Genomic DNA, 461,373 nt, shown 5'->3' on the forward strand with positions numbered 1-461,373 from the left:
TTCCACGCGGATGTTCCTGAGTTTTACCTTCCTGCTAAGGAAGAGGTTTACAACAATATGGAAGCCCTGATCTATCACTTTAAAATTGTAATGGGTGAAATTGATGCCCCTAAAGCTGAAGTTTACCATGCAGTAGAAGGCGGTAACGGGGAATTGGGCTTTTACCTGATCAATGACGGAGGAAGAACACCTTACCGTCTGCACTTCAGAAGACCAAGCTTTATTAATTATCAAATGTTTGCTCCCATGAGTAAAGGTATGCTGTTGTCAGATGCCATTATCAACATGAGTAGCATGAATATTATTGCAGGAGAATTAGATGCTTAAAGTAGAAGAAACACAACCTGTACAGTTCTCATCAGCTTTAATTGAAAAGTTTGAAGAGATCGTTAAGAGATATCCGGAAGGAAAGCAAAAATCTGCTTTATTGCCTATTTTGCATGAAGTACAGGCAGAGCTGGGCTGGTTAAGTCCGAATGCCATGGATAAAGTTGCTGAATATCTGCATATCGAACCTATTGAAGTATACGAAGTGGCTTCATTTTACAGCATGTACTTTTTGAAACCACAGGGTAAATATGTGCTGGAAGTTTGCAGGACAGGACCTTGTTGTCTGGTAGGAGCCGAGAAATTGATGGATCACCTGGAAAAAAGCCTTGGTGTGAAAGAGAATGAGGTGACGGCAGATGGCTTATTTAGCTGGAGAGGCGTGGAGTGTTTGGCAGCATGTGGTTATGGCCCGGTTTTACAGATAGGTCCTGAATATACCTTCTATGAAAACCTGAATGAACAAAAGGTAGACGATTTGATACAAGACTTACGCAAAAAATAATGGCTCGTAAACTATTATTAGAACATATAAACGTACCAGGCATCCATACATTTGATGTCTATCGCCAGAAAGGCGGGTATCGCGCTGTGGAAAAAGCTTTGAAAACTTTAACCCCTGATGAAGTGGTGGAAGAGGTGAAAAAGTCTGGATTACGCGGTCGCGGGGGTGCAGGATTTCCTACGGGAATGAAATGGAGCTTTTTGGCTAAACCTGAGGGAGTAGCACGTTACCTGGTATGTAATGCCGATGAATCGGAGCCGGGAACATTTAAAGACCGTTATCTGATGACCCATATCCCACATGCACTGATTGAAGGAATGATTGTATCCAGCTTTGCTTTGGGTGCAAAAACTTCTTACATCTATGTACGCGGTGAGATGATGCCTCAGATCCGTATTCTGGAGAAAGCAATCGCTGAGGCCAGAAATGCAGGATTTTTAGGTAAAAATATTTTAGGTACAGGTTATGACCTGGAATTATACGTTCAACCAGGTGGTGGTGCTTATATCTGCGGTGAGGAAACTGCATTGTTGGAATCATTGGAAGGTAAACGTGGAAACCCAAGGATCAAACCTCCATTTCCTGCTATTGCAGGATTGTATGGCTGCCCAACGGTGGTAAACAATGTGGAATCTATTGCTGCTACTGTTCCGATCATCAATGATGGTGGTGAGGAGTATGCAAAAATTGGTATTGGCCGCAGCACGGGAACTAAACTGATTTCCGCTTCAGGAAACCTGGTAAGACCAGGGGTTTATGAGATTGAACTGGGCTTGCCGGTAGAAGAATTTATTTATTCTGATGAATGGTGTGGCGGTATTGCGAATGGCAAAAGACTAAAGGCAACTGTTGCCGGTGGATCTTCTGTTCCTGTACTTCCTGCTAATTTAACGTTGAAACTTGCCAATGGGGATCCCCGTTTGATGAGCTATGAATCTTTATCTGAAGGTGGTTTTGCAACTGGAACGATGATGGGCTCGGGTGGTTTCATCGCTTTCGATGAAGATCAGTGTATCGTTAGAAATACCTGGAACTTCTCCCGCTTTTATCACCATGAAAGTTGCGGACAATGTTCGCCTTGCCGTGAGGGTACGGGATGGATGGAGAAAGTCCTTCACCGCCTGGAATACGGTCATGGTAAAATGAGCGATATCGACTTATTGGTGGACGTTTCCAAAAAGATTGAAGGAAATACCATTTGTCCTTTAGGTGATGCCGCAGCATGGCCGGTAGCAAGTGCCATCAGACATTTCAGAGATGAGTTTGAATGGCATGTAAAAGAGCCGGTAAAGAGCTTAGATACGAATTATGGATTGGCAAATTATGCTGAACCAATAGCTAAAGCAGTTAGTACAGAAAATTAACGATCAGACTGAAGTTTCAGAAGCTGTAAGGCCTGAAATGCTGAAGAATGATAAAAGAATATCTTTAACAATGAGTGATACAGTTAAGGTAACCATAGACGGAATAACAGTAGAAGTTGCACCAGGAACCACCATTCTGAATGCTGCAAGACAGATCGGCGGAGATATTGTTCCTCCTGCGATGTGTTATTATTCCAAATTAGAAGGCAGTGGTGGTAAATGCAGAACCTGCATCGTTAAGGTGAGCAAGGGTTCTGAGAAAGATCCTCGTCCGATGCCTAAATTAGTTGCTTCATGCCGTACCACTGTAATGGATGGAATGGAAGTGCAGAATATTACCTCTCCGGAAGTAATTGAAGCAAGAAGCGGGGTAGTGGAGATGTTGTTGATCAACCATCCGCTGGATTGTCCGGTTTGTGATCAGGCTGGGGAATGCGACCTTCAGAACTTAGGTTATGAGCATGGTTTGCAGAAAACAAGATATGAGTTTGAGCGCCGTACTTTTGAACGCATAGATATCGGTGATAAAATCCAGTTGCACATGAACAGGTGTATTCTGTGTTACCGCTGCGTATTTACAGCGGATCAGATTACCAATAAGCGCGTTCATGGTATCCTGAACCGTGGAGATCATTCGGAAATCTCTACTTATATCCAAACGGCTGTCGACAATGATTTCTCTGGAAACGTGATCGATGTTTGTCCGGTTGGTGCATTAACAGATAAAACTTTCAGGTTTAAAAACAGGGTTTGGTTTACTAAGCCTATAGATGCGCACAGAGATTGCCCTACCTGTAGCGGTAAAGTAACGTTATGGTACAAAGGAGAGGATGTATTGCGTGTAACTGCGCGTAAAGACATCTATGGTGAGGTGGAAGAGTTCATCTGTAATACTTGTCGTTTTGATAAGAAAAAGACAGCAGACTGGACTATCGAGCATCCTACGCAAATCAGCGATACTTCCGTAATTGCTTCTAACCACTATGATACTTTAAAACCTTTGCCGGTAATTCAGGATAATGCCAGATTACAGGAAGCAAACAGGATCGAACTAGAAAAAACCACTAAATTCTAATGGATATAGCTTTTGTAATAGAGAAATTTGTACTGGTAGCGATTATTTTCGGTATAAGTTTATTGATAGCCATGTATTCTACTTATGCAGAAAGAAAAGTGGCGGCATTTTTACAGGACAGATTAGGACCGGACAGAGCGGGTCCCTTCGGGATTCTTCAGCCATTGGCGGATGGGGTAAAAATGTTCATGAAGGAAGAGATTATTCCATCGAATGCAAGTAAATGGTTGTTTATGGTTGGACCTGGTCTGGCGATGTTAACTGCTTGTATTGGTACCGCAGTGATTCCATGGGGAAGTCCGATTACCGTTGGTGACCGCATCATTCCTTTGCAGGTAACAGACATTAACGTAGGTATTCTGTACATATTCGGGGTTGTTTCTCTGGGTGTTTATGGAGTAATGATCGGAGGATGGGCTTCCAACAATAAATACTCGTTATTAAGTGCGATCCGTGCGGCATCTCAGAATATCAGTTACGAGATTGCAATGGGTTTATCTATCATTGCCTTATTGCTGGTAACCAATTCTATGAGTATCGGCGAGATTGTAGCCAATCAGCATGGCTGGAGATGGAATGTATTGTATCAGCCTGTAGGGTTTTTACTGTTTATGGTTTGTGCTTTTGCAGAAACCAACAGGGCGCCATTCGATTTACCGGAGTGTGAAACCGAGCTGATCGGTGGTTACCATACGGAATATTCGTCTATGAAACTTGGTTTCTATCTGTTTGCAGAATACATCAATATGTTTGTTTCGGCTGCAGTAATGGCAAGTTTATATTTCGGAGGGTATAACTATCCGGGAATGGACTGGGTATTGACACAAACAGGCCCGGTAATTGGACCGTTAATCGGAACCGGAGTTTTCTTTTTAAAGATCTTTGCTTTTATCTTTTTCTTCATGTGGGTACGCTGGACGATTCCTCGTTTCCGCTATGATCAATTGATGCATTTGGGCTGGAAAATTTTAATTCCTTTGGCCATTGCGAATATTATTGTCACAAGTATTGTGATTGCTGTAATTGAAAAATTTTAACTGTCCGCATTTAGCGGTATAATAAGGAGGTTTAATGGAACCATTAACCAGTAAGAAGAAAGTATTAGAACAAAAGCCACTTACGTTTGCAGAGCGCATGTACCTGCCTGCGATTACTAAGGGCTTGTCTATTACCATCAGCCACTTTTTTAAGAAAGAGGCGACCATCAGATATCCGGAGGTACAAAGAGAATTCTCTACCAATTTCAGGGGAATGCACTCGCTGAAAAGAGATGAAGAAGGAAAAGAACGTTGCACAGCCTGTGGTCTTTGCGCATTGTCTTGTCCTGCTGAAGCGATTACAATGATTGCGGCGGAACGTAAACCGGAAGAAAAAGACCTTTACCGTGAAGAGAAGTACGCTTCGGTATATGAAATCAACATGTTGCGTTGTATTTTCTGCGGATTGTGTGAAGAAGCCTGTCCAAAAGAAGCGATCTACCTGGACGGACCGATTGTTCCTTCAGATTACCTCCGTAAAGATTTTATCTACGGTAAGGATAAATTGGTGGAGCAACCATTGAATAAGAAATAATTAGCATACATAACCTCCGGGTTATTAATATAAACAGTTTAAACATAAATAAATGGGTACATCGGTATTCTATTTTGTAGCAACATTAAGCGTCATCTTTTCACTGATGGTTATCTTTTCCAAGAACCCGGTGCATAGCGTGCTTTACCTGATTGTTACTTTCTTTACATTAACCGTTCATTACATTCTGCTGAACGCACAATTCCTGGCCGTAGTGAATTTCATTGTTTACATGGGGGCCATCATGGTGTTGTTCCTCTTTGTGCTGATGCTCCTCAACCTTAATAAAGATAATGAGCCGCTGAAATCCGGCCTGGTCAAGATTGTTGGGGTAATTGCCGGATGTTGTTTAGTGGTGACGATTATCGGTTCCTTAAAAGCAACAGCAATCTCTGATCCTGTTTTATTAAAGAACCCGAATCTGGGATTGGTAAAGAATTTAGGTAAGGAGCTATTTGGTCCTTACATGTTGCCTTTTGAACTGTCTTCTATCTTATTGTTAACCGCGATGGTAGGCGCAGTATTATTAACTAAAAAAGAAAAAGCGTAGTGGATAATTTAACTCAAGGATTACAGGGTGTGCCGCTTAACCATTATATCTGGTTAAGTGCTATTATTTTCACCATCGGTGTGATTGGTGTATTGACCCGCAGAAATGCCATCGTCATCTTTATGTCGGTAGAATTGATGCTGAATGCAGTGAATTTATTGCTAACCGCGTTTTCGGTACACAGCAATGATCCCTCGGGACAAGTATTTGTGTTTTTTATCATGGTACTTGCCGCCGCAGAAGTTGCAGTAGGACTAAGTATTATTGTGATGGTGTACAGAAATACACAATCTATAGATATAAATGTGTTGAATCGCCTTAAGTGGTAATTAATAAGAATAAAGTAATAACATGATAAATTTAGTTTGGCTGGTTCCCTTAATTCCTCTTTTAGGCTTTGTTATCAACGGCCTGGGAAGAAATACGCTTTCTAAAAACCTGATTGGTTTTATCGGAAGCAGCGTCATATTCATTTCCTTTGCCATCAGTGTAGGTATCTTCTTCGAATTGGGAGCAGATGCGAATAAGTCTCACGAGATCTTCCTGTTCGATTGGATCAGTGCTGGTAAGCTTAATATTCCACTTTCCTTCCTGGTAGATCCATTGAGCTCGATCATGCTGCTGATCATTACAGGAGTAGGTTTCCTGATTCATATTTACTCTATTGGTTACATGCACAACGATGAGGCTTTTGGTAAGTTTTTCAGCTACCTGAACCTGTTTATCTTTTTCATGTTATTGTTGGTATTGGGTTCCAACTATATCGTCATGTTTATCGGATGGGAGGGGGTAGGTCTTTGTTCTTACCTGCTGATCGGATTCTGGTATACCAATAGCAGTTATGCTTCTGCTGCGAAGAAAGCCTTTGTCATGAACCGTATTGGTGATTTAGGTTTCTTATTAGGCGTGTTCTTCATCTTCACTACTTTTGGTAGTGTGGAGTTCTCTAAAATATTCCCTCAGGCAGCAAATATGCTACCTGGAAATGGTACGATCGCTTTAATTGCTTTGTTATTATTCATCGGTGCCTGCGGTAAATCGGCGCAATTGCCTTTGTTTACCTGGTTGCCTGATGCGATGGCCGGACCGACTCCTGTTTCTGCATTGATCCACGCAGCAACGATGGTAACAGCTGGTATCTATATGATTGCAAGATCAAACATTTTGTTTGATTTGGCTCCGATGGTACAACACATTATTGCCATCGTAGGTCTGGCAACAGCTATTGTTGCCGCAATTATTGCCTTAACACAAACTGATATTAAAAAAGTTCTTGCTTACTCTACAGTTTCACAACTGGGGTATATGTTCCTTGGCTTAGGCGTTGGTGCTTATGACGGGGCTTTCTTCCACGTAATTACACATGCTTTCTTTAAAGCGTTATTATTCTTATGTGCAGGTTCTGTTATTCATGCTTTACACCATGAACAGGATATGAGACATATGGGTGGTTTGCGTAAGAAATTGCCGGTAACGTTCTTAACCATGCTGATTGGTACCATTGCCATCGCTGGTTTACCTCCATTCTCCGGATTTTTCTCAAAAGATGAGATTCTGGCTCATGTATATACACACGATAAGGTGATGTGGGCTATTGCAGTCTTCGGGGCCTTCTTAACCGCATTTTATATGTTCAGAATGTTGTTCCTTACTTTTTACGGAAAGTATCGTGGAACGCACCATGCTGAAGAGAAAATTCATGAATCACCAAAATCGATGACCATTCCTTTGATTGTCCTTGCGGTACTTTCTGCTATTGGCGGAATGATCGGTATCCCGGAAGCATTGGGTGGAAATCACTGGTTATCGCATTGGTTGGCTCCGGTCATCAAGCATACTGCGGAGGCCCCTGATCATGCTACGGAATATGCTTTAATGGCTGTTTCGGTAATCGGGGTGCTGGTTTCTATTGGTTTTGCTTATGTGAAGTATATTAAACAAAATCACATTCCGATTCCTGATGAAGGAAAACGGTCTGCACTGGCGAACTTATCTTATAACAAATTCTATTTTGATGAGATATATGATCTGTTAATCAGAAAACCTTTGGATGCACTTTCTACCTTCTTCTACAAAATTATTGACAATAAAATTGTGGATGGTATTGTTAACGGTTTAGGCTGGAGCACTTCGGAAGCCAGTAAAGGCTTGCGGTTGGTACAGTCCGGAAACGTTGGTTTTTATATCTTTATGATGGTGGTAGGAATCATCTCATTGTTATTGTATACTTATTTATCTCTATAAAAGATCGTTCAACAAAACATAATGGAACAACTTTTACTACTTCTTATATTTCTACCATTGGTTGGCGCCGTGGTTACTGCATTCACAGGAACTGCAGCAAAACATGTTGCTCTGGTTTCAGCAATCCTTTCTTTGGCATTGACTTTAATCACGGTATGTAATTTCACTCCGGATGCCAGTACGCAGTTTGCGGTGAATTATCCATGGATCCAGGATTTGGGAATCAATTTCCATGCAGGAATTGATGGCATCAGTATGATCACGGTTTTATTGACCAATGTACTGGTTCCGATCATCATCCTTTCTGCTTATCAGCATGAGTATAAAAAAGCCAGTGCATTCTTCGCATTGATTTTATTTATGCAGTTTGGCTTGTTACTGGTATTTACCGCAATGGATGCTTTCTTATTTTATATCGGATGGGAAGCTGCATTGATTCCGATTTATTTTATCTGTGCCATCTGGGGAGGTAAAGACAGGATTAAAGTAAACATGAAGTTCTTTGTTTATACGATAGCAGGATCTTTATTCATGCTGTTGGGTATCATCTATCTGTACTTGCAGAATCCTGCCAACAATTTTGACATTCAGGCTTTTTATAATTTGAACCTTGATGCTGTTCAGCAGAGCTGGATCTTCTGGGCGTTTTTCATTGCTTTTGCAATTAAGATGCCTGTTTTTCCGTTCCACACCTGGCAGCCGGATACTTATACACAGGCACCAACACCGGGAACGATGTTGCTATCTGGAATTATGCTGAAAATGGGTATTTATGGCGTCATCAGATGGCTGTTGCCTGTTGCTCCGGAAGGCGTTCAGCAGTGGGGAAATGTAGCGATGGTGTTATCGCTGATCGGAGTAGTTTATGCTTCTTTGATTGCTTTTACCCAAAAAGATGCTAAAAGATTGGTTGCTTACTCCTCAATTGCTCACGTTGGCTTGATCTCAGCGGGTATTTTTGCTTTAAATACGCAGGGTATGCAGGGTGCTATGGTGCAGATGCTGAGCCACGGTATCAATGTGGTTGGTTTATTCTTCGTGCTGGATATCATTGCCAGCCGGATGAAAACAAATAAAATTGCGGAGCTTGGCGGAATAGCTAAACAGGCACCACAACTGGCAATTGTATTTCTGATCATTGTATTGGGAACAGTAGCGCTTCCGGGAACCAATGGCTTTATCGGAGAGTTTCTATTGTTGATCGGAGTATATCAGTACAAAGTATGGGCAGGTGTTTTCGCCGGATTGTCGATCATCTTTGGAGCAGTTTATATGTTCAGAATGTATCAGAACATAATGCTTGGAAAAACCAACGACCTTACCATAGGCTTTACAGATATTAAAGGATCTGAGAAAGTGGTATTGTATGTCATCTGTGCCTTGATCATCGTTTTGGGAGTATATCCTAAACCAATTCTGCATTTGTCAGAAGCCTCGGTACAACAATTAATAGAACAGGTAACACAAAAATTAACATCGGTAAACTAAGCAAATGAATATCATCATAACAATTACTGTTACAGCTTTAGTGGTGCTTTATGCAGGTTTGTTTAAAGCTAAAAAAGCGTTATTACCCCTTACCTTAATTGGTTTGCTTACTTCACTGGCTTTTGTTGCGACCTCATGGAACACCAACCAGACCTATTATGGAATGATGCAAATGGACAATTTTGCATTGGCTTTTGCCGGAATCACCATTCTGGGAACACTTTTTATCTTCTTGCTGACACAAAACTATTTTGCTGAACATAGCGAGAACATAGCCGAATACTTTACCCTGATCCTCTTTGCGCTTGCAGGGATCGTGATCATGGTTTCTTATAAAAATATGTCGATGTTGTTCATCGGTGTGGAAATCATGTCTGTGGCACTTTATATTCTGGCGGGAATCCGGAAGAACAATTTTGCTTCCAATGAGGCTTCCCTGAAGTATTTCCTGATGGGTGCCTTCTCTACAGGTTTCTTATTGTTTGGTATTACCCTAATTTACGGCGCTACGGGATCTTTTGACCTGGAGGCGATCAATCAGTACCTGGTGGGTAATTATAAGAGCATCTCGCCCTTATTTTATCCTGGTGTGATTTTATTGATGGTGGGTCTGTGTTTTAAGATTGGGGCTGCACCTTTCCACTTCTGGACACCTGATGTATACGAAGGAGCACCAACATTGATCACCGCTTTTATGTCTACAGTAGTAAAGACTGCTGGTTTCGCTGCTTTCCTTCGTTTGTTTGCCGATACCTTTGCACCTTTACATGATTTCTGGTTACCTCCATTGATGGTGATCGTATGCCTGACTTTATTCATTGGTAACATCACGGCGCTATTTCAAAAGAATTTCAAAAGAATGCTGGCTTATTCCAGTATTTCCCATGCAGGTTACCTGTTGTTCTCTTTAATTGCATTGACTGCAAGTTCAGCGAATAATGTATTGGTTTATGCCGCTGCTTATACTTTTGCAAGTATCATTGCTTTCGGGGTATTGATTCTGGTAAAACAGAAGACAGGTAACGACAGTTTTGACAGTTTCAATGGCTTGGGAAAACGCAATCCTTTTGCCGCATTCGTGCTTACTGTAGCGATGTTGTCTTTAGCTGGTATTCCCCTTACAGCAGGATTCATTGGTAAATACCTGATGTTCCTGAATGTAATGCATGATTACCAGTTTTATCTGGTTGCTTTTGCCATCTTAAATGCATTGGTAGGATTTTACTATTATTTTAAGGTGATCGTGGCGATGTATTTCAAAGAAGGAACTGACATTGAACTGGAAACTCCTGTACAATATAAAGTGGTATTGGCCTTATCGCTGATCATCACCGTTTTCCTTGGTGTATATCCTTCAGTAATTTTAAATCTGATATAATCATTTCTGTAGATAATTATATGTAGTTTTACGAATAATTGAACTATGCACGATTTCTGGAACTCATTACAGCACTTCATTGATCCCGAAAAACTACTTAAAGAAGGTGGTTTCTATGTTGTAATGTTCGTCATCTTTGCGGAGACGGGTTTGTTCTTTGGGTTCTTTTTACCTGGAGACTATTTACTGTTCCTTGCAGGCATGTTCGTCGCTACGGGCAAATTAGACGTAAACCTATATGTACTGATTGTAGGGCTGATCATTGCCGCAGTATCCGGGAATTTTACGGGTTATTGGTTTGGCCGAAAGACGGGCCCTGTACTGTACCATCGAAAGGACTCTTTCTTCTTTAAAAAACGCTATTTAAAGGCTGCCGAGGATTATTATAATAAACAGGGAGCCTTTGCACTTATAATGGGGCGCTTTGTTCCGATTGTAAGAACTTTTGCCCCGATTTTTGCGGGTGTAGTAAAATTAGATTTTAAAAGATTTGCATTATATAACTTTGCAGGTGCAATTATTTGGATTGCTTCCTTAACTTTGCTAGGTTATTTTCTTGGCAAGAGATTTGAAAAAGAAATTAACGACTATTTATTATACATAATTATAGGCTTCATTGTAATTACTACCATACCACTTGTTTATACATTCGTAAAAAAGAAGGTTGTGAAGGACGACAATGACCATATATCAAACACTGAACAATAAAAATGATTAAAGACGAGCATCATCCGTGGCACTGTGTTTCTCCGGGTGCAAACCTACCAGAATCCGTAAATGCAATTATTGAAATTCCTAAAGGATCTAAAGCTAAATACGAAATTGATAAAGATTCCCACCTGATTAAATTAGATAGGGTACTTTTCTCTTCTGTGATGTATCCGGCAAATTATGGCTTTATTCCACAAACTTATTGTGACGATAATGACCCTTTAGATATCCTTGTACTATGCTCTGTAGACGTTTATCCAATGTCTATCGTTGAGGCTAAAGTTATCGGGGTAATGCATATGGTGGATAATGGAGAGCAGGATGACAAAATTATCGCTGTTGCAAAAAACGACATGTCTGTTAACTATATCAATGATTTAGCAGAATTGCCTCCTCATACGATGAAAGAAATTGTGAAATTCTTTCAGGACTATAAGGCATTAGAAGAAAAACAAGTAACTATTGAACATCTTTTGGGCGTTCGGTATGCACATAAAGTAATACAGGAAAGTATCATACTTTATGACCAAAAGTTTAGAAATAACAATTCTTAATGGAAGGTTTTAAGATATTTTTAACATTCTTCTTAGTAGCACTGAACGGCTTTTTCGTTGCAGCAGAGTTTGCAATTGTAAAAGTCAGGGCCTCTCAAATTGAAATTAAAGCAAAGTCAGGAAGCCGGGTAGCGAACATTGCAAAATACATTACCCAGCATCTGGATGGTTACCTGGCTGCAACGCAGCTGGGTATTACACTTGCTTCCCTTGGATTAGGTTGGGTGGGTGAATCTGTAATGCACAGTCTGATCCACGATTTCCTGGTAAAATTCAATTTTTCTGAAGTATACATCACTTCGATCTCCACTGCCATAGCCTTTTTATTGATTACTGTAATGCACATTGTATTTGGTGAGCTGGCTCCTAAATCGGTGGCGATACAAAGGCCGGTTGCTACAACATTGTTTATTGCGATACCATTGCAGGCATTCTACCTGATCTTCAGGCCATTTATATGGGTGCTGAATGGCTTTGCGAACGTGATTCTTAAATTATTTGGAATTTCTAATGTGGGTGGACATGAATCTGTTCACAGTACGGAAGAACTTCATTATTTATTGGATCAGGGTAAGGAAAGTGGTGCGTTAGATACCAATGAGCATGAATTGATTAAAAATGTCTTTGACTTTAATGAAAGGGTTGTAAAGAACATTATGGTTCCCAGAACCAAAATATCAGGAATAGAGCTACAGACAGCACCTGCTGATGTGATTGACAAGATTATTGGTGAAGGTTATTCCAGATTACCGGTCTATGATGAGATCATTGACAAGATCATCGGAATTATACATGCTAAAGACATTTTGCCTTTGCTGGCAGGTCAGAAAGACTGGGCGTTAAAAGACATCATCAGAAAGCCTTATTTCGTTCCGGAGACTAAAAAAATTAATGACCTGCTGAGTGAGCTTCAGCAGAAACGTATCCAGATTGCGATTGTGATCGATGAATTTGGTGGAACCGCAGGTATGGTTACACTGGAGGATATCGTAGAAGAGATTGTTGGAGAAATCCAGGATGAGTACGATGAGGAAAAACCGACAGTAGAAAAAATCTCTGAGACGGAATTCATCATCAATGCTTATGCGACTGTTTACGATGTGAATGAACACCTGCCTCATGATCTTCCTGAAGATGAGGATTTCGATACCGTTGGTGGCCTGGTTTCTCATGCTTTTGGTAAAATACCTGAAGTAGGGGATAGCGAAGAGTGCTATGGGTATCTATTTACCATCTTAAAGAAAACTGAGCAAAATATTGAGACCATAAAGCTTGAACTGGTAATTGCTAAAAGCGATATGGTGGACAACCACTAATCCCTTGAGCAATGCATGTTTTTTATACCCCCGATATTGATTCCACTGAGTATAGCTTAAATGAAGAAGAAAGTAAGCATTGCCTGAAAGTTCTGAGATTAGGACGCGGCGATGTGGTCAATCTGATTGATGGAAAAGGAGGCTTTTATGAGGCGGAGATTATCGCTGAGGCGAAGAAAAATGTTCAGCTTCGGGTAACCAGCTCAATTCTGGAATACCAAAAAAGAAACCACCATCTTCATATTGTTGTTGCGCCGACAAAGAACATCGACCGCCTGGAATGGTTTCTGGAAAAGGCTACGGAAATAGGAATTGATGAAATCACGCCGGTGATCTGTGAACGGTCTGAACGGAAAATCATTAAAGAAGACCGTTTAAATAAAGTGATTACCTCTGCGGTAAAACAATCTTTACAGGCTTACCACCCTTTATTAAACCCACAAATTTCCCTGACCGATTTTTTAAAGATGGAGCATGATTCCATTAAAATGATCGCTCATTGTATCGATGGAGAGCCACGTCGGTATATCAGTGAAGTAATTGAATCGCATCAACGCTACCTGATACTAATAGGACCTGAAGGTGATTTTAGTCCCAAAGAAATAGAACTTGCTTTGCAAAGCGGCTTTAAACCCCTAACTTTAGGTAATACACGTCTGAGAACAGAAACTGCTGCATTAGCTGCCTGTTTTGAGGTGAATTATTTAAACCGATGAGAATTAAACTTTGCTTAATTGCCGGATTAATGATCCTGTTGAGTGGTTTCAGGCCGCCCACCTATAAGATGGCAAAATTAAAATATAATGGGGGAGGCGACTGGTATGCCAATAGAACGGCACTTCCAAATCTGATTGATTTTTGTAATAAAAACCTGAATACGAATTTTGCCGCTCAGGATGCCATTGTGGAAGTTGGGAGTGCGGAGTTGTTTAACTACCCTTTCACCTATCTTACAGGACATGGTAATGTTGCTTTCAGTGCCAATGAGGCGCAGAATTTAAGAAAATATCTGATCGGGGGAGGTTTTCTTCATATCGATGATAACTATGGCCTGGATAAGTTTATCCGTAAGGAAATGAAAAAGGTTTTTCCTGAACTTTCTTTTGTTAGTCTTCCTGCAAATCACCCGGTTTATCACCAGAAATTTAAATTCCCGAGCGGACTTCCAAAAATTCATGAGCATGACGGTAAAGTCCCACAGGGACTGGCGCTGATCTGGGAAGGAAGGGTGGTCTGTTATTACACCTTTGAGTGCGATCTGGGGAACGGATGGGAAGACTTTGGGACTTATCCCGAGGATACACAAGATAAGCGTCTGAGCGCCTTAAAAATGGGCGCAAATTTAGTTCAATATGCATTAACACAATAAGGATGAAGGTCAACGTAAACGAGCAGTACAATTTTGAGGTTGAATTAGCAGAGAAAGCCATAAAAGTAAACGGAGAGGAGCTGCAGATAGATTCGAAAGATTTGTCGGCAAGCCAAAAACATATCCTCTACCAGAATAAATCCTATAATGTAGAGTTGGTGGAGCGGGATGATGAGGGAAAGACCATGGTCGTCAAGGTAAATGGTCGTCTTTATCAGGTCGGAATCGAAGATCAATATGATGATTTACTCAAAAAACTGGGTATGGACAGCTCTTCTGCCAACAAGGTGCTGGAAATTAAGGCACCTATGCCGGGACTGGTACTGAACATCATTGTGGAAGAAGGTCAGGAAGTAAATAAGGGCGATAGTTTATTGGTACTGGAAGCAATGAAGATGGAAAACATCATTAAATCCCCAACGGGAGGGCTGGTGAAAAAGATTCTGGTCCTTAGAGGAGATAAAGTAGAAAAGAATGAAATCTTACTGCAGTTTGCATAAAAAAAGGAGCAATTGCTCCTTTTTTTATGCTTAGTATTTTTTGATTTTACTTTCCGGCGCGGAATGCTTTTGCAGCCTTAGGTTTAAATTGTGGTTTTCCCGTAGACCTGATCTCGGAAGCGCCTAACATGGTCATTGCACAACGGAAGCCGATGTCTGCAGTAGACTCATCCTGTGCAAGGAACCTTCTGGTAGCCGGGTTCAGCCATAATGCCTGATCTTCCCATGATCCTCCCTTATAAACTCTCGATTTATCTGTTACCAGTGTAATTTCACCATACAATTCATTTGCTTTATCTCTATAACCTCTTTGATCGGCATAAGTATTTACCGTTGGAGGAGGGGTAGCAGCCTGTTTTTCGGCCCAGGTTTGTTTCTTATAAGAAATGGCATCTGTTAAGACCGGCTTGTTGTATTTATCTTTTTCAATTTTTCCGCTAACCGGATCTGCTATTTTTTTGTCTTTATAGTAGTTTCCTCTATAAGGGTTAAAGGCATCTGCCGCTTCAAATGTTTTAGAACGGTAAACATCTGCCACCCATTCATTCACATTTCCAGCCATATTGTACAAGCCGAAATCGTTTGGCATATAAGACCTTACCGCAACGGTGAGTCCGCCTTTATCATTCAGGGATCCACCTACACCCATATAATCTCCTTTGGTCCTTTTAAAGTTGGCAAGGATCAGTCCTCTGGTACTTCTTTTTGCAGAGCTCAGGCCTAAACCATTCCATGGATAGATTTTATTGGCATTAATATTCTCGTATTGTGTGTTTCCGATCAGACCCAGCGCTGCATATTCCCATTCCGCTTCTGTTGGCAGACGGTACGGTTGTTTGATGATCCCATCTTCCAGCCTCACATTTCTTGTTGCGGCATTTTTACCTGTTGCAGCACCGTTAGCGTTAGAAGGATTGAGGTCTTTCATCGCTTTCTTACCCTTATCATCGTATTGTCCATTCAGGTATATATCGGTGTTAAATGGTTCTGTTGGTCTGGCAGTTGTTGTACCTGCTGTTTTTGACCCGCCATTGATGTCTTTAAAGCTGGTCATATAACCTTTTTCGCGAAGTAACAGCTCATTTACGCGGTCTGTTCTCCATTCACAATATCGCTCTGCCTGTTCCCAGGTTACTCCGACAACCGGATAGTCCTGATAGGCAGGGTGCCTTAAATAATTATCTACATAAGGTTCATTGTAGGATAGAGGCCTGCGCCAAACCAAGGTATCGGGAAGTTCATTATAGTAATACTCATGATCCGTTGGATAGCTGGTGCGTATCCAGTTCAGGTATTCCAGCCAGTTGGTATTGGAAACTTCTGTTTCATCCATATAAAATGAAGAAACTGTGGTTTCTCTTTTATGATTATAATTGCTGAGTTCCTCTCCGGGTACATTGATTGCACTTCCGCTCATGACAAAAACACCGCCTTCAATTTCCACTAATCCGGGACCCGGACCGCGCTTGAATTTTTTATTTACTTCAAAGCCTCCAAACTCCTGTTTGTTATATGCCATTCCTGTCTTCTCTGAGGTTCCTGACTTTGATTTGCAGGACGTTAGTGAAGCTATAATTGCAATAGATGCAATTGAATATAAGTATGATTTTTTCATATAGATGGATATCATAATGCTTTAACTGTTAAAATTACGTAAAAAAAGACTTATAGAACAACAAAACAAATGCTTTAAATAAAAATAATCTTTAAATAATGTTGTTTTGAATAAGTGTGAGGCATATTTAATAAATGAATAGAAAGTTCATAATCTTTTGATTTTAATAAACACTATGTTAACTTGCATATAATAGCGGTATAATTATCTGGCAAATGAGTGGAAGATTGGTAAAAGCTGTTCTGAGTATATTTTCTTTATTAACAGTTGGTGCTGATTTGTATGCTCAGAGTGTTCAGCCGGGAACCCAGACTAATGGGAGCCGTTCCAGCAATATTGCCACTGCGGTGCCCTTTTTACTCATTACACCAGATGCAAGAGCAGGGGGAATGGGAGAAGCCGGAGTTGCTGTTCAGCCAGATGCAAATGCCATGAGTATGAATCCTTCCAAACTGGCGTTTTTAGACCGCAGTTATGGTTTTTCCGTTTCTTATAGCCCCTGGTTAAAAAGCCTGATTCCCGATGTAAATCTCACTTACCTTAGCGGTTATTATAAGCTGGATGACCGGAACACGATTGCCAGCTCTCTAAGGTATTTCAGTCTTGGCGAGATTCAGTTAACTGATATCAGTCAGCAGGATCTGGGAGTTTATACCCCAAATGAATTGTCTTTTGATGTCTCTTTTGCGAGAAAAATGGGAGAGTCCTTTTCCCTGGGCACATCGGTACGGTATATCCGCTCCAATCTTTTTTCCGGACAGTTTTCCGCCGGACAACAAACAAAGGCCGGGAATTCCGTTGCTGTTGATGTTTCTGCTTATTTTAAAAAGCCAACCCGGTTTCTGGGCAAAGATGCCATTCTTTCGGCAGGGATGAATATCTCCAATATTGGCACAAAAATGAGTTATGTAGATGGTTATAAAGGTTACTTTCTGCCAACAAACTTAAAAATAGGAGGAGCATCTACTTTCATTCTGGATGATTTTAACCAGTTTACCTTTGCCCTTGATTTTAATAAATTACTGGTGCCAACACAACCGGTGTACAATACAGATGGGGAAATAATTGCAGGCGAAGATCCGGACAGGTCCGTTCCGGCGGGTATTTTCGGTTCCTTTACAGATGCTCCGGGCGGATTTAAAGAAGAAATGCAGGAGATTAACATTGCTGCAGGTATGGAATATTGGTACAATCAGCAATTTGCACTTCGTGCAGGCTATTTTTATGAAAGCCCTAAAAAAGGCGACAGGCGTTACTTTACCCTGGGTGCAGGTTTAAAATACAATGTATTTAATATAGACTTTGCATATTTGCTGGCCAGTCCGCAAAAAAGTCCTTTGGCAAATACGCTGAGGTTCTCTCTTTTGTTCAATTTTGGCCAGGCCAAATAAGGAAACAGGAATACTAATAAAACAAAAAACATATAGAAATGAAGATTAAGGTAGGGTTTGGCTTTGATGTACATCAGCTGAAGGAAAATCATCCTTTTGTGGTGGGAGGAGTAGATTTGGAACACCATAAAGGTGCTTATGGTCACTCCGATGCAGACGTGTTGTTGCATGCCATTTGCGATGCGCTCCTTGGTGCAGCTAATTTACGGGATATAGGTTATCACTTTAAAAATACTGATCCACGCTGGAAAGGGATCAGCAGCATTATCCTCTTACAGGAAAGTGTGAAACTGGTTAAAGAAAAAGGTTTTGAGATTGGTAATATCGATGCCATGCTTTGTCTGGAAGCCCCTAAAATCAATCCGCATATCCCGGCAATGCAACAGCACATTGCAACAGCCATTGGGATAGACATAGAAGACATTTCCATAAAGGCAACCACAAATGAGCAAATGGGCTTTATTGGAAGAGAAGAAGGGGTTGTTGCTTATGCCGTTTGCCTGATTCAAAAGATTTAAGCTAATGCTCCGCAAAGGAGATGAACATAAAAAAATCCGGTGCGTTCAAGCACCGGATTTCTGAAGGTTATTCCTCTAAATATCCGAATTTCCCCTGGTTATAATCGGCAATTGCCTGTTGAATTTCTTCTGGTTTATTCATTAAGAAAGGACCATATTGAGCAATGGGCTCGTTGATTGGCTCCCCGCTTAAAACAAGGACTGTGCTGTCTGTCAGTGCTTCAACTTCAATCTGCTCTCCTTCATTTTTAAAATGAACCAGCTGATCCGTCTTTGCCACTTCTTTATCGTTGACCTTGATCTCTCCTTCAATAACCACAAATGCGGTATTGTAAGCGGAAGGAAAACTAAAGAGAGTTTTTCCATTTTTATTCAGTCGGAGGTTGTATACATGCATGGGCGTAAAAGTGCTTGCAGAGCCTTTTGTACCTTCATATTCCCCCGCTATTACTTCCACTAACCCTGCTTCGTTTGCCAACTGATGTTTGGCCAGCGTACGCTGACAGAGTGCCTGATATTTAGGCTTACTCATTTTATCCTTTGCCGGTAAATTCACCCAGAGCTGAACCATTTGAAATGGGCCACCTTTTTTGCTGAAGGCTTCTTCATGGTACTCTTTATGCAGAATCCCGCTTGCAGCTGTCATCCATTGTACATCGCCGGGCTGGATTACCCCACTATTTCCTGCGCTGTCATGATGGGCAACGGCCCCGTGATAGGCAATGGTAACGGTTTCGAAACCCCGGTGAGGATGTACCCCAACCCCTCTCGGTTCATTACGTGCAGAGAACGCTATTTTCGAATTGTAATCCAGCATAAAGAAAGGGCTCATTTTAAGCTTGTATCCTTTTGGGAAAAAGTTATGAACCCGGAATCCATCTCCTACCATATGAGGTGCCGGCGGGTTTAAAACAGCCGACACCTGTTTAATATTTGCTTCCATCTTGTCTTTTTTTATGTGCTGACCTGGATGCATGAGTTTTTATCAGGCTTGTTTTACGAATTGTAATTCGCCTAATATTTTTACTTCCTCACTCACCATTACGCCACCTGTTTCTAATGCTGCATTCCAGGTTAAACCGAAGTCTGTTCTGTTGATTTTACCATTCAGGGTAAATCCAGCTTTAGTGTTTCCCCATGGATCTGTAGCAATACCACCAAATTCTACATTTAATTTTACCGGTTTGCTGGTTCCTTTAACATTCAGGTTCCCATGTAAAGTATAGTCATCACCATCTTTGCTCAATGAAGTAGAATCAAATGTGATTTTCGGGAATTTCTCTGCGTCAAAGAAATCTCCGCTTTTTAAGTGGTTGTCCCTGTCTTTATTACCCGTATCAATAGAGTCGGTCGCTGCATCAAAAGAAACCTGTGCATTGTGGAAATCATCTGCTTCAGAAGTTAATGAAGCATTTAATGTTTTTAAGCTACCGGTTACGGTAGTGATCATTAAGTGTTTTACTTTAAATTGTAGTTCACTATGAGTTGGGTCTAATGCCCATTGTGTAGTTGCCATAATATTTTTTTAAGTTGTTTTCTTGATTAACAACACAAAATTACGGCAACAATATCAGGCAGACATTGATGTATGGTAAGAAAGACTTATATCTTAAAATGCTTATGTGCCAGGTCCTTACGAACCCTGCTCAACGACTCTGGTGTGATACCCAGATAAGAAGCGATCATCCATTGTGGAACCCTTAGCGTCAGGTTGGGGTAAAGCTGGATAAAGTTCAGGTATCTTTCTTCTGCCGGGGCACTCAACAACATATTGATCCTTTTTTGCATAAACCGAATGGAATTATGCAGCATGGTATTGTTGAAATCGTACATACAGGGAACATGCTTTGCCGCATCATCGATAAAAGCTTTAGGCATAACGATCGCCTGTGTTGCTTCTATTGCATCGATAAAAAACTCTGAGGCTTCATTGAACATCCCGTTACGGTCAGACATCCACCATTGTTCCGGTGCAAACTGGATGATGTGTGTTTTTCCTTTGGCATCTATAGAATAGCTGCGTAATAATCCATCCAGGACAAAATAACCATGAGGAGAAACTTCTCCTTTCATCAGGATCATTTCATTCTTATCAAAATTCTTAACCTTAAGCTTCCCCGAGATCAGGTCAAACTGCTCATCTGTTATGGCTACTTTCTTTTGTAAATAGAGTTTGAACTGTTCAATCATAAAGGATATAGATGAAATCTATTTCTTGTTAGGTTCTATATTGGGAAAATCTACACCGCATTTACAGTTACTGGCACAGCCCCCGGTTTTGGGAGATAAAGACCGATATATCATGCGGCCGATATAAAATATCGCCGCAATAAAAAGAATAACGACTAAAATGGTTTGAGTGTCCATATTACAAAACTAATTAAAGACCGCTTTAGGCAGGTCTGTTAAATGTAATTTTACTTTTCCATCAGGCCAACTGTTCCGCCAACCCAATCAAAATCCTTATTGTAGCGTACGCCAATCATTTTTCCTCTGCTCAGACGTGCCAGATTAATGCATAGCACCGGTTCTTTCCCTTCTGCCCATAAATACATCAGCCTGATTTCTACCTTAACCCCTCCATCAGGAGCCTGAACCACCGGCTCATAATTTACTTTTCTTTGCAAAATCCAGTTTTCGGGGTCTGAAATCTCTTCAATATCCTTCTTTTTTACATCAATAATCACACCCATTCCTGCAAATGAGAACAGCGGTTTCAGGACGTAATTCTCCAGATCCGAAGGAATGGTGTCCAGCTGATGAAGGAAGAACGTTTCAGGAACAAACTCACTCTTCAAAAAAGGCATGGTGTATTTGCTGATTCTATAGAACCAGTTTGGATGGGTCACCCATTCGATATCCAGCTCTTCCCTTGGGTCAAAGCTGTCTTTGAACAGGCCGGTGTTGCTACCAATTTCATCAAATATCAATCGGTTATAAATTCTTTTTAACCTTATTTTCTGACCGTTCTGCTCGTAATAAAGATGCTTTCCCTCTTTTTTGATATCGCTGAGGCTGAGTATCTTTATGCCCAGGTATTGCGCTGTAACCAGAAAATCAATTGCAGTTTTCTGGTTTGGTGCATCGATATCCATCAGGGCAACTTCATGGGGCTGATGAGTTCCCAGAATGACTTCTTTGAGTAAGGTAATGTATGCTGCTTCATCTATCCCGTCAAAATAGGGGGTCAGTTGTTCAGAAAGCGAGTAGGCTTTTTTATAAGTCTCCCCCAGATGAGCCTGAAACCCGTACAGTGAAGGAAAGCCCTGCATTTCAATCAACTTAGGGATAAGGTTCCCCTGTTCATCCTTACAGATGCCAAAGTCGAATGTTAAAAAGTGGGGTTGTCCATTTTCTGCAGGAACCCTCCAGTTCAGGGGGATAGATTTTTCTGTGAGTTGCTTAAAATCGGGCTGTTGAATGAGCTTTACAATTTCGGCACCGGCAGCAACCAGCTTTTCTTTTAATGTTTCCGGAATGAATACAGGCGTCTCTGCAACCCGGAACGGGATCCCGGCAAAACCTTCTTCCAGCTCTTCCAGAAATCCCTTGTATTTTTTCTCAGAAAAATGTTCATTAAATGATGCTCTGTAGCTGCTAATCATAATTATGCTTCCTGTAAGGCGTTTAAAGCCTCATTTAAAAAGTTGGGTAAAATCACGTTTCTGGTTAGGGTAATCCGGTTTGGATCATCTACACTCTCCAGCATATCGAGGTATTTCTCCTCTCCATGATTTTCAATAATTGCTTTTTTCTTGTCTTCCTGCAGCAGGTATAACTTCATGCCAACAGGATCTGCTTCCGGATGAAATTGTGTTCCTATAATTTCCTTTGTAAACCTGATGGCCATTACACAGCGTTCCAGATCCACATGCGGGCGTTCTTTTTCCAAAGCCAGGACCTGTGCTTCTGTATTAGAGAAAAAGACATCTTCAGGATTGATCACCTGCCAGTCTCTGCTATCTACGGTATAGAAAGGATTCGGAAGGCCATGGAATACCATTTCATCTTCGCCTTCTTCGGTCAGGTAAATAGGGAAAATACCAAAAGCTGTAGAGCGTCTTCTGATCACTTTCCCTACTCCAAATTTCCGACAGGCCATCTGGAAAGAATGACAGATTAAAAAGGCATGTTTCTTTTGATGTTCATTTGAAGCATTAAAACTTTCAATATCGCCGAGCAGTGCAAAAAAGTCATTTTCCCATTTCTGACCTTCTCCATCAAAAGGACTTCCAGGGCCTCCGCTTGAGATATAGATGTCATATCCGATATCCGGGATTTCTCCTTTTTGTCTCAGATCAAACACCTCATAAGATAACTCAACCGACATTTCTTTCTGATAACGTGACAAGACTTCCTGTATCCCACGCATCCCCTGGTTGGTTACCCCATTGTTCATATCAATTACGGCGACCCTAATCTTATTTCTATCCCTTATCATATTCTATTTTGCACCTATTAACGTTTGAGTGGTGATGTAGTCTACCACCGCCTCAAAGTTACCATTTTGTTCGTAAACAGCCAATTGCCTGTCTGCGCCGGTGCCGTGTTCTAAAATTTTATGGACATAATTGATGTCATCTCTGCAGCCTAATTCGTCTACTACATCGTCTACGAAGTCCAGTAATTCCAGTACCAGGTTTCTGCAGTTAACCTCCATTTCCTTTCCAAAGTCGATCAGATTTCCATCTATGCCATACCTCGCAGCACGCCATTTATTTTCATTGATTAAGGCCCTGGAGTAGCTGATAAATTTCATGTTTTGCAACCTGAGCTTATATAATTTTGCACATAAGGCCTGGAACAGGGCTACAAAAGCCATCGTCTCATCAATCAGCATCGGACAATCGCAGATGCGGAATTCAATGGTTTCAAAGAAAGGATGTACCCGGATGTCCCACCAGATCTTTTTGGCGTTGTCAATGCTATTGGTTTTAATCAATAGTTTCACATAGTTATCATAATCTTCGATGCTATTGAAAATATCAGGGATCCCAGTTCTTGGAAACTTATCAAATATCTTCGTCCGGAAGGATTTATATCCGGTATTTCTGCTTTCCCAGAAAGGAGAATTGGTAGACAAGGCGAAGACATGAGGCAGGAAATAACGCACCTGGTTTGCAATGTGTATGGCCAGTTCCCTGGATTGAAAACCCACATGTACATGCAGGCCAAAAATCAGGTTTGAACGGGCTGCTTCCTGCAGTTCGTTTACGATTTCACTGTATCGCGGATGTTCTGTAATCAGTTGTTTCTCCCAATGTGAAAAAGGGTGGGTGCCTGCCGCACCAATCCGTAAGCCTTGTTCTCCCGCCAGTTGAGAGACGGTATAGCGCAATTGAGAAATCTCTGCACGTGCCTGCTCTGTATTTTTGCAGATTCCTGTACCTACCTCTACTACGGCCTGGTGCATCTCTGCCTTTACCTGATCCTTATGTATTTTTTGTGCGGCCTCTACGATCTTTTGATCATGTGAGGTCAATTCGCGTGTTACAGGATCGACAACCATGTATTCTTCCTCTACACCAAGCGTAAAATCATTCATCATATTCTTATTCCCTCTGTTGATCCCTTGTTACTTCTTTGCTGTACTTGTTTTTTTAGCTTTTGCCGGAGCCTTTTTTGCTGGTGCTTTCTTTTCTGCCACCACTTTTGCAGATATTTTCTTTTCTGCTGTCACTTTCGCGGGCGTTTTCTTCTCCGCTGATGCTTTTGCTGCCGGTTTTGCTTTTCCAATCAATGGAACATGATTCGCCGACGTCCTGATGTATTCTCCCCAGGTCAGGTTATCCTGTCCGCTTACATGTGATTTTGCACGTTCTATCGCATACCTTGCTGAAGTTTCCACCACCCATTCAAAATTTTCCTCTCCTACACTGGTTACTTCTGCGTCTGGCGCCGGATTGCAAAAATCAATGGCATAAGGAATGCCGTCGCGTACTGCAAACTCTACGGTATTGAAATCGTACCCCAGGTATTGGTTCAGTTGTAAGACATAATCATGGATGGTTTGTAGTAATTTTTCGCTGGAAGGGCCTTTTTCCACTACATAACGCAGGTGTGCAGGGTTTCTGGGTTCATATTGCATGATTCTCACATATTTTCCACCGATACAATAACACCTGAAATATTCATCGAATTCAATTTCTTCCTGAAGCATCATCACCGTTTGTTTGGTCTGGCTGTGCTTTTCGAAGAAATCTTCTTTATCATGCAGCTTGTAGACTTCTTTCCATCCGCCGCCATCAAAAGGTTTCATGTAGGCCGGGAAACCGGTATATTCAAAGATTCCGTCCCAATCCATAGGGAAGGCGAGGTTGCTGAACGATTTGTCTGTGGTGTCATCAGGCTGATCATAAGAAGGGATCAGGGCTGTTTTAGGCACCGGTACTCCAAGTTTGACTGCTAAAGCATTGTTGAAAAACTTTTCATCAGCGCTCCACCAGAATGGGTTATTGATGACTGCCGTTCCCGTTATTGCCGCATTCTTTAACGCTGCACGATAAAAGGGAACATCCTGCGAAATCCGGTCAATAATGACATCGTAGCCCAGGGGTTCCGACTGAAATATTTTATCAATGCTCACGAACTCTGCTACGATATCTTTTCCAGCAATTTCATTTACACGTTTTACAAAGGCTTCTGGAAAAGATCTTTCCATACCGAATAAGATTCCGATTTTTTTCATTTGTTTATATTTTTCAAGGGTAATAGGTTGTTCACTATCTTATTTTAAATCTGGTTTATGTTACTGTTCTCTGGCCTCCTACGTAGGTTTTACCCTGCAAGGTTATCGGTGTTTTCCTGTTCTTTTTTGGTTTTGTTTTCGAATCCCCTATGATTCTGATTGTATTTTACTTCCAATATAATGCTGAAACAACAAAAGCGGCTTAATGTTCTGATAAATTGTACTTTATGTTTACAATTTTGACAGGTACTCCGGGAACATTTGCCGCCATATGGGCCAGTCATGATCTGCATTTTGCCGTACATCGAGCCAATGTCCGATCCCTTTTTCCGTTAAAATACGGGAGAGCCTTTCATTGTCTCCTCGGCACATATCCCGGTCTGATGTTCCTAAAATTATTTTCATGTTCCAGAGCTCGCTGTTCTGGTCGTGGGGCAGGTAATCTACCGGATTATTGAAATAAACATCATCATTGTAAAAACCGTCCAGTTGTCCGCGGATGTCAAAAGCCCCGCTCATGCTAAACATATGGCTCACGAGCCAGGGATGCCTGAAAGCGAAATTTGCAGCATGGTACCCTCCGAAACTACAGCCCGCTGTAATAATTTTATCATGTCCTGTTTCGTGTCTTGCCATAGAAGAAACTTCCTCCAGCAATAACTGATCATACCAGATGTGGTTTTTTACCCGGTCTGCAGGAGGAACATCTTTATTATACCAGCTTTGTTTATCGATGCTGTCTACACAGTAAATCTTAACTTTTCCCTCGTCTATAAAGTGTTGTACAGATTCGATTAATTTGAAATCTTTATTCTCGAAATACCTCCCCATACTGGTCGGAAAGAGTAGTATCGGATAACCACTTTGCCCGAAGGTCAATAGCTCAAAATCCGCGCTTAGATTAGGACTATACCATTTTTTATACGCTTCAACCATATTGCGAAAATTAGCTGCTTTAAGGTATAAAAAACTATTTTCAAACCCAAAGGAATATTTGCATTTCTTTCTATAAATCTGGTCGTTAGCTAAAAAATATCAATACTTATGAAGATATTTTCTCAAGAATAGTACCTTTGCAAACTATTTGTGAGAAAGGGGAAATTGCCGCATTATGTATACTACCATGTTACTTCCGGAAGTGATCAGAACTAAAAACATCATCAAATCATCCAGTTTAAAAAGAGAAGTAGAGCTTGAAATCTTTACGCCTGATAATCTATTGGGAAATGAGACCTTAAACCTGTTGATTTTAAATGATGGTCAGGATGTAGAGGGATTGGAACTGGAATCCACTTTGAACAATTTGTATGGTGCCCATAAAATTGAACCGCTGATTGTGGTTGCTGTAAAAGCTTCCAAAGATCGTGTTCAGGAATATGGAGTTGCCGGTGTTCCGGATTTTCTGGGTAGGGGCAGCATGGCGGTTTCTTATACTGATTTCATCATCAGTGAGCTGATTCCTTTCGTGCAAGGCGAGGTGGCTATGCCTATAAACGGGAAACGAGCTTTCGCCGGATGTTCTCTGGGTGGGCTTACTGCATTTGATATTGCCTGGAATAACGACAATTATTTTGATGCGGTAGGGGTGTTTTCCGGATCATTCTGGTGGCGGAAAAAAGACCTGAAGGACGGGTATACCGATGATGATCGCATTCTTCATGAGATGATCAGACAAACCAGCGGAAAACCGGCGCTTAAATTCTGGCTGATGACCGGGACCGAAGATGAGACTGCCGACAGGAACCGCAATTATATCATAGATTCTATTGATGATACCATTGATGTGATCAAGGTCCTGATGGAAAAGGGATATGAGCGTCCGGAGGATATTGCCTATTATGAAATGGTGGGAGGTAAGCATGAAGTGCCAACCTGGTCTAAAGCAATGCCTGCATTTCTGATCTGGGCTTTTGGCCGGAAGACCTACACGTTGTAATCAGGAACTGTTTATATTTTATTGCTGATCCGCTCTATTTCATCAGAAGGATAAATGAAGGTTCCTGAGTTTTCTTCCAGGGATTTCTTCAGCATTGCCAATGCTACTTTTTCTGTTTTAATACTTCTGTACTTTCTGAGTGAGCCGATAAGCAATGGGTTTAAAAGCCTCATCGTTATCGTTGCGAAATTTTCTGCAAAACGCATTTCCTTCCTGTTGCCATCAAGTAATGAAGGTCTGTAAATATGGATGCTTTTAAAAGGGATTTTCTGCAGGTCGCGTTCCACTTCTCCTTTTAATCTGGAATAAAATATACGGGACTTAACATCGGCACCTAATGCCGAAACCAGGTGGTATTGTGTAGCCCCGTTCTGCAACGCGATTTTTGCCACATCAAGCGGGTACCGGTAATCTATTTTTTTATACTGTTCCAGGTTGGGGGTTTTACTTTTTGTGGTTCCCAGACAACAAAAAACAACATCTCCCTGTATTTCATCGCTATAATCACTCAGCCTGTCAAAATCTACCATCAGCTGTTTCAGTTTTGGATGTGCCGTGTCCAGCTGTTTCCGCCCTATGGTTAATACTTCCCTGTAATTGTTGTCGGCCAGCAATTGTGTCAGTAAACTACTGCCGGTTAATCCGCTTGCACCCAGTAAAATTGCCTTTTTTCCCATTTTATATTTTTGTTGAATCAGTTGCCGGCTCCTGGTCTGAACCAGGCATCGGGATGTTTCAATACTTCCGAAAATAAGGATTAACCGGTGCAACATCAACAGAGAATAGCAATAAAATGGTCATAACGATCAGATTATAAAAAGCCCGGTTATTTTTCAGAATTTGCTCTTAACTAATTGATTGATATGTCGATAATAAACTGTATCTTTGCGCAAAAATTTACACGCATTTTATGCAAAAAATAAGAAATATAGCTATCATAGCCCACGTTGACCACGGCAAAACTACACTGGTTGATAAGATTTTACACTCTTGTTCCATCTTCCGTGATAACGAACAATCGGGAGATTTAATACTTGACAACAATGACCTGGAACGTGAACGTGGTATTACCATCGTTTCCAAAAACGTATCCGTTAGGTATAAAGATGTAAAAATCAACATTATTGATACCCCTGGTCACGCCGATTTTGGTGGTGAAGTAGAACGTGTATTGAAAATGGCTGATGGAGTATTGTTATTGTGTGATGCGTTTGAAGGTGCAATGCCTCAAACCCGTTTCGTAACACAAAAAGCTTTGGCTCTAGGTTTGAAACCAATCGTAGTTGTAAATAAGGTAGATAAAGAAAACTGTCGCCCTGAAGAGGTTTACGAGCAAATTTTCGAATTGTTCTTTAACCTTGAAGCTACAGAAGACCAGTTAGACTTCCCTGTAATTTATGGTTCATCTAAACAAGGATGGATGAGTACTGACTGGAAAGTGCCTACAACAGACATCTTTGCTTTATTAGATGCAGTGGTAGCAAACATTCCTCCGGCACCAACAAACGATGGTACTTTACAAATGCAGATCACTTCTTTAGATTATTCATCTTTCGTAGGTCGTATCGCAGTTGGACGTGTTCACCGTGGTTCTATCAAAGAAAACCAACCGGTTACTTTGATCAAACGTGATGGTAAAATTGTAAAATCAAGAGTAAAAGAATTATATACTTTCGAAGGTTTAGGAAAAATCCGTGCTACTGAAGTAAAATCAGGAGATATCTGCGCAGTGGTAGGTATTGAAGGTTTTGACATTGGTGATACGATCGCTGATTTTGATGCACCGGAACAATTGCCGGTAATCAAAATTGATGAGCCTACAATGAACATGTTGTTCACCATCAATAACTCGCCATTCTTCGGTAAAGAAGGTAAATTTGTAACGTCTCAACGTATCAAAGAACGTCTTTACAAAGAGATGGAGAAAAACTTAGCCCTTAAGGTAGTAGAAACTGAATCTCCGGATGCTTATTTAGTATATGGAAGGGGTATTCTGCATTTATCAGTATTGATCGAGACCATGCGTCGCGAAGGATACGAGCTTCAGGTTGGACAGCCACAGGTAATCATCAAAGAAATTGATGGTAAAAAATGTGAGCCGGTTGAAACTTTGATCGTAGATGTACCGGGTGAAGTTGCTGGTAAAGTAATTGAATTGGTAACACAACGTAAAGGTGAGTTGCTGATCATGGAGCCTAAAGGAGATTTACAACATTTAGAGTTTGAAATCCCTGCACGTGGTATCATCGGATTGAGAAATAACGTGTTAACTGCTACAGGTGGTGAAGCGATTATGGCACACCGTTTCAAAGCTTATGAGCCTTGGAAAGGTACCATTCCTGGAAGATTAAACGGAGTATTGGTTTCTATGGAAAAAGGTACAACAACTGCTTATTCTATCGATAAATTACAGGATCGTGGCCGTTTCTTCGTAGATCCGGGTGTTGATGTTTATGAAGGTCAGATTATGGGTGAGCACATCCGTGATAATGACTTAGTAGTTAACATTGTTAAAGGTAAAGCTTTAACCAACATGCGCGCTTCAGGTACTGACGATAACACCCGTATTGCTCCTGCTATTAAATTCTCTTTAGAGGAATGTATGGAGTATATCCAGGCTGATGAGTACATCGAGGTAACTCCGGTAAGTATGCGTCTGCGTAAAATCCACTTAACTGAAGGTGAACGTAAGATAAAAGGTAAAAATTTCTAGTAGTCAAACCGGAATATGGATATTAAAGCCCGCAGGTATATACCTGCGGGCTTTTTCTATTTATAAGTCATAAGTCCGAAAATCATCCCGGATGGCCCTCTTTTTTCTTAATTTTGCCGCTTAATACGAAATAACATGGAATCATTGAAGGGAAAAAGTGCCATCATTACTGGTGCAGGAAAAGGAATCGGAAGAGCAATCGCGATTGCTTTGGCACAGGAAGGTGTTCAGATCGGCTTAGTAGCGAGAACGGCCGCCGACTTAGAAAAGGTAGCTCAGGAAATTGCTCAGTATGGAGTTAAAACAAGCATCGCAACTGCAGATGTAACCGATGTTGACGCCGTTAATGCAGCAGTATCTGCCCTGAAATCTTCACTGGGTCCCATTGATATTCTGATTAACAATGCAGGTATTGCTGCTTTTGGTTCTTTTATGGAGCTGGAGCCGGCAAAATGGGAAGAAATTATAAAAGTAAACCTGTTAGGCCCGTATTACGTTACACGTGCGGTGTTCCCGGAGATGATAGAAAGAAAAACAGGAGATATTATTAACGTTTCTTCAACTGCCGGTAAAAACGGAGCTGCGGTAACCAGTGCTTACAGCGCCTCCAAATTCGGCCTGATAGGCATGTCTGAATCTCTGATGCAGGAAGCCCGTAAGCACAATATTCGTGTGAGCACATTGGTGCCGAGCACGGTCTCTACAGATATGGCAAAGGACCTTAAATTAACTGATGGAAATCCTGACCGCGTGATGCAACCGGAAGATTTTGCAGAACTGGTGGTTGCGCAATTGAAACTTAACCGCAGGGTATTTCTGAAAGAAGCAGGATTGTGGTCTACAAATCCCTAATCTGTTCCCGATATCAATAAATAATCTCCCGATGCTGCAGACATCAGGCTGATCTATTCAAACAGAAAGCGGAAATAGGCATCGGGATTATCCAGGAAATTCTTCGTCAGCTGATAATGTTCGGTGTCTTTATATCCGATTTCTTCCAGTCCGCTATCTCCAAAACTGAAAATGGTTGAGCCCGGATAACAAAGCAGCATAGGAGAATGGGTGGCAATAATAAACTGGGCCCTGCCGGATTGTTCCAGTTTATGGATGATCGACATGAAGGTCATCAGCCTGTTGGGAGAGAGTGCAGCCTCAGGCTCATCCAGAATATAAATGCCGTTTCGAAACTGGTTTTGAAACAGAGACAGGAAGGATTCCCCATGAGATTGTTCATGTAGTGATTTGCCACCGTAGGCATCCAGGATACTCCCGTCGCTTTTGGCAAGCTCATCGATATAATCCGCAAAATTGAAGAAGCTCTCTGCGCGCATGAAAAAGCCATTGCTGATGCGCTTAGGGGTCCATCCCAGGGTGATTGATTTACTGAGCGGCGTATGGTAGCCATCATATCCCTCTACTTCTTCCGCATGTGCCGTCTGATGGTTGCGATTTCCTCCACGAAGACTAAAACCACATTGATCTGCAATGCCTTCCAGTAATGTGGACTTCCCCGAGCCATTTTCCCCTACAAAGAAAGTTACATTATCGCGCAGCCTGAGTGTTAAACCATCCCTGAAAGCGGGAATAGAAAAAGGGAAGCTGTTGATGCCTGTTTTCGGAATGCTGATATGGGAAAGGAAAGGCATGAAAAATGATTAATCATTGGTTCTGCGGTGGCGGATATAATATTGCGCCAGGTTAATTGCAATGAAAATATGGTTGATCAGATTGGGAACAAGGCCGTAATATTTAGTGAAAATGCGGAAGCGCTCTTTCAGACTGGCCAGGTGTTTTTTCTTGGAAACCCCACCCACCAGATATTTTGCAACATAGCTATGGGTATTTACAATGCTGGATGCATTTTTTGCTGCCCTGATGATCCAGTCGATATCAGAACTGTATTTATATTCCAGATTAAAAGGCTCGGCCAGACTGCGTTTTACATAAATCGCCTGGTGACTGATGCTCATTCCATATTTAAAACTCTGCCAGTCGAAATTTTCAGGAGAATGATGTCTTCTTTGCCCCAGGCTTTCCCAGCGCTCATTAAACATTTCAGTTTCTCCATAATAAATGTCTGCTGCGGCGGCCGTCTCAAATACTTCAGCAACCGTTACCGGTGAATAGATCTCATCTCCCGAATTCATGAACAGCACATAATCTCCGGTCGCAATAGACAGACCTTTGTTCATGGCATCATAAATCCCTTTGTCGGGCTCAGAAATGAACTGGGCAAGTCTTGATTTATATTTATAGATGATGTCTTTTGTACCATCCGTAGAAGCCCCGTCAATCAGAATGTATTCTATATTCTGATAGGTTTGGTTTAACACAGAAAGCATGGTGCGCTCAATATCCTTTACATTGTTATAAACGATGGTAATGACACTTAGCTTTGGTTGCATGAGATAAATCTAAAAATTAGCGCGGCTGTAAATTAATAAGGGATTGATACAATAATAAGTGTTTTTCTGCAATAACAGATTCAGAGAATTGAGTTAATATGGTTCTTCTCGCTTCTTTTTGAATTTCCGGAGCATTTTCATCGTGATACAGCCATTCTATACCGGTTGCAAGATCCTCCGAAGATTTATACTCTGCCAGATATCCATTCTCCAGATGTCTCACCATATCCGGAATCCCACCCGTTTTAAAGGCCACAACGGGAGTGGCGCAGGCCAGGCTTTCCATTACGGTATTGGGCAGGTTATCTTCCAGTGAGGGCGTGATAAATACGTCTGCAGCAGAATAACACTTGGCCAGGTGACTGTCATTGCTGATGGTTCCCAGAAAAGTCGTTTTAAACGGGAATTTCGGCATGTCCGCATTGTCTTTATTTCCAAAGATCACGAGTTCTATGTTTTCTTTGATAATTCCCGGTCTGGTGGCCAGGTCATTCAGGGCATCAATAAGATAAGAAGTTCCCTTATGCTTATCGTTCTTTGAAGGCATAAAGCCGCTCATCAGGACAAACTTATCCGGATTAATCTTTAGCACTTTTTTTGCCTCTGATTTTACATAGGGCTTGAAAACATTGGTCTCAATTGTATTGGGAATAACCGTAACCTCACGGGTTCCCAGTAAGCTGCTGAATTTTACGGATTCGGCCATCCAGTTGCTTGGTGCCACAATATGACAGTTGAGCTCTGAATAGGCCTTTTTCTTGCGCAGCCAGGTTTTATGCGAAAAATCATCCTTTCCACTGAACCTTAATAAAGGACAGGAACCGCATTCCTTATGGTAATTCTCACAGGAATAGCGAACATGACAACCGCCGGTAAAGGCATTGCTATCATGGAAAGTCCAGACTACAGGCTTTTCCAGTTCGTCCAGCTGGGCGAGGAATTTGGGAGATAAAAAACCATGGTTAATCCAGTGTAAATGAATGATGTCTGCTTCTTTTACTTTGGGGTGTCTGATCACGGAACGTCCAAACCATTGTAAGGAGAAAGGTGTTTTCAGGGCTTTTGAAAATAATTTAGATAAATAGCGTTCCGATAGGATACTGAAAACAGCTAAAGCCTTCTGAAATGGATTTTTGCTAAAAGTATCCGTTAGCTTACTTTCCTTAAACTGAAAGTAGACCATCACATTAGAATCGATATCATGCGCTTTTAAGGCGTCGCTCAACCGCAGACAAGCCCTTCCGGCACCTCCGTTCCCTTCGTATGTATTTAAGTGTACTACTTTCAATTTATCAAATTTATCTATTATTTTGAACCATTGTTAAATTCTTATGTATTTTCGTTGGTTCCGACGAACCTATCTTTAAAACAGTATAATAGAAAAAACATTGTTTGTATGCCGATAAAAATAATTTAAAAAAGTTAGAACCAAATATATACAATGAAAAAAGTTTTTTACGCCCTTACTGCTGCCTTGTTGCTCTCCAATATGGTGACCAAGGCTCAGAACGAACCTTATTTTACGGCATATCCTGCATTAACGCCAGATGGTCAGACTGTTGTGTTTAGTTTTGAAGGAGACTTATGGAAAGTTCCTGCTGCCGGAGGCGCAGCGAGCCGTCTTACTGCAATGCCTGGCGATGAGATTAATCCTAAAGTTTCCCCGGATGGAAAATGGCTTGCTTTTTCTTCCAACCAGTTTGGAAACTACGATGTTTACCTGATGCCCCTGAATGGTGGTACGGTAAAACAACTGACTTTCCATGATGCTGCGGATGAAGTGGATAACTGGAGCTGGGATTCTAAAAGCATTTATTTTACTTCAGGACGGTATAATATGTATACTGCCTATAAGGTAGGAATCAACGGGGGGACGGCAACACGCCTGTTCGATCATTATTTCAATACCATTCACAATATTGCCGAGGCACCTAACGGGGAGTTGTTTTTTAATGATACCTGGGAAAGTAAAAACTTTGCCAACCGCAAGCGTTACAAAGGGGCCTTTAACCCCGATATCCAATCCTGGAATCCCAAGACAAAATCATATAAACAATATACAGACTATAAAGGCAAGGATTTCTGGGCTACAGTAGATAAAAACGGAAATGTTTTCTTCGCCTCGGATGAATGGAATGAAGAATATAACCTGTATACTTTTAAAGCAGGTAAAAAAACACGTCTGACTGATTTTAAGACGGCGATTAAGCGCCCAACGGTTGCTGCTGATGGAAATAAAATAGTATTCGAGAAAGATTATCAGCTTTATCTATATGATGTGGCTACTCAGAAATCTGAGAAGATCAGAATAGGCATTTCCAGAAATAACATCCTGGAAAAAGAGCAGGAATTTGATGTCCGCGCCTCAATTACCGCATTTGACCTTTCTCCTGACGGGAAGAAAATTGCATTTATTTCCAGAGGAGAACTGTTTGTCAGTGATGCGGAAGGGAAATTTGTTAAAAAGATGGAACGAGGAGCATCCTCAACGGAACGTGCAATGGAAGTAAAATGGCTTGCTGATAACCGTACCCTACTTTTTAACCAGACCTATAAAGGCTATCAAAACTGGTTTACCCTTGCTGCAGATGGAAAGGCCGCAATTAAACAGCTGACCAAAGACAATAGAAATAACCGGGATATCGCGTTTAATAAGGCAGGTACACAGGCCGTTTACCTGAGCGGCAGGGATGAGGTCCGTATGCTGGACCTGAAATCTCTGGAAAGCAGGACCGTGGTAAAGGATGAAATCTGGGCCTTTTCGAACTCTTCCCCATCCTTCTCTCCTAATGGGGAATACCTCTTGTTCACTGCCTATCGTAATTTTGAACAGGATATTTTTGTACACCACATCAAGGACAATAAAACACTGAACCTGACCAATACAGGTGTTTCTGAGGCTGCTCCGGCATGGTCGCCGGATGGAAAATACATTTATTTTGTCAGCTCCAGAACAAAGCCTTCTTATCCTACCGGAATGCAGGACGCACATGTCTACAGAATGGCTTTGGATGAATACGATGAGCCCTATCGTATGGATAAGTTTGACGAGCTGTTTACAGAGAAAAAGGAGGAGAAACCAGAGGTAAAAAGCACCGCTAAAAAAGATACCACAAAAACCAAAACTGCGGAAAAGAAAGAGACGAAGCCTGTAGTGATCACCATCAATACCCAGAATATCATGGACCGGATTGAACTTCAGGGGCCATCTTTCGGATCACAACAAGGGGTAGAAGTACTCGCTAAAGGAGATAAAACCTATATGTTCTTCTATTCTAATCACGAAGGCGGTATTCCCGGAATTTACCGGACCATAACAGAGCCTTTTGAAAGCAGTAAAACAGAAAAGGTGACTGAAGGATACGGGGGGCTTGTTGAAGCAGGAGGTAAATATTATATGCTTGTCCGTGGGGTAATCAATAAATACAATCTGGAGGGAAATAAACTGGAGCGTTTAGATATCGGATTTAAATTTAACCGGAACCTGAATGAGGAGTTTAATCAGATGTTCTATGAAACCTGGGCTGGACTGGAAGAGAATTTCTATAACGAAACTTTCCATGGAGTAGATTGGTTAAAAACACAACAGCATTATGCCGGTTATCTTCCTTATCTGAATAACCGCAGTGACCTCCGGATACTTTTAAACGACATGTTGGGAGAATTAAACTCCTCGCACCTTGGCTTTAACAGCTTCGGGGCTGAAGAGCGTAAAAACCTGAACTATGCGACCAATGAAACCGGAATCATTTTTTCTGATACTGAGCCGCTTAAAATAGCCCGTATCGTAGGAAAAAGCAATGCCAGGCATACTGGCGTTGACCTGAAAGCAGGGGATGTTATTACGATGGTGAATGGGATTAAAGTGGATAAATATACCGACCGGGATGCTTATTTTACCATGCCTTCCCTCGGACAAGAAATGACTTTAACTGTTGATCGAGGAGGAAAAACCATCACCGCCAAAGTACATCCACAGAGTTCAGGTACCTTGAGGGGCAATCTTTATGATGAATGGATTGCAAAAAACAGAGATCGGGTAAAACAACTGGGAAATAATAGGATTGCCTATACTTACATGAAAAACATGGGTGGTGGCGAGCTGGAAAACTTCCTGCTGGACATGGTTGCACAAGAGAATAATAAAGAAGGAATTATTCTGGATCTGCGTTACAATACCGGAGGCAATGTACATGATGAGGTACTGAAGTTCCTGGCACAGCGTCCATACCTGCAATGGAAATACCGTGGCGGAAAAATGGCTCCGCAAAGTAATTTCGGTCCTGCCGCAAAACCAATCGTATTGCTGATCAATGAACAGTCGCTAAGTGATGCCGAGATGACGGCCGCAGGATTCAAAGAATTAAAATTAGGTAAGATTATTGGCACAGAAACCTATCGTTGGATTATCTTTACCTCCGCTAAGGGTCTGGTAGATGGTTCATCTTACCGCCTTCCTTCCTGGGGATGTTATACCCTGGACGGAAAGAATATAGAAAGTGAAGGGGTATCTCCTGATATTTATGTGAAAAATACATTTACTGACCGGTTGGAGGATAAGGACCCGCAACTGGAACGCGCAGTAGCAGAGATACTAAAAGATTTAAAAAAATAATATGGAAAACCTGTTAACGGACAGACAGTTTTGGGTGAATTATTGGGAGAGCAAAACCGGGCTATCGGTTAACATTCCGTCAGATTATCTTTTTCATCGCGAGCTTGGTGAAATTATTAATAAACAAGGTGTAAAGACTGCCATAGAACTCGGAGGTTTTCCAGGGTACTATGCGGTATTTTTAAAAAAATATTTCAAACTCAACGTTACCCTGCTGGACTATTTTGTCCATCAGCCGGTAACGAATGCTTTGCTGGAAGCCAATCAGTTGAAAGAAGCGGACATTCATATCGTGGAAACCGATTTGTTTAACTATCAACCGGAAAATCAGTTTGACCTGGTGTTGTCCTGCGGCCTGATTGAACATTTTAACGATACCGCCGATATCATTAACAGGCATATTGCCTTTGTTAAACCAGGAGGAACTTTATTCATTACCCTGCCGAATTTTAAGGCACTGAATGGCTGGTTCCAAAAGACGTTTGACAAAGAGAATTATGATAAGCACAACATCAACTGCATGGACCCGGACTTGCTGGCCAATATTTGTAAACAGGCCGGACTAGAAGTGGTTCAGTCTAAATACTTCGGACATTTTAGTCTTTGGCTGGAAAATGAAAAGAATAAACCTGCAGGTGTACGATTATTGAAGAAAACCATGTGGCTGGCGGGTAAATTGTTTACTAAGGTTTTTCCATTCAACTCCAGACAATTATCGCCTTATATTATTTTAGAGGCGAGAAAAGCATAAGCATATACTGATGAATCCGGGTTATCCGCCGAAATGGAATTAGATATTCCATCGTAAGGATGGCCCGGATTTTTCCTATCCGGCCATTGCGAAATCCTCAAAAGGGTTTTTATCCTAAACGTTGTTTTACGTACCTTTTAAGCCTTTCCCACAGGCTACCCTTTCTGGTAGACAGGAAGTCCTTGATGATCTCGTAAGCGGCTTTATTTTCCTTTATTTCGGAAGGATATTCAGTGATCGGCTTCGGATTGATGATCACATTGTAAATGTCGTTTATTCCAGAGTGGATTCCCGTTCCGTCATGGCCGATATTGTTGACCAGGGATTGAGATGGGTTTAATGTTAATCCTCCTTTTAAGAAGATCGAAGCATACCAGCGGATTGCCCAGGAATTATTTTTCCCCTTTTTGAAGTCCTGCATCTGTTTCCAGAAATTCATTTTATGCTCAATGGAGAAGGCCGATCTCTTTCTGGCATCAAATTGCGCCATCAGGGTATCGATATTGGGCTCGAAGTGTTGCCAGGCACGATCCCAGGTTGCCCAGCCCCAACTGGTTGCTGCACGGTAAAAGAAGGATTCAGGAAGGTTGTTTTCCTTCAGAGGATACATATACGCTCCGATATGCATCACCTGGTCCTCATTGCGGTAACGGTTTAAGGCTTCATTAAAATAAGTCAGCATATAGGGCGATGTAATGAGGTCATCTTCCATAACAATGACTTGCTTATAATCCTTTACCAGTCGGCTTACCCCGGCAATCACCGAGTTGGCCAGTCCCATATTTTCCTTACGTTCCACCACTTCAACAGACTTAAAACCTTCAATGTTCTTCAGCAGTTCGCGGACTTCCAGTACTTTGGCTTCATCCTCCGCAGACTTAAACCCATCTGAAAAGATAAATAACCTGCTTTCCGTCGCCAGCTGATTCTGCTTAAGGAATTTTATGGTTCGTTCGGTGTGCTGTGGCCTGTTGTAAACGAATAAGGCAATGGGTGCAAAGCTTTGCATATTTAGAAGATCTCGAGGTTTTGGGTTGATTTTTTAGTAAGAACGGTATAAGCATTACCAAATTGTTCCCGTTTGTTTTTTCCTAAAATAGCACCCAGAAGATTCTTGATCCGGTATTCCAGCTCAATTCTTAATGTCCTGAATAATGTTTTGGGTGTTTTCTTTACCTTAAATTCACAGAATTTGATGGTTTCAACAGGGGTAAGGGAAGTTTTTTCGGCGGTTATAGAAAAGCCCTCGCTTTGCAACAGAAAACGGATCAGGGTAGGGGTATACATATTGATATGCCCATAATTCAAAAAGTGCTTCATTCGCTTGTCGACCCCAAAACGATAGTCTAAAGGAACTTCTATCACCAGATATTTTGCTACTCTTTTTAATTCGCGAAGCAGTATCCGCTCATGCTCTACATGTTCCAGTACATGGGCCAGGATGACAAGGTCAAAGCTGTCGTCTGCATAAGGAATGGTATAACCATCAAAGCTGTTCACTTCCTTTAACCGTTCCAGCTTCCGGTCTCTGATTAAGGAAACGCCACTGTCTGCAATTTCCAGTGCATAGAGTTCTTTACCAAACTTCCAGTCGTTCAGGTAATGGAGAATGCTGCCATCTCCGGCGCCTACTTCCAATATCTTTTCAGGCTGAATTCCCTGACAAACTTCTATCAGGTTTTTGGCTTTGGATTTTGCACCCAGCATGCGCCATTCCACATCACTACCTGTGTAGAAATCATTATAGGAAGCGACAATATCTTCTGTGATTATGGCCATTTTAAATTAATCTTTAATACCGTCAATGATCAGAGAAGAATAACCTAAAGGCTCATTAAACCTTTTGTCGAACCTTCTGGATCTCAGAATATGACCGTCTTCACTTTTCCAGTCTACAAAATGAAACTGCTGCTGTTCGTTATAATATTCCAGTAGCTGAACCCGGAACCCGGAATCTTCCAGTACTTTGGATAGCTGTTGGTAATCGTATAGCAATTTATGATCGTCGGCACCTTCACCATATCCTCCGGGTTTTACCATATCGATATAATCTTTATTGGGGTGAAAACCATCCGGAACTGCAATCCTGATACTGCCCCCTTTTTCCAGGTATTGGTAACAGTTTTTTAAAGCAATTAATGCATTGTCATAGCTGATGTGTTCAAAAACATGTTCTGCCAGGAATTTGGTTACTTTCTTCTCCCCAAACAGGTTTTGAAAGGACTGCTTTTCCAATAGATTTAAACTCTCGATATTGGTGGGCAGCCAGTTGGCATAAGCAGTTTTCTCAGAGCCTATGATGATGTTCAAAGGTGCAGATGAATTCTTTATTTTGGACTTTAATTGAATAAGGTCCAGCATGTTTATTGGTTTTAATACGATTGATCTTACTACCTTTCTTAAGGACATTTGTAATGGTTATGTTTTTAATTGTCAGCAAGGGCCAGAAGCCCTTTGATATCGGGTTTGCCATGAGCTTTAAGGAATTAAACCTTCTCAGGCCCCCTCAATATTTAATACTCAAAGTTAAAATGTTAAACGCAAAAAGCTAGTATATCCGTATAATTATTGAAAGCAATGGTTATTCGCCTAAGATTGAGCTGAACGGGGCCTGTTTCTGATTTTTTCAAATAGGGTGATCAGGAATAGGGATTTGAGCATCATAATGCCTTGTGGCCGGGTTTTTGGCACCAGCAGCACCATGAAGTTCGTGCAAAAATAGGCAATCAACGTAGCCACAGCCGCCCCGGTGATCCCATATTCAGGAATCCAGTAAACATTTAAAACAATATTGATCAGCGCCCCTGCCCCGGTGCGGAACATAGAGAATTTGGTATAGCCTTCGGCAATGAGAAACTGACCGCTGGCTGTTCCCAGGAAGGTGAAAATGCCGGCCCAGATATGGATAGATAAAACGTGTGAGGCTTTCCAGTATTCCGGAGTATAAAACAGGTGATAAATAATTGGGGAGGCAAAGGTCATGAAAATGGCGATACTCAGGCTAATCCACACCATAAGGTCATACATATTCTGCAGGCGCTTCTGGTATCGCTCAGGATCATCTCTTTTTGCGTTCATAATTGCCGGGAAAACGGCAGTAACAATGGCAACAGGGATAAAATACCAGGACTCCGATAATTGAACCACACTTGAATAAATTCCTTGTTCTTTAGAGCCCAGATAGCTTTGAATCATCAGCGCATCTATTTTCATGTAAATGGAAACCAGAATTGCTGAAAAGGCCATTGGCCAGGAATTTTTTAATAAGAATTTAGCAATGCTGCTTTCAAACTTCCATTCAAAAATAGAAGATCCGTTTTTTTGGTACACATAGATATAACCTATAGCCAGTAAGATCACATCCAGAAGCAGGGCAAATATAAACCAGTTCAGGCTCATCCCGCAGAGGATGAGTATTAATTTGAATGCAGCAGAGACCAGATTTCCCAATATCTGGACGCTCATGATAAATTTACCCTGTGTCCTGGACTGGAAATAACTGTCGATAATGTTAAATGCCTGAAATATCCCCGTAAAGCTGACTATCAGGACGTAGGAAAAAGAAGCCTCTATCGGTTTAATCCCATTAAGAATCTGATAGGCGAAATAGATGAGTGGAAGGATGGCTAGTCCTCCGATGAGTTTTAGGATGAATGCCGTTCCCAGAAGCTGATTTTTCTGCTCAGGAAAACGCAGCAGTTCTCTTGTTACAAAGCCATCCAGGCCTAATGCTGCTGCGGCAATGAAAAAAGTAGCAAATGCCAACGGATAATTATATATACCGAATTGGGTTGCACCCAGATAGTTGCTGACATATATACCAATCAGAATTTTTATTCCAAGGCTACCCACTCTGGCGATTAATAACCAGCCTGCATTTTTAGCATATTTCTCTATTGCTCCCTGATCAAAACCAGGAATACTTGGAATTTTCATTCTTCTTTAGCCTTGCTTAATTTATGTTAAAGGTGCGCCAACAGCAATAGCACAGCTATGTCCCGGTTGTCCATGTGCAGGATTCAGTTTAACCCCTTTTTGGTTTTTTGGAATGGCAGGAGCGCTTGTTGTTACCGGAGTACTTGCCGGACTGGCGGTAACCGGAACTGCAACCGGCGTAGTTGGAGCAGCTGTAGCAGACGTGTTATTTTTTGCGGTCAGAGGAGCCCCAACCGGAAGTGCACAATCATGAAAAGGCTGGCCATGAGCAGGATTATTTGCTGGCCTCTCTCCGGTACTGGCTACCGGCGTTGTGGCGGAAGGCAGGCCTGTCGGTGTTGGAGTGATCACCGTTTGTGTTTGCTTTGGACTGGAATTACAGGCAGACAATGCGACAACAAAACAACTGATATAAAGAATCCTTTTCATAAGCGTATATTTTTTTGTTCTTTTATAAAGATAACAGAAAGACAAATATGTGAAATTTGTTGGGTTATCTTAGATAGCTCCGCCCAATCCTTCGCAATTGTTGCAAATGATGGTTCAAATGAATTTCTATAAATCTCAACCATTGAAAAGCATTTAAATATCCAAGTTTTGGATGAGGCGTTTTTAGCGCCCTATCCGCATTTTTGATCTGCTCGCAGGCGACATCCAGTTGTGAAAGAAACTCATCCATCATCTCCAAAGCCTCGGCTTTGCTGACTTTCCTCAGTCTGGCTGCAAGTTTTTTAGGAGCCTTATATTTTTTTCCGGGAGGTAAGCGGCCAAAGAACAAAATCAGTTTCACAGCAAAAGCAGTTGCTTTGCTTTCTCCTTTGCCGGATATGGTATTGGTCATTTCCGTTAAGGAAAGGATACTCGCATCAAAAATATGAAAGTAAACCTCACTGTAAGACCAGCCTCCGACAGGGGGGCTCAGTAAAAAAGTGGATTCATCAATCTCTTTCAGCCGATTTCGATACCTGTCTGCAATATCCAGAATCCTTTTATGATCTTTAGTCCTGCTCATCTTGAAAATGTTATTCTTTGTTCATGAGCGCAAAGATTTGATCTTTGCTGGACTGAAAATCAAGTGTTTCTGTGACCGCAACGAAATTTTTAGGATCTGCAATATAGGGGTAAGCATATTTTGCCAGTTCCAACTTTTTAGAGTCAAAATAAAATTGATTCAGAAAAGTAATCAATTGTTTTGTGGTCATCAAATTGGTCTTTACTGCGGCTTTTATCAGCTTTAGCTGGTTTTGCTCAAAGGGTTCACGTTTAAACATCTCCATCAGTTTGGTATGCTCTTCTGTAGTCATCACTTCATGCCCAATTGGTTCATCCCCATTGTTGTTATTGTTGTTGAAGCTCCTGTCCCAGTTGTCCAATGCATATTGTCCACGGTCAAATACCGGAAGATTGACCACATTGCGTAGTCCGGATCTTTTCGAATAACTGAACAGCATGCGGGTATTTGCAGGAACATTGATCCGTTTGCGGAAAACTTCCTGGCTATCTTGCATCACGATCAGTGTTGGGATGCTCCTGTATACCTCATAAAACCGAAAACGGCCTTTAGCGGATCCGGCAAAGTCGTCATCCAGGTAAACGACATAATTCCCGCGTTCAGGAATCTCAACAAATACTTCGGAACTGCTGCGACTTTGCCCAAAAATGAGCAGGGTCTGTAGCATGGCTACAAGGACTAAAACTAATCTTTTCATGCGGTTTTTTTATTGGTGTGTACTTAGGAAACGCGAATCCTGTACCAAAAATTATCGCCTTTAGAAATGATTTAGTAATTCTTCCAGATGTGTGATCTGCCACAACACATCTTCCGGTTTTTCCTTGTTCAGGGGATTAAAATAAATGGCCTTCATTCCATAACCCTGAGCGCCGCGGATGTCGGCTTCCAGGCTATCTCCAATCATAATGCTCTCTTCTTTTTGAGCGGAAGCTTTTTGCAAAGCATACTCAAAAATGGCTTTGTCAGGCTTGTTAACACCTACATCCTCTGAAATGATCACATTTGTGAAATAGGGATTTAACCCTGATTTATCCATTTTGATTAAGGTGCTTTCCTTGAATCCATTGGAAATGATGTGTAACGTATATTTTTTTTGCAGGTAAGTCAATACTTTTTCTGAGCCCTCAAATAAATTGGTTCTTGTAGGGGTCATACGAACATAATCGTCTTCAAATTGAGACGGAATATGAGCAGGATGTATACCTAACTGAATAAAAGTTTTACTGAAACGCTCAGATCTTAACGTTTCTTTAGTGATTTTTCCTAAATGGTATTCTGCCCATAACAAGTGGTTATTCTCAGTATAAGTGTCAATAAATTGACGTGAAGAATGCAGGCCCAGGGATTCAAGCTGATACTGATGATATAATTCCATCAGTGTTTCTTCCGCGTTTCGGTCAAAATCCCAGATCGTATGGTCTAAGTCGAAAAAAATATGTTTAATCATTATTCAGGGGGTTATACCGGTGTCAATACCTTGCGGTAATCCAGACCAGCGCAACAAAGATAAAAACAATCATTACTTTCAGGTATCGAAGTATCCTTGTGGCAATGGTATATTGTCTCCTTGCATTTTCAGCAGTAATGGAACGTAGGTAGTTGAAATATTGAGGAAACAGGTTTGCGATGGTCAGCAGCAGGTACAATGCCGTTGCTACGGTCATCAAATTATAGAGGTCCGATTTGTGACCAAAAGCATTGGGTTTCCCCGAGATGCTGAAATGTGTTGGAATGGATTCCGGAAGCTTTGAATAAGCCAATACCAGATAGGTCCATCCCGTCAATAAAAGCAACAATCCCAAAGCTTCCAATCCTTTGTCGACAAAGGAAAGCTGAAGTTTCAGGACCGGTCTTTTTTCTGCACTCATTTTTGAACTTTATTGTTTGACACCATAGGCGAGGTCTCCTGCATCACCCAGACCAGGAACGATATACGATTTACTGGTCATTTCCTCGTCAATAGCGCCCAGCCAAAGCTTCGCCTTAGGCAGATTTGCCCGCACATGACTAACCCCTTCTGTACTGGCAATGGCCGATACAATGTGTAATTCCTTAATCTGGTAACGGTTTAACAATTCTTTGCAGCACAACACCATGCTCATCCCGGTTGCGAGCATCGGATCGGCCATGATCACCACCTTGTCGGTCAGATCGGGAGTCGAAATATATTCCACCTGGATCACGAAATTTCCGTTTTTATGGTTCTTCCGATATGCGGTAATAAATGTAGATTCTGCCTGATCAAAGACGTTTAATAAACCCTGATGTAGGGGGATTCCTGCCCTTAAGATGGTGGCTAATACCGGTTGCTCCGTCAAAAAAGCAGTGTTAGCCAGGCCTAAGGGTGTTTGAGTTTCTTTTCGTTGAAATTCAAGCGTCTTGCTGATCTCATAGGCAAAAAACTCTCCCAGACGCTCCATGTTTTTTCGGAAACGCATGGAATCTTTCTGGATGTTCTCGTCACGGAGCTCGGCCAGGAAAGCATTGGCAATGGAAGTCGTCTTATCAAGGTTAAATATCATCGTGTGAAGGTCTAGAAGGTGTAAAGATAAAAGATTAGGCAAGAGCAATGGCCTTATCATGCCAGAGACTGTAAAAACTACCGTTAACCAACTTTACATGATCCATCAGTTCATTTAGTTGTAGCAGCAGGTCTTTAGCGGTTTTTCCAGACCGTAACCCCATATCTGTCAATGCAATCGGGTATATTTTTAACTGGGATTGTTTTTCTATCTGAAGATCATACCAGTAAAACGGACTGCATGTGCCTGCTCTGAAGCCTGGGGTATCCGGATAATACATACTGTAATCATGGTTGATGTTTTTTGTCGTCAGTCTGAGATAACTCCTGGGGATTTTTAACCTTTCTTCCCAGTTGCTACTCCTTTTTTTATCCGGAAGGAGGAACTCCGGCGGACCGGAAATGCCATTTTTATTCATTTCTGCAAGCAGACCATGAATCCCTTTTATCTGCTGTTCATAATGTTTTCTTTGCAATTGCTCTTTTAGTAAAGAGTTCATAAAATGTAAAGCTCTTTTCAATCTGCTGGGATGAGGGGCTGGCCTGGGAGAGTAAGCCGGCCGGAAGCTGAAATCTTTCTTCCCAAACAAAAGGGAAGGGAAATTTTTAAGCAGAATGTTTTTTAAAATCAGTGACCATTCATCAATTACGGGTACCTGGAGTAAACCCAGTTTATGCTGAAGGCTTAATGCAGCGCGGTAGTTAGGCCCCTTACGGTCGTCAAAAGGAAGGTATTCCTCATATCTGCTCAGAAAGTAAAAAGAAGCTGCAAAAATGTCAAAAGGTAAACAGCTGCCCGCTACCGGAAAGGGGACTTTTTGATCTCCAAAAGTGGTGATCCCTATCCGTTGGGCTTTGATCTTCTGATCGGTCAGTAATCCGGTGCTTTTGAAAAATAGTGAGTTGCCAGCTGCTTGTTTCCCGTAACAAAATTTCGGCCCTTCGAAGTTGATAAATTCAGCTAAGTTCTGGCTGATGTCCAGATCGGTCCGGAGTATATCCCTAAAAATAAAATTAAAGATATATTTTATGCGTGGAGTGATCAATGGGGTATAAACCAGAAGCCTCATAGTATATAATTATAGTATATAAAACTTATCTTTGGATCTCATAGTAAATATACATATGAAATTTCAAATTGTTTTAGCAGGGAGGATAATTTCTGTCAATTAAACCTATATACGACGAACCCGAGCTGCTGAAAAGAATTATCGGAGGGGACCGACAAGCTTTCAGTCAATTATTTGAAGCCCGGTATCCCGGTCTTTATGCTTTTGCCTTGAAGCTGACACGATCTCCAGTACTGTCAGAAGAAATTATTCAGGACGTTTTTCTAAACATCTGGTTAAACAGGTCCGGCCTTGGAAATGTGGCTAATTTTAGAGCTTATCTCCATAGAATTGCGCGTAACCTTTCTTTAAATGCCCTGCGCAATATTGCTAAACACAAAGTGCTGGTCGGCGATTTCGAAGCAGATGAAAACTTTCCTGATCATTCTACAGAATATGCACTGGATTATAAAGATACAGTAGCGCTGATGCATAAAGCGATAGAAAAACTTCCCCCTCAGCAGCAACAGGTCTATAACCTTTGTCATAAAGAAGGGCTGACTTATGAACAGGCCGCGCTTCGGTTGAATATTGCTCCTGCAACGGTCCATTCTCACATGAAAGGCGCCCTGCGCGGGCTCCGTGTTTACTTTAAGAAGATGGGAATCCCGATGGTAATTGTTGCCTTGATCTTACGCTAAGATAGTTTTTTGTGTATTTCTGAAAATATTTCATACCAGACTACCCCTACCTTTCTTTTCCGGTGTCTATATAAGGGTAAACGGTAGCTGACGATAAAGACGAGATGAATAAACCGTTTCCACGAAATATGATGAATCAGAAACTTCCTTATTTGTTAAACCAGTACTTAAATGAAAAATGCTCATTAGAGGAGCTTGCAGAATTTTATGAACTGGTTGATGATCCTGCAAATGAAAAGGAACTAAGTGACCTGCTTGACGATGCTATAAATACATCTACCGATGAAAAACAGCTGACCGCAAATCAGGAATCCGATCTGCTTCAGTATATCTTCGATTACAAGGAAAGCCAGAAACAGCAATCTGTAGCTGTTCGGAGCTGGGATTATCGCAGTTGGTCTGCCGCTGCGGTAATCTTTCTTATCCTTTGTCTGGGGCTCTATTATTTTAAATCTGATCGTTTCGTAAAAGAGGACACTGCGGTCTTAATTGTCCCCGGAGGAGATAAAGCGCTGCTGACCTTAGCAGATGGAAAAGTGATTAACCTGCAAAATGCACGGAATGGTGAACTGGCTGAAGTATCGGGAGTTAAGATTGTCAAAACGGGAGAAGGCCAGCTGATTTACCGCATCAGCGGCGGTGCTGATCAGGTAAAAACCAGTCAGAATACCATTAGTACACCCAGAGGAGGACAATATACACTGACCCTGCCGGACGGAACAAAAGTATGGCTCAACGCGGCTTCGTCTTTAAAGTTTCCGACTGCTTTTTCTAAGGTTAATGAACGTAAAGTAGCACTCAGTGGGGAAGCTTACTTTGAGGTAGCGAAACTCAAAAATCCTTTTATAGTTACCACAGATCAGCAAAAGGTAGAGGTTCTAGGAACACATTTCGACATCAATGCCTATCCGGATGAACCCCATACCAGAACAACACTTCTGGAGGGATCAATAAGGGTATCTTCTCTGAAGACGGGTCATGAGGTAACTTTAAGTCCGGGAGAAGCGTCTATTCTTAAGCCAGCCGGGTTAAGCGTGCAAAAGGCGGATATGGAAAGAAACACGGACTGGAAAAATGGGGTATTCATTTTTAAGAATGAGAGCCTGGAAGAGATTATGCGAAAGCTGGCGCGATGGTATGATGTAGAAGTGGTTTATGAACCTGGTGCCCCGCGACAGGAAACGTTTAGCGGAAGTGTATCTAAATATGACCATATCAGTAAGGTGCTGCGCAAACTGGAGCTCACTGGAGAAGTCCGCTTTAAGATCCAGGGAAAAAAGATCACTGTATTGAAATAAAAATATAAACCATTAAGACATCTATGAACAGATATTGACCATAAACATCCAGAATCCTGAGGTGGCTGAATTAAAAAAGCCGGATGGTGCTACGAACACGATCCGGCTAAAAAATTGAGTTAACCCCTTCCGGCTTTAAAACCGGGAGAAATAAGATTGCACTCATCCGGGCATTAACCCAACTAATCAAAATTATGAAATTAAATGCTTTTAACCTAGGCATGCTATGCTCCTGGCTGCCGCCAAAATTTCTATTAGTTGTGAAATTAGTTGTAATAATAATGACTGTCAGCTTGTTACAGGTGAGCGCTGCGGGTTTCGCCCAGCGGGTAACCTTAAGCGGGAAACAGCTGAGTCTGGAGCAGGTCTTTAAAGAGATTACCAAACAAACCGGTTATCAGGTTTTTTATGCCGATAAAAATATCGATGCCAAAAAGATGCTGCAGGTTAACTTCAGGAATTCAGCGCTGACAGAGGTAATGGATAAATGTCTGGACAATCAGGTATTGTCTTATATCATCGAAGATAAAAGCATTGTAATTCGCGTTAAAGAGCACTCTGTATTGGAAAGGGTGATGAGTTATATCAACTCCATTGATGTGAAAGGAACCGTGCTGGATGAAAACGGAGAACCCTTGCCAAAAGCCACGATAAAAGTTAAAGGGACAGATCACATTGTCTTTACCAATGAAAATGGGGTTTTTCAATTCACTAACATCGCAGAGAATGCGGTATTGCAGGTTTTTTATTTAGGCTATAAAACCAAAGAAATCACGGGAGCTGAACTTAAATCCAACCCTTCTGTTCAGATGGAAGTAAAAGCCGGTGAGCTGAAAGAGGTCAGCGTAATGGTAAATACCGGATATCAGCATATACCAAAGGAGCGGGCAACAGGTTCTTTCACTCAAATCAATAATGAGACCCTCAATAAACAGGTTGGTGGCAATATTTTAGACCGTTTAAATGGAATTGCAAACGGGGTGGCTTTTGATGCGAATAAAAACCGACCTGCAGTAACGGTGCGTGGGCTAAGCTCGATTAACGGGCCTATGGCACCATTGGTTATCCTTGATAATTTCCCTTATGAAGGAGATGTAAATAACATCAATCCGAATGATATTGAAAATATCAGTATCCTTAAAGATGCCGCTGCCGCTTCCATTTGGGGCGCAAGAGCGGGAAATGGAGTGATTGTCATCACCACCAAAAAGGGTGCTTTTGATCAGCCTTTAAAGATTGGGTTTAACTCAAATGTAAGCATCACAGCCCGGCCGGACCTATTCGATCTCAAGCAGATGAGCACAAATGATTTTATTGATTTTGAACAGCGGATGTATGAGTTGGGTGCCTACAAAAGCAAGGAAACGGATAAGAAAAAAGAAGAACTATCGGAGGTGATAGAACTGTTGATTGCAGCCAGGGAGAAAAAGATTACAGATGCGCAGGCAAAAGCGGGTATTGATGCCCTGAGAGGTATTGATTCCAGAAATGATGCCATGAAATATCTTTACAATACTGCAGCCGAACAGCAATATGCATTGAGCTTTCAAGGTGGAAACAAGCAGATGACCTATAACATTTCCGGAGGTTATGACCGCTCAGTTTCCAGTCTTTCAGAAAAATATAACAAAGTGAACCTGCGTGCAGCAAACGTGTTTAAGCCTATAGATAAACTTCAGATCAGTACTTCTTTGTATTATACAAAAAGCAATAGTCAATCAGGAAAACCCGGATATAGTGCCAATGGCATTGGAAAAACTATCTATCCGTATACCCGCCTGATGGATGAGAACGGCGAAGCAATGCCTTTACATGTCTATCGGAAGGCTTATACGGATACCGCAGGAATGGGCAGGTTGCTCGACTGGAAGTATTATCCCCTGGAAGATTATAAACACAATACTACCGAAACGAATTTACAAAGCATCCTGGCCAGCCTGGGACTAAGATATGAACTGATTAAAGGGCTGAGCCTGGATCTGAAATATCAATATGAAAACCAGCAGATCAAAACTGAAAACCTGAAAGACCTGGAAAGTTTTGATACAAGAGACCTGATCAATCAGTTTTCTAAGCTCGACCGCAAAACTGGAATTGTAACCTATAATGCCCCTTATGGAAGTCAGCTGGATAAAAGTAATGCCGCTGTGGTTTCGCATAACGCACGTTTACAGGCAGATTTCAACAGGACTTTTGAAGATCATAACATCGCCGCACTGGCCGGAACAGAAGTAAGACAGATCTCGAGGACATCCGGAAGAAATATCATTTATGGGTATGATGAAGAGACGCTGAGAACCGGGAAAACAGATTACCTGAATCCTTATCCCAGCTTTATTGATGGGTCTAAGCTTTATCTGTTTGACGGATTAAAAGCGGAAGAATGGCGCAATAATTACGTTTCCTTTTTTGGAAACGCTTCCTATACCTATAAAAGAAAATATACCCTTTCCGGAAGCATGCGTAAAGATATGTCTAACCTTTTTGGGGTAAAAACCAATGAAAAAGGCGTTCCGCTATGGTCGGTAGGATCATCCTGGAACATTTCGGACGAATCTTTTTATAACCTTTCATTTTTGCCGTATTTAAAACTGAGAACAACTTATGGCCTGAGCGGGAATCTGGATAGCAGAAGGTCTGCAATAACGACCATCAGAAGCGGGGGGACTGCCTTTTATACCAACCTGCCGCAGTCTTTCATCGAGAATTACCCCAATCCGGAACTGAGATGGGAAAAGGTGAAGATGTTTAACATTGGAGCAGATTTTCAACTCATCAATAATGTGCTTTCGGGAAGTGTGGAGTATTACCATAAATCAGGGGTTGATTTGTTCGGCAGGTCTGAGATGGATTATACCACCACCGGTGCGGGAGAGATGATTAAGAATGCGGCCAATATGATGGGAAGAGGGGTTGATGTCGAACTGAACACTAAAATCATTGACCGGACTTTCAAATGGACACAACTTTTCAATTTTAATTACAACTCGAACAAGGTGACTAAATACCTGCTGAAAAATGCAGTGGCAAGTGACCTGGTTAACGATGGGATCAATGTCTTTACCCCGTTGGTTGGGCAGCCGGTTTTCTCGGTCATCTCACTCAAATGGGCAGGACTGGACCCGCTTACCGGAGATCCGCAGGGCTATTTAAACGGTCAGGTATCCAAAGATTACAGAGAATTTATCGGAGCGAAAAGCAAAATGTCCGACCTCGTGTTTAACGGATCTTCGACCCCTGTTGTTTTTGGTAACCTGATGAATACCTGGAGCTGGAAAGACCTGGCCTTAACGGTTAACATCACCTATAAAATGGGACATTATTTTAGAAGAACTTCGGTCAATTATATCGAACTGACGGGTAATAAAGGCAGGGGACATTCGGATTATGCGAACCGCTGGCAAAAACCAGGTGATGAAAAACATACGGATGTGCCTTCATTTGTTTATCCGGTGGATAAGGAAAGGGATCAGCTTTATGCGGCTTCAGAGGCGCTGGTAAGCAAGGCAGATCACATTCGACTACAATTTGTAAACCTCTCTTACAGTTTAAAGAAAGCGAACTGGTCAAAATTGCCGTTTCAACAGGTTCAGGTTTTTACCAATGCCAGTAACCTGGGAATTTTATGGAGGGCAAATCAATTCGGGATCGATCCGGAATATAGCAAGACCTATAGTCCGGCGGCAAGTTATTCACTGGGACTACGTGCAGATTTTTAATCCTTGGGCAGATGAAAAGAATTAATTTATATATCGTTTTGCTGATCATGCTGGGAAGTCTGGTTTCCTGCAAAAAATTTCTGGACGAAAAACCGGATAAAGCATTGGTGGTGCCCACCAGAATTGAAGACTATCAATCTATTTTAGATGGCAGCTTTGAGATGAATCTCTCGTCGGTTTTTTCTCCTTTGATCAGTGCGGATGATTATTACCTGAGTACAGCGGACTATAATAAGCTGGGTGTATATGACAGAAGGTTATACACCTGGGAAGACCGTAGCATGAACGAGGAGTCTACCAACGACTGGAAGTCTACCTATGCACAGGTGTACAATACCAATATTGTACTGGAAGGCCTGGAGAAGATCAAACGTACGGCTTCTAATGAGGCAAAATGGGATAACCTTAAAGGTTCTGCTTTGTTTTTTCGCGGTCGTCTCTTTTTTGAAGCGGCATTGATCTGGGCGAAAGCTTACGATGCCGGCTCCGCGCAAACTGATCCTGGAGTTCCGCTCACCATGACGAGCGATTTTAACATAAAGACAACGCGGCCGACTGTAAAAGAGAGCTATGAACGTATTCTGGCTGACCTGACGGAGGCGGCCGCACTTTTGCCAGTAAATGCAATCCATAACATCCGTCCCTCCAAAGCAGCAGCTTATGCTTATTTATCCCGGGTTTATCTTGCGATGCGGGATTACAACAATGCCGGTAAATACGCAGATTTGAGCCTGCAGCTAAACCATAAATTAATCGATTATGCAGGTTTAGACGATATGGCCCCTTATCCGATGCCAGGAGTAGAGAACCCGGAAGTGATCGTGTTTTTTGTAACGGACCTCTCTTTTACCCCGCGGATAGATCCACAGTTCTTTGAGCAATATACCGGGAATGACTACAGGAAAACCATTTTCTTTGAAGAATTAAGGGATGGCTCAATTGGTTTTAAAGGAAGCTATGACGGCGGATATTCCTATTTCACTGGAGTAGCTACGGACGAGATGTACCTGAACAGAGCGGAGTGTTATGCCCGGTCCGGAAAGCTGAGTGAAGCCCTTGCAGATCTGAATCTGCTGTTATCGAAGCGGATTAAAAATTTCGAAAATTTAACCATTGGAGATCCGAAAGCTGCCTTAAAACTTATTCTGGAGGAACGAAAAAAAGAACTGCTCCTAAGAGGAACGCGCTGGATGGATTTAAAGCGACTGAATAAAGAACCTGAATTTCAACAGACATTGAAAAGAGACATTGCTGGTCTCAGCTTTACCTTAAAACCAAACGATCCAAAATATGCTTTGCCAATCCCGGAAAGAATCATTGCGCTATCCGGCATTCCGCAAAATGTGAGGTAGTTAAGCTCAATGAAAATTGAAAAAAGAATTTGAAGCAGCTAGCTGCTTCAGAATACCCCCCCCTAATGCCCCTCCTTCGGACAACCCCTGTCCGGAGGGGGTTTTTTGTTTAAAACAGTCCCTGCTTTTCTTTACATTGGTTTAACCTGCTTTCCCCTAAAGGATGTCCGGATTATTGGGAATAACCTTATCTTTGATCTTTACGAACCCTAACCTAACTGATAAATAGAGAATCTGCAGATGAAATTTCAACTTGTATCAGACTATAAGCCAACAGGAGACCAGCCTACTGCCATTAAGCAATTGGTGGAAGGTGTAAACAACGAAGAAAATTATCAGACATTGTTAGGTGTAACAGGCTCTGGTAAGACTTTTACCATAGCCAACGTTATTCAGCAAACTCAGAAACCAACCTTAATTCTGAGTCATAACAAAACCTTAGCGGCGCAGCTTTATGGAGAGTTTAAGCAGTTTTTTCCTGAAAATGCGGTCAACTATTTTGTCTCTTATTACGATTATTATCAGCCTGAGGCATTTATGCCGAGCACGAATACTTATATAGAAAAAGACCTTAGCATCAATGAGGAGATTGAGAAGTTAAGGCTGCGGACCACCTCGGCATTAATGTCCGGACGCAGGGATGTCATTGTGGTTTCTTCCATTTCCTGTATTTATGGTATGGGAAACCCCGAAGATTTTTCCAGATCTGTTTTTCGCTTTGCTGTAGGAACCAGGATTTCCAGAAATAGCTTTTTGCACAGTCTGGTAGAGATTTTATATGCCCGGACCACGAATGAGTTTAAAAGGGGAACATTCCGGGTAAAAGGAGATACGGTAGATATCTTCCCTGCTTACCTGGATAATGCTTACCGCATTTCCTTCTTTGGTGATGACATTGAAGAATTAAGTGTGATCGACCCGGTAACCGGAAAAACTTTGGAGAAACTGGAAGATATGGCCATTTATCCTGCCAATCTGTTCGTGACTCCAAAAGACCGCTTTACTTCTTCGATCTGGGGGATTCAGGAAGAACTGGAGATCCGCAAAAATCAATTGATTGGCGATCGTCATGTACTGGAAGCCAAAAGGTTGGAGGAAAGGGTGAACTTTGATATTGAAATGATGAAGGAGCTTGGGTATTGCTCCGGAATTGAAAATTACTCCCGTTTCTTTGATGGTCGTTCACCGGGAATGCGTCCTTTCTGTTTGCTGGATTATTTTCCTGATGATTACCTGATGGTGATCGACGAAAGCCATGTTACCGTACCTCAGATCCGGGCGATGTATGGAGGAGACCGGTCGCGTAAAATGTCTTTGGTGGAATATGGTTTCCGTTTGCCTTCAGCGCTGGATAACAGGCCTTTAAATTTTGATGAATTTGAGAACCTCGCTCCCCAGACGATCTATGTAAGTGCCACACCGGCAGATTATGAATTGCAGAAAACGGAAGGAGTGGTTATTGAACAGGTGATCAGGCCAACCGGTCTACTGGATCCGCTGATTGAAATCAGGCCAGCGGTTAATCAGGTGGATGACCTGCTGGACCAGATTGATAAAACCATTAAAATGGGCGATCGGGTATTGGTAACTACGCTGACCAAAAGAATGGCAGAAGAGCTGGCCAAGTACATGGACCGTTTAAATATAAAATGCCGTTACATTCACTCTGAAGTGAAAACCCTGGAAAGGGTAGAAATCCTGAGAGGGCTTCGACTCGGAGAATTTGATGTGTTGATCGGGATTAACTTGTTGAGAGAGGGGCTGGATTTACCGGAAGTTTCTCTGGTGGCAATTCTGGATGCAGATAAGGAAGGTTTCCTTCGCTCAGACCGTGCGCTGATCCAGACAATTGGAAGGGCAGCCCGTAATGACAGAGGAAGAGTGATCATGTATGCAGACAACATCACCGATTCTATGGAAAGAACGATTTCTGAAACCAACAGGCGCCGGGAGAAACAGATTGCTTACAACCTGGAACATGGCATTACGCCAAAAACAGTTGGGAAAAGCAGGGAGGCGATATTGGAGCAGACCTCCGTATTGGATTTCTCTGGAAATGCAGCAAGGGCCAAGGCCTATGTGGAGGTGGATGAAGTGAGTATGGCTGCAGATCCTATCGTTCAGTTTATGACAAAAACTGAAATGCAGAAATCAATTGATAAAACCCGTAAGGACATGTCTAAGGCTGCAAAAGAAATGGACTTCCTGATGGCTGCAAGATTGCGTGACGAGATGTTTGCCATGGAAAAAGTATTTGAAGAAAGATTTAGTAAATAAGCATCAGCTTATGTTTTATATAATTAACAATGGACGGAAAGAATAGAAAAGACATTTATCCAGGATTGGAAGTAGACATTATCTTGAAGAAAGATCAGAGAACGGGGCAGTTAACAAGGGGCATTGTTGCAAATCTGTTGACTTCTTCTCCATATCATTCCAGAGGGATCAAAGTGCGTCTGGAAGATGGTCAGGTAGGGCGTGTGGCCGAAATTATAGGCGATTAAGGCTTGTAATGTAATTCAAATGCAATAATCTATGGACTTTTGTAATAATGAAATTCTAATTCCGTCTATATTTGTAAACATCAAATTAACATAATGGGATTTTTAAAATTTCTTTTTATCGCTTTTCTGGTACTGTATATCCTGCGGATCATTTTCCGTTTGGTATTTCCTATGGTACTGAAAAACATGTTTAGCAAGGTGCAGCAACAGGCTGAAAACCAGGCCAGACAACGCAACAATAAACCTGAAGGGGACATTTCTATCGATTATATGCCACCCCAGCCAAAAGGCGGAAGAACGGATAAACTGGGTGATTTCGTAGATTATGAAGAGATAAAATAGCGGTATTTTATTCTTATCGATAAATTTACTTCCTAATCTGTATCAATTTTATATTTTTGGGGTTAGTTTAATCTTAAACAAGCCTTAATGAATAATTGGTTAAAAGCGAATGGCATACACCTGGCCATCATTGGATTTTTTGTTATCATCTGTTTTGTCTATTTCAGTCCTGTGTTACAAGGAAAAGCTCCTGCACAAAGTGACGTTATCCAGGCAAAGGCCACAGCTAAAGAGATCATGGATTATAAGGCTAAAGATGGCAAAGGGCCACTTTGGACGAACCAGATGTTTGGAGGTATGCCTGCTTATCAGATCTGGGTTCAACACCCGCTTAATGGAGCAACTTATGTCATCTCTTTCGTAAAAGCGGTCTTTCCCGATCCGGTAGATTCCGTTTTATTGTACCTGGTAGGTGCTTATCTGCTCTTCTGTGTACTCAGAATTAACCCATGGCTTGCTGCCGCGGGAGCAATAGCTTTTGCTTTTACCTCCTATAACTTTATCATTATTGCCGCAGGACATAGCAATAAGGCCCTGGCCATTGCCTTCTGTGCACCGATTATAGCAGGAGTGATCCTGACCCTGAGGGGTAAATACTGGCTTGGAGGAAGTTTAACCGCTTTATTCCTTGCTTTAGAAATCAGGGCAAATCATATTCAGATGACCTATTATCTGATGATTGCCTTGTTGATTTTTGTTGGTATTGAAATATATCATGCCGTAAAAGAGAAAAAACTGGCTGCTTTCTGGAAATCGTTGAGCTTCCTTGCAGTGGCCATGGTATTGGCTTTCATGGTGAATGCCGGAAAATTATGGACAACTTATGAGTATGGTAAGGAGTCTAACCGTGGTAAATCTAATCTGACTACTGATAAAGCGGAAGAGAAAAATGGTCTGTCAAAAGAGTATGCTTATGGCTGGAGCCAGGGAATCGGCGAAAGCTTCACTTTCCTGATCCCAAATCTTTATGGTGGTGCAACGAGCATCGACCAGTTGGTGAAGCCGGAAAGCCATACGTATAAAGCCTTACAGGGTGTTACCGGTGGCGACCCTACACAGGCCATTCAGCAATTGGCTGGTCAGGTTGGTTTGCAGCAATACTGGGGTGAAAAACCAGGAACTTCGGGCCCTTATTATTTTGGGGCAATTGTTTGTTTCCTATTCGTATTTGGGTTAATCATCGTAAGGAGCAAGGTAAAATGGTGGATCTTAGGAACAACCATTTTGTTTATGCTGCTGTCTTTTGGAAAAAACTTCCCGCTGATATCTGATCTTTTCTTTGAATATTTCCCGATGTACAACAAGTTCAGGGCAGTAGAGTCGATCCTTGCTTTAGTAGGTTTAATGGTACCTGTTCTGGCGATGTTGGCTATTAAAGAAGCACAGGAAAGCACTTATGATCAAAAAACACTGGTAAAGAAACTGACTATTGCAGCAGGAGTTACAGGTGGTTTTGCATTACTTGTTGCCATCATGCCTACTGCATTCTTTAGCTTTACTTCTTCAACGCATGCGCAAATGGTGCAGGTGCTGACGCAAATGCTGGAAAACAATGCTGGCATGGCGCAGAGCATCGGAAATGCCTTAATTGCTGACCGTGTAGATATCGCAAGAGCTGATGCTTTACGTTCCCTGTTGTTTATTGCAATTGCTTATGGCCTGATCTGGGCTTTCTTAACAAAGAAATTAAATGTACAGACTGCAGTAATTTTATTGGGTCTGGCGATATTGGTAGATATGTGGCAGGTAGATCGCCGTTATTTAAATAACAGCAATTTTGCCAGCAAAAGCGATGTGAACAATCACTTCCAGCCTCGTGATGTGGATACTTTCATCATGGCCGATAAAGATCCGGATTTCAGGGTGCTTGATTTAAGTATCTCTACTTTCCAGGATGCAAGTGCTTCGCAGTTCCATAAAACTGTGGGTGGATACCATGCAGCCAAACTGAAACGATACCAGGAGCTGATCGATAACCAGTTCTCGAAAAGCATCAACCAGGATGTATTGGATATGTTGAATACCAAATACCTGATTACTCAGGATCCTAAAAACGGATCTTATAAAATGCAACGCAATCCAACTGCTGCTGGTCATGCCTGGATTGTTCAGAATGTACAGTTTGCAAAAGATGCTGATGAAGAAATGAAAGCAATCAGCAGCTTTGATCCTAAAAAAGAAGCAATTGTTGATGTGAGGTATAAATCTTTAATTGATACCAAAAAGGTAGGTGCTGATCCTACTGCATTTATTAAATTGGATAGTTATCATCCTGATCACCTTGTTTATTCTTATAGCGCACCAAGAGATGTGATTGCGGTGTTTTCAGAGATTTATTACGACAAAGGTTGGAACATGTATGTGGATGGGGTTAAAAAGCCTTATTTCCGTGCTGATTACGTGTTGCGTGCTGCTCAGCTGGAAGCAGGAAACCACAAAGTAGAATTCAAATTTGAGCCGGTATCTTATTATATGGGTGAGAAGATCTCCCTTGCAGGTTCATTGCTGTTACTGGCAGGGCTGGGATTTGCGTTTTACTCAGAAAATAAACAAAAGAAAAAAGCTGCTTAAGGTTTTTCTTTATGTCGGCCTGTTTTAGGTCGATACATTAATCATATGAAGGCCCGGTACTGTACAGTACCGGGCCTTTTTTGTGCCGGACATGCCGATCAGCCTCGGACTAAATGTGTGTGGATTGTGGTTACCTGTGCTGTAGTATTCTTGCGGTACCCCTTAGGGGTTTGTAGGGCCTTATCAGGCCTGAGGCCTGTTGGAGGCTGAATTTAAACGTTATTTATTCTTTAGCCGGGCTACCTGAAATAGGGCCGCAGCCAAAGAGATCTTTAACTGAAGTAAAAATACAATAGAATTGTGATGTTTGCTGAAAATTAGCCGTAACTTATGTTAAATTAATTAATCACATCGTTATGGCAATATCTAAGTACGGCCCATATGGCCATCCAAATGGAAAAATTGGAAAACTGGTACACTACATGTTAAAAGGGCAGCCTGTAACACGTTTAGTGGGAAGAAGGACTAAATCGAGTCCTGCGCAATTGGTGAATTGTCAGAGTATGGCAGTAACCATGCGCTTTTTAAATCATGAGAGTGTTTTGAGGTTTATCAATTTGGGCTTTGAACTGGAAGCCCGCGGAACGGTTAAAAACCAGCATAACCTGGCTACCTCTTACAATAAGAAATTTGCCTTAAAAGGCGAGTATCCTAACCTCAGGATGGATTACAGCAAAGTATTGCTGAGTAAAGGGGAATTATCTGCTCCTAAAGACACTAAACTGATTAAAACAGAAATAGGGCTGGAGTTGAGCTGGAATCCTGAAATGCCTGGTTCCTGGCATCATGGAGATGATATCGCTATGGTTTTAGTGTATTTTCCACGCAGTCAGGAAGGGATCAGCTTTTTAAATGCGTCCAAAAGAGAAACAGGAAAACACAGTATCCCCTTAACCAGAGAATTTCAGGATGATCCGATAGAGGTTTATATGTGCTTTAAATCTGCAGACGGAAAGGAAATCTCTGATAGTGTCTATTTTGGAAACCTGAACGGGGAAGCAGAAACGCCGGAAGAACAGCGGCAAAAGAAGAAATATGTGGAGTTGAAAGCCCGGTTTAATCAGGTTTCGGCAGCTTATTGGCAAAATATTGAGCTTAACGGAGGGCTAATTGTGGAGACTAAAGCCTTTAGGAATCTCCAAACGGAATACCTTGCGTTGAAAGCTAAGCTGGATAATTTGCCGGGAAAACCAAGTTGATGATTTCGATAGGTCAATTAATAAGATTTTAGATGAAAATTGAGTTAAATATGCTGGTGGATTGAGGTTATATTACAATCCCTGGGATTGGTATGGATTTAATATAATAAATAATATTTCCTTAACAGCCTGTTAATCCTTATGTTGCAATTTTGCATCATAAACTTAAACTGTTTTCCCTATGCAGGAGTTGTTTTTGATGGTATGCTTAATTGTTTTGGTTGCATTCTTTTTCAGTCCTTACGAACTGACAATGGAGGAAGATGATGTCTAAAAGAGAAGTGGATATCGCCGTAATCTCAGACGTTCACCTTGGAACTTACGGCTGCCACGCAAAAGAATTATTAAAATACCTGAAAAGCATCAAACCAAAGATGCTCGTGCTAAACGGAGATATTATCGACATCTGGCAGTTTAGTAAGCGCTACTGGCCGGAAACCCACATGAAAGTAGTTCGCAAGCTCATGAAATTTGTGGTAGAAGGAGTTCCTGTCTATTACCTAACCGGTAACCACGATGAATTGCTGCGGAAGTTTGCAGACATGCACATGGGGGCTTTTCACCTTCAAAATAAGCTGGTTATTGAACTGGATGGCAAGAAAGCCTGGTTTTTTCATGGCGATATCTTTGATGTTACGATGCAACATTCGAAATGGCTGGCTAAATTGGGTGCGGTAGGATATGATACCTTGATCCTGATCAATAGCTTTACCAACTGGTTTCTGGAACTGTTGGGAAGAGATAAAATGAGTTTCTCGAAAAAGATCAAGGCTGCATTTAAAGATGCTGTGAAGTTTATCAATAAATTTGAATCTACCGCCGCTGAACTGGCCGTTGAAAATGGTTATCAATATGTCATATGTGGACACATTCACCAACCGGAAATGAGAACGGTAACCACAGATGAGGGGTCGGTCATGTACCTGAACAGTGGGGATTGGGTGGAAAACCTGACGGCATTGGAATACAGCAATAAAGAATGGAAAATTTTCAAATACGATCATAAAGATTTTGAAAAGGATGAAGTGGAAGAAGGAGAGCTGTCCGATAGTGAAGACCTTCACAGCAAGCTCGATATCAATACCTTGCTCCAAAAGATTAAATTAGAAATTGTCTAAAGCGTAAAAATTGTAGATATTCGGTGCGAATGAAAATACTATACGCTATTCAGGGTACAGGGAACGGACATATTAGCAGAGCGAGGGAAATTGTCCCGCTGTTGCAAAAATATGGGGATGTTGATTTACTCGTCAGCGGAACACAGGCAGATGTTAAACTGGTTCAGGAAGTCAAATATCAACTCCATGGATTCAGTTTTATTTTCGGCAAAAAAGGCGGTGTAAACCATTATGAAACCTGGAAAACCATGAATCTTCCACGTTTTTTGAAGGACATGAAGACCATTCCTCTAAAAGAATACAATCTGATTCTTAATGATTTTGAGCCGGTAACCGCTTGGGCATGCAGGACCCAGGGGGTGGAAAGCGTTGGTTTAAGTCATCAGGCGTCTTTTCAGTCCAAAAAAGTGCCTAAGCCTAAAAGCATTGACTGGGCGCAATTGGTGATGAAATATTATGCACCGGCAAGCCATTATGTTGGTTTTCATTTCGAACGTTACGACGATTTTATCTATACACCAGTGATCCGTGCAGAGATCAGAAACATGGTGGTCAGCAATCTTGGTCATTATTCGGTATACCTTCCGGCAATAGACGATAAATTCCTGGTTCCTATCCTGAAACAGATTCCACAGGTAAAATGGGAAGTATTTTCCAAGCATACAAAAATCAGCTATACAGATGGAAATGTGGAGGTGAGTCCGGTAAATAATGAACTATTCAACAAGAGCCTGGCTTCCTGCGAGGGATTGTTTACCGGCGGGGGCTTTGAAGGGCCTGCTGAGGCATTATTCCTGGGCAAGAAACTTTTGGTGGCACCCATGAAATTTCAATACGAACAGCAGTGTAATGCTTTTGCACTCAAGAAATTCGGATTGCCGGTAATCTGGGGAAGCAACAGAAACTGGCTGCCCATCATTAAAAACTGGGTAAATAATCCTCAGGAGCATCAGTTCCATTTTCCGGATGAAACGGCCGCAGTAATTGATAAAGTAGTAAAGGATTTTGCCAGATAATTTGCTTTACTTTGCCTTAATATACAGGCATGATCAATCAATTTAGAAATTTAAACCCTATAAACCTGCTCCTGTTATTCGCATATACTTTTTTTATGCGCATGGCTATATTTGCAGATCCACCGGCGCAGCTGAATTTTGAGTTCCTGGAATCGTATACCAAGTTTTTTATTCAGATTCCTGTTCAAAATACCTTTTCTCCTATTGCAAATGCCTTTTTTGCGGCTATCATCATATACGTTCAGTCTATTTTGTTTAACAGGGTGGTGAACAATCATGGATTACTGAATAAGCCGGGTTTCCTTCCGGCACTGCTTTATGTAACCGCTGCAGGTTTATTTATGCCTTTCCTCGTGTTGAGCCCTACACTGATCTGTAATTTTCTGCTGATATGGATCATGGATAAATTTCTGAAGGTCGGAAAATCTCCGAATGCGTTGATGATCATGTTCGATATCGGGATGATTATTGCCATTGGAACCCTGATTTATTTCCCTTTTATCGTGATGTTGGTGATGATGTGGTTCACTTTGCTGCTTTACCGTTCCTTTAATGGAAGAGAGTGGATCTCGGGACTGATCGGATTTCTGACCATCTTCTTTTTTGTCTGGGTGTTTTATTACTGGAATGACAGCCTGTCCATGTTCTACAAGATCTGGCTGCCGCTAGGTAACAAATTCCCTTCAGTCTTTAAAATCAATTATAACGATTACCTGGTATTGGTTCCGGTACTGGTCATGATGGTGCTCGCAATGATACAACTGAGAGAGAATTTCTTCCGGAGTTTTATCAGTACAAGGAAGGCTTTTCAGATGTTGTTTATCATGTTTCTGGTGGCGATTATCAGTGTGTATACCAAGCCTGATTTCAGGCTTTATCACTTCTTATTGTGCGTGCCTCCGGGCTCAGTTTTACTGGCTTACTATTTCTCAAATGCCAGAAAAAGATGGTTTTACGAAAGCTTGTTCCTGATTTTAGTTTTCGCTATTCAGTACTTTTTGTTTGTTTAACTTTTTTTAACAATTTCGAACCTTATTCTTTGCTAAAGATTAATAGCTTTGTGACATGAAGTTTGTTTATGTATTAGAACACGCGCTGAGTGCATAATCTGGTTATAGATATTGGAAATACGAATCCTAAAGTTGCTGTCTTTACCGACAGAACAATGGTTCATGCTCAGGTTCTTAAGCAAATGACACCGGATGTCGTACTGGATCTGATTCAGCAATACCAGATCACCGGCTCTACCATATCCAGTGTAGGTCCTGAATTGGAGGATGTGATTGACGTTCTGAAAGCAAACACAACATATATTCCTTTTTCAACAGATCGCAATACCGGGATAAAAAACAATTATAAAACGCCATCTACACTAGGATTAGACCGCTGGGCAAAAATTATTGCAGCGCATCATTATTATCCGGAAAAAAACTGCTTTATAATCGATGCAGGAACCTGTATCGTCTACGATTCCTTAACCGCCCAAAGCGAATATTTTGGAGGAAGCATTAGTTTAGGAATAGATATGCGTTTTAAAGCACTAAATCATTATACCGGACGTTTGCCCCTGGTAGACTGGGATAGGGAAGAAGGACAGATACCGGAAGGAACAGACACAATTACCGCCATTCAGAATGGTGTTTTACAAGGAGTGATTAACGAAATTGAAGGGTTCATCACCCAACAAAATAATAAAAATAACGACCTGACGGTATTGATAACGGGGGGTAATGCTACATTTTTGCTGAAACAATTAAAAAACAGCATCTTTGCGCCTCAAATTACTCACGATCCGTATTTGGTATTAAAAGGATTAAATGAAGTCATTGCATTTGAATATGTACAAAAAAATTAATTATATAGCAGCCGTATTGGTTTTGTTTACCGGCATTACTGCCCAGGCACAGGTTACGTCGCAATCCCCATATTCTGAATATGGACTAGGAAATGTAAAGCCAATGGTACTTCCGCAATTGCGGGCTATGGGTGGGATATCCAGTGGGGTTTTTAAACCAAATGGATATAATAATATCAATATGCTGAACCCTTCTACTTATTCCGGAATTAATATGGCTACAGTAGATATTGGCATGTCTGGTACTTTCACCCAATTGAAACAGGGAAGTCTGGCCGAAAAAAGTTTTAATGCTTCGTTAAATCATATTGCCCTTGCTTTTCCGATCAAAAGCGGTAAATCAGGGATTAGCTTTGGTTTAATGCCTTATACTCAGGTTGGTTATGAATATACCAAAACAGGAAAGGTGGATACCAGTAATTCTACGAGCATTTATTCCGGAGAAGGAGGATTATCAAAAGCTTATCTGGGTTTTGGTCAGCAAATCGGTGATCATTTCAGAATCGGTGCAAACGTAGAATACATTTTTGGAAACCTGGTTAAGAGCAGTTCTATCGAATTGGAGAGGGCAGCAGCCAAGTATTCCAGAGAGCAGGATAAAAATAGTATTGGCGGAGTAAATTTCTCCTATGGTGCTCAATATGAAATCCCTTTGGGAACTAAAAAGAGAATTACTTTCGGGTATTCAGGATCTGCCTCTTCTTCAATCAACTCCAAAAGAACTTATCTGGCTAGTCAATACATTAGAAACGGAGAAGATGAAGGTAGCTTTATAGATACGCTTTCTTCGATTGAAGGAAAACAAACAAAATTGAAACTGCCATTGACACATAGTTTTGGATTTACCATTCAGAGAGATAATAAATGGTTATTCGGTGCCGATTACAGAATGGGTGGCTGGAAAAAATTAGCTATTGATGGTGTTAACCAGGGTCTACAGGATAGCTGGGGTGTTTCTGCCGGTGGGCAATATACTCCTGACATCAGCTCTATTGGTAGTTATTTTAAACGCGTAGACTACCGTCTGGGTTTTATGTACGACAAAACTTATATCCAGAGATCTGGTCAGGATATTAAACAACAGGCAATTACATTTGGATTTGGATTGCCATTGGCGCCATCAAGGTATTCAGTTTATAAATTGAACTTTACTACCGAAATCGGACAAAGGGGCACATTGACCAATGGCCTGGTAAAAGAAAATTATATTAACTTCCATATCGGCTTTACACTCAACGATACCTGGTTCGTTAAAAACAAACTTTATTAACTGGCTCCGGGTTTAGGCCCGGAACCAAATTAAAATACAATCTGCATGAAATCCCGGGGAATACTATCTGGTATAGTTGTACTTAGCTTATTTCAGCTTTGTTTAAGTTCCTGTGGAGAAGATGACCTGAAAAAGGCTGCTCCCATATCAGCTAAGGACAAAATGATCCTGAACAGGGACCGTACGCTTGGGGTGGAAATCATCTATAGCGATTCGGCCAAAGTACAGGCAAAAGGAACGGCACCCATTATGGATAAGATTACCCCGAAGAGCGGCGCTATTTATCAGGAGATGCCGGCCGGAGTAAAGATCAATTTTCTCAACGAGCAGATGGGCAACAAAGGCTCCGTGACTTCCGACTATGCCATCCAGAAAGAAAGCGAAAAACTGGTGATTTTCAGACGGAATGTGATCGTGGTAAACGAGCAGCTGACCTTCAATACCGAAGAACTGACCTGGGATCAGAATAAGAAGATGTTTTTCTCTCCAACAGGTGTGGTGACCAAGCCCGATGGGACCATGGTAAATGCCATAAACTTCAGTGCAACGGAAGATTTCAGCGTTTTTAAATTCGAAAAGGGATTTGGAGAGACCTATGTTGATAAAAAATTCGGGGAATAACCGGCGGATTTAAAAGGCCATATTTCCTTAATTTTTAAATACTTAATCAAAAACAATTTAATATTTTCTTTTTTTCGCAAAAGTTGTATCTTGCGCCCTCTTAAAAAAGATTTATAAATAAGAATATTATGGGATTAATGACATTTTTGCGGAATCGCGCAGGGTACATTTTGATCGGTGCCATCGGTTTTGCAATTGTTGCATTTTTGGTTGGTGATGCAATTCAAGTAGGTAAGCCTTTCTGGGCCGAATCTCAGAAGGTTGTCGGATCAATTGATGGTGAAGAAATTAGCATTGATACTTTTGGTCCTAAAGTAGACCAGAGTTTAGCTCAGTTTAAACAGCAATATGGTGGTTCTGGAAATGCCCAGATGCAAGCTATGGCTGTAGACAATGTTTGGAACGGAGAAGTAGCAAGCATTCTTTTAGGTAAAGAATATAGCCGCTTAGGTTTAAACGTTTCCAGTGATGAGTTATTTGACCTGATGCAAGGTGAGAATCCCAGCCCGCTGATTGTTCAGTATTTTGGTAATCCTCAAACTGGTCAGCTGAACCGTTCTGATGTGATCACTTCCCTTAAACAAAGGGCTAAAAATCCTCAGTTAAATCAACAATGGTCTTTGCTTGAAACTGAAATTACTAAACAGGCTTTACAGCAAAAATATGCCAACCTGGTTCGTAACTCTTTATACGTAACCACGCTGGAAGCAAATGATGAATACCTGAACCGTAACAAGCTGGCAAACTTCAAATATGTTGGCCTTGATTATGCTTCGATTCCTGATGCTAATGTAAAACCAACTGAAGCAGATTATTCTGATTATTATAACGCCAATAAAAAACGTTTTGAGAACCCTGCAGAGACACGTTCATTTGAATATGTATCTTTCAGCGTTAGCCCGACTAAAGAAGACTCTCTTGCAGTGAAAACTCAGGTAGATAAACTGGCAGCGGATTTCAAAACTGCTCCAAATGATTCTTTATTTGCAGCACTAAACTCTGATGTTAAAGTTCCTTATACTTATTTGAGTAAAGGTAAATTAGATCCGGCTGTTGACTCTGTAGTTTTCAATCTTCCTGCAGGTAGCTATTACGGACCTAAATTTTCTGGTAACTCTTATAAACTAATCAAGGTAATTGATACCCGTTTTTCTCCGGACTCAGTAAAAGCAAGTCATATTCTTATTGACCCTACTAAATTGGGTGGTGTGGATAAAGCAAGAAAACTGGCTGATTCCCTGAAAACTCTGGTACAAGGTGGTGCGAACTTCGCAACCCTGGCTAAACAATATAGCGTTGACGGATCAAAAGATAAAGGCGGTGACCTTGGTACTTTTACCCGTGGACAAATGGTTCCTGAATTTGAAAATGCTGCATTCGATGGTAAAGCCGGAGATCTTAAAGTAGTGACTTCACAATTCGGTGTGCACCTGATTAAAGTTGAAAAGCAAATCGGTTCTTCTAAAGTTGCTAAACTGGCATACGTAGAGAAAAGCCTTGCAGCAAGTAATAAAACTAAAGATGCAGCTTACAAAAAAGCCAGTGCTTTCTTAAGTGAGGTTAAAGACAATAACTTTAGCGAACTGGCACAGAAAAACAAATACACTGTAGGTGTAGCTGATAAAGTAACCGGATCGCAAGGTTTTGCTCCTGGTTTGGACAACCCGCGTCAGCTGATCCGTGATGCTTATGCAGCAGACAAAGGTGATGTGCTTAAAGAAATCTATCAGATGGATAATTCATTCGTGGTTGCCCGTGTAACAGGCATCAATCCTAAAGGTACATTACCATTGGAAGCAGTGAAGAAAGACATCGAGCCTTTGGTTCGTAATGCAGTAAAAGCAAAACAACTGACTGAAAAAATTAATGCGGCTTTACAAGGTGCAGGAAATATCGATCAGGTAGCTCAGAAATTAGGAAAACCGGTAGCACCAGTTCAGAACATGGTATTTGCTAACCCGATTATCCCTGGAGCAGCTCAGGAAAATAAACTGGTAGGTACCGTATTCGGTTCTCAGCCAGGAAAACTTTCTAAACCTGTAGATGGCGAACGTGGTGTGTATGTATTTACTGTGGATGGATTTAGTAATCCGGCTCCTCTGGCAAATACTTACAAGCAAAAAGAAGCAATGATGCAGGTAGCTGCTCAGCGTTCTTTAGGATCGGCATTCCAGGCATTGCAGGATAAGAGCAAGATAAAAGACAATAGAGTGAAATTCTATTAATCTTATTTTACGTAATTTTGTAACCGGAAGTATTATCGCTTCCGGTTTTTTTATTTTAATAACCATGGACATTCAGGAGAACTTCGTTAATAAAGTAGCTGCAAGTGGCTTGATCACGTTAAATCTGGAAGAATATTATCATACCGGAGAAAGGGTTGTTTACGACATTAAGGATAACCTTTTTCATGGCTTGATGCTGAGAGAAAAAGATTTCAGAGAGTTTATAAAAACACATGACTGGGCCGGATATACCGGAAAAAATATAGCTGTTATCTGTAGTGCAGATGCCATTGTGCCAACATGGGCTTATATGCTGCTGGCCAATAAATTAAAACCTTATGCAAATGAGGTAGTTTTTGGTAGCTTAGAGACGCTGGAATCGGTACTTTTCACTAAAGCACTTGCAAAGATAGATCTGAATGCATTTGCCGGAGAAAGAGTCGTGGTAAAAGGATGCGCTGACATTGAGGTGCCCGTTTCTGCCTATGTGGAAATTACTAGCCTGTTGACGCCCGTTGTAAAAAGTATAATGTATGGTGAGCCTTGCTCTACCGTCCCGATTTATAAGCGAAAGGATTAAGTTTGGATTGTTTTTTGTTTTAACCCTGATATGAAGAAATCATTATTGATCGTCATTATTGCATTACTAAGTTTCAGGGGGTTGGCCCAGGAGCTTCCTTTTGTTAAAGAGCCTGTGTTTCAAGTGGGAGAAGTGCTTAAGTATAAATTGAGATATGGCTTTATCACCGCGGCAGAAGGAACATTGAAAGTCCTGGATTCAGATCTTAAATTCGATGGTAAACCTACTTTCAGATTATCGGTGGATGGAGTGACCTCCGGAACATTTGATGTCTTTTATAAAATAAGAGACCATTATGATTCTTATATTGATAAAGTAAATCTTAAACCTTATTTCTATCAGGAAAATATCCGGGAAGGAAGTTACCGCAGGGAGGATAAAGCAAGGTTTCATCAGGGAGACCGCAAGGTGGTGGCCACAAAAGGAACTTTTAACACACCAACCGGTCAGACTTTTGATCTGGTATCTACCTATTACTTTGCCAGAAGCCTGGATATCTCGAAGATGAATACCGGAGATAAAGTGAAAGTGAATTACTTTTTGGGTGATGAGATCAATCAGCTGGAAATTGAATTTGTAGGACGCGAAACGGTCAAAACAAAAATGGGTAAAATCAGGTGTTTGAAATTTAGTCCTTCTATTAAGCCTGGACGGATTTTTAGAAAAGACAGTAAATTATACCTGTGGATTACTGATGATGGCAACAGGGTGCCTGTAAAGGCCCAGGTGGAAATCTTAGTGGGTGCAGTGACCATGGAAATTAAATCAGCCGATGGATTAAAGTATCCTTTGGCTATAGTAAAATAAAAAAGATGATAGAAGTACAGAATACACTCGTGCATGAGGACCTGATCAGCGAAAGCTTTGTCTGTAACCTCAACAAGTGTAAGGGCATTTGCTGTGTAGAGGGAGATGCAGGAGCACCATTGGATGTAGCGGAAACGGCAATCCTGAGGGATATTTATCCCAAAATCCAACACCTGCTGGAAGAGAAAGGAATCAAGGCAATCGAAGAACAGGGAACTTCTGTTGTCGATGCTGATGGCGACCTGACCACGCCTTGTGTGGATGGAAATAAGGAATGTGCCTACGTAACTTTTGAAAATGGAATTACTAAATGCGGAATAGAAAAAGGATATGAACTTGGATTGGTAGACTGGCAGAAGCCGATTTCCTGTCATTTATATCCGATCAGGGTAACGCAGTATCCGGAGTTTGAAGTATTGAATTACGACAGATGGCACATCTGTCATGATGCCTGTACCTTCGGAAGGGAATTAAAAGTTCCGGTATATCAGTTTTTAAAAGGGCCACTCATCAGAAAATATGGTGCAGAATGGTATGCTGAGCTGGAAAACAGCGTGTCCTTAAAAAAGGAAGAAGAGCAGGGATAAACGATAAATGATTACAAATCAAACCCAAATAAATTGAAAGGAATAATTTTAGCAGGGGGAAGCGGTACAAGGTTGCACCCATTAACCCTAGTAATGAGTAAGCAGATGATGCCTGTATACGATAAGCCGATGATTTATTATCCGCTGTCGACTTTAATGCTGGCAGGAATCAGAGAGATCCTGATCATTTCTACCCCACATGATCTTCCGAATTTCAAGAAACTTTTAGGAGATGGAAAAGCTTTAGGTTGTGAATTCTCGTATGCTGAACAGGCTGATCCGAATGGACTGGCGCAGGCTTTTGTAATCGGTGCCGATTTTATTGGTAAAGATAAAGTAGCCCTGGTATTGGGTGATAATATCTTTTACGGAGATGGGATGGCAAAGCTGTTACAAGCCAGCTCTGATCCGGATGGTGGTGTAGTTTTCGCTTACCGCGTATCAGATCCGGAACGTTATGGAGTGGTTGAATTTGATGAACATAACCAGGCGGTATCCATAGAAGAGAAGCCGCTGGAACCCAAATCAGATTATGCGGTTCCCGGACTGTATTTTTACGACAACAGTGTGGTAGAAATTGCTAAAAATATTAAACCTTCGGCACGTGGGGAGTATGAGATTACAGATGTAAATAAGGTCTATCTGGAGCAGGGCCGACTGAAAGTAGGGGTGTTGAGCAGAGGAACAGCCTGGTTGGATACCGGAACTTTTGCTTCTCTAATGCAGGCCGGTCAGTTTGTGCAGGTAATCGAAGAACGTCAGGGATTAAAAATCGGATGTATCGAAGAGGTGGCTTACCGGATGGGCTTTATTAATAAAGAACAGCTTCGTGAAGTAGCAACACCATTGGTGAAAAGTGGATATGGGGCTTATCTGTTGAAGATTTTAAAGTAAGCAGAAAAAATATAAAGAAACCCTGGTAATGATTGTTCATGCCAGGGTTTTTTGTTGCTTAATTTTTGTTAAGATTGCGCTCCGGCAATTGAGTTGGCGCGTAACCGAACTGCTTTTTGAAGATAAAAGAGAAATGGGATAAGTTTTCAAAGCCGACTTCAAATATGACCTCAGTTGGTTTTTTGCGCTTTTCACTAATCATGTAGTGGGCCAGTTCTAAGCGTCTTTGGGTAAGCCATTTTTGAGGCGTTGTGTTGTAGGTCTTTTTAAAATCTCGCTTAAAAGTGGTAATGCTTCTGCCTGTGAGGTATCCAAATTTCTCCATCGTCATATTGAACATGTAATTCTTTTCCATGAACCTGGCCAGATCAACTTTACCGGGTTCTTCAAAGTTTGCCAGTATGCCATCAATTCCAGGATCGATAGCTCTCAGGATGCTGATGGCCTCTGTAATTTTTAGGGCGGCAATATGTTCAGGAAGTTCTTCCATCTCAAAATATGGTATTAATGAGCTAAGGCAACTTTCCAGTAGCGGGTGACTATTGAAACTGCAGATTTTAGGAATTGGTGTAATGCTGGTCGTAATTTTGATATTCGCGTAAAAATCACGGAGTGTTTTTGCCGATAAAAGCATCACAACAGTTTTATGTGGCATCCCATCTTTTGGAAAGTTGATGATCGTGGCGGGCTGATTTCTTGGGATTAAAAATATATCGCCCGTTTTAAAGCGATGACTTTCTTCTGCCTGAACGATTTTTGTTTCGCCTGAAATGAACCAGATCAGCATATGATGGTCAAATATAATGTCCGACTTGAAAAGCTTGTCCTCATAACAGGAAAGCTTAATGTCGGGCGTAATGTATTTCGAGGTGTGCTCCATTAACCTGGTTTATGATTTGTAAGATTGAAAATACAACAGTTTATTCGATGTCCAAAATTGCTTTTCTTATAGTAAGTGGAATTTGAGAAATGTTACTGGGTAAGGAAGGTAGTCCCGGTCATTTTCTCACTTAATGTCCACAGCTTTTTGGCATTATTCTCGTCCAGGGAATAAGGTTGAACGCCACGTAAGGTCCAGGGCTCATCGTATCTGTGTTCAATATTTCCGAGGTCAAGTTCGGCGATATCCGAGTCTTCACAGTAGACCCCTCCGATGGTATTTAGCGCAGGACTTACAGCGCACCAGATGGTTGTGGCTGCACCCTGCGGAATTGTTTTTAATTTACGGGCAACTTCCTGTTTAATGACCCCATCGGCATCATAAGTGCCCATTTGCTGAAACAGGGCTATAGGTTCTTCCCTGCCGAGATCAGTGCCATAAATAGAGCCCGGATGCAAAGAATATGCCCTTATATTGAACTCCAGACCACGATTGTCGAGCTCAAGGGCGAATAGGTTACTTGCCGTTTTCGATTGTCCGTACCCTAGTAAGGTCTCATATTCGCGTTGTTCAAAATTTGGATCATCGAAGTCAAAGGCTGACATTTGATGACCAAAAGAGGAGACGTTGATCACCCTGGCACCATTTGCTTTTTTAAGAGCAGGCCATAACCTCGCGGCAAGTTGAAACTGTCCGAGGTGATTGGTGGCCAATTGTGATTCTATACCACGGCTATCTCTGCGTAATGGTACCCACATAATTCCCGCATTGTTGATCAGCAAGTCAAGTGGTCTGCCTGATGCAAGGAACTTTTCCGCAAAAGCATCAATGGATTCCGGATTGATCAGATCCATTGTCTCCAACTCTACATTGGCAATACCTCGCAGGTTTTTCTTTGCTTTTTCCATATCCCTTGCCGGAACAATCACCGTTGCTCCTGCTGCTGAAAGGATTTTAGTTGTTTCCAGGCCAATGCCTGCATTACCACCTGTTACGATAGCCGTTTTTCCGTTGAGGTGGATGCCTTTGATCACCTCAGCTGCTGTTGATGTGGCGTTAAACCCTGAACCAATCGGTTGTTGTAACGCACCTTGATAATTATTCTTTTTCATGTCAACTTTATTTTGTTGACACAAAAGTAGAGGAGATTAAACTGATCGGCTTTGTTTTAAAGACCTATTTTACTTTGTTTTAAGGACTATTTGAGTAATTTTTTATTGGTTATTCCAGCCTTTTTAATCTGTTTTCCCAAATCATTTTATAGGTTTCTTTATAAGATTCAGATAAAAATGAGTGGTCTATAAGATGGAAAACTTTATCAGTAGCTGAATTGAACTTCTTCAATATCCTGTCAAAGACTTTTTCTCTTATTCCCAGAACTCCCGAAAGCATTTGAAAATCTTTAAGTTTGATTTTTGATTTCCGGCCATTTAATAAAAGCGCCATGTCTTCTTTATCTTTCGGATAGATCAGATGACTGTTTATTAAATCATACGCCGGCGACAATACAATTCCCTGATCGAGATGCATTATCGAGAAATTCTTCATATGCATATCATTGTTCCCGGAAAGAAAGGAGAATAAGAGTAATTCAAAGTAGTTTATAACATCTAATCTGCTGTTTGTACAATGAGTTGTAATCAATTTCCCACATCTTTCGTAAGAGCTGTCATACTTTTGTTCTGTTTGAAACTCTCCGAGCTGGCAAAAATCTTCCAGGTGTATTTTAATATTGTCGACTCTATCAAATCTCTTTGCTAAATAGACCAAATCTCCGTTTGAGGTGGGGATTAGACAATGATCACAGGTTTTAATTCCAAATAGATTTGCCAAATGCATGGTTAAGTCTTCAGCTTCCGGCATTTGAGCAATCTCTCCATTTTGTGGCTTAAGGATATATTTTCCCCATAGTCCAACAATGGTTAGTCTTTTGGTTCCCGCAATATTTTCTACATCAATAGATAACTTGGGTTGAACGCCTGTAAGAGAAATTCTTTTGTTAACGGTTTCTTTTGCCAGCTTTGCTAAAAGGTCATTATTAAGTATTAATTCAGGTAATGTGTCATAACCGAAAAATTTCTTACAACATTTCTTATGATAAAGGCTTTCCTCCAAAGGTTGATAACAAAATAAACACTTAGCCATGGTCTGCCTCCTCTACTGGGAATACGGTAACCGCACCAATGGTATCCCTACATAAAGTAATCAGCAGTTCAAAACGATCTGTTCCTTTAAGATGCCACTCTTGTCGTGCGATGTTTAAGAGCCAACCTTCTGGTATTAAACCGTCAAAGAAAGAAAATAAAACGCGACTCGTGTATGCGTATTCGGAAAGTGGTAGCGTAAGGCTAACCGGTCTTGGATTATTGCCTGACAGGTATTCATTTTCATAAGTAAACCGATAACCCTCGTCATACTTTTCCAGATAACCTGCAAGCTGATCTCTATACATAACCTTTGCTCTTTGTCTCATTACTATTCCCTGCTTAAATCAATTACTCCAACCTGCTTTCCGAATAATTCCAGTACTTGATTTACTTTATCCAAACGTAAGGTTGTTTTGCCTCTTTCCAATTCCCGTAGAAAGCGTAGGCCTACACCTGCTTTAAATGCTAATTCTTCCTGAGACAATTTTAATGTCTTTCTTCTTTCTTTTACAAATAATACAATTGAGTTCATAGGATACCCTTTAGGGTACAATATAGTAAAAAATATTCAATGCTATACCCTATAGGGTACAAATTTAGTTCAAACATATTTATTGTACCCTATAGGGTATACTTAGTGTGTCTAAGTAGTCTGTTTGACGGAGGTAACAATCTTATTCATGCCAAAATCGCTTAATCATTTGACAAATTCAGAAAATTTTGTGCCTGCCAATTTCCTTTCTTTGAATTAGCCGCTTTTAACTAAATTGAGTACTGCGTAAAGGAATCACCTAAACCCAAATAGAATTAACGATGAAACATAAATCAGGCATTCTGCTATTTATGCTCCTGCTTTGGAGCAATTTTAGTTTTTCACAACATGACCCCAAGGCTTTAAAAGCATGGCAGGATCAGAAATATACAATGTTCATCCACTATGGGATTTATTCCGTATTGGGTGGAGTGTGGGAGGGAAAGCCGGTAAGCAAGGGTTTAAGTGAGCAGATTCAGGCTCATGCAGGAATCTATAGTGATACCTATGCTAAAGTCGCTAAAAGGTTTAATCCGGAAAAGTGGAATCCTGATTCTATTGTTTCACTGGCAAAGAAAGCTGGAATGCGGTCGATCGTGATCACTTCCAAACACCATGATGGCTTTTGCATGTTTAAAACCAATACGACCGATTTTAACGTTGTGGATGCGACTCCCTATAAAAGAGACGTATTAAAAGAACTTTCTGAAGCGTGTAAGCGTGGTGGATTGCGTTTCGGATTATACTTTTCATTGATCGACTGGCATTATCCGCAAGCTTCACCAATTTCCAGCAGCAACTCAGATTATATTACTCCGGAGCATGTGGAATACAATAAAAAACAGATTACAGAATTGCTGAGCAATTATGGCCCGGTATCGGAATTGTGGTTCGATATGGGTTCTCAGAGTGCATCAGAAAGTAAAGAACTGAGAGATCTGGTTCACCGTCTTCAGCCCGATTGTATGATCGGTAGTCGCATTGGAAATGATATGGGAGATTTCAATGTGATGGGAGATAACCAGGAACCAGATTATACGATTGGAGTGCCATGGCAGTCTCCTGCCTCTTTCTTTGATGAAACCTGGAGCTATCGTTCCTGGCAGGATCGCGGAAGCGAAGAAGAGAAAACAAAGGAAAAGCTAACCAGTCTGATCCGTGTAGTGAGCAGAGGAGGGAACTTTCTGTTGAATATTGGGCCGAAAGGGGATGGTAGTGTTGTAGATTTCGAAAGGGATGTGCTATTGAAAATAGGGAAATGGCTGAACAAAAACGGAGAAGCAATTTATGCGGCAGATCCTGACCCTTTCCACATTACTTTTAAATGGGGCAGTTTAACAAGTAAAACCAATAAAATCTATTTGCACCTGCTGGAGACGCCTGAAAACGGACAGATTACTTTGCCCGGGCTTCAAGGGAAAATTAAAAGCGTAGCCGTACTTGGAGAAGCCAAACAAAAAATAACGTTCTCGCAGGATCAATCAGGTGTGAAGATCAATGTTCCTGCAGGTCTTGATGTCCATAAAGAATTTAAAGTAATTGCCATCACCTTTGTGAATGGATATCAGGTTCCACCCGCAAATATTGTTGCACTGAACAAGGAAGAAATCGTTCTTAATTCTCCTAATGCTTTTAAGCATTACAGCAATTCCGGAATTGATTACAATACCAGATATCAAAGTACGGTTAAAGAATCCTGGACCTTAAAAGCCATAGAATCCGGAAAGTACATCCCGAGAATCTATTACTCAGATCAGGAAAAAAATAAAATTATAGACCTGGAGCTGAATGGGAAAGTTTCCGTAGTTTCTTTCTCTGATGGGACGGCAGCAGAACTTCCGCAGTCCGGAGAACTCAACTGGGGAACGATATATCTTTCAGGCCCTTCAGGTTCCGGAATAGATGGTTTCCCTGGAGACATCCGCTCTGTAAATCCGGAGCAGTCCTGGGGCAGAAATGGAAATCAGTCCTGGACGAAAAAAGCGGAATGGAAAAATAATGAACTGTATACACTGCCTGCGGAAACAGAGACTGCAGTTTATGTGATGCAGGAAATCAACTCCACAGCAGATCAGACCTATCTTGCGGGAATCACCAGTACGGATGGGGTAATCGTCACGCTGAACGGGGAAATTCTGGCTAAGCACAATAATCCTTTTAAAGGGGCTAAATTGACCGATGTCATCCTGTTACCCTTGAAAAAAGGTAAGAACCAATTGCTGGTTAAATACTTCAATGGATACAAAAAAGACATCACCCTGGGAATCAGCAACAACTTAAAACAGCAGGTATATTACAAGGACCTGCCGGAATTGACTATGGAAAAGGGAAAATACTATCCGTTTAGCTGGCAGCTGAACCGGCCTTTATCTCCTCATACTACGCTTGGATTGTCAAATGTGAGCCTTAAAATCCATAGAAAGTAGCCAAAATCATTTAATGATATGATAAAATCATAAAATAAAATATAACATAATTCGCGTCCTTTGGGTAACCAAAAAATTAAACCAATGACTAAAAATAAATACCTTTTCCCATTCATCATGATCACGTCCCTGTTTTTTATGTGGGGTTTCGTGCACAATCTTGATCCAATCCTTATTCCCCATCTGAAGAAGTCGTTCAGTCTTTCTACTTTACAGGCTTCATTAGTGGATTCAGCCGTATTTATTGCCTACTTTTTAATGGCATTACCTGCAGGATTTATCATGAAGAAATATGGGTACAAAACAGGTATCATCATTGGATTGTTGTTGTTCGCCATCGGGTCCTTTTTATTTATTCCTGCTGCGAATACACAGTTGTACTTTTTCTTCCTGATTGCCCTGTTTATCATTGCCTGTGGGTTAACTATTCTGGAAACTGCAGCAAATCCATATGCCTCTTTGCTGGGCCCAGCGGAAACCTCAACCTTCAGGTTGAATTTCGCGCAGTCATTTAACGGGCTTGCGGCGACTTTGGCGCCAATTATCGGTGCGAAGATCATCCTTACAAAAGGATATTCCGATACAGAGCTCAGTGCAATGACGGAATCCGCGAAACAGGTTGCCCTGGCTTCAGAAGCTTCCAGTGTAAAGATGCCTTACCTGATACTGGGTAGCATTATTTTGGTCATTGCGATCATCTTTGCTTTCTTGAAATTGCCTGAGATTAAAGAAACGGAGCAAAAGGAAGGCGAGAAAACCGGCATCTTTCATGCCCTGGCACACCGTCACCTAAGCTGGGCTGTTGCAGCACAGTTTTTCTATGTGGGTGCGCAGGTTTGTGTGTTCAGTTTCTTCATCCTATATGCTACAAAAGCGGCAGGAATAGATGAACAACAGGCGGCAAAATATGCGGGATATGGAATGGGAATGGCCTTTATGATCGGTAGATTTTTTGGAACTTTCCTGATGAAATTTATCAGTGCAGGTAAACTATTGTCTATCTATGCCCTTATCAATGTCATTTTGTGTATCGTAGCCATAACATCGAGCGGAACTATTGCGTTGTATGCAGTAATAGGAATTGCCTTTTTTATGTCGATCATGTTCCCGACCATTTTTTCTCTTGGAATCAAAGATCTGGGTAAGGATACAAAATTTGGAAGTAGTTTAATCATTATGTCTATCGTTGGCGGTGCCATATTACCTCCGGTAATGGGGTATATCAGCGATATGACCCATAATATTCAAATGGGATATGCGGTCCCTTTAATCTGTTTTGTAGTGGTATTCCTGTTTGGCATAAAAGGCCATAAGGTAATTGAAATTAAAAGTTATGAGTAAGCAGTATTATTTAACGCTCGATTTGAAAGCCGATGATCAGCTGATCGCGGAATATGAAGAAATGCATAGGGCCGTTTGGCCGGAGATTATAGACAGCATCAAGTCGTCCGGAATCCAGAATATGGAAATTTACAGAACGGGAAACCGTCTGTTTATGGTTATGGAGGTAAGTGACGATTTTAGCTTTGAACAAAAAGCAGCAATGGATGCCGGGAATGAAAAAGTACAGGAATGGGAAACCTTAATGTGGAAGTATCAGCAAGCGGTACCGGGAGCTAAACCCGGAGAGAAATGGATGATGATGGATAAAATATTTCAATTATAAGGTCAATGTCAGCAAGCACTAAAAATAGTTTTTTACAGATCCATCCGGACGACAATGTCCTGGTTGCTTTACAGGATTTACCGAAAGGGCAGGTCATAGAATGGAACGATTCACAGATTGTCCTGAAGGAGGATATCCGTGCAAAACATAAATTCTTTATCACAGACCTGAATGTAGACGATGAGGTATTGATGTATGGGGTGTTGGTTGGAAAAGCCACTACTCCGATTCTTAAAGGAGGTCTGATGACTACCGATAACATTCATCATGCTTCGCAGGATTATGGTTTCAGAGATATAAATTATCAATGGCAGAAGCCGGATGTTTCGGCATTTGCAAACCGTACTTTCAATGGTTACCACCGTAAAGACGGAAGGGTAGGGACGGCGAATTACTGGTTATTTGTACCCACCGTATTTTGTGAAAACAGAAACCTGGATGTGATCAAAGAATCTTTGTATCATACCCTGGGGTATACCGTAACGGATAAATACCGGTTGTTTACTGATCAGTTGTTAACCGCTTTTAATGAAGGAGAGAGCATCGCCTCTTTTCAACCGGATAGCCTTTCGGCCCTACAGCCTGCAAAAAACAGGGTGTTTAAGAATGTAGATGGGATTAAATTTCTGAATCATCAGGGAGGTTGCGGTGGCACGAGGCAAGATTCCGCTTTGCTGAGTAACCTGCTGGCCGCTTATGCAGATCATCCTAATGTGGCGGGAATTACGGTATTGAGCCTGGGCTGCCAGCACTTGCAGACACAGGACCTGCTAAATGATGTCAAGAAAAGAAACCCTGCATTCGATAAGAATATTTTAATCTTTGAACAGCAACAAAGTCAGAGTGAAGAACAGCTGATTAAAGCAGCAATTCTTAAAACCTTTGTCGGGCTGACAGAAATTAACAAGATAGAACGTGCTCCGGCACCATTGAGCGCATTATGCGTAGGTGTAAAATGCGGTGGTAGTGATGGTTTTAGTGGCATCTCTGCCAACCCATCGGTAGGTTATACTTCCGATCTGTTGGTGGCCTTAGGCGCTAAAGTATTGCTGGCCGAGTTTCCGGAGTTATGCGGAGCGGAGCAGAACATCATCGATAGGTGTGTGGATAAGCCCACTGCGGATAAATTTATCCGCCTGATGCAGGAATATGATGCTCAGGCACATGCAGTAGGTTCCGGATTTCATATGAACCCTTCGCCGGGAAATATTAAGGATGGTCTGATTACAGATGCGATTAAAAGTACCGGAGCGGCAAAAAAAGCAGGAACTTCGCCGGTAGTAGATGTATTGGATTATACCGAGCCAGTAACAAAACCAGGTTTAAGTCTGGTATGTACCCCCGGAAATGACGTGGAAGCAACAACAGGAAAAGCAGCAAGTGGTGCAACGCTAATCCTGTTCACTACCGGACTGGGAACGCCGACAGGAAATCCGGTATGTCCGGTGATTAAGGTGGCCACCAATACGGAACTGGCAACCAGGATGGGTGACATCATTGATATAGATACCGGTGCCATCATCCGTGGAGAAAAAACAATTGAAGAGATGGGAATAGAAATTCTGGAGTATTGTATCAGGGCTGCCAGTGGAGAAGTTACTCCGAAAGCAGTACTGCTGAACCAGGATGATTTTATCCCATGGAAAAGAGGCGTTTCATTATAGCAATAAAATATGTTCAGTTTAAAAGGAAAATCAGCGATTATAACAGGTGGGGGTAGTGGAATAGGTAAAGCCATTTCCATGCTTTTTGCTAAACAGGGCGCAAAAGTGCACATCATTGAATTGAATGCCGATGCGGCACAACAAACGGTAACAGAGATCGAAGCAGCAGGTGGTGCTGCGGCGGCTTATGGTTGCGATGTGAGCAACCAGGAGGCAGTACTGAACACTTTCAGTCAGATCGGAGAAATTGATATCTTAGTAAATAATGCGGGTATTGCCCATATCGGTAAAGCAGATACGACGAGTGAAGAAGATTTTACCAAAGTATTCAACGTGAATGTAAAGGGTGCTTATAACTGTTTATATGCAGGAATCCCGGCGCTGAAGAAAAGTGGATCAGGAGTGATCTTAAACATGGCTTCTATAGCGGCCGTAGTGGGGATTACCGACCGTTTTGCGTACTCGATGAGTAAAGGTGCCATATTTGCAATGACGCTTTCCGTAGCACGGGATTATATGGCGGATGGTATTCGCTGTAACAGCATCTCACCAGCAAGGGTACATACTCCTTTTGTAGATGGGTTTATTGCCAAAAATTATGCCGGACAGGAAGCCGAGATTTTTGAGAAGTTGTCGAAAAGTCAGCCTGTAGGCCGTATGGGAAAACCAGAAGAAGTAGCCTCACTGGCACTTTACCTGTGCTCAGAAGAGGCAGGATTTATTACCGGAAATGATTATCCCCTTGATGGAGGATTTATTAAATTAAATAATTAAAGATACAACGATGAAATTAATCAGATGGGGAGCCGCCGATCAGGAAAAGACCGGTGTAATTATAAACGATATTTGGTACGATACTTCTGCTTTTGGCGAGGATTATAATGAGCAGTTTTTTCAGAACAACGGACTGGAAAGGTTAGCTGCTTTTGTAAAAGAGAATGAAGCAGAATTGCCGGTAGTTCCGGCAGAGACCCGTCTGGGTTCTCCTGTGGCACGTCCTTCAAAAATTGTATGTATAGGGCTGAATTATGCAGATCATGCAAAAGAAACCAATGCGCCGCTTCCACCGGAGCCGGTGATCTTCATGAAATCGACTACCGCTTTGGTTGGTCCTTTTGATGACATCATCATTCCAAAAAATTCGGTAAAAACGGATTGGGAAGTAGAACTTGCCGTAGTGATCGGTAAAAAAGCTTCCTATGTGGAAGAAGCAGATGCATTGGATTATGTGGCGGGTTATGTGCTGCACAACGATGTTTCTGAAAGAGAATTCCAGATCGAAAGAAACGGGACCTGGGACAAAGGAAAAGGTTGCGATACTTTTGCACCTTTAGGCCCATTCCTGGCTACAGCAGATGAGTTAGGTGATGTGAATAACCTTCGCCTTTGGCTAACCGTAAATGGCCAGAAAATGCAGGATGGCAATACCTCCAATTTTATCTTTAATGTTCCTTTCGTAGTGGCTTATGTGAGTCAGTTTATGACTTTGCTGCCAGGCGATGTGATTTCTACAGGAACCCCGGCAGGTGTGGGCTTAGGCTTTAAACCCCCGGTATACCTTAAAGAAGGAGATGTAGTGGAGCTTGGTATTGACGGCCTTGGAACTTCCAGACAAGAGGTGAAGAATTATGTTAAAAATTGATTCCCACCAGCATTTCTGGAATTATGATGAGGTAAGGGACAGCTGGATCACAGACGATATGGATGTGCTGCGCGATGATTTCTTACCCCAGCACCTGAAACCCATCCTGGACCATTATCAGTTTGATGGTTGTGTGGTGGTGCAATCAGATCAGAGTCAGAAGGAAAATAAATTCCAGTTGAACCATGCCGCAACACACCCTTTTATTAAGGGAGTAGTAGGCTGGGTAGACCTGCAGGCAGCAGATATCGCTGATCAGCTGGCAGAACTCCGTAAACATGAAAAGCTAAAAGGCTTCAGGGAGATCCTTCAGGGAGCATCCGATCCGGCCTTAATGTTGAAGCCGGAGTTTGTAAATGGCATCGGTAAATTACGTGAATTTGGATTTACCTACGATATCCTGATCTACCCGCATCAATTGAAATATGCGGAAGAACTGGCTGCCAAATTTCCTGATCAGCCTTTCGTCCTGGACCATATCGCTAAACCCGGAATAAAAGAAGGCAGCATAAGCCCCTGGGATGAGGACATCAAACGATTGGCGAAACATGAAAATGTAAGCTGCAAAGTATCGGGAATGGTTACTGAAGCAGATTGGAAGCGCTGGAAGGGGAAAGATTTTGATCCTTATCTGGACCTGGTTTTCGAAGCTTTTGGCGCCAAAAGAGTAATGTACGGTTCAGATTGGCCGGTATGCCTGCTGGCAGGCGACTATGGAAGGGTCTTGAACGTCATGGAAAATTATACTGCAAAGCTTTCCGAACATGAACGAAACCTGTTCTGGGGAGGAAATGCAAGTCAGTTTTACAACTTAAAATAAGCAATCAATGGATCTGCAATTAAAAGATAAAGTAGTCATCGTAACCGGCGGAGCCAAAGGTATTGGAGAAGCTATTGTAAGGTTACTGGCAAAAGAAGGGGCTACACCTGTAATCGTAGGAAGAAATGAAGCCGATAACCAGAGGCTTGCTGATGATATTACTGCTGAGGGTGGAAAGGTATTTCAGTTGGTCGCCGAATTAACTAAGCCCTCAGCTAGTGAAGAAGCCATTAAAATTGTTCTGGAGAAATTTGGAAGAATTGATGGACTGGTAAATAATGCAGGGGTAAATGATGGCGTCGGACTGGAAAGTGGAAACTATGAAAGCTTCGTGGAAAGCCTGCACAAAAATGTGATCCATTATTACCTGATGGCACACCATGCTTTGCCGGCACTTAAAGCATCTAAAGGAGCGATTGTAAATATTGGCTCTAAAGTCGCGGATACCGGGCAGGGAGGTACTTCTGCATATGCAGCTTCCAATGGTGGCAGAAATGCGTTGACCAGGGAATGGGCGGTGGAATTGCTGCCTTATGGCATTCGTGTAAATTCAGTGATCGTTGCAGAATGTTATACACCATTGTATCAGACCTGGATCAATTCTATTCCTAACTCTGAAGAAAAATTAACTTCCATAAAAGCGAAAATCCCTTTTGGAAATAGAATGACAACGGCAGAAGAAATTGCAAATACAACGGTGTTTTTGCTTTCTGAAGCGTCGAGCCATACCACCGGGCAACTGGTTTACGTTGATGGGGGGTACGTGCATCTCGATCGCTCTATCAGCCCGCTTTAGATTAAAAAAATCAAATGTCCTTCTTCTCCTCAAATGTTTTGCTGAAGGGCAAACATTTGGATGTCGTCGAAGCACATTTGATTTTTTTTGCAAAACGCAGAACCTGTATTGCGGCCTTCGTAATGGAGTTTGAAAAGGGAAATAGCACTGGGGCAAAGTAAATAAGTCGGTTGCTATTCTAATTTTGCTGAATGTTTACACAGTAACTCCTTCAAAAAGTATTAAAAATAAAAAGGTGTATGTTGTGAGAAGGCCTTAGGAAGTTTTGTCCTTTTTCAGGACAAAAGATTCCAGCCTTCGAATAATATACACCTTTTTATAATTTAATCTCTCCGGGCAATATTCCGGAACTAAATTGCGGCAGTATATGCTTTTAACCAGGCCACTTCTTCCGTATTTAAAAGTGGGCTCAGGCGTTCAAATACCAGTGCATTATAACTATTCAGCCAATCTATCTGTACTTGCTCCAATAATTCCTTTTTTACAATGGTGGTACTGATCGGGGCAATGGTTAAAGATTCAAAAGCATAGAATTCGTTAAACTCGTTGCTGACGTCTTTAATCGTGTTTACCAGGTTTTCTATCCTTACGCCGTGTTTCCCAGGGCGGTATACTCCGGGTTCAATAGAGGTGATCATTCCAAGTTCAATGGCGACTGGAGTAGCGGTCGGGTTAAAGGTATGAGGCCCTTCGTGAACATTCAGGAAATAACCAACGCCATGCCCTGTTCCATGTCCATAATTGATGGCGTAGTCCCATAATGGTTTGCGGGTGATGGCATCGATCTGATAACCGCATGTTCCTTTAGGGAAACGCGATTTACAACCGTCGATCATGCCTTTCAGAACAAGTGTATAATCTGTTTTTTCTTCTTCGGTATTGTTTCCCATCGGAATGGTGCGGGTGATGTCTGTAGTGCCATAGAAATATTGACCTCCGGAATCTACAAGGAACAAACCTTCTGCTTTTACCTCTGCGTTGCTCTCTTCTGAAGGGCCATAATGAGGTAAAGCACCATGGGCTTTATAGGCACTGATGGTATTGAAACTATCGCCGACAAAGCCTTCTTGCTCCGCTCTGAATTTACGGAGTTCGGCAGCTGCAGAAAGCTCAGTGATCCTGATCTTGCCAATGTTTTCTGATAACCATTTCAGGAAACGTGTGATGGCAACCCCGTCTTTTGCCATCGCGATGCGGGTATTGACCAGTTCTGTCTCATTTTTAACCGCTTTCAGGTTGGTTGAAGGGTTGGTGTCTTTGATAATTTTTACTGATGCCGGTAATAGTTTTGCATAGGCAAAACAGTTGCGCTTAGGATCAATAAAGATGGTGTTGTTTTCAGGGACTGCAGATAATGCAGATTCAATGTCTTCATAAGGACTTACCTGAACACCACTTGCGGAAAGCATTTCTTTTTCTGCTGCGGTTAGTTTATCAGGGTTAATAAAAATGGTGGCTTTATCCTTCGCAATTAAAGCGAAGCTAAGCACCACCGGATTATAACTCACATCTTTTCCACGAATGTTGAATAGCCAGGCCATATCATCAAGAGAGGAGATCAGGTGGTAGGTCGCACCCTTTTTCTGAAGTTCAATCCTTACTTCAGCTAATTTAGAGGCCACAGACTGTCCGATGTACTGTTCTTCAATTAGAAATGCCTTTTCTGCAGGTAGTTCCGGCCGGTTTTCCCAGATTGAACTCAGGTAATCTTTGTCGCTCAGCTGTATGTCCTTGATAGAGAACTGTTGTGTAAGAAGATCTCCTAAAAGGATAGAGAGCAGCTTTTCATTTGTAGCTACAATGGCGCCTTTATCCAGCTTTTCGATGAGCCACTGAATGTATTCAGGAGCATGTTGAACTTTTTGTTTTACCAGCTCAAAACCACTGTTCTCCAATTGTTCTGCTGCCTGCTCGAAATAACGGAAATCTGTCCACAGACCCGCAAAATCATGGGTAATCACTAAGGTTCCTGCCGATCCGGTAAAGCCGGAAGCAAAAGGAATACATTTGTAATGATGGGGTAAGTATTCACTGATATGTGGATCCGCTGAAGGGATAATATAGGCTTGTACATGGTCAGCCTTCATTTGTTTACGTATCTCGCTTAATTTTTCCTGATATGTCATGGTTTAAGTTTTAATAGCTAATCTCGTGAATGCAAATCTGCAGTAAATTATTCTTTATGTCTTTTTATTTTTGTTTTTTTATACCATGAACGCTTCGTTATCTCCTCTCAAAAATCAAGAAATTATAGGTGTTATTGTTACCTTCCTACAGGAAATAGGATTGGAGGTCTGGCTGGAAAGCCATGAAGGAGATTCTTTTTTTTCTGGTATCCGCATTAAATCCGGAGGGCTTAGCATAGATCCATCTCAGGTGGTTAATCCTGGAGACATCCTGCATGAGGCAGGGCATCTGGCCACCTTGCCTTATTCCCAGAGGTGTAAACTGGATGGAGAACTTCCTGATATTGATCTGCACAGGGGGGCTGAGCTGATGAGCCTGGCCTGGAGCTATGCTGCCTGTCTGAAGCTGAAGCTGCCCCCACAGGTTGTGTTCCATGCTGATGGATATAAAGGGGGTTCTGAACACCTCATCCATACTTTTGAAGCGGGTAAATATATAGGACTGCCCATGCTCCAGTATCAACAGATGGCTTACGATAAGAAAAATGCAGCAGTCCTGAATATTGAGCCCTTCCCTCACATGCAAAACTGGCTATGCATTAAAGGGGAGCCTTCTTCTTTGTGACCTCATTTTTATAGATGAAATGATGAAGGGATCTGGTGGTAACTTTTAAATCCGTACTGAGGTACCAGATGTTGTTGATTCTTTTTCCAACGCTTTCCCGGTCTAAGGGAAAACGGGCCTGTTCAATAGTTTTATTTTTGGAGTTTAGAATACTTCCGGCAAAATTTAAAAGCGCAAAATTAGCCATGCTCGTTTCTATATTAGGGAGTACTTCTGTGGCAAAAACGGGAAAAATTTCCTGACCTGAGCCCTTTAGTTTATCGAAGATGGAGATCAAAACACTACGTTGACGCTCCGTTCTTTCGGCATCTCCATTACCAGCCGCCCGGATCCTGGTATAGGCAACAGTTTGTTTTCCATCCAGTTTCTGAAGACCAGGGTTTTTTAGAGGTATAGCCGGAATTTTCTCATAGACAGACACTTCATCCAGGTAATTGTTCAGGTAAGGAAGTTCTGCGGCCTTCACATTTACCATGATTCCACCCAGCGCATCCACGATCTTTGCCGCTCCATAAAAATCAACATTCATATAGTCTTTAATGTCCAGGTCAAAATTTTGGTTGATGGTTTTGATCGCCAGTTGCGGGCCCCCGACAGCAAATGCGGCATTGAGCTTATCCATGTCTTTACCTTCGATTTTAACGTAGGTATCCCTCATTATGGACGACATTTTTACTTTCCCATTGAGCGGATTTATGGAGATAATAATGATGATATCCGTGTTCCCGGCCTCTTGCTCTGTACGCCTGTCGACCGCAAATAAGGCAATGTTAACAGGGGGATTGGTCATGGTTTTTACTTTCCGCTGAACTTCAGGAGAGATGCCAAGCGCTTCAGCTGATCTGTTTAAAGGAACAGGTGATTTGTGCGCAGGTACTTCGGAAATCCCGGATTGCTTATCCTGAGCGTTTGAAGCAAATGAAGACAGGATAGAAAAGAAAATAATAAATGTAAAAGCTTTCATCTTTTTAAAACTTAGGATGATTCTATTTCAATAACCATACCTGTGAACAAATAAAATTCTTCCTACCTTTAAAACGTTCTTAAATCAGCAGATAAAAGAAGAGGAATATGTTTATGGATAAAGCGTATAAGATTGCCGTTATAGGTTTGGGATATGTGGGTTTGCCGCTCGCTATTGAATTCGCTAAAAAATATAAGGTGCTGGGATTTGATATTGACCAGTCGAGGATTGAAGAGCTGTGCCTGGGAGATGACCGGACAAAGGAAGCTGATTTGAAAGAACTGAAAAAGTTATTGATGGCGGAGACGGAACATTCGGGACTGGCATTTTCCTCTCTGACAGCCGACCTGGATTCCTGTAATGTGTTTATCGTTACCGTTCCAACACCCATTAACCGGTTTAAAGCGCCTGATCTGAGCCCGCTTTTGAAGGCTTCTGAAATGGTTGGTAAAGTCCTTAAACAGGGGGATATTGTGATTTATGAATCGACAGTATATCCTGGCTGTACCGAAGAAGATTGTGTTCCGGTTCTGGAAAAGCATTCCGGGCTGAGGTTCAATGCTGATTTTTTCTGCGGCTATTCTCCCGAGCGGATTAATCCCGGAGATCGGGTAAATACCCTGACAAAGATTAAAAAAGTTACCTCAGGTTCCACACCGGAGGTGGCGGAGGAGGTGGATCAGTTGTATGCGCAAATCATTACCGCAGGAACACATAAAGCACCGAGCATCAAAGTGGCCGAAGCTTCCAAGGCCATTGAAAACGCGCAAAGGGATGTAAATATTTCTTTTGTGAATGAACTTGCACTGATCTTTGACCGCATTGGAATCGATACGACAGATGTGATTGAAGCTGCGGGAACGAAATGGAATTTTCTAAAATATAAACCGGGATTGGTAGGCGGACATTGCATTGGTGTTGATCCTTATTATCTGGCGCATAAAGCAGAGTCTTTGGGGTATCATCCCCAGGTGATTTTGTCTGGCCGCAGGGTAAACGACAATATGGGAATGTTCGTGGCCAATAAGGTCGTTAAGCTGATGATTGCTAAAGGATATCCGGTTAAAGGAGAGAAAGTGCTGATCCTGGGCTTTGCATTTAAGGAGAATTGTCCGGATATCCGGAACACCCGCGTCATCGATATTTATGAGGAGTTGAATCAGTTCGGAATGGAGGTTACTGTTTTTGATCCATGGGCAGACCCGGAATTGGTAAGAAAAGAATATGGCTTTGAGCTGGATAATACTTTAAGGGATAAAAACTATAAGGCTATCATTGTTGCCGTTTCACATCAGGAATTCCTGGCACTGGACTATAAAAAATATAAGGAAGATGGAGCAATTATCTTTGATACAAAATCTTTTATAGAAAGAAAATATACTGATGCGAGATTGTAAAATTTAATCGTGCTTATTGTCTGTTTTCGTAAAAATTTATTAATTATGGCACGTTTTTAGATGCTAAGTGAAAAATAAAAAAAGCAGTGCTTCATCATTACTTTGGTGTATTCATTTCTGGAATTGGTCCCTTTAGGGGATATTTAATTCATTGTGAATCATTCTTCTCAGGGAAGAAGCCTTTGTTTGAAAGAAATTCCGATTTCAATAAATTTTTTATTGAAAATGGTGATTATTCTGCTAATTTTATGGCATTAAATAAACCCGGGGGGGTATCTAAATGAAAAAAAAACTACTAGTTATTTTACTACTATTATCTGGCGGATCGGCATTTTCACAAATGAATGGCGACTATAATTATTCTATTGCTGTAAGAGGCTTTGGCATGATGCAAATGCCTAAAATTTTAAATGAAACGGACGACAGCAAATATATAAACACCTATTTTACAGGGCTGGCAATGAAGTTTAATGACAATCAGATCAGTTATCGTTTAGGTGGTAGTTATTTGAAGAAATCTAAACAATTTTATAACAACTGTCTCACCTGTGAGGTGGTCAATGGTGATGTTACCGATTACTCCCTCAAAGTAGGATTTGAGAAGAATCTTAATTTTTCAAGGATTCAGCCTTATTTCGGAACTGATATTGGATTCAGGTCTAATAAATTTGTGGGATTGTCCGAAAATGCAAACACTTTAAAAGGAATAGAATCGGATGCTGTGATTCCAGCAAGTAAGGTCGAGGCAACTAAAGTTGGTTTTGTGGCAACACCGTTAATCGGGATAAAATTGAATATCATCAATGAATTGTCTCTGTTTGTAGAAGGTAGTTTCGATTTCTTCTATTCTTATGAACGACAGGAATCTATTACCCAGGATGCAAAGAATACACGGACTTTTACGAAAATGAATAAATCAGAATTCCTCCTGAATCCGGTATCTGTAGGGCTTACCCTTCACCTGGGAAGTAATAAATAATATTAATATCACTGATCTTCATTCAGCTTTGAGTTTGTTTTTGTGTCTTTCATAAATACATAAACAAGCAGGGAACAGAAGATACAACCGGTAATGTACCAGTAATAATAAGACTCATGGCCCCAGTCTTTGAGCCATAGTGCAATGTATTCTGCTGTGCCACCGAATATGGCTACGGTCAGGGCATAAGGAAGGCCAACACCTAATGCACGTACTTCTGCAGGGAAGAGTTCCGCTTTTACAACGGCATTGATGCTGGTGTATCCACTTACAATAATTAATGAAGCCATCAATAATAAAAACGCAGTCCATTGATTGCTTGTCTGGCTTAATGCCGTAAGTAAAGGTACAGTACACAGGGTTCCGAGTATGCCAAAGCCAATTAATAACGGCTTGCGGCCTATTTTATCAGATAAGGCACCGAACAAAGGCTGGAGGCAAGCGAAAAGGAATAAGGAAAGAAAGGATAAGAGGGTTGATTCTTCCCTGGTCATCTTTACGGTATTGACCAGGAACTTTTGCATATAGGTGGTATAAGTATAAAAGGCGAGGGTTCCGCCTAGGGTTAGTCCGACTACAGTAATGACTGCCTTCGGGTGTTTTAGCAACTCTTTTATCGTTCCCTTTTTTTCGGTATCCTTCTTTCTTTGATTTTCAAAAGCCCTGGTTTCTTCCAGGTTCTTTCTTAGATAGAGGGCTACAACAGATAGTATGGCGCCGAATACAAAAGGAATCCGCCATCCCCATTCCATAAGTTGTTGCTCAGAAAGTAAGACCTTTTGTAACAGGAGCTGCAGCGCCAGGGCGAGTAACTGCCCTCCTATGAGTGTCACATATTGAAAACTGGAATAGAACCCGCGACGGTTTTTTGTGGCCATCTCACTCAGGTAGGTGGCCGATACACCATATTCTCCACCCACGCTTAATCCCTGCAGTAACCTTGCAGTTAGTAGGAGAACGGGGGCAAGAATGCCTATGGTCGTGTAGGTTGGTGTTAAAGCGATTAACAGTGAGCCTAAGGACATCAACAGGACCGATAGTGTCATGGATTGCTTTCGGCCGATCCGGTCTGCGATCCTTCCAAACAGGTATCCACCCAGAGGACGCATGAGAAAGCCGAGTGCGAATATTCCGGCCGTATTCAGGAGCCTTACCGTATCGTTTCCCTCCGGAAAGAAAGCAGAAGAAAAATAAATTGCAAAAGCGGAGTAAGCATACCAGTCATACCATTCTACGAGATTTCCAACAGATCCTCCAAATATCGCTTTTAGTCGTCCTGGAGATATTTTATCATGATCACTGTCTGGATGAATCTGTTCAATGTTTGTTTGCATGCCTGAATCTCTTTTGGTTAAAAGCAAAAGATAAGGCTTTAAAATAAATTTTCGTACCCCTGCCAACCTGAACTTATCAAATTATACAAGAGTACGAGAATTAAAGTCTGTTATGACCACTAAGTTTTATTGAAACTGGTGACTTATATTATAGTTAATATAAGTATTTGAAACCGGGGATGCCGTTTGTACTACTTTTCCATCCACCAATATCTCCATCTTAATTGTACCTGGGCCATCAGTGTAGGCTGAGACCGTAAAAATTTCAGCAAAAGCTACTTTTTTGGTGAATTTTTTGGTGAAAGGCAGGGTCTGACTATCAAGATTAGTGGATGCACCTGCGTCATTCGTATACATGATGTCGGTAATGCCAACGTTTCCAGCAGTCTGGGTTACTTTGTATTCAATGGTTACATCTTTAGGATAACCAGCTCTTGGGTCGTCAAATTTGTCCTTATCTTTTGAGCAGGAGCTGATTAATGTTACTGCCAGAAGCGTTAAGGCGATTTTTGTTAAAACGGTTGTTTTCAATTGTAAAAGTCTCATGAGGTTTTTGTTTTTAATAGATTATTATGCTGTTACAAATCTATCATGGACGTTTTTTCTAATCAATACCTGGAAAACAGGTTTTGTTTCTACCAGTATTTGGGTATAAGTGCTTAAGATTCCTAGTATCGGAGTAAATATTGTCTGTATAATCTGCTTAATCTGAAAACATGTTCTAAAATCACCAGAATAACTACAGGCAGGATAACGAGTTCAAAAATGTGGAACTTCCAGAAAGCATAGGCAAATAAGAGAATTAACCGGCAGCATTCCAGGTAGTAGATCCATTTTCTTTGTTCCAGGAGCGCACCACAATTGATTAAGGTAATCAGGATGAAAGCAGTAACGAACGACTTGTCTTCCAGATGTAGAGCAGTATAAAAAGCCGTGACAAGGCTAAGCAGGCCAATGCAGAGTAGAAGTTGGACATTTAAGTAAGTCCTGAACTTAAAGCGGTGAGCTGAGGCTGCTTTGTGTTGAAGGTATCTTCTCTCTAATATGGGCCTGATGCTTTGATCAAGAGTGGCGGGATTTCCGAAAATGATCTTCAATCTTGTTTTAAAGTACTTTTGTCTTTTACAGGCTTCGAGAATTTCCAGATAATAATGAAAGTGCTGCCATAGAAAACTATAGCTTTTTACCGGATGGGTAAGACCATATGTCGGGGCTTCTTCTTCCTGTTGATAGGTTCCGAACAACTTATCCCAAAATACAAAAACATCCCCATAGTTCTTATCAAGGTACTTCCTATCGCTGGCATGATGAACGCCATGAAGGGAGGGGGTGATGAGGATATGTTCCAGCCAGCCAAGTTTTCCGATGAGCTGTGTATGGGTAAAAAAGGAATAAGCACCATGTACCATCAGAATGGTAATGACCATTGCCGGATGAAATCCGAGGAAAGGAATGATGCACCAGAAAATGTTCCTGATCAGTGCCTGGAAAACGGTTATTCTTGCCGATACGGTGAGGTTAAACTCTTCACTTTGATGGTGAACAATATGTGCTGCCCATAAAAAAATTACCTGGTGGCCGAGGCGATGATACCAATACCAGACTAAGTCTGTGGTCAGGATCAACAGCAACCATACCCACCAGGTATTGGGAATGTCAAAGAGGGCATAGTTTTTATATACCCAGTAAAACAAGCTGTAAAAGCTTGCAGAGATGAATAAGTTAAGTAACCTTTCAGCAATGCCAATACTGATGTTTGCAATAGAGCTCTCATATTTAAAAACTTCCGGCTTTTTCAGATAAACGGCCAGACGGTATTCCAGATAGAGGAAGAGGAAAAATGCGGGTATGGCAAAGGCCAGGTAATTTAAGGTTATCATTTATGGCTTGTTTCTGATTTTGATAAAACTGAGCAATCGCCATTGGTCGATCCCTTTTTGCAGGGAATGCAGCTTTCCTGAGCGGATCAGGTAGCTTATCGCTAACGCAATTAACATAACCTGATTATTTAACCAGACCTGCAAAGCGTTGATAAAAGGCAGTAGGACTTTTTTCATGCTTTGGTTCATACTTTCCGGCGATAATCGGTAAATAAATCACCCTTCTACGGCTCTCTTCTCCAATTACAGAGGATTGTGCAACCCGGTGCCATAAGCGGCCATCATGAATTGTCAGGTCACCGGCTTCAGGAGCAATTGCAACTTCTGCAGGATCGGGCTTGGTATCCAGAAAATACTTTTTCCGGAAAAGCATGCCATATAAACTCTGTTTATGTGTTCCGGGAAGTACGCGTAATCCCCCGTTTTCAGGCCTAAGGCTGCTCAGATGAATACCTACATTGAGCATAGGATTGAGCTTCTGACCCTGAAAAATATCTCGGAGACCGTCGGTATGCCAGCCCATCTGGGTAAATTTACTTTCCGGTCCGTTGACGTAATGGTTGAGTACCATACCGTCTTTTTCTGCCGTGCCTAGTCTTGCGCCCGGGCCAATTAACTCTAATAAGGTCTCGAAGCGAGGGTCGTTAGGCAATTCGGCGAATAAGGGATGTTGCTGGTTGATAAAGGCAAAACGCTGGACAATGGCAGAGCCATCGAGGTCTCTGCCATATTTGATAGGGATGCCGTTGATTTTAATTTTTTGATCGCTGATCCATTTTTGTTGCACTTCAATAGAGGCCTGAATGATGTCATTCACGGTTTCCGGCTTAATGAAATTCCTGAAATGAATGAAGCCGTTTTTATTGAAGAAATCGGTTTGTTCTGTAGTTATTTTATTCCCTAAGGTGAATTTTATAGATAGATTTTCCATGATGATGAATTTTTAATGCTAAATGTTGAAGTAAACAGTGCCATCTGCGGGGTTAGCCCTCAGGAGGTGATGAATGATGAAATCGATAAGGTGTAGAGATCAACAACAACAATAGCAACAACCCGCCCTTCCTGAGAAGAGCATTCGCATCGTATGTGCGGTATGAATATGGTTGTTATTCTTCATTGAGATAAAGTCTATTAATTTAGTAGACTTTACAAAAGTAGGAAAATAATTGTCTTATCAAATTTATTTTGAAAAAAAAACCTATTAATTTTTATTGTTGGTATAAGCGGGCGGTGATCCTCTCAATCAGGGACTTAGGTAGAATCCTGGTGCCGAAGACCGAAACCTTGTTTAGAAACCCGGGAATGATCTCAGCCTTTTTATTAAACATTCCTTTCAGCCCAATTTTCGCAACGTTTTCCGGAGACATGTTGAATTTCTCTGCAAGATCTGCCAGTGCATCCATGCCTGCGCGACTCGAAAATCCGGTTGCTGTTGGGCCCGGGCATAAGCAGCTCAGCGAAACAGCGCTGTCTTTAAGTTCGTACCGCAGCGCGCGACTGTAAGAAAGAATAAATGTTTTACTTGCCGCATATAAGGAAAGGGTAGGTACTGCCTGATAGGCTGCTGTACTGGAGATATTTAATACGTAGGCCTGAGTTTGTTGCTTTAAGAGTGGTAGTAAGTGATGGGTTAATTCGACAACGACATCAATGTTGAGCCTTAGCATATTCATCTGAGCATGGAGCGTCAGCTGATCGAAATCTCCCCATAATCCATATCCTGCATTGTTAATCAGGATCGATAAAGATGGAGCCTGGGCCTTACACCAGGCAGCAACCTGCTCAGCCGCATGTTCCACAGAAAGGTCTATCGATAAGTAAAAAACTTCGATTTTATATGCTTCCTTCAACAGCTCTGAAAGCTGTTGAAGTTCCTCTTCTGAGCGGGCAGCCAGCAATAGGTGGTGCCCTGAGCGGGCCAATGACTCAGCAATAGCTCTTCCAATGCCTTTACTCGCACCAGTTATTAAAGCATATTTTTTCATATAAAGCAAATAGGTTTGTTAAACGCTGTTTTCATCTTTTATACCTTTTAACAGGGCGTAAATAGCCATGGAATGTCCGTGTCCAAGTTCAAAGTCCTGCTTTAGCCAGTCGACAATCTCTGTGGCTTTTACATTTGCTTTAAGGTGTCCGGCCTCACTGAACCCCTTTTCATCTGCGATTTTTTTTAAATCTGCTGGGGTCAGGCCTGTTTTCTCTTTAATCGTTTTTAGGTAAGCTTGAAATGACATGAGCTGATCAATTTATGAATATAAATGAATAATTATCCAAATTTAGTCCGAATTATGTTGATTCACCGTGTCGATAAATGACAAAGATAGGGGGGGATTGTGACATGCGCAGGTAGTGGTTTTGGGGGTGTAAAGTTTCTTTACAACTTCTCCCCGGACTGTCATCGTTTTCTTACAATTCAAATAAATTGATATATTTGCTGTCTTAAATTAAACCTATACTATACCTAATGAAAGTTGCATTAATAACAGGCGTTACAGGCCAGGACGGGGCATATCTTGCTGAATTTTTACTCAAAAAAGGATATTTTGTTCATGGCTTAAAAAGACGCTCTTCTTCTTTTAATACGGAACGTATAGATCATCTCTATCAGGATCAGCATGAGAAGAATTTAAACTTCAAACTGCATTACGGAGACCTTACCGATTCTACCAATCTGATCCGGATTATACAGGAAACACAACCGGATGAAATTTATAATCTGGCGGCAATGAGCCATGTTAAAGTGAGCTTTGAAACGCCCGAATATACAGCCAATGCAGATGGTATAGGGCCTTTGAGGTTACTTGAAGCCATCCGGATTTTAGGTCTTGTAGACAAGACTAAAATTTATCAGGCATCCACTTCTGAATTATATGGACTGGTACAGGCAGTGCCACAGAGTGAAACCACTCCATTTTACCCGCGTTCTCCTTATGCTGTTGCAAAAATGTATGGTTATTGGATCACTGTAAATTACAGAGAAGCTTATAACATGTACGCCTGCAATGGAATTTTGTTTAATCATGAGAGTCCGGTGAGAGGTGAAACTTTTGTAACGAGAAAAATTACACGTGCGGCATGTAAAATCGCTCTAGGTTTGCAGAGCTGTCTATACCTGGGTAATTTGTCCGCACAGAGGGATTGGGGGCATGCAAAGGACTATGTGGAGGCCATGTGGCTGATTCTTCAGCAGGAAAAACCAGAAGATTATGTGATTGCTACAGGCGTAACCACCACTGTTCGCGATTTTGTAAAAATGAGTTTTGCAGAATTAGGCATAGAAATTGAGTTTAGTGGCAAAGATCAATATGAACGGGGAGTAATTATTGATGTTGACCAGGAATTGGTACAGAAGCTGGGATTAAATGACGAATATTTGAAACCGGGTACCGTTGTTGTTCAGGTGGATGAAAAATATTTCAGACCCACAGAAGTTGATTTATTATTGGGAGATCCGACAAAGGCAAATACTAAACTAGGTTGGAAACCAAAATATGATCTGCCTTTATTAGTTCAGGACATGGTTCATTCCGATCTTCATTTGATGAAGAAAGATGAATACCTGAAGCAAGGTGGGTTTAAGACGTTAAACTATTTTGAGTAAAATATAAATTGTTATAAAACATCACGCTGATTTATTTCAGTACTTTTTAATGCAAAAGTCCCGGTTAAATTGGGACGGGGGTCACAAAATCTGCTATATGAATTTTAAAAATACAATAACCGCTGTACTGTTCTTTTTTACCGTGCTTGCCGCACAAAGCGTTTATTCACAGACTAATTATGCCGACGTTAAAGTTGATGAATTGTCTGATGCTCAAATTCTGCAAATCATTAAAAAAGCAGAATCTATAGGATATGGAGAAGCCCAGCTTGCTCAAATGGCTGCTGCGAGAGGGATGAAGCCTGATGAAATACAAAAATTGAAACTTCGTGTAGAGAAAATAAAATCTCAGGGTTCGGATACTCAAACAGAAAATAAAACGGCTGCTACCGGACGGGAATATAGTGAAACTACAGATGGGGGAGCTATAGACAACGAAAAGAAGGTTAAAGACGAAGAAGTTGGCCCTAAGATATTCGGATCTGAATTGTTCAGAAACGGAAACCTAACTTTTGAACCCAATCTGAGAATGGCGACTCCTAAGGGCTATGTGATCGGTCCGGATGATAAGCTGTTGATTGACCTGACCGGTGATAACGAGGCCAGCTATAACCAGGAAGTAAGTCCTGACGGCGTGATCAATCTGCAATATGTGGGTAGAATATCTGTTGGCGGATTAACCATTGATCAGGCCACGTCTAAAATTAAAGCAGTGATGGCCAAAACTTATCCGGGATTACGCTCGGGGCGTACCAATCTGGCGATTAACCTTGGGAATATCAGAAGCATAAAAATTACGATTACCGGACAAGCCGTTAAAACGGGTACTTTTACCTTGCCTTCGCTTGCTACTGTTTATAATGCATTATATGCTGCAGGTGGTCCATCTCTAAACGGTTCATTTCGTAAAATTGAGGTGATCAGAAATAATAAAGTAATTTCTACAATCGATGTTTACAATTTCCTGCTGAAGGGGATTCAACAAAGTAATATCCGCCTGCAGGATCAGGATGTGATTAATATACCTGTTTTCGAAAAACGTGTGGAAATCCAGGGAGAGGTGAAGCAGGCTGCCTTATTTGAGGTGGTAAGAGGAGAAACATTGCAGGATATCATTAATTTTTCAGGTGGTTTCACCACACAGGCTTATACTGCCAAAATCAAATCATTTCAGAATACAGATAAGGAACGCCGCATTATGGACATTGCGGCTGCGGATTATGGCAGTTACAATCCCAGAAACGGAGATAAATTCGTAGTGGAGGCCATCCTGGATAGATTTGAAAACAGAGTAGAGATTATCGGAGCTGTTTTTCGTCCGGGAGTATACCAGTTAGAAAAAGGATTAACACTGAAAGCGCTGATCACTAAAGCAGATGGCTTAACGGAAGATGCTTTTCTAAACCGCGGTTACATTAATAGGTTAAATCCGGATAATACACAAAATCTGATCTCATTTGATGTTGCTAAGATTATGTCAGGAGAGCAGGCAGATATCTCTCTTTTGAGAGAAGATAAAATTACCATATCTTCTTTATTTAGTTTGCGTGATGAATATAAGATCAGCATTAGTGGTGAAGTAAGGGCACCAGGTACTTTCGATTATGCAGATAATATGAAATTAGGTGATGTCATCCAGATGGCAGGCGGCTTTAAAGAGGGCGCCACGCCAAACAGAATAGAGATCTCCAGGAGAATTAAAAACAGTGATGCTACTTCTAAATCTGCAGCTACTGCGGAATTATTTATCGTAAAAGTGGATTCCAGTCTGAGGTTGCAAGGAGACAGTGCTTTTGTTTTAAAGCCTTTTGATATCATTTTAGTACGTAATTCAACCGGATATGAAATTCAGAAGCAGGTTAAACTGGAGGGAGAGGTATTGTATCCTGGTCTATATACCATCACAAGAAAGGACGAGCGTATTTCAGATCTGATTAAGAGAGCCGGTGGACTAACACCAATGGCTTATGCGGAAGGGGCTTCATTAAAAAGACCTGGAGCTGAAGCGGTAAATCCATCTGATAAAAACGCCATCAATAACAAAGAAGAGGAAAATCTAAAAATGCTCAACCTTAAAAGGTTTGAAGAGTATGGTGCAAAAGATACCTTAGGTGCAGCTTTAACGGAAAAAATCATTTCTTCCGATCTTGTTGGAATTAGCCTGGATAGAATTATGGCTCATCCTGGCGGCCGTTATGATCTTTTTCTGGAAGAAGGTGACGTAGTCCGTGTTCCTAAGCAGCTACAAACTGTTAAAGTTACCGGTGAAGTTTTAAGTCCGAACAGCATTGTATATTCTCCGGGTAAGAGCTTTAAGCAATATATTAATGGTGCGGGTGGATTTACCTATAATGCCTTTAAGAAAGGTGCTCATATTAAGTATGCGAACGGCTCGGTTGAATCAGCAACGAAATTCCTGTTCTTTAATAACTATCCGAAAGTAAAACCAGGATCAGAAATTCTGGTTCCTAAAAAAGCGGAGAAAGCAGGAATGAGTGCTCAGAGCTGGGTAGGAATTGGTACTGCTCTGGCTTCTCTTACCGCAATCATAGTTTCTCTATTTAGATAGCATATACAGATTAATAAGCATTTCAAGTATAAAATGAATTCAGAAAATCCAGATAACGAAATAGCACCTGCTGATGAGATTTCTTTAAAAGAACTATTACTCAAAATAGGTGAGTGGTATCGGTACCTTTTGTCTAAATGGTTGGTCATACTGTCATTTGCTATTATAGGCGGCCTTTTGGGATTGTTATACGCCTATGTTAAAAAACCTGTTTATACCGCTTCTACGACATTTGTGTTAGAAGATTCGGGATCAGGAGGTGGTGGTCTTGGACAATACGCTGGTCTGGCCTCTATGGTGGGAATTGATCTGGGCGGCGGTGGTGGCGGCATTTTTCAGGGAGACAACATTCTTGAGCTGTACAAATCCCGTGTGATGATCGAGAAAACCCTGCTGTCTGATATTGAGTATAACGGAAAGAAACAATTGCTGGTTGACCGGTATATTGATTTTAATAAACTTCGTGATAAATGGAAAGATAAGCCTGAATTGAAAGACATTCAATTCAAAGCGGAGGAAATCAAGAATTTCGGGCTTTCTAAACCGAAGTTTACCCGCCTTCAGGATAGTATTTTGGGAAAGATCATTACCGATGTCAGCGATAACTATCTGGAGGTTACCAAACCGGATAAAAAATTAAGTATCATTAAGGCCGATGTTAAAGCAATAGATGAGGTTTTTGCCAAAGAATTTAATGACCAGATTGTAAAAAATGTAAATGATTTTTATTTACAGACGAAGAATAAAAAGTCGGCGGAGAATGTTGCAATTATGCAGCGAAAAACAGATTCGGTGAGGGCGGTAATGAATGGTGCTATTTATTCTGCAGCAGCGGTAGCTGATGCGACGCCAAACTTAAATCCCACCCGTCAGGTACAAAGAACTGCGCCGGTACAGAGATCCCAGTTCTCAGCGGAGACGAATAAAGAAATTTTAGGAGAACTGGTGAAAAACCTGGAGATGTCTAAGATTGCCTTACATAAAGAAACGCCTCTAATACAAATTGTAGACCAGCCGGTATTCCCATTGGAGGTTAAAAAACAGGAAAAAATTAAGAGTATTATCCTGGGAGGGGTCTTAGTAGGGCTACTTTCCTGCTTTGTCTTAATTATCCGAAGACTTTTAAAAATGATTTTAGTTTAAATAATATATGGACATCTTAAGCTTAATAGGTCGTAAGACAGAGTTATTCCAAAATGATATAAACAATTATGAGAATAGCTTAAGAAAAGAAGTTGAGCAATCTAAATTTTTAGTAATCGGTGGTGCAGGATCAATCGGCCAGGCCGTTACTAAGGAAATCTTTAAGCGTAATCCCCTAAAGCTTCATGTTGTGGACATTAGTGAGAACAATATGGTGGAGCTGGTGAGGGACATCAGAAGTTCTTTTGGTTATATTGACGGAGATTTTCAAACCTTTGCTCTGGATATCGGATCCATAGAATACGATGCATTTATAGAAAGTGACGGGAACTACGACTATGTGTTAAATCTTTCTGCCTTAAAACATGTAAGAAGTGAAAAAGATCCTTTTACATTGATGAGAATGATTGATGTAAATGTTTTTAATACCGAAAAGACCATTAATCAGTCTATTGCGAAAGGAGCAAAAAAATATTTTTGCGTGTCTACAGACAAGGCGGCAAACCCCGTAAACATGATGGGCGCTTCCAAACGTATTATGGAAATGTTTCTGATGCGGAAGAGCCAGGAGATCAATATTTCTACGGCGCGTTTTGCAAACGTTGCTTTTTCAGATGGATCGCTGTTGCATGGATTTAATCAAAGAATCCAGAAGCTTCAGCCAATCGTTGCACCGAATGATATCAAAAGATACTTTGTAATTCCTAAAGAATCGGGAGAGTTATGCCTGATGTCTTGTATTTTTGGGGAGAACAGAGATATTTTCTTTCCAAAATTAAGCGAGGATTTACATTTAATCACCTTTGCTGATATTGCGGTTAAATACTTAAATGGCCTTGGCTATGAGCCCTATCTTTGTAATAGTGAAGATGAGGCCAGAGAACTGATTAAAACCCTGCCTCAGGAGAAGAAATGGCCTTGTCTCTTTACCTCCAGTGATACTACCGGTGAAAAAGATTTTGAAGAGTTTTTTACCGATGAAGAAACGCTGGATATGGAACGGTTTGAGAACTTAGGAGTGATCAAAAACAGCCTGAATTTTCAAAATGAAAAACTGGTACACTTTAGTGATTCCATTTCAAAGTTTAAGTCTGCAAGAAAATGGAGTAAGGATGAGATTGTCAGCTTATTTCATGACATGATACCAGACTTTGGGCACAAGGAGACAGGTAAGTATTTAGATGCAAAAATGTAAAAATGGAAAATTCGAATAAGTTTCAGGGAATTGTTGATTTTGTAAAGAAAGCATATCCTAATAAAGATTTTGTGGCTTTACATGAGCCAGTATTTATCGGGAATGAGCGTAAATATGTATTGGATGCGATTGATTCGACCTTTGTTTCATCAGTTGGTGCTTATGTCAATAGCTTTGAAGAGAGGATGGCTGAAATTACAGGGGCTAAATATGCAATTGCAATTGTAAATGGAACTAATGCCTTGCACATGGCTTTATTATTGGCTGGTGTAGAAAGAGACCATGAGGTTCTTTCACAAGCGCTTACATTTATAGCTACTGCGAATGCCATTAGCTATATTGGCGCCAAACTTGTTTTTATTGATGTAGACAGGGATACTATGGGAATGTCCCCGGAGGCCTTAAATCGGTTCCTGAAAACAAATGCCGAAAAGAAATCTGACGGATATACTTATAACAAAGTAACCGGCAAAAGAATTTCGGCATGTATACCCATGCATACATTTGGACTTCCTTGTCGAATTGATGAAATTGCTGCCATATGTGAAGACTGGAATATTACTTTAGTTGAAGACGCAGCTGAATCTTTAGGAAGTTATTATAAAAATAAACATACCGGAACTTTCGGAAAGCTTGGTGTTTTTAGTTTTAATGGAAACAAAACCGTGACTTGTGGTGGTGGTGGTGCAATTATCACTGATGATGAAGCGCTGGCAAAAAGAGCGAAACATTTGACTACTCAAGCTAAAGTTCCTCACAAATGGGATTTCGTCCATGATGAAATAGGATACAATTACCGTATGCCAAATTTAAATGCTGCCCTGGCCTGTGCGCAGCTGGAGCAGTTAGCTTTATTTGTAGAGAATAAAAGAGAATTAGCCGGGCAATATCAGGTACTTGCTGAATCCCTGAGATTTTCTTTTGCCCAGGAGTTAAAGGAAGCAAAAGCCAATTACTGGCTTGTCGCATTAGTCTTGGATGACCTGGAAGAGCGAAATGCATTTTTGGAATATACCAATTCAAGAGGCGTAATGACAAGGCCGATCTGGGAACTAATGAACCGTTTACCTATGTTTAAAGATAGCCAGGCCGATGACTTGGAAAATAGTCTCTGGCTAGCAGACAGAGTGGTTAATATTCCTAGTGGATTTAGAACATAATTAATGCAGAAACAAAAGCTTATATTGATTGGAGGTGGTGGTCATGCCAAGGTTTGCATAGACGTGATTGAACAGACAAATCAATATGATATATTGGGAATTTTGGACCGTTCGGACCTCATTAATACAAGCGTTTTAGGATATCAAATTATTGGAACTGATAAAGATATTTTAAAATATGTTCAAGATGGATGTGAATTTCTGGTTACTGTAGGACAAATAAAAACAGCGAAAATCCGAAAACGGATTTTTGACCTTTTACTTCAGTACAATGCTCCTCTGGCAACCATTATTTCTCCTAGATCTTGTGTTTCAAAATATTCAAAAATAGAAAGAGGAACAATCGTAATGCACAATGTAGTCGTTAACGCAGGTGCCCGTATTGCTGAAAATTGTATATTGAATACCGGATGTGATATAGAACATGATGCTGTTATTGGTCCACATACACATATATCTACCTATGCAGTTGTAAATGGAGATTGTAATATAGGAGCTGAAGTTTTTGTTGGAAGCAATGCAACGATATCAAACCAGATTAATATAGGAGATGAAATTATTATTGGGTCTGGGGCGGTCGTAACTAAAAATATCAATCAGAAGGGGACCTATGTTGGAAGTCCTGTCAAGAAAATAAGTTAATGAAACAGACAATCATCATTGCCGAAGCAGGTGTTAACCATAACGGAATCCTGGAAAACGCATTTAAATTGGTAGATGCAGCGGTCGCTGCCGGAGTTGACTATGTGAAATTTCAAACTTTTAAGGCGGAAAAACTGGTTTCCAGTAAGGCTAAAAAGGCGGACTATCAGATTGATAACACGAAAAATTCGGATGAATCTCAATTGCAAATGCTTCAAAAACTGGAGCTATCTGTAAAAGATCATGAGGAACTGATCTCTTATTGCAAGACCAAAAATATTAAATTTTTTTCCACAGCATTTGATTTGGATTCCTTGTCTTATCTAGCGGAAATTGGTCTTGATATGGTTAAAATTCCTTCCGGAGAGATTACGAATTTACCTTATTTAAGAGTTGCCGCCAATCTGTTTTCTAAAGTAATCTTATCTACAGGAATGGCTACCATTGCTGAAATTAAGGAGGCATTGGACGTGTTTCTTAATGAAGGTATACCAAAAGAAGAAATTACCATCCTTCATTGTAATACTGAATATCCTACACCAATGAGTGATGTTAATCTTAAGGCTATGATTCATATTGGGAATACCTTCAATACTGCAATTGGTTATTCTGATCATACTTTAGGCATTGAGGTACCGATAGCAGCAGTTGCTTTGGGGGCGACGATGATTGAAAAACATTTTACCCTGGATAAGACCATGGAAGGTCCCGATCATCCTGCTTCTTTAGAACCGGATGAGCTAAAAGCGATGGTTTCTGCAATAAGAAATATAGACAGTGCAATTTCGGGGAACGGCTTAAAAGAACCATCTCCTTCTGAATTTAAGAATATTAGTGTTGCGAGAAAGAGTATTGTAGCCCAAAAGATGATTTCAAAAGGAGAGATCTTTACGGTCGATAACCTTACTGTCAAGCGTCCGGGAACAGGAATTTCTCCAATGAAATGGGATGAAGTAATCGGAAAAACAGCGGGCAGAGATTTCCAGGAAGATGAATTAATAGAATTATAACATGAAGATTTGTATTGCTACTGGAACAAGAGCTGAATACGGCCTATTAAAACCGCTGATTGATCAAATCATGCTGACGGCTAAATATGAACTTCAGTTATTGGTTACAGGGGCTCATTTATCGCCGGAATTTGGATTAACTTACAGACTGATTGAAGAAGATGGCCTAAAAATAAATGCCAAAGTTGAGATGTTACTTTCTTCTGATACTTCTGAGGGGATCGTTAAATCTATGGGACTTGGAATGATTGGTTTTGCTGATGCCTTAAAGAACTTACAGCCAGACCTGATATTTATTTTAGGTGATCGTTATGAAATGTTGGCATTGGCTTCGGCTGCTGTGATATTTAAAATTCCGATTGCACATTTACATGGAGGTGAAATTACCGAAGGTGCTTATGACGACGCTATTCGTCATTCAATTACAAAAATGAGCACATTGCATTTTACTTCTACAGAAGAATATAGACAAAGGGTTATTCAGATGGGAGAGCAACCTGAAATGGTCTTTAATGTCGGCGCAATAGGATTGGATAACATCATTAACTTGCCCTTACTTACAAAGGAAGCGTTAGCGGAAAGTTTAAATGTCAGTTTTAAAAAATACAATTACCTTGTCACCTTTCATCCTGAAACGCTTTCAGAGCAGTCTGTTGTACTTCAGTTTGAAATTCTGCTGGATGTCATTAACAAAGACAAAGATGGTTTTTTCATCTTTACACATGCTAATGCAGATACGGATGGTCGTGTAATTAATAAAATGATAGATGCATTTGTTGCGCAAAATCCGGGGAAAGCAGTAGCTTTTACTACCATGGGGCAGTTACGTTACTTATCAGCTATGAAATACGCTACAGGGGTTATTGGAAACAGTTCCAGTGGCATCATTGAATCTGCTTCATTTAAGGTTCCGACGGTCAATATCGGAGATAGGCAAAAAGGGCGTATTTACGGGGAGAATGTGATTAATGTCGGTGTTAATAAGGAAGAAATAGAACGGGCCTTTGTTAAAATAAAGGATGAACAATATTTACTTGGTTTGAGGGAAATCCGTAATCCATATGGAATTGGAAATACCTCAAAGGAAATCATGACCATACTTCAGAAAATAGACGGGTTCTTACCCAGGAATAAAACATTTTATAATATAGAAAATGAGCACGCTAGCTAATCATATCATCAACAAGGAAGAGCCTGTGCGTTCGGCACTGGCAAAATTAGATAAATTAGGCTCTGACGCTATTTTATTTGTTACAGATGAACATAGAAAACTGATCGGATCACTCACGGATGGAGATTTAAGAAGGGGTTTTATTAATAATTTGTCTTTCGATGATAGTATAACTAAATACATTCAGCAAAATCCGGTATCTATTACCCGGAATAATTATACTTTAATTCAGCTGGAAGAGTATAAGAGAAAAAATTTTAAGATTATTCCTATTCTTGATGAAGAGGGGATTATCATTGATATATTAAATTTTCGTATTCAGGAAACTATTATTCCTGCGGATGCAGTTTTAATGGCTGGAGGAGAAGGTAAAAGACTGAGACCATTAACAGAAACTACCCCGAAGCCCTTACTGAAGGTGGGAGAAAAGCCCATTATTGAACACAATATAGACCGCTTGCTTAAAGTTGGTGTTAAAAATATCAATATAAGTATCAACTACCTTGGGGATCAGATCGTAAACTATTTTGGAGACGGCGGGAATAGAAATGCCAATATTGAATATGTCAGAGAGGACATGCCATTGGGTACTATTGGCTCAATTTTACTGGTAGATAGTTTCATTCATGATGATATCATTGTGATGAACAGCGATCTGTTAACCAACATAGATTTCGGCGATTTTTTTAAAGCATTTAAGCAAAGTGGAGCTGATATGGCGGTTGCGGCGACTTCTTATCATGTAGATGTTCCTTACGCGGTATTGGAGGTAAATGACCTTAATCAGGTTTCGTCGTTAAAGGAAAAACCGAGATATACCTATTATTCAAATGCAGGAATTTATATTATTAAAAAGAGCCTTTTGAGTATGATCCCTGAAGGCAAATTTTATGATATTACCGATCTGATGGATGCGATAATCGGGTCTGATAAAAAATTGATAACGTATCCGATTACTGGCTACTGGCTGGATATTGGGAAACATGAGGATTTTAAAAAAGCTCAGGAAGATATTAAACATATTAAGCTATAAAATACAATGAGTATATTAATTACCATTTGTGCCCGGGGAGGATCCAAAGGCATTCCAGGAAAGAATATCAAAATGCTCAATGGTAAACCTTTGATTTTTTATTCTCTCCATACTGCCGATAAATTTGCTCAGGAAGTTACCGGGGTTGATATTGTTTTGTCAACCGATGATGAAGAAATAAAGAATACAGTAAGCACTTTAGGATTTAATGTTGATACTGAATACACGAGACCTGAGTTTTTGGCCTCTGATACTGCTGGTAAAATCGATGCTATTCAAGATGTTTTAAGCTATTTTGAACAAAAAAATAACAAAAAATACGAGTATGTTATCGATCTGGATGTAACTTCTCCTTTGAGAACCGTTAGCGATCTTCAGGAAGCATTTCTATTACTCAGGAATGATCCCAATGCTTATAATATTTTTTCTGTAAGTCCTGCAAACAGAAATCCATATTTTAATATGGTTGAGGAAAACGAAAATGGATACTATGCGACTTGTAAACAAGGTTCCTTCCTGACGAGGCAGTCTGCTCCGAAGGTATATGATATGAACGCTTCGTTTTACATTTATAGTGCATCTTTTTTTGAGAATCAACTAAAGAAGGCCATCACGGAAAAATCTTTGATTTACGAAGTGCCTCATTTATGTTTTGATCTGGATCATCCGATTGATTTTTTAATGATGTCGTTTCTTATGGAAAATAATAAATTAGATTTTCTATTATAATGAATGTATTAATTGTCGGCCTAGGATCAATTGCTCAGAAGCACATTAATGCTTTAAGGAAAATTTCCACGGCCATATCTTTCTTTGCATTAAGATCTTCCACTAAAGCCGTCAAGGTTGATGGAGTTTCAGATATTTACGATATTTCTGTCATTCCTTCATTATCCATTGATTTTGCTATTATATCTAATCCGACAGCCTTTCATAAACAAGCGGTTTCAGCGCTGATTCCTTTTAAAATTCCTCTTTTTATTGAAAAGCCGGTTTTTGATCGATTGGAAGTAGCTGAACTTTTACAGGAAATAAAGAAGAATAACATCATTACCTATGTTGCCTGCAACCTGCGTTTCCTTGGTTGCCTGGTATTTTTGAAGGAATTTTTGAAAGGTAAACGTATTAATGAGGTGAATAGTTATTGCGGCTCTTATTTGCCCGACTGGAGGCCTGAAAAGGACTTCCGGACGGTCTATAGTGCGAATAAGGAAATGGGGGGAGGAGTACATATAGATCTCATTCATGAGATCGATTACTTGTACTGGTTGTTTAATGCTCCTGTAGATGTGTTCGTGACAAAGAGCAACAGATCTTCATTGAATATCTCAGCAGTGGATTATGCCAATTACATACTTTCGTATCCACAATATCATGTAAGTGTTGTACTTAACTATTACCGTAGAGATCCAAAACGGAGTTTAGAAGTGCTATTGGAAAGCGGTACGGTTTATGTCGACCTGCTTCAGAATACGGTTACTTTCCAAAATGAAATCATTTATTCTTCTGATAAGAGTGTATTGGATACCTATGAGGATCAGCTCACTTTCTTTACTGAGGAGATTTTGAAGAATAACGCAAAATTTAACACAATTGACGAAGCTTTTGAAGTATTGAAATTATGTATAACGAACGACTAAAAGATAAAATAGTAATTGTTACTGGTGGAAGCGGCTTAATTGGTAAACCGATTGTGGCTCATATGAAGCAAAATGGGGCAGTAGTTATTAATGCTGAGATCAATGTCGAAACGGATTGGATAGAAGGGAATTATAACTGCGATGTGACTGACGAAACCAGCATTGCAAAGCTAATTGATGATGTGGTTGGGAAATTTGGAAGAATTGATGGCCTGGTTAATAATGCCTATCCCAGAACAAAAGATTGGGGTACTAAATTTGAAGATATTGAATTAAAATCCTGGCAGCAAAATGTAGACATGCAGATGAATGCTGTTTTCTTTATTTGTCAAAAAGTTCTCGCTCAGATGAAACTGCAACAATCAGGAGCCATTGTTAATATCTCTTCTATTTATGGAGTTGTTGGGAACGATTTTACAATTTATGAAGGATATGGAGGAACTTCTCCGGCTGCTTATTCTGCTATTAAAGGTGGAATAATAAATTTTTCCAGATACCTGTCCTCTTATTTTGGTAAAGATAATATTAGAATAAACTGCGTTTCTCCCGGTGGGATAAAAGATGCACAACATCCGTCTTTCATAGAAAGATATGAATATAAATCTCCATTAAAACGAATGGGAAGGCCTGAAGAGATTGCTCCTGCTGTTACCTTCCTGATATCTGATGAATCTTCATTTATCACGGGACATAATTTAATGGTCGATGGGGGCTGGACTGCAATTTAAGGTAAAATGGGACTATTTAAACAAATTAAATTTTGGAATAATGCGGACAGGATAGGTCCTGATATGTTATCTACATATTGGAAACTATTTTTTAAAAAGAGCATGCTGAAGTTGTGTAAACGCAAATTTCAATATTTTGCAGATACCGCAGAAGTTCGTCCGGGATCTTATATTGTAGGCTGTTCGAAGATTTCAATGGGGGATAGGGTTGTTATAAGACCAGGTTGTATGATTCATGGGGCATCCTCCAACCTGAACTTATCAATAGAAATTCAGAGTGGTGCAATGCTAGGCTCAGGCTGCCATATTTACGTTTCAAACCATACTTTTTCAAATCCGGATATTCCGATTATAGATCAGGGGCATGATGATTCTTTGCCTGTTATAATTAAAAAAGGTGCCTGGCTGGGGGCCAATGTAGTGGTATTACCCGGTGTTACAATCGGAGAAAATTCAGTAATAGCAGCGGGCGCTGTCGTTACCAAGTCTATCCCAGATAGAGTTGTAGCCGCAGGAGTACCGGCAAAAGTGATTAAAAAGATAGAGAACCTTCGTCAATTATAATGCTAAAAAAGGAAAGCTTAAAATTTAACCTCGCGATGAATATGATAAGAACAGGATCTAATCTCCTGTTTCCTATTGTCGTATTTCCTTATGTCGTTCGTGTTCTTGGCGTAGAAGGTATCAGTTTATATGATACTGCCAATTCGTTAATCGGCTATTTAACCATTATAGCATCTCTTGGAGTAGGAATTTATGGTGTCAGAGAAATCGGCAGGGTAAAAGAGGATAGTGTAAAGAGGTCAACAGCATTGAAAGAGTTGTTAACAATTAATACACTGGCTGCGATAGTTACTTATGTCTTTTTACTGTTTTTTCTCTATTTCTCGGATAACCAGCATCTGAATACAAAGGTTGTGCTGGTTTTGAGTTTGCTTATTTTTTTTACTTCGTTAAGCGCGGACTGGTATTTTGTCGGTGTTGAAAAGCAGGCATTTATTACGATTCGGGGAGTAATTATAAAAGTAGTTATCGTAATGATGGTATTTCTGTTTGTTAATGATAAATCAGATCTTCTCATCTATGCTACATTAATGATGCTTTTAATTGCGATAACCAGTTTGGTGAATATCTACTTTTTAGTTCCTGTATTTAAGGTAAAAGCTGTTGATTTCAATTTAAAGAAGCATATAGGACCAATGGTTAGTTCTTTATTGATCAATTCCTGCGTAAGCTATTTCGGGTTACTTGACGTGGTAATCCTAAGTGAAATGGGGGCCGGAGATGAAATTGCTTATTATACCTTACCTCTTCGGGTTTTTAAAATTGTAAGTGTGGTTATCACCTCAACTTCAATGGTATTTCTACCTAGAGTGGCCGGACTATTGTCTTCTGATAAGACTGCGTTTGATAAGATAAACAGGGAATCAATAAGTTTTATTCTATTTACGAGTCTTGGTTTTGCATTGTTCTTGTTTACATTCTCGGGTAAAATAATACAACTATTCGGAGGGACACAATTTGCTGACAGTGCGCTGTCTTTGAAGGTTTTAGCTTTTACATTGATTGGAGCTTGTTTTACGAATTTAATGACCTTTCAGGTATTTTATTCTCAACAGAAGTCTAAGGCGATTAACCTGTTCTATTTGAGTTGTATTGTCCTTAATATTTTGATAATTGTTTTGGGATATAAACATTTCGGTTATATCATTATAGCTTATTCTTATTTAGCCTCAATTTTCATTTTAGCTCTTTTGCAAGGGTTATATAATCGTTTTTATACTAAGAATATGCTTTTTGAAGTAGAGCAGCTCAAGTATATATTGGCATTTGCTCTCTCTATCTTATTGAGTTTGTTGATTAAGAATGTGTATCTCTCTACCGTTATATCGGCAATTACTTATTTGCTCATCTTAAAATTGACTAAAGAAAAGCTCGTGTTTGGTCTATTGGACAGTAAGCTGCTTAAAAGAAATAAAAAATGAAAAATCTAGATATATTATATGGTTCCAGTCTGAAGCTGGTTCATGGGGTAAATAAGGTAACTGAATCGTTGCTGGTGGGAAAGCGCATTTTTGAGACTTCAGGAATTAAACTGAGAAAGATTTACGCCAGTGATGCAATAATCAATTGTTCTCGGGAAGATAAATTACCAATTGGACAATTTGGCAATGCTAGTGTAAATAGTCTCAGCCGTAAAATAAGGGTGTTTTTGAAAACCAGGCTATTGGTTGGAATACCTTTTCTGGTTTACCTGAGGTATTTAATCACCGTAATGGCACCTGCAAAGAAAGTGGTCGCAGGGTATTTATCGAATCAGGAAGAACCTGCAGATCTGATCCTATTTCAGGATTTTAATACGGCCTATCATTATCTCCGGAAGAGGGAAAATCTACAAATTAAAACGGCAATAATTTCTCATAGTACTGAGGATTTATTTCATCAGCTGGCCTTATCATACCCTGAATTTTCCGGGACTGTATTTGAATCAAAAATCAGAGAAAAGCAGTCTTACGTACTGGAGAATATTGATAAAATAATTTTTGTATCCAAACAGCCGGTAGAAGAGTTCCGGCTAAAGTACGGAGATAAAGTTGATTTTGTATACAACGGACTGGAGGATATATCTTACCGGGGGCATCAGAGTAAGAACCACGGTACCGGTAATGTTAGTTTTATCTGTGTTGGATCAATTTCTGAGCGAAAAGGACAGGACATTCTTATTGAAGCGATGAAGCTGGTGACTCCAGAACTGAGAGCGAAGGCAAAAGTTTATTTTGTTGGAGAAGGTGATCTGAAAAATGAACTGAAAAGAAGGGTAAATGAATATGGCCTTGACCAGAATTTTGAATTTTTGGGACTTAGGAGTGACGTTAAAGATTTGCTAACAGAAGTAGATTGTTACGTCCTTCCAAGTAGAAACGAAGGATTGCCTATTGCAATTATTGAAGCTTTAAGGGAAGGCCTTTATATTATTGCGTCTGACGTTGGTGGAATTCCGGAAATGTTGAACGAAGCGTATTCCAAGCTGGTTAAACCGGAAGCAAATGAACTTAAAAATGCTTTGGAGGATGTTTTAAAAGGGGAAGTAAATTTCGAGGCAAATTCACTTAAGGCAAGACAAGCTTTCTTAGAGATTTTTTCATTGAATATTATGATTGATAAGTATGCATCGATCTTAAATAAATTATAATGAATATGATCGAAAAGAGCCTGGTAACTTCGTATAAAAAAGGAATTGACAATCAGGAGTATATTTATAGCATAGTAGACGTAAAGAGAAATCTCGTTTTTGAGATTAAAAGAAACTGTTTGGTGTTTTTTTTCTTTTTATTCAGTCGCAGAAATAAAAGCCTTGATCGGAATAAATTTAAAATTATAAATGGAGCTCATCAGAATCGAATTTTATCCGAAGCTGAAGGAACTCCTGTTCTGATTGGTTCTAGTCTTGTAAATATCTCTAAAACCACATTGTCAGGCAGTCTATTCTCTTTTTTTAGTTTACGTGAAATATCAGGATTATTCTTTTCATCATTGAGTTTGTATATAAAGGCAAACCGACGGGGCTTTCCTGCTGATGCGCTTGAGTTTACGGCTATTCAGAAAATGTTCAGGAAATTTTCGCCCGTATCTATTGAAATTTCGGGCCATTTCGATAGATATTCCACATGGATTGGATACCTCGCCGAAGCATACAACAGCAACCTGACTATTTCGCAACATGGATGTGTTGCCAGTGAGGCCCTTCCGTATAAAATACCCTGTACCTCTCTGAAAGCTTTTAACGAGGATGAAGCCAGGTGCTTCGAACAATATATCATAGAAAAAAGAAATGGATTTTTGCTGACAATCAAGGGGTTGTATTCGGCGGTTAAGTTTGTGAAATTTGATAACCAATCGAATCAGAAGCTAATTGCTATTCCAACTGGCGTAGACCACTTAAAGGAGGGAATGGTAGAGGTGATAAAAGGAATAAGAAAATCAGATGCTAATGCGATTATCTTTCTTTATATTCATCCGACTGGTGATCTTAATAATTTCGCTGCATTGAAGCAATATGACGTTGTTTTTTGTCGAAAAGAAAGGTATGAGAATATTGATATATTAATCACCTATTTTTCTTCCCTTGTTTACGATTATCAGTCTATTGGTTTTAAAGGCAGAATCATCTGTTTTCAAGATGATCAGACAATAAACAGGATTCCGGCGATGTTTAGTAATGAGAATGTACATCTTTGTACTTCTGTTAACAAAATTCTAGAATATGTTAGCTAAGGCGTATTTTAACATAAGGAATACCGGGTTTGTAGTAGCAAGCATGTTTGTCTTCATATTATTAATTGAATATGTTTCTCTTATTTTTTTTGATGACTTAGGTGATGGTTTTCTTAAATTGTTAGAAGGGCAATTATTAGTCATTTACCTTTTTGCTATTTTTTTTGCAATTCGCCTCGTTGGATTGTGGCATTTATTTACCATGTTTTTATTGACGTTTGGCCTCTTTCTGTTAAGCAGGCCAATATTGGATGTTTTGGGCTATCAGTATTCCTATATTGTTGAGTCACTCGTACAGGTAGACGTTCCAATGTTGATACGAATTGAAATTGTAATGGTGCTCAGCTGCTCAATTCTAATTTTTCAAATTTGCTTTTTGTATTTTGTCAGGTTTGAAGACGTTAATTTTAGCCTCCCAAGCTTGAAGACAGACCAGAACTTAATCAGTCTTGGTAAATTTCTGATGATTTCTTCTTCTCCCCTGGTTCTATTCCGGTCTTATCAGCAAATTATGCTCATAAAAACCTTAGGATACGGGGCTTTATTTTCCGGTGAAGTACAACAAGCCGATATGAATCCAATTGTCAGGTTATCGATCACTTTCTTTAGTATAGGCTATTATTTTATCATAGGAGGTAAGCCCTCTAAAAAGAAATTTATTGGCTATTCGTTCTTTTACCTGGGACTATCGATGCTTAATCTGATTATTGGTTCAAGGATGGGGATTGTATTGAATGTGCTGTTTATTCTGTGGTATCTGCATGCTGTATACGGCCAGAAATTTAAATTCAAGAAAATCTTTCTCTATTTTACTGTTGCCATCATTTGTCTTCAGGTCGTTGCACTTAAGAGAATTAGCAGTGAAGTTGATATGGGGATAGGTGAAATGATCTTTTCATTCTTTTCTTTCCAGGGGATCAGTATGATTACGCTCGCAATTTATATTCAATATGGGAGCACATTTGTGGCACATACGGTTCCATATGTTTTGGACCCGCTATATTATGGTATCAATGTCATATTTAATCCCTGGTTATTACGAGCTGGTCAGAGTGTTGAAACGATTGCTGTAAGAAGTGATTTTGGACACCATTTAACCTACTCCATGAATGAGAATTATTACTTAAGCGGATTTTCGTTAGGAACCTCATTTATTTCAGAACTCTATGAGTTCGGGATTTTTGGTGTGCTTTTTGGATGTGTTCTGTTAACTTGGTTAATCACCTACTTTTCCAGAAAAGTTAAGGTGAGTAAGTATTTGCTGATATTCTCTATGCTAATTGTATCACATGTACTTTCAACGCCGAGAGGTAACTTTTTTTATAATACTTACATCCTCTTTAGGCTTATCCTAATGATGATCATAATATATTATATATATATTTTATTTAAAAAGATAAAAAATCAGCTCTCAACCAATGGACAGAAGGTCCTGGATTAAAATCGGGAATGATTATTTATAAAAAATTAGAGTGTTTTTTTAACAAATATGATGAATAATGATTAAGCTTTGTTCTTTTTCAATCTTACTGCTCTCCTTAATAAGTGGCGGTAATCTCATTTCAGAAATGAAATCCCCTGCTTCTTTAAATTCAACGTTTTCTTCATCAGCAAGCGGGAAAAGATTAACTAATCAAAAGATAGTTAATGTAAAAGATGCCGGAGCGAAGGGAAATAGTGCAGATGATGACCTGTTGATTATACAAAAAGTTTTAGATCTCATAGAGCAATCGGGTGGGGGTGAAATCATCATTCCTAAATCCGTTGGGAATTATATGATATCTAATACCCTGTATGTAGGCTCTAACACTACAATTACCTTTACTGGAAACAGTTATTTTAAACTTTCCCGCTATACGACTGTTGGCACCATGTTTCGCAATAAACCGGGTGCAACAGGTATTGTTTTTAATAATCCGTTATTAGATGGAAATCACATTTTTGCGGGTGGTTCAGGACAAAATGGAATTAGTTTTGGAAATGGCGGAACATGTGTAGTAAAAGGAGGTCATATAAGGAATTTTGAAAGGGGTGATATCGGGCCGAAAGACGGAGGAAAAGGACTTCAGGTAGAATCTTCGAGTGTGGTTAGTTTTTCTGCCGATGGAACGGTTATCGAGAATTGTCACAAAGCCATTTCTGTTCACCGTGATTTATCTAAACGCGGTAAAATAACAGCAAGTTTCAATAATATTTATGCTAAAAGATGTGACCAGTTCGCCATCGTCACACAGACCAATGGATTAGATACATCCGGCCTGCAGTTAAAGGTTACGGTTTCGAATTTTACTGCTGAAAATTGTGGAAATGTGGACGGCGTCTTCATCATGTCAAGAGCTAATAACGTGAAGTTTCTCAATGGAAAGGTGACGGGACAAAATAAAGTGAATTCTGTAATCAGGGGGAGGTATACTTCCTGTTCCTTCAGCAATATAAAAATTCAGCAGGCCTGTGTTTCAGTGATTGATTTAAATCCAAGCTGGTATGGACCAGATACCTTTCTGGCCCAGAAAAACAATTACGACCTAGATATTACAGGTGCTTACGATTACTTATTGAAATCGGATAAAGTCACTTCAAATCCTAACAGATCGCTTGTTCGGTCAAATATAAAAGCCTTAGTGAAATCAAATGCATCTAAAGGCCTGGTATTTGGAGAAGCCCGGTCTAATAATACCACCCTGAGTATCAGTACCAGCAGAGGGAAAAAATTTGAGGGATCGACCTTTAAAATGACTACTATTGGAAACAAAGTGGACCTCTAACCTTAATCGGATTATTAACTTAACCAAGAATTTAACACCATAAGAAATGCTACAAAATAAAACACTTTTAATAACGGGAGGGACAGGCTCTTTTGGAAACGCTGTTCTAAACCGTTTTCTTCATACCGACCATTTTTCAGAAATCCGGATCTTTTCAAGAGATGAAAAGAAACAGGATGACATGCGTAATTCATTAAAAAACGATAAGGTAAAGTATTACATCGGTGATGTTAGAGATCTGAGTAGCATTAATAAAGCAATGCAGGGTGTGGATTATGTATTTCATGCAGCAGCATTAAAGCAAGTCCCTTCCTGCGAATTTTTTCCTTTGGAAGCTACCCGTACCAACGTATTTGGAACTCAGAACGTAATTGACGCTGCGGTAGCAAATAAGGTCACTAAAGTGATCTGTTTAAGCACAGACAAAGCGGCTTACCCTATTAATGCAATGGGGATCTCAAAAGCTTTAATGGAAAAGGTAGCAATTGCCGCTTCCAGAAATTTGAAGGATACTACTGTTTGTCTAACCAGATATGGTAATGTAATGGCATCAAGAGGATCGGTTATTCCCTTATTTTTAAAACAGATACAATCAGGCGGTGCTTTAACGATTACAGATCCTAATATGACCCGTTTTTTAATGTCATTGGAAGATGCTGTTGATTTGGTATTATTCGCTTTTGAACATGGAAATCCAGGTGATTTGTTCGTAAATAAGGCCCCTGCAGGCACAATTGGAGATCTAGCTCAGGCCTTAAAAGAGTTGTGTAAAGCTGATAATGAAATTAAAATTATTGGCACGCGCCATGGTGAAAAATTATATGAAACGCTGTGTACCCGTGAGGAGATGTTAAAGGCGGAAGATATGGGCGAATTTTATCGTGTTCCGGCGGATAACCGGGATTTAAATTATGCGCAGTATTTTTCTGAAGGAGAAACAGACATCTCTAAAATTGAAGATTATCACTCTCATAACACAGAACAACTTGGTGTAGAAGGGATGAAAAAATTAGTCTCAAACCTCCCGCTTATCAAAAAAGAAGTATTTGGAGACCTTACTGCAGTTCAATACCCAGGATAAGAATCAGTTTATGAATGAAAAACCAGGTCTTATTGTAGGGGGAAATCATGTTGATCACCGCGGTGCCCTTTCTTTTGCGAATGATTTCCATATGGATGAAGTCAAAAGATTCTATACAATAGGTCATCCGGATACAGCAACTGTGCGGGCATGGCAGGGACATAAAAAAGAAAAAAAATGGTTTTATGTCGTATCGGGAAGCTTCCATATTCTGGTCGTAAAACCTGATGATTGGAAAACGCCTTCCCTGGACCTTGATCCGGATAAATTTTTGCTGAATGAGCAGAGCAGCGAGGTCCTGTATGTACCGGCAGGATATGCTACCGGATTAAAAGCGGCTGAAATAAATTCTAAAATCATCGTATTTTCGGACTTTACTGTAGAACAATCTTCTAATGATAACTATCGCTTTGACCCGGAGCTGTGGTGCGATTGGAATAAAATATAAATTATGATAAGAATAGGTATAACTGGTCAGGATGGATTTGTTGGTCAACATTTGTATAATACTGTTGGCCTTTTTCCTGAGGAATTTGAGCGCATCGATTTTAAGCGTGGCTTTTTCGAAGATCAGGAGGCATTAAATGATTTTGTAGCCAAGTGTGATGTAATCGTCCATCTGGCAGCCATGAACAGGCACCCTGATCCGCAGGTGATCTACGATGTGAACGTTGGTCTGGTGAAAAAACTGGTGGAGGCCCTGGAGTCGACAAACAGTGAAGCTCATGTTTTATTTTCATCTTCCTCTCAGGAGGAGCGTGATAACCTATATGGCAAAAGTAAAAAGGAAGGCCGGGAACTTCTTGCCGGCTGGGCAGAAAAATCAAAAGGCAGGTTTACCGGATTGGTTATCCCGAATGTGTTTGGCCCCTTTGGCGTCCCTTTTTATAATTCTTTTATTTCCACTTTTTGTCATCAGCTCACTCATAATGAGCAGCCTTCAATAGAAGTAGACGGAGAAGTGAAGCTGATTTACGTTGGTGATCTTGTGCAGGTGATCCTGTCTGAGATCAAATCATTTTCAGGCCAGTCGCTACTTACGGTAGCACATACAGATGTCATGAAGGTATCGGAGATCTTAACCCTCCTGGAAAGTTATAAGGTTAACTATCTGGATGCTGGTATCATCCCGGAATTGAACAATAAATTTGAACTCAATTTATTCAATACTTTCAGGTGCTTTATGAACCATGAAAAGCATTATCCGGTTAAATTTATTAAACACACGGACCCAAGAGGGGCTTTTGTCGAAGTTATCCGGTTAAATATTGGCGGGCAGGTATCTTTCTCGACCACAGTTCCCGGAATTACGAGAGGAAACCATTACCATACCCGAAAGATTGAGCGTTTTGCGGTAATCAAAGGCAAAGCTTTAATACAATTGCGTAGAATTGGAAGCGATGAAGTGCTGAATTTTTACTTGGATGGAGAAGAGCCTTCCTATGTTGATATGCCGATTTGGTATACGCATAATATAAAGAATATTGGTGAAGAGGAATTATATACGAACTTTTGGATCAATGAATTTTTCGACCCAAAAGATCCTGACACCTATTTTGAAAATGTATAATTTAATTAAATATTGCTAATCAGTAATACAAACAGATGAAATCAAAACTAAAAGTAATGACCGTGGTGGGGACCAGGCCGGAAATTATAAGATTAGCCAGGGTAATGGCGGCTCTGGATGCTTCCGAAGCTATTGAACATATTATTGTCCATACCGGTCAGAACTATGATTACGAACTGAATCAGATTTTTTTCGATGATTTGGCAATCCGGAAACCGGACCATTTCCTAAATGCTGCCGGAGCAACGGCAATTGAAACTGTCGGACAGATTCTAATTAAGATAGAACCTTTACTCATTAGTGAAAATCCTGATGCCTTTTTGGTTCTGGGTGATACCAATAGCTGCCTGTGTGCAATCCCTGCTAAGAAACGTCATATTCCAATATTCCATATGGAAGCAGGAAACCGTTGTTTTGATCAGCGTGTTCCAGAAGAGACCAACAGAAAAATTGTTGATCATGTATCTGATGTAAACCTGACTTATAGTGACATCGCCCGTGAATACCTATTGAGAGAAGGATTACCAGCAGACAGGATTATCAAGACCGGATCACCGATGTTTGAAGTCTTGAATCATTACCTTCCTCAGATAGAGAGTTCGGATATATTAACCCGTCTGAACCTGGAGGAACATAAATATTTTGTGGTTTCCTCTCATAGAGAAGAAAATATCAGCAGCGAGAAAAATTTCCTAGGTTTGATGAATAGCTTAAATCTGATTGCCGAAAAATATGGATATCCGATTATTGTAAGCACGCATCCGAGAACCAGAAATATGATTGATGCTAAGAAAATCACCATGAGGCCGGAAATACAATTCCTTAAACCGATGGGATTTAATGACTATAATGCATTGCAGATGAAATCGTACGCGGTATTGTCTGATAGCGGAACCATCTCTGAGGAATCCTCAACATTGAATTTCCCGGCATTAAACCTTAGAGATGCACATGAACGTCCGGAAGCGATGGAAGAAGCCTCTGTGATGATGGTGGGAATGAATCCTGAGCGAATTATGCAAGGGTTGGTACAGCTACAGTATCAAAAGAGAGGAGCCGAGAGAAACTTCAGAAAGGTTGCGGATTATTCAATGCCTAATGTTTCAGATAAAGTAGTCAGGATAATTATAAGTTATGTAGATTATATCAAGAGGGTTGTCTGGAGCGAGAATGGTAAATAAGGGGAAACTTTGGGTCGTATCTGAGTTGTTTTTTCCGGAAGAGACGTCTACTGCTTATATCATGACTAAAATAGCGGAGACACTTACCCGTGAAAAAAAGGTACATGTGATATGCGGAGACTCTTCCTATCAGAATTCCAATCTGAAAACGGAGGCCAGAGCAGATCATGATCAATTTGAGGTCACCAGAGTGAAATCCCTGTCCTTAAACAAGGACCGGTTATTACAACGGATTCTGCGCTTAATTTTGTTGAGTATACAGTTGTCCTATAAACTGCTGACTAAGTCTGCAAAAGGGGATGAGGTCCTGATCGTTACCAATCCGGCCCCACTGGTCTTGCTGATCGTCCTGGTTTGTAAAATTAAGCGAATGAAATGTTATGCCGTTGTTCATGATGTTTTTCCGGAAAACCTGGTCGCAGCGAAATTAATTAAGCCTGACGGACTGGTGTATTCCTGTTTGAAATCTTTATTTGACGGAGCGTATAGTAAAATGTACAGCCTCTTTGTGATAGGTAGGGATATGAAAATTGTTTTTGAGCATAAACTGGAGCGATTTAAAACTAAACCTACCATCAATATTGTCGAGAACTGGGCAGAAACAGTGGCCATCCATCCCGATAAGGAGGAAGGGGACCTGTTTTTAAAAGAACATGGGATAAAAGATAAGATTGTCTTTCAATTTGCCGGTAATATGGGAAGGGTGCAGGGCTTACTGGAACTTTGTGAGGTAGCAGCCCAGGTTAAAAATCCCCTGGTCCATTTTATGTTTATTGGAGACGGGGCAGTAAAAGAGGATATGAAAGAATTTGTCAGTAAAAAGGGGATGGATAATGTGAGTTTTATCAATCCCATGCCCAGAAACATGCAAAACAAATTCTTAAATGCAGCTAATGTGGGAATTGTCTCACTTCAAAGTGGGATGACTGGTTTGGGGGTACCTTCCAAATCTTACAATATTCTTTCTGCCGGAAACCCGATATTGTTTATAGGAAGTAATGATAGTGAGATTGCGCAAATGATTAATGAAAACAACGTTGGCTGGTGCTTCAATATTCAGGATATGGATAAACTGGTTTCTTTTCTTAACGGATTGTCTGTAAAAGATATTGACGATATTAGCAACAAGGGCACGCGGGCGAGAGATTTAGCAGTCAATAGATATTCGGAAGAAATTATAATGGACAAATACTTAAAACTTGTTGTAAATGGGAACTAAAGTATTGGTAACCGGGGCAAGCGGGTTTCTTGGCCGAATTATTACAGATGTCTTAACTCAGGAAGGCCAAAGTATTGTAGGATTGGATATCCTGGGACAGGAGCTGAATATTGACATTACTAAAAGTTTCTCGTTAAATCCGGATCTGGACCTTGATATCGTTGTTCATGCGGCAGGGAAGGCACATTCAGTACCACGTAATGAGGCTCAAAAAAAGGAGTTTTATGACGTGAATTTTGAAGGGACAAAAAATTTATGTCTGGCACTGGAGCGTCTGGCAGTTATGCCAAAGTCATTCCTGTTTATCAGTACAGTTGCTGTTTACGGACTGGATTCCGGAGAGATGATTCCTGAAGATCATCCGCTGAATGGTAAAACCCCATATGCAAAATCAAAAATTCTTGCTGAACAATGGTTAAAAGACTGGGCAGAAAGAAATCATGTTGTTTTAGGAGTGCTTCGATTGCCATTAATTGCCGGACCTAATCCTCCGGGGAACTTAGGTGCAATGATCAGGGGCATTCGTACCGGGCGTTATTTAAGTATCGGAAAGGCCGATGCCCGCAAAAGCGTAGTATGGCAATACGATATTCCTCATGTTATGCCTGCTTTGGCAAATATAGGTGGAACTTATAACCTGACTGACGGTTACAACCCTAGTTTTGCAGAACTCGAAGCCGCAATGGCTACCACATTAAAAAGGAAACTACCGATGAAAATCCCTCTTTTTATAGCTAAAATACTGGGATTGGCTGGTGATCTTTTAGGTGACTTTTCTCCAATTAATACAGATAAAATAAATAAAATAACTTCAACATTAACATTTGACGATGTAAAAGCCAGGACTTCTTTAGGATGGAAGCCATCTTCTGTGCTGGAAAGATTGACTAAGACCTTATGATATATTTGATTCTAACCATTGTTTACTTTGCAGTCATGTTATTGTACTTCCGCATTGCGGACCGCTACAATATAATTGACCGTCCAAATGAAAGAAGCTCTCATACTGAAGTCACGATTCGGGGAGGAGGGATCATCTTTCTTTTTGCGGCATTAACGGTTCTGATGCTTCATCCTGAATTCTGGATGCCTGTGCTTGGATTGTTCATTATTGGAACGATTAGTTTTATTGATGACCGGATTACCCTTTCCGGTAAAGTCCGGATTATATTTCACCTTGCGGCAGTGACCTTAATGTTTCTTTTTCTAGGCACTTTTCCGGCTTTCCCCTGGTGGATCTCGATAGCCCTATACATTTTGGTTATCGGAATTATTAACGCCTATAATTTTATGGATGGCATCAATGGCATTACCGGACTTTATAGCCTGGTAGTGCTTGGCGGACTTCAGTATGTAAATTATCACATTACGGAATTCATTGAGCCAGATATGATCTGGTTTCCCATATTGGCCTGCATTGTTTTTCTGTTTTTTAACTTCAGGAAAAGAGCCAGGTGTTTTGCCGGGGATGTTGGAAGCGTTACCATTGCCTTTTGGATCATTTTTCTGCTGTTAAAGCTGATGACTGTTTCAGGAAATTATGCCTATATCCTGTTTTTAGGAGTATATGGGGTAGATGCAGTCCTGACTATTATTCACAGGTTAGGGTTAAAGCAGAATATTTTTGACGCGCATCGTCTTCATTTCTATCAAATTCTGGCCAATGAACAGAAATGGTCCCATTTACTGGTCTCTACGCTCTATGCATTGGTGCAATTAGGCATTATTGTTGCTGTTGTATTTTTGCCTCTCAGTTTTGTTTCGGTGTTTTTCATCACCATATGTCCCTTAGTAGCGATATATGTGCTGATTAAACCCCGTATAATGACTCAAAAATAATATAGATGATAAAAAACTACAAGATATATAGGGTGGAAATTCTTAATGATCATGACATGTTTTCTGAAAAATATGTAGCTCATTCCGGAATTAGAGTGAAAAAATTACATGGATTTATTATACCAACAAGCCGGTATTAATTTTTGGTTTAATTATTGTTAATTTTGACATTACTAAAAACAAGCTATGTTTGCTAGATTAGAAATAGTTTCCCGATGGATTATATTTACAATTGACATTTGTCTTTGCATAGTCGCATTAATCCTGGCCAAGGTATTAAAGAATAATTTTATTATAGTTAATATTGATACACTGGCACTTTATAAATCTATCGTCGTTTCTGTAATTGTAAACGCTTTGGTATTTTATAACGTCAAGACCTTCGCAGGGATTGTTCGTTACACCAGTGCCCAGGATTCTTTCAGAATCTTATTCTCCGTAGTGCTCAGCTCACTCATTTTATTTTTCATCAATGCGTTGTTTATCGTTACCGGTTCGGGTGCCTTTATCAGTAACGTCGCTATCATTATCTATTCCCTGTTTAGTTTTCTTTTCCTGATTACCTATAGAATTGTAGTGAAGTACTTTTTTATGTACTTAAAGAATTCAAAACTGGACAAACTGAGGGTAATTATCTATGGTGCGGGAGAAGCCGGGGTGGCTACAAAAAGAACTTTTGACCATGATGCGAAAGTAAATAAGACCATCATCGCTTTTGTTGATGATGACCTGCGTAAAGTAGGAAAAACCATTGATGGGGTTAAAATTCTGGACGCCGCTCAGCTGGAAAGCTTAATCATACAGCATGAAGTGGAGGAGATCATCTTTGCTTCCTATACCATTCCTTCAGATCGTAAAAATCAGGTTGTGGATGTATGTCTGGAAAATGATGTAAAGATTCTGAACATCCCTTCTCCTGAAGTTTGGGCACGCGGACAGGTCACTACTGCGCAGATTCAAAATCTTAATATTGAAGATCTCTTAAATCGAAAAGCGATTCAAATTGATATCAAAGGTATTCAGGAACAATTAAAAGACAAAAGAATCCTGATTACCGGAGCGGCCGGATCAATTGGTAGTGAAATCGTCAGACAGCTTTTAAAATTTGAAACCGGACTGATCATTTTATGTGACCATAGTGAAACTGCTTTACATCACATTTATCTGGAATTGGAAGAGACCCATGCCAATACTAACTTTCATGCCTTCGTAGGGGATGTAAAAGATGAAAAGAGGATGGAGTTTTTGTTTGAAACCTATAAGCCTCATTACGTGTACCATGCTGCGGCATATAAACATGTGCCATTAATGGAAGATAATCCGGCAGAAGCTATCAAAACCAACGTTCTGGGTACCAAGACAATTGCTGATAAATCAGTAAAACACGGGGTACAGAAATTTGTAATGATTTCAACGGATAAAGCAGTTAATCCGACAAATGTGATGGGTGCTTCTAAACGTATTGCTGAAATCTACGTACAGTCGCTAAATAACTCCCTGCATAATGATGTTCATATCTTTAGCAACGGCTTGAGTTATATCAATGACCTCCATGTAAAACCCATTACTAAATTCATTACCACGAGATTTGGAAATGTGTTAGGTTCTAACGGATCTGTAATCCCAAGGTTTAAACAGCAGATCGAAAAAGGGGGCCCGGTTACGGTTACGCATCCTGAGATTACCCGTTATTTTATGACCATTCCAGAGGCCTGCCGATTGGTGCTTGAAGCTGGTTGTATGGGTAAAGGTGGCGAGATTTTTATTTTCGATATGGGTAAATCAGTGAAGATTGTAGAACTGGCTAAAAAGATGATCCGACTGGCTGGGCTGATTCCAAATCAAGACATCAAAATCGCTTATTCAGGTTTACGCCCGGGCGAGAAGCTGTTTGAGGAATTATTAAATGATAATGAAAATACGATGCCTACCCATCATGAAAAAATTATGATCGGCAAGGTAAGAGAATATGATTTCGGTGATGTGCAAAATCAATTGGTAGAGCTGTTTAAATATGCTTTAACTGATAATGTGACTAAAGTAGTACAGAAGATGAAAGCCATCGTACCGGAGTTTAAAAGCAAAAATTCTATCTTCGAAGAGTTAGATGTGCCGTCTCAGGAAGTACCTGATGCACATAAATAGATGAAATCCCTCATGAATTTTAAAATGAAACACTACTTCTGGATAGGAGTCCTGGTTTTTGGATGCTTTAATGCAACTGCTCAAACACCGAATGTTAATATCCCATATTCATATCAATTTTATCAGAAATTGAATAAGTCGGTTTACGATATTAATAACCGGTCTCACTCGTCTATTAAAGGTTTTTATTCTGACGACTCCTTATTGGTACACAGGTTTGAAGGTCTCATGCAAATGGGAACTGATTCTTTAAATAAAAGGTCCTGGGTAAGAAGGAAAATTACAGAAGAACATTTATTTAATTTCAAAGGTGAAGATTACGAAGTATATGCTGACTTTCTTCCGGACTTTCAGATTGGTCGTGAATTTGAGGATAGCAAAACAACCTGGCTGAATACCAGAGGTTTCCAGGTTGGAGGAAAGGTTGGAAAGCAATTTTCATTCTATATGAATGGATTTGAAAATCAGGGTGTTTTTGCAAATTATGTAAATGACTATATCAACACCAATCAGGTAGTTCCAAGCCAGATGACCGGAAAACTGGGTAAAAATACGAAGGACTGGTCTTATGTTACCGCCCTACTTTCCTATACGCCTAACAAGCACTTAAATATAGCTTTAGGATACGATAAGAACTTTATTGGAGATGGATACCGTTCCATGTTACTTTCGGATGTTGCAGCCAATTATTCTTTCCTAAGGGTGAGGGCTAGTTTAGGTAATGTTCAGTATCAAACCATATTTGGTTATATGCTGGATCCGGGAGCACCTAAATTGACCAACGACAGGCGTCTTGGTGATCGTGGAAAATGGGCGGCAATGCACTACCTGGATTGGAATGTTACCAACAGATTGTCACTAGGTTTTTTCCAGGCAGTAACCTGGGCTGATGCAGAAGTGGAAGGAAAGAGGGGCTTCGATTTTAATTATGTTCATCCTTTTATATTCCTCCGTTCAGTAGAGGGTGCAAATACCAGTTCGCCAGACAAGATGCGTTTAGGATTGAATGCTAAATATGAGCTGCTTGATAAAATGACCCTATATGGTCAGTTTATGATCGATGAATTTACAGCAAAAGAGTTTTTTGGAAATAAGGGATACTGGGCAAATAAATGGGCCCTTCAAATTGGACTGAGAGGTTCAGATTTGTTTAAGGTTGAAGGTCTGAACTACCTGGCCGAATTCAATACGGCAAGGCCTTATACTTATGCTCATTTTGACCGGGTATCTAATTATGCCGCAATGAACCAACCGCTGGCTCACCCTCTGGGTGCAAACTTCAGAGAAGTATTGGGACTCATGAATTATACTTATAAAAGATTTGATTTTCAGGGTCAATTAATGTACGCCAGATACGGACTGGATCCGGAAGGCCAGAATTATGGAAAGAATATTTTCCTCCCTTATGAGACGAGGGTGTCCAATTATGGAAACAACATCGGGCAGGGAATCAAGACCAACCTTTACTTTGCTGAAGGACGTGTTTCTTACCTGCTGAATCCAAAATATAACCTTCGCCTGGAGTTAGGTGGGGTTTACCGGAGAGAAAGCAATATAACGACTAAAAATACGGGATTAATAACTTTTGGTTTGAGGAGTACGTTTAGGAACCTTTATCAGGATTTTTAATTCCAATTAGCACATGATACGGTGTATAAAAAAAGCCAACGTTTATAGCGCTGGCTTTTTTTATTCGTAAAATAAAGAGCCTTCTATCGGGATCGAACCAATGACCTACTGATTACAAGTCAGTTGCTCTACCAGCTGAGCTAAGAAGGCTTTTATGATTTCTGGTGAGGCCACAAAAGTAGAAAAATATTGTTTTTCGGCAAATAATTTTTTGAAATAATTCAGGCCTTCATAAAGGTCGTATACGCTCCGCTTGATTTCTCTCTTTTATACTGTTATGAGTAACACGGACTGTGATCTCGTCTTCAGTAAACATTGTTTATATCAGGAAAATGGTTGGTTAGGGAATAAGGTAGCTGACTACCACAGGGAGATGATCAGAAGCATAGATGTTTTCCAATACCTGATGTGATAAGACTTTCAGGGGGCTTTGTTTCTTTAGAAAGATAAAATCTATCTCTTTCGTTGGATTGACTTCCGGTATTGTCGGGGCACAATTTTCTGTACAGCTTCTGGTGAAATGCTGCTCTAATACCGCCATTGCCGGATTATCAGCGGTCAGGTTGAAATCACCTGCAAGTATTACCGTTCCTTTTCTCGCACCTAATACCTTATTGATTGCTGCAACCTGAAGCATACGGTGTTCGTTTTTTAAATCCAGGTGCGTACAGGCGAAGTCGACGCTTTGCCCATTTGCCAGTGTAACGTTGATTACTGCCAGGCTACGGGCTTCAGCAGCCAGTCCTTCCTGGGCAGGAAGAGGGAAGCGTTCGGCATGGTTGATTTTAAACCTGGACAATATGGCTACGCCGTACTCTCCGCCATCAAAGTCTATCCCTTTAGAAAAATAGGAATGCATTCCGGTGAGCGAGGCAAGTTTTTTAACCTGGTCTACCTGTTCTCCTCTTTTCGTCAGGACATCCAGTTCCTGTAAGGCGACAAGGTCTGGTGTCTGATTGTTAATTACCTCAGCGATTCCTTGCAGGTCGATCACACCAGGCTTTGCAGGAGGGTTCCCGTGGTGAATATTGTAAGTCATCACTTTTAGAGTTTTCGGAGCGGCTTGTCCAATTGCAGTCATGGCAGAGATACAGATCATAAATAAAGTGCCTGAAAATTGAAAATATTGTTTCATACGGTGTGGATTGAGTTCTCTAAAATTAACCCCTTTATTTTAAATTTCAATGGTATTCAAGGGCTGATTTCAAACGTTTGCGCAGTCAATTGACCGGTGGTTGTGGCAGTTCTCTGTTATATTAGACGCTTTATACCTCATTACAAACTATGGAGCGAAGAAAATTTTTAGGAGCCTTATCAATAGCCGGATTTGCAGGAACCATTTGTCCGAAAGGATTGCTGGCTGCTGAAAAGAATTCCCCGGGCCTGTCTGGGAATGTCAAAAATGAGCGGGAATTCTGGTGGAAATTACTCTATAAGATTGCAAACCCGGTTACTTCAAATCTGGCAAATGGAACCTTTAAAAAAAATATGTTGGTAGAGAAGTCTCCAACCTTTGATTCCCGTTCCGTTCATGTAACCTATCTGGAGGCAGTAGGCAGAACTTTTGCCGGAATTGCACCCTGGCTGGCTTTGCCCGATGACGAAACAAAAGAAGGAGCGTTCCGGAAAAAGATGAGAATGGAAGCATTGCAGGGATTAAGCAGGTGCTTTGATCCTGCAAGCCCGGACCTGCTGAATTTTAAAACCGATTACCAGCCTATTGTAGATGCGGCTTATCTTGCACATGCTTTTCTTAGGGCGCCAAAAGCCTTATGGGAACCATTGGATGACCTCAGCAAAGAAAGGATTTTAACCTCATTTAAATCTTTGAGAAACAGAAAACCTTTTAACAGCAACTGGTTGCTGTTTGGATCGCTTACTGAGGCTTTTATTTTATTTGCCGGACAGGAGCCCGATTCCGAACGGTTAAATAAGGGCGTTAAAAAATTAAATGAATGGTATAAAGGTGATGGTTATTATGGGGACGGACCGAACCTTGCTTTCGATTATTATAATTCCTTTGTGATCCACCCGATGATGGTAGACACCTTAAAGGTGATGCTGGATCATGGCCTTGCCACTTCGAAAGAATATGAACTGGCCTTGTCCAGAATGGAAAGATATGCCATTGGGCAGGAAAGAATGATTTCCCCCGAAGGGACATTTCCTCCCATTGGGCGCTCCATCACTTACCGGACGGGTTCACTTCAGGCCTTGAGCCAGGTGGCCTTAATGGAAAGGCTTCCTTCTACGTTAAAGCCTGCCCAGGTGCGTGCAGCACTTAGCCTGGTCAAAAAGAACATGTATGATGTTCCAGGAACCTTTGATAAAGATGGCTGGTTGCAACTCGGATTTGTAGGGCATGACCCGGACATTGCAGATTATTATACTTCTACCGGAAGTCTTTATATGGCTACACTCTCTTTTTTACCACTTGGTTTGCCGGAAAGTAATGAGTTCTGGTCTGCTCCGGCTGAAGACTGGACGGCAAGAAAAGCCTGGGGAGGGAAAAAATTTGCTAAAGATTATCATGTAGATTATTAATCGGCATCTCTTTTCATTATTAAAATTCTGATATTTAGGAATCCTTAAATAAATTTAGGATGAAGGAATACTGATTCATGATAATGGACACCTCCATGTTGAAAAAAATGACTCGTAGTTTATCTCTGGTATGCTGCCTATTTTTATGGATAAGCAGCCCTTCTTATTCTCAAACGGATAGTAAACAGGGAAAGAGGCCAAAGATTGGTCTGGCATTGAGCGGTGGCGGGGCAAAGGGGATGGCGCATATTGGTTTGTTGAGGTTGATTGATTCCCTTGGAATAAAAATCGATTACATTTCGGGTACCAGTGCAGGAGGAATTTTTGGGGGATTGTATGCCATGGGCTATACGCCCGATACCTTGAAAAAAATAGCCTTGAGAATTAACTGGCGCAGGGTACTCAGTAACAAAGTTCCTTTGAACCAGATTAATATCGAAGAGAAAGACGAGTACGATAATTACATGATCGAATTTCCGGTAATGGGTGGAAGGCCGAGGTTGCCAGGAGCCTTAATTGAGGGACAATATATTTCTGAGATCCTCAATACGCTTACTTATCCGGCAAAACACATCAACGATTTTAATAAACTGCCCATTCCCATAACGATTACTTCTTCGGATATTGTGAATGGCGGGTTAGTGCTGCAGCATAGTGGCTCTTTGCCGATGGCCATTCGCGCCACATTGGCCATCCCGGCGGCTTTTGCACCCGTATATATTGACGGGCGCCTGCTGGTAGATGGTGGATTGGACCGCAATTTTCCGGTACAGGAAGTAAAAGAAATGGGGGCGGATATTGTTATTGGCGGTTACACCGGTTTTCGTCTGTTCACAGAAAAAGAAATTGAGAATCCGATGAAGCTCATTTATCAGACCCACGCTTTCCGCTCGGTTGAGGATTCAAAAAAACAGGAAGCCATGGCAGATGTAGTGGTTGATTTTACCCATGCGCTCACAGGTTATTCCACTGCTGATTTTTACCAGAACAGGAAAATCATTGAAATCGGAGAAAACGAAGCCCGGAAATACCTGCCTCAACTGATTAAGATAGCCGAAGAACAAAAAAAATATCCGGCAGAAAATACTCCCAGGGCAATAAAAGATCCCAGATTGCCGGTAACCAGGATCAAATACCAGAATGATAAAGGGCAACCTTTAGACATTCCGGTTATGGAGCAGTTTGCGGTTTCGCGCCTTGGCCTCCGGACGGGGAGGGAGTTGAAAGTAAAAGCGGTGAATGATGGAATAGCAGATTTGTACGGAACACAGTTTTTTGATAAGGTATATTATACTTTTGAAAATAATGCGGATACCGGCCTGACGATGAATGTTCGTTTGAAACAAGGGAAGCCTGGAGTATTCAAAGCTGCAGTTCATTACGATACAGAACAATCTGCCGGTTTGATTGTCAATTATACCTATCGCAACATCTTGCTGAGTAAATCCAGGCTGCTGGCTACAGTTGACCTGTCGGAGCGGTTCAAGGCGAGATTCGATTACTATAAGTTCATCAGCGAAAATAACCGGCTTTGGTTCAAAGCTTCCTTTAGTTATCAGGCATTACAGAATAACTCCATTCTGTACAGACTGATTGCAGATGAAAACTATTTTAACAACATGATGAATACGGAACTGTCTTTAGGATATAGCCTGGGGCGTTCCAGTTACCTTTCATTAAGTGTCGGCAATGAGAACGAAGCTATTAAAAGAGGACCGAATGTTTTTAAAAGGTTTTTCGGAGAGGGGAATGATGTCCGGACGCTTTATAAGCATAGCAACGAAGCTTTTACGATCCTTTTTAAGCAGAATACCCTGGATAATCTGTATTTCCCGAAGCGCGGTAACGCATTGACCATTCAGGGGAAATATTTGTTCAGCAACCGGCTGAGTACGAAAGTCCCTGACCCTGACGATGAAAAGGGACAATTGATTTATCAGTTTCTGAATCCAATGGATGGCCTTCCGGGAAACATCGGCCGGTTTTTCCTGAATGAGCAATTTGTAAAAAGGATTAACAGGAAATTTTCTTTGAGTGCATCCGCTTCCTGGGGATTCAATTATTCAGATAAATACGGGATTGATTCCTCTTATATGTACGAAAATGCAAAGTTTAGCATGGGTGGAATAGATGCCAGACAGGATGTTTCCCAGATTGGGTTTATCGGATTAAAGAGGGCGGAGTTTGGGGTGGCTAACCTGACCTCCTTCGGACTAGCCCTGCAATACAACATTAAAGGAAACCTGTATCTGACTCCTCAGGTAAATGTTGCCTGGGAGAACAGAGGTTTTAATCCTTTCAATGTTGCCTTTAATGATGACTATCTTTTCGGATATGGCGCCAAACTTGGCTATATGTCTTTCATGGGGCCCATTAATTTTGCCGTCGCAAAAACCAACGGATTTGACCGCAATCCCTGGAGAATGTATTTGTCTATAGGCTTTAAATTTTAACTTCTCTATTACCGTATAAATTATCCATTTTATAGTTGCTAAAACTATTTAAATGTTTCCTATCTTCGTTTTGCACAGTTGCTGTGCTCTTGATTTAAAGTAAGTACAACCAAATATTTAAAAATGAGAAGAAGATCATTTATTCAAAAAGCAGGATTACTAGGGGCAGGATTATTGGCCAGTGACCTGGTATCATTTGCCGCCGAACCGGGTTTTCCTACAGTAAGGGTTCCGCTGGCGAAACGTCACTTTTCCAGTAAAGCCGTAGAAAGTGCCATTTCTGAATTTACTTCAAAAGTGAAAAATAAAGAACTGGCCTGGTTGTTCAACAACTGCTTTCCAAATACTTTAGATACCACTGTAACTTATACTGAAAAAGATGGTAAACCAGATACTTATGTGATTACCGGTGACATTGATGCCATGTGGCTTCGTGATAGTACCGCACAGGTGTGGCCTTACCTTCCTTTTTTACAAAAAGATAAACCGCTGAAAAACCTTGTTCAGGGAGTGATTAACCATCAGGTAAAATGTGTGCTTAAAGATCCTTATGCAAATGCTTTTTACAATGACCCGAATAAAGTCGGGGAATGGAAAGATGATGTAACGGATATGAAGCCCGGATTGCATGAGAGAAAATGGGAAATCGATTCCCTTTGTTATCCAATCCGCCTGGCTTACCGTTACTGGAAGGAGACAAAAGACAGTACCCCTTTTGGTGATGACTGGCAGGCTGCTGTAAAATTGACGCTAAAGACATTTAAAGAGCAGCAGCGTAAAGAAAACGACGGGCCTTATACTTTCCAGCGCAGAACCTCATGGGCTACAGACGGCGTGGCCATGTCGGGATATGGCTATCCGGTAAAACCGGTAGGCCTGATCTGTTCTTCTTTCAGACCTAGTGATGATGCGACTGTATTCTCTTTCCTTGTTCCTTCTAACTTCTTTGCAGTGGTGAGCTTAAAGCAGGCTGCTGAAATTTTCAGGGCAATAAAAGCAGATGAACAAACCGCTAAAGATCTTGATGCGCTGGCCGCAGAGGTGCAGGATGCTTTACAGAAACATGCCATTATCAACCACGAGAAATTTGGAAAAGTATATGCTTTTGAAGTGAATGGAATGGGCAGCTTTAACCTGATGGACGACGCCAATATCCCTAGTTTACTGGCATTACCATACCTGGGCGCTGTGCCCGCTGATGATCCGGTATACCTGAATACCCGTAAGATGATCCATTCTGTGGACGACAATCCTTTCTTCTTTAAAGGGACTGCTGCAGAAGGAATCGGAGGACCACATATTGGTAAAGACATGATCTGGCCAATGAGTATCATTGCAAGAGGATTAACCAGTTCAGACGACAACGAAATTAAGTTGTGTCTTCAGATGTTGCAGTCTACCCACGGAGATACTGGTTTTATGCATGAATCCTTCCATAAAAATGACCCTAAGAAATTTACCCGTGCATGGTTCGCATGGACCAATACCATTTTTGGTGAATTCCTTTGGAAAACATATAAAGAAAGACCCCACTTGTTGAGTTAAGATTTGCTCAACGATCTTTACAGCCCTCTGAATTTACTTTCTGAGGGCTGTTTATTATTAAAAATTCTTCGCTTAAAACCATGAAACCTTTATTTAGAACCTCCCTGGTACTGATCCTGTTGTGTATCGGTAGCCATGGATTTACGCAGCAAAAAGTAAGTATTATCCCGCAACCTGTGAGTCTTCTTCTGCTGGAGGGTGATTTTGTAATCAATAATGAAACAGTCATTCATCTGGAGGGCGATAAAAAGGAACTGAAACCTGCAGCTGCTTTTTTTCAAAGTTATATCAACGGCATTTCAGGGTATCATCTATTATTAAAAAAGAGAACTTCAAACGCGATCACCCTTAAGCTGATCAATAACCCGCTGATCGGAACGGAAGGTTATACCCTGACGGTGGGCAAGGACGGAATTCTGATTGCTGCAAATGCCCGTGCGGGGATTATTTATGGAATGCAGAGTTTGTTTCAAACTCTTCCACAGGTTCAAACCAACAGGGAGTTAAAGGTTCCGGCAATGGAAATTACCGATTATCCCCGTTTTAAATGGCGTGGAATGCACCTGGATGTTGGGCGGCACTTCTTCTCAGCTGATATGGTTAAAGCGTATATCGACCTTATTGCAGCTTATAAAATCAACACTTTTCACTGGCACCTTGTAGACGATCAGGGTTGGCGTATAGAGATTAAAAAATACCCTGCATTAACCGCAGTCGGGGCATGGAGGGTAGACCAGACAGATCGTCCATGGGATATCAGGCCACAGGCAATACCGGGTCAGGAAGCGACCTATGGTGGGTATTATACACAAGAACAGATCAAAGAGATCATTGCCTATGCGAAAATCAGGAATGTCAGTATCGTACCGGAGATAGAAATGCCAGGCCATGTGGCTTCGGCAATTGCTGCTTATCCAAATCTCAGCTGTAGCCAGAAAACGCAACTGCCCTTAACGGGAGGGAATTATTCCGGGGCATCTTCTAATTACTGTGCCGGAAATGAAGAGGTATTTACTTTTCTGGAAGAAGTATTAAACGAAGTTGTTGCCTTGTTTCCTTCAAAATATATCCATATCGGAGGAGATGAGGTAGACAAAACTTCCTGGAAAGGCTGTCCGCGTTGTCAGGCGAGAATGAAAACACTGGGACTAAAAAATGAAAATGAATTACAAAGTTATTTCATCACCAGGATGGAAAAGTTCCTGATCAGTAAACAGAAACGTATGATCGGTTGGGATGAAATTCTGGAAGGTGGATTAGCTCCTGAAGCAACGGTGATGAGCTGGAGAGGCGAAGCCGGAGGAATTGAGGCTGCAAAAATGAACCATGAGGTCGTGATGACTCCTGATTATCCTTTGTATTTTGACCATTATCAGGCTGGACCAGAAGGAGAGCCCCTGGCATTCGGAGGATTTAATACCCTGAAAAAAGTATACCACTATGAACCTATACCTAAGGAATTGAACGCGGAACAGGCTAAATACGTGTTAGGTGCCCAGGCTAATATATGGACAGAACATATTACCACAAAGGAGCATCTGGAGTATATGTTGCTTCCACGCATGCTGGCTTTGGCAGAGGTGGTATGGTCGCCGGTACAAGCTAAAAGCTGGGATGCATTTTCTGAACGCCTGAAGTACCATTTCAAGGGCTTTGAGCAAAAGGGATATCGCTTTTCTCCGGGAAATTATACAGTCGCGATAAAACCAGCAGTCATCAATGGAAAGTTAACAGCCGCACTGCTTTCAGATGCTGTTAACGGGGAGATCTTTTATACCCTCAACGGAGATGTGCCGACGATTGGAAGCCTTAAATATACCGGTCCTGTAGTTATTGATTCTACCGCAATACTGAAAGCCATTTTTGCGGTAAATGGGGCTGTAATGGGCTTGGTCCCTTCCAAACAGTCTTTTGTCTTTCATCAGGCAACGACAAAAAATGTCAGTTATGTTAATCCGGTCAGTCCGAATTACCTCGCGGATGGCCCGAATTCATTAACTGATGGGATCCGTGGAACAGCTGCGGTGAATAAATACTGGCATGGCTTCAATGGCCAGGACCTGATTGCCACGATTGATCTTGGAAAACAGATGGATATTGGCAGCATCAGCCTCGGGTGTTTACAGAATTATAAAGATTGGATCATGATGCCACGATGGGTGAAATTTGAAAGCGCTGAGGATGGAATCAATTTTAAAGAACTGAAGACGATCAATAGCCCTGTTTCACCGGAAGATAAGATGACATTGATCCATGATTTTAAAGCCAGCTTTAATCAGAGGAAGGCCCGGTTTATCCGCGTCACCGCAAAAGTACTGGAGGCATTACCTAAAGGTCATAGTGGCGAAGGAAAGCCTGCCTGGCTATTTGCAGATGAAATTGTGGTTACCAAATAGGAAGTATTTGAACATTTTGAACGGAGTAAATGTTAGTGGGTAAATGTTATATTTGTTTTGGAGCAAATCATATTGCTTCTGCAAGAAGTATCATCCCCTATGAAAATACCGAGTCTGCCAGCTAATGAAAAGGAACGATTACTTGCTTTAAAAAGTTATGAACTTCTGGATTCCGAATCAGAAAAAGAGTTTGATAGAATAACGGAACTGGCATCTTTAATTTGTGAATGCCCGGTTTCGTTAATTACCCTGATCGACGAAAACAGACAGTGGTTTAAGTCTAAGGTCGGGACTCTTGAAGTGGAAACCTCAAGGTCACTTGCGTTTTGTCAATATACGATTCTGAATAAAGGGATCTTTGAGGTAGAAGATGCCAGTAAGGATGAAAGGTTCAGGGATGGCGTAGTGGTAACCGGAGCACCCCATATCAGGTTTTATGCAGGTTATCCTCTTGTAGATCCTGCAGGGCATGCTTTAGGTTCCTTATGTGTGTTGAGTCCAAAGCCTAAAGTATTGAATGAGGCGCAAAAGAAAGCTTTGATCTTGCTGGCGGAACAAGCTATGGAACTGATCCTGGAAAGAAGAAAAGCGGAAGAAATCCGTTTTTTTGAGAAATTCTACCGGCTGTCTAATGACCTGATTTGTATATCTAATCTGGATGGTCAGCTCAGACGTGTCAATCCGGCATTCGAAAAGGTGCTGGGCTGGAGTCAGGAGCATATCCTGAGTCACAATTTTTTAAGTTTAATTCATCCTGAGGATCTGGAAGCTTGTGTCAAGGAGTTGGAGAAACTATCTGCAGGACAAGATACCACCAATTTTATCAGTCGTTGCAAGACAATTAATGGAGATTATAAAGTCCTTCAATGGACGGCAACCCCTGAACCCGGTACCGGAAATGTCTTTGGCATTGCAAGGGATATTACACTGGAAAGTCTAAGGGCAGAACAGGTCCGGGAAAGCGAAAATAAAATGCGGTCTTTTTTTGAGAACTCTCAGGGTTTAATGTGTACCCATGATTTTGAGGGTAATTTTAAAGCGGTAAATTTTGCCGGGGCAGAATTACTGGGTTATACAACAGAAGAATTTTGTAAGCTGAGCTTATCAGAACTTATTCCTCCAAAGCATCATTCGCAGCTAAAAGAATACCTGAGGGAAATCAAAACAGCCCGGACTTCTTCTGGTTTGCTGACTACGCTTCATAAAAATGGTTCACATAAGGTGTGGCTTTATAATAACCTGGTAGAGTCTGATCAGTCTGGAAACTTTTATGTCATTGTGAACTCCATTGATGTAACGGGAAAGCACCGTCTGGAACAGGCTTTGGAGCGGACGAAAAAAATGTTGGAACAAACAAATCAAATGGCTCAGATCGGGGGCTGGGACCTGGATGTAGTTCATCATAAAATAACCTGGTCTGAAGTCACCAAGCAGATTCATGAGGTGGAATTTGACTTTGAGCCTGACCTGAGCACTGCGATTCAGTTTTATAAGGAAGGTGAGCACAGGGATAAAATCAATAAAGCAGTGGAACTGGCCATTAGCAAGGGGAAAACCTGGGATCTTGAGTTGATCATTGTTACTGCGAAGGGAAATGAACGCTGGGTGAGGGCATTGGGGCATGCAGAATTTGAAAAGGGAACCTGTAAAAGGATATTTGGAACATTTCAGGATATTACGGATAAAAAGAATGCGGAGATCGCCTTGTTTGAAGAGAAAGCGCGGCTTTCTGCTTTCGTGACTCATGCCCCTGCGGCAGTGGCGATGTTTGATAAAGACATAAAATACATTGCTGCAAGTAACCGCTGGACAGAAGAGTATCATTTGCAGGATGTGGAGATTTTAGGGAGGTCTCATTACGATGTCTTCCCTAACATTACCAGGGAATGGAAGGAGATTCATAACAGATGTCTGAAAGGAGAGGTGATCAAAAAAGGCACAGACATCTGGAGGCCGGAGGGCTGGGATCACGATCAATACCTTCGTTGGGAAGTGAGGCCCTGGTACCAGTTTGATAAAACCGTAGGCGGGATTATGATGTTTACACAGGACATCACGGAAAGTAGTAAGCAAGGGGTAGAACTTCAAAAAGCAAAAGATCAGGCAGAGCTGGCCAGTCTGGCAAAGTCTGAATTTCTCGCCAATATGAGCCATGAAATCAGAACTCCCTTAAATGGAGTCATCGGTTTTACGGATCTGGTCTTAAAGACTTCTCTCAGTCCCACACAACAACAATACCTGAATATTGTCAATGAATCTGCAAATGCCTTGCTGGGTATTATTAATGACATTCTTGACTTTTCGAAAATAGAATCGGGGAAACTGGAGCTTGATGTAGATAAATGTGACCTCTATGAGATGAGCAACCAGACTGTGGATATCAATACCTATCAGGCACAGAGAAAAGGACTGGAAATGTTGCTGAACGTATCCGAAGACTTACCCCGTTTTATATGGGCTGACGAAGTAAGGTTAAGACAGGTGCTGATCAATTTACTGAGTAATGCGGTAAAGTTTACAGAAGAAGGAGAGATCGAGCTAAAAATAACAGCTTTAGCAACACCTGAAGAAGGAAAGACCCTATTCCGTTTTCTGGTAAGGGATACCGGGATCGGAATTCATGAAAGTAAACAAGATAAGATATTTGAGGCCTTTTCTCAGGAAGACGGTTCTACCACTAAAAAATATGGAGGAACCGGCCTCGGGCTCACCATTTCCAACCAACTATTAGGTTTGATGGGGAGCCAATTGAAACTAAGTAGTAAACCGGGCAAAGGCAGCACCTTTTTCTTTGATCTTCTGTTGAATTCGGAAGAAGGAGAGCCTTTGGAATGGAGTGACCTTTCGCTGATTAAAAGGGTTCTGGTAGTAGATGACAACAAAAATAACAGGACCATCCTGGAACAGATGCTCCTGTTAAAGGGAATCATTCCCGTTTCAGTAGATGATGGTTTTAAGGCAATAAAATTACTCAGTAAAGGAGAACAGTTTGATGTGATCCTGATGGATTATCACATGCCCGAAATGGATGGTCTGGAAACCATCAGACAAATCCGGAAAAAATTTAATAGCCGGTCAGATACTCAGCCTGTGGTATTGTTGTTCAGCTCATCTGATGACGATACGGTTGTGCGGGCATGTGATGAGCTGGATATCAACTGTCGTTTGGCAAAACCTGTTAAAATGAGGGATATGTATTATGCACTTTCTCATTTGTATCAGGTAAGTAAAGGAGGGTTGGAGGAGAGTCCTGCTATATTGGCCGGGGGCAGTAAAAGTTTGATCCATGTTTTAATTGCAGAAGATAACCTGATTAACATGTTACTTGCTAAAACCATTGTGAAGAGGATTGCGCCTAATGCTAAAATTCATGAAGCCTCAAACGGATTACAATGCCTGGAGCATTGCAAAGATCAGATACCAGACATCATTCTAATGGATGTGCAAATGCCTGAAATGAATGGTTATGAAGCTACAGCGTATATCCGGGAGAAAATGCGGATAGAGGATTTGCCTATCATTGCCTTAACGGCAGGAAATGTGAAGGGGGAAAAAGAAAAGTGTATCCTGGCAGGAATGAATGATTTCCTTTCGAAACCTGTGCTGGAAGAAGAAATTGCCGAAGTATTCAAAAAGTGGCTAAAATAAGAAGGCTGTCCGGGCGATATATAAATGTATATCTTCCGGACAGCCTTCTCTATTGGAAAACTGATCAGATCAGTTTTTTATTTAGAATGCAAAACCAACACGAACACCAGTGATTACACTTGGTTTGATGTTGAAAGAGCTTCCAGCAGATTTAAATTCAGTTGAAGTTGTAGTTCCTGCAGTAGTAGATTTGATTTTTGTTTTACCTTCTTTTTCGTAAACAAGACCAAGACCTGCTTCTACACCTAAGTATAAACGTTTAGCGATATAGTAATCAGCACCTACAACTCCACGAAGACCGATAGATACATAACCTGGACCTTTAACTTCGTTGAAAACGCCATCAGCATAAGCAGCACCTTTAGCAGTAGTGTTATCTGCAGTAGTTTTTGTTGTTCCTGTTCCGAAAAGGATATCACCACCTACGTAAGGAGATAAACGGTCAGTACCAGCGAAATGTTTCTCGATACCTAAGTTGATCAATACTTTAGTTGCTTTTTCAGTGAAAGTACCTTTTTTTCCTTCGTTAGCACCAGTTCCGAAAGCATTCGTTTTATCATTAGTTGAGCTTACATTGAAACCTAAACGGTAAGCAACTTTCTCTTTGTTGAAATAACGGAAACGCAATAAAGCAGCGCCATCGTTTAATTTGAAATCTGTGTCGTTGATGCCACCAGTTAATCCGAATTCAGTAGTAACGTCACCTGCAACTGGTTTGAAATCTTGTGCATTTGCTGCTACTCCGCAAATAGCCATACCTAAAAATAATAATACTTTTTTCATAAATGTGTGTTAAATGTTAAATAGATGTTAATTAACTGTAAAAATTACGGGTGCAAAAGTAGGCTTAATAGAATTATTTATGTCAGAAAATTGTCATTAGAGCTGTTTTTGGCGCTAACTATCTGATATTCTGAATGATCTTTTTGACTTGATTCAATCGTTTGTTTTGGATTGATGACCTGACCAATTTATTTAATTTGTCAGCTTTATTCTGTCTTAACTTGCACTCCTTTAGGGCTTTAGTGTCGGTATTTTGGGCTTTTTTTTAGTTTTAGATCTGAGTGTCGGAAAAACAGATATTAGTTTTATATGATCAATAAAATCTATTTTTATGGAGAATTGCGAGTCAGCCCAGGACTGAAAAACTGTACCTGAACAGGATGCAAATCCTCATTCAATCGTTTGCGCAGAAATGGGATTTAGCTCACGGTAAATTATCGTTACAATAAAATATCGATGGGCCTGAGTACATAAAAAAAGGGGATATACCTATATCCCCTTTCTTATCATATGAAAATCGTTACTTCGTTAAGAAGCGATCGTTGCTGTTGTTCTTCTTACAGCCGTTTTTTTTACAGCGGTAATGATGGCATTAGTGTCAAATCCACAAAGTGCCCATAATTCATGTTGTTCTCCATGATCTATAAATTCATCAGGAATACCCAGGCGAAGAACCTGTGACTGGTATTGATGATCCGCCATAAATTCAAGTACCGCGCTTCCCATGCCGCCTTGTAAACAGCCGTCTTCAACGGTAATCACGTTTTTATAACGTTTAAATACATCATGTAATAAAGCCTCGTCCAATGGTTTTACAAAGCGCATATCATAATGTGCAGGATGGATTCCCTCACTGTTCAGTTCTTTGCAGGCAGCAACAGCGAAGTTTCCAACATGTCCGATGGTCAGGATTGCAACATCTTCGCCATCACATATTTTTCTGCCTTTTCCAATTTCCAAAGTTTTAAAAGGACGTTTCCAATCGGTAAGCACTCCGTTTCCTCTTGGGTAGCGGATAGAGAAGGGGCCTGCATTTTCCTGCTGGGCAGTATACATCAGGTTTCTCAGTTCCTCTTCGTTCATCGGGGCGGCAACCGTCATATTTGGAATGCAGCGCATATAGGCCAGGTCATAAGCACCATGGTGCGTTGCGCCATCGGAACCTGCAAAACCTGCACGATCCAGGCAGAATACCACATTAAGGTTCTGAATGGCCACATCATGAATTACCTGGTCATACGCCCTTTGCATAAAGCTGGAGTAGATGTTACAGAAAGGAACAAGTCCTTGTGTAGCCAGACCAGCAGAAAAGGTAACTGCATGTTGTTCTGCAATCCCCACATCAAATGCGCGGGTAGGCATCGCCTTCATCATGATATTCATGGAAGAGCCCGAAGGCATAGCAGGAGTAATGCCGACAATCTTTTTATTGGCCTCTGCAAGTTCTACCAGGGTATGTCCGAAAACATCCTGATACTTTGGCGGCTGAGGTTTATCCGTTGCCGGTTTCTTGATCTCTCCGGTAATTTTATCAAATAAGCCTGGCGCATGCCATTTGGTCTGATCTTTCTCTGCAAGTGCAAATCCTTTTCCTTTTACCGTTACACAGTGTAACAGTTTCGGGCCGGGAATGTCTTTCAGGTCAGAGATCACCTGTGCCAGACGTTGTACATCATGGCCATCAACAGGACCAAAATACCTGAAGTTTAAAGCTTCAAATAAATTGCTTTGTTTCAGCAATGTGCCTTTAATGCTTTTCTCAATTTTCTTGACAAACTTGTGGGCATTGGGCCCCAGTTCAGAAAGTTTGATCAATACATTAGAAATGTCATCGCGAAAACGATTGTATGATTTAGAAGTGGTAATGCTCGTTAAATATTCTTTTAAGGCTCCAACATTCGGATCAATGGACATGCAGTTGTCGTTCAGAATAACCAGAAGATTTGAGTTTTCGATACCCGCATGGTTCAGGCCTTCAAAAGCCAAACCGGCAGTCATAGCTCCGTCGCCGATCACTGCAACGTGCTGACGGTCTGTTTCCCCTTTATAATGTGAAGCAACAGCCATTCCCAATGCTGCCGAAATAGAGGTAGAAGAGTGCCCAACTCCAAATGTATCATACTCACTCTCACTGATCTTAGGGAATCCACTGATTCCGTTAAGAATGCGGTTGGTATGAAAAACTGATTTTCTGCCGGTCAGAATCTTATGGCCATAGGCCTGGTGACCAACATCCCATACCAATTTGTCGTAAGGGGTGTTTAAAGCGTAGTGTAAGGCTACTGTGAGTTCTACTACACCCAGACTTGCACCAAAATGCCCCCCATTTACACTCACTACATCTATGATGTACTGGCGTAGCTCCTGACAGATTTGTTCCAGATCTTGTTCTTTATACTGCTTTAAATCAGCAGGATAATTAATGTTTGGTAATAATGGACGGGTAATATCTTCCATGCAGTGTTTTATAGAATAGAAGTACAAAGTAAGGTATTTTGTTGCCAAACTAAGAAGGAAAATCATTAATTTTACAAATTAATACTTCAATAAATGACTAGAGATACTTTAATTTTTGATTTGATTGACAGGGAATTGGACCGTCAGGAAAATGGCCTAGAACTGATAGCTTCTGAAAACTTTGTAAGCAAACAGGTAATGGAAGCCGCAGGATCATGTTTAACAAATAAATATGCCGAAGGCCTTCCTGGAAAAAGATATTATGGCGGTTGCCAGATCGTAGATGAGGTAGAAACCTTGGCTATTGACCGTGCCAAGCAACTTTTTGGTGCAGAATGGGTAAACGTCCAACCGCATTCAGGTGCTCAGGCAAATGCTGCGGTAATGCTGGCTGTCATCCAGCCAGGTGATAAAATCTTAGGATTTGACCTTTCTCATGGTGGACACTTAACCCATGGTTCTCCGGTTAACTTTTCAGGAAAACTGTATCAGCCATTATTTTATGGAGTTAAAAAAGAAGACGGACTGATTGACTATGCTAAACTGGAAGAAATTGCTTTAGCAGAACGTCCAAAACTGATTATCTGTGGTGCTTCTGCTTATTCAAGAGAGTGGGATTATGCATTTATCCGTAGTGTAGCTGATAAAATCGGAGCCCTTGTTTTGGCAGATATTTCACATCCTGCCGGAATGATTGCCCGCGGATTATTGGCCAATCCACTTCCACATTGCCATATTGTAACGACTACTACACACAAAACCCTTCGCGGGCCACGTGGTGGAATGATCATGATGGGTAAAGATTTTGAAAACCCTTTCGGATTGAAAACGCCTAAAGGTGAAACCAGAATGATGTCTTCAGTATTGGATATGGCAGTATTCCCGGGAACACAAGGCGGACCTTTAGAACACATCATTGCTGCTAAAGCGATCGCTTTTGGGGAAGCATTAAGTGACGAATATCTAGCTTATATCAAACAGGTGAAATCTAATGCTCAGGCAATGGCTAAAGCCTTTGTTGCAAAGGGTTATGGCATCATCTCTGGTGGTACTGATAACCATTTGATGTTAATTGACCTGCGCAATAAAAATATTACTGGAAAAGCAGCGGAGAATGCGCTTGAAAAAGCAGATATTACCGTGAATAAGAATATGGTTCCTTTTGACGATAAATCACCGTTTGTAACTTCAGGTATCCGTGTAGGAACTGCTGCTATTACAACCAGAGGATTTAAAGAAGAAGAAATGGAGACCATTGTTGATCTGATTGATCAGGTAATTACCAATGCGGAGGATGAGAATAATTTAAAAGCGGTAAAGGAAAAAGTAATTAATCTGGTAAGTCGGTTCCCCTTATATAAATAAACCGGGACTGAATTACTTAAATGTTAACTAATAGCCAGAATTCATCAGCTAATGAGAAAGAACGCTTAAGGGCGTTGCGTGATTACGATATATTGGATACTCCACCGGAGAAAGAATTCGATAATATCACCAAGCTGGCCAGCTTGATCTGCAACACTCCCATAGCGTTGATCGTATTAGTTGATGAAAACCGGTTATGGTTTAAGTCCGTTTTAGGCCTTCAATGCCGGGAAGTTCCCCGGGGTGTTTCCTTTGCGGAATACGTGATGCAGAGAGAGGAGGTCTTTGAGGTCTGTGATGCCCTTAATGATGAACGCTTTGTAAACCACCCAGCGGTTATTGACAGCACCCATATCAGGTATTATGCCGGAGCCCCTTTAATTGACGAAGAAGGGTTTAAATTGGGAACCATCTGTGTTTTTGATCAGGTTCCTAAAAAATTAAGTAAGGAACAAAAAGAAGGAATCCAGATCCTTGCGAAAGAAATCATCACTCATATTTCCCTCCGAAAAAAAGCAGTAGAGCTGAATCTTAAAAACCAGCGTTTTGAAGAGTTGCTGAACATCTCTACCGTATCCCCCGAAATTCATTGCATATTGGATGATAAAGGTGAACTGCTGTTTGTCAACAATGCCATTACCAATGTGCTGGAATATGAGGTGGAGGAAGCGGTAGGCCTTAGTGCCTGGGGATTTTGTTACGAGGAAGATGTTACCAGGGTAGTTCAAACCATTGAAGCCGGGCTTTCTGCCGGAATTAAGCAGTTTAATGTAGATTTCAGGATTGTCAGCAAAAGCGGAATTGTCCGTTGGTTGAGCTGGAATATGGTTTGTAAAAACAGACGTTGGTATGCTTATGGCAGAGACATTACAGAAAATAAGCGGGTAGAAAATGAGCTGATGAAGCTCTCTTTTGTCGCCAGTAAGGTGAATAATGCCATTGTGGTTAATGATGCGAATAACCACGTAACCTGGGTGAATGCAGCCTTTGAGAAAATTACCGGGTTTACGCTGGAAGATTTGAAAGGTAAACGGCTCGGCGACCTGATTCAGGGGCCGGGAACAGACCTGGAACTCATTGAGCATGCCCGGGAGCTGACCAATAAAAACCAATCTTTTACCGTTGATCTGCTGGCCTACCGTAAAGATAAACAGCCCATCTGGTTGTCTATTTATAATACGGTTGTCTTTAACGACGAAGGAAAAGTAGAGATTGAAGTAGAGATTATTCTTGATATTACGGAAAAGAAAAAAGCCGAACAGGAATTGCAGTTGCTTTCTTTAGTGGCCAGTAAAACAGATACCGGAGTAAATATTTCCGATGAAAACGGGAATACCACCTGGATCAATCATTCTCTGGAAAAATTAACCGGGTATTCTTTAACGGAACTGCAGGGACGCAAGCTGGGCGATGTTCTTGCTCCAAATGGCGGAGCGCAACGGGAACTGATTATCAGCTCAAGAGAGAAAGCAAGCAACAGGGAATCTTATGCCATAGAAGTTCAGGGGCAGAAGAAATCGGGAGAGTCTGTATGGCTTTCTGTTTCCAATACCCCCATCGTGAATGACAAAGGAAAGGTAGAGCGTCAGATTGATCTGATCACAGATATTTCCCAAAGGAAACAGGTGGAAAAAGAGATGGTAGAAGCCAAAGAACAGGCACTGCAGCTAAGCGCGGCAAAAGAAATGTTTCTTTCGGTGATGAGTCATGAGATCAGGACCCCTTTAAATGCGGTGATTGGAATGGCGCATCTGCTGCTGGATAATGATCCAAAGGAATCCCAGCTCCATGACCTCAATTTGTTGCGATTCTCTGCAGAAAACCTGCTGAATATCATCAACGACATTCTGGACCTGACTAAAATGGAAACCGGAAACGTGCAATTGGAAACCATTCCTTTTAGCTTAAAAACCCTGGCTTCAGATGTGATCGATTCCTTACAGATGACCGTTTCTGCCCGGAATAATAAGTTAGAGCTGGATTGTGATGAACAGATTCCAGGGCATATCAAAGGGGATAAAACCCGCTTGTACCAGGTCTTGATGAACCTGCTTGGAAATGCCATAAAATTCACTCAGGACGGAAGCGTTATTCTGCGGATTCGCAAGCTCAGTGAGGACGATAATAATGTATTGCTTTATTTTGAAGTGCGGGATACCGGAATTGGGATCGCTCAGGAAAAGCTATCCTATATCTTTCAGCCGTTTATTCAGGCCAGGACTGATATCTCCAGAAAGTATGGAGGAACAGGATTGGGCCTAACGATCACCAAGAAGATGCTGGAGCTGTATGGGGCAGATATTCATGTGGAGAGTGAAGAGGGTAAAGGAACGGTGTTTTATTTTTCCATTTCCTTTGAAAAGGCCACGGATTATATTCCGCAGGTGAAAACGATCATCCCTCCTGATACGTTTAAAGATAAGCGTATTCTTGTGGTGGACGATAATGAGATCAATGCACTCATTGCGAAGAGAATCTTTGGAAAATGGGGACTTAACCTGGATTTCGCTACGAATGGGGAAGAGGCTATAGAAATGGTAGCCCTTAATTCCTATGACCTGATCTTTATGGACATTAAGATGCCTGGAATTGACGGTTTTGAAACGACCAGTATCATCAGAAAGATGGAGGGTGACTATTTTAAAAATGTACCCATTGTTGCCTTAACTGCTTCTACCCTTCATGATGAGCATGCTAAATTCAACGAGTGCGGGATGAACGGGCATATTCTAAAACCTTTCAAACCGGAAGAAATGAGAAGTATTCTCTCTGAATACCTCAGGTAATATTAAAAGCCGATTGCTTTAATCATAAAGTCAGCCCTGTCTTTTACGGAGATTCTGGGGATTTCCAAAAGCTGGTAATCCAGTCTGGTGTAAATGTCAGCCATCATTTTATAGGTGTCCACTGCTTCGGTAAAGGATTGTTTTCTTTCGGTATCGTTGATGTAAATCTCTTCCCATGGTGGAGTGATCAATACCAGCGGGTTATAGCGTAGCTGATCTGCATTTTGGATCATATGGGGAAGGAGCCGGATGTTATTGAGCTTCAGGTAACCCATCACATCGGGAATTCCCCGGTCAAAAAGAACAGGCTGTTGTTGTTCCTTGCAATTCATGAAATTATCCAGATCTTGCTTAAACAGGAGTTCTGCGAATAGCAGCGGCGATTTCCATGGTAATGCTTCACCTTTTACCCTGATTTGATCCTGGATGACTTGTCTGCCTGTTTCCTCTATGCAGTAGTACCCGCGTCTTTTCATTTCTTCCAGAAGGGAAGTTTTGCCCATGCCAGGGCCACCGGTAACGACAAAAAAATTGTTTCTGTTTACTGTTTTCATTAAAATGTAAGCCGAATAAAGAATATCCCTGTTGAAATGCCAGGATAATTAGGGTGAAAATAAGGTTGAGGTGGATAGAAAGCAGATTCGTATGAAAAAGATAAAGGGCCGATATTTCACGAGTGTGAAGCTATCGACCCTTAAATTAACGCTCTCAGGGACAAAGTAAAGAAAAAAAAATCACTTGTCAAAATTTATATAAAATAAATTGAAATACAGGCCGGGGATTGGGGGTAGATAAAAAGTAAAGGGCCGATATTCCTGTGTAGAAAATATCAGCCCTTACCATCTAAATTAACGCTCTCAATTATATAAACGAGCTTATCAGCAGAATGTTATATCCGGACTGATTTTTTTATCCGACAAAAGCCAGTGTGGCGATACTGAGTTTTTGGATGCCACATTTCAATAACTCCAATCCGCAGGCCTCAAGTGTTGCTCCTGTAGTGAGTACGTCATCTACCAACAAAATGTGTTTACCTTTCAATTGGCTTTCATCTTTGACTTCAAAAGCTTTTAACATATTCTCAAAGCGGAGGTATCTTCCTTTTTTAGTCTGACTGTCCGTTGGAATATTCCGTATAAGTTGGAATTTGCTCATGGGAACTTTTAGGATCCGGGAAATTCCTTCTGCGATACAGGCACTTTGGTTATAGCCACGCTGCCTTTCTCTTTTTTTATGGAGCGGTACAGGGACCAGAAGGTCGAGCTGTTGATAGGAGGGGGCAGTAGCCAGCCTTTCGCCAAGTAATTCTCCCAACTTCAGTCCAAGCTCTGGTTTATGGGAGTATTTTAAATGGTGAATGATCTGCTGGACATTGCCTCCTTTTTTGAAGAACAGCATAGCCATGGCAGCATGACAAGGGATCCGGCCCCAGAACTGGCGGGCTACTTTATTTGCATCATGCAGGTGATGATCAGTATAGGGAAGGTGGTATACACAGCGGCTACAAAGATGAGCCTCGCCTGTAAAAAGTGAGGTCCCGCATCCACAACAAAGGTTTGGAAACAATAAACTGAATAGATCGTCGAGACTGTTTCTGGATAGGAACATGGGCTAATCTATAAGAATCAGCCATTCCCTGGTTGAAAAAACTTAGTTTTGTTCTTTAACGGCAAGCTGTCCACAGGCCGCATCGATATCTTTACCTCTGCTTCTTCTGATGTTTGTAGTCACTCCCTGACCTTTCAGGTAATTTGAAAAGGCATCGATCTTATCTCCTTCAGCATTGACGAAATCTGCAAACTGGATCGGGTTATATTCGATCAGGTTCACTTTACAAGGCACATGTTTGCAAAATTTGGCCAATTCCATGGCATCTTCAATCTCATCATTAAAATGATTAAAGACAATATATTCGTAGGTTACGGGATTCTTTGTTTTGGAGAAATAATACTTTAATGCTTCTTCCAATGCCTTTAATGAGTTTTGCTCATTGATGGGCATGATTTCATTCCTCTTTTTATCGTTTGCGGCGTGAAGAGAGATGGCCAGATTAAATTTAACCCCGTCATCACCCAGTTTTTTAATCATTTTAGCAATTCCGGCTGTCGATACGGTAATTCGCTTGTACGACATGTTCAAGCCATCCGGAGCCGTGATGCGGTCAATAGATTTTAAGACGTTGGCGTAATTGAGCAAGGGTTCGCCCATTCCCATGTACACGATATTTGTTAAAGGGGCATTGTAGTTTTTCTTAGCCTGCTGATCAATCAGTACCACCTGATCATAAATTTCATCCGCATTCAGGTTTCGCTTACGGTCCATATAACCTGTAGCACAGAATTTGCAGGTTAAGCTACATCCCACCTGAGAGCTTACACAAGCAGTCATACGTTCGTCCATAGGGATTAAAACCCCCTCAACGATATTGCCATCGTATAATTTGAAGGTATTCTTAATGGTGTGGTCGTTGCTGAATTGGGAGTTGTTGACTTCGACTACATTGATTGCATAATTCTCGCTGAGTTTTTTTCTAAGGTCTTTAGAAAGGTTACTCATCTCCTCAAAAGTACGTGCTGATTTCTCCCATAGCCATTGATAAACCTGTTTGGCACGGTAAGAAGGTTCCTGCATGGCTGTAAAATGTTGTTGCAGCTGAGGAAGATCCAATGAACGGATGTCTGTTTTTTTTGTAGTCGTAAGCATTTGCTGCAAAGTTACCTAAAAAAAGAATAAGCCAGACAAAATTGATTTTGCTGGCTTAATATTATGGGGTTTCCGTCGGATTATGACGGTGAAATTATGTTAACGCTTTGGCCCTCTGCTTTTTCCGGGAACTCCGGGTTTACCTTTAGAAGGTCTTACCGGTCTTTTACTTGGTCCGTTGGTTTTATTCCAGTCGTTACTGGCAGCAGCAGAACCACGGTATGGAGCTCCTGATTTTTGTTCTGATCTTGGTTTTCCTGAAGATGCATTTCTGGGTCCTGACGAAGCTTCTCCTGATCCTCCTGCTCTTGGTCCGCGGGAAGGCCTGCCTGAAGCAGCTTTTCTGGATACAGGTTTTTCCTGGAATTCTTCTAATGGTTTTTTAGTGGTTTTCTTCGGGGAAGATGCAGCAGCTAAAGAGCTGGATTTTGCCACCAGGTTATAAATTCCGGTTTGTTCTTCAGGGGTCAGTTCTCTCCATTCTCCTACAGGAATTCCCTTCAGACCAATATTCATGATCCTGGTACGTTCCAGTTTGGTCACTTCAAATCCAAAATATTCACACATTCTTCGGATTTGTCGGTTCAAGCCCTGAATAAGGATGATCTTGAAAACAAAAGTACTTTCTTTAGTTACTTTACATTTCTTGGTCATTACACCCAGTACCGGTACACCCTTTGCCATGCCTGTAATGAACTGCTCGGTTAAAGGTTTATTTACCGTAACGACGTATTCCTTTTCATGGTTGTTTCCTGCACGAAGGATTTTATTTACCAGATCCCCGTTATTGGTCAGGAAAATCAGTCCCTGAGAATCTTTGTCCAGACGACCGATAGGAAAAACACGCTCACTATGGTTTACGTGATCTACCATATTGCTTTTTACCCCGGCTTCAGTAGTACTGGTGATGCCGACAGGTTTATTATAAGCAATCAGGATAGACTGATCTACTTCTTTTGGTTCTATAGTCTGACCATTAACGGTCACGATGTCTCCAAAAAATACTTTGTCGCCTACCTTGGCTTTCTTGCCATTGATAAATACATTTCCTTGTTCTATATATCTGTCTGCAGCTCTTCTGGAGCACAGACCGCTCTCACTAATGTATTTATTTAATCGGGTAGTAGAATCAGACATAGATATGGGTATAAATTATTTCAGTTTACAAAGAACCGAATTTATACCCATATATGCTATCAAAATATTTTAAAGCTGGTGATTCTAAAAATTAATGTCATCAGCACTGGAGCCATAAGAGGCTGGGATAGGAATATCCAGTAGGCGAAGAAACACACCTAGTTGTGCCCTATGGTGGATAATTTGCGAAAAAGTATGGCGAACAAGCTCTGCCTTTGAGAACCTGGCATAAATTTGTTCTCCATTTCTCAAAGTCCATTCTCCTGACAATAATTCTTCATTTGCTTTTAAGAGGTGGGACCTGCCATCTTCGAGAGATGCTTCAAAAAAAGCCATTAATTCTTCGTTATTCTTCATGTCTTTTGGCTCGTATGGCGTTGCAGCGAAATCAAGCTCTTCAGTAGTTACGGCAAGGGTAACCCAGGTTGGCAGCTCTGCAATATGTGTTGCCAGCACCTTTACGGTCATGCTTTTTGGATGCGGCTGCCAATCGAATTTGTCTGTCGGGACAATTGCCAGCATTTTACGGGTAGTTTTTGCTTCTTCTTCCAGTTCTTTTAAAAATGTTTTAATCATATCCATAATCTTGTGTTTTGTTTAAATGTGTAACACAAAGAAAAGAGGGGCAACTGTCAACCCTATGGCAGTCTGTTTTTTTACCCTGATTTAAATTTATTGGAGGTCTTGATATGGCTGCTAATGGGGCTGTTCTTCTATAACTGGAAGAGAAGTCCTTATGCAGCAGTACCCTTGTTTAGAATAAGACGGTAACAAGCCTCCACCTGCTACTATTTTACGACTTTTTTAAAGGGAGGTTGCCAGGGCCCAATAGGGCCTGGCAACCCTATCAGCCTATATTGTTGTCAGGTGAAAATTAATTGTAAATTACCGGTAATTAGCCACTTGCTATAGTGTGTTTATTAGTTTTAACAAAATTTATTAGCTATATTGGTATTGTTGTTAATAATGTTATTAACTTTTATTACTAAACATTTAATCTATTCAATATGGCAAAAGCCTCAAATGGCCCTTTGGGGGCCTTAAACGGAAAATTACGAAACCTGGTTTTTTACATGCTCAACGGACAGCCTGTTGTCCGTACCATTGGCGATCCGGGTAAACCCAGCAGAAATCAACTGGCCAACCGTCAGGCAATGTCGGTGACGATGGGTCTGGTAAGCGGCATCACTGATTTTACTAGTGTCAGTTTTGAACTGGAAGCAAAAGGAACAGTCAGAAATGCCCACAATCTGGCCACTTCTTATATCAAAAAACTGGCTTTAAAAGGGGAATATCCTAACATTTCGGTAGATTACAGTAAGGTGATCCTGAGTAATGGCAGCCTACCTTGTGCTGTTGACCTGAAAATAGAAAAGAAAGAAAAAGGCGTGTTGCTGAGCTGGGATGCTGCAGGTAGCGATGATGATATCGTAATGATCCTGCTATGTCATCCTTTGAAAAAAAGGGCCACTTCCTGTATCAATGCAGGTCGCAGAGATGCCGGATCCTATTTTATCGGTTTGGGTGAAGATTACCTTGACGAACCAATAGAAGCTTACATCTGCTTTAGGGCAGCGGATGGCAAGGCCATTTCCAACAGTGCTTACGTTGGGAACCTGAATGGGGAGATGAAGAGCCCGGAAAAGCTGGAGCAAAATAAAAAGTATCAGCTTCTCAAACAGCGTTTTGATGTGGTGTCGGCTGATTATTTACAGCAATTGAAGGATAATTTTGGACAACGAGTCGATAGCAAAGCGTTCCGGAGTCTGGAAAAGGAATACGAGGTGTTGAAGGATAAACTGGAAAATCTTCCCGGGAAGCCCGGCTAAATAGATTTCAATAGTTTACCGGAAGGACTTTCATGTATTCGCTTAAAGGCATGTGTTCTGTTTTTCGGAAAGGAAGATCAGTTTGGCGTACCTTCACAATTCTGGACACCCTGAAATCCCGATATTCCTTTCGCAAATGACACCAACCTATTAAATGCCAGTTGAAAGCGTAGAATATCAGTCCTATGGCTTCGACCTCTCGTTTACTGGGTTCTTTGCTCTGATTATTGTACTCTATTTCAATGATACACTGTGCGGATATGGCATTTTGTAATAGGGAAAGGTATTCAAACTCGTTGTTGATTGATTGCGGCAGCTGTAGTTTAATATTGTTGTTGAGGAATTCCAGCTTTTCCTTTTGAGAATTTCTCAGGACGGCCTTGACTTTATTTAAGGCATTGGTATAGTGGTTGAGGATAGATTTATCCGCAAAACCTGCGACCAGCCTTTCCATGATCAGCAAGGCATTTGCTTCTTCTGAGTTAAAAGAAACCGGAGGAAGAAAATAACCTTGTACAATATAATAACCTTTGGGTTGTTCAAAACTGATTGGAATCCCTTGCTCAGCCAGTGCTTTTATGTCGCGATAAACAGTGCGGACACTGATCTCAAAGCGATCTGAGATCTGGTCTGCTGTTACGTGTTTCTTGGTTTGTAGTAAAAGCAGGATACCAAAAAGTCTGTCTATACGGTTCATGAGGTTTTTTGTTAAAGGCTGATAAAGTTACAGAACTTTTTAGATTCATGAGGCCCAGAATTAATCTGCTTTGCATAAGTTACCTGCGAAATCAATATCTGAATTTAGGTAGAAATGTCTTTTCTTTGTGCATATGGTTTCCTACATTTCTGCATCTTATATTTATCCGGTATCTGCTCCACCTTTAAAAGACGGGGTGATTGGCATTGATGCTAACGGCTTAATTAAAGAAATTCTGACTGCTGAGGAAGCGGAATCAAAAGGAATTACCGGAATTAAATATTATCAGGGTGTATTAGTCCCCGGATTCATTAACACCCATTGCCATCTGGAACTTTCTCATCTGAAAGGTAAGATCGACAGACATACCGGGCTTCCCGGATTTGTAGAACAGGTGATCCGTCAAAGACAGGCGGAAGAAGCCGAGGTGATTGATGCAATGGAAGAGGCCGACCGGAAGATGTATGAAAACGGGATTGTCGCGGTAGGAGATATTTCAAATAAGCTCATCTCCAGATCAGTAAAGGAAATCAGCGGAATTTATTACCATACTTTTATCGAAGCAATGGGCTTCAACCCATCAAAGGCAATAGATATTATCGCAGCAGCGATTGAATTGAAGAATGCATTTAAACCTTTATCCAGTTCTATTGTTCCGCATGCTCCTTATTCTGTGTCGGATGAATTGTTTCATCAAATCCGGTTGGAAGGAGAAAAGAACAGTGACCTAATGAGTATTCATAACCAGGAAACCCCGGATGAAAATGTTTTTTTTGAACACAAAACAGGCAGTTTTTTAAAGCTTTATGAGTTCCTGGGACTGAACATCGATTTTTTTGAAGCTACCGGTAAACCTTCCTTGCCCTCTTATTTGCCCAGGCTTTCCACGAAACAAAAAACCTTACTGGTTCATAACACTTTTACCAGTCAGTCGGATATTGATTTTGCGGTAGATCAGCACCCATCATTATATTGGTGTTTATGTCCGAACGCAAACCTGTATATAGAAAATAAATTACCGCAACTGGATTCCTTTTTGAGGGCAAAGCTGAAAATTACCCTTGGTACAGACAGTCTGGCCAGTAATGATCAGCTGAGTATCATTGAAGAAATGAAAACCCTGCAGGATCATTTTAAAATCCCTTTTGAGGAGCTTCTGAAATGGGCTACCTGGAATGGTGCAGCGTTTTTAGGAATTGAAGATCGTTTTGGTAGTTTAGCTGTGGGAAAAACACCTGGTATTGTTCTTCTGGAAATTGTGGAGAACAGTGTTAGTAATGATGTGGATAACTATGTGGATATCCTGATAAGTGGCAAAATTAAAAGAATAGCTTAGTTGATATGTCGAACCGAATTACAACTTTATTTAATATACAATACCCTGTTATTCAGGCAGGAATGATTTGGTGCAGCGGCTGGAAATTAGCTGCTGCGGTATCAAATGCCGGTGGATTAGGAATTATTGGTGCAGGATCTATGTATCCGGAAGTGTTGAAAACTCATATTCGTAAATGCAAAAACGCTACTTCAAAACCCTTTGCGGTGAATGTTCCTTTGCTTTATCCTAATGTGGAAGAAATCATGAACATCATTGTGGAGGAAGGAGTGAAAATTGTATTTAGTTCTGCCGGAAATCCAGCCAGCTGGACTGGATTTTTGAAAGAAAAAGGGATTACGGTCGTTCATGTTATTGCCAATACAAAATTTGCCCTGAAAGCGGAAGCGAGCGGCGTTGATGCGATTGTTGCAGAAGGTTTCGAAGCGGGAGGGCATAATGGAAGAGAAGAAACTACGACCATGTGTTTGATTCCTATGGTAAGGGAGCAGGTGAAAATTCCTGTGATTGCTGCCGGCGGAATCGGAAGTGGCAAAGCAGTACTTGCTGCTTTTGCTTTGGGTGCTGAGGGGGTGCAGATCGGATCAGCGTTTGCTGTTGCAGAAGAATCCTCTGCTCATCCGGATTTCAAAAACAGGATCATAGCTTCCGGAGAGGGAGACACAAAGTTGAGAATGAAAAAATTAGTTCCGGTCAGATTGCTGAAGAATACCTTTGACGAAACCATTGCGGCAGCAGAGGCTGAAGGGGCTGATGCGGAAACATTGAAACAGCTTTTGGGACGTGCCCGCGCGAAATTAGGTATGTTTGAAGGAAATTTAGAAGAAGGGGAGCTGGAGATCGGGCAGGTGTCTGCTATGTTAAATGGGATTAAGCCGGCTGCAATAATCCTCCGGGAGATCTGGGAGGAGTTTTTAACGGAGAAAGAGCGGATCAATACGCTGGAATTTTAGACAAAAAATAATATTCGAATTATAAATGAAACATATTAAGATAAGAGTTACCGGAAAAGTGCAGGGGGTGTCCTTCAGGGCAACAACAAAAGCTATTGCAGACCAGATGGGGGTGCGCGGGATGATAAAAAATGAAAAAGATGGCAGTGTGTACATGGAAGCGGAAGGTGATGATACTTCACTGGAAGTTTTTCAGGAATGGTGCCATGAAGGTCCGGACAGGGCAAAGATTGAAAATGTTGAAGTGACTTCAGGGGAACTGAAAAACTATCGTAATTTTGAAATCATCAAAAAGTAGCGCGTGTCTGTAATTAAAAAGTTCCTCGGCCAGACGGCAATTTATGGTTTAAGTACCGTATTTTCCAGGCTGTTTAGTTTTATCCTGACCCCAATCTACACGGGCAAATTTGCGGCGGGTACTTATGGGATCATGACGACCCTCTTTGCTTATGCCTCGATGATTAATGCGGTATTGGCCTTTGGAATGGAGAGTACCTATTTCAGGTATCTGAACAAACATGAAGACAGAAAACAGGAAGTTTACAACAACTCCTTTTTGTGTGTTGCTTTTATTTCCGTTTTGTTCCTGATCACTGGTCTGGTTTTTTCCAATGTAATTACCCATTACCTGACAGATGATCCTAAAAAACTGGACGACTATAGAAAATATGTTCAGTACTTCCTGTGGATCTTGTTTACGGATGCGATATGTGTGATCCCGTTTGCCAGACTAAGGGCAGATAATAAAGCCTTTAAATATAGTCTGATTAAGTTTTTGAACATTGGATGTTTTGTGGGGCTGAACCTCATGTTCATTTATGCTATTCCTTTTATCATCAAGCATCAATGGCCTTTGTCAGAATGGTTGAATTCCTGGTTTCGCGGAAGCTGGCTTGGGTATATATTTATAGCAAACCTTGCGGCAAGTGTTCTGACTTTTCTGATGTTATTGCCTCAGTTCTTAAAGATTCAGCTGAAATTTGACAAAGAATTGTTCGGAAAAATGTTTTCTTATTCCTGGCCGATTCTGGTAGCAAACCTTTCTTTTATCGTCAATGAAAATCTGGATAAGGTGGTCCTGAGCTGGCTATTGCCAGAGAAAATTGCGGATCATGAAGTCGGGGTGTATGGAGCCGTTTGTAAGATTGCTGTATTTATCAGCATTTTTATTACGGCTTTCCGGCTGGGTGCGGAGCCTTTCTTCTTTAGTCATGCAAAGAATGCGAATGCGAAAAAGACTTATGCTGCCATTCTACATTATTTTGTAATTGCATTGGCCATTATGTTTGTTGGCCTGGTCGCCAATATCGAAATCCTGAAATATTTTATCCGTAAAGAGGAATACTGGGTCGGTCTTCCGGCAGTTCCTTTTTTGTTGTTTGGTTATGTTTGTCTGGGAATTTATATGAACCTTTCCATCTGGTACCGGCTGTCGGATCAGACCCGTTTTGGGCTGTATATCTCCGTCATCGGCGCGCTGATTACCATTGCGCTGAACTTTGTACTCATTCCCAGATTCAGCTATATGGGTTCTGCATGGGTGTCTATGCTGGCTTATGCGGTAATGATGGTGATTTCCTATGTTTTGGGGCAGAAATATTACCCGATACCCTATAACCTGAAAAGAATAATCAGCTACCTGCTGATCTCAGTTGTCCTGGTGATTTTATCTTTCTGGGTGTTTAACAGAAATATTTATATCGGAAATGCCATGCTTCTCGTTTTCATAGGAGGTATTGCTTACCTTGAAAAGAACGAGCTGAAAGCGATTTTACTTAAGAAATAAAAAGATTAACAACAATATATACAACAATGAAGATTAATATCATTAACAATTCCGGACATGCTTTACCCCAATATGAAACTGCTCATGCAGCTGGTATGGATATGCGTGCCTTCACAGAAACTGAAATCACTATTAAACCTTTACAGCGTGTTTTGATTCCAACAGGTTTACATATTGAATTGCCGGTAGGTTATGAAGCTCAGATCCGACCACGTAGCGGATTGGCCTATAAACATGGCATCAGTATTGTGAATTCTCCCGGAACGATTGATGCGGATTACCGTGGAGAGATTAAGGTATTGTTGGTGAACCTTTCTGATACCGACTTTGTAGTCAATAATGGAGACAGGATTGCACAAATGGTCATCGCTAAACATGAAACAATTTCATGGGAAACGGTAGAAGAATTAAGTGACACGGTACGTGGTGCAGGCGGATACGGACACACCGGAAAATAAAATTTAAAAAAAAATGAAGCAAGGGTCTCTTTTACTGTCATTACTTTTTGCAGGTTTATCAGCTGTAGCACAACAGCCCGTAAATCCGGTATTGGATAGTAATGCAGTAAAAAACCTGTTCTTCGCCGGCCTTCGGGAAAAGCTGAATGAAAATTATAGTAAGGCCGGGGAGAGCTTCAGCAAGATATTAACCATAGACCCGAATAATGCCGCTGTGCATTATGAAATTGCAAACCTCAACTACCGGCAGAATAAGCTGGAGGAAGCAGAAATTTCGATTAAGAAATCCGTTGCACTGGATGCAAATAACCTTTGGTACTGGAAATTACTGGCCGAGTTGTATAAACGTAAAGGGAATATGGAAGGTCTGGTGACCGTCTTTACGCAGATGATCCGCCTGTCGCCGGAAAATGATGCTTATTATTTCGATAAGTCCAATGCCTATCTCCTGATGGGAAAGACGGAGGAGGCCTTAAAAGGTTATGACCTTCTGGAGCAAAAATTCGGTCCTTCAAAGGCGCTGACTCAGGCCAGGCAAAGAATTACACTTGGAACGGGCAAAACGGCAACCAAAGAGGAAGTCGATAAAATCATTGCTGAGGGACAGAATGATGTGAAAGGACTGCTCGAAATGAGTGAGTCATTGATGGAAAAAGGGCAGCATGAAACTGCTTTGCCCTTGTTGCAGCGGGCGAAGACGGTAGAGCCGGGAAATTACGAAGTAGATCTGGCCCTCGCCGATTATTACCGGAACTCAAAAAACAGCACAGCTGCAGGCTTGTCATTAAGAACTGCTTTTGCCAACCCGGAGATGCCGGCAGAACGGAAGATGAAAATTATAATGATGCTTGCAGGAGGAGCGGGCAGAAATAAGCTGAGGGCCCAGGAAGCGGTAGAGCTGGCGAAAATCATGGTGCAATCTCATCCATCTGATCCAAAGTCTCTGGCCTTATACGGAGATGTTTTATATCAACAGGGAAACCTCTCTGAGGCTTTAACCCAGTATCAGCTGGTCCTGAAAAGTACAGAGGATTTGTATACGGTCTGGGAGCAGGTGCTTCATATTCAAACCAGTCTGGGTTTATATAAAGAAGCTGTAAAAACCGGAGACGCTGCACTGAACATTTATCCCAATCAAGCCATTCTTTACTATTATACTGCTTTTGCTTTGCATCGCGACAATCAAAACGGAGCTGCTATGGGCAATATCAAAACTGCCTTACAGCTGGATGGAGAAAATAAAGACCTTCAGGCACTGATCCTGGGGTTGCAGGGTGAAATCTTAATTGATGAGCAAAAATTTTCTGAAGCCAATGCTGCTTTTGATAAAGCTGTAGCGCTGGCTCCAACAAACTACCTGTTGTTAAATAACTATGCTTTTTATCTGGCATTAAGGAATCAGCATCTTGCCAAAGCAGAATCATTAGTTGCGAAAGCTGCTGCTGCAATGCCGGAAAACCAATCTGTTGCGGATACTTATGCACTGGTTCTGCTGAAACTGGAAAAATACGACCAGGCCAGGGTATGGGCAGAGCGGGCTTTACAAAATGAGGGCTCAAAGAATGGCTTGTATCTGGAGCATTATGGTGACATTTTATTCTTAAAAGGAGAAAAAGAACTGGCATTGATCCAATGGCAAAAAGCGAAGGAAGCGGGAAATGACTCCGAAAATTTAAACCGAAAGATCAATGAAAAGAAATATATTAAATAAAGTCTTGCTGCTGACTTTGCTGGCATTCACAATGGCCTGTAAGACAAAGAAGAAAGTGGTGGTGGTCCCTCCGGTTTCGGATTCTGTTGTGGTGGACCGTAAAAAGGCAGAAACACTACAGTTGTTGCAGCAAAAAGATGTGGCTTTTACAACTTTATCCTTAAAGGGGAAAGCCCGGCTGGAGATCAATGGTGTTTCCAACAACGTAAGTATGAATATCCGCATCAGGAAAGATGAGGGGATCTGGGTGAGTGTTACGGGCTTAATGGGAATTGAAGGGGCCAGGGCACTCATTACGCCGGACAGTATTAAAGTGATGAACAAGCTGCAGAGTGTATACCTGAAAAAACCATTTAGCTATGTGCACCGCTTTTCGAATAAACAGGTATCCTTTAAAATGCTTCAGGCGATTTTATCCGGAAATACCATTCCGGAACTTATGACTGAAAGTTCAGCCCTGCAGCTTGAGAACGGGGTCTGGGTATTACAGGGGGAGCAGGCAGAGCTTGGTTACCGGGTTCTATTCAATACCTTACTGAAGGTTTCAGAGAGCAATCTGAACGATCTGAAATCCTGGAAGGCGCTAAAGGTGGTTTACGGTGATTATCAAAATATGAACGGCACCTTATTTCCTACCAGTTTAAGTATCAATTCGATGGCGGGTACGCAGAAGATTAATCTGGATCTGGATTTTTCAAAAGTAGAAAGCAATGTTCCGGTAGAATTTCCGTTTAATGTTCCAGGTAAGTATGAAGTATTAAACTGATTTTTTTCATACTTTTGACGCAATGAAGCTAAATAAATTACTTTTACTCCTAATATTTGTATTATCCGCAACAATAGCCGTTGCGCAAAACAGTTCAGAGCTTAAAAGAAAAAAGGAAGCTATTCAACGTGAAATAGAACTCTTGCAGAGGAACCTTACCAAAACTGCAAAGAATAAGAAACTTACTCAAAGTCAGATTAATGCCTTAAACACGCAGATCAGTTTGATGCAGAATAAAATTGCGGTCATCAATTCCGAGATCAAAAATCTTGATAATCAGATTCATGAAAATACCAATACGGTAATTAATTTAAAGGGGCAGCTTTCGCAGCTCAAGAAAGAATATGCCGGTATGATCCGCTTCGCCCAGCGCAACCGGAATGCCTATGAAAAGATGATGTTTGTATTTGCCGCCAGTGATTTCAATCAGGCTTATAAGCGGATTAAGTACCTGCAGCAATTTGGGCAATACCGGAAGAAGCAGGCGGGATATATTCAGGGAACACAAAAAGACTTAAACTATAAGATTGTTGTTCTTGATAAAAATTTAAAGGAAAAAAGCAGCCTGCTCCATGAACAGGAGAATGAAAAAGATAAGCTGGGCAAGAATAAAAACGAACAGGCCCAGGTATTAAACAAAATCAGTAAACAGGAAAAGCAATACAAACAGGATATCGTTGCCCGTAAAAAGCAACAGGCACAGATTGACAGGAGTATCCGTGCAGCTATTGCCCGTGAGATTGCCATTGCAAAAAAGAAAGCCGAAGAAGCGGCCCGCGCGGCAGAAAGAGCTGCAGCTGCAAGAGCGGCTGCGGAACGTGCTGCTGCACTGGCTAAAGCTAAAGCTGAAAATAAACCTGCTCCGGCAGCAGTAGCAGCAAAACCTAAAACGGTGACTGCCAATAGCAGCAACAATTACCTGACTGCCACTCCGGAAGCGGCAAGGTTATCTGCCGCCTTTGAAAGTAACAGAGGCTCTCTGCCATGGCCGGTAGCAACTGGTACAACTACAGAGAGTTTCGGTAAACATAAAGAGGGGCAGGCTAGCTACGATAATGCAGGAATTACCATTCAGACCAATGAAGGTGCGGCGGTAAGGGCGGTATTTAACGGAAAAGTTACTAAAGTTGGAAATGCCCTAGGAAGGTATTATGTCCTGATCAAACACGGACAATTTTTTACCGTCTATCAGAACCTGAAATCGGTGAGCGTAGGGCAGGGAGACGATGTGAGTACTAAACAAACCATAGGTACCGTAGCTTCTTCAGGAGACATCCCTGAACTCCAGTTTCAGATCTACAGAGGAACAGTTGCGCAAAATCCTGCAGGATGGCTTTCCGGAAAATAGAGGATTGCGCGAGAAATGTTTATATTTGTATAACAGATTAAAAAATAGGGAGTAAAATGTATACAGGTACAGTATTGGAATTCTTAAATATGGGCGGTGGAGAGATCATGCTCATTCTGGCTGTAGTGCTTTTGTTATTTGGTGGTAAAAAATTACCTGAACTGGCACGTGGCTTAGGAAAAGGAATCCGTGATTTTAAAGATGCCTCGGAAGGCGTAAAGAGAGAAATCCATCGCAACATTAATTCCGTAGGTATAGTGGACGACATTGAGTCGGTTGTTAAGGACAATAACAATGACCGTCATCATCCAACTGAATCCAGCCTTGAAGAACAAATGTACCCGGGCAGTAACGCTGCCAAAGAAGGAATAGATTTAGATAAGAAGGAAGCTCTTGCTGATCATAGCAATGAAAATCCTAAAATAGAAACAGATAAAACACAACTTTAACTAAAATATCATGTCAAACCCCATAATGATTGCCGGTTTAGGAGGCACAGAAATCGCCGTTATTCTTGTCATTGTTTTGCTACTTTTCGGTGGTAAAAAAATTCCTGAATTAATGCGTGGTTTAGGTAAAGGTATTAAGGAATTTAAAGATGGAAAAGAAGGTGTGGATGGTACTGATACTACAGTAGAACACAACCGTACTAACAAACCTTTATAGGTTTTAGTCCATTTTTTAAATTTAACCTATTCTTGAAATTTGAAGAAGTATAGCTCCTTATCAGAGATACAATCCCTTATTGCTCAAAAAAAACTAAGTTTATCTGAGCTTCTGGATCACTATTTTAAGCAAATAGAAAGTCACCAACACCTCAATGCTTTTAATGAGGTGTTTTTTTATTCTGCGGCTGCCCAGGCTAAAGCGGTGCAGGAAAAGATAGATCTTGGAACTGCCGGCAAGCTGGCGGGGATGGTGATTGGTATAAAAGACAATATTTCCTATAAAGACCATGAGGTTACTGCTTCTTCCAAAATGCTGGAAGGCTTTATTTCTCCTTATTCTTCTACGGTTGCCGAACGTTTAATTGCCGAAGATGCCATCATCATCGGAAGGTTAAACTGTGATGAATTTGCAATGGGAGGTTCTAATGAGACTTCTTATTATGGCGTAGTAAAAAATGCAGCTGATACTTCACGTGTTGCCGGAGGTTCCTCCGGTGGATCTGCAGTAGCGGTACAGGCCGACCTTTGCTTATCCGCATTGGGAACCGATACCGGTGGTTCGGTCAGACAACCTGCTGCATTTTGCGGATGTATCGGATTGAAGCCTACTTATGGCCGGATCTCCAGATATGGTGTCATTGCTTATGCTTCTTCATTTGATCAGGTAGGTACCATTACTTCTTCCGTAAGTGATGCGGCTATTCTGTTGCAAGTGCTGGCCGGAGCAGATGACTATGACAGCACCGTATCGCAAAAAGCGGTGCCAGATTATGCTGCTGGTTTATTAACTGGTGGGGTAAAAAAGATTGCTGTATTGAAGGAAACGCTGGAAAGTGAGGCGCTTGATCCTGCAATTAAAGCATCTATATTACAAGCTATTGAGCGTTTTAAAAGTCAGGGGCATACGGTAGAGTACGTGTCTTTTGATCTGCTGGACTACCTCGTTCCTGCTTATTATGTATTAACTACTGCAGAAGCATCTTCAAACTTATCCCGTTATGATGGGGTTCATTATGGACACCGGAATACGGAAGCTGCCAATCTGAATGACCTGTATAAGACCTCCAGAGCAGAAGGCTTTGGCGAAGAAGTAAAACGAAGGATTCTTTTAGGAACTTTTGTGTTAAGCGCAGGATATTATGATGCGTACTATCAGAAAGCACAGCAGGTGAGGAGACTGATCCGTGAGAAAATGGAGCAGTTGCTGGTAGATTTCGATGTGATTTTAAGTCCGGTTACGCCAACGCCGGCTTTTAAAATCGGCGAAAATATTGAAGATCCGCTGGTCATGTACATGGCAGATATTTTTACTGTACTGGCTTCTCTGACCGGAATTCCGGCAATCGCAATTCCTTTGGGCAATAATCAGGAAGGATTACCGTTAAGTTTACAGCTTATGGCAAAGCACTTTAAGGAGCAGGAACTACTTTCCCTGTCCCATACATTTTTAACCTAGACCCATGTCACCACACATTGCCTATGAAAATAAATGTACTTTTTGCATCCTGTATTTTAGCACTAACCAGCTTTTCAGCAATTGCTCAGCAACCTAAGGATTTAATCATTAACGATACAGTTCCTGTCCCGGTTTTACCGGAAACCCCAAGTTTTTATAATCACAATTACGGTTATAAGTCCAGATTGGACTCCATTCAGAAAATGGTTCCGCTCAGTTATAATGAGCATGTACAGAAGTACATCGACATCTATAGCGGAAGAAAAGACATGATGGGAAAGATGATCGGTCTTTCCGAATACTATTTCCCCGTTTTTGAAAAGGCATTAAAATATTATAATATTCCTGAGGAAATTAAATACCTCCCTGTCATAGAGTCTTCTATGAATGCACATGCGGTATCCAGGGTTGGTGCAACCGGTCTCTGGCAGTTCATGTTTGCTACGGCAAAAGATTATGGACTGAATATGGATAATTTTGTAGATGAAAGAAAAGACCCCATTCAGGCTAGCTATGCGGCGGCAGCTTACTTCAGAGATGCTTACGAAGAACTGGGCGACTGGCTTCTGGCGATTGCGGCCTATAACTGCGGGATGGGAAATGTGAAAAGAGCGATGGTGAAAGCCGATTCTCAGGACTTTTGGGAGATCAGAAGGTATCTTCCAACGGAAACCAGAAATTATGTGCCTGCTTTTATCGCAGCAATTTATGTGATGAACTATCCTGGTCAGCACCAGATTAAAGCACAAAAATCTCCATTCGTTAAGAGTACGGACACCATTCATGTAAACAGATTTGTTTCTCTTCCTAAGTTGGCAGAAGCATTGAGTATGGATGAAGGTGCTTTATGTAGTCTGAACCCATCTTATAAGAAGAAGATTGTTAACGGAACGGAAATTGAGCCCAAGCGGATCATTATTCCTAAAGTGAACATGGCGCAGTTTGCACAGATTTATGATGTTCTAAACAATACAGAGCTGGATGTGAACCCAAATGTCGTACTGGCTTCTAATGACGACCGTAGAAGGAAAAAGATAGTGGAACGCCCATTGGTTGCTGTTTCTTATCATAAAGTCAGCCCCGGACAAACACTCAGCGCAATTGCGGATAAATACCATGTAGAAGTTCAGGATCTAAAAGTCTGGAACGGACTTAAGAGCTCCTCGATTGTACCGGGACAAAAGCTCAAAATTCATAATCCTCAGTCCTCGAAAAAACGAAAAATGGCTATAAAAGGCTAGTAATCCTCTGTCAGTCGGCTTTCCTTTTTTATTTCTGGGCTAATTAAAAGATTGTAACTTTGGCCCTTTATAAATGAACTGATTTATGAGTAAAATTAACAGGAAGCAAGATGCTTTGGACTACCACTCGCAAGGGCGACCGGGGAAAATACAGGTAATACCTACAAAACCAACTAATTCTCAGAGAGATCTGGCACTGGCGTATTCACCGGGTGTAGCTGAACCTTGTCTAAAAATAGCAGAAAACACAGAAGATGTTTATAAATATACAGCAAAGGGAAACCTGGTAGCTGTAATCAGTAATGGAACGGCTGTTTTAGGCCTTGGCGATATTGGTCCTGAAGCGGGTAAACCTGTAATGGAAGGTAAAGGTCTTCTCTTCAAGATTTTTGCCGATATCGATGTTTTTGACTTAGAACTGGATACCAAAAACGTTGATGATTTTGTTAAGATCGTTAAAGCCCTGGAGCCTACTTTTGGCGGGGTAAACTTAGAAGATATTAAAGCACCTGAGTGTTTTGAAATTGAACGTCGTCTAAAAGAGGAGATGAATATCCCTGTAATGCACGATGATCAACATGGAACAGCCATTATTTCTGCAGCGGCATTGATCAATGCCTGCGAATTGCAGAAAAAGAAAATGGATAAGATTAAGATTGTGGTGAATGGTGCCGGTGCCGCCGCGATTTCCTGTACCCGTCTTTATGTTTCTTTAGGTGCTAAAAAAGAAAACATCGTGATGTGCGACCGTAATGGCGTAATCCGTGATAACCGGGAGAACCTGGATGCTATTAAAGCAGAATTTGCGACTTCAAGAGAACTGACTACACTTGCGGATGCCATGAAAGATTCTGATGTATTCATCGGTCTTTCTTCAGCGGATTGTGTAACGGTAGAGATGTTGAAATCGATGGCGAAAAACCCAATCGTTTTTGCAATGGCAAATCCTAATCCGGAGATTGCTTATGAGCTGGCCATCAGTTCCCGTAAGGATTTGATTATGGCAACAGGTCGTTCTGACTATCCTAACCAGGTGAACAATGTGCTGGGCTTCCCATACATCTTCAGAGGGGCTTTGGACGTAAGGGCAACAAGCATCAATGAGGCGATGAAAATTGCTGCAGTGAAGGCAATTGCGGAGCTGGCAAAGAAATCCGTTCCTGAGGCTGTAAATATGGCCTACAATGAAAAGAATATTAAATTCGGCAAAGACTATATCATTCCGAAACCAGTGGATTTGCGTCTGATGACCAATGTTTCTTCTGCAGTGGCTAAAGCGGCAATAGAATCAGGTGTGGCACGCAAAGTGATTACCGATTGGGATGCTTATACAGAAGAGTTGAAACAACGTCTGGGAATGGATGATGCCATTATGCGTGCCATTACCAACAAAGCGAAGTCTGACCCTAAACGGGTGGTGTTTACAGAGGCCGATAATTATAAAATCCTGAAGGCAGCTCAGATTGTAAAAGATGAAAATATTGCCATTCCAATTCTATTGGGAAATAAAGAAATCATCAAACAAATCATTGAAGAGAATGCTTTGGAACTGGATGGCGTGGAAATCATGGATCCTTTCTTAGAGCCGGAGCGCATGAAAAAATATGCGGACGCTTTGTATCAAAAGAGACAAAGAAGAGGCGTAACTCTATTTGAAGCCAATAAATTTTTGCGTGACAGGAATTACTTCGGTGCTTCTATGGTAGAATTTGGTGAAGCAGATGCCATGATTTCTGGTCTGACCAAAAATTATGTGTCTACAATTAAGCCGGCTTTACAGGTGATCGGTACTGAGCCAGGTGTAAACCGGGTTGCAGGAATGTACATGATGATGACCAAAAAAGGACCTGTATTTTTTGGTGATACTACCGTAAATGTAGACCCTACTGTAGAGGAATTGGTAGACATTACTTTGTTGCTGGAACGCGCAGTACGTAAGTTCAATATTCAACCTAGAATTGCCTTACTTTCGTACTCAAACTTCGGTTCGAACGAAGGAATAGTACCTGAAAAAGTAAGAAAAGCAGTAAAAATTCTTCATGAAAAGCATCCTGATATTATCGTGGACGGCGAAATGCAAGGAAATTTTGCAATTAACAATTCTTTGCTGAAAGATAACTTTCCTTTTAGTAGCTTAGTAGATGCTCCCGCAAATACTTTGGTATTCCCGAACCTGGAGTCCGGAAATATTGCTTACAAACTGTTGCAGGAATTAGGCGGCGCTGAAGCTGTCGGCCCAATTTTGTTAGGATTGAACAAACCTGTTCATATTGTTCAGTTGGGTAGCTCGGTTCGTGAGATTGTAAATATGGTTACTTTAGCAGTTCTTGATGTTCAGTCGAAAGAACAGGAGGCAAATGCTAAAAAAGGCGGTTTATTAAAAAGAATAACTAAGAAATAAGGAATTATGTTTGAATATATTGATGGTAAGCTGACCTTTAAATGCCCCGCTTATATTGTAGTGGAGGCCGGAGGAATTGGTTACCATATCAATATTTCACTGAATACTTATAGCAGTCTGGCTGATGTGGAACGTTGCAAGGTTTATACCTGGCTCCATGTGAAAGAAGATGCGCATACTTTATACGGATTTGCAGATGAGGGAGAGCGAAGGCTCTTCCTTCATCTGATCTCTGTTTCCGGAATCGGACCGAATACGGGTAGGATGATGCTTTCTTCAATTACCCCTACGGAAATTCAAACGGCTATTGTGAATGGTGATTTGCCTTTAATCCAGCGGATTAAGGGAATTGGAGTGAAATCTGCACAGCGCCTGGTGCTGGAATTGCAGGATAAATTGAAAAAAGAAGGTACGGGATCATTGATCGCGGCACCTCTGAATAATACTGTTAGAGAAGAGGCTTTATCAGCTTTGATGATGCTCGGGTTTGCAAAGCAGCCTGCAGAGAAATCAATTGATAATGCAGTGAAAAACGGTGGAGTGGACTTATCAGTAGAACAAATGATTAAAATAGCTTTGAAGAACTTATAACCTTACCCTTGAAAACCATATTAACGCTCATCCTTATTCTTTTTTTCTGCCTTGGCGGACAGGAAGGATTTTCGCAGACAGTTCCGCCTGGAAAAAGAACAGATACCACCAAGAATTCCTTCAGTCTGAAGGAAAAACAAAGACTAGGCCTCCGCAATCTGAGCAACTCTTTTAAACCCCTTCCCGAAAATGTGAAGCGGGAAGTAGAATATGATGCAAAAAACAGAAGGTACATCATCAGGCAGATGATTGGTAACCGCCTTTTTGCTCCTCCTCAGTATCTGACCATCGAAGAATACCAGCGTCTGGTGAACAGTGAGATGAAGCGCGATAACTGGCGGATGTACTCCAATGAAGAATTAAATGAAGTCAGAAAAAATGGGTTCATTCCAAGCCTTAAAATAAACAGTAAGGCTTTTGAACGTATTTTTGGTGGCACAACTATAGATATTCAACCTCGTGGAGAGGCGGAACTCACTTTTCTGGGCAGGATCAATAAAAATGAAAACCCTTTGTTTAACGAACGCCAGCGCGTTCAGTCGAACTTTGATTTTAACCAGCGTATCCAGATGGATGTGATCGGTAATATCGGTACCCGTATGAAAATCAATATGAACTACAATACAGAGGCTCAGTTTGATTTTGAAAACCAGATAAAACTGGATTATACCGGAGGAAAAGACGACATCATCCAGAAGATCGAAGCGGGAAATGTAAGCTTGCCGCTGAACACCACATTGATCAATGGAACACAGGCTTTATTTGGGGTTAAAACGCAATTACAATTTGGTAAACTGAGTGTCAGTTCGGTTTTCTCCCAGCAAAAATCTCAATCCAGGGAAATCCGCATCAATAACGGTGCTCAGCAAAATGAATTCAGGTTGAGTGCGGATAATTATGAGGCGAACAAACATTATTTCTTAGCCCATTATTTCCGCAACAATTACAATAAAACGCTGGCTACACCACCTACCATTACTTCCGGTGTGCTGATTACGAAAGTGGAGGTCTGGATTACCAATAAAACAGGAAACACACAGGATTCAAGGGATGTGCTTGGATTTATTGACCTGGGTGAAAATGCGCCTTATAATCCGACCATTCCAGGCGGAGGATCTGCATTGCCTTCCGGGTTTGACAATCCTCAGTTTCCAAGGCAATCGAATCAGCTTTTGTCGCAATTGCCTCCCGATGCGCGCCAGACAAATTCAAATGCGGTCATCTCTTTCTTTGCTGCAAACGGGGGAACAGATAATTACGCCAAACTGACTTATGCCAGAAAGCTGGCAGACAGAGAATATACTTTCCATCCGCAATTGGGTTATATTTCCCTGAACAACGCATTAAATACGGATGAAGTCCTGTCTGTTGCCTATCGTTATACCTACCGTGGGGTGGAGTATCAGGTCGGAGAGTTCTCTACAGATGTATCTTTTGATCAGGCTTCGCCAAAGGTTTTGTATACCAAGTTGTTGAAAAACGAAACGACAAAAACAAAGCTGCCTACCTGGGACCTGATGATGAAAAACATTTATTCTATCGGTGGTTATCAAATCAGTCCGATGAATTTTAAGCTGGACATCTTCAGGATTGATGACAAGACAGGGGTGGAAAAGCCCTATATTGATGAGGGGGAAAAACTGGATGCTGACCGCAGGCCTTTAAAGAATAAGCAATGGATTCAGGTGGTTGGTTTAGACCGTTTGAATCAGCAGAAAGAAAGAAGTCCGGATGGAGTTTTTGACTTTGAAGCAGAGAACAGGCCTTTTGGCTCTAACCAGAATATTTCCTTTAATACGCCAATCAACAATAACAACAATGGTGGAAATACAAATGGATCCAATACCAATCTGAGTAATTTCTCCACCAATACCAGCAATGGTTATGTCACGATAGATCCATTGAACGGAAGGATCATTCTTCCTTTAATTGAGCCTTTTGGTAGAGATCTGGCAGACCAGTTTAGTCCGACAGAACAGGCACTTGTAGACAAGTACACCTATACCGCTTTGTACGACTCGACTAAGGTTATTGCCCAGCAATTGTTTACCAAGCAAAACCGATATGTGATTAAAGGAGCTTATCAAAGTCAGGTAGCTTCAGAATTCAGTTTAAATGCAATCAATGTTCCTGAGGGTTCAGTAAAGGTATTTGCGGGAACAATTCCTCTTCAGGAAGGGGTGGATTATACGGTGGATTACCAGGGAGGAAGGGTCAGAATTTTAAATACTGCAATCCTGATTTCTGGTCAGCCTATAAAGATTTCTACAGAAAATAATGAGCTTTTTGGTTTACAGCAACGTTCCCTGTTTGGAACGCGTCTGGACTATAAGGTAAACAATAAGCTGAACCTGGGAGGTACCATTATGAACCTCACAGAAAAGCCGCTTACGCCAAAAGTAAACCTTGGGGAGGAACCGATCTCTAATACGATGTGGGGATTGGACCTGAACTATAGTTCTCCTTCCAGGTTCCTGACAAAACTGGTGGATAAGTTACCTTTCCTTTCTACAAAAGTTCCTTCCAGTTTTACATTCTCCGGAGAGTTTGCGCAATTAATTCCGGGACACCCGTCGGCTCTGAATTTTGGTGGCAAGAAAGGTGGGGTAAGTTACCTGGATGATTTTGAAGCATCCCGCTCTATCATTGACCTGAAAAGTGCAATGGCATGGCAGTTGTCTGGTACGCCTCAAATGTTTTCTGAATCCTCAAGGATTGATGACCTGAGCTATGGCTTTAACAGGGCACAGATTGCTTTTTATAATATAGATCCTGTGTTTTACAACAGGAGCGATGCGACGCTTCCTGCGGCATTGAGGAATAACAAAAACGAGCTTTCCAATCACTATGTCCGCCAGGTGGTGGAACAGGAGGTTTTTCCGTTTAAAGAAATCGGAACGGGACAGCCCTTTGCGTTACCAACTTTAGACGTTGCATTTTATCCAACGGTTCGTGGTCCTTACAATTATACGCCTAACGGATTTAATGCCAGCGGTGCGTTGAATAATCCCCGTAGTCGCTGGGGTGGTTTATTCAGAAGAATTGAGACCAATGATTTCGAAGCGCTGAACATTGAGTTTATTGAGCTTTGGGTAATGGATCCTAACATTTATAAACCTAATTCAGCAGGTGGAGACCTGTATTTTAACATCGGTAACATTTCTGAAGATATTTTAAAAGACGGGCGTAAATCACTGGAGAATGGCTTACCGGCAGATGGTGATCCTTCTAAATTTGATGAAACCAACTGGGGAAGGGTACCAAAGCTGCAGCCGGTAGTTCAGGCTTTCGACAATGACCCGAATGCGAGAAGAACACAGGATGTTGGTCTGGATGGAATGGGCAATGCTGATGAACAGCAGAAATTTGCCACATTGATCAATCAGATCAAAGGACAGCTCAATCCTGATGCTGCTGCACAGATTGAAAAGGATCCTTCATCTGATGATTACACTTATTTCAGGGGACCGGAACTTGACCGTGAAAATGCAGGGATCTTAAAGCGGTATCAAAAATATAACGGAACAGAAGGAAACTCTAAAACTGCACAGCAATCGCAGGCAGAGTTAGGTGTGGAAAATTCTGCTTCAACTTCTTTACCTGATGGAGAAGACATTAACAGAGATAACAATATGACGCAGTCTGATGAGTACTTCCAGTACAAAGTATCGATGCGTCCGGGAGACCTGATGGTTGGGCAGAACTTTGTGACCGATAAGGTGACTTCACAAGTGAAATTGGCGAACGGGCAGACACAACCGGTTACCTGGTATCAGATCCGCATCCCTCTGGCACAACCGACAGATAAAGTTGGAGGTATTCAGGATTTTAAATCTATCCGTTTCATCCGGATGTTCCTGACTGACTTCGCAGATACTACCGTATTGAGGTTTGGAAAGATTCAATTGGTTAGGGGAGAATGGAGACAATATAATGCCAGTAACGAAGCCTCACAAACTATTGTTGATCCTGCTTTGGGAACAATTATGCCTGATAAATCTAAAATTGAGGTGGCTACAGTAAACATAGAGGAAAACGGTAAACGTACACCGATCCCTTATGTGATCCCTCCCGGAATTGAGCGGGAACGTGACTTCAGCAATTACCGTGGAGATACCCGTCAGAATGAGCAGTCTTTATCGGTAACGATCAAGGAGCTTCGTGATGGTTATGGCCGCGCTGCATTTAAAACTGCCTTTAACGATTTCAGGTCATATAAACATCTGGAAATGTATATCCATGCAGAATCGCTTGGCCCAAATGTCTTAAATGACAATGACCTGAGTGCATTTTTACGTATTGGTACAGATAATCAGGATAACTACTACGAGTATTCACAGCCTTTAAGTGTGACACAACCGGGAACAAGTGATCCTAACCGCATCTGGCCGGAACAGAATAAGATGGACATTTCTCTGGAGCTGTTCCAGAAAGCGAAGCTGGCGAGAAATAATGCAAAGACCAATACAGGAGCTCCATGGCCAATCAATATTCCTTTTAACTACATCATCGACGGTAAGGTGATTACCGTAAAGGGACAGCCGGATATGAGTAAGGTAAGGGTATATATGCTGGGGGTAAAGAACCCTTATAAAAACATCAACGGAAATGATGATGGCCTGGATAAAAATGCGATTATCTGGTTTAATGAACTTCGCTTAACGGAATTTGATGAGCGCGGCGGTTGGGCAGCTACAGCCAGACTGAGCGCGAAACTGGCTGACTTTGCGGATGTGAATGTTTCGGGAAGTAAATCGACAATTGGATTCGGTTCTCTGGAGACCCGGGTAAGTGAAAGAAACAGGGCCGATAATGTCTTTTTTGATATTTCTTCCAGTATGGAGTTGGGTAAATTTTTCCCTAAGAAAACAGGGATCAAGGTACCGATGTTTGTCAGTTATTCCAGTCAGGTGAGTACCCCTCAGTACAATCCGAGTATGCCGGATATTGAATTGAAAAATGCACTGGATGTAGCTACAAAATCAGAAAGAGACTCGATTCTGAACTTTGCACAGGACTTTACCACCAGAAGTAGTATCAACTTTACCAATGTCAGAAAAGAAAGAACAAACCCTGAGCAAAAACCAAAGGTCTGGGATATTGAGAACTTTAATGTCAGTTATGCTTATACCAAGTATGCCCACAGGGATTTTATTGTAGAGAACAACTTCCAGAAAACATACCGTGGTTCCCTGGCTTATAATTATGCCGGACCTGCAAAAAGCTATGAGCCTTTTAAAAAGCTGATCAAATCGAATAGCCTGGCGTTATTAAAGGACTTCAATTTTAGCCTGATGCCTACGGCAATTAATTTCAGGATTGATGTGGACCGTTTCTACTCAGAGAACAGTCTGAGAAATAACGACCCTTTGAATTCTATTCCGGTGAATACGACCTTTAATAAGAATTTCCTGGTATCAAGGGTGTATGGAATTGCCTGGAACTTAAGCAAGTCGCTGACCCTGGATATTGACGCGACAAACTATTCGATCATCGATGAGCCTTATGGCAGAATTGAAGGATTGAAAAGAGATACCTTATGGCAGAATATGATGAGGTTAGGCAGAACAACAGATTACAGCCATAACCTGAACATTACTTATGCGCTGCCAATAAACAAGATCCCGGGGATGGACTGGGTGAATGTGGCTACCCGCTACGGAACAAATTTCAACTGGCAGACAGAGCCGCTTTCTACCTTGAGAGATCCGAACATCAATCTTGGAAATACGGTGCAAAACTCCAGAACGATTCAGATTAACCCGACATTTAACCTGGCTTCACTTTACAATAAGTTTGGTTTCATCAGAAAATCCGGTTCCGGTGCTACTCAGACCGGCTCGAGCGTATGGGTAGACCTGCTAACCAGTGTTAAGAATGTGGTAGGTGCTTTTACGCAAACCAAGGGAACTTACCTGCCGGGTTATCTGCCTAAAACAAATGTTTTCGGAATAGACAATGCAACAGGTGCACCGGGATTGGGATTTGTACTGGGAAGTCAGCGGGACATCAGGGAAGAAGCGCTGAGAAGAGGTTGGATCACCACCGATACGTTGCAATCTCAGCTTTACATCAATACCCTGAGAGAAGACCTGAGTTTAACGAGTTTGATTGAACCGATCAAAGACCTGACCATTACCCTGACGGCGAACAGGAATAAGACGATGAACTATTCTACGAATTTCAGGTTTGATGACCTGACCAAAGAATTCCAGAATTTCAGCCCGTTTACCACTGGCGATTACAGCATTTCCTTTATTAGTCTTGGAACGGCATTTTCTGAAAAATCAGGGAATACGGTTTCGAAGCTGTTCAATGAATTCATGTCCAACAGGCAGGTAATTTCACAACGTTTAGGTGCTTTGAATCCAAATTCTTCAGGAACGAGGGAGGGATATGCAGATGGTTACGACAGAAATGCCCAGGATGTAGTTATTTCTGCGTTCCTGGCTGCTTACTCCGGAAAGAGTGCTGCTTCGTCCAGCCTGAACTCTATGCCGAAGATTCCATTGCCGAACTGGCGTTTGAATTATAGGGGGCTAACCAGGATCGCTTATCTTGCGGAGCACTTCAGTTCTATTGATTTAAGACATGCTTATCGCTCGGTATACAGCATCAACAGTTTTAACTCCTTGCTGAAATATGAGGAGCGAAACGGCGGGGTGAGCAGCAGAGATAAGAACGATAACTTCCTGCCCCGGTTCCAATATGCACAGGTAACCATTGCAGAGCAGTTCTCTCCGCTGATTGGAGTAGATACCCGGTTAAAGAATAACCTGACTGCAAATTTTGAGATCGGCAGAACACGTTTATTAGGCTTAAGCCTGTCCAACAGCCAGCTGGCACAACTTACGGAGAATAACATGGTATTTGGTCTGGGCTATCGTACCACGAAGTTCAGGTTCCCTTTTGGATTGTTTAAACAATTGAAGATGGACAACAATATGGATTTTAAACTGGATGTTGCCATCAGGGACAATAAGACAGTGATCTATCGTGCGGACATTCTGGAAGCAGAAGTTTCCTCAGGTGCAAAGAACATCACCTTAAGGCCAAGTGTGGATTATATCCTGAACCAACGTTTTAATGTAAGGGTGTTCTATGATTCTAACATTACCAAACCATATACTTCTCAGACCTTCAATACTTCATTCAGTAATTTTGGATTTAGTTTGAGAGTGACCTTGAATTAGATAAAAGTTTTTGTTTTGTCGTTTATTGCGCGCATATTTTCTTAAAAAAATATGCGCTTTTTGTTGGCTTCTGTTTTAATATGATTTTATAAGTGGTTTGTGCTTTATGTTGAGCATTTATTGATTTTGTGAGGAAATGTGTTTACAAAATTTTTAATCAAAACATGTATGTATGAAAATAATTACAATTAATGTGTAATTAATGTTGTTTAGTTGTTGTTTCTCTTGTTTGAGAACCATATTTTTATTAAAAACCATAAATTATGAAAACAACTTTATTGAAAGGGTTTGTCGCGGCCGGAATGTTTCTTGCTGTAATTTCAAGTACAACAAGTGCTGAGGCCCAACTGATCGACCCTCCTAGACCTCCTATTACGAACACCATTCATTCGGGCTATGCGCCGATTTCTTTTTATGCTCAAAGAGGTGGGCAAAACACTTTAATTGTGCGGTCTAATAGCGGACAGTATTCCCTGTACATTCAGCAGGATGGAAATCTTGTGTTATATAATAATTCCAAAGGAATTTGGAGTACCGGTGTTAGCCAGGTGCTCAACCAGGGGTATTTGGTTAGTTTCAGCCAGGATGGAAGAATTACTTTAACAGCAAGTCCTAGTGGATTTAAGATGTGGGAGTCACCAATACCCGAGTATGGGGGTTTCTACTGGATTCTTCAGGATGATGGTAACTTTGTAAGGTATAGCCATAATGGCGGATCTATCTCAACCAGAACTCATGGTGGTAAAAACAGGCAAAGTGGATTGATTAATTAAGAGCAGGAAAAACAACATGTTGAAATAACTTCAACATGTTGTTTTTCTATTAAGTGACCTAAGTATATCATTTTTGCCTCTGACCGGGCATTTTTCTCAGGATTTGTCCTGGCAGATGTTCAGGGCATAAGGAAGCTTCAAATTTTGTTAACACAAATAAATATGAATACTTATAAATAATAGTAAATTCGCAGAGGATTAGGCGTGTTTTTTTGCTGATTCCTAACAAAGTGACACATGATTTTTGTGCGTAACTAATTTATTATTAATATTATATAAAATGAATTTTCCATCAGAACTAAAGTACACTAAAGACCACGAATGGGTTAAGGTTGAAGGTAACGAGGCCTATATCGGTATTACTGATTTCGCACAGCGTGAGTTAGGTGATATTGTATACATCGATATTAATACAGTGGGTGATGAAGTAGGTAAAGATGATGTTTTCGGAACAGTTGAAGCTGTTAAAACCGTATCTGACCTTTTCATGCCGGTAACTGGAACCGTATTGGAAACTAACCCGGAATTGAATGACAATCCTGAGCTGGTAAATTCTGATCCTTATGGAAAAGGATGGATGGTTAAAGTGACCATCTCTGATGCTGCACAGGTAGACGGATTGTTAGATGCTGACGCTTACAAAGCCCTTGTTGGAGCTTAGTCAATGAACAGGGCTAAAGAGTTAAAATACCAGATCTGGACGATCATCTGGACCGTTGTTATTTTGATCCTTTGCAACATACAAATGCCTGCCTCTAATGGGACAGGCTTTTTTTTTGAAGGATTTGATAAAATGGTCCATTTGGGCTTCTTCTTTGTGCTGACCGTATTGTTATTATATGGAAAGATCAGGTATCAGCACAGTTATCGTTTCCGGTCGCTGACAATATTTAAGATCATCCTGATGACGGCTGCCCTGGGTGGGGCGATTGAGCTTTTACAATGGAAAATATTTACCTACAGATCTGCTGAATGGTGGGATTTTACCTGCGATATGTTTGGCGTATTTATGGCTGTTTTCAGCTTTTTACTTTTGCATAAACCTCATCAACATGAAAAAGAACATCAGTAAAATGATTTTACTTTTGCTGGTGCTGGCCGCCAGTGGCTGCAGTATTTTTAAGCCTGGCTGTAAGTGCCCTCCGGTAAGTTACCGGAGCTATCCGCAGCGTTAAAAGCAGAAGTATCCATTATGTTACTTTGCCATGACTTTCTGATTGCAGAAATCAGGTGATATCTACTTTAAAGCCCTTTTAGAGAAGGGTAGTCTTGAGGTCTTTATTTGGAACTATTATAAATTAAGACTAAATTGCGCTTTGTTCAGGGAAGGAATAAGGTATCTCCCTAAAGCGTTAAAATAAATTTATAAAGATGAAACTTTCACAATTGAATCCGGGAGAACGAGGCACTATTGTGGCATTTACAGATTTGGAGATGTCAGTCAAACTAATGGAGATGGGTTGCTTGCCCGGAGAAGTTGTAGAAGTCGAACGTTTTGCGCCGCTTGGCTGTCCGATCGCGATTCGTGTAGCGGGTTATCAACTTTGTTTACGTAAAAACGAAGCATCTATTATTATAATTCAGTAGTGATTTGGCAAAGGATTTGAAAATAGCGCTGGTTGGGAATCCCAATACAGGCAAGTCTACTCTTTTTAATCTGCTTACCGGATTAAATCAAAAAATTGGAAACTTTCCGGGGATTACCATAGATAAGAAAGTAGGTTACTGCAAGCTTCCGGATGGTAAACAGGCGGAGATCATTGACCTTCCGGGAACCTATAGCCTTTATCCAAAAAGCAAAGATGAAAGTATTGTCTTCCAGGTTCTGGCCGACAAAAATAATGCGAGTCATCCGGATATCGTAGTGTTGATTGCGGATGCAACCAACCTGAGAAGAAACCTGTTGCTTTATACACAGGTTGCGGATCTGGAGATCCCAATGGTACTGGCCTTGAACATGACGGACATGGCCAGGAAGGAGGGAATCAATATTGATGTCAATAAACTTTCCGAAAGATTGGGAATTCAGGTTGTGGCCATCTCCGCAAGGAGCAACGCAGGTCTGGATGAACTAAAAAAAGCCATTAACAATACCACTTCCATAGCAACCCAGTTGAAAGGGGCCGATATTCTTGCATTGGCACCCGAGGCGATTGAGGCGACTAAAAAGAGAATCGGGACCGAAAATGATTATTTTGCTTTGCAGATATTGCATCAGCACCAGCATTTAGCCGACTTTACCGAGGTAGATCATGCTGCCTTTGATCAGATCCGGAAAGCAAATAATTTTGAAACGTCCACATTACAGACAGCAGAAACGATCGCCCGTTACCGTCATTTAGGAACAGTCCTTAGCGGGGTAATTGAGGATACAGGCGCAGCCAGGAAATTTGCTTTCAGTGATAAAATTGATGCGGTACTTACCAATAAGTTCTGGGGCTTTCTGATCTTTATCGGTATTCTCTTTTTTATTTTTAATGCTATTTTCTCCTGGTCTCAGTACCCGATGGAGATGATTGAAACCATTTTCGCCAGGCTGGGGGAATTGGGACATGAGTATTTGCCGGAAGGTGTGCTCAGTAGTTTATTATTGGATGGGGTATTGGCCGGACTAGGCGGGATTGTTGTTTTCATCCCTCAGATTGCCATTCTCTTTGCTTTTATCTCCATTCTTGAAGATACGGGGTATATGGCCAGGGTGACCTTTTTGATGGATAAGATCATGAGAAAATTTGGTCTGAGTGGAAAGTCAGTAGTCCCGATGATCGGAAGCATTGCCTGTGCGGTTCCTTCTATCATGAGCGCCAGGACGATTGAAAGCTGGAAAGACCGCATCATTACCATTATGGTTGTTCCATTGGTGAGCTGTTCGGCCAGATTGCCGGTATATACGCTATTGATTGGTCTGGTGGTCCCGGAAAAAACAGTTTGGGGATTCATCAACCTACAGGGATTAACCTTAATGGGAATGTACCTGATCAGTATTCTTGCTGCAGTATTGGTTGCCTTTGTGATGAAAATTATATTGAAGGCAAAAGAGAAATCTTATTTTATTATGGAGTTACCGGTATACCGGGCGCCACGCTGGACGAATGTACTCTATACCATGTATGAGAAATCCAAGACTTTCGTTCTTGAGGCGGGTAAGGTGATCATTGCGATCTCTATTGTGCTGTGGGTCATGTCTTCTTACGGACCTTCAGACCGGTTTGAAGCCATCGATAAAAAATATGCCGCTATAGAGGCTCAAAAAGATAGCGTACAGATTTCCACGCTGGAAAGAGATAAGTCTGCTGAGCGCCTTGAAAATTCTTATGCAGGAATTTTAGGACATGCCATAGAACCCGTCATCAGGCCTTTAGGTTTTGACTGGAAGATTGGCATCGCCCTGATCACTTCATTTGCAGCCAGAGAAGCCTTTGTGGGAACCATGGCGACCATTTACAGTGTGGAAGGGGGAGATGAAAATGTGGTAAAAATCCATGACCGCATGAAGGCTGCAAAAAATCCGGTTACCGGTTTGCCTGTGTTCACCTTTGCGACAGGATTTTCGTTGATGCTGTTTTATGCTTTTGCCATGCAGTGTATGAGTACGGTAGCCGTAGTATACCGGGAAACGAAATCATGGAAATGGCCGCTGATACAACTGGTGTATATGACTGCAATGGCTTATGTGGCCAGTTTGATTGCTTATCAGCTTTTAAAATAATATATTGAACTATTAAATGCAATGGTATCATGAATGAAAGAATGGAAAAATTGCTCAATGAGCAGGTTAATTTAGAAATGTATTCCGCTAATGCCTATTGGGCAATGTGTTCCTGGTTTTCAGACAAGGACCTGGATGGATTTGCTAACTATTTTAAAGTTCAGGCAAAAGAGGAACTTTTTCATGCGGAGAAACAATTCAACTATATTCATGATGTTGGAGGAAAGGTAACAATTGGAGCGATTCAACAGCCTGAATCTAACTTTACTTCCGTGCTGGAGGTTTTTGAGATCACCCTGGCGCATGAAAAGGCAGTTACAAAAAGCATTGGAAATCTGATCAAAGCAGCCTTTGAGGAAAATGATTTTGCTACACATACCTTTTTACAGTGGTTTGTTACCGAGCAGGTAGAGGAAGAAGCTACGGTATCTCAGATCATCAGTAAGCTGAAGATGATCGGGGACAACTCCTCCGCGCTATATCTTTTGAATACAGAGCTGGCCCAAAGAACATTTAATGCCGCTACCGGCGGTGCTTCCTAAGCCTTCGGCTATTATCGGCTTTTAATTAATTTCCTTATCTTGGAGGATTGAAAAAGGAAGAGATTTTAGCACAGTATATGCCTCCAGGGGCGGCGCCAATTATTGCGAAGTGGATAGATTATTTTCAATGTGAATTTAAAATATCTAAAAACAGAGCGACGAAGCTTGGTGATTACCGGCACCCTTATAAGAATTTAGGGCATAAAATATCAGTCAATAATGACCTGAATGCCTATGCTTTTCTTGTTACTACGGTACATGAGTTTGCCCATCTGCTGACCTGGAATGACCATAAGAATAAAGTGAAACCCCACGGTGCGGAATGGAAGCATAATTTCAAACGCATGATGGCTCCCTTTATTGAACAGCAAATCTTTCCTAATGATGTTCAGCAGGCGATAGTGAGTTACCTGAATAATCCTTCTGCAGCAAGCTGCACCGATCTTAAACTATCCCGTGCTTTGAAAAAGCACGACTTGCCTAAGGATGCTTCCAGACTGGAAGAACTGCCTCTGGATGCCGTATTTACGATAAAGGACGGACGTCAGTTCAGAAAGGGTGAAAAGCTGAGAAAAAGATACCGTTGTCTTTGCCTGACCAATGGTAATGTCTATTTGTTTAATCCTTTGGCAGAAGTAACCTTAGCCGCTACAGGGACATAAACAGCCTCTTTATCTTCTACTTTCCATTTAAAATTAAGTTTTTCATTTCTAAAGTTTCCAGGCATGGCTTTGATACTGTCAATGAATGCATCAGTTTCTCTTACCAGGATACTGGCCGTATAGCCATTCTGGGCCTTGCTTTTCAATTGAATGATGTTCTCATCCGGAATGTCAATAAACTGATCAAATACCATCTCATATTGATCGTTCCCGGCAATTGCTTCATCAAGCGTTCTGACATTTTGTTTGTAGCCCTCTTCCCGGATGGAGTTGTCTCTGATAGATTTAACCGATAAATATGGCCTGGTTAAAAGCTCAGACATGGAACTCCCTTTGCGCTGTTCTTTACTGAAGGCGATGTTATTCCTGAGAAATACCCGGGTATCTGTATATTCATTGCCGGATTTATTCCTTTCCTGTACGAGGATTAAACTGTCATTTTTAAAGTAATACTTTTTAGTTCTGCTGTTAATAAGACCGTTATCTTTCTGTTCCACATATAACACCGCCTTACCATTCGAGCTGTATCTTTCTGCATACATCGATTGTTCTCCCTGAAGGTAAACCAGACTACTTTGTTTTTCCAGGTGATCCAGGTTCGCATCTATGGAATCTGCCAGGACCCGAATGGTTTTATCCGTCATGGCTGTTGCGGCGGACTGCGTGATCAAATCCGCCTGAGGATGCTTAGGTTGTTGGTTACAACCAAACAGGACTGGAAAAGCCGTAAGAGAACATGCAATATAAAAGATCTTCATAACGTTTTTTTAAGTAATATTGAAGGCGATTATCATGCCAAATGGGATTGCCTGTTATTAAAAGAAAAAACAATGAAAAACAAACTGTCTCCTCTCACATTATTTCAACCCGGTAAATTAAAGGTCCTTTTGTCTCTGGGCTTCAAAGGTTACCTGGCTGATAAAGGATGGTTCGAGGCCTATAGAACGAAATCTTCAATCAGTGAGACTGGTGATCCTATCGCATGGGTAACTTATTCCTTCATTGATTTTATAAAAGAAAGAATCAATAAACAACATAGCGTATTTGAATTTGGGTCTGGTAATTCTACTCTTTTTTATTCAAAACTTTCCCGGGAAGTCTATTCTGTAGAGCATGATAAAGGATGGTTTGAAAAAAACTCCGGACTGAGTGGCCCAAACATCAAAATGATCTATTGTGAATTAACTGAAAATGGACCTTATTGCCGAAGTGCCCTGGATACGGGGAAAAAATTCGATGTCATTATTGTAGATGGGAGGGACCGGTTGAACTGCTGTGAGCAGGCCATCAAGTCTCTGACTGAAGATGGGGTAGTGGTGCTGGACGATTCTGAAAGAAAGGAATATGGTGCAGCATTTGATTTTTTCAAAAGAAATGGCTTCAAGCACCTTCCTTTTACAGGGATGGCACCTGGGGTAATCGTTTCTAAATGCACTTCTATCTTTTATAAATCTAACAACTGCCTGGATATCTGATCAATCAGGATCAGTAGGCCATTAATTTATCAATACTTTCCTTAAGTCTGCTTTTGGCAAGGAAGCTTTCTTCCAGGACTTTGCTCATTGGAATGGCGGTATCGGAGCTGGCACAACGCATTACAGGCGCATCCAGTTGCTCAAAACAATGTTCAGCGATCCAGGCTGATAGTTCAGCTCCGAAGCCGCTGCTTAGCGTATCTTCATGTAAGATCAGTACCCTTCCTGTTTTCTTTACCGCGGCGGCTACAGCTTCTTTATCCCAGGGTTGTAAACTGCGTAAATCCAATAGAGTAGCATTGATTTCCGGATGTTCGTCCAGATAGGAAAGTGCCCAGTGAACGCCAAGTCCATAAGTAATGATACTCAGTTGCTCCCCTTCTTTAATCAGGTTGGCTTTGCCTATTTCCAGGGTGTATTCCCCTATTGGAACTTGTCCGCTTAAGCTGCGGTATAAATATTTATGCTCAAAAAATAATACCGGGTTGGGATCTTCAATAGCCGAAAGGAGTAAACCTTTCGCATCAAAAGGAAAAGCCGGATAGACAATTTTTAAACCTGGTGTTTTGGTGAACCAGGCTTCGTTGCTTTGGGAATGAAAAGGGCCGGCACCGGTTCCTGCCCCTGTAGGCATTCTGACCACCACATCCGCCTTTTCTCCCCAGCGGTAATGGGTTTTTGCAAGGTTGTTCACAATCTGATTGAATCCGCAGGTCACGAAATCGGCAAACTGCATTTCCACCACAGCCTTGTAACCATTGATAGAAAGGCCTAATCCAGCCCCTACAATCGCCGATTCACAGATTGGGGTATTGCGGACCCTTGCTTTTCCAAAAAGGTCTACAAAGCCGTCTGTGATCTTAAATGCTCCACCATATTCAGCAATGTCCTGCCCCATTAAAACCAGGTTGTTGTGTTTTTGCATGCCGATCTTTAGGGCATCTGTGATGGCATCTATATATCTTATTTCTGCAGATTGCTGATTGGGCTCAACAGGCTGATAGGGATGTGGAGCATACATATCCTGCATTTCCGTAGCGGTATCAGCGACCGGCTCTTCTTCCAGAAACGCAGCTTCCACTTCCTGTTCAATTCCAGCTTTAAAATCAGCTTTAATCTCTGCAATACTCTCCGGAGTCAGTATCCTTTGCTCCAGGAGGTATTCTTCAAAGCACTTTACCGGATCTTTTTGCGCCCAGAGGTCGAACAGTTCCTGAGGCACATATTTTGTTCCTGAGGCCTCTTCGTGCCCTCTCATTCTGAAAGTAAGGCATTCTACCAATACCGGTTTGGGGTCTTTCCGCATCTTTTCTGCAAGATCAGAAAGGGTATCATAAACTTCCAGAATGTTATTTCCATCAATCTGAACACCTTCTATTCCGTATCCTGCAGCTCTATCTACGAGATCTTTACATTTAAATTGCTCGTTAATTGGAGTAGAGAGTCCATATCCATTGTTTTCAATTAAAAAGATAACCGGAAGGTTCCATACTGAAGCCACATTGATGGCCTCATGAAAATCACCTTCACTGGTGGCGCCTTCGCCGGTAAATACAAGAGTTGCCTGTTTTTTATCTGCGATAAGGTCTGCGAGCGCAATACCATCTGCGATGGCCATCTGAGGTCCCAGATGGGAGATCATTCCAATAATTTTATATTCCTGTGTGCCGAAATGAAAGGAGCGGTCCCGGCCTTTGGTAAAGCCGGATATTTTGCCTTGCCATTGGGCCATTAGCTTTTTTAAAGGGATATCCCGGGCTGTAAATACGCCCAGATTTCTATGCATAGGAAGGATGTATTCGGTTTCCTTCATAGCTAAAGCACTTCCTACGGCAATGGCTTCCTGTCCGATTCCTGAAAACCATTTGCCAATCCTGCCCTGACGTAATAAGATAAGCATTTTTTCCTCTACCATCCGGGGGTAAAGCAATTGCGTGTATAAATCTAATAAGGTAGCATCATTCTTATCTTTTCTGTCAAACTGCATAGTTTATGTATTTTTGTCTGCTTTATTTTTCTCTTCATAAAGTTTGGCAAAAGACTTCGGTGCAACTTCCGGCATATTCCGGTATTTGCCCCAGGTCTTCTTGAAAAGAAACTTCAAAAAGAAGTTTTTAATCTTTCCGCTTACCGTATCCATTCTCGATCTTTTTTGCATCCCGGTATTGAAAAGTTTCCAGCCAATCTCTTCAGATTTGCTGTTTTCATGATCAGCAGCGGCGTCCCTTCTGTTTAGGAGGAGCATTTTATGGATGTCAATTTTTACCGGGCATACCTCGGAACATTTACCACACAAACTGGAAGCATAACTCAGGTGTTTGAAGTCCTTCATCCCTTTTAAATGTGGCGTAATGATAGAACCTATTGGTCCACTGTAAGTCGTATTATAGGTATGTCCGCCAATATTTTTATAGACAGGACAAGCATTCAGGCAAGCCCCGCATCTGATACAATACAGACCCTGACGCTGCTCTTTCTCTGCCAGCAGATTTGTACGTCCGTTATCCAGTAAGACCACATACATTTCTTCTGGTCCATCAGTCTCTTCGGGGCGCCTTGGTCCGCTTAAAATCGTATTGTAAACGGTGAGGTTTTGCCCGGTACCATGACTGGAAAGTAATGGCCAGAATAGGTCCAGGTCTGCCATAGAAGGAATGATCTTTTCAATTCCTACAATGGCAATATGGATTTTAGGAAATGTAGTACATAACCTCGCATTTCCTTCATTCTCAGTTAATGCAATGCTACCGGTATCTGCAATTAAGAAATTTCCTCCGGAAATGCCAATGTCGGCTTTCAGGTATTTTTCTCTGAGGAGTTCTCTTGCTTTCTGGGTCAGTTGCTCTGGTGTTGCATCGATTGGCGTACCAAATTTATCATGAAACAGCTTTGCGATTTCCTCTTTACTAAGGTGCATTGCAGGGGTAACAATATGGTATGGAGCCTGGCCAAGGAGCTGTACAATGTATTCACCCAGGTCACTTTCCAATGATTCAATATTGTTCTTTTCCAGGAAATCATTCAGGTGGATTTCTTCGGTAGTCATCGATTTTGATTTGATCACCGTTTTTCCACCGTTTCTCTGAATAATATTCAGAATTTCTTTCCGGGCTTCCTCTGCATCATTTGCCCAGATCACTTTACCTCCTCTACGCTGAAAGTTGGATTCGAATTCAGGGAGAAACTTATCCAGGTTCTCCATCACACGCCATTTAATCACATGAGCCTTCTTCTTTGAGTTTTCCAAGTTCTCAAATCTCGATGTGCCCCTTTCTACCGCAACATTATATTTGCCAATATTATGATTAATCGTCTTGCGATGACCTAAATCAAAGGCCTTTTCATCGGCCTTAACCAAAAATTCATCAGATATCTTCATCATCTTCAAATATAAAAATAATTAGGCTTCAGTAATGATCTGCCTGATTTATTTCCCAATCTAATGTTTTTATCCTTCTGAAATGAATCCCGGATGACGAAGCCTGGATTTTTCAGGTTTCGACGAAAATATTTACAGCTGTTGGTCGAAAGGTAAGGGCAGTTGGTCGACTGTTCCTGCGGCATGGTCTAATGTGCCAAAAAACGCTGAAACGTTTCCTGTGTGATGGTGTCTTATCTACAAAACAACAATTAAATAATTACAAAACTTAAAACTAAAAGATATGAAAACTTCGATCAAAACCTTATTCGCTTCAGCTTTAACTGCTATCGTTTTAACTTCTTCAGCCTTCACTACTTTCGCTAAAGATACTACACCTGTAAGCGCACCAGCCGCTGTAAAATTCAATAAAGTAGTTGTTACCGGAAATGCTAAAGTGGTATTGGTACAAAGCAATTCAGAAGGCGTTACCACTAACGATGAGCTTGGCGCCAACACTACCGTTCAGCAAAAAGGATATACTTTGTACATCAACTCTACCGAGAGCAGCCCGGCAACCATCTATGTAAATGTAAAAGACCTGCAAAGAATTGATGCCTCCAATACTGCTCAGGTAAAAACCCGTGGTAACTTCGACTTAGCCGTTCTTCAGATCTTTTTAAAAGATGGGGCCAAAGCAAATGTAAATGCAAAAGTAGGCAGCCTTTATACTGAGATGAAAGATCAGTCTGACCTGAAATTGAGCGGTTCATCAGCAGAACACAGCCTGGTAAGAAACGATGTTTCAAAATTAAACCTGAATGATTTTGTAATTGCTAAACTATAAAAGACCGGAACTCCCGATAAGAAAGAACTGAAAATCATTTCTGCAAGAAACCGCTCATCCGTATGTGCGGTTTTTTTGTGCATAAAAAAACCTGCTCAGGGCAGGTTTTTTCTTGGTTATGAGGTTTAGTTTTTAGGTGTCCCGTCTTCGTTTTTATCTACTTTTGGGCGGTTGGCGCGATTGGCCAGCTCCCATGCGGTATAATAAACGAGCCTTGTTCTTTTGGCAAGCATAGGGAAATCTATTTTGCTGATTTCATCCCCAGGCTGGTGGTAATCATCATGTACACCGTTGAAATAGAAGATTACCGGAATTCCATGTTTGGCAAAGTTATAATGGTCAGAACGGTAGTAGAAACGGTTAGGATCTGTTCTGTTATTATATCTTTCATCCAGATTGATGTTCACATAATCTTTGTTCGCTTTTTTGCCAATCTGATCCAGCTCTGAGCTCAGCATGTCTGAACCAATGATGTAAACAAAGTTATTATCAGCAGCATGGTCTTTATCACCTCTGCCAATCATATCAATATTTAGGTTGGTGATGGTGTTTTCCAATGGGAAAATCGGATTTTCTGAATACCATTCCGAGCCCAATAAGCCTTTTTCTTCACCGGTAACGGTCATAAAAAGAATACTTCTTTTCGGTCCTTTACCTGCTTTTTTTGCTTTAGAAAATGCCTCAGCCATCAGGAGAACTCCAGTTGTTCCTGATCCGTCATCATCTGCTCCATTATTGATTTTATCTGCACCTTTTACTTCAGGAGTAATCCCGATATGGTCATAATGTCCGGTAACGACCAAAACTTCATTTTTAAGTTTAGGGTCAGAACCTTCCAGGAATCCAAGGACATTTTCTGCCCTTACTTTTGTTTCCTGTTTCTTTGCATTTGCAGAGATAGAAACGGTAATTTCCTGAGAGGCCGGTTTGCCTGTTTCCGCAATTTTCTTTTTCAATCCAGCGATATCAGTCTTTGCGGCAGCAAGGATCTGATTGGTTAAGGCTGTTCCAATGGTGATGACCGGAACGCCTGCCGGGGCTTTCATTTTTTCAAGTTCCTCTTTTGTTTTCATCACCATTTGTGAGGAAAGGAGGTAACTTTTCAGATTTTCCGGCATCACATCAACGGTAGGATCAATAACCAGGATTGCCGCTGCTTTCTTTTCTGTTAAATATTTGATTTTTGCATTGACTGCACCTCTTCCATTGGAGGAAGTAGTTCCGTTTGGATCTCCTGATTTGAGGATCATCACTATTTTCCCGGTTACATCGACCCCATCAAAGTCATTATATCCATCTTTGGTTAATCCATAACCAGCAAATAAAATGCTGTTGGCATTAAATGCGTACCCTTCTCCTGAAACGGATTGAGGAATGATGTAAAAATCTTTTATGGCTTCTGCCGGCTGTCCGTTTATGGTTAAGATCTGCGAAAGCGTGAAGGTAGCCATGTCTATCGGCTGAAAGTAATCCCCGTTTACCGGACCTTTCAATCCGAGGCTTTTGAAGTAATTCTTAATATAATCTGCGGCCATCCATCCTCCTTTTGTCCCTGTTTCCCGACCTTCATAAGCATCGGAAGCAAGTACAGACAGGTGTTTGTAGGCATTGTCTTTAGTGATGGTCTTACTGAACCTTACTGCGTCCTTGTTTTGTGCGGAAGCAGAACAGGCCATTGTAAGCACAAAACTGGCGTACAAGAAGTGTTTTTTCATGAGTTAATATTTGTGGTTAGCGGTTAGTTCTTAGTTGATATCTCTGAAAATCAGCAGGAGATTTTGTCCACCCTGCCTCCATGTCTGCCTCCTTCGAAAGGGGTATTCAGGAAAGTTGTGGTCATTTCTTTTGCCAGGTCTTCAGAAACAAATCTTGCCGGGATGCACAATATGTTTGCATTGTTATGCATTCTGGACAAGGATGCAATTTCATTAAGCCAGCAAATGGCGGCACGGATATGCTGGTGTTTATTGGCGGTAATGGCGACTCCGTTTGCACTCCCGCAAACAAGGATACCAAAAGTATATTCCTTGCTTTCTACAGCTGATGCTACAGGGTGGGCAAAATCAGGATAGTCTACGGATTGTGTGGAATGTGTGCCAAAATCTTTAACCTCATAATCAGTTAAAAAGGATTTTAACAACTCCTTGTACTCAAAACCTGCATGGTCAGCGCCGATTGCAATTTTAACCTTTGTTTCTGTTGACATTTTCAAAAATATATAGAATAATAATAAACCTGCGTAACCTTCTTGTTAGTCTTTTCTCACTTTAGCCACACCATACAGTTCTTTGTTTTTTTTGCGTTCAATGTTTGCTGAAATATAAATACTCAACTCATAAAGCAAGAACAAAGGAAGGGCAACAATCATCATGGTATAAGGATCGGCTGTAGGGGTAACGACAGCAGCCACGATCAGAATCAGGACGGTTGAATATCTTCTGCTGGCACGCATAAATGCCGGGGTCATTACGCCTAATTTTGATAGGATATAGATGATGACCGGAAGCTGGAAGATGACACCTGAACCCAGTGTCAGGGTCATAACCGAGGATAAGTAAGAATCGATGGTAAAGGTATTCTGAATTTCCGGACTCACGGTAAAGTTGGTAAGGAAATTGATCGATAAAGGGCAGATCATGTAATATCCGAAAAGGATCCCCAGGAAGAAGAGGATAGAAGCAAAGGCAACAAAGCCACTTGCAGATTTTCTTTCATTTTCATGAAGGGCTGGTTTAATGAATAACCAGAGTTCAAACAAAAGGTAAGGAATTCCGAGGATGATCCCTACCATCACACAGGAGTTTAGCTGGAGGGTAAATTGTCCGGCCATTTCTGTGTTGATGATCTTTGCATCAATCTTGGTAATGCAAAAATCCGATCCTATAGCGGGGAACTTCTCAACGAGTTTACACATCATTCTGTAGGTCCAGAAATTGGGGTTCTTAGGCCCCATGATGATGGTATTAAAGATAAAGTCCGTAAAATAAAAAGCTCCGGCAGTTAATACAAAGACAACAGCCAGTGCCCTCAGCAAATGTTTTCTAAGGACATCGATGTGGTCAAAGAAAGACATTTCTGCCTCTAAAGTTTTTCCTTTTTCTTTTATAGCACCAATAAGGTCCCTTTTTTTAGTATCACTCATGTACGTTATTTGTAAAACAAAAATACCATTCTATTGTATTCAGAATGGTATTTACGTTTTAAATCTACTAAATAGTTTTTCTATTCTGAAAATTCGAAGGTTTCCATAAACTTCGTGGTAAAATTACCAGCCCTAAAGTTAGGATCTTTCATCAGTTTTAAGTGGAAAGGTATCGTAGTTTTTACACCTTCAATTACAAATTCACTTAGCGCACGCTCCATTGTACTGATGGCTTCTTCACGTGTCTGAGCCACACAGATCAGTTTAGCAATCATGGAATCGTAGTTGGAAGGAATCTGGTAACCAGCATATACATGGGTATCTACCCTTACGCCATGCCCACCCGGAGAGTGGAAATTGGTGATTTTTCCAGGGCAAGGTCTGAAGTTGTTAAAAGGGTCTTCAGCATTGATCCTGCATTCAATCGCATGCATATCAGGTAAGTAATTTTTTCCGGAGATCGGAACTCCTGAAGCCACTTTAATCTGTTCTTTGATCAGGTCATAGTTGATCACTTCTTCTGTTACCGGGTGTTCCACCTGGATACGGGTATTCATTTCCATGAAATAGAAGTTGCGGTGTTTATCAACCAGGAATTCAATTGTTCCTGCACCTTCATATTGTACAGCGATAGCGCCTTTAATGGCAGCTTCACCCATTCTCTCCCGAAGCTCCGGTGTCATGAAAGGAGATGGTGCTTCTTCTACGAGTTTTTGATGGCGGCGTTGGATAGAGCAATCGCGTTCTGACAAGTGACAGGCTTTACCGTACTGATCTCCGATGATCTGGATTTCAATGTGGCGTGGATCTTCAATATATTTTTCCAGATAAAGGCCATCATTTCCAAAGGCTGCACCCGATTCTTGTCTGGCGCTGTCCCATGCATTTTCAAAGTCTTCATCTTTCCATACTACACGCATTCCTCGTCCACCACCACCGGCAGTAGCTTTCAGAATGACAGGGTAGCCCATATCATTAGCGATTTTAATACCTTCTTTGACACTTTCAAGTAAGCCTTCCGAACCTGGGATGGTTGGCACACCTGCTTTTTTCATGGTTTCTTTTGCGGAAGCTTTATCCCCCATAGAATTGATCTGTTCCGGGGTAGCACCGATAAATTTAATTCCATAATCACGGCAAACCGAAGAAAACTTTGCGTTTTCAGATAAGAAACCGTAACCTGGGTGTATGGCATCTGCATTGGTTAATTCTGCGGCCGAAATGATATTTGGAATGCTCAGGTAAGAATCCTTACTTGGTGGCGGTCCTATACAAACGGCTTCATCGGCAAAGCGTACGTGTAAACTCTCTCTGTCTGCAGTGGAGTAAACCGCAACGGTTTTGATGCCCATTTCTTTACAGGTGCGGATGATGCGTAAAGCAATCTCGCCCCTGTTGGCAATTAGTATCTTTTTAAACATATATGTCTATTAAGTAATGTGTCAAAAAGACAGATTACATAGGTTCAACTAAAAATAACGGTTGGTCATATTCTACTGGAGAAGCATTTTCTACAAGAACCTTAACGATTCTTCCTGAAACTTCACTTTCGATTTCATTGAACAATTTCATGGCTTCAATGATACAGATCACTTTACCTACCGCAACCTCATCACCTACATTTACGAAAGAAGGTTTATCAGGGCTTGATGAACGGTAAAAAGTTCCGATCATAGGCGATTTTATAGTAATGTATTTAGAATCGTCTTCGACAGCAGCAACAGGTGCTTTTGTTTCTGTTGGTACAGCTGGTTGCGGTGCTGCCGCTGCTGGTACAACAGCCGGAGCAATCTGAGCTGGAACAGTTGCATGAACAACAGTAGGAGCCTGATTGGTTTTGATAGTAATTTTGAAGTCTTCCTGCTCAATAGCGACTTCATTTACGCCCGAACGAGAAACAAATTTAATAAGTTCCTGAATTTGTTTGATATCCATTTTTTGGTGTTATTTAGAGAAAACAGTATGTCTTAACAATTACCTAAGTTAAGATTAATTATTTTAATAAAATTTAATAGGCCCATTTTAAGTATACGGAGCCCCAGGTAAAACCGCCTCCGAATGCTGCCAGGATAATGTTATCGCCTTTTTTAAGCTGGCTTTCCCATTCCCATAAGCAAAGGGGGATTGTCCCGTTAGTGGTATTTCCGTAACGTTGAATGTTGATCATTACCTTTTCTGTGCCAAGTCCCATTCTGGATGCGGTGGCATCGATGATCCTTTTGTTGGCCTGATGAGGAACCAACCAAGTCACATCATCAGAAGTAAGCTGATTACGGTCCATGATTTCAGCTGCTACATCAGCCATATTGGTGACTGCAAATTTGAATACTGCCTGACCTTCCTGATGCACGACATGCTCATTATTGTCGACGGTTTCATGGCTTGCAGGTCTTGCTGAGCCTCCCGCTTTCTGATGCAGAAATTGCCTGCCTGAACCATCACTTTTCAGGATGGAATCCTGGATCCCCAGTCCTTCTTCATTTGGCTCTAAAAGAACAGCACCGCAGCCATCACCAAAAATGATGCAGGTGGTGCGGTCCTGATAGTTGATGATAGACGACATCTTATCGCCACCAACAACCAATACTTTTTTATGTTTGCCCGATTCGATAAACTGTGATGCAGTAGAAAGTCCGTAGATGAAGCCGGAGCACGCTGCCTGAAGGTCGTATCCCCAGGCATTTTTAGCACCAATTTTATCGGCCAGGATATTTGCTGATGCAGGAAAAGGCATATCAGGGGTAGTGGTACAGAAGATGATCAGCTCAATTTCTTCCGCAGAAATTCCACGTTTTTTAAGTAGCCCGTTCACGGCCTGAACAGCCATGTCAGAGGTACCTAGTCCTTCACCTTTCAATATTCTCCGCTCTTTGATACCGGTTCTGGAAGTAATCCATTCATCCGTAGTGTCTACAATGGATTCTAGCTCTTTATTAGTCAGTACGTAATCTGGTACGTAACCATTGACAGCCGTAATCGCAGCGTGAATTTTATTCATTTTCAATGTTCTTATTTAAATGCGGCTTGAATTTTACCTACCAAGCCAGTAGTAATCATATCCCTGGATTGTAGGATCATGTTTTTTACGGCTGTCGGACTTGAAATGCCATGACCTATGATCACCGGAGCATTGACACCTAAAACCGGGCTTCCGCCATAGTTTTCATAGTTAAAGCGGTCAAAGAAATCATCTTTTAACCCTCTTTTCAGTGTCAGTACATAAAATGATTCTGCCAGTTTCAGCATTACATTTCCTGTAAATCCATCACATACAATTACGTCAGCTTTATCGTTGAATAAGTCCCTTCCTTCCACATTTCCCACAAAGTTGAAGAGATTGGTATCCTTCATTAAAGGGAAGGTTGCGAGGCTCAGCATGTCGCCTTTCTCGTCTTCTTCACCAATATTCATCAGGGCCACTTTAGGATTGACGATCTGCATGACATATTCCGCATACAAACTTCCCAATATACCAAATTGCAGCAAGGTATCCGGCTTACAGTCGGCATTTGCGCCAACATCAAGCATCAGACCTACGCCACCGCTGAGTTTAGGAAGAAAAGTTGTGAGACATGGCCTGATGATTCCCGGAATAGTTTTGACACTAAATACGGCACCAACAAGCATAGCACCAGAATTACCGGCACTGGCAAAAGAGTCCAGTTTTCCTTCTTTAAGTAAAGAAAAACCAACAGCAATACTGGAATTTGGCTTTTGAACAATGGCCTTAGTGGGATGTTCGCCCATACCGATCACTTCTTCGGTATGAACATATTCAAAGTGATCCGGATTGAATCCGTTTTCAGTGAGAAGGGGCTTAATCTGCTGCGTATCTCCAATCAGCACTATGTGCTCTCCGGGAGATAACAATTGATGGGCAGCTATTGCTCCTAAAACGTTTGCTTTAGGAGCATAGTCTCCGCCCATTATATCGAGACCTATTTTCATAGTAAAAAATCAGTTTGTGTTAGAAGGCAATATTGCCTTTGTTTCCAGTCGCTAAAGGTAAACTTAAACCGACTTAAAACACAAACTATTTTTCAAGAAAATTAACCTATTGAAGTGTTTTCAATAACCAATTTACCGTTGTAGTATAGGTTACCATCAACGTTATATGCATGGTGAGGTACGTGAATTGCACCAGTGGTTTGACAAGTAGCCAAAGAAGGAGCTACAGCTTTATAGTGAGTTCTTCTTTTATCTCTTCTACTTTTAGAAATCTTGCGTTTTGGATGTGCCATTGCTGATTTGTTTAATTATTATTTTAATTTTTTTAATGCTGCCCAACGCGGGTCATCATCGTTGTTTTCTTCTTCTTCGGGTGTTCCGGCCGATAGACTTTTCAATCTGTCGATCATTTCCTGATCACATTTCTGGCCATCGCCATTCTGCTCACAGACTTTAATATAAGGTACCGAAACGGTGATGAGCTCATAAATTGGAAGTGCAACATCAAGTTCACTTTCTTTTTTGCTCAGGACAATGATTTCTAAATCATCACTTTCCAGTTCATCTTCAGCAAATTTTACGATCTGCCTTTCCTGTACTTCTATTGGTGCATTAAATTCTGACAAGCATTTGTCACAATCCAATACGATTGTTCCTTTGATATGGAACTGCAAAATTAACATTGTTTCCTGTTTATCCAGTTCAATGTCAACTTTTAAGGTTCCTTTTTTTACTAAAGAGTACTCAAAGGCGTCAAAAAAGCTGTTATCAATATCAAAGTCAAACTGATGTTTGCCAATTTTTAAGCCGGTAAAGGGGATTGAAAATTGTTTTAGTGGTTTCAATTGTAACAAAATTTTAGCCCGCAAATGTAGGAATTATTTTATAGATATAAAATGTTTTTTCATTCTAATTTGCATCATCTTTTGTATCTGCTGCAGTTTCTATAATTTTTCCGCCACTTCTGAGCTGGTTTTTCAATAATTCTTCCTGTTCTCTTCTGTTCCTTACGATGTGAGTTGCTGCAAATAAGGCTTCTATAAATGAAGTCGGATCTGCAAGGTTCTTGCCGGCAATGTCATATCCTGTGCCATGATCCGGCGAAGTACGTACGATTTTAAGGCCTGCAGAATAGTTTACGCCGGTACTGAAAGCGATGGTTTTGAAGGGGATTAAACCCTGATCATGATACATCGCTAAAACGGCATCAAATTGTTTGTAGCTACCTTTACCAAAAAAGCCGTCGGCAGGGTAAGGACCAAAACAAATTACCCCTTTATCGAAGGCTTGCTGAATGGCCGGCATAATGGTTTCCGCTTCTTCTGTACCCAATAGTCCGTTGTCGCCGGCATGTGGGTTTAGCCCAAGCACCGCAATTTTTGGTTTCTCAATCCAGAAATCCTTCTTTAAACTTTCGTTCATCATCAACAGTTTTTTTACGATTTTATCTGCGGTGATGCTTTTAGGAACGTCTGCAATAGGAATGTGCCCGGTAACGACACCTACTCTGATATCCTCACTTAAAAGGAACATCAGGACGTCATTGCTTCCACTGCGTTCCATCAGGTATTCGGTATGTCCCGGAAATTTGAAGGTTTCAGACTGGATGTTATGTTTATTGATCGGCGCGGTTACTAACGCATCAATATCTCCTTTTATTAAATCTTCTGTCGCTTTTTCTAAAGAAAGCAAGGCGTATTTTCCGCCTGTTTCATTGGCAACGCCAAGTTCTATCTTTACATCTTCTTCCCAGCAGTTGATGATATTTGCCTTTTTAGGATTGGCAAGAGATGGTTCTGTGATGACATTGAAGTTGAAGTCGCTCAGACCTAAAGCCTTGCGATGGTATGAAGCAACTTTAGTGTGTCCGTAAACGATGGGCGTACAGTAATCAAGGATCCTGTTTTCCGATAAAGTTTTAAGGATTACTTCTAAACCGATACCATTGACATCACCTATGCTTATTCCAATTTTAATTTTATTGCTCATACTTCAAGAAAAATTTAGCGCAAAATACAGATTTCATTTTGAAATGACCGGATTTTTCCTGTCGGTGGGTATCCTAAGGCGCAGGATTTACTGCTGACCAGGTTATTTTTCTGTCTGTAAAGTGTTCAAAAGCATTAAATCCTGATTTCAGGCAGATGTCCGATATATTCAAAAAGAAAATGCTCTCCTTTGAGCAGATCTCCGTCCACTTTATCAGGTTGTTTAAGAATCAGATCCTTGTGTATATCCTCTAATTCAAAGGACAATTCTTCTTGCCCGATGTGATTTATTTCTTGCCGGATGGTCTCAAGGATTTCATATAACCTCATTGTTGCTGATTTTTATCATTCAAATTTCCAATAATTTCAGCTGTAATTCAAATCCCGATCATCAGGTAAAGATTTTATCGTCTTTCTCTGTGAAAATGAAAAGTCCGGTTTTAATACCATTGAGGGGCTTTCAGCCGAATGTTAGTCTAATACTCGTAAAACTTTGCTTATTTTGCAGCTTTTAGGAGAAGTATATATGAGTTTGGTTAGGGCAAAGAAACATTTAGGACAACATTTTTTAACCGACAAAAAGATTGCGGCAAAAATTGTAAACGGCCTGGTGCATACCGATCAGTACAAGCAGGTGCTTGAAGTTGGTCCTGGAATGGGAATTCTTTCAGATATTTTATTGGAAAGAGAAGATCTGGAAACTTTTCTGATTGATATTGATGTGGAATCTTACCATTTTCTTCAGGAGAAGTACCCTCAGTTGGGAGGCCGTTTGATCAATGGCGATTTCCTGGCTTTAGACCTTTCGTCGATATTTAAAGAAAAATATGCGATCATTGGGAACTTCCCTTATAATATATCCTCACAGATTCTTTTCAAGATTCTGGAAAACCGCGGACAGGTAGTTGAGATGGTAGGGATGTTTCAGAAGGAAGTTGCCGAACGTTGTGCTTCCAAGTCAGGAACTAAAGATTATGGAATTTTAAGTGTGCTGATCCAGGCATATTATGATATAGAGTATTTATTTACCGTGAAGCCGGGAACCTTCAATCCACCTCCGAAAGTTAACTCTGGGGTGATCCGATTGAGCCGTAACCAGGTGGAAAGTCTTCCATGTGATGAAAAGCTTTTCTGGCGTACGGTAAAAGCGGGTTTCAATCAAAGAAGAAAAACTTTGAGAAATGCTCTTTCAGGTATGGTTCCAAAAGATAAGATGGATGATCATATTTTCTTTGATAAACGCGCAGAACAATTAAGTGTAGAGCAGTTCATTGAGCTGACCCAACATTTAGCCCATCTTTCACAATAACAACCATTCATTTTAGACGTAATGAGCAAAAGGAAAATTTTAATTGTTGACGAATTGCATCCTATTTTTAAGGAGCGTGCGATAGCTTTAGGATATGAAGTGGACGATGAGCCTCTTTTTACCCGGGAGCAAACTTTAGCTGCGATTTCTGCTTGCCAGGGAATTGCCGTGAGAACAAAATTCAGGATTGATCAGGAGCTGATGGAGGCTGCTCCATCTCTTAAATTCATAGCGAGAGCAGGCGCCGGACTGGATAATATCGATGAAGCCTACGCTTTAAGCCGCAATATTGCTTTGCTCAATGCTCCGGAAGGTAATATGGATGCTGTGGGAGAACATGCTACCGGTTTGCTGTTGTCTTTAATGAACAATTTTCGGAATGCAGATCGGGAAGTGCGTAATGGCACCTGGGACAGAGAAGGAAACAGAGGTTATGAGCTTAAGGGAAAAACTGTTGGCATTATTGGCTACGGTTTTATGGGAAAAAGTTTTGCTAAAAAGCTTTCCGGCTTTGAGGTTAATGTGATTGCTTATGATAAGTATAAAACAGGTTTTGGCGATGCGTATGCAAAAGAAGTGAGCATGGAAGAGATCGTCAGGCAAAGTGATGTATTGAGTTTGCATATTCCTCTGACCGAAGAAACACGTCAGATGGTAAATGAGGAGTACCTTTTTCATTTTCGCAAACCTTTCTTTTTTATCAACACTGCAAGGGGAGAGATTGTGAATACAGCAGCAGTGCTGGACGCAATTCGTTCAGGAAAAATTCTGGGAGCAGGATTAGATGTTTTAGAGGTTGAGAAATTTCCGGCATTGTCAGATCAGGATTGGTTTACTACACTTAAATCTGAAGGAAAAGTGATCCTGACCCCACATGTTGGGGGCTGGACTTTTGAATCTTATCGTAAAATATCAGAAGTTTTAGCAGAGAAGCTTTCTTCTGTCATTTAATCATAGATTTTACTAAAACTGCCGAAATTCAAATTAAATAATTTGTTTTTGTGGTTGTACCCGATTATCTTCGTTTTTATTGAAGCAAGACTATGTAGGTTTAAAAACCGATGTAGTCTTGTTTGTTTTTTATAGTAATACATAAAATAAATTGAGCTATGACAGAGGTTACCTATTATACCCAAGATGGTTTAGACAGACTAAAGGAAGAATTACATCATATGAAAACTACCGGAAGACAACTGATCTCTAAGGCGATTGCCGAAGCTAGAGATAAAGGGGATCTTTCTGAGAATGCGGAATATGATGCAGCAAAGGAGGCGCAGGGTTTGCACGAAGCTAAAATAGCAAAATTGGCAGCAACACTCTCTACAGCCAGATTAATTGATGAATCCAAGCTTGATACCTCCAAGGTATTGGCATTATCTATAGTAAAGATCAAAAATGTTAAAAACGGAGCTACCATGTCTTATCAGTTGGTAGCGGAAAGTGAGGCCGACCTTAAAACCGGTAAAATCTCCGTAAAATCGCCGATTGCCCAAGGACTATTGGGAAAATCAGTAGGTGATAAAACAGAGATTCAGGTTCCTGCAGGAAAGATTGAATTCGAGATATTAGAAATTACCAGATAATCCTTTAAATTTTATCCCAATGGCAAGTATATTTTCAAAAATAGTAGATGGCGAGATCCCTGCGCATGTGGTAGCGGAAACGACAGAATTTCTGGCTTTCCTGGATGTAAATCCCCTCACAATGGGACATGTTCTGGTGATTCCTAAAAAGGAAATTGATTACATTTTTGACATGGACGAAGAAAGCTATTTTGGGCTGACTTTATTTGCTAAAATTGTAGCTACAGGCTTAAAAGAGGCTTTCCCTTGTAAAAAAGTGGGTGTAGCTGTGATTGGGCTGGAAGTACCCCATGTTCATATTCACCTCATTCCGATGAATGCAGTAAACGATATGAACTTTAGTAAAGAAAAATTAAAACCTTCGCAGGAAGAATTGGCAGAAGCGGCAATAAAGATTAAGGCTGCACTAAATGAGACTACTGCTTAAGGCCGGGACATTTTGATTTGTACCGCATAAAAAAGTGGGTATTCAATTCTGAATATCCACTTTTTTATTTGAAAGGGTGCCTTATCTCCGGCAATGTTTTGTTGCTATTTTAGAAAGTGCTGGAGAAGGAGGTATCTTTTGTTGATTCATTTGTTCCTCTATGGAAGCTGTGGTTGATTTTTTCAGGATCAGAGATGATATCACAGATCAGTTCATCAATTTGAGACCGATCTACGTTTGGCATACAAATGATGTGGGATAAACCGCTTTCCGAAGCAAGCTGCCATTTCTGACAAATCCATTTTGAAGGTGCGGGAAAAACAACAGTAATGGCATTATGATTTCTCCAGGCCTCGATTCCGAGACTCTTTAGCTGTTCTTCTGCATAAGCGGCGATTGCCAGACTGTGCATTGCTCTTTCTTTTAATCCTTTCATTCCCAGTTTTTTCAAGGTATACCAAAGAAACAGCGGGCTATGTCCATTTCTGGAGCCGGTGATGGTCGTGTCTACACTACCAATGTAGTCGATGGAGCGCGCAATTCTATCCCGGTTAGTCTTCTTCACAATTACAAGTCCGCAAGGCATGGGAGAGCCGATGAATTTATGTCCGCTGATGGCGATGCTGTCTACGCCATCGGCAAAGTCGAAAGCCGGACGCGGTTCGATAAAAGCGCTGTAACTTCCGGATAAGGCGCCATCTGCATGGATATAATGGTTTTTGATGGCCAGATTTTTCAGGATGCCTTTAATTCTTCTGACATCATCTCTTGCTTCTGTCATCGTTGTTCCTATGTTGGCAAAGATCACGACTGGCAGGTGACGGTTCATAAGCAGACTGTTATGAAGGTCTTCATAATCCATCTCTCCGTTGGCCTGTGAGCGGATCGCAATATTAGGCATGTTCAACAGCAAAAGGTTTTTCTGGACACTGTAATGCGTGGAATCAGAATAATAAACCATTGCCTTTGGATAAAGCTCTCTGGCCAGGTAAAGACCATACATGTTTCCTTCAGAGCCGCCATTGGTAACATATCCCCACCAGTTGTCCTGCTGGGCACGGAAGAGTTCCGCGAAGAAGTGTACAACGTCTCTTTCCATCTCCCTGGTGTCCACCGCATACGTCGATTCTGTAAAAGGATCCCCAAGGTTGTTGATCGGATATTGCAAAAAAGGAAGGAGTGGTGTATAATCGAAATCTTTTGATACCGGATAACCAAGGAACAAACTGGTTTTCGATTGCACCTTCTCATATAACTCTGAGAGTCTTTTATTATCTTCAGTTGAAAGATTAAATTCCATGGTTGTTCAGATTGTTTAGTCTTCAAATTTATATATAACCATTTTATTGATCTTTATATTTGATTATAATAGAAAATAAACACTTAATTTGTGATTTAATCAGATTTATTGATCTGAAATGAGCTTAATTATTTTTGAAATCAGAAAAACTAAACTAGATGGAACACTTCGATAAGATGGATCAGCGCATTTTAAATGCTTTACAACATAATGCAAGAATGAACACCAAGGAGATTGCACATAAAGTAGGTTTAACCGTTACGCCGACTTATGAACGTTTAAAAAAGATCGAGAAATCCGGAGTAATCAAGAACTATGTGACTTTGCTGGATCGGGAAAAGATCGGCAAAACATTAGCGGCATTTTGTAATGTGACTTTACAGGTGCACTCTCTTCCCCTGTTAAAGAAGTTTGAGGCGGCAATGAGTAAGCTGGATGAGGTTATGGAATGCTACCACGTTGCGGGAACCTATGATTACCTGTTAAAGGTAGTGGTCAATGACATGAACAGGTATCAGGACTTTTTAACCAATAAATTGGCCGCGATAGAGAATATCGCAAATGTAAACAGTTTATTTGTGATGACAGAGATTAAGCATACTACAGCCTATGTGATCGATAAATAGCTGTTATTTTAATTTTTCATTGTTCTTGTGCCGATCCGCGTCCCGGATTGACTTTTTGATCAGATTTTTTTCCATAGCCTCGGTCAGGTCTATTCCTGTCTGGTTGGCCAGGCAGATGAGGACGAACAGCACATCAGCCATTTCATCTGCAAGGTCTACTGCTTCATCACTTTTCTTGAAAGACTGCTCGCCATATTTTCTGGACATAATCCTGGCAACTTCGCCAACTTCTTCCATCAGGATTGCAGTATTGGTGAGTTCGTTAAAATAACGGATACCTGTATTTTTTATCCATTGATCTACGGTTTCCTGTGCTTCTGATATGGTCATGTTATTCTTTGTTTTTGGTATCTATCATGATGGTAACTGGACCATCATTTAATAAGCTGATTTTCATGTCGGCTCCAAATATTCCGGTCTGTACCTCTTTTTGCAGAAGAACAGTCAGTCGTCGGATCATTTCTTCGTAAAGAGGAATGGCTTTATCTGGTCGGGCGGCTCTGGTGAAACCCGGTCTGTTGCCTTTTTTGGTGGCTGCAAATAAAGTAAACTGACTGATCAGGAGGATATTTCCGTTCACATCCGCCAGGGATTTATTCATCAGGCCATTTTCATCACTAAAGATTCTCATGTTGACGATCTTCTGACTAAGCCATTCCAGATCTTCGGAAGTGTCGGCATCTTCAATACCTAATAAAACGAGGAATCCGGTTTCAATGCTGCCGGTAGTTTTACCTTCCACTAAGCATGCAGCTTCAGTAACTCTTTGTATGATTGCTCTCATATTGGTTTAAGCACGGGTTTCATTACCATTATAGATGCTGAGGTAACTTTCGTACCTGCTGATCTCAATTTCTCCGTTTTCGACTGCTTTGATTACTGCACAACCGGGCTCATTGACGTGTCTGCAGTTGTTAAACCTGCATTGATTGAGTAAAGCACGCATTTCTCTGAAGTAATGCCCCAGTTCTTCGGGTCTGATGTCGAAAATTCCCAGTTCTCTGATACCGGGAGTATCGATCAGGTATCCTCCAAAGGGAAGGGTATGCATTTCTGCAAAAGTAGTGGTATGCTGACCTTTATCACTTGCTTCAGAAATTTCGCCTGTTTTGATGCTTCTACCGGGGAGCAGCACATTGATCAGGCTGGATTTTCCTACTCCGGAGTGTCCGGAGAAAAGGGTGGTTTTGTCTTTTAACAGATTTTCTATCTGAGGAATATTGGTTCCTTCCAGAGCTGATACCGTATAGCAGGGATAACCAATGTTCTCGTAAATGCTTTTGTAATCTTCCAGAATGGCCAATCCATCTTCGTTGAATAAATCAAGCTTATTGAAGATCAGTACTGCCGGAATATCGTAGGCCTCCGCAGTGGCCAGAAAGCGATCAATAAAACCTAAAGAGGTACGTGGCGAAGCAAGGGTAACCACCAAAAAAGCCTGATCCAGATTGGCGGCAATAATCTGCGCCTGCTTAGACAGGTTAATAGATTTACGGATGATGTAATTCTTCCGGTCATGTAGTTTATTAATGATGCCATTGTCTGAATTGGGTTCCAGTTCAAATTCAACCTGATCGCCAACAGCAATGGGATTGGTAGTTTGAATGCCTTGAATCCGGAACTTACCTTTAATACGGCAGTCGTAGTCAACGCCATCTTCTGCGTGTACCTGATACCAGCTTCCTGTTGATTTTATTACTAATCCTTGCATATGATGGGGTAAAGGTAAGAAATTGTTTTAGTGTTGGCTACTTAGCGCCTGATATGCTTCAAACGCAAAATTTTGAAAAACCAGATAAATATTTTACTAATCATTTGCTAATTAGAAAAATATAACTTTACTTTACGTCAGAGCACAGTAAGTGTAAAAAATACAATGTTTAATAATTCAACCATTATTTCCATTATTACCACCACCGGGATATCTCGGAGGGAGGCTAGCTAATGGGTAAAAATAAAAAAATAAAAACCACAAAAAGCGCCTTCCTCTAACCGGGGAAGGCGCTTTTTTTTTAACCTTAAACTATGAACATTTTAAAATTTGGAGGTACATCTGTCGGTTCTTTGCAAAGCATCACTGCATTGTTAAGTATCCTTAAGGATCAGCAAGGAGCTGAAAATCCTATTGTCGTCTTATCTGCCATGAGCGGGGTAACCAATGCCCTGGTCGAGATGGCAGAAAACGCAGGACATGCTAGAGACTATAGCGAGGAGTTAAAAATAATTGAGAAGAAACACTTTGATGTGATTCGTGCTTTATTGCCCGCGAACGCACAGAACCCGGTACTGACCAAACTCAAAATTTACTTTAATGAACTGGAAGAGATTTTGCAATCGGTATATAACCTTCGGGAGCTGAGCCTGCAGACAAAAGACCTGATCTTAAGTTATGGAGAACGTTGTTCTACGGTAATGATCAGTCATATCGCTAAACAAACCTTCCCCAATGCTTTGTATGTTGACGGATCAGAACTCATTAAGACAGATCAGAATTTTGGCCAGGCAAAAGTAAATACTTATCTCACAGAAACGCTGATCAGAGATTTTCAGGAGAGTAACGCTGATAAATTGTTATTTGTAACTGGTTTTATTGCGAGTAATGATGAGGGTAGAATCACCACACTCGGACGCGGAGGAAGTGATTATACGGCTGCCATCTGGGGATCTGCACTAAATGCAGGAGAGATCCAGATCTGGACAGATGTAGACGGTATGCTGACTGCTGATCCGAGAATGGTTAAAAAAGCTTTCTCTCTACCAGAGCTTAGTTATACAGAAGCAATGGAGCTTTCTTATTTTGGGGCAAAGGTGATTTATCCTCCAACGATGATCCCTGCATTTTTAAAAAGAATCCCCATTGTGATCAAAAATACTTTCAATGTGGATTTTCCCGGAACTTATATCAAGCATGGCACCAGTGCTTCGAAATTGCCGATCAAAGGAATTTCTTCTATTGATGAGATCAGTGTTTTAAACCTTACCGGAAGTGGAATGGTTGGGAAGGCCGGCTTTAGCGGAAGGTTGTTCTCTCTTTTATCGCGCGAGCAGATCAACATTATTCTGATTACACAATCTTCATCGGAGCACAGCATCACTTTTGCCGTGAAACCTGCTGATGCGTTGAAAGCGTTGGCGTTGATCAATAAAGAGTTTGAGCTGGAACTGCAGGCCCGTAAGCTGGAATATCCTGAAGTTGAAAATGGATTGGCCGCCCTGGCTATTGTGGGGGAGAACATGAAAAAAACACCTGGAATGTCAGGCAAATTATTTTCTGCTCTGGGTAGAAACGGGGTCAATGTAAGGGCTATTGCACAGGGTTCTTCTGAGTATAATATTTCCGTGATCATTTCTAAACCAGACCTTTCAAAGGCCGTAAACGCAGTGCACGATGCTTTTTATGCCAATCTGAAAAGAACATTACATGTGTTTTGCCTGGGGACAGGTAATATTGGAAAGACTTTATTTACACAACTGAAATCTCAAATGGATTTCCTATCCAGCAATAACGACCTTCAGGTAAAGGTGATGGGGATAAGTAATACCAGGAAGATGTACCAGAATCCGGAAGGAATTGCTTTAAGCAGTTGGGAGAAAGATCTGGATGCCCATGGCGAGCCGGCTGATTTAGCGGTATTCATCAAACAGATGAAAGCAATGAACCTGCCTAATTGTGTGTTTGTGGATAATACCGCAAGCCATAATCCCATTCAGTTTTACCAGGATATATTACAATCAAGTATCTCTGTAGTGACTTGCAATAAGATTGGTAATTCTGCAGATTACGAACAATATGTTGCCTTTAAGCAGGCTGCGAGAAAATACGGGGTAGACTTTTATTACGAAACAAATGTGGGAGCCGGATTACCGATCATCCGTACTTTAAAGGACCTGATGATGAGCGGAGATCGTATTGACCGTATTGAAGCCATTTTATCCGGAACCATCTCTTATATCTTCAATAATTATAAAGGAGATCAGTTATTCCATGAAGTGGTGAAAGAAGCGCAGGATAAGGGTTATACAGAGCCAGATCCAAGGGATGACCTGAATGGAAAAGATTTTATGAGAAAGATGCTGATTCTTGCCCGGGATGCCGGATATCCACTGGAAGAAAGTGATATTGAAATCGAAAGTATGCTTCCTCCGGCTTGTCTGGCAGCAGCTACTGTAGCAGATTTCTATCAGGAACTGGAAAATAATAGTGCGTATTTTGAAAAACTGAAAGAGGAGGCCGCGGCAAGTCAGAAAGTGTTGCGCTATATCGGTAAACTGGAAGCCGGAAAGGTGGTGATTACTTTGCAAATGGTAGATGACAGTCATCCTTTCTACATGCTTTCAGGAAGTGACAATATTATTTCCTTTACTACTGACCGGTATAAGGACCGTCCATTGGTTGTTAAGGGGCCAGGTGCCGGTGCTGAAGTCACCGCTGCCGGTGTTTTTGCTGATATTATTAATGTAGGTAAACGATGAGCGCGTCTATAAAAGTTTTTGCCCCTGCCACTGTTGCGAATGTGGTTTGCGGATATGATGTTCTGGGCTTTGCGGTTAACGAGCCTGGTGATGAAGTGATTATGAAATTAACGGAAGGTTCAGGAATCAGAATTACAAAGATTACTGGTGACGAGGGGCGTTTGCCGTTGGATCCCCAAAAAAATACGGTAAGTGCCAGCGTACAACATTACCTGAACCACATTGGGAAACCGGATGTTGGAGTAGAAATAGAATTGCATAAGAAAATGCCGATTGGCAGTGGACTGGGATCCAGTTCCGCCAGTACGGTAGCAGGTTTATTTGCCGTAAATACTTTGTTTGATAATTTATTGACCAATAAAGAACTGGTTCCTTTTGCAATGAAAGGAGAGGAGCTGGCTTGTGGTTACGGGCATGCCGACAACGTGGCTCCGGCACTTTTAGGGGGCTTTGTATTGATCAGAAGCTATCAGCCTTTAGACATCATTAGTTTGCCTCACCCTGATGATCTTTACGCAGCCATTGTATACCCGGAAGTGGATGTGCCAACGAAAGACGCAAGACAGATGATCCGGTCTAAAGTATTGCTGAAAGATGCGGTTACCCAATGGGGAAATGTTGCCGGTCTGGTTAGTGGACTGTTTATGAAAGATTATGATCTCATCGGCAGGAGTATGACTGATATTCTGGTAGAACCTACCCGTTCTATTTTAATCCCTGATTTCTATAAATTGAGGAGCCTGGCTATGAAAACAGGGGCTACAGGCTTTGGTATTTCAGGTTCTGGCCCATCTGTATTTGCTTTGACAAAAGACGAGGCAACCGCCAGGGCAATTACTCAGAAATTGCAGCAACACTTAAAAGGTATTGGCATCAATAGCCTTTCTTTTGTGTCGGAAGTAAATAAAAAAGGCCCTGTTATTTTAGATTAACTCATTATGAAATTATATAGTACCAACAATCACGATTTAAATGTAGACTTTCCTACCGCTGTTTTTAACAGCATGCCTTTGGATAAAGGTTTATACATGCCGGTCAATATCCCGGTTTTGGATCAGGAGTTTATCCAACAGATTGACCAGTATACACTGCCACAAATCGCTTTTAAGGTAGTGTCGTCCTTATTGGAGGATGCTGTTCCTGCAAAAGACCTGCAAAAGATCATTGAGGACGCGTTTAATTTCGACGCACCTGTAGTTGCTCTTGATGCGGAAACCTATGTCCTGGAATTGTTCCATGGACCATCTCTGGCCTTTAAGGACTTTGGAGCAAGATTCATGAGCCGGATCATGGCCTATTTCTTAAAAGATGGAGAGCAGTTACTGGATGTTCTGGTTGCCACCTCCGGCGATACCGGCGGAGCGGTAGCACTGGGCTTCTTAGGGGTTCCAAATACAAGGGTGACCATCCTTTATCCGAAAGGAAAAGTGAGTGAGATTCAGGAATTACAACTCTGTACGAATGGCAATAACATCCATGCAGTAGAGGTAGACGGCACTTTTGATGATTGTCAGCATCTGGTAAAGCAGGCCTTTGCAGATGAAGAACTGAACCGTAAACTTCGTCTGACTTCCGCCAATTCTATTAATATCTCCAGACTGATTCCTCAGACGCTATATTATTTTAATGCCTATGCCCAGCTCCGCAAGGCAGGGAAGAAAGAAGTGATCTTTTCTGTACCTAGCGGTAATTTTGGGAATATTGCTGCGGGGCTGCTGGCCTATAAAATGGGACTTCCGGTAAAACAATTTATTGCAGCAACAAATGTAAACGATACTGTTCCACGTTATTTAAAGACCGGTGTATACGAAACCAGGCCATCTGTACAGACCTATGCCAATGCCATGGATGTAGGAGCTCCAAGTAACTGGGTAAGGATTATGGATCTGTTTAATCAGGATAAAGCCGCTTTGCAACAAGTACTGAAAAGCTATAGCTATACCGATGAGGAAACGATGAAAGGAATTCATTCCATCTACCATCAATTTGGATACATTGCTTGTCCGCATACGGCCATTGCATGGCTGGCCCTACAGGATTACAAAAATGAAAACCCACAGGAAGATGCCACGGGTGTATTTTTGTCTACTGCACATGCCTGTAAATTTCCGGATGTATTTTCAGAAGAAATGGCTGGTAAAATTCAGATTCCTGCTCAGGTTCAGGCGCTTACTGTCAAATCAAAACATGCAGAAAAGATGGATACGGCGTATGAATCTTTTAAAAGTTATCTGACTACTTTTTACTAAAACGCATGATGGCAATGTCGCCCATCATAAAGTTAAGGGTACTATCGCTTACCGAATAGGTACTTGCTTTCTTTAACATTTCCAGAAAAGTGGCCTCTCCTTCACCAGGGCAGGCCATTTTTGTCATGGCTAAGGGCTGGGTGAAATTGATGGTGGTATCATCTGCCACTAGGGTGCCGGAAAAAGAATTACAGCTTGTATTTCCACTTAATTTCCGCTCCGTGATATCAAAGGTGATGGTCGGTTTTGTTGCAGGATATAAACCATTAAAAGCTATTCTAGGACCAGATATGTAGTTTAATTCCCAGGTTCCTCCCAGTTGTGATAGTCCACCGTTTCCTATCGTTCCGGGTTTCAGAGTTGTGCACGCTGTAAAAGTGCTGGTCATTACAATTGCCAGTAACAGGATTCTTTTCATAGCCTTATTGTTTTAATGATACCCGAAAGGTACAAAGAGTATTCGAAAATATACCTATCGGGAATCAGTAAAAGTCTAAAATACTGCCTGTACGATCTTCTTTGTAGGTTCCGGATTACCCATTGTGTAGAAATGAAGAACTGGTGCTCCCATCTCTTTTAACTCCTGACACTGATGGATCATCCATTCTATTCCAACTTCTTTAACGTCCTTTTCTGACTTACAGGCCTGTATCGCTTCGCTCAGTTCCATTGGAATATCCAGGTGGAAAATTTTCGGCAGGCTCACGAGTTGTTTGCTACTGGTAATTGGTTTAAGTCCGGGGATAATAGGCACATTAATGCCATTAGCGCGACATTTGTCGACTAAAGCTTTATATTTTTTATTATCAAAAAACATTTGGGTAACGATGAAATCTGCTCCGGTATCAACTTTATGTTTGAGGTATTTGAAGTCTGTATCCAGGTTCGGTGATTCATAATGTTTTTCAGGATAGCCGGCTACACCAATGCAAAAATCTGTTTTTGCAGCGTCTTCCATATAATCATGCAGATAACGGCCATTATTCATGTCTACTACATGTTGTAACAATTCTGAAGCATAGGCATGTCCATCCGGAGTTGGAACAAAAGAGCTGTCACTTTTGCGGGCATCGCCACGAAGTACCAATACATTGTCGATTCCCAGGAACTGAAGATCGATTAATGCATTTTCAGTTTCATCCTTAGTAAATCCCCCACATATTAAATGAGGCACTGCATCCACATTATACTTGTTCATAATGGCCGCACAGGTTGCTACAGTACTTGGACGTTTACGGTAAGCGATCTTTTCTAACAAGCCATTTGGATGCTGCTTGTAGATATAATCTTCCCTGAGGTAAGTCACATCGATAAAGGGCGGATTGAATTCCATTAAAGGGTCTATGGCATCAAAAATGCCTTTAATACTTTGTCCTTTTATCGGTGGTAAGAGTTCAAACGAGAAAAGTGGAGTTCCCTTTGCGTTACTGATATGGTCTACGATCTTCATTAATATTCTTGTAAGGTTGGTTGGTTATCTGTTGTTAATAAGCTAGGTTAGGACTTAACCATCGCTCTACTTCTTCTATTGGCATATCTTTTCTAAGTGCATATTCTTCAATCTGGTCCTTGGTAATCTTTCCTAAACCGAAATACCTGGATTGAGGGTGAGCGAAATAAAAACCACTCACCGCAGCTGTAGGATACATCGCATAACTTTCTGTTAAGCGAAGGCCGATCTTATTCTCGGCATCCAGCAATTCGAAAAGTGTACCTTTTTCGGTATGTTCCGGACAGGCAGGATATCCTGGTGCCGGACGTATTCCTGCATATTCTTCCTTAATCAGTTCTTCATTGCTCAGGTGTTCATCTTTGGCATAACCCCAATAATCTTTACGAACCAGTTCATGCATTCTTTCTGCAAAAGCTTCCGCCAGCCTGTCGGCCAAAGCTTTAGCCATAATGCTGTTATAATCGTCATAATTTGCTTCGAACTCAGCTACCAATTCATCACATCCGATTCCGGTAGTCACGGCGAAACCGCCAAAATAATCTGCAACACCGGATTCTTTTGGTGCCACAAAATCAGACAATGCGTAATAGGGTTCTCCAGCTACTTTTTCTGCTTGTTGACGTAATGTATGGATGGTCACTTTCTCACCTTCCACATCAAGAATAATATCATCTCCGACTGTGTTAGCCGGCCAGAAACCAATTACTCCTTTAGCGGTCAGCAGTTTTTCATCAATAATTCTTTTTAACAGTGCCTGAGCATCATCAAATAGCTTTTTAGCCTCATCCCCAACTAATTTATCGTTGAATATTTTAGGATAACTACCTCTTAATTCCCAGGTATGGAAGAAAGGTGTCCAGTCGATATAAGGAACCAGTTCTGCCAAAGGATAATCTTCAAACACCCTTGTTCCTGTGAATGCAGGAGCGGGAGCAACCAGGTCAAGATCTATTTTAAACTGATCTTTTCTCGCTTCTTCCAGTGTTTTAAAGCGTTTATCAGAACGTTTGTTTAAATGTGCTTCTCTGGCCTTATCGTATTCCTGTCTGATGCTGTCAATATATGGGCCTCTGGTTTCTTCATTCATCAGTGTACTGCATACCGTTACACTTCTGGAAGCATCCAAAACATGAATGGCAGGTCCGGAATAGTTCGGTGCTACTTTTACTGCTGCGTGAATACGGGAGGTGGTTGCTCCGCCAATAATCAATGGAATGGTAAACCCTTCCCGTTCCATTTCCTTGGCGAAATGCACCATTTCGTCTAGCGAAGGTGTAATCAGACCACTTAGCCCGATAATATCCGCATTAATTTCTTTCGCTTTCTGAATAATGGTTTGTGCGGGAACCATTACTCCAAGGTCTACAATTTCGAAGTTATTACAAGCCAGTACTACGCCTACAATGTTTTTTCCGATATCATGAACATCTCCTTTCACTGTGGCCATTAATACCTTCCCGGCAGATGAGCTCGCCTTTCCATCCGGATTATCCAGTTTTTCCTGCTCGATAAAGGGAAGCAGGTAGGCTACTGCTTTTTTCATTACCCTTGCAGATTTTACTACCTGTGGAAGAAACATTTTTCCGGCACCAAAAAGGTCTCCGACGATATTCATTCCATCCATTAAAGGACCTTCAATCACATGTATTGGCTTAGGATATTTCTGTCTGGCTTCTTCTACGTCGGCATCCAGGTATTCTATAATTCCTTTAACCAGGGAATGGGAAAGCCTGCTTTCTACGCTTTCTTTCCTCCATTCTTCATCTCTGACAATCTCTTTGCCCTTGGATTTAATGGTGTCTGCAAATTCGACCAGTCTTTCGGTTGCATCTTCCCTGCGATTGAGCAATACATCTTCCACACGCTCCAGAAGTTCGGGTGGGATCTCCTGATAAACTTCCAGCATTCCTGCGTTTACAATTCCCATGTCCAGGCCTGCTTTGATGGCATGGTATAGAAATGCAGAGTGCATGGCTTCTCTAACCGTATTGTTTCCCCTGAAGGAGAAGGAAATGTTGGAAACACCTCCGCTTACTTTCGCATAAGGAAGGTTTTCTTTAATCCATCGGGTTGCGTTGATAAAATCTACCGCGTAATTATTGTGTTCTTCCAGGCCGGTTGCTACCGTAAGGATGTTTGGATCAAATATGATGTCTTCGGCAGGGAAACCTACTTCGTTGACTAAAATGTCATAAGAACGCTTACAGATTTCTTTTCTTCTTTCGAAGTTATCTGCCTGTCCTTGTTCATCAAATGCCATCACAACTACAGCAGCACCATAGTTCATGATTTTACGGGCACTTTCTTTAAACTTCTCTTCTCCTTCTTTCAGGGAGATGGAGTTGACAATACCTTTACCCTGCAGACATTTTAATCCGGCTTCGATTACTGTCCATTTGGACGAATCGACCATGATCGGAAGTTTGGAAATGTCGGGCTCTGAAGCGATCAGATTTAGGAATTTTACCATTGCGGCTTCTCCATCCAACATCCCTTCATCCATATTCACGTCGATCACCTGGGCACCACCTTCTACCTGCTGACGGGCAACAGTAAGGGCTGCTTCATAATCACCACCCAAAATCAGTTTAGAGAATTTAGGTGATCCGGTGATGTTTGTTCTTTCACCAATATTGACGAAAATACTTTCTGGGGTAACGGTTACTGGTTCTAATCCACTCAGACGCAGGTAAGGAGCTGTTTCAGGTATTTTTCTTGGGCTGATGCTTTTTGCCTTGGCTGCAATGCATCCAATATGCTCAGGTGTTGTACCACAGCAACCTCCTACGATGTTTACAAATCCATGCTGAATAAAATCTTCTACTAAATGGGCAGTTTCATGAGGCATTTCATCATAGGCACCAAACTCATTAGGTAATCCTGCGTTTGGATAGGCAGATACATAACAGGTAGCCTTTGCGGAGAGCTCTTCAATGTGAGGCCTCATATCTTTGGCACCCAGAGCACAGTTAAAGCCGATACTGATTGGATTGGCATGAATTACCGAGTTTAAGAAAGCTTCTACCGTTTGTCCGGATAAAGTTCTTCCTGAGGCATCAGTAATTGTCCCTGAGATCATGATGTCTATTGTTCTGCCAATTTCCTTTTCATACTTCTTAATGGAGAATATGGCTGCTTTAGCATTCAGGGTATCAAAAATAGTTTCAATTAATAGGAGGTCAGCGCCCCCGTCAACCAGTCCGCGGACCTGTTGATCGTAGGCGTCTACCAGCTCATCGAAGGTAAGTGCCCTGAATCCGGGATCATTTACATCCGGCGAGATGGAAAGTGTTCTGTTGGTTGGGCCAACAGCTCCTGCCACAAAGGATCTTCTGTCGGGGTTTGCGGCCATGAATTCATCTACTGCTTCACGGGCAATCTTTGCACCTGCAAAGCTCATTTCATAATCCAGCTCTTCCATCTGGTAATCTGCCAGTGAAATACGCTGGGTACTGAACGTATTGGTCTCTATAATATCTGCACCGGCTTTAAGGTATTCGGTGTGTATGGCTTTGATGATATCAGGGCGTGTGAGGTTAAGCAAATCGTTGTTGCCTTTTACATCACATGGGTGATCTTTAAACCTTTCACCTCTGAAATCTTCTTCTGTTAGGATATAGCGCTGAATCATGGTACCCATGGCACCGTCAATAATCAATATGCGTTTTTCTAACTCTTCTCTAATGTTCATTTTTTTTCTCCCCGTAATGCGTATGAAAAATATGACCAGATACGAACTTCATATCGGTTACTATTTTATCCGCAGTCAAAAAGCTTATTGAAAAGTCCGGTATAGGGTCGACTTTAACTTATCTTTCGGGAACCAATGGTCCGGTTCCAGTAGAATGTAGCACCTTGTAAGCACAGGTTGCTAAGACTTCGCAGGGTCTAATCCCTCCGTCTTTCTCTATAAGCTCTGCAAAAGTGCAACAAAGAAAAATCATTTCCAAAAAAACAGCGCTTAAAGCATATAAAATTGCAAAGGCCATGCAAATATGCATGGCCTTCGGAATAATATTTTGAAAATCTGTGATTATCTTCTGCTTCCGAAGATTCTTAAAAGATATAAGAAGATGTTTAAAAAGTCAAGATAAAGTGATAAAGCACCCATGATGGCTAGCTTTTTAGTATCTGCATTGTCAATTGATGCTCCGCTTTCCTCTATTCCTGCTCCAATTCTTTTCAACTTCTGAACGTCATATGCGGTTAAAGCAGTAAAGATGGCGATTCCGATGAAAGCCATAAACAAGCTAAAGCTTTCACTTTGAATAAACATGTTGACAACACTTGCAATCACTAATCCGATTACACCAACCATTAATATCGGTCCGAATTTACTCAAGTCGACATCTGTAGTATATCCAAGAACAGCCATGATTCCAAAAATACCTGCTGCACCGGCAAAACAAGAGATTACAGAAGCTGATGTATAGGCTAAGAGGATAAAGCTTAAACTAAGTCCAGTTAGTACAGAATAGAGAATAAATACCCCTACCAATGCACCGTAAGAAAGCTTATTTAATCCTGCACTCATTAAAAGCACAAGGCCAAGAGGGGCGAACATGGCAACATACCCAAGAATAGTCGGTTTTTGTGTCGTGGCATCTCTTAGAAATGAATATAATTCAAGATTATTGGCCATTACAAGCGCAGAGACTGTTGAAAGACCTAATGCGATAAACATCCACAAGAATACATTTGCGAAGAACTTCTTAGCAACTACTCCAGTTTGCTGTTCAGCAAAAACAGATTTATGTGCCCATTCGTAATTATTATTGTTGTTATCCATTTTATTTAAATTTTATTTTAAAGTTACTAATTGTTTATCTTCTTACAAAAGCTATGCCCCGAGTCTTTTTGTCAGGATTTCTTCCACTTTCTTGAAAAACTGAAGAGGTTTCAGGGTTCTCCATGCCAAATCGTCAAGCTGACCGCCAAAGTTAATGTAGTAATCGATATTGGCGTTTCTGAATTCATCGATCACATGTTGCTGGAAATTGATTCCGGTAATCCAGCCATCTTCCACATCCTGGAACCACTCTTCATAATAGCTGTCTTCAGAGGAATGAAAGTTCAGTACGTTTTCGCCGATGAGGATAAACTTATTGATTCCTTCATCTACCATTAGTTCCAGTATTTCCCTTTTGAGCAGCATGATGTCATTTCCAATGGCATCGTTCCACTCTCCGATAAACTCGATGATTGCATAATTTCTGTCGTAATCTGTGTACAATACTTTAATGTACAAGGTATTAGATCCAAAATCATCCCATTGGGGGTGAATCAGGAAATTGTACAACTGTTTATCGAAATAGAATTCTGAATATTCCGTGTTATAAAAAGGCGAACGTTCATCTTCGGCGGCGATATAATCATCGCGCCATAGATAGAAGGGCTCAATTTCGTGCATAATTAAGGGATTATTTGGTGCCTGCTTCAACAGCTTTACGGACACTTCCGTAACGGATTAGCAAATCTGCAGCCTGATCATGGTCAATGTGTAGTTCTTCCATGACCATTTGTGTACCGCGATCAACCAGTTTATGGTTGGTCAGCTGCATGTCTACCATTTTGTTGCCTTTTACTCTGCCCAGTTTGATCATGACTGTTGTGCTGAGCATGTTTAAGACTAGTTTCTGCGCAGTTCCTGATTTCATGCGGGTAGAGCCGGTCAGAAATTCCGGTCCAACCACCACCTCTACCGGAAAATCACTTTCCGCTGCAATGGGGCCTCCTTCGTTGCAAACGATACATCCGGTTAGGATTCCATGTTTCCGGGCAGTATTTAATCCTCCGATGACGTAAGGAGTTGTTCCTGATGCAGCAAGGCCGATCAGGCAGTCTTTTTCGTTGATTTTATATTCCTGAAGATCTATCCAGGCTTGTTCGGTATCATCTTCAGCGTTTTCTACCGCTTTCCTGATGGCGGTATCGCCACCGGCAATGATGCCGACTACCCAATCAAATGGAACACCAAAAGTTGGCGGGCATTCTGATGCATCGACTACACCCAGGCGGCCACTGGTTCCAGCCCCGATATAGAATAACCGGCCTCCATCTATCATACGTTCTGCAACTGAGGTAGCTAATTTCTCTATTTGTGGGATTACATTTTCCACAGCCTGAGGAACTGACTGGTCTTCTTTATTGATGTTTTGAAGAATTTGAAGTACAGACATCTGATCAATGTTGTTGTACTTTGACTCCTGCTCAGTTACTCTTATCATATGTTTTTTTTGATAAAATTCGGGATTTTCTTTTTAAACCGGAAATATTCCCAAAAATGAGTTTAAATAATACGACACTATACCGCATTCCTGTTAATTGTAAAAAATATCAAACAATTAAAAATGATTAGGACTTAATTTATTAATTGACAGGGTTATTTTATAACTTTACGCAGCATTTAACCATGAAAAAGACTACCCGATATAACCTTTTGATCGCCCTTACTTATTCCGTTGTTCTGATAGGTGGTATGTTTGTGGGGTATAAATTCCTGAAGGATCAGGGATATCAGGTAAAAAAGCAGGCTGGTTATCTTGCCGATAATAGCGAAAAGGTAGATGAAATTATCCATATTATCAATAAAAATTACGTTGATGAGGTAAATGCAGATAGCTTATACCACCTGCCTATTGACAGCCTGTTGCATCAGTTGGATCCACATAGTGCGTACCTTCCACCCGCAAAAGCAAATGAATTTGCCGAGGCTCTCGGGGGTAATTTTGAAGGTATTGGAATCGAATATTATATCCTGAATGATACTTTATTAGTGACGAATGTGATTAAAGATGGTCCTGCTTTTTTATCAGGGATCCGTCAGGGAGATAAGATCCTTAAAATTGATACCACTTTTGTTAGTGGAAGGGCATTACCAAGAGAGAAAATGATCGGTAAGATCAAAGGAAAAAAAGGTACTGCTGTAAAATTAAGCATATTACATCCTGGAAACCCTCAGCCCATCTTGTTTACAGTTAACCGCGCGCGGGTGAAAGTAAGTAGTATTGATGCGGCTTATATGTTGAATGCAGAAACAGGATATGTGCGCATCAGTAATTTTGGTGCCGATACGGATCATGATTTTGTGGAATCTGTTCGTGCCCTGAAAGGAAAAGGTATGAAAAAGCTGGTACTTGACCTCCGTGATAATGGGGGAGGGTATCTGACTGCGGCTACTGGTCTGGCTAATCAGATTTTAGCAGAAAACAGGTTAATTGTGTATACCCAGGGAAAACACGAACCCAGAACTGACTATTTTACTACTGGTGGCGGAGAATTTGAACAGGGAAAATTAGCGATATTGATTAATGAAAATTCTGCTTCTGCGAGCGAAATTCTGGCTGGTGCAGTGCAGGATCTGGATAGAGGTATTATTATTGGCCGTCGTTCCTTTGGTAAAGGGCTTGTTCAGGAGCAATTCCCATTTGTGGATGGCTCGGCATTAAACCTGACTATAGCAAGATATTACACCCCTTCAGGAAGAAGCATTCAGAAATCGTATAAAAAGGGTTATAACGCATATCAGAATGAGATTGAAGACCGTTTTAATGATGGAGAACTAACTTCAAAAAATGTAAGCGTAAAAGATAGCCTTAAGAAAGGAAAGTTGTTTTCAGGAGGTGGGATTCAACCGGATATTTATGTGAAAATGGACACCAGTGGATTTAACCGGTTTTATGCCAAGCTTATTGCTAAAAAAGTGTTGTTCGACTTTGTTTATGACGTTCTTGCCAACCGTTATACTTCAGCTTTTATTGAACAGAACCTTGCAACCTTTAACATCAATGATGCAGATTACAAGGATCTGTTGAAATATATTCAGAGTAAAAATATTGTGATTGAACCTAAGTTATTGCAGGCTGCAAGACCATTGATCTATAATGATGTGAAAGTCCTGCTTTGCAAATACCACCTGGGTGATGCCGGTTATTACAAAGCGCTTAACTTAAATGACGCAATGGTCAAACAGGCATTAACCAGTTTGCAGTAATTGTATTCTATTTCTGTCTGAAATAAATCTGAATCGGTACTCCGCTAAAATCAAAGTTTTCACGTAATTTGTTCTCAATGAAACGTTTGTACGGTTCCTTAATGTATTGAGGTAAATTACAGAAGAATGCGAACATTGGTGATGTTCCATTGATTTGAGTAATGTATTTAATTTTGATGTATTTTCCTTTCAATGCTGGTGGAGGATAGTTCTCAATAATTGGCAGCATGACATCGTTCAATTTAGAAGTAGGAACTTTTTTGCCTCGGTTTTTGAATACTTCCAATGCTGTTTCGATAGCCTGGAAAATACGTTGTTTATTAACTACTGAAGTGAAAACGATCGGCACATCAGTAAAAGGCTGTAGTTTCTGACGGATCTGATCTTCAAATATCTTCACTGTTTTGCTGTCTTTCTCTACTAAATCCCATTTGTTAACCAGGATCACAATTCCTTTTTTATTTTTCTCAGCCAGGTGGAAAATATTAACGTCCTGCGATTCCAGTCCTTCCATGGCATCAATCATTAATACCACTACATCAGCTTCTTCCAGCGCTTTAATGGTACGCATAACAGAATAGAACTCTATGTTTTCTTTTACTTTGGTTTTCTTACGAAGCCCTGCCGTGTCAATAAACATAAATTCATGTCCGAACTGATTGTAATGAATGTGGATGGAATCTCTGGTTGTACCTGCGATTGGCGTAACAATATTCCTTTCTTTACCTATTAATGCATTGATTAAAGATGATTTACCTACGTTAGGTCTTCCAACGATAGTGATTTTAGGCAAAGCATTGTCTTCTTCCACTACATCTTCGAAGTGTTTGATCACATCGTCCAATAAATCACCTGTTCCTGAACCAGTCATAGAAGAGATCGGATAGATTTCACCTAAACCGAATCCGTAAAATACAGAAGCATCATTTTGTAATTGTGTATTGTCTACTTTATTTACAACGATGAATACCGGTTTACTGCTACGTCTTAGTAATTGCGCGATTTCATCGTCAAGGTCAGTAATGCCGGTTACGACATCCACCATAAACAACAATACAGTTGCTTCTTCAATGGCAATAACTACCTGTTCACGGATGGCCGCTTCAAATACATCTTCAGAATTGGCTACATAGCCTCCGGTATCAATTACAGTAAATTGCTTGTCTGTCCATTCTGCCGATCCGTAATGACGATCACGGGTTACACCGCTAAAATCATCAACAATGGCTTTACGACTCTCTGTTAAGCGGTTAAATAGGGTAGATTTGCCTACGTTTGGTCTTCCGACGATTGCGATAATGTTGCTCATGTGTATTGGTATGAATTGTATTAGTTATTAAGGGGTTGCAAAGGTAAGCTTAATTTTCGTACCCGAAACTTTTTAAATAGTTCTTTTTACTTCTCCAGTCCGGAACTACCTTAACAAAGGTTTCCAGGAAGACTTTCTGATCCAGAAATTTCTCAATATCCTTGCGGGCTTCGGTACCAACTTTCTTTAGCATTGCACCGCCTTTTCCAATCAGAATGTTCTTCTGAGAATCACGTTCTACGATAATCTCAGCGCTGATTCTGGTGATCTTTTCTTCTTCTTTAAAAGAGGTGATCACTACTTCAGTACTATAAGGGATTTCCTTTTGATAGTTGTTGAAAATCTTCTCCCTGATGATTTCTGAAACAAAGAACCTTTGGGTACGATCTGTAAGGTCTTCTTTATCGTAGAAGGGGGCATGTTCCGGCAAATGGTCCAATACCATCTCCATAATTCCGTCTAAATTGTATAGGTGTAATGCAGAAATGGCGTAAATATGTTTAGGATTTAACTTCTCCTGCCAGTAAGCTGTTTTCTCTTCTACTTCTTCCTGTGTTGCATTGTCGATCTTATTGATAAGTACAATCATTGGAATGGTTGTATTAATAATTTTTTCCAATACATCGTTCTCATCATACTGTTCATTAATGTCAGTAACAAAAAGAATTAAGTCGGCGTCAGTAAGGGCTCCTTTTACGGAACTCATCATAGAATCCTGCAAACCATAACGTGGTTTTATGATGCCCGGCGTATCAGAAAATACAATCTGATAATTTTCTTCATTGACAATTCCCAGAATCCGGTGGCGGGTAGTCTGAGCTTTCGGAGTGATGATAGAAAGCTTTTCACCCACCAGGGCATTCATTAACGTTGATTTACCCGCATTGGGTTTACCAATTATACTTACAAAACCTGCTTTATGTGACATGAAAATATTTTTTAAAATAAATTTGCACCACAAAGAAACGAATTATATCTTTGCATTCCAATTCGGAACAAGAGTTAAACAATTTAACAAAAGCGACGAAATTGTATATAGTGCGGGGTGGAGCAGTTGGTAGCTCGTCGGGCTCATAACCCGAAGGTCATCAGTTCGAGTCTGGTCCCCGCTACCAAAAGATTCGTAACCTGTGAGGGTTAAGGCAATCGAAAATGGCCCGTTCGTCTAGGGGTGAGGACGCCAGATTTTCATTCTGGAAACAGGGGTTCGATTCCCCTACGGGCTACAGTAATCATTAAGCAGAGGCTTGGTGAGATTTTAAAAAAGGAATAGTGCGGGGTGGAGCAGTTGGTAGCTCGTCGGGCTCATAACCCGAAGGTCATCAGTTCGAGTCTGGTCCCCGCTACCAATTAGGTTCGTAACCTGTAAAGGTTAAGGCAATCTAAAATGGCCCGTTCGTCTAGGGGTGAGGACGCCAGATTTTCATTCTGGAAACAGGGGTTCGATTCCCCTACGGGCTACAGTAATCATTAAGCAGAGGCTTGGTGAGATTTTAAAAAAGGAATAGTGCGGGGTGGAGCAGTTGGTAGCTCGTCGGGCTCATAACCCGAAGGTCATCAGTTCGAGTCTGGTCCCCGCTACCAATTAGGTTCGTAACCTGTAAAGGTTAAGGCAATCTAAAATGGCCCGTTCGTCTAGGGGTGAGGACGCCAGATTTTCATTCTGGAAACAGGGGTTCGATTCCCCTACGGGCTACGATCCCGCTTTACGATAAGTAGAGCGGGATTTTTGCATTTATATGCAACTTTATAGCCGTGACTTTGACACCTATATTATAATATAGTCATACAGTTACCGCGTTTGTCCCGGTTTTGAAAACTACAATTTACGATCCTTTGAAGTTGATTCCTTCGCAAATGGCTTTTATGCGTCTGATCGAATTTCCCGAATTGATACTTTTGTCCAATTTTAGATAAAGGCGGCCTTCTGATGCTTTAATGTAAAACCTGGTCTGGTCACTTAGCGTAATTTCCTGATCCAGCTCCCTGGAATTCCTGAAAATGGAGGCTGGTTTCAGGCAGTTGTCAAGATAGCGTTTAACATTTTCCGTCTGACCTTTTGGGTAAAATGCAGAAAGGGTGTATGTATTTGGGGCCTCTGTTACTGAGATGGAAATTTCCTGCTGGTTATTATTTAGCCATGAAAAAAGAAAAGCAATACTTAAACCTATAAGGCAAAAACCGAGTGTTAAATAAATCTTATTCATCATTTTTCTTTTTTAGTTGTTAAGCCACCTCATGATCAGATAATGTGCTAAAAATCCCAGGGCGACACTTACTGTCATAATGATCACGGAATGAATACCCAGTGGTTGATAAAAGCTGCTTACAGTGAAGCCCAGGGCAATTGCGCTCAGTAGGGTAAACCATTTGAGGGCTTCACTTTTTTCATTTTTGTTTTTTGGAAGAAGCGCTGTAATGATTGGCTCGTCTGCTCCTTTCTCAACCAGGGTTCGTTTTAAGCGATCTGTTAAAAATAAGCGAATTAAGGTCAGTATGAATGTAGAAATAAGGTATAATCCTATCAGGATAACTACACTGCGCATAATTTCCTGAGTAATTTCTTTATCTGCTAAAGGATTAAATGGTTCCTGTGCATGGGTTCCTATCACTATACTTGAAAACAGGAGGATGAGGATTAGCTTTTTCATGGTTATCTTTATTTGAGTATTCATTGTTAGTGGATAAGACCGGTCAGGTAATTAAAAGTTGCAGCGCTGTTAAGTGTATTCATTTGTTTTTTATGTTCTTTAAACAGGCTAAATCCCTGAATGATCAGCGCAGCGACTGTAGGTAGGAGAATGAGGTAAAACAGGTTAAGGGAAAGGTCTGTAAATAGCTTAGGTAAATAGCTTTTAAAAGAGATTAGTGCAACAGAAATGAGTACTGTAGTCATTATAACTGCAATCGTGGTCATCCAGGGGAATGATGGTTTTGGGGGAGTGATGTGTTCAGCAACGAGTTCTGATACATCGAAATCAAAGACGGGCCTGGGGATTTCCGCTAGGCTTTTAAACAGTGTCTCATAACTGGTAGCTTTCGATCGGCACAGTTTGCAGATCTGCATGTGTTGTGAAACGGCTGGTTTAACATTATTGTTGTCAACGGCATATTGTTGCACTTCTGATTCTGATAAATGGATCATGACTATAACTCCTCTCTTTTATATCTGGATAAAATATTCTCTTTTAATTGCTTTCTCGCCCTGAAAAGGTAGCTCTTTACTGTTCCTTCAGGTAAAGAGGTGATTTCTGCAATTTCATGGTAGCTAAGGTCTTCCTGATGATATAAACTAATCATGGTTTTATAAATTGGGGTTAACTTATCCAGTTCTGCAGCCAAAATGCCGGAAAGATCTTTTCCCTGCATGATTTTTTCTGTTTCATTCCTTTCAGCTATGATTTCTTTTTGTTGAAATTTGTCGGACAGATCCCGATCTTCATCGTTGAAATTATCCATTAAAACCACCTTCTTTTTCTCGAGATATTGTAAGCATCTGTTGTAAGTAATCTGTCCGATCCAGGTAGAAAGTTTGGATTGAAATCTGAAGCCCGAAAGGTTTTTAAACACTTTCAGATAAACATCCTGCGCGATATCCTTACGATCGGCAGGGCTAATGATCATTTTGAAAACCATTTGGGAGACAAGACCTTCTGTATTCTTTATCAATATGCCAAAAGCATGCGTATCGCCATTTAGTATGTTTTCGACTAATTGGCGGTCTGTCTTGCTGCTTTCATTTGGATAGCTCATCTGCTGGATTAGATCGGCAAGTGCCCATTATGTTGCAGGAAATAAAAAATACTGATTTTTCCTGAAGGATTTTATAATTATTTATGGAAGGAACAAACTTTATGCATCTTTATCATATTATTACATCTAATCGTTAACCAATTATATATTGTGAACCCATAAATAGTTTTTATGAAAAAATCAGCATTTTATCTCGCACTTTTAACATTTCCGGTTCTTTTTAGCTGCAGTCAGGGAGGCTCTGAAAATACCTCATCTGCTGATACGGATTCGTTGCTTAGTCAGCAATGCTTTGTTGCTGTGGACAATGAAGACACCGCTAATTTAAATATAAAGACCTTGAGTAGCGGAAAAGTTTCCGGAGATCTCAGCATTAATTATAAAGATAAAGGTAAGAATGATGGTCAGGTTGTAGGAAAATTCAAGGGTGATACCCTGTTTGTAGATTATACTTTCAAGATTGGAACGGAAAACAAGACTATTTATAAAAATCCATTGGCTTTTCTGAAAAAAGACGGTAAGCTGATCCTGGGTGTTGGTCAGATTCAAACCACTTTAGGCAGGTCTTTCTTTGTAAAAGGAAAACCCATTTCTTTTGAGAAGGGCAGATTTACATTTGCTCCCGTAGCCTGTAAAAAATAAATTATAATTAACTTATTTATAGTGTTTTATGGTTTTGTTTGTCGCAAGGAAAATGAACGATTTGAATGTTTAATTAAGTCCTCGTTCATTTTGCAGATAAACCCTCATTCTGATTAAGTGAGCTGCTTTTTAGCATTCATATTAGAAAATTCATCTATTTTAGTAATATCCGGATATGACGTTAAGGTTCAGCTAATCAGTATCTTATTTTTATCGTTTAGCACATGGGGCGTATCCTGTAAAGCCTTAAATAGAGTAGGACCTTATATAAAATTATTCCTATCATGAAAAATTTAGAACTAAGAACCCTGGATGTACAAGAAATGAGCAAAGCCGAAATGACAACAGTTAAAGGTGGAGGGTTATTGGGGGATTTCCTTGCCGGTACATTAACTGTAGTTACGACAGCTGTAAGTAACGTTGTGAAAGACAATGCTGCTTAGGCTGTAAAGCAGGTCGGCACTGTTTTAAGTGCAATTTTTAGCCTTTAAAAATGCCTGGCAACCGTTATTTTAAATAACGGTTGTTTTTTATTTAAATCCCATCTTTATTATAGAAACTGTATGGTAATTTTATTGTATTTATAGAAATATAGTTTAATAACGATTATAAAATAGGCGCTATAGTAGAAGTGATTCAGTTCGTTGTCGTGTTTTGTATGTCCTGATATTGTATTCAATAATTGATGTCTTTTTAGGAAAACGTGAAAATAGAAGGTCTATTTGCATGAAAAAAAATGAATAAATTGAACAAATGGCTGTAAAATAGACCATAAATACAGAAAAAACGCGTATTTTGCTTTAAAGAACAGGTATTTTGACTTTTTATTCAGAAAATGCCTGCGCTCTTCCGAAACTACCCTCTTAATCTTTATTGATACTATCATTATATTCGTTTCAGCGTTTGGCCAACCTAGGCGTACCCTGAAAAGCCTTGAATAGAGTAAGGACCTAAAAAATTAAAATCCCTTATTATGAAAAATTTAGAATTAAAAAACCTTGGTGTTCAAGAAATGAATGTTACTGAAATGACAAAAGTTGAAGGTGGTGGTTTATTAGGAGATATCCTAACCGGCGTTGTTGGTTCTGTTGTTGGAACTGTAAATGCTATTGCTACTGACACTACAGCATTTTTAAACAAAACATTAACCAATGTTTTGAAATTTGTTTGGAGCCTATAAAAAGTTATAAATAACCATTGTTCTGAATTTCAGAACAATGGTTATTTTAATGCCTAAAACATGCCTCTATCTCCCTATTCTGCCGAAACGATCTCTACCACCTCAATTGTCTACCGCTCACAAATCAGCAAATCATCCCAACTTATTTATCAGGTTACCCTGTTGGTTGTATTGCTGACTTTTGCGGCACTTCCATTTATTAAGACACCCATCACGATTAAAGGAAATGGTGTTTTACAATCCTCTCTGGAAAAAACTGAATTAAGCATACCTGTGAATGGCCGGCTGGTTCAATACAGATTAACAGATAATAAAAAAATAAAACAAGGCGATACTATTTTGGTCATTGATGCCGGATTGCCAAAACAGCAAAGTGTACTGGTGCAGGGACGAGAAGGACAGCTTAGCCAGTTTCTTCAGGACATTAATATGCTTTTGTCTTTTGAAACTCTTGATAAAACCAATTCTCCGAGTTTACAAACGGGGCAATATAATGCTTCCTGGCAGCAATTTGTACAGGAACTTGAAAACGCGGGAATTGCAAAAATACAGGCCGCGAGTACATTTGCGCGATACAAAAAACTGTATGACAATAAAGTACTCACAGAGTCTGAGTATGAAAAATATAAATTTGAACTGGAACAAGCTAACTCGACCTATCAAATGGTCCGGGCAAAATATAAGACACAATGGCAAACCGAGGCCAATGGCTTTCGTAATGAATTAAGACAGCTTTCTGGTCAGCAGGCCGAATTGACAGAACAGAAAAAGCAATATGTATTGAGGGCGCCAATCGATGGTTCTGTTCAAAACCTGACCGGCGTACAAAAAGGCGCCTATGTATTTGCAAACCAGAAAATCGGAGAAATATCACCCGATGCAAGTTTAACCGCTTTCTGTTATATAAAACCATCAGATATCGGACTCATTAAGAAGGGACAGGAAGTCCGCTTTCAGGTAGATGCCTATAATTACAATCAATGGGGATCTGCATTGGGGACGGTGATTGATATCTCTGACGATATAATTATTGTAAATGGAAATCAGCCGGTATTTAAGGTGAGATGCAGTCTGAATCAGGATCATTTAATGCTGAAAAACGGGTATAAAGGTTATTTGAAAAAAGGGATGAATTTTACCGGCCGTTTCACGGTAACCAGCCGTAGTTTATATCAATTGTTGTATGATAAAGTCGATGATTGGGTGAATCCAAATGTAAGCGAAAAGACCTAAAGCTATGAGCACTAAAGTAAAACAAAGGGATATTACAGATTGCGGTGCAGCCTGTCTGGCTTCTATTGCATCACATTATAAACTTGATTTGCCCGTAGCAAAGATCAGGCAGTTTGCCGGCACTGATAAGAAAGGGACTAATGTTTTGGGGATGGTAGAGGCTGCTCAGAAATTAGGTTTTGAGGCTAAGGGTGTAAAGGGGCCTTTTGAAAGCCTATTTAAAATACCGAAACCAGCTGTAGCCCATCTGATCGTCAAAGATATTTTGCAGCACTATGTGGTAATTTACAAGGTGAGCAAAAAGTTCATCGATGTAATGGATCCTATAGATGGCCAGATGCACCGCCGTACACATGAGGAATTTAAAAAGGAATGGACGGGTGCATTGGTATTGCTATTGCCTTCGGAGGACTTCGAAACAGGAAATGAAAAAACATCAGTTTCCGGACGCTTCTGGAATCTGATCAGACCACATAAAAGCATTTTAGTTCAGGCCTTATTTGGGGCGGTTGTGTATACCATCCTGGGTTTGTCTACTTCTATTTTTGTACAGAAACTGGTAGATTTTGTGTTGGTGGATGGTAACCGGAATCTGCTTAACCTGATGAGCATTGCGATGGTCGTAATTCTGATCATCCAGCTGTTTGTAGGAATGACCAAAACGATTTTTACGCTGAAAACAGGTCAAATGATCGATTCTCAGTTGATATTGGGATACTATAAGCATTTGTTAAGGTTGCCTCAGCAATTTTTTGATACGATGCGTGTTGGGGAAATTATTTCCAGAATTAACGACGCTGTAAAAATAAGAGCCTTTTTAAATGATGTCAGCATCAACTTCCTGGTTAATATCTTCATTGTGGTTTTTTCATTTGCCATGATGTTCACTTATTACTGGAAGCTGGCTTTGTTGATGCTGGCGGTAATTCCTTTATATCTGTTGATTTACTTTGTCACAGATAAGCTGAATAAAAAAGCTCAGCGTTTATTGATGGAAGATTCTGCGGAACTGGAATCCCAGCTTGTAGAAAGTCTGAACTCAGTAGGTACAATTAAACGCTTCGGTCTGGAATCTTTTGCCAATGAAAAAACAGAAGTCCGTTTTGTGAAACTATTGAAAGATAGTTTTAAATCGAATATGAATTCTGTTTTCGCAGGGACATCTTCTGAGCTCACCTCTCGTTTATTAACGATTATCTTACTTTGGGTAGGGGCAGGTTATGTGATCGATAGTAAAATTACTCCCGGAGAGTTATTGTCATTTTACACGTTGATTGGCTATTTTACCGGACCTGTTTCTTCTTTGATTGGAATGAATAAAACTGTTCAGGATGCAGTAATCGCTGCGGACAGGTTATTTGAAATTATGGACCTGGAGCGTGAAAATGATGAAAATCAGATTGAACTAAGCCCGGATAAGATCGGAGATATTCATTTCGAAAATGTTTCTTTTCGTTACGGAACGCGGGTTTCGGTATTCGATGATCTTAATCTGATGATCCCAAAAGGCAAATTTACAGCTATAGTTGGGGAAAGCGGCTCGGGTAAATCCACGTTAATGTCAATCCTGCAGAATATTTATCCCATACAGGGAGGAAATGTACGGATTGGGAAATATGATCTGAAATATATAAAAACAGCATCCCTACGTCGTGTTGTATCTGTAGTGCCTCAGCAAATTGACTTGTTTGCAGGGAATGTAATTGAAAATATTGCGATAGGTGATTATGAGCCGGACATGCAAAAAATCATTGAAATTTCCACTCAGCTTGGATTGATTGGCTTCATTGAGTCATTACCAAGGGGGTTCCAGACTTACCTTGGAGAGAATGGCACTACTTTATCTGGCGGACAAAGGCAGAGAATTGCTATCGCAAGAGCGCTGTACAGAGATCCCGAAATTCTTATTTTAGATGAGGCAACTTCTTCGCTTGATTCGGCTTCCGAAAAGTATGTTCAAAGGATGATCGATATACTGAAATCAAAACATAAAACTGTAATTGTTATCGCGCACCGCCTGAGTACGCTGAGTAATGCAGATAAAATTATTGTGCTGGATAAAGGAGTTGTGGTAGAGCAGGGAAGTCATAAAGAGTTACGCTTTAGCCCAAATTCAGCTTATGCGAACCTGTGGAAACTCCAGCTACCGGAGGAGATCTGATTTGCTTTTATTAGAAGCGTTCTGCTTAATGAAAAATTACGTATAGGTCCATAGGAAGGGGCGCATCCTTTTGAGTTCATATACGTCTTTTTAAGGCGAATTAAGGGAGGTTTATATTTTGTTGACATTCCGTTATGTTTTTGGTGGATATGTGATGCCTGCTTCCTGAATTAACTCATAACCATATTTCATGATGGTTTCAATCACCGAAATGGCTCTTGATCCCTTATTGGTAATGGAATATTCTACTTTTGGTGGAACTATGGCATACACCCTGCGTTCAATCATACCGTTGCTTTCCAGTTCTCTAAGCTGGGTAGTCAGCATTTTATCCGTGATATGTGGAATGTCTTTTTTTAATTCCCCGTATCTAAGGATTTGATTCTGTAAGCGCCATAAGATGGGCATTTTCCAGGTTCCACCAATATGATTTAAAGCAAATTCAATCGGGGTATAGTAAAGTTTTTTGTCGTGAAAAAATTCAGGCATGATTTAATTGGTTGATAATAAGCATTCTTTCTAAAAAGTAAGTATCATACTTTAAGGTATGTATGGAATTATAAAGCTGTTGGTTCTACAAATTTGTATCAAAAATTTAGAACAACAGAAATATTTATGAAAAGAACACTTTATATCCTTGCTTTGGGAATCTTCGGTATTGCAACAACCGAATTCGGGGTCATTGGAATATTACCGCAGATTGCTGCCGCCTTTAAAGTAAGCATTGATCAGGCTGGCTGGTTACTAAGTGCTTTCGCCTTGATTATTGCAGTTTTTGGTCCGTTTATGATGATGCTTGTTTGCCGGTTCAATCGTAAGACAATAATGGTTCTGGTATTGGGAATATTTGCCGTCTCTAATGTGATTTCTGCGCTTGCAATCAATTTTAATATGCTGTTGTTTGCACGGATATTGCCGGCCTTTATGCATCCCGTATTTTGGTCTGTGAGCCTGACTATAGCGGCAGGATCGGTTTCCATAAAGGAATCCCCAAAGGCTGTTGGAATTGTTTTTGCAGGTTTCACAATTGCAAGTGTGCTGGGGATTCCTCTGGCTACGTTTGTAGCTGATTTATCCGGCTGGCAGGCTTCCTTTATCCTCTCTGCTTTTATCAATCTACTTTCTTTTTTAGGGCTGCTGATTTATTTACCGGATCTTCCTGCAACTGAAATAAGGCACTCGGATCGTCAGTATGAGGTTCTTCGTAAACCCATTTTGTGGATAAATCTTGTTCTGGCTTGTTTAATGATTGCGGCCATGTACGCTACTTATGGATACATGGCAGAGTATTTAAAGAGAGTGACAGCAATGACTGGTGCTCAAATTAGTTTAATGTTGTTTTTCTTCGGAATTAGTGGTGTTGGAGGAAATTGGCTGGCGGGTAAATACTTAAGCAGGAATAAGAACACGACTACATTTATATTTATTCTGTTGCTTGCTTTGGTACATGTTGTCATCTATTTTCTGGGAAATCATTTTATACTGATGGTCGGATTGATTTGTGTATGGGGTCTGGTCCATACTGGTGGTTTTCTGATCAGTAATGTTAACGTGACCAGCGTTGCTAATGAAACTCCGGAGTTTGTTAATAGCCTCTTTACTTCCTGCGGTAATTTAGCAGTGACAATTGGCTCGGTTTTGGGCGGCTGGATGATTACAAACAAGGGTGTCGGAGAGGTACCTTTAGCAAGCGTCATCCTGTTAATACTCTCTCTTGTTGTGTTTATTGTCAAAAGAATAAACATGCAATCATTTCCCTCTTCTGAAGTCTGAAGGAGTTTTATTGATGATTTTCTTGAAAATCTTATTGAAATAGGTTACGTTATTAAATCCGCATTCAAAACAAACCTGAGCAATAGTCTTGTCTTGCTGAAGGAAAAGACAGGCTTTTTGAATGCGGTACCTGTTCACAAATTCTGTAAAAGTGATGTGAGTTGTTTTCTTAAAATAATTGCAGAAGGAAGGGACCGAAATGCTGACCAGCTCTGCTACTGTTTCTATTTCAATCTCTTCATGGTAATAATGCTCCACATACGTGAAGATTTTTTGCAATCTTGACCTGTGCTTATCCACCAGGTCGGCGATAATTGCTTTCTCATTTAAGATCTGATAATCCTTACTATCTCCCATAATATGGAGCACCTGGAGGAAATTGATTGTTCTTTCAAAAGGGGACATCTCTTTCATTTTTATCAGGATATCTTTGACCTCCTCTTTAACAGCACCGTTGAATTTTATTCCGTGTTTTGATCGCTCTACAAGTGTAGCTATGGTTTGCATTTCCGGAAAATCAGAAATCCATTGCTGCATTACTTCCGGCCTGATCTGTATCACAATCTCCTCGTGTGGATCTCTGGCATTCAAACCAAATCCGGAGTGTGGTACATTGGATCCGATTAGCACCAGGTCCCCATCTTCATACATGCTGATATGAGAACCTACATGCCGCGTTCCTCCGCCTGAAATTACACAGACCAGTTCATATTCCGGATGATAATGATATTCCCATACAAACTCATGAATGGGTTGGTTCTGATAGAGGAAGCGTAGGGACGAAGCTTCGTCAGGTTTTACAATCTCAAAGTGAATTTTCATCCTTATTAAGGTAAGTTGTCCAAATATGATTAATTAAATATTAATATAGTTCAATAAATAATGAATAAAGGATAATTATTGCATTTATAAAAACTGGAATTTTATCATACCCAATGAGTTGCCTGCAGCTGGTCGGAATTACTAACCAAATATATTTATCCTTTTTAAACGCGGTTTAATGGAATTCTTGAAAATTAAGATCTCAGTGTTCATCAACTATTTGCTGTTCGGTATCATGTTAAATAGCGTCGGTACAGTGATTCTGCAGGCACAACGATATTATGGGGTTTCTGCTTCTTCTGCATCTGTTCTGGAAGCCTTTAAAGACATTACCATTGCAGTAGTCTCCTTTATTGTCGCTTCTTTTATTACGAGAATAGGCTACAAGAAATCCATGCAGATTGGTCTTGCTGCTGTTGCAATCGGCTGTTTTATCATTCCCTCTCTAAAAACATTTATTGCAGTTAAATTATTATTTGCCATTACCGGAGCTAGTTTTGCACTGATTAAAATTTCCGTATTCGGGACGATTGGCCTAATTACTAAAACTGAAAAAGCACACATCAGCCTGATGAGTTTTATTGAAAGCTTTTTCATGATTGGGATTTTATCCGGTTACTTCTTTTTCAGTTATTTTATTGATGATGCTGATGCAGCTTCCGGAAGATGGTTTACTGTCTATTACCTGATTGGAACATGCTACCTTTTTGCTTTGATATTACTGAGTATTTCTCCTTTGGATGAATCCGCAGCAAAACCAGAGCCGGGTTTAAAATTTAAGCAATCCTATACTGATATGCTCAGGTTACTCGTGTTGCCACTGGTTGTTTCCTTTGTGCTGTGTGCGTTTTTATACGTATTGATTGAACAAAGTATCATGAGCTGGTTACCGACATTCAATAATAAGGTCCTGCATCTTCCATCTTCAATAAGCGTGATGATGGCCGGAATTATGGCTAGTTCAACTGCTATAGGACGGTTTCTTGCAGGACTTGTCCTGAAAAGAATCTCCTGGTATAGCTGTCTTACCGTATGTCTTCTGGCTTCCGCAGGTCTGGTGCTGATTGCAATTCCCCTTGCTTCTAACACTAGTCAACAGGCTATCCGGATATGGGCGGATGTTCCATTTGCCGCATATATTTTTCCTTTGATCGGATTTTTTCTGGCCCCTATTTACCCCGCTATCAATTCTGTTATTCTGGGGGCTCTTCCAAAAAATCAACATGGGACAATGTCTGGATTGATAGTCGTATTTTCTGCATTGGGTGGATCCCTTGGATCTCTGATCACCGGATACATCTTTCAGCATTATGGTGGTGAAACGGCCTTTTACTTCTCCCTGGTTCCAATTGGGATGCTCGCAGTTGCGCTGTATCTCTTTCAGAAAATGAAACAAAAACACCTTCAAAGTGCAACCAGTTAACCGATTGTCAATATCCTATCCATAATTATATGTCGAGCCATTTATTTTATATTGAAGATTTACAGGAGCTATTTTCTGATGTTCAGCTAAAAAGGATCTTTGCTGATCAGAAGTTTTTTCCCGACTGTTTACCAAAGTTTGCTGCCACTGAAATTGTAGCAAAATACCGTATCCAGAAAAGCAAACCAGATTTTGACCTCCTGGCTTTTGTAAAAGCCAATTTCATATTGCCCCCCAATGAAGAAGATGGTATGGTTGCACAGGAGGATAATCCGGTGAGCCATATCCATCTTTTATGGGATAAACTGACCAGAAAAACGGAAGCTGAATTTAGCTCTCTGATTCAGCTCCCTCATCAATTTGTGGTTCCGGGAGGCAGGTTCCGGGAATTTTTTTACTGGGACAGTTATTTTACCATGTTAGGACTACAGGTATCCGGAAGAATCGACCTGATTGAAAATATGGTGGATAATTTTGCCTACCTGATCAGTGAGTTTGGTTTCATTCCAAATGGAAACAGGAGCTATTTCCTCAGTCGCTCGCAGCCTCCTTTCTTTTCTTTAATGGTGGAACTGCTGGCGGAGGAAAAAGGAGAGTCCTGTTACCTGAAATATCTATCTCAGTTAAAAATTGAGTATGCTTTCTGGATGGGTGGTGCCGAGGGGTTAAGTCTTTCTGAGCCAGCTTCGGCGCATGTGGTGATGATGCCTGATGGGGAATTGTTAAACCGCTTCTGGGATAAGGAAAATACACCGCGTCCGGAGGGATTCTATGAAGATCTGGAGATTTTTAATCATGCTGTTGAAGGAAGAGAAGACTTATATAGGAATATCAGGGCGGCCTGTGCATCCGGTTGGGATTTCTCCGGACGATGGTTTACAGATGGGCAGGACATCAGGACTATCAGGACAACAGATCTGATTCCTGCAGACCTCAATAGCTTGTTATGGCATCTGGAATTCACACTGGCTAAAAGTGCCAGACTGGCTAATGATGGCCTTGAAGCCGAAAATTATACAAAAAAGGCTACCCGGCGTCTTTTGGCCATTAGAAAATATTTATGGAATGAAGAGAAGGGGGGCTATTTTGATTATGACTTTAAAGGGAATGTCTCCTCTGAAGCATGGTCAGTTGCGATGGCTTTTCCCTTATTCTTCGGTCTTGCCAATGAAACTGAAGCAACGCGGGTTCTCCAACACCTTCAGGGTATTTTTCTAAAAGATGGGGGCTTGCTTACTACCCCAAATGTTACCGGACAACAGTGGGATGCTCCAAATGGATGGGCTCCTTTGCAATGGATCGGCTATAGGGCTGCACTGAATTATGGCGCCCTTTCACTTGCTTCAGGTATTGCAAAAAACTGGATAGGTACAGTTGAAAGGGTTTTTAGAACCACGGGAAAAATGATGGAAAAATACAATGTAACCGATACATCTCTTGCTGCGGGTGGGGGTGAATACCCCAATCAGAATGGATTTGGCTGGACCAATGGAGTGTATTTAAAAATGAAGATGAGTGAATAAAAATTAATAACACCGTACAAAACGAGCTTAACCTAACCATTTAAAAACCAAATTATGAAAAGATATCTATTATTTATTGTGGCCTGCTGTTTACTGAGCAGTGCAGAAACGTCCTATAGTAAAGAGCGGATGAAAGTTCTTAAATCTATAGAAACCTTAACTGGGATCGTCGTTGACAAAAGTGATCAGCCTATAGTAGGAGCTACGGTGGTGATCAAAGGAACCAGGACCGGAACGTCTACAGACCGTGATGGTAAATTTGCTTTAAATCTGACCCCTGATGCAAAAGTGTTGATCATTAGTGCGATTGGCTATAAAAGTGTAGAACAGCCGGTCTCGGCTTCTGGTACATTAAAAATTACACTTTTAGAGGATTTGATGGAACTGAATGCAGTAGTGGTAACGGGTTCTGTGAATCCTTTAAAGAAGATAGAATCCAGTGTTGCCATTACCAGCTTTAACAGCAAAACCATTCAGCAACTGGCTCCATCGAGTGCAGCCGATTTATTGAAACATGTACCCGGTTTTGTGGTAGAAACTTCCGGTGGTGAGGTGGGGAATAACTTGTTTTCAAGAGGGATTCCATCCGCAGGAGCCTATGAGTATGTACAGATTCAGGAAGATGGAATGCCTGTTTTTGAAGATGGGGCATTACAATTTGCAAATGCCGATAACTGGTTACGTGTAGATGAGACGATTTCACGTATGGAGGCACTTAGAGGGGGATCTGGTTCCATTTTTGCGACCAATGCTCCGGGAGGTATCATCAATTTTATTACCAAAACAGGAGGTAATGATTTTTCCGGAACAGCTAAAATGACAACAGGGACTTCTGGATTGTTCCGTACTGACCTGAATGTTGGAGGCGCTTTGATTCCCGACAGACTATTCTTTAACGTTGGCGGTTTCTACAGGACTGAAAACGGAGTTCGTAATCCCGGATTTAAAGGGAATGATGGTGGACAAGTTAAAATGAACTTAAAATACAACCTGGATAAGGGTTTTATCAAATTGTCTTACAAGAAGCTGAATGACAGGAACCTGTTTTTATTACCTATTCCATTGACCGATAAAAATAATCCTAAGGGAATAGATGGTTTCAATCCGAATACCGGTACCCTGACTTCAAGGAATTTCAGTCAGCTGGATGTTCCTCAATACGGCGGTGGCTATTTTAAAAGAAATCTGGAAGATGGGGTGCATCCGATTGTAGATGCTGTTGGTGCAGAATTTAAAACAGATTTAGGCGGCGGTTTTACGTTAAGCAACAATACCAGATATACTAAAATCAATTTGGAATATACAGCTATATTTCCTGGAGCTGAACCGCAAACTGCCGCTGACTTTGCCGCAGGATACAAAACAAGCAGTGGTGCCGATTTTCCGGTATTAAGTCCGGAATATACTAATGCCGGCACAGGAGCAGTTATGAATCCCGGACTAGTGGCTAAAGTTGGCTACTGGGCAATTGATAAACAAATGAAAAACTTTGCCAATAACCTGAGGTTTGATTATAAGAATGATAAAGTGGCTTTATCTTTAGGCTATTATTATTCCAATTGGACATCTAACCAGCAGTGGAACTGGAGCAACTTATTGGTGGAAGTTTCGGATAATCCTCAGTTGTTAAACCTTGTAGATAAATCCGTTCCTGAAGGTGGTAACAACCGTTCCAGAACCTATAATGGTGTAACTGACATTTCCTGGTTAACCAGGCAGGCACAAACAAAAGGAAACCTGAATGCCGTTTTTGGGAATGCGGAAATTAAAGCAACTGATCAATTGACATTTGATATAGGATTACGTTATGATATGGATCGTTATACGGGATATAAAGGTAATTCCAAATTTAACTCCCAGAATCTGGACAACAGTACTGCTTTCAATAATGATTTTGCAGGCACGACAGCCGATAATTCAATGACGACAACAGAGGGGCCGTATCAATACTGGGAATATGACGTAAACCGCCTGTCAGGAAGTGCGGCGGCTAGTTATAAATTCGCGGAGGATATGGCGGCTTATTTCCGGTACAGTAATGGATTCCGCTCCCCGATTGAGGAGGCTTATTTTGACAATGCAGATCGTCTTGATAAATTAAAGCCGACCATCATCAATCAATTTGAATTGGGTTATAAGTATCAAGCCAGGCAGTTTGCCCTTTTTGCAAATGCATTCTATATGGATCTGGATAACCTGGCTTTTACAGACATTCTGCTCAACGGAAAGTCGGAAAATAAGTTTGCGAAAGCCCGTAACTATGGAATAGAACTGGAAGGTCAGTTTACTGCGGGAGACTTTAGTTTAACTATAAATGCAACATTACAGGATCCAAAATTCAATGATTTCTCTGGTGAAGGAGTGAACAATAATGGAAATAGGGTGCGCAGAATTCCAGCTTTTTACGGTACCATCCGGCCAGCTTACAACCTGACAAAGAACCTGGCAATCTATGCAGAACTGAATCATTTTGGTAAGAAATATTCAGATAATGAAAATGTATTTGCCCTGCCGGCATTTGATGTACTAAATGCTGGGGTATCCCTAAAAGTTAAACGAATGCGCTTTGCTTTGGATGCTTCGAATTTAACCAATACAATCGGACTGACAGAAGGTAATCCAAGAGTAACGACTGCCCCTGGGTCTATTTATTATGCCAGGCCAATCCTGGGCAGATTTGCCAAGCTTTCTGCAGCATTCGATTTCTAAGATAAAATACCTGATTTGAAAAGGCTTAGCCTGGATTTTTTCCGGGCGGCCTTTTTTTATGTCCTATGCCTGTTCTGTTTGTTTTACTTCTTAAGCTGATCGATTCTCATGATAAAATCAGTATTACCTGATAATTGCAGCCCCTTTCTTAAGCTGTCTGTTTTTATATCGTAAAGCCAGATATAGTTGCCTTCTTTCGTAGAGTTGATGGAAATGTAGGCGATACCTCCGGAGACAATTATGGATGCCCTTCTGGTTCCTTTATCTAAAGGCAGTGCTAGTTTTTTTAATACTTTACCGGCGTAAAGATCCAGGAGATAAAATTCAAAATGAGCCGCGCTGTAATGATCGTTTAGCCCTTTGAACAAATCCTTTCTTTCAGTCCGGATAATAGCCTGGCCTCCTCCAAGGTACCATATTCCGTAAGCATGGTTGTTAATGACAGAGCCTGAAATGTTAAAGAAATATTTTTTGTCCAGCACATCTTCTCCGGTATTAATGCGAAATATTCCCGTCGGACGATCCGCCCGGTTTCCAAGTGCTATCCCGGGACAGGTCATAAAATAATAATTTCCCTTTTCATCATTGAAAGAATAGGGTTGTACCATATTCGTCCCTCCCGGATAGGTGGAACGTATATCTTTGTCAATCCTCCTGATCGTCATCTGTGGATAATTGAAGAGGGCAAGATAGGTGGTATCGCTGGTCGTGTAATCATAAGAACCTAGTTGTTGGTGATAAGTGTAACCCACAAAAAGTTGTTTTTTTCTCCGTTCAACAAATCCAGTTGATACAGAGGTGTACTTGCCTGAAGGACGAGGGATGGCAAGATCACCTATAGTAAGGACTTTCATGTCATCTGTCTTTATCAAAGCATACTTCACCTGAGTAAAGTCAGTGAGGTTAAGGCCGGTTAACAAAAGAGTGTCTTTGCTTATCCAATAATAATTGTCGACAGAGAAATTTTCTAATGGAGCAGAGGCAAGCTTTTTTAACTCAGTAGCTGCTACTTTATATTTTCTGAAAACAGCTTTTTTTCTGTTTAGAAGGTAGTAATAACCATCTCGTACAATGAGTTCACGATCGATCTCTTTTTCATTGATCTCATGGCCAGTTTTTTCAGGATATAATATTCCGCTATCTAGTGTGTTGGTCTCTAAAATATACTCTTTTGCATCTTTACCTAAGATATAGATACTATACTTTTTTTGTATTCCGGAGCCGGTGCCGGTCTGCTCTTCCTGACAGGCAATCAGGCAAGCCAGTAGTATAACTGAGGCGAATTGAAAAGCAATTTTTTTTGTTGATAAGTTCATCACTGCTGTAATAATAAGATCCGCGCGATGTGCTAAACTCATTGATCAATCGACTTTTCTGTATTGGTAGAAGATTCAGGAGCTTTATTTAAGCTTTCTTTACTGATTTTCATCTTTCGTTTTTGTTATGCAAACTTAGATAAAAAAAAATAACGTTTTCAATCCTGATGCATTCAAGGTATTGAATTTCCCTAAACGGATTAGATGAATGCTATTTTTGCTCCTTTTCCTGAATTACCAATGGTAGAGCAGGGCTATTCTCCCATTGGTCCAGATAATAAACTACCTTATCCAGATAAATGTTTTTGGACTCCTTTAGCATTATGGCCTGACTCTGGTCTTTTGATGTTACCATTTTTATATCCCTTAAGCTGGCATCTTGTACATGCTCCAGAAATATTGCATGTCTGCCATCTGGCTTCTCAAAATTAAAGCTGCTTTTTTCCAGTCTGAGCCTCTTCACATGACGTGCCCAAAGACCGTAGGAAGGAAGTGTTTTGAGGTTGGTCACATTATACTGTCCCAAGCCCAGTTCGGGGGGAGTGTTCCCGGAATCTGCGATTGGATTTCCTCCTTTATCAAGCACATGAATATCCTTAAATGAGATATTCTGGACGTATCCAGTGTGCAGGCCATTGGGTAAACGGAAGTTTAATCCCCCTTCAACAGCGGCGGAGTCCGGAAGTTGGTACCCTGCGATAATAGACGTTGATCTTTTTTGTGTGCCATCATAATTTTTCCAACGGCTCCCACCATAGGAACTGCCACTATATACCTCGCAAATGTCAACTCCCTGAATCAGGATGTTCTCTACCCGACCGATATTTACATTTTTTACCAGGAGTTCCTCTCTTTTTTTTCCGTTTTCCAGAAAAGTATATTTTCCTACATCTGCGCCAATAATTCTCCCTCGGTTGGATATAGAAATAAAGAATGGAGCAGTGGTCCGGAACATTTTAGACCTGGAATGGATCCTTCCGGTATGTCCACAGTTGAGGTGTATATCCCGTATAAGTGCCCCATCATTGGTAGATATAGAGAAACCTGCTTTGTTTGCCCCAAGAATATAGATATTATCTATACATATGTTAGTGATGTCATCGGCCGTTTCCGATCCGATCTGGAAGAGGTTGCAATTGGTGTCGCCAATAATGTTTCGTATTCTGTAATTCTTTGCTGGTCTGGTAAAACCCAGCGAGCAATCAGAGCCTGGCTTTACGATGTCATCAGAGCTTACTTTTGAATAAATATTGGTGACTTCCACTTCATTACAACCCATAAAATCGTAGATGTCTCTGGCATTGGATACCTCTTTTTTTGCAAAATAGGTGTCATGGACATTAATAGAGTCTGTTCCTGTGGCCAGTAATACAAAATGTCCTGCGCGCTCGATTTTCAACATAGAACTGCTATCAAAATCTTTGCCTCCATCTTTATCAATATAATAAGGTTCATCTTTTTCAGGATCGTACCATAAGTCGCGGTCGGTATAAATGCCGCCAATTTCCAGATTGCTGCAGCGTTTAAACGTAAACATTTTATCGCCCCTATAGTCGGGAGGATTGTTCATCACCTTGTCTCCTGTTACCAGGTTTCCATCTCCTGTAATGAGTCCTCTCCCTATAATTTTTACATTATCCAGCCGTTCTCCGAAAAACATGGAGTTCCTAAAATAATGATGACCAACATCCTGTTTGACAAGATAATTTTCGGGATCATGATAGGGCCCTTCATCTGTAGGAGAAAGTCCGGAACGGTATTTTTTATCACTGAACCAGGTTGCTTCCGGGGCGTCGGTACCTCTGATCGCCTTGATAACCGCGTCTTTATCCAGATATAAATAGACATTGCTTTTTAAGTGAACAGTTCTGACAGCGTAAGTTCCTTTGCTGAAAAGCAATGTTCCTCCTCCTTGCCCGGCAATGGAGTCGATAGCCTGGTTAATTAAGTCGGTATGGTCTTTTTGTTCATTGGCGATAATGCCGAATGCTTTAGCATCGATTTTACCGCTGTAAAATTTAACTTCATTTGAAAAAACAGGCACCTTCCCGCTACTGAATTGAAGTTTAAAATAATATTGGCGACCTGGTATTAATCCGGAAATGAAAGCAGTGTGATTTGGTTTGACGCGGGCTAAGCTACTCAACCATGTTTTGCCCTCGTCCAGCGATTGTAAAACCTGTATGTTGCCAGTTTTATTGTAGCTACTCCATCTGAAGCTGAGTTGAGTATAGGTTTCGGGCTGCTCTTTGTAATGTAAATCTTTAAGAGGAATTCTTTGAAAATCAGTAATATCGTTCCCTACCTGAAGTGCTGCGATTTCAGTTCCGGTTCCTGCGCTTTGGTATACTTTTGGTTTTGAAGTGCTATATCTGGCTTTGAATAAATAAGTGCCTGTTTTGTTCAGACTGACATTGTTAATGGTGACTTTCAGATCCGCTCCATTTGCCGGGCGAAGGTCAAGATGATCGAATATTAAGGTTTGCCCGGTAGACGGGTTGCCTTTAATGGAGACATTTCCTACGCTTGAATAGGAGTAATTTCTGCCAGTTTTGCCGATGGACTGACGATCTAGATCTTTTAATTTCACTTCCCCGCGGCCAATGACATTGACCGTTGTGTTTTCCATATTCACCTCAATTCCCGGAGCCAGATCAATGCTTATCCTTGCATTTGGACTTCTCTGGCCTGCTGTAAAATAAAGTATCAGTGACTGAGGAGCATTTATCGTCATCTTTTTCTTTTCCAGCCATAATTTACCGCTGATAGCCTGCTCTTTTAACGAAATGTAGTAAACTTTCCGGGATTCTCCATCAGCTGAGGTTACTGTAAGCCGGTCTCCTTCGAGTAACGCTCCTTCCTGTTTGTTAGTCCCTGAAGCGTCGCTGAACTGATATTTTTGGACGGAACCGTCTGTGGACCTGATCTGTATTAACAGTCCTTTTCTTCCGATATTTGTAGAAATCAATCCCAGGTCCTCAGGAGTATCGACCGTATAGGAGTAAGTACTGCCATTTATAACAGTGAGGGTATCTTTATGGATTCCCACAATATGACTTGCATTTTCAGTAGCAAGTATTTCGGTTCTGCCAGTGATTGAGGGATTAATCTGGGCATTTGCAACCTGTAAAAACCATAGGAAAATGCAGATTAACAGAAAGGAGAACTTCTTCATTTTTTTGTCGAGTAAGATTAAGTTAAAAATCGGGAATAAGTACTCAACTTTCTTAACTAAATAGTCAGCTATTCTGGCAATTAAAGGCATTATTATCACCTTGAAAAAATAAATGAAAATAAATTCTATTAAATTAGTAGACTTTATTATATTTGCTCTCAGTAAGCTTAAAGAATATAATTCTCAGCCCGCCCGGGCTGATGCTTAGAAAATATTAGATGTTTGGTTAGATCTAAGTTTTGTTTGGTTAAAAGCCAGGTTGGATGACCTGGCTTTTTCATGTTTTATAAGGATGAAGGAATTAGGTGTTGAAGAATAAAATCTTAAATTACACCACACAAATAAATAAACCTGTAATGACTAAAAAATTCTTAAAAACCACAAATTTTTCCATCCACGAAGATTGGACTGTAGTTATTCTTGGATCACTCGTCATCCTTATTTCAATTTTCTTTTTTCAGGTGCCTGTTCCTGCTTTTAAATGGGACAATTCTACCATATTGTTTGATAAAGTCCTCAGTTTTGATAACCTCAGGGCTATGCTCATCCAGTTCTTTTTTATAGTGTGTATTGGGGGGCTGGGAACATGGATAATGGGTAAATCAGTAAAAAATTTTTTCATAGGCTTTCCGGTAGTTTATTTCCTGACAATGATCGCACTGGTGATTGCCGGCAATGCAACGATGAGGTCTTTCAATCTGGAAGCAGTAATTTTCAGTCTGATGATTGGTCTTGCCATCAGTAATTTTTTCAAATTGCCAGACTGGTTCCGTGCTACACTTTCTACGGAGCTTTTTGTAAAGATTGGATTAGTTTTACTGGGCACAACGGTAATTTTTGCAGATATTCTTAAGGCTGGCTCTCTTGGCCTGATCCAGGCACTAGTGGTCGTGATTTCTGTCTGGTACTTTGCATTCTGGCTATGTAAAAAGCTTAAGATAGACAATGAACTTACGATGATGATCTCCAGTGCGGTGTCAATTTGTGGCGTTTCAGCAGCGATTGCTACTTCAGGTGCAATTAAGGGTGATTCAAAAAAGCTCTCTTATGTGATCTCTATGGTATTAATTACAGCGATTCCTATGATGATTTTTATGCCATACATTGCCAATTACTTTTCCTTTTCACAATCAGTTACAGGAGCATGGATTGGTGGAAGTATCGACACGAGCGGAGCGGTAGTGGCATCGGGGACTTTAGTAGGAGAGGAAGCTTTAAAAATCAGTACGATAGTCAAGTTTTCTCAGAATGTTTTATTGGGAATTGCAGCTTTTGTGATTAGCATATACTGGTCATATACGAATCATACTGATGAAAGTGGTGCCAGAGTTAAGCCTACACTAGGTGTGATCTGGGAGCGCTTTCCTAAATTTGTTTTAGGCTTCATAGGCGCTTCACTGTTGTTTTCCTTCCTATTGTCACAGGAAACAGTAACTGTTGTAAAAGACGGTCTTAAAAATTTGCAGGGTGCCTGGTTTGCACTGGCATTCACGAGTATAGGTTTGGAAACTAATTTTAAGGACCTTTTTAAGCATAACAGTAAAAGCCCATTTTATGCTTTTCTGATTGCGCAACTGTTCAATGTGATCATTACTTTAATTGTAGCCTTCTTTTTGTTTGGTTAATCTATTCTTTTCCTGAAAATCAGATAATGGCAGGTTACTTGCTGTTCTAATTACATTATCAATTGATGTCATCCAAAAAAATGAGGAATACGCCAAAGCAGAGTTTGTTTAAAGCAATTAAAGGAAAGATTATTATTGCATTGTTATTGGCCTGTTTTGCATTGGTAATGGCCTGGGGAGTGAGTAAGGTTGCCTTTAATGAGATGTTAAATACTGTAGAAAACATCTCTGCTCCGAGTGAACGTTTAAGGATGGTGAACCTGATTTCTCTTAAAATAAGCCGATTAGATCAACTGCAAAAACGACAGGCCTCCAATGACCCGAAAAACTATGGTAAGCTATTTAAAGAATCAAGACAATTGCGATTGGTTTTGGATTCTTTGTCGATGTTATATCCAAAAGATTCTGTACAGCTTCACCGTATCGCAAGTATTCAAAAGCTTTTAAGTGAAAGAGATAACCAGTTTGTCAATTATCTAAAGGTCAGAGAGGGCCTGGTAAATAATAAGTCATTCTCCACACAGGTGAAAAATCTAAGTGATCTGGTCAATAAAAGTGGGAACGACAGTACAATTTTAGCTTCTCAACAGCAGACTTCTACCACCACGATTTATTCAACTGAAGATAAGAACAGGGGTTTTTTTGGCCGACTTTTCGGAAAGAAAAAAGAGAATAAAGAAGATAACAAATCTTATAAAATTATCAATGAGCAGAATGTAAAAGTAGATACGATTGCACTATCAAATGAAGAGAAAATTTCTAAAAGCCTTGAAGAATCCCTTAGGACAATTGAAAAAGAGCAGAGAATGAAAAGTGCGAGGTTCCTGAATAAGGAGGCCGAACTGGCGAATGCCAATAACAGGCTGATCAATCAGATGCTCGATATCCTTAGAAAAGTAGAAAGCGAAGTGGTTACCCAAATAGAATTAAATGGTGTTCAGGCTAAGCATGTCGTTAATACCGGAATTAATACCATCAGTATCATTATGCTGGTTTTTTTTCTACTGATGTTGTTATTACTGTATTTCATCCTGACAGACATTACGCGAAGTAACCGCTATAAAAATGAACTGGAGCTGGCAAGAGATGAAGCTGAATATCATGGTCAGGCAAAGCAACGCTTCCTTTCTAATATGAGCCATGAAATCAGGACTCCTTTACAATCAATTATCGGATATGCTGAAGTCATCCGGCAGCAGGAGCATCCGAAACCTAAAGATATAGATGCTATCTATCATTCATCTGAACATCTGTTACAGATTGTAAATGAGGTATTGGATTATAACCGGATCATTTCAGGCAAGTTTACTTTCGCCGATAAACCTTTTGATATCACAAAGCTTTTGGAGGAGGTCGTTTCTGTAATGCGCCCACAGGCAGAAAGGAAATCATTGGATCTGTTAACAGAAGTGACACTTCATGAAACCCGATACATCACTGGAGATGCCTTCCGCTTAAAACAAATTCTTTATAACCTGTTGGGTAATGCAATCAAATTTACTAATGAAGGGGAGGTTATACTTTCTGTGTTTTATAAAAGACAGGCTGAGAACCTTCATTTCACCTTCATGGTGAAAGATACCGGGATAGGCCTTTCGGAAGCAGCAACAAAAGTGATCTTTAATGAGTTTGAGCAGGTCAATACACCAGACAATGAAGTGCTGAATCAGGCTGGAACGGGCCTTGGTTTAACAATCATTAAATCATTGGTAGAAAATCAGGCTGGTAGGATTTATGTGAAAAGCAAGCAGGGTGAAGGAAGTGTTTTTACCGTGTATCTGACTTTCAAAGTCGCAGAAGAGCCGATTGAAGAACTTTTATTGAGTTCAAAGGAAAGGGTATCCTGGAAGCAATTCAAAGTCTGGGTCGTAGATGATGATCCCCTTATCCTTGATCTATGTGGCATTATTTTTCAAAGAAATGAAATCGAATATAAAAGTTTTCATTCTCCATCCCAATTATTGAAAGAGGAGCCAGATGATCATTTGAAATACATTCTGGTTGACATGAGAATGCCGGAAATGAACGGGATTGACCTTTGCAGGCTTCTCAGGGAACGGATGGGTACGAAAGTGAAGATTTTTGCCATTACTGCGCAGGTCCTTCCTGATGAGCGGGAATTTCTTTTGAACAATGGCTTTGATGGCCTGGTAATGAAACCTTTCAGGGAAAACGAATTGCTGGCGGTATTTTCTGAAGAAATAAGCTTATCTGAGGATCTTGAGGAAGATAATAAGGGAACAGAACAATTCAAAGCAGAAGTAGGTATAGTGGATGAGGTTGAATTGGATCTTGGGCCGTTACGTAAGATGACTTTTGATGATAAAGATCAATTAAAAATGATATTGGATCGTTTTACTTTTGATTCAGAAAATGATACCCAGGAGATTCAAAAAGCATTAAAGGAGGAGGATGGAGAAATACTCCGTTTAGTTACCCACCGGCTTGCAGGCCGGATTGCCCAGATTGGGTCCCGAAAACTGGCGGCTGATTTCCGGGAGATGGAAATCGCCTTGTCTGAGCATCCGGTTCCTGAAGAAGGTATCAGGAACCGCATCCTGGTTTTGTCTGAACAATTGAAAATGCTAATCAATCAGCTGAAAAAGATTTGATTTTATTCTATTTCATAACGCTCCATTTTACTGTATAGGGTCTTACGATCTATATTCAGTAATTTGGCAGCCTTGGATTTATTGTACTTCACCTTTACTAGAGTTTCTATAATCAGCATCTTTTCATTTACCTCATTTATGGCTTTAAGATCAGAGCCATTTGGTTTCGGAATCTGGTTAATAGAGATGATCATTTCTTCCGGTAAAGAATCCACTTCCGCAGTTTCCGAGGGAGTCAGCAGTACCATTCTTTTGATCACATTCTTTAACTCCCTTAAATTTCCAGGCCAGTCATATTGAAGTAAAAGATCTTTCGCCTGTTGGGATAAATTTTGCACATTTCGTTGTAACTCCGTATTGGAAAGCCTGATGAAATGATTAATGAAAAGCTCGATGTCTTTACCCCTGTCCCTTAATGCGGGAAGCTGAATTTTGAATTCATTTAAACGATGGTAAAGGTCTTCCCGGAAAGAACCATTGGCCACACTTGTTTTAAGGTCGTCATTGGTTGCGGTAATGATCCTTACATCTACTTTTATCGTTTTTGTACTACCTAGAGGCTGGATGATGCGCTCTTGTAAGGCACGTAACATCTTTACCTGAACTTCATAGCTGAGATTTCCTACTTCATCCAAAAACAAGGTGCCTCCGTTGGCCGCTTCAAACTGGCCTTTTTTATCTGTCAGGGCGCCTGTAAATGCACCTTTGGCATGTCCGAATAGCTCACTTGCTGCCAGATCTTTAGATAAGGCACCACAATCAATTGCGACGAAGGGTTTATCTTTACGCTTGCTTTGCATGTGGAGTGCTCTTGCGGCATATTCTTTACCTGTTCCGCTTTCTCCCTGAATGATCACCGACATGTCGGTTGGGGCAACCAGGTTAATGTGTTCGTATAATTTATCAGCAATACTGCTTTTTCCTTTGATAGCGTCTCCATGTTCAATAGAAGGGCCTGAACCTGGGCTTTCTTTTTTGCCCAGGGAGTTGTTGATGATCATCAGCAATTCGTCCGGATTCACGGGCTTGGTAATGTAATCGAATGCTCCTAACTGGATTGATTTTACCGCAGTTCTTACATCATTGAAACTGGTCATGATAATGACCGGCAGGTTTAGTCCTTTTCCACGTACATGAGATAATACATCCAGCCCTGTTCCGTCAGGTAAACGATAATCTACCAATAAAAGGTCAAAACTTTGCTGTTCTATCAGTTTTAGACTTTTTTTTACATCATTCACCGGGATGGGTTCATGACCATGTTTGGTCAGAAAACCTTCCAGTAACTGCGAAAAAGTGAGGTCGTCTTCAATAATCAGTATTTTTGCCATAAGGATTTCGCTTGTAATTATAGCAAAAATACAAAAGCCGGAGGACATCCGGCTTTTGTGAAGTATATTAATTTGATATTTATTGTGGGCTTACTCAATAACTGCACCTTCTTTAGATAATTTTAAAGAAGCAGTTTCTTCTCCTTTTTTGGCATCGATCTGATAGTATTCAGATTTATCTGCTTTAGTTACTAAAAATGCGGCAGTTGGAGTCCACTCTTTATATTTGTCAGATGCTAATGTTGTTTTAACTGCATCAGGAAGATCTTTCAATTCAACCGGAGCCTTTGTTACACTGTCCTGTTTTACAGTAACCATTACTGGATTTTTAACGTCACTTGCTTTTACCTGAGTTAATCCTACGAATGCTAAAATTGCTGCTGATAAGATGATCTTTTTCATAATTCTATATTTTAAAAATTTATTATTCTGTTGTGATTGTGCTGAGATAGATTTCATAATGATGCCAGAATAGCGAAAAGTGGGCAAATGGCTTATAATCAAAGGAAAATGCGCCTTCACTGAAAAAATACTGTTGCGTTATTCCACACTTTGTTGTGGAAAGAAACAGATGGCTCAGGCGTAGAAGAGACTTTGTTTTGGTAAGGTATAGTTGTATTATCTTACGAGTTTCGTACAAGTATCATGCGATATCGCGCTGGGTCTTCCCTGACTCAGAGTTGAAGAAAATTTGAAGAAGGGTCGAAGAACACTCGGAGAAGAGTTGAATAGTTTCACAAACCAAACATAGCCATGCCCGACGGATATGGCATTCAATTCTCTAATTTATACCCATATATTAGGCTATGAGAAAGTAATGTATTTTTTCTTAACTTTGTCTTTATGCTATCTAAGAAGACTAAATACGCAATAAAGGCGCTTGTTGCGCTCGGAAAAAACACTGGAAATCCTCCTATGCAAATCGTGAGATTGGCAGAACAGGAAATGATCCCCAGAAAGTTCTTAGAGCAAATCCTTTTGGACATGCGTAATGCAGGTTACCTGTACAGTAAGAAAGGTGCAGGAGGTGGTTACAGCCTGAATAAAGAGCCTGGTGACATTTATCTGGCGGATATTCTTCGTATTACTGACGGACCAATTGCGATGGTGCCCTGCGCAAGTCTCAAATTCTACCGTAAATGCGATGAATGCCATGACGAGATAACCTGTGGCATTCGAAAAACTTTTATTGATGTTCGGGATGCGACATTAAAAGTCCTTGCTCAAACTTCTATTGCAGACGTTATTGCGCGTGAAACGGATGAAAGTATTGTTCAGTAATATTTAATTTCAAATAAAATCTACTACTTCTATAGTCTTTTTGTATATTTGTATTTCCAAGACAAATATGTGATACCTTTAAACGTAAGGCTATGATTTTAAATAAGATAGAAAGTGGTGTAAAAGAACCTAAAATTACATTGGTAGGAGCTGGTCCAGGTGATCCTGAACTGATCAGTCTGAAAGGTGTTAAAGCGATAGCCAGCGCAGATGTGGTATTGTATGACGCACAGGTGAATGAAGCACTACTTAATCACGCCCCGGAAAAAGCAATAAAAATATTTGTTGGTAGTAAATCTGATGACGAGTCATTTTCGCAGGATGCGGTAAATAAGCTGATGATCGATTACGCGCTAAACTTCGGTCACGTGGTCAGATTGAAAAGTGGTGATCCTTTTGTTTTTGCACGTGGCTTTGAAGAAGTTGACTATGCAGAATCCTATAGCATTCAGACAGAAATTATCCCAGGAATTTCCAGCGCTTTAGGTGTTCCGGGCTTACATAAAATACCAATGACTTATCATACGCTGAGCGAAAGCTTTTGGGTGCTTAGTGGGACAAATGCTGCGGGTGAGCTTTCTCCTGATCTGGGGGTAGCTGCCAAGTCAAAAGCTACTGTTGTTGTTCTGATGGGGATTGAGAAGATCCGCGAGATTGCGGAGATTTTTCAAAAAGAAGGTAAAAACAGACTTCCGGTGGCGGTGATTGAAAACGGATCATCGGTAAATGAACATATAAAGATAGGAGTGGTAGATACCATTGCGGAATTAATCGAAGACAATAAGATTTCTTCCCCTGCATTACTTGTTTTTGGAGATGTGGTCTCGCTTCATCCTTCCTTTGCAAGGATTAAGGACTTTTACGAAATGTTGTCATTACAATAATAATTATTATATTTTGTTAGAGAAGCCAGATATTAGTATCTGGCTTTTTACGTTTATGGGATAGAAGATTGGTGATTGTCGCATATCGGGCATAAATACCTTGCCATAATTATTAATTAACTTTGTTTAAAATATCAACTTATGAATAAAATAAAAGCAAATTTTTGCTGCCGGAGAATCCTGGGTTTGTCTTTATTAACTGCCATTCCATTTTTGTCAATGGCACAAAAACCAAACTGGCAGAATCTGGATCTTAAAGCAGATTCTACTTTCGGTATCAGTACAGAGAAAGCTTATAATGAATTGTTAAAAGGGAAAAAGTCCAAACCTGTAATAGTGGCTGTTTTGGATGGGGGAGTAGACAATAACCACGAAGACCTGAAAACCATTATTTGGATAAACAAAAAAGAAAAAGCAGGAAACGGAAAAGACGATGATAAAAACGGGTATATAGATGATATCTATGGATGGAACTTTTTAGGTTCTGCAAAGGGTTCAGTGAATCATGAGACGCTGGAATTGACACGTCTGGTTCGTAGGGACAATGCTAAATTTGGTAATTCTGATGCTACATCTGTAAAAGCAAATGAACTCACGGCATTTGAGGCTTATCAGAAAAATAAAACAGAGCTGGAAAAAGAACTGGCTGAAGCGAAAGATGGATTTCAACGGGTATCTGCTTTTAAAACTGTGATCGATGAGGTGGTGAAAAAGATAGGAAAAGAAAGCCCTACCGTTGCTGATTTCCAAAGTTTCAGTCCTGCTAATGATATGGAAAAAAATATCCAGAGAATTATGATCGAGCAGCTGAAAAATGCCACTTTCAAGGAATTTTATGATGGTCAGGTTGTAGCTGGATATGATCACTTCAAAACGCAGATCGATTATAACCTGAACCTGGATTATGATCCAAGAGCTATTGTTGGTGACGATCCTGAAAACACTAAGGAACGTTTTTATGGTAATAATGATGTTGCAGGTCCGGATGCAAGTCATGGATCTCACGTTTCGGGAATTATTGCCGCTGTAAGAACCAATGACCTTGGAATAAAAGGGGTTGCAGATAATGTCGTAATCATGGCTGTCCGCAATACTCCTAATGGGGATGAACGTGACAAAGATGTCGCAAATGCAATCCGATATGCAGCTGATAACGGAGCAAAAGTAATCAATATGAGTTTTGGCAAATCATATTCATGGAATAAAGCCATAGTTGATGATGCGGTAAAATATGCGGTTTCAAAAGATGTCTTACTGGTTCACGCGGCAGGTAATGATAATAATGATCTGGAGGTTGAACAAAACTTCCCTAATCCGGAATATGCAGATGGTGGAGTAGCCAGTTCATGGATTACGGTAGGAGCTTCAGGTTGGTTAAATGACGGGTCAATCAAGGCAAACTTTTCAAATTACGGCAAAACTAAGGTAGATGTGTTTGCACCAGGTGTAAATATCAATTCAACTGTTCCGGGTTCTAAATATGAAAAATTTAATGGAACAAGTATGGCGGCACCTGTTGTTGCTGGTTTGGCCGGACTAATCCGTTCTTATTATCCTAAGTTGACTGCAGTGGAGGTTAAAGATATTATCCTTAAATCTGTGGTTAAAGTAGATCAGGTTGTAAAAGTGGAGCAAGGCTCTGCAATTAAGGATATTCCTTTTTCTGATCTATGCGTAACCGGAGGTATTGTAAATGCCTATAACGCACTAAAACTTGCAGCAGAATATAAAAAATAAGCATTATTTTGTATTTAAAAAGAAAAGCCATTAATCAAATTAATGGCTTTTCTTTTTAGCATACTGTGACCAATAATTTATGAGGTATTTTTCTTTCTTCCATAAAGCATAAACGTTCGTATTTGTATTCGTTTACCTTTACCGGGTCTTTCAGGTCTTTAAAAATGGCAATAATGACATCATACATCATAATGCAATTCAGATTGAGTTCATTTCTTTTAAAAATCTGAATGCACTCGTTTGAATACTCATAGGCAAGTACATACTCTCCTCTGTTTCTGAGTTGGTTTGCCTGCATCATCCTTAAAATAGATTCGGAATATTCAGTTAGCTTAAAGCGTGTTTTGTTATTGTGGATCTCGACCAATATATGTTCTATCTGATCGGTTTTCTTGCCCGGATTTACCTTTGAACTTGATAAGGCAAAAACGTTCATCATAAAAATAGTAAACGCTGTTCGTTTTGAGAATACACGCGGATGTAATTTGGAAATGGTCCTGATAATGTGGATTGTTCCTTCATCACTACCATAGAACGTATTGAGGATTAGTAGTAACACATAAGCTATTCCTTGCTTGGTGTCAAGTACTGCTTTCGTTTCTAAGAAAGTATAATTGAAACTTTCCAGGTCCTGAATAATAGGATGTGATTCAACGGTTTTGTTGCTTAGTTTAAGATAGATTAACCAGGTTAGCTCATATGGATTTATTGGCCATCCTTTAACATCTAAGGCGCTTAGTTTGTTTAATCTCATGGCTACCCGCTCCTGGTCCATACTCATGATGTCAAAAATGGCGAGGATAGATTGATAAATTAAACGATTTTCATCGGTATCAGCCACATCTGCAAGAACAGTTACTGCCTCTTTATAACAGGAATCCACAAAATCAAAGTTAATCAGTTGTTTGATGAGGATGTCATGAAGCTTATGGTCAGTCAGCAGTTTGATGGTATCCGGACTGTAACGTGCACGGAACCTCAGATTCTCTGCAATGAAGAGAATGAGGTAATTTCGCTCAAAATAGTTCAGTTGCAGATCGAAAATATGAGAGAGGGATCTGAAATCACCAATTCGTATGATAAAGCGAATGGTCCACTGTAAAAGATGGAACCGGACATTATTGCTTTCGTAGGAACTTTGGATGAACTGAAAGAAAGTCCAGTCTACCTGCAAATGGAATTTTTCCAGCAATTCGATAAACAGGAAGTACTCAAATATATGAGGATAGATGAAACGGACATATTCTCTTGGTTGATAATCATCATGGCTTTTTTCTTCCATCAGGATACCCTCTGATAAAAGCTCCATGTATGCATTTTTAAATGCCGATAGTTCGCCGATTAAAAGATCTTTTGGTACGGAATCTATTTTTTTACCATAATCGGTTAGCTGAATCACTTTTTTGAGAAAGAGAATTTTCTCGGTATAATAATTTGACCTGTAAATCTTTTCCTGGATAAACCTGGAAATCAGCTCATGAAAAGTGATGCTTGTAGAATAGTTAAAATACGGATCTTCTTCTTTTAGCTGATAGTACAGTTGTATATATAAAGGAAATTTTAATTGAGATTTAAGCTTTGGATTTAATTCATAGACATCTGAATGGTTAATTTTGCAGATAATCTGATCTACCTCTTTACCAGTCAGAGGAGGAACATTAGACACTTCATTTTGGTTGAAGTAGTTTCCTGTAAACCATTTGGATTTTAAGAATGCAGAGTGTCTGATACAGTCGTAAAATCTCATCCAGGTTGTAGACCGCATACTCATCACCAATTTAATGCAGTCTATATTTTCAATAGAACAAATAAAACTGATGATGCTTTCAAAAAGTTGTTTCTTTAAATCTTTTTTGATGATAAGTTCTGAAAATCCGTCCAGCATAATGATGAACTTCTTTCCGGTCATACTGTAATTCTCCTGGATATGTTCGAGTAAGCTCTCTTTGTGGTAAATGCCCAATTGCATTTTGAGCTGGTCCTCGAAATTCAGGGTAATTTGATCCGCATTAAAAAAGCTGTTTGCTGTAATAAACATTACAGTAGATTCTTTTTGAGCAGAAGATTCGTTATTAAAGAATTTTTCTACTAAATGGCTGAGAAGAATTGTCCTTCCGTAACCGGGTTGTGAAATAAAACAGGTATAAGTATAATTGCTTTTAAAGAAGTCATCAAAATCATGTTCCGCAAATTTTCTGCTGATGGTCATTTCGTAAGGGATACCAGAACGATTTTTTATTCCTTTCAGCGTGAAGTCTGTGATTTTTCTGGCATTACGCCGGATATCAGTCCAGTTAGTAGCACTTTCCTGTACATTTAAATGTACAGGGGCAGCCCAACTTCCAACCTGTTCCTTATTGACATATTCTGATAATGTGGTCAGGGTAAATTTTGAAAAGTTATGTTTTACCACTGCAAATCCAAACAACCTTTTGATGGTTGTCTCACTTACATTCTTATTTAGTGTTTTACTGATTTCAATGGAGATCCTTTTACAATCAGCAGGAGTGATGGTTCGAATTCCTGTTTTTAATAGGATTAGACTCTTTACTTCATTTAAGGTAGATATATCGTCCATATACAGTACGAGTGAGCATTAATTTCTTCAACTAAACGAATATAATGCTTTCGGGACAATAATGAACGCCCGGATATGAAGTAAAAAAATGAATGAAAACAGTTTTGTGTTGGTAATTTACTGATATGCAAATGGTTATGTGTTATTTGCTGATCCGAATTGAAAAGGGTATGATCAAAAATGAACAAAATGAATAACCGATTCATTTTGCATTCAGCAAATGAACAATTCGAACGGACGTTGCGAAGCAATCTATGATTAAAATTGCATCAAAGTAAAATTTTGACATCTCAATTCCGCTCATATGAAATGCACTTCTACCTCTCAAAGACTTAAAAAATCAATTCTCGTCTTTTTAAGTATTATAGCTATAACGCTTTTAAATTTAAATTCGTATGCACAATCTAAACAACGTGTGTATGCGAGTACCCAAGGGGATGGTACTTTTGGCATTTGCCTTCTTTGTACTATTGTAAACGGGCCTGCTGCAACAGATGGTGATATCAATACTTCATCAAAAGTAACTGCAGGTGTCAGTTTATTAGGTGGTGGAATTTATCAGGAATTGATATATCCTGCCGGAGACCTGCCCGGAGGTTCTACCGGATCTGTAGTTAAAATATCTACGGGAACGGTTCTAGAGCTTAATGTTCTTGGGGCAATAAAAGTTCAGGCATATAATAACAATACGCCCGTGGGTGCTGCTGTAAATGCAGGAGCGGCCTTATTAAACCTATTGGCTAACGGAAACCAGGCAGAAATCTTTCTTCCTGCGCCGGGAGCAGCTTATAATAGGGTACGTGTAATTGTTGATGGTGGAGCATTAGCGGCTTTGACTTCTATAAATGTTTATCATGCTTATTTTTTAAAGAATACAACTAATATAAATTGCGATGCGCCAATAGATGAATTGCATGGCATATCCGGAACTGTGGGTGCGCTGGGAGGAGTTTCAAATCCATTGAATGCAATAGATGGCGTGGAAAGTACTTATTCCACTTTAGGTTCTGCAGTAGGTTTGGTAGGCTATGCTCAGCAAACCATTGTATTTCCTGGTTTGTCTGCTGCGACAGACTCCGTTAGACTATTGGTTTCATCAGGTCCAACACTGCTTTCACTTGAGTTGCTGGGATCGGTTGCTATTGAAACTTTTAATGGTAACGTCAGTAATGGACTCGTCCCCGGGACAGGTGGCTTGCTTAACCTCAAACTCCTGAATCCGGGAAGCAGCATTGGTGTATTAACTTTTGCTCCGGGAGTTCCTTTTGATCGCGTTCAGTTAAGAATAGGAGGGATAGCCAGTCTTTTAAATTCTATCAATCTTCATGAAGTTTCGCGTTCAATGGCTTTGCCAACAACCATCAATATCAATAGTGCTGCTTCAGCTAGCGGAATAGCATGTGCAGGTGATGGTGTGGTGTTAAATATTAACAGTCCTGAAGCTGGTGCAACTTATACCTGGTATACTCAGGCCATTGGTGGCACAGGAACAGCAGGTGTAAGTTTTACCCCTTCAGGTTTAGTGACTGGTGTCAATAATTTTTATGTATCGGGAAAAAGAGCCGGATGTACAAATGAATCTCCACGTAAGCTGGTGAGTATAACTGTAAATAATCCAATCTTGCCCGTAGTCTCCGCAGTTACTCCGATATGTAGCGGGTCAACAGCAACTTTGCAAATTGGTACTCCGGTAGTCGGAGAAACTTACCGTTGGTATGATGCAGCTGTTGGCGGAACATTAGCATTTACAGGTGAGACTTTTGTAACTCCGGTTTTAACAGCGAACAAATCATATTATGTAGAGTCTGTGATCGGTGCTTGTGTTAGTGCACGTCAACAAGTAGATGTAATTGTCAACCCACTGCCGGCTGATGCACAGGTTTCCTCAACAAACGTAAATATCTCTACCGGACAAACCGCAACGCTTTCAGCAACTGCGCCAACAGCCGGGAGTACCATCAACTGGTATACTGTTGCAACAGGTGGAAGCCCGATTGCAACCGGAACCAGCTTCACTACTCCGCCACTAACTGAAAATACAACCTATTATGTAGGTACACAAAGTGCAGGTGGTTGTGTGAGTCAAAATAGAGTTGCGGTTAATGTTATCGTAACGAATGTTACACCTGGTGTAACCTGTAAATCCGCAAATGCCCAAAGTAATGGTATCCAGGGAATCTGTATTGGCTGTGAAGTGTCGGATCCTAATTTCTCTGTAGATGCGGACCCACTGAACTTTAGTAGCATTCGTCTTGCAGTAGGGGTACTGGGGGTTGGTTATCAAAGATTGATTTTCCCTACGGAAGGTGTAGCAACAGATAGCATCCGTCTTGATTTAAGGTTACCTGGAAATATCGTTGATCTTTCTCTTATCGGAGGAATATCAGTGTTGGTGAAAAAAGGTGATGCTACAGTTGCATCTTATGAACTGAATTCTGAGCTGATCCATCTCACTCTTTCAGGTGGAGACCGCTTTAAAGTAACTATTCCCGCTGGTGCAAATTATGATGCGGTTGAAGTCCGCTTCGGTGCTGTACTATCAGCAGTGACTGCCCTTGATATCTTCGGTGCAGAAGTGATTTATCCAAGCCCTACAATTGCAAGTACAGGACTTGCTATCTGTTCAGGAGCATCGACCACGCTAACTGCAACACCTAATGGTGGTACAGATTTGAAATGGTATGCTGCGGCAACAGGTGGTCCGGCTCTTGCTACTGGAAATACCTTTTCCCCAACAGGACTTACTGCAACAACTACCTATTATATAGAGGTAGGTAAAGGCACTTGTGTAAATACCCAACGCATACCTGTTACGGTGACGGTAAACCCGGCGATTGTTTTTGTAGCCGCAGCTTTAAGCAATGCCACACTTGCTTCAACTTATTCAAAACAAATTCCTGTTGCTACCGGAGGAACGCCGGCATTTAATTATACCCTGGCCCCAGGTAGCACATTACCAGCAGGATTAACACTTTCTGCAACCGGACTGATTTCAGGGACTCCTACTGCTGCCGGACCTTATACTTTTTCAGTGCTGGCAACAGACAGTAAAGGTTGTACGGCTACTGCAGAATTTAACTTAACAGTTACCGATGCCTTATCACTTCCTTCAGCAAGCCTTCCTAACGGAACGGTAGGTGTTGTTTATCCGGTACAAACCCTTCCTGAAGCTATAGGCGGAACGGGACCTTATACTTATGTTGCAACCAACCTGCCTCCAGGCTTAGCTTTTAATCCGGCAACCCGGGAAATTACCGGAACACCGACCCAGGCAGGAACTTATATTATTCCTGTAACCGTAACCGATGCAAACGGAAACACTAAAACAGAAAACTATACTATTGTTGTCAGAGATCCACTGGCTTTACCTGCAGCTACACTTGCGAATGGTACGGTAGGGATTCCTTATCCAACACAAGCTATACCTGCTGCTACAGGTGGAATAGGACCTTATACTTATACAGCTCCTGCAGCAAGTCTTCCTCCTGGATTGAGCTTCAATCCAAATACACGTGAAATCACAGGAACACCAACGCTGGCTGGAACCTATACCATTCCTGTTACTGTAACGGATGGTGACGGAAAAACAATTACAACAAACTATACTATTGTTGTTGGAAGTCCATTGGTTCTACCTCCGGCAACACTTGCGGATGGAAATGTGAATGTGGGGTATACCTCGCAACCTATTCCTGCTGCAACCGGGGGAACGGCACCTTATACCTATGCCGCAACAAACCTTCCTCCGGGATTGAGCTTTGATGCGGTTACCCGTGTAATTTCCGGGACGCCTACTCAATCAGGTTTATATAGTATAACAGTAACGGTAACTGATGATGCCGGCACTACCGCGAGTAACACTTATTCTCTAAGAGTAATCGGAGCGTTATCTCTGCCTACTATGGCCTTAGCTGATGGTACGGTTGGAACTGTTTATACAGAACAAACGCTACCTGAAGTGACAGGAGGGACAGGACCTTATACTTATACTGCTGCAAATCTTCCTCCGGGAATGAGTTTTGATCCAATCACGCGCAAACTTACCGGTACGCCAACAACAGGAGGAACATTTACTTTCTCAGTAACGGCAAAAGATGCAGCTAATAATTCAACCACGACAACTTTTACAGTTAAGGTAAAAGTTGATGCACCAGTTGTGGCATCAGCCAGCATTTGTTCTGGAAGTACTGCAACACTTAATGTAACGAATACTCTTCCTGGAGTAACCTATAACTGGTATGCTTCAACAGGAAGTACACCTATATTTACAGGACCTACCTATACTACTCCGACGCTAACTGCCAACACTACTTATTATGTAGAGGCAGTTTCCGGAACAGCTGTGAGTAGCCGTACGGCTGTTACCGTAACAGCACGTCCAACTCCGGCATTAGCAGTAGTTTCTGCTAATCAGTCAATCAGTGCGGGACAAACAGCAACTCTTCAAGCTTCCGCTGAGGCAGGAAATACCATTAGCTGGTTTGCTGCTGCAACTGGTGGTGCCGCATTAGGAACAGGAACGAGCTTTACCACACCGGTATTAAATACCACTACAACCTATTATGTAGAAACTGCAAACAGCACAGGTTGTGTGAGTGCAACCAGGGTCCCGGTTACTGTGACGGTAACAAGTGGTCCGGTTAATCCTAACTGTAATGCTGCAACCAGTCAGACTACAGCTATTGAGTCTCTGCTTTGTGTAGGTTGTGGAATCACTAACCCATCAGGATCTATAGATGCCGATCCAGCAACATTTACTACCATTAACCTTGCGGTTAACGTAGCTGGAGTAGGTTATCAGAAACTGATGTTTCCAAATCAGGGTACAGGTACTGACAGTATCCGTGTAGATATTGAAACTCCGGTTGGTCTGGCTGATATCAATTTATTGAACGGAGCTACAATTACCGTCTATAACGGTACAACTATCGTTAAAACTTATCCACTGAATTCTTCTTTATTAAACCTTGAGCTTTTAAGTGGAAACAGATTCCAGGCTACATTCCCTGCAACCGGCGCTTATAATGCTGTTGAAATCCGTTTCGGATCTGTAGTTGGTTTATTGAGCAGTTATAGAATTTATGGAGCTTCCATAATTTATCCTAACCCAACAGTTGCAACAACCGGCCAAACGATTTGTGCAGGAAATACAACTACTTTAAGTGCCACTGCAAACGGAGGTACTACTTTAAAATGGTACGCTACTGCAAGCAGTGGAACTGCACTGGCTACAGGTGAGACCTTCACTACTCCTGTGCTTAATGCAACTACGACTTATTATATTGAGGTAAGTAAAGCTGGTTGTGCTAATGTGGAACGCGTGCCGGTTACTGTAACCGTAACGCCTGCTCCGACAGCACCGGTACTTGCAACGGTATTGCCGATATGTCATGGCTCTACAGCCAGCCTTGCAGTAAATGCCCCGGTAACGGGAGTAAACTACAATTGGTATACTGTAGCGACAGGAGGCACTTCAATCTTTACCGGAAGTACTTTTGTTACACCTGCGCTAACAGCTAATACAACCTATTATGTAGAAGCTGCGAATCCAGGATGCGGAGTCTCTACACGTACAGCAGTTCCGGTAACTGTGAATCCAATTGTAACATTACCACAGATTCAGGCCTCAGCAACAACAGTTGCGCCTGGTCAGACTGTGATTTTAAATGCAACTTCGCCAGATGCAGATGTGACCTTTAACTGGTTTACTTCAGCAACGGCAACAACGCCAACATATACTGGTCCGACTTATGTTACCGAACCAATTACGGCAACCACTACTTATTATCTAGAAGCCAAATCAAATGCAACGGGTTGCGTTTCTGCAAGCCGTGTACAGGTAACTATTTCCGTAGACAATAGTCTGCCAAGTCCGGTTCCTTGTGTTGCTGCAATTACAGAAACACATAATGTGGTTGGAGTAGCATTACTTTCAGCAATCTTCAATCCGCAACTGGCCATCGATAATGACACCAGAACAGGTTCGTCACTGGTTATGCCGGTTGGACTTCTGGGTGCTTCGGTTTATCAACGCCTAGGATTCGGTTCGGTTTCCAGTCCTGGTGATACCGTTAAAGTATTGTTAAATGCGCCGGGTAAACTCCTGACTCTTGGATTATTATCCAGCATTCAGGTTGGAACTTATAACGGGGCAACCAGTAACAATGATGCCGTTTCTTTGAATAATAATCTGATCTCTCTGGAACTGTTGAGCAACAATAGCCAGGCATTGGTTAGTTTTGTGCCAACTGCTCCCTTCGATCAGGTAGAAGTACGTCTAAATTCTGGTCTTGCAGGTGTCCTTTCTACTGTTGATGTGAATTATGCACGACGCGTTTTAGTAGCACCGGAACTGGTCGTTCCTGCCCCTGCAATTTGCGCAACTCAAACTGCTACATTAACTGTTAAAAATCCAAATGCCGGTATTACTTATAAATGGTACAATTCTACCGGAGCAACGTTGTTATTTACCGGAACAACATTTACTACTCCGGCTTTAGCAGCAAATACAACATACTATGTTGAGGCAAATACTGCCTCAGGTTGTACAAGCTATAAAACCAAGGTGGTGGTAACGGTAACACCAGCACCTGCTGTCCCTGAGCTGGTAACGGCTTCTGTGAATACCTGTGTGGGAAGTACGGTTACCCTGGAGGTAAAAAATCCACTTGCCGGAATTACTTATAAATGGTATGATGCAACAGGAACTACAGAGCTGGCAACAGGAATAACATTCATCAGTCCTGCGTTAACTGCAAATATCAGCTACCAGGTAGCTGCAGTATCTACTGCCTGTAACGTAGCTTCTGCTGCTAAAGCAACTGCACAGATTACCGTGAATGGCTTGGATCAGCCGGTGATTACTCCGGCTGATGCAATCGTGAGTTCTGGTTCTCCGGCAGTATTAACTGCTACGTCCAGCACCGCGGGTGTTATCTTTAAATGGTACGATGCACCAGGATCAGTTATCCCGGTTTATACCGGAGCTAATTATGTTACTGCTCCATTAATCAATACAGGAACTACACCGATTGTATTTACTTATTATGTTTCAGCAGAAATCGCAGGCGGATGTACTTCCACCACACGTGCCACTGTTACGGTAACCGTGTTGCCTGCTGTTGATCCTAACAATGACCTGGCTTGCGAAGTGGCAACGATCAGAAAAAGAGACGGAGTAGATGGCGTTGCCCTACTGGCAGGAGTATTTAATCCTACACTGGCTACTGACCTGAGCTCTGCCACTGCTTCTTCATTGGTAATGTCTGTTGGTGCTCTTGGTGCTTCGACTTATCAACATGTAGGTTTTACCGGACTTTCAGTTATCGGTGACACTGTTCGTATTCGTATTACCTCTCCTGGTAAACTACTTTCATTAGCAGTTTTACCTTCTATAGAAATTACAACGTATAAAGACCTGACCAGCAACAATGATATGATGATGGTTAGTGATAGCAATCCATTGATCAAACTGGATTTACTTAGCGATAATAGCGGAGCAACTATTTCTTTTGTTCCTCAGAAACAGTTTGACGGGGTTGAGCTCAGATTGAGATCAGGTCTGGCTTCAGTTTTATCAACACTTGATTTCAATTATGCCAGACGTATACTGGTTGCCCCAACAGTGTTAAGTGCAAATGTTTCTGCCTGTCTGGGAACTGCCGCTACTTTAAGCGTTCAGAATCCGATTGCAACAGGAACAACTTATACCTGGTATAAAGGCACTGCACCTGCTTCAGTAGGAACAGGAGCAACCTTCCTTACAGAGACGACATTGGCTGTAGGAACCCATGATTATTTTGTAACTGCTAGCCGCAATGGTTGTGTGAGTACAAAAACTAAAGTTACGGTAACGATATTGGCTGCACCGGGTGCACCAGTAGAAGTGGCCGGTAATCCAAAATCAACTTGCTTTAATACACCAGCTACTTTGGCTGTAACTCCGGTTGCGGGAATAACTTATAACTGGTTTGATGCGCTTACTGCAGGAAATAAACTGGCATCTAACACAAATACTTATACTACGCTTGCAACGCTTGCACCTGGAACCTATAATTTCTATGTAGAAGCCTCAAATGCGAATTCATGTATCAGTACAGCTGCCCGTACAAAAATTACACTTGTTGTTAAACCAATAGCGACTCCGGCTGATGTGATCGTAGCAGGAGCAGCAACTCCACTATGTAAAGACAGTAAAGCAAAACTGACCGCAAGTAGTACTACGGTAACCAATCCTACTTTTGTATGGTATAGTGACGCAGCCTTAACTACAGAAGTGTTCAGAGGAGCTATCTTCGAGCCTACTGTTACGGCTAATGTGACTTATTATGTCAGTGTCTTCGGCGATAATAAATGTACAAATGCTTCAGGTAACGGAAAAGCAGTTGCCTTGACGGTTAATCCTCCTGCAACAGCTGCAGACCTTGCTGTTACAGGAAATGGAGCTCCATTCTGTGCAGGCGCTAAAGCGACTTTAACAGCAAGCACTACAACAGTAACTAATCCTACTTTTATCTGGTACAGTGATGCCGCTTTAACTACAGAAGTATTTAGAGGATCAATCTATGAGCCGACAGTTACTGCAACAACTACTTATTATGTAACGGTTAGCGGATCAAACAAATGCCCTAATTTACCAGCCAACGCTAAAGTAGTTGCCATAACGGTGAACAACCCGGGATCAGCTGCAGATATTACAGTTATAGGAAACGGAACCCCATTCTGTGCAGGAACAAAAGCAAAACTAACTGCCAGTGCAACAACGGTAACTAATCCTAAATTTATCTGGTACAGTGATGCCGCTTTAACTACGGAAGTATTTAGAGGAGCAATCTATGAACCAACAGTTACCGCAAGTACTACTTATTATGTAAGTGTTAGCGGAGACAACAGATGTCCTAACGACCCTGCCAATGCTAAGGTGGTAACGATTACTGTGAATCCACCTGCCACAGCTGCAGACATTGCAGTTACCGGAAATAATGCTCCGTTCTGTGCAGGAACAAAAGCGAAATTTACCGCAAGCAGTACTACAGTAACGAGCCCGGTGTTTACCTGGTATAACGATGCAGATCTTACAGATGTTGCCTTTACCGGACCAGTATTTGAACCGGTATTGAGTGTAAGCGCTACTTATTATGTAACGGTAAGAGGAGCAAATAAATGTGAAAACCTAAAAGCAGGTGCTAAATTGGTAACGGTAGTCATTAACCCGCCTGCTACAGCTGCTGATATTGCGGTTGCTGGAAATAATGCACCATTCTGTGCAGGTTCGAAAGCGATATTAACTGCCAGCAGTATTACAGCAATCAGCCCGGTATTTACCTGGTTTAAAGATGCAGCTCTCACAGATGTAGCCTTTACCGGTCCAGTGTTTGAACCGGTATTGACTGCGACGACTACTTACTATGTAACGGTTAGCGGATCAAATAAATGTGCAAATGCAGCTGGTGATGCTAAAATTGTAACCCTGATTGTAAATCCTCCGGCTACTGCTTCAGATATAATTGTGACCGGAGTAAGCGGACCGGTTTGTGCGGGTGCAATCATTAAACTGACTGCCTCAAGCACTACAGTAACCAACCCGGTATTTACCTGGTATACGGATGCTGCTTTAACAAATGCAGTGTTTACAGGACCGGTGTTTGATAAAACCATTACTGCTTCTATCACTTATTATGTAACCGTAAAAGGAGCAAATAAATGTGAAAACCTGAATGGTACGGCGAAAGCAGTTGCCATTACGGTAAACCCTCCTGCAACAGCTGCAGACGTTACAGTTACCGGAAACGGAACACCATTCTGTGCAGGAGCGAAAGCAAAACTAATTGCAAGTTCAACTACTGTGACTAACCCGGTATTTATCTGGTACAGTAATGCGGCCTTAACAACTGAAGTGTTCAGAGGTGCAACCTATGAACCAACAGTGACTGCAAGTACTACTTACTATGTGACGGTTAGCGGAGACAATAAATGTCCTAATGATCCGGCTAATGCCAAAGTGGTAACAATTACTGTAAACCCACCTGCTACAGCGGCTGATGTTGCTATTACTGGTAACGATGCTCCGTTCTGTGCAGGAACAAAAGCGAAGTTCACCGCGAGCAGCACCACGGTAACCAGTCCGGTATTCACCTGGTATACAGATGCTGCTTTAACAAATGCAGTATTTACAGGACCAGTGTTTGAACCGGTACTAACTGCAAACATTACTTATTATGTAACCGTTAGAGGAACCAATAAATGCGAAAGTCTGGCTGCAGGAGCTAAAGTAGTGACGGTAGTCATTAACCCACCTGCTACATCTGCCGATATTGCGGTAACAGGAAACAGCGCTCCATTCTGTGCAGGTGCTAAAGCCACATTAACTGCTTCAAGCACTACAGTAACCAGCCCTGTATTTACCTGGTATAAAGATGCAGCTTTAACAGATGTAGCTTTCACCGGAGCAATATTTGAACCGGTACTAACCGCAACGACTACTTATTATGTAACCGTACGTGGTGCCAACAGGTGTGAGAATGCTGCTGCTAATGCTAAAATTATAACCCTGACTGTAAACCCTCCGGCTACTGCTTCAGATGTAATTGTGACAGGAGTAAGCGGACCTGTGTGTGCAGGTGTAACAATTAAATTAACCGCGAGCAGCACTACAGTAACCAATCCGGTATTTACCTGGTATACGGATGCTGCTTTAACAAATGCAGTGTTTACAGGACCGGTGTTTGATAAAACCATTACCACTGCCATTACTTACTATGTAACCGTAAAAGGAGCAAATAAATGTGAAAATCTGAATGGTACAGCGAAAGCAGTTGCCATTACGGTAAACCCTCCTGCAACAGCTGCAGACGTTACAGTTACCGGAAACGGAACACCATTCTGTGCAGGAGCGAAAGCAAAACTAATTGCAAGTTCAACTACTGTGACTAACCCGGTATTTATCTGGTACAGTAATGCGGCCTTAACAACTGAAGTGTTCAGAGGTGCAACCTATGAACCAACAGTGACTGCAAGTACTACTTACTATGTGACGGTTAGCGGAGACAATAAATGTCCTAATGATCCGGCTAATGCCAAAGTGGTAACAATTACTGTAAACCCACCTGCTACAGCGGCTGATGTTGCTATTACTGGTAACGATGCTCCGTTCTGTGCAGGAACAAAAGCGAAGTTCACCGCGAGCAGCACCACGGTAACCAGTCCGGTATTCACCTGGTATACAGATGCTGCTTTAACAAATGCAGTATTTACAGGACCAGTGTTTGAACCGGTACTAACTGCAAACATTACTTATTATGTAACCGTTAGAGGAACCAATAAATGCGAAAGTCTGGCTGCAGGAGCTAAAGTAGTGACGGTAGTCATTAACCCACCTGCTACATCTGCCGATATTGCGGTAACAGGAAACAGCGCTCCATTCTGTGCAGGTGCTAAAGCCACATTAACTGCTTCAAGCACTACAGTAACCAGCCCTGTATTTACCTGGTATAAAGATGCAGCTTTAACAGATGTAGCTTTCACCGGAGCAATATTTGAACCGGTACTAACCGCAACGACTACTTATTATGTAACCGTACGTGGTGCCAACAGGTGTGAGAATGCTGCTGCTAATGCTAAAATTATAACCCTGACTGTAAACCCTCCGGCTACTGCTTCAGATGTAATTGTGACAGGAGTAAGCGGACCTGTGTGTGCAGGTGTAACAATTAAATTAACCGCGAGCAGCACTACAGTAACCAATCCGGTATTTACCTGGTATACGGATGCTGCTTTAACAAATGCAGTGTTTACAGGACCGGTGTTTGATAAAACCATTACCACTGCCATTACTTACTATGTAACCGTAAAAGGAGCAAATAAATGTGAAAATCTGAATGGTACAGCGAAAGCAGTTGCCATTACGGTAAACCCTCCTGCAACAGCTGCAGACGTTACAGTTACCGGAAACGGAACACCATTCTGTGCAGGAGCGAAAGCAAAACTAATTGCAAGTTCAACTACTGTGACTAACCCGGTATTTATCTGGTACAGTAATGCGGCCTTAACAACTGAAGTGTTCAGAGGTGCAACCTATGAACCAACAGTGACTGCAAGTACTACTTACTATGTGACGGTTAGCGGAGACAATAAATGTCCTAATGATCCGGCTAATGCCAAAGTGGTAACAATTACTGTAAACCCACCTGCTACAGCGGCTGATGTTGCTATTACTGGTAACGATGCTCCGTTCTGTGCAGGAACAAAAGCGAAGTTCACCGCGAGCAGCACCACGGTAACCAGTCCGGTATTCACCTGGTATACAGATGCTGCTTTAACAAATGCAGTATTTACAGGACCAGTGTTTGAACCGGTACTAACTGCAAACATTACTTATTATGTAACCGTTAGAGGAACCAATAAATGCGAAAGTCTGGCTGCAGGAGCTAAAGTAGTGACGGTAGTCATTAATCCATCTGCTACATCTGCCGATATTGCGGTAACAGGAAACAGCGCTCCATTCTGTGCAGGTGCTAAAGCCACATTAACTGCTTCAAGCACTACAGTAACCAGCCCTGTATTTACCTGGTATAAAGATGCAGCTTTAACAAATGTAGCTTTCACCGGAGCAATATTTGAACCGGTACTAACCGCAACGACTACTTATTATGTAACCGTACGTGGTGCCAACAGATGTGAGAATGCTACTGCTAATGCTAAGATTGTAACCCTGACTGTAAACCCTCCGGCCACCGCAAGCGATGTAGTGGTGTCAGGTGCAGATTTACCTGTGTGTGCGGGTGCAACTGTTAAATTAACCGCGAGCAGCACTACAGTAACCAATCCGGTATTTACCTGGTATAGTGATGCGGCTTTAACTGATGCCGTATTTACGGGAACAATACTTGAAAAAGTCCTTACAGAAACGACTACTTATTACGTAACTGTCAAAGGAAACAATAGATGTGAAAGCCTTCCGGGAACGGCTAAAGTAATTACAGTAACTGTAAATCCTTTACCGAATGTACCAGTCATTGCAAATGGTGGCGGAGCAACGATATGTTCCGGAGATGGAACAACACTTAATATCCAGAATCCACAACCGGGAATTACTTTCCAATGGTACAGTGCAGCGGTGGGGGGTACGTTATTAGGTACAGGTTCAAGCCTGGCAACAGGACCATTAACTGTGACTACCGACTACTATGTGCTTGCAACGAGTGCTTCAGGTTGTGGAAGTGCAACAGGTCGTGTTAAAGCAACAGTTACGGTTAATACTAAACCTACTGTTCCAACGGTGGTTTCGGCAATAGCTGATGCCTGTCCCGGAAGCACAGCTGTGCTTAGCGTTTCTAATCCGTTAGCAGGTGTTACTTATAGCTGGTATGCTGATCCGACAGAAGGAACTGCTTTAGGAACAGGTGCTAACTTTACTACACCGGTAATTACTGCAAACAGAACTTTCTATGTAGGCGCATCTACTGCTACTTGTAGCAGTGTAAGTCGTACTGCGGTAAATGTAAGGGTACAGGTTTCGCCTGATGCACCGGCTTCAGTGAATGGGGCAACTGATCCTTCATGTTCCGGAAATACAATTGTACTGTCAGTAAATAATCCAAATGCGGCCTTTACCTACCATTGGTATAGCTCTGCAGCCGGAGGCACTTCATTAGCTGAAGGAAGCAGTTTTACTACACCAGCATTGACCGCTACTACTACTTACTATGTAGAGAGTGTGAACACGGCTACCGGATGTGTGAGTACTTCACGTACTGCAGCTGTCATCACGATTCTGCCTAAACTTACTGCTCCTGTTGTTTCAGTGCAGTCGGCGACCGCAACAAGTGTGACCTTTGCATGGGCTACAGTAGCTGGTGCTACAGGATATGAAGTCTCTGTTGACGGAGGAACAACCTGGAGCGCGCCAAGTTCGGGTGCAGCAGGATTAACACATGTAATCAGCGGTCTGAAACCAGATCAGTCTGTGACCATCAGGGTGAGAGCAACAGGACAATTACCTTGTCAGCTAAGCGATGCTTCAAGCTTGAACTCGAAAAGTGAGAACCCACTCGGCAACCAGATATTTATCCCGAATACATTCACTCCAAATAATGACGGTAAGAATGATGTGTTATACGTGTATGGAAATACGATCGCCAAAATGAAGCTTCGTGTCTATAACCAGTGGGGACAATTCATCTATGAATCTCTTAGTGTTCAGAATGGATGGGATGGTACTTATAAAGGTGACATTCAACCAAACGGAGTATATGTATACTTACTGGAAGCCGAATTTAATGATGGAACCAAAACAACGAAAAAAGGAACAATAACCCTATTGAGATAATAAAACACATTTGTTATGAAGAACCTAGTAAAAATTATAATAGCAGGCGCGTTTTTAAGCTTAGGAACGCAAAGGGTTATCGCACAGATTGATCCTCATTTCTCACAGTATTACGCCCATCCACTATGGTTAAACCCGGCGCTGACCGGGGTTACTGATGGTGAATACAGGGTCTCTATAAATGCTAAACAGCAGTGGGGCTCAATTTCCAATTCATATTTAACCGGGGGTGCGTCATTTGATATGGCCCCCGTTAAAAATCTCGCTTTTGGTGCAATGGTATTGAATCAGAATGCCGGTGATATTAGTTATAACCACCTGAGTGCACTGGCCTCTGCAGCCTATAGAATTCATTTTGGCCGTAACGGACAAAATATGGTAAACTTCGGCGTTCAGGCAGGAATTCTGAATAAGAGTTTTGACGCTTCCAAGATTACATTGGGTAGTCAGTTTAACCCGGTAACCGGCTATGATCCGAACTTTGGAATCAGCGAATCTTTTGCCTCCTCTAATACACTTGTTCCTGATGTCAATGCAGGAGTAATGTATTTTGATGGAAATCCAGATCAGCGTGTGAACGTCTTTGCAGGCGCAATGGCTGCTCATCTGACCAGACCGATCGACAAATTTCTGGGTACCGATGTACGCATGCCGATCCGTTATGCTGTACATGGCGGAGCGAGGGTTAAAGTGACCGATATGCTGGACATTACCCCGAATGCATTGTATATGAAACAAGGAAATGCTAAAGAAACCTCTATAGGTGCTTATGCCAAAGTAATGTTAAACCCGGAAGCTGACCTCATGTTTGGAACAAACTATCGGGTCGATGATGCTGCAATTGCCTTCTTTGGTCTTAATATTAAAAACATGGTGTTTGGTGTGAGTTATGACTTTAATACTTCCTTCAATAAATCTACCCGTAGTCAGGGCGGATTGGAGTTGTCGATTTCATTTACCAGAAGAAGAGGAATTGTTGGCCCGAATTTCTTTTGTCCAAGATTATAATATAACGCGATATGAAACTTAAAATATTACTCGTCCTCTGCCTGCTTAGCAATATTGTCAGTGCTCAGTTTGTAACCAATAGTAAAAGAGTTGCTGATGTCTATTACCTGAATAAGGAATATTATGCGGCAGCAGAATATTATAAAAAAGCGCTGCAGATCTCAGCAGATAGCTCGGGTTTCGTAGTGCCTTATGGCTTTGAAACTAAAATGAAACAGGAGAGTCCAAAGAAAGAAGACTATGAATATAGTGTCTTTCAGTTGGCAGAATCTCTCAGGCAGTATAAAAACTTTACCGATGCAGAGAAATGGTATGCCATCGCTAAAGATTTTAACAACCCGAAATATATCCTGAGTACTTTTTGGTACGGGGTCACTTTAAGGGCTAATCAGAATTATACGGAAGCGATTCATGCTTTTGAGACTTTTCAAAAGAAGTACACTGCTCAGGATGAGTATAGTGCAAGGGCTAAAACTGAAATCGCTTCCTGCAGGTTTGCTTTATATGAGGTCAGCCATCCACGCTTGTTTAAGCTGGGGAGATTGAAGAACGATATCAATCAGGCGGGTTCTAATTATACACCGCTATTAAGAGGAAATAATTTTTATTTTACCTCTTCCAGACCAATTGGAAGTGCGGGTAAAAACATCGTTTTATCGGACACTAAAAATAGTTCAAAAGTAACCAGAAGGCAGACGCCCTATGTAAACGCGATTTATGAAACTTCGGGTAACCCATTAACAGAAAGCATTTCTGTTAAGAAGATTCCGGCAAGTAGTAAAGATAAAGAATTGGCTACTCCGGCTTTTCTTCCAAATGGAAAAGTAATGTTTATCACGGGATGGAGCGCGAAAGAAACCAGAAAAATTTATCAGTTGAATTCGGCTTCCGAAACAGGAAAAGACTGGTCTGAACCAGTAGAACTTGGAGGCAATATTAATGTGAAAGGGTTCAATGCCATGCAGCCTTCAGTAACAAAAAACGGTAAATACCTTATATTTTCTTCAGATCGTCCAGGTGGGCAGGGGAAATACGATTTGTGGTATTGTGCCATTCGCCCGGACGGCTCGTTGGGGCAGGCTGTAAATATGGGGAATACTGTTAATACTTCAGGAGATGAAGAAGCTCCATATTATAATGTGAAGAATAAAAAGTTGTTGTATAGCAGTAACGGCAGAGTAGGGCTCGGGGGCTTCGATTTCTATGAAAGCGATGGAGATTTTGATAGCTGGTCTGAACCGAGAAATCTGGGATATCCACTTAACTCTTCTAAGGATGACTTGTATTTTACACCTCGCGACGATTCGGATGAGGAAGGTTATATCAGTTCGGACCGGGAGTCTTTATGTTGTCTGGAAATCTTTCATGTTAAACGTGAATACCTGAGCATCAGAGGTGCAATTTTAGATTGTCTCACTGGAAAACCATTGGAAAATGTAGTGGTAACTCTTGCCGACTCTCTGCAACAGTTTAAATTTACAACGGGAACAGATGGGAAATATAATTTTAAGGTCAACTCTAATCGTCAGCTAAAAATTACTGCAGAGAAAGAGAAGTACTTTATCAAAACCTTAAGCTATTCTTATGATCAGCTGGCGCAAAAGGATACGCTGTTCAGCGAAGAGATTTGTCTTACTCCGTATGAAAAAGATAAACCAATCGTACTTAAGGATGTATTGTATGAATTTGACAAAGCGGACCTGACCGCAGATTCTAAAGTAAAAATGGATTATCTGTACACCATTATGGTGGACAACCCTAAAATTGAAATTGAGTTAAGTGCTCATACCGATAGCAAAGGAACACCGGCTTATAACCTCGATCTTTCAGACAGACGGGCCAAGTCCTGTGTAGATTACCTCGTTGCAAAAGGAATTTCAGAAAGCAGGATGACGAGCAAGGGGTATGGAATGACTATGCCAGTGGCTCCAAATAAGCTTTCAAATGGAAAAGACAATCCCGCAGGGAGAGCATTAAACAGACGTACAGAATTCAAGGTTACCAAAAATTAAAAATAAGTTCTCAATCAAAGGCCTCGGTCTGAATATTCAAGATTAATTCTTAATATTCAGACCGGGGCTTTTACCTTTGCATCAAAAACAGCTTATGCATACTGAAGCACAGATTAAAATGATTGCAGATACCTTACTTCCTGGATTCCTGCCTAAAGATCCCAATGAAAAAATACTTGTTTTTCATTTTACCTTACCTCCGGATGCAAATTATAAAGTCAGTTATCTTAAAAGTGTTAAGAACGAATGGGAATTTAGTGGTTTCGAAAAAGTCGAGAGATAGCTTGCAAACTTGTTTTTTTTAAGAAAATCGATGATTTTGTTTACTTTTAATTGATATTCAGTTCTATAGCTGATTTGGGTGTGAGGGCGCCAGGTAAAGAAATGGGATAATATATAGGGAAATATGAATATAGCGTAGTGAAATAGGCTGTTTAATCACCAAAGTGAGTAAAAATTACCCGGGTTAAATCAGCGGGAATTATTGCATATCTACTGGTTCTGATATCGGATTATTGCGTTTTTTTGTTTTTGATTGGTAAAAAATGCGAAATCACTCGGATATGCCTTATTAACTTCTGTTTGTATTTAAGATCCAATTCATCCTGTGTGCCAAATAGATAAGGCCTCCCAATAGGTATGGTAATTGTTAAAGTATATATGACTAGATTTTAATGAATTGGAAAACAACATAGGAAGTACCTTGGTTCCGTCGGATGAAGATGCCCGATTGGAAAATTTAAAAAAGTATAAAATTCTATATACTAAAACTGAGCCTATATTTGATCAGCTTGCTGCCCTTACAGCAACAATGATGAATACACCTATTGCAATGATCAACTTTGTGGATCGGGATAAAGTATGGACGAAAGCGGATCAGAGCGGCCATGCCGGACTGGAAGTGGACCGTGAAGTCAGCCTGTGTTCATTGGCGATCTTAAATGACAGCGTGACGGTGTTTGAGGACCTGATTCAGGATCCCTGTCTGATCTCCAACCCACTGATTGTCGGAGAATCAGGTCTGCGCTTTTACGCTGCGGCATCCATTACGACCAATGAAGGTTTTAGAGTAGGAGCAGTTTGCATCGTAGATAAGAAGCCGAGGGTGTTCAAAGAGGAAGACCGGAAGAAGCTGGAATTGATTGCGCTGATGGTGAGAAAAGAAATGAATAAAAGGATAGGAATAACAGAGCTTGAACCTCAAGCCGTGTAATCGTACTTTTGCAGGCAAATGAGGATTACAAAAATAGATGACCATATTCCAATGGATTTGTTTCTGCTAGCAGATCCGGCAGAGCAAAGTATCCTGGGGTACCTTCCGGATTCATTGGTTTATATTGCCAAAATTGAGGGAGAAACCGTCGGTGGTTATATCCTGTATCCCCTGGGAGATGGTAAGTACGAGCTTAAAAATATTGCCGTCCTTTCCGGATATCAAAATAAGGGAATCGGTACTGAATTACTTCGGCACCTTTTTGAGGTGGTAAAAGAACTGAAAGGAAAAAGCGTGGAAGTTGGAACTGGTACCTTTGGCTATCAGCTGGCTTTTTATCAACGCGCCGGATTCAGAGCCGACAGAATTGATAAAGATTTCTTTTTACTGAATTATAAAGAAGCTATTTTTGAAAACGGGATTCAACATAAAGACATGCTTCGCCTGTTGATTAAACTGTAATTCCTTCTTTTCTAAGGATATAGTTGTAGATTCCTTCAATAGGCTTCTGATAGATTTTGCCTACCTTCACCTGATTGTTTAAACAAACTTCTCTTAGGATATCCTGATAATAAAAAGCAATGGAGCCCACAAAATGACAGTTCAGACTTTTATAGTTTGGATAATCTTTGATGTTGCTGTCTACAAACTCCTGAAAGCCTTCGCGTAAAATATTAATAATGAAAGGGTGGTCTGTATGTTCTGCCATGAAACGGCTGATAGAAGCAAGATAGGTATTGGGAGATGGTTTTTGATAGAGATTGGTTACTACAGTCTCCTTGTCGATTTGATGGTTCTGTGCAAATTTTACGCTTAGTTCTGTCGGCATAGTCCCATAAAGATAATTGGTAATGAGCTTTCGCCCGAAGAAAGTCCCGGAACCTTCGTCTCCTAAAACATAGCCTAAACCATGAGCGCCACTATGTACATTTTTTCCATCATAATAAGAAATATTAGAGCCTGTTCCAAGAATGCAGGTTAATCCTTTCTGATCACCACAGGTAGCGTAGGCAGAGCCAATTAAATCATGTTCCACCGAAACATAAGCCTGAGTGAAAAAAGAAGAAATACCATTGGAGATCACCTCGACTTTATCCGGGGAAGAACAACCCGCTCCAAAGAAGTATATTTCCTTTACTTTTTCTGCATAAGATGCGATTTCCTTCTTCTTTGAAAACAGCTTGAAAATATCATGCGCGTTCAAAAAATAAGGATTAATACCCTGTGTACTAAAACTGATCGTCTCTTCCGGGCTATAACCCATCCAATCAGTTTTAGAGGAGCCGCTGTCTGCTACTAGAATCATTTGCTAAAAATAACAATCTTATTGAATATTTAGAGTGCCACTGATTTCTTTTAAGCTGATTTCAGTAAGTTTCGCCTGATATTGTGCATCCAGATATCGGGTAATGGCTGTAATGGAGTTTCTTTGGGCCTCTCTTAGCTCCAATGGAGAGATACTTCCCAACCTGTATTTTTCAAGCGTGATGTCCAGGTTTTGTTTCGCGATATCCACATTGTTCTTCTCTATTTTCAGCAGGTCAAGATTGGTCAGGTAATTCTGATAAGCAGAAAGGAGTTGCGCGTTGATATCTTGTCTTGCTTTTTCCAGATTCAGTTCTGTGGTGTTGATTTCTACTTTTGCATTACGCTCGTTTTGGCGCTGCAGGAAGCCGTTAAACAAGTTTAGGCTGGCTGTAACGCCATAAGTGAAACCCCTTGCCCTGAATTGTGTATTAAAGCCTGTAGGGCTGGTGCTGTTAGAGAATTCGTAGCCGCTGTTCAGACCCACTGTAGGATAGCGCTGCCCTTTTACTTGTTTCAGGTTAAGTTCTGCAATTTTTTTATTGATAAATGCGGATTGTAGAGCAGGATTGAGTTGCTGAGCCAGACCAGACAACTCTGTATAATTTAAATCCCTTTCTATTTTCATATTTTGATCTACCTCGAAAACCAGATTCAGGTCTCTGGCCATAACCTGGTTTAAGGTCACCATATTTGTTCTGAGCACATTTTTCTGTTGCAAATAAAGTGAGGTATCTGCATTATAATCTACAGTAGCGGAAAGTACATCCAGTTTAGAGCCTCTTCCAATCTCCAGCTTGTTTTTAGCTATGGTTAAACGCATCCTTGAAATGTCGAGTGCCGTGTCTGTAGCCATGACCAGTTGCTGTTGTCTGACTAAAGCATAATAGCCGTTGATTACATCGGCAACTGTGGCAATGACTGTTCCTTTTGCATTCACTTCTCCCAATTTTTGCAATTCTTTAAGCCGGTCGTAATTGGCAAACATCTGGAAACCATCAAATATAGTCCATCCTAAAGCTGCCCCATAGCTTTGATTGGTGCTTCTCGCCCCGTCTGTTCTCCGTTCTGTTCCTGTAGCTTGGGTCTGTACCGTATTCTGATTGCTGCCTCCTCTGCTGTAATCGGCCGTAAGTTTAGGAAGCATTCCTGCATTGCCGGGGTTGATATTATTTTTTGCAATCTGGATTTCATTATTAACCAGCCGGATGTCATAATTGTTTTTTAAGGCAGTACTGATGGCTTCTTCCAAACTCAGTTTTTGTTGTGCAAAGCCCGCATGGCCACTTCCGAGCAGCACCACCAGGGCAAATAGAAGTTTCCGGGTTTTCATTGTGATATGGAGTTGAAACTGGATCATGAATTAATGTGCTGTTTTTTCTGAACTCTCTTCAGCTAAAGCCGCCTTTAATGAAAGTTCTAATTCTGTATTTGCTTTGTGCTCTTTAGACCAGTAGGAGTAAATAGCCGGAATTACAAACAGGGTTAATATCAGGGCGAACAAAGTTCCGCCAACGATCACAATTCCCATTCCCATCCTGCTTTTTGCTGCGGCTCCTAAAGCCATGGCAATTGGAAGTGCTCCAATAGCAATGGCCAGACTGGTCATTAGGATTGGCCTGAGTCTGGAAACTGAAGCCTCTCTGATCGCGTCATGAACACTTTTTCCTGTTTCTTTTAGCTGATTGGCGAATTCTACAATTAAGATTCCATTTTTAGTTACCAGTCCGATCAGCATGATCGTCCCGATCTGGCTGAAGATATTCCAGCTTTGACCAAATAGCCAGAGTGATAAAAAGGCCCCGGCAACGGCCATTGGCACAGTGAGAATGATAATCACAGGATCTACAAAACTCTCAAATTGTGCAGAAAGGATCAGGTATACCAGCAATAAGGCAAGTCCAAAGGCGAATAGTGTATTGGAAGAACTTTCCTGGAAATCCCTGGATTCACCGCCAAGATCTGTAGAAAATGATTCATCCAGTATCTTAGCTGAAATCCTGTCCATGGCTTCAATTCCTTCACCGATGCTTTTGCCTGGTGCCAATCCGGCGGAAACTGTAGCCGAGATAAAACGGTTATTTCTGTATAACTGTGGCGGACTACTTTTTTCTCTTGCCGTCACCATATTGTCTACCTGAATCAATTCATTTTTGTTATTTCTTACATAAACAGAGCTCAGGTCTAAAGGATCTTTACGGTCGTTCATCTCAAATTGCCCGATTACTTGATATTGTTTGCCATTCATAAAGAAATAAGAGAAACGCTGACCACTTAAGCCCAGCTGAAGTGCCATTCCTATATCTGATACTGATACTCCGAGATTTTTCGCTTTATCTCTGTCGATGGTTAAATCGATTTCCGGTTTATTGAATTTAAGGTCCACATCAGAAGTGGTGAAAGTAGGATCTTTGGCTACTTCATCCATAAACAAAGGAACTTTATCCCTGAGTTTCTCAAAGTTTTGAGCCTGGATGATGTAATTAACCGGTAACCCGCCCCTTCGGCCTACAGAAATCGTAGGTTGCTGGGTAACGACAACTTTTCCTTCGGTATATCTTCTGGTAATCCTCGTTAGCTTGGCAGCAATTTGATCCTGAGTAAGACCACGGTCGCCGGGATCGGATAACCCCATCCGGATAAACCCACTATTTGTAGATCCTGATCCACCAAATCCCGGGGAAGTAATGGTGATATTGACTTTTGTATCCGGAATAGAATCGCTGATCATCTGCTGAATTTTCATCATGAAGCGATCTGTATAGGCAAAAGAAGAGCCTTCCGGTGTGGTTACACGCATATTGATCGCACTACGGTCATCATAAGGAGCTGTTTCTTTCGGTAAAATTTTCCAGAATAATGCGATCATGGCCACACAGACCAGAATAATGGGGATAGATAGCCATTTTTTATTGAGGAACTTATTCAGGTTATCCGCATAACTGTCGTTCAATTTAACAAAATAGGGTTCTGTAAGGTTATAAAACTTAGACTTTTCATGCCCTGTTTTTTTCATCAGGTAAGCATTTAGCATTGGGGTCAGGGTGAGGGATACAAAGGCCGAAATGAGCACGGCGGCGCCAATTACAATCCCGAACTCCCGAAAGAGCCGCCCGACGAATCCCTCCAGAAAGATCACTGGTAAAAATACTGCTGCCAGCGTTACGGAGATGGAGATCACTGCGAAAAATATCTCATTAGATCCTTTGATCGCTGCTTCAAATGGGGAGTAGCCTTCTTCCACCTTTTTAAAAATGTTTTCGGTCACTACAATCCCATCATCCACCACCAATCCGGTGGCCAGAACGATGGCCAGTAAAGACAAAACATTGATGGAGAATCCAAAAATGTACATGATAAAGAAGGTGAAAATCAATGATACAGGGATATCCAATAAAGGTCTGATGGCAATTGCCCAATCCCTGAAAAACAAATAAATAATCAGGATCACCAGGATCAGGGAAAGAATAATGGTTTCCGCAACTTCCGTTACAGACATTTTAATGAACTTAGTGGTATCTAAAGAGATGTTTAGCTTAATGTCTTTAGGGACATCTTTCTGTAATTGTTCAAATCTCTTGTCAAACTCTTTTGAGATGTCCAGGTAATTTGCCCCCGGTTGAGGAACAAGTCCTACCGCCACCATGGGTTTACCTGATTCTCTTAATATGGTTTCCTCGTTTTCTGAACCGAGCACTGCATAACCGACATCCTTTAAACGAACCACATTATCGGTGTCATTTTTCAGAATAAGGTTGTTAAACTCTTCTTCATTGGTCAGTTTTCCAAGGGTCTTTACGATCAGCTCTGTATTTGCCCCTGTAATTTTTCCGGATGGAAGTTCCACATTTTCATTGTTAAGTGCGGTAACGATATCCTGTGAGGTTAGCCCATAAGCAGCCAGCTTATCCGGTGAAATCCGGATTCTCATTGCATATTTCCGCTGACCCTGGATCTGTACAGTACTAACACCTGTGATGGTCTGCAGGCGGTCTGCAATAACATTTTCTGCATAATCACTGAGCTCCATCACATTGCGTTTATCACTTTGAATGGTCATGGTGATTACCGCATCCGAGTTGGCATCTGCTTTACTCACCACCGGATTTCCGTCAATATCTTTGGGAAGGCTTCTTGCGGCTTGTGATACTTTATCACGTACATCATTTGCTGCGTCATCGATGTCCTTATTCAGGTTAAATTCTATGGTGATGTTACTGCTTCCCTGATTGCTGGAAGAGGAAATATTCCTGATCCCATCAATACCATTAATGGATTTCTCCAGGGGTTCTGTAATCTGGGATTCAATGATGTCTGAGTTTGCGCCCGGATAAGATGTCCTTACGGAAACGACCGTAGGGTCAATATTCGGATACTCCCTAACGCCCAGGAAATTATAACCAATGACGCCAAAAAGGAGGATCATCAGGTTCATTACGATGGCCAGAACTGGCCTTTTTATACTGGTGGTTGAAATACTCATAAAGGAAACTTAATTTTTAACCACAGTTACTTTTACAGGGGCATCCTGTTTTAAGGCCATTGCACCAGTCGTCAGCACAGTATCACCTACTTTCAATCCCGAAGTAATGACAATATTTTCAGCAGTCCGCGTTCCCGCTTCTACTTCAACTTGCTGGGCCTTGCCATTTTTACTGATGAAGACTATTTTTCCCTTTAATACCGGAATAACGGCCTCATTGGGAATCATGATCGCATCTTTCGTTGTGGTAAGGGCAAGTTTGATCTTTGCGAAAGATCCTGGAAAGAGTTCATTGTTGGGGTTAGGCACAAGGGCTTTGATCTGCAAAGTCCGGGTTTGGGTATTGATTCCAGGTTCTATCGCAAAAACTTTTCCGGTAAATGTCTTTGTATACCCATCTGTTGTGAAAGATACCTCCGATCCGTTTTTAATTTGTCCGATGTACTTTTCCGGAACAGAGAAGCTGATTTTTAAAGGGTTTATACTGGATAGATTGGCAATCACTGCTGCTGGGGTTAGGTATACCCCCTCTGATATAGACCGTAGTCCTATTTTTCCACTAAAAGGAGCGAAAATTGAGGTCTTTGCCAGTTGGGCACGGATCAGTTGTGCCTGTGCTTTCAGGGATTGAAGATTGGCGAGAGAAGTATCATATTCTTCCTGACTGATTGCTCCTTTTTCTAATAATTGTCTGGAACGATTTTCATTAGTTGCCGAGAGTTTTTGTTTCGTTAAAGCATCTTGTAATTGTGCCTGAATATCGCGGTCGTTAATTTTAACGAGCAAACTGCCTTTAGTCACATTGGACCCTTCTTTAAAATTGATGCTGGTCACCAGACCGGAAACTTCACTGTGCAACTCTACTGATTCATTGGCTTCCAATGTTCCGGTTACTTCCAGGTCATTGCTGAAATCACCTGTTTTAACAACAATCCCATTCACCTGTAAACCCTTTCCAGGACCACCTTTTCCTTTCCCCATTCCAGCACCCTCATCTGCAATCTTTTTATTGGCAGAGATCCGGTAATAGACTAAATAGGCAATGCCCAGACCGATCAGGGTATAGATGATGTATCTTAGTTTCATATGTGGTGAATAGGATAAGTTAACGTGCAAAAATATTTAAATATACGGCCTGTAGTAGCTTGTATTAAGTATGTTACAGCTTAATATTCTTTTTAAGGATGATGAAAAGAGATAAATTATACATTTGTTTATCGCCCGTAAAAAGTAAATTAGCGCCTTCTTTAAGCTATGACTTAAAAGAAAGAGAAAAGTTTAGCCTGGTTTAATTAGTTAATATAACAATTATGATACTAAAAAAACAGAACTCGATCCGGAAAAGGCTTGATTGGAAGAGAACATCGGGTAAAATAAAACAATAATATTAAGGAATGAAAAAATCAATTGCAGGATTAGTAATATTACTATCAGTAGGTATGACAGCCAGATCGCAGGTAAAAGTAGGATTCGAGGTAAGCTTTAAAGAACCTCAAGCACATTATGTGGAAATGGAAATGAATATTTCCGGATTGGTTAAGGATTATGTGGATGTGAAAATGCCGGTATGGGCACCGGGGTCCTACCTGGTTCGTGAGTTTGCAAAGAGCGTGGAAGATTTTAGCGCCACTGCGGGTGGGAAACCCGTGAAATTTGAAAAAGTGAAGAAAAATGCATGGAGAGTCTACTCCGCTAAATCCAATGCCATAAAGATTAAATACAGGGTATATGGTTTTGAAGTTTCCGTACGCACCCCCTTCATTGATGAATCGCATGCTTTCCTATCGAGTACAGGAATATTCATGTATCCCGATGGATTATTGAAATTGCCAAGCACAGTAAAAGTGATCCCTTTTAAAGGATGGAGCAAAGTGTCTACCGGACTGGAACCTGTAGCTGGACAACCTTTTACTTATACAGCTTCAGATTTTGACGTCTTGTTTGACAGCCCTATCGAAGTAGGAAATCAGGATGTGTTTGACTTTATGGCCTCAGGTGTGAAACATGAGGTGGCGATGTACGGCGGTAACTATGATAAAGAGCGGTTAAAAGTTGATATGGCTAAAATTGTAGAACAGGCGACGGCTATTTATGGGGAAAATCCTAATAAACACTATACTTTTATTGTTCATCATTTTGAAAGAGGTGGAGGTGGTTTAGAGCATTTGAACTCTACCGTTTTAGGGGCCTCCCGAAACGCCTATCAGACAGAGGAAGGTTATCTTGGGTTTTTAAATCTGGTTGCGCATGAGTATTTTCATTTGTGGAATGTGAAAAGAATGCGTCCGATTGCTTTAGGTCCATTTGATTATGACAATGAGAACTATACTACTAATTTATGGGTTGCAGAAGGGTTTACTTCTTATTACGAGAATAAATTGGTGTTACGTGCAGGTTTTGTAGACCAAAAGGCTTTTGTTGATGGCCTCGTTACTGCTGTTGCCAATGTCTCTAATACTCCGGGGGCTAAAGTGCAGTCGGCGGCAGAATCAAGTTATGATGCCTGGATTAAAGGTTACAGACCAAATGAAAATTCTAATAATACCGGAGTTTCTTATTACAGCAAAGGAGAGGTGGTAGGACTATTGATGGACCTGGAGATTGCAAATGCAACTAAAGGAGTAAAAAGTCTGGATGATGTGATGAAAGCGATGTACCTGCAGGGTAAAACTTTAAAGAGAGGGTATACTGATGCAGAATTTAAAGCCATGGTAGAGAAGATTAGCGGTAAGAGTTTTACTGATTTCTGGGCAAAATATGTTAACGGGACCCATCCTGTAGAATATGATAAGTATTTTGGATATGCCGGAATCAACATTAAAAATCAAAACGAAGGAAACAATATTCCGTATATCGGTGTGGCTTCTAAAAAAACCGAAGGCAGGATTATCATTTCTGCCGTATCAAGAAATTCTGCGGCTTGGGTTGATGGTTTGAATGTCAATGATGAAGTGATCAGTGTAGATGGAGTTGGTGTTGAGGCTGCGCTGGAGCGCATGCCGGTAATTACAAGTAAAAAACCTGGTGATATGGTAACAGTGAAAGTGAAAAGAGATGGAATTGAGAAAGATATTAAACTGACCTTGAAAGCGAGCCCCAATATCAAGCTGGTGGCCGAAATTGAAGGCAATGCCACTGAATCGCAGGTGTTGGTACGAAAACGTTGGATGGGACTATAGGTCTGGCGAAACATAAAAAAGCGGGGTCAGGAAATTGTTTTCCTGACCCCGCTTTTTTATAAGTTTTTCTGATTTAGAAAGTATAACGTAAAGACAGACCAACACCTGAAGCGTCAAAATCTGTATCCGGAACAAGTCCGATGGTTGGTTTCCAGTCTAATGAAATATTGATCGGTGCATCTGCAAATTTATAATCCAGACCTAAAACACCGTCAACACCTAGATAAAGGTCACTTTGATCTTTTGGTTTGTATTTAACCGTTCCTACCGTACCACCAACACCATAATACCAGTTTAATCCGGCTGCATTGCTGATTGGGTTATAGATTTCATATAAACCGGTTACGCGGAAATAGTTATAGTTACTGTTCGATCTAAAATTGGCAATGATATCTACCATCTTGTTTCCACCAAGTGTTGTTTTGAAAGTAACCCCATTTGCAGCGCCAAAACGACCACCAATAGCGTTATCGTAACCCTGCGCATTTGACTTTAAATTGAAAGCAAAAGTTGCAATCACGGCTAAACAAATAATAGTAAGTAATTTTTTCATAATCTGTGTTTTATTAAATTTTTAATGATGATTCCTAGCTTAACAACTATTGTGCCGATAAATTGAAGAGGAAATTTACACTCTTTTATCTGAGTCATTTATGTCGGGTTTTTACCCACTGAGTTGTAGTTGGCGTCTCCCAATTAATTATTACAGAAAGAAAACATACCAATATTTAAATTGGTTTTGATAGAGAATTTAATTTATTAGATTTGGGAAACACCAGGTACAAATTATAAAATCACGGTTATGGCTGTAACGATTACACGAGTATTTGATTTACTTCAATACAATTTAGAGAATTTTCCGAAAGAGGAGTTTATAAGTGGTAAGATTAAAGGAGAATGGAAAAAGTATAGCACCAAAGATCTTATCGAGGCTGTTGATGCCTTGAGCAGGGGGTTGGTTGGTATTGGTGTAGGGAAAGGTTCGAGGGTTGCTGTGATGTCCCATAACCGGCCGGAATGGAATATTTCTGATTTTGCTATTGTGCAGTTAGGAGCCTATCAGGTTCCTTTATATCCGACACTTGCAGAACATGATATAAAATTTATCATGGAGAATGCCGAAATTACGGTGGTTTTTGTTGCAGATGAAGAGATTTATAAAAAGGTAAAGCCGGTTTGTGACGAATTAAATACAGCTGTGAAGATTTACTCATTTAATCCGATAGCCGGAGTTTCTTCCTGGGAAGAATTGGTTGAAGCAGGGAAAGAAAATACTTATATTGACCTGGAGGCCTATCGAAAAGAAGTGACACCGGATGATATTTTAACATTGATCTATACCTCTGGAACAACTGGTACACCTAAAGGTGTAATGTTGACGCACAATAACCTGGTGAAAAATTTTGAGTACTCTTCTGTACTGGTTCCTCCTGGATTACACAAAGCATTGAGTTTTCTTCCGCTATCCCATATTTTTGAAAGGATGATCGTATACCTCCATATGTATAAGGGAGCATCTGTTTATTATGCAGAAAGTACGGAGACAATCGTTGCCGATATTCAGTTTGTGAAGCCTAATGGCTTTTCTACTGTTCCCCGTCTGCTCGAAAAAGTATACGATAAAATCATAGAAAAAGGAAAGGCATTGACCGGGGTAAAAAAGGGAATCTTTTTCTGGGCTCTTTCTTTAGCCGAGAAATTCGATTTTAATAATGGTGCCTTTTATAACTTTAAACTAGGGATTGCCCGAAAATTGGTGTTTTCAAAATGGCAGGCAGCAATGGGTGGAGAGATCGTAGTTATTGTCTCAGGTGGGGCGGCTTTAAATCCCCGTCTGGCTAAGATTTTCTATGCTGCAGGAATGCCGGTCATGGAAGGCTATGGTTTAACAGAAACTTCGCCGGTAATTACTGTAAACTATTTTGGACAGACCAGATTTGGAACGGTAGGTCCGGCTATTGAAGGTGTAGAAATTAAAATCGGACCAGACGGCGAAGTGCTAACCCGTGGACACAATGTGATGAAGGGTTATTATAATCGGCCAGACCTGACAGCAGAAGCAATTGATGCTGATGGTTGGTTTCATACCGGTGATATCGGTGAACTTGTGGAAGGACGGTTTTTAAAAATTACGGATAGAAAAAAAGAAATATTTAAAACTGCTGGTGGAAAATATGTTGCTCCACAAATGTTGGAAAATAAACTAAAAGAATCTCCATTGGTAGAGCAGGTGATGGTGCTTGGTGAAAACAGGAAATTTCCTGCTGCATTAATCGTTCCTACCTTTGAAGCGTTGAAGGGTTGGTGCGGAAAGAAAGGTATTCCATATACTACCAATGAACTGATTATCAAAAATCCTTTGGTCATAAAAAAATATGAAGAAATTGTCGCCTACAGCGTTAAAGATTTCGGGAAATGGGAGCAGGTTAAACGTATGGCACTATTGTCAAAAGAATGGAGTATCAATGATGGGGAGCTGACTCCAAAACTGAGTTTAAAAAGAAAAGTGATCCTGGAGAAGAATGCAGGCGTTATTGAGAAAATTTATGCAGATGCAGAAGGATATAAAGGATAAATTCATTCCCTTGATAATGGGTTTTGTTCTGGTTTCGGCTATCTGGATTTCAGGGTGTGCAGGTGGGCAATTGGGGAAACAGAATAGTGAGGAATACCGTAACGGAATGGTTGTATCTGCAAGTCCTGATGCGTCAAAAGTAGGGCTGGATATTTTAAAAAAAGGAGGAAACGCTGTTGATGCAGCCGTTGCCGTTCAGTTTGCTTTGGCGGTAGTTTATCCCAATGCAGGAAATATTGGTGGTGGAGGTTTTCTGGTTTACCGCTCAGCAGAAGGAGAGACCAATACGCTTGACTTTCGGGAAAAGGCTGGAGCGGCTGCTTCACGAAATATGTATCTTGATTCGACAGGACAGCCGATAGTAGACAAGAGTTTATATGGACAATTGGCTGCAGGTGTTCCAGGCTCTGTTGCCGGAATGATCACTGCACATGAAAAGTATGGAAAACTGAAATGGGCCGATTTACTGGAGCCGGCAGTTCAGCTGGCCAGAAAGGGATTTGCTATTACAGCACGGCAGGCAGCAGAATTGAATGATTTACGTGATAAGTTTGTTCAGTTTAACCCATTTGGAACTGCCCTGATTAAAGAGGGGCAATGGGCTAAGGGTGATTTGCTGACACAAAGTGAACTGGCAAATACCCTGGAGCAAATCCGCGATAAAGGTCGCGCTGGTTTTTATGAAGGAGCAGTGGCGGATAGCCTGTTACTGGAAATGAAACGTGGTGGTGGTATCCTCACAAAGGAAGATTTAAAGAATTATCAGGCCGTTTGGCGAAATGCAGTTACGGGAACGTATAAAGGTTATAGGATCATTACTATGCCGCCACCTTCCAGCGGAGGTATAGCCTTAATTCAATTGCTCAAATCAGTAGCTCCATATCCTTTAAGAAAATGGGGGAATCATGCCGATTCTACAGTGCAGGTGATGGTGGAAGCAGAACGGAGGGTATATGCTGACCGTGCAACTCATCTAGGTGACCCTGATTTTTATGCGGTTCCCGGAAAGGAGTTGATGGAGGACGATTACATTAGGAGCCGAATGAAGACTTTTAGCTGGTCAAAGGCAACTGCCAGTGCAGTTGTCAAAGCAGGGGGCATCAAAGGAAAAGAACATGAGGAAACCACACATTTTTCTATTGTAGATAAAGCGGGAAATGCCGTTTCTGTTACGACAACGCTAAATGGTTCGTATGGAGCTGCGGTTGTGGTAAAAGGAGCTGGATTTTTGTTGAATAACGAAATGGATGATTTTTCTGTAAAACCCGGTTCGCCTAACATGTATGGACTTGTGGGCGGGGAAGCAAATGCGATTGCACCTGGAAAAAGAATGTTGAGCTCTATGACACCTACTATTATTGAAAAAGATCGTAAATTGTTTATGGTGGTAGGTACCCCTGGAGGCTCTACCATAATAACGTCTGTTTTTCAGACCATTTTAAATGTGATTGAATTTGATCAGAACATGCAGCAGGCGGTAACGTCAAAACGCTTCCATCATCAATGGTTGCCAGATGAGGTTTATATCGAAGAAGGGGCTTTGGATAGTCTGAATCAGTCCAGATTGAAGTCCAGGGGCTATATTCTTACACCAAGAGGTCCCATTGGACGAGTGGATGCGATCCTTAAAACGAAATGGGGTTATTACCAGGGAGGTGCTGATCCTCGTGGAGACGATCTGTCACTCGGTTGGTAGCCTGTATAGAATTCTGCACACTTAATCTCAAATAACAGTCGTTTAAAGCAGTTTTAAATATTGGCCTAAGTATTGAAATGAATTATATGATTAAACATTGTAACAATTATTTAATACTTATTTTATGAAACAAAATTTATTTAAAACCCTGCCTGTAGCTTTCGCTGCGCTCCTTATAGGAGGTTCCGTTCAGGCTCAGGATCAAGCAGGTACAAATTCAAATCAGCTGACTTCATGGTCAATTGGTGTTAATGCTGGGGTTTTAACTCCTACGTCTCCTCTTGGTGGTAAAAACGATTTCTCTAACAATAAATCAAGCTTAGGGTATGGTCTTTACATCAAAAAACAATTTACACCATATTTCTCTCTACGTTTAGACGGAGTACGAGGTAAATTAAAAGGTGATAACACTGAAAAATGGAAAAGCGGTTTACCGAATGTAAGCCCTGTAAGTGCTTTCGAAACTGATCTTAGTTATTCAGGAAGTTTAAATGCAGTTGTGAATTTATTTAACATTGATATGTTCAATAAAAATAGTGCTTTGCAATTATATGCTTCTGGTGGTGCTGGTTTAGCTGGTTATAAAGTTAAAACTGCAGTTGGCGGTGCGGGATTAAAAGATTATGCTGGCGATAAGACAATCAGTGAATTAATTATTCCTGTAGGTTTAGGTGCTAAAGTTAAATTGTCAGAAAAGATCAATTTAGATTTAGGATGGACTGTAAACTTTGTTGATGGTGATAATCTTGATGGTTTCTACCGTGGACAAAACGATAAATATTCATACGCTTATGGAGGTTTAGAGTTTGCTTTAGGAAAAGGAAAACAATTAGCATGGCATAATCCTGTTGCTTTAACTTATGATGAGGCATTACAGGCTAAACAAACAGCTAATGCTTTAAAAGGTGATTTGGATGCCCAGAAAGCTGAAAATGCAAGACTGAGATCTGAAATGAATGACTTGCTAAAAGATACAGATGGTGATGGTGTTGCAGACAAATTGGATAAATGTCCAGGTACTCCTTCAGGAACAGTAGTTGACGGTTCAGGTTGTCCTCTAAAAACTCCTGCACCAGTTGTTCAGGAAAAGGTGATCATTACCGAAGCTGACCGTAAGGTAGTGGATGAAGCGATCAGAAACTTAGAATTTGATTTAGGTAAAGCAACCATCCGCTCTAAATCTTATGCTACTTTAAATAGAGTTGCTGCTTTATTAGTAGAGAAAAACTTTAGCTTGAAATTAGCTGGTCATACAGATAATACAGGTTCAATGGCTTTAAACTTACGTTTATCGAAAGCAAGAGCAGAATCGGTTAAGGCTTATTTAGTTTCACAAGGTGCAAATGCTTCACGTATTGAAGCTACAGGTTATGGTCCAAACCAGCCTATTGCTACTAATAAAACGGCTGCTGGTCGTCAGAAAAACAGAAGAGTAGAATTCACTCTTTACTAGTCTGAAATAGTATTTAGTTTAACAGCCGCCTTACCTGTGTAAGGCGGCTTTTTTTGTGATATAATTTTTTTTATTGCGCTTGCATATAAGGTTTTAATTCTATAGCTTTGTTATGCAAGCATAGTAATTCATGAAACAACAAGAGACAGTAGATTATTTTTTGAAAGTGGTTTGGCAGAATGTTTCCAACACTTATAATCAGATCGCATCCGGCTTCGGGATCACACAGGCTATTGGTTACGTGTTGATTAATATTGAAAAGGAAGGGACAGCTGTTTCTAAGCTGGCCGGCTTACTTGGAGTCAAAGCAACGAGCCTTTCAAGAATGCTAAACAATATGGAAGAAATGGGGTTAATATACCGGGAGACTTCCATGGGAGATAAGCGTTCAGTTAAGGTTTATCTTACCGATCTGGGGCGCGAAAAAAGGCAGCTTGCAAAAGGCGTAGTGATCTCTTTTAATGAGTATCTGAATGTACATCTCAGCGCACAGGAGAAAAACAACCTGATTTCAACGCTGCAAAAATTGAACAAACTTACATTGGCATATAAAATTCCTACAGAACATTATGAACAAGAAGATAAATAGAGTAGCAGTATTGGGCTCAGGTATTATGGGTTCACGTATTGCTTGCCACTTTGCGAACATTGGAGTTGAAGTGCTTTTGCTTGATATCGCTCCGAAAGAATTGAGCGAGGAAGAACAAGCAAAAGGACTGGCACTGGACCATCCGGCAGTTAAAAATAGAATTGTAAATGCCGCTTTACAAAATACAGTAAAGACTAATCCTTCCCCTGTTTATACCAAAACTGTCCTGAATAAAATTACTACGGGCAATTTTGGCGATGATATGGCTAAGATTGCAAATTACGACTGGATCATTGAGGTTGTGGTAGAAAATCTGGACATCAAGAAGAAAGTGTTTGACCAGGTGGAGCAATTCCGTAAACCGGGTACATTGGTTACTTCTAATACTTCCGGAATTCCTATCCATATGATGGCAGAAGGAAGAACCGCGGATTTTAAAGCAAATTTCTGTGGAACACACTTTTTCAATCCCCCACGTTATTTACGCCTGCTGGAAATTATCCCTACCCTGGAGACCGATCCGAAGCTGGTGGATTTTTTAATGCATTACGGAGATAAATTTTTAGGTAAAACTACGGTGCTTTGCAAGGATACGCCTGCATTTATTGCAAACCGTGTAGGTGTTTATTCCATCATGTCTTTATTGCACCTGGTGGAAAAAATGGACCTGACGGTGGAAGAAGTAGACAAGTTTACCGGACCTGCTCTGGGGAGACCTAAATCTGCTACTTTCCGTACCACAGACGTGGTTGGTCTGGATACGATGATTAAAGTTTCCAAGGGCTTATATGATAACTGTCCTCAGGACAAAGCCCATGACCTTTTCAAGCTTCCGGCTTACGTAGAGAAAATGGAAGCTAACAACTGGCTTGGTGATAAAACTCAACAGGGTTTCTATAAAAAAACAAAAACTGCTGATGGTAAGACTGAAATCCTGGCATTAGATTTAAAAACACTGGAGTATCGCCCTCAGCAAAAAGTGAAATCGGCAACACTGGATCTCACTAAGCCAATTGAGAATGTAAAAGACAGAATGAAAGTCTTTGCTTCCGGAAAAGATAAGGCTGCGGAATTGTTCCGGGCTTCTTTTTTCGGATTGTTTGAATATGTATCTGACCGCATTCCTGAAATCTCTGATGAACTTTACCGAATCGACGATGCGATGAGGGCAGGCTTCGCCTGGGATTTAGGCCCCTTCGAAGTTTGGGACGCTGTTGGAATCGCAGATGCAGTAGAGGGAATGAAAAAATATGGCCACGAGGCTGCTGCATGGGTGCATGAATTCCTTGGAGCCGGGCATACTACTTTTTATAAGGTAGAAGAGGGTATAAAAAAATACTACGATATCCCTTCTAAAAGCTATAAGGCTGTTCCTGGTACGGAGGCTTTTGTTGTACTGGATAACTTAAGAGGAAATAGAACGATCTGGAAGAATTCAGGCGCCTCTATTATAGATCTGGGAGATGGAATCCTGAACGTTGAATTCCATTCAAAGATGAATACGATCGGAGGAGATACCTTACAGGCAATTAATAAGGCCATTGACCTGGCAGAAAAAGAATACAGAGGGGTAGTTATCGGTAACGACGGTGCCAATTTTTCTGCAGGGGCTAATGTAGGAATGATCTTCATGATGGCTGTAGAACAGGAATGGGATGAGTTGAATCTGGCTATAAGAATGTTCCAGAATACCTCTATGCGTATCCGGTATTCTTCTATTCCGGTGGTGGTCGCTCCTCATAATCTGACTCTGGGCGGAGGTTGTGAATTTAGTTTACATGCTGATCATGTTCAGTTGAATGCAGAGACGTATATGGGATTGGTTGAGTTTGGTGTAGGTGTGATTCCTGGTGGTGGTGGTACAAAAGAATTCGCCCTGCGTGCTTCTGATGAGTATAAGGACGATCAGATTGTTCAGAATGCCTTGAAAGACCGGTTCCTGACCATAGGTATGGCGAAGGTTTCAACTTCAGCAGTAGAAGCATTTGAACTGGGCTATCTGCAAAAAGATAAGTATTCGATTTCTATGAACAGGAGCAGGTTAATTGCAGATGCTAAAGCTAAAGCAATAGAACTGGCTGATGCGGGATATACCAAACCGGTTCAGCGTAAGGATATTAAAGTATTGGGTAAACAAGGTTTAGGAATTGTGTATGCCGGTGCCAATACGATGTATTCCGGTCATTATATCTCTGAACATGATAAGAAGATTTCAGAAAAACTGGGTTGGGTAATGTGTGGTGGAGATTTATCCTCGCCAACGGAAGTGACCGAACAATACCTGCTTGACCTGGAAAGAGAAGCGTTTTTGTCACTTTGCGGTGAGCGTAAAACGCTGGAGCGGATTCAAAGTATTGTAACCAAAGGAAAACCTTTAAGAAACTAATTTAGGCTAATAAAAGATACTGACATGCAAGAAGCATATATTATAGCAGGATATCGTACAGCAGTGGGCAAGGCCCCTCGTGGTGTATTTCGTTTTACAAGAGCCGATGATCTGGCTGCAGAAGTCATCAAACAGTTGGTGGCCTCGGTGCCAAATCTGGATAAAACACAGATTGATGATGTGATCGTAGGAAATGCAACTCCGGAAGCGGAACAAGGTCTGAATATAGGGCGTATGGTTTCATTGATGGGATTGGATACGGATAAAGTTCCGGGCGTAACAATCAACAGATATTGTGCTTCCGGATTGGAAACCATTGCTACAGCGGTGGCGAAGATCAGAAGTGGAATGGCAGATTGCATTATTGCCGGTGGAGTGGAAGTGATGTCTGGAATGCCTTTTGGCGGATGGAAAGTTGTTCCGAACGCAGATGTGGCAATGAAAAACCCAGATTGGTATTGGGGAATGGGCCTGACTGCTGAAGCAGTAGCGAATGAGTATAAAGTAAGTAGGGAGGATCAGGATGCTTTCGCTTACCAGTCGAACATGAAGGCCGTGGAGGCGATTAAGAACGGACACCTGAACGATGGCATTGCACCTATCACGGTAGTGGAAAACTATCTGGATGGCAATATGAAAAAGAAAACGCGGAGTTATGTAGTGGATACGGATGAAGGTCCGAGAGCGGATACTTCATTAGATAAATTAGCCAAACTAAAACCTGTTTTCGCTGCCGATGGGAGTGTAACAGCTGGTAACTCCTCACAGACTTCTGATGGTGCTGCATTTGTATTGGTGGTGTCTGAAACTAAAATGAAAGAACTGGGGGTAGATCCGATTGCTCGCCTAGTGAGTTATGGTATAGCGGGAGTTCCACCAAGAATTATGGGGATAGGCCCGATTGAGGCTATTCCTAAAGCATTGAAAATGGCAGGAATGAAATTGGAAGAACTGGATCTTATCGAACTGAATGAGGCCTTCGCTTCCCAATCGCTTGCCGTAATCAAAACTTTGGGAATCGATGCTGCAAAAGTGAATGTTAATGGTGGTGCGATTGCACTTGGACATCCACTGGGTTGTACCGGAGCTAAGCTTTCCGTACAACTATTTAATGAATTGAAACGAAGAGATCAGAAATATGGTATGGTGACCATGTGCGTAGGTAGCGGGCAGGGTGCAGCCGGAATTTTTGAAATGCTTTAATAAGATATTATGGAAACTACAGACAAAAAAACAATTAAAGGTGGAGAGTTTTTGATAACAGAAACCAATTACCAGGATGTATTTATTCCTGAAGAATTTGATGAAGAGCAACAAATGATTGCGCAGACCTGCCGTGATTTTCTAGTGGCAGAGGTTTATCCTAACCTGGATCGCATTGATACACAGGAAGAAGGTTTAATGCCGTCATTGATGGATAAAGCTGGGGCACTGGGAATTCTGGGGGTATCTATCCCTGAAGAATTTGGAGGATTTGGTAAGAATTTCAATACTTCAATGCTGGTAGCGGATGTAGTTGGTGCCGGACATTCTTTTGCCGTGGCACTTTCTGCACATACCGGAATAGGAACATTACCGATCTTATACTATGGTAATGATGCACAAAAAGCGAAATACATTCCTAAACTGGGGACTGGTGAATGGAAAGCTGCCTATTGTTTGACAGAACCAAACTCAGGTTCTGACGCGAACTCGGGAAAAACAAAAGCGAAATTATCAGAAGATGGGAAGCATTATGTGATTAATGGTCAGAAGATGTGGATCACGAACGGTGGATTTGCAGATATCTTTATTGTATTTGCTAAAATTGATGATGATGCCAACTTGACCGCTTTCATCGTAGAGCGTGAGTTTGGAGGAATCACAATGAATCCTGAAGAACATAAAATGGGAATCAAAGGGTCTTCAACCAGGCAGGTGTTTTTTAACGATTGTAAGGTGCCGGTAGAGAATATGCTTTCTGATCGTCAGAACGGATTTAAAATAGCAGTTAACATCCTGAATATTGGTCGGATCAAACTGGCTGCTGCGGCAATAGGTGCATCTAAAGCAGTGATTGATACGGCAGTGAATTATTCTAACGAAAGGATTCAGTTTGATCGTCCAATCTCAAAATATGGGGCAATCAGGTTTAAGCTGGCAGAAATGGCTGCTAAAGTTTATGCTGTAGAATCGGCGAATTATCGTGCAGGTCAGAATATTGATGATGCATACGACACCTTGGTTGCTGGTGGAATGGATGCAAGTAAGGCAAAGCTAAAGTCTACAGAACAATTTGCCGTAGAGTGTGCAATACTGAAAGTCTGGGGTTCCGAAGTACTGGATTATGTGGTGGATGAAGGCGTACAGATTTATGGCGGAATGGGCTTCTCTGCGGAGGCACCTATGGACAGAGCTTATCGTGATGCAAGGATTAACCGGATTTTTGAAGGGACGAATGAGATCAACAGATTGCTGACTGTGGATATGATGTTGAAACGTGCGATGAAGGGAGAACTTGACCTGATGACTCCGGCTACTGCGGTAGCTGCGGAACTGATGTCTATCCCTGAATTCGGAGACGAAGATGATACCCTATTTGCTGCAGAAAAGAAAATCATTAAAAACCTTAAGAAGGCAACATTAATGGTGGCGGGTGCGGCAGTACAAAAGCTGATGATGAGTTTGTCTAAAGAACAGGAGATTTTAATGAACATCGCAGATATGGCGAGCTACGTATATGTGGCAGAGTCAACATTGCTGAGAACAGAGAAGTTAGTGAACCTTCGTGGGGAAGAGGCTTGTGCTGGTCAGCTGGATATGATGCGCATTTATTTTGTAGAGGCTGTTGATGGACTTCAGAAAGCAGGTAAAGAAGCATTATGGGCTTTCGCAGAAGGTGACGAACAAAGAATGATGATGGTTGGTTTACGCCGGTTTACCAAAATGGAGGCTTTTAATGTAAAAGAGACCCGTCAGAAAGTAGCACAACAACTGATCGCTGCTAATAAATATTGTTATTAAGATAACGATTCATAATTAAACTGGACGCCCTTAATTTATTAAGGGCGTTTTTTATGCAGCCTCTTTGTAATTGTTAAAATTGGTTAAAAATTGTTCCATCAGTTAGAAAAGACTATTTTTGTCTATTATGTTAAAAAACAAGATTTTCCTGGGTTTTCTTCTCTTATGCGGGCTGTTTGCTGCATGTGAGAAAAAGAAAGATTTCGATCCGGATGCTCAATTGGAAATCGATAAAGCAGTTATTAAAAAATATCTGGATGCTTTACCTGCTGGTACAGTTGACATGACAGCCGATCCTTCAGGCCTGAGTTATCAGATTCTATCTTCTGGTACAACGCCATTTCCTAAGCTAACAGATAGTATTCAGGTCTCTTATAAAGGAAGAGTTTTAGGTGCTAATAATACATTTGAAGACATTCCTTTAGATAAACCGATTTCTTTAAAGCTGGATGCATTAATGCCGGGTTGGCAGATTGCACTTCCGAAAATTGCCAAAGGAGGGCAGATCAGGATGATTATTCCCTCAACTTTAGCTTATAAAAATTTTAGCCAGGGGACCTCAATTCCTCCTTATTCAATATTAGACTACACCGTTACCCTAGTAGATATAAATAAAAAAACCAAATGATTAAAAAGTTATCACTTTATACCTTTGCCTTATTAGGGGCAGTCGTTCTTTTTAGTTCCTGCAAAAAGGAATATGAATCCATTCAGACCCTGGATGATACTAAAATAGCCGATTACCTGGCTGCAAATAATATTAATGCTATTGCGGATCCTGGGAAAACAGGATATTTTTATGTACTTACTCAGCCGGCGGATAATGGAACACCCGTGGCAGAGTATAAGGATCCGGATTCTGTACGCTTTAATCTTGAGGGAAAATCAATGCTGAACGGAACTGTATATGGAAGTTCTCCGTTAATACGGAATCTAGGTATGCCGGTAGGTTATACAGGGGGCTTCATTAACATATTTATTCCCGCTGTTTCTGAGGTGATCAAGAAGTTGAAGCCGGGAGGTAGTGCGAGGATTTTCCTGCCTTCTTATCTTGCTTTTGGAAAAAATGGAAATCCTTCTGCAAAGATTCCTTCAAATGAAATTATTGAGCTGAATATCAGTACCTATGCGGAAAGTCAGACCGTATTGGATCAACAACATATTCAGTCATTTTTAACTGCTAATTCTTTAACACCGATAAAAGATGTTTCTGGTGTTCATTATATTGTGACAGACCAGGGAACAGGAACAGATGTCATTAATTACAACACCAATGTGGAGATGAAATACACGCTGAGAATGTTGGACGGAACAGTGGCAGATTCTGGTCAGAGCACCTTTGTGCCGAAAAGCGTAGTGCAGGGGATGGGCAAGATGTTGGTTAAATTTAAGAAAGGAGCAAAATTCAGAGCATTTATTCCTTCGGTACTGGGTTATGGAAGTGTATCCAGCTCCACAGGATCAATACCTGCGAATTCCTGTTTAGATTTTGATGTCGAAATCGTTAATGTAACCAATTAAATCATTGCCATTAAGCATTATTCATTTAATGCCTCTTTAAATACTTTTAAGACTCTATCTCTGGCGAAAGCATGTTCAACTATAGGCTGAACATGCTTTCCTTGTTTATAAGCAGGAAGCCAGCGATCTATATATTTGAGTTCCGGATCAAATTTTTTGGTTTGAAGTTCCGGGTTAAAAATTCTGAAGTAAGGGGCTGCATCGTTACCCGAACCACATGCCCATTGCCACCCACCCACATTACTGGCCATTTCATAATCTAATAATTTTTCAGCAAAATAGGCTTCACCCCATTTCCAGTCTATTAAAAGGTGCTTGGTCAAAAAACTGGCCACGATCATCCTGACGCGGTTGTGCAGGTATCCTGTCTGATTAAGTTGCCTCATTCCGGCATCTACTATCGGATAGCCTGTTCTTCCCTGACACCAGGCTTCAAATTCGGATTCTTCATTTCTCCATTTTATGAGGTCATAAGCTGGCTTGAATGATTTATTGACTGTGTGTGGAAAATGCCATAAGATCATCATGTAGAAATCTCTCCAGGCAAGTTCCGAGAGCCACTTTTCTGCCCCTTGAGCAATGGCTTCCCGGGCAGCTGACCTGATGCTCACTGTACCAAAACGAAGATGAATGCCAAGATGTGAAGTCGCGTCTTCAGCAGGGAAATCTCTTTTTTGCTCATAAGCTTCAAGTTTACTGCTGAAATCCTTTGATGGAAAATGTAGGGTGGAGGTTTCAAAGCCCATTGCAGAGAGCGAAGGAAGTTCCTGAGCGGTCAGCGGTAAGAAATTATGACTGTATTTATTTAATGGATATGCACGGAGATAGAATTTATTAAGTTTTTGCTGCCACTGACGAAAGTAAGGGGTAAATACAGTGTATGGTTTTCCATCAGCTTTTATGATTTCATTCTTTTCAAAAACCACCTGATCTTTGAAAGTATGAAAGTCTATTTGTTCAGACCTGAGATATTCAGCAAGAGCATCGTCCCTTTCTCTGCCATAAGGCTCATAGTCATGGTTGACGTATACTGCTTTAACATCATGCTCATCTAAGATTTCTGACCATATCTCTTCAGGTTTTCCGAAACGGGTTAAAATGGTACTTCCCAGCATTTGCAGGTCAATGTTGAGTTTAGTTATCGTCCGATGAATAAAAGTCACTCTCGCATCCTTTTTATCAGCGAGTTTGCTAAGGATATTTTTATCGAATATGAAGAGTAATAATACAGGGAAAGGACCTTTTAGGGCTTCGTACAGAGCCGCATTATCTTCCAGTCTCAGGTCTCTTCGTAACCAGCAGATGCTAACTTCTGATCTCATTTTTCGGGATTGTGGGTTTATGTAATTTAAGGATGGTAAATATCGGTTAAAGCATCTTCAAGTTGGAGATATTTAAATGAAAATCCAGTGTCCAGAATTTTCTGGGCAGAAGTATTATTACTGATCAGTGCAACGCTGCTCATTTCTCCTAATAGGAGCTTTAAAAAACTTTTTGGTGCATTTATTGGCCATACAGGCCTGTTTAGTTGCTTAGCGATGGCTTTTGCGAGGCTAAGATTGCTGACCGGAAAAGGAGCGCAGAGATTATAAGGGCCTTTTAACAAGTCGTTTTCTACGGCACTGACAAATGCGGCTACAAGGTCATCAATATGTATCCAGGGTACCCATTGTTTCCCGCTTCCCAGCCCTGACCCCGCAAAAAAACGGATCGGCTTATCAAGTTCTGAAAGCGCACCTTCATTCCTGGCAAGCACAAAGCCTATCCTGCATTTCACAACCCTCAGGTTTAACGTGATTCCTTCATCTACTGCCTGTTCCCATTTGATACAACATTCGGCAAGAAAACCGGTGCCGCCGGGGCTTTCTTCCGTCAGGATTTCATCTCCTCCATCTCCGTAATAACCCACTGCTGAAGCTGAGATAAAAGTCTGAACACTTGTAGGTTGCGATTTTATTAACTTATAAAGTAATTGAGTAGATAAAACTCTGCTGTCGATCAACTCTTTCTTCCGCTCATTTGTCCACTGCTTTCCGGCAACGTTTTCTCCTGCAAGGTGAATAATGGTGTCAATACCCGTAAGGCAATCAACATCTATTTCCTGTTTGTAAACGTCCCATAAATAAACCTTAACGTTTTCTATAGCCCTGGCTTTTCTGGAAAGTACAGAAACCCGATGGCCTTTTTCTTGTAAAGAACGGACCAGTCTTTTACCTATTACTCCGGTGGCCCCGGTTATCAGAATATGCTTATTCATACTTGGTATAACGACTTAGCAGTGTTTTAGTTTGGATTTAAGTCTTTTTCTTGTAAATGTTTGTTGCGCTTATGTAAATATTGCTTTATGCATTCGTACTAACATAAAAATTCGTATATTTTTGTGAATTATTACTTTATGTCCTCCTCATTAATGAAATCTAAAAGAATATTAGTTTGGTTTAGAAATGATCTTCGATTACATGACAATGAAATGTTGGTTGAAGCGATTGCTAAATCTGACAGTATTTTGCCGGTTTATTTTTTTGATCCACATTATTTTCAGCCTACCAAATTTGAAACTGCAAGAACCGGAGTGAACAGGGCAAAATTCTTATTGGAAAGTGTTGCTGCTTTAAGACTGGCTTTTCAAAAACTTGGTGGAGATATTTTGTTGGTAATGGGGAGTCCGGAAGAGTCAATGGCCAAATTAGTAGAAGATTTTGAGATCTCCGAAGTGTACCACCATCGTGAAGTAGCCCCGGAAGAAACATTGATCTCTACAAAAGTAGAGGATCTGCTGTGGAAGCTTAAAATTAACTTGAAACACTTTATAGGTCATACCCTATATAATAAAGAAGATCTTCCATTTCCGATTAAGGATATTCCTGATGTATTTGCTCAGTTTAAGAAAAAAACCGAACGTGATGCCATTGTTAAGTCCTGTTTTCTATCTCCTGAAGAAATTGTTTTCGTAGAGAATGAAGAGTGGGGAGCATTCCCATCTATGGAAGATTTGGGCTTTGATCCCATTGATCATCCTATTTCTGACCAGTCTTTTTCCGGTGGAGAGGATGCCGGGCTGCAACACCTGAAAGAACTGCTGAAAGAAGGCTCCGATATTTATTTGAAGCCGATAAAACAAAGCCCCGAAAAACAGGGGTTTTCGTCGCGGTTGTCAGGATGGCTGTCTCTGGGGTGTTTATCTCCAAGAAAAGTTTACTGGCTGGTAAAGGAAGCAGAAAATGTATTTGGAGGAAATGCCAATTTCAATCAGATTCTTTTGGGCTTATTATGGAGAGATTATTTCAGATTCATGTTTAAAAAACATGGTATTGAGTTTTTTCAGGAACCAGACTTTGAAAAGGAATTATTTTTTGTGCCCGACAATGAGAATCCCGCACTGCAAAAATGGAAAGCCGGAAATACCGGACATGCTGTTATCGATAAGTACATGCAGGAATTGAATGAACATGGTTTTATCCCACATATAGGGCGTCTGCTGGTGGCTACTTTTCTGGTCCATATTTTAAAAGTTCATTGGACTAACGGAGCGGTGTATTTTGAAGATAAGCTTATTGATTATGCGCCGGCGAGCAATTGGGGGAACTGGGCGAATGTAGCAGGGGTAGGAAAGGACGCTAAATCTAAAAATGCCTTTGACCTGGACAAGCAAATCAAAATATTGGAAACCGCAGTTTCCGACGCGACTTCAATGGCTTAAATCATTTCCAAACGACTTGAAAAGCCTTTTTAATGTTTATTTTATATAAAAATTAAACAAAAATTGTTTTTTAAACAAAGTTGTTTAACATTTGTTGTAAACAATAACGTGAGGAAATTTTCAATAAGTGATATAGAGGGGCTGATTGGGATTAAAGCACATACGATCAGAGCCTGGGAAGTTAGGTACAATCTGGTGCCACCCAAGAGAACGCCCACGAACATTCGTTTCTACGATGAGGACGATTTAAAAATGCTACTTAATATTGTGGCCCTGAACGAGAATGGCTATAAAATCAGCCGGATCGCAAAGATGAGTCAGAAACAGATTTCAGATCTGGTTACCCAGTTAAAGTCCGATTGGAGTAATGATTCCGTACAAATGCTGAGCCTTTCTAATGCGACAATTGCCTATGACGAAATTGAATTTTCGGAGGTGTTGGGGAAATGTATAGATGAAATGGGTCTGGTCAAAACGATGGATGTGGTTCTTTTTCCTTTTATGAAGCGGGTAGGGATGCTTTGGCAAACCGGCACGATTGATCCTTCTCACGAGCATTTTGCTTCCAACCTGATCCGCGATCGCATCATTGTGGAAATCGATAAAGTGGACAAACCTGAAAAGACGGAAGTAAAAAGGTTTTTGCTGTTTCTTCCCGAAGCCGAAATGCATGAAACTGGCCTGCTTTTTGCCAGATACTTGTTGAAAAGGTGTGGACATGATACCCTGTATCTTGGATCGGAAATACCTTATGCAGATCTTAAAAAAGTAGTGGATTCCTATCAACCGGATTTCGCATTTATTGTTTTAACTTCTTTAAATCTGGGGAAAGACATTAATAAAATTATAGGTAAGGTCATGGACAATCTGAATGTTCCGTTGTTAGTTGCAGGTAGTTTAATCTCTGAATTCGATATCCTTGTGAAGGATCAGCTGACCCCGTTAAAGAATGTCTGTGATATGACCGATTTTTTGGAAGATTTATAAAGAAAATTGCCTGACTTAATAGGTAAAATCCTAATTTTGCATCACTTATAGCATATTCACACATAATGGATAATTTATCTTATCTCAACGGCGCAAATGCCGAATACATAGAGTCCCTTTATCAAGCTTTTAAAGAAGATCCCAATTCGGTTGAATTTGGTTGGCAGAAATTTTTTGAAGGCTTCGACTTCGGTAGAGGCTCATCTCCGGAATCAGTAGGAGAAGAAACCCCTGAACATTTTCTAAAAGAGGTTAGTGTTTTAAACATGATCAATGGTTACCGTCAGCGTGGCCACTTGTTTACCCACACCAACCCGGTAAGAGAAAGACGTCAGCACCTGCCAACACTGGACCTGGAAAATTTTAACCTGTCTTCCGCTGATCTTGACACTGTTTTTAATTCAGGAGTTGAGTTGGGTATCGGAGCGGCGAAGCTAAGTGATATTGTAGCCTTCCTGAAGCAGACCTACTGTCGCTCAATTGGCGCTGAATATAAATATGTCCGTACTCCGGAAGTATTGTCGTGGATAGAGCACAAAATGGAAAGCGTGCGTAACACCCCGAACTTTTCTATTGAGGAGAAACGCCGAATCTTAAAAAAACTGAACGAAGCTGTAAGTTTCGAGAATTTCCTTGGAACAAAGTTTCTTGGTCAGAAGAGATTTTCTCTGGAAGGTGCAGAAGCTTTAATTCCTGCGCTGGACTCTGTTATTGAAAAAGGTGCAGAACTTGGAATTGAGGAATTTGTAATCGGAATGGCGCATCGTGGAAGGCTAAATGTTTTGGCTAACATTATGCAAAAAACCTATAAGGATATCTTTGCTGAGTTTGAAGGTAAAGGATATAGTGCTGCATCGCCTTTTGGTGGTGACGTAAAATACCATTTGGGTTACTCAACTGATGTGACCACTAACAACGGAAATAGTGTTCACCTGAGTCTATGTCCGAACCCTTCACATCTGGAAACAGTAAATGGAGTGGTTGAAGGAATGACCAGGTCTAAAATAGATTTTAAATATGGAGGTGATGATGCACGCATCGCACCAATTCTGATTCATGGTGATGCATCTGTAGCAGGTCAGGGAATTGTATATGAAGTAATTCAGATGGCAGGCCTTGATGGTTATAAAACCGGAGGCACCATTCACCTGATTATCAATAACCAGATTGGTTTTACCACAAACTTCAAAGACGCGCGTTCCAGCACTTATTGTACAGATATTGCAAAAGTAACTTTGTCTCCTGTTTTCCATGTAAATGGAGATGATGTGGAGGCTTTGGTTTATGCAATTAACCTGGCAATGGAATATCGTCAGAAATATAAAAATGATGTGTTCATTGACATTTTATGCTATCGCAGGTTCGGGCATAATGAGGCTGATGAACCAAAATTCACACAGCCACTATTGTATAAAGCGATAGAGCAACATGCCAATCCGCGTGATATCTATGTGCAGCAACTCATTAGTGAAGGTAAGCTTGAGGCAAGCATGGCAAAAGAAATGGAAAAAGAATTCCGTGGTATTTTGCAGGAACGTTTGAATGAAGCAAAAGAAATTACTTCTACTTATCAGGATGTTAAATTTGGTGGTGCCTGGGCAGATATGCGTCTGGCAACGGTACAGGATTTCGAAACTTCTCCAAATACAGCTGTTAAGAAAACAACTTTACTCGAAGTAGCAAAAAGAATCAGTACTTTACCTTCAGATAAAAAGTTCTTTAAGAAAATTGAAAAGCTTTTTGATGAACGTAGTAAAATGGCGAATACAACTCATGTATTTGACTGGGCTATGGGTGAACAACTGGCTTACGGTACTTTGCTGACAGAAGGTAAACGTGTTCGTTTAAGTGGTCAGGATGTGGAAAGGGGTACTTTTTCTCACCGTCATGCGGTATTAACCCTGGAGGATTCTGAAGAAGAATACATCCCATTAGCAAACATTTCTGAGCAACAGGCTCCTTTCGATATTTATAATTCACATTTATCGGAGTATGGAGTGTTAGGGTTTGAATATGGTTACGCGATGGCTAATCCGAATGCATTAACCATCTGGGAAGCGCAATTTGGAGATTTCTTTAATGGGGCACAGATTGTTGTGGATCAGTATATTGCAAGTGCTGAGACAAAATGGCAACGTGAAAATGGTTTGGTGATGTTATTGCCTCATGGTTATGAAGGACAAGGACCAGAGCATTCATCTGCACGTATTGAGCGTTTTATGGAACTTTGTGCTGATTACAATATGCAGGTAACCAATTGTACAACTCCTGCGAATTTCTTCCATGCAATCCGCAGGCAATTTAAACGCGATTTCAGAAAGCCGTTAGTGGTATTTACCCCGAAAAGTCTTTTACGTCATCCGCTTTGCGTTTCTAAACTTGAAGAATTTACCGATGGTAAATTCCAGGAGGTAATTGAAGATACCAATGTAAAAGCAGCAGCAGTAAACAGAGTATTATTCTGTAGTGGTAAAATTTACTACGAATTGCTGGAGAAACAACAAAAAGATCAGATTAAAGATGTAGCGATTGTCAGGGTGGAGCAGTTGTATCCAACTCCGTTAGCACAAATGGAAGCTGTATATAAAAAATATAAAAATGCTAAAGAAGCCGTTTGGGTTCAGGAAGAGCCTGAAAACATGGGCGCATGGCCATATTTGCTACGCAGATTAAGAAAAACTATCTTTAATGATATTGAAGTTATATCAAGAAAAGAAAGCAGCAGTACTGCATCGGGTTTTGCAAAACAACATGCAGATCAGCAAGCGTATATTTTGGCTAAATCTTTTGAAATGCCGGTGACGGAAACAGAGAAAGAGATTGCTAAGAAGTCTGTGAGTAAAGTTTATAATGTAGATTAGAAAATATAATACATCAGTTATGAGTATAGAAATAAAAGTTCCGCCAGTAGGCGAGTCGATCACCGAAGTTGTTTTATCACGATGGGTAAAAAATGACGGGGATGCAGTAGAAATGGATGAGGTAATTGCTGAACTGGAATCAGATAAAGCAACTTTTGAATTAACTGCAGAACAGGCCGGAACTTTAAAGACAGTGGCTAGTGAAGGAGATACATTAGCTATAGGTGCAGTAGTTTGTAAAATTGAAGACGGCGGCGCTGCTCCTAAATCTAAAGAAGAACCTGCGGCACCTGCAGCTGAAAAGGCTGTTGTTGCAGAAGATAAAAAAACAGCTCCTGTGGCTGAAAAATCTGGAGATAGCTATGCAACAGGCACTCCATCTCCATCAGCAGGAAAAATTCTTGCGGAGAAAGGTGTAGATACCGGATCTGTAAAAGGAACAGGTGTTAATGGAAGGATAACTAAAGAAGATGCATTAAATGCCGAAAAAGCACAGCCTAAGGCTGCTGCTCCTGTAGCTTCGGCTTCGGTTGCTGCTCCCGTTTCTGGTTCAAGAAATGAGCGTAGACAAAAAATGTCTCCATTGCGTAAAACAGTTGCAAAACGTTTGGTTGCGGTGAAAAACGAAACGGCAATGTTGACTACCTTTAATGAGGTTAACATGAAGCCAATCATGGATCTTCGCGGGAAATATAAAGATCAGTTTAAAGAAAAATACGGTGTTGGTTTAGGATTCATGAGTTTCTTTACTAAAGCTGTTTGTGAAGCAATGAAAGACTTTCCTGCAGTTAATGCAAGGATTGATGGGGAAGAATTGGTTTATAATGATTTCGTAGACATTTCAATCGCTGTTTCTGCACCTAAAGGATTGGTTGTTCCGATCATCCGAAATGCAGAAAGCCTAAGCCTTGCACAGATTGAGAAATCGGTAATAGAGCTGGCAACTAAAGCACGCGATAGCAAATTGACAATTGATGAAATGACAGGTGGAACATTTACAATCACCAATGGCGGTGTATTTGGTTCAATGATGTCTACACCAATCATCAATGCACCACAATCTGCCATTTTAGGAATGCACAATATCATTGAGCGTCCGATTGCGGAAAAAGGTGAAGTTGTGATTCGTCCGATGATGTATTTGGCCTTATCTTACGATCACCGTATCATTGATGGAAGAGAATCTGTTGGTTTCTTAGTAAGGGTAAAACAGTTATTGGAAGATCCTGCAAGATTACTGCTGGGTGTATAGCCAAAAATCTTAATGATAAAAAAAATCCCCGCTCATTTTTGAGCGGGGATTTTTTTTATGGTTTTATTTAGTTATCCCGCTTTTCTTACTTTTCCCGAGCCACCTATCGCTTTTGTCACTGTTGGATTTCCGGTATAATTTACATTCCCTGATCCTCCGATAGCAGCATTAATGGTTTTCTCCGCATTGATGTAGATATTTCCCGAACCGCTGATATGTGCATTCACGTCATCTGAGGAGAGGCTTTTTCCGGAAAAACTTCCTGAACCGCTAATGGCTACATCTGCTTTTTTTGCTTTACCTGAGAAGGTCAGGTTTCCTGATCCACTGATGGCAGCTTCCAGGCTCTGTGCGTTCACAGTTGCTTTGATGTTTCCTGAACCGCTTATTGCAGCGTTGAATTCATTTGCGTTCACCGTATTCTCTACTTCGATACTGCCGGAACCAGACATTGCTAAAGAGGTTAATTTCTTAACGGTAATGTAAGCCGTAATTTTGGAATTGCTGGATTTACCGAACCAGTTGCTCCGCGATTTTTTCGGTTTAATGGAAAGTACACCATTCTTTACTTCAGTAATTAGTTCAGATATAGCTTCCTGATCTCCCTCCAGTCGTAGGCTCTCGGTATTCCCGATCTTGACATAAGCTTTAATGGAACCGGAGATTCCGATCCCTGTGAAATTACTTACTTTTCTTTCTTCGTCAAGCAGACTGGAAGAGCTGATTCTGATTGGTTTTTCAGCTTTGCTGATGACAACAAGGCTGAAAAATGCAAATGTTAATATTAAGCTTAATTTTTTCATGTGGTTTAAGGTTTTCTATAAGACGCAAACCATATCCTGATTGTTGCAGGATTTATAAATAATTATTAAACTTTTTTTGTTTTAACATAAAAATTAGGATCTGCCTTGAAATTATCTTTATTGATTTGGCCATCTAATCCTATAGTTTTCCACTGTGTGGTAGGGTATATGGTGGAATAACCTTTGTCATTAAGCGTTACTTTTAAAGGCATATCGAAACCCTTTACGCAGGAAGTCCATCTATAGGAAAGTTTACCAGCCTCAGTTTTGTACTCCAGAACCGGAACCATAGTTGTTCTTAAGTATTGATCAAAAATCTTGTTTAACTTTAAGCCGCTTTGTTTCGTTATATAGTTCTCAATTTGCTGAGTAGTGACTGTCTGGTGATAGAAGGTTTTGTTCATACCTCTCAGAATTCCCCTAAATTTTTCGTCGTTATTGATGAGCTGTCTGATCAGGTGAACCAGATTTGCTCCTTTGGGATACATGTCTCCGGAACCTTCACGATTAACTCCATATTGGCCAATTACCGGAATGTCATTTGCAATACTTCTCCTGACGCCGATTACATACGCTGAACCGGCTTCTTTGCCCTGGTTAGATTCCGTAAATAAGGCCTCAGAGTAATTGGTGAACCCTTCATGAACCCACATGTCAGCAATATCTTTTGTGGTGATATTATTGCCGAACCATTCGTGCCCGCTTTCGTGAATGGTAATGAAATCAAATTTCATTCCCAACCCGGTTCCGGAAAGATCCCTGCCGAGATAGCCCTTTTTAAAGAGGTTTCCGTACGCTACGGCACTTTGGTGTTCCATGCCGAGGTGAGGGGCCTGAACGAGCTTATAGCCATCTTTATAAAAAGGATAGGGGCCGAACCAGTACTCAAATGATTTGAGCATAGGCTTAACATCGGCATCCCAGTGTGGGCGTGCTTTGGTGCTGTCCTCTTTTAATGACCAGTAATCTATAGAAAGTTTTCCGTTTTCTCCCTCATACTGGTCTGTCCAGTGTGCATACTTACCAATATAGAAACTTACGTTATAATTGTTGATCGGGTTTCCTACAAACCAATTGTACTTTGTATACCCGTCCTGTTGTTCTTCTGCACCTCTAAAGCGGCCATTGGAAATCTCCTGAAGCCCCTTAGGGACACTAACGCTAATCAGGATGCTATCTACCTCATCGCTTTGATGGTCTTTGTTTGGCCACCAGCTACTGGCCCCCAGACCCTGACAGGCTACAGATACCCAGGGGTTGCCGGATTTATCTTTGCTGAAAATAAACCCTCCGTCCCATGGCGGGGTTTTAGCAATGATCGGATTTCCGGAGTAAAACACGGTAAAGCTTTCTTTACTGCCTTTGTTAATATTTTGTTGGAAGTCAACAAAAACCGCATTGTGCTCCCTTTTAAAGGGTACATTTTTATTTTTATAAACAACTTTTTCTACTCTTAGATTCTCAAACAGGTCAAATTGTAATTTACTGAGATCACGGGTAGCTGTAAACCTGAATTCATTGCTCCCGGTAATGGATTTCTGGTCTATATCTATTTTTACGTCTAAGTGATAGTAATTGATATCGTAGCAGCTACGCAAAGGGCTGAGCGTTCCTCTCAGGCTATCAGCGCGGCTGGTTATGTTCTTTTCAGACATCAGCTGAGCGCTGCTAAACTGATTGAAGCTCAATAAGGCGAGGGTCAGATATAAAATCTTTTTCATGGTTCAGATTAGGGTTTTAATACGGTCAGGGATACGGAGGAAGGATTTAGTTCATCATGATAAATGCGGTGAACTGCCTTTTGAAAATCATCGTCTGATGCATGATAGATGTCTGTAAACTTTTGTGGGTTACGGTCTACCAGAGGGAACCAGGAATTTTGAACCTGAATCATAATCCTATGTCCTTTCTTGAAGGTGTGTGCGACATCAGGGATGCTATAATTGACCTTTGTGACTTTTCCCGGCACAAATGGCTCAGGCTTTTCAAAACTATTTCTGAACTTTCCACGCATGACCTCTCCACGTACCAGCATCTGATATCCACCCATAATGATGTTTTTGGGATTAGGTTCCATTGGAAGTGCATCTTCCGGATAAACATCGATTAGTTTAACTACATAATCTGCGTCTGTTCCTGAGGTAGAAACGACAAGATTAGCTGTAATTGGCCCTGTTAATGTAAAATCCTCGTCAAGCACTTCTGTTTGGAAAACTTGTACATCAGGTCTCCGTGCTGCAAAACGCTGATCGTCGATCATGTATTCTCTTGTTCTTCTGGCCTGTACACCATCCTGATAAGGGACCGGGTTGGCCGGATTACTTTCGTATTGGTTATAGCTGTTGGATACGTTAGGCTTCAGGAAGCTAAGCTTGCCTTCGGGCTGAAAGTAAAGTGTTTTGTTTTCCGTGTTCTTTGGTGGCCAGGTTTCAAAACCTTTCCATTCGTTACTTCCGGTAATGAAAATATTGGCTTCAGCAATTTTAGCGTCAGGGGCATCTTTCAGGTAGTGCATAAAAAATGGAAATTCCAGGTTCTTCTGATACCAGGTACTGGTTGGCTGTCCAAAGCTGATGTCTCCAAAACTCTCACCGGTTCCTCTGGCCCAGCCTCCATGGAACCATGGCCCCATTACAAGATTGTTTTTTGTAGTTGGGTTTTGTTTCTCTATTGCCTGGTAGGTATGTAATGCACCATAAGCATCTTCTGCATCAAAGAATCCCCCTACTACAAGTACAGCTGGTTTTATTCCAGTTAAATGTGGTCGGATGTTCATCGCCTTCCAGAAGGCATCATAATTGCCATGTGTCATGAGGTCATCCCAGAATTTGATGCTGTCGCCAAAATATTTTTGCTTTACATTTTTTAATGCACCAACATTCAGGTAAAAACGATAGTTATCGGTGATGGGATATTTAAAAGGTTTAGGACCTTTATCCGGAGTAATTGGTTTTGGCCTCGGAACACCGAACGAAGAGTAGAAGCTGAAAGCATCTGCCAGCATAAACGCGCCGTTATGATGAAAATCATCACCCATAAACCAATCGGTAACGGGGGCTTGTGGAGATACGGCTTTTAAGCCCTTATGTGCGCCGGGAAGAGCTGCAGTGGAGTAAAATCCAGGATAAGAAATGCCATAGATTCCTGCTTTACCATTGTTGTCAGGGATATTTTTGATAAGCCAGTCTATTGTATCGTAGGTGTCTGAGCTTTCATCAATATCTTTTTTTCCTTTTTTCTGATCCAGGTGTGGTCTCACATCAACAAATTCACCCTCGCTCATCCATTTTCCGCGAACATCCTGGTATACAAAAATGAATCCTTCTCTGAGAAATAAAGGAGAAGGGCCCAACGTCGTCTTGAACTTGTCTTCTCCGTAAGGAGAGACCGTATAAGGAGTACGGTTAATCATAAAGGGGTATTTTTTTCCTTTATGCTTGGGGATATAAATCGCGGTAAATAGTTTAATGCCATCGCGCATAGGAATATTGCGTTCGATCTTTGTGTAATTCTCACGTACATAGGCGGAATCTGATTGCTGGGCGAAGGCCGAAGTTCCTGCGAAAAGCAGGATCGGTACCAGCCAGGAAAATTTAAAGCGGGTCATGTTGGGTATCGGTTTTTATTGAAGCTTAAATATACAGAAAACGTCTGCTCATTTTAGTCATTGTAACATTAAAGATGAGGAAAGAATTGGAATTTGGGCTATTATTAGAGTAAGGTTTATTAACTTTGTGCAACAAAAAAAATCCTTTATATGCAATACGATGTAGTTGTTATTGGCTCGGGCCCGGGCGGTTATGTTGGAGCAATCAGATGTGCCCAACTAGGCTTAAAAACGGCAGTGATAGAAAAATATAAAACTTTCGGCGGTACCTGCTTAAATGTAGGTTGTATCCCGTCAAAAGCATTGTTAGACTCTTCAGAGCATTTTCACAATGCGGCACATACTTTCCAGACCCACGGTATTAACCTTAAAGATCTGAAAGTAGATATGCCACAGATGATTGCACGTAAGGATGATGTGGTAGCACAGAATACTGCCGGAATTCAGTATCTCTTCAAAAAGAATAAAATTGATTCTTTTCAGGGTTTGGGCTCTTTTGTCGATAAAAACACAATTAAAATCACAAAAGAAGATGGTACTACCGAAACGATAACCGCAAAGAATGTGATCATTGCATCGGGTTCTAAGCCTACTGCTTTACCTTTTTTACCAATTGATAAAAAAAGAATCATTACTTCAACTGAAGCATTGAACATTAAAGAGGTTCCTAAAGAAATGGTAGTGATCGGTGGCGGTGTAATCGGTTTAGAACTGGGATCAGTTTATGCACGCTTAGGCACTAAAGTGTCTGTAGTTGAATTTATGCCGGCTATTATTGGAACAATGGATGCTGGTTTAGGTAAAGAGCTTCAGCGCGTATTGAAGAAATCTTTGGGCATGGAATTCTACATGGGTCATAAAGTAACCGGTGCAACTGCTAAAGGCAAAAGAGTAACTGTGACTGCGGATAATGCAAAAGGAGAGCAGGTAAAACTGGAAGCTGATTATTGCATCGTAGCAGTAGGTCGTACCGCTTATACTGAAGGATTAGGATTAGAAAATATCGGCATCAAAACGGAAGAGCGTGGTAACAAGATCCCGGTAAATGCGCATCTTGAGACTGCTGTTCCCGGAGTATATGCAATTGGTGATGTGATTAAAGGGGCAATGCTTGCTCATAAAGCCGAAGATGAAGGAGTTTATGTTGCGGAGACTTTAGCCGGACAAAAACCACATATCAATTACAATCTGATTCCCGGTGTGGTTTATACCTGGCCGGAAGTTGCTTCAGTAGGATTTACAGAAGAACAACTGAAAGAACAAGGTACTGCCTATAAAGCAGGCTCGTTTCCTTTCAAAGCAAGTGGACGTGCAAAAGCAAGTATGGATACAGATGGTTTTGTAAAGGTTCTGGCTGATGCCAAAACTGATGAGATTCTAGGTGTGCATATGATTGGTCCACGTGCAGCTGATATGATTGCTGAGGCTGTTGTAGCGATGGAATTCCGTGCTTCAGCGGAGGATATTGCAAGAATTTGCCACGCACATCCAACATATACAGAAGCAATTAAAGAAGCGGCCATGGCTGCAACTGATAATAGAGCAATACACATGTAATCATTATGATTACTCATAAAAAAGGTCGCAGATTAATCTGCGGCCTTTTTTATGAGTTCTGGATAACTCTCTCTTAATGCCCTGACTCCGGCTTCTATCAACATTAAATTGTCTTCCAGGTGTCCGTGCTGAACTTCAACATTCAGATATGGAATATTATTCTTCATGGCATAAATCGAAAGGGATCCATCATCTTCTGCTTCCTGATGTTGAAGAACCACATTTACATTCTCTTTTTTTAGCTTGCTGAATAAAACCCTTTCTGTAACCAGGATTAGATCATCCGGATCCATCATCGGATTGACATGTACAGAGTCTGCGACATTTTCTAATTCAGCTCCGGGAAGATAAGAGGAGATTCCAAAACCTTCATCACCATTATTATGGAGCGTAAAAATGTAACCTAGCCTTGCGGGTTGATAAAAGTTCAGAATTTCTTTGGCAACTTCAGCGAGTTGATCAACAATGATCTGTTCATCAGCCTGTCCATATTTTTTAAGTCCGGTTGAAATACCTTCCCTGGAGTAGATGCTATTGGGATCAGTCTGATAATTCAGTCCTTCATAGCTGAATTCAAAATTTCTTTGCCCTCCATATTGGCAGTCAATGATGCTTCCTCCATTTAAACGGATGTAATCGAAAGCGGCTTTTACGCCTGTATCCTCATCATCATGAATAGCAAGAAAGCTGATTTTTTGAGCTCCGTATTTATATTTTACCAATTCAATAGAGCGATCGCTTAGTTCCAGAAAAGTGGAGTCCATAGTCATCCCTTCAAATACGGGAGGGTGCTGTGCACTTGAATTCAACCAGACACAAGTGAGTAAAGTTAATATCATATGCTTCATCATACCTGCAGTATAGCAAAACTCTGACCACTATTGCCTTGTAAAACAAAAAAGAGGAATCCAGACATGGATTCCTCTTTTTTATGATGAGGGAAGACGGTTAATGATGTCCGCCTTCCAGATCGTATTCTTTTACTTCTTTATGGTCGTAAGGCTCAGCAATCAGCTCTTCCATACTTTTGCCCTTTTTATTAAAGCCAAAGCGGTCCAGGATGCTGTCGAATACCTGGTACATCACCGGTACTACAATCAGCGTAAGGAATAATGAACTCGTTAGTCCACCTACGATTACCCATGCCAGACCATTTTTCCATTCCGCACCAGCACCACTTGCCAATGCGATAGGAAGCATACCGATTACCATGGCAATAGTTGTCATCAGGATCGGGCGCAAACGGGCATGATTGGCCAGAACAAGTGCCTCATGGGTTGTTTTTCCTTCTGCTTTCATCTGGTTCGTAAAATCGACCAGGATAATCGCATTCTTTGCTACCAAACCAATTAGCATAATTAAACCTAAAATGGTAAAGATACCCAATGAGTTATTGGTCAGTGCCAGGGCAAGTAGTGCTCCGATTACCGATAAAGGAATCGAGAACATCACCACGAACGGATAAACAAAACTGTCGTAAAGAGCTACCATGATCAGGTATACGAGGATAATGGAAGCCATTAAGGCGATTCCTAAGGTACCAAATCCTTCACTTTGGTTCTCCTGGTCACCAGCCCATACATAACTTACACCTACGGGTTTTTTCAGTTCGCCACTTTTCTCCATTTGATCTAACTTGTCCTGTAGTTCGGCTACGATTGTTCCTGTTGGCCTACCAATAGACTGTGCTTTTACGGAAACTGAAGTACTCTTATCTCGACGTTCCAGCTGACTTGGTCCGGCGCCTTCTTTAATATCTGCGAATTGCGATAGTTTTACCTGTTGCCCGGTCGAATTGATGAAAACAAGGTTTCTTACATCATCAATATCTTTACGGTTGAAAGTCTGGTAACGAATATTAATGTCGTATTCATATTCTCCTTTACGGTATTTACCATCTGTGTTTCCACTAAATGCAGTTTGCATCGTGGTACCAACAGTTTGTAAGGTTAATCCTAAAGCAGCCATTTTATCACGATCTACCTGAACATTAATCTCCGGACTACCTTTCTCTACCGAAAGTTTGATCTCTGCAGAACCCTGGATCTTGCTTAGTACCTTCATTGCACCTTCTGCATATTTCATGGCGCTATCCAGGTCTGAACCCATAACTACCATGTCAATAGGGGCATTTTCAGCAATACCTAAAATACTGATTGGCACTGTTTTTACTTTTGCTCCAACAAGGAATTTTGCCAGCTCACGACTTACTTTAGTCGCATAGATACTGGATTCGTCTTCACGTTCTTTACGCTCTACCAATTTAACATTGATCTCAGACTTATAGGCAGTTGCCTGAGTTCCTCCAAAGTCTCCACTGGATTGTCCTACTGTGGTGATCAATTGTATAATCTCTGGTTTTTTAGATAGGAAGGCCTCTGCCTGCTGAGTAACCTGGTTTGTTTTCTCAATAGAAGCATCTTTAGGCAATTCTATCTGTACCAGGAACTCCCCTTTATCACTCTTAGGGAAGAACTCTGTTCCGATGAAACCACCAATGGTTAGCCCACATGAACTAAGTAATAAAAGGAATACGCCAATTAAGGTAATCGCTTTATGGCGTAAAGTCCATTCTAAGATACCAGTTACCCAAACCGTGAATTTGTGTAGCTGACTTTCGAACCATAGGATAAAACGTCCGAACACATTTTTACCTTCAATCTTTTCCAGTTTACCAAAACGTGAAGACAATAGCGGAACGATGGTAAATGAGGTAACCAATGATAGGAGGGTAGCAATAATTACCACCACACAGAACTGGCGTAAAATGTTGGATACCAGTCCTGAACTTACCGCAATCGGGAAGAATACCACCACAATTACCAGGGTAATGGAAACAACAGTAAATCCGATTTCGCTGGTGGCATCGTATGCCGCACGAACTCTGTTTTTACCCATTTCCATGTGCCTGTATATATTTTCCAATACCACGATCGCATCATCCACAAGGATACCTACCACAAGGGAAAGTCCAAGTAATGACATCAGGTTCAAGGTATAGCCAAACAATCCGATTCCAATGAATGTAGCAATCAGGGATGCAGGAATGGAAACCATTACAATGGCCGCGTTACGTAAACTGTGCAGAAAGAACAACATCACAAAAGCTACGAGAATAATCGCAAGGATTAAATCGTGGATTACCGCATCGGCAGACTCCAATGTAAAGATGGAACTGTCGTTTACGATCAACATCTTTAGATCATTTGCCTTGTAGTCATTTTGAAGGGTCTCTACAATCTTATGCATTCCCTTACTTACTTCTACCGCATTCGCATCAGACTGCTTGATAATCTGAATGGCAATTGCACCTTTTCTATCGATACGCGCAATTTTTTCTACTTCCTTTTGTGCATCCTGAACATCGGCAACATCACTTAGTCTGATTTGTGCTCCTGCTTTACTGGTTGCGACAACCAAATTTCTCAACTCATCTATCGATTTATATTTACCAGATAAACGGATGAGTACGTCCTGATTTTCAGTCTTCACACTTCCTGTAGGGAAATCGAGATTGGAAGTTAAAATGGATTGTTGAATCTGTGGTACAGATAGGCCGTAACCTTGTATTTTGTCTGCATCCAGTCCGACTACGATCTCACGTTCCTGCCCACCTACCAGGTTGACCTGTGCTACCCCTGTAACCCTGGAAAGGATTGGAGCAATACGTTTATCAATTAAGTCGTAAAAAGCAGCATCGTCCATTTTTGCGGATGCTGACATGGTGATTACCGGTAAATCATCCAATGAGAACTTATTCAGGGATGGTGGTTTTACGTCCGTAGGTAAATCTGCAAGGATCGCATTTACTTTACGTTGAGCCTCATTTAATGATAAATCTACATTGGCTTTATCATTTAGGGTAATCGTCACTACGGATAAACTCTCATAAGATACTGCATTCAGCTTCTTAATGTTTTCCATAGAGGAGACCGCATCCTCAATCTTCTTGGTCACGGTATTTTCCACCTCATTTGGTGAAGCTCCCGGATATATTGTGGAAATGGATACTACGTTGTTCGAGAACTTTGGTAACAACTCGTAACTAAGCCCAAAGTAGCTCAATAATCCCATTAGCGTTAGTACGGTAAAAACCACAATAACGAGGGTTGGGCGCTTTATTGAAATTTCTGTTATTTTCATCAGAATGTATTTATATTTTTCATTGTAAAGGCCTATTCTATTTCACAGGAGCAACCGGGGTACCGTCAATAAGATTGATCTGACCGCTGGTAATTACTGTTTCACCTTCTTTCAGGCCGTCAAGGATTTCCACATTCTCTCCCAGAATTCTTCCAGCAACTACTTTACGTAATACTGCTTTATTTCCCTCTCCTAAAACGAAGATCTGGTTGCTGCTTACGCTACCTACAAATGAACCACGTGGAATGGTTAATGAAGGCGCCTGACTAGGGAACTTGAAGATGGCAGTACCATACATTCCTGCTTTAATCGTATTTTTCTTATTATTTTCCACCATGATCTCAATAGGGAAATTTAAAGAAGCATCTGCTTTGGCTGCAATGAAAGTAATTTTGCCAAGGTAATCGTCAGCAGGAAATACATTTGATTTAATTTGTACCTGATCGCCAACTTTAAGATTCGCTACCTGAGATTCATTTACACTTACTTTTAGTTTCAATCTCGAAACATCTACCAATTCAAACATTTGTGTACCCTGTGAATTTACAAAAGCACCTACCTCAATATATTTTTTGTTCACAATACCATTGATCGGAGATTTGATGTTGGCGTCGCTTACTCTTCTCTGACTGCTTTGCAACCTTAGTTTTGCATTTTGAACAGCCAATTTTGCCTGATCTAATTGTTGTTGGGTTACTCCACCTGTTTTGAATGAGCTGCTATATCTGGCTTCGTCTCTGATGGCATTCTGAAGGTTTGCTTCTGCAGTTTCTTTGTCTGTGTTTAAAATCTCTGCATCAATACGGGCTAAAGGTTGACCTTTAGTTACTCTATCACCTTCTTCTACATAGATTTTGGTTACACGTCCAGCATTTTCTGATAAGAAATTCAGCTCCTGATTAGGCGCAAATGTTCCGTTTGCACTAAAATCAAGGTTAATTGCTTGTCGTGCAATCACTGCAGTACGAACGCTGATTGCACCGCTACCTTGAGCTACTATTGCCGTTTTTGCCGCATTTTTCTTTTTATTGTTGCTTAATACCAGGAAGATTCCTGCTATGGCAAGTATGATTACTAAGGCTGTAATAATTCCTCTTTTCATTGTAGTAGTGATTTTATATTTCCGTTTGATTTGATTAATTGGATTTCGGCAATTTTATAGTTTAATAGTGCCTGGTTATAACTGTTCTGAGCTTGAGTAAGTGCATTCTCTGTATCTAAAAGGTCGGTCAATGCAGCAAGTCCATTATTATAGTTGTTTTGAGTGCTTTGGTAAATCTCCTGAGCAAGAATAACGTTCTGACGTTGAGCGTTAATAGTGCTCAGGTTGTCCCTTAATTTGATTTTTGCGTTTTCATACTCCACATTTAATGAGTTTTTCATCTGTCTGATATCTTCGTCGGCCTTTTTTAGATTTACATCAGCCTGACGTACTCTTGAGCGTGTGGCGAAACCATCAAATATAGGTACCTTTAAAGTAATGCCTATTGCAGCCATATCATACCAGTTTGCTGTACTTTTACCTTTGAATAAATCAAATTTATTGCTCACTCCATTATAGTTGTAATTGCTGTTCAAGGCAAGTGTAGGATAGTATTCGGATACTTTAGCTTTTCTGTCCAGTGTGTATAGCTCCTTTTGAACATTTGCAATTTTCAGTTCCGTTCTATTACTCATGTCCACAGATTCAGCAATTTCAGGCAAAGACTTTATCTCCGATAATTCTGTTTGAGGCAAAATGATCACTGTTTCTACTGGCATACCCATAGAGAATTTTAATTGATTTTCTAATTGAGTAATTCCATTTAACGTTTGTTCGCGCTGGGTTTGCAGATTGGTTAGATTTACCTTAATACGGTCGACATCAATCTTTTTAGCTAACCCATTTTTGTATTGATTTGAAATGATTTTTTCAACTACTTTAACATTTTTAATGTTGGTATCGATTACATTCAATTGTTGTCTGTTTACCAATACTGAATAATAATTGTTGGCCACCTGTTCAATGATTTGCTCTTCACTGAGCTGCGCATTTAACTTATAATAGCTTTCACTGGTTTTTGCAGCTTTCAGGCCGGTAAAAACAGTTTGATTAAATAGTTGTTGGTTAAGTTGCAAACCTGCTCCTGCGTTGTACTTTGTTCCGGCTTTAGCCAGAATTACCTCTCCTGGTCTGTTCAGAAATTCTCCAGGCAATACAATACTTTGAACAATCACGTTGTCTGTCAGACTTGCACTTCCGGTAAGCTGTGGTAGGGCCTGAGCTCTGATCTCCTGAGTTTTATATTTTCCTCCATCTACATCAAGGTTTGCTTTTCGTACCGAAACTGCGTTCTGAACGGCGTAATTTAATGCATCCTTAAGACTCAGCGTTTGTTGCGCCCTTGCTGCATTCGATAATAACAATCCCAACAGCAGTAGCGGAATCAATCTTACCTGTTTAATTATAGTATTCATGTTTATGATAATTTGTGGTCTGTTTTATTTTAATCCTTTGATAAATATTTTTGATAAGCTGAGTTGTTTCTCTAATATGCCTTTCATATCTTTTTTACTTGGGAACAATTCTTTATTTCCATGAAGAAGACATAGTGAAGTAATTCCTGCAAGACTGTCCAGGTATAATTCTGCCATTTTATTCACCTCACAGGGGGCAATTTCTCCATCTTCAACTGCTCGCTGTAATATTGCCGCATGAAGGCTTTCATTTTTTGCTTTCATCTTCATAAAGGATTCTCTTAGTTCATCTGAATTGAGAGAAGCATCCGGACTGCCACCAGAGAGGTGAAGCATATAATATTTCTGAAAAAAACGATGTCTGACCTCAACAAAAGCAGCCAGACGTTCTTCTACGGTACTCTTTGCAAACTGATCTTTTTCTAAGATTTCGAAGTAATCAGAGAAAATTTTATCAATTACCCCCAACACCAGACTGCTTTTATCCGGAAAATAATAATACAAGGAAGGCTTGGATACCGATAGATCATCGGCAATTTCATTCATTGTGGTCTTATTAATACCATAATGGATAAACCGTTTTATCGCCCCATCAATAATCAGCTCCCTTTTTTTATCTGTCTCTACCATTCTACTTTTTTACTTTCTGACTTTTTTCTTTGAACGGTCAAAAATACTGCCATATTTTGGCAACGAAAACTTTAATATGAAAATCATATAAAAGTTACAAAAAAATGACGAAAATTTATTGCTTTATTTTTAGTCCGTTAAGAAAAATGTCGGCAAACATTTTTTCTTTGGCAAAGATCTGTTTGAACTGTTCTTTTCCCGGGAACATGCTCTTGTCTTTAGAAAGGATATTGAAATGAATGCCTGATAAGGCGTCAATGAATATTTCAGTGGCTAATTTTGTGTCTGAAATCACAAATTCTTTATTGGTTACCCCCCGGCTAAACAATGATCCGATAATAATGAATTCAAAGGTTCTGGCTTTATGAAACTTTTCTGCCAGGTTGTCTGGTAACTCATTCCCAATGATTTGGCTGGACTCCAGGATATTGTAATATTTTTGAATAAAGGCTTGTCGCTTCTGTAGTAGTTTAAGTACACCCTCGGTTGCTGTCTTTGTTTTGTCAACGGATTTGACCAGATCTCTGCTGATGATTTGCATCAGGTGTTCTATGGCACTTACGTATAAACTCAGTTTATCAGGGAAATAATAGTAAAGTAATGCTTTTGAAAATGAGATGTCTTTTGCGATTTCTGTCATGGTTGTTTTTGATAAACCATAATGAGCAAAACGCTTTAATGCAGCCTCAATAATTAAAATTCTCTTCTTATCCTGATTTTCCATACAAATTCTAGTATTCCCCCTTCTGTAGTACCTTGTTTATGATTTAAACAATCGAGACGAAAAATAGACAAAATTTTTAAATATTTATTTAAACATGTTTATTACACTCCTTAACAATTACATTTGTAGCCTATAGCAAATCAGTTCGTTTTATCTATGACCATCTTCCAGGAAAATATCTCATTAAAACCTTATAATACATTTAGTATACCTGCCAACACTCATTATTTTGTGGAAGTGCTTACAGAATCAGCACTGGAGGAGTTGTTGAATTCTAAGCTCATTAAGGAGCAACCGCTGCTGATTCTGGGTGGTGGAAGTAATCTTTTATTTACTAAAGACTTTGATGGTCTGGTCATCAAGATGAGTATTCCGGGAATTTCAGCTGAGGTTCATGGGGAGACAGTTATTGTTACTGCCGGCGCAGGTGTGGTCTGGAATGATTTTGTAACCTATTGTGTGCAAAATGATTTTGCCGGGGTAGAAAACCTGAGTCTGATCCCCGGAACAGTAGGAGCTTCGCCGATACAAAATATCGGTGCCTATGGTGTAGAACTTAAAGATGTATTTGAGTCCTGCTCAGCCTATGAGATTGCTACGGGAAAACGCAGGGAATTTAGTCATCAGGACTGCCATTTTGGATATAGGGACAGTATATTTAAAAATGAACTGAAGGGTAAGTATATCATTACAGAAGTAAGTTTCAGGTTAAGCAGGATAGCCAGTATCAATACACAATATGGAGCCATTCAGGAAGAGTTGGCTAAAAGAGGAGTTTCTGCTCCAACAATTGCTGATGTATCTTCAGTAGTCTCCCATATCCGGGTAAGTAAGCTCCCTGATCCTTCTACAATTGGTAATGCCGGAAGCTTTTTTAAGAACCCTGTAATTGAACAGCAAGACTTCCTGAAAATCTTTGAAAAATTCCCGGAACTGGTTCATTATCCGGCTGGAAACGGTAAAGTTAAACTTGCAGCTGGCTGGTTAATAGAGCAATGTGGATTTAAGGGTAAGGTTGTCGGACAAACAGGTACCTGGAAAAATCAAGCCCTTGTACTGGTCAATCATGGACAGGCGAGCGGACAAGAAGTGTATAGTTTTTCAGAAAATATAATAGATACAGTAGAGGCCAGATTTGGTGTCAGACTGGAAAGAGAAGTAAATATTCTGTGACATAGCCCTCCCGGTCATTGTCAACCCTAAAAAACAATTTGTTAACATTAGGATTGATTTTTTGGTACATATGTTGTATAGCATTTGGTGTGTAAGATTAAACAAAGTTTGAGCGCCACTCCTAAAAAGCTTTGTTGGTTTGCTTTTTTAACCTTAAAACTTAAAACATTATGACAAAAAATGAATTCAACCTCCAGTTAAACGACCATTCGGTTTCTTTGCAGTCATTCGCTTTAAATTTTACGAAAGACATTGAGGATGCAAACGACCTAGTACAAGATACGATGCTTAAAGCGGTAACGTATTACAGTAAGTTTAAAGAAGGTACAAACCTTAAAGGATGGTTGTTTACCATCATGAAAAACACCTTCATTAACAATTATAGGCGTTTGGTGAAAACAAATGCATTAATCACCAAATCAGACGACATTTCTTCAGCCAATCTGCACTATAGTGCTGCAAAAAATACAAGCGATAGTAAGTTTGTTATTGGTGATATCAATAAAGCGCTTGCAACGCTTCAGCCAGAATATTACGTTCCTTTCATTAAATATTTTGAAGGGTATAAATACCATGAAATCGCAGAAATGCTGGAAATTCCAATAGGTACAGTAAAAACCAGGATACATGTGGCCCGCCAGATCCTTAAGAAATATCTGAAAACCTATTCTAAAGAAATTTTGGGTGCAGAACTGGTATAGCACCTGCCGGAGGTATTTAAAAAGCGATTTAACTCTATTGTTAAATCGCTTTTTTTATGCTGTAAAAAGATAATTGGTAAACGCCGTCAAAATCATATTTTTGGGCCTAACTAATTACATAAATGAATTTTACTTATCTGTTCCTGGTACTTGGTATACTAGTCATTCCGATAGTGCTGCTTTTTATTAAAAAGGCAAATTTTAGCCAGGTTATAAAGTTTGCTATTCCTGCAGCTGTAATTGCCGGACTCGTATTTTCCATGTTTGCCACGCTATTGGTACTTATGGGTAGCTGGACTTTCATTCCAGATTGCCTTACCGGTATATTCCTCTGGAAAATTCCTATTGAAGAATTTCTTTTTTCAATTGCTATGTGTCTGGCTGGACTTGGTGTTTATGTGACCCTAAATGCCTTCTTCCCTAGTAATTTTTTAGACAAATTCAGTCTTTCTTTTAGTAACCTGATCATGGGGGTCTGTATTGCCATGCTCATTTTTACATATACAAAATGGTATAGTGCAATTTCATTCGGAGCACTGTTTACTTTGATTTTTTATGTGGAATACCTTAATAAACTTCGGTTTACCTATAAATTTTATAGAGGATACCTCGCCTCATTGGTCCTTTTCTATATGGCCTATGGCGTGATTTCAACACTACCTGTGATTTCTTATTCGGAAGTAATCAATTTAAAACTTGGCGCAATTCCTTTTGAAAGTCATTTTTATTTTATGGGAATGTCGCTGATGAGTGTTTATTTATTCGAACTCTTAAAGAGTAAGGCTAAAGCATAATGGGATTGCCTGTTTATACCCGGCAACAGCTGGCACTGAGGAATGGTCAGGATAAACCTCAGATCTGGGTGGCTTACCAGGGGTTGATTTATGATGTGACGGAAAGTCGTTTATGGCGTAATGGTAAACATTATGAACATTGGGCCGGACAGGACCTTACTGACGAACTGCCGGATGCACCACATACAGCTAGTGTTTTTGAAAAATTTACAGCAATAGGAAGACTATATAGTTAAACAAAGAAGAGCTTTAAGCTCTTCCTTGTTTAGTTTGATATTTATGCTTCGATGCTGAAAGCACTTAGCTTTACGAATTCCTGAATACGATCCGCTACTTCTTCTTCTGTCAGATTCAGAATTTTCTCTGTTCCAAATTTTTCTACACAGAAAGAGGCAAGAGCTGAACCAAAGATGATGGCATTTTTCATGTTATTGAAATTAATCGTTCCTACTTTTGCCATGTAGCCAATAAAGCCTCCTGCAAAGGTGTCACCAGCTCCTGTTGGATCAAATACCTCTGCCAATGGCAATGCTGGTGCAGAGAATATCTTGTCTTCATGGAATAATAATGCACCATGTTCTCCTTTTTTAATGATCAGATATTTAGGTCCCATTGTTAAAATCTTCTTAGCTGCTTTAACCAAAGAGTATTCACCTGAAAGCTGACGGGCTTCTTCATCGTTAATCGTTAATACATCTACTAATTTAAGCGTTTCCAGAAGGTCATCCATCATGATGTCCATCCAGAAATTCATCGTATCCAGCACGATTAATTTAGGTCTGTTTTTCAAACGTTCAATTACGGTGCGTTGTACGATAGGAGTAAGGTTTCCTAACATCAGGTATTCACAATCCTGATAATTTTCCGGAATGATCGGGTCAAAATCAGCTAATACATTTAATTCAGTTGCCAGAGTGTCCCTGCTGTTCATGTCGTTGTGGTACTTTCCTGACCAGAAGAAAGATTTCTCTCCTTCTTTTATCTGTAATCCTTCGGTGTCAATTCCATGTTCAGTAAATGCATCAATGTCTTCTTTATGAAAATCATCACCAACAACAGCAACAATTTTCACCTTATTGTAGAAGTAAGACGCGGCTAAACTTGCGTATGTGGCGGCTCCTCCAACTATTTTATCCGTTTTTCCGAAGGGAGTTTCAATAGCATCAAATGCTACAGTCCCTATGATTATCAGGCTCATAGATATTTTTTTAAAATTATTTTCAAATATTTCGCTACAAATATTGCATAAATAAATTAAAACCCCTAATATTGCATTCCCAAAACGAACGAAACTTAATGTTGTTTAAGACTTCAAAAAGCCGTTTTTTTGGATAGCCAGTACTCCCGAGTAGCTCAGCTGGTTAGAGCATCTGACTGTTAATCAGAGGGTCACTGGTTCGAGCCCAGTCTCGGGAGCCCAATTAAAAGCCTTTCAGTTTTCACTGAAAGGCTTTTTTTGTTTCCATGATCTGAGATCTCGGATCCAGTAAAAGTTTGAGAATGCCATTTGTCACGGACTTAAAAAGCCCTTTAATAAAGTATAGCCAGGTAACACGATAGAAAAACCTCAGGAGCAGCCGATCTGTTGCAAAATAAATTTGTAATTTCACGGCACTACACTTCTATTTATCGTTAATATATTAATCATTACCTATGAAAAAAACAGTTTTACTATTAATCATCTCCTGCTTTGGCTTAGTGAGTTATGCTCAGGAGCCTGCCGCAGTGGATACCACAAAAAGATGGACCATTCATGGAGAAAATACTTTTTTAATTAATCAGAGTTCCTTTTCCAACTGGGCTGCAGGCGGAGTAAATGCTTTTGCGGGAAATTTGCTTTTTAATTACGATTTCAATTATAAGAAAGATAAATGGAGCTGGGATAACAAAGCAATTCTTGGATTTGGATTGAGCAAACAGGAAGATGTTGGCGTTCGTAAGAACGATGATAAGATCATCCTGAACAGTTTAGTGGGGTATAAGGCTGCTCAGTATTGGCTATATACTTTTTACGCTAACTTTCAAACTCAGTTTGCAACCGGTTATGATTATTCTACGACTCCTAAAAGAAAAATATCAAGGGCTTTCGCTCCTGCTTATCTTATTTTTGGTCCTGGTTTTGCCTACAAGCGTTCCGATAATTTCAGAATTAACATTTCTCCGGCGGCATCAAGGATTGTCATTGTTACAGATAAGGCGCTAAATTCTCAGGAGGGCGGCGCATTTGGCGTTAAACAAGGGAAGACAACGGATTTCCAGTTTGGAGCCTCTTTAGATGCTTATTATAAAGTAAACCTGATGGAAAATATCAGCTTTGAAAATATCCTGAAATTATATGCTAATTATCTAGACAAACCGCAAAATGTGGTTACTGATTATACGGGTAATCTTTTTATGAAAGTGAATAAGTTTGTTACTGTAAATGCCGGGGTACAATTAATCTATGATGATAAAACTGAGATCATTAGAAAAAATGGTGTTGATAAAGGTCCAGCCCTCCAGGTGAAACAGATTTTTGGAGCCGGACTGACTTATAAATTCTAAGCATGAAATTTATCTATTTATTTGTAGCGATTATTGCGGAAGTAATCGCTACAAGTGCTTTAAAGGCTTCCGAACAATTCTCTAAAACCATCCCCTCTATCATTGTGGTTGCAGGCTATGTCGTTGCATTCTACTTTCTTAGCCTTACCCTCAAAACGATTCCTGTAGGTATAGCTTATGCTTTATGGTCTGGAGTTGGTATCGTGTTGGTTTCAGCTGCCAGCTATTTTTTTTATCACCAAAAACTGGATTTACCGGCTATGATTGGAATCGGATTAATCATTATCGGAGTGATTGTGATCAATGTATTTTCTAAATCGGCAGTACATTAAATGCCAAAAGAAAACTTATACGACCATCTCTTTGATAAAAATATCCTGAACGGTTTTGATCTCTTCCGCGTATATGGTCTTTTTACGGGTAGAAAAATAAAGTGTATTTTCAATTACGTCCTTCCCCTCCCAGATCACCTTGATATTTCCGCTTTCTATCTCTTTTCTGCATAAAAAGTCGGGAATGATTGCCACTCCATTCTGTCCACTAATGCAACGCACAATAGAACTCAGGTTAGGAACAATATAGTTTGGCTTAAAATCTGGTCTTTTGTTGAAGTTGAGGTGCCAGAATCGTCTTAAGTGCTCCATGTCTGCAGTGGTACCATACCAGGTTTGCTTTTTAAGCCAGTACTGAATATCTGCCATGTTCTCCTTTTTGATCAGCTCATCAAACGCTTCTGTAGGTGTTTCCTTACCGCCTACAAGTACGATTTTTTCTTTCGAGAAAGGAAGGTGGTTGATATTATTTGAATCTCCTTTTTGTGGGGTAATGATTAAATCAAGAATACCGTTGTCCAGATCGCTCAGCATTTCAGGATATTCTCCAAACTTGATGATGACATTAAACGGAAGTGTTGGGAGGTAAGACTCTAAAGTAAACTGAAAAGTCTCAAAACACATTCCGATACTGATTGTAGGTGTGTCTTTTTCTGTGCTCTTATGAAAATGATGCTCTGCCGCTTCCAGCTTGGTCACTGCATCCAGCACATAATTGTAAAGTACCTTACCCCGTTCTGTAGATACCATTCTTCTCGAAGTTCTGTCGAACAGTTTATAGCCTACGTAGGCCTCAAGAGAATTCAGATGGAGACTAACGCCCGGCTGAGAAATGTACAATATTTCAGCTGCCCCGGTTAAGGTACCCGTTTCATAAATTGCTTTAAATGTTCTGAACCACTCTAAATTAACCATGATATCTTGTATTATAATTATGATACAAAGCTATGATTTAAGTTATTTTAATTATACATAGTCTTGCCATAATTTTGTGGTCACAATAAAACAATAAAAAGAGGAGATACATAAAATGAAAATATTTATCATAAACGGCGGACAGGTTTTTGGTCATTCAGGTGGTCGTTTTAATGCAACTATAACCGCAGAAACCATTGCTTTCTTTGAAAGTCAGCCTGGATTTGAACTGAAAACAACAAGTATAAATGACGACTATAATCCCCTGGAAGAAGTCGAAAAGTACAGCTGGGCAGATGTAGTTATTTATCATACGCCTATCTGGTGGTTTCAGGTGCCCCATGGGTTGAAAAAATACATTGATGTTGTTTTTACAGCTGGTCATAATAAAGGTATTTATAAAAGTGATGGCCGTTCTGCTGATAATCCAAAGATCAATTATGGTACAGGAGGGATGTTACATGGAAAAAAATACATGTTAACCACTTCCTGGAATGCACCTAAGGAAGCTTTCACATTACCCGGAGAGTTTTTTAATGAAAAGAGTGTGGACGAAGGACCTCTGTTTGGCTTTCATAGAATGAATGCATTTACCGGGATGAAACCTTTATCCGGGATCCATTTTCATGATGTGGAAAAAAATGCAGCTATCCAAACCGATTTAAAACGCTATAGAGCGCATTTAGAGCAGACTTTTGTGGCTGAATTACAAGAAGATTATAATTTATAATAATAGAAATACAGAAATGGAATATAGAAAATTAGGTAAATCAGACCTGGAGCTCTCGACAATAACTTATGGTGCTTTCGCGATTGGCGGGACCATGTGGGGAGGAAATGAAAAACAAAATTCAATAGATGCCATTCATGCATCTTTAGATCATGGCATCAGTACCCTGGATACTGCTCCTTTTTATGGATTTGGTTTGAGTGAAGAACTGATTGGTGAAGCAATAAAAGGGAAAGACAGGAGTAAAATACAGATCCTTAATAAATTTGGCCTGGTATGGGATCAAAGTAATCACGGTAAAGGAGAACATTTCTTTGATGCAGAGGACAATGGGAGGCGCGTACCAATTTACAAATACGCTGCTAAAGCAAATGTAATCAAGGAATTGGAAGAAAGTCTAAAACGTCTGGGTACGGATTATATAGATCTACTCCAATTGCATTGGCCAGATGCAACCACTCCTATTGAAGAAACGATGGAAGCCATGGAATTATTGATTCAGCAAGGTAAAATCAGAGCGGCTGGGGTGAGTAATTATAATCTTAATCAGATGAAAACGGCTAATGAGGCTATCGGGCTATCTTCCAATCAGCTGGCCTATAGTATGCTCAACAGAAGCATCGCTGATGATATCATTCCTTATGCAATGGATAATGATATTTCGATTATTGCTTACAGCCCGCTGGAAAGAGGATTGCTAACCGGAAAGTACTTCAAAGATGCAACTCTAAAAGCAAATGATCACCGAAGCGGCTATTTTGGTCAGTTCGATGCGGAAAAGGTGAAAAGTTTCCTGGCAGCTATCCAGCCCGTCGCTGATGAAAAAAATGCGTCCTTATCTCAGTTGGTTTTGCGTTGGACAACTCTTCAGCCCGGAATTACGATCGTACTGGCTGGTGCCAGAGATGCCAGTCAGGCGATAGATAATGCCAAAGCAATGGAAATTGCTTTTAAAAGAGATGAAATTGATTACATCAATGAACAATTGAATAAAATTAGTTTTTAGTGAAACAACGATGTCGAAACAGTGCGGTTCCTTTAGAGACCGTACTGTTTCTATTTGGCGCTAATGTGCTTTATGCTTCATAAACCTAAGATTTAATGTTACCTTAGGTTTAAAATGTTAAACCATATCTATGAAGATCGAACAGGCTAATGACGATAAAAAGGGCAGTTTTAAAGCGATAGAAAATTATAAAGAGGCAGGAGTAATGACTTATGTCTGGGCAGGTCCCGGAAAGATAATTATTGACCACACGGAAGTAAATCCTGAATTTTCAGGTAAAGGTGTAGGGAAAACGCTAGTATTGGATGCCGTGCGTTACGCCAGAGAAAATAAAGTAAAAATCCTTCCCTTATGTCCTTTCGCTAAAAGTGTATTTGACAAGAATGAGGATTTAAAAGACGTTCTTTTCTAAATACAAAACCAGGATATACATGAAAATTTTAGCTTTTGCAGGAAGTAACAGCAGTAAATCGATCAATAGAAAACTGGTGATCCATACGCTCTCCTATTTTGAAGAGGAGACAGTGACACTTTTAGATCTGAATGATTTTGAAATGCCGCTTTTTTCTGTAGATAGGGAAAGCAAAGACGGACATCCTCGTCAGGCACATCAGCTACTGGAGCATATTGAAGCCTGCGATCTGATCATTGTATCAATGGCAGAACATAATAACAGTTACACTACTGCTTTTAAGAACGTAATGGACTGGTGCTCACGTGTCAATGGAAAGTTTTTTCAGAACAAACCCATGTTCCTATTGAGTACATCCCCAGGCGGATTTGGAGGCGGAAACGTAATGAATTCCGCAAAAGCATACTTTCCAAAATGCAGTGCCAATATATTGAGTACTTTCTCTCTGCCTTCTTTTTACCAGAATTTTGAGGAAAATGAAGGGATTACCAACCCCCAGATCCGGGCAGATTTTATTGCTAAAATTCAGGAACTCCGGGAAGGATTAAAAAAATAAGCCGGAAGATCTCCTCCGACTTATCCTTAATAATCTCCTCTGGATCACTATATCTATGATATTGCTTGATCAAATGTATCTATTTATGTAAGGCAAAAAAATCCCTGATTTTAGGTATTTTTTCCGTAACCCTGCGCTATATATAAAGGACTTAGTGGCTAAAACGGTCATGAAATGCACGTTCAAGTGTTTCACGATGCATAGGATGAGCAAGGCTGATTAGTGCTGCCGCCCGTTGCTTTAAACTTTTACCAAACAGGTTTACTTTACCATACTCGGTTACCACCCAGTGTACATGACCCCGGGTTGTAACTACTCCTGCGCCCTCCTTTAAAAAAGGAACGATCCTCGAAATTCCTTTGGAAGTCACAGAAGGAAGAGCAATGATGGGTTTACCGCCCTCAGAAAGGGAAGCTCCATGAATAAAATCCATTTGCCCACCAATTCCTGAATATTGATAAGTACCCATAGAATCGGCGCAAATCTGCCCGGTTAAATCCAATTCTATAGCTGAATTTATAGCGGTAACTTTGGGATTCTGACGGATAATGCTCGTGTCATTTGCATAAGCAATATCCATTACCCGGATGATCGGGTTGTCATCAACAAAATCATAGAGCTTTCTTGTTCCGATCATAAAAGAGGTAATAGATTTACCCCGGTTTATTTTTTTTAAACTGTTGTTGATCACTCCGTTTTGAATCAGCGGGATCACTCCATCAGAAAGCATTTCTGTATGTAAACCCAGATTTTTGTGGCCGGTCAGGTTTTTTAATACCTGGTCTGGAATCCCTCCAATTCCCAGCTGCAATGTTGCCCCATCCTCTACAAGGGACGCAATATTCGCTCCGATGGTTACCATGGCTTCATTTGTTTTTGCTGCATAATCTACTTCGGGTAGCTCTTCTTCATGCCATACCAATGTGTGGAGTTTACTGATATGGACAAAACCATGCCCATGGGTTCTGGGGACTTTGGGGTTTACCTGGGCAATGATATGTTTTGCCGTATCTATTGCCGCCCTGGCAATGTCAACGGAGGTGCCAAGAGAGCAATATCCATGGACATCAGGTTCTGATACCTGAATCATAGCAACATCAATAGGGAGGAAACCTTCTTTAAACAATTTGGGAATCTGACTCAGGAACACAGGCACATAGTCGCCATATGGACTATTGGCTACGGCTCTGGTATTTGCAGAAACAAACAAGGAGTTGAAAAAAAAACTTCCCCGATAGTCCGCAGCATTGAAATCAATATCTCCCAGAGTGGTAATACTGGTAATCTCTACTTTTTTTAAATCGCGGTGTCTTTCCTGTAAGGCCTTTACCAAATGGATTGGAGTTGCGGCACTGCCATGGATAAATACACGATCGCCTGATTTTATTGTTTGTACTGCTTCTGCGGCAGTTAGGTAAGTTGGAGAATTCATTTGTCTAATGGGCTTTTGTTAAAATTAATGGGTCCTGAGCACCAAAAATCTCTTGTTTTACGTACTGGAAATCTTCAAATAATATGTTGATCTCGTTTTCCAGATCCAAATGCTTATTGAGCAATAAGATACTTATGTTTTGGGTTGAATCCAGTATAATGGGTTCCAGAAACTTCAGGTAAGCCGTAACATGTAGTGAGGCCTCTTTAATTTTCCGTTCAAGCATTTCCGTTCTTTGTAAGAGCAATTGCAGGTTGCTGATTTTTCCTTTGATGTTACAGATATAGCCGGAAGAAAGTTTTCTGAAAAAATTAAGTTCTCCTTTGCAGAATTCCAATCCGGAGAGCCAATATTTGGTCACGAGATAAAGTTCCTGTAATTCATTTTCCAATTGAAGATCATCTATTGTTTTCATGCTTTCCTGGGTTAAATTCCAACGTAAATTTCCAGATAATTATCAGATGGATAGGTGATATTGGTCACTTTTACAACTGATTGTTGTCAGGAAAAAACCGTTTTGTTGACATTAAAAAACTCAGAAATAAACAGCCGCGTGCTCAGGACTCAGGAATATTTTTTAAGAAACTTTGACGAGGGATCGGAGCAGATGGTGGTTAGCCTTAAAGCCCCTGCTGGATAAACAAATCTACCTCCGTCAGTACCCTGGAATCTGTCAATATTTTCGAATGAGTGGTTTCCTGATAGGAAGATGCTTTTATTTGTGGGTTTTCTCTTAAAAAATCTTCAATATAGCTGGCGGGAGAAATGAGGTCATTGGAATCGTAAATCAACAGATGCTTCAATTGATCTGAAAAATCATAAATCCGGTTTAATACAAAATGCTCGGTCTTTTGATCAAATAACTTTTCAAAATCATCAAAGAATTTTCGTTGTGCTTCTTCGGATGTATTTACCGCATTCATGGATGCAATAAAATTGTCTTTTAAGTTCACCAAAGGAGCAATGCTGATCAGTAACTTAGGATACTCTTTGACTTGTTGTAAAGCAAGTGAATTGGCCATTCCGCCAAGCGAATGTCCGATCATGATATGAGGTATACCGAGATGCTTAAAAAGCTGTTTAATTGATTCAGCATAAAGGAAGAGGTTACTGATCTCTCCTTCAGAACTTCCGTTTCCGGGAGCATCAAAAGACCAGATCTCGAAATCCTTATTTGTTCTGAGCAGGGAAATAATGTCACTGAAGTCGACGCCTTTAGAACCCCATCCATGGGTCAGCAGTATTTTAACAGGGCCATTTCCCCATTTAAAGCAATTGATGTTTAAATCTGACTTGCTGAAATATTGGTCCTTTACCTTCAAAGGAATGAATTCTGCTTCATCCAACAGTTTTTGTTGGTGGAAACGCACCGGTATTTTTGGTGAGTAGCAGATGAGTTGCCAGAGCAGGGATTGGAGTTGATCCGAATCCCGGTCTGGTAAATTTTTGATGCTTTCAACGATCTGTCTCAGTTTTTTCATGGTCTTTCCGATCTAATTTCGACTGTTAAAATTGCTCAATAAAACCGGAAGATTAATCAGCATCAGGTCAGGATTGATCTGCGAGCTCTTTCTGCAGGCTTTTGGAGGTTTTGCTTACGCCATTATGGCTCCATCCCGGAGGGTACAAGATATATTTTATCTTATTCTTCCAGCCCGGTGCCTTTTTAACATCATTAGAAAGGGCAATCAACTCATGGAAAATGATATTTACTGCACCTGGTTCCGGCTGACTGGTCAATCCATATTTTATTTCTTCTTCCGGAATTTCTTCCTGAAAAGTACCAAACATCCGATCCCAGAGAATCAGAACCATGCCCATATTTTTGTCCAGATAACGAACATTACTGGCATGATGAACCCGGTGATGCGACGGCGTCACAAAAATATATTCAATAACGGGGTGAAGCTTTCCAATCGCTTGCGTATGTACCAGATTGCCGTAAATCTGGGTGATCAGGTAAGCAAAGAGGATATCAACAGCGCTGAAACCTATCATCGCTAATGGAAGATAAAAGAACACCCGGTACAAAGGCTCAAATACAGTGGAACGGAAACCTGTAGTCAGGTTAAAATATTCCGAAGAGTGGTGTGTTACATGCATGGCCCAGAATAGACGCACATAGTGTCCGGTGGCGTGCAGTACCCAATATAAAAAGTCCTGGGCAAGGATCAGCACAGTCCAGTAAATGAAAATATTGGAGATCTGAAAAAAGCGGAAATTATGATAAAAGTAATCCAGCAAAAAAAAGGTCCCTGTTTTCATGGTCAGGTTGATCACAAAAGCGGCAGCCATCAGGTAGACGTTGGTCCAGGTATCACGCCCATGATAAACTTTTTTATCATGAGCGTAACTAAAATACATTTCTACTAAGGTAAGTAGAATAACAAATCCAAAGAGGGGAATTATACTCAGGTTTTTGTCTAAAATTTCATTCATTTTACGGAATCACTAAAGTTCTTTTTTGAACGGTGTGAGCACTGAAATAACCAAGAGCGCCACCGGTTATATTGCTTAGCGGGTTGGCCGGGGAGGCGCCGTTATCGGAACCTTCTGCGTTACCTAAACTAAAGAGGTAAAGATAAGCAGAAGCATCAACACTGTGCATTTCTACCCCTAATTTGTCTCCTTTTTTAAAATCCCTTGACAAATCATCGGTAGTATTCTGAAAGATTACACTGGTGTTTACCTCCTGTCCGGGAGTAAAATCATCGTTCATTAAAGCAAAATTTCTTTGCTTTTTGTCATTGACAAACAGCTGAAACCAATAATAGTTTCTATTTTCCAGAGGGTCTTTATACTTTACATAGGTTACCGTACGTTCTTTGTCGAAATCCGCTGGTTTAAGGTAAAAGTCCTCAAAAGGTACAACGGCAGGCATCGTACTGGATGAGCTGAAGGTCTTTTCGTCCACAATTACCTTCAGCAGATAAGTTTCACCTGGGCTGCCATTGATGGCTGTAGTTTTATAAATACCAGGGCTGATTTCAGGAAGGGTTACGGTAGTCCCTTTGTTTTCTATGGTCACGATCGCACCGCCAAGACCTACAAACTGATTGTCGTCGCTAAAATTTTTTGTCTTGCTGATCAGCACAGAACAAACTCCCGGTTCATTGGTGATGGTTCCTTCAATTACATATTTCTCCTCATTATCGGCGCGTTTTAACTCTACGACTTTTTCACAGGACCAAAGAAATGTGGAGAAGAGCATTAAAAGCAATAGTTGCAGTATATTTTTCATTGTAATATATTTTTATGGTATTTATGAGCCCGAAAGCCTGATATTTTTAGTGTCCACTTTAAAATTTGAAATCATAAGAAACTGAAGGGACAAATCTGAATAAAGTAGTTTTCACTGCCTCAGTTTTTGTGGCATCATTTTCCTTTTCCCTGAATTTGATCCGGTAAGCATTTGCTCTTCCGTAAGCGTTAAATAAGCTGAAGTTGAGCTCAGAGGAGAAATTTTTTCTCTTTTTCAGGATACGTGTAGCCCCAATGTCCAATCGGTGATATGCTGGCATTCTATCCGCATTTCGGTTGGAGTAATAATAATAACTTTCTCCCAATAGGGTATATTTCGCATTTGGGAAAGTTACCGCATTTCCGGTGGCAAAAACCCAGTTAGCCGATACTGACCATTTCTTGCTGAGCTGGTACATGGTTACTATCGATATATCATGGGTCTTATCCTGTCTGGTGTTGTACCATTCGTTGTTATTTATTCCATTAACCAATCGTTCTGATTTAGAAAGGGTGTAGGCTACCCATCCGGTAAATTTTCCGGTTTTCTTTTTAAACAACCACTCTATTCCATAAGCGCGGCCCTTACCAAAAAGTAATTGGGTTTCAATCGGTTTATTGGTGTAGATATCGGCACCATTGCGATAATCAACCTGATTCTTAAGGTCCTTATAATAGGCTTCTACAGTTAGTTCATAAGCATTTTCGGACAGGTTTTTATAATAACCCAATGATACCTGATCACTGGTTTCTGGTTTGATGATATTGGTACTCGCTACCCACCTGTCGGTTGGAGAGGAGGCATTGGAATTAGAAATCAGATGCAGGTTTTGTGCATTGCGGACGTAAGAGGCCTTAATTGCTGTCGATTCTGTTAGCTGAAACGCAGCGGCAATCCGGGGTTCCAGATTGAAATAGGTCTTTACAACCTCTCCCTTTTTGTAACTGGTCTGACCAGTTACCGCTCCGGCATCATTGATGGTATAGTAATCACCTTTACCAAGAATACTGAAGGCCGATAAGCGTAGCCCATACGTCAGACTAATGGCGTCGTTAACTTTCCAGGTATTGCTGGCATATATCGCATTTTCCAATGAATACCTGTTTTGCAGGTCTTGCGAGACCATACCTGAATTGCCTTCTGCTCTTACTTCTCCGGGTTTGATGGTATGATATATGGCATTCAACCCGAAACTCAAAGTGTTTTTATCGTTCACATACCATTGCAGGTCCTGCTTAAAATTCCAGTCTTTGATCTGGGAGAATAAGGAAAGCGAGCTTTCATCCTGGTCAACCTTAATCTTATAATCGTAATTGCTAAAGATCAGGGAGGTGTTAGAGAAGAGCTTACTATTGAAAATATGGTTCCATCGTACTGTAGAGGTAATGTTGCCCCAGTCTATTCCGGCTAGTTTATCTGCTCCCAATACATCCCTTCCCAGGTAAGCGGAAACAAATAAACGGTCTTTATCGCCTAAAATATAATTTGCCTTGGCATTAATATCATAGAAATACAACTGTGAATTTTTCACTGTAGAATCGGAAGATAGTTTTAGAAAGGCATCCAGATAAGTCCTTCTCGCTGAAATCAGGAAGGAAGATTTATCTTTTTGTATCGGGCCTTCAACATTTAAACGTGCGGCAATCAATCCCACACCACCACTAACGCCAAACTTTTGGTTATTTCCATCGTTCATTCTTACATCCATCACTGAAGATAAACCACCTCCGTACTGAGCGGGCATCCCGCTTTTATAGAGGGTTACATTTTTAATGGCGTCCGAGTTAAAGGTAGAAAAGAAGCCAAGCAGGTGAGAGGCATTATAAACCGGTGCTTCATCGAGAAGGATCATGTTCTGATCTGCACTTCCTCCGCGCACAAAGAGACCTCCTGTGCCGTCTCCGGAGGATTTAACCCCCGGCAGTAGTTGTAATGTTTTGATCACATCCCTTTCACCAAGCACAACCGGAATATTTTTTGTTTCGCTGATATTCAGGCGTTCCATTCCCATTTGTGGATTGTCTATATTTCTTTTTGCAGTTGCTGCACTAATGGTTACCGTTTCCAGCTCATTTGCATCATCGTCTAAGGCAATGTTTAAAGTCGTCGGTTTATTCAGTTCCACGGTTTTTTTCAGGGTGCCTGAACCAATAGCACTAAATTCTAAACTGTAATTGCCCTTAGGTATAGAAAGGGAATAAAAACCATATTCATTACTCATGGTCGCTAATTTGCTGCCACTCACCCTAATAGTTGCCGCAATTAGCGTTTCTCCGGTTTTAGAAGAAGATATTGTACCACTTATTGTATGTTTTTCTTGGCTTGCTGCCGGATTGGCCGCCGGATCGGCCGTAAACTTTTTTGCCTTCTCAGCATCATATCGGATGTAAATCTCTTTATCGAGTTCCGAAAATTTAAAGGGCTGATTGGAGAACGCAGTGGTTAAAATTTCATTCAGGCTCTTATTCTCGGCATGAGCACTGATCTTGATTTTACTGTTGGCAACCTGTTCATTGTAAGTGAATTTAATGCCGCTGGCACGACTGATTTTATCCAGTGAAGTTTTAATCACTTCATTCTGAATGTTGATACTTATTTTTTTATCCAGCGGGCCCTGGGCGGAGGCGCTGGTCTGGACAAGCACTAAAATGAGTAGTAAAAAGGCAATAAATGCCAGGAACCGTGTTGGTCCGTAATTTTTCATAACTTTATATTTAAATATTGATTTTTATCTGCCCTATAGTTCTCAAGGCTCGGGGCATTTATTAAATTGATTTGGATACTTGTCCGGATTCTTATTCTAGAAGCCGGACATTTATTTTAGAATTACATACTGCCCTCCATTTTTCTCCCAACGGGCTTCCATTACTATACATAATTTATTTAAAGTCTGTACTAAGGATTTATTCATATCCAGGTTGCCAAAAAAGAGCCTGTTTCTAAGCTCTGGACTTAACTGGATCCTGGTTTGATATTGAAGCGCTATATCCCTGATCACTTCTCCCATTGCGGTTCCTTTATAATCAAAATGCCCCAGGCGTCTGTTTAAATAATCACCGGCACTCGGGAAATCTGATTTACTGATTTTTTCTTCCGCTTTATTAATCACTACCTGCTGATTGCCAATGATGGTCATTTCAGAAATGCTGTTGTCCTTTTGCAGGGCTACGGAAACCTTTCCGGTAACAAGGGTTACACTGATGTCGGCCTGTTGCGGATAAGCAGATATATTGAAACTGGTTCCCAATACACTTGTATTTACTTTTCCACTTTGAATGATGAAAGGGTGATCTGCATCATGAGCTACCTCAAAGAAAGCTTCCCCATCCAGATTAACTACCCTTTGCTCAGCTTTGAACTCCTCCGGATATTTTAATTTACTGTTTGGGCTAAGCCAGACCCTGGTTCCATCCGCTAGTTGTAATTGCTTCCGTTCCGTATTGGCGGTATAAGTTTCCAATTGATGAACTGGACTGATGATTTCCCATACGGTTGATCTGAAAAAGAAAAGACAGCTTAATATAAGCAGGATTGCTGCGGCTGAGGCAACTGGCCAATAGCCGAAGCGAATCCTGCGGGTCGGGGGAAATTGATGCTGTTTTGTTTCTTTAGGAAGAAAATCGGGAAGGAGGCCTGATTCAGGGATGCCCTGAGTCTGATCCCAGCTTGCAGACATTAAGTCCAGGAGCGCTTCATCATCCTTGCTGTTTTTGATCAGTACAAAGAAGCGTTCCAGTTCTTCTGCTGAACACTGATTGGTCAAATACAATTGATAAAGCTGTTTTAGTTCTTCTTTTTCTTCCATGATGATGCCTTTTCCTAATTACAATACAATTGTAATCGGGAGAGGGACTAGTTGGAATGAAAATAATTTGAGGAGACGATGATGAAACCGATTATCCCGCCATTCTTGCGTACCTGCTCACGGATAAACTTGCTGGCTTCTACCATATGGTTCTTTACTGTGTTTTTTGAGATATTCAGCTTTAGTGCGATCTCCTCATGACTGAGTTCTTCGGTTCTGCTCAGCTGATAAATGATTTTTTTCTGAGCTGGCAGCTGATCGATTGCATCTACATAGATTTGACGGAGCTCCTTTTCCAGCAACTGATCTTCTGTCCGGTTGGAACTGACCTCAATCAAATGAAATGTCTCTTCCTGTAAAGATTTGTTGCGCGCAACTTTTTTAAGGTGATTTAATACGTGATTGAGCGTGATCTTTTTGATATAGGCGTTAAAGGAAAGCTCAACATTAATCTGTTCTCTTTTCTGCCAGATCCGGATAAATACCTCCTGAACAATTTCCTCAGCGATATCGGCAGATTTACTGAGCTGATGCGCATAAGTAAATACTTTATTGCGGTACTCGTTGTATATTTTTACAAACGCGGGTTCATCGCCTTCCCTGAGTTTCATCAGGAGGTCCTTCTCTTCGGACTGCGCTGTTTGATATACCTGCATTGACATACTTTGCCAATGTTAAAGAAATTTTTTAAGAAAAAGGCCCTTGGCTAATGATTTGGACATTCTGCTTATAAAACCCTGTCAATTGATAAAGTCCCTGTCCAGGCTTTAGCTGGCCACATTGGAAAAATAAGGTGCGGTTCTTACCTCCCTGTCAGATCAACAGTGAAATGATCAAATAAGGTAGCTTCCTGATCGTTGTCCAGGGCGTCTTTTCCGGGAAGGGTGTAGTAGGCTCCTTTAATCGCAAAACTGAAAGGTGTTTTTTCGATGGATATTTTTAAAAAGCCATGTCGGTTGTCACAATAGTTATCCAGTTCCACCTGATGAAATAATTCGCTTTCAGCCCGGTAGCTAGGCTCATAAGGATCAGCCAGGCCGTGAAGCTCATCAAAGCCGCCGGCACCCGCTACAATAAAAGGTAGGGTTTTGCCATCACTATAGTGTTTACTGAACCTTTGATAGTTGTGTACGTGCCCGCTAAATACGATATCTGGCTTAACTCCCGCCTCTTCAAAAGCTGATTCCAGAAATTCTATCATCGGCTGGCTGGAGCCATGGTTTACATCTGCTGAGTAAGGAGCATGGTGCATACAAACGATTATTGCTTTATCAGCACTGTGTTTTGCCGCTTCCTTGAGTTCTTTAATAAACCAGTCTTTTTGTTCTTGCTTAATGCAGCCATATTTGGGCACATTGGTATGAAGGCCGATGATGGTTGCCAAAGGAGCCTGCATGGTCCAGTATACATGTGGCTGTACCTGGCTTTTTCTTTTAAGCCCGGTACCGAAATGTATGGTGGCAGGGCAGGTGTTACAGAAGGCTGCATAAAATGCTTCCAGACTCTCATATGGTTCCGGACAATTGGGGTTTACATCAGTATCATGGTTTCCCGCAATTGCATATATAGGACCAGGGTAACTTTCGTAAGGTTGAAGAAACTGGGATTCATATTGATCTGCTTCACCATAGTGATAAACAATGTCTCCCAGGTGGTATAAGAAGGAAGGACGTTCCTCAGGACATATTGCATTTAGATATTGTTGCGCCATTTGACCGGCGATTTGTTTCTGCAGGTCAGGCTGCTTAAATCCACCGGTATCGCCAACCATATGAAAAACCATTGCCTGAGGTTTTTCGGGCAATTGCTGCACTTCCAGATTCAAACGATATGGGTAACTTCCCGAAGGTAGTGGTAACGCCTGAAAAGTATGACTGTCATCAATCTGATCTGTTTTAAAAACTGCTTTGTAAAGAATTTTTGTGCTGATCATAGGTCGTAGATTTTTGTTTGTTATGAAGTTAGGAGATCCATATTAACGCAGCATTAAGTGTAAAATATTTAACAGAAGTTTAAAGTAATCCTAACACAGGCTGGGGTCATTGAAAACATAATATAGCTCGTATCTTTGAAGAAAAAAGATGATGGACGGTACTGAAACCCCAAGATTATCGAGGCTTACGGCTATACTGACACAACTTCAAAGCAAACGACTGTCTACCGCAACAGATCTGGCAAAAAAGTTTCAGGTAAGCATCCGCACCATTTACCGGGACATCAGGGCATTGGAAGAAGCCGGCATCCCGGTGTTTACCGAAGAAGGAAAAGGATATTCTTTAGTGGAGGGATATCGTCTTCCTCCGGTGAGTTTTACGGAAAGTCAGGCAAATGCACTGATTACTGCGGAACAATTGGTGCTGAGAAATAAAGATGCTTCCTTTGTAAGGGAATATACAGACGCCATCACTAAAATAAAAGCGGTATTGTTACACAACACAAAGGATAAAGCAGACCTGCTGTCTAAAAGGATTGCCATCAGAAATAACCTGGAAAACAGCAGTACCAGTAATAATATGTCCTCGATTCAGCTGGCATTGACGAATTTCAATTTGTTGCAAATCAGCTATCAGGCGGCCGACCAGGAAAATAAAGTACAAAGAACAGTAGAGCCCTTTGCGATATACAGTACACAGGAAAACTGGATCCTGATCGCTTTTTGCAGATTGCGGCAAGACTACCGGGCTTTTCGTCTGGATAGAATCAGCCAGCTGGAGATTCTTCAAGAACATTTTGAACCTCATAAAATGACCCTTCCGGAATATTTTGCTTATTGTTTAGAAAAATCCAGACCCCTGACATAAGGCTGTCACCATCCCGGTTTAATTTTGCTTCCTGAATCATTTAAAAAACAAAAAATGCAAAAAGAAACACTTAAACCATTCTTTGTGGTTGGAATCTCAGTAAGAACAAGTAATGGAGATGGAAAAGCTGCAGTAGATATCCCTGCATTATGGAACAGATTCCGGTCGGAAGATATTGCGGCCAGGATTTCCAATAAAACAGGTAATGAGGTATATAGCGTCTATACTGATTACGAAGGAGACCATACGAAACCCTATACCACCATTATTGGATATGCAGTAGAAAATCTGGACCAGGTCCCGGAAGGCATGCGTGGATTGGCAATTGAAGGAGGGGCTTACGAAAAACAGCAGCTGAAAGGAAATTTATTACAGGGCCTGGTATTTAATGCCTGGATAGCAATCTGGAATTCAGGTATTTCAAGGGCATATACTGCCGATTTTGAAGTCTATAGTGCTAAAAACCGAAATCCAGAGGATGCAGAGGTCGATATCTTTATCGCAACAAGGTAAGTTGCCCTGTTGTTGGTTCCAATCGATATCTTTTGTTAATTTTGAATCATACCTAAATATTTTTTATGATAAAAATGAAAAAATCGATTGGAATTCCTATGGTAGCAGGTTCCATGTTATTTCTCGCTGCTTGCAGTAATTCCGATACAAAGGAGCTGCACTCGGGAATCATCCTTAAAAATATGGACACCACGGTGGCTCCCGGAAATAACTTTACGGAGTACGTGAATGGTACCTGGATGAAAAACACAAAAATTCCTTCAGATAAGTCTTCTTATGGTGTAGGTGCCATTGTTAATGACAAGGCCCAGGAAGATGTAAAAGCCATTATAGAAAATGCAGCTAAGGGTGCATCGGCTGAAGGTTCAGATGAGCAAAAGATAGGTGATTTCTATGAATCTTATATGAACATGAAAGTTCGTGATTCTATCGGACTGGCCCCAATTACTGCGGAGTTTAAGAAAATTGATGCCATTGCTTCTCCTAAAGACCTTTCTGCTTATTTTGCTTATGCGAACAAGATTGGAAATATGATCCCTATGAGTGTAGGAATTATTGAGGATTTTAAAGACCCAAAGAAATATATGCTGTATACCTGGCAAGGTGGATTGGGGCTTCCTGAGCGTGAATACTACTCATTGACGGATGCAAAATCTAAAGACATCCGAAGCAAATACCTGTTGCACATTGAACGTATGCTCACCCTGGGCGGAATAGCTGATGCAAAAGTTAAAGCCGGGCAGATCATGTCATTGGAAACATTAATTGCTTCTAAACACATGAAAAAGGAAGAAACCAGGAACATGGCAGGCTTATATAATAAGTATGCCATCAAAGACCTTGGTAAACTGATGCCTGATTTTGACTGGACTACACTATTGGCTGAAGCAGGAATCAAAAATCAGGATAGCCTGGTAATCACCCAGGTTGCCTATGCGAAAGCATTGAATGGTATTCTTAAAAGTACGCCTTTAGATACCTGGAAGACCTACCTGAAATGGAGCGCGCTTACAGGGGCCGGATCAGCATTGAACACCGCAATTGATAAAGAAAACTTTGATTTCTATTCTAAAACGCTTTACGGTGTTCAGGAACAAAAACCTCAATGGCGCAGGGCAGTAGACGTGGTGAATGGAAGTTTAGGTGAAATGGTTGGAAAACTATATGTAGAAAAACATTTCCCACCTGCTGCTAAAGCGCGCATGCTTAAGCTGGTGGATAACTTGTTGAAAGCCTATGAATCAAGCATTAAAGAGCTGGACTGGATGAGCCCGGAAACTAAAAAACAGGCTTTGGAGAAAATCAGTAAGTTCACCCCTAAAATCGGATATCCCGATAAATGGAGAGATTATTCTTCTCTGAAAGTTGTAAAACATGACCTTTATGGAAATGAGAAACGTGCTGCGGAATTTGAATATAACCGTAACCTGAACAAATTGGGTAAACCTGTAGACCGTACAGAATGGGGAATGACGCCTCAGGAAGTAAATGCATATTACAATCCGACTATGAATGAGATTGTATTCCCTGCAGCGATCTTACAACCCCCTTTCTTTGATATGAATGCCGAAGATGCGGTAAATTACGGTGGAATCGGAGCGGTAATTGGTCATGAGGTTGGACACGGTTTTGATGATCAGGGCAGTACTTTCGATGGAGATGGAGTGATGCGTAACTGGTGGACTGCAAAAGACAATTCGGAATTCAAAAAGAGAACCGGTGCTTTGGTTGCGCAATACAGCGCCTTCAAGGTGTTTCCTGATCTGAATGTAAATGGAGAATTTACACTTGGAGAAAATATTGGAGACCTTGGTGGATTAAGCATTGCCTTAAAAGCCTATAAAGCAAGTCTCAATGGCAAACCTGCACCAGTGATGGATGGTTTTACCGGAGAGCAGCGTGTGTTTCTGGGCTGGGGACAGGTATGGTTAAATAAATCTAATGCAGAATCATTGAGAAACCAGGTTGGGACCGACCCTCATTCTCCCGCACAGTTCAGGGTGAATGGAGTGGTGAGGAACATTCCGGAGTTCTATACCGCTTTCAAAGTGAAAGCAACAGATTCTTTATATCTGGCTCCTGAAAAGAGAGTTAAAATCTGGTAATACAGATCAGATTTAAAACAAAAGAGCCGGCCTTATTTAAGGCCGGCTCTTTTGTTTTAGCTGCTGATATAACTCTCTAACTGAGAGATGGTTTGTTTTTGATCTTCAATAATGAATTTAACGACGTCGCCTATGGATACCATTCCGATTAGCTGATCTCCCTGAACTACAGGTAAGTGCCTGATGTGCTTGTCTGTCATGGTTTGCATGCAATGATCCAGGCTGTCTTCCGGAGATACCGTAATGGGCTGGGAGGTCATCACTTCATTCAGCAGGGTGTCTGCTGAAGCTTTTCCCTGAAGAATGATCTTTCGCGCATAATCCCTTTCCGTAAATATTCCTAATAACTGACGCTCCTCCAGAATAAGCAGGGCACTGATGTTTTTTTCCATCATTACCCGAAGCGCATTTAGAACCGATGTATCTGCCGGAACTGAAAAAATATCCCCTGATTTAGTGCTGAGTAGTTGTTTTACAGTTTTCATAACACATTAAGAATTAGCTAATTAAATTTACTGAAATAAAAGCTCATTTACAATGGGGTTATGCTGAAAAAATCTTTACTTCATCATGGGCAATATTTCTTCTACATAAGTGCGTTCATTTGCCAGTCTGGGTACTTTATGTTGTCCACCCAGCTTACCTTTAGACTTTAACCAGTTGTAAAACGTATTGTAAGGAGCATTGTGAACTTTCGGTCTGCGTAAAGCCATATCCTTAAAACGCTTGGCATCATAATCGGAATTTACTTCGCGAAGGGTCTGGTCCAGGATATCCACAAATCTTTCAAAATCATCAGGCTGCTGATCGAATTCAATGATCCATTCATGACCTCCGACTTCCTCTCCTTTAAAATAAATAGGACAGGCCGTATAATCTTTAAACACAGCCCCCGTTTCCGTACATGCTTTACAGATTGCCTGTTCTGCATTATCAATAATCACTTCTTCTCCAAAAGCATTGATGAAATGTTTCGTACGTCCGGTAATTTTAATCCGGTAAGGGGAGAGGCTGGTAAACTGTACGGTATCACCAATCATATAACGCCATAATCCACCGTTGGTAGAAATAATGATGGCGTAGTTTTTATTTAGCTGAACCTGTTCCAGAGATAAAGTATCCGGATTCTCATCCTCCAGTTTTTCAATCGGAAGAAACTCATAATAAATACCATAATCCAGCATGAGCAGTAATTCATCTGAATTTACTTCATCCTGAATGCCAAAGAAACCCTCAGATGCATTATAAGTTTCCAGATAATACATTTCATTACAAGGGATAAGTTCTTTAAACTGCTCGCGGTAAGGTTTGAAATTTACTGCACCATGAATGTATAGTTCCAGGTTGGGCCATACTTCCAGCAGGTTTCTCTTTCCGGTCATTTCCAGCACCTTTTTTGCCAGTACAATTGTCCAGGTAGGAACTCCGGCAATATTGGTTACATTCTCTTTAATGGTTGCCTCTGCCATTTTCTCCATTTTTTCCTCATAGTTGTCCATGAGTGCGATAGAGATGTTGGGGGTACGGTAATATTCCGCCCACATGGGCAGGTTTTTAATCAGCACAGCCGAGAGATCACCATAAAAGGAATCTTCATTCAGCTGGTTAATCTGATGGCTGCCACCAAGAACCAGGCCTTTACCGGTAAGGATCTGATTTTCCGGACGGTTGTTGCAGAAGATAGACAAAAGGTCTTTTCCTCCTTTAAAATGGCATTCCTGGAGAGACTCCTCCGATACCGGAATAAATTTACTCCTGTCGCTGGTCGTACCTGAAGATTTCGCAAACCACTTTATTTCGGAAGACCAGAGGATGTTCTGTTCTCCCTTGAGCATCCGCTCTATAAAAGGTTTTAAAGTATCATAGTTCTGTATAGGGACCCGCTCCTTAAATTGCTTGGGTGACAGGATGGAGCGGTAGTCGTATTTTGTTCCCCATTCTGTGTCAGCTGCACTGGAAATCAGTTTCTGAAACCATTCTTCCTGTACATCATGCGGGTATTTCATGAAAAGCTCGATCTGATGAACACGCTTTTTCATATACCAGGTAAAAATCGAATTTACAATTGCCATCTGTTAGGGTGAATAAGGATTATAATTTTTTAGTACGGAGCACGAAGTTTGATCCCAGATAGACTCTTCTCACCATTTCATTGGCAGCGAGTACTTCTGGTGTTCCGGATTCTAATATTTTACCTTCAAATAGTAAATAAGCCCTGTCCGTGATGGAAAGCGTTTCCTGCACGTTATGGTCGGTAATTAAGATACCTATATTTTTTTGTTTTAATTTAGCTACAATGGATTGGATTTCCTCTACAGCAATGGGATCGACCCCTGCAAAAGGTTCATCCAGCAGGATAAAGTTCGGACTGGCTGCCAGTGCCCTCGCAATTTCCGTTCTCCGGCGTTCTCCTCCTGAAAGCAGGTCGCCACGGTTTTTACGTACTTTATGCAAACTGAATTCATTGATCAGTTCTTCCAGTTTTTCGTGACGCTCTTCACGGCTCATTTTCGTCATCTCCAGGATAGCCATAATGTTATCTTCAACAGATAACTTACGGAATACAGAAGCTTCCTGTGCCAGATAACCGATACCTTTCTGCGCCCTTTTGTACATGGCATCAGAGGTGATGTCTTCATCATCTAAAAAAATAGTGCCTTCATTGGGTTTAATTAATCCGACAATCATATAGAATGAGGTCGTTTTTCCCGCTCCGTTAGGTCCAAGTAAACCTACAATTTCCCCTTGGCTCACAGAAAATGAAACGTCATTTACAACGGTTCTCTGCTTGTATTTTTTGATTAGATTATCAGCTCTTAATATCATTTATATCTTAATCCCTTTAATATTCAACTGCAAACGTCTCTGTTCTTTCCAGATATTTTCCTCTATCGTATAACAAATAGAAAAAGGTTGGTCGAATTGTAACAGTGTTTCAAATTCTGCTAATCCAAATCCAATGCTTTCAAAAATAACTGAATTTTGTTGTTTTATGTTCAATTTTAAATGTTTTGTCGCCACAACATAAGGCTTTGTTGCCAGAGTTACCCCATGAGTCACAAAAATAGGTGCTGGATTATGCGGCCCGAAGGGGGCCATCTGTGAAATGATGCGTTGAAATTTACCGTCAATCTGCGCGAATTGAATCTCTGTATCTATCTTGATTTCAGGGCATAGCAGGTCCTCAGTAATGGTCGCAGCAACAATTTGTTCAAACCGGTCTGAAAAAGCGTCAATATTTTCCGGCTTCATGGTCAGCCCGGCCGCAAATTTATGCCCGCCAAATTGTACCAGCAGATCTTCGCAGCCAACTAAAGCCTCATACAGGTCAAACCCCGCCACAGAACGGGCAGATCCGGTCAGCAGACCGTTCGATTCGGTCAGAACAATGGTTGGCCGGTAATATTTTTCGGTCAGGCGGGAAGCCACAATTCCGATTACGCCTTTATTCCAGCTTTCATGATAAACAACTGTTGTCTTTTTATGGATCAGTATATCGCAATCTGCAATCAAAGCAAGAGCTTCTGCCGTAATGTTCTGGTCTGAAGTTTTACGTTCTGTATTTTGTTGATTGATGAATTCACTTTGGGACAGTGCCAGACTGTCTTCCTCACAAAGCAGCATTTTAACCGCTTCATTGGCATGGTCCATCCGGCCTGCGGCATTAATTCTTGGTGCCAATACGAAGACGACATCCGTAAGTGTATAATCTTTGTTCCGCCCGGAAATGTCCATCAGGGCCTTTAAGCCCATACAGGGATTACGGTTTAATTTAACCAGGCCATGATAAGCTAATATTCTGTTTTCATCTTCTACAGGAACAATATCCGCTGCAATGCTAACCATAACCAGGTCCAGGTACTGTTCGTATTTTTCTGCGGGAAGCTGATGTTGCAGGCAATAGGCCTGGGCAAGCTTAAATCCTATTCCGCATCCCGCCAGTTCTTTAAAAGGGTAGGGGCAGTCGGCCCGTTTAGGATCCAGTAATGCTGCCGCTGCAGGCAGTTCATCTCCTGGAAGATGGTGGTCGCATATGATGAAATCTATACCAAGCGTGTTGGCATAGGCGACTTTATCTACAGATTTTATCCCACAATCCAGGGCTATAATCAGGCTCTGTCCATTTTTATGGGCGTAATCAATCCCCTGGGTAGAGATGCCATATCCCTCCTTGTGTCTGTCTGGAATGTAATATTCAATGTTTTCTGTAAACTGGCTGAAAAAGCTATATGTCAGGGCAACAGATGTTGTCCCATCCACATCGTAATCACCGTAGACCAGTATTTTTTCATGATTACTGAGGGCCAGTTCAATCCTGCTGATGGCCTTATCCATGTCTTTCATCAGGAAAGGATCATGCAATTGTGCCATCTGAGGCCTGAAAAAATCTTTGGCTTCTTCAAAAGAAGAAATGCCCCGCTGTACTAATATCTGTGCTAAACTCTGGTCTATATTTAATTGCTGTGCAAGCAAATCTGTTGTTTCCTTATTCCCCTTTACAGCTTGCACCCATCTTTTTTCCATTAGTGTCTGTCCTCTTTTGTTTGGATTATTGGTTGTCATCAGCGCTTCTCGCGGGAAGGCCTAAGCCTGGTTGCGCGGTTATGACGCTTGTATGAAGCTCTTGCTTACGTTTTTAAGCAGGAAGTTCCTACAGGTTCCATATCTTTGCAACGATTCGTAAATATATATTAAATTATTTCTTCTTACTAATAACTACGCCATTGCAAGTTTTCACTTTATATGAAGGATCTTATTCCGTAGACGCAACAAAAAAATTCCTTCCCTTCAATCCGGAAACAGACAATCCTAAAGATCGTCCGGCCTCTTTATTTATTCATGTTCAACCTTTTCTGGTGAAATTAGCAGATCAACTGGTATTGTTTGATACCGGCCTGGGGTATAGCAATGAGGATGGACAATTGATCTTGCATGAAAATATCCGAAAAGCTGGTTTTAAACCGGAAGAAGTAACCATGGTCCTGATGTCACATTTGCATTTTGACCATTCCGGTGGAATGATCCATCAGGTGGGGGATAAGATTGAACTGAGCTTCCCTGATGCCGTCTATGTGATTCAACGCGGAGAGTGGGAAAACGCATTTACCAACTCTTCTTCTTCCTATAAAACAGAGATCTTTGACTTTCTGCAACGAAATGCCCAATTGAGTTTCATTGAGGGTTCAGGACAACTGACTTCGGAAATCAGTTATGAACTGACGGGTGCACATACTCCTTTCCATCAGACTTTTCTGTTGGATGACGGGACGGACAAAGTATTCTTTGGAGGGGACGTGTTACCGGAACCAGAGGAGTTATTGAGGAAATTTATTGCCAAGTATGATTTTGATGGCAGAAAGGCAATGGAACTGAGGGACGAATTCGGACAGAAAGCAGCAGCAGAAAATTGGAACTGCCTGTTTTATCATGGGAAGTCAAGAGCTACCGGATTTGTAACTTATAATGATGGACAGTTTAAAATCCACTAGATTGACGTTCTACCAGTTTTAATAATTCTGTAAGCCTTTCTATAGACAGGGGTTTAGAAATAAACCCTTTTACGGTACTGTATGTTTTTGCCTTTTCGATATCATTCTCATATACCGAGGATGAAAGCATGTACATGTCTACACTTTGGGCGATCCCTAATTTCTCGTAGGCTTCCAGAAATTCCCATCCGTTCAGAACAGGCATGTTAATGTCAATCAGGATCAGCTGAGGAAGTTGTTCTGCAGAACTTACGACTCCCGCCAGATAATCAATGGCAATCTGGCCGTTTGTTTTGGAGATCATTTCTACATTGTACCCCGTTTTCTCTACTATTTTTTTTATGATGAAAATATTGATGTCATCATCATCAATTACAAGTAGCTTAATTTTTGAGGTCATCATAGAGGTCAAAGAGTAACAGTAAAATTCTTAGTGTAACTATAAAGTTATAAAATATGTATAAATGGTGGAAGTGATATCTATTATGTTACAAAAAAAAGGCCATTATACAATAATGGCCTTTTTTTGAATGAAATTAAACGAATTATTTTTTAGCCACAAGTTTAATAGCCAGTTCAAATTCATCGTTAATCATCTTGTCACCCACATCAGGGAAGATACTTTTAGATTTGTATTTAATCCCGTATTTCGTTCTGTCAACGCTTACTTTGTCTGCTGAAGCAGTCACAGAGCCATCAGCATTCCATGCTAAAGTAGCAGGGAAAGTAATAGAATTTGTAATTCCTTTGATGGTTAAATCACCTGTTACATTTACCGTATTTCCGTTACCGGCTACTTTTTTAATCGTGAATGTAGAGGAAGCAAATTTATCCGTTCCAAAAAAATCGTCTGCTTTTAAGTGCTTTTCTAAGTTTGCACTTTTATCTGCATCCTTAATTGTGGTCATATCAATTACGAAATTACCACCGGCTAATTTTTTTCCATTAAAAGACAATGTACCAGATTGAAGGTCAATGGTACCATTATGGCTGCCAGTTAATTTTTTACCTACCCAGGTGATGGTTGATTTTGCAGCATCAACTTTATAAGTATCAGCTTTAAATACTGGGGCTATGAAAGCCGACGAGGCAATTACTATAACTAGTAAGGCCAGGGAAGTTAATTTTAATTTCATGTTTAATGGTTTGTGGGTTTTTTATGGTCTGTCAGTTTGAACCTTTTAATATATTCAGATGGTAAATATATTAAAAGGTTTAACTGATTCATTTATTTTAAACGGTTTCTTCTTCCATATAACTTTCAATCGGAGGACAAGCACAAACCAGTGACCTGTCGCCAAAAGAATCATTTACCCTGCCTACTGAAGGCCAGAATTTGTAAGCTGCAACGTAAGGAAGCGGGAAAGCTGCAGTTTGTCTGCTATAGCTATGGTTCCACTCATCTCCGGTTACTATTGTAGCGGTATGCGGAGCATTTTTCAATGGATTATCTGTTTTGTCCAGTTGTCCATTCTCTACTGCTGTTACTTCTTTTCTGATGGCGATTAAAGCATCACAGAATCTATCCAATTCATGTTTAGGCTCACTTTCTGTCGGCTCAACCATAAGCGTTCCCGCTACCGGGAAAGATACTGTTGGTGCGTGGAAACCATAATCCATTAAACGTTTTGCGATATCTACTACTTCAATTCCAAAATTTTTGAAAGCTCTGCAATCCAGGATCATTTCATGCGCACAACGTCCGTTAGCACCTGAGTACAATACCGGATAATGTTGCTCTAAACGCGCTTTCATGTAGTTTGCATTAAGAATAGCATGTTTAGTCGCACTCGTTAAGCCTTCAGCACCCATCATTGCGATATAAGCATGAGAGATAACCAGGATAGAGGCCGAACCCCATGGAGCAGAAGAAACCGCATGAATAGATTTCTCTTTGCTGATGTCTACAACTGCGTGTGCTGGTAAGTAAGGAACCAGGTGTTTTGCCACACCAATCGGACCCATACCCGGACCACCACCACCGTGAGGGATACAGAATGTTTTGTGTAAGTTAAGGTGACAAACGTCAGCACCGATATTACCCGGGCTGGTCAATCCTACCTGAGCATTCATGTTGGCACCGTCCATATATACCTGTCCGCCATTTTCATGGATGATGTTACAAATGTCAATAATGCTTTCTTCAAATACCCCGTGGGTAGATGGGTAAGTCACCATTAAGCAGGAAAGATTTTCTTTGTTCTCTTCTGCTTTTGCTTTTAAATCATCAACATCAATATTTCCATTTTCAAGGGATTTTACGATGATGATTTTCATTCCAGCCATTGCCGCAGATGCAGGATTGGTTCCATGTGCAGAAGAAGGAATCAAAGCGATATTACGGTGATGATCACCGCGATCCTGATGGTAAGCCCTGATTACCATTAAACCTGCATACTCTCCCTGAGCACCAGCATTAGGCTGTAAGCTCATGGCTGCAAATCCGGTAATTTCACTCAACCATCTGTCAAGTTCATTAAATACAGTATAGTAACCAGCAACCTGATCAGCAGGTGCAAAAGGATGAATCTTTCCGAATTCCGGCCAGGTCACAGGAATCATTTCTGTAGTTGCATTCAGCTTCATGGTACATGAACCTAAGGCAATCATAGAATGACAAAGAGAAAGATCTTTTGCTTCCAGAGATTTAATGTAACGCAACATTTCATGTTCTGAATGATGAGCATTAAATACCGGGTGAGTTAAATAAGCTGAAGTACGTTGTAGTGCAGCAGGAATAACTGTTTCCACATTTTCGTCAGCAAGTTCTACTGCATCAGCAGCGATTCCTTTTACTTTGGCAAAGATCTTCACTAATAACTGAACATCTTCAATAGCAGTAGTTTCATCTAAAGCGATGGTCACTACACTTCCATTATAGTTCAGGTTGATCTCATTGTCGATACATTCCCTGTGGATAGAATCTACTAAATTCCCAAGATCCAGCTGAATGGTATCGAAATAAGCTTTGTTTAATTGAGTATAACCGGCTTTTTCTAAAGATTTAGCTAAAGTAACGGTCAGTCCATGTGTGCGTTCAGCGATTAATTTTAATCCTTGTGGACCATGATAAACTGCATAGAAACCAGCCATAATAGCCAATAAGGCCTGAGCTGTACAGATATTAGACGTCGCTTTGTCTCTACGGATATGTTGTTCCCTGGTTTGAAGGGCCATACGTAAAGCATAATTGTTATTGCTGTCGATCGTTACTCCGATGATACGTCCTGGAATAGAACGTTTGTACTCATCTTTAGTCGCGAAATAAGCCGCATGAGGACCACCAAAGCCCATAGGTACACCAAAACGTTGAGTAGTACCTACCACAATGTCAGCTCCCCATTCTCCCGGAGGAGTCAATAAGGTTAAGCTCAAAAGATCTGCAACAACCGTTACTTTTACATTCAGGACGTGAGCTTTTTGTGCAAAATCAGTATAGTCAAACACTTCTCCGTTACCAGCAGGATATTGGATGATTGCTCCAAAGAACTCTTCATTCAGAACAGTAGTCTGATGGTCACCTATAACCAGCTCAATACCAAATGGATTAGCGCGTGTTTTTAAAATGTCAATAGTTTGTGGGAAAAGTAACTCCGACACAAAGAATTTCTTTGCGCCCTGGTTTTTGCGTAAGCTGAATTGCATGAACATGGCTTCAGCAGCAGCAGTACCTTCATCTAGCAAAGAAGCATTTGCAATTTCCATACCCGTAAGGTCAATTACTAAAGTCTGGAAGTTTAACAACGCCTGTAAACGGCCTTGTGCAATCTCTGCCTGATAAGGGGTATATTGAGTATACCATCCCGGGTTTTCCATTACGTTACGTAAAATCACACCTGGAGTCAAAGTATCATAATATCCCTGACCGATATAAGATTTGAAAACTTTGTTTAGAGAAGCAGTTTGTTTTAAGCTGCTCAGGTAATCTTTTTCAGATTTCGCCTTTGGCAGGTTTAATGGCTGTTTCAACCGGATCTTTTGAGGAACGGTCTGTTCTATCAATTCGTCCACAGAACCCAGGCCAAGGGTGTTCAACATGGCGTTTACATCCTCTGTATTAGGGGCAATGTGACGATCTTTAAAGTCTTCTTTGTAATGAATATTTAAGCTCATGAAATCTATTTATAAAAAGTTCCGCAAAGGTAATAAAAAATCCCCTTAGCTCTAAGCCCAAAAGACTTTATAAAACTAATCCCCGATCAGCACCCAGCCTTCTTCTTTTTTGAATTTTAATTTATAGGTTTTAGTAATGAAATTGCTCGATGTTCCCTTGTCTTTCAGGAATATAGCGAAATCATTACGTTCCTTTTTTAAGGAGACGGTTACCCTCGCCACGCGGGAATCTCCTTTAATTAAGGTGACTGGTTTTTCCGGATCTAAAACATAGTCCAATGCGCGGAGTGTTGCCTTTGAAGCATCCTGTTTTAAAACATAGGGTTTTGCCTGATCCGTCAATGAAATCTGGAATACATATACGCTGTCTTTAGACAGAAATTTCTTTTTCTGGTTTTCTAAAGTCATTCCCACCAATCCTTTAGCCTGTAGACTTTTATATTTTTCCAATTCAAGCTGGTCATTTTTGCTCCTGAATTTCATTTCTCCGACAGGAATCCGGACACTCTCGAATTCAGGGTTTGTTTTAAGGTGTGCTGCAATCACGTCTGTTGCCGTACCCTCGTCCAGGTTGCCTGCGCCGCCTTTACAGCCCGCCATAAAAAGCAGAAAGAATACAGCAATTGTGAATAAGCTTAAGTTTTTCATCAATGATGGTTTCATAAGGAAGGTTTTTAGTCTTTTAATTGTCTTAAATACATTTGGATAGTATTCTCCAATCCCAGGTAAAGTGCATCACTGATCAGGGCATGGCCGATACTTACTTCGAGTAATCCGGGAATGTTCGCTGCAAAATATTTGAGGTTATGTAAATCAAGATCATGACCGGCATTGATTCCTAAACCTAGTTCATTAGCTCTTTCTGCCGCCGCCACATAAGGACGGATGGCCAGTTCTGGCTGAGTAGGGAAATTGCGGGCATAGTCTTCCGTATACAGCTCAATCCGGTCTGTTCCGCTTTCTGCTGCAGCATCAATCATGTCAATTACAGGATCTACGAAAATAGAAACCCGGATTCCGGCAGACTGAAACAGGCTGACCATTTCTTTAAGGTATACTTTATTTTTGATGGTGTCCCATCCATGATTAGAGGTGATTTGCCCCTCGGTATCAGGAACTAATGTAACCTGTGCTGGTTTATTGGCCAGAACTAGGTCTATAAATTTCTGTTCGCGGCAGTTGCCTTCAATATTGAATTCTGTAGCAATTATGGCTTTCAGGTCAAATACATCCTGATAACGGATATGTCGTTCGTCTGGTCGGGGATGTACCGTAATTCCCTCTGCTCCAAATCGCTCGCAATCTAAGGCCACCTTTACCAAATCAGGATTGTTACCCCCGCGACTGTTTCTTAAAGTCGCGATTTTATTAATGTTTACAGATAATTTTGCCATGATGTAAAAATAGTGGATTATTTCCTTATTTTGCTGTTAGCAATTACGATAATTTCTTACACCAATGTCTATAAAGTCCCTTTTTACATTTCTATGCCTGTTGAGTTTACAATGCGTATTGTATGCACAGGAGACCAAGATTGATTTAAAGGGATATCCTGTTATCGCACATCAGGATACCTTGTTTCATGTTAAAAACAGACTGGGTTCGTTATCGGCTTCGGAACGTGCGGAAAGAACTTCAGAAAAGGTAACGCGATTGGCTGAGGATCTTCTCTTTGTAGCGGATTCTGTTAAAATTGTAGACGATTCCCTGGTAACTGATCTGGTCTATAAAGGAAATATCCTGATTAGTTTGTCTAAAGCCGATGCAGACTCCGTAAGGATGGATAAGAGCGTGCTGGCAAAGACTTACCAACAGATTATCGTGAAGAATGTAAAAGAATATAAAAGCGAAACTGATGTGGTGGTGCTGTTAAAGCGCGCCGGTTTAGGACTGCTCATTTTACTGGTTCTGGGTGCTGCAATCTTCTACTTAAATAAATATTCCAACCGGTTCCGTGCCTGGATTAGTGTGAAACTTCAAAAAAGAATCGGAAATATTAAGATTAAAGATTATGAGCTGATTAACAAAAGAAGTGAACTGCTTCTGATTGGAAGGTTGCTAAATCTGCTCAAGTTTTTATTAATCTTCCTGCTGATCTATATTACACTTCCCCTGGTATTCCGGCTTTTTCCATGGACGAAACCCTGGGGAGACAGTCTGATTAATTTTGTGCTGAATCCTTTGAAGAATATATTCAGCGCGATGATCAATTTCATTCCCAATCTGATTACCATTGTGATTATTTTCTTTGTCTTTCACTACATAAAAAAGGCAATTAAATTTTTAGCAGAGGAAATCGAAACAGAGAAACTTAAGATAAACGGTTTCTATTCTGATTGGGCAAAACCTACGTACAACATTGTACGTATTGTACTGAATGCATTTATGCTGGTGGTCATCTGGCCATTTATTCCAGGTTCTAACTCTGAAATATTCAAAGGAGTATCGGTATTTCTGGGTCTCCTGATTTCCTTTGGTTCTTCTTCTGCAATCAGCAATGGAGTAGCAGGGATGGTAATCACCTATATGCGTCCTTTTAAAATCGGAGATGTGGTTAAGATAGGGGATACGACCGGTGCAGTGCTTGAAAAGTCTCTGTTGGTTACCAGACTGAAAACCATAAAAAATGAAATCATTACCATTCCGAATAGTGCAATTTTGAATGGCAATACGGTTAATTATACCAGCTTAAGTGTAAATGAAGGATTGATTATTCATACTACGCTTACACTTGGTTACGATATTCCCTGGCAGACCATTCATAGCCTGTTGATCAATGCCGCTCTGGCAACAGATGGAGTGATTAAAGAAAAGCAGCCATTTGTATTGCAAACCAGCCTCGACGACTGGTATGTGTCTTATCAGCTTAACGCTTATGTTGACAAGCCGGAAATTATGGCTTTGATTTACTCAGAGCTGCATAAAAATATTCATGAAGCCTTTAATGAAGCAGGGGTAGAGATCATGTCTCCGCATTATCAGGCAATCCGGGATGGAAATGCGAGTACACTGCCTAATCAGACTTCCTGACCGGAAGAATTCTACTTCATAAAAAAAGGGATGCAGTTTCAAACCGCATCCCTTTTCTTTTAAACGATATTTCTAGTATCTGTAAGCTTCCGGTTTAAATGGACCTTCAACAGGAACACCGATATAGTCTGCCTGATGCTGATCTAAAACATCCAGTTCAACACCGATTTTTGCCAGGTGTAAACGGGCTACTTTTTCATCAAGATATTTAGGAAGAACATAAACTTTGTTCTCATATTTATCTGTATTTGTCCAAAGTTCCAACTGAGCTAAAGTCTGATTGGTGAAAGAGTTAGACATTACAAAGCTTGGGTGACCTGTAGCGCAACCTAAGTTTACTAAACGACCTTCAGCTAATAAAATGATGTCTTTACCGTCAATAGTGTATTTATCAACCTGAGGTTTGATTTCTATTTTAGTATCACCATAGTTTTTGTTTAACCAGGCAACGTCGATTTCATTATCGAAGTGACCAATGTTACAAACGATGGTTTTGTCTTTCATCGCTTTGAAATGCTCTGCACGAACGATATCACAGTTTCCGGTAGTAGTAACTACGATGTCAGCTTCTTTAACGGCAGTAGCGAATTTTTTCACTTCATATCCTTCCATTGCTGCTTGTAATGCACAGATCGGGTCAATTTCAGATACAATTACACGTACACCTTGTGAGCTTAATGATTCTGCAGAACCTTTACCCACATCACCATAACCCGCAACAACAGCAACTTTACCAGCCATCATTACATCAGTTGCACGACGGATCGCATCAACCAATGACTCACGGCATCCGTATTTATTATCGAATTTAGATTTGGTAACTGAATCGTTAACATTGATCGCAGGTAAATGTAAAGTGCCATTTTTCATGCGCTCATACAGACGGTGAACACCCGTAGTTGTTTCTTCAGATAACCCTTTGATAGCAGCAATCAGCTCTGGATATTTATCGAATACCATGTTGGTTAAATCACCACCATCGTCTAAGATCATATTTAATGGCTGACGCTCCGGACCAAAATGTAAAGTCTGCTCAATACACCAGTCGAAATCTACCTCATTCAGACCTTTCCATGCATATACCTGAATACCTGCAGCAGCAATTGCAGCCGCAGCGTGATCCTGAGTAGAAAAGATATTACATGATGACCAGGTTACTTCTGCACCCAGTTCAACTAAAGTCTCAATTAAAACTGCAGTCTGGATAGTCATGTGCAGACATCCTGCGATGCGCGCACCTTTTAATGGTTTTGAAGGACCGAATTCTTCGCGTAATGACATTAGTCCCGGCATCTCTGCCTCTGCTAATCCAATCTCTTTACGACCCCATTCTGCCAGTGAAATGTCCTTAACTTTATAAGGAACGTAAGTTGTCTCTACTGATGACATATTTTTTTATTTAAGTTTCTGTTTTACAATTTGTTATGTTTGAGTGCGTTCTGGTTTGAGTGGGATGTACCTGCCTTTTCTAAAACAACCTCATTTTTACTTCGGCAAAATTACACAATAGTTTAGCCAAATTCAAAAGTGCGATAGAGTTGTAAGCGATACAGAAAAATGCAAAGCCACATATTCCGGTTGTCAGGGCTGAGGCATGCAATACATAATACCATAGCTCCAGTCCAGAAAAGGTACTCCAGGCCGCGATCCGGTCGTTAAACTCCATGTAATTAATCAATAGCCAGGACATAATAAGTCCCAAGGTGCTGATCATCGCGGTTATTTTCGCTGAACTGTGCCTTTTTTTTAAAATCAGGAGTAAAATATTTAAAACGATCAGCGTAAATATGACATACCAGTGAAGATAAAAAAATGGAGAATTGCTCATGTCCACTGATGATGGTCCTTCCGGGCTGGCCCAAAGAGCCTGGATGTAGCCGAAACCTATTGCCGAAAGATTAAGGAATAATGTTTTATGGATATGGCGCATATTGATCAGTATCGGAATGATTTTTCTCCCGCAAAAATACTGATAATCTTAAGCTACATTTCACGTATATTTATTACAAATTAATTTCTACATGAAGATATCGATCCCGATTGCCTTGTTTTTGCTTGTTTTTACTGCTGAGCAGTCCATCGCTCAAAATTTTTATAAAAATGAGCCACTTATTCTCGCGGAAAAAGAACAGGCAGCCATTCTTACAGGAAAAAACTGGCAGGAAAACCGTTGGAGGATATCGCCTCAGATCGCACATGATACTTTGAAACTGAAACTGTATTCTTCAATGGAGGATGTTGGCTTCAGGACTGACAAGGATAGCATCAAGTTTAAAATCAAGGTGGGGGAAACGAAATCTTTTTATGTGAAGATGGGAGCTGTTGAGCCGGCCCATACCATATTTGCCGCTGAGCCCTTTATCTGGGATATCATCTCTTATGGTAAGGAAAGAAGAAGAAAAGATATCCGCATATTTTACGAACAGGCTAACCATTCTTATTTTGATTCTTTACGCCGCTTGTATCCTTTGGATCAGGTGCTGATAAAGGAACGTACAGATATGGATAAAGTTCTTTCTATAATGAACTGGACACATCACCAATGGAAACATGATGGGAATAAAAGCCCTAAGAAAAATGATGCGATATCTATTCTGGAGGAAGTAAAGGAGGGAGGGCGTTTTCCTTGTTTTGCTTATTCGATCGTTTTACGCGATCAATTGACAGCTCATGGTTATCAGGCGAGAGTGGTTTATATCAAAACAAAAGATTTAGAAACCAGGAAAGGTTCTCCAGGTCATGTGGTCACTGAGGTCTTTTTAAAAGATCTGAAAAAATGGGTGTTTTTAGATGGGCAATTTAACGTAATGCCTACTTTAGGTGGTAAACCATTAAATGGGGCTGAGTTCCAGCATGCCTTAAGCAAAAATTATGATCAGGTGGTACTTTCAAGTAAAGATATGGTCGATAAAAAGGAGTACACGGATTTTGTATATGATTATTTATATTATTTTGATACCGCGTTGGATAACCGGATTTTGCCGGTAAAGGAGCGGTATACAGTTGATGGTAAAAAATCTTTAATGCTGGTTCCAACAGGAGCTGCCCATCCTACTAAAATAGGTTTCTGGAATTCTGTAATCGACTATTGCTTGTATACTTCTTCATTGAACGATTTTTACGCTGCTCCAAAATAATCCGGGAAATTATGCTTGTTTCTTTAATGGCTTTGCCAGGATAGTGGCTTAGCGATTATGCAAATTGCCGATAGAGGATGCAATTTTCCAAATATAACATTGACAATCTCAAAGGAATGCTGATTCAGCATTACCTTTAGTGGGTCGGCTGCGGCTATGCTGATGTCATAAGGTGCCTGGTGAAACAGGTAAAACAGGCCGCTGTCCGGAACCAGGTAATCCCGGATCAGCTGAAGTTCTTTCCGGGGATCTTTCCAAAATACATTCAGGTTAAACGAGAGTACTTTATCGTAGTGTTGAAGAGACAATTTTGTCTTTGCAAAATTCTCCTGAATGAAGTCAGAATGACCGGAATTTATGAACCTTTCATTGCGTTTTACCGCCATTCTGATGGCTGCAGCTGATTGATCAATGGCTGTAATTTTTCCCGTTGTTAGCCGGGCAGCAATCAGCTCTGCTAAAATCCCGGATCCGCAACCAATTTCCAGCAGATGGTCTGTTGGCTTATGGTTAAGTGTTGTCAATGCCCAGATAAATCTTTCGTTGATCTTCATTTTCCATTTTTTCGCCTCTTTATCGAAGAAAAACGGATCCTCTTTTGGGATAATGATTAAAATTTAATCAACAGCTTTTCAGAAACCAGATTGCCATTTTTATAATACTCAAAAAACCAATCTCCGTTCTTTTTTAAAACAATCCCGTTGGAAGTTCCATTCTCAGCGATGAAATAATCATTGACTGAGCTTAAATATAAGGTTAAAACTATTTTTGGTGTGGTATCTATAAGTTGGTATCCCGTAACTGTTGGCTGAGCATATAGCGTGCCTGCAGCCTGGTTTGTTGCGGCTACCGGAGTCTCAATGGCTTTTTTTACCGGGGGAGTTACCACAGGAGCTACGACAGGAACTACCTGTTGTGCAGGTGCCTGGGCCATCCCGGTATAAGTATAAGGAGTTTCTTTTAGCGAAGTAAAGGCGTCTCTCAGCGCCAGATTGTAAGAGGTTTTATACTCTTTCTCCCTGCTCTTGCCTTCCTTACTTTTAAAAACCACATTTCCCTGGCAATCCTTTAAGGCAATGGTCAGGTTGGTGGTAAACATGCCATTTTTCTCTAATACATCTGCATTTAGTGCACTACACCTATTGTTGGCTACTTCCGCAGGCAATTCCGTATTGTCAAAATATACCGTAAAACCCTTCTCTTCTAAAAGTAACTTGGTCAGGGTATTCAACGTATACTGATCATTCTGTTTAAGAAAATTGAATTTTTCCGGTACCAGTACATATTTGTAATTATTTATGGTATGCTGGGCAAAGCCTGAAAAAGGAAGCGCTAAAACGAGTAAAAAAAGATATTTTTTCATATCAACTGAGGTTATTATCAATCAGGATATAAATATAGTTTTTATTTTATTTTTTATCATCAGGCAGAAAAAAGAGAACGACTCCAACTATAAAAAGAAAGCCGATATTAACTGTCGTGGCGACCTGATAAGCGGCTATGTACGACTTTGTGTTTGATTCGGTTCCCAGGTGGCTGAAGAAAACACCACCCACAATTGCGACCCCCAAGGCAACGGAAATCTGCTGTAAGGTTAAGTAAATCCCGGAAGATGCACCGACCATCCCCGCAGGGATGTTTTTGAGTGCCATAGTCATTAATGCAGGCAGCACTGTTCCGCAACCCATGCCATATGTAAACAGGACTACCAGCGTACTGATAGGATTAATCCCCTGGGTGTTGAATATCAGGAGGTGTAACAACAGGCCAATGATCATGATAGTTACGCCTGCTATGGAAATGTATTTTCCATGCCTGGCCACAAGACGGGTGAAAATTAAGGAAGCGACTACATATCCTACACCCTGACAGACAAAATACATTCCGGTAGTTGTTGAGTTAACACCCAGCCCCATTTGTAATTGAATGGTGTTGATTAGAAAATAAGAGTCCTGTACCATATAGTAAAACAAGGCTGCGCAGAGTCCGATGTTAAAGTCCCTGTATTTAAAGACATTCATGCTCATCAGCAGCGGTCTGCCAGACTTCAGACAAAAGCGCTGGTAATAGCTGAAAGCAAATATCAGCAGGAGGGATAACCCCAGCATGATGATGCTCCATGTTGGCCAGCCGGCTTCTCTTCCCTGAATGAGCGGATAGATGAAGACAATCAGGGTAACCATTAACAATAGGGCGCCTATTACATCAAATTTTTCCGGATTCCGGTGTTTTGATTCCTGTAAATAACGGGCACCCAGGATCACCGCTATAATACCTACAGGGAGGTTGATCAGGAAAATCAAACGCCAGCCATCCAGAATAAAATGGGCATCAGGAAGAAAACCTCCCAAAAATTGCCCGATTACCGAGGCCACACCGGCAATGCTGCCATAAATGCCAAAAGCCTTTACCCGTTCTTCCGGAACCGGAAACAGCTCAGGGATAAACGCCAATCCCTGCGGAACCATAAAGGCCCCGCTAATTCCCTGAATAAACCTGGCTACGTTGAGCTGTGTTGCTGTTTGCGAAAAACCACAGATACAAGATGCAATCGTGAAAACAGAGATCCCGATCAAGAAAATCTTTTTCTTTCCGTAGTACTCGCCAGCCTTTCCTCCGGTGATCAAAAAAGCAGCATATCCGATGATGTACATCACAATGATAAACTGCATATCAGCATCTGATCCCTTAACGCCATTTTTTATTGCAGGAAGCGCCACATTTACGATAAACAGGTCAATGACGGTTAAGAATATAGCGGTCGATACTATGCCTAATGAAAACCACTTCGATAGATTTTTATTCATGGATACAACGTTTTCTTTATCTTTATTTTTTCAAAGTAAGTCTGTTCTACTGAGCTAAACCAGTAGTCTTATAAACCGTACCTAGTATGCAGGATAGTACCAATAGTGATAATGAAGCGGTTACAAACGCGAAAAATCCGGGGAATTTTGAAAATGACTTCCCGTTGACAGGCGTGTTTAAGGTAATTGGTGGTAAATGGAAAATGACCCTGGTAAAAGCTATTGCAGCACAATGTCCTAAACGATTTGGAGAATTGAGACGCGAAATGGAAAATGTAACTCAAGGTACATTGACACTTCAATTGAAGGAATTAGAGCGCGACAAGATCATCAGCCGGGAGGCTTTTGCAGAGTCCCCTCCAAGGGTAGAGTACAAACTGACCGAGATTGGGAAGACCTTGATCCCAGTCCTTGATGTGCTGGAAGAATGGTGGGAGAATTATGGATCCAAGGGTTCATCAAAATCGACCTGAAGGGACATCGCATTCGGATAAAATTCCAATGCGGTATCAGACAGACGTTTTCCCATCCGGTATGGCTCATAACCAAGTTCTTTTATACAGCGGTTAAGCAAAACATCTCTGATATACTTGCTTTGCGATTTTATGGTTACCGTAAGTGCAGCTTTTTCCATTGGCATACCATATCTGAACATGATCCTGGCCGCATTCCGCATATTGGTAGTGGTGTGTCTTGCATGAGGCTCCATAATGATTGAGCTTTCCGGAATTTGTAACGCATTCATCAGAAATTTTTTCATTTCGTATGCCTCGCTGTATTTGGTTTTATAGGGATGTACCCGGCCACCCGAAACCATAATAAATGGTGCAACTCCCTTGTGATATTGTTCAGCGGCAAGTCTGCAACGCAACATTCCACCGGCACTTAATTCGGTGTCCTGTTCTTCCGGCCCTTCTCCTGGTGCCAATATCAGGCTGTATTTGTAGGCGCCAAAGTCGGTTTTTTTGATGGCAGAAAGACTTGCTTTGTTTACGGTATTTATCATCGGTTCGTAATCTGCTGCTTCGTTCCGCTCATTAATTTCCAATGCAATTAATGCGAATTGCATGGAGGGTTCAAAGAACAGGTTATTTTTTGTGTTCAGACTTAAGGAAGCGTTCGTACTCACCAACTCCGGATAACTTTTATCTTTCACATTAAATCCTATCGAGTCAATTTTGGGGTAATTAGGTTTTGCCCCCTCCACATATACCCCAATGGTATAATTAATAGCTTTTGCGTCTTGCTCCCATGCTTTACGCAATATTTCTACCGGTTCCAAATGGCCATACAAGCTATAACTACCCGAAGGAATGAGTTGCTTCTTCAGCATCGTATTTAATGGAGTATTCTCCTTAAAAAGAGAGCTTAATTGCTTACTTACCGTTATAATTTCATCTTCACTGAATTTAAAAGCAGCACTGAAGCAAGCGATGTCGCTATTACAATTTTTAAGGGCATCTGTTATTTTTGCAGATTTGGATTTAAGGAAAGCGCTCAACACCGGATCATTCTGGATCAGCTTTTTCACCGCCTGATCCTGCTGTATCAGGGTTAGCAGATGGTAGTTCTTATCCTGAACAGGACTAGTCGTGTTTTGTGCCCATACATTTATCGCACAGAGGCAACCACAGATTAAAAAGAAAAAAGATCTCATTTTGTGTTTAATAAGGTCAGCAGTATTTAAAATAAAAGGCCGGTACTGAAGGGTACCGGCCAGATGAGATAGAAGATTTAGTTATAGCCGGAATTCTGCCAGCCATTTTTATTATTAATGTTGTCAATTTCAACCTGAGGAACAGGGTAGACGCTTCTGAAAGCTGGAATCCCAGGGAAAATAACACCCATTTGGTTTGTTCTTACAATATCAAACCAACGGTCGGCTTCCAGGGCCAGTTCCAACCGTCTTTCCAGATATACAGCGGTCCTGAATTCGCTTTGCGAGGTCAATATTGCCGGAGTTTGTTCTGAAGCACTGGCATTTGAACGTACGGCATTCAGCGCTTTAAATGCTTCTGTATTTCCATAGGCAGCCTCATTTAGTGCTTCCGCATACATCAACAAAACATCTGCACAGCGGAGAACCGGAAAGTCGGCACTGGTTTCGTTGTTTACCTGAGGTGCATTAAATTTGCCCGGTCTGCCGCCGGTTCCGGTTATGGCAACCAAAGCTTTGCGGTTATCGCTGCTTTCAAACAGGGTTTGAGGGATATTGATGATGTTTGTATTGTTGTTATTTCTATAGCGGTTGTCCTGATGAACAAACTCTCTGATCCCGCCTGATAAGTATTGAACAGCAAAAATAACATCTTTACTTGTTTTCAGGTTAGTAGGGAAGGTGAGGTTTTGTGGTACGGTAGCCAATACAGTCCCGTTGTATATTGCCGATACAAGGGGCTGCAAAGTAGAAGCTGCCAGGCTAAATTTCTTTTGGTAAAGATAAACTTTGCCCAATAGTCCGGTAGCCGCATAACTGGTTGCCCTGCCCCGCTGAGCATCTGCCCAGCTTAGTGGAAGTTTTGATGCCGCATCGGTTAAGTCGTCAATCACCTGCTGATAAATCTGTGCAGATGTGGCACGACTGTTTTGCCTGGCTTCCTCTGTTTTTTGAACTTTAAGTACTAATGGAACATCGCCCCAAATGCGGGTCAGGTTAAAATAGCTCAAAGCCCTTATAAATTTTGCCTGCCCGATAATCTGATTTTTAGTGTTCTCGTTCATGCTGATTGCCGGGGCGCGGTCTAAAATAATATTGCTGCGGTAGATGGCCCTGTAATGTCCCATCCAGGTGCCGGCAAGGATGCTGTTGGCGGAAGTTTCGGAAAATACTTCAATCTGATTGCGGACACCAGCCCCGGAGCCGGGATCATTGTCGATCAGGTTATCGCCACGAAGCTCAGCCAATGTCAATAAATTATTTCCATAAAGACTATCAGATTGCAAAGCATCATAGCAGCTGATCAGGCCTCCCTGGAGTCCTTTTTCATCCACGTAAAATGTGTTTTCTGTATAGGAATCCAGCGGCTTTAAGTCCAGGAATTTCTTGCAGGATGTGGCTGTTATCATTAAACCACAAGTAAGGATTGGTATGATATATTTTTTCATCTTTCTAATTTTATAAAGTGATGTTAATGCCTATTGATGTTGTTTTCGCTGTTGGATATACGCCATAATCTTCGCCGTTTGTAGTGGCATCAGCCCGGTTCGTCACCTCTGGATTATACCCTGTGTATTTGGTAAAAGTGAAAGGGTTCTGCATGGATACATATAGTCTGACTTTCGTTAAGGCTATCTTTTTAACCAGGTCTGCAGGCAGTGTATAGCCTAAAGCGATGTTACGGATGCGCAAATACGATCCGTTTTCAATATGCCAGGTAGAGGTGGTGCCGTTGCTTCCTTTAGCTGCGCGGTTTGCCCTTACATCCTGTCCGCTACCGGGATTGCTTTCTGAAACCCAGCGGTCCAGGGAGCTCACCATGTTGTTCATATTTCCTTCCTTATTGGCAAAATATCTGCGGGAAAGGTTAAGGATCTTATTGCCATGTATGCCCTGCATGGACACATTTAAATCTACCCCTTTGTATTCTGCAGAAGTAGCGAAGCCGTAAGTGAATTTAGGCAGGTAGTTGCCTACAATTTCACGGTCTTTTGTCAGGTCAATGACCCCATCGCCGTCCACATCTTTAAACTTAAAATCACCTGGTTTAGAAGTATTGAGGTCATAGTTACCCTGTGTGTCGGTATAATGAGGATATGCATCTACTTCGGCCTGATTTTTAAACACACCTAACACGACCGGCAAATAATAGGAGCCTATAGGTTCGCCTACTCTAGTGATAAAATAAGCATTTGCCACGGAGCCTGTTTTGATGATATCGGCATTACCAGGACCCAACTCTACCACTTTATTTTTGTTTTTAGAGAAGTTTGCACTTGCGGTCCATTTCACGCCGCCAAATTGTTGTTGTGTCCCTAAGTTAATATCGATCCCCTTGTTGTTAACTTTACCAATGTTTTTCAATTCAGTAGCAAAGCCTGTAGAAATGGGTACCGGTACGTCTAATAAAAGGTTATTGGTGTTACTGTTATAAACATCAACAGATAGGGTGAGCTTATTTTTGAAAAAAGCCGCATCAAAGCCGAGATTTAGCTGTGCTGTTTTTTCCCATTGCAGGTCATCATTTGGCTGAGTAATTGGAGCAGCGCCGTTAATCACGCCGGGAGTTGCCCCACCAAATACATAACCATAATTATTCATAGCACCCTGAGCTGCATAATTAGGAATGTTAAAGTTACCCGTTAAACCATAACTGGCTCTTAACTTCAAATCAGATATCGTTTCTGATTTTTTTAGAAACTCTTCTTCAGATAATCTCCAGCCAACGGATGCAGAAGGGAAATATCCCCATTTGTTGTTTTTTCCAAATTTAGAAGAACCATCCGCCCTTACTGAACCGGTAAATAAGTATTTTCCTTTATAGCTGTATTGTAATCTCGCAATACCTGAAGCCAGGGCCCATTGTGTTCTGGTGGCTGTTCCGTTGGTCACTATACCAGCTTTTATAAACTCTACCTGATCACTGATAAACCCTTTAGAAGCAAAGGCATAATTACCGCTTAAATCGTCTTTTTGAGTCGACCAGCCTACCAATGCATTGATGTTGTGATCGCCAATTGTTTTCGCATAGTTTAAGGTTTGTTCCAACAACCAGTTGGTTTCTTTTATGGTTCGGGAAGATCCGGTGGCGTCAGACATTGGATTCCCTGCAGTATTGGCTTGAGGGATGATAGATGGCCTGAAAATATCTTCTGAGCTGCTAAACAGATCAATACCCAGTTGAATCTTATATTTTAAATCCTTTAGCACTTCTGCTTCCAGAAAGGCACTACCGGTCATTCTGGTGGCAGCCACATCATCTTTTTGAAGCATGGCCAGGGCCACCGGGTTCCAGGCCTGTGTTTCTCCATTTCCCGTTGCTGTTGTATTATTAGGTAGGGTGGTGATGGTGCCAGGGCTCCAGGAGTTCTGGTCAAAATTATAGCTTCCATCAGCATTGTATACCGGAAAAATAGGCGAATAATGCAGGGCCGACGCAACAATACCGCCTCCGTTAGAACTATAAGCGCCATTGGCATTTACTCTTTTTTCATTGATCACAGAGGGGCTGAAATTAACGCCATACCTGACTACTCCCTTTTTTCCTTCCAGGTTTAACCTGCCGCTATAGCGTTTGAATCCACTATTTAAAATGATCCCATCCTGGTTAAAATATTCGAGTGAACCGTAATATTTTAACAGCTCGCTTCCACCGGCAGCGGAAATGGAATGGTTTTGTATTGGTGCTGTTCTAAAGATTTCGTTCTGCCAGTCGGTATTGGTTAAACCCTGCTGACCTTGTAAATATGGTAAAACCTCCAGTGGCATTACGGTATTGGTGTTGTTGGCGGTATTAAACAAACGGAGGCCGTTGTTGTCATTTGTACTAAAGCTAACCACAGGCTTGCCTAAAGCTATATTCTTTCTGTTGATAGATTCCATTGCGTCGGTATAGGAGTTATTCCGGGAATCTAAAACCATTTGTGCATACTGGTAGGCATCCATCATCTCAATTTTATGTGCCAGAGACTGCCAGCCGGTATAGCTGTTCACATTGATGGTTGATACGCCATTTTTTCCCTGCTTTGTGGTGATCAACACTACCCCATTGGAACCCCTTGAGCCATAAATTGCCGCGGATGATGCATCCTTTAATACTTCAATGGAGGCAATGTCATTTGTATTTAAGGTATTGATGTTGTCATTTGAGATGGGTACACCATCAATTACATACAGCGGATTTGAACCGGCAGTAATGGTACCTACCCCACGAACTTTGATTGCCAGTGGAGCTCCAGGGCTCCCTGATCCCTGGGAAACCTGTACGCCGGCCATTTTCCCGACCATCGCTTCAGCCGCATTGTTAATGGGTTGGTTTTCCAGATCTGAGGCTTTGATACTGGCGATGGAAGTAGTTACATCTTTCTTCTTCTGACTTCCATATCCCACGATAACCACATCTGTTAATGAGGTGGAAGCAGGATTGAGCTGGATCAGTAAGGTGGCCTGTTCACCAGCTTTGAGTACATAATTGTCAATCGTTTTTGTAACATAACCAATAAATGAGGCGCTGATGCTGTAAGGTACATTTGCAGAAAGGCCTTTTATTGAAAATTTCCCTTCTGAGTTTACCATGATCCCCTTCTTTTCATTGGTTTTAGCATTCAGTAAAAGTATGGAGGCTCCCAGTAAAGGCTGCCCGGTCTCATCTTTTACAATCCCTGTGATCTCCGATGTCTGAGCCCAGGACTTTGCCGAGACTGATAACATCAGCAGGCAAAAGAACAAATGTGTAGTAAATTTTCTAAGCATAGTTTGTTTTGTTTGATCGTGTTTTTTTGGCAAAAGATTCCCCTTCCCACTTTTTAGCGGGTTAAGTTTATTTTAATATGGTTCTGGTTTTACTTTTTAATCAGGTAACCTTCGGTTGTTTTGATTTGATTTAGTTTATTTAATTCGGCTATTTCTTCAAGTATGGTATCTATAGTCTGCGATAGTTTTAAACTTCCTGTAAATGACATTTCGGCTAAATCAGCAGGATTGTAAGTAATTTTAACTTTATACTGCTTTTCCAGTTTAGCCAGAACATCAACTAAAGCTGCCTGAGTAAAGTTGAGCTCTCTGACGATATTTTCCTGTCTTATGGCAGAAGACCTGGAATCAGAGACTTTTACTTTATTATTCAGACTGTTGTATACGAGCTCTTTTCCAGGAAGTAGGATCTCGGTAAAAGGCGAAATGCGGTGTGCCGAATCTATGTTTTTCACCTGAACTTTACCCGTATGCAACTGCACTTTAATAAACTTGCTTTTGCCTAAGGCCGTAATGGTAAATGATGTTCCTAAGGCTGTTGTAGAAATCCCTTTAGCATAGACAACAAAAGGATGCCTGCTGTCTTTTGTAACTTCAAAAAAGCTTTTTCCGTTTAAATATACTTCCCGCTTGTTTTTCACGAATGGAATGGCGTACCTCAATTCAGCCCCCGGAAACAGCTTAACTGTAGAGTGGTCTGGCAGGGTAAATAATTGGGTGTTTTCTGTATAGTTTACGATTGATTTCCAGTTTATAGGATTAACCGCTGTCGTATTTGAAATTTTATTATTGGCAAGGCGCATATCTGGTGTGCTCTTGTTCAGGTTTAACAGGCCAACAGTAAGTATCGCGAGAACAATTGCAGCGGCTGAGGTGATTTTAATCCATTTCAAACGATAGGTTTTTGCTATGGTTTGCCTTTTTACTGCATTGAACATCTCCTCAGTTTTTACCTCTTCTATTCCGGCATCATTGGTTTGGTCCCATTCGTCTTTGCTTAATAAATGTTCGGGCAAGTCGTCAATTTCATTTAAATAGGCCAGCACCTGAAGTTTTTCTTCGGGGCTGCATTGTCCTTTAAAATATTTATCTAACAACTCATCAGATACATTCATACTACTAATACGATTGAATTAGGGATAAACCCGTAAGGGGTAAAAAATATTTTTTAATTAACGAAGAAATTTGAAGAGGAGGAGGAATATTGGAAGATAAGCATAACCGTTAAGTTGCTTTATAGCCAATGAAATATGCTTTTCTACCGTTCGTGGAGAAATAGAAAGCTGTTCAGAAATCTCTTTATAGGAATAGCCTTGTAAGCGGTTTAAAATGAAAACTTTCTTACGTGTTGGCGGGAGCCGATTTAAAACAACTTCCAACTGCTGATTGGTTTCAAACTTCTGACTTTGTTCATCAGCTTCTTCAGAAATCCTGTGGTAATAAAGTTTAAGGTTCCGGTCATCATTGCCCAGCTTTTTAAAATAATCGAGTAAAGTGGTTTTTGCGATGCGGAATAATTGTAAGTCGAGCTCGTGTTCTTCGGATAGGGTGTGCTTGAAATTCCAGAGTTTGATAAAAGCCAGCTGAGTCAACTCCTGGGCTATATCTTCGGAAGCTGTCTTCTTGAAAAAATAGGCATACACCTTTTTATGACATAGTTTAAAAACTATTTCAAAAGATACATGGTTCCCCGCTTTTATATTCTGGATATAGTTCAACATTACTGCACAAAACTATTTGTTGCATATTAGCCAAAACTAAATATAGTGTTAATTTTGATTTATTAAGTATGCTCGTCTTTCACTACTTAATCCTTCCATTTTCGTTTTCAAGCGCAGAATTTCTGTTTCTTGGTCCTTTTGAGTTTCCTGTGGTAAATCTGTAACTGAAATTAAGTTTTACCTGTCTGGTTTCAAAGTAACTATAGTTACGGATATAAAGGTCGCCAACAGTTTGTACTGAATTGGCCTTGCTTCCTTTGTATAGATCACTGAAGACGAGCCTTAACGTAGCCTTGTTATCCAGAAAATTTCGCTGTAGGCCAAGATCTATCTGGCTGGTGGCATTGGGGAATTGGTTGGCTCCAACCAAGCGCCTTGAATTGTAAAATCCCATTACTTCTCCGCTTAAACCATAGGGCAATTTAAATGTCTGTTGCAAGCTCAGCCTGCCAGCGGCCTGTTTAAGGTTAAGTTTCCTATTGGCTCCAAAGTCAATTTTGTTATAAAGACCAAAAAGAGTTCCGTTGAACGTGATGTTCCACCAGGCGTATGGAGCGAGTGTTTGGGTAAGTGTTAATGCCAGGTGTTGCTGTACACCGACATTTCGGGGAACCATTACAATTCTAGTCTGATTAATGGTGTCTGTTACCTCAACACTGAAATTATCAGTATGGGTATAGCTCAGTCCGATTATGGTAGCGTTTTTATAAACATACTGGAACTGGGCACGATGGCTGAGCTGTGGGCTCAGAAAAGGATTGCCTTGCCAATAAGACAGCTCATCCAGAAGATAAATAAAAGGGTTTAGATTTTGGTATGCTGGTCGGTCAATCCTCCTGGAATAACTGACTGAAAAATCATGTGACGTTGCTGGTTTTACATTAACAGAAAAGTAGGGGAAAAGATTAGTATAATTTCTGTCTATAGATTGCTCGTTTCCCGAAATTGGAGAGATCTGATCAAGTTTACCTGTTGACGCGGAATTTTCCACTCTCAATCCACCCTGGATCTGCCATTTACCCAGATCTTTTTTGTAATTGAAATAAGCACTTGTGATTTTCTCCCGATAGGAGAACTTATTTGACCTGGAGGGATCTAACAATTCAGCATCTGGCTGTACTTCCAGAAATCTGGAATCATTGGCAGATGATACTGATGAATATTTGGCACCGGTTTCCAGTTTTCCTTTCCATAAATTAGTGGTATAATCCAGCTTTACTGCTCTTAAGCTGATATTGATGCCATTCAGGGAACGGTAAAGATTGTCGCTAAGGATCGTATTATCGATTAACGTGTATCTATTGGATTGGAGGTTACCGGCACGTTTGTTAAAATCACCATAGTCTGCATCAAAATTAATTATCCTTCCCAGTGTATCTTCATATTTGTAGTTAAAGTTAACATTATAGCGCTGGGTCTGTTGAGCGTAGTAGTCGTTAACTGCGGTGAGCACCTGATCTACATTTGCCGAGGGAGCAATACCGATTTCTGTCCTGGTATCGGTTATCCCTCCACCAAACAGAAAATTGCCATTCAATAGTACGCCAACTGTATGCTTTTTGTCTATCGCAAAATCGGCTCCGATCCTTGAGCCTATTTTTTTTCGCTTGTCTACATCGTCGGTAAAACTATTATAAAACATGCCTTCCTGTAATCGATCTGCACCATACAGATAGGAATAATACCCTAAAAAATGGCTATAACTCCCATAAAGGTTAAACCTGTTTTTCCTGAAGCTTAAAGAAAGGTCCTGGTTATTTCTGAGGTATACTCCATAACTTAAGCCTGTAGTTAAGCTGGTACTAAAACCCTGAACCATCGATTTTAATGTCTTCACATTAATGATGCCCGCCGTTCCCGAAGCATCATATTTTGCACCTGGACTATTGATGATTTCTATCGACCTTATGTCTGAAGAAGATATTGATTTCAGCAGCTCGGCAATCTCCTTACCAGAAAGATAGGTCTGTTTACCGTCTATCAGGATTGCCGTACCAGCCTTGCCATTAAGGGAGATATTGTTATCACTTCCCACCGTTACTCCGGGTGCCCGACCCAATAGCTCAAGTGCATTCATGCCCTGTGCACTGACACTTTTTGATACATTGAATACAATGTTACCACCTTCCATTTCGATTATTTTCGGACTTCCGGTTATGTTTACTTCTTTTAAAATTTTTGCTTTGGGGACTAATTTCAATTTTCCGAATATCTTTTGCTGACTACCTTGTTTCGGAATAGCGAATTTAAAAATCAGTACCTCATAGCCAATTGATGATATCTTTAAGGTGTAGTCTTTGTTGCTCCTGAACGTATGGGAAAACTGAAAATGTCCCTGGTCGCTCGCAATCGCGCCACTCACTTGTAATTCGTTTTCTAATAATGAAACGGTAGCAAATGGTATTGGTGTACCTTCAAGATTTACTGTAGTTCCGGAAACTGTTGTTTTCGCAGTTCCGCTTTCTTGCTCTTTTATTAGTCGGCTCCCAATAACGATCATGGTTTCCGACAATACCTGATAAAAAAGCTGTTTATCAGGTAACACGCTGTCCAGCACTTTCGAAACCGGTAACCTGTTAAAACTGACTGAAACCAGCATCGTATCTGAAATCATTTCATCGCTATAGACAATATTGTATCCACTTTGTAGCTGGATTTGTCTGAAGAGTTCTACTATAGGTTTGCGGTTAAGCTTAAGTGTAATCTCACGTTGTTGGGCCTTTGCTGAAAGAACGACCAGGAAAAGCAGGGCCAGGGAAAATAGAAGTGCAATTTTTTTCATTCTTAGTCCTTGATCACTACCAATCTGTTATTGATCGTATAGGTTAACGGATAGGATAGTTTAAGCGCTTCTAAGGCCTGTTGTATGGTCTCGTTTGCAAATCTTCCGCTAAAGCGTTTATCTTTTAACTTTTCGCTATGGATTTCTATCCTGAGGTCGTATTTTTTCTCCATCCGCATGACCAGGTCGCTAAGCCTTTCTTTACTGAAAATAAGCGTATCCGCTATCCACTTCGTCTCATTTAAAAGTGTTTCGGATTTTATGGAGCTAACCAGGAACTTGTGCTGTGTGCTATCCCTGGCAGTGTTAAAGATGAGCCTCTCATTTGGATGTAGCAAGATTTTTTGCTTACTATCCAGCTTATCTGTAATTTGGATCAGGCCCCTTACCAATGCGACCTGGATCTTTTTGCTGTTCTTGTAGGCATTGACATTAAAAGCGGTGCCCTTGACTTCGATATCGATATTTCCTACATGTATCAACAATGGAATATCTTCGTTCTTAACTACATCGAAGTATGCTTCACCCTCCAGGATTATTTCACGTTTGTGCTGGCCAAAAGATTTATTATAATTAATGCTGGAATTTTTATTCAGCCAGATCCTGGTACCGTCATCAAGCACTTTGAACGTTTTCTCTCCTGTCGTTGTGAGAATGTCAACATTTTTATCTGCCGGATGGTTTAACAGATGATAACCCAGCATTCCAGTACCAGCCAAAAGCACCAGCACTGCGGCAACTTTAAGCAGGTTATTAATGAACAATGATTTCTTCCCCGCTATAGAATAATCAAACTTTCCTACAAACCCCTGATTTTCGGCAACGTTGATCATATTCCAGATGTGGTTAAGCTGTTCTGTTTTACGGTCTTCTTTTTTCATTGTTTCAGTGCTTATATGCTAAGGACAGATTTAAATTGGAAATTACTTACTGCATCATAAAAAAAAGAACAGAAGGTCAGAATGTGCTTGCTTCCTGGCTGTTTTTCCCTGTGGATGGTAGCCCAGATATCCACTTATAGAATCCGCAAGTGATTTTACTGCCTTGTACAGCTGATTTTCAACTGTCCTTACTGAAATACCCAATATCTCAGCTACTGCATTGCTTTTAAGCCCTTGCTCTTTAACGAGCCTGAATATGATTTTACGCTGTTCCGGAAGAGCAGCGATCGCCTGGTTCATCAATCGCACCAGTTCCTTATCATCGGTCCCTACGTAATTATCATCCAATGGTTCTTCAAATGATTGATCACCGGGAAATTTGGTAAATAAAAGGTGTCGTTTTCTTTCAGATCTGATTAAATTAAGACAGGCATTCTTGATGGAGACATACAGATAGACTTCTGGTTTGACCACTTTTGATAACCTGTCCCGTTTTAGCCATAACCTGACGAAAAGCTCAGAGGTTATCTCTTCAGCACTTTCCTGCTGTTTGGTATATTGCCTTGCAAAAGAGAGGAGCTTATCGTAGTACAGAAAAAAAAGCTGATTGAATGCAGCCCTGTCCCCATTCTGGATTTCTTCAAACAATTGTACAATCTTCAATTTTTCTTCTGGCATTAACCGTCTGTTTTTGTAAAATAAGTATGGGCGTTATTATCAATGACACTGAAGTTTGAAGATATACTTATTCTGGAACAAAATTTATAAACCACTCTTTATCGAAAAAGTTCATTATATAAATATGGTTCTCTCGTTACGAGGGTGCTATTGGAGTTCGCTCCATTCAAGACCTGAAAGTTAGCTAAAACAGAAAAGCTTTTGCGATGTAGCATAGGGACTGATCTGCAATTCCATTGGTCTCCCTTGATTGTAAAATGATTTAAAAACAGGGCTAAAAAAGTAGGGCAAGCGACCGTTTTACCGTGCTTGCCCTTTATGCTCCCGAGACTGTGTATTTTTCCAGAAATTTGTTAGATGATTTGAACAGAATTTCAAAAATTGATGAAGATTATTTAGAATAACCTAATAGCTTTTAATTTTTGCTACTAATCTGTCAAAATTAAAATTGTAAATAAATATTTAATTGTGATTAAAGTCTTAGATCATTAGTAAGGAAAAATAACTACTTATTGTTTTTATCAAAATTTGCAGATTAAATCTTGGGTGAAGAGAGATAACTTAACTCCATTTGCAGCCTAACTAGGCAATAAGTTGGATATTTCTCTGAAATGAAATAGAGTAAGGAGTTTGAGCGGTGGTAAAACAAAGGTTGATTGTCTGCTACGCAAAGATTTCGTCATTAGTTTTAAATTCGTATAAAGAGGGAAGCTCTATATGCAACATTCGCTATCCCATCAGCAACTGTTTATAAGAATTTTATTCTCAACAAGGTCATAAATTATTGAGAAGCAGCTTAAAAAAATAAAAAGAATAAAGCTGGAACAATTACCGAAAAAATCTTCTATAAGAATGAAAACAGGGAAATGGGACTGGGCACAAGGATCGATTTTTTCTTCCGTGCAACTTTGCCTATTTTTTTGTGTCTTCTTGTAAGATTAATTATTTCAATGCAAAGGTTGCATTCATCCTTAAAGTGTAAAATCGCCTAATTCTACAACTGGGCCGTAGCTTAAAATGATCAAAATAACCGTTTGAAAAAAAATCTTGATAGTATTATTAACAATCACACACGAAGCAAAAAAATCACTAAGAAATTCGGCACAATGCTGTAAATAATTTTACAAGAAACACAATAACTTAAAACATAAAAAATGAATTTTGACATTAAAAACTGTAAATCAACGATTATCCTTTTATTTTTCTGTACATCAGCAAGTTATTTATTTGGACAGTCTTCCACAAAATATTCTAAAGAAATTCAATCAAAAATTAAACAAGTGGAAAATAATCTTTCAAGTTGGGTGCAAATTGAAAATAATTCCCAAATGTGGACATTAGAGGAAAGAATGAAATTTTACCATGCCAATGGTGTTAGCATTGCAGTAATTAAAGACTATAAAATTGAATGGGCAAAAGGTTATGGCTGGGCTGACAGTTTAGAGCAAAAGCCTGTAACAACTAAAACTTTATTTCAAGCAGGTTCAAATAGTAAATCTCTAAATGCAGTTGGAGTATTAAAATTGGTTCAAGATGGAAAATTGAATCTCAATACGGATATAAATATCTACTTAAAATCATGGAAATTTCCCTACGATTCCTTATCCAAAAGTAAAAAAATCACAATTTCCAATCTATTGAGCCATACTGGTGGAATAAGTGTACATGGATTTAATGGATACAAAAAAGGAGAGGAAATACCAACTATCAAACAAATATTAAATGGACAAAAACCTGCTAATTCAGAAGCTATTCGTTCAATGTATGAGCCATCCTTCAAATATGAATATTCTGGTGGTGGAACCACCATTTCGCAACTAATTATTCAGGATGTAACAGGAAAACCGTATGATGAATTTATGTGGGAAAATGTGCTGAAGCCAATGGGTATGACTAATAGTTCTTACACACAGCCCCCATCAGCAAACATGCAGAATTTATTAGCAACAGGATATTACAATGATGGAAAAACCGTAGAAGGAAAATACCATATTTATCCAGAGCAAGCTGCAGCTGGTCTTTGGACAAATCCAACTGATTTAGCGAAATATGTAATCGAAACTCAACTTTCTTTAAAGGGAAAATCCCAAAAAGTTCTTTCAAAAGATATGACAAAATTAAGACTTACGCCTTTCATTGATAGTAAATCAGCATTAGGAGTATTCATAATTAATAAAAATGGAGTTAAAAATTTCGAGCATGGTGGTGTAGATGAAGGTTTTGTAAGCCAGTATGTCGGAACTTTTGAAGGAGGTAACGGTGTGGTAGTCATGACAAACACATACAACACTGATCTATTTGATGAAATTATTAGAAGTGTTGCATTAACATACGATTGGAAAAATGCTTATACGCCTGATTTAAAAAAAGAAATTCACATTAAAGGCGAAGATTTAAAGCCTTATTTAGGGAAATATGGAAGTGGAGATTTTATATGGTCAATAATTAAAAAAGAAAATGATATTTACCTTACTATTAATGATAATCAATATTGGGGTACTTGTAAGTGGAAAATTCATTTTACAAATGATAGTAATTTTTTTGTCACCGAAAAAAACAGTGAATTTCTTTTTTTAAGAGATGCATCGGGAAAAATTACGGCTCTTAACTGGAATGATGAAAATATATTAAAAAAAGTAGAAGAGTAAAAAACTGCCTACAACGGATTTGGGCAATTGGCTTAATGGGAAGTTGGTTTTGTATTTGGGATGATTTGGCTAATCCGAAGAATGGACTTAATTTAGCCCCAAACCCACTGTAGTACCAAGACGTTGGCAGTAATGCTATTATCGACTTTCACTTAACTCAATGATAATAAAGTCTAGACAACGACAGACATAAAATAACTATGATAAGGGACTTTACGAAACTCATTTATTGAGAATTTAGAAACATCAATTGACTTGCATAAAAATATTCTTAGACTTGAACAATGTTATTTTGAGGCAAACCGACGGACCGCATTTTTTTGGATAGGTAAACTATTTCTTTTCAGAACAGGTATTTGAACTCTATAATGCTAGCAAAACCTGCAATCCTGTCGCATTTAACAGCATCGAACCAAAAAACCATATAATAAATCATAACTTATTCGCTAGTACGGTTTTAGTGAAGCAGGTTTGAGGTTTTTATAGGCTTTACACAGTATAGGTGCGGACACTGGGCTCGAACTAAAAATCGGCCTCTATTTGCACTATGCAACGATTTGAAAATCAACTAAAAACAGAAATGCCCTTCACGATATCGTGAAGGGCATTGGCTCCCGAGACTGGGCTCGAACCAGTGACCCTCTGATTAACAGTCAGATGCTCTAACCAGCTGAGCTACTCGGGAATCCTTCGATCTAAAGAAATCTGCTTTTGTAAACAAAAGTGATCCTCTTTTTTCGGAGTGCAATATTAGAGAATCTGTTTGAATTTTGAAAGGTCTTCATTCAGTTTTTTTATAACTTTTCTTTAAGCGCTTATATCTGTGTGAATTAAATATCAGGATCCTGGGTCTTAATTCCCGGAAAGGGCATCCTTTTGGCAAAATTTGAGCAAATCAAAGTAATTTAAAGGTAAAATCAGAATCCCGTATCAGGTATTACTTTGATGCTAATAAGTAGTGCTGTACATTTGTATAGACTAAAGAATTAAAAATAAATAATATGTATCCTGAATATTTAGTAGAACCTATGCGTGCAGAACTTACCAAAGTAGGTTTTGAGGAATTGAAAACTGCAGCTGATGTGGATAGTGCCATCACTGGTGAGGGGACTGTATTTGTAGTAGTAAACTCTGTTTGTGGTTGTGCGGCAGCAAATGCGCGCCCTGCAGCAAGATTAGCAGCAGCAAATGAAAAACATCCTGATAAACTGGTAACAGTATTCGCAGGAATGGAGAAAGACGCTGTCGACAGAGCAAGAGGTTACATGTTGCCTTTTCCTCCATCTTCGCCATCAATGGCTTTATTTAAAGATGGTAAATTGGTACATATGATTGAACGTCATCAAATCGAAGGCAGACCGGCTCAAATGATCGCTGATAGTTTAATCGGTGCTTTTGAACAATATTGCTAATCGTAAAAATATCCTAAGGAAAAGGGCTGGTTAATTTAATCAGCCCTTTTTTCAAACCGTCTGTTTTTCTGTAAGACGGATCGAAGACCCTGAGGGTCTTTATTGCTAAACTCTTCGTTTTCTCCTGAATTAATATTTCCTGGTATACGCGTTCACACCTCCTCCGTACTGCGGCCGGACTGAGTGCAGAATCAGTGCATAATGCCTCCATATCTGGTCCACCTTTTCCTAACAAAAACGTGGACTCACTGTGGACTCAGTGTGGACTTACTGTGGACTCAGTACGGACGTATATGCCGCTCATCCCGGACCCATGGTAAATGAACTGTTTATTTTAATTTAAAGGAAATTTTAGAAATCTTTATTCAGCAACTTCTCCAGTTCTCCAAAAGAAACATTCATGCGTACACGGCCCTGCTTGGCATAGGCAATTTCTCCGGTTTCTTCAGATATGATCACTGCCACAGCATCGGTAGTTTCGGAAACACCAATACCGGCCCTGTGGCGCAGGCCAAACTGAGGAGGTAGCTTGTCGTTGTCCGTTAAGGGAAGGATACAACTGGCACTTTTGATTTTATTTTCGGCAATGACTACGGCACCATCATGTAAAGGGCTGTATTTTTGAAAGATACTTTCCAGTAATCTTTTAGAGATTTTAGAATCTATGATCTCACAACTATTGGCAAACAACTGATCATCATAAAACTTGACAAATACAATCAGTGCCCCTGTGCGCGATTTCTTCATGCTTTTACAAGCATCAATGATCGGTTTGATGCGGACCAGATTATCCCTTTCAATATTCTTACTTCCGAAGAGGTAACCCCACCAGGCCTTATTTTGCTGGAGAAATGTGTTTTTTCCGATCATCAGTAGAAAACGCCGGATTTCGGGCTGAAAAATCACAATCAGGGCGATGATTCCAACACTCATGAATTTGTTGATAATCGTAGACAACAAGCGCATATTGAGCTGCTCTACCGCAAACCAGATAATCAGAATAATCAGCATACCCAGTAATAAATTCACTGCCAGGGTATTTTTGATGAGGTTGTAGATGTAATAAATGAGCAGCGCAACAAAAATAATATCTGCTACATCAGTCAATGATACTTTTAGAAAATCGAAATCAAATCCTTTCATTATCGCCAAGTTAGGTATTTTTTGATATTAATGTGACCTGGTTTTCTCCACTAAAGCGATGCACTCTGCTGCTGCCTTAACGTCATGAACCCTTAAGATGCCGGCTCCTTTCATCAATGCAATGGTATTGAGGACAGTGGTGCCATTCAGCGCTTCCTGCGGCCCTCCTCCCAGAAATTTATAAATCATGGATTTCCTGGAGAACCCGGCGAGCACAGGTAGTTCGAAAAGATCAAGGTCTCCCAGCTGATTTAACAACTGGTAGTTTTCGTCGGTTGTTTTTGCAAACCCAAATCCAGGGTCCAGAATAATGTCTTTTACACCCAGCTGATGTAGTGCCTTAATCTTACCGGAGAAATAATCCACCAGATCTAAGCCGATGTCGGTATAACCTGTCTGTTGCTGCATGGTCTGCGGGGTACCGCGCATGTGCATCAGGATATAAGGAACCTGTAAATCTGCAATAGTCTGGAACATGGCCTCATCCATTCCGCCGCCGGCAATGTCGTTGATCAGGTGAGCTCCGGCTGCAATACTCTCTTTTGCAACCTTTGCACGGAAAGTATCGATGGAAAGCCAGGCTTCGGGAAATTCCTTACTGAGCAGCTCCACAATAGGGATGATGCGGTTCAGTTCTTCATCAGTACTCACTTCTGCTGCTCCCGGGCGTGAAGAATAGGCACCGATATCAATAAACTTAGCTCCCTCATTTAGAAAAGTTTCCGTTCTTTTTAAAGCATCATCTGCAGTTCCGGCTCTGCTGTTGCTGTAAAAAGAATCGGGAGTAAGGTTCAGGATTGCCATCAAGGCCGGCCGACTCAAATCTGCCAGCTTACCTTTTAGGTTTAGTGTGGTCTTTCGGTTTAAAAATGTATCTTTAGCCATCGTATAATACAAAAATACGGTATTTAAATAGCTTTAAACTAAATATTTTAATTGTTTTGGCAACAAACACATCTCAAGAATTCGATTCGGTAATAGCGATTTGTAAATCGCTTTTTTTAAAGAAAACAAAGGACTATGGAACAGCCTGGAGAATACTCAGGCCATCCTCTATCACGGATCAGATTTTCATTAAGGCGCAACGCATCCGTACGCTGGAAGAAAAGAAAGTTTCAAAAGTAGGAGAGGACATCAGCTCTGAATATATTGGCATCATCAACTACTGTGTCATTGGGATGCTGCAGCTGGAACTGAGTGCAGATGATCCCTATGAAATGAAAGTGGACAGGGTGGAAGCGCTCTTTGATGAAAAAGTGAAACTTACCAAAGACCTGATGTTCGCTAAAAACCATGATTATGGAGAAGCATGGAGAGAAATGCGTACCAGCTCATTAACCGACCTGATCCTGATGAAAATCATGAGGGTTAAACAGATTGAAGATAATTTAGGAAAAACACTGGCTTCTGAGGGGATAGATGCCAACTATCAGGATATGCTCAATTATGCTGTCTTTGCATTGATTAAACTGGATGTGAAATAATGAAGAAAATCGCCCTTAATTTTGCCAGAATATTTGTTGGAGTCCTGTTTATATTCTCAGGACTGATTAAAGCGAATGACCCGCTTGGCTTTGGATATAAGTTACAGGAATATTTCGATGAGTTTCACCATATCTTTTTAAAATTTGTTGGTGGAACCGCAGATGGAAGCTTTTTTTTAAGTGAAATGGCTACTGGCATTGCGATCATACTATGTGTGCTCGAAGTGGTATTGGGTGCTTTGTTGCTTTTTGGTTTCTGGAGTAAAAAAGTGACCTGGGGGCTTTTAGGAACGATTTTATTTTTCACCTTCCTGACCTTTGTTTCCGCATTCTTCAAAATAGTGACTTCTTGCGGATGTTTCGGAGATGCCATTCCTTTAACACCATGGGAGTCTTTCTCTAAAGATGTGGTTTTACTGGTACTGATTGTTTACCTGTTTATTCATAGGGAACTAATTAAACCGGTTACAGATCAACCCGGCTTACAAAAGGGACTTTCTGCAGGAGTACTGGTATTGTCTCTGTTATTCAGCATCTATACCTATAGCCGTTTGCCGGTCCTGGACTTTCTGCCTTACAAAGTAGGGGCAAATATTCCGGAGCTGATGCGGATCCCACTGGGAGCACAGCCGGATGAGTTTCAGATCATGTACAACCTGACAAACAAGAAAACAAAGGAGAAAAAGGTGATGAGCGATAAGGATTACCTGAAAACGGAAATCTGGAAAGACGAGAACTGGGAGATCGTTGGTACCCCGGAAAAAAAACTGCTTAAAAAGGGGTATGAGCCTAAAATTAAAGACCTGAATATCACAGATGGTTCCGGTACGGATTATACGAAAGAACTGATAGAAAACCCTTATTATAACCTGATTATTGTGGCGTATAACCTGAAGGATACGAATGAAGAGGAGATGGCTTCTTTAAATGCACTATCTCTGAATGCGGCAGAACAGTTTAACATCAGAACGGTACTGCTGACTTCTAATTCGGCGCAGGATGCTGAAGCATTCAGTAAAAAAATGAAGCTGTTTACAGAGATCTTTTATGCTGATGCGGTTCCTTTGAAGAGTATGGTAAGAGCCAATCCAGGTGTGCTTTTATTAAAGAATGGAGTGATTGTTAATAAATGGCACTATAATACGATGCCTTCTTTTGAGGAGCTCTCTGAAAAATATTTCACTAAATAACCTATGTTCCAATACGCCATCAAGAAGTTTTTATACGGACTGGCCGTAATGGCCGGGGTGGTAAGTGTGGTGTTCGTCCTGTTTAACATTTTGCCGGGAGATCCGGCAAGGATGACCATGGGACAACGTTCTGATGTGCAGTCGCTGGAAGCAGTACGTAAAGAATTTGGTCTGGATAAATCCAGGCCTGTTCAGTTTTTCTTATACCTGAATGACCTTTCTCCCTTCAGTATTCATCCTGATGAAGAGGGAAACCGGAAAAAATACCATTATGTCAGATTGATCGGAATAGGGAAAGAGGTGATTGTCCTGAAATGGCCGTATTTGCGCAGGTCTTATCAGACAAAGAGAGAGGTGACTTCAATTTTGAGAGAAACGGTTCCTAATACCTTTATTCTGGCCTTAACGGCAATGATCTTTGCCACGATCATAGGTGTATTTCTGGGTGTGCTGTCTGCGGTCCACAAGGATACCTGGATTGATAAAGCCGCAAACTCCTTTGCTATTCTCGGAATTTCTGCCCCTTCTTTTTTTGTTGGTATCATTATCGCCTGGTTATTTGGTTTTGTTTTAAGTGATTATACAGGGTTGAATATGTCGGGCAGCTTATATAGCTATGATCCCTTTAAAGGGGAGATCATGACCTGGAAAAACCTTTGGTTACCCATGCTTACACTGGGTTTAAGGCCATTGGCTATTATCGTTCAGTTAACCAGGAGTGCAATGCTGGACGTGCTGGCACAGGACTATATCCGTACGGCCAGGGCAAAAGGACTTGGGCGGAATGCAATTATCTATAAACATGCACTTAAAAATGCTTTAAACCCGGTAATCACTGCGATTTCAGGTTGGTTTGCCTCATTGTTGGCAGGATCTTTCTTTGTAGAATACATATTTGGCTATAACGGGCTAGGCAGAACTACGGTAACCGCGCTGGAAATGTCAGATTTTCCGGTCGTAATGGGTTCAATTCTTTTTATTGCATTTATATTTGTGCTGATCAACATATTGGTCGATGTATTATATGCCTTTGTTGATCCAAGGGTAAAACTCGCTTAAAAAATGAAGATATTTCTGATTGGATTTATGGGCTGCGGTAAAAGCACTTTGGGAAGAAAGCTGGCTACCAAACTGGGATATGATTTTATTGATCTCGATCATCAGATCGAAAAGCAGATCGGGATGTCCATAGGAGCCTATTTTGCAGCCAATGGAGAAGAAGCCTTCAGAGCGTTTGAACGTAAAACCCTGCAGGAGCTTGATTATCCGTCCAATTGTGTGGTGGCAACAGGTGGAGGCGCCCCATGTTACTTTGACAATATGGAATGGATCAATAACAACGGTGTTTCGGTGTATATTGAAATGTCGCCAGCGGCATTAGCCCGACGTCTGGAAAACGGAAAAGAGAAACGCCCACTGTTAAAAGACATGAATCAGGAAGAAATGATCAGCTTTATTGAGAAAAAGCTAGAGGAACGGGATCCTTTCTATCTTCAGGCAAGCTTGAAGGTGAGTGGAATTAACCTCAGTCCTGATGACCTCAGGGCCTTGCTGCTTGCCCGCGTTTAGTTGTCCTCGTTCTCAAACTGCTCCTCAATATATTTGATATGTGTTTTGCCATGTGGGGCTGGATTACCATCCTCATCCACGTTCACAAATACCATTTTATCAATGGTCAGAATGCTTTTTCTGGTGATCTTATTTCTCACTTCACAGCGCATGGTCAATGAGGTATTTCCGAAATCTGTTGCCGTAATCCCCATTTCAATAATATCACCCTGTTTTGCAGAACTTACAAAGTTAATCTCGGAAATGTACTTGGTAACCACCCTTGGATTGCCCAATTGGACAATGGCGTAAATGGCGGCTTCCTCGTCTATCCATCTGAGCAGGCTCCCGCCAAATAAACTCCCGTTTGGGTTTAAATCTTCTGGTTTTACCCACTTTCTGGTGTGAAAATTCATATAACTGGTTTTGCGCAAAAATACGCGTTTGGCACCTATAGAATCTCACAGGGGCGTAATAATGGAAAATGCTGTTGGACTATCGTCTTGGCTTTTTCTTCATCTGATGGTCTACTGAAAATGGCCCTGATCCAATTACCCAGAACAATACCAGTAATAACAATACAATCAGAGATAACCATAATTCCGAGTTGAGCATTGAAAATCCCCGGGATAGGTTAACAAAAAATACAGCGCATAAAAGGATAGGGATCTGTATCACTACCGCAAATCTGGTGAGCAGACCTATGGTGATCAGAATTCCACCTACAAGATGTACAAAGCCAACAATATGTACTGCCAGACTGGCCATCATTCCGGAAAAACCAAATACATTGTTTTGTAGCAACAGGTCCTGAAGAACAGCTGTATTGCTGACAATTGCAATTCCTTTGAAGAAAATAAGTAAGCCCAGGGCAATGCGGATTACATCCAGCCATTTGGCATGATGTACATCACCCCAGTGTTCAATTCTCTGAATAACAGTCATGATAAACCTCCTTTTTAAAAATGCTTATTGAAGTTAATCAGAAAAAATGAGATAATCAATAGTTTGTACGGTAACTCTAAAGTATTGCGGTATAATGTTTCTTTAACTGTGTTTGTCGTGAAATTATCAGTTAAACTCTTCTGCTGAAGTCTCTAAATAAATGTGATGAGGTTCGTTTATTTTCGTATGAAAAATAATTTATTTTCCTAAATTCCTCAAAAAACATCGGTTTCGTTTGAAACGATCGGATCCCCCCTTGTTGATATGGCTGAAAAAGTAGTTCAAAAAATAACGAAGAACCGTCTGCTGACGGAACGTAAACTCATTGATGCGGTTGGATCGATCATCAGGCAAAAAGGTTATACCGGCCTGGGGGTAAATGCCATTGCCAAAGAAGCGAAGGTCAATAAGAAGCTCATCTACCGGTATTTTAATAATGTAGAACAGCTGATCGAAACTTATGTGATTGAAAAGGACTATTGGCTTTCATTTAACAATAAGATCATCGATGAAATAGACCTTAAGAACAAAAAGAGCAGTCTGATTGAGAATTATGTATCCATCCTGGAAAAACAATTTGAATTCTTTTGGAATGAAGATGAAATGCAAAAAATCATTTTATGGGAGATTTCAGAACGGACGAGCCTGCTGGATAGCGTTTCTATGGTCCGTGAAGAATACGGAAATGCACTTCTGGCCTTATCTGATCCTTATTTTAAAAACTCGGCAGTGAGCATAAGGGGAGTTTCCGCTCTACTGGTTTGCGGGATTTATTACCTGGTGCTTCATGCTAAAAAAAATGATAGTACCATCTGTGGCCTGGACATCAACACGGAAGAGGGCAGAGCAGAAATTACGAAATCCCTCCGCCATATTATCGAATGGGCTTTTCAGGCCGGAAAAACTAAGATCAAGACTAACCGAACTGATCTACCTGATGCTGTAGAATAGCCGAAAATTCCGTTCTTGGGGGAAGGTTCAGGTAGGGATAGGTTACCTTTGACAGGTATAATCCCTGCGGATGGGCAGGAGTGATCAGTGTTGGGGTCCTTTTAGTAATCAGGTAATCCTCAAATTCATCTACGCTTAAGTCGCCCTTTCCAATTTTTAACAATTGTCCCATAATGATCCGGATCATTTTGCTGAGAAACCGGTTGGAAGAAATCTGGAAGCGCAGACGATCTCCGCTGGCATCCACAGTTAGCCCGGCCGACATGACGTTACAAATGGTATGCTCATACTTATCCGGACTGGTACAAAAGGGACGGTAGTCTTTGTATTGAGGCAATAAGGCTGCTGCCTGTTTCATTTTATCAACATGCAGGTCTTTCAATAAATAGAAGGAACTGAGGCCACTCAGGAAAGGGCTTTTATAGGTATGGATAAAGTAGTCATAGCAGCGCTGTACAGCGTCAAACCGGGCATGTTGCATACCGGACATAGGAATGATGTCAAAGATGGCAATACTGGCTGGTAAGAGCTTATTCAGCCTGAAAATAAGATCGAAATCCCAGGGCTGTTCAATGTCCATATGAAAAAAGAACTGACTGGCATGGACATGGGCATCTGTTCTTCCGCAGCCGTTGATAAAAACCGGCGTCTTCAGAATCTGAGTCAATGCCTGTTCCAGTACCCCCTGAATATTTAATATCCCGGGTTGTTTTTGCCAACCATTAAAATGAAGGCCATGATAGCCGATATGTACGAAATACCTCAATGTTCTATTTTCTAGCTCGTTTGTTTAACTCTTCTATCGGCATACTGAGCATCCTTCCTACAGGTTTTTTCCCTTTGTAAGTAATTACCCTTAACATTCCCGCATCTTTAGGCGGATTGAGTTTCTCTGTATATTTTGGGTAAAAACGATCCGGAAAAGAGTTGTCGAAACTGTAATAGATATCCAGTCCTTCAACCTCTGTACTCAATTCAATCAGTAACTGCCTGTCTGCAGATCTGCTCACTTTAAATATCGGATCGTATACGCTAGGTGCATATTTGGTTTCCGCAATGTCCAGTCTTTCGAAATGCTGTTCTACTCTTCCAAAGAAATTAACCCAGTTTTTCTTTTCCCTCGGTGACCATACGGATTCTGCAATAGCCATACCTCTCGGCCAGGTCATGTATTCGGCCTGTCTGATGTTATAAACTTGTTCTGTCCATAAATTTGCCTGTCCGCCTTTAATGTACTTAGGATCTACACCGGATGGAATGGGATCAAACTCATAGGATTTGCTTAACCTCAATGAAGCATATACTCTGGGCTCGGTAATGGCATCTGCCTGCATATAGTCTAAATAGGCATAGGTAGTTGGGCTCATCACCACTTCGTGTTTTTTCAAGGCAGCTTCAGTGCCATATTTCATGCCCCTCCAGCTCATTACTGCAGCACTGGGCGACATATTTCCATCGAGGATTTCATCCCAGCCCATAAATTTTTTGCCTTTGGATTCCACGATAGATTGTACGCGTTTTTCAAAATAGCCCTGAACCTGATGCATATTCTTTAAACCTTCCTTTTGCATCAGGGCCTTAATGGCATCACTCTTTTCCCAGAAATTAAAAGGGGCTTCATCACCTCCCATATGCAGGTATTCAAAAGGAAACAACGCTGCTACCTGTGTAATTACGCTGTCCAAAAAGCTATATACTTTTTCATTCGCCGGACAAAGGGTATTGTCTACCAATGCGGTTGGAGGAGCACCTCTGGACCAGTCCATAATCCTTTCCCCGGAACGGACCCGGTAGTTTTCTGCACCGGGAGTACAGGAAAGCTCAGGATAAGAGGCGATGGCAGCAAGACTATGTCCCGGAACATCAATTTCAGGAAGGATGTTTACAAATCTTTCCTGTGCATATTTTACCAGCTCCCGGATATCTTCCTGAGTATAATATCCACCATAGGTGCGGGGCTCATCTGGTCCCGGAGGACTGAAATTGCCGAATTCCCCGGTCTTTTTTACACTCCAGGCACCCACCTCGGTAAGTTTAGGAAAACCTTTGATCTCTATTCTCCAGCCTTCATCATCAGTAAGGTGTAAATGAAGAACATTGTATTTATAGCGAACCATCGCATTGATGTACTGCTTTACTTCTTCTTTTGTAAAGAAATGACGGGCAACATCGAACATTAAGCCTCTCCAGCCTACACGTGGATAATCGGTGATGTCTACGCAGGGACTTTTCCAGTTGATATCTTCTACCAGTTCCTTGCTTTCTATTTCTTTTGGAAACAGCTGGATCAGGCTTTGTGCCCCGTAAAATAAACCGGCTGCTTTATTGGCTTTAATCACAATATGACCGGAATTTACGGATAGCTGATAACCTTCGTTTCCTAATGCTGCATTTGCCTTATCATTTAAGACCAGTCTGATGGTTGCATTACCCGCAGAAGGATCGGCGCTGATGACCGAAACATAACTCCCTGTTGGTATGGAAAGCCGTTCCTGAAGGAAAGCCGTTACCTGTTTCAGTTCCGGATTACCTGGAGATTGTATGGTGACATTGGCAGGTAAAACGAAATGACCATCGTTTTTAACTACAGAAACAGGTTCAGGGATAATGGCAATTTCAGAAGGAATATTTGTTGATGCAGCTACTTCGGAAGTATTGCCGGATTCAGCAGCTATAGTCTGACTAAAAGCAACTGTGCTCATCAGGCAGCAGGAAAAAAACAGAAAAAATCTTTTCATAGAACTGGCTAACAGTATATTTCGAATTTTATAAACGGGCGCAATTTATCAATAAAAAGGCAAATAATCTTATTTAAGCGCATCCAGCACCTTGAACAGCTTCCTGCTGATGCCTGACCCGGAGTAATTGTTGATGTTGATGACAATGATGTATTTATTGCCGGATTTATCAGTGTAGTATCCGGCATATGCGGAAACATCATTGATACTGCCGCTTTTCAACTTCATCCCATTATTGTCGGGAAGGGATTTATAGAAGTCAGGGAACCAGTCTTCTTTCTGCGACTGAAACAATATGCTGGCCATACTTGTGGCAGTTACCCGGGTTGCGGGAGAAAGACCACTGCCATCCATAATGTTCATTGCAGCCCTGTCTAAACCTTTGCCTGCCCAGAAATTGATTTCGGCCTGTGCCCCGTTTTTTGTAGTGGCCGGTTTGCCGGACTTCCAGGCAATGGTCCTCAGGAGGTGTTCTCCATATAGGTTGACGCTTTTCTTGTTAAACCAATACACCATTTCGCTCAAAGAAGGAGAAGAGATCGTGAGTAACTTCTGACTGGCAGTTGGTAAGGTTTGTTGGTCAATTGCCAGAAGTCTGGCTGTTGTTACACCGGATTGAGTATTGATCCCGATGCTTTGCAGGGTATCCTGTAAACGAAAAGCAGCGTCAAACGCCGGATCGGGTAAGGCTGCGGAAACACCTGATTTAGAAATTCCCAATGCCCAGGTGCCACGGAGGTAGGCGGTATTGCCATAGGGTGGGAGATAGGCATAAACGTTATCTCCGGTTCCTTCTGAGCCTGCTTTCAGTTCGTTTACAAACTTAAGGTAGGGCATCTCCGGTACCACCTTTAAGACCGACACTTCGTTTTCTGCTGATCTGCTGGCTTTAAGGTGAATATCAAACTGATTTTCCCGCCAGCTAAGGGCAGAAGGACCGGCCCCATAGTAATTTCCTATATCCTGCCAGATCCAGCCATCAGGAGTGCTCTGACTACCCCATAAACTATCGTCTCCGATAATTCTGCCTTCAATTTTTTTTATCCCCGCAGCTTGTATGGCTTTCAGCCACTGATCCAGAACATGGGCTTCTTTACTGCTTTCGTATCTCCAGGAGCCCAGGGTTGGATCGCCGCCGCCGATAATAATCAGGTCTCCTTTTAAAGTTCCCTCTGTGGTAATACTTCCGCTGTATGCAAGTGTGGTCTGGTATTGAAAGTCTTTGCCAAGTATGCTGAATGCGGTAGCGGAGGTAATGGTTTTTAAAGTTGATGCCGTAGCGAGTCCGATATTTTCATTTTTACCGAATATGGTTTTTCCTGTGGTGGCATCGAGTACACATAAAGCAACAATCCCATATTTTGCCTGTGGATCTGCAATTAAGCTATTGTAGGCTTGTTCCAGTTTTTGCGCCGGGCTTTGTGCAAAGGCAAACTGCTGAATCATTAACAGGAATAAAATGGATATTTTTTTAGTGGTACTCATCAAAACAGCTTGGTTTAGTTTGGGTAATAACGAAAAAAGTGATGTACAGATTGCCTTGATTAGCTTTCCATACATCACCTGGTATTTTTTAAGAAGGATTAAATCAATCCTTTTTGTACTAAAAATTCAGCAATCTGAACGGCATTTGTTGCTGCACCTTTACGCAGGTTATCGGCAACGATCCACATGTTCAGTGAATTCGGCATAGATTCATCACGTCTGATCCTTCCAACAAATACTTCATCTTTTTCATGAGCATCTTTTGGCATCGGGTATTTCAGGTTGGCAATGTCATCTACTACAATAATTCCCTGAGTTTTTTCCAATAATTCTCTTACGTCAGCAAGATCGAAATCATTTTCAAACTCAATGTTTACCGATTCAGAGTGACCACCCATTACCGGAATACGAACAGTAGTTGCGGTTAAACGGATGCTGTCATCACCCATAATCTTACGGGTTTCATTGATCATTTTCATCTCCTCTTTTGTGTATCCGTTTTCTACGAAAACATCAATCTGAGGAATTACGTTTAAGTCGATCTGATATGGATATGCCATCGGGCCATCAATGCCTTTACGCTCATTCATCATTTGCTCTACCGCCTTTACACCGGTACCGGTTACCGACTGATAAGTAGAAACAACAACGCGTTTGATCTTATATTTATCATGTAATGGTTTTAAAGCCACTACCATTTGAATGGTTGAACAATTCGGGTTTGCAATGATCTTATCATCAATAGATAGTTCATGGGCATTCACTTCTGGTACAACCAGCTTTTTGGAAGGGTCCATGCGCCATGCAGATGAATTGTCAATTACGGTAGTACCTGCCTCAGCGAAACGTGGTGCATGTTCTAATGAAGTGCTTCCTCCAGCAGAGAATAATGCAATATCAGGTCTCATTGAAATTGCAGTATCCATGTTTACAATCGCGTACTTCTTACCCTTGAAAGTGATTTCCTTACCAACACTTTTTTCGGATGCAACCGGAATTAACTCGGTTAACGGGAAGTTACGCTCTTCTAACACTTTTAACATTACGGTACCTACCAGACCGGTGGCGCCTACAACTGCAATTTTCATTTTTTTAAATGGTTTTTTTAATCGTTTTTATTAATTTATATAGTATTCAGTTTTTATAATAAGTTCTTTATTCTCAATGGTCTGAGTAGATCTCAGATTTTTCAAATATGGTGATTTTTTTACGCTTTTTGTTCCCCAAGAACTTAAAACTTGCATTTTGATTTGTTTTTAACAGGTGATCTTTACCCTTTTATGTGAAATGATGCCGCAAAGACGAATTTCTGAACATAAAAAAGGGAAGTAGTTTTGTAAACCACTTCCCTTGATATTTTAAGATCTCTATTCTTAAATCAAATCGTGATTTACATGGTCAAAGCTTTTCTTAATGCTGATGAATGGATCCATGGAGAAGTTTTCCTGCTCTACGATCGCATGTTTCAGCCCGGCCTGCTTGGCGTGCTTGAAAATAGACTTGAAGTCGATACTTCCGCTACCTACTTCTGTATTGATAGAAGGTTTAGCTTTATCCATGTCTTTCACATGCCACATCGGGAAACGTCCGGGGTATTTGTTGAATAAAGCAACAGGATCGTTTCCTGATCTTACTACCCAGTACAAATCCATTTCAAATTTAACATTGTCTTTATCCGTTTCCTGAAGCATTACCTCATATCCGGTTCCACCATCATATTTTTTGAATTCAAAATCATGGTTGTGGTAAGCAAGCGTTAAACCTGATTTTTTACAGATTTCAGCAGCTTCGTTTAAGCGGGCTGCCACTTTTTTATAATCATCAAGGCTGGATCTTAAATTTTCTCCCAGCCATGGTACGGTCAGGTAATCCATACCGATGCCTTTTGCTCCTTCGATATTGATTTTTAAGTCGTCCTGATTGCCATCTTTAATGAAAGGATCCAAACCAAAATGCCCGCTAGGTGCTTTTAATCCGTTTGCATCTAGTAGACTTTTGAATGCTTTCGCGTCCAACCCCCAGTAACCGCCCTGAGCAGAATAACCATAGGTTTCTACTTCTTTATAGCCTGCTTTGGCTACCTGCTCGATTACTCCTTTAACATCTTTTCCAATCACTTCACGCAGGGTGTACAATTGAAGACCAACTGGTTTTGCTTTTGCAGGAGTGCAGGCAAATGAAGGGAGTACGATCGCTCCCGCCGCTGCAATTCCTACATTTTTTATAAATGTTCTTCTTGAATTCATAGCTTTTAGTTTATACGTCACAAATATTTACGGCATCTCTCAATGATTTGATTTTATCCTGGTATCTGGGAATAAATTCCTGTGCCAGGTAACCCTTAAAGCCTGTTGCAAGAATGGCTTTAATGATTGCCGGATAAAATAACTCCTGAGTATCGTCTATTTCGTTTCTTCCGGGTACGCCGGCAGTATGGTAATGAGAAATGTACTGGTGGTATTTATTGATGTTGGCAATCACATTTCCCTCATCAATCTGCATGTGGTAAATGTCGTACAACAGTTTAAAGTTTTCTGAACCCAGCCTTTTGGCCAGTTCAGCTCCCCATGCAGTGGTATCACATTGATAATCTTTATGGTCAACTTTACTGTTTAACAACTCCATTACCAATACTACATTGTGTTTTTCGGCAATTCCGATCACCTGCTTTAGTCCCTCTACACAATTTTTCCATCCGGTTTCATCGTCTTTTCCACGACGGTTTCCACTGAAACAAATCAATTGGGTATATCCTGCTTCGGCTACTTTGGGAATCATTTCTGAATAGTTTTTAATCAGGGTAGCATGGAATTTAGGATCATTCCAGCCATCAACAAGGTTGATCTCCGCGCCGTTACACATCGAAGAGTACAAACCATGTTTCTTCAATATATGCCAGTCTGCGGGACCTACAAGGTCGATTGCTTTCAATCCTATTTTTTTTGCTTCAATACATAAAGCATCTAAATCCATTCCACCGAAACACCAGCGGCAAACGGAGTGGTTTACGTTTCCTTTCAATGCAGTAGATTTATAAGATTCCATTGCAAAAGCAGGTAAAGCTGCCGATACGCCTAATGCGGCAGTTCCGGCAACAATACTTTTCAGTGCAGTTCTTCTGCTTAGTTCTTCGCTCATTAGTGATTCAGTTGGGCTTCCACTTTCTTTTTATCGGTAAAGAAAAGTGCAAACAATAAGAATACCACGAATGCAATTCCCGAAGGAATGATCCATACCATTTTCCAGTCAAACGAGCCATCAGCAAGTTTATAGGTGTCGGTGATCCAGCCTGCAACTTCAAAACCGATCAGCATCCCTACACCATAGGTAGCAAGGGTGATCAGGCCCTGTGCAGAGCTTTTATATTTTTCTCCTGCTGCCGAGTTGGTATAGATTTGTCCGGATACAAAGAAGAAATCATAGCAGATTCCGTGAAGGGCAATACCTAGGATCAGCATAAAGCTCAGATCGCTTGCATTTCCATAAGCAAATAGCGCGTATCGTATACCCCAGGCCAGCATTCCTACTAAAATGGTTTTCTTAAAGCCGAACTTGGTAAAGAATACCGGTAAAAGCAGGAGGAACAAGACTTCGGAAATTTGTCCGATGGTCATTTTTCCGGTTGGATCTTCCAAACCTACATTGGAAAGGAAGGGGTGTGCATTCTGATAGTAGAATGCCAAGGGAATACAAATCAGGATAGATGAAATAAAGAAAATCGCGAAATTCTTATCCTTTAATAGTTTCAAAGCGTTTAATCCCAGAATTTCTGAGACGTTTACTTTTTCACCTGATGCCACTTTCGGCGGTGTTTTTGGTAAAGCAAAACTAAATAAACCCAATACCAGTGAGGCGATTCCAGCCATTAGGAAAGTGTTTTTTAGCATTCCTGATTTTGCGGCTTCAGCGGTATCCCAGTGGAAAAAGAAACTGATTAACAAACCTGCAGCAATCCATCCGATTGTTCCCCATACCCTGATGGTCGAGAATTCTTTTTCAGGATCTTTCATTTGATTGAAAGAAACCGAATTGACCAGTGCCAGAGTAGGCATAAACAGAATCATGTAAGCCAGGACGTAAGGATAAAAGACATTGATGTCTGTGGCATTATACATCTGATACATCAGCACTGCTCCTATAAGGTGCAGGATTCCAAGAATCTTCTCCGCATTAAAATAGCGGTCAGCAATCAGTCCGATAATAAAAGGGGCAATGATCGCTCCCCAGGATTGGGTAGAGAACACTGATGCACTCTGGCCTCCGGTAGCGCTGAGATTATTCCCCAGGAAGGTGCCCAGCGTTACAAACCATGCGCCCCAGATAAAAAACTCCAGGAACATCATGGATGATAATTTGATGCGGTTGTTTAGGTTCATTTTTGGTTAGTTATATCTCGTTTTGTTTATCAATTATAGTTCTTTAATCAGGATGTTGCGGTACCAAACTTCGTTACCATGATCCTGAAGGGCAATCTTTCCGGATTTGAAAGTTGCAAAACCTTCCCAATTAGCAAATTTACTTCCTGCAATTAAAGCTTTAAACTGATCGTCCCACAGTGTGGTGCTGACGATTTTAACGCCGTTTAATTTCAATTCCAGCTTTCCGTTTTTGCTGATAATTTCTGCCGTATTCCATTCTCCAACCGGTTTTACGGGCTCTGAACTACTTTTAATCAGGTCATACAGGTCTCCCGAACGGTGTTTGGTGATCTTTCCGTCAGGATGACCATCATTGTCCAGTACCTGCATTTCTAAACCAGTACTATAGGTATTGGAATATTTAGCCTTGTCTTCATTAATGTAGAAAATGATTCCGCTATTGGCTTTCGGGGCTACTTTCCAATCTATTTTAAGGTGGAAATTGCTGTATTCCTTATCGGTTACCAGGTCTCCTCCACCTTCTCTTCCTGATTTAGGAACAAAATGAAGCGTACCATCTTCTACCTGCCATTTACTGCCTGCTGTAGTCTGGCCGTACGTATGCCATCCTGCGGTAGATTTACCGTCGAACAGTTTTGTAAATCCTTTTTTGCCAGATTGTGCTGTTGCAGATCCAATGATCGCAGTTAAGAACATGGCTGAGAAAATATATTGTTTCATAATTTTATCTTTTAGTTGAAATGAGGATTACCATCCTTTACGGTATTCGCGTTGTACGTATTGGTTTACCGCGTCAAAATTGGTGACTCTCATTTTGTCATTATCCCAAAGTAACTTGATGTTTCTTCCAGGGAAGCTGGCTTTGCCTTTATCGTTTTTCAACTGGATATCTGTAGCTCTGATGGCCAGGTTGGCCATTAGTAAAGCTTCTGTTAAAGGACCTGCAATGTCAAATGGAGAGCTGAGTTCTTTTTTACCATATCCGGCAATACAAGCCTCTACCCATTGTGCGTAGTGACCATCTGCTCCACCTTTAACGCGGGCAAGGCTTTCAGGTACCCTGATGTCTTTATTTTTGCTCAATGGTAATAAACGAGGATCTGCACTGTAAGTGCTGGCCATCATTTTTCCTTTTGTACCGATAAATAAGGTTCCGTTTCCACCGTCACCAAACACTTCGTTTGCTTCCAGTTCTTCCGGTCTTTCCGGTTGAATACCACCGTCCATCCAGTGAACTACCACATCGCCTTTAGTTTTATTCGTTTTCGGGAATTTTAAGGTCACGTGGCTTGATGGCGGACAACTGTCAGGGAAATACCCCCTTTTGAATTCATCCACATACACAGAGCCTACGCTCGCCTGAACTTCCGTAGCATATTTCAGGTTCAGCATGCTGAACGGAGCCTCTAACAAGTGGCATCCCATATCGCCTAATGCGCCTGTACCATAATCCCACCAGCCTCTCCAGTTAAATGGAACTAATTTCTCCACATAATCTTTGTAAGGGGCAGTACCCAACCATAAATTCCAATCCAGATCACTAGGCACCTGTGCTTTATTTGCAGACCATGGAATACCTTGTGGCCATACCGGTCTGTCTGTCCATGCGTATACGGTATGGACATCCCCGATTAAACCTGCATCATACCATTCTTTCATCTGTCTTGGCCCGTCGTTAGATGCACCCTGGTTTCCCATTTGGGTAACAACTTTATATTTAGAAGCTGCTGCGGTTAAGGCACGTGCTTCATAAATATCGTGGGTTAAAGGTTTTTGAACGTATACGTGTTTCCCTAACTGCATGGCAGCTAAAGCCTGTATGGCATGACTATGATCCGGAGTAGAAACCGACACTGCATCGAAGTTCTTGGATTCTTTGTCGAACAATTCACGATAATCTCTGTAATATTTTGCTTTCGGGAATGCCTTTACACTGGCAGCTGCCCTGGAGTCGTGTACATCACAAAGGAAGCCGATTTCGGCCTTGCCACTCTTATAAAAATTAGCAATATCTGACTGTCCTTTACCTCCTGCGCCAATTCCTGCAATAATCAGGCGGTCACTTGGAGCGGTAAATCCTCTTCCGCCTAAAACATGACGGGGAACAATCATAAATGCAGTAGCTGCAACTGCAGCCGTTTTGAGGAAACTACGTCTTGACGTAGCGTCCTGGTTCTTGTTGGTTTCTTCCATGGTTTATAGGGTTGGTTCTGTGGTTCAGGTTATTTTTTCAGGGATAGAATGTATCTCACCATTTCTTTAGCATCATCTTTCGACAGACTGGCATGCGGTGTCATTGGAACTTCTCCCCAAACTCCCTTACCACCGGAAATGATTTTACCTGCCAATAATTCAATTGTTTCATCGTTCAGGCTGTATTTAGCGGCAATCTCTTCGTAGGTTGGGCCAATTACTTTGGTTACTTTATTATGGCAGCCGATACAATCTGCAGTAGCGATCAGTCTTTCTCCCGGGTGTTTTTCGGTAGATGCTGTACTGGTTGCAGGTGTACTTTCTGTTGTTGTGGCGGTGTTTGTTGCATTTGATTCCGGACTTCCGCAAGAAGCTAAGGCAAGAATAAAGCAGGCTAGAACAAATAGTGTGTGTTTCATTTTGTGTTGTATTAATTTATAGACCTAAAATTTTATTGTTGAAATCGTCATCTCCACCAGAAGCCGCAAAATCATCAAATGCCCTTTCGGTTACTTTAATGATGTGCTTACTGATGAGTTCAGCGCCTTCTTTTGCACCAACCTGTGCATCTTTGATCGGGCATTCCCATTCCATTACCGCCCATCCCTGATAATCGTATTGTGCTAATTTACTGAAAATGGTTTTGAAATCTACCTGTCCATCGCCTGGTGAACGGTATCTTCCTGCGCGGTTTGCCCAGCTTTGGTATCCGCCAAAGGTTCCTTGTTTGCCGGTAGGGTTAAACTCAGAATCTTTCACGTGGAAAGCTTTAATGCGCTCGTGATAGAAATCGATGTACTGGATATAATCCAGCTGCTGCAATACAAAGTGAGAGGGATCGTATAACAGGCAGGCACGGGGATGGTTATTTACTTTTTCGAGAAACATCTCATAGGTGATGCCATCAAAAAGATCTTCACCAGGGTGAATCTCATAACATACATCAACGCCACAATTGTCGAACTCATTCAGAATTGGCGTCCATCTTTTGGCAAGCTCAGTAAAAGCAGCATCGACCAATCCTTCTGGTCTTTGTGGCCATGGATGGAACATATGCCAAAGCAGGGAACCACTAAAGGTAGCATGGGCATTCAATCCCAGGTTTTGCGAAGCTTTAGCGGCATATTTTAATTGCTGAACTGCCCATTTGGTCCGTTCAGCAGGGTTATTCTTATATTGATCCGGTGCGAATGCATCAAAAGCAAGGTCGTAAGCCGGATTCACTGCAACCAGTTGTCCCTGAAGGTGAGTGGACAACTCTGTGATTTCTAATCCATGTGCCTGCACTTTACCTTTTAATTCATCTGCATAGGTTTTGCTCTCTGCAGCTTTTTGAAGGTCGATAAAGCGGGAATCAAGCGTAGGCATCTGGATGCCTTTAAAACCTAATCCTGCAGCCCATTCACAAATGGCATCCAGTGAATTGAAAGGGGCTTCATCTCCAATAAACTGGGCAAGAAAAACTCCGGGTCCTTTAATTGTTGTCATGATATTTATATGTTAAAATCAAACCACTTTTGATCAGATGCGGAGGAAGCTACCACATTTTCAATAAATGCCATTCCTCTTACGCCATCTTCTACTTTAGGGAAGTCGAGCATCGCTGCTGTTGGTTCTTCACCTTTACTGATCGCTGATAGTGTTAACGCAAAGTTTCTGTAAATATTTGCAAAAGCTTCCAGATAACCTTCCGGATGACCTCCCGGAACGCGGGTATTGTGTTTAGCGATATCAGAAAGATAAGGCTGTCCGGCGCGATAAATCTGTGCCGGCTGATCCAACCATTTTACGATTAACGTATTTGGTTCCATCTGATGCCATTCCAGGCCACCTTTTTCTCCGTAAATTTTTATTTTCAGTGCATTTTCTTCACCTGCGGCAATCTGAGATGCAATCAGAACGCCGTTCGCTCCATTGTCAAATTTCAACAATACGTTCCCGTCATCGTCTAATCCGCGACCAGGAACAACGATGTTTAAGTCTGCACAGAGTTTACTGATTTTTAATCCGGAAATGTATTCTGCCAATTGAGCGGCATGCGTGCCGATATCTCCCATACAGCCACTTTTTCCGCTTTTCTTTGGATCTGTACGCCATGCGGCACCAGCGTTTCCTTCTCTTTCTGTGAGGGTACTCAACCATCCCTGAGGATATTCTACCATTATTTTTCTAATGGCACCGATTTTTCCTTCTTTCACCATTTCTCTGGCTTGTTTTACCATCGGGTAGCCTGAATAGGTGTGGGTAAGACAAAGAATAAGGCCGGTTTCCTTAACTTTTTCCTGTAGTTGTTTTGCTTCTTCCAGGGATAAGGCAATGGGTTTCTCAATCACGACATTAAAGCCATGGTCAAGTGCCATCATTGCAGGAGCAAAGTGTGCAAAATTTGGGGTCACGATGGTAACGAAATCAATGCGTTTATCTGCAGGAAGCTGACTTTCTTTTTCAATCATCTCCTGGTAGTTCTCATAAATTCTATCGTCATCCAGGAAAAGTTCTTTTCCGGATTGTCTGCCTACTTCAGGATTTACGCTTAAAGCTCCGCAGCAAAACTCTACCTGACCATCCATATTTGCTGCAATGCGGTGAACGGCGCCGATAAATGCGTCTTTACCTCCACCGATCATGCCCATTCTCATCTTTCTGTTGTTCATCAGAATAATTTATTTTGTGTTGTTTTTATACTATCTAAACCGACTTAGCACGGCTTAAATATAAAACCTGCATGCCGTTTTTACAAGCATGCAGGTTTAATTTTAAAGGTTTCCTTTTTTAAGTTCATTAACTGCAAAATCACATGCCCTTGCGGTCAGTGCCATATAGGTTAATGATGGATTCTGACAAGCGGCAGAAGGCATACATGAACCGTCGGTTACAAATACATTTTTCACTTCATGCATCTGGTTCCATTTATTTAACACCGAAGTTTTAGGATCGTGTCCCATGCGGGCAGTACCCATTTCATGGATGGCCATTCCCGGAGTAGAGCCATTATCATAAGTATGTACATCTTTGATTCCTGCGGCTTCCAGCATTTCAGCAGCATCGTTCATCATGTCTACGCGCATTTTTTGCTCGTTGTCTTTGAATTCACAATCAATTGCCAAAACAGGTTGTCCCCATTTGTCTTTTTTGTTTTTATCGATGTAAACACGGTTTTCATGGTATGGAAGAGATTCTCCAAAACCACCTAAGCCCATGTTCCATGCACCCGGAACAGTCATCTGGTCTTTGAAGTCGCCACCAAAAGCAAGTTCAGCAACTTCTCCATGCCAGTTTCCGCGACTTGCACCACCCTGGTATCCAAAGCCTCTTACATAATCGCGTTTGTCATTGCCGATATTTCTGTATCTAGGAATGTAAATTCCGTTTGCCCTTCTTCCGAAGGTATATTTATCGTCGAAACCTTCTGCTCTTCCGGAAGCTCCGCAACGGAAATGGTGGTCCATCAGGTTATGTCCCAATTCACCGCTACCATTACCTAATCCGTTAGGGAAAATGTCTGAAGTAGAGTTTAACAACAGGAAGGTAGAACCTAAAGTTGATCCGTTAACGAATACAATCTTTGCATAATACTCAATTGTTTCTTTTGTTTCAGAATCGATGACAACTACTCCTTTTGCTTTTTGTGTTTCTTTATCATAGATGATGGTATTCACCAGAGAGAAAGGACGAAGCGTCAGGTTTCCGGTCGCTACTGCTGCAGGAAGGGTAGAAGATTGTGTGCTGAAATAGGCACCGAAAGGACAACCTCTGCTGCACAGGTTACGGTACTGGCATTTACCTCTTCCGCCATGTTCAACAGTTAAATTGGCAGTACGGCCAATGGTCATGATCCTGGATTTTTTCCATTTGTCTTCAATCCTTTTCTTCACATCTTTTTCCACACAGTTCATTTCCATTGGAGGAAGGAATTGTCCGTCAGGGAAGTGAGGATAGTTTTCTGCCTGTCCGCTGATTCCTGCAAATTTCTCTACATAATCATACCATGGGGCAATGTCTTTATACCGGATCGGCCAGTCTACACCGTGCCCGTCTTTTGCATTGTCTTCGAAATTCAGGTCACTCAAGCGGTAACTCTGACGGCCCCACATCAATGATTTTCCACCTACATGGAAACCACGGTACCAGTCAAAACGCTTTACTTCAGTATAAGGACAGTCGTGGTCATTTACCCAGAAGCTTTCATTGAATTCCTGATAAGGGTAATCTCTTTTTTGCACAGGGTGTGACTCTTTTTGTGCTTCTGTTAATCTTCCGCGGTGTTCGAATTCCCATGGCTTTTTCATCGCCGTGGTATAGTCTTTAATATGTTCAACGTTTCTTCCTCTTTCCAGAAGTAAAACTTTCAAACCTTTTTCGGTTAATTCTTTTGCAGCCCAGCCGCCACTGATTCCTGATCCTACAACAATCGCATCATAAGTATTCTGCGCCGTTGCCTTTGTATTTAAATTACTCATTGTCTAATTGATAAAAGATTTATGCCCAAACTTTTTGACCCGGTTTTAAGTCCACACAACCGTCGTAACGGCCAGGGATTTCTACATAGGCCAAGGCCTTGGTAGCACCGATCTCTGAGGTGAAGTAACCCAATAAGGTTAAATCCCTGATGATTGCAAAGAACTGAGGAGCTGTTTTCTCCTTCTCCTTAGGGGTCATTGCATTTCCGGGAGCTTCTTTTTCAGACTTTTTCTGAATAACGTTTTCTTTTTGTTTTTCTAAAGCATCTTTTTCCACTTTACTTGCTGCAATGGTGGCTTCACGAACTTTGTTTAAAAGTTCCTGACGCTGTGCTACAGAAATTTCGAGGAATGATTTTTTAAAGGTGTCTTTTGATTGCTTCTCCAGATCTTCCAGACCCTTGGTGAATGCTTTTTGAGCATCTGAAGGGTAGCAATCTTTGACCATCATGGCGATAAATGGTCCTACTCCAGCTTCTTTAGCCCCAGGTGTACTTGTGGTAGGGATAATGATGTCAGCTACTTCAGTAATTAATTTTTCCTGATCAGCAGAAAATAAATTACCGGCAGTTGTTGTGGATGGTGAATTGCAACTCTCTAAAAATACTCCGATCGTAGTTGCAGATAATGCAGCCCCCATTAAAAAGGCGACACTCTTCACTGCTTCTCTTCTGTCCATATTAGGCGGTTTAGGTGTTTATATGTGGTTAAAGTGTGTTTTGTTTTGTAATAATAAGCAAAAATTAATAGTTAGTGTCATAAATACACGTTAATTATAAATATATAATGTTTTTGTTACTTAATCAATTTTTATCTTGACTCTTTTGAAATGAGAAAGAGAAATTTTCGGGTGGTTTATTGCCGGTATTCGTGTCCTGATGCTTAGAAAAAACGGATAAATGCCGATAAATCATAAACATTTTATATAGGTTTGTTACGTTTTTTTAACTTTGTCAAAATCCAAATAATTCATGATTGAGAAAATATTAGTATTGGGCTCTAACGGTCAGATCGGCACTGAACTGGTAACCGCCTTACGTAACACTTACGGTGAAAATAATGTAGTTGCCTGTGACATTCGCAGACCTGATTATGACATCAAGAACTCGGGACCATTTGAGTTTGTGAATGTGCTTGAGAAAGACATTCTAAACAACATTTTTCAGAAATATAAACCTACACAGGTCTATTTACTTGCTGCATTGTTATCGGCTACAGGTGAACAAAATCCTAAACTGGCATGGGATCTGAATATGAATGGTTTACTTAATATTTTAGATCTTGCTATCACTTATAAAACGGCTAAAGTATATTGGCCAAGCTCTATCGCTGTATTCGGACCAAATTCACCTAAAGTGAATACGCCTCAATATTGCGTGATGGACCCCAATACAGTATATGGAATTAGTAAGCTTGCAGGTGAACGCTGGTGCGAATATTATAACCAGAAATTTGGATTGGATGTACGCAGTATCCGTTATCCGGGATTGATCAGCTGGAAAGCAGCTCCTGGAGGAGGAACGACGGATTATGCGATCCATATTTTCCATGATGCTTTAACAAAAGGAAGTTATGCTTCTTTCTTAAATGCAGAAACGGAATTGCCAATGATGTATATGGACGATGCTATCCGTGGTACCATCCAATTAATGGACGCGGAATCAAGTAAAATCTCCATCCGTTCCAGCTATAACTTTGGAGGGGTAAGCTTTACGCCGGAGGTTTTAGCTACAGAAATCAAAAAACATATTCCGGATTTTAACTTAACTTACAAGGATAATGACCCACGTCAGGAAATTGCCAATAGCTGGCCACGTTCTATCGACGATAGCTTTGCGCAGCAGGACTGGGGATGGAAACCGGAGTTTGACTTGTCAAAAATGACGGTAGACATGTTGAAAAACTTGCAAAATAAATCATAAGTAAGGGAAATCCTTAAATAAAATATACAATGGGAAGAGCATTTGAGTTTAGAAAAGAAAGGAAATTTAAGCGTTGGGCAAAGATGGCCGTTCAATTTACCAGGATAGGTAAAGAGATCGTAATGGCGGTTAAGGATGGTGGTCCATCACCGGACACCAACTCACGTTTACGGACAGCAATCCAAAATGCGAAGGCGGTAAATATGCCTAAGGATAGGGTAGATGCTGCAATTAAAAGAGCCTCCAACAAGGACGAAAATGGTTACGAAGAGTTTGTTTACGAAGGTTACGCACAACATGGTGTCGCAATTCTGATCGAAACAGCTACTGACAATACGAACAGAACGGTGGCGAATGTGCGCAGTTACTTCAATAAAACAGGTGGTACTTTGGGTAAAACAGGTTCCCTGGATTTCATTTTCAGCCGTAAGTCTATCTTCCGTTTCTTACCGGGAGAAAAAGATCTGGAAGAACTGGAGTTTGAATTGATTGATGCAGGTTTAGAAGAACTATACCTGGAGGCAGATGAAGAAGGAAATGACATCGCAGTAGTACAAACTGCTTTCGAAGACTTCGGAAAAATGCAAAAGGCATTAGAAGATACTGGTGTGGAAATGAAAAGCGCAAAATTAGAGCGTATTTCTCAATCCACTACCCCAATTACTGAAGAGCAGGCTGTTGATGTATTTAAGCTGATTGATAAACTGGAAGAGGACGATGATGTTCAGGCGGTTTATCACAATATGGCCGACTAATTAACGCTGTTTCTGATTAGAAAATAACCAGGGCAATAGTTTGGGATCTGCAAAGGCAGCGTCCCAACTGTTGTGGTTGGCATTCGGATACAAGGTAAGCTTCGGCTCTTTTCCCAGAACCTTTAGCTGGTCCGAAATGATGGTAGACAATACTACAGGTACCACATCATCTTTTTCTCCATGAAAAATCCAAAGGGGAATATTTTTATACTTCTGAACATTCGCTACATGATCACCTCCACAGATGGCGAAGGCTGCTGCAAACAGCTTCTTTTTTCTTCTCAGTAATTCATAGGTCCCCATTGCGCCCATTGATAAACCGCCCACATATACCCGTTTTTGATCTACAAAGGGTTTATCCATAAAATTATCAATCATACCGAGTAAGGCATGCATTGCTTTGGTTGGTCGTCCACCTTTCTGAAAATTAAAATTGCGCTTCCCTTGCGCATCCATTCCGAATTCTACATTTGCCCAGAAGCTGTTTTCTGCACATTGCGGGAATACGATGATGGCAGGGAACTGCTTGCGGAAATCATCTTTAAGAAAGAGCTTTGCGCCATGGGTCAGTTGCTTTTGGTTGTCCTGCCCACTTTCTCCTCTTCCATGTAAGAAAAATAGAATGGGATATTTCTTATTGGCATTAAAGTTTTCGGGGAAGAGGATGCGGTAATAAATGCTGTCCTTTCCTTTGATATAGTTTCCTTTATCATATTTTTTTAAATCCTGGGCTTTGATAGTCAGACCAGAAATCAGCAGTATCGTCGAAATTATTAATGTTAGGCGGCTCATGTTCCAAAATTAAACAATTTAAGAATCATTTAAAAAAAATAAACCCTGGCGGCATTTATGCCGTCAGGGTTTATCGCCGGATTGAAATCCTTAAAGGCTCAATTGGAAAGAGGCTTCTGAGTTATCTCTCGAATTCGTTCCGATGAATATTTTAAAATCACCAGGTTCTGCAACAAATTTCAGATCTGCATTGTAAAACTTCAGGTCTTCTATGGAAATTTTGAAACTGACGTCTTTACTTTCTCCAGCCTTGAGGCTGATCTTTTGAAAACCTTTTAATTCTTTAACCGGTCGGGTAGTGCTGCCAACCAGGTCTCTGATGTACATTTGAACCACTTCTTTACCTTCCACTGCACCGGTATTTTTAACGGTGATGGTTGCGGTAATGGTTTCTCCAGCCTTAAAGTTGGTTTTACTCAGCTTAAGGTTACTGTAATCAAAGCTGGTGTAACTCAGGCCGTATCCAAAAGGATACAGTGGTTCATTGCTGACATCCAGATAGTTGGAGCGGAATTTAGAGAACCATTTACCTTGTTCCAACGGACGTCCTGTATTTTTCTGGCTATAATAAAGTGGAATCTGACCAACGTTTTGTGGAAAAGTAGCAGTTAGTTTTCCTGATGGGTTTACTTTTCCGAACAATACATCCGAAATGGCATTTGCAGCCTCTGTCCCGCCAAACCAGACATTTAAGATCGCAGGTACATTTTCATCTTCCCATTTCAGGGTTAAAGGTCTGCCCGTGAACAATACAAGAACTACTGGTTTTCCTGTTTTCAATAGTGCCTGCAACAATCTTTTTTGAGGCTCAGGGATATCCAGATTTGTACGGCTGGAGCTTTCCCCACTCATCTCAGAGCTTTCTCCAAGGGCAGCAACCACCACATCAGATTTTTGAGCCGTTGCAACGGCTTCATTGATCATTTCTTCTTCAGATCGGTTGTCTCTTGGGATATCACGGCCAAACATGGTCGCTCTTTTCTGATATTCCGGGTCTGTCAATAAATTGGCACCCATGCTGTGTAAGATTTTAAGATCAGCACCTGCATTGGCTTTTAGTCCATCCAAAAGAGATATGGTGTTTTTTAAATCACTGTTTACGCTCCAGGTTCCCGGCATATTGCTTCCTGTATTTGCCAGTGGTCCAATCAGGGCAACAGTGCCTGTGTTCTTTAATGGCAGGATTTGCCCCTGATTTTTTAACAGTACAAAACTTTGGCTGGCGGTTTCCCTTGCTACCTTCAGGTGCTCCGGCGTAAGAATTTCATTTTTTGCGCGTTCTTCGCTGCAGTAACGGAATGGGTCGTCAAATAAGCCTAATTTATATTTTGCTTCCAGAACAAGACGGCAGGCATTGGTGATTTGTTGCTCTTTCACTTTGCCTTCCTGAACGGATTTTTTAAGGGTGGTCAGGAAGCCTTCCCCTACCATATCCATTTCTACTCCTGCATTTATTGAAAGCGCAGAAACAGCTTGCAGATCGCCCAATCCATGGTCGATCAATTCATTTACTGCAGTATAATCGGTTACTACAAAACCATCAAATCCCCATTGCTTACGCAGCAGGTCGGTCATTAACCATTTGTTTGCGGTAGCAGGAACGCCATTAATGTCGTTGAAGGAAGTCATCACACTTCCTGCACCCGCATCAACTGCAGCTTTATAGGGAGGTAAGTATTCATTGTACATTCTATTCAGACTCATGTCTGTGGTATTGTAATCTCTTCCCGACTCAGCGGCACCATAAAGGGCAAAGTGTTTTACACAAGCCATCATGGTGTTGTATTTTGATAAATCATCACCCTGATAGCCTTTGACCATTGCTTTTGCAATTTCTGAGCCCAGATAAGTGTCTTCTCCTGACCCTTCAGAAATTCTTCCCCAGCGAGGATCTCTGGAGATATCTACCATTGGGGAGAAGGTCCAGTTCAGACCATCGGCAGTGGCTTCAACGGCAGCAATTCTGGCCGTTTTTTCGATGAGTGACATATCCCAGCTGCAAGACAGGGCCAGTGGAATAGGGAAAGTGGTTTTATAGCCATGGATCACATCCTGGCCAAAGATGATCGGAATCTTTAAGCGGGTTTGATTTACTGCAATCTCCTGCGCTTTACGGATGCGGGCAGGGGTGGTGAGAGAGAAAATTCCGCCTACCTGTCCGTTTTTAATTTTACTTTCTACACCTGTGCTGACCACAGAGCCTGTGGTAGCTTCTCCACCAGTCAGCAGATTCAGCTGTCCGATTTTTTCTTCCAGTGTCATTTTTGAAAGGAGATTCTTAATAAAAGTATTCATCTTTTGATCGGTCGCTGTTACCGCTTTCTTTTGTTGTGCAAAGCCAGAGCTCAGACTAAAAAGTGCGGCCAGAAAAAATAAGTAAGTCGCTTTTCTCATTATCATTGTTTTATGTGTGTTTCTTTATTTTATCAGATAAGGGGTGATTGCTTTAATCCATATGGCATAGCCGGCCGGATTCATATGTAACATATCTTCCAGAAAAAGTTCCGGGCGAAGGGCATTGTTGTGCAGCATTTTTGAATTGACATCCAGGAATTGAGCATTTTTATAATGGCTCATGTATTCTTTAATCAAGGCATTCGTATGGGTATTTGTCGCGGCGAACCTGGTTCTGGATGGGCTGTTTTTTATAGAGAGATATAATACCGGAAGATCCGGGTATTTGTTTCTGATATTGGTGAAAAAGGTGGCAAATCTGTTCAACGTTTCCAGTGCAGTTGTTCCATCCATAGCAATGTCATTCTCCCCACTGTAGATGACGACCTGGCGAGGTTGATGGGGATACACAAGGTCTGCAATATAGTAGTTTGCCTGAGCAAGTGTGGAACCGCCAAACCCTCGGTTGATGGCATGGTAGTCTTTAAATACGGTCTCCAGATCTTTCCATTTCTCAAATGAAGAACTCCCTACAAATAAAATCCCGTTTTTCGGAGGCATGGAGATGCTGTCTTTGTGTTTGAATTCCTGGATCTCTTTCCAGAAAGCCGGTTTTTCCTGTGCTGTAGCCGTTCCGTAGCCAAATGTTAATAAGATCAGGAAGTAATAAAATCGCTTCATGCGGTATTGTTTTTTATTGATCTGTGGTATTCTTTATTTAATTAACTGCCTGCACTTTTGTCCGCTCTGAAACGCCACTCTCATTGATGGCTTCGATGCTGTAGTAATAGGTTTTTTCTTTGTCCATTCCTTTAAACCAGTATTCGTTAGCGTTATGAACCATAATGCAGTTGTATAGTTTATCCGGGTCTGTTCCCAGGTAAATGTTGTACGCATAGGCATCATCAGACATTTGCCATCTGATCCATGCGCTGCGTTTGTCTTTTTCTGTTCTCAGGATGATAAAATCTTTGACCGGTGCGGGTTTGGAAAGATTGCTGTTTCCAAAAACACGCAAGCCGCTAATGGCAAATTTGCCGGTAGGCATATGGATGTTTTCCAGTTTAATAAACCTTGCTTTAACCGGTTTTTCCAGTTCGATATAATCATGCGGCACATCTTTTTTATTGCTGCTTTTATCTGTAAGGATCTTCCAGCTTTTTCCGTCGGCGGAATACCAGAGTTTATATTGATGATAAGTACCTTGTTGTTTCCCCAGGAAAGCGGCATCCTGATCTGCATAGTTGATCTGTACCGCATTGACGGTGGAAAGGTTGCCCAGGTCTGACTGGATCCATTCTCCCTTTTGATCAGAGGAAGCGCTCCAGTAGGTTCTGATGTTTTCATCAACAGCATTATTGGCACTATAGTTTCCTAAGGTTGAAGATACGCTAACCGGCTTGTTGTAGTTCAGCAACATCCATCCGGTAAAGCCACTTTTTAGATGGTCTGTAGCTTTATTGGGCAGATAGTGGGGGTAATCTCCAAAAGCAGCATCCATATACATCACATCGTTCTTATCAAAGCCTGCAGGCCAGATGCCAATTCGTCTTTCGAAGTTGTTTTTGGTGCTCAGCACCACGGTAGAAACATGCCAGTAATTTTTCCAGTTGTCCTGAAACGTCGCACCGTGACCCGCGCCACGGGCAAAGCCACCGGGTTTGTAAGAGAAGGGCAGTGACTGGTGTTCAAATGGACCCAAAGGGGTTTTTCCAATCGCCACACCGTCGGCATAACCACTGAATTCTGTTGCAGGAGCACCGTACTGAAGGTAGTATTTACCGTTATGTTTGGTCATCCAGGCCCCTTCCATAAAAGGATCAAGGAAGGTATTGTCCAGGTATTCTCCGAAACGTTGCCAGCCAAAGCGGTCCGGGTTCAGGAGTAAAAGTTCTTTTCTGGTTCCGATGGGCTGGAAGGTTTTCCGGTTGAGTTCTACGCCATACAGTGGGTAAACATTGCTGCTGCCATTGTACATGTAGAGCTTTCCATCATCATCTAGAAAATGAGCCGGATCCCATCCCCCGATGTCAAAGTCATGAACGGCTTCTTTCCAGTCGTTTCCTTTAGGATTGGTACTCATCCAGATGGGAAAATTACGGGAATAGGTAGAACCGAAAACGAGCATGGTATCGCCTTGAATCCATACAGATGGGGCGCAAAGGTCGTCGTATACTTTATGCTCGGGTCTTAAAAAGGACTTGGAAACAAAGGTCCAGTCGTTAAGATCCGGACTCCACCAATAGCCCCATTGGTTGGTGGAAAATAAATAGTAATCCCCTTTGTAGTTGACGATTACCGGATCGGCTGTAGCCCGGTGTTTCCCCTGAGTAGCAAAGTTGGGAATAGGGGTATATCCATAATCCAGATTAACCGGATTGCAGTAAGTCTGAGGCTGCTGCTGCGCCAATGTTAACAAGCTTTGCAAACTACAAAGCAGAAAAATAGCGAGGGACTTTCTAATCAGCATAGGGTATAATTAAATGTTTAGCCAATATCGGTTTAGTTAAATATTCTGATGTCAGCACAGCTTACACATGCAAGGGCCATGCCGTTGGCAACCAGTCCTGTAACGTGTGATTGATGTTCCCAATAAATCCACATATCATGTGCACCTCCTGTAGAGGTCAGACTCACATTATAGATGTCATTATTGGCTGGCAGATATCCAAGCACAATTGGGTTGGGTGTATTCGGAGGGAGGAAATAAGTAACATGACCTCCCGATGTGGTATTCCATAATTGTACGTATACGCCATCTACGGTACTGTTTCTAGCCATTAAAGGAATCGGAGCCTGGCTGCTTTTAACTGACTTTGAATTTGCTTTTAAGACCGTTTTTTTATGATTTTTTGCAAAAGAATAATTTGTCGGATTAATAAGAATGGTGGTTAATAAAATTACGGTTAAAATACTGAGGATTCTTTTCATGATTTTAGATTTAAAGTTTAAATAATATGATAAAGGCTAAACATTTGTAAATTGAATCCCCCGATTCTATAAGTTACCTGGTTGCAGCTGAGCTGAACTCTAATTTTTTTAATCCTTTCTGTACGTCCGGGCTACTCATAAACAACTTCCATAATAAGCCGCTCCGGTAATTCTCTATCATGACAATGATAGGTCCCTGATCTATGGCAAGATGAGATTTTGCCACCCAGTTGTGTTGCTCACTGAATGCATCTGCAAACCCGTACTCTGTCCACAAGTGATCTCCCATGTCTTCATAAAAATGTCTTAATGCCTGCATAGAGTATTCCGGGGTATAAGGAAATGCAGATAAAGCTGCCGTGGGAGTAATGACACCCAGGTCTTCCGTTGGAGAATGTGCCGCATAGCCCTGCCAGCTATCGCTTGCTGTTAAACCCCAGCTTTTTGCGCTGTACCCTTTGTAATTTTTAGGATTTTCTATACAATAAGCTCTATTGATCAGTGTATGATTTTTGTTCTGTTCCCAGTAATCAGCATACTTGTCTTTCAGACCTCTCGGATCAAGGCCGAGATAGGAATAATGAGAAAAGAATAGTGGTCCCCCACCGTCAAATCCAAGTGGAAGTGTAATGTCATTAAATTTCTTACCATTGAAGAAGGTATTGCTCATTGCCCATCCTTCATCGTATACCTTCTTGCTAATCGCGTGTTTTGGAGAGGAAGCTGCCAGGATATAAGTGATCAGGCATTCGTTATAGCCCCTGATCTGATGGTTCATACTCCAACCATTATTAGGACTCCAATGCCAGTAAAGTACGTTTTGATTCTGAGTGAACCAGTCCCACTCAATGCCTTCCCACATCCAAAGTATTTTATTCCTGATGTCTCTTTCTGTCGCATTATCTGCATTGTAGTATTGACGTGCAGTAAGCAATCCCTGGAAAAGAAAGGAAGTTTCTACGATGTCCGCTCCATCGTCCTTCGGACTGAAACGTATGGTTTTTCCGGTTTCTCCATTTAACCAATGAGGAAATGCACCATGAAACATATCTGCTTTCCAAAGGAAGTCTACGATTTTTTTTGTCCTGGTAGCGGCTTGCTCGCGTGTGATGAATTTACGCTCTGAAGCAACAATAGTTGCCATAATGCCAAAACCGGTACCGCCTGTGGTTACCACTTCATTTCCGTATTCAAAGGCTACGTTGCTTCTTTCCCTTGCCATTCCGCTAACCGGGTGTGCAAAGTCCCAGAAATAGCGAAAAGTTTGTTTTTGTACGAGATCCAGTAACTGGTCGTCGGTTAAATTCTTTTTTATGCTTAATTCAGGTTTTATACTTTCTGTATTTTTCTTTTGTGCATTGGCATTGCTTCCCGAGCCCATAATCAAGACCAGCAAGAGGGAAGTAATGGAATAGAGTTTTAGTTTTGACATGAAAGAGTGATTAAAAAAAGGCTGCCGGCCTAACCCCGGCAACCTTTAAAAATTGATATTTGAAATTATCTAGTAACCTGGGTTCTGAGTTAACAGGTTTCCACTAAGCTGGATTTCCGTATCGGGAATTGGCCATACTTCATTTTTATTTGCTTTCCAACCTTTAACACCGAATACCTCGCTGCCTCTTCCCTGGCGGATTACGTCGAAATAACGGTCTGACTCCATAGCCAGTTCGACTCTTCTTTCGCGGTAAATGGCATTACGCAATGCAACTTTCTCCGTAACGGTTACATCAGGAAGGATGGCTGAGTTTCCTCCTCTTGCTCTTGCTCTCACTCTGTTTAACGAGGATAATGCCTGAGTAGGGTTGCCTAATTCGTTCGCTGCTTCGGCATTCATCAGTAAAATATCTGCAAATCTCAATACCCTGATGTTTTGTTGAGCACCTTCATTAAATCCACTAACTTTTGTATTAAAAGGCACGTAAGATTTTTGATTGTACATCTCATTGGGAACATTAGTTGGGATAACGTCTCCTTGCGGAGTGGTTTCTCCTTTAAAAAGAATGGTTGCATCTCTTCTTGGGTCGCCAGCTTCAAAAGCTCCGGCCAATACAGTTGAAGGTGTATTGAAACCCCAGCCCATATGTCCGGCTACACCTTGAACCTGGCTATATTGAGAATTGGATGCATCTCTGTTTTTAAGATCTAAAGTGGCCTGAACCTCGAATAGCGATTCAATATTGTTTTCACTTTCTTCGCGGAAGACCTTTTCAAAATTAGGGGTTAAATTATAGCCCATTCCCATCACCTGATTGGTTAATGCAAGCACATCTGCCCATTTATTCTGATACATGGCTACTTTTGCCTGCATACCTATTGCTGCTCCTTTGGTGGCACGACCAAGGTCGTTTGCGGAATAAGAAGGTGGCAAAACTGCTGCCGCGTCTTTTAGATCCTGCTCTATCTGGGCGTAAACAGTAGCTTTAGCCGTTCTTGGGATGTTGTATTCTGACGCATCTTTTGGTACCCTTAACCTTAAAGGGACATCTCCGTAGGCTCTTACTAATCTGAAATAAGAATAGGCACGTACAAATTTTGCCTCGGCAAGATAACGTGCCTTCAGTGCTTCATCCATTGTAATTGCAGGAATGTTATCCAATACCTGATTGCAAAGATTAATATTTTGGTATTGTCCCGTCCAGAAATCCTGCAGGGTGCCGTGGGTTGATGTTACCGTGAAGGTATCATAAAGATTAAAGAAGGTGGCATCAGCTGCTGTGCTTCCTTTGTCTGCTTCATCCGATCCGGTACTTTCAATAGCAATGGCATTAAAAGCAACGTTGTTCCAGCTACGTAAATTTGCATAGATTGCGTTAACGCCTTTTGCTGCATCTTCTGGTGTTTTCCAGAATTCTACTGCAGGTTGTTTGGCTTGAGGGTCTACATCAAGGAAACTTTTCTTACATGAAGAAGTGAGTGTTACAGCGGATAATAGGGCAGCTGCACACCAGATTTGTATATTTTTATTGATGGATGTTTTCATGTTTGTCGAGATTAAAAAGTAAGGTTCAAACCGAAATTATAAGTTGCATACAATGGGTAAACATTGATGTCAACTCCTGCATTGGTTGGTGTTCCTCCAACTTCTGGGCTGAAGCCTCTGTAACCAAAAAGGTTAACGGCGTTCTGAGCATTGGCAAAAAATCTTAATTTTTGCATTTTCCATTTAGAAGTCAGTTCGCGGGGCAGGGTATATCCCAACTGAATGTTTCTCATACGGATATAAGCACCACTCTCTACATAAAATGAATTTGTGGCAGTATTCCTACGACCTGCTAAATCTGCTGAAGGGTAAGTATTGGAAGTCCCTGGACCAGTCCAACGGTTTTCATACATTTTCTTTGTGTAGTTTTCATTACCGAATCTGGCACTTAGGTTTCCATTATAAACCTCTACCCCAGCTACTCCTTGAATATCCAGAGTAAGATCGAAATTTTTGTAGGCGAAATTGGTATTCAGACCATAACTGAATTTAGGATTTGGATTGCCCAATACGACCTTATCTTTTCTATCGATTACGCCATCACCATTCTGATCTGTGTACCTGAAATCACCAGGTCTTGCATCAGTCTGAGCTGAAGCCTGTATTTCTTCAGCGGTTTGAAAGATACCTTGTACCTGGTATCCAAAAAACTCACCAATTGGTCTTCCAGCAATGGTTCTGGTAGCCAGCTCACCACTGGTTAATCCTGAACCGCCTTTATAAATCGCGTTATTACCGGAAGTTACATTTAAAACTTTGTTATTGTTTATTCCCAGGTTTCCGCTGATGGTATACTTAAGTCCGCTTTCGGTCTGATCTGACCAGGAAGCAGTTAACTCAAAGCCACGGTTTCTAAAGTCTGCCTGATTACCAATAAGCGTGCTGTTCTCCGTTCCTAATGAACCTAAAACAGGGATGTCAAATATGGCTTGTTCTGTTTTTCTGCTATAGTAATCGGCTTCAATGTTTAGTTTATTATCCATGAAACCCATTTCCAGACCAATATCTGTTCCTGCGCTTCTTTCCCAGAAAAGACTTGGGGGAACAATCATCCGGATACTTGCACCGGTATTGGCGATGTTATTTCCGTAATAAGCGATTAACTGGGCAACCTGAGAGACGGTTAATGTGGTTGGATTGAATGGAATCCCCGCATTACCTACTTTACCCCAGCTTCCACGCAATTTTAAATTACTGAAGATTTTCTGATTTTTCATGAATTCTTCATTGCTGATTACCCATCCTGCTCCTACAGAAGGGAAATAACCCCATGGATCACTTCCGTAGAACTGGGAGGCACCATCTGCTCTCATAGACGCATTTAACATGTATTTATTGTTAAATGAGTAATTCACTCTTGCAAAATAAGAAGCTAGTCTGCTTAAAGAACCAGTATTCTCAATTAATCTGTCGTTACCAAGATCTAAATATAAATCACCTTCGCTGCTAAAAGGAACATCTAATGCCGATCCTTTTATCGTATTGCTCTTAATCTGTTGGGCAGTCTGACCGGCAAGAACGGTTAGGTTATGCTCTCCCCATTTATTGTCGTAGGTAAGGGTATTCTCTAAAATCCAGTTCCTGTTCTCAATCCTGTCTATAGAAAGCTTACTGTTGGTTGATCGTTGTGCCAGAGTTGCTTCATATTTAGGGATGTATGCTCTTTTTTCTTCTTGAGAGAAATCTCCACCTGCACTTGTTTTGAAAGTAAAGTGTTTAGCAAACTTAAGCTCTGCAAAGATATTTCCTGTGGCTCGGTAGATTTTAGTTCTTTGATTGAAAAAGTCTAATGTTACCTGTGGGTTAACTGCACTTCCATTACCTAGTTTAAAATCACTAGGGTCTCCATAAACTCCTGGTGATTTAAATACAGGGACAACCGGTGATGCAGAATAAAAATCACGGAAAATAGCATCTGGGACATCTTTGGAGTCGCTGGCTGTTCCGGTAACATTATAACCTATTTTAAGTGCTTTAAAGATTTGATAGTCGTTGCTTAAACGTGCAGTATATCTTTTATAATTGTTTTTCTTAACGATCCCATCCTGATTCAGGTAACCCAGAGAGAAGTTATAGCTGGATTTTTCTGTTGCTCCATTAACTGAGATCTGATGATTGGTTACCAATGCATTTCTTAGTCCTTGTTTATACCAATCTGTGCCTTTACCGAGGTCGGTGTTGTTGAATACGATCTCTTGGCCAGGAACATTCTGAATTTTGGCAGCTTCATTAACGCCAATAGCATATTCAGTTGCATTCGCCATTTCTACCTGATTTGTTACTTTCTGGAATCCGACAGAACCATTGTAATTAATTGTAGGATCTCCGTTTTTGCCACGAACTGTAGTTACAAGTACTACACCATTGGCAGCCCTGATTCCGTAAATCGACTGACTGGATGCATCTTTCAAAATACTGATGTTGGCAATGTCTGCAGGGTTTAGAAAGTTGATATCATCATACCAAACCCCATCTACCACGTATAATAATTTAGTATTACCATAGATTGTCCCTGTTCCGCGAATGGTCATTGTAGGTGAAGCTCCTGGTTTCCCCACATTGGTAATAGCAACACCTGCAACTTTACCCTGTAATGCTCCAACAGCGTTCTGTGAGGCCTGCTTTGAAATGTCTTCCCCTTTTATTGAAGTTACCGCTCCTGTTACATCAATCTTTCTTTGTGTACCATAACCTACTACCACTACCTGATCCAATTGATTTGAAGCAGAAGTCAATACTACATTTACAGTAGTTCTGTTGTTTATGGCAATTTCTTGAGTAGTATAACCTACATACGTAAATACCAATGTTGCATTCGCCGGGGCGCTGATCACATAGTTTCCGTTGACATCTGTTTGTGCTCCTGTTGTTGTACCTTTTACCTGCACACTTACCGCCGGAATGGTTGTTTTATCCCCACCATCAGTAACGGTTCCTTTCACAGTAATGTTCTGTGCAAAGGCTGTGTAATTAAAAAGAAAACAGAGAAATGTTAAAACAGAAAATTTTGTAAAGATTCTTTTCATGCTCGTTTAAGTTTTGTTTAATTGTTTGTTAAATTTCTGTGACTACAACCGCTATTACAAAAAAAGAGCCTATACATTAATACATCAAACTACAATGTGTAGTGTTTTAAACAGCTTGTCCAAATCAGTTTTTGGACTAAAAATGAGGTTCTATGGAGGATCAGGCAAAATTATATATGGTTTTGCAAGTCTTTGGTGAAATACAGAAATGTGGGGCTGAAATCAGGTGATGTGTAGTAATGATGTAGTCCTAAAGCTCCATTAAGAACTCAACAAGGTTCTTGTCGTGAGGAACTTCGAGCTTTTTACGGAGTCTGTAGCGTCTGATTTCTACACCCCGCAAGGAAATGTTAAGTAAGGATGCCATTTCTTTACTGCTCATATTCATGTGCAGATATGCGCATAATTTCAGGTCATTTGGTACCAGATCAGGATGGTTCGCTTTTAACTTTTTGAAGAAGCTTTCATGTGCTTCATTAAAACTGCTCTCAAATAAATTCCAGTCGCGTTCATCATTCATTCCTTCATCAATGACCTTTTGAATCTTTCTCAGCTGATCTTCTGCCAATGGTTTTCCATTTCCGTCTTTTAACTTTAGGATTTCCTGACTTAGTTTCTGCAACAACTCGTTTTTATAGACCAGGCTCATGGCAGAGTTTGCGAGTTCCCGGTTCTTACCAGCGAGTTCTACCTGAAGCTTTTCTGTCTGAAGTTTGATGATTTGTCTTTCCGTTGCCTCGGCTTCCTTTTTAAGATAGGCTTCTTTCTCTGCCTGCAGCTTTTCGGAAATGGTTTGCTGATCTTTCCTTAATTTTTTTTCGTAGAGGCGCTTTGCTATAATCAGCAATGCGATGCCGGCTAAAATATAGCAGACAATAGCCAAGTTGGTTGCATAGAAAGGAGGGAGGATTTCGAATTCAAATGTCGTCTCTTTACTCACCTGCTCATCATTGATCTTAGCCCTTACTTTAAAGACATAACTTCCTTTACTTAGATTTGTGAAATCTTTTTGAGAGGCCGGACTCCAGTCTGACCATTGTTTGGAATAGCCTTCCAGGTAATATTGGAACGTAACTTTTGTCTGTCTGTAATAGGGTAGGGAGTAAGAAATCCTAATGTTGTTTCTGCTAAATGGTATTTCCATCTCTGATCCGTTACTCCCAATTTCGCTCAGAGTCTTGTACGTATCAGTAATGTCCTCTATTCTGCGGATGAGTACAGCAGGTAAGGTCGATTTGCTATTTCTTTCCTGACCATCGGTTCCATTGTAAATGACGAAGCCATCGTCTACACTGATCAGATAAATGTCATTGCTGATTTTGCTGATGTTTTCATAATACTGAACCATCCTGCCATCAAGAATGCTGAATCTATTAGAATCGATAGCGAGCTTACCTGGTTCAGTAAGGTGTACCAGGCTCATTTTACCTCTGTTGATGAACCAATATTTGTTTAACCCGGCACTAATAATTTTGTTGGAGGTCGAAAAGCCTTTTAATCCTTTATTGAGCTCTTCATAACTTTTAAATCGGTTGCTGATTTCATCATAGATGAAAAATCCCTGGTCTGAAGAGAAGACGAGTTTGTTTTCAATTTTGAAAATATTGATGTTGTAGTCGTCAGGAAGGCCGTTTTTGTCATTGTAAGATCTGGTAGAAATGACCCTTGTCAGGTCAGGGCTTAGGCTTAGTTTGTAAAGCCCTTTATAAGCATGACTTACCCATATGTCGCCTTTTGCATCCCTTTCGACATATCTCGAAGGTTCATCGAAGCCGATGATTTTATGGTGGAATTTCCAGAGGCCTCTTGCATCTTTTATATATATGAGCAATCCGTTATAGGTTCCCTGGATTAAACAATCTTGTCCGTTGTCCAGTTTTTTTATGGTCCAGCCGCCATTTGTATTTGATATCTTCTCCAGCTTATTTCCAGTCACTCTGAAAGTACCATTGTTGTGTCCGCAGATCAATTGTCCATCAATACTAGTCAGGTCCCATACCTGGCCCTGAGAACCGGGTATTAATTTAAAATCGAAAGAACTAAATGAGCCCTGTCCTGATACCCAGGGACTATGGAAAAGACCCTGATTGGTACCCAGATAAATGGTGTTATTGTAAATCAAACTGGAATATACTGTTCCGAATTGTCCGGTTTTATCGAAATAGAAATACAGTGGTGAATTTAACTCTACCCGGTCTATGCCATTGTCCAGTCCCGCCCAGAGGTTCTGGTCATCATCAGCATATACGCTGAGGACGGTATTGTTTTGCAGGCCACTTGATTTATTGATGCGTTGAACGATATTGCCCTGTTCATCTATAATGATCAATCCGTTTAATATGGTGCCGTAGGCATAATACTTATTTAAAATTTTTACTCCGTTATTTAACTGGTAGACTTTTAGAAAGGCATTAGCTGGTGTATTTAGGGGGCTGAAATTATTCCCGTCATAAGTAAAAAGACCATCTTTGCTCGTTCCAATCAATAGATTGCCGTTTTTATACGGCAGAATCGATAACACATCCGTTGAGTTAGTGGGATTGCTTCCTTTTAATGGGACAAGTTTATCTCCCATCAGTTCAAAGAGTCCTTCACTTAACACCTCGACAAAGAACCTTCTTCCTACCTGATGAAGAAAAAGAAAAGGTCTTGCAGCTTTTACCGTTTTTATACGATTGTTCTCATAAATATAAATGGTGTTGAAAGACTGAAAGATAACTTTTTTCCCTTCTGCACATATTTTCCAGATCTCATCTTTAACCAGGTGTTGTGGCGGAACAAGTTTTGTTAAAGAGGTATAGGCTAATTTATTGTTTTTATTAGACCAATACCCCAGCTCTCCAAATCCACCTGTATAAATAATTCCTGAAGGATCAGCAAGTACAGACCGTACAATCTGCCTGTTGGGCATTTTGTATTGCTGCCAGTATTTGCCATCATAGGTGAGTAGTCCCTGTGCATTCCCAAAATACATGATGCCATGTTTATCCTTGGTGATTGACCAATTCTGATTTCCGGAAAGGTAAACAGACTTAGGGTAATTTTGCACGTAAGGAACCCCGATACTTTTAATGTTTTCTGCTTTAACGGAGATTGAAATAAACGCAAGCAGGGTGTAAAGTAAAAAGTATTTCAGGTATCCGGTCTTCATCAACGACTAAGATAGCTATTTTGAAGCAACGTTTACAGGTTGAGGCACTTTTACATAATATCCGGTTCCGTCATACGCACGTTTTCGGGGATTGGTGGTACAAGCTGTTGAGCAACATCCCTGCAATTCTTCTCCACAGGCATCACATTGAGTGATGTGTTCATTACATTCCGGATTTGCACAGTTGATCATTTTTGGTGTAACTGTCCCACAGTTAAAACATTTGGAAACGATGCTTGGATTTACCGAATTGACATCAACGGCAATACGGTTGTCAAATACATAACATTTACCTTCAAAATCTTCTCCACCGACTTCTTTACCATATTTGATAATCCCTCCGTGAAGCTGATATACGTCATTAAAACCATGGTGAAGTAATAGCGCAGAAGCTTTTTCACATTTGATCCCGCCGGTACAATAGGTCAGGACCTTTTTGTCTTTATACTGAGCCAGTTCATTGATTTTATCAGGAAAATCCCGGAAATTTTCGATGTCCAGTGTTACTGCATTTTTAAATTTCCCCAGATTATGTTCATAATTGGAGCGGACATCAAGAATGACAACGTCCTCATCGTCGATCATTTTTTGAAAATCTGCAGGCTCCAGATGTTTACCTGTGCGTTCATTAGGGTTGATGATGCTGGTGTCTCGTAAACCTGAATGCACAATTTCGGCTTTATAACGGCAGTGCATTTTAATAAAGGAAGGTTCATCTACCTCATCGATTTTGAAATCAGTTTTTGCGAAACGTTCATCTGCTTTGATAGCCGACATGTAAGCTTCACAAGCTTCTTTTGTACCGGAAACAGTTCCATTTAATCCCTCATTGGCTACAATAATGCGACCAACAAGGCCAAGAGATTTACAGAAAGTAAGGTGATCGGCAGCAAATTGTTCTGCTTCTGCTATGTAACTATAGCAATAGTAAAGTAAGGTCTGGAATTTTTTCATATATTCATTGATACTGTTGCATACAGCGTTTAATGCAAGTGCAAAGTTAAGAAAGATATATGATATAGGAAAAATCTAAATTGAAGGGGTCCGGCCTCCGTCTACTCTGATGCTGGTTCCTGTCACATACGATGCAGCAGGTGAAGCGAGAAAAGCAATTACATTGGCAACTTCTTCTGCTTTTCCAAATCTCGCCATAGGGATAGTATTCACCATGTTTTTTTCCAGATCATGGGGTGCTGACTGCTGAATTTTTGCGGTCTGTTCAATTAAGCTGGTTAACCTTGCAGTTTCTGTTAATCCAGGTAAAACATTGTTTACAGTGATGTTGAATTTACCAACCTCATTGGATAATGTCTTTGCCCATGAGGCCACGGCAGCTCTGATGGTATTGGAAACACCCAGATTTGGCAATGGAGTTTTTACCGAGGTGGAGATGATATTAATAATCCGTCCGTATCCCAATGCTTTCATGCCGGGAATTACGGCTTTAGATAGAATGTGATTCCCGATGAGATGTTGTTGAAATGCCGATTCAAAATCAGAGATGAGGGCTTCAGTAATCGGACCGGATTTCGGGCCACCGGTATTATTGATCAGAATGGAAATCCTGGTGTCTGCGACCAGCTGATTAATGGCTGTTTCAATTTGTCCTTTTTCGGAAAAATCTGCAATATGATAGCGATGTTGCTGACCTTGCTCTGTAGAAAGCTGTTGAACTGCCTTTTTTAGACTGTCTTCATTCCTGGCCATCAGAATGCAATTTGCCCCAAGTGTAGCCAATACTTTTGCTGTCGCAAACCCGATGCCCTGTGTGCTGCCACAGATTAATGCAAATTTCCCTTTTAATGAAATGTCCATATCAGGATAAAATTAATGAAAATTCAGTATGGTGGAGGTTTCAGTAACAATATTTTTATGCTGTTGCTGGCAGGCCGGAATATTGTTAAGTTTGCCTCCGTCATTATAAATCATATCCTGATTTGTGAGGCGGATTAAATTTAAACACATAAAATGACTAAAATTTCTATTAAACCGGTATTGCTGGCCGCAGGCCTTCTGTTTAGTGCCGGTAGTGGATTTGCACAAGATGATCTTGTGAATTCACTAAAAAACAACCAAAGTACAGACAGTAAAAATAGCTTTGTTTTTACTCCTGTAATCAATGCAGAAGCAACTTCTGTTAAGAATCAAAAATCATCAGGTACCTGCTGGAGCTATAGCACGAACTCTTTTTTAGAATCTGAAATGATCCGTGCGGGTAAAAAGCCAGTCGACCTTGCCGATATCTTTACTGCGCGTAATGCTTATATCGAAAAAGGAATTAACTATGTGCGTATGCATGGCGCCCTAACACTTGGAGATGGAGGTGCATGTCACGATGTAATCAATATGTTTGCACTATACGGTGCGTTACCTCAGGAGGTGTATAGTGGCAGGGATTATGGAACAGCGGCGAACAAGTCTGACGATATGAATAAGCTGACTAAAGCCATCCTTGAAGAGGCGGTTAAAGCACCGAATGGTAAGCTTGATCCGAACTGGAAAAAGAAATATATTGCTACTATAGACTCATGTCTTGGTGCTGTTCCGGAAAATTTCACATATGAAGGTAAAAACTATACTCCAAAAACTTTCGCTAAAGAAGTGGTAGGTATTAATCCTACAGACTACGTGGAACTTTCTTCATTTACTACCGCTCCTTATTATACAAAAGCAGTATTAATGGTTCCTGACAACTGGTCTTATGATCAGGTATATAATGTGCAGATGGACGACATTACGAAAGTAATTGATAATGCTTTGAAAAAAGGATTTACAGTTGCCTGGGCTACAGATGTAAGTGAAAAAGGTTTCAGCTGGAAAAATGGTGTTGCTTTTGTTCCTGAGAAGGACTTTGACAGCATGTCTAAAGAAGAAAAAGCAACAATGTTCAACGGACCTAAAGCTGAGAAAGAAATTACTACTGAATTGCGTCAGGAAGCATTCGACAATTATCAGACTACTGATGATCATGGAATGCAGATCACAGGTATTGCAAAAGATCAGAATGGTAAAGAATACTATATTGTTAAAAACTCCTGGGGTGTAACCAACGATTACAAAGGTTACCTATACGTAACAAAGAATTTTGTGAAATATAAAACGACAGCATTCTTATTAAACAAAAAAGGACTTCCATCTGATATTCGTAAAAAGCTTAGTCTTTAAAGAGTTATCATAAAATAAAGAAGGCGGTTTCAAAATTTTGAAACCGCCTTCTTTATTTTACAGAACATTTGTTCCAAAGTGTTGTTGATTTTATGTTAAATCATATTTATGAAAGTATTTGTAACCAGGGTGATTCCGGCAGAGGGGCGACAGTTAATGATAGAGGCAGGACTTGAAGTGAGGGAATGGAAAGAGAAAAGAGGACTTAGTCAGAAAGAATTGATTTCTAATACTCAGGATTGCCATGCATTATTAAGTGTTGGGACACGTCTGGACAAAGAGTTTCTACAGGCTTCTGCGCATCTGAAGGTGATTGCTTTACATTCAGTAGGGTATGATAATGTGGACGTTAAAACTGCTACTGCTCTTGGGATTCCCATAGGAAATACTCCGGGAGTATTGAGTGGGGCTACTGCTGATACTGCTTTTTTGTTGATGCTGGCAACCTCCAGAAAAGCATTTTATATGCATAAAAGTATTATAAAAGGGGAGTGGGGCTTCTTTGACCCTACAGCGGATTTGGGGATAGAGTTGAGGGGTAAAACATTAGGTGTTTTTGGTCTGGGGAAAATCGGATTGGAAATGGCCAAATGCTGCGCAGCTGCTTTTGGTATGCAGGTGATTTATCATAACAGACGTAAAAATGAAGCTGCTGAAAAGGAAGTCTCTGCACGCTGGGTTTCCTTTGATGAGCTGTTGGAACAAAGTGATGTCCTCACCGTGCACACTGCTCTGACCTCCGAAACCAGGGGTAAGTTTGACTGGTCTGCATTTACTAAGATGAAACCCCGATCGATTTTTATTAATACAGCCAGGGGCGAAATTCACAATGAGGGCGACCTATTAAGGGCATTAGAAGAAAAACAGATATGGGGAGCAGGGTTAGATGTAACCAACCCTGAACCCATGCGCTCTGATCACCCTTTACTGAATATGCCAAATGTATCTGTTCTTCCGCATATTGGTTCCGCAACAGAAGAAACAAGGGCCGCAATGTCTGTGCTGGCAGCAAAAAATATCATTGCAGGTCTTAAGGGGGAACAAATCCCCTTTATTGTTAATCCCGGGGTTTATAAGTGATTCCGGGTTACTTTTCCCTTTACAAGAAATATTCTCTTAATGACTTCTCTCTGAATGACGGTATCTCCTTTAAACTCGGGGTTTAACGATCTCAATACAATCTTTCCCGGGTTCGGATGTTCAAATAATAGTTTTACCGTAGTGATGTTGTTTGCCTTTTCATCAGTTACAATGAGGTAAGCTTCTCCCCATTGGATAATGTCCCGGTTTCGTATTTCTTTTACAATAATGATTTCTCCGCTGGAAAATTTAGGATACATGCTATCTCCATAGATGGGAAGGTAGGCGTCACAATCGTTAAAAGGGCGGTAATTTACATAGTATTCAGGCGGCTCCTGAAAGACATGAAGTTCGCCGAAGGTGATTTCGGTAAGATTTACATTGAAATAAGGGACGCCTTCTTCCAGGTGAGGTAACTGCTCATCCGGGTTCTCAGACCTCAGAAACATTTCTCCCATACCAGTATTAAGGTATCTGGGATTGATCTTGTGGTATTCCAGAATGTCTTTTGAAAGCCTCTTTCCGATTCGTCTTCTTCCGCTTTCAATAGAAGAACAATTCCCTATATGTTTGGTGATAGGGGTGTAAAACTGAGATAAGGTCATCTGCTTTGCTAATCTGGCTTCTCTTAACCTTGCACCGGTTTTGTCGGTCTCTAAATAAATGTTTTTTCTCATAGTTTTATTTATTGTCTTAATTAGTTTGTCTTTTGATTAATTATACGTAAGATTGTGTTAATTATTTAGCTAATATAATATTTTAAACTTCAATTATTATACTTTTAATTAAATTCATGTGTTATGAGAAGACGGTATGCGGGATTGGAAAATCCCTGTTTCAGGTATTTAGAAGAAGAAGAAGTAAAAAATCCACTATTGGTGGTAGAAGAATTTTTTGAAGTAACAGATGTAGAGCTGTTCAGACAGGAGCTCCGGCTGTTGTTTACCTTATCCTTCGGGGATTCAGATTATAGTAAGGGTAAGGTGTATGATCGTTCAAGGTTAATGTGTGTTCATCAGCATGTTACTCGTTTTATTGAAATGGCCTGGTTATTATTAAATGATGACTTTCTCGATTTACTGATTAAGGAAGAGAACCCACTTTATCAAGACAGGGGAATGTGGGCGGAAACCTCTTTTATCGAAGTCAGGAAAAGGTTATCTGACGAAGTGATGAAATGCTGCAGAGTATTGGAAGACCAGGAGATTAATAACGTGAAATTTGTGTTTGAGAATGTTTTTCGGTATCAAAAACTTTCCAGATGGCAGGATGAACTGGATATGGCTTTGTTTTATAGTCTGCGGACTACCCCAATGTCTGAGGAATGTGATAATGGACATCTTTCTTTTCCGATGTACGAATTGTTGGAAAAACTCCTGGAATGTATGCATGTGATCCATGAACTTAAGATTAAAGGAGACGAGGGTTGGAAGGTGTTACCTTTGAATGCTACAGTCTTAAATAAAGATTATAGCTATTTCCCTCCAGAGCTTATGATGAGTCTTTACGATCGTATGCCGAACAGTGCAAACTAAGAAGAGAAGATTTGGCGGGATTTATGCTGTCCCGCTAAATTTTTATATTTATTGTTTTAAAAGCCGTAAGACAGTCTGAATCCATGGTTTACCCTTTTGTTTCCATCATAGGCAAAGCCATAGGTTGCTCTAAAGATCAGACGTTGTAAACCGAAATAAAACTCTGTGTAATTTCTTTTTAAAGGCTGGCTCAGATAACTGACACCCGCCAGCTCTTCCAGTCTTAACTTGCGCAACAGCGGTACTTTGTTTGTTAGCAATCCAGAGAAATTATGTTCAAAATGAGCTTCGAAATATTCTCTGTCGGTGCTGTACAAATAAAAATCCAGGAAGAGGAATTTTCTTAGGTTAGGTAAACCAAATAGTGAATTATTTCCCCTGAAATGTTTAAACTCGGGATAATAGACCTGCGCATTGTTCAGAAATTTTCCTGCACCAATAACGAAAGAGGAATATCCCCATAAGCCGGAGCTGATCCTGTTCTGGTAAACCTCAGCAGAAATTAAATCGTAATCCACATCACTGCTCATTAAACCTTTAATCCCTTTTTTATAGGATAACCGGATACTTGGATACTTTGAATCCTGATAAATTTTACGATCGGGGCGGGTAATGTAATTTTGTCCGATGGTGTAGGTTAAGGACGCATTTAGAATCAAGGCTTCATAGGTAGGAAATAATGGTTTCTCTACTTCCGGGCTAAAGGGGTTATTGGAGCTGAATGTCTCTCCTTTTAAATCTTTGATTTTATAAGTAGTCGTATTGATCAGATTGGTGTTTCGGGTATATTCTGCAGATAGACTTGCCTGTAAACCGTTGGTGAGCTCTCTACTTGATCCGATATTTACAAATTCCTTTTTGTAGAACTTAGAGAAGTTGGTTTCGAATAACAGGGAGTTGATGGAATTGGCCAACAAACTCATACTACCATGATTGTTCAGGTCATAAATACCAGATCCGATACCGGCGAAAATACTGGCACGTTTTAACGGATCGTAATAATAATTTCCTGTTAATGATCCGGTAAACAATTTATTAGAGAGACCATACCGTAACTCCGGTCGGATGCTATAAAAAGCGCCATATTCCAGTTCTTTGGTATAGGTGACGCCGTATTTAGCTCCAAAGCCTTCTACAGTGTTGTAGAATAATGAACGAAGTATAGGGTCAAACTTTAAATATTTTCTATCGTATCGGTTATTAATGGTATACCCTGTCAGTAACATTTTGATAATCCCGAACTTATTATTTGCTTTTTCTAAAGAATCCAGATAGTGCTTGGAAGTCTTGAGGGCAGCAATGCTGTCTTTTCTGATATAATCACGGCTCTCTTCTGGTGTAAGTGGGATAGGCCGGTTGTTTAACCAGAAAAGGGAGTCTTTCTTGTTGACCGCCCTGGTTATTTTTAAGATTTCCCCATTAAAATAATTCTTCGGGAAGTTGGGATGGATGTTATAGTTACTATATACTCCTGCGTAATATCCTTCAAACTTAAATCCAAATACATTGCCATTAAACTGAAAATTCATATTAGAAGGCATATAGGTATCTTCTACCTTCAGGAACTGTTGTGAGATCTTAAGTGTATCTATTAAATTGATGCCTGAATTTTGAGTCAGGTATACATTGGCATTCAACAAGTGCCAGCTGTCTTCTTTAATATAGATAATTCCCCTGAATACCGGATCGTGTTCTCTTCTCGGGATAATCTGAATCTTATTTACCGTTTCTCCGTTTTCCATGCTAAATCCCAATAACTTATAACGGTAATAGAATAAGGCATTGTCAGCAATCGGAGACACAAAACCACGTGCACTCATGGTGTTCTCTAAAAGAATGTTATCATAAAAATTAACGATCAGATCAGATGCTTTATTAAAGCTGAATGCATTATTACGTCCTGAGATTTTAGACGAAACCATTTCTTCATGGATTTTACCCGGGTGTTGAAAGGCAAAGGTAGAAGTAGATTCAGATAAATATAGTATTCCTTTTCTGTTGGTATCCAGGTCCAGTGTCTTTTGAACATCTCTGCCAAAGAACTTTTTTGGAGCCCCGACCAGTTTTTGAACACCTTTGATATACACGTCGGCCGTATAGGAATTGACTTCTGTTAAATGTTGTTTTCTTCTTTTTATGGCCTGACGTATAATTTCATAAGCAGGGTCTTCTGCGTTCCCATCAATGGTCACTCCAGAAAGGGTATAGGATTCGGGAGCCAAAATGATATCTTCTGACGCATCGCCTGTAATGCTGATGTTCTTTTCTATAGCTTTATAACCAATGGCTTTATAGACTATAATAAACGTGCCTTTATCCAATGAGAGCGTGTAAACCCCATCAACATTTGCTGAGGTTCCTTTAGTCGTATTCTTAATATATACTGAAACAAAAGGGACCGGTTGTCCCTCGGTATCTTTGATCCTACCCTTTAATTTAAATTCCTGTGCAAATAAGGCGCTAATTGTTCCGAATATTAATAAAAACGTTAGATGGATTCTCTTCATAATATATTAAAGCCTAAATATCGGTATGTTAATGTTAGTTAACACAATAATCTTGTTAAAGTTTGTTGTTGATGATTTAATAAGGTTGTTCATAGAAGACGATATTTTTATAACTTTGGTTGCAACAAGCAAATAATAGTATGTATAAAACATTACAACCTGTTCTACAACAAGAACTGGAGCAAATAGAAAAAGACGGTTTATTTAAACGTGAACGTGTGATTGTTACACCTCAGGGTGCAGACATCAAAGTAAGTACCGGACAAGAGGTGATCAACTTCTGTGCGAATAATTATTTAGGCTTATCCTCTGATCCACGTGTAACTGAGGCTGCTAAAAAAGCGATTGATAAATATGGCTATGGCATGTCATCTGTACGCTTTATCTGTGGCACTCAGGATATACACAAAGAACTGGAAGCAAAGCTTTCCACTTTTTTAGGTACGGAAGATACCATTTTATATGCTGCGGCTTTTGATGCAAACGGAGGTGTTTTTGAGCCTTTATTTAACGATCAGGATGCAATCATTTCAGACGAATTGAATCATGCCTCTATCATTGATGGGGTACGTCTTTGTAAAGCAAAACGTTTCAGGTATAAAAATGCAGATATGGCAGATCTGGAGCAACAATTGATTGCTGCGAAAGATGCCAGACATCGTATTATTGTTACTGATGGCGCCTTTTCTATGGATGGTGTGGTTGCACCACTTGACCAGATCTGTGATCTGGCGGATAAATATGAGGCATTGGTGATGATTGATGAGTCACACTGTACCGGATTTATTGGAAAAACAGGCCGTGGAACACATGAACATTTTAATGTAATGGATAGGGTGGATATCATCACTGGTACTTTGGGTAAAGCGTTAGGAGGGGCATCTGGAGGTTTTACTGCAGGTAAGAAAGAAATTATAGATATGTTGCGTCAGCGTTCACGTCCTTATTTATTTTCTAATACACTGGCTCCTGCAATTGCGGGTGCTTCTGTTGCTGTGTTGGACATGTTAAGTGAAACTACTGATTTAAGAGATAAGCTGGAAAGCAATACCGTTTATTTCCGTAAGAAGATGACGGAAGCAGGGTTTGATATTAAGGAGGGTGTTCATCCGATTGTTCCGGTAATGCTGTATGATGCAAAACTGGCGCAGGAATTTGCAGCGAAAATGCTGGAGGAAGGAATTTATGTAATCGGTTTTTACTATCCGGTTGTTGGGCAAGGCAAAGCGAGGATTCGCGTACAGTTGTCTGCAGCCCATGAACAACACCATTTGGATAAAGCTATCGCTGCATTTACCAAAGTTGGTAAGGCACTTGGTGTGATTTAAATTATAATGCTGAGTCCATTTACCTCTTGGAGATCAGTTCAAGTTGATTTTTGGACTCAGCGATTATAAATATATTGTATAAATAGCTGTATATTTGGCCTCATGTTACAAGATAAGATAACACAATATACCGCCGAAATAAATGCGTTTTCTACTGATAACGCAGATGAGCTAGAACAATTCCGTATTAAATTCCTTGGTACCAAAGGAATAATCAAAGATATTTTCGATGAGTTTAAAGCTGTCTCACCTGAGGAAAAGAGAACTCTGGGAAAGGTTTTAAATGAATTTAAACAGCTGGCAGAAGCTAAATACCAAACGCTTAAAGATCAGACTGAAGTAGCCGACACCTCCAAAGATTCAGGTTTAGACCTGACTTTACCTGGTGATGGCTTTGAGATTGGCGCACGCCATCCGCTTGCATTGGTAAGAAGAGAGATCGTAGAAATATTTAATAAGTTAGGTTTTATCGTGGCTGAAGGGCCGGAAATCGAGGACGACTGGCATAATTTCACCGCGCTGAATTTTCCTGAGGAACACCCTGCCCGTGATATGCAGGATACTTTCTTCATTAAAAAAGGTGGAGAAAAAGGAGACATCGCTCTGCGTACCCATACTTCTTCAGTTCAGGTAAGAATGATGGAAGCGGGACAGCCGCCATTCCGGGCGATTATGCCTGGTCGTGTATATCGGAATGAGGCCATATCTGCAAGGGCACACTGTTTCTTCCATCAGGTAGAGGGTTTGTATGTAGATGAAAATGTTTCTTTTGCAGATCTGAAGCAAACTTTATTCTATTTTGTACAGGAATTATATGGGGAAGGTACTAAAGTTCGTTTCCGCCCTTCTTATTTCCCTTTTACGGAACCTTCAGCAGAGATGGACATTTCCTGTACCATTTGTAAAGGAGCAGGATGTCAAATGTGTAAATATAGCGGATGGGTGGAAATCCTTGGGTGTGGAATGGTAGATCCTAATGTATTGGAAAATTGTGGTATTGATTCCAAAAAATATAGTGGTTTTGCATTCGGAATGGGAATTGAAAGAATTGCGAACCTTAAGTTTGAAATTAAAGATTTAAGGTTATTCTCAGAGAATGATGCGAGATTCCTGAAACAATATAAAACTTCATTGATATAATGATCAAAAGAATAACCGGAGCACTGGTCCTATTGTTGCTTTTTGCTGGTTGCGGTAAAGATGATGGGAGTTATATTCCTAATGTTCTTGTTAATTATCATATAACAGCTGCGGCCTTCAGTGATAAGGCCGTTAATGGCGTGCTTATGGTAGATGATATCGGAGTAGCGGGTATAATGGTTATTAAGATTACACCCACAAATTATGTTGCTTTTGATCGCTGCAGTTCTGTGAATCCTGAACAGCGTTGCAAGGTAACGGTGGATAACGGTGGAATTACTGCCACAGACCCATGTTCAGGAGCTAAATTTTTACTTACTGATGGTAGTCCCCAAAGGGCACCTGCAGTACGTTATTTAAAATCATACCGGGTATCTGTTTCCGGTCTTGGTAGTAACGATATAATTGTATCTAATTGATGGAACCAGAGAAAATTAAAGAGAGTATAATTAGAGCAGCTAAAGAGTTATTTAGGAAATACGGGTATCACAAGACAAGTGTAAACGAGATCGCGAAGAAAGCACGTATTGCGAAAGCTACCATATATAAGTATTTTGAAAGTAAAGAACAGGTTTTGGATGCCATTCTAATGGACTACCTGGATCTGAATTTACATGAAATCCTTAAAAATAAAGCTCAGTTTGCAAATGAAGAGGAACACCTGAAGGCATTGGTGATGAAGACCTGCAGACTGACTTACACCGTTTGTAATGAGTTTATAGGTTGGGATTTTGTAAGGGAGAATGCCAATTCTCAGGAATTTTTAAAGCACCTTTCAGATCAGTTGGAATCTTTGCTGCTTTCTGCTTACCTGGAGTTGGATCACTTTAAGAATAACCCTTCAAGAAAAGAAGGCCTGGCTTTTTTATTAAAAGCAAGTAAGAGTATTGTCTTTTCATTCGCTTTTACTTCTGTTAGTGATGCTGATGTCCGGAAAAACTTTGTCAGCTTCCAGAAGGAGCTTTTACCTTTCCTTGTTAAAGCCGCTCTATAGGCGTTCTTGTTTGTTTTTTCTTTACTTTGAAGGTTCATAATTGTAAATCTGTTTAAGATTATTTGATATAAACTTAATGTATACCATTTTGGTATTTGGTATAAAAAGGTCTATATTAGTGTTGTTGTCAATTATTGAAGCCATGAGTAAAGAAGTTTTAGAGATTTCTGTTTTAGTTGATGAGAAGTTTGACATGAGCTTTAATCTTGTTGAAGGCATCTTTGGTTTTATCCTTAGCGTCTTTGATAAGTAGAGCGTGATGTACTGACTTCTATGTTTAAAAGGCATTAAAATGCCGGCAGGCAACCCTTATGTCCTGAAATTTTCGCTGTTCCTCTTCGCACTTGTTTATATTTCAGTTATTCCTACAGTCTTTCTGATATGGAAGAGGGAAAATGATGGAGAAGAAATAATACTGAGGAAAAAATCTTAAATTTGCGGCATAATGAGTAGAAATAGAAAATCCGGAACGGTAACCATTATTCCCAATCTTAGAATTATTGATATTGCTGAAGAAGGCAAAGGGGTAGGTAAAGCAGATGAGCTGGTGGTATTTGTGGATAAGGCTGTGCCCGGCGACGTTGTTGACGTTCGTGTGGTTAAGAAAAAGAAAAATTTTACTGAAGCTGTAATTGAATCATTACACGAAAGTTCGGAACTGAGAACAGATCCTTTCTGTCAGCATTTTGGAACCTGTGGGGGCTGTAAATGGCAACATATGGGCTACGATGCACAATTGACATTTAAGCACAAAAATGTAGAAGCTGCTTTACAACGATTGGCTAAAATTGATACTTCTGCGATGGAACCTATTTTAGGTTCTGCAGAGAATAAATATTATCGGAATAAACTGGAATATACTTTTTCTAATAAACGCTGGTTAAATAAACAGGACATGGTAACTGAACCTGTTCTGGAAAACGAAGAGGAGAATACTTCCACTGAAAAAGCGGAAATGGAAATGAATGCTCTTGGTTTTCACGTTCCTTTGCGTTTTGATAAAATTCTGGATATTGAGCACTGCTATTTACAGGCAGAGCCTTCTAATACCCTGAGAAATACAGTGAGACGCTATGCGCTGGAAAATGGCCTGAGCTTTTACGATCTTCGTAACCACGAAGGAAGTCTGAGAAATCTGATCATCAGAACTTCTTCAACAGGAGAGGTGATGGTCGTGGTAGTTTTTGCGTATGTGGAGCAGGAACAGGCGGATGGTTTGATGGAGTATCTGAAGGTTAATTTTCCTGAAATAACTTCGCTTTTATACATCATCAACCAGAAAAAAAATGATACTATTTTTGATCAGGAAGTGATCACCTATGCAGGGAGAGACCACATATTTGAAGAGATGAATGGCCTGAAGTTTAAGATTGGCGCCAAATCGTTCTATCAGACGAATTCTGAACAAGCCCATGAATTGTATAAGATTACTAAAGAATTTGCTGGTTTCTCAGGAGATGAGTTGGTCTACGATTTATACACAGGAGCGGGAACGATAGCTAATTTTGTTGCCTCAAGTGTAAAGCAGGTGATCGGAGTGGAATATGTGCCAACGGCGATCGAAGACGCTAAATTCAACTCAGCATTGAATGGTATTGACAATACCGTTTTCTATGCCGGTGATATGAAAGACATTCTGACCACGCAGTTTATTGCTGAACATGGCAAGCCTAATGTGGTGATTACAGATCCGCCAAGGGCAGGGATGCATGCTGATGTTGTTGCGCGTTTATTGGAGATGGAAGCAGAGAGGATTGTTTATGTCAGCTGTAATGCTGCTACGCAGGCAAGGGATCTTGCTTTGTTGAAGGAAAAATATGAAGTCCTGCGCATTAAGCCAGTAGATATGTTCCCGCATACCCAGCATGTGGAAAACGTAGTTTTATTAAAATTTATAGGAAGTGTTTCTCCGGAAGCCCTGTAAGCAAATATATTAGAATGGATATTGAAGAATTATTACCTCAGCAGCCAGAGGGTTCAAAAGAAGAGCAAAAAAAACAAAGTCCGCTGATCAGTTTGGAAAAAGACCTCGAATTGTATTCCGACTCTGTTAAAGAGGTTGCAGTGGCAATTATGAGTGAAGGAATTTCTACACATCCGATCTTTGTTGCCCATCAGCATACGGTGAGTATAGGAGAGGTGATCCTGGATAGAAAAGAATTGAATACCGACTGGACGATTCAGGCTTCAACAATGGATGAATTTGTTGAAAAGGGAATTATTAATCCTGAAAGGAAAGCCTTGTTTCTGAAAAGCTATAAAAAGCCTGAAGATTATATGTGTGTGTTTGTCATTGTTCCGGAAGGAGCTAATTTCATTTATTACCCCTATAAAAAATAGTCTTTACCACGTTCGGTAAACTTACAATAGGAATGCCTCCATAACCTGGGGGCATTTTTTATGAATAAAAAATCCCTGCCAGGAATTCCTGTACAGGGATAAACTAAAAACTAATGATCTAAATTATTTTATTCTGGTTACATCTCCGCTTTTTGAGGATGATGTTTTATTTAATGCAGGATTTCCTTTGTAATTGATATCGCTTCCACCACTGGCACTGGCTTCCAGTCCTTTGGTAACATGCACATTGGCATCAGAGCCGCCACTTGCACTTACTTTGGCGTACTCAGATACAAGGTTAAGTGCATCTACATCTGAACCTCCACTAGATTGGATGTTCATGTTGGAAACTGTTCCTTTAAGATTCGCATCAGACCCACCGCTAACGCTTAATTCCAGGTCCCTTGCTGCAATGTCAAGTTTGATGTCAGAGCCCCCTGAAGCCTGTATTTTAAGTGAGGTGGTTTTTAGGGTGTTTTGGCTATAAACGTCACTTCCCCCACTGGCAGAAACGGCCCGCAGGGTTTTATAGTTTACATATACCTTTAAGGATTGATCTTTAAATATTCTCTGCCAACTGATGTTCTTTTTGTATCTGATGTTTAGTGAAGATCCGTTTTTTTCTACTTCCACATTTTTAATCAGGTCCTCGTGTCCGCTGATCTTTATATTTTCTGAGTTGCTTTGTGTCAGATAAAGGTCTATTCCACTGGAAACAGTTACTTCATTAAAATTAGTAAGGGAAACATTTTTGCTCTGCTGTGCTGTCGCTGTAGTGGTATTTAAGGAAAAAGCAAGAAGTACAGGAAGGGCAGATTTAAAGAGGGATGTACTTTTCATACTGTTTTTTGGTTAAGGTTTATAAGGATTAGACGCAGCAAGGTGTGAAACGTTGCATCATTTAGAAATTATTTTTCAAATATTTGAATATGCCCCTTAAAATCGTTCTTTTTGTAGTATAAACAATGAAATAACAAATGGCAGAATCTCAATTACTTATTCTTGATAAGAAGCAGATACAACAAAAGATTAACAGGATTGCTTACCAGGTATTGGAAGATAACCTTAATGAGAAGGAAATTGTATTGGCCGGAATATGGGATAGAGGCTATAAGATAGCCTTACGCTTAAAGAAAGTGTTATCTAAGATTTCTGATCTTAAGGTTACCATGCTAAAGGTCGATCTGGATCGTGTGAGCACGAAACTGATCGCAAATACAGATTTGGATGAAAGCCATTGGAAAAACAAGGTGATTATTTTAGTGGATGATGTGTTGAATAGTGGAAAAACACTGGCTTATGGGCTGGGTGTTTTCCTGAATACCCCTCATAAGAAGATCAGAACGGTAGTTCTGGTAGATAGAAGCCATAAGATATTTCCTATTGCTACTGATTTTGTAGGATTGCAAATGTCGACCGTGTTAAAGGAGCATGTTGATGTGGTTATAGATGTAGAGGGTGAGGAAGACCGGGTTTATTTGAGTTAGTCTTGCATTTAAGGCTTATTTTTCTCATTTTAGAGGGATGTACCGGTCCCGTAAAAGCCCAATAATTTTTCAATTCTTTTCCTGGTATATTGCTTATATCATAAAGAAGGACTTTTCCAGTTATACTTATAACAGGCTTCAACTTAAGGAAGATGAAGCCATACTGCTCTTGTCTAATCATTTCAGCTGGTGGGATGGTTTTCTGATGTTTCAACTAAATAAAGTAGTTTTTAAAAGGGAATTTCATGTGCTGGTCACTGATGAAGATTACCGGAGACAATGGTTTCTAAAATATCTTGGTGCATTTGCTGCTGAAAATAAAGGTAAAGACGTGCTGGATACGCTGATCTATGCCGGACAACTACTTGATCAACCAAAAAATCTGGTGCTTCTATTTCCCCAGGGAAAACTTTATACAAGTTATATCAATAGTATTTCTTTTGAAAGAGGAGTAATGCAACTCATCAACGCTTCCAAAAAGAAGTTTCAGATTATCTTTTCGGCTACGCTTACGGATTACTTTGATAAAAGAAAACCCAGGGTAGAAAGTCATCTGCTGAGCTGGGAACCAGAAGAGTATATGAGTTTGCAGCTATTAAAGCGGGAATACAACAAACATTATAATCATGTCGTTAGCAAACAAAGTAAGGACCTGGTATGATCGTTTTTTTCTATACTGTTCTTGTTTTTTTAGTGTTGCGCTTTTCAGTTACCTTATTCAATTTCCTGTCTAATCCAAAAATTGGAAATTATGGAAGACGGTTTACAGACCCGGTTTCCATAATTATTAAGGTTGAAAAAGAACAGGCTGAGGCAGGTGAACTGCTGGCATCAATTGATGCTCAGGATTATACTAATTTACAAATCATCATTCAATCTGTTGATACTCCTTGTTCAATGGCTGAAGTTACCGGAGATTACTTTTTGTTCCTGGATGCGAATACGAATCTGAAAAATGGATTTATTCATAGTTTGGTTTATCGGATGAAGGTGTTTAATCTGGCTTTGCTGAGTGTGATTCCTACTCAGAAAAACACTGGATTCCTGGCAAATTGTGTTTTTCCTTTAAGCGATTTTGTGTTGTTAAATTTGTTCCCCTTGAGATTAGTAAGGCTGGTTAATCATTCAATATTTGCAACTGTGAATAAATCTTGTATGTTTTTCGATGCGGAAATGTATCGTCAATTTAAGTGGCATAAAAAAACTACCCGGCCCTTAGAAATCGTTAGAATGATTAAGCAGGAGCGACTGAAGGCTGATATTTTGTTGGGAAACAAGTTGATCTGTATTGAAGAGCGGCAGTCGGAATCTGATTTTTATCTGTTCGGTAAGCGTTTAATGATGAACTTTAATAACCATGCATTGGTAGCCTTCCTTTATTTGGTTCTTGTTATCGGGGGGCCTGTTGTAATGGTAATAGAATTAGAGCCTGTCTTTCTGGTTTTACCTTTTGGCCTGATCTTTTTATCTAGAATAATGACGTCATTTCTATCCGCTCAAAAACCTGTACTCAATATTATACTTCATCCATTTCAGATGCTAGCCTTATTCTTGCTGCTGGTTGGTCAGGCCTGGAATAAGATGTTTTCGCTTGTTACTGAGAAGAAATAGCATATCAAACTCTTTTTGTGTAATTTTGTACTCACATTGATTTCTATATAATTGATTTATGAAATACGATTTAGCCGTAACTATAGATAAAGCGTCGGGTTTTTGTTTCGGAGTGGTGTATGCAATCGACATGGCGGAGGATATCCTTGATGAAGATGATTATTTATATTGTCTGGGTGATATTGTACACAATGATGAAGAGGTAAAACGGTTAACAGCTAAGGGGTTGCGAATCATTGATCACGAGCAGTTAAAAGGATTGAGAAATGAAAAGGTATTGATCAGGGCACATGGTGAGGCTCCTTCTACTTATCAGCTTGCTTTAGAGAATGGGCTGATCCTGATAGATGCTTCTTGTCCGGTGGTGTTAAAACTGCAGAACAGGATTAAGAACTCTCATGATGAAGATGAACAGATTCTGATCTTTGGAAAGCACGGTCATGCGGAGGTGATAGGCTTGCAGGGACAGACCGATGGGAAAGCGATCGTTTTTCAAGATCTCACGGAGCTGGATGATATGGCGTTGCCTCAGAAATTCACTTTGTATAGTCAGACTACAAAAAGTACAGATAAGTTTTACCAGATCAAAGATGAGCTGATCAGCAGAGGGTATGAAGTAAAAGCAAATGATACTATTTGCAGACAGGTTTCGAACCGATATGGTGATTTAGAGAAATTTGTTGTCGATTTCGATAAAATTCTCTTCGTATCCGGGAAAAAATCCTCAAATGGAAAAGTATTGTATGATGTCTGCAAAAGATATAATCCTAATGCATACTTTATTTCCAATCTGGAGGAAATCGAAATGGAGTGGTTTTCAGTAAAAGATAAAGTTGGAATTTGCGGAGCTACTTCCACGCCAATGTGGTTGATGGAACAAGTTAAAGCGAAGTTGGAATCTTATTAAAATAATCAAACATCATAAAAAAGTAATTATTGGTTTTCCCTTAAGAGATACGGGGTTATAATCAATTGAATAGTTATTTTTGCTGAAATTATGGGAAAAAAGGGCGTATTATTAGTGAATTTGGGGACTCCGGATAGCGCGGAGGTGAGTGATGTGCGAAAATATCTGGATGAGTTCCTGATGGACGAACGGGTAATTGACATCAATGCTTTCAAAAGAACATTATTGGTTAAGGGGATTATTGTCCCGTTTCGCAGTCCAAAGACCTCTAAATTATATAAGGAAATCTGGGATGAAAACGGCTCCCCATTGTTGTATTACAGCAAAATTCAAGCGGCTATGGTTCAGGATAAACTTGGAGAAGAATACCATGTAGAACTGGCTATGCGTTATCAAAACCCTTCAATTGCTTCTGCTTTAGATAAACTCAAAGCAGGAATGGTCGAAAGTATACAGGTGATCCCTTTATTTCCACAATATGCCTCTGCCAGTACAGGTTCTGTGATTCAGAAAGTAATGGAGCTGGTGGGGAAATGGCAGACTGTTCCGCCGATCAGTTTCGTCAACTCTTTTCATGATAATGAATTGATGATTGATACTTTTGCTCAAAATGCGGAGAAATATCAGCCGGAAAGCTATGATCAGATTCTTTTCAGCTTTCACGGCTTGCCGGAAAGGCAACTTAAAAAATGTGACCATAGCGGACGGCATTGTTTAAAGAAAAATGATTGTTGTGCCACCTTAACAGATGTCAATAAGTTCTGCTATTCCGCGCAATGTCATGATACTGCGAGACTAATCGCGAAACGCCTGAGCATTCCTGAGGAAAAATATTCTGTATGTTTTCAGTCAAGGTTAGGAAAGGAACCCTGGGTTCAACCTTATACGAGCGAGGTTTTAAAAGAACTTGCTGAAAAAGGAAAAAAGAGACTTTTGGTATTTTGCCCTGCCTTCGTAGCAGATTGTCTGGAAACTTTATATGAGGTGAGTGTGGAGTACCATGAAGAATTTAAAGCCCTGGGGGGTGAAGAAGTACAACTGGTTGCCAGTCTGAACGATGATCCTAAATTTATTGAAGCATTGGTTGAAATGATCAGAAGCTAAAATTTCTTTTCTATAAATTCAAGAATCTGACGGGTTGATCCCGTTTTTTCATTTACATATTTTTGAGCGATCTTTCCTGCCTCGTCGTTTCCATCGAAATGAATAAAGGCTGCGGTAAGGTCGCTTTCCGTTTCGATACTTCTGGCTGCCTGAAGATTAATCAGGTCTTTTGCCTCCTGAAATTTATCGTACTTAGGCCCGAAAATTATAGGAATGCCAAATGCCGCTGCTTCCAGGGTATTGTGGATACCCGCACCAAAGCCTCCTCCAATATAAGAAATGTCAGCGTATTGATAAAGAGAAGAAAGCAAGCCTATGTTGTCTATAATTAGCGTTTGAGCAACAGAAGTTCCGGTAAGAAATTTGGAATAACGCGTCGCTCCTGGAACTAGCTTTTCAATTTCAAGGATATGGTGTTCATCAATTTCGTGTGGAGCGATGATAAATTTCCAATCCGGCTGTTGTTTAATTAATACTGCGATTAAACGTTCATCTGCCGGCCATGTTGACCCTGCAATGAAAACCGGGCTGTTTGTCCATAAATTTTCCACAGGTGTTACTTTTCTAGGAGATTGTGCATTTTCCGCCACCCGGTCAAACCTGGTATCCCCACTCAGACTTGTGTTTTCAAGTTTCAGGCTTTTTAATAAATCAACACTTTCCCTGTTTTGCACAAAGAAATGATCCACAAAATTTAAGATTTTCCGATGAAAGGACCCATACCAGCTAAAGAAAATCTGGTTTGGACGGAATATCCCTGAAATTAAGTATAATGGGGTATTCCGATCGTTCAGTGTCTTGAAATAATGATACCAGAATTCGTATTTGGTGAAAATGGCCATTTCCGGATTAATCAGTGAAACGAACTTTTTTGCATTGTCGGGAGTATCAAGAGGCAAATAGAAAACACCTGCTGCAAGGGGGTAATTTTTTCTAACCTCATACCCGGATGGGGAGAAAAATGTAATAACTATTCTCTTTTGGGGATGTAATTCCTTAATTTTCTCAAGAACAGGTCTTCCTTGTTCGAACTCTCCCAATGAAGCAAAATGAAACCAAATGTGTCTTTTTGTGCTGTCTATGGTTTTTTCTATGTGATCAAAAATATTTTTTCGCCCCTGACAAAACAGTTTGGCCTTTGAATTGAATATAGAAAATACGCTAACAATTAATCCATAAAATGAAATCCCTATATTATAAAGCCAAAGCATTTTGTGTGTTTATTTATTATCTTAGCCGAAGATACTCCATTAAAATTAAAACATAATTAATATATGAAAATAGCTGTTATTGGGACAGGATATGTAGGTTTAGTTACCGGTACCTGTTTAGCAGAAACAGGAAATAAAGTGATCTGTGTAGATATAGACGCTGCTAAAGTACAGAAGATGCAGGCAGGTCAGGTGCCTATCTATGAACCAGGACTTGACGTGTTATTTCACCGGAATATAGCTCAGGGAAGGTTGACTTTTACAACTGATCTTGCCCATGGAATTAAAGATGCACAGATTATTTTTATGGCATTACCAACTCCTCCCGGAGGAGATGGAGCTGCGGATCTTTCCTATATTCTGGGAGCGGCAAAAGACATTTCTAAGTTGGTTACAGAGTATAAGGTAATTGTTAATAAATCAACTGTTCCGGTTGGGACTGCGGATAAAGTGCAAGCCGTTTTTCAAGCCCACACAGATGTAGAAATCGATGTAGTCTCTAACCCGGAGTTCTTACGTGAAGGCGTTGCAGTAGAGGATTTTATGAAGCCAGACAGGGTCGTTATTGGAACAAGGAGTGAGAAGGCCCAGAAGCTAATGGCAGAATTGTATGGCCCGTATGTCAGACAAGGAAATCCAATCTTGTTTATGGATGAACGTTCCTCTGAGTTGACAAAGTATGCCGCAAATTCATTCCTGGCTACAAAAATCACATTTATGAATGAGATTGCAAACCTCTGTGAAATTGTTGGTGCGGATGTAGATGCTGTGCGTAAGGGGATTGGTTCTGATGCAAGGATCGGTAAACGTTTTCTTTTCCCCGGAATAGGATACGGAGGAAGCTGTTTCCCGAAAGATGTTCAGGCATTGGCGAAGTCAGCTGATGAAAATGAATACGACTTCCAGATATTGAAAGCAGTAATGGAAGTGAATGAAAAACAAAAGACAGTATTGGTAGAGAAACTGCTAAAATATTATAAAGGTGATCTGAAAGGCAAACATTTTGCATTATGGGGATTGGCATTTAAACCCGAAACAGATGACATACGTGAAGCTCCAGCGCTATATATTATTGATGAACTGGTTAAACAGGGAGCTACAGTTACAGCTTTCGATCCGGAAGCGATGGCAAATGTAAAAGGGCTTCTTGGAAATAAAATCCATTACGTAGAGGATCAATATGAAGCATTAACAAATGCAGATGCTTTATTGATCGCGACAGAATGGTCCGTTTTCAGAAACCCGGATTTTGAAAAGATGGAGCAGGTATTGACCAATAAAGTAATTTTTGATGGACGTAATTTATACGATCTGGAAAAAATGATTGATTTGGGATATTATTATAACAGTGTTGGCCGTAAACTTATAGACTAATGGGACGTAAAAGAGTATTAATTACAGGAGCCGCAGGATTCTTAGGGTCACATTTATGTGATCGTTTTATCAAAGAAGACTATCATGTGATTGCCATGGATAACCTGATTACCGGTGACCTCAGGAATATTGAACATCTTTTTAAGCTGGAGAACTTTGAGTTTGCCCATCATGATGTATCTAAGTTTGTATATGTTGCGGGTGAATTGGATTATATCCTTCATTTTGCGTCTCCGGCAAGCCCTATTGATTATTTAAAGATTCCTATTCAGACGTTAAAAGTAGGTTCTCTCGGTACACATAATTTATTAGGCCTGGCAAAGAGTAAAAATGCAAGAATGCTGATTGCTTCTACTTCTGAGGTTTATGGAGACCCGAATGTCAATCCTCAGCCGGAAGAGTATTGGGGAAATGTAAATCCGGTTGGACCAAGGGGGGTATATGATGAAGCCAAACGTTTCCAGGAAGCCATGACTATGGCTTACCATACCTTTCATGGTTTAGAAACCCGGATTGTAAGAATTTTTAATACTTATGGGCCAAGAATGCGTTTGAATGATGGCCGTGTTTTACCTGCATTTATCGGACAGGCGCTACGTGGAGAAGACCTGACCGTATTTGGTGATGGTTCTCAGACGCGCTCATTCTGCTATGTGGATGATTTGGTGGAAGGTATTTATAGGTTATTGTTGAGTGATTATGCAATGCCCGTTAATATTGGCAATCCAGATGAGATTACCATTAAACAATTTGGTGAAGAGATCATTAAACTTACGGGAACAAGTCAGAAACTGGTGCTAAGGGATCTGCCTGTTGATGATCCTAAACAAAGACGGCCTGATATCACAAAAGCACGGGAAATTCTTGGCTGGGAACCTAAAATAAGCCGGGCGGAAGGGTTGAAAATTACTTATGAATATTTCAAGTCTTTACCTGCTGAAGCGTTAATTAATAAAGAACATAAAGATTTTACAACCTATAATCGTTAATAAAAAATGTCTAAAATACTAGTAACAGGTGGAACGGGATTTATCGGATCACATACCGTTGTAGAGCTCTACAATGCAGGATATGAAGTCGTGATCGTCGATAATTTTGCAAATTCCAACCCGAAAATCCTTAATCAGATAGAAACCATTACAGGAAAGAAGCCTGAGTTTTTTGAACTTGATCTATGTGATGAGTTGAAAGTGAGAGAATTTGTGACCAAACATGCTGATATTACTGGTGTCATTCATTTTGCAGCATTTAAGGCTGTAGGTGAATCTGTACAGCAGCCGCTTAAATATTACAGGAATAACTTTTATTCGTTGATCAACATCATCAATGGGTTTGACAGTAAAGTAAATCTGGTTTTCTCGTCTTCATGTACAGTGTACGGGCAACCGGATGTTCTGCCGGTAACGGAAAGTGCGCCGGTAAAAAAGGCAGAATCTCCTTATGGAAACACGAAACAGATTGCAGAAGAGATCCTGCAGGAAACTTGTGCGGTTACTCCTGAGTTAAGAGTAACTTCTCTGCGTTATTTTAACCCGGTTGGTGCGCATCATACGGCATTAATTGGAGAATTGCCAATAGGAGTGCCTCAAAATCTGGTTCCTTTTATTACGCAGTCTGCAATTGGTAAACGAGGACCTATTACGGTTTACGGAAATGATTACGACACTCCTGATGGAAGTGCAATCAGAGATTATATCCATGTTGTTGACCTGGCTAAAGCTCATGTGGCAGCCATCAGAAGAATGGAAAGTGATAAAGCAACCTCAAATTATGAAGTGTTTAATTTAGGTACTGGTACGGGTTCTACTGTATTACAGGTGATTGAGGCCTTTGAAAAAGCAACCGGCGAAAAATTGAATTATACCATTGGTGCAAGAAGAGAAGGCGATATTGAAAAGGTTTGGGGGGATGTAAATAAATCTGCACGTGATTTAGGATGGAAAGCCGAACTGGATATCAACGAGATGATGTCTTCTGCCTGGAATTGGGAGAAATATTTAAAAGATAACCCTTTCTAAATGTTGCTGAGCGAACATAAAGACCTTAAACTGGAAATAAAGTCTCTTCCTGAAAAGGAAAAAGACAAGCTCTTGCTGAGGTTGATCGCAAAGGACAAAATTTTAACAGAGCACCTGCATTTTAAGTTATTGGAAGATGAGCAGGACTTAGTGGAACGGCAGGAGAGACTGAGAGACAGGATTGATACAGAGATTTCTGAACTTTTATCGAATAGGAAATTGAACTCTAAAGATGTTTTGCTAAAAATGCGAAAACTCAATGGAAGTATTACTCATCATTTTAAAGTGACAAAAGATCTTAATACTGAGATTGAGCTTCGAATCCATCTTTTCAGAGGAATACCTATTGATTTTAATGAGGGGGTATTTTCGCCTTTACATAAGTTTAATGAGAAGCTCATGATTTATTTTGCGAAATCGGTTCTTTCTGTATTTAATAAATACCTGAAGATGCATGAAGATATTCAGTTTGATCTGAAAGAAGGTTTTAATGAGGTACTGTCGAAATTATATCTGTATAAAACAGCTGCGGTAGCAGCAGAATTAGGCTTACCTAAGGAAATTTAATAATGTGATATCTATTCATATGAAAAAGAAAATATTGATAACGGGTGGCGCTGGATTTATCGGTTCGCATGTGGTTCGTCGCTTTGTGAGCAATTATCCGGAATATGAGGTCCTGAATCTGGATAAGTTAACTTATGCGGGGAATCTGGCTAATTTAACTGATATTGAACATAAACCTAATTATCGTTTCGTAAAAGCAGACATTACCGACGCTGCTGCAATGGCTGAACTTTTTAGAGTTGAAAACTTTGATGCGGTGATTCATTTAGCGGCGGAATCGCATGTTGACAGATCTATCTCTGATCCTACGGCTTTTGTGATGACCAATGTTATAGGGACTGTAAATCTATTAAACGCAGCGAGGGAATACTGGAAGGGTGTTTATGATCAGAAGCGGTTCTATCATGTTTCCACAGATGAGGTATATGGTGCTTTGGGTGAAACAGGTATGTTTACGGAGTCTACTGCTTATGATCCACATAGTCCATACTCGGCATCAAAAGCGTCTTCGGATCATTTTGTAAGGGCGTATCACGATACTTACGGATTAGATGTGGTGATTTCTAATTGTTCAAATAATTATGGTTCACATCATTTTCCTGAGAAATTGATCCCTTTGGCCATTAATAATATTAAAAATAATCAACCAGTTCCAGTTTATGGAAAAGGAGAGAATGTAAGGGATTGGCTTTGGGTAGAAGACCATGCGCGTGCTATAGATGTGATCTTTCACCAGGCGAAAACCGGGGAGACTTACAATATCGGTGGGCACAATGAATGGAAGAATATAGACCTTATTCATTTGTTATGCAAGATTATGGATCAGAAACTGGGCAGAAATGCTGGTGAATCTGCAAAACTAATTTCTTTTGTAACTGATCGGGCAGGTCATGATTTGCGTTATGCTATCGACTCTACGAAATTGCAGAATGTATTAAACTGGGTGCCCAGTTTGCAATTTGAAGAAGGGCTGGAGAAAACAGTAGACTGGTATCTTGAAAATGAAGAATGGCTTTCCAATGTTACTTCAGGAAACTATCAGGCATATTACGAGAATCAATACGAAGGAAGGTAATTTTCTTTAGATATTTAAAGGGCATCTTTTTTTTAAAAAGGATGCCCTTTTGTATTAAAGTTTGAGCTGTGGTACTATTCGTACCTTAATGCTTCAACAGGATCCAGTTTGGATGCTTTCTTTGCGGGATAATAGCCAGACATAATGCCCACAAGAACACAGAGAACAAAACCTCCAAAGATCCATAGCCATGGAATAATAAATGCGCCGCCCATTGCAAGGGAAATGATATTACCTATTGATATCCCGAGAAAAATTCCGAAGGCACCACCCATCAGACAGATCATGACTGCTTCAATCAGGAATTGTTTCCTAATGACTGCCGGATTAGCGCCAATTGCTTTTCTGATTCCAATTTCTCTGGTACGCTCTGTTACAGAAACCAGCATGATGTTCATCAGGCCTATAGAAGCCCCGATAAGTGTGATTCCACCAATTGCAATTCCACCCCATACTACATATTTGAGATTTTCAAACAAGGACTGTGCTATTGCATCACTTTTTGTGATCTCAAAATTATTCGGTTCCGTGATTTTTATCTTTCTGATATTTCTGAATTCCGCAGTAGCTTCCCCTATAATGGCTTCCTGTAAGTCATTTGTAGGGACCATGACGGTAATTGTATAAGAAGGATTGGCATTAGAGTTAATGAGCTTTGCTTTTAGGAGAGGAACATAAACTGCTCTGTCGCCACTAAAACCCATACTTTGTCCTTTGGACGATAATAAGCCGATTATTTTAAGCCGGTTGTTGCCGACATTGATCACTTTATCTATGGGGGATTCTTTTTTGAATAACTTCTCGCTTACCTCACTACCAATAATACAGACGTTATTACCTTGAAGTGTTTCAGTCTGACTAAAATTTCGACCCAACTCAAGTTGAAGACCCTGTGAATTCAATCCATTCTCATCAACTCCCTGGATATTGATATTCGGATTGGTTTTTTCTGTTCCATATTTTATGGTCGAACCAAAGCTGGCACTCACACTAATGGCTACAGTAGCCGGGGTTTTCAAACGTTCTTTAAACGCGATCGCATCTTCATAACGGATATTTTTGAAAGGCTTGGGTCTTTTTCCGCCACCTCCTATACGAATACCGATACCGCGGTTCCTGATGGTAAACGAATTGGCCCCCATACTTGAAAAAGCCTCGGTCATACTTTTTTTAACTGCATCAAGTGTAGTTAAAATTCCTACTAAAGCAGAAAGACCTATCGCAATGATCAATGCGGTAAGCATCGTACGTAATCTGTTACTCTTTATGGACTGGATGGCAATTCTTACGTTCTCTGTATAGGTCATTCTTGAGGAAATATAATGCTTTATAGGGTAAAAATAAAAAGTCCCGTTGTTAAGACAACGAGACCTCTTATAATGTTACAAAGAATTACTAAATAAAGTTCTTAAGAACAAATGTTATTTATGCGGAGAAACTGGTTCCACAACCACAGGTACTGGCGGCATTGGGATTGTTAAAAGTAAACCCTCTTGAGTTTAAACCATCTTGCCAATCTACCTGCATACCCATTAAATACATTTGATGGGCTTTGTGCATAAACACTTTAATTCCATCAATTATAAATTCCTGATCTCCTTCTTTTTTTTGATCGAAGCCTAAAACATAACTCATCCCGGAGCAACCACCACCTTCTACTCCCACACGTAAGCCGAAATCTTCAGCGATTTCCTGTTGGTCTTTTAACTTAATAAGTTCTTTTACAGCAGTTTCTGTAAAGGTAACTGGTGCAAATGCTGTATCAACTGTATTACTCATGTTATTTAAAATTAGGAAGAACAAATATAAATAAAATGTACATTTTTGTCGATGTTATTCGCTAATTATTACGGTATTCAAACAAAGAAATGAGCATAGAATCTTTATTAACCGAAACTGCGGCACTAACCATTGCCGGTGTAGTTACCGTTTCTGTTGGATATTATCTGATTAAAGGGGACATTAAAACCTGGTCCAGGCTAAAATCAGGAAGTGCTCCTCAGGATGAGCGATTGCAGCTTTTGCCTTTACGTTTGCAGGCTCATGAACGTTTAGTTGTGTTTATTGAGCGCATTAATCCATCTAATTTATTTCTTCGCCTGCATCATCAGGGGATTTCCGTTAAAGATTTGCAATCTTTAATTTTAAACGAGATCAGGGCAGAGTATCAGCATAATGTGGCACAGCAACTTTATGTGAGCGGGGAAACCTGGAATGTCATCCGGAAGCTAAAGGATGATACCCTGGGAATGGTAAGTAACGCGGCCAAAGACTTGCCGGAACATTCGACCGGAATAGACCTGAGTAAAAAGATTTTGCAACATATGGCTGGGATCGCCGATAATCCTTACGAATTAACCCTTGATTTGATTAAAAAGGATATTCATCAGTTATTTTAATTATGGAAGAGAAAAAATTTAGCACCACGTCTGGTATTGAAATAAAAGAGATTTACACCAGCGCCAAGCCGGTTACAGAGTTGCCTGGTGAATTCCCGTATACACGGGGAATTCAAAAGGATATGTATAGGGGGCGCTTATGGACCATGCGTCAGTATGCTGGGTTTTCTACTGCAGAAGAGTCTAATAAACGTTACCATTATCTTCTGCAACAAGGCACAATGGGCTTGTCGGTAGCATTTGATCTTCCCACGCAAATTGGCTATGACTCAGATCATGAGATGGCCGAAGGGGAAGTTGGCAAAGTGGGAGTAGCTATTGATTCCCTGAAAGACATAGAGATTTTATTTGATGGAATAGCGCTTCAAAAGATTACAACTTCTATGACCATCAATGCGACCGCATCTATTTTATTGGCGATGTACATTGCATTGGCAAAAAAACAAGGCGCGGATATCCGGCAGATTTCGGGTACCATTCAAAATGATATCCTGAAGGAATATGCAGCAAGAGGAACTTATATCTATCCGCCGAAGGCTTCCATGAGAATCATTACTGATATTTTTGAATATTGCAGTAAGGAGGTTCCGAAATGGAATACAATATCTATTTCCGGATACCATATTCGTGAAGCAGGTTCTACTGCGGTACAAGAGCTCGCATTTACATTGGCGAATGGAAAAGCTTATTTAAATGCAGCCTTAGAAAAGGGACTGGACATCAATGTTTTTGCGAAACGTCTATCGTTCTTCTTCAATTGCCATAACAATTTCTTTGAGGAGATTGCTAAATTCAGAGCGGCGAGAAGGATGTGGGCAAAAATTACGAAAGAGTTGGGAGCCACCGATGAGAAAGCGCAAATGTTGCGTTTTCATACACAGACAGGCGGTTCTACACTAACAGCGCAACAGCCTCTAAATAATGTGATTCGTGTGAGCAATCAGGCGATGGCGGCGGTACTTGGAGGGACTCAATCCCTGCATACCAATGGTTATGATGAAGCTTTGTCGCTACCCACTGAAGCAGCGGCAAAAATTGCCTTGCGTACGCAACAGGTAATTGCATTTGAAAGCGGAATTACAGATACGGTTGATCCACTTGCAGGATCCTATTTTGTGGAAAATCTGACTGATGAAATTGAGGCAGCTGCGCAGCTGTACATTGATAAGATTGATGCTATGGGTGGTTCGGTAAATGCAATTGAAAATGGATACATCCAGAACGAAATCGGGGATGCCGCTTATCAGTATCAGGTAGAGATAGAAGCTGGTACAAGGGTAATTGTTGGGGTAAATAAATTTACTCAGGAACAAGAGGGTATTAATGACGTTTTTACCATTGATGAGTCCATCAGGACTATACAAACTGATAAGCTGAACAAGCTTAAATCGGAGCGGGATAATGTAGCTGTGGAAAAAGCCCTGAAGGATTTAACAATTGCCGCAAAAGGCACGGAAAATCTGATGCCCTATATTCTGGTCGCAGTGGAGGCGTATGCCAGTCTTGGGGAGATTGCAGATGTATTACGTAGCGTTTTTGGAGAGTATTAAAAAGAATGTTAAAAAATAGTTATCCACACAATAAATTCAGGTTAACTACGGTATGCTACTGATGTTTAAGTACTTGCCAAATAAATTAAAATTAAGTTTTTTTTGTTGATAATTTTTTGAATATTCGATCTCTCGAAACAGCACGGGTTTTGTGTTGCTATCGTCGCAATAAACCAACAAATTATATTATGACAATGGAAAAAACTTGTACCGAAGTATGGAAAAACTGTCTCCAAATCATAAAGGATAATATACCGAATCAAAGTTTTAAAACCTGGTTCGAACCGATATCCGCGCTGAAGTTGGATGGCAAAGTTTTGACGATACAGGTGCCTAGTTTATTTTTCTATGAATGGCTGGAGGAGCATTATGTTGGTTTGCTCCGAAAGACGGTAAAAAAGCAATTGGGAGACGAGGGGAGACTGGAATATAATATTGTAGTGGATAAGTCTTCAAACAGCGGATCTCCTTATACGACAAATATGCCTAGTAATGGAAACGGGGCTGAGGCAAAATTTCAATCCATGCCCATTCCAGTGTCTATAAATAAAGACATAAAAAATCCCTTTATTATTCCCGGCTTAAAAAAGCTGACTGTTGATCCTCAGCTGAACTCTAATTATACTTTCGAAAATTATATTGAAGGGGATTGTAATCGCTTAGCACGCTCTGCAGGCTATGCTGTTGCCGCAAAACCTGGTGGAACATCATTTAACCCGTTGATGATTTATGGAGGTGTAGGGTTGGGTAAAACGCATCTTGCTCAGGCGATTGGAAATGAGATAAAAAGGAATATGCCCGATAAACTCGTGATTTATGTTTCCTGTGAAAAGTTCTGTCAGCAGTTTGTGGATTCCTTGAAAAATAATACGATTAACGATTTTGTTAATTTCTATCAGGCAATGGATGTGATCATTATGGATGATGTTCATAATTTTGCAGGTAAAGAGAAAACCCAGGATATATTTTTCCATATTTTTAATCATTTACATCAATCTGGAAAGCAGGTGATCCTGTCTTCAGATAAAGCGCCAAAAGATCTTGCGGGATTAGAAGAACGCTTATTGAGCCGGTTTAAATGGGGGCTGTCCGCAGACCTTCAGATTCCTGATTTGGAAACAAGGATTGCTATCCTGAGAAAAAAAATGTATGCAGATGGGATTGAACTTCCTAATGAAGTAGTGGAATATGTAGCCCATAATATTGACAATAATGTACGTGAACTGGAAGGGGCAATGGTTTCGTTGTTGGCTCAGTCGACCTTAAATAAGAAAGATATAGACCTGAATCTGGCGAAGCAAATGTTGAAAAATTTCATCAAGAATACTTCTAAGGAGATCTCAATGGAGTATATTCAGAAATTGGTTTGTGAATATTTTGAAGTCCCTGTGGATATGGTGAAATCAGCGACAAGAAAGCGGGAGATTGTTCAGGCAAGACAGATTTCTATGTACCTCTCAAAAAGCCATACCAAATCATCGCTAAAGACGATTGGAGCGTTCTTTGGCGGAAGAGATCATTCTACAGTGATCTATGCCTGCCAGACGGTTGAAGATCTGATTGATACGGATAAAAAATTTAAAGGCTATGTACATGATATTCAAAAGAAATTAAAAATGACTTAGGCTTACCTGAGTTATTAAACGTAAAAACCAGATAAGTTTTTCTTATCTGGTTTTTACGTTTTGGATTAAAATCTATTTGATCGCTTCCAGTTTCATTAGTCCGTAGAATAAAGCAGAGGCGTGTAAAGATTGATCAATTTTATTTTCCAGAAGCAGTTGTTTTACTTCCTCAATACTGTATTTCTCGACATTTAGAATCTCGTGTTCATCTAAATGCTGTTCATCGGTTTTTACTCCTCCTTTCAGGAGATAGGTATAGGTCACATTGTTTGCTGTTGCGGGATTGGGATAGAGTGTGGCAATGAGTTCCAATGTTTGAAATGAATAACCTGTTTCTTCCAATAGTTCTCTTCTGATTGCGTCTTCCGGTTGTTCAGTCCCATCGATTACCCCGCCTGGGATTTCAAGTGAAATAATATCTCCGGCATGGCGGTACTGACGAACCATAATGATTTTGTTGTCTGTGGTCAATGCGACTGCGTTTACCCAATTCGGGTATTCGAGTACAAAATAATCGTCTTTTACAACTCCATTTTGAAGGTCACAGGTGTCTACACGTAAAGTTGCCCATTGTTCTTTCATCAGGTATCTTGAGGAAAGTCTTTGCCATTTTAATATTTCCATGTTAGGAGTTCAGGTATTGTTGAACCTTTCTCTGACGATCCAGGTTGATCATGCTTACGATGTGATGCTTCACTTCGAGCATTTGATAGATTAAATTTAGTTTTTCCGCAAGTGCGGTATTTCTCTCAGATGGCTGTAAGGGATTAAATTCTGCATACAGGAACTGACTCAGCATTTCGAGCTTTTCTGCCGGGAATGCGGAATCATTAATAAGTATTTCAAATTTATTGAAGTCATTGGAAAGTAGGATGTCTTCAGTTACCCCAAAATCTTTTAATAATGATTCGCGGAATACTTCGTCAGCTTCTTCCAGTTTTCCTTCCAGTTTTAATCCCATAATCCGGGCCAGTACCTGAGCTAATTTCTGAATTTCTGCTGTTATTAGGTCTTTTCTATACATATGATTTACCAGCTACCACTGCTACCGCCTCCGCCAAAACTACCGCCGCCGAAGCCTCCAAAGCCTCCGCCTCCGCTGCTGCTTCCGCCGCCCCAGCCTCCGCTACCGCCGGAATTTCTTCCTCCGCCAAGTAACATGCTCCAGAACAATGCGTCTGCTACTCCGCGACCACCGATCACCTGCCCGCCGCCGCCGCTGCCACCTCCTCTTTTAAGAATAATGATAACTACAACGACGATAATGATAATAATGAGTATTCCCGAAGCTCCACCTCCTGAGGCCCCCTTTCGGGGTTTGTCATTTTTATATTCTCCTTTTGTATAACGAATAATGGCATCTGTTCCTGCTTCCAGTCCTGCATAGTAATCGCCGGTTTTGAAATGAGGTTTTATATCATTGTCTATGATTCTTCTTGCATATAAATCGGGAAGTACACCTTCAACGCCATATCCAGTTTGAATAGAGATTTTTCTATCTCCTAAAGCAACGAGAATCAATACTCCATTGTTCTTACCTTTGCTTCCAACACCCCATTTCCTCCCTAGTTCCAACGCATATTCGTTGATATCGTAATCTCCAACGGATTTTAGAATGGCTATTGCAATCTGAGTAGAACTGGAGTCATCAAAAGCAACTAGTTTTTGTTCTAATTGCTGGACCTGAGTGGTACTTAGTGTTCCGGTATAATCGTTAACGAGCTTATTGGGTTTTTCAGGAAACTCCTGTGCAAATCCAATCGCAGAGATTAAGATAAAAAGTAAAGCTATGAGGTGTTTTTTCATGGCTTTACTGGTTTATATTGGTCCATAAAAATGATTTCATTTGGTAGCTCATTGATATCTCCACCCTGAAATGGAAAGAATGAGGCCAGTTTTTCACCGGCCAGAACGATGCCTGCTATGATTCCCTGAACTAGATTCCCTCCCGAAAAATGAGCTTTCATGGCGACTTTTGTAGTCTCCCAGAAATCGACTGGAACGACTTTATTGATGCCGCTGTCTCCAATGATTGCAAATTTATGGTCAATATAAGCGAGGTAGATCAATACGCCGTTGTGCTTAGACGTTTTGTCCATTCCTAGTTTTGAGAAATAAGAGGTTGCCTTTTCAAATGCATCGCCTTCGCAGTGTTTATCTACCGCTATTCTGATTTCGCCAGATGTTGCTTTTTCAGCTTCTGAAATTGCATTGGCAATTAATTCTTGTTCTTGTTCTGTGAATATTCCCATGATAGGATTACTTGATAAAGATAAGGGTAATACATATTTTTTATTTAAACACGTATTACCCCTAAATGTTGTGATGGTATTCTAGAATTCTACTTTTGGAGCCTTTTCTGAGCCAGCTTCAGCTTTGAATCCTGCTTTTTGACTGAATCCAAACAAACCTGCCGTAATGTTATTTGGGAAAGATCTTACTTTAGTATTGTATACCTGTACAGATTCATTAAAGTCTTTACGCGCTACACCAATTCTGTTTTCTGTTCCTGCAAGTTCTGCAGAAACGTCTCTGAACTGTTCTGTGGCTTTTAATTCAGGATAGTTTTCTGTGACCATTAATAAACGACCTAAGGCCTGACTTACTTGTCCTTGTGCAGCCTGATATTTTTCTATATTCTCAGGGGTTAACTTATCAGGATCAATAGTTACCTGTGTTGCTTTAGCACGGGCTTCCGTAACCTGGGTTAGCGTTGACTGTTCAAATTTAGCCGCACCTTTTACTGTATTTACAAGGTTTGGGATTAGGTCTGCCCGTCTTTGGTATTGGGTTTCTACCTGATTCCATTTCGCTTTCACATCTTCATCCAGTTTCACTAAACCATTATACCCGCATCCGCTAATGGCTACAAATAAGACCAGGATGGCAACTATTGCTAATACTGTTTTTTTCATAATTTCTGTTTTTTAGTTGAACTGAAACCGGCTTGTGGCTTATTTCAGCTTTTACGTTCTGTTTTTCTAAGTGTTAATTTACACATTAGAACTCAATTTCCGTTCCTTTGTTACGAATACCGATAAAAACCTGACAGGTTTTTACAAAACGGCACTAAAAACAGGTTTTTATCTTCATGAGCAGCCCTTTTGTCAGTTGATGAACATATTGATAATCGATTACTGTCTAATAAAAAAGGACCCAGATAAAACCTGGATCCTTTTAAAAGTGCTTATTTTGTTGTTAATTACAATCGAGGCATCTCCATTCTACGATACCGTCACCGGAGCCAAAGCGCCACATGGTATATTTTTCGATATCAATAAGAAAGTTAAGTCCATTCTGTTGTGCATTGACGGTACAACAGTTGTCTTCACAATCATCATCAGAACATCTATCATAGACTTTAGCATCAATCGTCTTGTTCCCCTGTCTTATTCTAAGTGTTTTTAGTTTGTATTTAGCTGCATCTTTAGAGTGAATGGAAATGATGTTGTTGGCCTTTACCCAGCTTTCTGGTTTAACTCCGGATACAAAGGCGAATTGTCCGGCCCAGAGGCAACCATTATACTCTATACATTCCGGGCTGCCGGGATCGGGATAGGACTCATAATTGGTCAGATTAGCCTTATTCCATACTTCTGCTGTTGCTGAGGCATTTGATGATTTCTGAAGGCCTGACTCTACGATTTCAGGAGCTGAGGGTTCCGAATTTTGTTTACATGATGTTGCCATGAACATCGTAATGACGAGGATGCAAAGCATCTTTGCTTTTACATAGATTTGGTTTTTGTAATTTTTCATAAATTTTGTTTTGGGATGATTAGTTTTACGTTTATTACTTATTTAGCACTTTTAATAAACATATTTAAATATACCAATAATTTAGTTTCATGAATTCACGTTGCCTTCTGTTGATTGGGTTAAGTTGTTTTAAATCAAGGTGATGATCAGATTGGTAAGTAGAATGTTTTCAATGAAACCAAGCCTCGATTTTATCCCTTTCAGTGGGTTGATAAAGTTGGATAATGTGCTGTAAAAATGGTGTTACATAATAAAAATGCAGGATTTTTAAAACCATTTTGTTTCGGACTAATTGAACTCTCTGTGATTATTCAGTGGCAGGGATTCTTAATTTTTTCTATTTTAGAGGAGTGTTTTGTGGGGTAATTTGGGAGATATTTATGCCAATATAATAGAGCATTTTATTTCTTCTGGTTGGGATTCATAGCATGATTTTGATGACCAGCAGGAGCTGATATCCTTCGTAGATTTGTGTACCTTTGCAGCAGTTCAGGATAAAAACCTGACATATTTTATGCAAAAAGAAATTGAAATTACACTTGCTCCGGAAGATATCGGGCAGGAAGTGTTATTAAAGAAGAGCCTTTCCTTAGCTTTAAATGTAGATATCTCAAAAATAAAAGGCTTTAAGATTCTTAAAAGATCTATTGATGCCCGTTCCAGAAAAGTAATTTATCGTTTGCAGGTAAGGGTCTTCATTGAAGAAGAGCCGGTGACCGAGGTTTTTGCTGTAAATTATCCAAATGTCAGTAATAATAAACATGTTATTATAGTTGGTGCAGGACCAGCAGGACTCTTTGCTGCTTTGCAATGCATTGAAAATGGCTTGAAGCCGATTGTATTGGAGCGTGGTAAAGATGTAAAACAACGAAGGCGTGATCTGGCAGCAATTAATAAAGAAGGTATTGTCAATACGGAATCTAATTATTGCTATGGTGAAGGGGGCGCAGGAACTTATTCTGATGGTAAACTTTATACCCGTTCTAATAAGCGAGGTGACATCAATAAGGTATTGCAGATTTTCGTGGAACACGGTGCTACAGATGATATACTGATAGATGCACGGCCGCATATCGGGACCAATAAACTTCCGCATATTATTACCGCGATCAGGGAACGTATCCTGAATGCTGGCGGGGAGGTTCGATTTGATCAAAAGGTTACCGATATATTGGTTGAATTTGGGAAAATAAAAGGAGTCGTAGTGAATGGAGAAGATCAGCTGATTGGTGATTCAGTTATTCTGGCTACCGGACATTCTGCGAGAGATATTTATGAATTGCTACATCAGAAGAATATTCTGGTAGAGGCTAAGCCATTTGCGCTTGGAGTAAGAATTGAGCATCCGCAGGCAATTATTGATGCCGCCCAATATCATTGTGACATCAGAAGTGAATTTTTGCCTCCGGCTTATTATAGTTTAGTGGAGCAGGTTGGAAGCAGGGGGGTGTTTTCTTTTTGTATGTGTCCGGGAGGGATTATTGCTCCTTGTGCTACTCATGAAAATGAGATTGTGGTTAATGGCTGGTCTCCTTCCAAAAGAAATAATCCCTTTGCAAATTCCGGGACTGTGGTGCAGATTACGCTGGAAGATGTAAAAGGAGAGGATCCGTTAAGGATGATGCATTTTCAGGCAGAGATTGAAAGAACAGCCTTTAATTTGGGTGGAGGTAATTTGGTGGCCCCCGGGCAAAGAATGGTAGACTTTGTGGAGAATAGAATTTCTGTTGATCTCCCAAAGAATTCTTATTTGCCTGGTACTAAAAGTGTGATGCTTAAGGAAACACTTCCTGATTTTGTAGCTTCAAGCTTAAGAAATGCCTTGCCGCTTTTTGGGAAGAAGATGAGAGGTTATTATACGAATGAAGCTATCCTTGTTGGTGTGGAAAGTCGAAGTTCATCGCCGGTTCGTATTCCAAGAGATAAAGAGACTTTTCAGCATCCTCAGATAGCAGGTTTGTTTCCATGCGCAGAGGGAGCGGGATATGCAGGTGGAATTGTCTCTGCAGCGATTGATGGAGTAAATTGTGCAAATGCAGTTTTAAAATACATTTAATAGAAACAGATTTAAAATTTGTTTGTTTAAAGGTGGTATGATTGATTTTGCTAACGAATTAAGAAAGGCGTATAACACTGATGCCTGGCATGGTAATAACGTTTCAACGGTTATTGCTTCGGTGAAAGTAGCACAGGCCTTTGCTCGTCCGATTTCTGATGCTCACTCTATAGCAGAATTAGTCTTGCATTTGAGCTCCTGGACGGAGGAGGTGATTTCAAGGTTGTCGGGGAATTTGCCAAAAGAGCCACGAAATGGGGGTTGGCCGGTTCCGTTTAATGAAACCGAAGAATACTGGAAGGCTATAGTGACTGAATTTAGTCAGGTAAATGAAGATTTGCTGATTTTAGTAAAACAATTTTCTGAATATCAATGGAGGGCAAAATTGTTTACTGGGCCGATTCCGACAGCATTATTGAGCCATTTTGAGTTGTTAAATGGTTTAATCCAGCATCATGCCTATCATGCAGGACAAATTGCCTTGCTTTCGAAATTTAAAAATCATGAGTAATACCTTAATTATCGGGGCTTCCCCAAATCCAATGCGCTATGCTTATAAGGCTGCGCATATGCTGAGAGCTAAAGGACATCATATTATCAATATAGGAATAAAGAAAGGCGCAGTTGCAGGTATGGCTATAGAGAAGCCTGGCGTGCCTCATCAGAATGTAGATACGATTACCTTATATGTTGGGGAGGAAATACAGCATTTATATTATGATTATATTCTTCAGACAAAGCCAAGAAGAGTAATTTTTAATCCCGGAACAGAAAACCCTGAACTGGAAGAGCTATTAGATAGAAATGGTATAGCCTCTGTGGAGGCTTGTACTCTCGTTTTATTGTCTACTGGACAATATTAATCCATGAGATTTTATTAAATGTTAATATGTAAACTTATCCTATAGGAAACCTCCGTAATGAGTCCGGATCTGGGAGGTAGCTACGAGGTAGTTGCGAGGTAGTTGAAAGGTTAAATGACCATGCAACTACCTCCCAGATTCTTTTCAACTACCTCGCAACTACCTTTCAACCCCGGAGTCTGTACGGAGGATCCCCGAAGAGTATTTAGTATGTTCCCATACTACGATAAGTTTACATTAGAAAGTAAATTACTGATTCGTGTTTACGTTGCTTTTTTGTTTTACTGGTATGGGTTTACAATGATGGATTTTATTATTGACATTAGTTTAGCTAATATTTCTGATTTTCCTGTTTCAGGGTTACATAGGTAATCAATTTCGGGTTTTTGTGGTCCTGGATTGATCTTTTTAAGCATGTGGGAGGTACTATCTGTTATAGTATATATTATATAACAGATGATTTAGGCCGCTACGAGCGGTATGATTTGCTTTTTTTTAGCTGATCTTGCGCTGGTGTATATTTTACGTTAAGTATAGATGAAGTTTTTTCTTCTGTAAATCATGTAGTTAGGGGCGTGATACAATTATAATGGATGAATTGTTTTGAGAACGGATAAAATTTCCTACTTTTGCATCCCGCTTCGGAGGAAGAGAGACATTGAGGTTGATAAGAGAGAAGGATTTGAAAGATTGCAGTAGAGATGAGTCAGAGGTTGTTTTGACGGTTTATTAACCAGGAAAGACAAAGTAAAAAAGTTTCAAAAAAAGCTTGACAATAACAAAAAGATTTCTACCTTTGCAGTCCCAACAAAAACGGGGGTTACCAAACGGAGTTTAGTAACAAAAACAAAAAGACTGAAACGATTGGAATTTCGAAACTGACACCAGGAACATTAAGACCCGGAAGAAACAGAGAAAAGAAGATTGCCACATAAAAGAAGAACCGCGAGGAGATTCGAAAAGTTCATTAAAGAGATGTCATTTATAGCGTAGCGAGGTAAGATAGTACCGTTTCAAAGTACATGAAAACCAAAGCTATTTTTTCAAGTCAGAATCTGACAGACAATACAAAAAAGAATAAAGACTATTATTAACAAGTTAAGAATGGTCAGCGTTCAAACAACACATTTTACAATGGAGAGTTTGATCCTGGCTCAGGATGAACGCTAGCGGCAGGCCTAATACATGCAAGTCGAACGATACCATTTAGCTTGCTAGATGGGAAAGTGGCGCACGGGTGCGTAACGCGTATGCAACCTACCTTAATCAGGGGGATAGCCCGAAGAAATTCGGATTAACACCGCATAAAATCACAGTACAGCATTGTACAATGATCAAATATTTATAGGATTAAGATGGGCATGCGTGTCATTAGTTAGTTGGCGAGGTAACGGCTCACCAAGACCACGATGACTAGGGGATCTGAGAGGATGACCCCCCACACTGGTACTGAGACACGGACCAGACTCCTACGGGAGGCAGCAGTAAGGAATATTGGTCAATGGAGGCAACTCTGAACCAGCCATGCCGCGTGCAGGAAGACAGCCCTCTGGGTCGTAAACTGCTTTTATTCGGGAATAAACCTACTTACGTGTAAGTAGCTGAATGTACCGAAGGAATAAGGATCGGCTAACTCCGTGCCAGCAGCCGCGGTAATACGGAGGATCCAAGCGTTATCCGGATTTATTGGGTTTAAAGGGTGCGTAGGCGGCTTATTAAGTCAGGGGTGAAAGACGGTGGCTCAACCATCGCAGTGCCCTTGATACTGATGAGCTTGAATACACTAGAGGTAGGCGGAATGTGACAAGTAGCGGTGAAATGCATAGATATGTCACAGAACACCGATTGCGAAGGCAGCTTACTATGGTGTCATTGACGCTGAGGCACGAAAGCGTGGGGATCAAACAGGATTAGATACCCTGGTAGTCCACGCCCTAAACGATGAATACTCGCTGTTAGCGATACACAGTTAGCGGCTAAGCGAAAGCGTTAAGTATTCCACCTGGGGAGTACGCCCGCAAGGGTGAAACTCAAAGGAATTGACGGGGGCCCGCACAAGCGGAGGAGCATGTGGTTTAATTCGATGATACGCGAGGAACCTTACCCGGGCTTGAAAGTTAGTGAATGAGATAGAGATATTTCAGTGAGCAATCACACGAAACTAGGTGCTGCATGGCTGTCGTCAGCTCGTGCCGTGAGGTGTTGGGTTAAGTCCCGCAACGAGCGCAACCCCTATGTTTAGTTGCCAGCACGTTAAGGTGGGGACTCTAAACAGACTGCCTGTGCAAACAGAGAGGAAGGAGGGGACGACGTCAAGTCATCATGGCCCTTACGTCCGGGGCTACACACGTGCTACAATGGATGGTACAGAGGGCAGCAAGCTGGCAACAGCAAGCAAATCTCAAAAAGCCATTCACAGTTCGGATAGAGGTCTGCAACTCGACCTCTTGAAGTTGGATTCGCTAGTAATCGCGTATCAGCAATGACGCGGTGAATACGTTCCCGGGCCTTGTACACACCGCCCGTCAAGCCATGGAAGTTGGGGGTACCTAAAGTATGTAACCGCAAGGAGCGTCCTAGGGTAAAACCGATAACTGGGGCTAAGTCGTAACAAGGTAGCCGTACCGGAAGGTGCGGCTGGAATACCTCCTTTCTGGAGTAGTTCAGACTACTCGCTACGTAAATGATATAAATGACAAAAAAATCTCAAAAAGAAAAACCCATAGGATGAAACATCACTTAGTGTTCTCATACTGCAGTAAAGACAAATAGTCCCGTAGCTCAGTTTGGTTAGAGCACTACACTGATAATGTAGGGGTCAGCAGTTCAAATCTGCTCGGGACTACAGATATATTCTAAGGGGGATTAGCTCAGCTGGCTAGAGCGCCTGCCTTGCACGCAGGAGGTCAACGGTTCGACTCCGTTATTCTCCACCATTACCCAGGCTTAATACAAAAGGCCGAGAAATATGATTACGGATTGTGATCAGGGGAAGTAAAGTTCTTTGACATATTGGAAGAAGTTAAAAAAGAAGAGCAAACAACAATAGAGACGTTGTTAGCTTGAAGGAAGGAATAAGCAATTATTCAGTCCGTAGAGATAACAACAAATCAAAAAAAGCATTTCCATAGGCGCAAAAGGCTATGGAGAGAAGAAAGTAATTAAGAGCACACAGGGGATGCCTTGGCTCTCAGAGGCGATGAAGGACGTGATAAGCTGCGATAAGCTTCGGGTATTAGCAAATATGAATTAATCCGAAGATTTCCGAATGGGGAAACCTGGCTAGTTGAAGACTAGTCGTACAATGTACGCAAACCTGCCGAACTGAAACATCTAAGTAAGCAGAGGAAGAGAAAATAATAATGATTTCCTAAGTAGTGGCGAGCGAAAGGGAAAGAGCCCAAACCACTTATGTTACGGCATATGTGGGGTTGTAGGACTACGATGTGGTATACTAAAATGAAGTGGAACAGGATGGGAAGCCTGGCAATATAGCGTGAGAGCCGCGTACACGTAAGTAATAGTAACCTAGTAGTATCCTGAGTACCGCGAGGTCGGAGACGCCTTGTGGGAATCTGCCGGCACCATCCGGTAAGGCTAAATACTCCTGAGAGACCGATAGTGAACCAGTACCGTGAGGGAAAGGTGAAAAGAACCCCGAACAGGGGAGTGAAATAGAACCTGAAACTGTGTGCTTACAAGCGGTCGGAGCGTCCAGGTGGCGTGACGGCGTGCCTTTTGCATAATGAGCCTACGAGTTACTCTTCTCTGGCAAGGTTAAGTGTTTAAGACACGCAGCCGAAGCGAAAGCGAGTCTGAATAGGGCGTATAGTCAGGGGAGGTAGACGCGAAACCTTGTGATCTACCCATGGACAGGTTGAAGGTGCGGTAACACGTACTGGAGGACCGAACCGATAAACGTTGAAAAGTTTCCGGATGATCTGTGGGTAGGGGTGAAAGGCTAATCAAACTGGGAAATAGCTCGTACTCCCCGAAATGTTTTTAGGAACAGCGTGGTGGTAAAGTTATATAGAGGTAGAGCTACTGATTGGGTGCGGGGGAGTCAAATCCTACCAAATCCAGACAAACTCCGAATGCTATATAATATACACTGCAGTGAGGCCCGGGGTGCTAAGGTCACGGGCCGAGAGGGAAAGAACCCAGACCATCAGCTAAGGTCCCCAAGTTATAGTTAAGTTGAACTAACGAGGTCCGATTGCATAGACAGCTAGGATGTTGGCTTGGAAGCAGCCATTCATTTAAAGAGTGCGTAACAGCTCACTAGTCGAGCGATCGGGCATGGATAATAAACGGGCATTAAACTATACACCGAAGCTATGGGTAATATTAATATTACGGTAGGGGAGCATTCCAGCGGCAGCGAAGTTATGACGTAAGTTGTGGTGGAGCTTCTGGAAAAGCAAATGTAGGCATAAGTAACGATAAGGCGGGAGAGAAACCCGCCCACCGAAAGGATAAGGTTTCCTGATCAACGCTAATCGGATCAGGGTTAGTCGGGGCCTAAGGAGAACCCGAAGGGGATATTCGATGGACAACTGGTTAATATTCCAGTACTTTTTATAACTGCGATGTGGGGACGGAGTAGTGACACTGCCGCGATCTGACGGAATAGATCGTTAAAGGGCGTAGGTATTAGGACTGTAGGTAAATCCGCAGATCTAGCTGAAACCCGATAGTACTGCAAACCTTCGGGGGCGTAGATAGCGCAGGTAATCAGACTTCCAAGAAAAACCGCTAAGCTTCAGGTTATAAAAACCCGTACCGCAAACCGACACAGGTATCCGGGAAGAGAATTCTAAGGTGCTCGAGTGAATCATGGCTAAGGAACTCGGCAAAATGGCCCTGTAACTTCGGGAGAAGGGGCGCTGACAGCAATGTCAGCCGCAGTGAAAAGGCCCAGGCGACTGTTTAACAAAAACACATGGCTTTGCAAAATCGAAAGATGAAGTATAAGGCCTGACACCTGCCCGGTGCTGGAAGGTTAAGAGGGGATGTTAGTCGCAAGGCGAAGCATTGAATCGAAGCCCCAGTAAACGGCGGCCGTAACTATAACGGTCCTAAGGTAGCGAAATTCCTTGTCGGGTAAGTTCCGACCTGCACGAATGGTGTAACGATCTGGGCGCTGTCTCAGCCATGAGCTCGGTGAAATTGTGGTCCCGGTGAAGACGCCGGGTACCCGCAACGGGACGGAAAGACCCCATGCACCTTCACTACAATTTAACATTGACATTGGATACAGGATGTGTAGGATAGGTGGGAGACTATGAAGTGGCATCGCTAGGTGTTGTGGAGTCAACGTTGAAATACCACCCTTTCTGTATTCGGTGTCTAACCCCACTCAGTGGGGGACATTGTTTGATGGGTAGTTTGACTGGGGTGGTCGCCTCCAAAAAGGTAACGGAGGCTTTCAAAGGTAAGCTCAATACGCTTGGTAACCGTATGAGGAGTGCAATAGCATAAGCTTGCTTGACTGTGAGGCAGACAAGCCGAGCAGGGTCGAAAGACGGATATAGTGATCCGGTGGTTCTGCATGGAAGGGCCATCGCTCAAAGGATAAAAGGTACGCTGGGGATAACAGGCTGATCTCCCCCAAGAGCTCATATCGACGGGGAGGTTTGGCACCTCGATGTCGGCTCGTCACATCCTGGGGCTGGAGAAGGTCCCAAGGGTTCGGCTGTTCGCCGATTAAAGTGGCACGCGAGCTGGGTTCAGAACGTCGCGAGACAGTTCGGTCCCTATCTGTTGTGGGCGTAGGAATTTTGAGTGGGGCTGACCTTAGTACGAGAGGACCGGGTTGGACTAACCTCTAGTGAATCTGTTGTTCCGCCAGGGGCATTGCAGAGTAGCTACGTTGGGAATAGATAAGCGCTGAAAGCATCTAAGTGCGAAACTAGCCACGAGATGAGAATTCCATATAGGACCGTAGCAGACTACTACGTTGATAGGTTACAGATGTAAAGGTGGTGACATCAAAGTCGAGTAATACTAATAATCCGAAGCTTTCAAGAGCAATAAACTGTTGTTTGTTCTTCCTAACTTAACTTCTTTCAATAATATGTCACTGTTTGATGGTGAGCTGCACTAGCAGATACACTGATAAAAGATCAGACAATAAAAATATTTAGGTGCCTATATCGGTGGTGTCTACCTCTTCCCATTCCGAACAGAGAAGTCAAGCCCACCAGAGCCGATGGTACTGCGGTAACACGTGGGAGAGTAGGTCGGTGCCAAATCTTAAAGTAAGCCTGTAGTAATACTACAGGCTTTTCTTTTAAACATAAGAAAGAACTCTAATTAAAGAAATTAAAAATATTTAGGTGCCTATATCGGTGGTGTCTACCTCTTCCCATTCCGAACAGAGAAGTCAAGCCCACCAGAGCCGATGGTACTGCGGTAACACGTGGGAGAGTAGGTCGGTGCCAAATCTTAAAAGAAAGCCTGTAGGAAACTACAGGCTTTTCTTGTTTATAACCTTTTTTGTTTCGGTAGTTACCTGTTATATTGATATTGGGCTGAGTATATCCTTGCTTTGGTCAGGAAGGTTTTTATGTGGAAATTTTTCTTTTTAATGATTTCCGGACTCTCGACTTGATGGTCTAGAAGAAAGGAAAGATATTAGGGGTATGTTTAATCTTAAATGAGCTTAAGTATATTTTATACGCCAACGGCTAAAGAGACCTTGACTGCAGTTTATAGTTTTATTGAAGGAAAATTTGGACGGCATTCGGCAGATAAATTTCTGCTAAAAGCGGAAAGAACAATTGCAGTGGTGGGTAAACAGCCATTTCTGTTCAGAGCTTCGGCGATTGATACTCAGATACGCATCGCTCTGGTCACTAAACAATGTTCGCTTTTCTATCTCGTTCGTGATTCTTCGGTGCACCTTTTGTTCTTCTGGGATAATCGCCAGGAACCAATCTGATATTTTTTGGTGTTGGATTCCGGATATTCTATTTTAATTTGGGAGAGGGATTATCAGGCATTCTTAAATTAATTATTCATTTGGGATTTATTTTTCATTCAGCATGTAGCCGAGAATAAATGCTGTTTGATTTTTTTGCAGACTAATTTTGATAAACAAGAAAGGATCCTAATTAAATACAAAGAATATCATCGTTTAAAATTATAATTCCTAGCCTGATAATCTGGTTATGTATCAGTTCTGAGGTTTGATTGGTATACTGAGCGAATTATTCTTGAAATAAAATTGAAATCAGGTTTTCCGGATGTTGATGCTCAATGTGGCTAATTAAGAGGCGGTTGTGTGAGAAAATTTCTGAGAACAGGCGTGTGAATTTGGAGTTATGTTAAAATAAAGAGAAGATTATGTAAATAAAGTTTGCAGGAAGAAAAAATAATCCTACTTTTGCATCCCGCTTCGGAGGAAGAGAAACAGAGAGGTTGAATAAAGAGAGAAGGATTTGAAAGATTGCAGTAGAGATGAGTCAGAGGTTGTTTTGACGGTTTATTAACCAGAAAAGGCAAAGTAAAAAAGTTTCAAAAAAAGCTTGACAATAACAAAAAGATTTCTACCTTTGCAGTCCCAACAAAAACGGGGGTTACCAAACGGAGTTTAGTAACAAAAACAAAAAGACTGAAACGATTGGAATTTCGAAACTGACACCAGGAATATTAAGACCTGGAAGAAACAGAGAAAAGAAGATTGCCACATAAAAGAAGAACCGCGAGGAGATTCGAAAAGTTCATTAAAGAGATGTCATTTATAGCGTAGCGAGGTAAGATAGTACCGTTTCAAAGTACATGAAAACCAAAGCTATTTTTTCAAGTCAGAATCTGACAGACAATACAAAAAAGAATAAAGACTATTATTAACAAGTTAAGAATGGTCAGCGTTCAAACAACACATTTTACAATGGAGAGTTTGATCCTGGCTCAGGATGAACGCTAGCGGCAGGCCTAATACATGCAAGTCGAACGATACCATTTAGCTTGCTAGATGGGAAAGTGGCGCACGGGTGCGTAACGCGTATGCAACCTACCTTAATCAGGGGGATAGCCCGAAGAAATTCGGATTAACACCGCATAAAATCACAGTACAGCATTGTACAATGATCAAATATTTATAGGATTAAGATGGGCATGCGTGTCATTAGTTAGTTGGCGAGGTAACGGCTCACCAAGACCACGATGACTAGGGGATCTGAGAGGATGACCCCCCACACTGGTACTGAGACACGGACCAGACTCCTACGGGAGGCAGCAGTAAGGAATATTGGTCAATGGAGGCAACTCTGAACCAGCCATGCCGCGTGCAGGAAGACAGCCCTCTGGGTCGTAAACTGCTTTTATTCGGGAATAAACCTACTTACGTGTAAGTAGCTGAATGTACCGAAGGAATAAGGATCGGCTAACTCCGTGCCAGCAGCCGCGGTAATACGGAGGATCCAAGCGTTATCCGGATTTATTGGGTTTAAAGGGTGCGTAGGCGGCTTATTAAGTCAGGGGTGAAAGACGGTGGCTCAACCATCGCAGTGCCCTTGATACTGATGAGCTTGAATACACTAGAGGTAGGCGGAATGTGACAAGTAGCGGTGAAATGCATAGATATGTCACAGAACACCGATTGCGAAGGCAGCTTACTATGGTGTCATTGACGCTGAGGCACGAAAGCGTGGGGATCAAACAGGATTAGATACCCTGGTAGTCCACGCCCTAAACGATGAATACTCGCTGTTAGCGATACACAGTTAGCGGCTAAGCGAAAGCGTTAAGTATTCCACCTGGGGAGTACGCCCGCAAGGGTGAAACTCAAAGGAATTGACGGGGGCCCGCACAAGCGGAGGAGCATGTGGTTTAATTCGATGATACGCGAGGAACCTTACCCGGGCTTGAAAGTTAGTGAATGAGATAGAGATATTTCAGTGAGCAATCACACGAAACTAGGTGCTGCATGGCTGTCGTCAGCTCGTGCCGTGAGGTGTTGGGTTAAGTCCCGCAACGAGCGCAACCCCTATGTTTAGTTGCCAGCACGTTAAGGTGGGGACTCTAAACAGACTGCCTGTGCAAACAGAGAGGAAGGAGGGGACGACGTCAAGTCATCATGGCCCTTACGTCCGGGGCTACACACGTGCTACAATGGATGGTACAGAGGGCAGCAAGCTGGCAACAGCAAGCAAATCTCAAAAAGCCATTCACAGTTCGGATAGAGGTCTGCAACTCGACCTCTTGAAGTTGGATTCGCTAGTAATCGCGTATCAGCAATGACGCGGTGAATACGTTCCCGGGCCTTGTACACACCGCCCGTCAAGCCATGGAAGTTGGGGGTACCTAAAGTATGTAACCGCAAGGAGCGTCCTAGGGTAAAACCGATAACTGGGGCTAAGTCGTAACAAGGTAGCCGTACCGGAAGGTGCGGCTGGAATACCTCCTTTCTGGAGTAGTTCAGACTACTCGCTACGTAAATGATATAAATGACAAAAAAATCTCAAAAAGAAAAACCCATAGGATGAAACATCACTTAGTGTTCTCATACTGCAGTAAAGACAAATAGTCCCGTAGCTCAGTTTGGTTAGAGCACTACACTGATAATGTAGGGGTCAGCAGTTCAAATCTGCTCGGGACTACAGATATATTCTAAGGGGGATTAGCTCAGCTGGCTAGAGCGCCTGCCTTGCACGCAGGAGGTCAACGGTTCGACTCCGTTATTCTCCACCATTACCCAGGCTTAATACAAAAGGCCAAGAAATATGATTACGGATTGTGATCAGGGGAAGTAAAGTTCTTTGACATATTGGAAGAAGTTAAAAAAGAAGAGCAAACAACAATAGAGACGTTGTTAGCTTGAAGGAAGGAATAAGCAATTATTCAGTCCGTAGAGATAACAACAAATCAAAAAAAGCATTTCCATAGGCGCAAAAGGCTATGGAGAGAAGAAAGTAATTAAGAGCACACAGGGGATGCCTTGGCTCTCAGAGGCGATGAAGGACGTGATAAGCTGCGATAAGCTTCGGGTATTAGCAAATATGAATTAATCCGAAGATTTCCGAATGGGGAAACCTGGCTAGTTGAAGACTAGTCGTACAATGTACGCAAACCTGCCGAACTGAAACATCTAAGTAAGCAGAGGAAGAGAAAATAATAATGATTTCCTAAGTAGTGGCGAGCGAAAGGGAAAGAGCCCA

Annotated in this window: 387 protein-coding genes, 13 tRNA genes, 6 rRNA genes and 1 riboswitch (2 of these 407 only partly in view); of the genes, 230 read left to right on the forward strand and 176 right to left on the reverse strand. The window is 40.9% G+C overall.

All coding sequences use genetic code 11. The annotated features are described in order from the left end of the window. From BFS30_RS06355 to BFS30_RS06435, 17 genes are all read left to right on the forward strand, one after another. On the forward strand, nt 1-327 hold the 3' portion of the coding sequence (locus BFS30_RS06355) for an NADH-quinone oxidoreductase subunit D (protein ID WP_069378512.1). The gene continues 888 nt to the left of window position 1, outside the view; 327 of the gene's 1,215 nt are visible here — the last part of the coding sequence; its start codon lies beyond the left edge, outside the window; its stop codon occupies nt 325-327. Further along, a complete protein-coding gene (gene nuoE, locus BFS30_RS06360) occupies nt 320-832 on the forward strand; it encodes a complex I 24 kDa subunit family protein (RefSeq protein ID WP_069378513.1) in 513 nt (170 codons plus the stop codon). The genes BFS30_RS06355 and nuoE overlap by 8 nt, the downstream gene beginning before the upstream one ends. Next, nucleotides 832-2,196, forward strand: a complete 1,365-nt coding sequence (gene nuoF / locus BFS30_RS06365) for an NADH-quinone oxidoreductase subunit NuoF (protein WP_069378514.1) — start codon at nt 832-834, stop codon at nt 2,194-2,196. The genes nuoE and nuoF overlap by 1 nt, the downstream gene beginning before the upstream one ends. A 70-nt stretch (nt 2,197-2,266) precedes the next feature. Then, nucleotides 2,267-3,271, forward strand: coding sequence for a 2Fe-2S iron-sulfur cluster-binding protein (locus tag BFS30_RS06370; RefSeq protein WP_069378515.1), 1,005 nt, complete (start codon nt 2,267-2,269; stop codon nt 3,269-3,271). Further along, on the forward strand, nt 3,271-4,308 hold the full coding sequence (gene nuoH, locus BFS30_RS06375) for an NADH-quinone oxidoreductase subunit NuoH (RefSeq protein ID WP_069378516.1): 1,038 nt from the start codon (nt 3,271-3,273) through the stop codon (nt 4,306-4,308). Before BFS30_RS06370 ends, nuoH begins: the two co-directional genes overlap by 1 nt. Nucleotides 4,309-4,342: 34 nt before the next feature. Beyond that, complete coding sequence (locus tag BFS30_RS06380) at nt 4,343-4,843, forward strand: NuoI/complex I 23 kDa subunit family protein (RefSeq protein ID WP_069378517.1); 501 nt, start codon at nt 4,343-4,345, stop codon at nt 4,841-4,843. A gap of 52 nt (nt 4,844-4,895) precedes the next feature. Further along, the gene (locus tag BFS30_RS06385; RefSeq protein ID WP_069378518.1) at nt 4,896-5,393 is read left to right on the forward strand and encodes an NADH-quinone oxidoreductase subunit J; all 498 of its coding nucleotides are present in this window, start codon (nt 4,896-4,898) and stop codon (nt 5,391-5,393) included. After that, nucleotides 5,393-5,722 (forward strand): NADH-quinone oxidoreductase subunit NuoK, encoded by a 330-nt coding sequence (nuoK, locus tag BFS30_RS06390; RefSeq protein ID WP_069378519.1) that lies wholly within the window; start codon nt 5,393-5,395, stop codon nt 5,720-5,722. Before BFS30_RS06385 ends, nuoK begins: the two co-directional genes overlap by 1 nt. 22 nt (nt 5,723-5,744) lie before the next feature. Then, a complete protein-coding gene (gene nuoL / locus BFS30_RS06395) occupies nt 5,745-7,637 on the forward strand; it encodes an NADH-quinone oxidoreductase subunit L (protein WP_069378520.1) in 1,893 nt (630 codons plus the stop codon). 21 nt (nt 7,638-7,658) lie between these two features. After that, nucleotides 7,659-9,125: a complex I subunit 4 family protein gene (locus tag BFS30_RS06400; protein ID WP_069378521.1), complete on the forward strand. Its 1,467-nt coding sequence runs from the start codon at nt 7,659-7,661 to the stop codon at nt 9,123-9,125. Between the two features lie 4 nt (nt 9,126-9,129). Then, nucleotides 9,130-10,503 carry an NADH-quinone oxidoreductase subunit N gene (locus BFS30_RS06405; protein WP_069378522.1) on the forward strand — a complete coding sequence of 458 codons (1,374 nt, stop codon included), beginning with the start codon at nt 9,130-9,132 and terminating at the stop codon, nt 10,501-10,503. Nucleotides 10,504-10,548: 45 nt separating this feature from the next. Then, on the forward strand, nt 10,549-11,211 hold the full coding sequence (locus BFS30_RS06410; RefSeq protein ID WP_069378523.1) for a DedA family protein: 663 nt from the start codon (nt 10,549-10,551) through the stop codon (nt 11,209-11,211). 2 nt (nt 11,212-11,213) lie between these two features. Then, the gene (locus tag BFS30_RS06415; RefSeq protein ID WP_069378524.1) at nt 11,214-11,768 is read left to right on the forward strand and encodes an inorganic diphosphatase; all 555 of its coding nucleotides are present in this window, start codon (nt 11,214-11,216) and stop codon (nt 11,766-11,768) included. Next, nucleotides 11,768-13,084, forward strand: coding sequence for a hemolysin family protein (locus BFS30_RS06420; RefSeq protein ID WP_069378525.1), 1,317 nt, complete (start codon nt 11,768-11,770; stop codon nt 13,082-13,084). Before BFS30_RS06415 ends, BFS30_RS06420 begins: the two co-directional genes overlap by 1 nt. A gap of 11 nt (nt 13,085-13,095) precedes the next feature. Continuing rightward, complete coding sequence (locus BFS30_RS06425; protein WP_069378526.1) at nt 13,096-13,800, forward strand: 16S rRNA (uracil(1498)-N(3))-methyltransferase; 705 nt, start codon at nt 13,096-13,098, stop codon at nt 13,798-13,800. Further along, nucleotides 13,797-14,453 carry a DUF4159 domain-containing protein gene (locus BFS30_RS06430; RefSeq protein ID WP_069378527.1) on the forward strand — a complete coding sequence of 219 codons (657 nt, stop codon included), beginning with the start codon at nt 13,797-13,799 and terminating at the stop codon, nt 14,451-14,453. The genes BFS30_RS06425 and BFS30_RS06430 overlap by 4 nt, the downstream gene beginning before the upstream one ends. 2 nt (nt 14,454-14,455) lie before the next feature. After that, entirely contained in the window at nt 14,456-14,953 is a 498-nt protein-coding gene (locus BFS30_RS06435) for a biotin/lipoyl-containing protein (RefSeq protein ID WP_069378528.1), read from the forward strand. Between the two features lie 46 nt (nt 14,954-14,999). On the opposite strand, the gene BFS30_RS06440 is transcribed toward BFS30_RS06435, so the two are convergent. Beyond that, entirely contained in the window at nt 15,000-16,568 is a 1,569-nt protein-coding gene (locus BFS30_RS06440) for an SUMF1/EgtB/PvdO family nonheme iron enzyme (protein ID WP_069382321.1), read from the reverse strand. 215 nt (nt 16,569-16,783) lie between these two features. Here BFS30_RS06440 and porV point away from each other — a divergent pair, with 215 nt between their 5' ends. Both porV and ispF read left to right on the forward strand, forming a co-directional pair. Then, entirely contained in the window at nt 16,784-17,959 is a 1,176-nt protein-coding gene (porV, locus tag BFS30_RS06445; RefSeq protein ID WP_069378529.1) for a type IX secretion system outer membrane channel protein PorV, read from the forward strand. Between the two features lie 38 nt (nt 17,960-17,997). Continuing rightward, nucleotides 17,998-18,477 (forward strand): 2-C-methyl-D-erythritol 2,4-cyclodiphosphate synthase, encoded by a 480-nt coding sequence (ispF, locus tag BFS30_RS06450; RefSeq protein WP_069378530.1) that lies wholly within the window; start codon nt 17,998-18,000, stop codon nt 18,475-18,477. A gap of 67 nt (nt 18,478-18,544) precedes the next feature. Here ispF and BFS30_RS06455 read toward each other — a convergent pair whose 3' ends face one another. From BFS30_RS06455 to BFS30_RS06490, 9 genes are all read right to left on the reverse strand, one after another. After that, entirely contained in the window at nt 18,545-19,420 is an 876-nt protein-coding gene (locus BFS30_RS06455) for a pirin family protein (RefSeq protein ID WP_069382322.1), read from the reverse strand. Between the two features lie 42 nt (nt 19,421-19,462). After that, the gene (locus tag BFS30_RS06460) at nt 19,463-19,993 is read right to left on the reverse strand and encodes a YceI family protein (protein ID WP_069378531.1); all 531 of its coding nucleotides are present in this window, start codon (nt 19,991-19,993) and stop codon (nt 19,463-19,465) included. A gap of 86 nt (nt 19,994-20,079) precedes the next feature. After that, a complete protein-coding gene (locus tag BFS30_RS06465; protein WP_069378532.1) occupies nt 20,080-20,667 on the reverse strand; it encodes a Crp/Fnr family transcriptional regulator in 588 nt (195 codons plus the stop codon). An 18-nt stretch (nt 20,668-20,685) separates the two neighbouring features. Then, nucleotides 20,686-20,844 carry a FeoB-associated Cys-rich membrane protein gene (locus BFS30_RS27715; RefSeq protein ID WP_157262884.1) on the reverse strand — a complete coding sequence of 53 codons (159 nt, stop codon included), beginning with the start codon at nt 20,842-20,844 and terminating at the stop codon, nt 20,686-20,688. A 50-nt stretch (nt 20,845-20,894) separates the two neighbouring features. Continuing rightward, nucleotides 20,895-22,082 carry a hypothetical protein gene (locus BFS30_RS06470; protein WP_069378533.1) on the reverse strand — a complete coding sequence of 396 codons (1,188 nt, stop codon included), beginning with the start codon at nt 22,080-22,082 and terminating at the stop codon, nt 20,895-20,897. 2 nt (nt 22,083-22,084) lie between these two features. Beyond that, nucleotides 22,085-22,918, reverse strand: a complete 834-nt coding sequence (locus BFS30_RS06475) for a type 1 glutamine amidotransferase (protein ID WP_069378534.1) — start codon at nt 22,916-22,918, stop codon at nt 22,085-22,087. Nucleotides 22,919-22,921: 3 nt separating this feature from the next. Beyond that, entirely contained in the window at nt 22,922-24,025 is a 1,104-nt protein-coding gene (locus tag BFS30_RS06480) for a carboxylate-amine ligase (RefSeq protein ID WP_069378535.1), read from the reverse strand. Between the two features lie 27 nt (nt 24,026-24,052). Next, nucleotides 24,053-25,165 (reverse strand): ATP-grasp domain-containing protein, encoded by a 1,113-nt coding sequence (locus BFS30_RS06485; RefSeq protein ID WP_069378536.1) that lies wholly within the window; start codon nt 25,163-25,165, stop codon nt 24,053-24,055. A gap of 231 nt (nt 25,166-25,396) precedes the next feature. Next, entirely contained in the window at nt 25,397-26,101 is a 705-nt protein-coding gene (locus BFS30_RS06490) for an esterase family protein (protein WP_069378537.1), read from the reverse strand. 175 nt (nt 26,102-26,276) lie between these two features. Here BFS30_RS06490 and BFS30_RS06495 point away from each other — a divergent pair, with 175 nt between their 5' ends. Further along, nucleotides 26,277-27,101 carry an alpha/beta hydrolase gene (locus BFS30_RS06495; protein WP_069378538.1) on the forward strand — a complete coding sequence of 275 codons (825 nt, stop codon included), beginning with the start codon at nt 26,277-26,279 and terminating at the stop codon, nt 27,099-27,101. Between the two features lie 11 nt (nt 27,102-27,112). Here BFS30_RS06495 and BFS30_RS06500 read toward each other — a convergent pair whose 3' ends face one another. After that, nucleotides 27,113-27,778 carry an oxidoreductase gene (locus tag BFS30_RS06500; RefSeq protein ID WP_069382323.1) on the reverse strand — a complete coding sequence of 222 codons (666 nt, stop codon included), beginning with the start codon at nt 27,776-27,778 and terminating at the stop codon, nt 27,113-27,115. A gap of 233 nt (nt 27,779-28,011) precedes the next feature. Here BFS30_RS06500 and typA point away from each other — a divergent pair, with 233 nt between their 5' ends. Continuing rightward, nucleotides 28,012-29,814, forward strand: coding sequence for a translational GTPase TypA (gene typA, locus BFS30_RS06505; protein WP_069378539.1), 1,803 nt, complete (start codon nt 28,012-28,014; stop codon nt 29,812-29,814). Between the two features lie 135 nt (nt 29,815-29,949). Further along, nucleotides 29,950-30,666 (forward strand): 3-ketoacyl-ACP reductase, encoded by a 717-nt coding sequence (locus tag BFS30_RS06510; protein WP_069378540.1) that lies wholly within the window; start codon nt 29,950-29,952, stop codon nt 30,664-30,666. 53 nt (nt 30,667-30,719) lie between these two features. On the opposite strand, the gene BFS30_RS06515 is transcribed toward BFS30_RS06510, so the two are convergent. Genes BFS30_RS06515 through BFS30_RS06525 form a run of 3 tightly spaced genes read right to left on the reverse strand, consistent with a single transcriptional unit; the run spans nt 30,720 to nt 33,507 of the window. After that, nucleotides 30,720-31,460 (reverse strand): AAA family ATPase, encoded by a 741-nt coding sequence (locus tag BFS30_RS06515; RefSeq protein WP_069378541.1) that lies wholly within the window; start codon nt 31,458-31,460, stop codon nt 30,720-30,722. A 9-nt stretch (nt 31,461-31,469) separates the two neighbouring features. After that, nucleotides 31,470-32,219: a glycosyltransferase family 2 protein gene (locus BFS30_RS06520; RefSeq protein WP_069378542.1), complete on the reverse strand. Its 750-nt coding sequence runs from the start codon at nt 32,217-32,219 to the stop codon at nt 31,470-31,472. Nucleotides 32,220-32,235: 16 nt separating this feature from the next. Then, nucleotides 32,236-33,507, reverse strand: coding sequence for a glycosyltransferase family 4 protein (locus tag BFS30_RS06525; RefSeq protein ID WP_069378543.1), 1,272 nt, complete (start codon nt 33,505-33,507; stop codon nt 32,236-32,238). 153 nt (nt 33,508-33,660) lie between these two features. Between BFS30_RS06525 and BFS30_RS06530 the strand changes: the two genes are divergently transcribed. Both BFS30_RS06530 and BFS30_RS06535 read left to right on the forward strand, forming a co-directional pair. Then, nucleotides 33,661-36,834 carry a S41 family peptidase gene (locus BFS30_RS06530; RefSeq protein WP_069378544.1) on the forward strand — a complete coding sequence of 1,058 codons (3,174 nt, stop codon included), beginning with the start codon at nt 33,661-33,663 and terminating at the stop codon, nt 36,832-36,834. A gap of 1 nt (nt 36,835) precedes the next feature. Next, nucleotides 36,836-37,585, forward strand: a complete 750-nt coding sequence (locus BFS30_RS06535) for a class I SAM-dependent methyltransferase (protein WP_069378545.1) — start codon at nt 36,836-36,838, stop codon at nt 37,583-37,585. A 109-nt stretch (nt 37,586-37,694) separates the two neighbouring features. Here BFS30_RS06535 and BFS30_RS06540 read toward each other — a convergent pair whose 3' ends face one another. The 11 genes from BFS30_RS06540 to BFS30_RS06590 all read right to left on the reverse strand — a co-directional run bounded on the left by BFS30_RS06540 (nt 37,695) and on the right by BFS30_RS06590 (nt 46,124). Beyond that, nucleotides 37,695-38,594, reverse strand: a complete 900-nt coding sequence (locus tag BFS30_RS06540; protein WP_069378546.1) for a glycosyltransferase — start codon at nt 38,592-38,594, stop codon at nt 37,695-37,697. 2 nt (nt 38,595-38,596) lie between these two features. Next, a complete protein-coding gene (locus tag BFS30_RS06545) occupies nt 38,597-39,364 on the reverse strand; it encodes a class I SAM-dependent methyltransferase (protein ID WP_069378547.1) in 768 nt (255 codons plus the stop codon). A 6-nt stretch (nt 39,365-39,370) separates the two neighbouring features. Continuing rightward, complete coding sequence (locus BFS30_RS06550; protein WP_069378548.1) at nt 39,371-39,946, reverse strand: hypothetical protein; 576 nt, start codon at nt 39,944-39,946, stop codon at nt 39,371-39,373. 228 nt (nt 39,947-40,174) lie between these two features. Beyond that, the gene (locus BFS30_RS06555) at nt 40,175-41,521 is read right to left on the reverse strand and encodes a flippase (protein WP_069378549.1); all 1,347 of its coding nucleotides are present in this window, start codon (nt 41,519-41,521) and stop codon (nt 40,175-40,177) included. A 21-nt stretch (nt 41,522-41,542) separates the two neighbouring features. Beyond that, nucleotides 41,543-41,950: a hypothetical protein gene (locus BFS30_RS06560; RefSeq protein ID WP_069378550.1), complete on the reverse strand. Its 408-nt coding sequence runs from the start codon at nt 41,948-41,950 to the stop codon at nt 41,543-41,545. Between the two features lie 64 nt (nt 41,951-42,014). Next, on the reverse strand, nt 42,015-42,533 hold the full coding sequence (locus tag BFS30_RS06565) for a DinB family protein (protein WP_069378551.1): 519 nt from the start codon (nt 42,531-42,533) through the stop codon (nt 42,015-42,017). Between the two features lie 10 nt (nt 42,534-42,543). After that, nucleotides 42,544-43,230 (reverse strand): DUF4476 domain-containing protein, encoded by a 687-nt coding sequence (locus BFS30_RS06570; protein WP_083251977.1) that lies wholly within the window; start codon nt 43,228-43,230, stop codon nt 42,544-42,546. 60 nt (nt 43,231-43,290) lie between these two features. Then, complete coding sequence (locus BFS30_RS06575; protein WP_069378553.1) at nt 43,291-43,980, reverse strand: YjjG family noncanonical pyrimidine nucleotidase; 690 nt, start codon at nt 43,978-43,980, stop codon at nt 43,291-43,293. Nucleotides 43,981-44,002: 22 nt separating this feature from the next. Continuing rightward, complete coding sequence (locus BFS30_RS06580) at nt 44,003-44,401, reverse strand: DUF1648 domain-containing protein (RefSeq protein WP_069378554.1); 399 nt, start codon at nt 44,399-44,401, stop codon at nt 44,003-44,005. A gap of 9 nt (nt 44,402-44,410) precedes the next feature. Next, nucleotides 44,411-45,055: a uracil phosphoribosyltransferase gene (gene upp / locus BFS30_RS06585; RefSeq protein ID WP_069378555.1), complete on the reverse strand. Its 645-nt coding sequence runs from the start codon at nt 45,053-45,055 to the stop codon at nt 44,411-44,413. Between the two features lie 34 nt (nt 45,056-45,089). Next, nucleotides 45,090-46,124: a DUF7033 domain-containing protein gene (locus tag BFS30_RS06590; RefSeq protein ID WP_069378556.1), complete on the reverse strand. Its 1,035-nt coding sequence runs from the start codon at nt 46,122-46,124 to the stop codon at nt 45,090-45,092. A 140-nt stretch (nt 46,125-46,264) separates the two neighbouring features. Between BFS30_RS06590 and BFS30_RS06595 the strand changes: the two genes are divergently transcribed. The 20 genes from BFS30_RS06595 to rfbA all read left to right on the forward strand — a co-directional run bounded on the left by BFS30_RS06595 (nt 46,265) and on the right by rfbA (nt 70,762). Continuing rightward, a complete protein-coding gene (locus BFS30_RS06595) occupies nt 46,265-46,804 on the forward strand; it encodes an RNA polymerase sigma factor (RefSeq protein WP_257785603.1) in 540 nt (179 codons plus the stop codon). A 128-nt stretch (nt 46,805-46,932) separates the two neighbouring features. Continuing rightward, the gene (locus BFS30_RS06600) at nt 46,933-48,102 is read left to right on the forward strand and encodes a FecR family protein (RefSeq protein WP_167353132.1); all 1,170 of its coding nucleotides are present in this window, start codon (nt 46,933-46,935) and stop codon (nt 48,100-48,102) included. 281 nt (nt 48,103-48,383) lie between these two features. Then, on the forward strand, nt 48,384-51,821 hold the full coding sequence (locus BFS30_RS06605; RefSeq protein ID WP_167353133.1) for a SusC/RagA family TonB-linked outer membrane protein: 3,438 nt from the start codon (nt 48,384-48,386) through the stop codon (nt 51,819-51,821). A gap of 11 nt (nt 51,822-51,832) precedes the next feature. Next, complete coding sequence (locus BFS30_RS06610) at nt 51,833-53,173, forward strand: RagB/SusD family nutrient uptake outer membrane protein (protein WP_069378560.1); 1,341 nt, start codon at nt 51,833-51,835, stop codon at nt 53,171-53,173. Nucleotides 53,174-53,413: 240 nt separating this feature from the next. Next, on the forward strand, nt 53,414-55,450 hold the full coding sequence (gene uvrB, locus BFS30_RS06615; protein WP_069378561.1) for an excinuclease ABC subunit UvrB: 2,037 nt from the start codon (nt 53,414-53,416) through the stop codon (nt 55,448-55,450). A 29-nt stretch (nt 55,451-55,479) separates the two neighbouring features. Next, nucleotides 55,480-55,677 (forward strand): YwbE family protein, encoded by a 198-nt coding sequence (locus BFS30_RS06620; RefSeq protein ID WP_069378562.1) that lies wholly within the window; start codon nt 55,480-55,482, stop codon nt 55,675-55,677. A gap of 93 nt (nt 55,678-55,770) precedes the next feature. Beyond that, entirely contained in the window at nt 55,771-56,019 is a 249-nt protein-coding gene (locus tag BFS30_RS06625) for a DUF4834 family protein (protein ID WP_069378563.1), read from the forward strand. A gap of 87 nt (nt 56,020-56,106) precedes the next feature. Next, complete coding sequence (locus tag BFS30_RS06630; protein WP_069378564.1) at nt 56,107-58,590, forward strand: hypothetical protein; 2,484 nt, start codon at nt 56,107-56,109, stop codon at nt 58,588-58,590. 356 nt (nt 58,591-58,946) lie between these two features. Continuing rightward, entirely contained in the window at nt 58,947-59,789 is an 843-nt protein-coding gene (locus BFS30_RS06635; protein WP_069378565.1) for a DUF6266 family protein, read from the forward strand. Nucleotides 59,790-60,055: 266 nt separating this feature from the next. Next, entirely contained in the window at nt 60,056-60,907 is an 852-nt protein-coding gene (locus tag BFS30_RS06640) for a UDP-2,3-diacylglucosamine diphosphatase (RefSeq protein WP_069378566.1), read from the forward strand. Between the two features lie 29 nt (nt 60,908-60,936). After that, nucleotides 60,937-61,923, forward strand: a complete 987-nt coding sequence (locus BFS30_RS06645; RefSeq protein WP_069378567.1) for a glycosyltransferase family protein — start codon at nt 60,937-60,939, stop codon at nt 61,921-61,923. A gap of 29 nt (nt 61,924-61,952) precedes the next feature. Further along, nucleotides 61,953-62,933 carry a DUF6427 family protein gene (locus tag BFS30_RS06650; RefSeq protein ID WP_069378568.1) on the forward strand — a complete coding sequence of 327 codons (981 nt, stop codon included), beginning with the start codon at nt 61,953-61,955 and terminating at the stop codon, nt 62,931-62,933. Between the two features lie 89 nt (nt 62,934-63,022). Beyond that, entirely contained in the window at nt 63,023-63,778 is a 756-nt protein-coding gene (locus BFS30_RS06655; RefSeq protein ID WP_069378569.1) for a type III pantothenate kinase, read from the forward strand. Continuing rightward, a complete protein-coding gene (locus tag BFS30_RS06660; protein WP_069378570.1) occupies nt 63,741-65,048 on the forward strand; it encodes a hypothetical protein in 1,308 nt (435 codons plus the stop codon). Before BFS30_RS06655 ends, BFS30_RS06660 begins: the two co-directional genes overlap by 38 nt. Before the next feature lie 45 nt (nt 65,049-65,093). Beyond that, nucleotides 65,094-65,669: an LPS export ABC transporter periplasmic protein LptC gene (lptC, locus tag BFS30_RS06665; protein WP_069378571.1), complete on the forward strand. Its 576-nt coding sequence runs from the start codon at nt 65,094-65,096 to the stop codon at nt 65,667-65,669. Between the two features lie 128 nt (nt 65,670-65,797). Continuing rightward, nucleotides 65,798-67,894 carry a peptidylprolyl isomerase gene (locus BFS30_RS06670; RefSeq protein ID WP_069378572.1) on the forward strand — a complete coding sequence of 699 codons (2,097 nt, stop codon included), beginning with the start codon at nt 65,798-65,800 and terminating at the stop codon, nt 67,892-67,894. Nucleotides 67,895-67,958: 64 nt separating this feature from the next. Beyond that, a complete protein-coding gene (locus BFS30_RS06675) occupies nt 67,959-68,474 on the forward strand; it encodes a DUF2480 family protein (RefSeq protein WP_069378573.1) in 516 nt (171 codons plus the stop codon). Nucleotides 68,475-68,504: 30 nt separating this feature from the next. Continuing rightward, nucleotides 68,505-69,281, forward strand: a complete 777-nt coding sequence (locus tag BFS30_RS06680; protein ID WP_069378574.1) for a DUF3108 domain-containing protein — start codon at nt 68,505-68,507, stop codon at nt 69,279-69,281. Nucleotides 69,282-69,286: 5 nt separating this feature from the next. After that, nucleotides 69,287-69,868, forward strand: a complete 582-nt coding sequence (locus tag BFS30_RS06685; RefSeq protein ID WP_069378575.1) for a DUF3109 family protein — start codon at nt 69,287-69,289, stop codon at nt 69,866-69,868. 33 nt (nt 69,869-69,901) lie between these two features. Continuing rightward, entirely contained in the window at nt 69,902-70,762 is an 861-nt protein-coding gene (gene rfbA / locus BFS30_RS06690; protein WP_069378576.1) for a glucose-1-phosphate thymidylyltransferase RfbA, read from the forward strand. Between the two features lie 58 nt (nt 70,763-70,820). On the opposite strand, the gene BFS30_RS06695 is transcribed toward rfbA, so the two are convergent. From BFS30_RS06695 to BFS30_RS06715, 5 genes are all read right to left on the reverse strand, one after another. After that, nucleotides 70,821-71,642 carry a helix-turn-helix domain-containing protein gene (locus BFS30_RS06695; RefSeq protein ID WP_069378577.1) on the reverse strand — a complete coding sequence of 274 codons (822 nt, stop codon included), beginning with the start codon at nt 71,640-71,642 and terminating at the stop codon, nt 70,821-70,823. A gap of 92 nt (nt 71,643-71,734) precedes the next feature. Next, nucleotides 71,735-72,754: an SDR family NAD(P)-dependent oxidoreductase gene (locus BFS30_RS06700; RefSeq protein WP_069378578.1), complete on the reverse strand. Its 1,020-nt coding sequence runs from the start codon at nt 72,752-72,754 to the stop codon at nt 71,735-71,737. A gap of 109 nt (nt 72,755-72,863) precedes the next feature. Next, nucleotides 72,864-73,757, reverse strand: coding sequence for a HipA domain-containing protein (locus BFS30_RS06705; RefSeq protein ID WP_237028720.1), 894 nt, complete (start codon nt 73,755-73,757; stop codon nt 72,864-72,866). A gap of 22 nt (nt 73,758-73,779) precedes the next feature. Beyond that, a complete protein-coding gene (locus tag BFS30_RS06710) occupies nt 73,780-74,094 on the reverse strand; it encodes a HipA N-terminal domain-containing protein (protein WP_237028721.1) in 315 nt (104 codons plus the stop codon). A 23-nt stretch (nt 74,095-74,117) separates the two neighbouring features. Then, entirely contained in the window at nt 74,118-74,321 is a 204-nt protein-coding gene (locus tag BFS30_RS06715) for a type II toxin-antitoxin system Y4mF family antitoxin (protein WP_069378581.1), read from the reverse strand. 281 nt (nt 74,322-74,602) lie between these two features. On the opposite strand from BFS30_RS06715, the gene BFS30_RS06720 reads away from it, so the two are divergent. The 8 genes from BFS30_RS06720 (at nt 74,603) to BFS30_RS06755 (ending at nt 83,335) form a co-directional block, all read left to right on the forward strand. Continuing rightward, nucleotides 74,603-76,747: an alpha-L-fucosidase gene (locus BFS30_RS06720; protein WP_083251979.1), complete on the forward strand. Its 2,145-nt coding sequence runs from the start codon at nt 74,603-74,605 to the stop codon at nt 76,745-76,747. Between the two features lie 84 nt (nt 76,748-76,831). Then, a complete protein-coding gene (gene fucP, locus BFS30_RS06725) occupies nt 76,832-78,088 on the forward strand; it encodes an L-fucose:H+ symporter permease (protein ID WP_069378582.1) in 1,257 nt (418 codons plus the stop codon). Next, nucleotides 78,081-78,413 (forward strand): L-rhamnose mutarotase, encoded by a 333-nt coding sequence (locus tag BFS30_RS06730; protein WP_069378583.1) that lies wholly within the window; start codon nt 78,081-78,083, stop codon nt 78,411-78,413. The genes fucP and BFS30_RS06730 overlap by 8 nt, the downstream gene beginning before the upstream one ends. Before the next feature lie 5 nt (nt 78,414-78,418). Beyond that, nucleotides 78,419-80,077 carry a UxaA family hydrolase gene (locus BFS30_RS06735; RefSeq protein WP_069378584.1) on the forward strand — a complete coding sequence of 553 codons (1,659 nt, stop codon included), beginning with the start codon at nt 78,419-78,421 and terminating at the stop codon, nt 80,075-80,077. A 9-nt stretch (nt 80,078-80,086) separates the two neighbouring features. Next, nucleotides 80,087-80,851, forward strand: coding sequence for an SDR family NAD(P)-dependent oxidoreductase (locus BFS30_RS06740; RefSeq protein ID WP_069378585.1), 765 nt, complete (start codon nt 80,087-80,089; stop codon nt 80,849-80,851). Between the two features lie 10 nt (nt 80,852-80,861). Then, nucleotides 80,862-81,719, forward strand: a complete 858-nt coding sequence (locus tag BFS30_RS06745; protein ID WP_069378586.1) for a fumarylacetoacetate hydrolase family protein — start codon at nt 80,862-80,864, stop codon at nt 81,717-81,719. Then, nucleotides 81,706-82,539, forward strand: a complete 834-nt coding sequence (locus tag BFS30_RS06750) for an amidohydrolase family protein (RefSeq protein WP_069378587.1) — start codon at nt 81,706-81,708, stop codon at nt 82,537-82,539. The genes BFS30_RS06745 and BFS30_RS06750 overlap by 14 nt, the downstream gene beginning before the upstream one ends. Nucleotides 82,540-82,546: 7 nt before the next feature. Then, nucleotides 82,547-83,335 (forward strand): SDR family oxidoreductase, encoded by a 789-nt coding sequence (locus tag BFS30_RS06755; protein WP_069378588.1) that lies wholly within the window; start codon nt 82,547-82,549, stop codon nt 83,333-83,335. A 350-nt stretch (nt 83,336-83,685) separates the two neighbouring features. Here BFS30_RS06755 and BFS30_RS06760 read toward each other — a convergent pair whose 3' ends face one another. Continuing rightward, on the reverse strand, nt 83,686-85,461 hold the full coding sequence (locus BFS30_RS06760; RefSeq protein ID WP_069378589.1) for an aminopeptidase P family protein: 1,776 nt from the start codon (nt 85,459-85,461) through the stop codon (nt 83,686-83,688). 85 nt (nt 85,462-85,546) lie between these two features. Between BFS30_RS06760 and BFS30_RS06765 the strand changes: the two genes are divergently transcribed. Then, the gene (locus tag BFS30_RS06765; protein WP_069378590.1) at nt 85,547-86,086 is read left to right on the forward strand and encodes a hypothetical protein; all 540 of its coding nucleotides are present in this window, start codon (nt 85,547-85,549) and stop codon (nt 86,084-86,086) included. On the opposite strand, the gene BFS30_RS06770 is transcribed toward BFS30_RS06765, so the two are convergent. Then, nucleotides 86,061-87,050: an LCP family protein gene (locus BFS30_RS06770; RefSeq protein ID WP_069378591.1), complete on the reverse strand. Its 990-nt coding sequence runs from the start codon at nt 87,048-87,050 to the stop codon at nt 86,061-86,063. The two genes, BFS30_RS06765 and BFS30_RS06770, sit on opposite strands and share 26 nt — an antisense overlap. A gap of 107 nt (nt 87,051-87,157) precedes the next feature. On the opposite strand from BFS30_RS06770, the gene BFS30_RS06775 reads away from it, so the two are divergent. Continuing rightward, nucleotides 87,158-88,447 carry a nucleotide sugar dehydrogenase gene (locus BFS30_RS06775; RefSeq protein WP_420488419.1) on the forward strand — a complete coding sequence of 430 codons (1,290 nt, stop codon included), beginning with the start codon at nt 87,158-87,160 and terminating at the stop codon, nt 88,445-88,447. Between the two features lie 280 nt (nt 88,448-88,727). Next, the gene (locus BFS30_RS06785) at nt 88,728-89,426 is read left to right on the forward strand and encodes a hypothetical protein (RefSeq protein WP_069378593.1); all 699 of its coding nucleotides are present in this window, start codon (nt 88,728-88,730) and stop codon (nt 89,424-89,426) included. An 8-nt stretch (nt 89,427-89,434) separates the two neighbouring features. Here the strand turns inward: BFS30_RS06785 and BFS30_RS06790 are convergent, their stop codons facing one another. The 6 genes from BFS30_RS06790 to BFS30_RS06815 all read right to left on the reverse strand — a co-directional run bounded on the left by BFS30_RS06790 (nt 89,435) and on the right by BFS30_RS06815 (nt 94,874). Next, nucleotides 89,435-90,760, reverse strand: coding sequence for an MFS transporter (locus BFS30_RS06790; RefSeq protein ID WP_069382326.1), 1,326 nt, complete (start codon nt 90,758-90,760; stop codon nt 89,435-89,437). Between the two features lie 126 nt (nt 90,761-90,886). Continuing rightward, nucleotides 90,887-91,306 carry a hypothetical protein gene (locus BFS30_RS06795; RefSeq protein ID WP_069378594.1) on the reverse strand — a complete coding sequence of 140 codons (420 nt, stop codon included), beginning with the start codon at nt 91,304-91,306 and terminating at the stop codon, nt 90,887-90,889. Nucleotides 91,307-91,428: 122 nt separating this feature from the next. Next, nucleotides 91,429-92,640 carry a sterol desaturase family protein gene (locus BFS30_RS06800; RefSeq protein WP_069378595.1) on the reverse strand — a complete coding sequence of 404 codons (1,212 nt, stop codon included), beginning with the start codon at nt 92,638-92,640 and terminating at the stop codon, nt 91,429-91,431. Between the two features lie 124 nt (nt 92,641-92,764). Then, nucleotides 92,765-93,571, reverse strand: a complete 807-nt coding sequence (locus BFS30_RS06805; protein WP_069378596.1) for a phytanoyl-CoA dioxygenase family protein — start codon at nt 93,569-93,571, stop codon at nt 92,765-92,767. A 277-nt stretch (nt 93,572-93,848) separates the two neighbouring features. Then, nucleotides 93,849-94,625, reverse strand: coding sequence for an SDR family NAD(P)-dependent oxidoreductase (locus BFS30_RS06810; protein ID WP_069378597.1), 777 nt, complete (start codon nt 94,623-94,625; stop codon nt 93,849-93,851). 18 nt (nt 94,626-94,643) lie between these two features. Beyond that, a complete protein-coding gene (locus BFS30_RS06815; RefSeq protein ID WP_069378598.1) occupies nt 94,644-94,874 on the reverse strand; it encodes a DUF4287 domain-containing protein in 231 nt (76 codons plus the stop codon). A 230-nt stretch (nt 94,875-95,104) separates the two neighbouring features. Between BFS30_RS06815 and gmd the strand changes: the two genes are divergently transcribed. The 27 genes from gmd (at nt 95,105) to BFS30_RS06950 (ending at nt 126,236) form a co-directional block, all read left to right on the forward strand. Beyond that, the gene (gene gmd, locus BFS30_RS06820) at nt 95,105-96,241 is read left to right on the forward strand and encodes a GDP-mannose 4,6-dehydratase (RefSeq protein WP_069378599.1); all 1,137 of its coding nucleotides are present in this window, start codon (nt 95,105-95,107) and stop codon (nt 96,239-96,241) included. Nucleotides 96,242-96,338: 97 nt separating this feature from the next. Then, on the forward strand, nt 96,339-98,810 hold the full coding sequence (locus BFS30_RS06825) for an SLBB domain-containing protein (RefSeq protein WP_069382327.1): 2,472 nt from the start codon (nt 96,339-96,341) through the stop codon (nt 98,808-98,810). Between the two features lie 33 nt (nt 98,811-98,843). Further along, on the forward strand, nt 98,844-99,953 hold the full coding sequence (locus BFS30_RS06830) for a Wzz/FepE/Etk N-terminal domain-containing protein (RefSeq protein WP_069378600.1): 1,110 nt from the start codon (nt 98,844-98,846) through the stop codon (nt 99,951-99,953). Between the two features lie 7 nt (nt 99,954-99,960). After that, a complete protein-coding gene (locus BFS30_RS06835) occupies nt 99,961-101,148 on the forward strand; it encodes a UDP-N-acetylglucosamine 4,6-dehydratase (RefSeq protein WP_069378601.1) in 1,188 nt (395 codons plus the stop codon). A 2-nt stretch (nt 101,149-101,150) separates the two neighbouring features. Further along, nucleotides 101,151-102,308, forward strand: coding sequence for a LegC family aminotransferase (locus BFS30_RS06840; protein WP_069378602.1), 1,158 nt, complete (start codon nt 101,151-101,153; stop codon nt 102,306-102,308). Between the two features lie 3 nt (nt 102,309-102,311). After that, nucleotides 102,312-102,950, forward strand: coding sequence for an acetyltransferase (locus BFS30_RS06845; RefSeq protein WP_069378603.1), 639 nt, complete (start codon nt 102,312-102,314; stop codon nt 102,948-102,950). Further along, the gene (gene neuB, locus BFS30_RS06850; RefSeq protein WP_069378604.1) at nt 102,950-103,960 is read left to right on the forward strand and encodes an N-acetylneuraminate synthase; all 1,011 of its coding nucleotides are present in this window, start codon (nt 102,950-102,952) and stop codon (nt 103,958-103,960) included. Before BFS30_RS06845 ends, neuB begins: the two co-directional genes overlap by 1 nt. 1 nt (nt 103,961) lies before the next feature. Continuing rightward, complete coding sequence (gene neuC / locus BFS30_RS06855) at nt 103,962-105,131, forward strand: UDP-N-acetylglucosamine 2-epimerase (protein ID WP_069378605.1); 1,170 nt, start codon at nt 103,962-103,964, stop codon at nt 105,129-105,131. After that, entirely contained in the window at nt 105,115-106,164 is a 1,050-nt protein-coding gene (locus BFS30_RS06860) for a nucleotidyltransferase family protein (protein WP_069378606.1), read from the forward strand. Before neuC ends, BFS30_RS06860 begins: the two co-directional genes overlap by 17 nt. A 6-nt stretch (nt 106,165-106,170) precedes the next feature. After that, nucleotides 106,171-106,893 carry a cytidylyltransferase domain-containing protein gene (locus tag BFS30_RS06865; protein ID WP_069378607.1) on the forward strand — a complete coding sequence of 241 codons (723 nt, stop codon included), beginning with the start codon at nt 106,171-106,173 and terminating at the stop codon, nt 106,891-106,893. Further along, complete coding sequence (locus BFS30_RS06870; RefSeq protein WP_069378608.1) at nt 106,893-107,804, forward strand: Gfo/Idh/MocA family protein; 912 nt, start codon at nt 106,893-106,895, stop codon at nt 107,802-107,804. The genes BFS30_RS06865 and BFS30_RS06870 overlap by 1 nt, the downstream gene beginning before the upstream one ends. Further along, entirely contained in the window at nt 107,786-108,532 is a 747-nt protein-coding gene (locus BFS30_RS06875; protein ID WP_069378609.1) for an SDR family oxidoreductase, read from the forward strand. Before BFS30_RS06870 ends, BFS30_RS06875 begins: the two co-directional genes overlap by 19 nt. 6 nt (nt 108,533-108,538) lie before the next feature. Then, nucleotides 108,539-109,096: an acyltransferase gene (locus BFS30_RS28155; protein WP_069378610.1), complete on the forward strand. Its 558-nt coding sequence runs from the start codon at nt 108,539-108,541 to the stop codon at nt 109,094-109,096. Nucleotides 109,097-109,131: 35 nt separating this feature from the next. Next, nucleotides 109,132-110,517 carry an oligosaccharide flippase family protein gene (locus tag BFS30_RS06885; protein ID WP_167353134.1) on the forward strand — a complete coding sequence of 462 codons (1,386 nt, stop codon included), beginning with the start codon at nt 109,132-109,134 and terminating at the stop codon, nt 110,515-110,517. After that, nucleotides 110,514-111,725 carry a glycosyltransferase family 4 protein gene (locus BFS30_RS06890; RefSeq protein ID WP_069378612.1) on the forward strand — a complete coding sequence of 404 codons (1,212 nt, stop codon included), beginning with the start codon at nt 110,514-110,516 and terminating at the stop codon, nt 111,723-111,725. The genes BFS30_RS06885 and BFS30_RS06890 overlap by 4 nt, the downstream gene beginning before the upstream one ends. Beyond that, the gene (locus tag BFS30_RS06895; protein WP_069378613.1) at nt 111,725-112,807 is read left to right on the forward strand and encodes a hypothetical protein; all 1,083 of its coding nucleotides are present in this window, start codon (nt 111,725-111,727) and stop codon (nt 112,805-112,807) included. Before BFS30_RS06890 ends, BFS30_RS06895 begins: the two co-directional genes overlap by 1 nt. Nucleotides 112,808-112,850: 43 nt before the next feature. Continuing rightward, nucleotides 112,851-114,248, forward strand: coding sequence for an O-antigen polysaccharide polymerase Wzy (gene wzy / locus BFS30_RS06900; RefSeq protein WP_237028759.1), 1,398 nt, complete (start codon nt 112,851-112,853; stop codon nt 114,246-114,248). Nucleotides 114,249-114,306: 58 nt separating this feature from the next. Then, nucleotides 114,307-115,572: a hypothetical protein gene (locus BFS30_RS06905; protein ID WP_069378615.1), complete on the forward strand. Its 1,266-nt coding sequence runs from the start codon at nt 114,307-114,309 to the stop codon at nt 115,570-115,572. Between the two features lie 46 nt (nt 115,573-115,618). Continuing rightward, the gene (locus BFS30_RS06910; protein WP_069378616.1) at nt 115,619-116,653 is read left to right on the forward strand and encodes a polysaccharide biosynthesis protein; all 1,035 of its coding nucleotides are present in this window, start codon (nt 115,619-115,621) and stop codon (nt 116,651-116,653) included. After that, the gene (locus BFS30_RS06915; protein WP_208603038.1) at nt 116,619-117,101 is read left to right on the forward strand and encodes a WxcM-like domain-containing protein; all 483 of its coding nucleotides are present in this window, start codon (nt 116,619-116,621) and stop codon (nt 117,099-117,101) included. Before BFS30_RS06910 ends, BFS30_RS06915 begins: the two co-directional genes overlap by 35 nt. 3 nt (nt 117,102-117,104) lie before the next feature. After that, complete coding sequence (locus BFS30_RS06920) at nt 117,105-118,223, forward strand: NAD-dependent epimerase/dehydratase family protein (protein ID WP_069378617.1); 1,119 nt, start codon at nt 117,105-117,107, stop codon at nt 118,221-118,223. A 35-nt stretch (nt 118,224-118,258) separates the two neighbouring features. Continuing rightward, nucleotides 118,259-119,404, forward strand: a complete 1,146-nt coding sequence (gene wecB, locus BFS30_RS06925; protein ID WP_069378618.1) for a non-hydrolyzing UDP-N-acetylglucosamine 2-epimerase — start codon at nt 118,259-118,261, stop codon at nt 119,402-119,404. Further along, nucleotides 119,379-120,623, forward strand: a complete 1,245-nt coding sequence (locus BFS30_RS06930) for a glycosyltransferase family 4 protein (RefSeq protein WP_157262885.1) — start codon at nt 119,379-119,381, stop codon at nt 120,621-120,623. Before wecB ends, BFS30_RS06930 begins: the two co-directional genes overlap by 26 nt. Then, a complete protein-coding gene (locus BFS30_RS06935; protein WP_069378620.1) occupies nt 120,613-121,524 on the forward strand; it encodes an NAD-dependent epimerase/dehydratase family protein in 912 nt (303 codons plus the stop codon). The genes BFS30_RS06930 and BFS30_RS06935 overlap by 11 nt, the downstream gene beginning before the upstream one ends. Further along, entirely contained in the window at nt 121,521-122,462 is a 942-nt protein-coding gene (locus BFS30_RS06940) for an MraY family glycosyltransferase (protein WP_069378621.1), read from the forward strand. The genes BFS30_RS06935 and BFS30_RS06940 overlap by 4 nt, the downstream gene beginning before the upstream one ends. Before the next feature lie 186 nt (nt 122,463-122,648). Continuing rightward, nucleotides 122,649-124,607, forward strand: coding sequence for a polysaccharide biosynthesis protein (locus tag BFS30_RS06945; protein WP_069378622.1), 1,959 nt, complete (start codon nt 122,649-122,651; stop codon nt 124,605-124,607). Between the two features lie 24 nt (nt 124,608-124,631). Continuing rightward, complete coding sequence (locus BFS30_RS06950; protein WP_157263084.1) at nt 124,632-126,236, forward strand: gliding motility protein RemB; 1,605 nt, start codon at nt 124,632-124,634, stop codon at nt 126,234-126,236. Between the two features lie 77 nt (nt 126,237-126,313). Here the strand turns inward: BFS30_RS06950 and BFS30_RS06955 are convergent. Beyond that, a tRNA-Thr gene (locus BFS30_RS06955) sits at nt 126,314-126,386 on the reverse strand. Nucleotides 126,387-126,576: 190 nt separating this feature from the next. Next, the gene (locus tag BFS30_RS06960; protein WP_069378624.1) at nt 126,577-127,371 is read right to left on the reverse strand and encodes an endonuclease/exonuclease/phosphatase family protein; all 795 of its coding nucleotides are present in this window, start codon (nt 127,369-127,371) and stop codon (nt 126,577-126,579) included. 149 nt (nt 127,372-127,520) lie between these two features. Between BFS30_RS06960 and BFS30_RS06965 the strand changes: the two genes are divergently transcribed. The 5 genes from BFS30_RS06965 to BFS30_RS06985 all read left to right on the forward strand — a co-directional run bounded on the left by BFS30_RS06965 (nt 127,521) and on the right by BFS30_RS06985 (nt 138,822). Further along, nucleotides 127,521-128,780 (forward strand): DUF2264 domain-containing protein, encoded by a 1,260-nt coding sequence (locus tag BFS30_RS06965; protein ID WP_069378625.1) that lies wholly within the window; start codon nt 127,521-127,523, stop codon nt 128,778-128,780. A gap of 107 nt (nt 128,781-128,887) precedes the next feature. Continuing rightward, on the forward strand, nt 128,888-131,233 hold the full coding sequence (locus BFS30_RS06970) for a patatin-like phospholipase family protein (RefSeq protein WP_069382329.1): 2,346 nt from the start codon (nt 128,888-128,890) through the stop codon (nt 131,231-131,233). 123 nt (nt 131,234-131,356) lie between these two features. Beyond that, nucleotides 131,357-132,778, forward strand: a complete 1,422-nt coding sequence (locus BFS30_RS06975; RefSeq protein WP_069378626.1) for a glycoside hydrolase family 125 protein — start codon at nt 131,357-131,359, stop codon at nt 132,776-132,778. Between the two features lie 80 nt (nt 132,779-132,858). Next, nucleotides 132,859-135,174: a glycoside hydrolase family 20 protein gene (locus tag BFS30_RS06980; protein ID WP_069378627.1), complete on the forward strand. Its 2,316-nt coding sequence runs from the start codon at nt 132,859-132,861 to the stop codon at nt 135,172-135,174. Between the two features lie 99 nt (nt 135,175-135,273). Then, nucleotides 135,274-138,822, forward strand: a complete 3,549-nt coding sequence (locus tag BFS30_RS06985) for a PAS domain S-box protein (protein ID WP_069378628.1) — start codon at nt 135,274-135,276, stop codon at nt 138,820-138,822. A gap of 81 nt (nt 138,823-138,903) precedes the next feature. Here BFS30_RS06985 and BFS30_RS06990 read toward each other — a convergent pair whose 3' ends face one another. Together BFS30_RS06990 and dxs are read right to left on the reverse strand one after the other, a co-directional pair. Then, complete coding sequence (locus BFS30_RS06990) at nt 138,904-139,605, reverse strand: hypothetical protein (RefSeq protein WP_069378629.1); 702 nt, start codon at nt 139,603-139,605, stop codon at nt 138,904-138,906. Nucleotides 139,606-140,133: 528 nt separating this feature from the next. Next, a complete protein-coding gene (dxs, locus tag BFS30_RS06995) occupies nt 140,134-142,062 on the reverse strand; it encodes a 1-deoxy-D-xylulose-5-phosphate synthase (protein ID WP_069378630.1) in 1,929 nt (642 codons plus the stop codon). A 93-nt stretch (nt 142,063-142,155) separates the two neighbouring features. Between dxs and glyA the strand changes: the two genes are divergently transcribed. Together glyA and BFS30_RS07005 are read left to right on the forward strand one after the other, a co-directional pair. Then, the gene (glyA, locus tag BFS30_RS07000; RefSeq protein WP_069378631.1) at nt 142,156-143,427 is read left to right on the forward strand and encodes a serine hydroxymethyltransferase; all 1,272 of its coding nucleotides are present in this window, start codon (nt 142,156-142,158) and stop codon (nt 143,425-143,427) included. A gap of 20 nt (nt 143,428-143,447) precedes the next feature. Further along, complete coding sequence (locus tag BFS30_RS07005) at nt 143,448-146,213, forward strand: PAS domain S-box protein (protein WP_069378632.1); 2,766 nt, start codon at nt 143,448-143,450, stop codon at nt 146,211-146,213. 2 nt (nt 146,214-146,215) lie between these two features. Here the strand turns inward: BFS30_RS07005 and BFS30_RS07010 are convergent, their stop codons facing one another. The 5 genes from BFS30_RS07010 to BFS30_RS07030 form a co-directional block, all read right to left on the reverse strand. Then, nucleotides 146,216-146,767, reverse strand: coding sequence for an AAA family ATPase (locus BFS30_RS07010; RefSeq protein ID WP_069378633.1), 552 nt, complete (start codon nt 146,765-146,767; stop codon nt 146,216-146,218). Between the two features lie 355 nt (nt 146,768-147,122). After that, nucleotides 147,123-147,821 carry a ComF family protein gene (locus tag BFS30_RS07015; protein WP_069378634.1) on the reverse strand — a complete coding sequence of 233 codons (699 nt, stop codon included), beginning with the start codon at nt 147,819-147,821 and terminating at the stop codon, nt 147,123-147,125. A 42-nt stretch (nt 147,822-147,863) separates the two neighbouring features. After that, nucleotides 147,864-148,916, reverse strand: coding sequence for a 23S rRNA (adenine(2503)-C(2))-methyltransferase RlmN (gene rlmN / locus BFS30_RS07020; protein ID WP_069378635.1), 1,053 nt, complete (start codon nt 148,914-148,916; stop codon nt 147,864-147,866). A 99-nt stretch (nt 148,917-149,015) separates the two neighbouring features. Beyond that, on the reverse strand, nt 149,016-150,053 hold the full coding sequence (gene rluF, locus BFS30_RS07025; RefSeq protein WP_069378636.1) for a 23S rRNA pseudouridine(2604) synthase RluF: 1,038 nt from the start codon (nt 150,051-150,053) through the stop codon (nt 149,016-149,018). A gap of 84 nt (nt 150,054-150,137) precedes the next feature. Continuing rightward, a complete protein-coding gene (locus BFS30_RS07030; protein ID WP_069378637.1) occupies nt 150,138-150,635 on the reverse strand; it encodes a DinB family protein in 498 nt (165 codons plus the stop codon). A 425-nt stretch (nt 150,636-151,060) separates the two neighbouring features. On the opposite strand from BFS30_RS07030, the gene BFS30_RS07035 reads away from it, so the two are divergent. After that, nucleotides 151,061-151,882, forward strand: coding sequence for a DUF6266 family protein (locus BFS30_RS07035; protein ID WP_069378638.1), 822 nt, complete (start codon nt 151,061-151,063; stop codon nt 151,880-151,882). Nucleotides 151,883-151,889: 7 nt separating this feature from the next. Here the strand turns inward: BFS30_RS07035 and BFS30_RS07040 are convergent, their stop codons facing one another. After that, the gene (locus BFS30_RS07040; protein ID WP_069378639.1) at nt 151,890-152,579 is read right to left on the reverse strand and encodes a helix-turn-helix transcriptional regulator; all 690 of its coding nucleotides are present in this window, start codon (nt 152,577-152,579) and stop codon (nt 151,890-151,892) included. A gap of 133 nt (nt 152,580-152,712) precedes the next feature. On the opposite strand from BFS30_RS07040, the gene BFS30_RS07045 reads away from it, so the two are divergent. The 23 genes from BFS30_RS07045 (at nt 152,713) to BFS30_RS07150 (ending at nt 180,173) form a co-directional block, all read left to right on the forward strand. Further along, nucleotides 152,713-153,915 carry an amidohydrolase family protein gene (locus BFS30_RS07045; protein ID WP_069378640.1) on the forward strand — a complete coding sequence of 401 codons (1,203 nt, stop codon included), beginning with the start codon at nt 152,713-152,715 and terminating at the stop codon, nt 153,913-153,915. Between the two features lie 5 nt (nt 153,916-153,920). After that, nucleotides 153,921-154,868 (forward strand): NAD(P)H-dependent flavin oxidoreductase, encoded by a 948-nt coding sequence (locus tag BFS30_RS07050; RefSeq protein ID WP_069378641.1) that lies wholly within the window; start codon nt 153,921-153,923, stop codon nt 154,866-154,868. Nucleotides 154,869-154,893: 25 nt separating this feature from the next. After that, nucleotides 154,894-155,166 carry an acylphosphatase gene (locus BFS30_RS07055; protein WP_069378642.1) on the forward strand — a complete coding sequence of 91 codons (273 nt, stop codon included), beginning with the start codon at nt 154,894-154,896 and terminating at the stop codon, nt 155,164-155,166. A 3-nt stretch (nt 155,167-155,169) separates the two neighbouring features. Continuing rightward, the gene (locus tag BFS30_RS07060; protein WP_083251981.1) at nt 155,170-156,654 is read left to right on the forward strand and encodes a polysaccharide biosynthesis C-terminal domain-containing protein; all 1,485 of its coding nucleotides are present in this window, start codon (nt 155,170-155,172) and stop codon (nt 156,652-156,654) included. 26 nt (nt 156,655-156,680) lie between these two features. Beyond that, entirely contained in the window at nt 156,681-157,112 is a 432-nt protein-coding gene (gene dut, locus BFS30_RS07065) for a dUTP diphosphatase (RefSeq protein WP_069378643.1), read from the forward strand. A gap of 13 nt (nt 157,113-157,125) precedes the next feature. Then, the gene (locus BFS30_RS07070; RefSeq protein ID WP_069378644.1) at nt 157,126-158,823 is read left to right on the forward strand and encodes a tetratricopeptide repeat protein; all 1,698 of its coding nucleotides are present in this window, start codon (nt 157,126-157,128) and stop codon (nt 158,821-158,823) included. Further along, complete coding sequence (locus tag BFS30_RS07075; protein WP_069378645.1) at nt 158,801-159,589, forward strand: DUF4292 domain-containing protein; 789 nt, start codon at nt 158,801-158,803, stop codon at nt 159,587-159,589. The genes BFS30_RS07070 and BFS30_RS07075 overlap by 23 nt, the downstream gene beginning before the upstream one ends. Nucleotides 159,590-159,611: 22 nt before the next feature. Next, complete coding sequence (locus BFS30_RS07080) at nt 159,612-160,937, forward strand: murein hydrolase activator EnvC family protein (RefSeq protein WP_069378646.1); 1,326 nt, start codon at nt 159,612-159,614, stop codon at nt 160,935-160,937. A 56-nt stretch (nt 160,938-160,993) separates the two neighbouring features. Then, nucleotides 160,994-161,386, forward strand: a complete 393-nt coding sequence (locus BFS30_RS28165) for a Sec-independent protein translocase subunit TatA/TatB (RefSeq protein WP_069378647.1) — start codon at nt 160,994-160,996, stop codon at nt 161,384-161,386. 10 nt (nt 161,387-161,396) lie between these two features. Then, a complete protein-coding gene (locus BFS30_RS07090) occupies nt 161,397-161,603 on the forward strand; it encodes a Sec-independent protein translocase subunit TatA/TatB (RefSeq protein ID WP_069378648.1) in 207 nt (68 codons plus the stop codon). 39 nt (nt 161,604-161,642) lie between these two features. Then, complete coding sequence (gene gatA / locus BFS30_RS07095) at nt 161,643-163,061, forward strand: Asp-tRNA(Asn)/Glu-tRNA(Gln) amidotransferase subunit GatA (protein ID WP_069378649.1); 1,419 nt, start codon at nt 161,643-161,645, stop codon at nt 163,059-163,061. A 23-nt stretch (nt 163,062-163,084) separates the two neighbouring features. Further along, nucleotides 163,085-164,302, forward strand: coding sequence for a lytic transglycosylase domain-containing protein (locus BFS30_RS07100; protein ID WP_069378650.1), 1,218 nt, complete (start codon nt 163,085-163,087; stop codon nt 164,300-164,302). 85 nt (nt 164,303-164,387) lie between these two features. Continuing rightward, on the forward strand, nt 164,388-166,703 hold the full coding sequence (locus BFS30_RS07105) for an NADP-dependent malic enzyme (RefSeq protein WP_069378651.1): 2,316 nt from the start codon (nt 164,388-164,390) through the stop codon (nt 166,701-166,703). A 6-nt stretch (nt 166,704-166,709) separates the two neighbouring features. After that, the gene (gene ruvA, locus BFS30_RS07110) at nt 166,710-167,294 is read left to right on the forward strand and encodes a Holliday junction branch migration protein RuvA (RefSeq protein ID WP_069378652.1); all 585 of its coding nucleotides are present in this window, start codon (nt 166,710-166,712) and stop codon (nt 167,292-167,294) included. A gap of 8 nt (nt 167,295-167,302) precedes the next feature. After that, nucleotides 167,303-174,487, forward strand: a complete 7,185-nt coding sequence (gene sprA / locus BFS30_RS07115; protein WP_069378653.1) for a cell surface protein SprA — start codon at nt 167,303-167,305, stop codon at nt 174,485-174,487. A 263-nt stretch (nt 174,488-174,750) separates the two neighbouring features. After that, on the forward strand, nt 174,751-175,260 hold the full coding sequence (locus BFS30_RS07120; RefSeq protein ID WP_069378654.1) for a hypothetical protein: 510 nt from the start codon (nt 174,751-174,753) through the stop codon (nt 175,258-175,260). A 280-nt stretch (nt 175,261-175,540) separates the two neighbouring features. Continuing rightward, nucleotides 175,541-175,921 (forward strand): glycine cleavage system protein GcvH, encoded by a 381-nt coding sequence (gcvH, locus tag BFS30_RS07125; RefSeq protein WP_069378655.1) that lies wholly within the window; start codon nt 175,541-175,543, stop codon nt 175,919-175,921. A 3-nt stretch (nt 175,922-175,924) separates the two neighbouring features. Further along, entirely contained in the window at nt 175,925-176,332 is a 408-nt protein-coding gene (locus BFS30_RS07130; protein WP_069378656.1) for a VanZ family protein, read from the forward strand. Next, complete coding sequence (locus BFS30_RS28115) at nt 176,313-176,435, forward strand: hypothetical protein (protein WP_257785599.1); 123 nt, start codon at nt 176,313-176,315, stop codon at nt 176,433-176,435. Before BFS30_RS07130 ends, BFS30_RS28115 begins: the two co-directional genes overlap by 20 nt. Before the next feature lie 196 nt (nt 176,436-176,631). Continuing rightward, nucleotides 176,632-176,847, forward strand: a complete 216-nt coding sequence (locus BFS30_RS07135) for a FeoA family protein (protein WP_069378657.1) — start codon at nt 176,632-176,634, stop codon at nt 176,845-176,847. 4 nt (nt 176,848-176,851) lie between these two features. Next, nucleotides 176,852-178,969 carry a ferrous iron transport protein B gene (gene feoB, locus BFS30_RS07140; protein WP_069378658.1) on the forward strand — a complete coding sequence of 706 codons (2,118 nt, stop codon included), beginning with the start codon at nt 176,852-176,854 and terminating at the stop codon, nt 178,967-178,969. Between the two features lie 29 nt (nt 178,970-178,998). Next, nucleotides 178,999-179,511, forward strand: a complete 513-nt coding sequence (locus tag BFS30_RS07145) for a ferritin (RefSeq protein WP_237028722.1) — start codon at nt 178,999-179,001, stop codon at nt 179,509-179,511. Nucleotides 179,512-179,558: 47 nt separating this feature from the next. Then, nucleotides 179,559-180,173: a SprT-like domain-containing protein gene (locus BFS30_RS07150; protein ID WP_237028723.1), complete on the forward strand. Its 615-nt coding sequence runs from the start codon at nt 179,559-179,561 to the stop codon at nt 180,171-180,173. Here the strand turns inward: BFS30_RS07150 and BFS30_RS07155 are convergent. Continuing rightward, nucleotides 180,122-180,931 carry a hypothetical protein gene (locus BFS30_RS07155; protein ID WP_157262886.1) on the reverse strand — a complete coding sequence of 270 codons (810 nt, stop codon included), beginning with the start codon at nt 180,929-180,931 and terminating at the stop codon, nt 180,122-180,124. The two genes, BFS30_RS07150 and BFS30_RS07155, sit on opposite strands and share 52 nt — an antisense overlap. Before the next feature lie 72 nt (nt 180,932-181,003). Between BFS30_RS07155 and BFS30_RS07160 the strand changes: the two genes are divergently transcribed. Further along, a complete protein-coding gene (locus BFS30_RS07160; RefSeq protein ID WP_069382332.1) occupies nt 181,004-181,648 on the forward strand; it encodes an FkbM family methyltransferase in 645 nt (214 codons plus the stop codon). A 10-nt stretch (nt 181,649-181,658) separates the two neighbouring features. Here the strand turns inward: BFS30_RS07160 and BFS30_RS07165 are convergent, their stop codons facing one another. Next, nucleotides 181,659-183,635 carry an alpha-ketoacid dehydrogenase subunit alpha/beta gene (locus BFS30_RS07165; protein ID WP_069378661.1) on the reverse strand — a complete coding sequence of 659 codons (1,977 nt, stop codon included), beginning with the start codon at nt 183,633-183,635 and terminating at the stop codon, nt 181,659-181,661. Between the two features lie 3 nt (nt 183,636-183,638). After that, entirely contained in the window at nt 183,639-185,030 is a 1,392-nt protein-coding gene (locus BFS30_RS07170) for a LutB/LldF family L-lactate oxidation iron-sulfur protein (protein WP_069378662.1), read from the reverse strand. Nucleotides 185,031-185,310: 280 nt separating this feature from the next. On the opposite strand from BFS30_RS07170, the gene BFS30_RS07180 reads away from it, so the two are divergent. Then, nucleotides 185,311-185,853, forward strand: a complete 543-nt coding sequence (locus BFS30_RS07180) for a GIN domain-containing protein (RefSeq protein ID WP_069378664.1) — start codon at nt 185,311-185,313, stop codon at nt 185,851-185,853. Between the two features lie 125 nt (nt 185,854-185,978). Here BFS30_RS07180 and BFS30_RS07185 read toward each other — a convergent pair whose 3' ends face one another. The 11 genes from BFS30_RS07185 to BFS30_RS07230 form a co-directional block, all read right to left on the reverse strand. Further along, nucleotides 185,979-187,568 (reverse strand): M28 family peptidase, encoded by a 1,590-nt coding sequence (locus BFS30_RS07185; protein ID WP_069378665.1) that lies wholly within the window; start codon nt 187,566-187,568, stop codon nt 185,979-185,981. Nucleotides 187,569-187,618: 50 nt separating this feature from the next. Next, nucleotides 187,619-188,059, reverse strand: coding sequence for a ribose 5-phosphate isomerase B (rpiB, locus tag BFS30_RS07190; RefSeq protein WP_069378666.1), 441 nt, complete (start codon nt 188,057-188,059; stop codon nt 187,619-187,621). Nucleotides 188,060-188,104: 45 nt separating this feature from the next. After that, the gene (gene tatC / locus BFS30_RS07195; RefSeq protein ID WP_069378667.1) at nt 188,105-188,995 is read right to left on the reverse strand and encodes a twin-arginine translocase subunit TatC; all 891 of its coding nucleotides are present in this window, start codon (nt 188,993-188,995) and stop codon (nt 188,105-188,107) included. A gap of 80 nt (nt 188,996-189,075) precedes the next feature. After that, on the reverse strand, nt 189,076-190,416 hold the full coding sequence (gene accC, locus BFS30_RS07200) for an acetyl-CoA carboxylase biotin carboxylase subunit (RefSeq protein WP_069378668.1): 1,341 nt from the start codon (nt 190,414-190,416) through the stop codon (nt 189,076-189,078). 34 nt (nt 190,417-190,450) lie between these two features. Then, complete coding sequence (accB, locus tag BFS30_RS07205) at nt 190,451-190,930, reverse strand: acetyl-CoA carboxylase biotin carboxyl carrier protein (protein ID WP_069378669.1); 480 nt, start codon at nt 190,928-190,930, stop codon at nt 190,451-190,453. A gap of 73 nt (nt 190,931-191,003) precedes the next feature. Next, nucleotides 191,004-191,993: a beta-ketoacyl-ACP synthase III gene (locus BFS30_RS07210; RefSeq protein ID WP_069378670.1), complete on the reverse strand. Its 990-nt coding sequence runs from the start codon at nt 191,991-191,993 to the stop codon at nt 191,004-191,006. Between the two features lie 11 nt (nt 191,994-192,004). Beyond that, nucleotides 192,005-192,943 carry a phosphate acyltransferase PlsX gene (plsX, locus tag BFS30_RS07215; protein WP_069378671.1) on the reverse strand — a complete coding sequence of 313 codons (939 nt, stop codon included), beginning with the start codon at nt 192,941-192,943 and terminating at the stop codon, nt 192,005-192,007. 101 nt (nt 192,944-193,044) lie between these two features. Next, nucleotides 193,045-193,236, reverse strand: coding sequence for a 50S ribosomal protein L32 (gene rpmF / locus BFS30_RS27365; protein WP_073238280.1), 192 nt, complete (start codon nt 193,234-193,236; stop codon nt 193,045-193,047). An 18-nt stretch (nt 193,237-193,254) separates the two neighbouring features. Continuing rightward, complete coding sequence (locus BFS30_RS07220; protein ID WP_069378672.1) at nt 193,255-193,788, reverse strand: YceD family protein; 534 nt, start codon at nt 193,786-193,788, stop codon at nt 193,255-193,257. Between the two features lie 64 nt (nt 193,789-193,852). Then, nucleotides 193,853-194,932: a 4-hydroxythreonine-4-phosphate dehydrogenase PdxA gene (pdxA, locus tag BFS30_RS07225; protein WP_069378673.1), complete on the reverse strand. Its 1,080-nt coding sequence runs from the start codon at nt 194,930-194,932 to the stop codon at nt 193,853-193,855. Between the two features lie 134 nt (nt 194,933-195,066). After that, nucleotides 195,067-195,261: a hypothetical protein gene (locus tag BFS30_RS07230; protein ID WP_069378674.1), complete on the reverse strand. Its 195-nt coding sequence runs from the start codon at nt 195,259-195,261 to the stop codon at nt 195,067-195,069. A 196-nt stretch (nt 195,262-195,457) separates the two neighbouring features. Here BFS30_RS07230 and rsmA point away from each other — a divergent pair, with 196 nt between their 5' ends. From rsmA to BFS30_RS07250, 4 genes are all read left to right on the forward strand, one after another. Next, entirely contained in the window at nt 195,458-196,240 is a 783-nt protein-coding gene (gene rsmA / locus BFS30_RS07235) for a 16S rRNA (adenine(1518)-N(6)/adenine(1519)-N(6))-dimethyltransferase RsmA (protein ID WP_069378675.1), read from the forward strand. Between the two features lie 21 nt (nt 196,241-196,261). Further along, complete coding sequence (locus tag BFS30_RS07240; protein WP_069378676.1) at nt 196,262-197,191, forward strand: 2-hydroxyacid dehydrogenase; 930 nt, start codon at nt 196,262-196,264, stop codon at nt 197,189-197,191. A gap of 158 nt (nt 197,192-197,349) precedes the next feature. Next, nucleotides 197,350-197,823, forward strand: coding sequence for a transcription elongation factor GreA (gene greA / locus BFS30_RS07245; protein WP_069378677.1), 474 nt, complete (start codon nt 197,350-197,352; stop codon nt 197,821-197,823). A gap of 19 nt (nt 197,824-197,842) precedes the next feature. Further along, nucleotides 197,843-198,250: an HIT family protein gene (locus tag BFS30_RS07250; protein ID WP_069378678.1), complete on the forward strand. Its 408-nt coding sequence runs from the start codon at nt 197,843-197,845 to the stop codon at nt 198,248-198,250. Between the two features lie 109 nt (nt 198,251-198,359). On the opposite strand, the gene BFS30_RS07255 is transcribed toward BFS30_RS07250, so the two are convergent. Further along, entirely contained in the window at nt 198,360-199,550 is a 1,191-nt protein-coding gene (locus BFS30_RS07255) for a histidine decarboxylase (RefSeq protein WP_069378679.1), read from the reverse strand. A 158-nt stretch (nt 199,551-199,708) separates the two neighbouring features. Here BFS30_RS07255 and BFS30_RS07260 point away from each other — a divergent pair, with 158 nt between their 5' ends. After that, complete coding sequence (locus tag BFS30_RS07260; RefSeq protein ID WP_069378680.1) at nt 199,709-200,176, forward strand: Lrp/AsnC family transcriptional regulator; 468 nt, start codon at nt 199,709-199,711, stop codon at nt 200,174-200,176. Between the two features lie 3 nt (nt 200,177-200,179). Here the strand turns inward: BFS30_RS07260 and BFS30_RS07265 are convergent, their stop codons facing one another. From BFS30_RS07265 to rsgA, 3 genes are read right to left on the reverse strand one after another with little or no spacing between them, the layout of a single operon-like run. Further along, a complete protein-coding gene (locus BFS30_RS07265; RefSeq protein ID WP_069378681.1) occupies nt 200,180-200,506 on the reverse strand; it encodes a nucleotide pyrophosphohydrolase in 327 nt (108 codons plus the stop codon). Between the two features lies 1 nt (nt 200,507). Then, nucleotides 200,508-200,960: a D-aminoacyl-tRNA deacylase gene (gene dtd / locus BFS30_RS07270; protein ID WP_069378682.1), complete on the reverse strand. Its 453-nt coding sequence runs from the start codon at nt 200,958-200,960 to the stop codon at nt 200,508-200,510. A gap of 6 nt (nt 200,961-200,966) precedes the next feature. Then, nucleotides 200,967-201,887, reverse strand: a complete 921-nt coding sequence (rsgA, locus tag BFS30_RS07275) for a ribosome small subunit-dependent GTPase A (RefSeq protein WP_069378683.1) — start codon at nt 201,885-201,887, stop codon at nt 200,967-200,969. Between the two features lie 314 nt (nt 201,888-202,201). Between rsgA and thrA the strand changes: the two genes are divergently transcribed. From thrA to thrC, 3 genes are read left to right on the forward strand one after another with little or no spacing between them, the layout of a single operon-like run. After that, nucleotides 202,202-204,649, forward strand: coding sequence for a bifunctional aspartate kinase/homoserine dehydrogenase I (gene thrA / locus BFS30_RS07280; protein WP_069378684.1), 2,448 nt, complete (start codon nt 202,202-202,204; stop codon nt 204,647-204,649). Further along, complete coding sequence (locus tag BFS30_RS07285; RefSeq protein WP_069378685.1) at nt 204,646-205,581, forward strand: homoserine kinase; 936 nt, start codon at nt 204,646-204,648, stop codon at nt 205,579-205,581. The genes thrA and BFS30_RS07285 overlap by 4 nt, the downstream gene beginning before the upstream one ends. A 6-nt stretch (nt 205,582-205,587) precedes the next feature. Then, the gene (thrC, locus tag BFS30_RS07290; RefSeq protein WP_069378686.1) at nt 205,588-206,898 is read left to right on the forward strand and encodes a threonine synthase; all 1,311 of its coding nucleotides are present in this window, start codon (nt 205,588-205,590) and stop codon (nt 206,896-206,898) included. On the opposite strand, the gene BFS30_RS07295 is transcribed toward thrC, so the two are convergent. From BFS30_RS07295 to murQ, 6 genes are all read right to left on the reverse strand, one after another. Then, nucleotides 206,885-207,316 carry an META domain-containing protein gene (locus BFS30_RS07295; RefSeq protein WP_069378687.1) on the reverse strand — a complete coding sequence of 144 codons (432 nt, stop codon included), beginning with the start codon at nt 207,314-207,316 and terminating at the stop codon, nt 206,885-206,887. The two genes, thrC and BFS30_RS07295, sit on opposite strands and share 14 nt — an antisense overlap. Nucleotides 207,317-207,391: 75 nt before the next feature. Further along, the gene (metF, locus tag BFS30_RS07300; RefSeq protein ID WP_069378688.1) at nt 207,392-208,348 is read right to left on the reverse strand and encodes a methylenetetrahydrofolate reductase [NAD(P)H]; all 957 of its coding nucleotides are present in this window, start codon (nt 208,346-208,348) and stop codon (nt 207,392-207,394) included. A gap of 34 nt (nt 208,349-208,382) precedes the next feature. Beyond that, nucleotides 208,383-212,042 (reverse strand): methionine synthase, encoded by a 3,660-nt coding sequence (metH, locus tag BFS30_RS07305; RefSeq protein ID WP_069378689.1) that lies wholly within the window; start codon nt 212,040-212,042, stop codon nt 208,383-208,385. Nucleotides 212,043-212,157: 115 nt separating this feature from the next. Continuing rightward, a riboswitch (SAM riboswitch) is annotated at nt 212,158-212,267 on the reverse strand. Nucleotides 212,268-212,384: 117 nt separating this feature from the next. Then, a complete protein-coding gene (locus BFS30_RS07310) occupies nt 212,385-213,140 on the reverse strand; it encodes a Bax inhibitor-1/YccA family protein (protein ID WP_069378690.1) in 756 nt (251 codons plus the stop codon). A gap of 51 nt (nt 213,141-213,191) precedes the next feature. After that, complete coding sequence (locus BFS30_RS07315; protein ID WP_069382333.1) at nt 213,192-213,761, reverse strand: hypothetical protein; 570 nt, start codon at nt 213,759-213,761, stop codon at nt 213,192-213,194. Between the two features lie 10 nt (nt 213,762-213,771). Next, nucleotides 213,772-214,578, reverse strand: coding sequence for an N-acetylmuramic acid 6-phosphate etherase (gene murQ, locus BFS30_RS07320; protein ID WP_069378691.1), 807 nt, complete (start codon nt 214,576-214,578; stop codon nt 213,772-213,774). A 185-nt stretch (nt 214,579-214,763) separates the two neighbouring features. On the opposite strand from murQ, the gene BFS30_RS07325 reads away from it, so the two are divergent. Then, nucleotides 214,764-216,344: a S41 family peptidase gene (locus BFS30_RS07325; RefSeq protein ID WP_069378692.1), complete on the forward strand. Its 1,581-nt coding sequence runs from the start codon at nt 214,764-214,766 to the stop codon at nt 216,342-216,344. 7 nt (nt 216,345-216,351) lie between these two features. Here BFS30_RS07325 and der read toward each other — a convergent pair whose 3' ends face one another. Both der and era read right to left on the reverse strand, forming a co-directional pair. Further along, nucleotides 216,352-217,653, reverse strand: a complete 1,302-nt coding sequence (der, locus tag BFS30_RS07330) for a ribosome biogenesis GTPase Der (protein ID WP_069378693.1) — start codon at nt 217,651-217,653, stop codon at nt 216,352-216,354. Nucleotides 217,654-217,702: 49 nt separating this feature from the next. Further along, nucleotides 217,703-218,581 carry a GTPase Era gene (gene era / locus BFS30_RS07335; protein ID WP_069378694.1) on the reverse strand — a complete coding sequence of 293 codons (879 nt, stop codon included), beginning with the start codon at nt 218,579-218,581 and terminating at the stop codon, nt 217,703-217,705. 111 nt (nt 218,582-218,692) lie between these two features. Here era and BFS30_RS07340 point away from each other — a divergent pair. The 6 genes from BFS30_RS07340 (at nt 218,693) to BFS30_RS07365 (ending at nt 219,349) form a co-directional block, all read left to right on the forward strand. Continuing rightward, nucleotides 218,693-218,768 (forward strand) — tRNA-Met (locus BFS30_RS07340). Nucleotides 218,769-218,807: 39 nt separating this feature from the next. Then, nucleotides 218,808-218,879 (forward strand) — tRNA-Glu (locus BFS30_RS07345). Nucleotides 218,880-218,926: 47 nt separating this feature from the next. Continuing rightward, nucleotides 218,927-219,002: transfer RNA gene (locus BFS30_RS07350), tRNA-Met, on the forward strand. A 40-nt stretch (nt 219,003-219,042) separates the two neighbouring features. After that, nucleotides 219,043-219,114: transfer RNA gene (locus BFS30_RS07355), tRNA-Glu, on the forward strand. Between the two features lie 47 nt (nt 219,115-219,161). Beyond that, nucleotides 219,162-219,237: transfer RNA gene (locus BFS30_RS07360), tRNA-Met, on the forward strand. A gap of 40 nt (nt 219,238-219,277) precedes the next feature. Then, nucleotides 219,278-219,349: transfer RNA gene (locus BFS30_RS07365), tRNA-Glu, on the forward strand. A gap of 130 nt (nt 219,350-219,479) precedes the next feature. On the opposite strand, the gene BFS30_RS07370 is transcribed toward BFS30_RS07365, so the two are convergent. From BFS30_RS07370 to BFS30_RS07385, 4 genes are read right to left on the reverse strand one after another with little or no spacing between them, the layout of a single operon-like run. After that, nucleotides 219,480-219,863: a hypothetical protein gene (locus BFS30_RS07370; RefSeq protein ID WP_069378695.1), complete on the reverse strand. Its 384-nt coding sequence runs from the start codon at nt 219,861-219,863 to the stop codon at nt 219,480-219,482. Nucleotides 219,864-219,872: 9 nt separating this feature from the next. Beyond that, nucleotides 219,873-220,304 carry a hypothetical protein gene (locus tag BFS30_RS07375; protein WP_157262887.1) on the reverse strand — a complete coding sequence of 144 codons (432 nt, stop codon included), beginning with the start codon at nt 220,302-220,304 and terminating at the stop codon, nt 219,873-219,875. Between the two features lie 26 nt (nt 220,305-220,330). Next, entirely contained in the window at nt 220,331-220,798 is a 468-nt protein-coding gene (locus BFS30_RS07380; RefSeq protein ID WP_069378697.1) for a hypothetical protein, read from the reverse strand. 2 nt (nt 220,799-220,800) lie between these two features. Next, entirely contained in the window at nt 220,801-221,406 is a 606-nt protein-coding gene (locus BFS30_RS07385; protein WP_069378698.1) for an RNA polymerase sigma factor, read from the reverse strand. Nucleotides 221,407-221,577: 171 nt separating this feature from the next. On the opposite strand from BFS30_RS07385, the gene BFS30_RS07390 reads away from it, so the two are divergent. From BFS30_RS07390 to BFS30_RS07405, 5 genes are all read left to right on the forward strand, one after another. Beyond that, nucleotides 221,578-222,048, forward strand: coding sequence for a hypothetical protein (locus BFS30_RS07390; RefSeq protein WP_069378699.1), 471 nt, complete (start codon nt 221,578-221,580; stop codon nt 222,046-222,048). 284 nt (nt 222,049-222,332) lie between these two features. Next, a complete protein-coding gene (locus BFS30_RS27720) occupies nt 222,333-222,491 on the forward strand; it encodes a hypothetical protein (RefSeq protein WP_157262888.1) in 159 nt (52 codons plus the stop codon). 530 nt (nt 222,492-223,021) lie between these two features. Next, on the forward strand, nt 223,022-223,228 hold the full coding sequence (locus BFS30_RS07395) for a hypothetical protein (RefSeq protein WP_069378700.1): 207 nt from the start codon (nt 223,022-223,024) through the stop codon (nt 223,226-223,228). A 60-nt stretch (nt 223,229-223,288) separates the two neighbouring features. Beyond that, on the forward strand, nt 223,289-224,461 hold the full coding sequence (locus BFS30_RS07400; protein ID WP_069378701.1) for an HlyD family secretion protein: 1,173 nt from the start codon (nt 223,289-223,291) through the stop codon (nt 224,459-224,461). A 4-nt stretch (nt 224,462-224,465) separates the two neighbouring features. Further along, on the forward strand, nt 224,466-226,622 hold the full coding sequence (locus tag BFS30_RS07405) for a peptidase domain-containing ABC transporter (RefSeq protein ID WP_069378702.1): 2,157 nt from the start codon (nt 224,466-224,468) through the stop codon (nt 226,620-226,622). A gap of 132 nt (nt 226,623-226,754) precedes the next feature. Here BFS30_RS07405 and BFS30_RS07410 read toward each other — a convergent pair whose 3' ends face one another. Next, the gene (locus BFS30_RS07410) at nt 226,755-227,111 is read right to left on the reverse strand and encodes a winged helix-turn-helix transcriptional regulator (protein WP_069378703.1); all 357 of its coding nucleotides are present in this window, start codon (nt 227,109-227,111) and stop codon (nt 226,755-226,757) included. Nucleotides 227,112-227,237: 126 nt separating this feature from the next. Here BFS30_RS07410 and BFS30_RS07415 point away from each other — a divergent pair, with 126 nt between their 5' ends. Then, nucleotides 227,238-228,395, forward strand: coding sequence for an MFS transporter (locus tag BFS30_RS07415; protein ID WP_069378704.1), 1,158 nt, complete (start codon nt 227,238-227,240; stop codon nt 228,393-228,395). On the opposite strand, the gene BFS30_RS07420 is transcribed toward BFS30_RS07415, so the two are convergent. Next, nucleotides 228,372-229,217: an AraC family transcriptional regulator gene (locus BFS30_RS07420; protein WP_069378705.1), complete on the reverse strand. Its 846-nt coding sequence runs from the start codon at nt 229,215-229,217 to the stop codon at nt 228,372-228,374. The two genes, BFS30_RS07415 and BFS30_RS07420, sit on opposite strands and share 24 nt — an antisense overlap. A gap of 178 nt (nt 229,218-229,395) precedes the next feature. On the opposite strand from BFS30_RS07420, the gene BFS30_RS07425 reads away from it, so the two are divergent. The 3 genes from BFS30_RS07425 to BFS30_RS07435 are packed head-to-tail and all read left to right on the forward strand — an operon-like array spanning nt 229,396 to nt 234,872. Next, entirely contained in the window at nt 229,396-230,640 is a 1,245-nt protein-coding gene (locus tag BFS30_RS07425) for an MFS transporter (RefSeq protein WP_069378706.1), read from the forward strand. A 29-nt stretch (nt 230,641-230,669) separates the two neighbouring features. After that, a complete protein-coding gene (gene treF, locus BFS30_RS07430) occupies nt 230,670-232,163 on the forward strand; it encodes an alpha,alpha-trehalase TreF (protein ID WP_069378707.1) in 1,494 nt (497 codons plus the stop codon). A gap of 54 nt (nt 232,164-232,217) precedes the next feature. Continuing rightward, nucleotides 232,218-234,872: a TonB-dependent receptor gene (locus tag BFS30_RS07435; protein ID WP_208603039.1), complete on the forward strand. Its 2,655-nt coding sequence runs from the start codon at nt 232,218-232,220 to the stop codon at nt 234,870-234,872. Between the two features lie 83 nt (nt 234,873-234,955). Here the strand turns inward: BFS30_RS07435 and BFS30_RS07440 are convergent, their stop codons facing one another. Continuing rightward, on the reverse strand, nt 234,956-236,230 hold the full coding sequence (locus tag BFS30_RS07440) for a DUF4374 domain-containing protein (RefSeq protein ID WP_069378708.1): 1,275 nt from the start codon (nt 236,228-236,230) through the stop codon (nt 234,956-234,958). A 169-nt stretch (nt 236,231-236,399) separates the two neighbouring features. Further along, a complete protein-coding gene (locus BFS30_RS07445; protein ID WP_069382335.1) occupies nt 236,400-239,363 on the reverse strand; it encodes an endopygalactorunase in 2,964 nt (987 codons plus the stop codon). 356 nt (nt 239,364-239,719) lie between these two features. Between BFS30_RS07445 and BFS30_RS07450 the strand changes: the two genes are divergently transcribed. After that, a complete protein-coding gene (locus BFS30_RS07450) occupies nt 239,720-240,988 on the forward strand; it encodes a YeiH family protein (protein ID WP_069378709.1) in 1,269 nt (422 codons plus the stop codon). A gap of 80 nt (nt 240,989-241,068) precedes the next feature. Beyond that, nucleotides 241,069-243,600, forward strand: a complete 2,532-nt coding sequence (locus BFS30_RS07455; RefSeq protein WP_069382336.1) for a hybrid sensor histidine kinase/response regulator — start codon at nt 241,069-241,071, stop codon at nt 243,598-243,600. 2 nt (nt 243,601-243,602) lie between these two features. Here the strand turns inward: BFS30_RS07455 and BFS30_RS07460 are convergent, their stop codons facing one another. Both BFS30_RS07460 and BFS30_RS07465 read right to left on the reverse strand, forming a co-directional pair. Then, entirely contained in the window at nt 243,603-244,931 is a 1,329-nt protein-coding gene (locus BFS30_RS07460; RefSeq protein ID WP_069378710.1) for a sigma-54-dependent transcriptional regulator, read from the reverse strand. A gap of 90 nt (nt 244,932-245,021) precedes the next feature. Further along, the gene (locus BFS30_RS07465; RefSeq protein ID WP_069382337.1) at nt 245,022-245,333 is read right to left on the reverse strand and encodes a hypothetical protein; all 312 of its coding nucleotides are present in this window, start codon (nt 245,331-245,333) and stop codon (nt 245,022-245,024) included. Between the two features lie 441 nt (nt 245,334-245,774). Here BFS30_RS07465 and BFS30_RS07470 point away from each other — a divergent pair, with 441 nt between their 5' ends. From BFS30_RS07470 to BFS30_RS07480, 3 genes are all read left to right on the forward strand, one after another. Next, nucleotides 245,775-246,212, forward strand: coding sequence for an RrF2 family transcriptional regulator (locus BFS30_RS07470; protein WP_069378711.1), 438 nt, complete (start codon nt 245,775-245,777; stop codon nt 246,210-246,212). A gap of 92 nt (nt 246,213-246,304) precedes the next feature. Continuing rightward, nucleotides 246,305-247,096: a uroporphyrinogen-III C-methyltransferase gene (cobA, locus tag BFS30_RS07475; protein WP_069378712.1), complete on the forward strand. Its 792-nt coding sequence runs from the start codon at nt 246,305-246,307 to the stop codon at nt 247,094-247,096. A 141-nt stretch (nt 247,097-247,237) separates the two neighbouring features. Further along, entirely contained in the window at nt 247,238-248,833 is a 1,596-nt protein-coding gene (locus tag BFS30_RS07480) for a S8 family peptidase (protein WP_069378713.1), read from the forward strand. Nucleotides 248,834-248,888: 55 nt separating this feature from the next. Here the strand turns inward: BFS30_RS07480 and BFS30_RS07485 are convergent, their stop codons facing one another. Next, complete coding sequence (locus tag BFS30_RS07485) at nt 248,889-251,411, reverse strand: hypothetical protein (RefSeq protein WP_069378714.1); 2,523 nt, start codon at nt 251,409-251,411, stop codon at nt 248,889-248,891. Between the two features lie 415 nt (nt 251,412-251,826). On the opposite strand from BFS30_RS07485, the gene BFS30_RS07490 reads away from it, so the two are divergent. The 6 genes from BFS30_RS07490 (at nt 251,827) to BFS30_RS07515 (ending at nt 270,432) form a co-directional block, all read left to right on the forward strand. Continuing rightward, nucleotides 251,827-265,737, forward strand: a complete 13,911-nt coding sequence (locus BFS30_RS07490) for a putative Ig domain-containing protein (protein ID WP_069378715.1) — start codon at nt 251,827-251,829, stop codon at nt 265,735-265,737. 15 nt (nt 265,738-265,752) lie between these two features. Continuing rightward, nucleotides 265,753-266,745 (forward strand): PorP/SprF family type IX secretion system membrane protein, encoded by a 993-nt coding sequence (locus tag BFS30_RS07495; RefSeq protein WP_069378716.1) that lies wholly within the window; start codon nt 265,753-265,755, stop codon nt 266,743-266,745. 11 nt (nt 266,746-266,756) lie between these two features. After that, nucleotides 266,757-268,757: an OmpA family protein gene (locus BFS30_RS07500; protein WP_069378717.1), complete on the forward strand. Its 2,001-nt coding sequence runs from the start codon at nt 266,757-266,759 to the stop codon at nt 268,755-268,757. A gap of 94 nt (nt 268,758-268,851) precedes the next feature. Then, nucleotides 268,852-269,040 carry a hypothetical protein gene (locus BFS30_RS07505; RefSeq protein WP_069378718.1) on the forward strand — a complete coding sequence of 63 codons (189 nt, stop codon included), beginning with the start codon at nt 268,852-268,854 and terminating at the stop codon, nt 269,038-269,040. Between the two features lie 396 nt (nt 269,041-269,436). Then, nucleotides 269,437-269,970, forward strand: a complete 534-nt coding sequence (locus BFS30_RS07510) for a GAF domain-containing protein (protein ID WP_069378719.1) — start codon at nt 269,437-269,439, stop codon at nt 269,968-269,970. Nucleotides 269,971-269,988: 18 nt separating this feature from the next. Beyond that, on the forward strand, nt 269,989-270,432 hold the full coding sequence (locus BFS30_RS07515; protein WP_208603040.1) for a GNAT family N-acetyltransferase: 444 nt from the start codon (nt 269,989-269,991) through the stop codon (nt 270,430-270,432). Here the strand turns inward: BFS30_RS07515 and BFS30_RS07520 are convergent. From BFS30_RS07520 to BFS30_RS07535, 4 genes are read right to left on the reverse strand one after another with little or no spacing between them, the layout of a single operon-like run. Continuing rightward, complete coding sequence (locus BFS30_RS07520; protein WP_069378720.1) at nt 270,422-271,276, reverse strand: N-acetylglucosamine kinase; 855 nt, start codon at nt 271,274-271,276, stop codon at nt 270,422-270,424. The genes BFS30_RS07515 and BFS30_RS07520 overlap by 11 nt on opposite strands. 18 nt (nt 271,277-271,294) lie before the next feature. Next, nucleotides 271,295-272,608, reverse strand: coding sequence for a TolC family protein (locus BFS30_RS07525; RefSeq protein WP_069378721.1), 1,314 nt, complete (start codon nt 272,606-272,608; stop codon nt 271,295-271,297). A 30-nt stretch (nt 272,609-272,638) separates the two neighbouring features. Next, nucleotides 272,639-275,758 carry an efflux RND transporter permease subunit gene (locus tag BFS30_RS07530; protein ID WP_069378722.1) on the reverse strand — a complete coding sequence of 1,040 codons (3,120 nt, stop codon included), beginning with the start codon at nt 275,756-275,758 and terminating at the stop codon, nt 272,639-272,641. A gap of 9 nt (nt 275,759-275,767) precedes the next feature. Then, nucleotides 275,768-276,844 carry an efflux RND transporter periplasmic adaptor subunit gene (locus BFS30_RS07535; protein WP_069378723.1) on the reverse strand — a complete coding sequence of 359 codons (1,077 nt, stop codon included), beginning with the start codon at nt 276,842-276,844 and terminating at the stop codon, nt 275,768-275,770. Between the two features lie 308 nt (nt 276,845-277,152). Between BFS30_RS07535 and BFS30_RS07540 the strand changes: the two genes are divergently transcribed. Next, entirely contained in the window at nt 277,153-278,937 is a 1,785-nt protein-coding gene (locus tag BFS30_RS07540) for a M61 family metallopeptidase (protein ID WP_069378724.1), read from the forward strand. Between the two features lie 73 nt (nt 278,938-279,010). Here BFS30_RS07540 and BFS30_RS07545 read toward each other — a convergent pair whose 3' ends face one another. Continuing rightward, entirely contained in the window at nt 279,011-279,490 is a 480-nt protein-coding gene (locus BFS30_RS07545; RefSeq protein ID WP_069378725.1) for a hypothetical protein, read from the reverse strand. A gap of 249 nt (nt 279,491-279,739) precedes the next feature. On the opposite strand from BFS30_RS07545, the gene BFS30_RS07550 reads away from it, so the two are divergent. The 9 genes from BFS30_RS07550 to BFS30_RS27370 all read left to right on the forward strand — a co-directional run bounded on the left by BFS30_RS07550 (nt 279,740) and on the right by BFS30_RS27370 (nt 292,160). After that, complete coding sequence (locus BFS30_RS07550) at nt 279,740-281,512, forward strand: AMP-dependent synthetase/ligase (protein ID WP_069378726.1); 1,773 nt, start codon at nt 279,740-279,742, stop codon at nt 281,510-281,512. Then, nucleotides 281,490-283,208 (forward strand): gamma-glutamyltransferase, encoded by a 1,719-nt coding sequence (gene ggt, locus BFS30_RS07555; protein WP_208603041.1) that lies wholly within the window; start codon nt 281,490-281,492, stop codon nt 283,206-283,208. The genes BFS30_RS07550 and ggt overlap by 23 nt, the downstream gene beginning before the upstream one ends. A gap of 124 nt (nt 283,209-283,332) precedes the next feature. Next, nucleotides 283,333-284,661: an OmpA family protein gene (locus BFS30_RS07560; protein ID WP_069378727.1), complete on the forward strand. Its 1,329-nt coding sequence runs from the start codon at nt 283,333-283,335 to the stop codon at nt 284,659-284,661. Between the two features lie 130 nt (nt 284,662-284,791). Next, on the forward strand, nt 284,792-285,250 hold the full coding sequence (locus BFS30_RS07565) for a MarR family winged helix-turn-helix transcriptional regulator (protein ID WP_069378728.1): 459 nt from the start codon (nt 284,792-284,794) through the stop codon (nt 285,248-285,250). Beyond that, nucleotides 285,231-287,636 (forward strand): 3-hydroxyacyl-CoA dehydrogenase/enoyl-CoA hydratase family protein, encoded by a 2,406-nt coding sequence (locus BFS30_RS07570; protein ID WP_208603042.1) that lies wholly within the window; start codon nt 285,231-285,233, stop codon nt 287,634-287,636. The genes BFS30_RS07565 and BFS30_RS07570 overlap by 20 nt, the downstream gene beginning before the upstream one ends. Before the next feature lie 24 nt (nt 287,637-287,660). Then, nucleotides 287,661-288,839 carry an acetyl-CoA C-acyltransferase gene (locus BFS30_RS07575; protein WP_069378730.1) on the forward strand — a complete coding sequence of 393 codons (1,179 nt, stop codon included), beginning with the start codon at nt 287,661-287,663 and terminating at the stop codon, nt 288,837-288,839. Nucleotides 288,840-288,848: 9 nt separating this feature from the next. Then, nucleotides 288,849-290,639 (forward strand): acyl-CoA dehydrogenase family protein, encoded by a 1,791-nt coding sequence (locus BFS30_RS07580; protein WP_069378731.1) that lies wholly within the window; start codon nt 288,849-288,851, stop codon nt 290,637-290,639. A 127-nt stretch (nt 290,640-290,766) separates the two neighbouring features. Further along, on the forward strand, nt 290,767-291,267 hold the full coding sequence (locus tag BFS30_RS07585; protein WP_069378732.1) for an FKBP-type peptidyl-prolyl cis-trans isomerase: 501 nt from the start codon (nt 290,767-290,769) through the stop codon (nt 291,265-291,267). Beyond that, nucleotides 291,264-292,160, forward strand: a complete 897-nt coding sequence (locus tag BFS30_RS27370; RefSeq protein ID WP_083251984.1) for an FKBP-type peptidyl-prolyl cis-trans isomerase — start codon at nt 291,264-291,266, stop codon at nt 292,158-292,160. The genes BFS30_RS07585 and BFS30_RS27370 overlap by 4 nt, the downstream gene beginning before the upstream one ends. Before the next feature lie 17 nt (nt 292,161-292,177). Here the strand turns inward: BFS30_RS27370 and BFS30_RS07595 are convergent, their stop codons facing one another. Beyond that, entirely contained in the window at nt 292,178-293,482 is a 1,305-nt protein-coding gene (locus BFS30_RS07595) for a cryptochrome/photolyase family protein (RefSeq protein WP_069378733.1), read from the reverse strand. Between the two features lie 26 nt (nt 293,483-293,508). Beyond that, nucleotides 293,509-294,417 (reverse strand): TIGR01777 family oxidoreductase, encoded by a 909-nt coding sequence (locus tag BFS30_RS07600; protein ID WP_069378734.1) that lies wholly within the window; start codon nt 294,415-294,417, stop codon nt 293,509-293,511. A gap of 153 nt (nt 294,418-294,570) precedes the next feature. On the opposite strand from BFS30_RS07600, the gene BFS30_RS07605 reads away from it, so the two are divergent. From BFS30_RS07605 to odhB, 4 genes are all read left to right on the forward strand, one after another. Then, nucleotides 294,571-295,860: a DASH family cryptochrome gene (locus BFS30_RS07605; RefSeq protein WP_069378735.1), complete on the forward strand. Its 1,290-nt coding sequence runs from the start codon at nt 294,571-294,573 to the stop codon at nt 295,858-295,860. A 108-nt stretch (nt 295,861-295,968) separates the two neighbouring features. Beyond that, on the forward strand, nt 295,969-296,847 hold the full coding sequence (locus BFS30_RS07610) for a MerR family transcriptional regulator (RefSeq protein ID WP_237028724.1): 879 nt from the start codon (nt 295,969-295,971) through the stop codon (nt 296,845-296,847). A 65-nt stretch (nt 296,848-296,912) separates the two neighbouring features. Next, nucleotides 296,913-299,708, forward strand: coding sequence for a 2-oxoglutarate dehydrogenase E1 component (locus tag BFS30_RS07615; RefSeq protein WP_069378737.1), 2,796 nt, complete (start codon nt 296,913-296,915; stop codon nt 299,706-299,708). 19 nt (nt 299,709-299,727) lie between these two features. Next, on the forward strand, nt 299,728-300,960 hold the full coding sequence (odhB, locus tag BFS30_RS07620) for a 2-oxoglutarate dehydrogenase complex dihydrolipoyllysine-residue succinyltransferase (protein WP_069378738.1): 1,233 nt from the start codon (nt 299,728-299,730) through the stop codon (nt 300,958-300,960). A gap of 71 nt (nt 300,961-301,031) precedes the next feature. On the opposite strand, the gene BFS30_RS07625 is transcribed toward odhB, so the two are convergent. The 3 genes from BFS30_RS07625 to BFS30_RS07635 all read right to left on the reverse strand — a co-directional run bounded on the left by BFS30_RS07625 (nt 301,032) and on the right by BFS30_RS07635 (nt 305,370). Further along, nucleotides 301,032-301,763, reverse strand: a complete 732-nt coding sequence (locus BFS30_RS07625; RefSeq protein WP_069378739.1) for a head GIN domain-containing protein — start codon at nt 301,761-301,763, stop codon at nt 301,032-301,034. 65 nt (nt 301,764-301,828) lie between these two features. Then, nucleotides 301,829-303,484, reverse strand: a complete 1,656-nt coding sequence (locus tag BFS30_RS07630; protein WP_069378740.1) for a M1 family metallopeptidase — start codon at nt 303,482-303,484, stop codon at nt 301,829-301,831. 8 nt (nt 303,485-303,492) lie between these two features. Beyond that, the gene (locus BFS30_RS07635) at nt 303,493-305,370 is read right to left on the reverse strand and encodes a CocE/NonD family hydrolase (protein WP_069378741.1); all 1,878 of its coding nucleotides are present in this window, start codon (nt 305,368-305,370) and stop codon (nt 303,493-303,495) included. A 150-nt stretch (nt 305,371-305,520) separates the two neighbouring features. Between BFS30_RS07635 and lpdA the strand changes: the two genes are divergently transcribed. Continuing rightward, the gene (gene lpdA / locus BFS30_RS07640; protein WP_069378742.1) at nt 305,521-306,927 is read left to right on the forward strand and encodes a dihydrolipoyl dehydrogenase; all 1,407 of its coding nucleotides are present in this window, start codon (nt 305,521-305,523) and stop codon (nt 306,925-306,927) included. Between the two features lie 32 nt (nt 306,928-306,959). Here the strand turns inward: lpdA and BFS30_RS07645 are convergent, their stop codons facing one another. The 6 genes from BFS30_RS07645 to BFS30_RS07670 all read right to left on the reverse strand — a co-directional run bounded on the left by BFS30_RS07645 (nt 306,960) and on the right by BFS30_RS07670 (nt 314,881). Next, on the reverse strand, nt 306,960-307,778 hold the full coding sequence (locus BFS30_RS07645) for a hypothetical protein (RefSeq protein WP_069378743.1): 819 nt from the start codon (nt 307,776-307,778) through the stop codon (nt 306,960-306,962). Between the two features lie 97 nt (nt 307,779-307,875). Continuing rightward, complete coding sequence (locus BFS30_RS07650) at nt 307,876-311,070, reverse strand: efflux RND transporter permease subunit (RefSeq protein ID WP_069378744.1); 3,195 nt, start codon at nt 311,068-311,070, stop codon at nt 307,876-307,878. Nucleotides 311,071-311,107: 37 nt separating this feature from the next. Continuing rightward, nucleotides 311,108-312,172, reverse strand: coding sequence for an efflux RND transporter periplasmic adaptor subunit (locus BFS30_RS07655; RefSeq protein WP_069378745.1), 1,065 nt, complete (start codon nt 312,170-312,172; stop codon nt 311,108-311,110). Further along, the gene (locus BFS30_RS07660; protein WP_069378746.1) at nt 312,169-313,527 is read right to left on the reverse strand and encodes a TolC family protein; all 1,359 of its coding nucleotides are present in this window, start codon (nt 313,525-313,527) and stop codon (nt 312,169-312,171) included. Before BFS30_RS07660 ends, BFS30_RS07655 begins: the two co-directional genes overlap by 4 nt. A gap of 24 nt (nt 313,528-313,551) precedes the next feature. Next, nucleotides 313,552-314,157 (reverse strand): TetR/AcrR family transcriptional regulator, encoded by a 606-nt coding sequence (locus BFS30_RS07665; protein WP_069378747.1) that lies wholly within the window; start codon nt 314,155-314,157, stop codon nt 313,552-313,554. A 115-nt stretch (nt 314,158-314,272) separates the two neighbouring features. Further along, nucleotides 314,273-314,881: a TetR/AcrR family transcriptional regulator gene (locus BFS30_RS07670; protein WP_069378748.1), complete on the reverse strand. Its 609-nt coding sequence runs from the start codon at nt 314,879-314,881 to the stop codon at nt 314,273-314,275. Between the two features lie 156 nt (nt 314,882-315,037). Between BFS30_RS07670 and murB the strand changes: the two genes are divergently transcribed. From murB to BFS30_RS07690, 4 genes are all read left to right on the forward strand, one after another. Beyond that, nucleotides 315,038-316,054: a UDP-N-acetylmuramate dehydrogenase gene (murB, locus tag BFS30_RS07675; RefSeq protein WP_069378749.1), complete on the forward strand. Its 1,017-nt coding sequence runs from the start codon at nt 315,038-315,040 to the stop codon at nt 316,052-316,054. Nucleotides 316,055-316,224: 170 nt separating this feature from the next. After that, the gene (locus BFS30_RS07680; protein WP_069378750.1) at nt 316,225-316,755 is read left to right on the forward strand and encodes an RNA polymerase sigma factor; all 531 of its coding nucleotides are present in this window, start codon (nt 316,225-316,227) and stop codon (nt 316,753-316,755) included. Nucleotides 316,756-316,877: 122 nt separating this feature from the next. Next, nucleotides 316,878-317,549 carry a lycopene cyclase domain-containing protein gene (locus BFS30_RS07685; RefSeq protein ID WP_069378751.1) on the forward strand — a complete coding sequence of 224 codons (672 nt, stop codon included), beginning with the start codon at nt 316,878-316,880 and terminating at the stop codon, nt 317,547-317,549. After that, nucleotides 317,549-317,785 carry a cytochrome b5 domain-containing protein gene (locus BFS30_RS07690; RefSeq protein WP_069378752.1) on the forward strand — a complete coding sequence of 79 codons (237 nt, stop codon included), beginning with the start codon at nt 317,549-317,551 and terminating at the stop codon, nt 317,783-317,785. The genes BFS30_RS07685 and BFS30_RS07690 overlap by 1 nt, the downstream gene beginning before the upstream one ends. Nucleotides 317,786-317,826: 41 nt before the next feature. Here the strand turns inward: BFS30_RS07690 and BFS30_RS07695 are convergent, their stop codons facing one another. Then, nucleotides 317,827-318,747, reverse strand: coding sequence for a PfkB family carbohydrate kinase (locus tag BFS30_RS07695; RefSeq protein ID WP_069378753.1), 921 nt, complete (start codon nt 318,745-318,747; stop codon nt 317,827-317,829). 144 nt (nt 318,748-318,891) lie between these two features. Here BFS30_RS07695 and BFS30_RS07700 point away from each other — a divergent pair. From BFS30_RS07700 to BFS30_RS07710, 3 genes are all read left to right on the forward strand, one after another. Further along, a tRNA-Asn gene (locus tag BFS30_RS07700) sits at nt 318,892-318,965 on the forward strand. Between the two features lie 237 nt (nt 318,966-319,202). Continuing rightward, entirely contained in the window at nt 319,203-320,093 is an 891-nt protein-coding gene (locus BFS30_RS07705; protein ID WP_069378754.1) for a DUF3078 domain-containing protein, read from the forward strand. A 2-nt stretch (nt 320,094-320,095) separates the two neighbouring features. Then, a complete protein-coding gene (locus tag BFS30_RS07710; RefSeq protein ID WP_069378755.1) occupies nt 320,096-320,425 on the forward strand; it encodes a DMT family transporter in 330 nt (109 codons plus the stop codon). A gap of 15 nt (nt 320,426-320,440) precedes the next feature. On the opposite strand, the gene BFS30_RS07715 is transcribed toward BFS30_RS07710, so the two are convergent. Continuing rightward, entirely contained in the window at nt 320,441-321,340 is a 900-nt protein-coding gene (locus BFS30_RS07715; protein WP_069378756.1) for a LysR family transcriptional regulator, read from the reverse strand. Nucleotides 321,341-321,455: 115 nt separating this feature from the next. On the opposite strand from BFS30_RS07715, the gene BFS30_RS07720 reads away from it, so the two are divergent. From BFS30_RS07720 to BFS30_RS07735, 4 genes are all read left to right on the forward strand, one after another. Continuing rightward, nucleotides 321,456-322,070, forward strand: a complete 615-nt coding sequence (locus tag BFS30_RS07720; RefSeq protein WP_069378757.1) for an NAD(P)H-dependent oxidoreductase — start codon at nt 321,456-321,458, stop codon at nt 322,068-322,070. A gap of 16 nt (nt 322,071-322,086) precedes the next feature. Beyond that, entirely contained in the window at nt 322,087-323,076 is a 990-nt protein-coding gene (locus BFS30_RS07725) for an aldo/keto reductase (RefSeq protein ID WP_069382341.1), read from the forward strand. A 130-nt stretch (nt 323,077-323,206) separates the two neighbouring features. Beyond that, the gene (locus BFS30_RS07730) at nt 323,207-323,488 is read left to right on the forward strand and encodes a GNAT family N-acetyltransferase (RefSeq protein WP_069378758.1); all 282 of its coding nucleotides are present in this window, start codon (nt 323,207-323,209) and stop codon (nt 323,486-323,488) included. A 19-nt stretch (nt 323,489-323,507) separates the two neighbouring features. Continuing rightward, complete coding sequence (locus BFS30_RS07735; RefSeq protein WP_069378759.1) at nt 323,508-324,044, forward strand: NADPH-dependent FMN reductase; 537 nt, start codon at nt 323,508-323,510, stop codon at nt 324,042-324,044. Nucleotides 324,045-324,195: 151 nt separating this feature from the next. Here the strand turns inward: BFS30_RS07735 and BFS30_RS07740 are convergent, their stop codons facing one another. The 9 genes from BFS30_RS07740 to BFS30_RS07780 all read right to left on the reverse strand — a co-directional run bounded on the left by BFS30_RS07740 (nt 324,196) and on the right by BFS30_RS07780 (nt 334,455). Further along, complete coding sequence (locus tag BFS30_RS07740; RefSeq protein WP_069378760.1) at nt 324,196-325,476, reverse strand: acetyl-CoA hydrolase/transferase family protein; 1,281 nt, start codon at nt 325,474-325,476, stop codon at nt 324,196-324,198. A gap of 4 nt (nt 325,477-325,480) precedes the next feature. Beyond that, complete coding sequence (locus tag BFS30_RS07745) at nt 325,481-325,891, reverse strand: hypothetical protein (RefSeq protein WP_069378761.1); 411 nt, start codon at nt 325,889-325,891, stop codon at nt 325,481-325,483. Nucleotides 325,892-326,096: 205 nt separating this feature from the next. Next, complete coding sequence (locus BFS30_RS07750) at nt 326,097-326,957, reverse strand: alpha/beta fold hydrolase (RefSeq protein WP_069378762.1); 861 nt, start codon at nt 326,955-326,957, stop codon at nt 326,097-326,099. 67 nt (nt 326,958-327,024) lie between these two features. Then, entirely contained in the window at nt 327,025-327,915 is an 891-nt protein-coding gene (locus BFS30_RS07755; RefSeq protein ID WP_069378763.1) for a sterol desaturase family protein, read from the reverse strand. A 1-nt stretch (nt 327,916) separates the two neighbouring features. Further along, nucleotides 327,917-328,717: a DUF4249 domain-containing protein gene (locus BFS30_RS07760; RefSeq protein ID WP_083251986.1), complete on the reverse strand. Its 801-nt coding sequence runs from the start codon at nt 328,715-328,717 to the stop codon at nt 327,917-327,919. Nucleotides 328,718-328,775: 58 nt separating this feature from the next. Beyond that, nucleotides 328,776-331,421: a TonB-dependent receptor gene (locus BFS30_RS07765; RefSeq protein WP_083251987.1), complete on the reverse strand. Its 2,646-nt coding sequence runs from the start codon at nt 331,419-331,421 to the stop codon at nt 328,776-328,778. Nucleotides 331,422-331,532: 111 nt separating this feature from the next. Continuing rightward, a complete protein-coding gene (locus BFS30_RS07770; RefSeq protein WP_069378765.1) occupies nt 331,533-332,522 on the reverse strand; it encodes a FecR family protein in 990 nt (329 codons plus the stop codon). A 47-nt stretch (nt 332,523-332,569) separates the two neighbouring features. After that, nucleotides 332,570-333,184: an RNA polymerase sigma factor gene (locus tag BFS30_RS07775; protein WP_083251988.1), complete on the reverse strand. Its 615-nt coding sequence runs from the start codon at nt 333,182-333,184 to the stop codon at nt 332,570-332,572. 140 nt (nt 333,185-333,324) lie between these two features. Then, the gene (locus BFS30_RS07780; protein WP_069378767.1) at nt 333,325-334,455 is read right to left on the reverse strand and encodes a metallophosphoesterase family protein; all 1,131 of its coding nucleotides are present in this window, start codon (nt 334,453-334,455) and stop codon (nt 333,325-333,327) included. A gap of 148 nt (nt 334,456-334,603) precedes the next feature. Between BFS30_RS07780 and BFS30_RS07785 the strand changes: the two genes are divergently transcribed. From BFS30_RS07785 to BFS30_RS07795, 3 genes are all read left to right on the forward strand, one after another. Next, the gene (locus BFS30_RS07785; RefSeq protein WP_237028725.1) at nt 334,604-335,323 is read left to right on the forward strand and encodes a helix-turn-helix transcriptional regulator; all 720 of its coding nucleotides are present in this window, start codon (nt 334,604-334,606) and stop codon (nt 335,321-335,323) included. 54 nt (nt 335,324-335,377) lie between these two features. After that, nucleotides 335,378-335,836, forward strand: a complete 459-nt coding sequence (locus BFS30_RS07790) for a GyrI-like domain-containing protein (protein ID WP_069378768.1) — start codon at nt 335,378-335,380, stop codon at nt 335,834-335,836. A gap of 74 nt (nt 335,837-335,910) precedes the next feature. After that, on the forward strand, nt 335,911-337,941 hold the full coding sequence (locus BFS30_RS07795; RefSeq protein WP_069382344.1) for a M13 family metallopeptidase: 2,031 nt from the start codon (nt 335,911-335,913) through the stop codon (nt 337,939-337,941). Between the two features lie 56 nt (nt 337,942-337,997). On the opposite strand, the gene BFS30_RS07800 is transcribed toward BFS30_RS07795, so the two are convergent. The 4 genes from BFS30_RS07800 to recJ all read right to left on the reverse strand — a co-directional run bounded on the left by BFS30_RS07800 (nt 337,998) and on the right by recJ (nt 342,465). Next, a complete protein-coding gene (locus BFS30_RS07800) occupies nt 337,998-338,426 on the reverse strand; it encodes a CBS domain-containing protein (RefSeq protein WP_069378769.1) in 429 nt (142 codons plus the stop codon). 75 nt (nt 338,427-338,501) lie between these two features. Beyond that, the gene (locus BFS30_RS07805) at nt 338,502-340,013 is read right to left on the reverse strand and encodes a GH3 auxin-responsive promoter family protein (protein ID WP_069378770.1); all 1,512 of its coding nucleotides are present in this window, start codon (nt 340,011-340,013) and stop codon (nt 338,502-338,504) included. 19 nt (nt 340,014-340,032) lie between these two features. After that, nucleotides 340,033-340,767, reverse strand: a complete 735-nt coding sequence (gene lptB / locus BFS30_RS07810) for an LPS export ABC transporter ATP-binding protein (RefSeq protein ID WP_069378771.1) — start codon at nt 340,765-340,767, stop codon at nt 340,033-340,035. Further along, nucleotides 340,768-342,465 (reverse strand): single-stranded-DNA-specific exonuclease RecJ, encoded by a 1,698-nt coding sequence (gene recJ / locus BFS30_RS07815; protein WP_069382345.1) that lies wholly within the window; start codon nt 342,463-342,465, stop codon nt 340,768-340,770. It lies immediately after the preceding gene. A gap of 200 nt (nt 342,466-342,665) precedes the next feature. Here recJ and BFS30_RS07820 point away from each other — a divergent pair, with 200 nt between their 5' ends. Continuing rightward, nucleotides 342,666-343,430 carry an MBL fold metallo-hydrolase gene (locus tag BFS30_RS07820; RefSeq protein ID WP_069378772.1) on the forward strand — a complete coding sequence of 255 codons (765 nt, stop codon included), beginning with the start codon at nt 342,666-342,668 and terminating at the stop codon, nt 343,428-343,430. Here the strand turns inward: BFS30_RS07820 and BFS30_RS07825 are convergent. From BFS30_RS07825 to BFS30_RS07845, 5 genes are all read right to left on the reverse strand, one after another. Next, nucleotides 343,417-343,833, reverse strand: coding sequence for a response regulator (locus BFS30_RS07825; RefSeq protein WP_069378773.1), 417 nt, complete (start codon nt 343,831-343,833; stop codon nt 343,417-343,419). The two genes, BFS30_RS07820 and BFS30_RS07825, sit on opposite strands and share 14 nt — an antisense overlap. Before the next feature lie 142 nt (nt 343,834-343,975). Next, the gene (locus BFS30_RS07830; protein WP_069378774.1) at nt 343,976-344,566 is read right to left on the reverse strand and encodes a YceI family protein; all 591 of its coding nucleotides are present in this window, start codon (nt 344,564-344,566) and stop codon (nt 343,976-343,978) included. Between the two features lie 97 nt (nt 344,567-344,663). Beyond that, on the reverse strand, nt 344,664-347,543 hold the full coding sequence (gcvP, locus tag BFS30_RS07835) for an aminomethyl-transferring glycine dehydrogenase (protein ID WP_069378775.1): 2,880 nt from the start codon (nt 347,541-347,543) through the stop codon (nt 344,664-344,666). Nucleotides 347,544-347,618: 75 nt separating this feature from the next. Further along, nucleotides 347,619-348,206: a hypothetical protein gene (locus BFS30_RS07840; RefSeq protein ID WP_069378776.1), complete on the reverse strand. Its 588-nt coding sequence runs from the start codon at nt 348,204-348,206 to the stop codon at nt 347,619-347,621. Nucleotides 348,207-348,217: 11 nt separating this feature from the next. Next, nucleotides 348,218-348,937 (reverse strand): pyridoxine 5'-phosphate synthase, encoded by a 720-nt coding sequence (locus BFS30_RS07845; protein ID WP_069378777.1) that lies wholly within the window; start codon nt 348,935-348,937, stop codon nt 348,218-348,220. Between the two features lie 64 nt (nt 348,938-349,001). Between BFS30_RS07845 and BFS30_RS07850 the strand changes: the two genes are divergently transcribed. Continuing rightward, complete coding sequence (locus tag BFS30_RS07850; protein WP_069378778.1) at nt 349,002-350,573, forward strand: mechanosensitive ion channel family protein; 1,572 nt, start codon at nt 349,002-349,004, stop codon at nt 350,571-350,573. 72 nt (nt 350,574-350,645) lie between these two features. On the opposite strand, the gene ahcY is transcribed toward BFS30_RS07850, so the two are convergent. Together ahcY and BFS30_RS07860 are read right to left on the reverse strand one after the other, a co-directional pair. Then, nucleotides 350,646-351,962 carry an adenosylhomocysteinase gene (gene ahcY / locus BFS30_RS07855; protein ID WP_069378779.1) on the reverse strand — a complete coding sequence of 439 codons (1,317 nt, stop codon included), beginning with the start codon at nt 351,960-351,962 and terminating at the stop codon, nt 350,646-350,648. 79 nt (nt 351,963-352,041) lie between these two features. After that, nucleotides 352,042-352,503, reverse strand: coding sequence for a hypothetical protein (locus BFS30_RS07860; RefSeq protein ID WP_069378780.1), 462 nt, complete (start codon nt 352,501-352,503; stop codon nt 352,042-352,044). A gap of 91 nt (nt 352,504-352,594) precedes the next feature. On the opposite strand from BFS30_RS07860, the gene BFS30_RS07865 reads away from it, so the two are divergent. Further along, entirely contained in the window at nt 352,595-353,710 is a 1,116-nt protein-coding gene (locus tag BFS30_RS07865) for a transglutaminase domain-containing protein (protein WP_069378781.1), read from the forward strand. A 23-nt stretch (nt 353,711-353,733) separates the two neighbouring features. Here the strand turns inward: BFS30_RS07865 and BFS30_RS07870 are convergent, their stop codons facing one another. The 3 genes from BFS30_RS07870 to BFS30_RS07880 are packed head-to-tail and all read right to left on the reverse strand — an operon-like array spanning nt 353,734 to nt 356,517. After that, nucleotides 353,734-354,264 carry a class I SAM-dependent methyltransferase gene (locus BFS30_RS07870; RefSeq protein ID WP_069378782.1) on the reverse strand — a complete coding sequence of 177 codons (531 nt, stop codon included), beginning with the start codon at nt 354,262-354,264 and terminating at the stop codon, nt 353,734-353,736. 56 nt (nt 354,265-354,320) lie between these two features. Then, nucleotides 354,321-355,073 carry a hypothetical protein gene (locus BFS30_RS07875; RefSeq protein WP_069378783.1) on the reverse strand — a complete coding sequence of 251 codons (753 nt, stop codon included), beginning with the start codon at nt 355,071-355,073 and terminating at the stop codon, nt 354,321-354,323. A 46-nt stretch (nt 355,074-355,119) separates the two neighbouring features. Then, the gene (locus BFS30_RS07880; protein ID WP_069378784.1) at nt 355,120-356,517 is read right to left on the reverse strand and encodes an MFS transporter; all 1,398 of its coding nucleotides are present in this window, start codon (nt 356,515-356,517) and stop codon (nt 355,120-355,122) included. Between the two features lie 86 nt (nt 356,518-356,603). Between BFS30_RS07880 and BFS30_RS07885 the strand changes: the two genes are divergently transcribed. Then, entirely contained in the window at nt 356,604-356,990 is a 387-nt protein-coding gene (locus tag BFS30_RS07885; RefSeq protein ID WP_069378785.1) for a winged helix-turn-helix transcriptional regulator, read from the forward strand. Here the strand turns inward: BFS30_RS07885 and BFS30_RS07890 are convergent. The 8 genes from BFS30_RS07890 to BFS30_RS07925 all read right to left on the reverse strand — a co-directional run bounded on the left by BFS30_RS07890 (nt 356,957) and on the right by BFS30_RS07925 (nt 368,988). Next, nucleotides 356,957-358,174: a YdcF family protein gene (locus tag BFS30_RS07890; protein ID WP_208603043.1), complete on the reverse strand. Its 1,218-nt coding sequence runs from the start codon at nt 358,172-358,174 to the stop codon at nt 356,957-356,959. The genes BFS30_RS07885 and BFS30_RS07890 overlap by 34 nt on opposite strands. Nucleotides 358,175-358,251: 77 nt before the next feature. Then, the gene (locus BFS30_RS07895) at nt 358,252-359,622 is read right to left on the reverse strand and encodes a RagB/SusD family nutrient uptake outer membrane protein (protein ID WP_069378786.1); all 1,371 of its coding nucleotides are present in this window, start codon (nt 359,620-359,622) and stop codon (nt 358,252-358,254) included. A gap of 10 nt (nt 359,623-359,632) precedes the next feature. Then, nucleotides 359,633-362,926, reverse strand: a complete 3,294-nt coding sequence (locus BFS30_RS07900) for a SusC/RagA family TonB-linked outer membrane protein (RefSeq protein WP_069378787.1) — start codon at nt 362,924-362,926, stop codon at nt 359,633-359,635. Between the two features lie 89 nt (nt 362,927-363,015). Further along, nucleotides 363,016-364,041, reverse strand: coding sequence for a FecR family protein (locus BFS30_RS07905; protein ID WP_069378788.1), 1,026 nt, complete (start codon nt 364,039-364,041; stop codon nt 363,016-363,018). 57 nt (nt 364,042-364,098) lie between these two features. Beyond that, nucleotides 364,099-364,647, reverse strand: coding sequence for an RNA polymerase sigma factor (locus tag BFS30_RS07910; RefSeq protein WP_069378789.1), 549 nt, complete (start codon nt 364,645-364,647; stop codon nt 364,099-364,101). Nucleotides 364,648-364,729: 82 nt separating this feature from the next. Further along, the gene (locus tag BFS30_RS07915) at nt 364,730-367,429 is read right to left on the reverse strand and encodes an outer membrane beta-barrel family protein (protein ID WP_069378790.1); all 2,700 of its coding nucleotides are present in this window, start codon (nt 367,427-367,429) and stop codon (nt 364,730-364,732) included. A 2-nt stretch (nt 367,430-367,431) separates the two neighbouring features. Beyond that, nucleotides 367,432-368,310 carry a FecR family protein gene (locus BFS30_RS07920; protein WP_069378791.1) on the reverse strand — a complete coding sequence of 293 codons (879 nt, stop codon included), beginning with the start codon at nt 368,308-368,310 and terminating at the stop codon, nt 367,432-367,434. Nucleotides 368,311-368,364: 54 nt separating this feature from the next. Then, entirely contained in the window at nt 368,365-368,988 is a 624-nt protein-coding gene (locus BFS30_RS07925; protein WP_069378792.1) for an RNA polymerase sigma-70 factor, read from the reverse strand. 1,154 nt (nt 368,989-370,142) lie between these two features. On the opposite strand from BFS30_RS07925, the gene BFS30_RS07930 reads away from it, so the two are divergent. Then, a complete protein-coding gene (locus tag BFS30_RS07930; protein WP_069378793.1) occupies nt 370,143-371,636 on the forward strand; it encodes a serine hydrolase domain-containing protein in 1,494 nt (497 codons plus the stop codon). 608 nt (nt 371,637-372,244) lie between these two features. On the opposite strand, the gene BFS30_RS07935 is transcribed toward BFS30_RS07930, so the two are convergent. Continuing rightward, nucleotides 372,245-372,321, reverse strand: a tRNA-Asn gene (locus tag BFS30_RS07935). Between the two features lie 316 nt (nt 372,322-372,637). Between BFS30_RS07935 and BFS30_RS07940 the strand changes: the two genes are divergently transcribed. Then, nucleotides 372,638-373,048 carry a BrxA/BrxB family bacilliredoxin gene (locus tag BFS30_RS07940; protein ID WP_069378794.1) on the forward strand — a complete coding sequence of 137 codons (411 nt, stop codon included), beginning with the start codon at nt 372,638-372,640 and terminating at the stop codon, nt 373,046-373,048. 351 nt (nt 373,049-373,399) lie between these two features. Here BFS30_RS07940 and cdaA read toward each other — a convergent pair whose 3' ends face one another. Both cdaA and folP read right to left on the reverse strand, forming a co-directional pair. Further along, nucleotides 373,400-374,191, reverse strand: coding sequence for a diadenylate cyclase CdaA (gene cdaA, locus BFS30_RS07950; RefSeq protein ID WP_069378796.1), 792 nt, complete (start codon nt 374,189-374,191; stop codon nt 373,400-373,402). Nucleotides 374,192-374,218: 27 nt separating this feature from the next. Further along, nucleotides 374,219-375,076: a dihydropteroate synthase gene (folP, locus tag BFS30_RS07955; protein ID WP_069378797.1), complete on the reverse strand. Its 858-nt coding sequence runs from the start codon at nt 375,074-375,076 to the stop codon at nt 374,219-374,221. 56 nt (nt 375,077-375,132) lie between these two features. Between folP and BFS30_RS07960 the strand changes: the two genes are divergently transcribed. From BFS30_RS07960 to BFS30_RS07975, 4 genes are read left to right on the forward strand one after another with little or no spacing between them, the layout of a single operon-like run. Continuing rightward, nucleotides 375,133-375,675 (forward strand): DUF1599 domain-containing protein, encoded by a 543-nt coding sequence (locus tag BFS30_RS07960; protein ID WP_069378798.1) that lies wholly within the window; start codon nt 375,133-375,135, stop codon nt 375,673-375,675. Beyond that, entirely contained in the window at nt 375,675-376,865 is a 1,191-nt protein-coding gene (locus BFS30_RS07965; protein WP_069378799.1) for a BT_3928 family protein, read from the forward strand. The genes BFS30_RS07960 and BFS30_RS07965 overlap by 1 nt, the downstream gene beginning before the upstream one ends. Nucleotides 376,866-376,868: 3 nt before the next feature. Next, on the forward strand, nt 376,869-377,924 hold the full coding sequence (locus BFS30_RS07970; protein WP_069378800.1) for an ABC transporter permease: 1,056 nt from the start codon (nt 376,869-376,871) through the stop codon (nt 377,922-377,924). Between the two features lie 3 nt (nt 377,925-377,927). Continuing rightward, nucleotides 377,928-378,434, forward strand: coding sequence for a shikimate kinase (locus BFS30_RS07975; protein WP_069378801.1), 507 nt, complete (start codon nt 377,928-377,930; stop codon nt 378,432-378,434). Here the strand turns inward: BFS30_RS07975 and BFS30_RS07980 are convergent. Together BFS30_RS07980 and BFS30_RS07985 are read right to left on the reverse strand one after the other, a co-directional pair. Beyond that, on the reverse strand, nt 378,431-378,829 hold the full coding sequence (locus BFS30_RS07980; protein ID WP_069378802.1) for an acyl-CoA thioesterase: 399 nt from the start codon (nt 378,827-378,829) through the stop codon (nt 378,431-378,433). The two genes, BFS30_RS07975 and BFS30_RS07980, sit on opposite strands and share 4 nt — an antisense overlap. A gap of 79 nt (nt 378,830-378,908) precedes the next feature. Then, nucleotides 378,909-379,358 (reverse strand): DoxX family protein, encoded by a 450-nt coding sequence (locus BFS30_RS07985; RefSeq protein WP_069378803.1) that lies wholly within the window; start codon nt 379,356-379,358, stop codon nt 378,909-378,911. 264 nt (nt 379,359-379,622) lie between these two features. On the opposite strand from BFS30_RS07985, the gene BFS30_RS07990 reads away from it, so the two are divergent. Beyond that, nucleotides 379,623-380,309: a TetR/AcrR family transcriptional regulator gene (locus tag BFS30_RS07990; RefSeq protein ID WP_069378804.1), complete on the forward strand. Its 687-nt coding sequence runs from the start codon at nt 379,623-379,625 to the stop codon at nt 380,307-380,309. Here the strand turns inward: BFS30_RS07990 and BFS30_RS07995 are convergent. From BFS30_RS07995 to BFS30_RS08060, 14 genes are all read right to left on the reverse strand, one after another. Continuing rightward, complete coding sequence (locus tag BFS30_RS07995) at nt 380,275-381,075, reverse strand: tRNA pseudouridine synthase A (protein ID WP_069378805.1); 801 nt, start codon at nt 381,073-381,075, stop codon at nt 380,275-380,277. The two genes, BFS30_RS07990 and BFS30_RS07995, sit on opposite strands and share 35 nt — an antisense overlap. A 4-nt stretch (nt 381,076-381,079) precedes the next feature. Continuing rightward, on the reverse strand, nt 381,080-383,047 hold the full coding sequence (locus tag BFS30_RS08000; protein ID WP_069378806.1) for a beta-N-acetylhexosaminidase: 1,968 nt from the start codon (nt 383,045-383,047) through the stop codon (nt 381,080-381,082). 69 nt (nt 383,048-383,116) lie between these two features. Then, the gene (gene dacB / locus BFS30_RS08005; RefSeq protein WP_083251989.1) at nt 383,117-384,532 is read right to left on the reverse strand and encodes a D-alanyl-D-alanine carboxypeptidase/D-alanyl-D-alanine-endopeptidase; all 1,416 of its coding nucleotides are present in this window, start codon (nt 384,530-384,532) and stop codon (nt 383,117-383,119) included. A 98-nt stretch (nt 384,533-384,630) separates the two neighbouring features. Then, nucleotides 384,631-385,620 (reverse strand): aspartate-semialdehyde dehydrogenase, encoded by a 990-nt coding sequence (locus tag BFS30_RS08010; protein WP_069378807.1) that lies wholly within the window; start codon nt 385,618-385,620, stop codon nt 384,631-384,633. A 285-nt stretch (nt 385,621-385,905) separates the two neighbouring features. Beyond that, nucleotides 385,906-386,778, reverse strand: a complete 873-nt coding sequence (locus BFS30_RS08015) for a sugar phosphate isomerase/epimerase family protein (protein WP_069378808.1) — start codon at nt 386,776-386,778, stop codon at nt 385,906-385,908. Nucleotides 386,779-386,788: 10 nt separating this feature from the next. Further along, nucleotides 386,789-387,670, reverse strand: a complete 882-nt coding sequence (locus BFS30_RS08020; protein ID WP_069378809.1) for a hydroxypyruvate isomerase family protein — start codon at nt 387,668-387,670, stop codon at nt 386,789-386,791. Next, on the reverse strand, nt 387,670-388,908 hold the full coding sequence (locus BFS30_RS08025; protein ID WP_069378810.1) for a nucleoside permease: 1,239 nt from the start codon (nt 388,906-388,908) through the stop codon (nt 387,670-387,672). The genes BFS30_RS08020 and BFS30_RS08025 overlap by 1 nt, the downstream gene beginning before the upstream one ends. 33 nt (nt 388,909-388,941) lie before the next feature. Then, nucleotides 388,942-389,631, reverse strand: coding sequence for a 3-keto-disaccharide hydrolase (locus tag BFS30_RS08030; RefSeq protein WP_069378811.1), 690 nt, complete (start codon nt 389,629-389,631; stop codon nt 388,942-388,944). A 27-nt stretch (nt 389,632-389,658) separates the two neighbouring features. Beyond that, nucleotides 389,659-391,104 (reverse strand): Gfo/Idh/MocA family protein, encoded by a 1,446-nt coding sequence (locus tag BFS30_RS08035; RefSeq protein ID WP_069378812.1) that lies wholly within the window; start codon nt 391,102-391,104, stop codon nt 389,659-389,661. A 29-nt stretch (nt 391,105-391,133) separates the two neighbouring features. After that, nucleotides 391,134-391,523, reverse strand: coding sequence for a c-type cytochrome (locus BFS30_RS08040; RefSeq protein WP_069378813.1), 390 nt, complete (start codon nt 391,521-391,523; stop codon nt 391,134-391,136). Between the two features lie 16 nt (nt 391,524-391,539). Further along, entirely contained in the window at nt 391,540-392,592 is a 1,053-nt protein-coding gene (locus BFS30_RS08045) for a sugar phosphate isomerase/epimerase family protein (RefSeq protein ID WP_069378814.1), read from the reverse strand. 5 nt (nt 392,593-392,597) lie between these two features. Then, nucleotides 392,598-393,758: a Gfo/Idh/MocA family protein gene (locus tag BFS30_RS08050; RefSeq protein ID WP_069378815.1), complete on the reverse strand. Its 1,161-nt coding sequence runs from the start codon at nt 393,756-393,758 to the stop codon at nt 392,598-392,600. A 102-nt stretch (nt 393,759-393,860) separates the two neighbouring features. Further along, the gene (locus tag BFS30_RS08055; RefSeq protein WP_069378816.1) at nt 393,861-395,564 is read right to left on the reverse strand and encodes a GMC oxidoreductase; all 1,704 of its coding nucleotides are present in this window, start codon (nt 395,562-395,564) and stop codon (nt 393,861-393,863) included. A 19-nt stretch (nt 395,565-395,583) separates the two neighbouring features. Continuing rightward, a complete protein-coding gene (locus BFS30_RS08060; RefSeq protein WP_069378817.1) occupies nt 395,584-396,243 on the reverse strand; it encodes a gluconate 2-dehydrogenase subunit 3 family protein in 660 nt (219 codons plus the stop codon). 292 nt (nt 396,244-396,535) lie between these two features. Between BFS30_RS08060 and BFS30_RS08065 the strand changes: the two genes are divergently transcribed. After that, nucleotides 396,536-397,486, forward strand: coding sequence for an NAD-dependent epimerase/dehydratase family protein (locus BFS30_RS08065; RefSeq protein WP_069378818.1), 951 nt, complete (start codon nt 396,536-396,538; stop codon nt 397,484-397,486). 29 nt (nt 397,487-397,515) lie between these two features. Continuing rightward, nucleotides 397,516-398,241: a YebC/PmpR family DNA-binding transcriptional regulator gene (locus BFS30_RS08070; protein ID WP_069378819.1), complete on the forward strand. Its 726-nt coding sequence runs from the start codon at nt 397,516-397,518 to the stop codon at nt 398,239-398,241. Here BFS30_RS08070 and BFS30_RS08075 read toward each other — a convergent pair whose 3' ends face one another. The 11 genes from BFS30_RS08075 to BFS30_RS08125 form a co-directional block, all read right to left on the reverse strand. After that, nucleotides 398,242-399,033 (reverse strand): prolyl oligopeptidase family serine peptidase, encoded by a 792-nt coding sequence (locus BFS30_RS08075; protein WP_069378820.1) that lies wholly within the window; start codon nt 399,031-399,033, stop codon nt 398,242-398,244. It lies immediately after the preceding gene. Between the two features lie 90 nt (nt 399,034-399,123). Beyond that, nucleotides 399,124-401,427, reverse strand: a complete 2,304-nt coding sequence (gene bglX / locus BFS30_RS08080; RefSeq protein WP_069378821.1) for a beta-glucosidase BglX — start codon at nt 401,425-401,427, stop codon at nt 399,124-399,126. Between the two features lie 24 nt (nt 401,428-401,451). Beyond that, entirely contained in the window at nt 401,452-402,108 is a 657-nt protein-coding gene (locus BFS30_RS08085) for a GDSL-type esterase/lipase family protein (protein ID WP_069378822.1), read from the reverse strand. A gap of 37 nt (nt 402,109-402,145) precedes the next feature. Next, nucleotides 402,146-403,897: a family 43 glycosylhydrolase gene (locus tag BFS30_RS08090; RefSeq protein ID WP_069378823.1), complete on the reverse strand. Its 1,752-nt coding sequence runs from the start codon at nt 403,895-403,897 to the stop codon at nt 402,146-402,148. Between the two features lie 32 nt (nt 403,898-403,929). Beyond that, nucleotides 403,930-404,358: a hypothetical protein gene (locus tag BFS30_RS08095; protein ID WP_069378824.1), complete on the reverse strand. Its 429-nt coding sequence runs from the start codon at nt 404,356-404,358 to the stop codon at nt 403,930-403,932. A gap of 73 nt (nt 404,359-404,431) precedes the next feature. Then, nucleotides 404,432-405,790 carry a glucoamylase family protein gene (locus BFS30_RS08100; RefSeq protein ID WP_069378825.1) on the reverse strand — a complete coding sequence of 453 codons (1,359 nt, stop codon included), beginning with the start codon at nt 405,788-405,790 and terminating at the stop codon, nt 404,432-404,434. Nucleotides 405,791-405,859: 69 nt separating this feature from the next. Next, on the reverse strand, nt 405,860-407,338 hold the full coding sequence (locus BFS30_RS08105) for a RagB/SusD family nutrient uptake outer membrane protein (protein ID WP_069378826.1): 1,479 nt from the start codon (nt 407,336-407,338) through the stop codon (nt 405,860-405,862). An 11-nt stretch (nt 407,339-407,349) separates the two neighbouring features. Beyond that, nucleotides 407,350-410,364 carry a SusC/RagA family TonB-linked outer membrane protein gene (locus tag BFS30_RS08110; protein WP_069378827.1) on the reverse strand — a complete coding sequence of 1,005 codons (3,015 nt, stop codon included), beginning with the start codon at nt 410,362-410,364 and terminating at the stop codon, nt 407,350-407,352. A 250-nt stretch (nt 410,365-410,614) separates the two neighbouring features. Next, a complete protein-coding gene (locus BFS30_RS08115; RefSeq protein ID WP_069378828.1) occupies nt 410,615-413,515 on the reverse strand; it encodes a ligand-binding sensor domain-containing protein in 2,901 nt (966 codons plus the stop codon). A 15-nt stretch (nt 413,516-413,530) separates the two neighbouring features. Then, the gene (locus BFS30_RS08120) at nt 413,531-414,469 is read right to left on the reverse strand and encodes a rhodanese-related sulfurtransferase (RefSeq protein WP_069378829.1); all 939 of its coding nucleotides are present in this window, start codon (nt 414,467-414,469) and stop codon (nt 413,531-413,533) included. 75 nt (nt 414,470-414,544) lie between these two features. Continuing rightward, nucleotides 414,545-415,330, reverse strand: a complete 786-nt coding sequence (locus BFS30_RS08125; protein WP_069378830.1) for an SDR family oxidoreductase — start codon at nt 415,328-415,330, stop codon at nt 414,545-414,547. Nucleotides 415,331-415,345: 15 nt separating this feature from the next. Here BFS30_RS08125 and BFS30_RS28120 point away from each other — a divergent pair, with 15 nt between their 5' ends. The 3 genes from BFS30_RS28120 (at nt 415,346) to BFS30_RS08135 (ending at nt 417,760) form a co-directional block, all read left to right on the forward strand. Then, nucleotides 415,346-415,468, forward strand: a complete 123-nt coding sequence (locus BFS30_RS28120) for a hypothetical protein (RefSeq protein WP_257785600.1) — start codon at nt 415,346-415,348, stop codon at nt 415,466-415,468. Between the two features lie 15 nt (nt 415,469-415,483). Continuing rightward, entirely contained in the window at nt 415,484-416,680 is a 1,197-nt protein-coding gene (locus tag BFS30_RS08130; RefSeq protein ID WP_083251991.1) for an aminopeptidase C, read from the forward strand. A gap of 108 nt (nt 416,681-416,788) precedes the next feature. Beyond that, a complete protein-coding gene (locus tag BFS30_RS08135) occupies nt 416,789-417,760 on the forward strand; it encodes a 2-hydroxyacid dehydrogenase (protein WP_069378831.1) in 972 nt (323 codons plus the stop codon). On the opposite strand, the gene BFS30_RS08140 is transcribed toward BFS30_RS08135, so the two are convergent. Further along, the gene (locus tag BFS30_RS08140; protein WP_069378832.1) at nt 417,751-418,437 is read right to left on the reverse strand and encodes a S24 family peptidase; all 687 of its coding nucleotides are present in this window, start codon (nt 418,435-418,437) and stop codon (nt 417,751-417,753) included. The two genes, BFS30_RS08135 and BFS30_RS08140, sit on opposite strands and share 10 nt — an antisense overlap. Before the next feature lie 123 nt (nt 418,438-418,560). Here BFS30_RS08140 and BFS30_RS08145 point away from each other — a divergent pair, with 123 nt between their 5' ends. Continuing rightward, the gene (locus BFS30_RS08145) at nt 418,561-419,295 is read left to right on the forward strand and encodes a hypothetical protein (protein WP_069378833.1); all 735 of its coding nucleotides are present in this window, start codon (nt 418,561-418,563) and stop codon (nt 419,293-419,295) included. A gap of 56 nt (nt 419,296-419,351) precedes the next feature. Here the strand turns inward: BFS30_RS08145 and BFS30_RS08150 are convergent, their stop codons facing one another. Further along, a complete protein-coding gene (locus BFS30_RS08150; protein WP_069378834.1) occupies nt 419,352-421,802 on the reverse strand; it encodes a DUF5686 and carboxypeptidase regulatory-like domain-containing protein in 2,451 nt (816 codons plus the stop codon). 140 nt (nt 421,803-421,942) lie between these two features. On the opposite strand from BFS30_RS08150, the gene kbl reads away from it, so the two are divergent. From kbl to BFS30_RS08185, 7 genes are all read left to right on the forward strand, one after another. Continuing rightward, on the forward strand, nt 421,943-423,130 hold the full coding sequence (gene kbl / locus BFS30_RS08155) for a glycine C-acetyltransferase (protein ID WP_069378835.1): 1,188 nt from the start codon (nt 421,943-421,945) through the stop codon (nt 423,128-423,130). Between the two features lie 102 nt (nt 423,131-423,232). After that, complete coding sequence (pheS, locus tag BFS30_RS08160; RefSeq protein WP_069378836.1) at nt 423,233-424,270, forward strand: phenylalanine--tRNA ligase subunit alpha; 1,038 nt, start codon at nt 423,233-423,235, stop codon at nt 424,268-424,270. Further along, nucleotides 424,270-424,689, forward strand: coding sequence for a hypothetical protein (locus tag BFS30_RS08165; RefSeq protein ID WP_069378837.1), 420 nt, complete (start codon nt 424,270-424,272; stop codon nt 424,687-424,689). Before pheS ends, BFS30_RS08165 begins: the two co-directional genes overlap by 1 nt. Beyond that, nucleotides 424,689-425,264: a TetR/AcrR family transcriptional regulator gene (locus tag BFS30_RS08170; RefSeq protein ID WP_069378838.1), complete on the forward strand. Its 576-nt coding sequence runs from the start codon at nt 424,689-424,691 to the stop codon at nt 425,262-425,264. The genes BFS30_RS08165 and BFS30_RS08170 overlap by 1 nt, the downstream gene beginning before the upstream one ends. A gap of 142 nt (nt 425,265-425,406) precedes the next feature. Further along, nucleotides 425,407-425,517, forward strand: coding sequence for a phenylalanyl-tRNA synthetase subunit alpha (locus BFS30_RS08175; RefSeq protein ID WP_069382349.1), 111 nt, complete (start codon nt 425,407-425,409; stop codon nt 425,515-425,517). 192 nt (nt 425,518-425,709) lie between these two features. Next, the gene (gene rlmD, locus BFS30_RS08180) at nt 425,710-427,188 is read left to right on the forward strand and encodes a 23S rRNA (uracil(1939)-C(5))-methyltransferase RlmD (protein ID WP_069378839.1); all 1,479 of its coding nucleotides are present in this window, start codon (nt 425,710-425,712) and stop codon (nt 427,186-427,188) included. 14 nt (nt 427,189-427,202) lie between these two features. Further along, on the forward strand, nt 427,203-427,604 hold the full coding sequence (locus tag BFS30_RS08185; RefSeq protein ID WP_069378840.1) for a hypothetical protein: 402 nt from the start codon (nt 427,203-427,205) through the stop codon (nt 427,602-427,604). A 123-nt stretch (nt 427,605-427,727) separates the two neighbouring features. Here BFS30_RS08185 and BFS30_RS08190 read toward each other — a convergent pair whose 3' ends face one another. Next, entirely contained in the window at nt 427,728-428,444 is a 717-nt protein-coding gene (locus tag BFS30_RS08190; RefSeq protein ID WP_069378841.1) for a head GIN domain-containing protein, read from the reverse strand. A gap of 137 nt (nt 428,445-428,581) precedes the next feature. Between BFS30_RS08190 and BFS30_RS08195 the strand changes: the two genes are divergently transcribed. From BFS30_RS08195 to hemH, 5 genes are all read left to right on the forward strand, one after another. Further along, a complete protein-coding gene (locus BFS30_RS08195) occupies nt 428,582-429,091 on the forward strand; it encodes a phosphoribosyltransferase family protein (RefSeq protein ID WP_069378842.1) in 510 nt (169 codons plus the stop codon). 37 nt (nt 429,092-429,128) lie between these two features. Next, on the forward strand, nt 429,129-429,752 hold the full coding sequence (locus tag BFS30_RS08200) for a 1-acyl-sn-glycerol-3-phosphate acyltransferase (RefSeq protein WP_069378843.1): 624 nt from the start codon (nt 429,129-429,131) through the stop codon (nt 429,750-429,752). Continuing rightward, a complete protein-coding gene (locus tag BFS30_RS08205) occupies nt 429,749-430,702 on the forward strand; it encodes a hypothetical protein (protein ID WP_069378844.1) in 954 nt (317 codons plus the stop codon). Before BFS30_RS08200 ends, BFS30_RS08205 begins: the two co-directional genes overlap by 4 nt. A gap of 58 nt (nt 430,703-430,760) precedes the next feature. Next, a complete protein-coding gene (locus tag BFS30_RS08210) occupies nt 430,761-431,609 on the forward strand; it encodes a 4-hydroxy-3-methylbut-2-enyl diphosphate reductase (RefSeq protein WP_069378845.1) in 849 nt (282 codons plus the stop codon). Between the two features lie 90 nt (nt 431,610-431,699). After that, a complete protein-coding gene (hemH, locus tag BFS30_RS08215; RefSeq protein WP_069378846.1) occupies nt 431,700-432,713 on the forward strand; it encodes a ferrochelatase in 1,014 nt (337 codons plus the stop codon). Here hemH and BFS30_RS08220 read toward each other — a convergent pair. Beyond that, the gene (locus tag BFS30_RS08220) at nt 432,710-433,924 is read right to left on the reverse strand and encodes a 3-deoxy-D-manno-octulosonic acid transferase (RefSeq protein WP_069378847.1); all 1,215 of its coding nucleotides are present in this window, start codon (nt 433,922-433,924) and stop codon (nt 432,710-432,712) included. The two genes, hemH and BFS30_RS08220, sit on opposite strands and share 4 nt — an antisense overlap. 63 nt (nt 433,925-433,987) lie before the next feature. Here BFS30_RS08220 and BFS30_RS08225 point away from each other — a divergent pair, with 63 nt between their 5' ends. The 5 genes from BFS30_RS08225 to rfbB are packed head-to-tail and all read left to right on the forward strand — an operon-like array spanning nt 433,988 to nt 438,958. After that, the gene (locus BFS30_RS08225) at nt 433,988-435,298 is read left to right on the forward strand and encodes a UDP-glucose dehydrogenase family protein (protein WP_069378848.1); all 1,311 of its coding nucleotides are present in this window, start codon (nt 433,988-433,990) and stop codon (nt 435,296-435,298) included. After that, on the forward strand, nt 435,298-436,287 hold the full coding sequence (locus tag BFS30_RS08230; protein ID WP_069378849.1) for a UDP-glucuronic acid decarboxylase family protein: 990 nt from the start codon (nt 435,298-435,300) through the stop codon (nt 436,285-436,287). The genes BFS30_RS08225 and BFS30_RS08230 overlap by 1 nt, the downstream gene beginning before the upstream one ends. Nucleotides 436,288-436,293: 6 nt before the next feature. Then, complete coding sequence (gene galE / locus BFS30_RS08235) at nt 436,294-437,316, forward strand: UDP-glucose 4-epimerase GalE (protein WP_069378850.1); 1,023 nt, start codon at nt 436,294-436,296, stop codon at nt 437,314-437,316. Next, nucleotides 437,317-437,883 (forward strand): hypothetical protein, encoded by a 567-nt coding sequence (locus BFS30_RS08240; protein ID WP_069378851.1) that lies wholly within the window; start codon nt 437,317-437,319, stop codon nt 437,881-437,883. Between the two features lie 19 nt (nt 437,884-437,902). Continuing rightward, nucleotides 437,903-438,958 (forward strand): dTDP-glucose 4,6-dehydratase, encoded by a 1,056-nt coding sequence (gene rfbB, locus BFS30_RS08245; protein ID WP_069378852.1) that lies wholly within the window; start codon nt 437,903-437,905, stop codon nt 438,956-438,958. 74 nt (nt 438,959-439,032) lie between these two features. Here rfbB and BFS30_RS08250 read toward each other — a convergent pair whose 3' ends face one another. Then, nucleotides 439,033-440,265, reverse strand: coding sequence for an ABC transporter permease (locus BFS30_RS08250; protein ID WP_083251992.1), 1,233 nt, complete (start codon nt 440,263-440,265; stop codon nt 439,033-439,035). 118 nt (nt 440,266-440,383) lie between these two features. Further along, a complete protein-coding gene (locus tag BFS30_RS08255; RefSeq protein WP_069378854.1) occupies nt 440,384-440,737 on the reverse strand; it encodes a HesB/IscA family protein in 354 nt (117 codons plus the stop codon). 89 nt (nt 440,738-440,826) lie between these two features. Here BFS30_RS08255 and BFS30_RS08260 point away from each other — a divergent pair, with 89 nt between their 5' ends. The 3 genes from BFS30_RS08260 to dnaA all read left to right on the forward strand — a co-directional run bounded on the left by BFS30_RS08260 (nt 440,827) and on the right by dnaA (nt 444,532). After that, nucleotides 440,827-441,357, forward strand: coding sequence for a hypothetical protein (locus tag BFS30_RS08260; RefSeq protein WP_069378855.1), 531 nt, complete (start codon nt 440,827-440,829; stop codon nt 441,355-441,357). Nucleotides 441,358-441,359: 2 nt separating this feature from the next. Next, nucleotides 441,360-442,907 carry an acyl-CoA mutase large subunit family protein gene (locus BFS30_RS08265; protein ID WP_069378856.1) on the forward strand — a complete coding sequence of 516 codons (1,548 nt, stop codon included), beginning with the start codon at nt 441,360-441,362 and terminating at the stop codon, nt 442,905-442,907. Between the two features lie 194 nt (nt 442,908-443,101). After that, nucleotides 443,102-444,532, forward strand: coding sequence for a chromosomal replication initiator protein DnaA (dnaA, locus tag BFS30_RS08270; RefSeq protein ID WP_069382350.1), 1,431 nt, complete (start codon nt 443,102-443,104; stop codon nt 444,530-444,532). A gap of 72 nt (nt 444,533-444,604) precedes the next feature. On the opposite strand, the gene BFS30_RS08275 is transcribed toward dnaA, so the two are convergent. The 6 genes from BFS30_RS08275 to BFS30_RS08300 all read right to left on the reverse strand — a co-directional run bounded on the left by BFS30_RS08275 (nt 444,605) and on the right by BFS30_RS08300 (nt 448,291). After that, complete coding sequence (locus BFS30_RS08275; protein ID WP_083251993.1) at nt 444,605-445,156, reverse strand: NUDIX hydrolase; 552 nt, start codon at nt 445,154-445,156, stop codon at nt 444,605-444,607. Between the two features lies 1 nt (nt 445,157). After that, nucleotides 445,158-445,556 (reverse strand): hypothetical protein, encoded by a 399-nt coding sequence (locus BFS30_RS08280; RefSeq protein ID WP_069378857.1) that lies wholly within the window; start codon nt 445,554-445,556, stop codon nt 445,158-445,160. A gap of 5 nt (nt 445,557-445,561) precedes the next feature. Further along, nucleotides 445,562-446,338, reverse strand: a complete 777-nt coding sequence (locus BFS30_RS08285) for a TPM domain-containing protein (protein ID WP_069378858.1) — start codon at nt 446,336-446,338, stop codon at nt 445,562-445,564. Then, on the reverse strand, nt 446,335-446,784 hold the full coding sequence (locus BFS30_RS08290; RefSeq protein WP_069378859.1) for a TPM domain-containing protein: 450 nt from the start codon (nt 446,782-446,784) through the stop codon (nt 446,335-446,337). The genes BFS30_RS08285 and BFS30_RS08290 overlap by 4 nt, the downstream gene beginning before the upstream one ends. Nucleotides 446,785-446,865: 81 nt before the next feature. Continuing rightward, a complete protein-coding gene (locus tag BFS30_RS08295) occupies nt 446,866-447,447 on the reverse strand; it encodes a LemA family protein (RefSeq protein WP_069378860.1) in 582 nt (193 codons plus the stop codon). 283 nt (nt 447,448-447,730) lie between these two features. Next, the gene (locus BFS30_RS08300) at nt 447,731-448,291 is read right to left on the reverse strand and encodes a hypothetical protein (RefSeq protein ID WP_157262889.1); all 561 of its coding nucleotides are present in this window, start codon (nt 448,289-448,291) and stop codon (nt 447,731-447,733) included. Nucleotides 448,292-448,805: 514 nt separating this feature from the next. Here BFS30_RS08300 and BFS30_RS08305 point away from each other — a divergent pair. From BFS30_RS08305 to BFS30_RS08370, 14 genes are all read left to right on the forward strand, one after another. After that, a complete protein-coding gene (locus BFS30_RS08305) occupies nt 448,806-450,347 on the forward strand; it encodes an NAD(P)/FAD-dependent oxidoreductase (RefSeq protein ID WP_069382352.1) in 1,542 nt (513 codons plus the stop codon). A 37-nt stretch (nt 450,348-450,384) separates the two neighbouring features. Beyond that, entirely contained in the window at nt 450,385-450,858 is a 474-nt protein-coding gene (locus BFS30_RS08310; RefSeq protein ID WP_069378862.1) for a DinB family protein, read from the forward strand. Next, a complete protein-coding gene (locus BFS30_RS08315; protein ID WP_069378863.1) occupies nt 450,851-451,210 on the forward strand; it encodes a CoA-binding protein in 360 nt (119 codons plus the stop codon). The genes BFS30_RS08310 and BFS30_RS08315 overlap by 8 nt, the downstream gene beginning before the upstream one ends. A 1,131-nt stretch (nt 451,211-452,341) precedes the next feature. After that, a 16S ribosomal RNA gene (locus BFS30_RS08320) occupies nt 452,342-453,863 on the forward strand. 117 nt (nt 453,864-453,980) lie between these two features. Next, nucleotides 453,981-454,055 (forward strand) — tRNA-Ile (locus tag BFS30_RS08325). A gap of 14 nt (nt 454,056-454,069) precedes the next feature. Then, nucleotides 454,070-454,146 (forward strand) — tRNA-Ala (locus BFS30_RS08330). A 215-nt stretch (nt 454,147-454,361) separates the two neighbouring features. Continuing rightward, nucleotides 454,362-457,239: ribosomal RNA gene (locus tag BFS30_RS08335) — 23S ribosomal RNA — on the forward strand. A 113-nt stretch (nt 457,240-457,352) separates the two neighbouring features. Beyond that, nucleotides 457,353-457,464: ribosomal RNA gene (gene rrf / locus BFS30_RS08340) — 5S ribosomal RNA — on the forward strand. A gap of 80 nt (nt 457,465-457,544) precedes the next feature. Beyond that, nucleotides 457,545-457,656: ribosomal RNA gene (gene rrf, locus BFS30_RS08345) — 5S ribosomal RNA — on the forward strand. A 212-nt stretch (nt 457,657-457,868) separates the two neighbouring features. Further along, nucleotides 457,869-458,153, forward strand: coding sequence for a type II toxin-antitoxin system RelE/ParE family toxin (locus tag BFS30_RS08350; RefSeq protein ID WP_069378864.1), 285 nt, complete (start codon nt 457,869-457,871; stop codon nt 458,151-458,153). Between the two features lie 948 nt (nt 458,154-459,101). Further along, nucleotides 459,102-460,623: ribosomal RNA gene (locus tag BFS30_RS08355) — 16S ribosomal RNA — on the forward strand. A 117-nt stretch (nt 460,624-460,740) separates the two neighbouring features. After that, nucleotides 460,741-460,815 (forward strand) — tRNA-Ile (locus tag BFS30_RS08360). Nucleotides 460,816-460,829: 14 nt separating this feature from the next. Further along, nucleotides 460,830-460,906 (forward strand) — tRNA-Ala (locus BFS30_RS08365). Between the two features lie 215 nt (nt 460,907-461,121). Next, nucleotides 461,122-461,373 (forward strand): 23S ribosomal RNA (locus BFS30_RS08370); it runs 2,626 nt beyond the window's last position. Together the 16S, 23S and 5S rRNA genes with 4 tRNA genes alongside form the textbook arrangement of a ribosomal RNA operon.

The organism is Pedobacter steynii, assembly GCF_001721645.1.
GTDB classification, from domain to species: domain Bacteria; phylum Bacteroidota; class Bacteroidia; order Sphingobacteriales; family Sphingobacteriaceae; genus Pedobacter; species Pedobacter steynii_A.

Excerpts from the sequence above, each read along its gene's own strand:
- nuoE (WP_069378513.1), top strand. The coding sequence starts at position 320 with ATGCTTAAAGTAGAAGAAACACAACCTGTACAGTTCTCATCAGCTTTA.
- nuoF (WP_069378514.1), top strand. The coding sequence starts at position 832 with ATGGCTCGTAAACTATTATTAGAACATATAAACGTACCAGGCATCCAT.
- BFS30_RS06370 (WP_069378515.1), top strand. The coding sequence starts at position 2,267 with ATGAGTGATACAGTTAAGGTAACCATAGACGGAATAACAGTAGAAGTT.
- nuoH (WP_069378516.1), top strand. The coding sequence starts at position 3,271 with ATGGATATAGCTTTTGTAATAGAGAAATTTGTACTGGTAGCGATTATT.
- BFS30_RS06380 (WP_069378517.1), top strand. The coding sequence starts at position 4,343 with ATGGAACCATTAACCAGTAAGAAGAAAGTATTAGAACAAAAGCCACTT.
- BFS30_RS06385 (WP_069378518.1), top strand. The coding sequence starts at position 4,896 with ATGGGTACATCGGTATTCTATTTTGTAGCAACATTAAGCGTCATCTTT.
- nuoL (WP_069378520.1), top strand. The coding sequence starts at position 5,745 with ATGATAAATTTAGTTTGGCTGGTTCCCTTAATTCCTCTTTTAGGCTTT.
- BFS30_RS06400 (WP_069378521.1), top strand. The coding sequence starts at position 7,659 with ATGGAACAACTTTTACTACTTCTTATATTTCTACCATTGGTTGGCGCC.
- BFS30_RS06405 (WP_069378522.1), top strand. The coding sequence starts at position 9,130 with ATGAATATCATCATAACAATTACTGTTACAGCTTTAGTGGTGCTTTAT.
- BFS30_RS06410 (WP_069378523.1), top strand. The coding sequence starts at position 10,549 with ATGCACGATTTCTGGAACTCATTACAGCACTTCATTGATCCCGAAAAA.
- BFS30_RS06415 (WP_069378524.1), top strand. The coding sequence starts at position 11,214 with ATGATTAAAGACGAGCATCATCCGTGGCACTGTGTTTCTCCGGGTGCA.
- BFS30_RS06420 (WP_069378525.1), top strand. The coding sequence starts at position 11,768 with ATGGAAGGTTTTAAGATATTTTTAACATTCTTCTTAGTAGCACTGAAC.
- BFS30_RS06425 (WP_069378526.1), top strand. The coding sequence starts at position 13,096 with ATGCATGTTTTTTATACCCCCGATATTGATTCCACTGAGTATAGCTTA.
- BFS30_RS06430 (WP_069378527.1), top strand. The coding sequence starts at position 13,797 with ATGAGAATTAAACTTTGCTTAATTGCCGGATTAATGATCCTGTTGAGT.
- BFS30_RS06435 (WP_069378528.1), top strand. The coding sequence starts at position 14,456 with ATGAAGGTCAACGTAAACGAGCAGTACAATTTTGAGGTTGAATTAGCA.
- BFS30_RS06440 (WP_069382321.1), bottom strand. The coding sequence starts at position 16,568 with ATGAAAAAATCATACTTATATTCAATTGCATCTATTGCAATTATAGCT.
- porV (WP_069378529.1), top strand. The coding sequence starts at position 16,784 with ATGAGTGGAAGATTGGTAAAAGCTGTTCTGAGTATATTTTCTTTATTA.
- ispF (WP_069378530.1), top strand. The coding sequence starts at position 17,998 with ATGAAGATTAAGGTAGGGTTTGGCTTTGATGTACATCAGCTGAAGGAA.
- BFS30_RS06455 (WP_069382322.1), bottom strand. The coding sequence starts at position 19,420 with ATGGAAGCAAATATTAAACAGGTGTCGGCTGTTTTAAACCCGCCGGCA.
- BFS30_RS06460 (WP_069378531.1), bottom strand. The coding sequence starts at position 19,993 with ATGGCAACTACACAATGGGCATTAGACCCAACTCATAGTGAACTACAA.
- BFS30_RS06465 (WP_069378532.1), bottom strand. The coding sequence starts at position 20,667 with ATGATTGAACAGTTCAAACTCTATTTACAAAAGAAAGTAGCCATAACA.
- BFS30_RS27715 (WP_157262884.1), bottom strand. The coding sequence starts at position 20,844 with ATGGACACTCAAACCATTTTAGTCGTTATTCTTTTTATTGCGGCGATA.
- BFS30_RS06470 (WP_069378533.1), bottom strand. The coding sequence starts at position 22,082 with ATGATTAGCAGCTACAGAGCATCATTTAATGAACATTTTTCTGAGAAA.
- BFS30_RS06475 (WP_069378534.1), bottom strand. The coding sequence starts at position 22,918 with ATGATAAGGGATAGAAATAAGATTAGGGTCGCCGTAATTGATATGAAC.
- BFS30_RS06480 (WP_069378535.1), bottom strand. The coding sequence starts at position 24,025 with ATGATGAATGATTTTACGCTTGGTGTAGAGGAAGAATACATGGTTGTC.
- BFS30_RS06485 (WP_069378536.1), bottom strand. The coding sequence starts at position 25,165 with ATGAAAAAAATCGGAATCTTATTCGGTATGGAAAGATCTTTTCCAGAA.
- BFS30_RS06490 (WP_069378537.1), bottom strand. The coding sequence starts at position 26,101 with ATGGTTGAAGCGTATAAAAAATGGTATAGTCCTAATCTAAGCGCGGAT.
- BFS30_RS06495 (WP_069378538.1), top strand. The coding sequence starts at position 26,277 with ATGTATACTACCATGTTACTTCCGGAAGTGATCAGAACTAAAAACATC.
- BFS30_RS06500 (WP_069382323.1), bottom strand. The coding sequence starts at position 27,778 with ATGGGAAAAAAGGCAATTTTACTGGGTGCAAGCGGATTAACCGGCAGT.
- typA (WP_069378539.1), top strand. The coding sequence starts at position 28,012 with ATGCAAAAAATAAGAAATATAGCTATCATAGCCCACGTTGACCACGGC.
- BFS30_RS06510 (WP_069378540.1), top strand. The coding sequence starts at position 29,950 with ATGGAATCATTGAAGGGAAAAAGTGCCATCATTACTGGTGCAGGAAAA.
- BFS30_RS06515 (WP_069378541.1), bottom strand. The coding sequence starts at position 31,460 with ATGCCTTTCCTTTCCCATATCAGCATTCCGAAAACAGGCATCAACAGC.
- BFS30_RS06520 (WP_069378542.1), bottom strand. The coding sequence starts at position 32,219 with ATGCAACCAAAGCTAAGTGTCATTACCATCGTTTATAACAATGTAAAG.
- BFS30_RS06530 (WP_069378544.1), top strand. The coding sequence starts at position 33,661 with ATGAAAAAAGTTTTTTACGCCCTTACTGCTGCCTTGTTGCTCTCCAAT.
- BFS30_RS06535 (WP_069378545.1), top strand. The coding sequence starts at position 36,836 with ATGGAAAACCTGTTAACGGACAGACAGTTTTGGGTGAATTATTGGGAG.
- BFS30_RS06540 (WP_069378546.1), bottom strand. The coding sequence starts at position 38,594 with ATGCAAAGCTTTGCACCCATTGCCTTATTCGTTTACAACAGGCCACAG.
- BFS30_RS06545 (WP_069378547.1), bottom strand. The coding sequence starts at position 39,364 with ATGGCCATAATCACAGAAGATATTGTCGCTTCCTATAATGATTTCTAC.
- BFS30_RS06550 (WP_069378548.1), bottom strand. The coding sequence starts at position 39,946 with ATGCTGGACCTTATTCAATTAAAGTCCAAAATAAAGAATTCATCTGCA.
- BFS30_RS06555 (WP_069378549.1), bottom strand. The coding sequence starts at position 41,521 with ATGAAAATTCCAAGTATTCCTGGTTTTGATCAGGGAGCAATAGAGAAA.
- BFS30_RS06560 (WP_069378550.1), bottom strand. The coding sequence starts at position 41,950 with ATGAAAAGGATTCTTTATATCAGTTGTTTTGTTGTCGCATTGTCTGCC.
- BFS30_RS06565 (WP_069378551.1), bottom strand. The coding sequence starts at position 42,533 with ATGAGCAGGACTAAAGATCATAAAAGGATTCTGGATATTGCAGACAGG.
- BFS30_RS06570 (WP_083251977.1), bottom strand. The coding sequence starts at position 43,230 with ATGAAAAGATTAGTTTTAGTCCTTGTAGCCATGCTACAGACCCTGCTC.
- BFS30_RS06575 (WP_069378553.1), bottom strand. The coding sequence starts at position 43,980 with ATGATTAAACATATTTTTTTCGACTTAGACCATACGATCTGGGATTTT.
- BFS30_RS06580 (WP_069378554.1), bottom strand. The coding sequence starts at position 44,401 with ATGAGTGCAGAAAAAAGACCGGTCCTGAAACTTCAGCTTTCCTTTGTC.
- upp (WP_069378555.1), bottom strand. The coding sequence starts at position 45,055 with ATGATATTTAACCTTGATAAGACGACTTCCATTGCCAATGCTTTCCTG.
- BFS30_RS06590 (WP_069378556.1), bottom strand. The coding sequence starts at position 46,124 with ATGAGGCTTCTGGTTTATACCCCATTGATCACTCCACGCATAAAATAT.
- BFS30_RS06600 (WP_167353132.1), top strand. The coding sequence starts at position 46,933 with ATGATGAATCAGAAACTTCCTTATTTGTTAAACCAGTACTTAAATGAA.
- BFS30_RS06605 (WP_167353133.1), top strand. The coding sequence starts at position 48,384 with ATGACTGTCAGCTTGTTACAGGTGAGCGCTGCGGGTTTCGCCCAGCGG.
- BFS30_RS06610 (WP_069378560.1), top strand. The coding sequence starts at position 51,833 with ATGAAAAGAATTAATTTATATATCGTTTTGCTGATCATGCTGGGAAGT.
- uvrB (WP_069378561.1), top strand. The coding sequence starts at position 53,414 with ATGAAATTTCAACTTGTATCAGACTATAAGCCAACAGGAGACCAGCCT.
- BFS30_RS06620 (WP_069378562.1), top strand. The coding sequence starts at position 55,480 with ATGGACGGAAAGAATAGAAAAGACATTTATCCAGGATTGGAAGTAGAC.
- BFS30_RS06625 (WP_069378563.1), top strand. The coding sequence starts at position 55,771 with ATGGGATTTTTAAAATTTCTTTTTATCGCTTTTCTGGTACTGTATATC.
- BFS30_RS06630 (WP_069378564.1), top strand. The coding sequence starts at position 56,107 with ATGAATAATTGGTTAAAAGCGAATGGCATACACCTGGCCATCATTGGA.
- BFS30_RS06635 (WP_069378565.1), top strand. The coding sequence starts at position 58,947 with ATGGCAATATCTAAGTACGGCCCATATGGCCATCCAAATGGAAAAATT.
- BFS30_RS06640 (WP_069378566.1), top strand. The coding sequence starts at position 60,056 with ATGTCTAAAAGAGAAGTGGATATCGCCGTAATCTCAGACGTTCACCTT.
- BFS30_RS06645 (WP_069378567.1), top strand. The coding sequence starts at position 60,937 with ATGAAAATACTATACGCTATTCAGGGTACAGGGAACGGACATATTAGC.
- BFS30_RS06650 (WP_069378568.1), top strand. The coding sequence starts at position 61,953 with ATGATCAATCAATTTAGAAATTTAAACCCTATAAACCTGCTCCTGTTA.
- BFS30_RS06660 (WP_069378570.1), top strand. The coding sequence starts at position 63,741 with ATGAAGTCATTGCATTTGAATATGTACAAAAAAATTAATTATATAGCA.
- lptC (WP_069378571.1), top strand. The coding sequence starts at position 65,094 with ATGAAATCCCGGGGAATACTATCTGGTATAGTTGTACTTAGCTTATTT.
- BFS30_RS06670 (WP_069378572.1), top strand. The coding sequence starts at position 65,798 with ATGGGATTAATGACATTTTTGCGGAATCGCGCAGGGTACATTTTGATC.
- BFS30_RS06675 (WP_069378573.1), top strand. The coding sequence starts at position 67,959 with ATGGACATTCAGGAGAACTTCGTTAATAAAGTAGCTGCAAGTGGCTTG.
- BFS30_RS06680 (WP_069378574.1), top strand. The coding sequence starts at position 68,505 with ATGAAGAAATCATTATTGATCGTCATTATTGCATTACTAAGTTTCAGG.
- BFS30_RS06685 (WP_069378575.1), top strand. The coding sequence starts at position 69,287 with ATGATAGAAGTACAGAATACACTCGTGCATGAGGACCTGATCAGCGAA.
- BFS30_RS06695 (WP_069378577.1), bottom strand. The coding sequence starts at position 71,642 with ATGGAGCACACCTCGAAATACATTACGCCCGACATTAAGCTTTCCTGT.
- BFS30_RS06700 (WP_069378578.1), bottom strand. The coding sequence starts at position 72,754 with ATGAAAAAGAATAATTATCAAGGTGCGTTACAACAACCGATTGGTTCA.
- BFS30_RS06710 (WP_237028721.1), bottom strand. The coding sequence starts at position 74,094 with ATGTATAGAGATCAGCTTGCAGGTTATCTGGAAAAGTATGACGAGGGT.
- BFS30_RS06715 (WP_069378581.1), bottom strand. The coding sequence starts at position 74,321 with ATGAACTCAATTGTATTATTTGTAAAAGAAAGAAGAAAGACATTAAAA.
- BFS30_RS06720 (WP_083251979.1), top strand. The coding sequence starts at position 74,603 with ATGAAACATAAATCAGGCATTCTGCTATTTATGCTCCTGCTTTGGAGC.
- fucP (WP_069378582.1), top strand. The coding sequence starts at position 76,832 with ATGACTAAAAATAAATACCTTTTCCCATTCATCATGATCACGTCCCTG.
- BFS30_RS06730 (WP_069378583.1), top strand. The coding sequence starts at position 78,081 with ATGAGTAAGCAGTATTATTTAACGCTCGATTTGAAAGCCGATGATCAG.
- BFS30_RS06735 (WP_069378584.1), top strand. The coding sequence starts at position 78,419 with ATGTCAGCAAGCACTAAAAATAGTTTTTTACAGATCCATCCGGACGAC.
- BFS30_RS06740 (WP_069378585.1), top strand. The coding sequence starts at position 80,087 with ATGTTCAGTTTAAAAGGAAAATCAGCGATTATAACAGGTGGGGGTAGT.
- BFS30_RS06745 (WP_069378586.1), top strand. The coding sequence starts at position 80,862 with ATGAAATTAATCAGATGGGGAGCCGCCGATCAGGAAAAGACCGGTGTA.
- BFS30_RS06750 (WP_069378587.1), top strand. The coding sequence starts at position 81,706 with ATGTTAAAAATTGATTCCCACCAGCATTTCTGGAATTATGATGAGGTA.
- BFS30_RS06755 (WP_069378588.1), top strand. The coding sequence starts at position 82,547 with ATGGATCTGCAATTAAAAGATAAAGTAGTCATCGTAACCGGCGGAGCC.
- BFS30_RS06760 (WP_069378589.1), bottom strand. The coding sequence starts at position 85,461 with ATGACATATCAGGAAAAATTAAGCGAGATACGTAAACAAATGAAGGCT.
- BFS30_RS06765 (WP_069378590.1), top strand. The coding sequence starts at position 85,547 with ATGAACGCTTCGTTATCTCCTCTCAAAAATCAAGAAATTATAGGTGTT.
- BFS30_RS06770 (WP_069378591.1), bottom strand. The coding sequence starts at position 87,050 with ATGAAAGCTTTTACATTTATTATTTTCTTTTCTATCCTGTCTTCATTT.
- BFS30_RS06775 (WP_420488419.1), top strand. The coding sequence starts at position 87,158 with ATGTTTATGGATAAAGCGTATAAGATTGCCGTTATAGGTTTGGGATAT.
- BFS30_RS06785 (WP_069378593.1), top strand. The coding sequence starts at position 88,728 with ATGAAAAAAAAACTACTAGTTATTTTACTACTATTATCTGGCGGATCG.
- BFS30_RS06790 (WP_069382326.1), bottom strand. The coding sequence starts at position 90,760 with ATGCAAACAAACATTGAACAGATTCATCCAGACAGTGATCATGATAAA.
- BFS30_RS06795 (WP_069378594.1), bottom strand. The coding sequence starts at position 91,306 with ATGAGACTTTTACAATTGAAAACAACCGTTTTAACAAAAATCGCCTTA.
- BFS30_RS06800 (WP_069378595.1), bottom strand. The coding sequence starts at position 92,640 with ATGATAACCTTAAATTACCTGGCCTTTGCCATACCCGCATTTTTCCTC.
- BFS30_RS06805 (WP_069378596.1), bottom strand. The coding sequence starts at position 93,571 with ATGGAAAATCTATCTATAAAATTCACCTTAGGGAATAAAATAACTACA.
- BFS30_RS06810 (WP_069378597.1), bottom strand. The coding sequence starts at position 94,625 with ATGAAAAAATATGCTTTAATAACTGGTGCGAGTAAAGGCATTGGAAGA.
- BFS30_RS06815 (WP_069378598.1), bottom strand. The coding sequence starts at position 94,874 with ATGTCATTTCAAGCTTACCTAAAAACGATTAAAGAGAAAACAGGCCTG.
- gmd (WP_069378599.1), top strand. The coding sequence starts at position 95,105 with ATGAAAGTTGCATTAATAACAGGCGTTACAGGCCAGGACGGGGCATAT.
- BFS30_RS06825 (WP_069382327.1), top strand. The coding sequence starts at position 96,339 with ATGAATTTTAAAAATACAATAACCGCTGTACTGTTCTTTTTTACCGTG.
- BFS30_RS06830 (WP_069378600.1), top strand. The coding sequence starts at position 98,844 with ATGAATTCAGAAAATCCAGATAACGAAATAGCACCTGCTGATGAGATT.
- BFS30_RS06835 (WP_069378601.1), top strand. The coding sequence starts at position 99,961 with ATGGACATCTTAAGCTTAATAGGTCGTAAGACAGAGTTATTCCAAAAT.
- BFS30_RS06840 (WP_069378602.1), top strand. The coding sequence starts at position 101,151 with ATGGAAAATTCGAATAAGTTTCAGGGAATTGTTGATTTTGTAAAGAAA.
- BFS30_RS06845 (WP_069378603.1), top strand. The coding sequence starts at position 102,312 with ATGCAGAAACAAAAGCTTATATTGATTGGAGGTGGTGGTCATGCCAAG.
- neuB (WP_069378604.1), top strand. The coding sequence starts at position 102,950 with ATGAAACAGACAATCATCATTGCCGAAGCAGGTGTTAACCATAACGGA.
- neuC (WP_069378605.1), top strand. The coding sequence starts at position 103,962 with ATGAAGATTTGTATTGCTACTGGAACAAGAGCTGAATACGGCCTATTA.
- BFS30_RS06860 (WP_069378606.1), top strand. The coding sequence starts at position 105,115 with ATGAGCACGCTAGCTAATCATATCATCAACAAGGAAGAGCCTGTGCGT.
- BFS30_RS06865 (WP_069378607.1), top strand. The coding sequence starts at position 106,171 with ATGAGTATATTAATTACCATTTGTGCCCGGGGAGGATCCAAAGGCATT.
- BFS30_RS06870 (WP_069378608.1), top strand. The coding sequence starts at position 106,893 with ATGAATGTATTAATTGTCGGCCTAGGATCAATTGCTCAGAAGCACATT.
- BFS30_RS06875 (WP_069378609.1), top strand. The coding sequence starts at position 107,786 with ATGTATAACGAACGACTAAAAGATAAAATAGTAATTGTTACTGGTGGA.
- BFS30_RS28155 (WP_069378610.1), top strand. The coding sequence starts at position 108,539 with ATGGGACTATTTAAACAAATTAAATTTTGGAATAATGCGGACAGGATA.
- BFS30_RS06885 (WP_167353134.1), top strand. The coding sequence starts at position 109,132 with ATGAATATGATAAGAACAGGATCTAATCTCCTGTTTCCTATTGTCGTA.
- BFS30_RS06890 (WP_069378612.1), top strand. The coding sequence starts at position 110,514 with ATGAAAAATCTAGATATATTATATGGTTCCAGTCTGAAGCTGGTTCAT.
- BFS30_RS06895 (WP_069378613.1), top strand. The coding sequence starts at position 111,725 with ATGAATATGATCGAAAAGAGCCTGGTAACTTCGTATAAAAAAGGAATT.
- wzy (WP_237028759.1), top strand. The coding sequence starts at position 112,851 with ATGTTTGTCTTCATATTATTAATTGAATATGTTTCTCTTATTTTTTTT.
- BFS30_RS06905 (WP_069378615.1), top strand. The coding sequence starts at position 114,307 with ATGATTAAGCTTTGTTCTTTTTCAATCTTACTGCTCTCCTTAATAAGT.
- BFS30_RS06910 (WP_069378616.1), top strand. The coding sequence starts at position 115,619 with ATGCTACAAAATAAAACACTTTTAATAACGGGAGGGACAGGCTCTTTT.
- BFS30_RS06920 (WP_069378617.1), top strand. The coding sequence starts at position 117,105 with ATGATAAGAATAGGTATAACTGGTCAGGATGGATTTGTTGGTCAACAT.
- wecB (WP_069378618.1), top strand. The coding sequence starts at position 118,259 with ATGAAATCAAAACTAAAAGTAATGACCGTGGTGGGGACCAGGCCGGAA.
- BFS30_RS06935 (WP_069378620.1), top strand. The coding sequence starts at position 120,613 with ATGGGAACTAAAGTATTGGTAACCGGGGCAAGCGGGTTTCTTGGCCGA.
- BFS30_RS06940 (WP_069378621.1), top strand. The coding sequence starts at position 121,521 with ATGATATATTTGATTCTAACCATTGTTTACTTTGCAGTCATGTTATTG.
- BFS30_RS06945 (WP_069378622.1), top strand. The coding sequence starts at position 122,649 with ATGTTTGCTAGATTAGAAATAGTTTCCCGATGGATTATATTTACAATT.
- BFS30_RS06950 (WP_157263084.1), top strand. The coding sequence starts at position 124,632 with ATGAAACACTACTTCTGGATAGGAGTCCTGGTTTTTGGATGCTTTAAT.
- BFS30_RS06960 (WP_069378624.1), bottom strand. The coding sequence starts at position 127,371 with ATGAAACAATATTTTCAATTTTCAGGCACTTTATTTATGATCTGTATC.
- BFS30_RS06965 (WP_069378625.1), top strand. The coding sequence starts at position 127,521 with ATGGAGCGAAGAAAATTTTTAGGAGCCTTATCAATAGCCGGATTTGCA.
- BFS30_RS06970 (WP_069382329.1), top strand. The coding sequence starts at position 128,888 with ATGACTCGTAGTTTATCTCTGGTATGCTGCCTATTTTTATGGATAAGC.
- BFS30_RS06975 (WP_069378626.1), top strand. The coding sequence starts at position 131,357 with ATGAGAAGAAGATCATTTATTCAAAAAGCAGGATTACTAGGGGCAGGA.
- BFS30_RS06980 (WP_069378627.1), top strand. The coding sequence starts at position 132,859 with ATGAAACCTTTATTTAGAACCTCCCTGGTACTGATCCTGTTGTGTATC.
- BFS30_RS06985 (WP_069378628.1), top strand. The coding sequence starts at position 135,274 with ATGAAAATACCGAGTCTGCCAGCTAATGAAAAGGAACGATTACTTGCT.
- BFS30_RS06990 (WP_069378629.1), bottom strand. The coding sequence starts at position 139,605 with ATGAAAAAAGTATTATTATTTTTAGGTATGGCTATTTGCGGAGTAGCA.
- dxs (WP_069378630.1), bottom strand. The coding sequence starts at position 142,062 with ATGGAAGATATTACCCGTCCATTATTACCAAACATTAATTATCCTGCT.
- glyA (WP_069378631.1), top strand. The coding sequence starts at position 142,156 with ATGACTAGAGATACTTTAATTTTTGATTTGATTGACAGGGAATTGGAC.
- BFS30_RS07005 (WP_069378632.1), top strand. The coding sequence starts at position 143,448 with ATGTTAACTAATAGCCAGAATTCATCAGCTAATGAGAAAGAACGCTTA.
- BFS30_RS07010 (WP_069378633.1), bottom strand. The coding sequence starts at position 146,767 with ATGAAAACAGTAAACAGAAACAATTTTTTTGTCGTTACCGGTGGCCCT.
- BFS30_RS07015 (WP_069378634.1), bottom strand. The coding sequence starts at position 147,821 with ATGTTCCTATCCAGAAACAGTCTCGACGATCTATTCAGTTTATTGTTT.
- rlmN (WP_069378635.1), bottom strand. The coding sequence starts at position 148,916 with ATGCTTACGACTACAAAAAAAACAGACATCCGTTCATTGGATCTTCCT.
- rluF (WP_069378636.1), bottom strand. The coding sequence starts at position 150,053 with ATGTCTGATTCTACTACCCGATTAAATAAATACATTAGTGAGAGCGGT.
- BFS30_RS07030 (WP_069378637.1), bottom strand. The coding sequence starts at position 150,635 with ATGGATATGATTAAAACATTTTTAAAAGAACTGGAAGAAGAAGCAAAA.
- BFS30_RS07035 (WP_069378638.1), top strand. The coding sequence starts at position 151,061 with ATGGCAAAAGCCTCAAATGGCCCTTTGGGGGCCTTAAACGGAAAATTA.
- BFS30_RS07040 (WP_069378639.1), bottom strand. The coding sequence starts at position 152,579 with ATGAACCGTATAGACAGACTTTTTGGTATCCTGCTTTTACTACAAACC.
- BFS30_RS07045 (WP_069378640.1), top strand. The coding sequence starts at position 152,713 with ATGGTTTCCTACATTTCTGCATCTTATATTTATCCGGTATCTGCTCCA.
- BFS30_RS07050 (WP_069378641.1), top strand. The coding sequence starts at position 153,921 with ATGTCGAACCGAATTACAACTTTATTTAATATACAATACCCTGTTATT.
- BFS30_RS07055 (WP_069378642.1), top strand. The coding sequence starts at position 154,894 with ATGAAACATATTAAGATAAGAGTTACCGGAAAAGTGCAGGGGGTGTCC.
- dut (WP_069378643.1), top strand. The coding sequence starts at position 156,681 with ATGAAGATTAATATCATTAACAATTCCGGACATGCTTTACCCCAATAT.
- BFS30_RS07070 (WP_069378644.1), top strand. The coding sequence starts at position 157,126 with ATGAAGCAAGGGTCTCTTTTACTGTCATTACTTTTTGCAGGTTTATCA.
- BFS30_RS07075 (WP_069378645.1), top strand. The coding sequence starts at position 158,801 with ATGAAAAGAAATATATTAAATAAAGTCTTGCTGCTGACTTTGCTGGCA.
- BFS30_RS07080 (WP_069378646.1), top strand. The coding sequence starts at position 159,612 with ATGAAGCTAAATAAATTACTTTTACTCCTAATATTTGTATTATCCGCA.
- BFS30_RS28165 (WP_069378647.1), top strand. The coding sequence starts at position 160,994 with ATGTATACAGGTACAGTATTGGAATTCTTAAATATGGGCGGTGGAGAG.
- BFS30_RS07090 (WP_069378648.1), top strand. The coding sequence starts at position 161,397 with ATGTCAAACCCCATAATGATTGCCGGTTTAGGAGGCACAGAAATCGCC.
- BFS30_RS07100 (WP_069378650.1), top strand. The coding sequence starts at position 163,085 with ATGAAAATAAATGTACTTTTTGCATCCTGTATTTTAGCACTAACCAGC.
- BFS30_RS07105 (WP_069378651.1), top strand. The coding sequence starts at position 164,388 with ATGAGTAAAATTAACAGGAAGCAAGATGCTTTGGACTACCACTCGCAA.
- ruvA (WP_069378652.1), top strand. The coding sequence starts at position 166,710 with ATGTTTGAATATATTGATGGTAAGCTGACCTTTAAATGCCCCGCTTAT.
- BFS30_RS07120 (WP_069378654.1), top strand. The coding sequence starts at position 174,751 with ATGAAAACAACTTTATTGAAAGGGTTTGTCGCGGCCGGAATGTTTCTT.
- gcvH (WP_069378655.1), top strand. The coding sequence starts at position 175,541 with ATGAATTTTCCATCAGAACTAAAGTACACTAAAGACCACGAATGGGTT.
- BFS30_RS07130 (WP_069378656.1), top strand. The coding sequence starts at position 175,925 with ATGAACAGGGCTAAAGAGTTAAAATACCAGATCTGGACGATCATCTGG.
- BFS30_RS28115 (WP_257785599.1), top strand. The coding sequence starts at position 176,313 with ATGAAAAAGAACATCAGTAAAATGATTTTACTTTTGCTGGTGCTGGCC.
- BFS30_RS07135 (WP_069378657.1), top strand. The coding sequence starts at position 176,632 with ATGAAACTTTCACAATTGAATCCGGGAGAACGAGGCACTATTGTGGCA.
- BFS30_RS07145 (WP_237028722.1), top strand. The coding sequence starts at position 178,999 with ATGAATGAAAGAATGGAAAAATTGCTCAATGAGCAGGTTAATTTAGAA.
- BFS30_RS07155 (WP_157262886.1), bottom strand. The coding sequence starts at position 180,931 with ATGAAGATCTTTTATATTGCATGTTCTCTTACGGCTTTTCCAGTCCTG.
- BFS30_RS07160 (WP_069382332.1), top strand. The coding sequence starts at position 181,004 with ATGAAAAACAAACTGTCTCCTCTCACATTATTTCAACCCGGTAAATTA.
- BFS30_RS07165 (WP_069378661.1), bottom strand. The coding sequence starts at position 183,635 with ATGCAGTTTGACAGAAAAGATAAGAATGATGCTACCTTATTAGATTTA.
- BFS30_RS07170 (WP_069378662.1), bottom strand. The coding sequence starts at position 185,030 with ATGATGAAGATATCTGATGAATTTTTGGTTAAGGCCGATGAAAAGGCC.
- BFS30_RS07180 (WP_069378664.1), top strand. The coding sequence starts at position 185,311 with ATGAAAACTTCGATCAAAACCTTATTCGCTTCAGCTTTAACTGCTATC.
- BFS30_RS07185 (WP_069378665.1), bottom strand. The coding sequence starts at position 187,568 with ATGAAAAAACACTTCTTGTACGCCAGTTTTGTGCTTACAATGGCCTGT.
- rpiB (WP_069378666.1), bottom strand. The coding sequence starts at position 188,059 with ATGTCAACAGAAACAAAGGTTAAAATTGCAATCGGCGCTGACCATGCA.
- tatC (WP_069378667.1), bottom strand. The coding sequence starts at position 188,995 with ATGAGTGATACTAAAAAAAGGGACCTTATTGGTGCTATAAAAGAAAAA.
- accC (WP_069378668.1), bottom strand. The coding sequence starts at position 190,416 with ATGTTTAAAAAGATACTAATTGCCAACAGGGGCGAGATTGCTTTACGC.
- accB (WP_069378669.1), bottom strand. The coding sequence starts at position 190,930 with ATGGATATCAAACAAATTCAGGAACTTATTAAATTTGTTTCTCGTTCG.
- BFS30_RS07210 (WP_069378670.1), bottom strand. The coding sequence starts at position 191,993 with ATGAATAAAATTCACGCTGCGATTACGGCTGTCAATGGTTACGTACCA.
- plsX (WP_069378671.1), bottom strand. The coding sequence starts at position 192,943 with ATGAAAATAGGTCTCGATATAATGGGCGGAGACTATGCTCCTAAAGCA.
- rpmF (WP_073238280.1), bottom strand. The coding sequence starts at position 193,236 with ATGGCACATCCAAAACGCAAGATTTCTAAAAGTAGAAGAGATAAAAGA.
- pdxA (WP_069378673.1), bottom strand. The coding sequence starts at position 194,932 with ATGAGCAATAAAATTAAAATTGGAATAAGCATAGGTGATGTCAATGGT.
- BFS30_RS07230 (WP_069378674.1), bottom strand. The coding sequence starts at position 195,261 with ATGAGGTTATATGAAATCCTTGAGACCATCCGGCAAGAAATAAATCAC.
- rsmA (WP_069378675.1), top strand. The coding sequence starts at position 195,458 with ATGAGTTTGGTTAGGGCAAAGAAACATTTAGGACAACATTTTTTAACC.
- BFS30_RS07240 (WP_069378676.1), top strand. The coding sequence starts at position 196,262 with ATGAGCAAAAGGAAAATTTTAATTGTTGACGAATTGCATCCTATTTTT.
- greA (WP_069378677.1), top strand. The coding sequence starts at position 197,350 with ATGACAGAGGTTACCTATTATACCCAAGATGGTTTAGACAGACTAAAG.
- BFS30_RS07250 (WP_069378678.1), top strand. The coding sequence starts at position 197,843 with ATGGCAAGTATATTTTCAAAAATAGTAGATGGCGAGATCCCTGCGCAT.
- BFS30_RS07255 (WP_069378679.1), bottom strand. The coding sequence starts at position 199,550 with ATGGAATTTAATCTTTCAACTGAAGATAATAAAAGACTCTCAGAGTTA.
- BFS30_RS07260 (WP_069378680.1), top strand. The coding sequence starts at position 199,709 with ATGGAACACTTCGATAAGATGGATCAGCGCATTTTAAATGCTTTACAA.
- BFS30_RS07265 (WP_069378681.1), bottom strand. The coding sequence starts at position 200,506 with ATGACCATATCAGAAGCACAGGAAACCGTAGATCAATGGATAAAAAAT.
- dtd (WP_069378682.1), bottom strand. The coding sequence starts at position 200,960 with ATGAGAGCAATCATACAAAGAGTTACTGAAGCTGCATGCTTAGTGGAA.
- rsgA (WP_069378683.1), bottom strand. The coding sequence starts at position 201,887 with ATGCAAGGATTAGTAATAAAATCAACAGGAAGCTGGTATCAGGTACAC.
- thrA (WP_069378684.1), top strand. The coding sequence starts at position 202,202 with ATGAACATTTTAAAATTTGGAGGTACATCTGTCGGTTCTTTGCAAAGC.
- BFS30_RS07285 (WP_069378685.1), top strand. The coding sequence starts at position 204,646 with ATGAGCGCGTCTATAAAAGTTTTTGCCCCTGCCACTGTTGCGAATGTG.
- thrC (WP_069378686.1), top strand. The coding sequence starts at position 205,588 with ATGAAATTATATAGTACCAACAATCACGATTTAAATGTAGACTTTCCT.
- BFS30_RS07295 (WP_069378687.1), bottom strand. The coding sequence starts at position 207,316 with ATGAAAAGAATCCTGTTACTGGCAATTGTAATGACCAGCACTTTTACA.
- metF (WP_069378688.1), bottom strand. The coding sequence starts at position 208,348 with ATGAAGATCGTAGACCATATCAGTAACGCAAAGGGAACTCCACTTTTC.
- metH (WP_069378689.1), bottom strand. The coding sequence starts at position 212,042 with ATGAACATTAGAGAAGAGTTAGAAAAACGCATATTGATTATTGACGGT.
- BFS30_RS07310 (WP_069378690.1), bottom strand. The coding sequence starts at position 213,140 with ATGGATAACAACAATAATAATTACGAATGGGCACATAAATCTGTTTTT.
- BFS30_RS07315 (WP_069382333.1), bottom strand. The coding sequence starts at position 213,761 with ATGCACGAAATTGAGCCCTTCTATCTATGGCGCGATGATTATATCGCC.
- murQ (WP_069378691.1), bottom strand. The coding sequence starts at position 214,578 with ATGATAAGAGTAACTGAGCAGGAGTCAAAGTACAACAACATTGATCAG.
- BFS30_RS07325 (WP_069378692.1), top strand. The coding sequence starts at position 214,764 with ATGAAAAAGACTACCCGATATAACCTTTTGATCGCCCTTACTTATTCC.
- der (WP_069378693.1), bottom strand. The coding sequence starts at position 217,653 with ATGAGCAACATTATCGCAATCGTCGGAAGACCAAACGTAGGCAAATCT.
- era (WP_069378694.1), bottom strand. The coding sequence starts at position 218,581 with ATGTCACATAAAGCAGGTTTTGTAAGTATAATTGGTAAACCCAATGCG.
- BFS30_RS07370 (WP_069378695.1), bottom strand. The coding sequence starts at position 219,863 with ATGATGAATAAGATTTATTTAACACTCGGTTTTTGCCTTATAGGTTTA.
- BFS30_RS07375 (WP_157262887.1), bottom strand. The coding sequence starts at position 220,304 with ATGAAAAAGCTAATCCTCATCCTCCTGTTTTCAAGTATAGTGATAGGA.
- BFS30_RS07380 (WP_069378697.1), bottom strand. The coding sequence starts at position 220,798 with ATGATCCATTTATCAGAATCAGAAGTGCAACAATATGCCGTTGACAAC.
- BFS30_RS07385 (WP_069378698.1), bottom strand. The coding sequence starts at position 221,406 with ATGAGCTATCCAAATGAAAGCAGCAAGACAGACCGCCAATTAGTCGAA.
- BFS30_RS07390 (WP_069378699.1), top strand. The coding sequence starts at position 221,578 with ATGAAAAAATCAGCATTTTATCTCGCACTTTTAACATTTCCGGTTCTT.
- BFS30_RS27720 (WP_157262888.1), top strand. The coding sequence starts at position 222,333 with ATGAAAAATTTAGAACTAAGAACCCTGGATGTACAAGAAATGAGCAAA.
- BFS30_RS07395 (WP_069378700.1), top strand. The coding sequence starts at position 223,022 with ATGAAAAATTTAGAATTAAAAAACCTTGGTGTTCAAGAAATGAATGTT.
- BFS30_RS07400 (WP_069378701.1), top strand. The coding sequence starts at position 223,289 with ATGCCTCTATCTCCCTATTCTGCCGAAACGATCTCTACCACCTCAATT.
- BFS30_RS07405 (WP_069378702.1), top strand. The coding sequence starts at position 224,466 with ATGAGCACTAAAGTAAAACAAAGGGATATTACAGATTGCGGTGCAGCC.
- BFS30_RS07410 (WP_069378703.1), bottom strand. The coding sequence starts at position 227,111 with ATGCCTGAATTTTTTCACGACAAAAAACTTTACTATACCCCGATTGAA.
- BFS30_RS07415 (WP_069378704.1), top strand. The coding sequence starts at position 227,238 with ATGAAAAGAACACTTTATATCCTTGCTTTGGGAATCTTCGGTATTGCA.
- BFS30_RS07420 (WP_069378705.1), bottom strand. The coding sequence starts at position 229,217 with ATGAAAATTCACTTTGAGATTGTAAAACCTGACGAAGCTTCGTCCCTA.
- BFS30_RS07425 (WP_069378706.1), top strand. The coding sequence starts at position 229,396 with ATGGAATTCTTGAAAATTAAGATCTCAGTGTTCATCAACTATTTGCTG.
- treF (WP_069378707.1), top strand. The coding sequence starts at position 230,670 with ATGTCGAGCCATTTATTTTATATTGAAGATTTACAGGAGCTATTTTCT.
- BFS30_RS07435 (WP_208603039.1), top strand. The coding sequence starts at position 232,218 with ATGAAAAGATATCTATTATTTATTGTGGCCTGCTGTTTACTGAGCAGT.
- BFS30_RS07440 (WP_069378708.1), bottom strand. The coding sequence starts at position 236,230 with ATGAGTTTAGCACATCGCGCGGATCTTATTATTACAGCAGTGATGAAC.
- BFS30_RS07445 (WP_069382335.1), bottom strand. The coding sequence starts at position 239,363 with ATGAAGAAGTTCTCCTTTCTGTTAATCTGCATTTTCCTATGGTTTTTA.
- BFS30_RS07450 (WP_069378709.1), top strand. The coding sequence starts at position 239,720 with ATGACTAAAAAATTCTTAAAAACCACAAATTTTTCCATCCACGAAGAT.
- BFS30_RS07455 (WP_069382336.1), top strand. The coding sequence starts at position 241,069 with ATGAGGAATACGCCAAAGCAGAGTTTGTTTAAAGCAATTAAAGGAAAG.
- BFS30_RS07460 (WP_069378710.1), bottom strand. The coding sequence starts at position 244,931 with ATGGCAAAAATACTGATTATTGAAGACGACCTCACTTTTTCGCAGTTA.
- BFS30_RS07465 (WP_069382337.1), bottom strand. The coding sequence starts at position 245,333 with ATGAAAAAGATCATCTTATCAGCAGCAATTTTAGCATTCGTAGGATTA.
- BFS30_RS07470 (WP_069378711.1), top strand. The coding sequence starts at position 245,775 with ATGCTATCTAAGAAGACTAAATACGCAATAAAGGCGCTTGTTGCGCTC.
- cobA (WP_069378712.1), top strand. The coding sequence starts at position 246,305 with ATGATTTTAAATAAGATAGAAAGTGGTGTAAAAGAACCTAAAATTACA.
- BFS30_RS07480 (WP_069378713.1), top strand. The coding sequence starts at position 247,238 with ATGAATAAAATAAAAGCAAATTTTTGCTGCCGGAGAATCCTGGGTTTG.
- BFS30_RS07485 (WP_069378714.1), bottom strand. The coding sequence starts at position 251,411 with ATGGACGATATATCTACCTTAAATGAAGTAAAGAGTCTAATCCTATTA.
- BFS30_RS07495 (WP_069378716.1), top strand. The coding sequence starts at position 265,753 with ATGAAGAACCTAGTAAAAATTATAATAGCAGGCGCGTTTTTAAGCTTA.
- BFS30_RS07500 (WP_069378717.1), top strand. The coding sequence starts at position 266,757 with ATGAAACTTAAAATATTACTCGTCCTCTGCCTGCTTAGCAATATTGTC.
- BFS30_RS07505 (WP_069378718.1), top strand. The coding sequence starts at position 268,852 with ATGCATACTGAAGCACAGATTAAAATGATTGCAGATACCTTACTTCCT.
- BFS30_RS07515 (WP_208603040.1), top strand. The coding sequence starts at position 269,989 with ATGAGGATTACAAAAATAGATGACCATATTCCAATGGATTTGTTTCTG.
- BFS30_RS07520 (WP_069378720.1), bottom strand. The coding sequence starts at position 271,276 with ATGATTCTAGTAGCAGACAGCGGCTCCTCTAAAACTGATTGGATGGGT.
- BFS30_RS07525 (WP_069378721.1), bottom strand. The coding sequence starts at position 272,608 with ATGAAAACCCGGAAACTTCTATTTGCCCTGGTGGTGCTGCTCGGAAGT.
- BFS30_RS07530 (WP_069378722.1), bottom strand. The coding sequence starts at position 275,758 with ATGAGTATTTCAACCACCAGTATAAAAAGGCCAGTTCTGGCCATCGTA.
- BFS30_RS07535 (WP_069378723.1), bottom strand. The coding sequence starts at position 276,844 with ATGAAACTAAGATACATCATCTATACCCTGATCGGTCTGGGCATTGCC.
- BFS30_RS07540 (WP_069378724.1), top strand. The coding sequence starts at position 277,153 with ATGAAAAAATCAATTGCAGGATTAGTAATATTACTATCAGTAGGTATG.
- BFS30_RS07545 (WP_069378725.1), bottom strand. The coding sequence starts at position 279,490 with ATGAAAAAATTACTTACTATTATTTGTTTAGCCGTGATTGCAACTTTT.
- BFS30_RS07550 (WP_069378726.1), top strand. The coding sequence starts at position 279,740 with ATGGCTGTAACGATTACACGAGTATTTGATTTACTTCAATACAATTTA.
- ggt (WP_208603041.1), top strand. The coding sequence starts at position 281,490 with ATGCAGAAGGATATAAAGGATAAATTCATTCCCTTGATAATGGGTTTT.
- BFS30_RS07560 (WP_069378727.1), top strand. The coding sequence starts at position 283,333 with ATGAAACAAAATTTATTTAAAACCCTGCCTGTAGCTTTCGCTGCGCTC.
- BFS30_RS07565 (WP_069378728.1), top strand. The coding sequence starts at position 284,792 with ATGAAACAACAAGAGACAGTAGATTATTTTTTGAAAGTGGTTTGGCAG.
- BFS30_RS07570 (WP_208603042.1), top strand. The coding sequence starts at position 285,231 with ATGAACAAGAAGATAAATAGAGTAGCAGTATTGGGCTCAGGTATTATG.
- BFS30_RS07575 (WP_069378730.1), top strand. The coding sequence starts at position 287,661 with ATGCAAGAAGCATATATTATAGCAGGATATCGTACAGCAGTGGGCAAG.
- BFS30_RS07580 (WP_069378731.1), top strand. The coding sequence starts at position 288,849 with ATGGAAACTACAGACAAAAAAACAATTAAAGGTGGAGAGTTTTTGATA.
- BFS30_RS07585 (WP_069378732.1), top strand. The coding sequence starts at position 290,767 with ATGTTAAAAAACAAGATTTTCCTGGGTTTTCTTCTCTTATGCGGGCTG.
- BFS30_RS27370 (WP_083251984.1), top strand. The coding sequence starts at position 291,264 with ATGATTAAAAAGTTATCACTTTATACCTTTGCCTTATTAGGGGCAGTC.
- BFS30_RS07595 (WP_069378733.1), bottom strand. The coding sequence starts at position 293,482 with ATGAGATCAGAAGTTAGCATCTGCTGGTTACGAAGAGACCTGAGACTG.
- BFS30_RS07600 (WP_069378734.1), bottom strand. The coding sequence starts at position 294,417 with ATGAATAAGCATATTCTGATAACCGGGGCCACCGGAGTAATAGGTAAA.
- BFS30_RS07605 (WP_069378735.1), top strand. The coding sequence starts at position 294,571 with ATGAAATCTAAAAGAATATTAGTTTGGTTTAGAAATGATCTTCGATTA.
- BFS30_RS07615 (WP_069378737.1), top strand. The coding sequence starts at position 296,913 with ATGGATAATTTATCTTATCTCAACGGCGCAAATGCCGAATACATAGAG.
- odhB (WP_069378738.1), top strand. The coding sequence starts at position 299,728 with ATGAGTATAGAAATAAAAGTTCCGCCAGTAGGCGAGTCGATCACCGAA.
- BFS30_RS07625 (WP_069378739.1), bottom strand. The coding sequence starts at position 301,763 with ATGAAAAAATTAAGCTTAATATTAACATTTGCATTTTTCAGCCTTGTT.
- BFS30_RS07630 (WP_069378740.1), bottom strand. The coding sequence starts at position 303,484 with ATGAAAAAGATTTTATATCTGACCCTCGCCTTATTGAGCTTCAATCAG.
- BFS30_RS07635 (WP_069378741.1), bottom strand. The coding sequence starts at position 305,370 with ATGACCCGCTTTAAATTTTCCTGGCTGGTACCGATCCTGCTTTTCGCA.
- lpdA (WP_069378742.1), top strand. The coding sequence starts at position 305,521 with ATGCAATACGATGTAGTTGTTATTGGCTCGGGCCCGGGCGGTTATGTT.
- BFS30_RS07645 (WP_069378743.1), bottom strand. The coding sequence starts at position 307,778 with ATGATGAAGCATATGATATTAACTTTACTCACTTGTGTCTGGTTGAAT.
- BFS30_RS07650 (WP_069378744.1), bottom strand. The coding sequence starts at position 311,070 with ATGAAAATAACAGAAATTTCAATAAAGCGCCCAACCCTCGTTATTGTG.
- BFS30_RS07655 (WP_069378745.1), bottom strand. The coding sequence starts at position 312,172 with ATGAAAAGAGGAATTATTACAGCCTTAGTAATCATACTTGCCATAGCA.
- BFS30_RS07660 (WP_069378746.1), bottom strand. The coding sequence starts at position 313,527 with ATGAATACTATAATTAAACAGGTAAGATTGATTCCGCTACTGCTGTTG.
- BFS30_RS07665 (WP_069378747.1), bottom strand. The coding sequence starts at position 314,157 with ATGGTAGAGACAGATAAAAAAAGGGAGCTGATTATTGATGGGGCGATA.
- BFS30_RS07670 (WP_069378748.1), bottom strand. The coding sequence starts at position 314,881 with ATGGAAAATCAGGATAAGAAGAGAATTTTAATTATTGAGGCTGCATTA.
- murB (WP_069378749.1), top strand. The coding sequence starts at position 315,038 with ATGACCATCTTCCAGGAAAATATCTCATTAAAACCTTATAATACATTT.
- BFS30_RS07680 (WP_069378750.1), top strand. The coding sequence starts at position 316,225 with ATGACAAAAAATGAATTCAACCTCCAGTTAAACGACCATTCGGTTTCT.
- BFS30_RS07685 (WP_069378751.1), top strand. The coding sequence starts at position 316,878 with ATGAATTTTACTTATCTGTTCCTGGTACTTGGTATACTAGTCATTCCG.
- BFS30_RS07690 (WP_069378752.1), top strand. The coding sequence starts at position 317,549 with ATGGGATTGCCTGTTTATACCCGGCAACAGCTGGCACTGAGGAATGGT.
- BFS30_RS07695 (WP_069378753.1), bottom strand. The coding sequence starts at position 318,747 with ATGAGCCTGATAATCATAGGGACTGTAGCATTTGATGCTATTGAAACT.
- BFS30_RS07705 (WP_069378754.1), top strand. The coding sequence starts at position 319,203 with ATGAAAAAAACAGTTTTACTATTAATCATCTCCTGCTTTGGCTTAGTG.
- BFS30_RS07710 (WP_069378755.1), top strand. The coding sequence starts at position 320,096 with ATGAAATTTATCTATTTATTTGTAGCGATTATTGCGGAAGTAATCGCT.
- BFS30_RS07715 (WP_069378756.1), bottom strand. The coding sequence starts at position 321,340 with ATGGTTAATTTAGAGTGGTTCAGAACATTTAAAGCAATTTATGAAACG.
- BFS30_RS07720 (WP_069378757.1), top strand. The coding sequence starts at position 321,456 with ATGAAAATATTTATCATAAACGGCGGACAGGTTTTTGGTCATTCAGGT.
- BFS30_RS07725 (WP_069382341.1), top strand. The coding sequence starts at position 322,087 with ATGGAATATAGAAAATTAGGTAAATCAGACCTGGAGCTCTCGACAATA.
- BFS30_RS07730 (WP_069378758.1), top strand. The coding sequence starts at position 323,207 with ATGAAGATCGAACAGGCTAATGACGATAAAAAGGGCAGTTTTAAAGCG.
- BFS30_RS07735 (WP_069378759.1), top strand. The coding sequence starts at position 323,508 with ATGAAAATTTTAGCTTTTGCAGGAAGTAACAGCAGTAAATCGATCAAT.
- BFS30_RS07740 (WP_069378760.1), bottom strand. The coding sequence starts at position 325,476 with ATGAATTCTCCAACTTACCTAACTGCCGCAGAAGCAGTACAAACAATA.
- BFS30_RS07745 (WP_069378761.1), bottom strand. The coding sequence starts at position 325,891 with ATGAAAACAATAGATGATCTTCAATTGGAAAATGAATTACAGGAACTT.
- BFS30_RS07750 (WP_069378762.1), bottom strand. The coding sequence starts at position 326,957 with ATGAAAAAACTGAGACAGATCGTTGAAAGCATCAAAAATTTACCAGAC.
- BFS30_RS07755 (WP_069378763.1), bottom strand. The coding sequence starts at position 327,915 with ATGAATGAAATTTTAGACAAAAACCTGAGTATAATTCCCCTCTTTGGA.
- BFS30_RS07760 (WP_083251986.1), bottom strand. The coding sequence starts at position 328,717 with ATGAAAAATATACTGCAACTATTGCTTTTAATGCTCTTCTCCACATTT.
- BFS30_RS07765 (WP_083251987.1), bottom strand. The coding sequence starts at position 331,421 with ATGAAAAATTACGGACCAACACGGTTCCTGGCATTTATTGCCTTTTTA.
- BFS30_RS07770 (WP_069378765.1), bottom strand. The coding sequence starts at position 332,522 with ATGGAAGAAAAAGAAGAACTAAAACAGCTTTATCAATTGTATTTGACC.
- BFS30_RS07775 (WP_083251988.1), bottom strand. The coding sequence starts at position 333,184 with ATGTCAATGCAGGTATATCAAACAGCGCAGTCCGAAGAGAAGGACCTC.
- BFS30_RS07780 (WP_069378767.1), bottom strand. The coding sequence starts at position 334,455 with ATGATCAGCACAAAAATTCTTTACAAAGCAGTTTTTAAAACAGATCAG.
- BFS30_RS07785 (WP_237028725.1), top strand. The coding sequence starts at position 334,604 with ATGATGGACGGTACTGAAACCCCAAGATTATCGAGGCTTACGGCTATA.
- BFS30_RS07790 (WP_069378768.1), top strand. The coding sequence starts at position 335,378 with ATGCAAAAAGAAACACTTAAACCATTCTTTGTGGTTGGAATCTCAGTA.
- BFS30_RS07795 (WP_069382344.1), top strand. The coding sequence starts at position 335,911 with ATGAAAAAATCGATTGGAATTCCTATGGTAGCAGGTTCCATGTTATTT.
- BFS30_RS07800 (WP_069378769.1), bottom strand. The coding sequence starts at position 338,426 with ATGAAAACTGTAAAACAACTACTCAGCACTAAATCAGGGGATATTTTT.
- BFS30_RS07805 (WP_069378770.1), bottom strand. The coding sequence starts at position 340,013 with ATGGCAATTGTAAATTCGATTTTTACCTGGTATATGAAAAAGCGTGTT.
- lptB (WP_069378771.1), bottom strand. The coding sequence starts at position 340,767 with ATGATATTAAGAGCTGATAATCTAATCAAAAAATACAAGCAGAGAACC.
- recJ (WP_069382345.1), bottom strand. The coding sequence starts at position 342,465 with ATGGAAAAAAGATGGGTGCAAGCTGTAAAGGGGAATAAGGAAACAACA.
- BFS30_RS07825 (WP_069378773.1), bottom strand. The coding sequence starts at position 343,833 with ATGATGACCTCAAAAATTAAGCTACTTGTAATTGATGATGATGACATC.
- BFS30_RS07830 (WP_069378774.1), bottom strand. The coding sequence starts at position 344,566 with ATGAAATTAAAATTAACTTCCCTGGCCTTACTAGTTATAGTAATTGCC.
- gcvP (WP_069378775.1), bottom strand. The coding sequence starts at position 347,543 with ATGAGCTTAAATATTCATTACAAAGAAGACTTTAAAGATCGTCACATT.
- BFS30_RS07840 (WP_069378776.1), bottom strand. The coding sequence starts at position 348,206 with ATGAAACCATCATTGATGAAAAACTTAAGCTTATTCACAATTGCTGTA.
- BFS30_RS07845 (WP_069378777.1), bottom strand. The coding sequence starts at position 348,937 with ATGGCAAAATTATCTGTAAACATTAATAAAATCGCGACTTTAAGAAAC.
- BFS30_RS07850 (WP_069378778.1), top strand. The coding sequence starts at position 349,002 with ATGTCTATAAAGTCCCTTTTTACATTTCTATGCCTGTTGAGTTTACAA.
- ahcY (WP_069378779.1), bottom strand. The coding sequence starts at position 351,962 with ATGTCATCAGTAGAGACAACTTACGTTCCTTATAAAGTTAAGGACATT.
- BFS30_RS07860 (WP_069378780.1), bottom strand. The coding sequence starts at position 352,503 with ATGCGCCATATCCATAAAACATTATTCCTTAATCTTTCGGCAATAGGT.
- BFS30_RS07865 (WP_069378781.1), top strand. The coding sequence starts at position 352,595 with ATGAAGATATCGATCCCGATTGCCTTGTTTTTGCTTGTTTTTACTGCT.
- BFS30_RS07870 (WP_069378782.1), bottom strand. The coding sequence starts at position 354,264 with ATGAAGATCAACGAAAGATTTATCTGGGCATTGACAACACTTAACCAT.
- BFS30_RS07875 (WP_069378783.1), bottom strand. The coding sequence starts at position 355,073 with ATGAAAAAATATCTTTTTTTACTCGTTTTAGCGCTTCCTTTTTCAGGC.
- BFS30_RS07880 (WP_069378784.1), bottom strand. The coding sequence starts at position 356,517 with ATGAATAAAAATCTATCGAAGTGGTTTTCATTAGGCATAGTATCGACC.
- BFS30_RS07885 (WP_069378785.1), top strand. The coding sequence starts at position 356,604 with ATGCAGGATAGTACCAATAGTGATAATGAAGCGGTTACAAACGCGAAA.
- BFS30_RS07890 (WP_208603043.1), bottom strand. The coding sequence starts at position 358,174 with ATGAGATCTTTTTTCTTTTTAATCTGTGGTTGCCTCTGTGCGATAAAT.
- BFS30_RS07895 (WP_069378786.1), bottom strand. The coding sequence starts at position 359,622 with ATGAAAAAATATATCATACCAATCCTTACTTGTGGTTTAATGATAACA.
- BFS30_RS07900 (WP_069378787.1), bottom strand. The coding sequence starts at position 362,926 with ATGCTTAGAAAATTTACTACACATTTGTTCTTTTGCCTGCTGATGTTA.
- BFS30_RS07905 (WP_069378788.1), bottom strand. The coding sequence starts at position 364,041 with ATGAATGTATCTGATGAGTTGTTAGATAAATATTTTAAAGGACAATGC.
- BFS30_RS07910 (WP_069378789.1), bottom strand. The coding sequence starts at position 364,647 with ATGTTGAACTATATCCAGAATATAAAAGCGGGGAACCATGTATCTTTT.
- BFS30_RS07915 (WP_069378790.1), bottom strand. The coding sequence starts at position 367,429 with ATGAAAAAAATTGCACTTCTATTTTCCCTGGCCCTGCTTTTCCTGGTC.
- BFS30_RS07920 (WP_069378791.1), bottom strand. The coding sequence starts at position 368,310 with ATGAAAAAAGAAGACCGTAAAACAGAACAGCTTAACCACATCTGGAAT.
- BFS30_RS07925 (WP_069378792.1), bottom strand. The coding sequence starts at position 368,988 with ATGCCAGAAGAAAAATTGAAGATTGTACAATTGTTTGAAGAAATCCAG.
- BFS30_RS07930 (WP_069378793.1), top strand. The coding sequence starts at position 370,143 with ATGAATTTTGACATTAAAAACTGTAAATCAACGATTATCCTTTTATTT.
- BFS30_RS07940 (WP_069378794.1), top strand. The coding sequence starts at position 372,638 with ATGTATCCTGAATATTTAGTAGAACCTATGCGTGCAGAACTTACCAAA.
- cdaA (WP_069378796.1), bottom strand. The coding sequence starts at position 374,191 with ATGAAAGGATTTGATTTCGATTTTCTAAAAGTATCATTGACTGATGTA.
- folP (WP_069378797.1), bottom strand. The coding sequence starts at position 375,076 with ATGGCTAAAGATACATTTTTAAACCGAAAGACCACACTAAACCTAAAA.
- BFS30_RS07965 (WP_069378799.1), top strand. The coding sequence starts at position 375,675 with ATGAAGAAAATCGCCCTTAATTTTGCCAGAATATTTGTTGGAGTCCTG.
- BFS30_RS07970 (WP_069378800.1), top strand. The coding sequence starts at position 376,869 with ATGTTCCAATACGCCATCAAGAAGTTTTTATACGGACTGGCCGTAATG.
- BFS30_RS07975 (WP_069378801.1), top strand. The coding sequence starts at position 377,928 with ATGAAGATATTTCTGATTGGATTTATGGGCTGCGGTAAAAGCACTTTG.
- BFS30_RS07980 (WP_069378802.1), bottom strand. The coding sequence starts at position 378,829 with ATGAATTTTCACACCAGAAAGTGGGTAAAACCAGAAGATTTAAACCCA.
- BFS30_RS07985 (WP_069378803.1), bottom strand. The coding sequence starts at position 379,358 with ATGACTGTTATTCAGAGAATTGAACACTGGGGTGATGTACATCATGCC.
- BFS30_RS07990 (WP_069378804.1), top strand. The coding sequence starts at position 379,623 with ATGGCTGAAAAAGTAGTTCAAAAAATAACGAAGAACCGTCTGCTGACG.
- BFS30_RS08000 (WP_069378806.1), bottom strand. The coding sequence starts at position 383,047 with ATGAAAAGATTTTTTCTGTTTTTTTCCTGCTGCCTGATGAGCACAGTT.
- dacB (WP_083251989.1), bottom strand. The coding sequence starts at position 384,532 with ATGAGTACCACTAAAAAAATATCCATTTTATTCCTGTTAATGATTCAG.
- BFS30_RS08010 (WP_069378807.1), bottom strand. The coding sequence starts at position 385,620 with ATGAAAATTGCAGTTGTAGGCGCCACCGGTCTGGTAGGTACCGTAATG.
- BFS30_RS08015 (WP_069378808.1), bottom strand. The coding sequence starts at position 386,778 with ATGAATTCAAGAAGAACATTTATAAAAAATGTAGGAATTGCAGCGGCG.
- BFS30_RS08020 (WP_069378809.1), bottom strand. The coding sequence starts at position 387,670 with ATGAGCGAAGAACTAAGCAGAAGAACTGCACTGAAAAGTATTGTTGCC.
- BFS30_RS08025 (WP_069378810.1), bottom strand. The coding sequence starts at position 388,908 with ATGAACCTAAACAACCGCATCAAATTATCATCCATGATGTTCCTGGAG.
- BFS30_RS08030 (WP_069378811.1), bottom strand. The coding sequence starts at position 389,631 with ATGAAACAATATATTTTCTCAGCCATGTTCTTAACTGCGATCATTGGA.
- BFS30_RS08035 (WP_069378812.1), bottom strand. The coding sequence starts at position 391,104 with ATGGAAGAAACCAACAAGAACCAGGACGCTACGTCAAGACGTAGTTTC.
- BFS30_RS08040 (WP_069378813.1), bottom strand. The coding sequence starts at position 391,523 with ATGAAACACACACTATTTGTTCTAGCCTGCTTTATTCTTGCCTTAGCT.
- BFS30_RS08045 (WP_069378814.1), bottom strand. The coding sequence starts at position 392,592 with ATGACAACAATTAAAGGACCCGGAGTTTTTCTTGCCCAGTTTATTGGA.
- BFS30_RS08050 (WP_069378815.1), bottom strand. The coding sequence starts at position 393,758 with ATGAACAACAGAAAGATGAGAATGGGCATGATCGGTGGAGGTAAAGAC.
- BFS30_RS08055 (WP_069378816.1), bottom strand. The coding sequence starts at position 395,564 with ATGAGTAATTTAAATACAAAGGCAACGGCGCAGAATACTTATGATGCG.
- BFS30_RS08060 (WP_069378817.1), bottom strand. The coding sequence starts at position 396,243 with ATGGACAGAAGAGAAGCAGTGAAGAGTGTCGCCTTTTTAATGGGGGCT.
- BFS30_RS08065 (WP_069378818.1), top strand. The coding sequence starts at position 396,536 with ATGATTGAGAAAATATTAGTATTGGGCTCTAACGGTCAGATCGGCACT.
- BFS30_RS08070 (WP_069378819.1), top strand. The coding sequence starts at position 397,516 with ATGGGAAGAGCATTTGAGTTTAGAAAAGAAAGGAAATTTAAGCGTTGG.
- BFS30_RS08075 (WP_069378820.1), bottom strand. The coding sequence starts at position 399,033 with ATGAGCCGCCTAACATTAATAATTTCGACGATACTGCTGATTTCTGGT.
- bglX (WP_069378821.1), bottom strand. The coding sequence starts at position 401,427 with ATGAGAAAAGCGACTTACTTATTTTTTCTGGCCGCACTTTTTAGTCTG.
- BFS30_RS08085 (WP_069378822.1), bottom strand. The coding sequence starts at position 402,108 with ATGAAGCGATTTTATTACTTCCTGATCTTATTAACATTTGGCTACGGA.
- BFS30_RS08090 (WP_069378823.1), bottom strand. The coding sequence starts at position 403,897 with ATGCTGATTAGAAAGTCCCTCGCTATTTTTCTGCTTTGTAGTTTGCAA.
- BFS30_RS08095 (WP_069378824.1), bottom strand. The coding sequence starts at position 404,358 with ATGAAAAGAATCCTCAGTATTTTAACCGTAATTTTATTAACCACCATT.
- BFS30_RS08100 (WP_069378825.1), bottom strand. The coding sequence starts at position 405,790 with ATGTCAAAACTAAAACTCTATTCCATTACTTCCCTCTTGCTGGTCTTG.
- BFS30_RS08105 (WP_069378826.1), bottom strand. The coding sequence starts at position 407,338 with ATGAAAACATCCATCAATAAAAATATACAAATCTGGTGTGCAGCTGCC.
- BFS30_RS08110 (WP_069378827.1), bottom strand. The coding sequence starts at position 410,364 with ATGAAAAGAATCTTTACAAAATTTTCTGTTTTAACATTTCTCTGTTTT.
- BFS30_RS08115 (WP_069378828.1), bottom strand. The coding sequence starts at position 413,515 with ATGAAGACCGGATACCTGAAATACTTTTTACTTTACACCCTGCTTGCG.
- BFS30_RS08120 (WP_069378829.1), bottom strand. The coding sequence starts at position 414,469 with ATGAAAAAATTCCAGACCTTACTTTACTATTGCTATAGTTACATAGCA.
- BFS30_RS08125 (WP_069378830.1), bottom strand. The coding sequence starts at position 415,330 with ATGGACATTTCATTAAAAGGGAAATTTGCATTAATCTGTGGCAGCACA.
- BFS30_RS28120 (WP_257785600.1), top strand. The coding sequence starts at position 415,346 with ATGAAAATTCAGTATGGTGGAGGTTTCAGTAACAATATTTTTATGCTG.
- BFS30_RS08130 (WP_083251991.1), top strand. The coding sequence starts at position 415,484 with ATGACTAAAATTTCTATTAAACCGGTATTGCTGGCCGCAGGCCTTCTG.
- BFS30_RS08135 (WP_069378831.1), top strand. The coding sequence starts at position 416,789 with ATGAAAGTATTTGTAACCAGGGTGATTCCGGCAGAGGGGCGACAGTTA.
- BFS30_RS08140 (WP_069378832.1), bottom strand. The coding sequence starts at position 418,437 with ATGAGAAAAAACATTTATTTAGAGACCGACAAAACCGGTGCAAGGTTA.
- BFS30_RS08145 (WP_069378833.1), top strand. The coding sequence starts at position 418,561 with ATGAGAAGACGGTATGCGGGATTGGAAAATCCCTGTTTCAGGTATTTA.
- BFS30_RS08150 (WP_069378834.1), bottom strand. The coding sequence starts at position 421,802 with ATGAAGAGAATCCATCTAACGTTTTTATTAATATTCGGAACAATTAGC.
- kbl (WP_069378835.1), top strand. The coding sequence starts at position 421,943 with ATGTATAAAACATTACAACCTGTTCTACAACAAGAACTGGAGCAAATA.
- pheS (WP_069378836.1), top strand. The coding sequence starts at position 423,233 with ATGTTACAAGATAAGATAACACAATATACCGCCGAAATAAATGCGTTT.
- BFS30_RS08165 (WP_069378837.1), top strand. The coding sequence starts at position 424,270 with ATGATCAAAAGAATAACCGGAGCACTGGTCCTATTGTTGCTTTTTGCT.
- BFS30_RS08170 (WP_069378838.1), top strand. The coding sequence starts at position 424,689 with ATGGAACCAGAGAAAATTAAAGAGAGTATAATTAGAGCAGCTAAAGAG.
- BFS30_RS08175 (WP_069382349.1), top strand. The coding sequence starts at position 425,407 with ATGAGTAAAGAAGTTTTAGAGATTTCTGTTTTAGTTGATGAGAAGTTT.
- rlmD (WP_069378839.1), top strand. The coding sequence starts at position 425,710 with ATGAGTAGAAATAGAAAATCCGGAACGGTAACCATTATTCCCAATCTT.
- BFS30_RS08185 (WP_069378840.1), top strand. The coding sequence starts at position 427,203 with ATGGATATTGAAGAATTATTACCTCAGCAGCCAGAGGGTTCAAAAGAA.
- BFS30_RS08190 (WP_069378841.1), bottom strand. The coding sequence starts at position 428,444 with ATGAAAAGTACATCCCTCTTTAAATCTGCCCTTCCTGTACTTCTTGCT.
- BFS30_RS08195 (WP_069378842.1), top strand. The coding sequence starts at position 428,582 with ATGGCAGAATCTCAATTACTTATTCTTGATAAGAAGCAGATACAACAA.
- BFS30_RS08200 (WP_069378843.1), top strand. The coding sequence starts at position 429,129 with ATGTACCGGTCCCGTAAAAGCCCAATAATTTTTCAATTCTTTTCCTGG.
- BFS30_RS08205 (WP_069378844.1), top strand. The coding sequence starts at position 429,749 with ATGATCGTTTTTTTCTATACTGTTCTTGTTTTTTTAGTGTTGCGCTTT.
- BFS30_RS08210 (WP_069378845.1), top strand. The coding sequence starts at position 430,761 with ATGAAATACGATTTAGCCGTAACTATAGATAAAGCGTCGGGTTTTTGT.
- hemH (WP_069378846.1), top strand. The coding sequence starts at position 431,700 with ATGGGAAAAAAGGGCGTATTATTAGTGAATTTGGGGACTCCGGATAGC.
- BFS30_RS08220 (WP_069378847.1), bottom strand. The coding sequence starts at position 433,924 with ATGCTTTGGCTTTATAATATAGGGATTTCATTTTATGGATTAATTGTT.
- BFS30_RS08225 (WP_069378848.1), top strand. The coding sequence starts at position 433,988 with ATGAAAATAGCTGTTATTGGGACAGGATATGTAGGTTTAGTTACCGGT.
- BFS30_RS08230 (WP_069378849.1), top strand. The coding sequence starts at position 435,298 with ATGGGACGTAAAAGAGTATTAATTACAGGAGCCGCAGGATTCTTAGGG.
- galE (WP_069378850.1), top strand. The coding sequence starts at position 436,294 with ATGTCTAAAATACTAGTAACAGGTGGAACGGGATTTATCGGATCACAT.
- BFS30_RS08240 (WP_069378851.1), top strand. The coding sequence starts at position 437,317 with ATGTTGCTGAGCGAACATAAAGACCTTAAACTGGAAATAAAGTCTCTT.
- rfbB (WP_069378852.1), top strand. The coding sequence starts at position 437,903 with ATGAAAAAGAAAATATTGATAACGGGTGGCGCTGGATTTATCGGTTCG.
- BFS30_RS08250 (WP_083251992.1), bottom strand. The coding sequence starts at position 440,265 with ATGACCTATACAGAGAACGTAAGAATTGCCATCCAGTCCATAAAGAGT.
- BFS30_RS08255 (WP_069378854.1), bottom strand. The coding sequence starts at position 440,737 with ATGAGTAATACAGTTGATACAGCATTTGCACCAGTTACCTTTACAGAA.
- BFS30_RS08260 (WP_069378855.1), top strand. The coding sequence starts at position 440,827 with ATGAGCATAGAATCTTTATTAACCGAAACTGCGGCACTAACCATTGCC.
- BFS30_RS08265 (WP_069378856.1), top strand. The coding sequence starts at position 441,360 with ATGGAAGAGAAAAAATTTAGCACCACGTCTGGTATTGAAATAAAAGAG.
- dnaA (WP_069382350.1), top strand. The coding sequence starts at position 443,102 with ATGGAAAAAACTTGTACCGAAGTATGGAAAAACTGTCTCCAAATCATA.
- BFS30_RS08275 (WP_083251993.1), bottom strand. The coding sequence starts at position 445,156 with ATGGAAATATTAAAATGGCAAAGACTTTCCTCAAGATACCTGATGAAA.
- BFS30_RS08280 (WP_069378857.1), bottom strand. The coding sequence starts at position 445,556 with ATGTATAGAAAAGACCTAATAACAGCAGAAATTCAGAAATTAGCTCAG.
- BFS30_RS08285 (WP_069378858.1), bottom strand. The coding sequence starts at position 446,338 with ATGAAAAAACACCTCATAGCTTTACTTTTTATCTTAATCTCTGCGATT.
- BFS30_RS08290 (WP_069378859.1), bottom strand. The coding sequence starts at position 446,784 with ATGGGAATATTCACAGAACAAGAACAAGAATTAATTGCCAATGCAATT.
- BFS30_RS08295 (WP_069378860.1), bottom strand. The coding sequence starts at position 447,447 with ATGAAAAAAACAGTATTAGCAATAGTTGCCATCCTGGTCTTATTTGTA.
- BFS30_RS08300 (WP_157262889.1), bottom strand. The coding sequence starts at position 448,291 with ATGAAAAATTACAAAAACCAAATCTATGTAAAAGCAAAGATGCTTTGC.
- BFS30_RS08305 (WP_069382352.1), top strand. The coding sequence starts at position 448,806 with ATGCAAAAAGAAATTGAAATTACACTTGCTCCGGAAGATATCGGGCAG.
- BFS30_RS08310 (WP_069378862.1), top strand. The coding sequence starts at position 450,385 with ATGATTGATTTTGCTAACGAATTAAGAAAGGCGTATAACACTGATGCC.
- BFS30_RS08315 (WP_069378863.1), top strand. The coding sequence starts at position 450,851 with ATGAGTAATACCTTAATTATCGGGGCTTCCCCAAATCCAATGCGCTAT.
- BFS30_RS08350 (WP_069378864.1), top strand. The coding sequence starts at position 457,869 with ATGAGCTTAAGTATATTTTATACGCCAACGGCTAAAGAGACCTTGACT.